Raw genomic sequence first — 461373 nt, 5'->3', positions numbered from 1 at the left:
TCGACGGGGGTCTTCTCGGACATGGTTCTCCTCATGTATTCCGTGGCGTTGACTCTCCTCGCCAACGTCTCGCACTGGCGTCCCATTCCCGGCTGTCCGCCGTCAGGAGCACATGGCAGGATCGGTCCTGTTCGCACCACAAGTGCAGCCAGACGAGTCACAAGGGAGTGCCGCCCGTGCCCGGAGAGAATCTTTCCCGCGACGAGGCCCGCGAGCGGGCGGGCCTGCTGTCCGTCGACGGGTACGAGGTCCAGCTCGATCTGCGGTCCGCGGTCGGCGAGACCGAGGGCGAGGGGCCCCGGACGTTCCGCTCGGTGACCACGATCCGGTTCCGGGCCACCGAGCCCGGCGCCGCCACCTTCGTGGACCTGATCGCGCCGTCCGTGAACGCGGTGACGCTGAACGGCGAGGACCTCGACACGGCGGCCGTCTTCGACGGGACGCGGATCGCGCTCGACGGCCTGGCCGCGGAGAACGAGCTCGTGGTCGACGCCCAGTGCGCCTACAGCCGCACCGGCGAGGGCATGCACCGCTTCGTCGACCCCGAGGACGGCGAGGTCTATCTCTACACGCAGTACGAGCCTGCCGACTCGCGGCGCGTCCACGCCAACTTCGAGCAGCCCGACCTCAAGGCGCCCTACCGCTTCAGCGTGCAGGCCCCCGACGGCTGGACGGTCTGGTCGAACGGGGTGGGAGAACTCGTCGACGGTGTCTGGAAGTTCGCCGAGACGAAGCCGATCTCGACGTACATCACGGCGATCGTCGCGGGCCCGTACCACTATGTGACGGACTCCTACGAGCGCGTCTTCGAGGACGGTACGAAGCTGGAGATCCCGCTCGGCGCGATGTGCCGCAAGGGGCTCGCGAAGCACTTCGACGCGGACGACGTGTTCCTGGTGACGAAGCAGGGGCTCGACTTCTTCCACGACCACTTCGACTACCCGTACCCCTTCGGGAAGTACGACCAGGCGTTCGTGCCGGAGTACAACCTCGGCGCGATGGAGAACCCGGGCTGTGTCACGTTCCGCGAGGAGTTCATCTTCCGCGGCAAGGTGACGCAGGCGTCGTACGAGCGGCGCGCGAACGTCATCCTGCACGAGATGGCGCACATGTGGTTCGGCGACCTCGTGACCATGCAGTGGTGGGACGACCTGTGGCTCAAGGAGTCCTTCGCGGACTTCATGGGGACGTTCTCGATGGTCGAGGCGACGCGCTTCACCAACGGCTGGATCACCTTCGCCAACAACCGCAAGGCGTGGGCGTACCGCGCCGACCAGCTGCCCTCCACGCACCCGGTCACGGCCGACATCCGCGACCTGGAGGACGCCAAGCTCAACTTCGACGGGATCACGTACGCGAAGGGCGCGAGCGTCCTGAAGCAGCTCGTCGCCTATGCGGGGCGCGAGGCGTTCCTCGAAGGGGCCCGGCGCTACTTCAAGCGGAACGCGTACGGGAACACGCAGCTCGGCGATCTGCTGTCCGTCCTGGAGGAGACCAGCGGCCGCGACATGGCCACCTGGTCGCGGGCGTGGCTTCAGACGGCGGGCGTCAACTCCCTGACCCCGCAGGTGACGTCGAACGCCGACGGGCACATCACCGAACTGGCCGTCGTCCAGGAGGCCGCCGAGTCCCACCCCACGCTGCGGCCGCACCGCGTCGTCGTGGGCCTGTACCGGCGCGACGGCGCGGGCGGGGCGCTCGTGCGGTACGCGCGCGCCGAGGTCGACGTGGACGGGCCGCGGACCGTGGTGGACGAGCTGGCCGGCGCCGAGGCGCCCGAGCTGGTCCTCGTCAACGACGACGACCTCACGTACTGCAAGATCCGCTTCGACGAGAACTCGCTGGCCACCCTCCGCGAGCACCTCGGCGACATCACGGACCCGCTGGCGCGCGCCCTGTGCTGGTCGGCGCTGTGGAGCCTGACGCGGGACGGGCTCATGCCCGCGCGTGACTTCATCGGCCTCGTACTGCGGTTCGCCGGGCGCGAGAGCGACATCGGCGTCCTGCAGATGCTGCACACCTGGGCGAACTCGGCGGTCACGCACTACGCGGCGCCCGAGTGGCGCGCGGAGGGCAGCCGGCAGCTCGCCGAGGGCGCGCTGCGGGAGCTGCGGTTCGCCGAGCCGGCCAGCCAGAACCAGCTGACGTGGGCGCGGTTCTTCGCCTCCGTCGCCTCCGCCGAGGCCGACCTCCAGCTGCTGCGCGGCCTGCTCGAAGGCACCGCGAAGATCGACGGGCTCGATGTCGACCAGGAGCTGCGCTGGTCGTTCGTGAACGCGCTCGCCTCCACGGGCGAGGCCGACGAGTCGGTGATCGACGCGGAGCTGGCGCGCGACGACACCGCGTCGGGCAAGCGGCACCAGGTGCGCTGCCTCGCGGCGCGCCCGTCGGCAGCGGTGAAGGCGCAGGCCTGGGCGCAGGTCGTCGAGTCGGACGCTCTGTCGAACGCCCTGGTCGAGGCGACAATCGCGGGCTTCCAGCAGCCGGCCCAGCGCGAACTGACCGCGCCGTACGCGGAGCGGTACTTCGCGGCGATCGAGCGCGTCTGGGCGGAGCGGTCCATCCAGATCGGCATGGACGTGGTGAAGGGCCTGTTCCCCTCGCTCCAGGACTCGCAGGGCACGCTCGACGCGACCGACGCGTGGCTGGCGGCGCACGAGGACTCGGCGCCCGCGCTGCGCCGTCTCGTCCTCGAGGCGCGTGACGACCTGGCCCGTGCCCTGCGCGCGCAGGCGTGCGACGCGGCAGCCGGGATGTAGCCCCGCGAGACACAACAGGGCGGCTACGGCCGGGAGTTACCGAACGCGGGTACTTCCGGCCGTAACCCGTCGCCCGGCCTGCCCTTCTCGGCAGTCGAACGCCCGTACTTTAGGGCAGGCTTGTCCCTTTTTGTCGACGAGCGTGTAACAGCGGTTAGGGGCCCGGCCGGCGCCGGGAATGGCCTGGTCATGAACCACAACACCCCGCTGTCCCCCCGGCCCCTCCAGCACCTCGACGACTGCCGGCAGCGCGTCCTGAGCGCCGCCCAGCTCAAGGCGCACGGGGTCAACTCCGCGGCCCTGAACGAGCAGTGCCGACCGGACGGCCCCTGGCAGCAGCTCCTGCCCGGCGTGTACCTGCTCCACCCCGGCCGGCCCACCGCCGACGAACGGCTGCACGCGGTCCTCCTGTACGCGGGCCGCCCCCAGACCCGTACCGCTGTCGCCGTGCCCACGCAGACCACCCCCGACGAGCCGCACCCCCCGCAGACGACGCCTCAGACCCCGTACGCCAACGCGATGGTCACGGGTCTTGCCGCGCTGGCCCTGCACCGCTTCGTGTCCGTTCCGCCGCTGCTCTCCCTCGACCGGATCGACGTCATGGTGCCGCGCACACGGCGGCTGCGCTCGACCGGTCTCGCCCGACTCGTGCGCAGCCACGGGATGCCCACTCCGCAGCGGATCGCGGGGGTGCCGGTGGCGCCGGTGCCGCGCGCCCTCGCGGACGCCGTCGCCCAGCTCGACGACGCGGGCGCGGTGCGGCGCCTGCTCACCGAGGCCGTCCGCCGCGGTCACTGCGAACCCGGCGCGGTGGTACGGGAGTTGAACCAGGCCAGGCTCCTCACCCGCCCGCACGTCATCGACGCCGTGGACTCGCTGATCGCCGAGGGTCGCGCCATCGCCGAGGACCGGCTGTACGAGATGGTGCGCGAGTACGGCCTGCCCGACCCGCTGTGGAACGTGGACCTGCGCATGCCCGGCGGGCCGCACCTCGGCGGTGTCGACGCGTACTGGCCCGACCAGGCCGTCGCCGTGGAGCTGGACACTTCCCCAAGCTCTCGGCTTCGCTCGAGCAGGGGAGGCCCCAACGCGCCCCGGCACGGGCTGCGCCCGGAGCTCCAGGAGGAGAGCGACGGCCTGGAGTGGTCCGAGTACGCCCGCAAGCGCGAGCACCTGGAGCGCCTCGGGATCACCGTCGTCCACCTCACGCCGCGCAAGCTGCGCGAGTCCCTCGAACAGCAGGCGACGGTCGTACGGACCGCGCTGATGGCGTCCGTGGACCGGGAACCGGCGGCGTACGTGATGGTCCTCCCGCACTGAGCGCCGCCGACCCCCGGCCGTTCAACTACGCGCCGGCTGTTACTACTTCGGGCAGAACTCGGCCTCCATGACGGCCTGGCTGTCGCCCGTCCAGTCGCCGTTGAAGTTGAACGAGAGGGTGTGGCGGCCGTCGGGCGTGGTCACGGCATCCGAGCCGGAGCCGTGGATGCCGCCGCTGTGGCCCCAGATCTCCTTGCCGCAGCTCAGCTTCTGCCGCATGAGGGCGAGACCGTAGCCGACCTCGGGCTCACCCTCCTCCGTGGGCACGGGGACCGTCTTCTTCATCTCGGCGAGCTGCGCGGCGGGCAGCAGCCGGCCGCCGAGGAGCGCCGAGTAGAAGCGGTTCAGGTCCGCCGAGTCGGAGATCATCTCGCCGGCCGACGAGGCGAGGGTCGGGTTGAGCTCGGTGACGTCGTACGTCTTCTTGTCCGGGTCGTCGGGGAACTTGGAGTAGGCGCGGCTCGCCGGGCGCGGCACGGTGACGGTGGTGCCGGGCAGGCTGGTGGCGCGCAGGTGGAGGGGCCCGATGATGCGCCGGCGGATCTCGTCCGCGTAGGAGTGGCCGGTGACCTTCTTCACGACCATGCCGGCCAGCACGTAGTTGGTGTTGGAGTAGTTCCAGGACGTGCCGGGCGCGAAGTCGGGCTTGTGGGCCATGGCGACCGACACGAGCTTGCCGGGTGCCCAGGTGTCGTAGCGGTGCTTCAGGAAGCCGTCGCGCCCGAAGACGGTCTGCTGGAAGTCCTTGTCCTCCGTGTAGTTGTAGATTCCGCTGGTGTGGTTGAGGAGCTGGCGGACGGTGATCTTCCGGCCGTCGTGGCCGTGTCCGGTGACGACGCCGGGCAGCCAGTGGTCGACGGTGTCGTCGAGGCTCATCCTGCCCTCGGCCTCCAGCTGGAGGAGGACGGTCGCGACGAACGTCTTGGTGATGCTGCCGACGCGATAGCGGTCCCGGTCGCCGCGCGGGATGTTCGTCCGCAGGTCACCGAGGCCCGAAGTGCCCTTCCAGGTGCCGTACTTGTCCGTCGCCTGCCCCGTCACTCCGGGCACGCCCGCCGCGACTGCGGCGTCCATGGCCTGCTGCGTCGCCCGGTGTCCGTCCTTGGCCGGCGCGTCGGCGAGAGCGGGGGTCGCGAGCGCCCCCGCTGTCACCGACACCACTACGGCCACACCCACCAGGCCGGTACGCACTGACATCCCGTGTCTCCTTCGCCGACGTCCGACAGCTGTGTGCTGCGGTCGACCTGGGTGACTCAGGGGTCATGGGAAGGGGTTGAGGGCCAAGATCGGGTTGGGCGGGATCAAGCCGTTCTCAGGCCTTGTGTCTCAGGCCTTGCGCAGGACGAGTTCCGTGTTTCGGTCGCCGGGGGTGCCGGAGAGGGTGGCGCGGGATCCGGGGGCGTTGAAGGAGAGTTCGCGGTAGAGGGCCGCGAGGCCGGTCTGGGTGAGGTCGGTGAAGTCGGTGCGGTGCGGGGCCGCGGACTCGATGAGCGTGGTGAACAGGGAGACCGTGCCGTCGTGGTTGTCGGTGATCTCGATGATGCGGGCCAGCTGCGGGAAGTCGACGTGGGACGCGGTCGAGATCTCCCAGAAGGAGCGGCCTTCGGGGCCCGCGTGCGGGGTGATGTCGTTCTTGTGACTGTGGCCGTTGACCCAGGCCAGCACGTTGCTGTGGCGGCCGAGGAGCGCGAGGAGCTCGTCACCGCCGTGCCGGGCCTCACGGGGGTGGTGCGGGTCCTGGCGGAGGTTGCGCATGGTCTTGCCGGTGTGGTGACTGAAGACGATGACGTGGGAGTCCCCGTTCTTCTCGTTGTCCTTGAGCGTGCGCTCCAGCCAGTTGAGCTGGGCCGTGCCGACGGAGCCCTCGTAGTGGCCGCCCGGGTCCGTGGTGTCGAGGCTGATGCCGAGGATGTCGTCCGAGACGCGGAAGGCGTAGTACTGGGTGCCGGCGTCGACGTTGGCCTGCGTGTAGCCGTGACCGTGCGGGCCCGGGCCCGTGTGTGCGGGGTCGAGGTGGGCCTTGAGGTACTCGGCCGCGGTGAACGGGGCACGGGACTCGTCCGGGGTGACCGAACGCATGTGGCGGGCCTGGGACTTGAGCAGGTCCTTGAAGGCCTGGCCCTTGGGGTCGCCGCCCTTCTTGACGTTGTCCCAGATCGCCTTGCCGGCGGAGTCCGGCAGCTCCATCAGCTTCCGCCCGCCCACCGCGAAGTCGGCGAAGAAGGAGTCGCCGGGCGCGTAGCAGCCGCCGGGCAGCGCGTCGTGGTTGCCGACGGTCGAGTACCAGGGCAGGTTGAGCCCCGGGCTGCGCAGTTCACCGATCGCGGCGTCCAGGAAGCCGTGGATGCGGGGGAAGCCGAGCTGCTTGTCGGCGTCGCGCAGGGCGGCGTCCGGCTGCCAGTACAGCTTGAGGCCGCTGTCCTGCACGCCTTCGTAGCGGCGCGGGTCGCCGGTGTTCGGGGTGATGCGCCCGCCGCTCATCGCCTTCAGGAACCAGTCCAGCTCCGACTTGGCGTTGTTGTCGGTGTTGTCGCCGGTCGTCATGACGAAGTGCAGGGGCGACGCGGTGACGGGCGCCCCGCGCAGCGCGTTGACCCGCTCCACGAGGGAGACCGCCCCGGCGACCGAGAGGGACTCCTGGGGGCGCCAGGCGCTGGCGGTCTGGGAGCGCAGGTACTCGTAGCGCAGGGGGTGCTGCACGTCGACCAGGTGCAGATCGGTGAACTGGACGAACGCGGCGAGCGCGGTGCGCCGGCCCTCGCGCCCCGGCTTGGCGGACGCGAGGTCGCCGCGGACGACGCGCTGCCAGGCGGGGCCGTCGCCGAGGCGCCGGTAGCCCGCGCCGGCCGGGGCGGCGGCGACGGATCCGAGGGTGGTGCCGCGCGTGTAGGGCGCGAGCGGGGCGGCGGGGGCCCGGCGGGAGACGGTCGCCGGGACCGGGCCTGCGGGCGCCGGGCCCGCGGCGGCGCTGCTCGTGCCGGGGCCGAGTGCGTAGCCGATCCCGGCCGTCAGGGAGACGGCTCCGGACGCGGCGAGGAAGGTGCGGCGGTCGAGCGCCGAGGCGATGGAGGCGGCCTTGGCGGCGGTGGCGGATGCAGCGGTGTCGGCGACAGAGCGTATGCGCGGCATGGCGCGGTCTCCCCGAGTGCGAACGCGTCGGCAGTGGTCGCGGGGCGCTCGCCGTGGCAGAACTACCCGCTCGTACTGGATCGTTGACATCGGGGATGACCTGCGCGTTAACGATGCCGCAACGGGCAGCGCCGATCACGCCACGTGGATCACCGGCCACCCTGCGCGGTCACGCACGCCTCGTGTGCCGTAGAGGAGCCGGTCACTCCGTGTTCACTTTTCGGGGAAGAGGTGGCCCGACGTGGGCCTGTCGCGCCACAGTTCGAGGCCTGCGTCGACGAGTTCGACGCGGGTGAGGCGGGGCACGTCGCCGAGGGCGTGCCAGGCGGCCATGTCGGTGGAGCCGTTCACCTCGTGGCGCAGTTCGCCGCCGGTGACGCGGCCCTCGTAGACGAGGCGCAGTCCGTGGAAGTCGGCGACGGCGCCCAGTTTGCGCGGGTAGCGGCGCAGGACGGAGTGGACGCCGAGCAGCGTGACGGGCTCGACCGCGTAGCCGGTCTCCTCGTCGAGTTCGCGGATCACGGTGTCGTACGGGTCCTCGCCGTGGTCCATGCCGCCTCCCGGCAGCGTCCAGCGTCTGGTGCCGTCGCCGGCCACCCAGCGGGCGAGCAGCACCTGCCCGTCCCGTACGCAGACTGCGTAGGCCGCGACCCTCAGTTCCCTGTGCACACGGTGACGTTATGCGGTCCGCCGCGGGTCGGGGTGGTGAACGTGCGGGTCGGTGACGCGGCGGGCGGGACTCCTCGCGGGGCGCGTGCGCCGTGCCCCGCTGTGCGCGTTTCCCCGTATGCGCCGCTTTGTCCGCGATGACGTATGGCGGAAGTACGCCATGACCTGATCACGTCACGGGCAACTCTCCCCAAACAGGCGTCACTTACGTAAAGCTGACCGGTCATCCGGCACCGAATTCCGGACCCTTTCCGACCTTTACGTACAGGGATGCTGATGACCCACGATCCCCAGCGCGCACCGATATCCGGAGCGAGACGGGCGGCCCGGCTCGCGGCCGCCGCCGGCCTCGTCGCAGCGCTCACCGCAGCCGGGCCGATACCCCTGGCCTACTCCGCGGGCGCGGACACCACCCCGTCCACGGACGCACCCGTCAAGTCGGCCGGTGACAAGCTCGGTTCGTCCGACGCCCACCTCCTCGACCAGGCCGAGGCGGCCGGCGAGAAGAACGTGACCATGATGGTCGCGACCACGCCCGGCTCGACCGAGCAGGTCGCGCACCAGCTCGACGCCGTCAAGGGCGGCTCCGTCGGCCGGACCTACGACAAGCTCGGCTACGTCCGCGCCACCGTGCCGACCGCCAAGGCGGACGCCGCGATCAAGGCGGCCGAGAAGCTCTCCTCCGTGCAGGGCATCGACCTGCGCCAAGAGATCGAGCTCGACGACCCGACCCCGGCCGGCGACACCGCAAAGGGCTCGAAGGGCGCCTCCGGCTCGTACGCCGCGCCCGGCAGGAGCACCCCGGCGAAGAACCCGTACAACCCGTCCTTCGAGACGGGCGCCGTCGACTTCGTGAAGGACAACCCGAAGGCCGACGGCCGCGGCGTCACGATCGGCATCCTCGACTCCGGTGTGGACCTCGGTCACCCGGCGCTCCAGAAGACCACCACCGGCGAGCGCAAGATCGTCGACTGGGTCACCTCGACCGACCCGATCGTCGACGGCGACGCCACCTGGCGCGCGATGGTCACCGCCGTGACCGGCCCGACGTTCACCTACGGCGGGCGCACCTTCAAGGCCGCCGCCGGCTCGTACCAGGTCTCGACGTTCAAGGAGTCCGCCACCACCGGCGGCGACGCCAAGGGCGACCTGAACCGCGACGGCGACACCACCGACTCCTGGGCCGTCCTCTACGACGCCAAGGCCGGCACCGTCACCGTCGACCTGAACGACAACGGTGACTTCACCGACGACACCCCGATGAAGCCGTACAAGGACGGCTACCAGATCGGGTACTTCGGCAAGGACAACCCGGCGACCGACGTCGTCGAGCGCATCCCGTTCGTCGTGGAGATCCGCAAGGACGTCCCGATGGACCCGTACGGCGGCGACTGGGTCGGCAAGAAGGCCGACTTCGTCAACATCGGCGTCATCGAGTCCGAGCACGGCACGCACGTCGCGGGCATCACCTCCGCCAACGGCCTGTTCGGCGGGAAGATGAGCGGTGCCGCGCCCGGCGCGAAGATCGTCTCCTCGCGCGCCTGCACCTGGTCCGGCGGCTGCACCAACGTCGCGCTCACCGAGGGCATGGTCGACCTCGTCACCAAGCGCGGTGTCGACATCGTCAACATGTCGATCGGCGGCCTGCCCGCCCTCAACGACGGCAGCAACGCGCGCGCCTTGCTCTACAAGCGCCTCATCGACGACTACGGCGTCCAGCTCGTGATCTCCGCGGGCAACTCGGGCCCCGGCGCGAACACCATCGGCGACCCCGGCCTCGCCGACAAGGTCATCTCCGTCGGCGCGTCCATCTCCAAGGAGACCTGGGCCGCCAACTACGGCTCCGGCGTGGAGAAGTCGTACGCGATGATGCCGTTCTCGTCGCGCGGCCCGCGTGAGGACGGCGGCTTCACGCCGACCATCACCGCGCCCGGCGCCGCGATCAACACGACGCAGACCTGGCTGCCGGGCTCCCCGGTCGCCGAGGCGGGCTACTCCCTGCCGGCCGGCTACTCGATGCTCCAGGGCACCTCGATGGCCTCCCCGCAGGCCGCGGGCGCCTCGGCCCTGCTGCTCTCCGCCGCCAAGCAGAAGCACATCGCGCTCACCCCGGCGAAGCTGCGCACGGCGCTCACCTCGACCGCGAAGCACATCAGCGGCGAGCAGGCGTACGCCGAGGGCTCCGGTCTGATCGACATCGTCGACGCGTGGAAGTCCATCAAGCGCGGCGCGGACGCCCACACCTACACGGTCAAGGCCCCGGTCGACACCGCGATCGACTACGCGCTCCAGGACCCGGGCTTCGGCACCGGCATCTACGACCGCGAGGGCGGCCTCAAGGCCGGCCAGAAGAAGACCTACGACGTCACCGTCACGCGGACGTCGGGCCCGAACCGTGCGGTCCGCCACGAGCTGTCCCTCAAGAACAACTCGGGCTCCACGTTCCGCATCGTCGGCGACGACACCGTCTCGCTGCCGCTGAACAAGCCGGTCACCGTCAAGGTGCAGGCCGCGCCGAAGAGCGCCGGTCTGCGCAGCGCCATCCTGGAGGTGGACGACCCGCGCACCGAGGGCGTCGACCAGCAGGTCATGGCGACCGTCGTCGTCGCGACGCCGCTCGCGAAGCCGTCGTACACGTTCTCGGACTCCGGTTCCGTGCAGCGCAACAGCACGAAGTCGTACTTCCTGACGGTCCCCGAGGGCGCGAAGTCCCTCGAGGTCGCGATGAGCGGTCTGAAGGACAAGAGCCAGACCCGCTTCATCTCGATCCACCCGTACGGCGTCCCGGTCGACGACACGTCGACGCCGAGCTGCTACCCGAACTACAACCCGGACAACGTCTGCCGCCCCGACCTGCGCTCGTACGCGGACCCGCAGGCCGGCGTCTGGGAGATCGAGGTCGAGGCGCGCCGTACGTCGCCGCAGCTCGACAACCCGTACAAGCTGGACGTCGCCGTGCTCGGCGCGGCCTTCGACCCGGCCGTGCAGACCGTCCCCGAGGCCAAGGTCGGCACCCCGGCCGCCGTCTCCTGGAAGGTGACGAACAAGTTCGCCGCGCTCGACGGCAAGCTGAAGGGCGGTCCGCTCGGCTCGTCCAAGACGGCGCGTCCGTCCCTCAAGGAGGGTGAGACGCAGACCTCCACGGTCGTCGTCCCCGCGGGCGCCGAGCGCCTGGACGTCGCCATCGGCGGCGTCTCCGACAACGCCGCCGACCTGGACCTGACGGTCTACGACCAGAACGGCAACCAGGTCGGCCAGTCCGCCGACGGCGACTCCGAGGAGGCCGTCAGCATCAGCAAGCCGGCCGCCGGCACGTACACGGTCGAGGTCGTGGGCTACTCCGTCCCGTCCGGTTCGACGGAGTACGACTACCGCGACGTGTTCTTCTCCCCGACGCTCGGCCAGGTCAAGGTCGACGAGGCGAAGTCCGTGAAGCTCGGCAACGGTGACTCGACCCAGGTCACCGCCGAGGTCGTCGCCGCGGCGGCCGCGCCGGAGGGCCGCGAGTTCTTCGGCGAGGTGCAGCTCCTGAACGGGCGCGGCACGGTCGCCGGGCTCGGCAGCGTGAAGATCGAGAAGGTCACGCCGTAACGGTGACCCGGTAATCCGGTAACGGCGGGGGCGGGCGTCCTGGAGGGCGCCCGCCCTTTGCCGTCCCGCCGGTACGAGCCGTCACGCGCCGGGGCCGGGGGCCTTCGAGCACTTCAGGGCGCGGGAGCCGGGCAGCGCGTTGACGACCATGTCGCGCAGGGACGCGCGGTCCACGGCCTTCGTGGCCCAGTTGTCCGGGTACTCCTCGCCCTTGGGAATGCTGATCAGCGTGCGGTCGCCCGGCTTCAGGCGCGGGTCGACGTCGTGATCCATCCGGAAGGTGACCTTCTCCGGTCCCTTGGCGGGCTTGTAGTAGCGGGTCGCGGTGAGCGTGATCGTGTCGCGTTCCGCGCCGGGCACGGGCTCGACCCGGACGACGGTGCCCTCGACGATGAGCCGCGAGCACGCCACGAAGCCCTCCGGCGTGACGTCCGCGCCCTGCTTCCCGCTGTCCGCGGCCCCGCGGTGGTCCGCCGCGGACTTGCTGTCGGCGCCGTCGCCGGGCGCGCCGGCGACGCCCAGCCACGCGAGCCCGCCGAGCATCGCGGCCGCGCACGCGGCGGCGAGCGCCCCGAAGGCGACCGCGAGGGGCCTGCGGCGCGGCCTCAGGGCGACCAGCGGCGCCGGGCCAGGCCCGGCCCGTGCGGCGAGCACGTCCCCGATCCCCCGCACCTGCTCCGCGAGCAGCGCGACATCGGCCTGCGCCGCCGCGTACGCGGCCACCACCTCGGGGTCGGCCGCGTCCTCCTGGGGCAGCGGCTCCCCGGTGAGCGCCGGCATCAGCGCGCGGTCCTCGTGCTCCATGTCACACCACCTCCCCTTCGCGCAGCCGCGCCCGCAGCATCCGTACCGCCGTGTGCAGCCTGCTCTTGACCGTGCCCTCCGGGATGCCCAGCTCCTCGGCTATCGCCCGTACCGGGAGATCCGCGTAGAAGCGCAGCACGACGACCTGGCGCTGGGTGTCCGGCAGCTCGTCCAGGCCCTGCGCCACCGCCAGCGACAGGACGCGCGACTCGGCGCCGTCCTGCGCGGGCTGTTCCTGGCGCAGCGAGGCGAGGCGCTCGCCGAGCCGTTCCTGGCGGCGGCGTGCCCGGTGCCAGTCCATCGCCAGGTTCGAGGCGACGACGGCGGCCCACGCCGACACGTCGCGCGGCGCCTCGTCGCCCCGCGCGGCCCGTTCGAGGAGCCGCAGCCGCACCTGCTGCACGCCGTCCTGAAGGTCGCCGTGCGGTACCCCGCCCAGCGACAGGACGGCCCGTACCCGGTTCTCCTGTGCGGCATCCAGCGGATCGGCCGCCTCCGCGCGGCGCGTTCTTCTGCGCAGCAATGCCCCTCCCCTCCCCCTGGCTCTCCCGCGTTTCCCCTAGGACGCCGGAGCCGGGCGAAACGTTCGCACCGTGAGACAGGGATGAATGTGGTGTCCCGCACCTCGGACAATGGATTGGACAAGGCGGCCGGGGACAGACGCATCATGGAGCGGCACCCCCGCTGTTCTGTTCGTGTACGTACGGAGGAAAACCCTGTGAAGGTCGGAATCGTCGGAGCCACCGGTCAGGTCGGCACGGTCGTGCGCAAGATCCTCGTCGAGCGGGACTTCCCGGTCGACGAGCTGCGCCTGTTCGCCTCGGCCCGCTCGGCCGGGACGGTCATCGACGGTGTGACGGTGGAGGACGCCTCGACGGCCGACTACACGGGCCTCGACATCGTCATCTTCTCCGCAGGTGGCAGCACCTCCAAGGCGCTCGCCGAGAAGGTCGCGGCCCAGGGCGCGGTCGTGATCGACAACTCGTCGGCCTGGCGCAAGGACCCCGAGGTCCCGCTGGTCGTCTCCGAGGTCAACCCGCACGCGATCGCGAACCGCCCCAAGGGAATCATCGCCAACCCGAACTGCACGACGATGGCCGCGATGCCGGTCCTGCGTCCGCTGCACGAGGAGTCCGGCCTCGAAGCGCTGGTCGTCGCCACCTACCAGGCGGTCTCCGGCTCCGGCCTCGCGGGCGTCGCCGAGCTGCACGGCCAGGCGCAGAAGGTCGTCGCCGAGGCGGACAAGCTCACGCACGACGGCTCCGCCGTCGAGTTCCCCGAGCCCCAGGTCTACAAGCGCCCCATCGCCTTCAACGTGCTGCCGCTGGCCGGCGCCATCGTCGACGACGGTCTGAACGAGACGGACGAGGAGCAGAAGCTCCGCAACGAGTCCCGCAAGATCCTCGAGATCCCGGGCCTCAAGGTCTCCGGCACCTGCGTGCGCGTACCGGTCTTCTCGGGCCACTCGCTCCAGATCAACGCCCGCTTCGCCCGTCCGCTCTCCGTCGAGCGCGCCACCGAGATCCTGTCCGGCGCCCCCGGCGTCGAGCTCTCCGACATCCCGACACCGCTCCAGGCCGCGGGCCAGGACCCCTCGTACGTGGGCCGCATCCGCGGTGACGAGACCGTGGAGAACGGTCTGTCGCTGTTCGTCTCGAACGACAACCTCCGCAAGGGCGCCGCGCTGAACGCGGTGCAGATCGCGGAGCTGGTGGCGGCCGAACTCAAGGGCTGACGCCCGCCCGCTGCGGACGTGCGGCGGTTCTACCGCGGCCTGCGCACCTCGAACTGGAAGCAGCCGTACTCCAGGGCCCGCACGTGGACGAGCGCCACGTGCGGGTCGCCGAACGCCTCGGCGAACGCCGCGTCGAAGCCGGCCGTCGCGTCCTCGGGGATCTCCAGGAGGCGCCCGCCGACGATGTGCCCCTCGGCGTCGTAGCGGCGCACGGTGCGCAGGGCGCCGGGCCGGTCGAAGGGGTAGCCGCCGGCGTCCGCCGCCGGTCCACCGCAGTCGTCGGCGTGGATGAAGACCGGGCCCTGCTCGTCGTACGCGCCCGGGTGCGCGCCCGTGGCCTCGCTCCAGCGCCGCAGCGGCGCGTACGAGACGAGCGCGATCCGCTCTCCGGGCTCGACGGAGCGCAGGCAGCAGCGCAGCGGGGACCCGACGGCCGCGTCGTCGGTGGCGGTGAACGCGACGCAGGGGCGGCCCGCGTCGTCGGTGTCCCGCAGCTCCTTGAGAGTGGCCGGTGCGATGGGCTGTGCGGTGTACGTGGTCATGTGTTCCAGGCTCGTCCCGCGCGCGCGGGTTCACCGGCGGAAAACGGACATCGCGCTCTCCGCTTCCCTCGTGGAAGGATGACCGGAACGTCACAAACGTAGACCGGATCTAGGAGATGACCGCGTGCCTGGCACCAATCTGACCCGTGAAGAGGCGCAGCAGCGGGCGAAACTGCTCGATGTCGAGTCGTACGAGATCGATCTTGACCTCTCGGGAGCGCAGGAGGGCGGCACCTACCGGTCCGTGACCAGCGTGCGGTTCGAGAGCGCCGAGGCGGGCGCTCACACGTTCATCGACCTGGTCGCCCCGGCGGTCCACGAGGTCGTCCTGAACGGGCATTCGCTCGATGTCGCCGCCGTGTTCCGCGACTCGCGGATCGAGCTCAAGCACCTGGCGGCGGGGCCGAACGAGCTGCGGGTCGTCGCCGACTGCGCGTACACCAACACGGGTGAGGGTCTGCACCGCTTCGTCGACCCGGTCGACCAGCAGGCCTATCTGTACACGCAGTTCGAGGTGCCGGACGCGCGCCGCGTCTTCGCCTCCTTCGAGCAGCCGGACCTGAAGGCCACTTTCCAGTTCACCGTGAAGGCGCCGACGGGCTGGACGGTCATCTCCAACTCCCCGTCCCCGGAGCCGAAAGGCCCCGATGGAACTGTCTGGCACTTCGAGCCGACGCCGCGCATCTCCACGTATATCACGGCCCTGATCGCCGGCCCGTACCACTCGGTGCACTCCTCGTACGAGGGTGCGAACGGGCAGTCCGTGCCGCTCGGCATCTACTGCCGGCCCTCGCTCGCCGAGTTCCTCGACTCGGACGCGATCTTCGAGGTCACGCGGCAGGGCTTCGACTGGTTCCAGGAGAAGTTCGACTACGCGTACCCGTTCGCCAAGTACGACCAGCTCTTCGTGCCGGAGTTCAACGCGGGCGCGATGGAGAACGCGGGCGCGGTCACCATCCGCGACCAGTACGTGTTCCGTTCGAAGGTGACGGACGCGGCGTACGAGGTGCGTGCGGAGACGATCCTGCACGAGCTGGCCCACATGTGGTTCGGCGACCTCGTGACGATGGAGTGGTGGAACGACCTCTGGCTGAACGAGTCGTTCGCCACGTACACGTCGATCGCCTGCCAGGCGTACTCGCCGGACAGCCGCTGGCCGCACTCGTGGACGACGTTCGCCAACTCCATGAAGACATGGGCGTACCGGCAGGACCAGCTGCCCTCCACGCACCCGATCATGGCCGAGATCCGCGACCTCGACGACGTCCTCGTCAACTTCGACGGCATCACGTACGCCAAGGGCGCCAGCGTCCTCAAGCAGCTCGTCGCGTACGTCGGCATGGACGAGTTCTTCCAGGGCGTTCAGGCGTACTTCAAGCGCCACGCGTACGGGAACACGCGCCTGTCCGACCTGCTCGGCGCGCTGGAGGAGACCAGCGGGCGCGACCTGACCGCGTGGGCGAAGGCCTGGCTCCAGACGGCCGGCATCAACATCCTCCGCCCGCAGATCGAGACGGACGCGAACGGCGTCATCACGTCCTTCGCCATCCAGCAGGAGGCGCCCGCGCTCCCCGCGGGCGCCAAGGGCGAGCCGACGCTGCGCCCGCACCGCATCGCGATCGGCCTCTACGACCTCGACGACAACAGCGGCAAGCTGATGCGCGCGGAGCGCGTCGAGCTGGACGTCACGGCCACCGAGCTGACCCAGGTCCCGCAGCTGGCCGGCAAGCGGCGCCCGGCCGTGATCCTCCTCAACGACGACGACCTGTCGTACGCGAAGGTCCGCCTGGACGAGGAGTCGCTCGCGTTCGTCACCGAGCACCTCGGCGACTTCGAGTCGTCCCTGCCGCGCGCCCTGTGCTGGGCGTCGGCGTGGGACATGACGCGCGACGCCGAACTGCCCACCAGCGCCTACCTGGAGCTGGTCCTGTCGGGCATCGGCAAGGAGACGGACATCGGCGTCGTGCAGTCCCTGCACCGCCAGGTGAAGCTGGCCATCGACCTGTACTCGGCCCCCGTGGGGCGCGACGCGGCGCTGGCGACCTGGACCGAGGCGACGCTGGCGCACCTGCGGGCAGCGGCGGCGGGCAGCGACCACCAGCTGGCATGGGCCCGCGCGTTCGCGGCGACGGCCCGCACGCCGGAGCAGCTCGACCTGCTCGAGGCGCTCCTGGAGGGCACGCAGACCGTCGAGGGCCTGGCCGTCGACACCGAGCTGCGCTGGGCGTTCGTGGAGCGGCTCGCGGCGGTCGGCCGCTACGACGAGGCGGAGATCACGGCGGAGTACGAGCGGGACCGGACCGCGGCGGGCGAGCGCCACGCGGCGACGGCCCGTGCGGCGCGCCCCACCGCCGAGGCGAAGGCGGAGGCCTGGGCGTCGGTCGTCGAGTCCGACAAGCTCCCGAACGCGGTCCAGGAAGCGGTCATCGCCGGCTTCGTCCAGACGGACCAGCGCGACCTGCTCGACCCGTACACGGAGAAGTACTTCGCCGCGGTCAAGGACGTCTGGGAGTCCCGCTCCCACGAGATGGCCCAGCAGGTGGCGGTCGGTCTCTACCCGGCGATCCAGGTCTCGCAGCCCACCTTGGACGCGACGGACACCTGGCTCACCGCGGCCGAACCGAACGCGGCCCTGCGCCGCCTCGTCTCGGAATCCCGAGCGGGCGTGGAGCGCGCGCTGCGGGCACAGGCGGCTGACGCGTAGTCCGTCACCACCCGGTCCAGGAGGGGCGCCCCGCCACGTGCGGGGGGCGCCCCTCCTCCTTTGCCGCGTCCTCAGACCGCCGCCCGGGCAACCCCGAGCATGGTCTGCGTGTGCAGATTCGTCTGCGCCGTCAGCGGCACCCAGCGGGGCTCGTACTGCCGCTCCATGTCCTGGCACCAGTCACCGACCAGGCCGTCGAGCCGGGCCGCGACGGCCGCGTCCGCGGGGGCCGGCCGCTCACCGAGGGCGCCGCGCAGCATGGCCGCGGCGCGCAGCGGGGTGCGGCGGGCGGAGATGCCCAGGGAGACGGAGTTGCCGACGGTGGCGGCGAGTTCGGCGGCACCGAGCTCACGCGCGTCGTACGACGTCCAGGTGTCGACGATGCCAGGGGCGACCTCGATGAGTTCCTTGGCTGCGGTGAGGAAGGGCAGCCGCTCTTCGGGCACCCGGGAGGTGCACTCCCCGAGTACCGCTTCGAGCTGCTTGGTCCGGCTCAGCAGCAGCTCGCCGAGCCGGGCGAGTTCACACTCACGGGTGCCTGCCGTGGGGCGCGCGTCACTCACCGCGGGCACGGCCCAGTACGGCGTCTCGACGACGGCGGAGACCGTCCCGTGCCGCATGGCGTACGTCCAGGTGGCCTCGGACGTGAAACCCGTCGGATCACGTTCGTCGGCGGCCTGCGCCCCGGGCAGGACGAGCACGCCGGGGGCGTCGACGTACCAGCCCATGCCGTCGAACGGGCGCAGCTCGAGAGGGATGCGCTGACGGGCGGCCACCCCACGGAAAACCTCCGCCGCACCGGGGACCTGGCGCGTCAACTGCAGGAAGGAGCCGCCGACTTCGACGCCGTGCAGCGAGAACTGGACGGCGGGACGCAGCTCGTCGATGAGCCGCACCAGGGCCTGCGACTCGGGCATCGGGTCCCGGCCCTCGCCCGTCACGGGAAGGAACTCCGGCTGGCTCGTGAACGCGGGCCGGTAGAAGTTCCGGAAGTAGCCCTCCACGGAGCGCGGACCGTGCAGCCATCGCTCGGCCAACCGCATCCCGTCCGGGTCGAGGCAGAGCAGGAGGTGCCACGTGCAGCCGGTCCGCGCGAGCACTTCGGGGTCGAGCGCGAAGTGCCCGGCGAGAGCGAGCGCGGAGGCCCCGCCCGCCGGTTCGTTCGCATGCGCGCCCGCCACGACGAGCACGTCACGCGGCCCGTGCCCGGCGGAGAGCAGCCACAAGGGGCTCCCGCGCCGCGAGACCCCGACGGAGCTCAGCCGCAGCAGGCGGGGCCGCGCCGCCACCAACGCACGGGCGCGCGACTCCAGTTCACCTACAACGGGACACGGACCACGCCACATCACGACCGATCCGTCAGGACCCGGCGGAGTTGCTGTCGCCTGTGGTCTCCTTCTTGTCGAGCGGGCGCATCACGATCTTCTTGGCCATATCGGCTCCTCTCGATCAACTTGCCTGCTGAGTAAAGGATTTGCTGGAACAGCTGCACCGAAGTGGCGCATCTTGCCAGGCTCACGTGGACGGGCGAGAGTGTCAAGGGCACGTTTCCGGGTCCGGAGGTGGCGGTGTGGCGGACGGCGTCGAGTCCTTGCAGAATCCGCGGGTCAAGCCGGAACATCGCGCGTACCGGACCACCGACGGTCATGTGCGCATCGGCAGCGTGATCCATGGCATCGGCGCCGAAGTCCTGGACGAGGACGGCTGGGTCTGGTCGCTGGTCCAAGCCCTGGACGGCAGTCGCTCACCCCGGGCCGTGGCGTCGGAGGTGCTGCGGACGCATCCGACGCTGGAGGGGGAGGACGTCCTACAGGCCATGACCGACCTGTGGGAAGCAGGATTCCTGGACGATGCCGGACCCGCTCCGCCCGAACTGTCCCCGCGGGAACAGACTCGCTACAGCCGCGGAGTGCCCCTGCTGCGGTGGATGGATCTTGGCCCGCGGACGAGTCCTTGGCAGGCGCAACTCGCGTTGCACGGCGCCCGAATCCTGCTCGTCGGCGTCGGCGGTACGGGCGGCTTCGCGGCGCAAGGCCTGGTCGCCTCCGGCGTGGGTCTGCTGCACTGCGTGGACCCCGATGTCGTCGAGCTGTCGAACCTGAACCGCCAGCCCCTGTACCGCGAGCGCGATGTGGGCGAGCCCAAGGTCAAGGCCGCGGTGGCGGATCTGCGGGCGCTGAACTCCGACGTGACGGTGACCGGCGAACAGCTCGCGGTGGGTTGCCCCGCAGACCTCGCCGATCTCGTGTCGCCCGGAGGTCCTGGCTCCCCCGGGTACGACGTGGTGCTGATCGCCGCCGACCAACCCGCGGACATCCGCCGCTGGGCCAACCGCGTATGCCTGGCGGCCGGAGTGCCGTGGGCCGTCGCGGGCTACCGCGGCCCTCTGGTCACGGTCGGAATCCATGTGCCGGGCCTGGGGGGATGTTGGGAGTGTCAGCGTGCGGGCGAGGTGGAACGGCGCGATCTGCGCCTGGGCCCCGGGCAGGACGAGTCGGTCGCCTCACCCCGTATGCCGTGGAACCCTGCCAACGCCGTCACGGCCGGACTGTCGGGAAGCCTCCTGGTCCACGCCGCGATCGCGCTGATCACCGGCGTCCCGCCGCTGGACCCCGGCTTCCGGTACGGGATCAACCTCATGACCCCGGGCGAGCCGGTGCTGGAACGCTTCCCGCGCAGGGCCGACTGCCCTGCCTGTGCGGACGTTCCGGCCGGAGATCCCCGGCCGTGACCGGCGTATCGGCCGGCCGGGCGGGAGCAACCGGCGTCCCCGTCCGCGTCCGGCTCCATGAACTGGCCGCGCGCCCGGACGGTGAGGAGTGGATCGTCGGGCGCATGAGCACAGGGCGCTTCGTGGCACTGCCGGACGACGGCAAGCGCTGCCTCGACCTGCTCGGGCAGGGGTTGAGCTTGCCGGAGGTCGCGGCACGGATACAGGAGGAGACCGGCGAGGAGATCGACGTCCCCGACTTCGTCGAGGCTCTGATCGAACTCGGTTTCGTCGCGGCCGCGGACGGTCACGACCTGCCGCCGGAGGCCGTTCCCGCCCCACCCCTCGCTCGCATCCGGGGCCACCACGTCCGGTGGATGCTGAACCCGTTCGTGCCTCTGCTCATCGGAATGCTGATCTGCGCGGCGGTCGTCGTACAGGTGAGCCGGGCTCCGGTCCCGCTCACCTACCGCTCCCTGTTGTGGAGTTCGCACGGGAGCCTGGTCATCGGCATGAGCGCCGCCGCGGGCTGGACGCTGCTCCTGGTGCACGAGTGCGCCCATCTGTTGGTGGCTCGGGCCACCGGTGTGCCCGGCCGGATGCGGCTGGGCACACGGTTGCAGTTCCTCGTGGTGCAGACGGACATCAGCGGTATCGAACTCGCGCCCCGGCGGCACCGGCTGACCGCCTATCTGGCCGGTATCGCCACCAATCTGGCCGTTGCCGCGACGGGGGTCCTGGCCGCCTCCCTCGCGGATCCGGGCACGACGCTCCACCGGTTGCTCTCCGCGCTGACGCTGCTGGCCCTGCTGCCGCTTCCCTTCCAGCTCCTGGTCTTCATGCGCACCGACCTGTACTTCGTGCTCCAGGACCTCACCCGGTGCCGGGATCTCTTCGGCGACGGGGCCGCTTACGCCCGGTACGCGGCCCGGCGGCTCGTGCGCGTGGCGCACCGCGCCCTGCCGGCCCCGGAGGATCCCAGCAGGGAGCTCCCCGATCACGAGCGCCGGGCCGTGCGCACGTACAGCGTGGTGCTGGTCGTGGGCACAGCGCTGTGTCTTCTGTTCCTCGCGGCGGTCACCCTGCCTGCCGACGTGACCCTCTTCGCCCGGGCAGTCAGCGGTCTGGGACCTGATCACTCATGGACGCGGAACCTGGACGCCACGGCAGTCATGGCCGCACTTGGCGGGATGCACCTCCTGTGGCTGCGCACCTGGTGGCGCCGGCGCCGTACGACGCGGCGGGGCTGATCGCGTGCCCCGCCGCCGGTCGTCCGTCAGGCCTCGGTGTGGCCGTAGCGCTCCCGCAGGGCGTCGCGGCCCGTCTCCGTCAGGGAGCCGTGCAGGCGCATGCGGGCGACACCGCCGTCCGGGAAGGCGTCGAGGCGTACGTGGGTGGCCACGGCCTGGGCGGGGAGCTTGAAGCGGTGGAGGGTGTCGGGCTGGAGGCGGGTGCGGGGGATGATGTCGAACCATTCGCCCGTGTCGCCGTCGCGGCCGCTCAGGGCGATCCAGCCGGCCGAGTTCCCCTTCAGGTACGCCGTGTCGATCTCCACCGCGCGGATCGCGCCCTGCGCGGCGAGGCGGAACCGTACCCAGTCGTTCGTACCGTGCACCCGGCGCCTGCGGTTCTCCCAGCCGTCGTCCATCTTGCGGGACGTGCCGGGCAGGATGATCTGCGTGGGCGACGAGTAGAACTTGTCCGACGCGTCCTCGTAGGTACCGCCGTTGAGGACCGAGATCAGGTCGAACGTGCCGAGCAGGTCGAGCCACTCGGGGTCGGGGACCACCTCGCCGTGCACGCGCAGGCGGGCCACGCCGCCGTCGGGGTGTTGGCAGAGGCGGAGGTGGGTGTAGCGGCGCTCCGAGGTGATCGTGAAGCCGTTCGCCGCGTGGCCGCGTACCGGGGTCGGGGCGATCAGCTCCTCCCACTTCACGTCGGCGGCGAGCAGGTCCTCGGGGCTCGGGGACCCCTCCACGCACGCCGCCTGGACGCTGATGCGCTGCGGGTAGTTGCCGCGGAAGTGCGCGGTGTCCACGACGATGCCGCGGATCACGCCGGGCGCGCCGAGCCGGACGATCGCCCAGTCGTGGTCCTCGGGCGCGGGGAAGGGGGAATCGGCGGTGCCGCGGCGGCGGCGGGTCTCCCAGCCGTCCATGATCTTGCCCTTGTGCCCGAAGTGCTCCGGGTCGAACACCGCGGGCTCGCGGACGAGGAGGTTCTCGCGCTGGGCGAAGAACTCGTCGTTCGCGGCGACGACTCCCGCGCCCAGGCGCCGGTCGGCGAGGTCCACCAGCTCCGCGTAGCTCTCGGTGTCGCCGAAGTGGCGGTAGTCGGAGTACGGGTCGCCGCCGGAGTAGGGGGCGGCGTCGTTGGCGTGGGGGTCCTCGGGGGCTTCGAGCGGCGTGGCGTCAGATGTCGTCATACGTCCACTGTCGGACCCGCCGAGCCCTTAGGTCCATCGAAACTTTTCGACATGTACGTTCAGGTGAACTGAATGGTCGGCCGGGGCGTCAGCGCTCCGTCGCGGCGTCCCTCAGGGCTTCCAGCACCCTCGACACCGCCGGCGCCTCCTCCGACCCGCTGCGTACCGCCGCCACCACGTGCCTGACCGGGCGGTCCTCGCCCAGCGCGCACATCACGACGCCCTCCCGGCCCGCCGCCGCCATGCGCGGCACCAGGGCGATGCCCATCCCCGCCTCGACCATCGCCAGGATCGCCGTCCACCCGGCCGCGCTGTGCGCCTGCTCCGGCACGAACCCGGCGGCCTCGCACGCGGCCCGCGTGATCTCCGACCAGGGCCCCGAACCGCCGAAGATCCAGTGCTCGCCGGCCAGCTCGGCCAGGCGCGGGCCCGCCGATCCCGCCAGCGGGTGCCCGGCCGGCAGGGCCACGTCGAGCGGGTCGGCGAGCAGCGGCACCCGCGTGAACTTGGGGTCGCGCGCGGTGGGCGCGTGCGCGGCGAGCGACAGGGCCAGATCCACGTCACCGGCCGAGAGCAGCTCGTACGCCTCCGCCGCCTCCGCCTCGCGCACCCGGACCGCGATCCCGGGGTGGGCGGTGCGCAGGGCGCGTACGGCGGGCACCACCAGGGCGGGCACGGCGGTGGAGAACGCGGCGACCCGCACCTCGCCGGACTCGCCCTGCAGATACGCGTCCAACTCCGCGTCGGCGCGCTCCAGTTGGGCGAACACGGCTTCGGCGTGCCGCAGGACGAGGTGGGCGGCGTCGGTGAGGCGTACGCGCCGCCCGTGCGCCTCCAGGAGCGGCACGCCGAGCTGTCTGGCCAGGTTGGTCAGCTGCTGCGACACGGCCGACGGGGTCATGAGCAGCGCCTGCGCGGTGGCCGTGACCGTCCCCCGGTCCCGCAGGGCCCGCAGGATCGCGAGCTTCTTGATGTCCCAGTCGGTGGCGCGCATGGGGTCAACGTATCCGGGACCCGCTCCGGGTCGCGGAGCCGAGGGCCACCCCCGCCAGGATCAGCGCCATGCACGCGATCTGCAGCCGGCCCATGGCCTCGCCGAGGACCGCGTACGAGAGCAGGGCCACGCACACCGGCTGGAGGTAGTAGATGACGCCGGCGCGGGCCGCGCCGATCTGGGCGATCGCCTTGTTCCAGGCGAAGAACGCGACGGCGGACGACACCACACCCACGTACAGCAGGGGTGAGACGGTCGCCGCCGTCGGCTCGAAGCCGCCCTGCACGGCGAGGCTGACGAGGAACACCGGCAGCAGCATCAGCGCGCCGAGCACGAACGTCGCGAAGAGGAACGCGGGCCCGCCGATCTCCGCCGGCCGGCGCCGCAGCAGCGCGCTGTACGAGCCGAAGCAGACCGCCGCCGCTACCACCCACAGGTCGCCCGCCGTGAAGTCCGGCGCCAGGGAGCCCTTGCTGACCAGGAGCAGCACACCCGCGCACGCCACGACCGTGCCCGTCACCCGACGGGCCCCGAGCCGCGCGCCGCCGAGGCGCTCGTACGCCGCCATCAGGACCGGCGACGCGGCCATGATCATGCCCATGTTCCCGGCGGACGTCGTCATCGCCGCCTGGTTGACGAGCGTGTTGTAGACGGTCACACCGAGCAGCGCGGCGAGCAGCAGGAAGCGCAGGTGGGTGCGGAGCAGCGCCCGCTGCCGCCAGGCGGAACGCGCCGCGAACGGCGCCACCGCGGCGATCGCGATGATCCAGCGCCAGAACGCGTGCTGGATCGGGGGCACGCTGTCGTGCAGCGCTCGGGAGGTGACGAAGCTGCCCGACCAGACGACCGTGGCGAGTACCGCGAGCGCGAGGCCGGTGCCGAGCCCGTTGCCTGCGCGGCGCCCTCCCGCCCCTGCGTCCCCTGCTGCGACCCTCTCGGCGCCGGTGGTCGTCCGGTCCAGGACTGCCATCCCGTATCCCCTCCTGAGCGGTGGCCTCTCTACGACCCGACTACCGTCGCAACTCCCCACCCGTCAGGTCCATCGAAACTTTCCGATCCTTCTCTTCAGTAGAACTGAAAGGTTGGGGCGGCAGAGCGAGGGAAGCGGCGGCCCGGGGCGGGCGCTGGCCCAGCAGGGTCGCGCCGAACGCCAGCGTCATGCCCGCCAGCTGTACCGGCGTCAGCGCCTGCCCGAGCGCCGCCCAGCCGATCACCGCCGCCGTCAGCGGCGAGAGCGGACCGAGGAACGTGACCTGCGTCGCGGTCAGGCGGCCGATGCCGCGGAACCACAACCAGTACGCGACCGCCGTGTTGGCGAGCGCCAGGTACGCGTAGCCCGCGACGGCCCGGCCGTCCAGCGCCGGGGGCGCGCCTTCGACGAGGAAGGCGAGCGGGGCGATGAGGAGGCCGCCGGCCGTGAGCTGCCAGCCGGTGAGCGCCAGAGGGCCCACCCCTTCCGGGCGGCCCCACCGCTTGGTGAGGACCGTCCCCGTCGACATCGACGCCGTGGAGGCCAGCGCCGCCAGCGCGCCGACCGGGTCGAGCGCGCCCGCCGCCTTGAGGACGACGAGGCTGACCCCGAGCGCGGCCGCGATGCCGGTCAACAGCGTGCGCCGCGTGGGGCGTTCACCGAGCAGGAGCGTCGCAAGGCCCGCGACGAAGAGGGGGCCGATCGAGCCGACCACCGCCGCCATGCCGCCGGGGAGGCGGTACGCGGAGAGGAAGAGGAGAGGGAAGAACGCGCCGATGTTCAGCGCGCCGAGGACCAGGGACTTCCACCACCAGGCGCCGCGCGGCAGCGTGCGCGCCAGCGCCAGCAGGAGGAGGCCCGCGGGCAGCGCCCGCATCAGCCCGGTGAACAGCGGGCGGTCGGGCGGCAGGAACTCCGTGGTGACCGCGTAGGTCGAGCCCCAGGACATCGGGGCCAGCGCGGTCAGTGCGATCACGGCGCCATTGCGCTTGTTCGCCTTCTCGACGCTGTGCTTGTTCGTCTTCATCGGACGCCCCCCGCGGCGGAATGGGTTGGAGAGAAGTGACTTCGTGGCAAGTAGCTTAGCCGTAAGCTACTTGTCGTCAAGCCACTTCCTTCCAAGTTACTTTCCTGCGAGCTACTTTCTTGCGACCGACCGGACCCGGGTCGCATACTCGCCCCATGAGCAGCAGCAAGGACGCCGTCGACGCGATCATCGACCAGTGGGCCGAGGTCAGGCCCGACCTCGACACCACGGCGATGGAGGTCTTCGGCCGGGTCTACCGGATCTCGCGCGCGATGGGCGACCGCATCGACAAGACGTACGCGCGCTACGGCATCGCGCGGGGCGAGTTCGATGTCCTCGCCACGCTGCGCCGCTCCGGCGACCCGTTCACACTCTCGCCGCGTCAGCTCTCGGCGACGCTGATGCTGACGACCGGCGGCATGACCGGGCGGCTCGACAAGCTGGAGCGGCGCGGGCTGCTGCGCCGCTCGCCCGACCCGCACGACCGCCGCGGCCTCCAGGTGACGCTCACCGACGAGGGCCGGGCGCTGGTCGACGAGGCGGTCGGCGCCGGGCTCGCCGTGCAGACCGAGGCGCTCACCTCGCTCGACAAGGAGCAAGCAGGCCAACTCGCCGACCTGCTGCGCCAGTTGATGGCGGGCACGCAGCCCTCCTGATACTGGACCGGACCCCCGGATGCCCCGGTCCCGGGCGGCCGCCTACGCCCGGAACGCGTACGAGTCGATACTGTCCGGGATACCGGCGGAGATGACGCCCCCGTCCGTCGGCTCCTCGTCCGACGCCCAGGCGACGTAGCCGTCGGGGCGCACCAGGAGTGACATGCGGCGGTCACTGGCCCAGTGCGTGACGGCGTAGTGGTCGTCGCCCTTGTCGTGGGCGCCCTCGGGAACGATCAGGACGAACGTGCCCTGGCGCAGGGCCTCGTAGAGCCGGCCCTCCTTGAGCCTGACGTCGGGGGCGCGGGTGCCGACGAGGCGGTGCGCACCGCGCGGGGCCGGGTAGGCGACGCCGATGCCGGTGAGCTGGCCGACCATCCGGGTCCGCGCGGGGCGGACGCGGCCGAGGAACGCGGTGAGGGCGGCGCGGGCCGCGAGGGTCCAGGGCCGGTTGGCCATGGCGAGCCTGACGATGCCGCCGCTGTTGCGCAGGACGGCCTTCCCGACGGGGTGACGCTCGGCCTCATAGGTGTTCAACAGAGCTTCTCCCGCACGGCCGTTGACGACTGCGGCAAGCTTCCAGCCGAGATTGGCGGCGTCCTGGAGTCCGGTGTTCATGCCCTGGCCGCCGGCCGGGGTGTGGACGTGCGCGGCGTCGCCGGCGAGCAGGACGCGGCCGACACGGTAGGCGGGCGCCTGGCGCTCGTCACTGTGGAAACGGGACATCCAGCGGGCCTCGTGCATCCCGTAGTCGCGGCCGAGGGCGAGGCGGGTGACCTCCTTGATCTCGTCGAGGTCGAGGGGCGCGGACTCGGGGACGTTGCGCGCGCGGTTCCAGCCGATGACGCGGTAGTAGCCGTCACCGAAGGGCGCGATGAAGGCGAAGGCGTCGCCGACGGCGTTGACCGTGAGGACGTTCTCGGGCTCCTCGGCGAGCTTCACGTCGGCGAGGACGACGGAGCGGATGACGGACTTGCCGGGGAAGGGGAGCCCGACGCTCTCGCGCACGGCGCTGCGCATGCCGTCGGTGCCTACGACGTACGCGGCCCGCATCGTCGTCGGCCCAGCGTCCCCCGTGCGGACTTGGAGCGTCACCCCGTCCGCGTCCTGGGTGAGGCCGGTGACCTCGGTCTCGTACGCGAACGTCACGCCCGCGTCGGCGGCGCGCCGCTGGAGAGCGGCCTCGACCTCGTACTGCGGCAGGACCAGGAGGTGCTGGAAGCGGGAGGGGAGGTCGCTCAGGTCGACGGCGAGACGGCCGAAGAGGCTCAGCGTGTCGAGGGGCTGCCCCTTGGCCTCGATGCCGTCGGCGAGGCCGCGGGCGTCCAGCTGCTCCAGGGTGCGGGCGTGCAGGACGAAGGCCCGGGAGAGGTTGCTGATCTTGTGGGGGCGCTTCTCGACGACGGTGACGGGGACACCCGCGGCGGCGAGGTCGCCGGCGAGGAGCAGGCCGGTGGGGCCGGAGCCGACGACGATCACGGTGCGAGGAGTGGTGCCGTTCATGGTGGCCTCCTGGTGCCTGCAAGCTCAGGTCGGTTGTACCCGGTCACTCATTGCCAACGCTTGTTGGTCAACGTCTGTTGGCAAATCTAGGCGCGCGGCCCTGGACTGTCAACAGGTGTTGGCCTACGTTTGTTGGCATGACAGGAACCACCCAGCAGGCACGCCGCTCGGACGCCACTCGCACCGCGATCCTCGCGGCGGCCCGCGAACGCTTCGCCGCCGACGGGTACGAGCGGGCCACGATCCGCGCCATCGCCAAGGACGCGGCGATCGACCCGTCGATGGTGATGCGCTACTACGGCAACAAGGAGGGGCTCTTCGCCGCGGCGATCGACCTGGACCTGCGGCTGCCCGACCCCGCGGAGATCGCGGTCGACGACATGGGCCGGACCCTCGTGCGGCACTTCCTCGACCTGTGGGAGGAGAACGAGGTGCTCACCGCGCTGCTGCGCGTGGGCGTCACCAACACCGCGGGCGCCGAGCGCATGCAGGACATCTTCAAGAGGCAGACGCTGCCGCTCGCCCTGCGCGTCTGCCCCGACCCCGCCGAGGCCCCGGTGCGGGCCGCGCTCTGCGCGTCACAGGTCCTCGGTCTCGCGCTCACCCGCTACGTGCTGCGCTTCGGCCCCGCCGTCGGCCTCGGCCGCGACGAGGCGGTGGAGTGGCTGGCGCCGACCCTCCAGCGCTATCTGACGGCCGAGCGGCCGTAGAACGTCCCGGCCGAGCGCCCGTGGAACGCCCGCGGAACACCCCGCAGCCCGCCGTAGAACAACGCGGGGAAAGCACCGAGGGCGTCCTCGGTGCGCGGTGCACACGAGGACGCCCTCGGCAAAGACGTCAATGAGAGGTGCGGCGGTCAGCCCTGCTTCTGCGGCTTGCGGGACTTGTCACCGACGATCACGAGGCCGGCGATCACCAGGAACAGCACGATCGGCGCAACGACATAGAGGCCAAGGGTCTCGATGACGGTGAGGCCCTTACCGGGGTCGTCACCGTCGTCGCGCGTCAGCGCGAGCGCGGGGGACGACATGAGCAGCATCATCAGCGTCGTACCGGCAGCCAGGGCGCCGGCGCGCAGGGCGTTCTTCTTGTCCACGGTGCAAACGTAGCGAACACCTAAACGGGCCGCGCGCCCGGGGGTGCCGTAAGGGGCAGTCCGGACCGCAGGACCTCGATCAGCGCGTGCGCCCTCGGCGAGGCCGTGAGCTCCTCGAAGGTGACCGGACGGCCGGTGGCGTCGGCGATCGGGAGCCGCCAGTTCGGGTACTCGTCCCAGGTCCCCGGCAGGTTCTGCGGGCGCCGGTCGCCGACCGCGTCGGGCAGCCAGACACCGACCATGCGGGCCGGGGTGAGCAGCAGGAAGCGGTGGACGGCGCGGATCTCCTCCTCCTCGCTCGGGCCCTGTCCCCCGCCGCCGGGCAGCAGTCCGAGGCGCGCGAACAGGGCGGTCCACTCGGCGACTTCCGCCGTGGCCTCGGCCTGCTCCCGCGCGAGGGGCCGCCCGAGGAGGCCGAGGCTGTCGCGCAGCCGCACATGGTCGCCGGTCAGCCGGGCCGCGGTGGACGGCAGGTCATGGGTGGTGGCGGTGGCCACGCAGTCCGTCCGCCACCGCTCCGGCGGCACCGGGCGGCCCGTACCGTCCCAGTCCCGCTCGAACCACAGCACGGACGTGCCGAGCACCCCGCGCGCGTCCAGTGCCTCTCGGACGCCGGGCTCGACCGTGCCGAGGTCCTCGCCTATCACCAGGGCGTCGGCGCGGTCGGCCTCCAGGGCGAGTACGGCGAGCATCGCCTCCGCGTCGTAGCGGACGTACGCGCCCTCGGTCGGCGGCTGCCCGGCCGGCACCCACCACAGCCGGAACAGGCCCATGACGTGGTCGATGCGGACCGCCCCCGCGTGGGCGAGCAGGCCGCGCAGGAGCGCGCGGTACGGGGCGTAGCCGACGGCGGCGAGCCGGTCGGGGCGCCAGGGCGGCAGACCCCAGTCCTGGCCGCGGGAGTTGAAGGCGTCCGGGGGCGCGCCGACGGACATGCCCGCGGCGAAGACGTGCTGCTGGGCCCAGGCGTCGGCACCTTCCGGGTGTACGCCCACGGCCAGGTCGTGGACGAGTCCGACGGGCATGCCCGCGTCGCGCGCGGAGCGCTGGGCGGTGGCCAGTTGGGCGTCCGTGAGCCAGGCGAGGTGGCTGTGGAAGTCGACGCGGTCCATCAACTCGGCGCGGGCTTCGGCGGTTTCGCGCGATCCCGGGTCGCGCAGGGGCTCGGGCCAGGTGTGCCAGTCGGGGCCGTGCCGCTCGGCGAGCGCGTACCAGGTGGCGTGGTGGTCCAGGTCCGCGCCCTGCTCGGCGAGGAAGTCCCAGTAGGCGGCGCGGCGGCCGGGGCCGAGCGGGACACGCAGGACGTGGTCGAGGGCGCGGCGCTTGAGGTCCCACACGGCGTCGCGGTCGATCAGTGCGCCCTTGTGCAGGACGCCGTCGCGCAGCCGGGCGGCCTCCGTGAGCAGCTCGCGCACACGGTCGCGGTCGGCGTCGGGCAGATAGGCGTACTCGGGGATGTCCTCGACGCGCAGGTGCACCGGGTCGGGGAAGCGGCGCGACGACGGGCGGTACGGGGAGGGGTCCGAGGGTCCTTCGCCGCGGGGTACGGCCGCGTGCAGCGGGTTGACCTGCACGAACCCGGCGCCGGCGGTACGGCCCGCCCAGGCCGCGAGGTCGGCCAGGTCACCGAGGTCGCCCATGCCCCAGGACTTCGCCGACAGGAGGGAGTAGAGCTGCACGAGCAGCCCGTACGTGCGCTCGCCCGGGGTGCGCACGCGCGGCGGGGCGACGATCAGGTGGGCGTCGGCCGCGGTGCCGTCGGGGGCGGTGGCGCGCAGCCGGTGGACGCCGAGGGGAGCGGACCGGGACGGTCGCCAGCCGTCGACGCGTTCACCCTGTTCGGTGGCCAGCTGGAGCCTCACGCCTTCGGGTAGTTCCCGCGCCCAGGCCGGGGCGGGTTCACCGGCCCACAGGACGACCGTCGGGGGCAGCAGGCGCGCCGCGTCCTCCGCCTCGCGCGCGGCCAGCGCGTCCCGTACGGACTCCGGGGTGCGCGCGTCGACACCGAGGGCGGCGAGGACGGCGACGAGCGCGGCGTCCGGGGCCTCGACCGTGCGTCCGGGGGACGGCGAGTAGGACGGGGCGACCCCGTGCAGCGCGGCGAGCCGGGCCAGCGTCACCTAGACCCCCGAGGCGTCCAGGCCCGCGACCGGACCCGAGGGGGTCGGCTCGCTCGTGAGGGGCGCTACGTCGATGAGGGCGGGCTCGCTGGTCAGCGGCTCCGTGTCGGCGAGGGGCGGTTCGCTGGTGAGGGGCAGTTCGGCGCCGAACGCGAACTCGTCCGGCAGCGGCAGGGCAGGGGCGGGCAGGATGACGTCCGCCTGTTTGGACAGGGCCGAGAGCAGAAGGTGCGCTGATGCGGCCATGAAGGCCTCCTTTTCGCGGTTCTTCGCGGGTCTTGTCGTCGATCTTTTCGTGGGTGACGGTCTCGGCAGCTCTACCCAGCGAGCGCGGCCGCAGACATGAACGGCCCGACAACGTGTTACTGGTCACATTCTGTTCCATGGGCGGGACTCGGCCGGTGAGCGGCGCGAATCACCCCCTCTCGCCACTCCCGGCCGGGCAATTGCGGCACAACGGCCACTCCCGTTGACACTCCGACCCGGTCAGTGGTGGGCTCGGTTGCCATCCTGGGACACCTATGACCGGTCCCATCACCGAGCCGAGACCAACGAGGAGTGAGCCGTGCAGCTCCGGCGCCACAGGAAGGGGGCGGCTGCGATCGCTGTCGCCGTCATCGCCAGTGCGCTCGGGGGAGCCTCCGGAGCGGTGGCGGCCCCTCCCGGTCACCCGCTCTCCACGGGTGACCGGGACAGCGAGACAGGGACGCCCGCGGTGTGGCCCCGGCCGCAGTCGCTGCGTACCGCCTCCGGCGCGGAGTCCGTGACCGTGACCGACGAGGTCGTCCTCGTCACCGGCCGGGGCGCCGACCGGTACGCGGTGGAGGCGCTGCGCACCGTGCTGCGCGGGGCGGGAGCCCGGCACATCACCGAGGCCGACGACGAGAGCTCCCTGCCCGCGGCTCCCGCGCTCGTGGTGCGGATCGGCTCCGTGGCCGCCGGGACCGCGGCCGGTGACGGCTGGGGGGCGGCCGACGCGCGCCCGGGCCGGGGACAGGGTCTTGAGACGGCGCTCGGCGCTCTCGGGGCGTCGGCCCGCAAGGACCTGCCGTCCGGCGGGTACCGGCTCGCCGTCGGGCGGACGGACGGCCGGGACACCGTCGCCATGGAAGGCGTCGGCGACGACGGCCTGTTCCACGCCGTGCAGACGTTCCGGCAGCTGGTGAGCGGGCACAAGGTCGCCGGGGTCGTCGTGCGCGACTGGCCGGGTACGGCCGTGCGCGGCATGACGGAGGGGTTCTACGGGACCCCGTGGACCCGTGAACAACGCCTCGACCAGCTGGACTTCATGGGGCACACCAAGCAGAACCGCTATCTGTACGCGCCGGGCGACGACCTGTACCGGCAGGCGCGGTGGCGCGAGACGTATCCGGCCGCCCAGCGCGCGGACTTCCGGGCGCTTGCCGAGCGGGCGCGCGCCAACCACGTGACGCTGAGCTGGGCCGTGGCGCCCGGGCAGGCGATGTGCATGTCGTCGGACGACGACGTCAGGGCCCTGAACCGCAAGCTGGACGCCATGTGGGCGCTCGGTGTGCGGGCGTTCCAGCTGCAGTTCCAGGACGTGTCGTACAGCGAGTGGCACTGCGAGGCGGACGCGAGGACGTTCGGCTCGGGGCCGAAGGCGGCGGCGCGGGCGCAGGCGCGCGTGGCGAACGCGGTGGCGCGGCACCTCGCGGCGCGGCACCCGGGTGCGGGGCCGCTGTCGCTGATGCCGACGGAGTTCTACCAGGACGGGTCGACGGAGTACCGCGGGGCGCTCGCGGGGCGGCTCGACGACTCCGTCGAGGTGGCGTGGACGGGCGTCGGCGTGGTCCCGCGCACGATCACCGGGCGCGAACTGGCGGGCGCACGGGCCGCGTTCGGGTCCGCGCACGACCTCGTCACGATGGACAACTACCCGGTCAACGACTACGCGCAGGACCGCATCTTCCTCGGGCCCTACACGGGCCGTGAGCCCGCCGTGGCGACGGGTTCGGCGGCGCTGCTCGCCAACGCGATGGAGCAGCCCGCGGCCTCCCGCATCCCGCTGTTCACGGCGGCGGACTACGCGTGGAACCCGCGCGACTACCGCCCGCAGGAGTCCTGGAAGGCCGCGATCGACGACCTGGCGGGCGGTGACGCGCCCACCCGTGAGGCGCTCGGCGCGCTGGCGGGCAACGACGCGTCGTCCGTGCTCGGCGAGGACGAGTCCGCGTATCTGAAGCCGGTCGTCTCCGGCTTCTGGGACTCCCGTACGACGCTGGTCACCGACCGCGCGCGGTACGAGGCGGCGGCGAAGAAGCTGCGGGCCGCGTTCACCGTGATGCGGCGGACGCCGGAGCGGCTCAGGTCTACGCCGGTGGACGCCGAAGTGCGGCCCTGGAGCGACCAGTTGGCACGCTACGGGGAGGCCGGGGAGACGGCCGTCGAAATGCTCGACGCGCAGGCCCGCGGTGACGGGGCGGCGGCGTGGCGGGCGGCGCGGCTCCTGGAGCGTCAGCGCGTCGCTCTGGCGTCCCGTCAGGTCACCGTCGGCAAGGGCGTGCTGGACCCGTTCCTCGACCGGGCGCAGAAGGCGTACGCGGCGTGGGCGGGGACCGGTCGCGCCGACGCGACGCGTGACGGAGAGGCGAAGCTGCCGCGGGCGCGGCGGCTCACGGCGGTGACGGTTCTGGCCGACCCCGGCACTCAGGGCACCGTGGAGGTCCATGTGCCGGGCGAGGGCTGGAAGTCGGTGGGCACGCTCACGGACAGCGGGTTCACCGAGCGCAGACCGAAGGGCGTACGGGCGGACGCGATCCGCGTGACCGGCGCCACGAAGGGCGCCGTGCGCCACGTCGTCCCCTGGTACGCGGACTCCCCCGACGCCTCGTTCGAGCTGGCCCGCACGGAGCTGGACGCGGAGATCGGCGGCGGCGCTCGGCGGGTCACGGCACGCCTGACATCGCAGCGGCCGGGCTCCGTGGAGGGGCGCCTTCGCGCGGAAGGCCCGCACGGCATCAAGGTGGCGCTGCCCGCCCAGGCGACGCTCCCGCGCGGCACGCAGGTGAGCGCCCCGGTCGACATCACCGTCCCGGACGGCACCCCGGCGGGCACGTACGACGTCCCGGTCAGCTTCGCCGGCACGACGCGCACGGTGTCGGTCCGGGCGTATCCCCGTACGGCGGGCCCGGACCTGGTCCGTGAGGGCAGTCCCTCGTCCTCGGCCGACGAGACCGCGGACTTCCCGGCGTCCGCCGCCGGGGACGGCGACCCGGAGACCCGCTGGTCGTCCCCCGCCGAGGACGGCGCCTGGTGGCAGGTCGAACTGGCGAAGCCGGTACGGCTGGGCCAGGTCGTGCTCACCTGGCAGGACGCGTACGCGAAGGGCTACCGGATCCAGACGTCCGCCGACGGGAAGTCGTGGCGCACGGCCGCGACCGTGAAGGACGGCCAAGGGGGCCGCGAGTTGGTCCGCATGGACGCCCGCGACACCCGCTTCGTACGGGTCCAGGGCGACAAGCGTGCCACGCGGTACGGCTATTCGCTGTGGTCGGTGGAGGCGTACGCGGTCGCGGAGTGACGTAAGCGGAATTCCAGTTCTCACTTCTCACCTGCCATCAACCGTTCGCCGCGCCACTATGTACTCAGTACATGTATCGAGTACATACTGAGTCCATGAGCACCCGTCACGTCCTTCTCGGGCTGCTGGCTGGGGGTCCGAGCCATGGCTACGACCTCAAGCGGCGCTACGACGACCGCTTCCCGCAGGCCCGCCCGCTGGCCTACGCGCAGGTCTATACGACCCTGCAACGCCTGGTGCGCGACGGCCTCGCCACCGTCGAGGGCACCGAGTCCGACGGCGGCCCCGAACGCACGCTGTACCGGTCCACGGCCGAAGGAGCGAGTGAACTCGTCCGGTGGGCAGGGGAGATCACGCCCCCCGCACCCTTCGTGACCAACGAGATCTTCGCCAAGGTCGTCGTGTCGATCCTGGTCGACGATGCCGTGGAGCCGGCCGCCGTGCTGCGGGAGCAGCGGGCCGCCCACATGGCGCGGATGCGTGAACTCACCGCCGTCAAGACCGGCCCCGGCGCCGATCTCACCACCGTCCTCTCCGCCGACTACGCCCTCGCCCACCTCGACGCCGATCTGCGCTGGATGAACACCACCGCGGCCCGGCTCTCCACCCTGACCGCGGAGGTCACCGCAGCATGAGCACGCAAGCACGCGAAGTCCCGGCCGGAGCGCCCCTGCTGGCCGCCCGGGGCCTGGTGAAGTCGTACGGCAGGACCGAGGCGCTGCGCGGCGCCGCGCTCGACCTGTACGCGGGCGAGATCCTCGCCGTCTCCGGCGCCAGCGGCAGCGGAAAGTCGACGCTGCTGCACTGCCTGTCCGGGATCGTGCGGCCGGACGCGGGGTCGGTGTCCTACGGACGCGAGCAGCTCGACCGGCTTCCGGAGGAGCGGCTGAGCGAGCTGCGGCGCACCGACTTCGGCGTGGTCTTCCAGTTCGGCCAGCTCATCCCGGAACTGCCGGTGATCGACAACGTGGCGCTGCCGCTGCTGCTCGCGGGCGTCCCGCGCGCGGAGGCCCACGCCCGGGCAGACGCCTGGCTCGAACGGTTCGGCGTGCGCGGACAGCGCGAGCTGCGCCCCGGCGAGATGAGCGGCGGGCAGGTCCAACGAGCCGCTCTGGCCCGCGCGTTGGTCACCGGCCCGCGCGTCGTCTTCGCCGACGAGCCGACCGGGGCGCTCGACTCCCTGGGTGGCGAACAGGTCATGACGGCCCTCGCACACGCGGCCCGCGAGACCCACACCGCGGTCGTCCTCATCACCCACGACGCGCAGGTCGCCGCGTACGCCGACCGCGAGGTGCGGCTGCACGACGGCACGGTCCAGGAGAGCCCGGTGCTCCCCCAGGCGGTGCCCCATGACCACTGACGTCGCTACCCGCGCCGGCACCCGGCCCTCCGTCCGCACCGACACCCGGCTCGCCTGGACCCTGGTCACCGGCTCCGACCGCCGCGAGCGGTGGCGGCTGGCGCTCACCGCGTTCGGGGCGGCGCTCGCCACGGGATTCTGCCTCGGCGCAGCCGCCCTCGCCGCCCTCACCGGCCACCAGGTGTCCGCCCCGTACGGGAACGGTCTGCTCGACGAGCCGGGCACGCGGCAGGGCGTGGTCGTCGCTCTGCTGCTGCTCCTCGTGCCCGTGGCCGGGCTGCTCGGGCAGTGCGCCCGCGTCGGCGCGGTGCACCGGGACCGCAGGCTCGCCGCGCTGCGGCTCGCCGGGGCCGGGCCGCGTCAGGTGCGGCGGATCGCGGCGCTGGAGTCGGGGCTCGCGTGCCTCGCCGGTTCCGTCCTCGCGCTGATCGCGTTCGGGGCGATGCTCGCCACGACGGGGTATCCCGTGCCGCTCGCCTGGGCCGGTTTCGTGGCCCTGGCCCTCGCGGTGCCGGCCGCGGGCGCGGGGGTGAGCGTGTTCGCGCTGCGCCACGTGGTGGCGTCGCCGCTCGGTCAGGTGCGCCGGGTCACGGCCGACCACGGGCCCGGCTTCCTCGTCGGCCTGATCGTGCCGGTACTGCTCGTCGTGGCCGGCTCGGCGCTGCTCGCCCTGCGCGGCACCCGCGACATCGCGGCCGCACCCCTGCTGGTGTGCGCGGTGGTCGTCGTGACCGGGGCGGGTTCGGTGTGGGTGGCCGGGGCCTCGTCCCGTCTGATCGGCGCGCGCCTCGCGGGCCGCGCCACCCGTCCCGCCGTGCTCATCGCGGCGCACCGGCTCCGCCAGGACGCGTGGGCCGCCGCCCGCACGCACGCGGCCCTGCTCCTCGCTACCGTCGTGGGCGTCGCGTTCGTCGGGGTCCGGGAGGTCCTGCTCGACACACTGCACCGCTCGCAGCGCGAGGGCCACCTGGGCATGGACATCAGCTACTACACCTTCGGCATCGACCTCGTCGGCGGCGCCGTGCTCGTCGCTCTCGCGATCAGTCTCTTCAGCCTCGCCGTGGGCACCGCCGAGTCGGTGGCGACCCGCCGCCGCACCCTCGCCGCCCAGGCCGCGTCCGGGGTCCCGTACGGGGTCCTGGCGCGCACACTGCTCCTGGAGACCGCGCTGCCGCTGGCACCGGCCGTCGCCCTCGCGACACTCGGCGGCACGGCCGTCCATCTCGCGTACGCCTCCGCCGTCGGCGCGGCGGCTCCGGTGGTCATGCCGCTCCTGGTCCCGCCTGCGGTCTACGCCGCCTGCCTCGCGGCCACCGCCACCTCACTGCCGCTGCTGCGACGCTCGGTCCATCCGTCGGAGCTGCGGGCCGGCTGACGCGCGCCCGCGCGGGGCAGGGGCGGTATCGGGGAAAGAAGAAGGAGGGGCGCCGTCAGGAACCATGGTTCCTGACGGCGCCCCTCCTGACGTACGGCTCCGGCCGTCGCTTCGCCTACTTCGCCAGGTTCGGCGGCGTGATCGGGGAGGCCGCGAGGGACTGCGGGGAGGTGCTCGACGCGTAGGCGGACGGTGCCGCGACGCCGGCCGTCGGGTCGGCGGCGGGCTCGCCGTCGGCCTGTGCGGGCACGCCGCCCACGATGCGGATCCCGGCCTCGTCGAAGGCCTGCTTGATACGCCAGCGCAGCTCGCGCTCCACCGTGAGTGCCTTGCCGGGCATGGTCTTCGCCGAGACGCGCACGACCATGGAGTCGAGGAGCACGCTGTCCAGGCCGAGGACCTCGACCGGGCCCCACAGCATCTCGTTCCAGGGCTCGTCCTTGCTCATGGCGAGGCCGGCCTCGGCCAGGGTCTCCTTGACCTTGACCAGGTCCTCGTCCGAGCGGACGGTCACGTCGACGCCCGCGGTGGACCAGCCCTGCGAGAGGTTGCCGATGCGCTTGACCTCACCGTTGCGGACGTACCAGATCTCGCCGTCGGCGCCCCGCAGCTTGGTGACGCGCAGGCCGACCTCGATCACCTCGCCGGAGGCGATGCCCGCGTCGATGCTGTCCCCGACGCCGTACTGGTCCTCCAGGATCATGAAGACGCCGGACAGGAAGTCCGTGACGAGGTTGCGGGCGCCGAAGCCGATCGCCACACCCGCGACGCCCGCCGAGGCGAGCAGCGGGGCCAGATTGATCTGGAACGTGCCGAGGATCATCAGGGCGGCTGTGCCGAGGATCACGAAAGAGGCGACCGAGCGCAGCACGCTGCCGATGGCCTGCGAGCGCTGCCGGCGGCGCTCCACATTGACCAGGAGTCCCCCGAGCGCCGTGCCGTCGACGGCCTGCGCCGTGCGGTTCATGCGCTCTATGAGCTTGGTGATGGCACGCCGGATGGCCACTCTCAGGACCGCGGCGATGACGACGATGAGCAAGATGCGCAGGCCGATACCCAGCCAGGTGGACCAGTTCTGGCCGACCCAGCTGGCGGCGTTGGTGGCCTGCTCCTGGGCGTCCTTGAGTGTGGTCGGGTCCGAGGACGGGTCGGACGCCGACAGGACGGACAAGATCACGGCTGAAACCTCCAGGCATAGCGGCCGCCCGTGAAAGCGAAGTTACGGGCAGACCCACCACACTAACGGGGCATTGTGGGTGGATCGTTGTCTTGTTCGAGGGAGAGACAGTCCTCACCTGGGGATGAAGGGCGTGTGGTCGAAAACACTCCCAGCCCGTTACCGGGACATGGTGGCGCTTGTGCAGGCCATGAGGGGAAACTGACTACAGATCGTCCCGGCGCGAGCCACGCGCCGCCGGCGTACAAGGAGGCATCCGTGCCGCATGTCCTGGTCCTCAACGCGTCGTACGAGCCACTCGGCGTCGTACCGCTCCGCCGCGCGCTCGTTCTGGTCCTCGAGAACAAGGCCATGTGCCTCGAGGAGTCCGGCGCCTATATGCACAGCGCAACCTGTACCGTCCCCGCACCCAGCGTGGTCCGCCTCAAGCGGTTCGTCCGGGTCCCTTACAGGGGGCCCGTTCCTCTGACCCGGCGGGCGCTGTTCGCCAGGGACGGCGGGCGGTGCATGTACTGCGGTGGCGTCGCAACCAGCGTCGACCACGTCATCCCCAAGAGCCGCGGCGGCCAGCACGCGTGGGAGAACGTGGTCGCGTCCTGCCGCCGCTGCAACCACGTCAAGGCCGACCGTCACCTGGTCGAGATCGGCTGGCGCCTGCGGCACAAGCCGGCCCCTCCGACCGGGCTCGCCTGGCGCATCATCGGGACCGGGCATAGGGATCCGCGCTGGCTGCCGTACTTGCAGCCGTTCGGCGCGGACGAGGCACTGGCCCGGATCGAAGGCATTTCCGCCTGACAACGATCCGGGTCTTCTGCGTTTGCGGGCTCGCGTCATCAGGTGGCCGTACGTCTCCCGGCGTACGGCCACCACGCTTGCCCGGCGGCCCGGACGGAATGGGTAACGACTTGGTTGCCCGACGGCCGTCGGCTATTGACGCCCCCTTCACCCACGGCTTACGTTCCTCGCACATCAATAGGAAACCTTCCTAACAGTACTGCGAGGAGACAGGTCATGGCCGGTACGGCCCCGGGAACCCCCGGTACCCCGAGCGTCCTGCGCGCCATGAACGACCGCGCGGCCCTCGATCTCCTCGTCGCTCACGGCCCGCTGACCCGCACCCGGATCGGAGAGCTGACCGGCCTGTCCAAGCCCACCACCTCCCAGCTGCTCAGCCGGCTGGAAGCGGTGGGCCTGGTGCGCACCACGGGCAGCCAGACCGGCCGGCCCGGGCCGGCCGCCGTGCTGTACGAGATCCACCCCGGTGCCGCCCACATCGTGGCCGTCTCCGCGGACCCCACCGGGATCACCGCCGTGGTCGCCGATATCGCCGGCGCCGAGCGCGGCCGCTGCCGTATCGAGGCCGTCGCCGTCGCCGACGACGTGCGCAACCGCACCGCCCAGCTCGTCGCCGAGGCCTTCGACGGCGCCCTGCGGCGGGCCGGGCTCGGCCACGACGACATCACGGCCACCGTGATCGGCACCCCCGGCGCCATCGACCCGCACACCGGCCAGCTCCGGTACGCCCCGCACCTGCCCGGCTGGCACTCGCGCACCCTGCTCGCCGAGCTCGCCGAGGTCCTCGGCACCCCGGTCTCCATCGAGAACGACGTCAATCTCGCCGCCATCGCCGAGCAGTACGAGGGCGCGGCGCAGGACCACGACGACTTCGTGCTGGCCTATGTCGACGAGGGTGTCGGCGCGGCGATCGTGCTCGGCGGCGTGCTCCTGCGGGGCGCGACCGGCGGCGCGGGCGAGATCGGCTACATGCCGCTGCCCGGCGCCCCGCTGGCGCGTGGCGGCGAGGAGGAGATCGCCGGTGAGGACGCGGGGGGCGGCTTCCAGAGTCTGGTCGCCGCGCCCGCCGTGCGACTGCTCGCCGGGGGCGCCAAGGACCTGGGCGAGGCTCTCGCCGACCCCGCCGTGCTCGACGAGGTGGCCCGCCGCCTGGCCACCGGGCTCGCCGCCGTCGTCGCCGTCGTCGACCCCGAGCTCGTCGTCCTGTCGGGACAGGTGGCCCAGGCCGGCGGCGAGGCGCTGCGCGTCCGCGTCGAGGACGAACTCACCGGGCTCGCCCTGCCGCGGCCCCAACTGCGTATCAGCGATCTCGACGACGACCCGATCCTCACCGGCGCCCTGCGCTCGGCGCTGACCCAGGCCCGCGACATCGTCTTCGACACCAGCAACGTCTGATCCCGCTCCGCCCCCTCCCCCACCTTTCGTCACTTCCTCCAACCCCCGTACAGGTAAAGGACGTTCGCCATGCCGCGATGGCGTGTAACTCTGCGCGCGCCCGTAGCGCTCGCCGCGGCCGGACTGCTGCTGTCCGGCTGCGCCAACCCGAGTGTCGGCAGCGCCGACGACGACCCGACGAAGCCCGTGACACTGAAGTTCTGGCACGGCTGGTCGGCCCCCGGCGAGGTGAAGGCGATCAACGACTCGATCGCCCGCTTCGAGAAGCTCCACCCGAACATCAAGGTGAAGGCCACCGGGAACGTCACGGACGCCACCATCAACCAGGCACTGCGGGCCGGTGGCGACGAGGCCCCCGACGTGGTGACCTCGTTCACCACCAACAACGTGGGCCAGTACTGCGACTCCGGCATGTGGGCGGACCTCGACCCGTTCATGAGGAAGAGCGGCCTCGATAAGACGAAGGTCTTCCCCAAGACCCTCCTGGACTACACGAGTTATGACGGCAACCAGTGCGCCCTGCCGCTGCTCGCCGACGCGTACGGGATGTACTACAACAAGGACGCGTTCAAGGAGGCGGGCATCAGCCGGCCGCCGCGGACCATGTCCGAGTTCGAAGCCGACGCCAAGAAGCTCACGAACCGTGCGGGCAACTCCTACAAGCGCGTCGGCTTCATGCCGAACTTCCGCCTGTACCAGAACAGCCCCGACCGGCTCTTCGCCCAGTGGGGTCCCACCTACTTCGACGCCAAGGGCGACTCGCGGCTCGCGAAGGACCCGGCGACGTACAAGTTCTTCGACACCGCCCACAAGCTCGTCGAAGCGCAGGGCGGCTACAACGCCCTGGAGCGCTTCCGCACGTCCTTCGGTGACGAGATGTCCACGCAGAACGCGTTCATGAACGGCAAGCTGGCGATGCACCTCGACGGCGAGTGGCGCGGCCTGATGATGAACGAGGCCAAGGTCGGCTTCGACTGGGGTGTGGCACCGCTGCCGGTCCCCGACGACCAGGCCGAGACGTACGGGCGCGGCTATCTCACCGGCACCGTCGCGGGCATCGCGCACAGCAGCAGGCACCAGAACGCGGCCTGGGAGCTGGTGAGGTTCCTGACCGCCGACACCGATCAGGTCGTCAGTTTCGCCAACGCGATACACAACGTGCCGTCCACGTTCGCCGCACTCAAGTCGCCGAAGCTGGACACCGATCCGACGTTCCGCACCTTCCTGGACATCGCGCAGAACAAGTACAGCCAGGTCATGCCGCCCTCCACCAACGGCGGCATGTACGTCACCTCGCTGCAGGACTTCTCGTACTCGGTCGAGGCGGGCAAGGTCCACGACCTCAAGAAGGGGCTGCGCGAGCTCGACCGGCAGATCGACGCCGACACCCTTCAGTCGAAGAGCTGAGGAGCGGGAGCCCCATCATGGCCTTGACACTGTCCAATCCCGCGCGGCGCAGACTGCGTACGCTCGGCTTCCTCTCCCCCTGGCTGATCGGCTTCAGCGCCTTCTTCGCGTACCCGCTGATCGCCACCGTCTACTTCTCGTTCATGCACTACAACCAGATCCAGAAGCCCGACTTCGTGGGGCTGCGGAACTGGAAGTACGTCTTCGAACAGATGCCGCTGTTCGGCCCCGCCCTGTGGAACACGCTGTGGCTGGTCGTCGTGATGGTGGCTCTGCGGGTGGTGTTCGGGCTCTCGCTCGGACTGCTCATCACGAAGATCAAGACCGGCGCCGGCTTCTTCCGTACGGCCTTCTACCTGCCGTACCTGGCACCGCCGGTGGCGGCGACCGTCGCCTTCGTCTTCCTGCTCAACCCGTCGACGGGACCGGTCAACGAGGTCCTCGCGCACCTCGGCATCACCGGACCGAACTGGTTCAACGACGCCGCCTGGGCCAAGCCGTCCCTGGTGATGCTCTCGCTGTGGGGCATCGGCGACCTGATGGTGATCTTCATGGCCGCACTGCTCGACGTTCCCAGGGAGCAGTACGAGGCCGCGGAGCTGGACGGCGCGGGCGCCTGGTCGAAGTTCCGGTACGTGACCTGGCCGTCGATCACTCCGATCGTCATGTTCGCCGTCGTCACCGGCGTCGTACAGACGATGCAGTACTACACGCAGGCCCTGGTCGCCGGAAAGATCGCCTCCGGCGTCTCCATCGGCCCCGGCAGCGTCATCCAGCCCGGCTACCCGGACCACTCGACGCTCACCGTCCCGCAGCTCGTCTACTCGATGGGCTTCCAGAACTTCAACACCGGCGCGGCGTGCGTCCTCTCGCTCGTACTCTTCGCCATCGCCATGGCCGTGACCATGCTGCTCATGCGCAAGCGCTCGGGTCTGCTCGCGGCGGAGGACTGATCAGGATGACGACTACGACACTCAGCCCCACCCCGGCCGCGGCTCCCGCGGACGCCTCACCCGCGCGTGGCCCCGCGGCGGCACGCGCCCGCCGCAAGCGCGTCCTGCACTGGCTCGCCGTGCACAGCGTCGCGATCGCCGTCGCGCTGCTGTTCATCCTGCCGTTCGTGTTCGTCTTCCTGACGTCGGTGATGAGCGACAGCCAGGCGATGAGCGGCGACCTGTGGCCGGACTCCTGGCACTGGGAGAACTACAAGGCCGTCTTCGAGACCGACGGCTTCCTCGACTGGTGGAAGAACTCCCTGCTCTACGCGGGCCTCGGGACCGTGTTCACCGTGTGCTCGGCGATCCCCGTCGCGTACGCGCTCGCCAAGTTCCGCTTCCGCGGCCGCCGGACGGCGATGATCCTCGTCATCTCGACGATGATGCTGCCGCCGCAGGTCATCGTGATCCCGATGTACCTGGTGTGGGCCCAGCAGTTCCATCTGTCGGGCACGCTGTGGCCACTGATCATCCCGATGGCGTTCGGCGACGCGTACTCGATCTTCCTGCTCCGTCAGTTCCTCCTGACGATCCCGAAGGAGTACATCGAGTCGGCGAAGGTCGACGGCTGCGGTGAACTGCGGACCCTGCTCAAGATCATCGTGCCGATGGCCAAGCCGGGCATCGCCGCGATCGCCCTGTTCCAGTTCTTCTACTGCTGGAACGACTACTTCGGGCCGCAGATCTACGCGGCCCAGAACCCGGCGTCCTGGACGCTGTCGTACGGCCTCGAGTCCTTCAAATCCGCACACAGCGTCAACTGGAACCTGACGATGGCCGCGACACTCCTCGTGATGGCGCCGGTCTGCATCGTCTTCTTCTTCGCACAGAAGGCCTTCGTCGAAGGCGTCACCCTCACCGGAGTAAAGGGCTGAGAACCGATATGAAGCTCGCTGTGGTCGGCGGAGGCTCGACCTACACACCCGAACTCATCGACGGATTCGCGCGGCTGAGGGACACCCTGCCGATCGAGGAGCTCGTGCTCGTCGACCCGGCGGCCGACCGCCTGGAACTGGTCGGCGGCCTCGCGCGGCGCATCTTCGCCAAGCAGGGCCACCCCGGCGTCATCCGTACGACGAGCGATGTGGACGCCGGTGTCGCCGACGCCGACGCGGTCCTGCTCCAGCTGCGCATCGGCGGCCAGGCCGCCCGCAACCAGGACGAGACCTGGCCGCTGGAGTGCGGCTGCGTCGGCCAGGAGACGACCGGCGCGGGCGGCCTCGCGAAGGCGCTCCGCACGGTGCCGGTGGTCCTCGACATCGCCGAGCGGGTGCGCCGCGCGAACCCGAACGCCTGGATCATCGACTTCACCAACCCGGTCGGCATCGTGACCCGCGCGCTGCTCCAGGCCGGGCACAGAGCCGTCGGTCTGTGCAACGTCGCGATCGGCTTCCAGCGGAAGTTCGCGCGGCTGCTCGACGTGACGCCGTCGCAGGTCCACCTCGACCACGTGGGTCTCAACCACCTCACCTGGGAGCTGGGTGTCCGCCTCGGCGGCCCGGACGGCGAGAACGTGCTGCCGCGTCTGATCGGCGAGCACGGCGACGCCATCGCCGAGGACCTGCACATGCCCCGCGCGATCGTCGACCGGCTCGGGGTCGTGCCCTCCTACTACCTGCGCTACTACTACCAGCACGACGCGGTCGTGCGGGAAATGCGCACCAAGCCGTCGCGCGCCTCCCAAGTGGCCGCGATGGAGCGGGAGTTGCTGGAGATGTACGGCGACCCGACGCTCGACGAGAAGCCGGAGCTGCTCGCCAGGCGGGGCGGCGCCTTCTACAGCGAGGCGGCTGTGGACCTGGCGGCATCCCTCCTCGGGGGCGGCGGCTCCCCGTACCAGGTCGTCAACACGTACAACAACGGCACGCTGCCGTTCCTGCCCGACGACGCGGTGATCGAGGTACAGGCGGCGGTCGACGGCAAGGGCACGAGGCCGCTGGCCGTGCCCGCGCTCGACCCGCTGTACGCGGGCCTCATCGCGAACGTCACCGCTTATGAGGACCTGGCACTCGAAGCCGCCCTGCGCGGCGGCCGCGACCGCGTCTTCAAGGCGCTGCTCGCGCACCCTCTGGTGGGCCAGATCGACTACGCCGAGCAGCTCACGGACCAGCTGATCGCCCACAACCGGGAGCACCTCGCGTGGGCCTGAGCTCTTCTGTGAACGGCTGGGTGCTGGCCATCGACGCCGGCAACAGCAAGACCGACGTCGCGGTGGTCGCGGCCGACGGCACCGTCGTCGGCTCGGCCCGCGGCGGCGGGTTCCAGCCGCCCAAGGTGGGCGTCGAGGCCGCCGTCGACGTGCTCGCCGAGGCCGTCGGCCGTGCGCTCGCCGAGGCGGGCACGACCACGGTGGGACACGTCTCGGCGTGTCTCGCCAACGCCGATCTGCCCGTCGAGGAAAAGGAGTTGGCGGCGGAGCTGATCACTCGCGGCTGGGCCGCCTCCGTCGACGTACGCAACGACACCTTCGCCGTCCTGCGTGCCGGGCTCCTCAAGGACTCCGAGCCGCGCGGCGTCGCTGTCGTGTGCGGCGCCGGCATCAACTGCGCCGGGATGCTGCCGGACGGGCGCACCGCCCGCTTCCCCGCGATCGGCAAGATCTCCGGCGACTGGGGCGGTGGCGGCGGCCTCGCCGAGGAGGCCCTCTGGTACGCGGCGCGCGCCGAGGACGGCCGTGGCGAGACGACCGCCCTGATGCGTTCCCTGCCCGCACACTTCGGTCTCCCCTCCATGTACGCGCTGATCGAGGCGCTGCACCTGGGCCGCATCCCGATGGAGCGACGGCACGAGCTGACTCCGGTGCTCTTCGCGACGGCGGCGGACGGCGACCCGGTGGCCCGCACCCTGATCGACCGCATGGGCGACGAGGTCGTGGCCATGTCCGTGGTGGCCCTGGACCGGCTGGGCCTGCTCGACGAGGAGACCCCCGTGCTCCTGGGCGGCTCGGTGCTCGCCGCCCGCCACCCCCAACTCGACGACCGGATAAGGGAGATGCTCACGGCACGCGCCCCTAAGGCGGTACCGCGCGTGATCACCGCCCGGCCCGTCCTGGGCGCGGCACTGCTCGGCCTCGACGCCGTGGGAGCGGACGAGGACGTGCACGCCCGCGTGCGGGCGCACTTCGGGGTCTGAGGGCCCCGGCGGCACGCGCTGCCGCGCCCGGCGCGCGCGGAGGGAACCGATCGGATTCTCCCTTCGTGTTCAAGAGCAGGGGCTGCACGACGGCGTAGGGGGCGTCCGACCATCCCCAGGGGGCGTTCGGCGTGGTGTGTTCGCACGGGAATCCGAACAAGATCCAGTCAATGGCTGTGCGGATGTCAGTCCCTGCGGCAATACTTGCGGCCGTGCACCTTCGCCCGCGCTCCCCGCACGCCGGACGGAAGTGACGGACCGATGACCATGGGGGAGGTCGAGTGAACAACCCGCCGAACGGCAGCGCGGCGCCGCCGGGGACGGTCGGCGCGCCCACGATGCCATCCGTGCCGCCGCAGGTGCCGCCGCAGGTGCGGCCGCCGCACGCGCAGGGCCCGGAGCCCGCCGCGCCCGCGCGCAGCACCGCATGGGCGGAGGGCGTCGACCGGGTGCGCGCCGCGGCGACGACGGAGCCGGGGCGACTGCGCATCATCGGCGCGGTACTCGCGCTGCTCGTCGTCGTGTTCGGCGCGGTCACGGCCTGGCAGATGAGCGACCGCTCGGCCGCCGCGGACGACGTCCTGCACAGCAGCCAGCCCCTGAGCGCCGACGCGGCGGACATCTACCGTTCGCTCGCCGACGCCAACACGGCGGCGTCCAGCGGCTTCCTGGCGGGCGGCCAGGAGCCGGCCGAGACGCGGGACCGGTACGAGAAGGACATCAGGACCGCCGCGGCCAAACTGGTGACGGCGGCGGCGAACTCGGACCCCGACTCCCCCTCCACCGCGGCCATTTCGAAGCTCAACAAGCTGCTGCCGCAGTACAAGGGCCTCATCGAACGCGCCCGGGCGAACAACCGGCAGGGCTTCCCCTTGGGGGGCGCCTACCTGAGGTACGCGAACGAGACGATGCAGGAGCAGATGCTCCCCGCGGCCGAGGACCTGTACAAGAAGGAGAACGAGCGGCTCCGCTCGGACTACGACAGCGCCACGCCCTACCCCTGGGCCGCGATCGGCCTCGGCGTCGTCGCGCTCGGCGCGCTCGCCTGGGCCCAGCGGCGCAACTACCGCCGGACGAACCGCGTGCTCAACCACGGCCTGGTCGCCGCGACGACCGCGTCCACGGTCGTCCTCCTCTGGCTCGTCGTCGGCCACAGCGTCGCCCGCGCGGGTCTCGACGAGTCCTACGACCACGGGGTCCGCTCGCTGAACGTGCTGCACGACGCGCGCATCGCCTCCCTCAAGGCGCGGGGCAACGAGAATCTGACGCTGGTCAGCCGCGGCGCCGAGACCGTCGAGGTGAAGGGCGTGGCCGAGGACGCCTTCGACGTGGACTACCAGAACCAGATGAAGACGCTCGCCACGAAGCTCGGGGACGCGGCGAAGCTCGCCGACGACAGCACGGGCAAGCGGCCCGTGCAGGCCGCGGGTGACAACATGCGGGTGTGGCAGGACCGCCACAAGGACGCCCGCGAGCAGGACGACGCGGGCAACTACCAGGGGGCGCTCGACAAGGTGATCGGCTCCGCGCAGGACAAGCCGACCCGCGAGTGCTTCGACAACGTCGACAAGGAACTGCAGTCCGCCCTGACGCACGAGCAGGCGGAGTTCAAGCAGGCGGCCACCGACGGGCGCGGCGCGATGACGGGACTCCCGGTGGGCGCCGCCGTACTCGCCGTACTGGGCGCGGCGGGCGCCGTGCTCGGCATCGGGCGCCGGCTTTCGGAGTACCGGTGAGAGGGGGCGGGACAGCCATGAGCGCACGACGTACGCGGATCAGCCTGCGCGGCTGGGGCGGTGTGGCGGCCATGGCGGTCGCCTGTGCCCTGACCGCGGTCCTCGCGCTGCTGCTCCCCCTGACCCGGGGCGCCGTCGGCGACGGGAGCACGGGCGTCGGCGGCCCCGGTCTGGCCACGGGTGTGCAGGCCAGAGCCGACAACTGCACCGATCCGGAGCGGAGCCTGAAGCCGTCCGGCGACGAGTCGGGTGCGGCGGTCAAGGCCATCAAGAAGCGCGGCTACCTCATCGTCGGCGTCGACCAGAACAGCTACCACTGGGGCTACCGCGACCCGAACAAGAAGTCCAGCGAGCTCGAGGGCTTCGACATCGACCTGGCGCACGAGATCGCCCAGAAGATCCTCGGCGACCGCGACCTGATCCGGTTCCGCGCGATCCCGACCAACCAGCGCATCCCGGCGATCAAGCACGGGAACGTCGACATGGTCGTCCGCACGATGACGATCAGCTGCGCGCGGCTCACGGACGTCGCCTTCTCGACGGCGTACTTCCAGACCGGGCAGCAGGTGCTGGCGCCCAAGACCTCCTCGATCACGGGGTACGACAAGTCGCTCGCGGGCAAGCGGATCTGCACGGCGGCCGGCTCGACCGCCTTCGACCGTCTCGACGCGGACCGGAGGGCGGGCACGCTGGCCGCCGGCGCCGACATCTCCACGACGGTGCCGAACCAGCTGGACTGCCTCGTCCGGCTGCAGCTCGGCGAGGTGGACGCCGTGGTGACGGACAGCGCACTCGCCGCGGGCCAGGCCGCGCAGGACCCGACGGTCGAGCTCAAGGGCACGCCGTTCACCAAGGAGTTCTACGGCGTGGCGATGAAGCGCGGCACGGACGACCTGGTACGCCGGGTCAACCAGGTCCTGGAGGACTTCCGCAAGGACGGCGGCTGGCAGGACTCGTACGACACGTGGCTCAAGGACGGTCTCGGCGCGGCCTCCGGGCCGCCCGCACCGAAGTACAAGTAGCCCCGGCCGGGCGCTACTTGCGGCAACTGCACAGCGGCGGCCGACGGCAGTCGGCGGCAGCGATGTGAACGGAGAGGTGATCGATGGGCGTCACGGGACCCCCCGGTCCGGTGATGGACCGGGACGAGGTGGACCGTGCGCTGGCGCGGCTCGGCGCGGAGCACGAGGCGATCGAGACGTCACTGTTCGCCCTCCAGGACCACGCGGGCCGCAGACTCCTCGAAGGCGCGCGGCTGACCGGCACCACTCAGGAGCGCTGGGCGGCGGCGGACCAGGCGATCACACTGCTGTGGTCGTACTTCGACGCGTACACGGCCGCGCTGCGCTCCGCCCGTGAGATCCGGGCACGGCGCCGCTGGTCGAGCCGTGAGGACCTCGTCGACCTGACCGAACTGCTGCGCGGCGAGAGCGTGACCGTCGCCGGAAGCGGCCCCTCCACGCCCGCGTCACTCACCGGCCCCGCCCGGCTCAGCGACCGGTTCACCCTCGCCGACCTGGTCGAGCGCATGAACGACCTGTACGCGAGCTCGCTGGACATGGTGGTCGCCGCCGACGCCGTCTGGTCGGCGCTGCCCGCCCGCATAGACCTCCTCGCCGCCGAGCTGGGCCGCACGCGTCAGCTCGCGCACTCCGTCGGCGTACGCCCGGGTGAGCACCCCTCGGGCGACGACCTGGAGCGGATCACGCACGCGCTGACGCGGCTGCGGGAGGACGTCGTGTCCGATCCGCTGGCGTACTGGCGTTCCGGGACCGGCAGTTCGGCACCCGGCGGTGGCCGGCCCGACACGACGGCGTACGACCGTGAGGCGCAGGCCCTGGAGGAGGTGCGCCGGGAGATCGACGCGGTGCTGACCGTGCGGCAGGACGCGGAGGTCCGGCTCGGCAGGCTGCGGGACGTCCTCTCGCGCGCCGACCGCACGCTCGCCGAGGCGCGGTCCGCGCGCGGCGAGGTCCTCGCCAAGATCGCCGCGTTCGAGGTGCCCGCGGTCAGCGGCCCGCCGACGGCGCTCCAGGAACAGCTGGCGACGGCGGCCGAGTACCGCAGATCCGCCCAGTGGCACCGGCTCTCACCGCTTCTGGAGACGCTGGAGACGCGGGCCGAGGACGAACTCCTGCGGGCCCGCGAGTCGTTGACGGCGGTCACGCAGCCCTTGGCGGTCCGCGCCGAGCTGCGCGGCCGCCTCGACGCGTACAAGGCGAAGGTGGCGCGGCTCGGGTTCGCCGAGGACCCGCTGCTCGTGGAGCGTTACGACGCGGCCCGGCGGATGCTGTGGAGCGCGCCCTGCGATCTGCGGGCGGCCGAGGACGCGGTCCTGCGGTACCAGCGGGCGGCCGCCGACGTATTGGTCCCGCGGGTGCCCGAACAGGGCGGTCCCGCCGACCGGAGGGGGGAATCATGAGCGAGCAGCGGCAGTGCCAGCGTCCCGGGTGCGCGGGGTCGTACGAGGACGTGGGCGGCGGGGAGCTGTACTGCGACACCTGCGGTCTGGCCCCGGTGGTCTCACCGACGGGCATGGTGACGTCGCCGCCGACGGGCATCACGGTCGGCGGCCGTGGCTCCAACAGCGCCAGCGGGCACAGCAGTTCGCGGGCCAGCTCGCGCTCCTCGTCGCGGTCCTCGCAGTCGCGCCGGTCGGTCTCGGGCCGTCTGTCGCGCTCCCTGTCGGGGCAGTCCGGTTCACAGGGGTCCCGGTCGGTGTCGGTGCGCAGTTCGGGCGCCTCGGCCGCGTCGTCGGGGCGCGGGCGCCTCGGCGTCGGTCTGGTCCAGGTGCCGGACGTGCCGCGGCCCGACCCGCGGGCGATGATCCAGGAGAACCCCGAGGTCCCCGAGCGGAAGCGATTCTGCTCGCGCTCGGACTGCGGGGCTCCGGTGGGCCGCGCGCGCGGTGAACGCCCGGGCCGCACGGAGGGGTTCTGCACGAAGTGCGGCCACCCGTACTCGTTCGTGCCGAAGCTGCGCACGGGCGACATCGTGCACGGCCAGTACGAGGTGGTGGGCTGTCTCGCGCACGGCGGGCTCGGCTGGGTCTATCTCGCCGTGGACCGCGCGGTCTCCGACCGCTGGGTCGTCCTCAAGGGCCTCCTCGACACGGGTGACCAGGACGCGATGGCGGCGGCGATCTCGGAGCGGCGCTTCCTCGCGGAGATCGAGCACGCGAACATCGTCCGCATCTACAACTTCGTCGAGCACCTCGACCAGCGCACCGGCTCCATGGACGGCTACATCGTCATGGAGTACGTCGGCGGCAAGTCCCTGAAGGAGATCGCCAACGGACGCCGCACGCCGGCCGGCAAGCGCGACCCGCTGCCGGTCGAGCAGGCCTGCGCGTACGGGATCGAGGCGCTGGAGGCGCTCGGGCACCTGCACAGCCGCAACCTCCTGTACTGCGACTTCAAGGTCGACAACGCGATCCAGACGGAGGACCAGCTCAAGCTCATCGACATGGGCGCGGTCCGCAGGATGGACGACGACGAGTCGGCGATCTACGGGACCGTGGGCTACCAGGCGCCCGAGGTCGCGGACGTCGGCCCCTCCGTCGCCTCCGACCTGTACACGGTGGCGCGCACGCTGGCCGTCCTGACCTTCGACTTCCAGGGCTACACGAACGTCTTCGCGGACTCGCTGCCCGACCCCGACAGCATCGAGGTCTTCCGCACGTACGAGTCGTTCTACCGGCTCCTCGTACGCGCCACCGACCCCGACCCGGCCCGCCGGTTCGCGTCCGCGCAGGAGATGGCGGAGCAGCTGACCGGCGTCCTGCGTGAGGTCGTGGCGCTCCAGACGGGCCGTCCGCGCCCGGCCCTGTCGACGTTGTTCGGGCCCGAAGTCAAGGTCACGGACACGGAGTTGTTCGCGCGGCTGACGGGCGAGGTGTCGCGGCTCGGAGTCCGGGCGGAGCCGGTGCGGCGGAAGGGGCGGGGCGCACAACAGGCCGCACCCGCGCTCCCGTCGGCCGGCGTGCCCGCCGCGCTCCCGGGCACTCCCGGCTCCCCCGGCTCGTTGGTGAAACCTCTCAACGCCGCCGCCACCGCGCTCGCGCTCCCCGTGCCGAGGGTCGACCCGGGCGACCCGAACGCCGGGTTCCTCGCGGGCCTCATGGCGTCGGCGCCGGGCGAGCTCATCACCGCGCTGCGCGCCGCGCCCGCCGCCTCCGTGGAGCTGCGCCTGCGTGAGCTGCGGGCCCGCCTCGAAATGGGCGAACTGATCTCCGCCGCCCGTGCGTTGACGGAGCTGGAGGCGCAGCACCCGGACGACTGGCGGGTCGTCTGGTACCGCGGGGTCGCGGCGCTCGCGACCGGCGACCACACGAACGCGGCCCTGTCGTTCGACGCGGTCTACGACGCGTTCCCGGGCGAGCCCGCCCCGAAGCTCGCGCTCGGTGTGTGCGCGGAGGTGCTCGGCCAGCTGGACAACGCGGCGGAGTACTACCGCCTCGTCTGGGCCACCGACCCCAGCTATGTGAGCGCCGCGTTCGGCCTGGCCCGGGTGCAGCTCGCCGCGGCCGACCGCCACGGTGCCGTGCACACACTGGAGTCCGTACCGGAGTCGTCGATCCACTACACGGCGGCCCGGGTCGCCGCGGTGCGGTCCAGGCTGCGGCAGCGGATGGCGGAGGCGGCCCTCGCGCACGGGCCGCTGCTCGACGACCTGACGGCCGCGGCGGGCCAGGTCGAGGCGCTGGACGGGTTCGGCCTGGACGCGGTGCGGCGGGAGCAGTTGTCGACCGAGGTCCTTGGTACCGCGCTCGACTGGGTACTCTCCGGTAGTCAAGGTTCCGCTCCGCGCCAGGGACCCGTGAGAACCCTGGTGCTGGGGAACGACCTGGACGAGCGGGGGCTGCGACTCGGCCTCGAGCGCTCGTACCGGACACTGGCCAGGCTCGCTCAGGTTGGCGAGGAGAGGATCGAACTGGTGGAGCGGGCGAACCGTTACCGTCCACGGACGTGGGTGTGAGTTGATGTCGCAGATGCCTCGGCCGACGGCCATGTCGACATGCCCCAGCTGCGAGGAGCCCCTCGAGTCGGGTGACCGCTTCTGCGGCGCGTGCGGGTACGACCTGTCGGCGGTGCCGGCCCCGCCGGACGACCTGCCGACGGTCACCCTGAGCACGGACGGCGCGGCGCCGGCACAGACGCCCGACGTGGACTGGCCGTCCGCCCCCGAGCTCGACAGCTCCGACACCCCGGCGCCCGTTCATCTGCCCACCGACCTGCCGGGCACCGATTCGGGTGGCTCCGAACTTCCGTCGGTAGTCCGCTTCGACGGGGTTCCCGAGCAGGCCGGCGAGTCCGCCGGCGACTACACGCTGCCCGCGCCCGATCCGCGTACGGTGCCGCCCGAGGCGCTCGCGACCCCGCCCGCGGGCACGAAGCTCTGCGTGGCGTGCCGGGCCGGGCACGTCGACCGCGACGGCTACTGCGAGAACTGCGGGCACGCGCAGCCGCGCGAGCGCGATCACATGGAGCAGGAGCTGGGCGCGGTCGCCGCGGTCAGCGACCGGGGGCTGCGCCACCACCGCAACGAGGACGCGTTCGCGATCGCGTCGGCCGCACTGCCCGACGGGACGCCGTCCGTCGTCTCGATCGTCTGCGACGGCGTGTCCTCGGCGACCCGCCCCGACGAGGCGTCCCTGGCCGCGTCGCGCGCCGCGAGCGAAGCGCTGCTGGAGTCCCTGCCGCGCGGCACGCATCCGCAGCAGGCCATGCACGACGCGATCGTCGCGGCGGCCGAGGCGGTCAACGTCCTGGCGCAGGAACCCGGTTCGGCCCGCGAGCACGCCCCGCACCAGAACGCGCCCGCGTGCACGCTGGTCGGCGCGATCGTCGCCAAGGACCTGCTGATCGTCGGCTGGGTCGGCGACTCGCGCGCCTACTGGGTGCCCGACGACCGCGCGGCCCCCGCGGCCCGCCTCACCGAGGACGACTCGTGGGCGGCCCAGATGGTCGCCGCGGGCCTGATGAACGAGGCGGAGGCGTACGCGGACGAGCGCGCGCACGCCATCACGGGCTGGCTCGGCGCGGACGCGTACGAACTGGAGCCGCACACGGCCTCGTTCAAGCCGGACCGCCCCGGCGTGGTCGTGGTGTGCACGGACGGGCTGTGGAACTACGCGGAGGCCGCCGAGGACATGGCCAGAGTCATCCCGGCCGACGCGGCGCACCGGCCGCTGCACAGCGCCCAGGTCCTCGTGGGCCACGCGCTCGACGGCGGCGGCCACGACAACGTAACAGTGGCGGTGCTGCCGTTCCCCGTCCCGCCGCAGGGGGCAGGATCGGCCTAGGGCCTTTCGTCACGAAAGGCCCTGGGCGGCGCGGGGAAGTCGCCGGGTCGTCGGGGATGTTCCACGAGGTGCACGAAGGTGTAGGGGGGACCAACAACCATGGCCAAGTTCTCGAAGCCGAGCGTTCCGCAGTTCTCGGTCGACGTCTATCAGAACGAGTTCCTGCCGGAGGGCGGCCGCGAGGTCAACGCGATCGTGACCGTGACGTCGACAGGCGGCGGCACGGTCAGCGGCGCGGTGGCCGCTCCGCAGTTCTACGCCGCGGGCCGGGGGGCCGACGCGGCGGTCGCGCTGATGGTCGACTGCTCGGGCTCGATGGACTACCCGCCGACGAAGATGCGCAACGCCCGTGACGCCACGGCCGCCGCGATCGACGCCCTGCGCGACGGTGTGCACTTCGCCGTGATCGGCGGGACGCATGTGGCGAAGGAGGTCTACCCGGGCGGTGGCCGGCTCGCGGTCGCCGACGCGCAGACCCGTGACCAGGCCAAGCAGGCGCTGCGCAAGCTGTCCGCGGGCGGCGGCACGGCGATCGGCACCTGGCTGCGCCTGGCCGACCGGCTGCTCTCCGCCGCCGACGTCCCCGCGTCCTCGGTGCGTCACGGCATCCTGCTGACCGACGGGCGCAACGAGCACGAGTCACCCGAGGACCTGAAGGCCGCGCTCGACGCGTGCGCGGGCCGCTTCACGTGTGACGCGCGTGGCGTGGGGACGGACTGGGAGGTCAAGGAGGTCACGGGGATCGCCTCGGCCATGCTCGGCACCGCCGACATCGTCGCCGACCCGGCAGGCCTCGCCGCCGACTTCACGCGGATGATGGAGACGGCGATGGGCAAGGAGGTCGCGGACGTCGCGCTGCGGCTGTGGACGCCGCTCGGCTCCGAGATCAAGTTCGTGAAGCAAGTGGCGCCCACCGTCGAGGAGTTGACGGACCGTCGCGTCGAGGCGGGCCCCCGCGCGGGCGACTACCCGACGGGTTCGTGGGGCGACGAGTCCCGCGACTACCACGTGTGCGTACAGGTCCCGAACGCCGAGCTCGGCCAGGAGATGCTGGCCGGCCGCGTCTCACTGGTGATCCCGGGGGCCGACGGCAGCGCGCAGACCCTGGCGCAGGGACTCGTACGGGCCGTGTGGACGGACGACATGACGGCCTCCACGTCGATCAATCCGCAGGTCGCGCACTACACGGGACAGGCGGAACTGGCACAAGTCATCCAGCAGGGACTGGATGCCCGCAAAGCGGGCGATGCGGACGGAGCGACGGCCAAGCTGGGACGCGCGGTACAGCTCGCCGCGGCGTCCGGGAACGCGGATACGGCCAAACTCCTCTCGAAGGTGGTGGACGTGGTCGACGCCGCGGAAGGTACTGTTCGATTGAAGGCCAAGGTCGCCGAGGCTGACGAAATGACCCTCGAGACCCGGTCCACGAAGACTGTCCGTGTCAAGAAGTGATGACGTAGCGAAGTAACGGAGGGGAAGCGCCGACATGCCGACCTGCCCGAACGGACACCAGTCGGGTTCCGACGACTGGTGCGAGGTCTGCGGTCACCGCATGGCCGGTGCCGTACCCCCGCCCCCTCCCCCGCCGCCCCCGGCCGCCGGTTACGGCTACCCCCAGGGTGGCCAGACCCCGCCTCCCGGCTACGGCTACCCGCCGCCGGGGAACGCCGGCCAGCCCGCTCCGCCGCCGCCCGGCGCCGGCCCCGAGCTGTGCCCGCAGTGCCGCACGCCCCGTGAGGGCGGCGCGCCGTTCTGCGAGGAGTGCCGGTGGAACTTCCTGACGAACACGGCCACGTCCTACACGCCGGCCGCGCCGAACCCGCCGGCTCCCGGCCCCGGCCCCGGTCAGGGCCCCGTCGGCCCGAACCCGGCGCTCCGCTTCCAGCAGCCGCCCGGTCCCGGTGACTCGTTCGAGTACCAGGGCTCGCGGCCCTCGCAGATGAACCGGCCCGCCGAGCCGATCCCGCCGTTCGGCGGTGGCCCGGCGCAGGCCCCGCCGCCCCCGCCGGGCCCCCGCACGGGTGGCGCCCCGCAGGCGTTCCAGCAGCCGGGTCCGCCGGCCCCGCCCGCGTTCCCGCAGGAGACCGGCCACCCGCAGGGTCCGCCGCCGCCTCCGCCGGGTCCGTCGTTCGGCGGCGGTGACGACTGGGTGCTCTCGCCCCCGTCGGCCCCGGCGCAGCAAGGTCAGGGTCCCGGCGCGACCGAGGCGCCGGGCGGTCCTCAGGGCTTCCCGCCGCCGCAGCAGACCCAGGCTCCGCAGGCGCCCCAGGGTTTCCAGCAGCAGCCGGCGACCTGGAGCGCGACGATCGGCCCGGACCGTGAGTACTTCATGGCGATGATGCACCGCAGCGGGCCCGAGGCCTCGGGCCTGAACCTGCCCGCGTACTCGCCCGAGCAGCAGCGCCGGCTCACCGGGAACCAGCTGACGATCGGCCGTCGCCGCCACTCCACGGGCGACACCCCCGACATCGATCTGTCGGTGCCGCCGGAGGACCCGGGCGTCTCGCACCAGCACGCCGTGCTGGTGCAGCAGCCGGACGGATCGTGGGCGGTCGTCGACCAGAACTCGACGAACGGCACCACGGTCAACGGCGGCGACGAGCCCATCCAGCCCTTCGTCCCCGTGCCGCTCCAGGACGGCGACCGGGTGCACGTGGGCGCCTGGACGACGATCACGATCCACCGGGGCTAGTTCCTACATCCGGTCGGAGCGCAGTGACCAGGCGTACGGCCCTTCGGGGTCGTCCAGCCAGGCCCACTCGTGCTCGCCGCTGACCGTGATGCCGAACCGTTCCCGCACGGGCCGTCCCTCCCGCTCCCACAGGGCGAGGGCCTCGTGCGGGTCGAGCCGGCCCGCGGTCAGCGAGAGCAGGAACCGGAAGAGTTCGTCGGCGAGCACCCTGCGGGGCAGCCCGCCGATGTGCTGCACCGGTTCCTCGCCCTGCGTCCCGCCGCGCAGGGGAACGAAGTAGGCGGGCGTGTGCAGGAAGCGGCCCTCGGCGTGGCCGGCCTCGCGCACCGTGAGCAGGATCAGGCCGGTCGCGAGGGGCGCCAGGATGCGTGCCCCGGGCCGGCACTGCGCGGGCCAGGCACTGGGCACGGCCCTCAGCGCGCAGGTCGCGATGATCCGGTCGTACGGGGCATGCTCGGGGCAGCCGGCCGCGCCGTCGCCCGTGACGACATGAGGCCGGAAGCCCGCCGTGGCGAGGTGCCGGCGCGCGGACTCGGTGATCTCCGGGTCCAGGTCGACGGTGGTGACGTTCTCGTCGCCGGCGCGGCGGGCGAGCAGCGCGGCGTTGTAGCCGGTGCCCGCGCCGATCTCCAGGACGCGGTGCCCCTCGCGTACGTCCAGCTCGACGAGCATCCGTGCCATCAGGGACGGCTGGCTGCTGGACGACACCAGCTCACCGTCGCGCACCCGGGTCGCGAGCGGCTCGTCGGCGTAGGCGCCGCGCAGCCAGCGCTCCCGCTCCCGCGGGTCGGGGTCCTCGCGCCACAGCCGCCGGTAGCCGGTCGGCGCCGGAAGGTAGTAGTAGGGCACGAACACATGGCGCGGGACCTGCTCGAACACCTCGCGCCAGGACGGGTCGCCGTCGAAGGCCCCGCTCACGGCGATCTCCCGCACGAGCGCGGCCCGTGCCGCGTCGGCTCCCGCATCCGGGTCCGTGCCCTGTGCGCCCATGCGTCCACTGTGCTGTGCCGGAGGCGTAAGAGCGAGCCCCCGTCCGGGGTGTAGTCGGGTGCGGGGAGGGCCGGTCCTAAGCCTCAAGTCCTCGTCCCGGTCGTCTGAGACGATGGACACGTGCTGCATTTCCCGGGGGACGACCCCCGGGCCCCCGGCCGGAAAGGCATCGGGGTGACCCGAGCGAGAGTTGTGAGGCCCACCGACGTGACCGAGATTCCGCGCGGCACGCTTCAGGAGCAGACCTTCTACGAGCAGGTCGGCGGCGAGGAGACCTTCCGGCGCCTGGTCCACCGCTTCTACGAGGGTGTCGCCCAGGACCCGCTGCTGCGGCCGATGTACCCGGAGGAGGATCTGGGTCCGGCCGAGGAGCGCTTCACGCTGTTCCTGATGCAGTACTGGGGCGGTCCGCGCACCTACAGCGACAACCGGGGCCACCCCCGCCTGCGGATGCGGCACGCGCCGTTCGCCGTGGACCGGGCTGCGCACGACGCGTGGCTGCGGCACATGCGGACCGCGGTCGACGAGCTCGGCCTGTCCGAGGAGCACGAGCACACGCTCTGGAACTACCTGACGTACGCCGCGGCTTCGATGGTGAACACGGAGGGCTGAGACGCCGTTATCCGATGCGCCGCCCCCGTTATCCGGTTCCCCCACCCCTTCCCCAACCCCGTTCGCTCTGAAAGTATCCGGACAGACTTTCGGGGGATGCGCGGCGTAGAGCGGGTACGGGGGCAGGGGTGTCGGGATTTGTCTTTCTTCGGGTGCGCGCGCACCGGTTGCTCCTGACGGCTGCGCTCCTCGCGGTCCTGCTGACGACGTCGGTTCTCGCGATGCTCAGCGCCTTCTCGGGCGCGATCGGTGACGCCGCCCTGCGCAACAGCCTGCGCACCCGCGACGCGGCGACCACGGCGCTGACGGTCAAGGCCGATGTGTCGGCCGAGGGCCGCGAGGCGGCGGACGCAGCGGTCCGGTCCGGGGCGCGGGACACCTTCGACGGTCTGCCGGTGCGGGTGCAGACGCTGATGAGGTCGGGCCCGTACGCGCTGCCGCGCTCCCTCCAGGCGCCCGCCGCCCGCTCCGGGAACCCCGACCTGACCCAGTTCGCGGCGCTGGAGCGCGGCGAGGTCCGCATCACGAAGGGCCGCGCCCCCAAGGCGGCACAAGGATCCAAGGCATCGAAGGGATCGAGGGCGCCCGTCGAGGCGGCGCTCCCCGAGGCCGCGGCCCGGCAGCTGAAACTGCGCCCCGGCGACAAGCTCACCCTGAAGGACCGCATCGGCGGCCCCACGGTGTCGGTCGTGCTCACCGGCGTGTACCGGCCCGTCCGGCCGACCGCCCCCTACTGGAAGCTCGACGACCTCGGCGGCCGCGGCATCCAGAAGATCTCCTTCACGACGTACGGGCCGCTGCTCGCCGCCCCCTCCGACCTCACGGCCGGCCGGGTCTCCGCCGGGAAGTCGGCCTGGCTGGCGTCCGCAGACTTCTCGTCGGTGACGACGTCGGACATCCACACGCTGCGCAGGAGCGCCCTCGAAGGCACCAGGGCGCTCCTGCGCGAGAAGGCGCTCGCGGGCACGACCGGGGTGACGACCTCGCTGCCGGAGACCCTCGACCGGGCGGAGCGTGCCCTGCTCGTCTCCCGCTCCACCCTCCTCATCGTCGCGCTCCAGCTCGTCCTGCTCGCCACGTACACGCTGCTGCTGGTGGCCCGGCTGCTGAGCACGGACCGGGCGGGCGAGACGTGGATGCTGCGGGCGCGCGGCGGTTCGCGGGCCCGGGTGACCTCGCTCGCGGCCATCGAGGCGCTGCTGCTCGCACTGCCCGCCGCCGTGTGCGCGCCGCTCCTCGCGGGCCCGCTGACCCGGCTGCTGTCCTCCTGGGGTGCCCTGTCCCGGATCGGGCTGCGACTCGACGTGAGCGCCGACCGCGGAGTGTGGCTCGTCGCCGTGGCGGTCGCGGTGGGCTGCGCGCTCGCCGTGACGGTGCCCTCGCTGAGCGCCGCCGGTCCCGAGCGCGGCCGGGCCAGGGCCCTGCCCGCCCCGCTGCGGGCGGGCGCCGACGTCGGGCTCCTGGTCATCGCGGCCGTGGCGTACTGGCAGCTGGACCGGCAGACGTCCGGTTCGGGCACGCTCAGCAGCAACGCCTCGGGCACCCTCGGCATCGACCCGCTCCTCGTCACGGCCCCCGCGCTGGCTCTGCTCGCCGGTACGGTCCTGACGCTGCGGCTGCTGCCGCCCGCCGCGAAGCTCGCGGAGCGGCGCGCGGCCGGCGGGCGCGGGCTGCCGTCGGCGCTCGCGGGCTGGCAGCTCAGCCGCCGCCCGCTACGCGGCGCGGGCCCCGTCCTGCTCCTCGTACTCGCCGTCGCCATGGGCATGTTGGCGATCGGGCAGGGCGCGTCCTGGAACCGCTCGCAGGAGGACCAGGCGGACTTCCGGGCGGGCGCCTCCATCCGTGTCCTCGCGCCGGGCGGCGGGCTCGGCCAGGCCGGGGTCTACGCGGCGGCTCCCGGCGTACGGGACGCGGCCCCCGCCCTCCGCGCGACGATGCCCCTGACCGGAAGCCGCGAGGCGACGCTGCTCGCCCTCGACACGGCGCACGCCACCGACGAGTTGCTGCTGCGGGACGACATGTCGTCGAAGTCCCCGTCGCGGCTGCTGTCGTCGCTGCGCACCGGTGGGGACGCCCGCTCGCCCGGCGTCGTGCTGCCCGCCGACGCGGCCGGCGCCTCCCTCACGCTGCGCCTGAGCACGCCCGCCCGTCCGCACGACGCCTCACCGTCCGATGTGCGGGGCCCCGTCACCGCGACCGTCGAGGACCGCTACGGAACCCCGTATCAGGTGTTCCTGGACGACCTGCCCGCCGACGGGCGCGCGCACCGGCTCGCGATGGACCTCGGCGGGGGCGGCGGCTCGTCCCTCGACCGGGCGGCGACCCCGCTGACCCTGACCGGCCTGGCCCTCGACATCAACCAGTCCGTCACCGAGACGGTGAAGCACCGCCTGACGTTCGAGGAGCTGCGGTCCGTGAACGCGGCGGGCGCGCAGCAGTCGCTGAAGCTGGGCACGCGGTGGGGGGCGTCCGTGCAGGGAGGCGGGGAAGGAAACGGTGACACCCGGCCCAGCGCCCCGGTGCTCGGCCGTCCGTCGGACGGCCATGTGTTCGTCGGGTTCGACACCGGGCAGCTCGATCCGCTGCGCATCCCGTTCGGGGCGCCGCCCAGCATGAGCGTCCGGCTCACCGCGAAGCGCCCCCTGGTCAAGGAGGTCACCGCCGTGGCCACCGACCGCTTCCTGAGCTCGTCCGGCGCGAAGGTCGGCTCCACCGTCGCCGTGCCCGTCAACGGCTCGCCCATCAAGGTGCGGATCTCCGCGAGCGTACGCGCCCTGCCCACCACGGGGCCCGAGGCCGGGGCCGACACCGCGACCGAGATGGACACCGGCCCCAAGTCCGCCGACGGGGGCGCCCTGCTGCTCGATCTGCCCACCCTGAACCGGGCGCTCGCCGACCGGCACAAGGAGACCGTTCTGCCCGACGAGTGGTGGCTGAGCACCGAGCCCGGCCGCAGCGCCGAGGCCGCCGCCGCGCTGCGCGCCCGCCCCGACGCCGACCCGGCGCAGGTCGTCGTGCGGTCCGAGATCGCCGAGTCCCTGCGCGACGACCCGCTCGGCGCGGGACCGCAGTCGGCGCTCGCCGCGGCCGCGGTCGCCGCCGCTCTCCTCGCCGCGGTCGGGTTCGCCGTGAACACGGCGGGCTCGATGCGCGAGCGCGGCGACGAGTTCGCGATCCTGCGGGCGCTCGGCGCGCCCCGGCGCCAGCTCGCCCGTCTCGTCGCCGCCGAGCAGGGCATCCTGGTCGCGCTCGCCCTCCTGGTGGGGCTGGCCCTGGGGTCGTTCCTCACGAGAGCCGTCGTGCCGCTCGTCGTACTGACCGGGCAGGCCGCGCAGCCGATGCCCCGGGTCCTGGTCGAACTGCCGTGGGGCCAGGTCCTGTTCCTCCTCGCGGGCGTCGCCGCGACACCCGTCCTGATCACCGCGGGCATCGCCCTGCGCCGGCCGCCGGACGCCGCCATCACACTGCGCCGCCAGGGGAGTGAGTGACATGACGCCACCGACCGTCGCCCCCTGGGTGCGCACCCGCCTGCGCGCCGCACCCGGCGCCGCCTGCGCGCTCGCCCTCCTGGTCGCCCTCACGTCTTGCCTGGCCGCCGTGTTCCCGCGCGCCGTCCAGGACTACGAGGACGCGGGCCTGCGCCACGCGGTCTCTGCCGCGGCACCCCAGCGCACCGTGCTCGACCTCACCACCGCGCAGCCCGCCATCGAACAGGAGGCGGGCGAGCGGGACGAGTTGATGCGCACCGAGTCCATGCGCGCCGCGTACGACAAGATCGTCGGCTCCCTGCACGCGCCGCTCGCCGTGGACGAGACGCAGTCCTCGTACGGGCTGCGCACCACCGTGCAGTTGAAGGCAGCGGACACCGACACATGGCTGCCGCGGCCCGACGGGCTGGGCGCCCAGTTCACCCTCTCCGCGCAGACCGGGCTCGCCCGGCACAGCAGCGTCGCGGCGGGCCGGATGCCGCGCGCGGGCAAGGTCACCTGGAAGACGACCGAGGTGGAGGGCGCCGTGACGGCCGCGACCGCCAAGGCGCTTCACATCGAGCCCGGTTCGGTGATCCACGTGCCCGCCCTGATGGAGGGCAACGTGTCCGTGCGCATCACCGGTGTCCTGAAGGCGAGGGACCCCAAAGCGTCGTACTGGGCGGCCGCTCCGGTCCTCGCCGCCCCGTCGCTGCGCCAGACCGAGACGCGACCTCCGTCGAATTTCTGGGTCGGCGGGATCCTCCTCGCGCCCGACGCGGCACCCGCGCTGCTCGGCACGGCGGGCGACCCCGAGCAGTTCTGGCAGCTCGCGCCCGACCTGGGTTCCCTCGACGCACGCACCATGCCCGCCCTCAAGTCCGCTGTCGCCTATACGAAGGACGGCCCGGGCCTGCTCGCGGTGCGCGGAGCCACGGGCGGCGACACCGAGGTCGCCACCGGCCTAGACGAGTTCGTCACCGGCTACCAGGAACTGCGGGCCCGTATCGGCCCGGTCGTCTCCGTCGCCGCGTACGGCACGGGCACGGTCGCCTGCATCGTGCTCCTGATGGCGGGCGGCCTGGCCGCCGAGCGGCGCCGAGCCGAATTCACCGTCCTGCGCTCGCGCGGCGGTTCGGTGCGCGGGCTCGCCGGGCGGCTGCTCGCCGAGACGGCGGTCGTGGCCGTGCCCGCGGGCGCGGCCGGACTCGCGCTCGCGCTGGTCGCGGTCCGGCACGGCCGCTGGCAGCCCGCCGTGCTCGCGGCCGCCGCGGTCGTCCTGCTCACCTGCCTCGCCCTGCCCCTGCGGGCCGTCGCCGCGCACCGCCGCGTCCACGTGGGCGGCGCGCGCGACGACCTCGCCCACGCCCGCCCCTCGCGCCGCCGCACCGTCGCCGAACTCACCCTGCTCGTGCTGGCGGTCGCGTCCATCGTGGCGCTGCGCCGCCGGGGCACGTCCGACGGCGGGGACAGTCTGGTCGCGCTCGCGCCGGTCCTGGTCGGTGTCGTCGCCGCGTTCGTCCTCGTACGCGTGTATCCGCTGCCGCTGCGCTGGCTGGCCCGCCCCGCCGGGCGGCTGCGCGGCGTCGTCGGCTATCTGTCGCTCGCGAGGACGGGCCGCGCGACGGCCGGTGCCGGTACGGCGGTACTCCCCCTGCTCGCGCTGCTCACGGCGCTGACGACGGCCGCGTTCGGCGGTTCGGTCCTCGCGGGCATCGACCACGAGCGGGACCGGGCGGCGGTTCTCACGACCGGCGCGGACGCCCGCGTCGAGTCCGGCTCCCCGCTGCCCGCCGCGCTCGTTGGGCAGGTCCGGAAGATGCCCGGGGTGCGGGACGTGTCGCCGCTGACGCTGCGGTACGACGCCGAGCCGAAGGACGGCAAGCGCAAGGTGCCGATCGCGGTCGTGGACACGGCGTCGTACGCGCGTCTGTCCGCCCGTACGGACCTCGGGGAGTTCCCCGCCGGCGCGCTGACGACGGACGCCGCGAAGGCCGGCACCGCCGCGTCGCCGCTCCCCGTGCTGGCCTCCCCCTCGATGCGGGACGTCTTCGGGACCGGGCCGTTCTCGCTGTGGATGGACGGCGAGGACGTCGTGCTGCGCATCTCCGAGGTCCGTACGACGACGCCCGCCCTGTCCGACGACTTCCTCGTGGTCGACAGGACGGCCCTGGCCCGCCGGGTCGGCATCGGCCAGAAGTCCAACGAGGACATCGCGTACCGCTACCTCCCCAGCTCCCTCCTCGTCACCGGCGGCCACATCGACGGGCCCGCCCTGCGCAAGGCCGCGGGCTCCAAGGTGTCGGTGCGGCTGCGCGCCACCGAACGCGCCCGGTACGTCGACTCGCCCCTCCAGACCGGCGCCGCCCGCGTCTACTCGGCGGCCGTCGTCATCGGCGCGGGGTACGCGGCGCTCACCCTGCTCCTCGCGCTCGCCCGCGCCGCCCCCGAACGCACCGCGCTCCTCGCGCGCCTGCGCACCATGGGTCTCACCCGCCGCCAGGCCCGCCGCCTCCTCATCCTCGAAGCGCTCCCCCAGGCCGCGCTCGCCGCGGCGGGCGGCGCCCTCACGGGGTGGGCGGCGATCCGGCTCCTCTCGCCGGGCCTCGACCTGACGGGTCTGGCCCTGGCGACGGCCGGTGACGGGGGCCCGGTGGCGCAGCTGCGCACCGACGCCCTGTCGCTCCTGCTGCCCGCGCTGTGCGTCGTCCTGCTCGCCACGGCCGTGGCGGCCGGGCAGGCCTGGTGGACCGGACGGCGGGGATTCGTCCGGGAGTTGAGGGCGGGGGAAGCGTCATGAACCGATGGGGACAGCGGGCGTACGACGTCACCACACCGACAGGATCGGCAACGTCAGCGGCTAGGGCCGAAGGGACACCGGGAGAGACATCATGACCACCACCGACCCCACCCTCGCCGATCTCGAACGGCGCGCCGCGGACCGCCGCGAGCAGCCCGCGTACGGCCATGACGCCCTGATCACCTGCGACCGGCTGGTGCGGATCTTCTCCACTGACGGCGTCGAGGTGCAGGCACTCCAGGGGCTCGATCTCCTGGTGCGCGAGGGCGAGTTGATGGCTCTGGTCGGCGCGTCGGGCAGCGGCAAGTCGACGCTGATGAACATCCTCGCGGGGCTCGACGAGCCGACGGCGGGAGCGGCGAAGGTCGCCGGCTGCGACCTGCTCACGATGGGCGCGAAGGAGCGCCTGCGCTACCGCAGGGACATCGTCGGCTTCGTGTGGCAGCAGACGGCCCGCAATCTGCTCCCCTACCTGACGGCGGCCCAGAACGTGGCGCTCCCGATGCAGTTGAGGGGCGGCACCAAGCGCTCGCACAAGTCCCGGCGGGCCGTGGAACTCCTCGAAATGCTGGGGGTCGGCGACTGCCGCGACCGGCGTCCGCAGGCGCTGTCGGGCGGCCAGCAGCAGCGCGTCGCCATCGCGGTGGCGCTCGCCAACGAGCCGTCGGTCCTGCTCGCCGACGAGCCGACCGGCGAACTGGACTCCCACACGGGCGAGCAGATCTTCGCCGCGTTCCGCACGGCGAACGAGGAGCTGGGCACGACCATCGTGATCGTCACGCACGACCAGACCGTCGCCTCCGAGGTCCGCCGCACGGTCGCCATCCGCGACGGCCGCACCTCGACGGAGGTCCTGCGCCGCACGGAGGTCGACGCGGCGACGGGCCAGGAGTCCCTGATCTCACGGGAGTACGCGATGCTCGACCGCGCGGGCCGGCTCCAGCTCCCCGCGGACCACACGCGGGCACTGGGAATGCGGGACAGGGTGCTCCTGGAGCTGGAGGAGGACCACATCGGGGTGTGGCCGGACGACACCGAGCAGGGCTGATCCTTCAGACGGGTGTCCGGTGCCGTCGGTCAGGCGGGCGTCACGAAGAGGCCGGAGAGCCCGTTGCCGCGCCGCAGCGCCACCGAGCCGTAGGCCGTGCGCAGCCGCAGCCACGAGCCGCTGCTCAGGAGGTCGAGCGCGTCCCCGCGAAGGAAGCCGAGCGACTGGGCCGCGTGGGCGGCGCGCACCGGAACTCCGGTGTCACCGATGGTCCGCGACCAGATCTCGCGCCCGATCCGGTCCAGTTCGACGCGGGTGCGCGCGTCGGGAGCCAGCTCCTCGACACGCGCCTTGAATTCGGCGACGGCGGCCCGTACGAGCCCGCGTACGACGTCCACGTCCGGGAAGCCGGGGACCAGCTCCCAGCCGCCGCGAGGGGGCAGGACACCGGCCCACGGAGGACCGGTCACCGCGGCGGGCACGCGCGCGGTCCCGGCGGCCTCGTCGATCGACTCGAGCAGCTCACCGGCCGACACGGTCACGTCGAGCGAGCTGTCCAGCCCGTACTCGTACGGCTTCAGGAGGCGGGCCGTGCGGATCGCGAGCACCTCGAACGACGGCGGCCGCCCGAAGACGGCCAGCGCCTGTCCGCCCGCCTGGAGCCGCACGGCGGCGGCCCGGTCGTAGTGCACCAGCCGGCCGAGGAAGGCGGCGAGGTCCGCCCCTTCCCCGGCGTCGGCGAAGTGCAGCACGGGTGCCGTCATGCGGCCAGCGCCCCCGAGCCGCTGTCGGCGCTGTCGTCCATGTACTCCTTGAGGTACGCCTTCTCCTCGGCGGTGATCCGCCGGGGCCGCTGCGCCTCCAGGTTGAACGGCACGACCACGGTCGAGGCCCGCACGTAGACCTGGTCCTCGTCCTTGATCTCGTACGCGATCGTGAGCGACGCGGCGCTGATCTTCGTCACCCACGACTCGATGGTGACCGGCGCGTGCCGGTGCACCAGCGGGCGTACGTAGTCGATCTCATGGCGGGCCACGACGGACCCGCCGGAGAACGACGGCGACCCGTCCCCGGGCGCCAGCTGGAACATGAAGTCGATCCGCGCTTCTTCCAAGTACCGCACGAAGACAGCGTTGTTGACATGCCCGAAGGCATCCATGTCCGACCAGCGCAGGGGGCAGGCGTAGATATGACGCACGATCAGCCTCGCGTCAGCTTCTTGTACGTGGCACGGTGCGGACGCGCGGCGTCCGCGCCGAGGCGCTCGATCTTGTTCTTCTCGTACGACTCGAAGTTGCCCTCGAACCAGTACCACTTGGAGTCACCCTCGTAGGCGAGGATGTGCGTGGCGACCCGGTCCAGGAACCAGCGGTCGTGGGAGATGACCACGGCCGCACCCGGGAACTCGAGCAGCGCGTTCTCCAGCGACGACAGGGTCTCGACGTCGAGGTCGTTCGTCGGCTCGTCGAGGAGCAGCAGGTTGCCGCCCTCCTTGAGCGTCAGGGCGAGGTTGAGGCGGTTGCGCTCACCGCCGGACAGGACGCCGGCCGGCTTCTGCTGGTCCGGGCCCTTGAAGCCGAAGGCGCTGACGTACGCGCGCGACGGCATCTCGACCTGGCCGACGTTGATGTAGTCGAGCTCGTCCGACACGACGGCCCAGAGGGTCTTCTTCGCGTCGATGTTGGCGCGGCTCTGGTCGACGTAGGAGATCTTGACCGTGTCGCCGACCTTGATCGAGCCGTTGTCCGGCGTCTCGAGGCCCTGGATCATCTTGAACAGCGTGGTCTTGCCCGCGCCGTTCGGACCGATGACGCCGACGATGCCGTTGCGCGGCAGCGTGAACGACAGGTCGTCGATGAGGACCTTGTCGCCGAAGGCCTTGGAGAGGTTCTCGACCTCGACGACGATGCTGCCCAGGCGCGGGCCCGGCGGGATCTGGATCTCCTCGAAGTCCAGCTTCCGCATCTTGTCCGCCTCGGCGGCCATCTCCTCGTAGCGGGCGAGACGGGCCTTGGACTTGGTCTGGCGCCCCTTGGCGTTGGACCGCACCCACTCGAGCTCTTCCTTGAGCCGCTTGGCGCGCTTCTCGTCCTTGCGGCCCTCGACCTTGAGGCGCGTGGCCTTCTTGTCGAGGTACGTCGAGTAGTTGCCCTCGTAGGGGAGCGCGCGGCCGCGGTCCAGCTCGAGGATCCACTCGGCGACGTTGTTGAGGAAGTAGCGGTCGTGGGTCACGGCGACCACGGCGCCCGCGTACTTCGAGAGGTGCTGCTCCAGCCAGTTCACCGACTCGGCGTCGAGGTGGTTGGTGGGCTCGTCGAGGAGCAGCAGGTCGGGGGCCTCGATGAGGAGCTTGCACAGCGCCACGCGGCGCTTCTCGCCACCGGAGAGGTTGTTGACGGGCCAGTCGCCGGGCGGGCAGCCCAGGGCGTCCATGGCCTGCTCGAGCTGCGCGTCCAGGTCCCACGCGTTGGCGTGGTCCAGGTCCTCCTGGAGCTTGCCCATCTCCTCGAGGAGGGCGTCCGAGTAGTCGGTCGCCATGAGCTCCGCGACCTCGTTGAAGCGGTGGAGCTTCTTCATGGTGTCGGCGGCGCCGTCCTGCACGTTCTCCAGGACCGTCTTCGACTCGTCGAGCTGCGGCTCCTGCATGAGGATGCCGACGCTGAACCCGGGCGAGAGGTAGGCCTCGCCGTTCGACGGCTGCTCGAGGCCCGCCATGATCTTCAGCACCGTGGACTTACCGGCACCGTTGGGACCCACGACACCGATCTTCGCGCCGGGCAGGAAGTTCAGGGTGACATCATCCAGAATCACCTTGTCGCCGTGCGCCTTGCGCGTCTTGCGCATGGTGTAGATGAACTCAGCCAAGAGAAACCGTCCGGCAATCGATGTGTGGGCAGATACACCCCATCTTGCCTGACGTCCATCCCTGGATGGAAACCGCGTGGCGTGCGTCACTCTTGGTGACGCTCCGGGTGCGGTCGGGAACGCATACGGCCCCGGCCGCCGTGGAGGCGGGCCGGGACCGAGGTCGGGCGTGGTGTGGGGTCAGTCCTGGGTCGGGGCCTTCTTCTTACGGACCAGGAAGACCGCTCCGCCGCCGATCACCACGAGGGCGATGGCGATCCCCGCGATCATCGGGGTGGCGTTCGAGCTGCCGGTCTCGGCGAGGTCGCCGGCCTGGGTGCCGGTGCCGCCCACGGAGGCCGGGCTGGGCTGCGACGACGGCTGCTCACCGCCGCCCGTGGTGCTCTCGGTCTTGCAGTCGAGGACGCCCTTGAAGCGCTTCTCGAAGCCGTTCGGACCCTTGATCGTGAAGTCGTAGGCCTGGTCCTCCTGCAGCGGGATCGTCACCGTCTGCGAGGCACCGGCCGCGATGGTGTGCTCGATGCCCATCAGCTTGAAGGTGAACGCCTCGTCACCCTTGTTGGTCGCCGTGATGTCCACGCCGCCCTTGGCGCAGTTCTTCTGGGCCGACAGCGCGGGGGCCGCGCCCTTCTTCGCCCAGTTCGCCGTGGCGGTCGCGGAGACCGTGGACTCGCTGGAACCGGCGAGGATCTGCGTCTGGCTGCGAGTCTCGGAGGCGAAGGCCCTACCGACGGGCACGGTCGTCGACGCCTGCACCGTCAGCGCGGCCGTGCCGTCGGCGGCGTCCGCGGGGACGTCGAAGAACAGCTGCCCGCCGTCGACGGCGGATGTCACGGGCTTGCCGTCCTTGTCGACGACCTTGACCCCGCTGGCGGCCGCGTCGGCGGGCGGCGTCACGCTCACGCTGTCGGCGTTCGTACGGACCGTGACCGGGCCGAGCCGGTCACCGGCGCGGCCGGAGACGGCGGAGGGCTCCAGGTTCAGCGAGGCCTTCGGCTCGGCGAGGGGCTGGGCGCTCTTCTGCAGGTAGTCGGCGAGCTTCTCGGCCGCGGGGCTGACCGCGTCCACGTCCGCGCCGTCCGAGTAGCGCCAGATGGCGACCTGGGTGCCGGCCGCGGCGTCCTTCTCGGTGAGGCTGCCGGCGCCGGCCTTGCGGGCCAGCTCGGCGAGGTCGTTGACCTGGGGGTAGGAGTTCTGCAGGATCCAGCGGATCTTGCCCGCGTCCGCGTTCCCGTTCAGCGACGTGCCGCTCCAGGGGGTCTCCTGGTACTTGGCGTCCCGCTGGGTCGGGTTGTGGATGTCGATGCAGTACGTCTGCAGCGTGCCGCCGTTGTCGACGGACATCTCGAAGAGTCCGGCGGAGACGGGCTGGTCCTGGCCGTGGTCGTGGATGACGGCCTGACCGTAGGTCTTGAGCCCGCCGATCGTGGCGGTCGCGCCGCCCTGCTGCTGGGGGACCTCGTCCGCAGAGGCCGCACCAGCGCCGGATATCGCGGCGGTGGCCACGAGTCCGGACACCAGGGCCGCCGCGGCGAGGCGGGCGGCGCCCCGCCCGCGAGGGGTGACCGCCGACAACACAGATACCGCAGAGAACACAGAATTCCCCTTCAGGCGGGAGACATTGGCACGAGGGGGGTGACGTCCCGCCGACAGAACGATGTGTGAATCAGACGCTTGAGCAGACGTCCGAATCAATGGCCCCGTGGGCTACGCCCGGCATCCTAAGGAAGCCGCGCACCGCAGTCCCCAGGTCAGAGGGGTACGAGAGCGATCCGACTCGGAATCGTTATCGCCGCTAATGATTACGGCCCTGGCTTATCGACAAATCAACGGCATGGAACCGGTGTTCATTCGCCGATAAGCCGCACTTCGGGCCGCATTCGCAACGCGCCTCGATCCGAAGGCTCATCGGCACATTTCAGCCGACGGCGGCCGGTTCTCGCTGTTCGCTCTTTTCGCCCTGCTCCTCGGGTTCACCATCCGCTTGCGGATCGATCTCGAACGACGGCTCGTCGCCGTCCGGTCGGCGCCCCGGCTGACCCTGCCGGGCACGCCGGAACGCGGTTGTCCCGCGCGACAGGTCGTGCCCGACGGCCGACGCCTGGATGTCCGCCGACGTCCAGTGCTGCCCGCCCCGCTCCTCGTCCCGCACCCTCAACCTCCCCTGCACGAGCACCGGTTCACCGATGGACAGCGAGCCCTGCACATTCGTGCCGAGCGCGCCCCACGCCCACACCGTGAAGAAGTTCGTGTGCCCGTCCACCCACTCGTTGCGCACCCGGTCGAAGCGCCGGGCGGTCGCCGCGAGCCGGAACCGCGCCACCGGCCCCTTCGGCAGCTCCCGGTACACCGGCGTCGTCGCGACGTTCCCCACGACCGTCACCGTCGTCTCGCTCATGTCGGTCCACCCCTCCCCTGCGCACGGACGCGTACGGGCCCGTCCCGCACGGCCTCGTCCGTACCGCGTTCCCGGACGGTTCCGGGTTCGCGCTCTCAGAGTGCCTGTGCCGGGACGAGCCCGCTGAAGCCTGTGTTCTACCGGCCGGTTGTGGAAAACCCGGTCACCCAGCCGGGGCCTGGTGGGGGCCGCGCCTCACCCCGTCACCTTCACGTACTGCTCCCTGACCTCCCGGTACCGCAGAAGCTCGGCGGCCACCGGGTCGAGGACGCGGGCCCGGCCGCACCCCGCCGCCGCCTCCCGCAGGCGCCGTTCCGCGTCGAGCCCGTAGCGCCGCGCCGGCCCCTTCGCCGCCATCCGGCACGACCACTCCACGCACGGTCCGCCGACGATGCCGCACAGCATCAACAGCACCGGCACCCCGAGGTTCGGGTCGAGGACGCCGATGATCTGCCCCAACAGCCACAGCCCGCCGATGACCTGAACGATCGTCATGGAGATCTGGGCGAGTACCGCGACCGGCCACCAGCCGGGCCTCGGCAGCCGAGGCGGCGGCGACCCCGCCGAGACCGCCAGGTCGTCGAGCGCCTCCGGAAGCCCCTCCGCGCCTCGCGTCGCCGCCTCCCGCACCGCCTGTTCCCAGGGCCCCGGCAGTCCCGCCGACGCCCGCTCGCCCACGATGCGCACCGCGTGCTCCACGCGCTGGCGCGCCGTCGCCTCTTCGTCGGAGGGCACGGGCCTGACCGTCAGAGTGGCGCTCGGGGTGCGCCGGCCCTCGCACCAGTGCCAGAGCCGCAGCCACGGGGTGCCGCACGCCTTGTTGGCGTTGCGGCGCCAGGCGCGCTCGGCCGCCTGCCCCGCGGCCTCGGCGCCCACGGCGTCGGCGAGACGGTCGGTGAACTCCTCGCGGGCGTCCTCGCTGAGCCCGCTCTTGCGCCCGGTCGCGTAGACGGGCCGCAGCCGCAGCGCCGCCGCGTCGATGTCGGCCTCGATCCGGCGGGCGGCGGCGCCTTGCTCCCGCGTGAACTGGTCAAGGGACTCGCGCAGTTCATCGACACCGTCACCGGTGAGCGCGGACAGGGAGAGCACGGTCGCGCCCGGTTCACCGTGCTCGCTGAGCGCGATCCCGTCCTCGTCGAGAAGGCGCCGCAGATCGTCGAGTACGAGGTCGGCGGCCTCGCCGGGCAGCCGGTCCACCTGGTTGAGGACGACGAAGGTGACCTCGGCGTGGCCGGCCAGGGGCCGCAGATAACGCTCGTGCAGCATCGCGTCGGCGTACTTCTCGGGGTCGACGACCCAGATGACGGCGTCGACGAGCTCGAGGATCCGGTCGACCTGCTCACGGTGCGCGACGGCCGCCGAGTCGTGGTCGGGCAGGTCCACCAGGACGAGCCCCTTGAGCGGCGCGTCCACGCCCTGGGGGCCCTGGCCCTGGAGCGGGCGGCGGCGCAGCCGGCCGGGGATCCCGAGCCGGTCGAGGAGCCCCGCGGCGCCGTCCGTCCAGCTGCACGCGATGGGCGCGGAGGTGGTGGGCCTGCGCAGTCCCGTCTCGGACAGGGGCACGCCCGCGAGGGCGTTGAAGAGGGTCGACTTGCCGCTGCCGGTGGCGCCCGCGATGGCGACGACGGTGTGCCGGTGGGAGAGCCGGCGCCGGGCGGCCGCCTGGTCGAGCACGTGACCCGCCTCGGCGAGGGCCGCGCCGTCGACGCGGGCCCGGGAGAGACCGACGAGTTCGCGCAGCGCGTCGAGGCGTGCGACGAGTTCCGCGTCGGCGCCGTGCAGCTCGTGCTCGTGGGCGTACGGGTCGTCCTCCACGTCGAAGACGCCGGAGTCCGCCACTCGCCGGGCGATGAGCCCGTCGTCCCAGGCGCCGCCGCCGGAGCCGTCCGCGTCGTCCCCCGGCGGATCCACCCGCCCGGCCGGTTCCGTCCCATCGGCGTGTTCGGCGTGTTCGGTGTGGTCCGTGACGGCGGTCACCGCGGTCACCTCTCCTTCTGCAGTACGGACAGCGCGGCGATCAGTTCGGCCTGGGACTCGGGATGTACGTCGAGTGCGTCGAGCGGCGCGAGCCTGCGTTCGCGCTCCACGGCGAGCACCTTGTCCAGGTAGTCCCTGAGCAGCCGCCCGCCCCGGTCACGCAGGCGCAGGGCCCCTTGGGCGCCGATGCGTTCGGCGAGGCTCTCGCCCGCGCTGCGGGCGCGGTTCCCGCCGAGGAGGGCGGTGGCGAGGAGGGCGGCGACGAGTTCGGTGTCGGGCGGCGGGGTGGCGTCCAGGGTGCGTACCTGTTCCTCCGCGTACTCCTCGAGCACGCGGCGCCAGCGGCGTACGGCCATGCCGATGCGGTGTTCCGCGGTCTCCAGGTCGGGGTCGCGGGCGGCGAGTCCGTCCGCCGCGCCCGCGGGGTCGCGGCGCCAGGCCTCGTCGATGCGTTCGTCGGCGGCGGTGACGGCGCACAGGAGGAGCGCGCCGAGGCTCTCGGTGAGCGCGTCGAGGAGTTCGGCGGGCGCGCAGTCGAGGGGGTAGCTGCGCCACCGCTTGAGGGCGTCCCCGGCGAGCACGCCGCCGCTCTGGAGCCGGGTGCGCACACGCGCGTCCTCCCTCGCGTACGTCTCGTCGACGGTGGCGGTGAGGCGCAGGGCGGCGGCGTACTGGGAGGCGACGGCGCCGGCGAGTTCGGGGGTGCGGACCCGGAGGGAGTCGATGACGCCGTTGGCCGTGCGGGCGATGGCCGTGCAGCGGGCGGTGGGTTCCTGCACGCGGTGGGTGAGCCAGGCGCGCAGGGGGGCGACGGCGGAGGCCGGCAGGAGGCCGCCGCCGCCGGTGGACTCGGGCAGTTCGGGGACGGTGAAGCGCGGTACGTCGCCGAGTCCGGCCTTGGCGAGCAGGGCCCCGTACTGGCGGGAGACCTCGGCGACCATCTGGTGGGGCACTCGGTCGAGGACGGTGACGAGGGTCGCGTTGTTCTCCTTGGCGCTGCGCAGCAGGCGCCAGGGCACGGCGTCGGCGTAGCGGGAGGCGGTGGTGACCATGATCCAGACGTCGGCGGCGCTGATGAGCCGGGCGGCGAGCACGCGGTTGTGGGCGACGAGGGAGTCGACGTCGGGCGCGTCGAGGAGGGCGAGCCCGCGGGGCAGGTTGCCGGAGGTCTCGACGCGCAGGACGTCTTCGTCGTCGTCGGCGGGGGCGAAGGCCCCGAGCTCTGTGTCGTCGGGCCGCCGTGGCGTCCATACGCGGGTGAGGTCGGGCAGGACTCGGGCCCCGGAGAACCAGCGGTGGTCCTCCGGGTGGCAGACGAGTACGGGGGTGCGGGTCGTGGGCCGCAGCACCCCGGCCTCGCTGACCTTCCGCCCGACGAGGGAATTGACGAGGGTCGACTTCCCGGCACCGGTCGACCCGCCGATCACGGCGAGCAGGGGGGCTTCGGGGTCCCGCAGCCGGGGCACGAGATAGTCGTCGAGCTGCGCGAGGAGCTCTGCCCGGTTGGCACGCGCACGCGGCGCCCCCGGGAGAGGGAGAGGAAAACGCGCGGCGGCGACACGGTCGCGCAGCGCGGAGAGTGCGTCGAGCAGCTGAGGCCGTACGTCCAAGGTCACCACATGCGAAGAATGCCCAATTTTGGCGGCTTTCTGAAGCATATGGACGTCTCTGCGCGCCGATGCGGCCCATCCGGTCCATGGGACGGAAGGGACGACTGGGGCGCAGGCATAACGAGTGCACAACACCCGGGGCGTGAGACGCCAAAAGCGGTGCAGGATTCGTACCTGCCTGCGATTATCAGGACCGCTTCACCGAACCTCCACATCGTGCCACGGAGGCGAAGCAGCAGGGACAGGGATCCGGGAGCCCTATCCTTGGTCCCGGCAAGGTCACGGATCTCCCCCACATCCGTCCCGAGCCACTGGCCACACACCGGCCCCCGTAGCTCAGTGGATAGAGCAGGCGCCTTCTAAGCGCTTGGCCGCAGGTTCGAGTCCTGCCGGGGGCGCCGCATTTTTCCGGGTTGCCGGCCCTCCTCAGGGAGGGCTTTTTTCATGGGGTCCGCCGGACGCTAGCGAGTCGGCCGTAGCGGTGACGTAAGCGATACCGCACCGACGGATCCGGCGGTCACCCCCGCCGGTACCACCCCCGACACGCCCGAGCGGCGATCGGTCCGGTCGCAGGGGGCAGCGCGGGTACTTCCTTGGTTGTAGTGGTGATCGAGTTCACTCGGGCCGTCTTGTGCCCGTGTTCCGATGCTGCATATGGTCCCGCTGATTCCCCTCGCCGTTCCGCACGGATCCGCCCGTACACCCCGAAGTAGACGGCTGTTCAGCCGAGTTGGCCCGAAGGTGAGTGAGACGTGCCGCAGCTCTCCGATCTGAGCCGCCGGACCGGCGTCCCCGACCGCATGCTCAGGTTCTATCTGCGCATGGAGCTCCTGCCGGCTCTGGACGAGTCCCAGGAGTACGACGAGTCCCACGTCCGGCGGGTGGCGCTCGTGCGGACACTGCTCGATGTCGGCGGGCTCTCCCCCGCGGCGATCCGGCAGATCGTCGGGCGGATCGACGCCTCGCCGCCCCTGCACGAGCTGCTCGGCGCGGTCCAGTACGCGCTGCCCGCGCGCGGGTCCGTGTCGCAGGATCAGGAGTGGGAGCGCGCCAAGGAGCGGACCACGGCGCTCGCCGAGCAGCGGTCGTGGCAGGTCAGCCCGGACAATCCGGCCTGGCAGACGCTCACCCAGGTCCTGGTCACCTGCGAATGGCTGGAACAGCGCGATCTGCCGCGACTCCTGGAGACGTATGCGGAGGCGCTCGAGCGGGTTGTCGACATCGAGGTGCAGTTGCTGCGCCGGCAGCCCGACCCCGAGAGTGCCGCGGCGAGCATGGTGTCCGGCACCGTGCTCGGCGACGTCGCGCTTTCCGCGCTGCGCCGGCTGATTCATGAACATTTCTCGTGCTCGGCCCAGAAGTTGGCCGAAACAGGCGATACGACCCGGGGCGGGCCCACGGACGTGACGGGTCGGGAAACTGCGCGTTCCGCTCATGACGAAGTAGTGGATGCCGCCCGCGAGAGCTGACGAAGACGCCTTCGATTACCTTGTCAGCAGGCCCGTAAATACAGGTAGTTGAAGGCCGCGCCTATACGGTGGAGTATCCCGGTTGTCGCTTGACACCCCGTCGCGGCACGAGGCATGCTCAATCCGATCTTCGAACCGTCTTCCCTCTTGACAACGTAGTCCGGACCTGGAAGCGGCGACGGGTATCGACGGGGGGAAGGAAACGTGCACGACGCATCGCCGCAGGAAATCCAGGGGGAGACTCCGGATCCTGAAGGCGCGACGCTCGCTGCGGAATTACAGGCACTGGAAGCGGAACTGCTCGACACCTATCGGCGGGCTCTGCTCGATCAGAACAATCCGCTCGGTATGGATCAGGAAGCCTGGACATCCTGCCGCGAGCAGGCCCAGCACATTCTCGGGGAATGCGTGCACGCCTTGCGGTACGGCACCGAAGCGCCGCTCAATCCCCAGCTCATGAAGAAGACCCGGCGTCTCGGCGGCGCCCGGATCTCACAGGGAATTCCGCCGGTCCACTCGGTCCGCGCGGGATCCATGTTCTTCCAGATCACCATGGAGTTCCTGGGGCGGATCTTCGCGGACCGGCCCGGCTCCGAGCATTACCTGATGAAGGTGCCGCCCATTCTGCAGTCCGCCATCACGCGACGCCTCGAGGAAGGGTCCAGCGGGTACGACCTCTTCCTGCTCGACGTCGTGCGTGACGCCGCGCAGCAGGGCCGGCACGGCATGGCCCGCGAGATCCACGACCGGATCGGCAGCACCGCCAGCCTCGCCCTGCGCCAGCTCGAGCTCTACGAACTCACGCAGCACGCCGCCTCGTCGGACGCCCGGCTCGGCAGCCTCAAACAGGCGATCCTGGAGACGCTCTACACCACCCGGGACATCGTCACCGAGCTGCGCACCAGGTCGGACACGTGCCGCTCTCTCCAGCTCGCCCTGTCCGCGTTCGTCAGCGCCATGGCGATCGACGAACCCGTGGTGGAGATCCATGTCGACGACCCGGACGACCTGCTGCCCCGCGGCGTCAGCGACGACCTGTTCATCATGCTCCGCGAGTGCCTGCGCAACGCACTGGCCCACGCCTCGGCGTCCCGCGTCACCATCGACGTGAAGGTCGACGCGCGTCACGTCCAGGCATCCGTGCGCGACGACGGCATCGGCTTCGTACCGGGGCGGCGACAGGGGAATGGGCTCGCGTCGCTGACCGAGCGCGCGCAGCTCCTGGCCGGCCGGCTCACCATCGACAGCGCCCCCGGGCACGGCACGGCCATCGAGCTGTCCGTCCCCCTGGACGAGGAGGAACATGCAGACGACGGACGAGGGACGGCACGGCACGGCTGAGCCGATCCGCATCATCGCCGTCGACGACCACTCCCTGCTGCGCACCGCCCTGTGCCAGCTGCTCGACGCGGAGGACGACCTGCGGGTCGTGGCGGACGTCGACACCTCGCAGGGCCTGGGCGACCTGGTGGAGCGCACGGGCGCGCAGGTCGTACTGCTCGACGTGGAGATGCCCGATCACCACGCACCCAGCGTCGTCAGCGAGTTGACGGGGCGCTTCCCGGAACTGCACGTGCTGATGCTGACGATGTACAACGACGCGCAGCTGGTGCAGGAGCTGCTCGCCCGGGGCGCGCGCGGCTATCTGCACAAGAGCGTGCCGCGCGAGTCGCTCCTGTCGGCGATCCGGAATACTGCGGCGCGCGATCCGCATGTGACGATCGCCGTGCCCCGCAGCGGAATTCCAGAATCCGGATTCGGTGAGCCGCAACAGACCCTTTCTCCCAGGGAACGGGAAGTGCTCACGCAGGCGGCGGCCGCTCTGAGTAATCGCCAGATCGCCACCCGGCTGCGGATTACCGAAGGCACCGTGAAGCGGCATCTGCGCAACATCTTCGAGAAACTCCACGCCGTATCACGTATCGACGCCGTCAACAAAGCGGTGGACGCGCAGCTGATCAGAAGACCGCAGGGCCTTGCACGTGACGCGAAATCGCCCAACCCATAGGCAGGTTGAGTCATGGGGATACATCTTAGGGAGTATCCCCGTGGCCCATGGAGAGTCTGTCACCTCTCCCTCACTCGGATTAGATTCGCAGGTATGTCGATAGCGACGCCTGCGAAAACCCTGATACCCACCACGACTCCGCGATCCGGAAAATCGGCCGGTGTCCTGGGGACGTTCCGTCTCCTGGCCCTGTGCGCACAGGAATCCAGGTATGCCGTGCAGGTCATCTTTCTGCTGCGCTTCCTGGTGGCCGGTACGACCGGAACCGCTTCTTACGTGTCCCACCTGACAATTCGGCCGTCACTCGTTCTCGGCGCGGCCGTCTGGTTCTGTTCCGTCGCATTCACCTATCTCTACAACGGTGTCACGGATATCCACGAGGACCGGGCCAACGGCTCCGTGCGGCCCATCGCACGAGGCGCCCTGCCCGTCCGCTTCGCCCGCACCACCGCCCGGGTGCTCGCCGCCCTCGCCCTCATCGGCGGCGCCGTGCTCGGCCCGCTGATGTTCCTGGTAACCGCCGGCATGCTGCTGCTCGGATACGCGTACTCCGCGCCCGGCCTCGCCCTCAAGAGCCGCACCCCCGGCACCATCGCCGTCGTCGTGGCCAGCGGCGCCCTCGCCTACACCGCGGGCGCCCTGAGCGGCGCCGCGCCCCTGTCCCCCGCGCTGCTCGCCTTCTCGGCCGCCATGTGCCTGTGGATGGGCATGGTCGGCGCGGTGGCCAAGGACTTCTCCGACGCCGAGGGCGACGCCAAGCACGGCCGCCGCAACTGGACCGTCGTCTGGGGCAGCGCCGTCACCGCACTGATCGCGTCGCTGAGCGCCGTGGGGATCGGCGCCGCGCTCCTCGTGTGCGCCGTGGCCAAGGCCGCGTACGGGCTGCTCGCGCCCGCCGGTGTGGTCCTGTGCGGGGCGCTCGCACTGAGCGCCGCCGCGCTGACCACCCGCCGCGACGACTCGCGCGCCCGGCGCCGGCTGCCGTACCGGATCTTCATGGTGACCCAGTACGCGGCGCATCTCGTCACCTTCGCCCAGCCCATCGCATGAGCAGTTCCGACAGAAACGGGGGACCCACGATGCGCGACACCCAGGCCCGCTTCCGAATACCGGGCGTCACGGCCTCGGAACCCGACGGGAGCGTCGGCTTCCGCATCCTCGGCCCGCTGGAGGCCGTCGGCGCCGGCGTGACGCACCGGCCGCGCGGGCCCAAGGTGCGCAAGCTGCTCGCGCTCCTCGCCGTGCGCGCCCACGACATCGTCGAGGTGGACACGCTCGTCGAGGAACTCTGGGACGGGGCGCCGCCGCCCACCGCCGTCAGCACCGTGCGCACGCACATCTACCACCTGCGCCAGGAGCTGGAGCGCGAGCTCGGCGCCGGCGCCGTCCGCGACGTCATCTCCACCGAGGCCACCGGGTACTCGCTCCGCACCGCGCCGGGGCGCCTCGACCTGGAGAACTTCACCCGCCTGTACGGGCAGGGGCGCGCCGAGCTGCGCGCCGGGCGCCGCGAGAAGGCTCTGGAGCGCCTGGACACCGCGCTCGGGCTGTGGCGTGGGCGGACTCTGTCCGATGTCGGCCAGGGCCGCGTACTCGCCGGGCATGCCGCACGTATCGAGGAACTGCGCGTGCGCGCCCAGGAGTTGCGCATCGAGGCGGCCATGGGGCTCGGCCGCCACCGCGAGCTCGTGCCCGAGCTGCGCCGCCTGGTCGCCGTCGACCCGCTCAACGAGTGGCTGCACGCGCGCCTCATCGACGCGCTGCACCGGTGCGGGCGGCGCGGGGACGCGCTGCGCGCCTTCCATGACGTACGGGCCGTGCTGGCCGAGGAGCTGGGGCTGGAGCCCTCCGAGGACCTGCGGCAGCTTCAGCATCACATCCTGGCGGGCGGGTCGGCGGCTTGAGCAGCACCTTTGTCGGAACGGGGAGTGGGCTGGGGAGTCGTTCAGCCAGTGGTTCGGTGGGGGGTTGTTCCGGGCTCATTCGGGTCTGGACTGTGTCCATCGCCGCGGCGGCCTCCGCCGTTCCCCATGAAGAGGCGTACGGCGTTCTCGACCCGGCCGAGCGTGCGCGCTTCGCGCGGTTCCGGCGGGGCGGTGACCGGGTGCGGTACCTGGCCCTCCACCACGTGTACCGGACCGTGCTCGGGCAGGCGCTCGGGGTCGGCCCTGCCGACGTGGGCTTCCGCCGGTTCTGTGCGCGCTGCCGTGACGACGGGCACGGCAAGCCCGTGCCGTTCGCGCCCGACGGGACCACGCTGTCGGCGAGCCTGTCGCACTCTGCGGCGTACGCCCTCATCGCTGTCGGTGACTCGGCCGAGGTACCCGTCGGCGTCGACATCGAGCGGGTCAGGGCCGACATGGACTGGAGCCGGATCCCCTGCGTCCAGGGCGGCCGCAACACCCACGGCTTCGAGCAGTGGACGCGCGCCGAGGCGCTGGTGAAGGCCGCGGGTACGGGCCTGAGCCGGACGCCGCCGCGCTATACCGGGCACGTCTTCGGCACCTGGCGGGCGGCGCGGGTGCCGGGCTCCGGTCACGAGTGGTTCGTGCGTAGCGTGCGGTCGCCGGACGGCTATGCCGCTTCGGTGGCCAGCGGGCGGGCCGACGGCAAGGTGACTGTGGTGCCTTGGCGGCCCTAGGTGGGTGGTGCACGTGCGTGGGGGCGGTTCCCGGATCTGCGGATCTGGGAGTCGCCCCTCGCTCGTGTCGCGGTGTGGTGCGATGCGATGCGGTGCGGTGCGGTGCGGTGCGTTCTACGCCAGAAGTACGCAGCTGGGGCTCGCCACTTGGAGCGGCTGGGCCGCCGGGGCGAGGCGGCCCGTGGCCGGGTCCAGGCGGAACGCGCTGACCGACTGGCCCGCCTGGTTCGCCGTGTAGACGAACCGGTCCGACGCGTCGAGTGCCACGTCCCTGGGCCAGCGGGTCCCCGGGGCCTTCGCTGTGACCGGCTGCGACGCGAGGAGCGTGAGGGTGCGGCCCGCGTTCTCCACGCGGAACGACTCGACCGTGTCGAGGCCCCGGTCAGCCGTCACCAGGGTGCGGCCGTCTCGCGTGAGGTGGACGGCGGAGGGGGCGTTACGTGGGTTGATGCCGGGCGGGGCCACGGAGGCGTGCGAGACCGGCGTGAGCCGGCCCGTGACCGCGTCGTACGCGTGCACGGTCACGGAGTGGCCTAGTTCGTTGGTGACGTAGGCCAGCTTGCCGGCGGGGTGGAAGACGAGGTGGCGTGGGCCGATGCCTCGGCCGACATGGGTCCGGTCGGCGAGCTCGAGACGGCCTGTGCGGGTGTCGAAGTCGTAGACGTAGATGTGGTCGTTGCCCTTGTCGGGGACGAGGACGCGGCGGCCCGCGGGGTCGAAGGCGATCATGTGCGGGTGGGGGCCTCGCTGTTCCTGCGGGTGCGGGCCGTGGCCGTGGTGACGAAGCACCTGGACGGCCTCGCCTAGGGAGCCGTCGGGGTGCACCGGCAGGACGGCGAGGTGGCCCGAGTCGTAGTTCACGGTGAGCAGGAAACGGCCGTCGGGGTGCACGGCCAGGTGGACGGGGGCGGCGCCGTGGCTGGAGCGTGGCGGGCCCTGGGGGTGCAGCCGGTCTCCGTCGATGCGGTACGCGTGGAGCGAGCCGGTGGCGCCGCCGGGGCGTTGGCTCACGGCGTACAGGTGGCTGTGGTTCGGGGCGAGGGTGAGGTAGGAGGGGTTCACGATGTCCCGCTGCCAGCCGGTGAGTTCGAGCTGTCCGGCCGCGCCGACCCGGGCGATGCCGATGCCGGGGAGGCCCGGCAGGCCGTACTCGCCGAGCGTGAACCCGCCGATGTACGCGCGCCTGGCGCGGGGGCGCGGGGCGTCACCCGCGACGGCGGTTGCCCCGGTCCAGGCCAGCGCGGCGACGACTCCTGCCGCGGATGCTGCGAGCAGCCTTCGGCGGTTTGGATGGTGCGTCGCGTTCATGGTTCGGCTCTCCGTCGTCGTGGAGGGATGGTCGGGCCAGCGTCATGGGGCGACGAGTGGCGGGTTTGGGCTTCGGCATCGTTTGCTGTGCCGGCTGTCTTCGGCCGTTGTGTTTTCGGGTGCGGGGCCGCGGGGGCATGTACGTGCTCGCTGTTCTACGGGCGCACGTCAGCTAGCTGATTACCTGTACGTGGTGCTGGTGGCTCCGCGCGCACATGCCCCCACGTCCCCTCCCGTCTCGTCGGCGTCTCACGGCCGGTGGGACTCGCCGCCTTCCGGGCCGCGGCTCGCGCGCGGCCCGTCGTTCGGTGAGGCTGCCCCTTCCCTGGCGCCCGCCCTTTTTTCGTACGTGGCTCATCGGCCGGTGGGGCTCCGTGGCCCCCTCTCGTCGGCGGGTGGACAGTCGGTGGGCCTGCGCGTCAGATCTTGGCTCCGAGTACCAGCCCGGGTGCCAGCAGGATCGCGAAGCCCGCCGCCGCCAAGGCCACGAGGATCTGCCAGGTCGCGCGCAGGTCGCGGAACCGGGGTGCCCGTCGGGCCCCCGCCAGCACGGCGATCGCCGCCGCCCAGGCGGGTAGGGACAGGCGCAGTGTGACCTCGCCGGTGAAGAAGAGGCCGGCGCGCGGGCTGATGCACTCCGACGCCGTGCACAGGGCCCCGTGAGCCGGGCTGCTCCACGCCGTTCCGGCAGCCAGGACGAGCAGGGGCGCCATGGCCGCCAGGGCCGTTACCCAGACGTATGGGGTGAGTCCCGTACGGCCGTCCGCGCGCCGTCGGGTGACGGCCAGCGCCGCCAGTGCCGGGGCCCAGCCCGCGAGCACCCCGAACAGGCCCGCGTGCGAGGCCTCGGCCAGCGCCACCCAGGTGGTGTCGGGACCTACGGGAAGCCGTAACAGGGCCAGGAGACCGGTGGCCGCTGCCAGTGCGGCGGCGGTGTGCGCCCACGTACGCGCGAAGGAGGGCGCGCCCGCCCAGGCCACGAACACGCCGGCCAGGGCTATGAGTACGACCGGCGGTCCCGCTGTCACTCCCCATGCGAGAGGGAAGCCGGGCAGGCCGTCGCCCAGAGGTGCGGACCAGGTTCCCCAGTCCCCGAAGAGCGCGGCGAGCACCGCGGTGACGCCGGCCGCGATGATTCCGGCGAGCGCGAGTCGGTCGTCCCCGCCTGACGCGGCCCAGTTATCCCGGCGATCCAGGCGATCTATGCCATCCCGGTCATCCCGGTCATTCCTGGCGAGTGTGGCTCCGTCGTCCACGGCGAGCGCGTCGCGGTCACCCCTGGCGAGTGCGGCCCCGTCGTCCACGGCGAGCACGTCTCGATCATCCGCGGCACGCGCGTCCCGGTCGTCCTTGGAGGTGGGACCTGTCTGTTGTTCGGGTGCGGGACCTGTCTGCTCATTGAGGGCGGGGCCTGTCTGTTCATCGAGAGCAGGGCCCGGCTGTTCATCGGGGGCGGGGGCGGGCTCGTCGTCATTTCGGGGGGACGCCGCGCCCCGGGTTGCCGTCGACGGGGGAGTGACGGGGCCGGGGCGCGGCGCGGGTGAGGGGACGGCCGGACCGGGGTGGCCGGCCGTCCCGGTTCGGGGGGCGGGCGGGGCGGGCGCCTCCGTGCTGGGCGCCTCACCCGCCCGCCCTGCGGAGGGCAACGTCACCGCAGCGCCTCGGTGCGCGGTGCCGGGGCGGGCGCGGGCGGGGGCGGCGGGGCCGAGGACTCGCGGAAGCCGTACTTCGACCACCAGCGCGTCAGCGGGGCCGGTGCCCACCAGGCCCACTTGCCGAGCAGCGCCATCGTCGCGGGCACGAGCAGGCCTCGTACGATCGTCGCGTCCACGAGGACCGCGATGACCAGGCCGACCCCAATCATCTTCATGAAGAGGATCGAGGAGGCCATGAAGCCGCCTACGACCACGACGAGCAGCAGTGCCGCGCTCGTGATGATCTTGGCTGTGCGCTGGACGCCCAGGGCCACCGACTCGACCGGGTCTCCGCTCACTTCCCACTCCTCACGGACGCGGGAGAGCAGGAACACCTCGTAGTCCATCGCGAGGCCGAACGCGATCGCCACGACCAGGACCGGAAAGTTGGCGTCCACCGCTCCGATCGGCTCGAAGCCCAGGAGGCCCGAGAGATGGCCGTCCTGGAAGATCCACTTGATCGCTCCGAACGCGGCCAGGAGCGAGAGGAGGTTGAGGATCACCGACTTGAGCGGGAGCAGCAGGGAGCCGAAGGCCAGGAAGAGGACGAAGAAGGAGACGACCGCTACGAACAGGGCCATCCACGGGAGCCGTTCACCGATCATGCCGACGATGTCGACCCGGGACGCGGGCATGCCCGTCAGGAGCGTGTCCGCTCCGGCCGGGGGCGCCGTGGCACGCAGGTCGTGGACCATGCTCTGCGCGGCGTCGGACATGGCGTCCGGCGTGTAGCGGAGCGTGATGCGCGCGTCGTTGCCCTCGAAGGCTGTCGCGGTCGCGGAGGCCACGCCGTCCACCTTGGCCAACTCGGCTGCGTAGGCCGCTGCTTCGGCGCGGTCCACGGGGCCGGTGGCGCCTTGGACGACCGAGGTCATGATCTGCGCGGGGTTCGTCCCGAAGTCCGATGCGAGCGTCTTGCTGACCACCTTCGCGTCGGCGTCCGAGGGCAGCACCCACTCGCCGGGGCGTGCCCAGTTGACGCCGAGGAGCGGGGCTCCGAGGCCCACGAGGACGGCGACGATCGCCAGCGAGGAGATCAGCGGCTTGCGCATGACCGCGTGGGCCGTGCGGTACCAGCGTCCCTCCTTCTCCGGCTTGGGGGCACGGTTCCTGCCGCCCAGCGGGATACGCCACTTGTCGATGCCGTGCCCGGTGTAGCGCAGGAGGGCGGGCAGGAGGGTGAGGGAGCCGACCACCGCGAACGCGACCACGGCGACCGCCGCGTACCCCATCGAGGAGAGGAAGCGGGAGGGGAAGAAGGCCAGTCCCGCGAAGGAGATCGCCACGGCGATGCCGGAGAAGGCGACCGTTCGGCCCGCCGTCGCGGTGGCGCGCTCCACGGCCGTGTCGACGTCGGCGCCCGCGTGGAGTTCTTCGCGGAAGCGGTTGACGAGGAAGAGCGCGTAGTCGATCGCGAGACCGAGGCCGAGGATCGTGATGACGTTGATGACGGTGCTGGAGATCTCCGTGAACATCGTCAGGACGCGGAGCACGACGAAGGAGCCCAGGGCCACGAACGAGCCGACGGCCAGCGGCAGGAGCGCCGCGATCGCGCTGCGGAAGATCAGGACCAGGAGGATCAGGAGGATCGGGACCGACAGCATCTCGGCGCGCGCGATGTCCGAGCCGGTGAGGGTGTTGACCTGGTCGGTCATCGCGGCGACGCCGCCGTAGCGGACCGTGACGCCGTCGGCCGCGAAGTCGTTCTTGATCTTCTCCAGCGCCTCGACCTGCTTCTGGTCGTCGTCGCTGGTGAACTGGACGGTCGCGTACGTCTGTCGGTTGTCCTTGGATACGTACGCGCCCGGGCTCTGGGTGCCGGGGTGCCAGAACGAGTCCAGGCGGGCGATACCGGCGCGCGGGACGTCGTCCAGCGTGGCGCGGACGGCTGCGCCGAAGGAGTCGACGGTGGCGTTCTTGTTCTTCGCCTCGTACAGGACGATGAGGTCGTTGGACTCCCGGCCCAGCGGGCCGTCGAGGACCTTGTCGGCCTGGACGGACTCGCTGGCCGGGTCGTCGAAGCCGGCGCCGCCGGTGAACGAGCCGAAGACCCCGGTGCCCCACACGCCGGCGAACAGCGTGAAGACGACTGCCGCGATGACGACCCATTTCCGGCGCCGCGCGGTGAACTTTCCGATAGCGGCAAACACTTCTGTCTCCCTGAATCAATCAAATGGCGTGTGGCGAGCGTCTGTTTCGTGTGACGTCGGCGGCGGGTGACTGCGGTGAATTCCGGTACGCAGCACGCGAATTCCGAGACTTCCAGGAAAGGTGCGCGTCCGATATCCGCGTTTCGGGGAATGCGCTATGTCCCCTTCGAAACATTCGGCGCAGTCGCGGCGGCCGCCCTGCGTTGGGCCAGCGCCGCGACCGCGCCGACGGCGACGGACAGGCCGAGGCCTATCGCGACGGAGTACACGGGGTCGTCGCTGACCGCTCCGCCGAAGTAGCCCACGCCCACCGAGTAGGCGGCCCAGACGACTTCGGCGAGTGCGGCACCGATCGCGAACTTGCCGGCCGGGTAGCGCGCCGCACCGGCCGCGAGCCCGCCGAGGAGGCGCCCGCTGGGCAGGAAGCGGACGCCGACGACGAACGGGATCCCGCCGCGCTGCACCCGCCCCGCGGCCCAGTCGAACAGCTCGCCCCTGCGCCCGCGCCCCGCGGCGCCGCCGCGCACCCTGCGGCCGGCGAACCAGCCGAAGCGGTGGATGAGGACGTCACCGGCGAGCGCGCTGCCGGCCACCGAGAGCAGGACCAGGACGAGGGACATCTCGCCGCGCGCGGCAAGCATCCCGCCGGTGATCAGGAGCACCGCGTTGGGCAGCAGGGGCGGCAGCGTGGTGATGGCGAGGATCGCGTACGCCCAGCAGGCGGCGCCCGACATACGGGTGGACAGGCCGGACGTGAAGTCGACCCACGACACGAGTGAGGCGAAGTCCATCGGTCTCCCTTTCCCTGGGCCCGATGCCTCTTTGGAGGCATGCGCTGGGTCTTTGGTGAGGCGTGTTCCCAGGTCAGAGGCCCACTAGCGTCGCTGTGGGCAGCGGCTGGGCGTGTCCTCAGCTCCAACAGTAACCTACGCTATCGATAGTTTCACTATCACTAATGACGCAGGTGACCATGACCGATGTGACGCTGTTCCTCCGAGAGTTCGCCCGCACCCGCCGGGACACCGGGGCCATCGCGCCCAGCAGTCCCCTGCTGGCGCGGGCCCTGACCCGCTATGTGATCCCCAGTCCCGGCCGCGCCCGCGCGGTGCTCGAGGTCGGCCCCGGCACGGGCGCCGTGACCCGGCGCGTCAGGGCCTCGCTCGGCGCCCTGGACACCCTCGACCTCGTCGAGGCCAACCCCCGCTTCGCCGAGCTCCTGCACCGCGACTACGGCGGCGACGAGCGGGTGCGGCTGCTCACCGGGCTCGTGCAGGAGCATGAACTGGGGAGCTACGACACCATCGTGTGCGGGCTGCCGTTCGCCAACTTCGAGGCGGGCACGGTCGAGGACATCTTCGGCCGGCTCCTCGCGGCGCTGCGTCCCGGCGGCACCCTGTCGTTCTTCGCCTACGCGGGGATGCCGCCGCTGCGCCGGGTGTTCACGACGGGCGGGGCTCGCGAGCGGACCCTCGCGGTGCAGGCCGTCGTCGGGCGGACCCTGGACCGGCACCGGTTCCGCACGGAGACGGTGTTAGGGAATCTGCCGCCCGCCCATGTGCACCATCTGGCGCCGGTGGCGCCACTGCTGGCGTACGCAGGGTGAGCCGGCGGGGGCTACGCGCTGTGCCTGCGCCCGCTGCGGATCCGGCCGGAGGCGTCCTCCTGGGCGATCCGGCGCAGCGCCGCCATGGCCGCGTCTCCGAGGACCGTGCCGAGGACGACGCCCTCGACCTTGCCGTCGGCGCTGGGCACATCGGCGAGCGCGCCGAGCTCGGCGACCGCCAACTCCCCTGCCGCGGCGGCGTACTTGTCGAGCAGGGTGAGCAGGTCGCCCCGGTCGAGGTCGCGGTAGGTCAGCACGATCTGGACGAGCGCCTGCCAGCCCGGGTTCTCCGGCTTCGCCGCCCAGCCGTGCCGGAGCACGAGCTCACGGACCTCGCCCTCGGCCCGCTCCCGGTCCTCGTCGGTGCCCCGCTCGACGGCGGCCCTGGTCACCGCGGACTGGGCGACGCCGAGCATGCCGTGGACCGTGCGGGTCGGGGAGTCGACCTCGGACAGGACATCGCGTGCGGCCGCGATGGACAGGCCGCCGACCTCCAGCATCGCCCGGATCAGCTTGAGCCTGCGGACATGGGAATCGTCGTACGCGACCTGGTTCGGGCTGGTGCGCTCGCCCGGGGGCAACAGGCCCTCGCGCGAGTAGTACTTGATGGTGGGGACCGGAACTCCGGTACGCCGCGCCAGCTCTCCGATACGCATTCCACGAGGATACTGCGCTTTCCCCGCGGCATGCTCCCCAGTCGGTGCACGGAAATGCGAAGACGCTTTTATCGCCGTTGAATTCCCGCGCCATCGCGCTTCCATGCGCCCCTGCGACGCTCATTCGGCAGCGAACCCCTCCGCTCGGACGGAAGCCTCACCGGATGTCTTCACGAGATGTCCGCGCGAGACGTCTTCGAGGGACCCCAGCCAAAGGAAACAGGTATGACCACACACGTGGCTCCGGAGATTCCTTCGGCGCCCGCCGAACTCAGTTACGGGCGCACCGTCGACCGCTCCCTGGTCCACCGGGCCGCGGTCTCCGAGGTCTTCGTCACGGACATCAGGGCGCTGGCCGCCAAGAAGGTCCGCTCCGCGGTCCAACTCCCGCTCACCCACGGCTACTACAGCGACCATGTGCAGCGGCCGGCGGTCTACGACGCGCTGTTGCTCCTGGAGTCGGGCCGGCAGGCGGCCATCGCCGGGTCGCACGCGCACATCGGGCTCTCCAAGGGCACCACGATGATCGTCGACACGTTCCGGTTCGACCTGTACGGGCTCAAGGAACTGGTCGTCGGCCCGGAGCCCGGCCGGCTGCGCATCGACACCGAGTACATCGGGCAGCCGACGCGGCGCGGCCGCTACCGCAAGGGCAAGGTCGCCCAGCGGTACTTCGTCGACGACACCGAGGTCGGCGAGCACGAGATGGACGTGCTGTTCCTCAACCAGCACGAGAACGAGGTCCTGCGGCACGCCCAGCGCGGCACGCCCGCCCCGCTCACCTCGGACTTCTGCGACCACGGGGCCGCCGTGGACGACATCTGGCAGGCCGAGCCCGCCCGGGTGGGCCGCGGCAACCCGCTGAACGTCGTCCTGTCCCGCCCCGAGACGTCCCCCTCCGCGGTCTCGGCCGAGGTCACCCCGCGCTTCGACAACCGCGCGCTGTTCGACCACGTCTACGATCACCTGCCCGCGATGACGCTCGTCGAGGCGGCGCGGCAGCTGGCCCTGCTGTCCACGGGCGAGCCGCGGACGACGTACGCCGTCGGGTTCGAGGCGCGCTTCTCGCGGTTCGCGGAGCTCGACGAGCCGGTGCACGCCGAGGCGCCGCGGATGCGCGCGGACGGCGGCCGGACGCAGACCCCCGTGCGCTTCCTCCAGGGCGACGCCGAGATCGCGCACGTCACCGTCACCGTCGCACCCGGGAGTGAGCTGTGAGCAGCACGCAGGACGCGCGGGCACCCCGGCGCCTCGCCGTCTGGACCGACTTCGGCGGGGTCCTCACCCCGCCGATCGCCCACACGATGGGCACCTTCTGCAAGTCGCAGGGCATCGACCCGCAGGCCCTTCAGCAGGCGCTCGGCAAGGTGACCGCCCGCTACGGCACCAGCGACATCATGGAGCCGATCGACACCCCTCTCGTCTCCGAGGAGGAGTGGCTCACGCAGGTCTCCGAGGTGCTCGCCGCCGACCACGGTGTGACCGGCGTGCACCTGACGACGCTGGCCGACGCCTGGTTCGACGGGCGGGAGACCAACCACGCGTGGGTGGCGGCGCTGCGCACGTCGCGCGAGCGCGGCGCGTTCGTCGGGATGCTCTCCAACATGGTGCCGACCTGGGACGCGCACTGGCGCCGCATGGTCGATCCGGCGGAGCTCTTCGACGACGTCCTGCTGTCCTTCGAGGTCGGCCACCGCAAGCCGTCGCCCGGCATGTTCGCCCTCGCCGCCGGGCGGGCCGGGGTGCCGGCCGAGGACTGCGTGCTCGTCGACGACCTGGCGCACAACTGCGCGGGCGCGGAGGCGGCCGGCTGGCAGGCGATCCACTTCACCGACACCGCCGAGGCGGCGGAGCGGCTCGATGCCCTCCTGCCGGCGGCCCTGTCCCCCCACTCCTAGGAGCTGACTCCGTGAGCCGTTCCGTGCTCGTCACCGGCGGGAACCGGGGCATCGGCCTCGCCACCGCCCGCGCCCTGGCCGAACAGGGCGACAAGGTCGCCGTCACGTACCGCACCGGTGAGCCGCCCGAGGGCCTGTTCGGGGTGCGCTGCGACGTGACGGACCCCGAGTCCGTGCGGCGCGCGGTCGACGAGGCCCGCATCCAGCACGGGCCGATCCAGGTGCTCGTCTCCAACGCGGGGATCACCCGCGACGAGCTGCTCGTCGGCATGGAGGACGACGACTTCCGCGCGGTCATCGAGACGAACCTGATGTCGGCGGTGACCGTCGCCAGGGAGGTCGTGCCGGACATGCTCAAGGCCCGCTGGGGCCGGGTCGTCCTCATGTCCTCGATGAGCGCGATGGCGGGTGCCCCGGGCCAGACCAACTACGCGGCGTCCAAGGCCGGGTTGATCGGTTTCGGCCGCTCGCTCGCCCGCGAGGTGGGCCGCCGCAACATCACGGTCAACATCGTCTCGCCCGGCCTGATCGAGACCGACATGGTCAAGGACGTCACCGACGCCCGGCGTCAGCACGTCCTCGGCCAGACGTCCCTGTTCCGGGCCGGCACCCCGGACGAGGTCGCGGCCGCCGTCCGCTTCCTGGCGAGCGAGGAGGCCTCGTACGTCACGGCGGCGATCCTCCCGGTCACGGGCGGCCTCGGCGTCGGCCACTGACTCCCCCCACACCGGAGAACACCCCTCCCAACTCCCGCTACAGGAAAGGACCTCCATGTCCAACGCCACCGTTCTGGAGATCGCCCAGCAGATGGGAAAGATCTTCAACGACCTCGACGAGAAGGTCGCCCACGAACTGGTCGCCCCCGGTTTCGTCGACTACGAGGCCCCGCCCGGCACCCCCGGCGGCCCCTCCGGCTACCTCGGCACCGCCCGCTGGATGAACTCCGTGTTCTCCGAGGCGAGCTGGGACCACATCGACTCGTTCGCCGACGGCGACAAGGCCGTCATCCGGGTGCGCTTCACCGGCATCCACACCGGCGACTTCCTCGGCTTCGAGGGCACCGGCAACAAGGTCGACGTCGAGCACATCCACATCTACCGCGTCGGTGACGACGGTCTGGTGCACGAGCACTGGGCCTGCCGCCAGGACCTGTTCCTGCTGGCGCAGATCGGCGCCGTCGAGCTGAAGCTGCCGCCGGCGGGCACGCAGGCGTAACGCCGTTCGTACGCGCGGGCCAGGCCGCCGGACCTCTCGAGGGCCGGCGGCCTCCTCGCGTCCCCAAGCCGTAAGGAAGGAAAGACATCGTGCGAGCAAAGGGGGCGGCATGGGCGCTGATCGCGACCTCGCTGCCCATGTTCATGGTGGCCGTCGACAACCTCGTCGTGACCAACGCGCTGACCGTCATCTCCCGTGATCTGGGGGTGCGCCAGTCCGGCCTCCAGTGGGTCGTCAACGGATACATCCTGGCGTTCGCGGGGCTGCTGCTCGCGGGCGCCGCTCTCGGCGACCGGATCGGCCGGCGGCGCGTCTTCGTGTGGGGCATCGGGCTCTTCACCGTCGCGTCCGCGGCGTGCGCGCTCTCCGACTCGGCGGGCCTGCTCGTCGCCGCCCGGGTCGTGCAGGGGGCGGGGGCCGCTGCCGTCCTGCCGGTCTCACTGACCCTGGCCGTCGCGGCCGTCGCCCCGGAGCGCAGGCCGCTCGCGGTCGGCGTGTGGGGCGGGGTCAACGGCCTGGGCATCGCGCTCGGCCCGATGGCCGGCGGCCTGGTCACGCAGGGCCTCGACTGGCACTGGATCTTCTGGATCAACGTGCCGGTGGGGGCGGTCGCGCTCCCTCTCGCCCTGTGGGCGATCCGCGAGTCCAAGGGCGCGCCGCGCCGCCTCGACGTGCCGGGCATCGCGTTCGTCACGGGTGCGGTGGTGGCTGCCGTGTGGGGCATCGTGCAGGCGGCCGACAGTGGCTGGGCCGCGGTGCGTCCACCGGCCGGACTCGCCGTGTCCGCCGCGCTGTTCGCCGGTTTCGCCCGGTGGCAGCGGCGCACCCCGACGCCTCTCGCGCCGCTGCACCTCTACCGCGTACGCCCGTTCATGCTGAGCAACGCGCTGGCCCTGACCATGTACTTCGGAGTGTTCGGCGCGATCTTCTTCCTGGCGCAGTTCATGCAGGGGCCGATGGGCTACTCACCGTTCGAGGCGGGTCTGCGTACGCTGCCGTGGACCGCTGCGCCGATGGTGATCGTGCCGCTGGCCAGCGCGCTGGTCGGGCGGGTGGGCGGCGGTCCGCTCCAGGCGGCGGGGTGTCTGCTCCAGGCGGTCGCGCTGGTGTGGCTGGCGCTGATCTCGAAGCCCGGTCTGGCGTACGGGCAGATGGTCGGCGCCATGGTCCTCGCGGGCGTCGGTATGGGTCTCGTCTTCGCGGCGAACCCGGCGACGGTCATCGGCTCGGTCGCGGAGCACGAGCACAATCTCGCGTCCGGCGTGAACAACACGATCCGCGAGTTCGGCGGCGCCCTCGGCATCGCCCTCCTGACCGCCGTGTACGCGCACGGCGGCCTCCGCAGCGCGGTGCTGACGGGGGCCGCCGTGGTGTTCGCTGGGGCGTTCGCGGGGCTCGCTATCGGCCGTACGCCAGCACCGCTCGCGTCCGCGCCAGTACCTTCTGCTCCGCACAGCGCACCGTCAGATCGACCCGAACCGTCCCGTCTTCCCTGACGTCGCCCACGGTGCCGTCGACGGTGAGGTCCACGCCGTCGGCGGTGTCGGGGACGAGGACCGGACGGGTGAAGCGGGTGCCGTACTCGATGAGGGTGGCCCGCTCGCCCGCCCACTGGGTGACGGCGGTCGCGGCGACGCCCATGCCGAGCATGCCGTGCGCGATGACACCGGGCAGGCCCACGGCGGCGGCGCGGGAGTCGGACCAGTGGATGGGGTTGTGGTCGCCGGACGCGGCGGCGTAGGCCACGAGCCGCTCGCGGGTGTAGCGGAAGGTACGGGTGGGCAGCCGGTCGCCGGGCCGCGGTACCTGGCTCATACGGCTTCCTCCTTACGGGAGACGAGGGTCGAGGTCGTCGTGCACACGGGCGCGCCTCCGTCCGCCTCGCGCAGATGTCCGCGCAGGGTGACGACGTCGTTCCCGTCGACCGTCCCGGCGGCGACGATCTCGATGGTGACGGTGAGCCGGTCCCCGGCGCGCACCGGGCGGACCGACTCGAAGCGCTGGTCGCGGTGGACGGCCCGCGCGAAGTCGAAGCCGAGGTCCGGGTCGTCGAGGATCTGCTTCATGACGTGCAGGGACAGCACGATGGGGAAGGTGGGCGGCGCGACGGCGCCGTCACCGGCAGGCGCCCCGAGGACGGCGGCGAACTCCCTGATCTTCTCGCGGCCCACTTCGTACGGCTCGGTGGGCGGGTAGATGCGGCCTGCGCAGGCCGGGTCGAGGGTGGCGGCGGACATACGGGCTCCTTCAGGGGCGGTGAACGGAAAAGGCAGCGGCGCCCGCGGGGAGACTCGCGGGCGCCGCTGCCGTCATCGGGGCAGGCCTCAGCGGGGGCTGCGCACCACCAGGGCCGCGGCGTTGCCGTCCCGGCCCACGGACGTGACGAGCGCCGTCACCGGCGAGGCCGGCGGCTCGGCCTGCCACAGGGCGAGGAGGGCGGCGAGCTGCAGCGCGCCACTGGCGCTGTACGTCTCGCCGAGCACATCGGCGACCCGTACGGCGCGCGGCAGTTCGCCCCCGAGCGCGGCCCGCACGCCGCGCTCCTCGATCCGCTCCAGGCCGCGGTGGTGGGCGGCGCCGAGGGAGACGGCCGTCACCTCCTCGGGGCGGACCCCGCTGCGGTCGAGGGCGCGCGAGACGGCGTTCGCGAGACCTTCGGCATACTGCCGCGGGTCCGGCGTGAACCGCACCTCGCACGCGAGGAGTTCGGCCAGGGCCCCCTCCGCAGGGTCCTGCTGAACGGTGAAGACGGCCGCGCCCTCACCGAGTGCCGCGTCCTCGCGGAGCACCCCGGTGCGGTGCCACGCCCACGCCGCCGGGGCGCTCAGTTCCTCCACGCCGCCGACGAGGAGCCGCTCGGCGCGGCCGAGGCCGAGCGCGAGGCGTGCGTGCCGGAACGCGAGCAGCGAGGCGGTCTGGCCGCCGGCGACGGTCGCGTTCAGGCCGCGCAGGCCGTTGCGGATGGCGATCTGCCCGGAGGTGCTGTTCATGACGGTGTTCGGGAACTGGCCCGGGTTCACCAGGTACGGCTTCTCCAGGGTCAGCGTGTCGTACAGGAGGGAGCTGTGGGTCGACACGGAGCCGGTGTTGGTGGCGAGCACCACGCCGGTGCGGCCGCCGCTCACCTCCGCCCCTTCGAGCACCTCCTTGCAGGCCACGAGGCCGAAGGAGGTGAGCCGGTCGAGGTACTTGGTGCCCTTGCGGCCCAGGTGCTCCTTGACGTCGAAGCCGTGGACGGCGCGGACGGGGCGCGGCGGGTACGTGTCGGCGTCCTCGCCGACCGGGCTCTTCTCCAGCTCGCCCTGCTCGAGGAGAAGTTCACCGAGCGGGGCGAGGCCGTACCCGGCCGCGGAGACGACTCCGGCGCCGGTGACGTGGAGCGGTGCGGCGGTCGCGACGGCGGTCGTGCCCGCGGTCGCAGTCGCGGTCGTCACGAGACCCTCCCCAGGATGGTGATGACGTTGTTCCCGCCGAAGGCGAACCCGTGGTTCTGCACGATGTCCAGGCGGGCCTCGCGGCCGACGCCGGGCACGCAGTCCACGCCCTCGCCGAGCGCCGGGTCGGGCTCGGTGACGTTGGCCGTGGGCGGCAGGAAGTCCTGCTCGAACGCCTTGCAGCAGGCGATCGCGCCGAAGCCGGACGCGGCGCCCATGGTGTGGCCGAGCATCGACTTGATGGAGCTGATCGGCGGGATGCGGTCGCCGAACACCTCGCGGGCGGCGGCCACTTCGGTGGAGTCGTTCGTCGGCGTGCCGGTGCCGTGGGCGCAGATGTAGTCGATCTGCGCGGGCTCGACGCCGGCCGCCTCGTGCGCGGCCCTGATGCCCGCGGCGATGCTGGTCGCGTCGGGGTGCACCATGTGGGCGGCGTCGCAGTTGGCCGCGTAGCCGAGGATCTCCGCGTACATCCGGGCGCCGCGCGCCACGGCGTGCTCGTACGTCTCCAGGACGAGGACGGCGCCGCCCTCGCCGGTGACGATGCCGGAGCGGTCGGCGGCGAAGGGCCGCGGCACGTCCTCGGCCATCGCGCCGAGCGCGTAGAACCCGGCGTGGGTGAGGCGGTTGACGGCGTCGGCGCCGCCCGCGAGCATCACCTCGGCCTCGCCGCTGCGCACCAGGTCGTAGGCGTAGCCGAGCGCGTAGTTGGAGGCGGAGCAGGCCGTCGGGATGGTCTGCGTCTCGCCGGTGAGGCGCAGTTCGGCGCTGACCGCGTTGGCGATCCTGGACGCCGGTGTCTGGCCGGCGAGTTCGCCGTCGATCGAGGCGAGACCGCCCTCGATCCACTGCTCGGCGAGGGCCTGGACGACCGCGGACTCGCCGCTGGTGGTGCCCATGACGGCGCCCGCGCGGGCCGTGTCGAGCTGCTCCTCGTCGATGCCCGCGTCGGCGACGGCGAGCCGGGCGGCGGCCGCCGCGAGCAGGCCGCTGCGACCCCAGCGCGGCGGGTCGAGCCGCTTGAGGTGGTCGGCGGGCTCGAAGTCGAGGACCTCGCCGGCCTTGCGGCGCGGGAAGGCGCTCGCGTCGAAGGACTCGATGGGGGCGGTGCCGTTGACGCCCGCCCGGACGGCGGCGGCGAACACGTCGGCGCCGATGCCGACGGGCGACACCGCGCCGAGTCCGGTGATGACGACGCGGCGCGAGGGGCGCACCGCACCGGCGGTGTCAGCCATTCGCGCTCTCCCCCGCCTGCTGGTCCGCGGCGTGCTGCACGACGGCGTCGACGAGGAGGCGCAGATTCACCAGATCGCCGAGGGTGTCCTTCGGAATGGCAACCCCCAATTCCTTCTCTATTCGGGAGACGACGGTGATGAGGGAGAGCGAGTCGCTGTCGTAGTCGTCGATGAAATGACCGCTGTCCGTCAGCTCTCCCTCTTCCAGCTCGAGTTCCTCGATGACGATCCGGCTCACCTGCTCGTGGTAGCCGGCCGCCGACGCCACGGTCTGCTGAGTCATGTGTGTTCCTCTCATCGCCTGCTGCCTTGACGAAGGGAACGTAAGCGGGCCGGAGCGGGCCGGACAAGGGGCGCCCAACGAAAGAGGCAGCGCATTCCCCGAAAGTGACAGCAAAGGCTTCTCCCCCGCCCCGCGCGACTATTCGGAGACCTTTTATCTGCCCTCTACGGCGGTTCCAAATCCTTCTGGAATCATCGCCGTAGCCGTAATTCCGGGAGACAGAAGAAGGCGATGGACGAGATGACAGGTCCGCGATTGGCTCTGGTGTTTCCGGGGCAGGGCGCGCAGCAGGCGGGAATGGGCCGGCCGTGGGCGTCGAGCCCCGGCTGGTTCCTGGCCGAGCGGGCGAGCGAGGTGTCCGGGCGTGACGTGGTGGAGCTGCTGCTCCGTTCCGACGACGCGTATCTGCGGCGCACCGACAACGCGCAGCTCGCCACGTTCGTCCTGGAGATGGTGATCCTGAGCGAGCTGCGGCAGGTCCTGCCCGCCGCGGGCCGCCCCCTGGTGTGCGCGGGCCACAGCCTCGGCGAGTACGCGGCGCTCGTCGCGGCCGGAGTCATCGGTTTCGAGGACGGCGTACGGCTCGTCGCGGCGCGCGGCGAGGCGATGCGCAAGGCGTGCGCGGACGCGCCCGGCACGATGGCCGTGGTCCTCGGGCTGTCCGCCGGTGAACTGGAGAAGGCCGCCGCGTCGGTGCGCGAGGACGGCGGCCGGGTCTGGGTCGCGAACCTCAACTCGCCTCAGCAGACCGTTCTTTCGGGCGAGGCCGACGCCGTGGAGCGGTGCTCGGCGGTGGCCGCGGGGCTGGGGGCGACGCGTGTCGTGTCGATCCCGGTGGGCGGCGCCTTCCATACGCCGCTGATGGCCCCGGCGGCCGTGTCGTTCGAGCGGGCACTGGCGGGGACCGAGTTCCTGCACGGCTTCACGCCGGTCGTGGCGAACGTCGACGCACGCCCCTACCGCGGTTCCGACGGCTGGCCCGAGTTCCTGAAGCGGCAGCTGACGTCCCCGGTGCGCTGGTCGGACTCGGTGCGCACGATGGCCGACGAGCTGCACTGCGACATGTTCGTCGAGATCGGCCCCGGCCGTACGCTCACGGGCCTGGCCCGCAAGACCGCGCCGCGCGTCTCCCGGCTCACGGTCGGCGAACCGGGGCAGCTGCCCGCGGTGCCGACCCCGCTCCCGTCGACGCCGACCCGGAGTGTTGCATGACCTCCACGGAGACTACGGACAGTTGGGACGCGGTCGTCGTCGGCTCCGGTATCGGCGGTCTCGTCTGTGCCGCGTATCTCGCGGTCTCCGGCAAGCGGGTCCTGGTCGCCGAGCAGGGCGGCGTCGCGGGCGGCAACAGCCATGTGTTCCGCAGGCGCCGCGCCTACGAGTTCGACGTCGGCGTGCACTATCTCGGCGACTGCGGGCCGGACGGACTGCTGCCCGCGGTCCTGGACGGGCTCGGCCTGCGCGAACGGCTCACGTACCGCGAGATGAACCCGGACGCCTTCGACCGCGTCGTGATTCCCGGCGCCACGCTCGACATGCCGGCGGACTGGGCGACGTACCGCAAGCGGCTCCGGGAGGCGTGCCCGGACGACGCGGCGGGGATCGACACGTTCCTCGACGTCGTGGCGGGGCTCGGCACCGAGCGGCGGGACGCGATCGTCGCCGCCGAGGACCTCCCGATGTCCGAACTCCCGCAGCACGCCCCGCAGTCGGTGGCCTGGGGGCGCCGCACCCTGACCGAGCTGTTCGACCACTGCGGCCTGTCGCCACGGGCCCGTACGCTGCTCGCCGCCCAGTCGCCGAACTACGGCATGGCACCCGACGAGGCGACCGTCGCCCTGCACGCCACGGTCACCGACCACTACATCCGGGGCGCCTACTACCCGCAGGGCGGCGGCCAGATGCTCGCGGCCGGGCTCCTCGAAGTGATCCGCGCGCACGGCGGCACACTGCGCACGTACAGCAGGGTGACGCGGATCGCCGTCGAGGAGGGCCGCACGCGCGGCGTCGAGTTCGCCGACGGCAGCCGCGCGCCCGCCCCGGTCGTCGTCTCGAACGCCGACTACCGGCGCACCATGCTGGACCTCGTCGGCGCGCAGAACCTGCCGCGCCGGCTCGCCGCCAAGACGCGCGACGCGCGGATGGCGCTCCCCTGGGCGGCGGTCTACGTGGCCCTCGACCGGGACATCGAACAGCACGCCAACCTGTGGTGGTACCGCGGCGACGACATCGAACGGTTCTACACGGGGCTGCGCGCCGGCACCGTGGAGGGCGGCTCGGACTTCCTCTTCGCCTCGTTCGCCTCCGGCAAGGACGACGTCACCCCTCGCATCTGCCCTCCGGGCCACTCCAACTTCCAGCTGATGACGCTGTGCCCGCCCGGCTTCGAGCAGTGGGGCGTGAGTACGGGCCCCGCGGACGGCGAGAAGTACCGCCGCAACCCCGTGTACCAGAAGGAGAAGGCCCGCCTCACGGACGCGGTCCTGGACGCGGCGGAGGAGCTGCTCGGCCCGCTGCGCGGTCACCTCACGCACCTGGAGACCGCGACTCCCCTCACCCACGAGCGCTTCACGCTCTCCAGCGGCGGTACGCCCTTCGGCATGGCGCACTGGGGCGCGGCCGGGGCCCGCCCGGATTCGGCGACCTGCGTCGAGGGCCTCTACATCGCCGGCGCGGACACCCGCTACGGCAACGGCATCACGGGCTCGGCGGTCAGCGGCATCGCCTGCGCGGGCCGGATCCTGGACCGCCGCCTGATGCACGAGGTGCACACCGGATCCGTCCTTTCGGACCCGTCCCTGCTCCCGGAACGAGGCGAGGGCTGGGACCCGCTTGATGTGTCCAGGGGAGACGACGTCCTGCTCTGAACCGGCCCGCAAGGAGACCCCGGATGCACTCCACCCCGATCGTGGCCCGCATCGACCGCTGCCGGGCAGGCGTGTGCGGGCGGTGCGGGGTGAGCACGCGATGCGGCTGAGCGCCGGCGAGCGGCGGGAGGCCGTCGTGCGGGCCGCGTTCGTCGAGTTCGCCGGGCGCGGGTACCACGGCACGTCGACGGAGGCGATCGCGCGGCGGGTCGGGGTGTCGCAGCCGTATCTGTTCCGGTTCTTCCCGACCAAGCACGCCCTGTTCGAGGCGGCCACCGACCGCTGTTTCCAGCGCCTCGCCCAGGCCCTGGGCGAGGCGCCCGCGACCGTGGAGGGGATGGGCCGGGCGTACGCGGAGCTGCGCGCCGACCGGGACGTCACCCTCATGCTGCTCCAGGCCGCCGCCACGGCCGCGTCGCCGGGCCAGGACGCGTTCGCCGCGCGGGTCCGGCGCGGCTGGCTGGACCTGTGGGACCTGGCCGGTGAGCGCACGGGCGCCTCGCCCGCCGACCTCGCCGCGCTCTTCGCCCACGGCCTGCCGCCCGCAGCAGCCCCGCACCGGACCCCGATCGCGGCCCCGGCCTCGATACCGGTTCCGGCGGCGGGCGGTCAGCCCCGGTAGAGGTCCTCGATCTCCCCCTCGTACGCGCCCGCGACCGCATGCCGCTTGATCTTCAACGAGGGGGTGAGCAGCCCGTTGTCCTCGGTGAACTCGCCCTCCACCAGGGCGAATTTACGTATGGACTCGGCCCGCGAGACCGCCTCGTTCGCATAGTCGACGGCCTGCTGCACCGCCGCGATCATCCGCGGGTCACGGACGACGTCGGCCGTCGGGGTGTCGGCGGGCATCTTCCGTACGGACAGCCAGTGCGCGACCGCCTCCGGCTCCAGCGTGATCAGCGCGGCGACGTAGGACCGGTTGTCGCCCACGACGATGCACTGGCCGACCGGCGGGCGGCTGCGCAGCCGGTCCTCCAGGACGGCCGGCGAGACGTTCTTGCCGCCGGAGGTGACGATGATGTCCTTCTTGCGGCCGGTGATGGTGAGATAGCCGTCCTCGTCGAGGGCCCCCAGGTCACCGGTGGCGAACCAGCCGCCGTCCAGCACCTCCGCCGTCGCCTCGGGGTTGTTCCGGTATCCGCCGAACACGATGCCGCCCTTGATGAGTACCTCCCCGTCGTCGGCGATCCGGACGGCCGTGCCCGGCACCGGGAGACCGACCGTCCCGGGACGCGGGGCGAGCGGCGGAGTGATCGTGGCGGCGGCGCTGGTCTCCGTCAGGCCGTACCCCTCGTAGACGAGGATCCCGGCGGCGTAGAAGAAGAGGCTGAGGCGCCGGTCGAGGGGGGAGCCGCCGCTGATCGCGTAGCGCAGGCGCCCGCCGAGCTCCTTGCGCACGCGGCGGAACACCAGCAGGTCGTAGAGGCCGCGGGCGATCCTGAGACCGAGGGACGGGCCTTTGCCGCGGGGATCCCGGCCGCGGCCGAGGAAGCGGGCCAGGTGCGCCTCGCCGTAGTTCACCGCGATCCGGTCGGCCCGGTCGAACGACGCGCCGCGGCCGAGTTTCTCCGCGGTGGCCCGGCCCGTGTCGTGGATCTTCTCGAAGAGGTACGGCACCCCGACGACGAACGTCGGCCGAAAGGAGCGCAGTTGGGGCCGCAGCTCGTCGGGCCTGATACCGGGGCAGTGGCCCAGTTCGATACGGGCGAGCATGCAGGAGATCTGGATGGTGCGGCCGAGGATGTGCGCCAGGGGAAGGAACAGCAGCGTCGAGGCGACCTGTCCGGTCACCTCCTTGAAGATGGGATGCAGCAGCTCCGCCGTGTTCGCGGCCTCGGTGTGCAGATTGGCGTGGGTGAGGACGCAGCCCTTCGGCTTCCCGGTGGTCCCGGAGGTGTAGCAGACGGTCGCGACGGTGTCGGGGGTGAGGGCAGTGCGCCGCTTGGTCACCTCGTCGTCTTCCACCTCCCGCCCCAGGGTGGCGAGTTCGAGTACGGCGCCCGCGTCCAGCTCCCAGCAGCGCGGCCGCTCCCCCTCGGGCAGCGCGGCGAGCGCGGTCCGCGCGGTGGCCGTGTTCTCGGGTGTCTCGGTGATCAGATGGCGCGCGCCGGAGTCCCGGACGATCCACTCGATCTGTTCGGCCGACGAGGTGGCGTAGACGGGTACGGTCTGCCCGCCGGCCGCCCAGATGGCGAAGTCGAGGACGGTCCACTCGTAGCGCGTACGGGACATGAGGGCGACGCGCCCGCCGGGTTCGAGGCCTCCCGCGATCAGCCCCTTGGCCGCCGCGGTCACCTCACGCGCGAAGGCCGCCGCCGTGACGGGACGCCAGCGCTCGCCCTCCTTGCGCCGCAGGACCACGGCGTCGGGCGCCTCGGCGGCGTTCGTGAAGGGGATGTCGGCGGGCGTGCTCCCGCCGGGGTCCGCGGCGAGGGCGGCCGTGCGCACCTCGCGCACGGTTCCGTGCTCGTCCTTGACGGTCTCGACGGTGGCCCGGTCCGTCAAGTCAGCGCGCTGCTGTGCCCGTTGAAGATCCTTGCGTACGCCCATGACGGCTCCAGGTCGCGGCTGACGTGATCCCTGCGTCTCGCTCGTCCCACGCAGACTTACAGACTTACTCGGCCGTCAACTTACTCACGCGTAACGGAAATTCAATGGGGCCGACGCGACCGAACTGCGCGGGCCGGTGAGGGTCCCGCGCGGTCAGGCCTCGCGCGGGGTCCAGACCTCGCCGTCGAGGACGTGCCGCATCCCCACCCACACCATGTTCATCAGCCGCAGCGCGATCCCGTCCGGCGACTGGCCCGGGTGGCGCTCCATCCAGTCGGTGAGCGCGTCCGCGGCGCCGACGAGCGCGTGGGCCACGAAATCGGCGTCCTCGGCGTCGAGCAGGGCCCCCCGTCCGCTGTCCGCGATGCCGTCCCCGACCAGGCCCGCGACCTCGGCCATGACGGCCCGGCGCGCCTCCGCGACCGCGGCGGCGATGGCGGCGCTGAGCTCGGAGGCCTGACGGTGCAGGACGACCCAGGAGTCACGGTGTCCGGCGACGAACCCGAAGAACGCGGCGAGGCCCGCGTAGAGCCGCTGCTCGGGCTCGCCGCCCGCCCGCGCCGCCCCCTGGAACGCGGCGACGAGCCGGGCCGACTCCCGGCACAGGCACGCCAGGAACAGCCCTTCCTTGGAGTCGAGGTAGAGATAGACCATCGGCTTGGAAACGCCCGCGAGTTCGGCGATCTCGTCGACGGACGCGGCGTGGTACCCGCGCTTGGCGAAGACCCGCACGGCGACGTCGATCATCTGCTGCTCGCGCTCGCGGCGCGGGACACGGCGCCGCCGGCCGGCAGGGGCACCCGGTCCGCCACCGCTCGCCCCCGAAGGCTCTCCGAGCCCCCCGTAGCCTTCTGCCGGATCGCCCGTTATACCCGTCACGCTTGTCAGCCCATCTGCCCCGGCCGTAACCTTACCGATTGGTAAGTTTACTGAATGGTAAGCAGTTTCGGCACACGGAGGGTTCCATGGGCGAGGGCGCAAGCACGCGCGACGGGATTGCCGGACTCGATTTCTCGGCGGTCACGCCCGAGCAGTTCGCGGCGATCGTGAAGGGCCTGTCCGCCAAGGAGATCGACCGGATCGCGCGGGACGGCGAGCTGCGGGCCCGCATCCTCGAAGAGGTCTTCGCGCGCATGGAGCGGCAGTTCAAGCGGGATGCCGCGGGCTCGCTCCAGGCCCTGATCCGCTGGAAGGTCACCAGCGCCGCGGACCAGGCGGAGGCCGTGTTCGAGACGGCGATCGCGGACGGGACCTGCACGGTCACCGAGGGCCGCTCGGACGCCACGCCGCGCGTCACGCTCGCCATGGGCGACGCGGACTTCCTGAAGCTGGTCTCGGGCAATCAGAGCCCCGTCATGATGTTCATGATGCGCAAGGTCAAGATCACCGGCGATGTCGCGTTCGCCGCGGGCCTCAACCGCTACTTCGACCTCCCCAAGCCGTGACGGCGGGGCCCTACGCTGCCGGGGTGACCACGACACCGCACGCGCACGCGCACCCGCACGCGCACACTGACCAGGACCGGCTGATCTACGGATGCATGGGGCTGGGCGGGAGTTGGGACTCCGCGCCCTACAAGGCCGCCGACATCGACGCCGCCGAGGCCGCCGTGCAGGCGGCCCTCGACAGCGGCATCACCGCGTTCGACCACGCCGACATCTACCGCGACGGCAAGGCCGAGGCCGTGTTCGGCGAGGTGCTCGCCCGGACGCCCGGGCTGCGCGAGCGCATCACCGTACAGACCAAGTGCGGGATCCGCCTCGCCGACGGCGACCGCCCCGGGGTGTACGACCTGAGCGGCGCCCGCATCGTGCGGTGCGTCGAGGAGAGCCTGACCCGGCTGCGGACCGACCACGTCGACGTCCTGTTGCTGCACCGCCCCGACCCGCTGGCGGACCCGGGCGAAGTGGCCAAGGCCCTCACCTCGCTCCAGGAGCAGGGCCTCGTCAGGAGTTTCGGCGTCTCCAACATGAGCGCCCACCAGATCGCCCACCTCCAGTCCCACCTGGACTTCCCGCTCGTCGCCAACCAGCTGGAGATGAGCCTGAAGAGCCGGGACTGGGTGGAGGCCGGAGTCCTGGTCAACACGCCCGAGGCCGCCACGAACGGCTTCCCGCTCGGCACCCTGGAACACTGCGCCACCCACGGGATCCGCCTCCAGGCGTGGGGTCCGCTCGCCCAGGGCAGTTACACGGGCCGCGAGGCGACCCCCGCCGAATACGCCACGGCCCAGCTGGTCACGGCCCTGGCCGAGAAGAAGCACACCACCCCGGAGACGATCATCCTGTGGTGGCTCCAGCGCCACCCGGCCCGCATCGCCCCGGTCATCGGCACGGCCAACCCCACCCGCATCCGAGCCTGCCGCGACGCCGCCCGCCGCGACCCCGAACTCACCCACGAGGAGTGGTACGAGCTGTGGGTGACGGCTCGGGGGGCGGCGCTCCCCTAGGGCCTGTTCGAAGACAGGTCCCAGGGCTAAGCGCTGCGCAGCCGCGCGTACGTCCCGCCCCTGGCGAGGAGTTCCCGGTGCGTACCGCACTCCACGAGACGGCCGCCGTCCACGACAAGGATGCGGTCCGCGTCCGGCGCCAGCGCCAGATCGTGGGTGATCACGATGGTCGTACGGCCCGCCATCAGCCGGCGTAGCGGCTGCACCACGCGTCGTGCGGCCAGCGCATCGAGTCCGGCGGTCGGCTCGTCGAGAACGAGGACGGGGGCGCCGCGCAGCACGGCGCGGGCGATCGCGATGCGCTGCAGCTGACCGCCGGAGAGGGCGGCGGTGGCGGGGGCGATCCGGGTGTCGTAGCCCTCGGGCAGATCGGTGATGAACTCGTGGGCGGCCGCGTCCACTGCCGCCTGCCGGATCTCCCGCTCGCCGGCGCCCGGGAGGCCGCAGGAGATGTTCTCGCGGATGGTGCCGTGCAGGATCAGGGTCTCCTGGGGCAGCAGGGCCACGTTCTCGCGGAGGAACTCCAGCGGTACGTCGGTGAGCGGCACCCCGTCGAGGCGTACGGTCCCGGCCGTCGGGTCGTAGAAGCGCAGCAGCAGCTTGGAGAGGGTCGACTTGCCTGCTCCGCTTTCCCCTGTGATCAGGACGAGTTCGCCGGGCTCGGCGGTCAGTGACACGTCTGTCAGCGATTCCGCGGGAGCGTCCGGGTAGCGGAAGGAGACGCCCTCGAGGCTGATGCGGCCGTGCACGGGCCAGGCCGGCCGGGGTGAGACGGGGTCGGTCACCGCGGGCTCGGCGTCCAGGACCTCCTGGATCCGTTCCGCTCCGGCCGTGGCGGCGGTGAGCGTGAGGCCCAGCTGCCCGAGGTTGCGGATCGGCGGATAGAGGTAGCCGATGAAGGCCGCGAAGGCGAGCAGATCGCCGAGCGTCATACGGCCCGCGGCGATCTCCCAGGCGCCGAATCCGATGACGGCCAGCACACACAGCGTCTCGACGACCTCGACGAACTGCTCGTACAGCTCGCTCGCGCGGGCGCCACGCACGGAGGCGCGCAGCCACGCACGGGCCTCGTGGTCGAGCCGGCGTTCCTCGTCCCGGCGCAGGTTGTAGGCCTGGGTGAGGACGACATTGCCGAGGGACTCCTCGACGACCGAGGTGATGGCGCCGTCGGCGGTGCGCTCCTCACGGGCCGCGGACCTGATGCGGCCGGCGAAATGGCGGGCGGCGACGAGGAAGAGAGGGGCGAGCAGGAAGGTGACGAGGGCGAGGTCCCAGCGGAGCCAGAGGGCAGCGGCCATGTAGAAGACGGTGGAGAACAACGCGGAAACGGTGCCCACCACGCCGGACACCACCATCTGTTCGATGGCCTCGACATCACCGGTGAGCCGCTCGACGAGATCGCCCTGCCGGTGCTTCTGGAAGAAGTGCGGGGGCAGCCCCTGCACATGACGGAACACGCCGGCGCGCAGCCGCAGGACGAACCGCTCCGCGGTCCATACAGCGAGCGAGTTCCCGGCATACCCGACCGCGGCGCCGATCACGGCAACACCGAGCCACTGCGCGGCGGGCACCCAGAATGCGGAGAGCGATCCCGCAGCCAGCGCGTGGTCGGTGAGATGCGCGAAAATCAGGATCGAGGCTGTCTCGGCGAGCGCGGCGACCACGACGCAGACAATGATCAGGACCAGCCATCTGCGGTCACCACGCGTCAACGGCCAGAATCGCCGGAACGCCTGACGGGCACCCGTGCTTTTATGCTCCATCAACTCCCCCAATCCCTCTGACTCCTCCGACTTCCTCAACTCCTTCTGTCCGAACCGGGAACACGGCTGAGGCGGGCCCCCGGCGCACGCCTGGGGCCCGCCTCGACGGCACGGTTCAGCAGTCCTTGCCGGCCTTGTTGCCGACCGGACGGCGGCGGGGCTGGTGCTTCGGCTTGGGCGCCGCCCGGTGTGCGGCGGCCGGCTTCGCGCCGGGCTTGCGGGTCTTCTTGACGGGGGCGATCTTGTGGAAGCTCATGAGGGTGGTCCCTTTCTCGGTGACGCTTTTCCTTTTGCCGTAAGCCCTTTCCGGCTTCGACACGGAAAACATTACGCGGGCTCCGGCCGCGGAATGACCAAATGGGATGAGAACTCGATCAGTTACGTCTGAGTTCAATTCTCATCACCCTTCAGGAACTGAACAGGCATTCATACAGAATTTACGCCGCCCTATTCGGCGGTCGATTACTCCGCCTCGATATTCACCCAGAACCTACAGGGCAAAATGACAGCTTCTCCAACCTGCGCGAGCGGGTACGGCTGCCCTCAGATCCGTAGTTCGTCGGCCCTGCGTATCGCTTCCGCGAGCCGCCGCACGTCCTTGTCCTCCGTCACGCGGGCCAACTTGTCCGCACGTGAGGCCAGTTGGGACAGCGTGGGCGCTCCCGGCAGCGCGCCCTGCCTCAGCGCGTCCGCGAAGTAGGCGGCCGTGGCCGTCAGTTGGAGGCCGCGGTTCGAGCGCCATACGTCCGTGTCCAGCGCGGACGCCTCGATCTGGGTCGTCTCCTCGTGCGGGGCCCGCGTGTCGGGGTCCAGCCAGCGCACGCCCGCCGTCGCGACGTGGCCGCTCGCGCCCGGGCGCAGCCGTATCGCGTACAGCGCGGTCACGGTGTGGCCGGGGCCGACCTCGCCGCCGTCCACGCGGTCGTTGCGGTAGTCGTCGTCGGCGACCTGCCGGTCGTCGTAGCCGATGAGCCGGAACCGCTGCACGGTCTGCGGGTCGAAGGCGACCTGCGTCTTGGCCTCACGGGCGCGCAGTTCGATGTTCTGCGGCAGCTCGTCGCAGAAGACCTTCCGGGCCTCCTCGGGGGTGGAGACGTACGTCGTGTGGCCGTCGCCCTTGTCGGCGAGGCGCTCCATCAGGGCGTCGCCGTACTCACTGCCGACTCCTACGCCGAACAGCGTGATGCCGTGCTCTCGCCGGGCGTCGGAGATCCGGTCGAGGATCGCGTCCGCGTCGGTCTCACCGGTGTTGGCGAGGGCGTCGGAGAGGAGGACGACGCGGTTGGTGGCGCCGGGGCGCGCTCCCTCGACCGCGGTGTCGTAGCCGGTGCGGACACCCGCGTCGAGGTTCGTCGAGGACATGGGCTCCAGGCGGTCGATCGCGTCATGGACCCGTCCCCGGCCGCCGCCGACGCGGGTCATCGGCAGCACCGTCTCGGCCGTCTCGCTGAAGGTGACGAGTGCGAGTGAGTCGTCCGGTCGCAGTTGGTCGGTCATGACGCCGAGGGACTGCTTGACCAGGTCGAGCCTGCCGGTTTCGGACATGGAGCCGGAGACGTCGATGACGAAGGTGAGCGCGGCGGGCGGCCGCTCGGACGCCGGGGCCGCCGGGCCGGTGGCGAGGCCGACCCGGAGGAAGGACCAGCCCTCCTCGCCGGCGCGGGCCCCGTCCGCCGTCACGGAGAAGCCGTTGCCCTCGGGGCGCGGGTAGTCCTGGCGGAAGCTGTTGATGAACTCCTCGGGCCGCACGGTCTTCGGGTCGGGCAGGCGCCCGTCGGCGAGGGTGCGGCGGGCGTAGCCGTAGGACGCGGTGTCGACGTCGAGGGCGAACGTGGAGAGGTAGTCCGCGGGCGTCGGCGACGGGGTGTCGGTCGGCGCGATGTCGCGCTGCTCGCCGTCGGCCTCGGTGCCCGGCGCGGGCGTCGCGGGTGCGGAGGGGCGGGCCGGTGCGGGGGCGGGCAGCGGGCCCGCGCGCCGCGCCTTGCCGTGGTCCGCCGAGGAGCCGTCGCTCCCGCCCCCGCACCCGGTGACGAGGAGGCAGCCCACGAGCGCCGCCGCGAGCAGGCCGACCGCCCGTGTCCGTGCGCGTGGCCGCCTCCGCGCCAGCGCCGATGCCCGCGTACGGTCGCGGTCCCCTGCCCGGTGCTCGCTGTCAGGCCTCATCCGTGCCCCCTCGGTTCGCCGATCGCTGCGTCAACCCTTGTGAATGTGACGTCCGAGACGGCCGGAACGAGCAGTCGGTGGCGTTGCGGATGAATCTCGATGCGGCTACGGAGGGGGCCCGCCGACGCCGGAGGGTGATCCTCCGGAGACCTACGAGACGATGTCCTTGCGGCGAAATCCCCGGAAGGCCAGGGCGAACAGGACGACGGCGTACGTTACCGAGACGGCCGTCCCCTGGATCATGCCGCCCCACTCCAGGTGCGGCTGGATGGCGTCCGCCCACGCGAACTGCCAGTGCGCGGGCAGGAAATCGCGCCAGTCGCCGAGCGCCGTCACCGCGTCGAGCACATTGCCCACGATGGTGAGCCCGACCGCGCCGCCGACCGCGCCGAGCGGCGCGTCCGTCTTCGTCGACAGCCAGAACGCGAGTCCCGCGGTGACCAGTTGGGACACGAAGATGTACGCGATCACGACGAGCAGCCGCTGCGCCGCCGTGCCCGCGGGGAGCGCGCCGCCGGTCGGGATCTCCAGCGGGCCCCAGCCGTACGTGGCCGTGCCGACCGCGAGGGCGACGACAGGCAGCAGGACCATCGCGGCGAGGCTGAGGGTGAGGGCGACGGTGAGCTTGCTCCACAGGAGGCGGGCGCGGGGCACGGGCGCCGCGAGGAGGTAGCGCAGGCTGGACCAGCCTGCCTCGGAGGCGACCGTGTCCCCGCAGAACAGGGCCACGGGGATCACGAGCAGGAACCCGGCCGAGACGAACAGGCACGTCGCGGCGAAGTTGGCGCCGGACGCGGTGGCCGTGTCCATCAGCGTCACCCGGCCGTTGCGCGAGCCCGGGTCGCCGCCGATGGCGAACGCGACGACCAGGACGAACGGCAGCAGGGCGAGGACGGCGCCCATGACGAGCGTGCGCCGCCGCTTCAGCTGGCGTACGGCCTCGACCCGCAGGGGCAGGGTGCGGCGCGCGCGGTATCCGGGCGCCACGTCGGTGGACTCGACGAGCGCGGTCATCCGGCTTCGCCTCCGATCAGGGTCAGGAACGCGTCTTCGAGGCGGCGGTGCGGGCCGAGCGATGCGACCGGCACGTCGAGCCGGACCAGCTCGGCGAGGAGCCTGGCGGCGGCCGTCTCCCGGTCGCCGGCGGGAGGCATGAGGACCGCGGACCGGGCCGGGTCCTCGGGCGCCGCCGGGGCGCTCTCCGTGGCGACCTCCGCGGGAACCGCCCCGGCCGTCGCCGGGACACCCGTGTGCGCGGGAGCGGCGAGACGGACCAGGAGTCCGCCGTCCGCGCGGGCCGCCGACTCCACGCCCGGCAGCGCCTCCACCTTCTCCACCAGCGCGTCGGAGATGTCCGCCGCGAGCCCGGCCAGGAGGGTGTCGCCGGAGCCGATGATGTCGGCGACCGGTCCCGCCTGCACCAGGCGGCCGCGGTCCATGACCACCAGGTGCGTGCAGGTCTGCTCGACCTCGGCGAGGAGATGGCTGGAGACGATGACCGTGCGGCCCGCGGCGGCGTACCGGATCATCACCTCGCGCATCTCGCGGATCTGGGGCGGGTCGAGGCCGTTCGTCGGCTCGTCGAGGATGAGGAGGTCGGGCAGGCCCAGCATGGCCTGCGCGATGGCGAGCCGCTGGCGCATGCCCTGTGAGTAGGTGCGCACGGCGCGGGCAAGGGCGTCGCCGAGCCCGGCGATCTCCAGGGCCTCTTCCAGGTGCGCGTCCTCGGCGGGGCGGCCGGTGGCCGCCCAGTACAGCTCCAGGTTCTCCCGGCCGGACAGGTGCGGCAGGAAGCCCGCGCCCTCGACGAACGCGCCGACCCGCGACAGGACGGGCGCGCCCGGCCTGATGGCGTGCCCGAAGACGCGGATCTCGCCGCCGTCGGGCCCGATGAGGCCCATCAGCATGCGCAGGGTTGTGGTCTTGCCCGCGCCGTTCGGCCCGAGGAGGCCGAGGACCTGGCCCTTCTCCACGCGGAAGGACAGGTCACGGACCGCGTACCGGTCGGCGGACTTCGCGTACTTCTTGCTCAGGTCGGTGATCTGGAGCGGGACTTCGGCGAGGTCCGGGGCCGGGGCTCCCGCGCTCGCGCGGCGGCGCCCGGTGAGCAGCAGGGCGAGCGCCGCCAGGACGCCGGCGAGGGGCAGCCACCACACCCAGGCGGGCAGCGGCGCGGCGGCCGTGCGCACGGCGGGTGCGGTGGGCACGGACAGGTCGCTCTTGAGGGAGACGCTGTACGTGGCGGGGTGCGTCGGGGACGCGTAGCCGAGGTCCGTGGAGGACAGGACGAGGCGCAGCCGGTGGCCCTTCTGCACTTCGTGGTCGATGGCGGGGAGCGTGAGCGTGACGTCCTTGCCACCGCCGGCTCCGGAGCCCACCACCCTTACGGGCGAGGCGAGTTGGGAGGGCAGTACCGGCTGGGACCCGCCGCCGGGCGCGACGTCGTACACCTTGCCGAACAGGACGGCGTCGTCGCTGTCGGACGTGACGTGCACCGTCACCGTCGGGGACCCCGTGACGTGCAGGTCGTCGCGCAGGGGCGCCGACTCGAAGTGGGCGAACTGGCCGGGGAAGTCGAGGGAGAGGCCGACGCCCAGGGAGGAGAGCTGGCCGAGTCCGCCACCGCCGCCGCCTCCGAGCCCCGGCAGGTTCGAGATGGCGGGCGGGCTGGCCCCTGCGGGGTTGTCGACGCGCTGCTCGCGCCCGGTCAGCGGCACGCGGCGCGGGTCGTTCGCGAGGCCCGGGTACGTGTCGCTGCTCGCGCCGCGCAGCTGGGCGGCGCCGTCGGTCGAGTCGACGCCTCCGGTGCGGGTGACGCGGAAGGCGGGGCCGGTGTCGGCGGCCTTGTCGTCCTTCAGGTAGCGGTCGAACCAGGAGTCGACGCGGGCTTCGACCCGCCCCGTCTCGCGGTCGCCGCCGTCGTGACCGCCCGCGATCCAGTCGACGTCGACAGGCGCGCCGTTGGCCCGGATCGCCTTGGCGGCCGCGTCGGCCTGGCCGAGCGGGAACAGGGAGTCGGTCTGGCCCTGCATCAGGAGCGTGGGCACCTTGATGTGCTTGCCGACGGCGATCGGCGAGCGCTCCTCGAGGAGTGCGCGGGCCGCGGCGTCCGGCTTCCCGGCCTCGGCGACGCGCTCGTACATGCGGCACAGCTGCGGCTCGAACCGGTCGCAGCCGCCGCCGGTGTTGATGAAGAGCCCGGCCCAGAGCTTCTTGTAGACGCCCTGGGGGAACAGTGCGTCGGCGAGGTTCCAGTACGTGATCTGCGGGGCGATGGCGTCGACCCGGTCGTCGTACCCGGCGGCGAGCAGCGAGACCGCTCCGCCGTACGAGGCGCCGGTGACGCCGACGCGCGGGTCGCCCTTCTTGTCGAGCTGCACCTCGGGCCGCTTCGCCAGCCAGTCGATGAGCCTGGACGCGTCGGCGACCTCGCCCTTCGGGTCGTTGAGCCCGATCTTGCCCGTGGAGTGGCCGAAGCCGCGCGCCGACCAGGTCAGCACGGCGTATCCGTCGCGGGCGAGGCCCTCGGCCTGGGCGCGCAGCTCGTCCTTGCTGCCGCCGAAGCCGTGGGCGAGCAGGACGGCGGGGCGGCGCTCGGATCCGGGCGTCGTGAAGTACGACGTGTCGATCCTGGCTCCGCCCGTGTCCATCACCCTGTCGCGGCGCTGCACGGGGGGCGCGTCGTCCGAGGCGGCCGCGGCCGTCCACGTGCCTGCGCCCGCGAGCACCACGACGGCAGCGGCGGCGGCCGCCCACCGCCGTGGCCTGGCCCGCGGTCCGGTCAGTCGTAGATCCATGCGTCAACGGTACGGGCGCCCGCCGACAACGGGGGCAGCCCCCGGTGTGAACCGGGGGACCTCCCTGGGGAGTAGGGTCCCTCCCTCGCGTACACCGCTCGTGGTACGAAGCGTCATGCAGAAATCCGGCATCCGCCGTGCGCGCACCGTCGACGAACTGACCGCCGCCGGGCCTCTGTTCGACGGGCCCGCTCTTCCCGAGTGGTCGGCCCGTTTCCTTCGGACGCCGGGCCATCATCTCTTCCTGGCCTACGAGGACGACGAGCCCGTGGGCTTCGTCAGCGGGGTGGAGACGGTTCACCCGGACAAGGGGGTGGAGATGTTCCTGTACGAGCTGTCGGTGGCCGAGCCGTACCGGCGCCGCGGCGTCGGCCGCTCCCTGGTCGAGGCGCTGGCGGCGCTGGCCAGGGAGCGGGGCTGTTACGGGATGTGGGTCGGCGTGGACACGGACAACGCGCCCGCGCTCGCGACGTATCGCGGCGCGGGCGGCCGGGACGGCGGTGGGTGCGCCGTCATCGAGTGGTCGTTCGTCTGAGCGCCGCCCGGGGCGGAGCCGGCGCTCAGACCTGCTCGTCCTCGGGGATCGACACCAGCCAGCGGGTGTCCTTGCGCGGCCGCAGGTAGAGCGCCCAGTAGAGGGTGGCCGCGGCGGTGATGCCGCCGGTCCACAGCAGGTAGGAGACCTCCTGCTGGCTGAGGATGTAGGCGAGTACGGCGATCAGGACCACCGGCACCGCGGGCCACAGCGGCATGCGCCAGGCCGGCTGGTCGCGGTGGGAGCCGCGGCGGGCGAGCAGCGCGGCCACGGCGACCAGGAGGTACATGCCGGTGACGGAGACGCCGGTCACGCCGTACAGGGTGTCGAGGTTGACGAAGCAGAGGGCCGCCCCGGGCACGCCCACGACGAGGGTCGCGACCCACGGGGAGCCGAAGAGGCCGAGCTTGGAGAGCGCGTTGTTGACCGGCTCGGGCCAGGACTTGTCGCGGGCGGAGGCGAACAGGACGCGGGAGTTCTGGATGACCATGACGATGCCCGCGTTGATGATCGCGAGGGCGACGCAGAGGCTGACGAACGTGCCGACGGCGGAGTTGGACCAGGCCTCGACCATGCCGCTGATGTCGCCGCTGGTGAGGGCGGCGAGGTCGGGGGCGCCCATGGTGATGGCGACGACCGGCACCAGGATGACCACGGTGGAGATGGCGAGGGTCGCGAGCACCGTGCGGGCCACGTTGCGGCGCGGGTTCTCCAGTTCCTCGGAGAGGTAGACCGCGGTCGAGAAGCCCTGCGTGATGAAGAGGGCGATGGCGAGCCCGGAGATGATCAGCATCGCGGTGACGGTGTCGGTGTGGCCGCCGGCCCCGGAGACGTGCAGGTCGACGAGGGAGCCGGCGCCGCGCTCGGAGTGGGCGAAGCCGAGGACGGCGACGACTCCGGCGGCGATGACCTCGAGGACGAGGAAGATGCCGGTGATCCAGGCGTTGGCGCGCAGGTCGAGCAGGCCCGCGAGGGTGGCGAGGAGCATGACGCCCGCTCCGGCGCCGGCGGCGGGCAGGTGCACGAGCGGGGCGAGATAGTCCGCGGTGCCCATCGCGATGACGGGCGGCACGATCATGACGACGAGCAGCGAGAGCACGAAGACGAGCCAGCCGGCGAGGCGGCCCGCGAGCGTCGACACCATGGCGTACTCGCCGCCCGCGCTGGGGATGAGGGTGCCCAGCTCCGAGTAGCAGAACGCGACAGCTATGCAGAGCAGCGAGCCGATCGCGATGGTGAGCGCGGTGGCGGTGCCGAGCGAGGAGAACAGGTCGGGGACGACCACGAAGAGCGTGGAGGCGGGCGTCACGCACGAGAGCGTGAGCAGGGTGCCGCCGACGACGCCGATGGAACGCTTGAGCTTCTGGGGACTGGCCGTGTTGCCGAGGGGCGCGAGGGGCTCCTCGGTGACGGTCGTGGGGCTTGTGCGAAGCGTGTCGGACATGGGGGAGCGGTTCCGATCGACTCGTGCGGCAGATGTTTCTGATACTCGGGCCGGGAGCGCTATCGCCTCCGAAGGGCTGTCGCGATGGGGGGTTGTTCGTCCGCTCCCGGCGCGTCATTGCACCGTGCGAAATCCGGAACGTCAACGGCCGTTTAGCTGCGGATTCCGCACCGGACGCGTGATCCAACTGCGGTCACTTCCAAGACGGTTCGCCGCAGCAAGTGCATTCCATCAGGCATCCCGGATGAATGACCTTGCTTTCCCAGGTGAACAGGCCGTGCCGTCTGGGACACCCGATACATCCCCTACGTACGGGAACCGCAGCCCCCGCTCCGAAGTCCGTCGAAAATCGTCCGCACTCCGGACACTCCCCCGGCGCCCCGGGCACACACAGAGGTGCCCCGGACGCGCTGTGCGGCGGCCGGGGCACCTGGTCCTGCCGGGACCTCAGTGGTTGCGCGGGAAGCCCAGGTCCACGCCCACGGGGGCGTCGGACGGGTCGGGCCAGCGCGTCGTGACGACCTTGCCGCGGGTGTAGAAGTGCGTGCCGTCGTTGCCGTAGATGTGGTGGTCGCCGAAGAGCGAGTCCTTCCAGCCACCGAAGGAGTGGTAGCCCACCGGCACCGGGATCGGCACGTTCACGCCGACCATGCCCGCCTCGATCTCCAGCTGGAAGCGGCGGGCGGCGCCGCCGTCGCGGGTGAAGATCGCGGTGCCGTTGCCGAACGGCGAGGCGTTCATGAGCGCCACGCCCTCCTCGTACGTGTCGACGCGCAGCACGCAGAGCACCGGGCCGAAGATCTCGTCCTGGTAGGCCTTGGCGGTCGTGGGGACGCGGTCGAGCAGGGAGAGGCCGATCCAGTGGCCGTTCTCGTGGCCCTCGACCGTGTAGCCGGTGCCGTCGAGGACGACCTCGCAGCCCTCGGCCGCGGCGCCGGTGACGTAGGACGCCACCTTGTCGCGGTGTGCGGCGGTGATGAGCGGGCCCATCTCCGAGGTCGGGTCGTTGCCGGGACCGATCTTGATCTTCTCGGCGCGGTCCTTGATCTTCGCGACGAGCTCGTCGGCGACGGAGCCCACGGCCACGACGGCCGAGATGGCCATGCAGCGCTCGCCCGCGGAGCCGTACGCGGCGGAGACCGCGGCGTCGGCGGCGGCGTCCAGGTCGGCGTCGGGCAGGACCAGCATGTGGTTCTTGGCGCCGCCGAGCGCCTGCACGCGCTTGCCGTTGGCGGAGGCCGTGGTGTGGATGTGGCGGGCGATCGGCGTCGAGCCCACGAAGGAGACGGCCGCGACGTCCGGGTGCTCCAGGAGGCGGTCCACGGCGACCTTGTCACCGTGCAGGACGTTGAAGACACCGTCGGGCAGACCGGCCTCGGAGAGCAGCTCGGCGATCTTCATGGACGCCGACGGGTCCTTCTCCGACGGCTTCAGCACGAAGGTGTTGCCGCACGCGATGGCGAGCGGGAACATCCACATCGGCACCATGGCCGGGAAGTTGAACGGCGTGATGCCGGCGACGACGCCGAGCGGCTGACGGATCGACGACACGTCGACGCGCGAGGCGACCTCGGTGGACAGCTCGCCCTTCAGCTGCACGGTGATGCCGCAGGCCAGGTCCACGATCTCCAGGCCGCGGGCGACCTCGCCGAGCGCGTCCGAGTGGACCTTGCCGTGCTCGGCGGTGATCAGCTCGGCGATGGCGTCGCGGTTGGCGTCGAGCAGCGCCCGGAACTTGAAGAGGATCGCGGTGCGCTTGGCGAGGGACGAGGTGCCCCACGTCGCGTACGCGGCCTTGGCCGAGGCGACCGCGGCGTCGACCTCGTCGACGTCGGCGAAGGCGACCTGCGTCGTGACAGCGCCGGTCGCGGGGTCGGTGACCGGGCCGAAATTGCCCGAGACACCCTCGACGGTCTTCCCGCCGATCCAGTGGTTGACGGTCTTGACGTCGGTCGTCATGAGGGCAAGCTCCTTTGGGGTCCTACGGGTGTTTCGGGTTTTTCGCGTTCTTTCACAGCCGGCGGCGCCGAGCGGTGACGTGCCGGTCGTACTCCTCGCGGGCCTTGACCGCCGACGGTCGGGTCGCTGTCTCGGCCACGGGCACATCCCACCACGCCTGCGCGGGGGGCGCGCCCGACACTGTGTCTGCCGTTTCGGTCTCCACGTAGACACATGTGGGACCGTCCGCCGCACGCGCCGCCGCGAGGGCTTCCCGCAGATCACGGACGGTTTTCGCGCGCAGCACCGTCATGCCGAGGCTGGCCGCGTTCGCCGCGAGGTCGACGGGCAGCGGGGCGCCCGTGTACGTGCCGTCGGCGGCCGGGAAGCGGTAGCCCGTACCGAACCCCTCGCCGCCCACGGAGGCCGAGAGCCCGCCGATGGACGCGTACCCGTGGTTCTGCAGGAGGACCACTTTGACCGGGATGTTCTCCTGGACGGCGGTGACGATCTCGGTGGGCATCATCAGATACGTGCCGTCGCCGACGAGCGCCCACACGGGACGGCCCGGCGCGGCGAGCGCGACCCCGATCGCGGCCGGGATCTCGTAGCCCATGCAGGAGTAGCCGTACTCGACGTGGTACTGGTCACGGGACCGGGCCCGCCACAGTTTGTGCAGGTCGCCGGGGAGCGAACCGGCCGCGTTGATCAGGATGTCGTCCTCGGTGACGAGTTCGTCGAGCGCGCCGAGCACCTGGGGCTGGGTGGGGTGCGCCAGGTCGTCGTCGGCCGTGAAGCAGGCGTCGACGCGGTACTCCCAGCGCTCCTTGTCGTCGCTGTACTCCATGACGTACGAGGGCTCCGCACGGTGGCCGCGGAGCCCGGCCGTGAGCTGTTCCAGGCCGGTGCGGGCGTCCGCGACCAGCGGCAGGGCTGCCATCTTGTGACTGTCGAAGGCCGCGATGTTGAGGTTGAGGAAGCGCACGCGGCCGGAGCCGAAGAGGGTGCCGGACGCGGTCGTGAAGTCGGTGTAGCGGGTGCCGACGCCGATGACGAGGTCGGCGGTGCGGGCGAGTTCGTTCGCGGTCGCGGTGCCGGTGTGACCGATGCCGCCGACGTCCGCGGGGTGGTCCCAGCGCAGGGAGCCCTTGCCGGCCTGGGTGGAGGCGACGGGGATCCCGGTCGCATCCGCGAACTCCTTCAGCGCCTCCTCGGCCCGGCTGTGGTGCACGCCGCCGCCCGCGACGAGCAGCGGCCTGCGCGCGGCGCGCACCGCGCGGACGGCCTCGTCCAGCTCGCGCGGGTCGGGCGCGGGCCGGCGCACGCCCCACACCCGCTCGTCGAAGAAGGCGTCGGGCCAGTCGTACGCCTCGGCCTGCACGTCCTGCGGCAGCGCGAGGGTGACCGCGCCCGTGTCGACCGGGTCGGCGAGGACGCGCATCGCGGCGAGGGCCGCCGGGATCAGGGCCTCGGGCCGGGTGATCCGGTCGAAGTACCTGGAGACGGGGCGCAGGCAGTCGTTGACCGACACATCACCCGCGTAGGGGACTTCGAGCTGCTGGAGCACGGGGTCGGCGGGCCGGGTCGCGAAGGTGTCGCCGGGCAGCAGCAGGACAGGCAGGTGGTTGATGGTGGCGAGGGCGGCGCCGGTGACGAGGTTGGTGGCGCCGGGCCCGATGGACGTGGTCACGGCCTGCGCGGCGAGCCGGCCGCTCTGCCGGGCGAAGCCGACGGCCGCGTGCACCATGGCCTGTTCGTTGCGGCCCTGGTGGTAGGGCATGTCGTCGGCGTACTCCAGGAGTGCCTGGCCGATCCCGGCGACGTTCCCGTGCCCGAAGATGCCCCACATCGCGTCGATCAGGCGGCGCCGCTCGCCGTCGCGCTCGGTGTACTGCCGGGACAGGAACCGCACGAGGGCCTGTGCTGTGGTGAGCCGCGTCATCGGTATCCCTCCGTCAGGTGATCGGGGTGGAAGCAGATCCGCCACTCCCGCTCCTCGCCCGGTCCCGCCATCACGTTCAGGTAGTACATCGTGTGTCCCGGCTGCGCGATCGACGGGCCGTGCCACCCGTCGGGGACGAGGACCGCGTCGCCCGTACGGACCTCGGCGAGCAGGTCGGTGCCGCCGGGCCTGGACGGCGAGACGCGCTGGTACCCGTACCCGCCGGGCCCCTCGATCTCGAAGTAGTAGATCTCCTCCAGCTCGGTCTCGACGCCCGGCCGGTGCTCGTCGTGCTTGTGGGGCGGGTACGAGGACCAGTTCCCGCCGGGCGTGATCACTTCGACGGCGATGAGCTGGTCGCACTCGAAGGCGTCGGCGGACGCGAAGTTGCGCACCTGGCGGGCGCTGGTGCCGGAGCCGCGGTGCTCGACGGGAACCTCCGGCGCGGGGCCGTAGCGGGCGGGGAGCTTACGCTCGCACTTCGCTCCTGCCAGGGCGAAGCGGCCTCCCGCGCCGGAGGCGATCTGCGCATGGGCGTCGCGGGGCACGTAGGCGAAGTCGCTGACCCCGCCGAACACGCTCTCCCGGCCCAGCAGTTCGATGATCCGGCCTCCCGTGTGCACCGTGCAACCACCTGTCAGGGGCAGCACGATCCATTCACTCGCACCGGTGTCCAGATCGTGGGTTTGTCCGGGCCTCAGTTCGATCACTCGCAGCCCCGCGCGGGACCAGCCGGCCCGCTCCGGGCCGACGGCCAGGGTGTAGGGCCCGTCGGCGGCGCTCCCCCGGGGCAGGTACGGGTTCATGAGGTCCCTGTCGTTCGTCACCGTCCCCTCCTACAGCAGCGACGCGGCGCTGTCGACCGCGCCGGCCACGTCACCGTCGGCCGGGTAGAGCAGCGATCGCCCCACCACCAGGCCCTGCACGGTGGGCAGTTGGAGCGCGTGCCGCCACTTCTCGTACGCCGCGTCCTGGTCGTCACCCACATCGCCGCCGAGCAGCACCGCGGGCAGCGTCGACGTCTCCATGACGCGCGCCATGTCGTCGGGGTTGTCGGTGACGGGCACCTTGAGCCAGGTGTACGCGGAGCTGCCGCCGAGGCCGGAGGCGATGGCGATGGACGTGGTGACGGCCTCGGCGCCCAGGTCGCTGCGCAGGGCCCCGCTCGCCGGATCGCGGTGACACAGGAACGGCTCGACGAACACGGGCAGTCGCAGCTCGGCCATCTCGTCGACGACGCGGGCCGCGGACTCCATGGTGCGCAGCGATCCCGGGTCGTCGTAGTCGATACGAAGGAGCAGCTTGCCGGCGTCGAACCGCAGCCGGTGCAGGTCCGCGGGCCGGTGTCCGGTGAACCGGTCGTCAAGTTCGAAGGAGGCCCCGGCGAGCCCGCCGCGGTTCATCGAGCCGAGGACGACCTTGCCGTCGAGCGCGCCGAGCAGAAGCAGGTCGTCGAGGATGTCGGCGGTGGCGAGGACCCCGTCGACACCGGGCCGCGACAGGGCTAGGCAGAGCCGTCCGAGGAGGTCGGCGCGGTCGGCCATGGCGAAGGGCCGCTCCCCCACGGCGAGGGCGCCGCGCGCGGGGTGGTCGGCGGCGACGATCAGGAGGCGCCCGGCCTCGTGCGCGATCAGCGGCCTGCGCGGCCGCCGCGCCGCCGCCTCGGCGACGGCCTCGGGGTGGTGGGCCCGCAGTCGCACCAGCTTCAGGGGATCGACGCTCATGTCCCGGCCGCCCCGCGCGGGAACGTGTCCCGGGCTGCTCCCGCCGACCCGGCCCGCCCGGCTCATCGGACCTCTCCCGCCGTGAGTGCGGCCTCTACCTCGTCGCGGGTCGGCATCGCCGACGAGCACTCCAGGCGGGACGCGACGATCGCGCCCGCCGCGTTCGCGAACCTCATGACGTCCTCCAGCTCCCGTTCGGCGAGCAGTCCGTGGCACAGGGCGCCGCCGAACGCGTCGCCCGCGCCGAGCCCGTTCAGGACGTCGACGGGCAGCGGCGGCACCTCCGCGCAACTGCCGTCCGCGGCCATGGCGAGTACGCCCTTGGGGCCCTGTTTGACGACGGCGAGGCGCACCCCGGCGGCGAGCAACGCCCGCGCCGCCGCGGCCGGTTCGCGCTCGCCGGTGGCGATCTCGACCTCGTCGACGTTGCCGACGGCGACGGTCGTGTGGCGCAGGGCCTCGGCGTAGTGGGGCCTGGCCTGTTCCGGGTCCTCCCAGAACATCGGCCGCCAGTCGAGGTCGAAGACGGTGATGCCGGCCTTCGCCCGGTGCGCCAGCGCGGCCAGGGTCGCCGAGCGGCTCGGCTCCTCGCTCAGCCCGGTCCCCGTCACCCAGAAGACCCGGGCCGCCCTGATGGCGTCCAGGTCGAGTTCGGCGGTGTGGATCTCCAGGTCGGGCGCCTTGGGCCGGCGGTAGAAGTAGAGGGGGAAGTCGTCCGGCGGGAAGACCTCGCAGAACGTGACGGGCGTCGGCAGGCCCGGCACGGGGGTGACCCAGCGGTCGTCGACACCGAACTCCCGCAGCTGGCGGTGCAGATACTCCCCGAAGGGGTCCGCCCCGGTGCGGGTGACCGTCGCCGTGCGGCGCCCGAGCCGGGCCGCCGCCACCGCGACGTTCGACGACGATCCGCCCAGGAACTTGCCGAACGTGTTCACCTCCGCCAGCGGCACGCCCGTCTGCAACGGGTAGAGGTCCACGCCGATCCGGCCCATGGTGATCAGGTCGTACGGCTCGCCGGGACTGGGCTGCATACGGATTCCCTTCGGCGGGGCGCGCGCCCCTTCGGCGGTCTCAGGCTCAGGTCTAGCCCTGCCTCAAGACCCTGTCAACATTTTGTCCGGACATTCGGACCACGTCTTGACACCCGTCTCCGGCGCCCTGAAGGCTGGTTCCATGACGACGATGTCACCCCGTATCCGCATCGGCTCGGCACCCGACTCCTGGGGCGTGTGGTTCCCCGACGACCCCCGCCAGGTCCCCTGGCGGCGCTTTCTCGACGAGGTCGCCGAGGCGGGCTACGAGTGGATCGAGCTCGGCCCGTACGGCTATCTGCCCACGGACCCGGACGTGCTCGCGGAGGAGACCGGACGGCGCGGCCTGAAGGTCTCCGCCGGCACGGTCTTCACGGGCCTGCACCGCGGCCCCGGCGTCTGGGACGCGACGTGGGAGCACGTCTCGGCCATCGCCGAACTCACGCGCGCGACCGGCGCCGGGCATCTCGTCGTCATCCCCGCGTTCTGGCGCGACGACAAGACGGGCGAGGTCATCGAGGACTCCTCGCTCACGGCGGCGCAGTGGCGCGACCTGACCACCCAGACCGAGCGGCTCGCCCACGAGGTCCGTGAGCGGTACGGCCTGCGGACCGTCGTCCACCCGCACGCCGACACGCACATCGACTCCGAGGAGAACGTCGCCCGCTTCCTCGACTCCACGGACCAGGACCTCGTCTCCCTCTGCCTCGACACGGGCCACTACGCGTACTGCGGCGGCGACAGCGTCAAGCTCATCGAGACGTACGGCGAGCGCATCGGCTACCTCCACCTCAAGCAGGTCGACCCGGCCGTGCTCGCCGGGGTCCGCGCGGGCGGGGTCCCGTTCGGGCCCGCCGTGGCGCGCGGCGTGATGTGCGAACCCCCGGCCGGGGAGCCCGCGTTGGAGCCCGTCATCGCGGCCGCGCAGCGCCTCGACGTCGATCTCTTCGCGATCGTCGAGCAGGACATGTACCCGTGCGAGCCGGACCGTCCGCTGCCCATCGCCCGCCGCACCAGGGGCTATCTGAGGTCGTGCGGGGTGTAGGAGGAGGCGCCACCGGGCGAACGGTCACGCCCGCGTACGCGCCTTCCCTGTGCCGCCAATGCGTCACTCGCGTCACAAACACCCCTTTCCTGTCACACATGTCCCGTATACGCGGGTCTTGCGTCACACCCCGTCGACAGCCCCTCGCCTCCGCTCTGGGCGGGTCGTTGTCCGGGCACACGCTGACTGATCGCCAGCGTTCGCGCCGCAGCTCCCCCGACGGCCACCCCGAGCCGCCGCTGCGGCACCCGCAGCAAGGAGCCACAGATGACCGACCGAAGGCTCTGGTCGTACCAGGACATCGCCGCTCACATCCGGGTCCGGCCGGACACCGTGCGCTCGTACCGCAAGCACGGCCTCCTGCCCCCGCCCGACCACGTGGAGTCGGGAAAGCCGTACTGGTACGCGGACACCGTCCACGCCTGGGTCGCCTCCCGCCCCCGCAACCGCGGCCTCAAGCAGTGACCACCACCCTCCGTCGCACCGGCGCCGCCCCGCACGCATGCCACCGTGCCGGGCGGCGCCCCAGTTATTCGATTGCCCCGCGCGGCCGCCCCTTTGGACAATCCCCGGATGACCCGAGAACCCCTGGCGGCCGGCTTCTCCGCCAAGCCCGTACTGACCGGCGAGAAGACCGTCCTGCGGCCGTTCACCGCCGCCGACGCCGACACGATGGCCGAGATCATCGACGACCCGGAGGTCCGCCGCTTCACCGGCGACCCGTCGAACGAGCTCACCGTGGACTCCCTGCGCTCCTGGTACGGCTCACGCAGCGCCCAGGACGACCGCCTCGACCTCGCGGTGACCGACCGCGCCACCGGCCGGCTCGTCGGCGAGGTCGTCCTGTACGACTGGGACCCGGAGCACCGCAGCTGCACGTTCCGCACGCTCGTCGGCCCCGAGGGCCGCGGCCGGGGCCTCGGCACGGAGGCGGTCCGCCTCATCGTCGGCCACGGCTTCGAGCGCCTGGGCCTGCACCGCATCGCCCTGGACCTCTTCAGCCACAACCACCGGGCCCGCCGCGTCTACGAGAAGGTGGGCTTCGTCGAGGAAGGCGTGGCCCGGCAGTCGGTACTGCGCGACGGCCAGTGGTACGACTCGACGCTGATGTCGGTCCTCGCCCCGGAGTGGGCGGAGCATCAGGGGCGGCCCTGACCGAGGCTCAGGAATCTCACGCCCACGGTTCGATGATCGTCACGCCCGCGCCGGGCGCCGCCCCCATCGCCTCGAGCGCTGCGGGTGCCGCGTCCAGCGTGATCGTGGAGGTGACCAGGAGGTCCGGTCGCAGGACCCCGGCGCGGACCATCTCCAGCATCCGGGGATAGGCGTGCGCGGCCATCCCGTGGCTGCCGAGGAGTTCGAGTTCGAGGCCGATCACCCGGCCCATGGGCACGACCGGGTCCCGCGGCAGCAGGCCGACCTGCACATGGCGGCCCCGCCGCCGCAGCCCGCCCACCGAGGCGGCACAGGTGACCGGTGAGCCGAGCGCGTCGAGCGACAGGTGCGCCCCGCCGCCGGTCAACTCCCGTACGGCAGCGGCCACATCGGGCACCTCGGAGGCGTTCAGGCAGTGGGCGGCGCCGAAGGTGCGGGCGAGGTCCAGCGCGGCGGGCGAGACATCGACCGCGACGACCCGCGCGCCACTCGCCGCCGCGATCATCACGGCGGACAGGCCGACGCCGCCGCACCCGTGCACGGCGACCCACTCCCCGGCGGCGACCCGGCCCTGCGCGACCACGGCGCGGAACGCGGTCGCGAAACGGCAGCCGAGGCCCGCCGCCGTCGCGAACGACAACTCGTCCGGCACGTCCACCAGGTTCACGGCGGCGTGGTCAAGGGCGACGTACTCGGCGAAGGAGCCCCAGTGCGTGAAGCCGGGCTGCGTCTGGCGCTCGCACACCTGGTGGTCGCCCGCCGCGCAGGACGCACAGGTGCCGCAGGCGCACACGAACGGGACCGTGACCCGGTCGCCCGGCCGCCGGTCCAGGACATCGGCGCCCACCGCCTCCACCACTCCGGCGAGTTCGTGCCCGGGTACGTGCGGCAGGCGGATGTCCGGGTCGTGGCCCATCCAGCCGTGCCAGTCGCTGCGGCACAGGCCCGTCGCCTCGACCCGTACGACCACGCCGTGCGGCGCCGGCACCGGATCGGGCACCTCCCGCACCTCGGCCCGCTCCCCGAACTTCTCGAACACCACAGCCCGCATCGCCCTCGCGCCTCACTTCCACCGAACGAAAGACCCTGACGGTCACCCGACCGGACGAACGTAGCCCCCGGCCCGGACACCGGGACCCTGCCCCCGCACCAACTCACGGTGCGACAAAATGCGTATCTACGTAAACTCCGTCACAAATCTTCCCCACTCAGAGGGAATTGCCGTGACCCAAGCACAGCCGCCCCGCGCGCCCCGAGCCCGCATCCCCGGCCCCAAGCGGCCCCCGTCGTCCGTGCCGCGGATCCGGGCGGGACTGTGGAAGCACTGGCTGTGGGGCGGACTCGCCCTGTGGACCCTGACCGCCGTCGTCACCTACGCGACCAGGAACACCACGCTCCTGCCGACACTGATCCTGCTCGGCAGCTTCCTCGTCCCGGGCACGTTCGTGCTGTGGGCGTACGAGCGTCACGCGCGCGACCTGGGCGTGAGCCTGATGCTCGGCAGCTTCGTCGTCGGCGGCATCCTCGGGGTGCTCGGCGCCTCGGTCATGGAGTACCACCTGCTGCACCCCTCGCTGTGGATGTTCGTCGGGGTCGGCCTGATCGAGGAGGCGGTCAAGCTCGCCGCCCTGATGTACATGCTGCGCACACAGCCGCGGGTACGCGGGCCGCGGGCGGGACTCGTCCTCGGCGCGTCCGTCGGCTTCGGCTTCGCGGCCTTCGAGAGCGCGGGCTACGCGTTCGACGCGGCCGTCGGCATGCAGGGCATCGACCTGCGCTCGCTCCTGGAGACGGAGGTGCTGCGCGGGCTGCTCGCACCGTTCGGGCACGGGCTGTGGACGGCGATCTCCGGCGCCGTCCTGCTGGCCTTCCGCAGGCCGAACGGGCGCTATCGCCTCGCGGCGCCGGTGGTGCTCACCTGTCTGGGCGTCTCCTTGCTGCACGCTCTGTGGGACTCCATGCACGGCCTCGCGATCTGGATCGTCGCCCGGCTCACCGCCACGGACCTGCCCCTCTCACTCTTCGCCGCGGGCCGCATCCCGCAGCCGACGGACACCCAGAAGTACCTCTTCACGTTCTTCTCGGTGGGCGGTCTCGTGATCATCTCGCTCGCGGGGATCGCCTGGGTACGTTCGCTCGCCCGCCGCGATCCCTCTTGGAGAAATACCCCCTAGGGGTATACAGTCGTGAGTGTCAGGAGGTCCCGGGGACGCCCCGGCTCCTCACTCGCACGGTACGCCGCACGCCTGCGCAGACCGGGACGCACGCGGCCTTCGACAAGGAGAACGACATGAGCGCCCAGACCGAGCTCCCCCAGATCGGCACCGAGTCGACCGGTTCCTGCTGCTCGCCCAGCGGTTCGTGCCACTCGGACACCGCCGGGAGCGCCGAGGGAGCCGTCACCACCGTGTACCAGGTGACCGGCATGACCTGCGGCCACTGCGAGGGCGCGGTGTCGGGCGAGATCTCGGGGCTGGCGGGCGTCATGTCGGTGAAGGCCGTGGCCTCCACGGGTCAGGTGACCGTGGTCTCCGCGGCGCCCCTCGACGAGGAGGAAGTCCGGGCCGCCGTCGACGAGGCGGGCTACGAGCTGGCCGGCAGGGCCTGAGACCTCAGGGAGCGCCGGGCCGCCCGTCACGGCCCGGCGCCGGTGGTCGTACGCTCGGCGGTAGTCCCGTACGCCCCTGGAAAGAACCGCGATGACCACGCCCACGGACACCACGGCCGGGCCGCTCTCCGAAGTGGAGCTCGCCGTCGGCGGGATGACCTGCGCCTCCTGCTCGGCCCGTATCGAGAAGAAACTCAACCGCCTCGACGGCGTGACGGCGACGGTCAATCTCGCGACCGAGAAGGCGAAGGTCGCGTACGCGCCCGGGGTCGAGGTCGCCGACCTGGTCGCCATGGTGCAGAAGCTCGGATACACGGCGGAGCCGATCATCCGGGAGGAGCCGGTCGAAGCCGCCGCGGACGGTCCGGAGAGGGCCGGCGACGACCCCCCGGACGAGGACCGCACGGAAGCCGGGAGCGGGTCCTGGACCGGCGCCGAGCCCGACCCCACCGCCCCTGTGCGCCGGCGGCTCGTCGTCTGCGCGCTGCTCTCCCTGCCCGTCGTCCTCCTGGCAATGGTGCCCGCCCTCCAGTTCGACAACTGGCAGTGGCTCTCCCTCACGCTCGCCGCCCCCGTCGCCGTCTGGGGCGGACTCCCCTTCCACCGGGCCGCCTGGACCAACGCGCGGCACGGCGCCGCCACCATGGACACGCTCGTCTCCGTCGGGACGCTCGCCGCGTTCGGCTGGTCGCTGTGGGCCCTGTTCCTGGGCGACGCCGGGACGATCGGGATGCGGCACGGATTCACGTTCGCCGTCGACCGCACCGACGCCGCCTCCACCATCTACCTCGAAGTCGCCGCGGGCGTCGTCACCCTGATCCTGCTCGGCCGCTATCTGGAGGCCCGCTCCAAGCGCCGCGCCGGCACCGCCCTGCGCGCCCTGCTCGAACTCGGCGCCAAGGACGTCGCCGTGCTGGACGCCTCGGGCGCGGAAGTGCGCCTGCCGGTCGGGCGGCTGAGGCCGGGCGACCGGTTCGTCGTGCGGCCCGGCGAGAAGATCGCGACGGACGGCACCGTCGTCGAGGGGGCCTCAGCCGTCGACGCCGCCCTGCTCACCGGCGAGTCCGTGCCCGTGGACGTGGCCGTCGGCGACGCCGTGACCGGCGCGACCGTGAACGCCGGCGGCCGGCTCGTCGTCGAGGCGACCCGCGTCGGCGCCGACACCCAGCTCGCCCGCATGGCGCGCCTCGTCGAGGACGCGCAGACCGGCAAGGCCGAGGTGCAGCGCCTCGCCGACCGGATCGCCGGCGTGTTCGTGCCGGTGGTGTTCGTCATCGCGCTCGGCACGTTCGCCGGCCGGCTGCTCGCCACCGGCGAGGTGACCGCCGCGTTCACCTCGGCCGTCGCCGTCCTGATCATCGCCTGCCCCTGCTCGCTCGGCCTTGCGACGCCCACCGCGCTCATGGTCGGCACCGGCCGCGGCGCTCAGCTCGGCATCCTCATCAAGGGCCCCGAGGTCCTGGAGAACACGCGGCGCGTCGACACCGTCGTCCTCGACAAGACCGGCACGGTGACGACCGGCCGGATGACGCTCCAGGACTCGTACGCCGCCGAGGGCGTCGAGGAGAAGACCCTGCTGCGGCTGGCCGGGGCCGTGGAGCACGCCTCCGAGCACCCCGTCGCCCGGGCCGTCGCGAAGGGCGCCGCCGACCGGGCCGGCACACTGCCCGCCGTCACCCGCTTCACCGCGCTCGCCGGGCTCGGCGTCCGCGGCGTGGTGGACCGGCACGACGTCCTGGTCGGCCGGGAGCGCCTCCTCGCCGAGCACGGCATCGCCCTGCCGCCCGCGCTCGCCGCCGCCAAGACCGCCGCCGAGGCCGCGGGTCGCACCGCCGTCGCCGTCGCCTGGGACGGGGAGGCACGGGGTGTCATCACGGTCGCCGACGCGGTCCGCCCGACGAGCGCCCGGGCCGTCGCCGAACTGCGCGCCCTGGGCCTCACGCCGGTGCTCCTGACCGGCGACAACCGGATCGTCGCCGAGTCCGTGGCGCGGGCCGTCGGGATCGCCGAGGACGCCGTGTACGCGGAGGTCCTGCCGCAGGAGAAGGTCGACGTCGTCCGGCGTCTGCAGGCCGAGGGGCGCACCGTCGCCATGGTCGGCGACGGCGTGAACGACGCGGCGGCGCTCGCCACCGCCGATCTGGGGCTCGCGATGGGCACCGGCACGGACGCCGCGATCGAGGCGGGCGACCTGACGCTGGTGCGCGCGGACCTGCGCGTGGCCGCCGACGCGATCCGGCTCTCCCGCCGCACCCTCGCCACCATCAAGGGGAACCTCTTCTGGGCCTTCGGCTACAACGTGGCCGCGCTGCCGCTGGCCGCCGCAGGGTTCCTGAACCCGATGATCGCGGGCGCCGCGATGGCGTTCTCGTCCGTGTTCGTCGTGACGAACAGCCTCCGGCTGAGGACGTTTTCCTGAAGGTGAGCGGCCCTTTTTCTGGAAGGACTTCACATCGCCCCTGGTCTGGCCCATCATCAAGGGGTCTTCACATTCGCCTCACATCACAACCGCAGCATTCTCACGTCCGAACCTCGATCTACATATGGGGTCTCTTGCGCACGATCAGGACATATGCAAGAGACGCAGATCACAGTGATCTGAACGTAACCATTTGAGGTTCTCGCGAGTCTAAGGAGGCGATGCAGGAACGTCTTGGGGGGCGTTTCTGTGTTGACCGGGGCCGTCTTGGGGGACGGACCCGACCGCGTTGGCCGGGACACGTGCCACGGAGAGCTTGAGCGGCCCTCCCGTGTACGCGTCCCGGCAGACCGCACCGTAGACGCCCGGACGGATCCCGTGGGGGGAATCCGCACCGGGAAAAAGGAAAGCGCCCCGACTGCCGGCCCGTGGGGGGACTGGCAGCGGGGCGCTTTCCGCTTTCTCTTCACTTCTGCTCCCGCTCGACGCGGGGGGTGCGCTGCATGGTGTGCGGTCACGCAGCGCGAGGTGCACGGCGCGAGACCTCAGCGGGCCTCGACGGGGACGAAGTCACGCGGGACCTCGCCGGTACTGCGCCGGCCCGGGGAACAGCCCCCGGACCCCCGGCCGAGGATCAGCGAGCCTCGACGGGCACGAAGTCACGCAGGACCTCGCCGGTGTAGATCTGGCGCGGGCGGCCGATGCGCGATCCCGGCTCCTTGATCATCTCGTGCCACTGGGCGATCCAGCCCGGCAGCCGGCCGAGGGCGAACAGGACCGTGAACATCTCGGTCGGGAAGCCCATGGCCCGGTAGATGAGGCCCGTGTAGAAGTCGACGTTCGGGTAGAGGTTGCGCGAGACGAAGTACTCGTCGGAGAGCGCGTGCTCCTCCAGCTTGAGCGCGATGTCCAGCAGCGCGTCGTCCTTGCCGAGGGCCGAGAGGACATCGTGCGCCGCGGCCTTGATGATCTTGGCGCGCGGGTCGAAGGACTTGTACACCCGGTGGCCGAAGCCCATCAGGCGGACGCCGTCCTCCTTGTTCTTCACCTTGCGGATGAAGGAGTCGACATCGCCGCCGTTGGCCTGGATGCCCTCGAGCATCTCCAGGACCGACTGGTTGGCGCCGCCGTGCAGCGGGCCCCACAGGGCGGAGATACCGGCGGAGATCGAGGCGAACATGTTCGCCTGCGAGGAGCCGACCAGACGCACGGTGGACGTCGAACAGTTCTGCTCGTGGTCCGCGTGCAGGATGAGCAGCTTTTCCAGCGCGGCGACGACGACCGGGTCGAGGTCGTACTCCTGCGCCGGCACGGAGAACGTCATGCGCAGGAAGTTCTCGACGTAGCCGAGGTCGTTGCGCGGGTAGACGAACGGGTGGCCGATCGACTTCTTGTACGCGTACGCCGCGATGGTCGGCAGCTTGGCGAGCAGCCGGATCGTCGACAGGTGGCGCTGCTGTTCGTCGAACGGGTTGTGACTGTCCTGGTAGAACGTCGACAGCGCGCTGACCACGGAGGACAGCATCGCCATCGGGTGGGCGTCACGCGGGAAGCCGTCGAAGAAACGCTTGACGTCCTCGTGGAGCAGCGTGTGCCCGGTGATCTCGTTCTTGAAAGTGGAGAGCTCGTCGACGGTCGGAAGCTCGCCGTTGATCAGCAGGTAGGCCACCTCGGTGAAGGTGGAACGCTCGGCCAGCTGCTCGATCGGGTAGCCGCGGTACCGGAGGATGCCCTGCTCACCGTCGAGATAGGTGATCGCGGATTTATAGGCGGCGGTGTTGCCGTATCCGCTGTCGAGGGTCACCAGACCGGTCTGGGCCCGGAGCTTCCCGATGTCGAAGCCCTTGTCACCGACGGTGCTGTCGATCACCGGGTAGGTGTACTCGCCATCGCCGTACCGCAGTACTACAGAGTTGTCGCTCACGTCATCCCTCACCGACGTAGTGCCTCTTCTTCGAGGTGCCCTGACTGTTCTCTACCATCCCCCACTTGGCCCAGCAGAGTGCACTCGGGGTCGACCATTGGGCCTATTCGCGGCACTGAGTGCCGCCAACCTGCTCATCCTGCCCCCTTCGCCCCGCTTCCGGAAAGCCCGTGTGACGTTTCCGACTCATTTGATCGATCGAAAGTTACCAAACCGAAGGATGTGCCCCCGGAGAGCCGGAAACGGAGTGCCGTGCAACGCCTTCCGGCGGAGACCGTGCGCACCGCCTGACCGAGCGCCTTGCGTGAACCGACGAGCACCACCAGCTTCTTGGCCCGCGTGACCGCCGTATAGAGGAGGTTCCTCTGCAGCATCATCCAGGCGCCGGTCGTAACCGGGATCACGACGCACGGATACTCACTTCCCTGGGAGCGGTGGATCGTCACGGCATATGCGTGAGCCAGCTCGTCCAGCTCATCGAATTCGTATACGACTTCCTCGTCCTCGTCGGTGAGTACGGTCAGCCGCTGCTCGTCCGCGTCGAGGGAGGTGACGACGCCGACGGTGCCGTTGAACACGCCGTTCTCCCCTTTCTCGTAGTTGTTCCTGATCTGGGTGACTTTGTCGCCCACGCGGAAGACCCGGCCGCCGAAGCGCTTCTCGGGGAGGTCGGGGCGGGCGGGCGTGACGGCTTGCTGGAGCAGGCCGTTGAGGGTGCCGGCGCCGGCCGGACCGCGGTGCATCGGGGCGAGAACCTGGATGTCGCGCCGCGGGTCAAGGCCGAACTTGGCGGGGATGCGGCGGGCGGCGACATCGACGGTGAGCCGGCCCGCCTCCTCCGTGTCCTCCTCCACGAACAGGAAGAAGTCCTTGAGGCCCTGGGTGAGCGGATGCTGACCCCCATTGATGCGGTGCGCGTTCGTGACGACGCCGGACTCCTGGGCCTGGCGGAAGATGCGGGTGAGGCGGACCGCGGGGACCGGGCCGCCCTCGCCGAGCAGGTCCCGCAGCACCTCGCCCGCGCCGACGCTCGGCAGCTGGTCGACGTCGCCCACGAACAGCAGATGGGCGCCCGGCGGCACGGCCTTGGCCAGCTTGTTGGCCAGCAGGAGATCGAGCATCGACGCCTCGTCGACCACGACGAGGTCGGCGTCGAGCGGCCGGTCCCGGTCGTAGGCCGCGTCACCGCCCGGCTTGAGTTCGAGCAGGCGGTGGACCGTGGACGCCTCGGCACCGGTCAGCTCGGCCAGGCGCTTGGCGGCGCGGCCCGTGGGGGCGGCGAGGACGACCTTCGCCCGCTTGGCGCGGGCCAGTTCGACGATCGAGCGGACCGTGAAGGACTTGCCGCAGCCGGGCCCTCCGGTGAGGACGGCGACCTTCTTCGTCAGGGCGAGCTTCACCGCCTCCTCCTGCTCGGGCGCGAGCTCGGCCCCCGTCCGCCCCGCGAGCCAGATCAAAGCCTTGTCCCACGCGACGTCCCGGAACGCCGGCATCCGGTCCTCGTCCGTGCGCAGGAGGCGCAACAGCTGGGCGGACAGGGAGAGTTCGGCGCGATGGAAGGGGACGAGATAGACCGCGGTCACCAGCTCTTCCCCGCCTTCCGGGCCCGGCACCCGCTCCCGTACGACGCCCTCCTCCTCGCCCGCCAGCTCGTCCAGGCACTCGATGACCAGGCCCGTGTCGACCTGGAGGAGTTTGACCGCGTCGGAGATCAGCTGTTCCTCCGGCAGGAAGCAGTGGCCCTGGTCCGTGGACTGCGAAAGCGCGTACTGCAGGCCCGCCTTGACACGCTCGGGGCTGTCGTGCGGGATGCCGACGGACTGCGCGATGCGGTCGGCGGTGAGGAAGCCGATGCCCCAGACGTCGGACGCGAGCCGGTAAGGCTGGTTCTTGACCACGGAGATCGACGCGTCGCCGTACTTCTTGTAGATGCGCACCGCGATCGACGTGGACACCTCCACGCTCTGGAGGAAGACCATCACTTCCTTGATGGCCTTCTGCTCCTCCCAGGCGTCGGCGATCTTCCTGGTGCGCTTGGGGCCGAGGCCCGGCACCTCGATCAGGCGGCCCGGCTCCTGCTCGATGATGTCGAGGGTGTCCAGGCCGAAGTGACGGGTGATCCGGTCGGCGAAGACCGGGCCGATGCCCTTGACCAGGCCGGATCCGAGATAGCGGCGGATGCCCTGGATGGTGGCGGGCAGGACCGTCGTGTAGTTCTCCACGGCGAACTGCTTGCCGTACTGCGGGTGGGAGCCCCAGCGGCCCTCCATGCGCAGCGACTCGCCGGCCTGCGCGCCGAGCAGCGCGCCGACGACGGTGAGCAGATCACCGCCGCCGCGGCCGGTGTCGACGCGGGCGACCGTGTACCCGCTCTCCTCGTTGGCGTACGTGATCCGCTCGAGGACCCCCTCGAGCACCGCCATCCCCGGGTTCGGCATGAGGCGACCGTACCGGTGGGGTCGGACACCCGGGGAGCGGTACCCGGGTTACGGACTACAGGCCGCCCATGGGTTCGATGTCCACCTTGACGGGCGTACCCCAGACCCGCACCACCTCGTAGTCCGTGAAGGCGTGGACCAGGCGGTACGCCGAGGCCGCGCGGGGCTCCCTGCGCTGGGCCGCGAGATAGTGCTCGGCCTCCCTGCGGTCGTGCCGCGGGGTGCCGCACAGCTGCCACACCTGTCCGTTCCACTTCTCGGGGAGCCAGCGCTGCTGGGGCTGCGGGCGGTCCTCCCGGACGCCGTACCGCGACATCGCCGGGGCGTCCGCGCTCTCGCCCTGCCGGGGTCTCGTGGGATACGTGCCATTGATCTCGGAGCGGCGGGCGACGCGGCGGCGGGTCTCGCAGAGCAGGCACAGGTCCTGCGCGTTCTCGTCGACCGGGCCCGTCGGGTGCTCCGGGCAGCGCGTGGTGGGCGGGTCGCCGGTGACGGAGTCCTCGATGAGGTCGAGCGCGCGCTTCACGTCCGCGCGCATCTCGTGCAGCTTGCTGTCGGGTGTGTCGGTGCTGAGGCCCTCGCCGTGCTCGCCGAGGAGGCGCAGGGCCCGGCCGAGCGCGGTGAGCTGTGCGTGGTTCACGGGCGTGTGCCCCTTCCGTGCGGGTTCCGTGACTGACTCCGCCAGCGTCTCACGCACCACTGACACGGCCGTCCGACACCGGCCGCGAGGGCGGCGTACATCACGATCCGGTCTCGACAAGCGGAACGGGGGTTGCCAACAACCCGTGTAATCGATTCCAATCCTCCGTGTAATCGATTCCATGACGGTGTCGGACCAGGTTTCGGATCCGTTCCGGACCAGGCAGCCACAAGGAGGTGGTCCTGCGATGGCGAGCATCAAGGACGTCGCCGCGGCGGCGGGTGTCTCCGTCGCCACGGTCTCGCGGGTGCTGAACAGCCACCCGTCCGTGAGCCCGGACGCGCGCGCCCGCGTGCTCGGCGCGGTCGACTCGCTCGGCTACCGCCCGAACGCCGTGGCCCGCTCTCTGCGCACCGCCCAGACCCGCACGCTCGGCCTGGTCATCAGCGACGTACTCAACCCGTACTTCACCGAGCTGGCCCGCTCCGTCGAGGAGGAGGCCCGCGCGCTGGGCTACAGCGTCATCATCGGGAACGCGGACGAGCAGCCCGACATCCAGGACCACCACGTACGCACCCTCGTCGACCGGCGCATCGACGGCCTCCTGGTCTCCCCCACCGACGGCGGCTCGCCGCTGATGCTGGAAGCCGCGCACGCCGGTACGCCGATGGTCTTCGTCGACCGCTGGATCCCGGGCCTGGACGTGCCCGTGGTCCGCTCCGACGGGCGCGCCGCGGTGCGCGACCTCGTGGCCCATCTGCACGCCCTCGGCCACCGCCGCCTCGCCATCATCGCGGGACCCGCCGCCACCACGACCGGCAGCGAGCGCGTCGAGGCGTTCCGCGAGGCGCTCGCCGCGTACGGGATATCCCTGCCGGACGCCTACATCGGGCAGGGCGACTTCCAGGCGGACAGCGGCCGGCGCGCGACGGAGCGCTTCCTCGCCCTGTCCGAGCCGCCCGAGGTCGTGTTCGCCGCCGACAACCTGATGGCGCTCGGCGCGCTCGACGCGATCAGGGCCGCCGGACTGCGCGTCCCGCACGACATAGGGCTCGCGGCCTTCGACGACATCCCCTGGTTCGTGCACACCGACCCGCCGGTCACGGCAATCGCCCAGCCGACCAAGGAGCTCGGCCGGGCCGCCGTACGGGCCCTGATCGACCGCATCGAGGGCAGGCCCCCGCAGTCGGTGACACTGCCGGCGCGCCTGGTCGTCCGCCGGTCCTGCGGCGAGACGAAGAGCCCGGCCCCGGCTCCCGCAGACACCCCCACCGCCACGACCTCAACGAGGAGGAACCCGTGAGCAACCCGGAAGAGCGGCAGGCCCAGGAGTCGGCCGGGCCGCCCGACGAGCTGCTGCGCATCGAGGGGATACGCAAGACGTTCCCCGGCGTCGTCGCGCTCGACAGCGTCGACTTCGATCTGCGCCGCGGCGAGGTGCACGTGCTGCTCGGCGAGAACGGCGCGGGCAAGAGCACCCTCATCAAGATGCTCTCCGGCGCCTACCGGCCCGACGCGGGCCGGATCGTCGTCGACGGCCGGGAGACCCGTATCCACGGGGCGCAGGACGCCGAGCGCCTCGGGATCGCCACCATCTACCAGGAGTTCAACCTCGTCCCCGATCTGACGGTCGCCGAGAACATCTTCCTGGGCCGCCAGCCGCGCCGCCTCGGGATGATCGACCGGAAGAAGATGGAGGCCGACGCCGAGCAGCTGCTGCGGCGCGTCGGCCTGACGGTGTCGCCCCGGACCCGGGTGCGCGAACTGGGCATCGCCCGGCTCCAGATGGTCGAGATCGCGAAGGCCCTGAGCCTGGACGCGCGCGTCCTGATCATGGACGAGCCGACGGCCGTGCTCACCTCGGAGGAGGTGGACAAGCTCTTCGGGATCGTGCGCGCGCTGCGCGAGGACGGTGTCGGCGTCGTCTTCATCACCCACCACCTGGAGGAGATCGCCGCGCTCGGCGACCGCGTCACGGTCATCCGCGACGGCAAGAGCGTCGGCCAGGTCCCCGCGTCGACCCCCGAGGCCGAGCTCGTACGGCTCATGGTGGGCCGCAGCATCGAGCAGCAGTACCCGCGCGAGCGGCCCGAACTCGACGCCACGGACGCTCCGTTGCTGCGGGTCGAGGGGCTGACCCGCGACGGGGTCTTCCACGATGTGCACTTCGAGGTGCGGGCCGGCGAGGTCGTCGGCATCGCGGGCCTCGTGGGCGCGGGCCGTACCGAGGTCGTACGGGCCGTCTTCGGCGCCGACCCGTACGACAAGGGCACCGTCGAGGTCGCGGGCGCGCGGCTGCCGCGACACGACGTGAACGCGGCGATGGCCGCCGGCGTCGGGCTCGTGCCCGAGGACCGCAAGGGGCAGGGCCTCCTCCTGGACGCCTCCGTCGAGGAGAACCTGGGCCTGGTCACGCTGCGTTCGGCAACCCGCGCGGGCCTCGTGGACCGCAGGTCCCAGCGCGTCGCGGCCGCCCGCATGGCCGAGCAGCTCGGCGTGCGCATGGCCGGGCTCGGCCAGCATGTGCGGACCCTGTCCGGCGGCAACCAGCAGAAGGTCGTCATCGGCAAGTGGCTGCTCGCCGACATCAGGGTCCTCATCCTCGACGAGCCGACACGCGGCATCGACGTCGGCGCGAAGGTCGAGATCTACCAGCTCGTCAACGAACTCACCGCGGCCGGGCACGCCGTCCTGATGATCTCCAGCGATCTGCCGGAGGTCCTCGGGATGAGCGACCGGGTCCTCGTCATGGCGCAGGGCCGGATCGCGGGCGAACTCGCGGCCGGCGAAGCGACCCAGGACTCCGTGATGGCGCTCGCCGTCAGCACCGCGACATCCCCGACAACCACCCCCGTACACAATGAAGTGGAGGGCTCCCGTGGCCACTGACACGCTCAAGAGCAGCACGGCCGGCGCGGGTGGCCTGCGCCGCGTCCTGCTCGACAACGGCGCGCTGAGCGCCCTGGTCGTCCTGGTGATAGCGATGTCGCTGCTGTCCGGCGACTTCCTGACCACGCAGAACCTGCTGAACGTCGGCGTGCAGGCCGCCGTGACCGCGATCCTCGCGTTCGGCGTCACCTTCGTCATCGTCTCGGCGGGCATCGACCTGTCGGTCGGCTCCGTGGCCGCCCTGTCGGCGACGGTCCTCGCGTGGGCCGCGACCAGCGAGGGCGTCCCGGTGTGGATCGCCGTGATCCTCGCCGTCGTCACCGGTGTCGCCTGCGGATTCGTCAACGGCGCGCTGATCTCGTACGGCAAGCTCCCGCCGTTCATCGCGACGCTCGCGATGCTGTCGGTGGGGCGTGGTCTGTCGCTCGTCATCTCGCAGGGCAGCCCGATCCCGTTCCCGCAGTCCGTCTCGCGGATCGGTGACACGCTCGGCGGCTGGCTGCCAGTGCCGGTGCTCGTGATGGTCGTCATGGGGCTGATCACGGCGCTGATCCTGGGCCGTACGTTCATCGGCCGGTCCATGTTCGCGATCGGCGGCAACGAGGAGGCGGCGCGCCTGTCCGGGCTGCGCGTCAAGCGGCAGAAGGTCGTCATCTACGCCCTGTCGGGCCTGTTCGCCGCCGTCGCGGGCATCGTCCTCGCCTCGCGTCTGACCTCCGCGCAGCCGCAGGCCGCGCAGGGCTACGAGCTGGACGCCATCGCCGCGGTCGTCATCGGCGGCGCCTCGCTGTCCGGCGGCGTCGGCAAGGCGTCGGGCACGTTCATCGGCGCGCTGATCCTCGCGGTGCTCAGGAACGGCCTCAACCTCCTTTCCGTGTCGGCGTTCTGGCAGCAGGTGGTCATCGGCGTCGTCATCGCGCTCGCCGTGCTCCTCGACACCGTGCGCCGCAAGGCGGGCGCGACCCCGACGGCCGCCGGCGCCACGTCCGGGCCGGGCGGCTCCAAGAGCAAACAGGCCGCCCAGTACGTGATCGCGGCCGTCGTCGCCGCGGCGATCATCGGCGGCATCTCCCTCTGGAACAAAGGCTCTTCGGGTACGTCGACCAAGCTCGGCCTGTCCGTCTCGACGCTGAACAACCCCTTCTTCGTACAGATGAAGGCGGGCGCGCAGGCCGAGGCGAAGAAGGAGGGCGTCAAGCTCACGGTCACGGACGCCCAGAACGACGCGTCCCAGCAGGCCAACCAGCTCCAGAACTTCACCAGTGAGGGCATGAGCTCGGTCATCGTGAACCCCGTCGACTCCGACGCGGTCGGCCCGGCCGTGCGCGGCGCCAACAAGGCGGACATCCCCGTCGTCGCCGCCGACCGCGGCGTCAACAAGGCGAAGACGGCCACGCTCGTCGCCTCCGACAACGTCGCGGGCGGCCGGCAGGCGGCGAAGACGCTCGCCGACAAGCTCGGCGGCAGCGGAAAGATCGTGATCCTCCAGGGCACGGCCGGCACCTCCGCCAGCCGGGAGCGCGGGCAGGGCTTCGCCGAGGGCATCAAGGCGTACCCCGGCATCAAGGTCGTCGCCGAGCAGCCCGCGGACTTCGACCGCACCAAGGGCCTCGACGTCATGACCAACATGCTCCAGGCCAACGCGGGCGTCGACGGCGTCTTCGCCGAGAACGACGAGATGGCCCTCGGCGCGATCAAGGCGCTCGGCTCCAAGGCAGGCAAGTCCGTCGCCGTCGTCGGCTTCGACGGCACGCCGGACGGCCTCAAGGCCGTCGAGGCGGGCACGCTGTACGCGTCCGTCGCGCAGCAGCCGAAGGAGCTCGGCCGGATCGCCGTGCAGAACGCGGTCAGGGCGGCGAAGGACAAGAAGGTCGCGGAGATGGTGAAGGTGCCGGTGAAGGTGGTCACCTCGAAGAACGTCGCGAGCTTCAAGTAGCCGTCGCGGGTCTCGGGTCACCGGCCCGGGCACCCGACCTGCCCGTCGAGAACGCCCGTCCAGAACGCGGAGAAAGTGACAGCGATGCACGACTACGACCTGTTGGTGGTGGGGTCGGCCAACGCCGACCTGGTGACCGTCGTCGAGCGCCGCCCGGGCGCCGGGGAGACCGTCCTCGGCTCGGACCTGGCCGTCCACCCGGGCGGCAAGGGCGCCAACCAGGCCGTCGCCGCGGCGCGCCTCGGGGCCCGTACGGCGCTGCTCGCGCGGGTCGGCGACGACGGGCACGGGCGGCTGCTGCTCGACTCGATGAGGTCGGCGGGTGTCGACCCGGTCGGCGTTCTCGTCGGCGGGGCGCCCACCGGGGTCGCCCTGATCACGGTGGACCCGTCCGGGGACAACAGCATCGTGGTGGCACCGGGTGCCAACGCCCGGCTCACCCCGCAGGACGTCAAGGCCGCAGGCAGCCTCTTCCAGGCGTCGCAGGTGGTCTCGGCGCAGCTGGAGATCCCGCTCGACACGGTCGCCGAGGTCGTACGGGCGCTGGCCCCGGGCAGCCGGTTCGTCCTCAACCCGTCCCCGCCCGCTCCCCTGCCCGCCGAGGTCCTCGCGGCCTGCGACCCGCTCATCGTCAACGAGCACGAGGCGCGGGTCGTGCTCGGCGCCGACGTCACCGGCGAGCCCGAGGACTGGGCGCGGGCACTGCTCGCCCTCGGGCCGCGCTCCGTCGTGATCACGCTGGGCGCCGAGGGCGCGCTGGTGGCCGACGGCACGGCGACGCGCCGCGTGCCGTCCGTCAAGGTCACGGCCGTGGACACGACCGGTGCGGGGGACGCCTTCACGGCGGCCCTGGCGTGGCGGCTCGGCGCGGGCGAGAGCCTCGCCGACGCGGCGGCCTTCGCGGCCCGCGTCGGCGCGGCGGCGGTCACGAAGGAGGGCGCCCAGGCGTCCTACCCGACGACCGCCGAGGTCGCGGCGCTGTGAGGAAGGCCGGAATACTCAACCGCCACCTGGCCGGCGCGCTCGCCGAGCTGGGCCATGGCGACGGCGTGCTCGTGTGCGACGCGGGCATGCCGATCCCGGCGGGGCCGCGGGTCGTGGACCTGGCGTTCCGGGCCGGTGTCCCGTCGTTCGCCGAGGTCGTCGACGGGCTCCTGGACGAGCTGGTGGTGGAAGGCGGGACGGCCGCCGCGGAGATCCGGGCCGCGAACCCCGAGGCCGCGGGGCTGCTCGCGGAGCGCCTTCCCGCGCTCGCCTTCGTCCCGCACGAGGAGCTGAAGGAGCTCTCGCGGGGCGCGCGGCTGGTCGTCCGTACGGGGGAGGCGCGGCCGTACGCGAATGTGCTGCTGCGCTGCGGGGTCTTCTTCTAAGTCAAAGTCCAGGCAAAGTCCAGGCAGGTCCTGCTTGTGGGCATGCAAAAGGGGGCCCGGTCGGCGGACCGGACCCCCTGACGCTTCCCCTCCCCATCAGAACCCCCGCGATCCCCCCGGATCCCCCTCCAGAAGTCCTGATGCCACATACGACCCGCAAACCGCGGAAAGGGTTGCACCGTCCGCCCAGAATCTTTTCGGGGTGCCGACGCAGCGGGGCAGACGTAGCGTTTCCGGCATGAGCGAACACACCGGATCTGCCGAACCCTCCCTGAAGGAGGACGTACTCGACGAGCTCGGCGACGACCGGCTCGGCGAGATCGCCGACCTGCTCGGCACGGACGCGGCGGGTGCGCATGACGTCGTGGGCACCACCGTCTCCGAGCTCTCCGGAGGGCTCAGGGAGAAGGCGACGGCCGATCCCGCGCAGGCCGAGGAGGTCCGGCAGGCGCTCGCCGAGACACAGGAGCAGCAGCCGTTGCAGGGCGTGGCCACCCTCGGCGGGCTCGGCGGGCTGGCGGCCGGCGGGCTGATGTCCGGGCTCCTGACGAAGATGAGCCGCCCGGTCGCGAACGCCGTGGCGAAGAAGACGGGCCTGCCGCCCGCGACGGTCTCCCGGGTCGTCGAACTCCTGATCCCGGTGCTGCTGACGGTCTTCACCAAGCGGGCCGCGGGCAGGAAGGCGGGCGGCGGCCCCAGGTAGCCGCCACCCTGCGCCGCTGCCCCGAAGGCGGCCGCTGCCGGGAGGCCTCAGCCGGCGTGCCGCACGAAGCGGTCGGCCGTCTCCGCGAGGACCTCGCGCCCGTCGCGTGCCCACAGCCCGTCGTTGAACAGCTCCACCTCGATGGGCCCCGCGTACCCGGCGTCCTCGACCAGGCCACGCCACGCGCGCATGTCGATCGCGCCGTCACCGATCTGCCCCCGTCCGTTGAGGACGCCCTCGGGCAACGGCGTGGTCCAGTCGGCCAGTTGGAAGGCGTGCAGCCGCCCGCCCGCCCCGGCGCGCGCGATCTGCGCGGGCGCTCGGTCGTCCCACCAGATGTGATACGTGTCCACGCACACGCCGACCTGCTCGGCGGGGAAGCGCTCGGCCAGGTCGAGCGCCTGCGCCAGCGTCGACACGACGCAGCGGTCGGAGGCGTACATCGGGTGCAGCGGCTCGATGGCGAGCCGGACCCCACGCTCGGCGGCGTACGGGCCGAGCTCCGCGAGCGCGTCGGCGATCCGCTCCCGCGCACCGTGCAGGTCCTTGCTTCCTTCGGGGAGGCCGCCGGAGACCAGGACGAGCGTGTCCGTGCCGAGGGCGGCGGCCTCGTCGACGGCCGCGCGATTGTCGTCGAGGGCCCGCACGCGCGCGTGCGCGTCGATCGCGGTGAGGAAGCCGCCCCGGCACAGCGTGGTGACGGCGAGCCCGGCCTCCCGCACGAGCTTCGCCGCGGCCTCGACCCCGTACGTCTGCACGGGCTCGCGCCACAGGCCGACGCCCGGGACCTCCAACTCGGCGCAGGCCGCGACGAGTTCTTCGAGGCCGAGCTGCTTGACGGTCATCTGGTTGATGGAGAAGCGGTCGAGGGCGTGGCTCACTGGTCGACTCCGTACAGGCTGAGCAGGGACTTCATCCGGGTCTCGGCAAGGGCGGGGTCCGGGAACAGGCCGAGGCCGTCGGCGAGTTCGTAGGCGCGCGCGAGGTGCGGGAGCGGGCGGGCCGACTGGAGGCCGCCGACCATCGTGAAGTGGGACTGGTGGCCCGCGAGCCAGGCGAGCAGGACGACGCCCGTCTTGTAGAAGCGGGTCGGCTTCTCGAAGAGGTGCCGGGACAACTCGACCGTCGGGTCGAGCAGTTCACGGAACTTGGCGGTGTCCCCCGTGTCGAGGACGCGCACCGCCTCGGCCGCGAGCGGGCCCAGCGGGTCGAAGATGCCGAGGAGCGCGTGGCTGAAGCCCTGCTCGTCGCCCGCGATCAGCTCGGGGTAGTTGTAGTCGTCCCCCGTGTAGCAGCGCACGCCCCGCGGGAGGCGGCGGCGCAGCTCCACCTCGCGCCGGGCGTCCAGGAGCGAGACCTTGATGCCGTCGACCTTGTCGGGGTGCGCGGCGATGACGTCGAGGAACGTCTCGGTGGCGGCGTCGAGGTCCGGCGAACCCCAGTAGCCGTCCAGGGCGGGGTCGAACATCGGGCCGAGCCAGTGCAGGATGACGGGCTCGGATGCCTGGCGGAGCAGATGCCCGTAGACATCGAGGTAGTCCTCGGGTCCGGACGCCGCGGCCGCCAGGGCCCGCGAGGCCATGAGGATCGCCTGCGCGCCCGTCCCCTCCACGAGCGCGAGCTGTTCCTCGTAGGCCGCGCGGACCTCGGCGAGCGTGGCGGGCCCGGCCAGTTGGTCGGTGCCCACCCCGCACGCGATGGCGCCCCCGGCCGACCTGGCCTCGGCGGTCGAGCGCCGGATCAGCTCGGCCGCGCCCGCCCAGTCGAGGCCCATGCCGCGCTGGGCGGTGTCCATGGCCTCGGCGACGCCCAGGCCGTGCGCCCACAGATGACGGCGGAAGGCGAGCGTCGCGTCCCAGTCGACGGCGGCCATGTCGGGGCCGGCGTCGGCGAGCGGGTCGGCGACGACGTGCGCCGCCGAGAAGACGGTCCGCGAGACGAGCGGCGCGCCCGTGGTGAAGGAGGCCGGCTCGGCGCGCGGGGTGTAGTCATGCAGCGCGCCGCCGGGGCCGGGGAGTCGGATCGTCACAGCGAGATCTCCGGGACGTCCAGACGGCGGCCCTCGGCCGACGACTTCAGGCCGAGCTCGGCGAGCTGGACCCCGCGGGCGCCGGCGAACAGGTCCCAGCGGTAGGGCGCGTCGGCGTACACGTGCTTGAGGAACAGCTCCCACTGCGCCTTGAAGCCGTTGTCGAACTCCTGGTTGTCGGGGACCTCCTGCCACTGGTCGCGGAAGGAGTACGTGGCGGGCAGGTCCGGGTTCCACACGGGCTTCGGGGTCGAAGCACGGTGCTGGACACGGCAGTTGCGCAGTCCGGCGACGGCCGAGCCCTCGGTGCCGTCCACCTGGAACTCGACGAGCTCGTCCCGGTTGACCCGTACCGACCAGGAGGAGTTGATCTGCCCGACGGCGCCGCCGTCGAGCTCGAAGATGCCGTACGCCGAGTCGTCGGCCGTCGCGTCGTACGGTTTGCCGCCCTCGTCCCAGCGCTGCGGGATGTGCGTCGAGGCCAGCGCCTGCACGCTGGTCACGCGGCCGAACAGCTCGTGGAGCACGTACTCCCAGTGCGGGAACATGTCGACGACGATGCCGCCGCCGTCCTCCGACCGGTAGTTCCAGCTCGGCCGCTGCGCCTCCTGCCAGTCGCCCTCGAAGACCCAGTAGCCGAACTCGCCGCGCACGGAAAGGATCCGCCCGAAGAAGCCGCCGTCGATGAGGCGCTTGAGCTTGAGCAGGCCCGGCAGGAACAGCTTGTCCTGGACGACGCCGTGCTTGATGCCCTTCGCCTTCGCCAGCCGGGCCAGTTCGAGCGCGCCGTCGAGGCTCGTCGCCGAGGGCTTCTCCGTGTAGAGGTGCTTTCCAGCGGCGATGGCCTTCTTGAGCGCCTCCTCGCGGGCGGACGTGACCTGCGCGTCGAAGTAGATGTCGACCGTGTCGTCGGCGAGGACGGCGTCGAGGTCGGTGGAGACGTTCGCCGGGTCGAGGCCGTGCTGCTCGGCGAGCGCCAGCAGCGCGTGCTCGCGGCGGCCGACGAGCACCGGCTCCGGCCACAGCACCGTGCCGTCGCCCAGGTCGAGGCCGCCCTGTTCGCGCAGGGCGAGGAGGGAGCGGACGAGGTGCTGGCGGTAGCCCATGCGCCCCGTCACCCCGTTCATGGCGATGCGCACCGTCTTGCGTGTCACGAGAGTCCCTTCGTACAGACGCCGATGAAGAACACGCTCGTCGTAGCAAGCGCTTTCTACACGTGAAGAAGCTAGCCTCTGCACAGCCGGTCGGACAAGACCGGGGGCTGATGAAACGGGATGCGAGGCCGGACGGGGGACCGGACGGCGACCGGAGGATGATGCGATGACCGTGACCCTGGCGGACGTGGCGGCCCGCGCCCAGGTCTCCCCCGCCACCGTGTCCCGCGTGCTGAACGGCAACTACCCCGTGGCCGCGGCCACGCGCGAGCGGGTGCTGCGCGCGGTGGACGACCTCGACTACGTGCTGAACGGGCCGGCCAGCGCCCTGGCCGCCGCCACCTCCGACCTGGTCGGCATCCTCGTGAACGACATCGCCGACCCGTTCTTCGGGATCATGGCCGGGGCCGTGCAGTCCGAGATCGTGGGGCCCGGCGGCCGCGCGGGCGGCGAGCGGCTCGCGGTCGTGTGCAACACCGGCGGGTCACCCGAGCGCGAACTCACCTATCTGACACTCCTCCAGCGCCAGCGGGCGGCGGCCGTCGTCCTCACGGGCGGCGCCGTCGAGGACGCCGAGCACGCCAAGGCGATCTCCGGGAAACTGCGGCGCCTCGCGGACGCCGGGACCCGGGTCGTCCTGTGCGGGCGGCCGCCCGTGCCGGACGCGGACGCGGTGGCGCTCGCCTTCGACAACCGCGGCGGCGGCAAGGCCCTCACGGACCACCTCCTCGACCTCGGCCACCGCAGGATCGGCTACATCGCGGGGCCCGAGGAACGGACGACGACCCGTCACCGCCTCGAAGGGCACCGCGCGGCGCTGGCGGCGCGGGGCGTGCCCGACGACGCCGGGTGGACCGTGCACGGCCCGTACGACCGGCGGTCCGGTTACGAGGCGACGGTCGAACTCCTGCGCCGCGAACCGTCGTTGACGGCCGTGGTCGCCGCGAACGACACGGTGGCGCTCGGCGCGTGCGCCGCGCTGCGGGAGGCGGGCCTGAGCATTCCGGGCGACGTGTCGGTGGCCGGCTTCGACGACCTGCCGTTCAGCGTGGACGCGGTACCGGCTCTCACGACGGTCCGGCTGCCGCTGGCGGAGGCGGGGGCCCGCGCGGGCCGCATCGCCATGGGCCGCGAGGCGGCTCCCGCCGGAGGGATGGCAGTGGTGCAGGGGGAGTTGATGGTGCGGAGGTCGACGGGGGTGCCGTCCAAGGCGTAGGCCTCCGGCGGGTGAGCGCACCGCCCCGCTCGGGTGCGGGCCGGTGCGCGAGGCGCGGTCCTCGGGTGCGGGCGAGTGAGACGCCGCCCTCGGACGCGGGCGGGTGCGCGAGGCGCGGTCCTCGGGCACGGGCGCGTCGCGCGGCCCTTCACCCGGCCGCCGCACTCGCGCCCGGCGTGCCCTTGACCCCTGCCCGGGGCCCGGTAGCGTCCCCGCCATGAAACTGGCCTTCTCCACGCTCGGGGTCCCCGGGCTCCCCCTCGCCGATGTCGTCCGGCTCGCCGACGATCACGGGTATCACGGTGTCGAGCTGCGCGCCCATCCCGAGGAACCCGTACACCCGGGGCTCGGGCTCACCGAACGGGCCGACGCCGCCGCCGAGTTCAAGGCCGCCGGCGTCGAGATCCTCGGGCTCGCCGGGTACGCGCGGGTGGCGGCTCCCGGCGAGGACGAACCCGTGATCGCGGAGATCAGGTCACTCCTCGAACTCGCCCGCGACGTCGGAGCGCCCTACGTACGCGTCTTCCCGGGCGGCGGAACGGAGCAGAGCCGCGCCGAGGCCGACGCCACGGCCGCCCGGCGCCTGGGCACCGCCGCCGAGTACGCCGCGGACCTCGGCGTGCGCATCCTCCTGGAGACGCACGACTCGCACCGCACCGGAGCCGACGCGACCCGCGTGCTCGGCCCGGTCGGACACCGGCAGGTCGGCGCCCTGTGGGACGTCATGCACACATGGCTCGGCGGCGAGCAGCCCGTCCAGTCGTACGCGGCGCTGTCCCCGCACCTGGGCTACGTACAGGTGAAGGACATCGCGAGCGCCGACGACACGATGCCGCTCGCGCTGGGCGCGGGCGTGCTGCCGCTCACCGAGGTCGTGGACGTGCTGTGCCGCGAGGGCTGGGACGGGTGGCTGTGCTGGGAGTACGAGAAGCGCTGGTACCCGGACGCCGCCCCGCTGCCCGGGCTTCTGACGGCGGGGCGTGAGCATCTCGCCCGGCTGCTCAACGAGTCGGCGTAGACGGCTGTCCGAACACCTTCGCGAAGGCCTCGTGGAAGTCGGGGAACGTCTTCCGCACGCACCCCGGGTCGTCGAACGTGACGCCGCCCGGGATCCGCAGGCCCGTCACCGCGAAGGACATCGCGATGCGGTGATCCCCGTACGTGGTGATCTGCGCCGGGGCCGGGGTGCCCGGCTGGATCTCGATCCAGTCGGGTCCCGTCGCCACGGTCACCCCGAGCGCGCGCAGGTTCTGCGCGCAGGCGTCCAGGCGGTCGCACTCCTTGACGCGGGTGTTGTGGACGTCCTCGATGCGGACGGGGCCGCTCGCGTACGGCGCGATCGCGGCGAGGGTCGGCATCGTGTCGGAGATGTCCCGCATGTTGACGGTGATGCCGGACAGGCCCGCGGGGCCGGGGGCGGTGACCGTGGTGCGGTCCGCCGTCGTCGTCACCCCGGCGCCCATGCGCCGCAGTACGTCGACGAACCCCAGGTCGCCCTGGAGCGCGTCCTTCCCGAGCCCTTCGACGGTGACCTCGCCGCCGGTGACGGCCGCCGCCGCGAAGAAGTAGCTCGCGGTCGAGGCGTCGGGTTCGATCGCGTAGGTGGTGGCACGGTAGCCGCCGGGCGCGACCGTGAACACACTGCCGTCGCGGCGGACTTCGGCCCCGAAGCTGCGCATCATCGCGAGGGTGATCCCGATGTACGGCGCCGAGACCAGGTCGGTGACCGTGATGCGCAGGCCGGTCCTGGTCAGCGGGCCGAGCAGCAGGAGCGCGGTGAGGTACTGGGAGGACTGGCCCGCGTCGAGGGTGACGTCGCCGCCCCGGACCCCGCCCGCCGTGACCGTGAGCGGATGATGCCCCTCGGCCTCTTCGTGACGGAGGTCCACACCCAGGTCGCGCAGGGCCCTGGTGAGCGGCGCGAGGGGGCGGCGGCGCATCTGGGGCGAGGCGTCGAAGCGGTACGTACCGTGCGCGGCGGCCGCCGTGAGCGTGGGCAGGAAGCGGGAGGTGGTCGCGCCGTCCCGGCAGTACACGTCGGCGTCCGTGGCGGCGGGGCCCGTGGGGCGGCCCTCGATGTGCCAGGCGTCCGAGCCGCGTTCCACGCCGTAGCCGAGCCGCATCAGCCCTTCGGCGAAGCCCTCGGTGTCGTCGGAGCTGAGGGGGCGCACGAGGGTGGTGGTGCCCTGCGCGGCCGCGGCGAGGAACAGGGCCCTCGCCGTCACGGACTTGGAACCGGGGATCTCAACGACTGGCATGCGCTTCATGGTCCTCGACGGGCCGCGCGGGCGCCGGAGTGTCCACACGCTGGACGGCCCGGTTCCGGGGAGCGGGCGCGAGCGAGGCGAGGGCGACGCCGCCGACGAGCAGCGCGGCGGCGCACCAGCGCAGGGGGCTGACGCTCTCGCCGAGGAAGAGCGCGGCGGACGACATCCCGAACACCGGGACGAGCAGCGTGAACGGGGCGACCGACGAGGCGGGGTGGCTGCGCAGCAGGAAGCTCCAGGCGCCGAAGCCGAAGAGCGTGGTGACCCAGGCGACGAACGCGATGATGCCGGCGCCGGTCAGGTCGAGCGACGCGAGCGCCTGTGTGTCGCGGTCCCAGCCCTCGAAGGTGAGGGAGAGCGCGAGCAGCGGCAGGACGGGGACGGCCGACGTCCACACCATGAAGGTGAAGGGGGCGGACGGCGCCGCCTTGCGGGTGAGGACGTTCGAGACGCCCCAGCCGACGGCGGCCACGACGACGAGCGTGAAGCCGAGCAGGGGGCCGCTCGCGCCCTCGTCGGCGGCGGCGACCCCGATCCCGGCGAGCGCGACGCCCATGCCGGCGAGGCGGATCCGGCCGGGCCGTTCGCCGAGCGCGACGAAGGCGAACAGGGCGGTGAACACGGCCTGGATCTGCAGGACGAGGGAGGAGAGCCCGGCGGGCATCCCCTGGTTCATGCCGACGAAGAGCAGGCCGAACTTCATGACGCCGAGGGCCAGTCCGACACCGACGACCCACTTCCACGCCACCTTGGGCCGCCCCACGAAGAACACGGCGGGCAGTGCCGCGACGAGGAAGCGCAGGGCCGAGAAGAGCAGCGGCGGGAAGTGGTCGAGGCCGACCTCGATGACGACGAAGTTGACGCCCCAGATGGCGGTGACGAGGACGGCGAGCGCGATGTGGGACGGGCGCATGGGGAGCGTAGGAGCCATGCGTCGAGGATCACCGGGCACGACCGTGTAGCACCAGCGCGAATGTCTGCATGTTTGAATTCAGTAACGCTGATGAATACCCCAGGCTCCGCCCCAGGCCCACCGGGAGGCCGGCATGCTCGATCTCCAGCGGCTGCGCGCGCTGCACGCCGTCTCCGTGCACGGCACGGTCGGGGCCGCCGCGGCGGCGCTCGGCTACACGCCGTCCGCGGTCTCGCAGCAGATCTCCAAGCTGGAGCGGGAGACGAGGACCGTGCTCCTCGAACGGCACGGGCGGGGCGTCCGCCTCACCGACGAGGCCGTCGAACTCGCCCGTACGGCACAGGACTTGATGGTGATCGTCGAGCGCGCCGAGACCGATCTGGAGGAGCGGCGCGGGCTCCCGGCCGGGCGGCTGACGATCGCCGCGTTCGCCTCGGCGGCGCGCGGTCTGCTGCCGTCCGTCCTCGCGGATCTCGCCGTACGGCATCCCGCGCTGGATGCCCGGCTCACGGAGGTCGACCCGCATCTGTCGGTCGATCTGGTCGCCAAGGGGGCCGTCGACCTGGCCGTCGCGCACGACTGGGACATCGCGCCGCTGCCGGCCCCCGCCGGCGTGGAGCAGGCCGCCATCGGGGACGACCTGTGCGACCTGCTCGTGCCGGCCGGGCATCCGCTCGCGGGACGTGACGCGGTGCGCCGCGAGGAGCTCGGCGGCGAGCGGTGGGTGTCACAGCCGCCGGGTCGGGTGTGCCACGACTGGCTGGTGCGGACGCTGCGGGCGGCGGGCTTCGAGCCCGACATCAGGCACCAGGCCGAGGAGAACCCGACGCTGACCGCGCTCGTCGCGGCCGGGCTCGGCGTCGCACTGATCCCCCGGCTCGGCCGCGGCCCGCTGCCGGACGGCGTCGTCGCCGTGCCGCTGGATCCCATGCCCGTACGGCACTTGTACGCGCTGTGGCGGACAGGGGCGTCGCGCAGGCCGGCCATCGCGGAGGCGGTACGGACGCTGCGGGAGCGGTGGGGCGAGGTCACCCGGGCGCCGGATCAGACAAATCAGCCGGATCAGACGGGTCGGACGGGTCAGACGGGTCAGACGGGTCAGCCGGACTAGACGGGTCAGGCCGATCAGGTGATCAGGTGGATCAGACTCGCTGACCGGCGCTCAGGAGCGGTGCCGCTCCCCTGGCTTCACCGGCGCACCACTTTCCGGCAATCCTCGGGAGGTGGGGAACCCGCCCGCGTACCGCTCCGTCAGAACGGCGTGCTGCCGGAGAGTCCCCGCAGAGCGGTGTCGGCCTCGCTGCTGGCTGCGAATGCTGACCACCCTCTCCGCCGCCTGCGGCCGGCAGCACGCCGTCACCGGCGCGCCCCCTTCCTTTGCGCCGGTGACGGCCCCTCCCCGGCCCCTCCCCCGACCCTTCTGCCGCACCGACTGCGCGCACCCTTGACTGGCAGAAACTTTCCGGATAATCGTGGCCCTCGGAAGTTTCTTTCAGGGTATGGATCACCAGTTCTCCTCCGGAAGGAGTGCGCACGTGCACCACAGCCTGTCCAGACGCACCCTGCTCGCCGCCGCCACCGCGGGCGCCGCCGCGGTCACCCTGTCCGGCGCCCCGGCCCAGGCCGACGACACGTCACGCAAGGGCAAGGACGCGCGACTCAAGCAGCTCATCTCCCGGATGAGCCTCGAGGAGAAGGTCGGCCAGCTCTTCGTGATGCGGGTCTACGGCCACTCCGCCACCGACCCCGACCAGGCCGACATCGACGCCAACCTCGCCGAGATCGGCGTCCGCACCGCGGCCGAACTGATCGACAAGTACAAGCTCGGCGGCATCATCTACTTCACCTGGGCGCACAACACCCGCGACCCGCACCAGATCGCCGACCTGTCGAACGGCATCCAGCGCGCGGGCCTCGCCCAGCCGAGCCGTATCCCGCTGCTCATCTCCACCGACCAGGAACACGGCATCGTCTGCCGCGTCGGCGAGCCCGCGACACTCTTCCCGGGCGCCATGGCCATCGGCGCGGGCGGCTCCCGCTCCGACGCCCGCACCCTGGGCCGGATCGCCGGCGCCGAACTGCGCGCGGTCGGCATCCGCCAGAACTACGCGCCCGACGCCGACGTGAACATCAACCCGGCCAACCCGGTCATCGGCGTGCGCTCCTTCGGCGCCGACCCCGAGGCCGTCGCGGGCCTGGTCGCCTCCGAGGTCAAGGGCTACCAGAGCGCCGACATCGCCTCCACGGCCAAGCACTTCCCCGGCCACGGCGACACCGCCACCGACAGCCACTTCGGCTTCCCGATCATCACGCACACGCGCGCGCAGTGGCAGGAGATCGACGCGCCGCCGTTCAAGGCCGCCATCGCCGCGGGCATCGACTCGATCATGACCGCGCACATCATGGTCCCCGACCTCGACGGCTCGGGCGACCCGGCGACGCTCTCGCACCCGATCATGACGGGCATCCTGCGCCAGGAACTCGGCTTCGAGGGCCTCATCGTCACCGACTCCCTCGGCATGCAGGGCGTACGCGACAAGTACGGCGACGACCGCGTGCCGGTGCTCGCCCTGAAGGCGGGCGTGGACCAGCTCCTCAACCCGCCCTCCCTGGAGGTGTCCTGGAACGCCGTCCTCGGCGCCGTGAAGAACGGCGAGCTGACGGAGGAGCGCCTCGACGAGTCGATCCTGCGCGTCCTGCGCCTAAAGGAGAAGCTGGGCCTGTTCGACGAGCCGTACGTCACCGGCCGCGGCGTCGACAAGACCGTCGGCACCCGGGAGCACCTGGCTGCCGCCGACCGCATCGCCGAGGCCACCACGACGCTCCTGCTCAACAAGAACGGGCTGCTCCCGCTGTCGCGCCGCACCCACAGGAACGTCCTCGTGGTCGGCGCCGACCCGGCCTCGCCCTCCGGCACGACGGGCCCGCCGACGACGACACTCGGCCAGGCCCTGACCGAACTCGGCTTCGCCGCCACGGTGTTGTCGACCGGGACGGCACCGAACCAGGCGAAGATCGACGAGGCGGTCGCCGCCGCTCAGGGCAAGGACGCGGTCCTGGTCGGCACGTACAACGTCACGGCGGGCAGCGCTCAGCAGCGGCTCGTGAACGCCCTGACCGCCACCGGCGTCCCGGTCGTCGCGGTCGCGATCCGCAACCCGTACGACATCGCGCAAGTGCCAGGCGTCGGGGCCTCGCTCGCCTCGTACTCGTGGACCGACGTCGAACTGCGGGCCGCGGTCCGGGTGATCGCCGGCCGGGCCAGGCCGCGGGGCAAGCTGCCCGTTCCGGTGCAGCGGGCCGACGATCCGGCGCAGGTGCTGTACCCGATCGGCTACGGATTGTCGTACTAGACGTACGCCGCACACCCGGCGCACCACCCCCAACTGGCCCAAACCACCCTGTACGCCTGGCGTGCGCCCGCCCCGGCGGGTCACGCTGAGGCGTGTATCGGGGGGATTGCCATGCTTGCGTGGAACAGGGCGCGGAGGGTGGGGGCGGTGTGCGCGGCGTCGCTCGCCATGACGCTCGTGGCGTGTCAGGGGTCGCCGAATCCGGGGTCCGGCGGACCTTCGCCGGGGGCCGACCGGTCGCCGTCGGGGTACGGGGTGGTGTTCCTCGGCGTGGACGAGTGCAGCTCGCGGGGGCGCAACACGTTCACCGAGGTGCCGTGCAGGAGCGAGCGGGCGGTGGCGCGGGTCACCGCGCGCTACGACGGAAAGGCGGCGGACGGGCCGATGTGCCCGGCCCGCACCGACTTCGTCCTGCACCTCAGCGAGGACCGGCCCCCGCCCGTCGGAAGCGACGGAACCGCCGCCGGGGAGATCCCGCAGGGCTACGCCTGCATGCGCAACCTGGAGCCGCCGCACCCCGGGGATCCGGGGGGCGGCGGCGGGCCCCGCACGATCGTCGGGGACTGCGTGTACGCGGCGGGCCGCGGCCAGGTCCGCGAGACCGCCTGCGACGGCTCCGGCGAGGAGAAACCCCGGTACCGGGTGGCCGCCGCGACGGTCGACCGCGCCGAGTGCCCTGCGCTCACGGCGTTGTACGTGACGCTGGGCGGGTCCGAACCGGTGGGATGCGCGGTCCGGGTGTAGTTCCGGCGGGTCAGGGTCTTTCGTTCGGATCGGGCTGGATCACAGACCCCGCGAGCCCAGCCTGATCCAAACAAGAGGCCCTACGGCCGCAGGGTCAGCTCACGCTGGACGTCACGCTTGTCGAGCCTGGCGTCGTACGGGGCCAGCGGCTTGGCGGCCTGCGCGGCGGGGGCGGAGACGCCGGCCCACTTCAGGATCCGCTCCGTGGCGAACGTCTTGTCGTCGGCGTTCAGACCGGCGACGTTCGCCCCGTGGTTGGCGCCGGGGGCGGTGAGCACGTACGAGTCCGTCGAGCCCTTGCCCGGGCGGAACCGCTCGGCGCCCCACGGGTCGTTGGAGCCGTAGACGTACAGCATCCGTGTCGCGTGGTGGCGCACCCAGGAGTCCACGTCGCGCATCGCCGACGGCTGGAACTTCATCGGGATGGAGCGCGGCACGAAGTTGCGCGGCGGCTGGTAGCCGTAGCGCGACAGGTTGCCCAGCCAGGGCTGCTTGATGTCGGGCGAGCCGAGCTGCGTACCCGCTTGGTAGTAGTACGGCGTGTACGTGGCGAGGCTCTGGTCCGCGTACGAGGACCAGCCGCCGACGGCGTCGACGTAGTCGAAGAGCGCCTGGTCGGTGACCGTCGCGGCGTCGGGCACCTCGGCGCACGCCGTCTGCGACGGCTGGTACTGCCAGAAGCCCCACACCAGGTCGAGGACGGTGGCCTCGTAGGCCTTGTCCAGCGAACCGACGGTGTCCAGCGTGTAGTTGTTGGCCTTCAGGTACTCCGCGTACTTCTTCTCCAGGGCGTCACGGCGCACCAGCGTCTCGCGCTGCACGTTCTGCAGCGCCACGCGGCAGTCCTTCGGGCCGACCGTCTTGAAGAAGTCGTCGTACGCCGAGTCCTCCTTGTTCACGACGTCGTTCGGCGCGACGTACGCGACGACGCCGTCCATGTCGCGCGGGTAGAAGCGCTCGTAGTACGTGGCCGTCATGCCGCCCTTGGAACCGCCGGTGGTCAGCCAGTTCTTGCCGTAGATCGGCTTGAGGGCCTGGTAGATGCCGTGCTGGTCACTGGCCGCCTGCCAGATGTCGAGCTTGGACCAGTCGGCCGGGGCGGGCCGGGACGGGGTGAAGTAGCGGTACTCCACGGAGATCTGGTTGCCGTCGACGATGCGGGTCGGCTCGCTGCGGCTGGGCGTCGTGGACACGTTGTAGCCGCTGGTGAACATGACCGTCGGGCGGCTGACGTCCTTGTGCAGCACGGTGATGCGCTGCTGGAACGTGCCCATGGACGGGTGCCGGTGGTCCACCGGCTGGGTGTAGTTGAGGACGAAGTAGCGGTAGCCGGTGTAGGGCTTCTCCTCCACCAGGCTCATGCCGGGTATGGCGAGGAGCCGGTCCTTGATATCGGTACTGGTGTCGGCGGCCGCCGGCCGGGCCTGAGCGGCGGTGGCCGCTGTGGCCGTACTCGCGGTGCCTATCAGCACCACGAGCGCCAGCAGCCATCTCAGCGCATTGCGCATGCATACTCCCCTGTAGAACACAGATGCGCACCGGAACCTAGCGGAGGAACATCTGTTCTGTCAGGGGTTCTTGGTGTTCTGTGAGCGCACGGGGCACGCGTTCAGCAGAAGATCCAGCCCGAGCTCACCGACGCCCCGCCGACCGCGCCCCTCACCCACACGCAGCGGTGGCCCGTGTGGACGGTCACCGGGCCCGCGTGGTGGGTGTAGCGCCCGCTGTCCTGAACGGGCCTGCTGCCGCGGGCCTGCACGCTGACCGACATCTTCTGCCGTACGCCTTCGCGCTTGGGGAGGGTGACCGCGCAGAGGTAGTTCCCGCTGCGGTAGAGGACCGTCCTGCCGGTGGAGAACGGCAGGGTGCGCACTTTGTGGCCGGGACAGATCGCCGCTGCCTGGGCCGTGCCGACGGCCGGCCCCGCGAGGGCCAGCAGCGCCGAGGAGATCAGTACTGCTGCCGCGGCCGCCAGCCGTCTGCGTATGGCGCCCTCGCTCATGCCTCCACCCACCGTCGCCCCTCCAGTCACGTGTGCCACAGCGTACTGATGAACGGACGCCGCACACACACCCGTCGGTTGCACCGGTCCCGCCGTCACAGCGAAGAGCTGATCTCCGCCTCGGGCTCGGGCTCGCCGGCGAAGGTCCGCCACAGCTCCGCGTACCGCCCGCCGAGCGCGAGGAGCTCGGCGTGCGTGCCGTCCTCCGCGACGCGCCCGTCGGCCATCACCACGACCCGGTCGGCGCGGGCCGCGGTGGTGAGCCGGTGCGCGACGACGAGGGTCGTGCGCTTGCCCGCTATCCGGTCCGTGGCCTGGTTGACCTGGGCCTCCGTGGCGAGGTCGAGCGCGGCGGTCGCCTCGTCGAGCAGCAGGATGTCGGGGTCGACGAGCTCGGCGCGGGCCAGGGCGATCAACTGCCGCTGCCCGGCCGACAGGTTACGGCCGCGCTCCGCTACCTCATGGAGGTAGCCGCCCTCAAGGGTGGCGATCATCTCGTGCGCGCCGACCGCTCGGGCCGCCGCCTCCACCTGGGCGTCGGTCGCGTCGGGGCGGCCGTAGGCGATGGCGTCGCGCACGGTGCCCTGGAAGAGGTACGCCTCCTGCGGTACGACGCCGAGGCGGTGGCGGTAGCTCGTCAGGTCGAGGGCGCGCAGGTCGGTGCCGTCGACGGTGACGCGGCCCGCCGTCGGGTCGTAGAAGCGGGCGACGAGCTTGACGAGGGTCGACTTGCCCGCTCCGGTCTCGCCGACGAAGGCGACGGTCTGCCCGGCGGGGATGCGCAGGGCCACGTCGCTGAGCGCCGCCTCGGAGCCGTCGGCGGCCCCGTACGCGAAGCCCACGTCCTCGAAGGCGATCTCGCCGCGCAGGGAGAGGACGTCGAGGGGTTCCTCGGCGTCCTTCGTGGACGTCGGCTCCTGGAGCAGCTCCTGGATTCGGCCGAGCGAGACGGTGGCCTGCTGGTAGCCATCGAAGACCTGGGAGAGCTGCTGCACGGGCGCGAAGAACAGGTCGATGTAGAGGAGGTACGCGACGAGCGCGCCGGTCGTCAGGGTGCCCGCCTCGACCCGGCCCGCGCCCACCATCAGGACCGCGGCCGCGGCGACGGACGACAGGAACTGCACGAACGGGAAGTACACCGAGATCAGCCACTGGCCGCGGATACGGGCGCTGCGGTAGGCGCCGCTGCGCTCGGCGAACCGCTCGGCGCCCGAGCGCTCGCGCCGGAACGCCTGCACGATCCGCAGCCCGGCGACGGACTCCTGGAGGTCGGCGTTGACCACCGAGACACGCTCACGGGCGAGTTCGTACGCCTTGACGCTGGAGCGGCGGAAGAAGAACGTGCCGACGATCAGCGGCGGCAGCGTCGCGAAGACGACCAGGGCCAGCTGGACGTCGATGACGAGGAGCGCGCCCATGATGCCGAAGAACGTGACGACGGAGACGAACGCGGTGACGAGACCGGTCTGGAGGAACGTCGACAGGGCGTCCACGTCGGTCGTCATCCGGGTCATGATGCGCCCGGTCAGCTCCCGCTCGTAGTAGTCGAGTCCGAGCCGCTGGAGCTGGGAGAAGATCTTCAGGCGCAGCGAGTAGAGGACCCGCTCGCCGGTGCGTCCCGTCATGCGGGTCTCGCCGATCTGCGCGCACCACTGGACGAGGACGGTGACCAGGCCGAGCCCGGCGGCCGCCCACACGGCGCCGAGCGCGAGCTTCGAGACGCCCTCGTCGATGCCGTGCCGGATCAGCACGGGGAGCAGCAGGCCCATGCCGGCGTCGAGGGCGACGAGCACGAGGCTGATCAGCAGGGGCGCGCCGAATCCGCGCAGCAGGCGGCGCAGCCCGTACGACTCCTCGGCCGTCACCGCGCGCGCCTCGTCGATGTCCGGGACGTCGGTCGCGGCAGGCAGGGCATCGACCTGCGCGAGCAGCTCGGGCGTCGCGGGCATCCCGGAGAGCGCTGTGTCCTTCGGCTCTCGGTCACCCGTCCACAGGGTGGGGGTGATGCCTCGCTCGGCGTCGAACTCGGCGTCCAGCTCGTCGCGTACGGAGGTGTCCTCGTCGGGGAGCGCGGGCGCGATGTGGCCCGGCGAGACCCCGCCGAGCTCGTCGGGGTCGGTGAGCAGGCGCCGGTAGAGGGCCGATCCGGCCTCCAGCTCCTCGTGGGTGCCGATCGCGGCGAGGCGCCCGCCGTCGAGGACGGCGATGCGGTCGGCGAGGCCGAGGGTGGAGCGGCGGTGGGCGATGAGGAGGGTGGTGCGGCCGGCCATGACGCCGCGCAGCGCCTCGTGGATCTCGTGTTCCACGCGCGCGTCGACGGCGGACGTGGCGTCGTCGAGGACGAGGAGGCGGGGATCGGTGAGGATGGCGCGGGCGAGCGCGATGCGCTGCCGCTGGCCGCCGGAGAGCGTGAGGCCGTGCTCGCCGACGGTCGTGTCGTAGCCGTCGGGGAGCTCGGCGATGAAGCGGTCGGCCTGGGCGGCGCGGGCCGCGGTCTCGATCTGCTCGTCGCTCGCGTCGGGGGCGCCGTACGCGATGTTCGCGCGGATGGTGTCGGAGAAGAGGAAGGAGTCCTCGGGCACGAGCCCGATCGCGGCCCGCAGCGAGTCGAGGGTCAGTTCGCGCACGTCGTGGCCGCCCACGAGGACGGCGCCGTGCGTGACGTCGTAGAAGCGCGGCAGGAGCAGCGAGACGGTCGACTTGCCGGAGCCGGAGGAGCCGACGACGGCGAGGGTCTGGCCGGCCGGGATCTCGAAGGACAGTCCGTCGAGGACGGTCCGGTCGGCGCCCTCGTACGAGAACGACACGTCGTCGAACTCGACGGTCGCGGGGGCGTCGGCGGGCAGTTCCATCTTGCCGTCCTCGATGGACGGCTCCGTGTCGATCAGTTCGAGGACGCGCTCGACGCCGGCGCGGGCCTGCTGGCCGACGGTCAGGACCATGGCGAGCATGCGGACGGGGCCGACGAGCTGGGCGAGGTAGCTGGAGAACGCGACGAACGTGCCGAGCGTGATCTGGCCGCGGACCGCGAGCCAGCCGCCGAGCGCGAGCATCGCGACCTGGCCGAGGGCCGGCACGGCCTGGAGTGCGGGGGTGAACTTGGAGTTCAGGCGGATGGTGCGCAGGCGGCCGGCGAACAGCCGCCGCCCGACCTCCCTGAGCTTCCCGGTCTCCTGGTCCTCCTGCCCGAAGCCCTTCACGACGCGCACGCCGGAGACGGCCCCGTCCACGACCCCGGCGACGGCGGCGGCCTGCGCCTGCGCGTACCAGGTGGCGGGGTGGAGGCGGGAGCGGCTGCGCTTGGCGATGAACCAGAGGGCGGGGGCGACGGCGAGCGCGACGAGGGTGAGCGGCAGGGACAGCCACGCCATGATCACGAGGGAGATCAGGAAGAGCAGGACGTTCCCGATGGTCATCGGGAGCATGAAGAGCAGGCCCTGGATGAGCTGGAGGTCGCTGGTCGCCCGGCCGACGACCTGGCCGGTGGACAGCTCGTCCTGGCGCCGGCCGTCGAGCCGGGTGATCGTCCCGTACATCTCGTTGCGCAGGTCGTGCTGGACGTCGAGCGCGAGGCGGCCGCCGTAGTAGCGGCGGATGTAGGTGAAGACGTAGACGACGAGGGCGGCGCCGATCAGGGCGCCCGCCCACGGGCCCATGGAGCGGGTGTGGTCCTGGACCACGTCATCGATGATCACCTTGGTGATCAGCGGCACCAGCGCCATGACGGCCATGCCGCCCAGGGACGCGCCGAGCGCGAGCACGACGTCCTTCGGGTACCGCCACGCGTACCCGGCGAGACGCCGGCCCCAGCCCCGTTGCTCCGCCACGTGTCCGCCTCCTGTTGTCCTGACCTGCCGAGAGGCCCAACGCGGAGACCGGCGGATTTCATCCCGCCGCAACAAATCAGGGAGCAGACCGGGACCAAGGACGGAGGCCGCCCGGTCCTTCGGTCCTCGGCCGGCCCCGTCCCTGCCGGCCGGTCATGCGCTCACTTCTGCGGTACGGCGATGAAGGCCTCCCTGGGCGTGCTGGTCGGCGTGTACCGGGACGCGGCCGGGGCGGTCGGCGTCAGGTCCTTGTGTATGGCCCGCGCCACGGCCTGGATCGTGTCCACGCCGTAACTCATCGTGCTGTTGCCGTGTGTCAGGACAGAGATCGTGTAGTCGTGTCCGCCGCCCTGGAACGCGCCGATGCTGTGCACGCGCCAGCCGTGCGTGGAGCGCTGCAGCCAGCCGTTCTTGACGTGCACGGCGACGGACGAGGGCGCACCGGCCGGGGTGCCCCACCGCTGCGACGACACGACCTTCCCCATGAGCTTGAGGATGTAGGCGCGGGAGTTGTCACTGAGGACGGAGTTCTTGGCGGTGACCAGCGAGAGCAGCTTCTGCTCGTCCTGGACGTTGATCTGGGTCAGCCCCCAGTAGCCACCGGACCCCGGCACGGTCCGCGTCATCCCGGCGGCCTTCAGGAAGCCCTTCACCTTGGTCGTGCCGAGCTGCTTCCACAGCGATGTGGTGGCCGTGTTGTCCGACTTGGTGATCATGGCGGTGGCGAGGTTCGCCTCGCGCGTCGTCAGATACCGGTTGGTCTTCTTGGCATCCCAGAGCAGCGTGGCGAGAACGGTCACCTTCACCACGCTGGCGGAGTCGTACGAGGACGTGGCCCGAAGCGAGCACGTGGTGTTCGTGGTCCGGTCGTGGAGCCCGACGGCGACGGTGCCCTTGCGGCTCGCGAGGGCGGCGGTGATGCCCTTCTGAAGCTTCGCGGCGAGGCCGGCCTTGTCGGAAGAACAAGTGACCTGCGGTGTGGTCGCGGCGGACGCGGGCGCGGCGCCCGCGACCACGGGCACGAGCACCCCGGCGGCGATGACCGCCGGGAGCACGCGGGCAGCACGTATGGATATTCGGCGAGTCATGCGTTTCCCCCCAGATCGAAACGAGCACGCCTCCAGCGCACTCGTTTCACATGACTCTCGAATGGGGGCGAAGGGTTGTACGAACCCCAACAGTTCCGGGAGCGCGTCATGGAGCTGCCCGGCACCCCGTGGACGCGGCCCCCGGCGGACCAGGGACCGGACACGCCGGCGGCCCCCGGGAAGACATCTCCCGGGGGCCGCCGCGCGAACAGCCGATCGCCCTGATCGCCTCAGCCCAGATGCGTAGGCGCGAACATCTTCAGCAGCGCCGGGAGCACCACGACCGACGGGCCCGGTTCCGCGAGCGCCTTGGCCAGGTCGTCCTGGAGCGTCTCGGGTGACGTCCGTACCCCCGGGACCCCGAACGACTCGGCGAGCGCCACGAAGTCCGGGCGGGCGAGCTCCGTCGCCGTCGCCTCGCCGAATGCGTCCGTCATGTACTCGCGCAGGATGCCGTAGCCGCCGTCGTCCACGATCAGCCAGGTCACCGGCAGGTTGTACTGCTTCGCCGTGGCGAGTTCCGCGATCGAGTACATCGCGCCGCCGTCGCCCGACACCGCGAGGACCGGCTTCGACGGGTCGGCCGCGGCGGCGCCGAGCGCGGCCGGGAAGCCGTAACCGAGGCCACCCGCGCCCTGCGCCGAGTGCAGCGCGCCCGGCCATGCCGACCAGGCCCAGTACGCCAGGATCGTCATGTCCCAGAAGGAGGGCGAGGAGGCCGGGAGTGCCGCCCTCACAGAACCCAGGATCTCGCGCTCGAAGGACAGGTCCTGGCCGTCGAGCCGTTCACGGACCGCCGCGAGGAGCGTCGCGACCCGTTCGGGTACCGACGGGTCCGGGCGTTCCGTGACCGTCTCCAGGAGCGCCGAGAGCGCCAGGCGCGCGTCGGCGTGGATGCCGAGCGCCGGGTGGTTGGACTCCAGCTTTCCGGCGTCCGCCTCGATCTGGATCACCCGGCCGCGCGGTGCGAACGTGTGGTAGTTCGAGGAGAGTTCGCCCAGGCCGGAGCCGACGACGAGGAGGACGTCGGCGTCCTCCAGGAGGTCCGTCGTGTGGCGGTCCTCCATCCACGACTGGAGCGAGAGCGGGTGCTCCCAGGGGAACGCGCCCTTGCCGCCGAAGGTGCACACGACCGGGGCGTTGACCTTCTCCGCGAGCGCGACCAGCTTGCCGCTCGCGTCCGACCGCACTACGCCGCCGCCCGCGATGATCACGGGACGCTCGGCGCGGGACAGCAAGTCCGCGGCCACGGCGGTCAGTTCGGGGCGCGGCACGAGGTCGCGCGGGGTCGCGTCCATCGCCGTGACGACCGGAAGGGCCGTCTGCGCGAGGAGCACGTCCTGCGGGATCTCCACCCAGACCGGGCCGTGCGGCGCGGTGAGGGCGGACTCCCAGGCGGCGGCGATCGCGGAGGGGATCTGCGACTGCGTCCGCACGGTGTGGACGGACTTGACCACGTCCCGGAACGAGGCCTGCTGGTCGCGGAGTTCGTGCAGATAGCCGTGGCGTCCGCCGCCGAGCCCGGCGACCGGGATCTGGCTGCCGATGGCCAGGACCGGCGCCGACGCGGCCGCCGCCTCCTGGAGCGCGGCGAGCGACATGAGCGCGCCGGGTCCGGTGGAGAGCAGGAGGGGCGCGACCTCACCGGTCACGCGCCCGTACGCGTCGGCCGCGAAGCCCGCGTTGTTCTCCACACGCAGGCCCACGTACCGCAGGTCCGAGCGGCGCAGCGCGTCGAACATGCCGAGCGCGTGCTGGCCGGGGAGGCCGAAAACGGTGGACGCGCCGAGGCCGTGCAGGGTCTCGACGACGAGGTCGCCGCCGTTGCGGCCGGCGGGCGGGTTCAGCGCGGCCGCCGTCTGCGCGGCGGTGGGCAGCAGTTCCAGGTCGTGGTCGTGGGTCATGGGTCCCTCGGGGCGTGGCGTGGTCGGTCGGGTGCGGCCCGGTGGCCGGGTTGTGCCCACCCGTTCCTCCCCCAGTGTCTGAAGGACCTGGGGGGACCCCCAGCGGAACGACTGCCCACAACCCGACGGGGACTACTTCGCCGCGCGGCTCTGCGCGATCTGGCGGGACATGATCGTCGTCAGTTCGTACGCGGTGTGCGAGGCGGCGACGGCGGTGATCTCCGCGTGGTCGTAGGCCGGGGCGACCTCGACGACGTCGGCGGAGACGAGGTTGCAGGACGACAGGCCGCGCAGGATCTCCAGGAGCTCGCGCGAGGTCATGCCGCCGGCCTCGGGGGTGCCGGTGCCGGGCGCGTGGGCCGGGTCGAGGCAGTCGATGTCGATGGAGATGTACAGCGGGCGGTCGCCGATGCGCTGGCGCAGCTGGTCGGCGACCTCGTCGGCGCCGCGGCGGTAGATGTCCGCCGAGGTGACGATGCCGAAGCCCATCTTCTCGTCGTCGGTGAGGTCCTGCTTGCCGTACAGCGGGCCTCGCGTGCCGACGTGGGAGAGGGCCTCAGTGTCGAGGATGCCCTCCTCGACGGCGCGACGGAACGGGGTGCCGTGCGTGTACTCGGCGCCGAAGTACGTGTCCCACGTGTCGAGGTGCGCGTCGAAGTGGAGCAGCGCGACCGGGCCGTGCTTCTTGGCGACCGAGCGCAGCAACGGCAGCGCGATGGTGTGGTCGCCGCCGAGCGTCATCATGCGGGCGCCGGTGCCGAGGAGGTCGTCGGCCGCGGCCTCGATCGTCTCGACGGCCTCGTTGATGTTGAACGGGTTGGCCGCTATGTCACCGGCGTCCGCGACCTGCGCGAGGGCGAACGGGGAGGCGTCCTGCGCCGGGTTGTAGGGGCGCAGCAGCCGGGACGCCTCGCGGATCGCGTTGCCGCCGAAGCGGGCGCCCGGCCGGTACGAGACGCCCGAGTCGAAGGGCACGCCCACGACGGCCACGTCCGCGGTGCCCACCTCGTCGAGGCGGGGCAGCCGGGCGAAGGTGGCGGGACCGGCGTACCGCGGGACGCGGGAGGAGTCGACCGGACCGCGGGGCGTCTCGTTGCTGCTCATGCGAATTGCCTTCTTTCCTACGCTTCTTGGCGCCGCGCAGCCCTCGGCGGGGCTACGCGGCGCTTTCCGAATTTACTGGGTGACGGTGGCCGGCTCCGCGTCCGACTCCGCCTCGGCCCCGCGCCCGGCGAGCCGCTCGCGCCAGGCGGCGAGCACCGCGGCGTCGGTCGGCTTGGTGGCCAGGGAGACGATGACGAAGGCGGCGAGGGAGAGCAGGAGGCCGTAGTAGACGGGCTCGTTGGCGAGGATCCCGTAGCCCCACATCAGGCCGATGACGGAGAGTCCGCCGACGGAGACTGCGGCGAGGGCGCCGGCCACGGTGCCGCGCTTCCACAGCAGGCCGCCGAGGATCGGCACGAGGAGCCCGGCGACGAGCAGGTTGTAGGCGACGGTCAGGGCCTCGACGACGTTGTTGAGCGCGATGGCGATGCAGATCACCGCGACGCCCATGATCAGGATGAAGAGGCGGTTGCCCTTCACCTCGTCGTGGGGCTCGTCCTTGTCGCCGCCCGAGGGCTTGATGGCGCCCCGCAGCCGCGACCAGATGTCGTTGTTGGCGACGGTCGCGCAGGCGATCAGAGCGCCGGAGGAGGTCGACATGACGGCGGCGAGCGCGGCGGCGAGCACCAGGCCGCGCACACCGATGGGGAGCTCGTCCTTGACGATGGTCGCGAACGCGGCGTCGGCGCTGGGCAGCTTCGGGTACATGACCTTCGCGGCGGTGCCGATGACGGCGCCGGCGACGGCGTAGACCAGGCAGTAGGTGCCCGCGACGGTGCCGCCGACGCGGGCGACCTTGTCGCTGCGGGCCGTGAACACGCGCTGCCAGATGTCCTGGCCGATCAGCATGCCGAACGTGTAGATCAGCACGTACGTGAAGATCGTCTCGCCGCCGATGCCCAGCGGGTCGAAGTACTCGGTGGGCAGCTTGGCCTTCATCTCGCTGAAGCCGCCGGCCTTGATGACGGCGATCGGCAGCAGCAGGAGCAGCACGCCGATGGTCTTCACCACGAACTGCACCATGTCGGTGAGGGTGATGGACCACATGCCGCCGAGCGTCGAGTACGCGACGACGATCGAGCCGCCGAGGATGATCGCGATGGTGCGGTTCATGTCGAACAGCACGTCGAAGATCGTGGCGTAGGCGATGGTCGAGGTGACGGCGAGCATCAGCGTGTACGCCCACATCACGACGCCGGAGATGAGTCCGGACCGGCCGCCGTAGCGCAGGTCGAGCATCTCGGAGACGGTGTAGACCTTCAGGCGGGCGATGCGCGCCGAGAAGAACACGGACAGCGCGAGCAGGCCGAGGCCGATGGTGAAGACCATCCACGCGCCGGACAGGCCGTACTGGTAGCCGAGGCCCACGCCGCCGATGGTGGAGGCGCCGCCGAGGACGATCGCGGCCATGGTGCCGGAGTACATCATCGGGCCGAGCCTGCGGCCCGCCACGAGGAACTCGCTCTTGGACTTGGCGCGGCGCATGCCCCACCAGCCCATGGCGAGCATGCCGGCGAGATAGACGACGATCACTGTGTAGTCGACGGCCATAGGGCCCTCCTTCGCGCACCTCGGTGGCGTGTCGTGCAGATGGGGTGGGTGACCGGCCGTGGGGACATCCGCCCGTACCCGAGGCCTGCGGTCGGCACGACCTTAGGTGGCCTGAAAGCAACGCTGAAGTGTACTTTTTATCCACTCTCACGCGACTGGATGGAGAAAACATCCACCATGCCGGACGCAACCCGGCCTGCGGCGGGCCCGCCAGGCCCCTCTGTGCCCCCCGCACCGGCCGTTCCGCCGACCCCGCCGGTGCCGCTCACCGCGCTGCTCGCCCGCGAGGACCTGGGCCTGCGCCAGATCGCGGGCCCGCCCGTGGGCCCCGACACGGTGATCCACTGGGCGCACACGTCCGAGATGGCCGACCCGTACCCGTATCTGCTCGGCGGTGAGCTGCTGCTGACCGCCGGGGTGCACGCGACGGAGTCGGCGGGCACGGGTCCCTATTACGACGACTACGTGGCACGGATCGTCGCGGCGGGCGGGGCGGCGCTCGGCTTCGGGGTCGCGCCGGTGCACGACACGGTGCCGCGCGCCCTGGTCGAGGCCTGCGACCGGCACGGGCTGCCGCTCTTCGAGGTGCCGCCCCACTCCACGTTCAGCGGGGTGACCCGCGCGGTGTGGCAGCTGATGGCCCAGGCGCGCCACGCGGAACTGCGCCGCGTCAGCGAGGCGCAGCAGGGCCTCGCCACGGCGGCGGCGCGCCCCTACCCGGTGCCCGCGGTGCTGCGGCAGCTGGCGCAGCGCACCAGCGGCTGGACGGTGCTCACCGCGCCGGACGGCACGGAGGTCGGCCGGGCGGGCCCCGACCCGTCGGCCGAGGTGAGCGCGGCGATGGCGCAGCTGATGCGGATCGTGCGCCCCGGCGAGACCCGCCTCTTCCCCGCGCCCACGTCGGCGGCGGACACGGTGGGCGGCACGCAGCTGGCGGCGTACGCGCTGGGCGGCGGCCAGGGCTACGCGCTGGGGACGGCGGTCGGCCACCGCGACCCCGGCGACCACACCATCGCGGGGGTCGCGGTGGTCCTGCTCTCCCTGCTCACGGGCGAACACCAGACGACGGCCGAGGCGGCGCGTTCGGCTGCCCTGGTCCGGCTCCTGCTCGGCGAGGAGCCGGCCGCCGTCGCGGCGCTGCTCGGCGACGGCACGTGGCGGGTGGTCCACGCCGCACCCGACCGCCCGTCCCCTCCCCCCGTCTCCCTCGGCACGCCCCTCCTCGACGCGACCGACTCCCTCGTACGCGCCCTGCTCCCCGCGGACCAGGAGGTCGTCGCCCAGGAGGGCTGGATGATGGGGGTGAGCGGCACTGCGCCCACGGACGACCTGGCGGCGGCCGACGCGCAGGCCTCGCGGGCCCTGACCCGGGCGAAGGCGACCCGCGCCCCGCTCGTTCACCACCACGCGGACGCGCGCGGACTCGCCTCGCTCCTCGACCCCGGGGAGGTGACGGCGCACGCCCGGACGCTCCTCGCCCCGATCGCGCACACACCCGCGCTGACCGAGACACTGCGTACGTGGCTGTCCCTGCACGGGAGTTGGGACCGCACGGCCACCGCGCTCGCCGTCCACCGCAACACCGTGCGGCAGCGCATCGCCAAGTGCGCCACGCTCCTGGACACCGACCTGGACGACCCCGACGTGCGCATGGAGCTGTGGTTCGCCCTGCGCCACACAGAGTGACACCCGTCCCACCCTCCGGGACATCGGGGCTCCTCACAGCGCCCGACGGCACAATGGGGGGCATGCCGATACCCGGGATCCCCAGCCGCGCCGCGCTCGTCGACCATCTGATCCGCACCCGCATAGCGGGCGACGTGGCCACACCCCGCGACAACAACCTCTCCCACTACCGCAGGCTCGCGAACGGCGACCGCCACTACTGGCTCGGCCTGGAGCTCGGCGACCGCTGGAGCGACGAGCAGGACGTCCTCGCGGTGATGGCGGAGCGGTGCGGCGTGAACGACGACCCCGAGTACCGCTTCGGCCAGGACACCATCGACCCGCAGCTCACGGTCGACGCCCTGGACCGGATGGGCGCCCGGCTGCGCAAGGCGGCGGCCGGCAAGGAGCGCGTCCTGTTCGCGACGGGCCACCCGGGCGGCCTCCTCGACGTGCACCGCGCGACGGCCGCGGCGCTGCGCGCGGCGGGCTGCGAGATCGTCGTGATCCCCGAGGGCCTGTCGACGGACGAGGGCATGGTCTTCCAGTTCGCGGACGTGGCGGTCCTGGAGCGCGGCGCGACCCTCTGGCACACGCATTCCCCGGACCCCATGGCGCGGATCCTGGACGGCCTGGAGCGCGAGGGGCGCCCGCTGCCGGACCTGGTCGTCGCCGACCACGGCTGGGCGGGCTGCGCCGGCCAGCGGGGGATCGACTCCATCGGATACGCGGACTGCAACGACCCGGCGCTGTTCGTCGGCGAGGCGGAGGGCACCCTTCAGGTGACGGTGCCGCTCGACGACCACGTCACGAGCCCGCGCCACTACGACCCGATGACGGCCTATCTCCTCGACGCGGCGGGCCTCAGCCCCACGGGTTGAGCCCCTCCTCGCGCCGCTGCGCGAACCCGGGCGTCGGGTCGAGGTAGACCCGGGTCACGTTCGGGAACCGCTCGCGCAGCCGGGCGGCCGCCTCCTCGCAGGCCCACTCGATCTGCGCGGCGGTCGAGGTGTCACGCAGGTCGACCTTCGCCGCGACGAGCGCCTCGCGCGGGCCCTGGACGAGGGTGATCAGTTCGAGCACGGCCTCGATGTGCTCGACGCCGGCGAGCAGTTCGCGGATCTCCAGGCGGACCGCCTTGGGCAGCGGGCGCCCGATGAGGAGTTCGGCGTTGGACCGTCCGAGGACCCAGGCGACGTACAGGAGCAGCGCGCCGATGCACAGGGAGGCGATGGCGTCCCAGACGCCGGAGCCGGTGAGCTGACCGCCGAGCAGTCCGCCCGCGGCGAGGAGCAGGCCGACGAGGGCGGCCGAGTCCTCCATGACGACGGCCTTGACGGCCGTGTCGGGGGTGCGGCGCAGATAGTGGCCCACGGGCGCCCCCGTGCGGGCGGCCTCCCCGCGGACCTGCTTGATCCCGGTGCGCAGGGAGAAGCCTTCCAGGACGAAGGCGACGGCGAGGACGATGTACGAGATGAGCGGGTCGCCTAGCTCCTCGCCGGCCACGAGGGTGTGGATGCCGTCGTAGATCGAGAAGACGGCGCCGCCGACGAACGTGGCGACGGCGGCGAGCATGGCCCAGATGTAGCGCTCGGGCCCGTAGCCGAGGGGATGTTCCTCGTCCGCGGGCTTCTCGCTGCGCTTCAGCGCGGTGAGCAGCAGCACCTCGGTGACCGTGTCGGCGACCGAGTGGGCGGCCTCCGAGAGCATGGCGCTCGACCCGCTGATGATTCCGGCGACGGCCTTGGCGAGGGCGATCCCGAGATTGGCGGCGGCCGCCACGAGGACGGTGGTGACGCTCTCGCCCCCGCCGTCCTCGCCCGCGTCCCCGGCCGTCCCACTCTGCTCAGCGCTCGTGCCCATGCACGTGACGGTATGTCCCATCCCCGCCCGCCGCGAACCACGCGGGCTCACCGCGGGACGCGGACGACGCCCTCCTGGATCACGGAGATGGCGAGCTGTCCGTCGCGCGTGTAGATGCGGGCCTGGCCGAGGCCGCGCCCGCCCGAGGCCGACGGCGACTCCTGGTCGTACAGGAGCCATTCGTCCGCGCGGAACGGCCGGTGGAACCACATCGCGTGGTCGAGCGAGGCGCCGACCACGTCGCCCACGGCCCATCCCCCGCGCCCGTGCGCGAGCAGCACGGAGTCGAGGAGCGTCATGTCGGAGACGTACGTGGCGAGGCAGACGTGCAGCAGCGGCTCGTCGATGACGCCGTGGAGCTTGCCGTTCGTACGGAACCAGACCTGCGAGCGCGGCTCCTGCGGGGTGCCCACGCTGCCGAACGGCGGCGCGTCCACGTACCGCAGGTCGACGGCCTCGCGCGCTTCGAGGAGCCGCTCGGCGACTCCGGGCTCGACGAACGCGTCGGCGTAGCGCGGCAGCATCTCGGCGGCGGTGGGCAGTGTCTCGGGGTCGGGCGCGGACGGCATGGCCGCCTGGTGCTCGAGCCCGTCCTCGTACGTCTGGAAGGACGCCGAGAGATGGAAGATCGGCTGCCCGTGCTGGACGGCGACGACCCGGCGCGTGGTGAAGGAGCGCCCGTCGCGGATCCGGTCGACCGTGTACACGATGGGCGCGCCCGGGTCGCCGGGGCGCAGGAAGTACGCGTGCAGCGAGTGGGCGTGCCGGTCGCCGGGGACGGTGCGCCCGGCGGCGACGAGCGCCTGGGCAGCCACCTGTCCGCCGAAGACCCGGGGGACGACGGCGGAGCGGGACTGCCCGCGGAAGATGTCCTGCTCGATCTGCTCCAGGTCGAGCAGATCGAGCAGGGACTCCAGTGCCTGATTCATACAGCCAGTTCTACAGAAGGCGGAGGGACGGGCGGGTTACAGGCCCATGTCCTTCGCGATGATCGTCTTCATGATCTCGCTGGTGCCGCCGTAGATGCGGTTGACGCGGTTGTCCGCGTACAGGCGCGCGATCGGGTACTCGTTCATGAAGCCGTAGCCGCCGTGCAGCTGGAGACAGCGGTCGATGACGCGGTGCGCGACCTCGGTGCAGAACAGCTTGGCGCTGGCGGCCTCGGCGGGGGTCAGCTCACCCGCGTCGAGGGCCTCCAGGGCGCGGTCGGCGACGGCCTCGGCCGCGTCCACCTCGGCCTGGCAGGCGGCCAGTTCGAACTTGGTGTTCTGGAAGGAGGCGACGGGCTTGCCGAAGACGGCGCGCTCCTGGACGTACTCCTTGGCGAACCGGACGGCGGCCTTGGCCTGCGCGTAGGCGCCGAAGGCGATGCCCCAGCGCTCGGAGGCGAGGTTGTGGCCGAGGTAGTAGAAGCCCTTGTTCTCCTCGCCGAGGAGGTCCTCGACGGGGACCTTCACGTCGACGAACGCCAGCTCGGCGGTGTCGGAGGTCTTCAGGCCGAGCTTGTCGAGCTTGCGGCCTATGGAGTAGCCCTCGGACTTGGTGTCCACCGCGAAGAGGGAGATGCCGTGACGGCGGTCCTCGGCGGTGGGCGCGTCGGTGCGGGCGCAGACGATCACCTTGTCGGCGTGGACGCCGCCGGTGATGAAGGTCTTGGCGCCGTTGAGGACGTAGTGCGTGCCGTCCTCGCTCAGCTTGGCGGTGGTCTTCATGCCCGCGAGGTCGGAGCCGGTGCCCGGCTCGGTCATCGCGAGGGCCCACATCTCCTCACCGGAGACGAACTTCGGCAGGAAGCGCTTCTTCTGCTCGTCGGTGGCGAGCATCTTGATGTACGGGAGGCCGAGCAGCACGTGCACGCCGGAGCCGCCGAACTGGACGCCCGCGCGCGAGGTCTCCTCGTACATCACCGCCTCGAACTTGTACGAGTCGATGCCGGCGCCGCCGAACTCCTCGGGCACGCGGATACCGAAGACGCCGAGCTCGGCGAGCTTGTAGTAGAAGTCGCGCGGGGCCTGCCCGGCCGCGAACCACTCGTCGTAGACGGGCACGACCTCGGCCTCGATGAAGGCGCGGATGGTGTCCCGGAACGCCTCGTGGTCCTCGTTGTAAACGGTACGGCGCACGACCTGCTCCTTCGGAAACGGCATCACTGCACGACTAAGCGCTTGCTCAGCTTAGGTTACCCGCCAGTTTCTGGAGCGTCCAGAGACGCACGTCACGCCTGGGCCCTAGGCGGCCTCGAACGCCCCCCGGGCCATGCGGTGCAGCAGGCCCGCCGTCGCCTCGCGGCCGGGCAGTCCGCCGGACCTGCCGAGGTGCGGGGTCGAGTTGAGCAGGCCGAACACCGCGTGCACGGCGGCCCTCGCGGGCTGCTCGACCAGGCCCGGATAGACCTCGCGCACCGCCTCGACCCACAGCTCGACGTACTGGCGCTGGAGCTGGCGCACCAGCTTGCGGTCGCTGTCGCGCAGGCGGTCCAGCTCACGGTCGTGCAGGGTGATCAGGGGGCGGTCGTCGAGGGCGAAGTCGATGTGCCCCTCGATGAGCGAGTCGAGCAGCGCCTCGGGATCGCCGCCGTCGGACTCGGCCAGACGGCGCTTGCCGCCGGTCAGGAGCCGCCCGCTGATGCCGACGAGCAGCTCGGCGAGCATCGCGTCCTTGCCCGCGAAGTGGCGGTAGAGCCCGGGTCCGCTGATGCCGACCGCGGCACCTATCTCGTCGACGCCGACTCCGTGGAACCCGCGCTCGGCGAACAGCCGCGCGGCCTCCTTGAGAATCTGCTCGCGGCGGGTGGGGGCGTCGGTTCTGGTGGCCATGAAGGTAATTCTAGACAGCGACGTTAGCGGTCGTTAACCTGAGGGAAACGCGTTAACGCTCATTAACCGAGCGGGAGCCGAACGACGCGAGCCGAATGAGGGGACTGCGCGATGCAGGAGGCACCGGAGCTGACGAGCGCGGCGGACCCCGCCTCGGAGGCCTGGAAGGCCAACGAGGCGGCGCACGAGGCGCTGGCCGACGAGCTGCGCGGCAAGCTGGCCGCGGCCCGGCTCGGTGGCGGTGAGCGGGCCCGCGCCCGGCACACCGCGCGCGGCAAGCTGCTGCCGCGCGACCGCGTGGACGCAACCCTCGACCCGGGCTCCCCGTTCCTGGAGCTGGCGCCGCTCGCGGCCGACGGGATGTACGGGGACCAGGCCCCGGCCGCCGGGGTGATCGCCGGGATCGGGCGGGTCAGCGGCCGCGAGTGCGTGATCGTCGCCAATGACGCGACGGTCAAGGGCGGCACGTACTACCCGATGACGGTGAAGAAGCACCTGCGCGCCCAGGAGGTGGCCCTGGAGAACCGGCTGCCGTGCCTCTACCTGGTGGACTCGGGCGGCGCCTTCCTGCCGATGCAGGACGAGGTCTTCCCCGACCGCGAGCACTTCGGGCGGATCTTCTACAACCAGGCACGGATGTCGGGCGCCGGCATCCCCCAGATCGCGGCGGTCCTCGGCTCGTGCACGGCGGGCGGCGCGTACGTCCCGGCGATGAGCGACGAGGCCGTGATCGTGCGCAATCAGGGCACGATCTTCCTGGGTGGTCCGCCCCTGGTGAAGGCCGCCACCGGCGAGGTCGTCACCGCCGAGGAACTGGGCGGCGGCGAGGTGCACTCCCGGGTCTCGGGCGTCACGGACCATCTCGCGGAGAACGACGCGCACGCGCTGCGGATCGTGCGGACGATCGTCTCGACGCTCCCGGAGCGCGGCCCGCTGCCCTGGTCGGTCACCCCGGCGATCGAGCCGAAGGTGGACCCCGCGGGGCTGTACGGCGCGGTGCCGGTCGACTCCCGCACCCCGTACGACGTGCGGGAGGTCATCGCGCGCGTGGTGGACGGCTCGCGGTTCGCCGAGTTCAAGGCGGAGTTCGGGCAGACCCTCATCACCGGCTTCGCCCGCATCCACGGCCACCCGGTCGGGATCGTCGCGAACAACGGCATCCTGTTCTCCGAGTCCGCCCAGAAGGGCGCGCACTTCATCGAGCTGTGCGACCAGCGCGGCATCCCGCTGGTGTTCCTGCAGAACATCTCGGGCTTCATGGTGGGGCGCGACTACGAGGCGGGCGGGATCGCCAAGCACGGCGCCAAGATGGTCACGGCCGTCGCCAGCACCCGCGTGCCGAAGCTGACCGTCGTCGTCGGCGGGTCGTACGGGGCGGGCAACTACTCGATGTGCGGCCGGGCCTACTCGCCACGCTTCCTGTGGATGTGGCCCAACGCCAAGATCTCCGTCATGGGCGGCGAGCAGGCCGCCTCCGTCCTCGCGACCGTCAAGCGCGACCAGCTGGAGGCGCGCGGCGAAGAGTGGCCCGCCGATGACGAGGACGCCTTCAAGGCGCCGATCCGGGCCCAGTACGAGGAGCAGGGGAACGCGTACTACGCGACGGCCCGGCTCTGGGACGACGGCGTGATCGACCCGCTGGAGACCCGGCAGGTCCTGGGCCTCGCCCTGACCGCCTGTGCCCACGCGCCACTGCCGGAGAAGTCCGGCGGCTTCGGCGTCTTCCGGATGTGAGGGGAGGGACCCCATGAGCATGTTCGACACCGTTCTTGTGGCCAACCGCGGCGAGATCGCCGTCCGCGTCATCCGTACGCTGCGGGTGCTCGGCATCCGCTCGGTGGCCGTGTACAGCGACGCGGACGCCGACGCCCGCCATGTGCGCGAGGCCGACACGGCGGTCCGCATCGGGCCGCCGCCCGCGGGCGAGAGCTACCTCCGCGTGGACCGGCTCCTCGAAGCGGCCGGGCGCACGGGCGCGCAGGCCGTCCACCCGGGCTACGGCTTCCTCGCGGAGAACGCCGCGTTCGCGCGAGCCTGCGCCGACGCCGGCCTCGTCTTCATCGGCCCCTCCGCCGACGCGATCTCCCTCATGGGCGACAAGATCCGCGCCAAGGAGACGGTGAAGGCGGCCGGGGTCCCGGTCGTGCCCGGCTCGTCCGGCAGCGGCCTGACCGATGCCCAACTGGCGGACGCGGCACGGGAGATCGGCATGCCCGTGCTGCTCAAGCCGTCCGCGGGCGGCGGCGGCAAGGGCATGCGTCTGGTGCGTGACGAGGCGCTGCTCGGCGACGAGATCGCGGCCGCACGGCGCGAGGCCCGCGCCTCCTTCGGCGACGACACGCTGCTCGTGGAGCGCTGGGTCGACCGCCCCCGGCACATCGAGATCCAGGTCCTGGCCGACGGCCACGGGCACGTGATCCACCTGGGCGAGCGCGAGTGCTCCCTCCAGCGCCGCCACCAGAAGATCATCGAGGAGGCGCCGAGCGTCCTCCTCGACGAGGCGACGCGCGCGGCGATGGGCGAGGCCGCGGTGCAGGCGGCCCGCTCGTGCGGGTACCGCGGCGCGGGCACGGTGGAGTTCATCGTGCCGGGCAACGACCCGTCGTCGTACTACTTCATGGAGATGAACACCCGCCTCCAGGTGGAACACCCGGTCACGGAGCTGATCACGGGCGTCGACCTGGTGGAGTGGCAGCTGCGGGTCGCCGCCGGTGAGCAGCTGCCGTACGCGCAGGACGACATCGAGCTGACCGGGCACGCGGTCGAGGCGCGGATCTGCGCCGAGGACCCTTCGCGCGGCTTCCTGCCGTCGGGCGGCACGGTCGTCTCGCTGCGCGAGCCGCAGGGCGACGGGGTGCGCACCGACTCCGGCCTCAGCGAGGGCACGGAGGTCGGGAGCCTGTACGACCCGATGCTGTCGAAGGTCATCGCGTACGGGCCCGACCGGGCGACCGCCCTGCGCAAGCTGCGCGCCGCCCTCGCGGGGACGGTCACGCTGGGCGTGCCGACGAACGCCGGGTTCCTGCGGCGGCTGCTCGCGCATCCGGCGGTCGTGGCGGGCGAGCTGGACACCGGGCTCGTGGAGCGCGAGGCCGACGGCCTGGTTCCCGGCGAGGTGCCGGAGGAGGTGTACGAGGCGGCCGCCGCGGTCCGCCGGGCAGCCTTGACGCCGTCGGGATCCGGCTGGACCGACCCGTTCGCGCAGCCGACCGGCTGGCGCCTGGGCGGCACGCCCTCACCGGTCGACTTCCACCTCAAGGTCGCGGGACTCGAACCCGTCACGCACCGCGCGCGCGGCACCCACACCGTCGGCGCCAACAGCGTCACCGTCCACCTGGACGGCCTGACCCACACCTTCCACCGGGCCGGTGACTGGCTGGGCCGCGAAGGCGACGCCTGGCACGTACAGGACTTCGACCCGGTGGCGGCCTCGCTGTCCGGCGCCGCGCACTCCGGCGCCGACTCCCTCACCGCGCCGATGCCCGGCACGGTCACCGTGGTGAAGGTGGCCGTCGGCGACGAAGTGGTCGCGGGGCAGAGCCTGTTGGTGGTCGAGGCGATGAAGATGGAGCACGTCATCTCCGCCCCGCACGCCGGCACCGTGGCCGAACTGGACGTCACACCGGGCACGACCGTCGCGATGGACCAGATCCTCGCGGTCGTCACGCCGCACGAGGAGATGACGGCATGAGCACCCCCGTACCCGCCGCCCTGCCCATGGTCGTGCCCTCCCAGGATCTGCCCGCGCGCGTGCGGATCCACGAGGTCGGCGCGCGCGACGGACTGCAGAACGAGAAGGCGACGGTCCCCACTGAGGTGAAGGCGGAGTTCGTGCACCGCCTCGCGGCCGCGGGCCTGACCACCATCGAGGCGACCAGCTTCGTGCACCCCAAGTGGGTGCCCCAACTGGCCGACGCTGAAGCCCTGTTCCCGCTCCTCCAGGACATCGAGCCCCGCCCGCACCTGCCCGTGCTCGTGCCGAACGAGCGGGGTCTGGACCGGGCCCTCGCGCTCGGGGCGCGCCGCGTCGCCGTCTTCGCCAGCGCCACGGAGTCGTTCGCCAAGGCCAATCTGAACCGGACGGTGGACGAGGCGCTCGCCATGTTCGAGCCGGTCGTGACCCGCGCCAAGGAGGGCCGGGCGCATGTGCGCGGCTATCTCTCCATGTGCTTCGGGGACCCGTGGGAGGGCGCCGTCCCGGTCCACCAGGTCGTCCGGGTCGCCAAGGCCCTGATGGACATGGGGTGCGACGAGCTGAGCCTCGGCGACACGATCGGCGTCGCGACGCCGGGCCACGTCCAGACGCTCCTGGCCGAGCTCAACGAGGAGGGCGTGCCGACGAACGCGATCGGCGTTCACTTCCACGACACGTACGGCCAGGCCCTTTCCAACACCCTCGCGGCGCTCCAGCACGGAGTGACCACCGTGGACGCCTCCGCGGGCGGCCTCGGCGGCTGCCCGTACGCGAAGAGCGCCACCGGAAATCTCGCCACCGAAGACCTCGTGTGGATGCTTTCGGGCCTCGGTATCGAGACCGGGGTCGACCTGGGCCGTCTCACCGCCACCAGCGCGTGGATGGCCGAACAGCTGGGCCGGCCCAGCCCGTCCCGCACCGTCCGCGCCCTCGTGAAGACGGCACAGCCCCTACAGGAGCAGTGAACAAGATGGACCACCGCCTGAGCAGCGAGCACGAAGAACTCCGCCGCACCGTCGAGGAGTTCGCGCACGACGTCGTCGCCCCGAAGATCGGCGACTTCTACGAGCGGCACGAGTTCCCGTACGAGATCGTGCGGGAGATGGGCCGCATGGGCCTGTTCGGGCTGCCCTTCCCGGAGGAGTACGGCGGGATGGGCGGCGACTATCTGGCCCTCGGGATCGCCCTGGAGGAGCTGGCGCGCGTCGACTCGTCCGTGGCGATCACGCTGGAGGCGGGCGTCTCGCTCGGCGCGATGCCCCTCCACCTGTTCGGGACCGAGGAGCAGAAGGCCGAGTGGCTGCCGCGGCTGTGCTCCGGCGAGATCCTCGGCGCGTTCGGTCTGACCGAGCCCGACGGCGGCTCGGACGCGGGCGCGACCCGCACGACCGCGAGGGTGGACGAGGCGACCGGCGATTGGGTGATCAACGGCACGAAGTGCTTCATCACCAACTCCGGTACGGACATCACCGGTCTGGTCACGGTGACGGCGGTCACCGGCCGCTCCCCCGAGGGCAAGCCGCAGATCTCCTCGATCATCGTGCCGTCCGGCACGCCGGGCTTCACGGTGGCGGCGCCGTACTCGAAGGTCGGCTGGAACGCGTCGGACACGCGTGAGCTGCACTTCGACGACGTACGGGTCCCCGCGGCGAACCTGCTCGGCGAACAGGGCCGCGGATTCGCCCAGTTCCTGCGAATCCTGGACGAGGGACGCATCGCGATCGCCGCGCTGGCCACCGGTCTGGCGCAGGGCTGTGTGGACGAGTCGGTGAAGTACGCCAAGGAGCGGCACGCGTTCGGCCGCAACATCGGCTCGTACCAGGCGATCCAGTTCAAGATCGCCGACATGGAGATGAAGGCGCACACGTCCCGCCTCGCGTGGCGTGACGCGGCCTCGCGGCTGGTGAGCGGTGAGCCGTTCAAGAAGGAGGCGGCGCTCGCCAAGCTCTACTCGTCGACGATCGCGGTCGACAACGCGCGCGAGGCCACGCAGATCCACGGGGGCTACGGCTTCATGAACGAGTACCCGGTGGCCCGCATGTGGCGCGACTCGAAGATCCTCGAGATCGGCGAGGGCACGAGTGAGGTGCAGCGCATGCTGATCGCGCGGGAGCTGGGCCTGACGGGCTGAGAGGGCGGCGGCGAGGGGGCCCTCTGGACAACAGCTTAGGTTAGGTTAACCTAAGTCAGAATCCGGCCAGCGGCCCTCCGTTCGTCACGAAAGCAGCCACTGTCATGCCCAATGCCCGTCTCACCACCCCTTCCCGTCGCGGCATCCTCGCCGCGGGCGGCGCCCTCGGCCTCGGAGCCGCGCTCGCCGCCTGCGGCAGCGATTCCAAGGACAGCGGCTCGGGCGCCAAGTCGGGCAGCGCCAAGTCCGGCCCCTGGTCCTTCAAGGACGACCGCGGCACGACGGCGAAGGCCGACAAGGTCCCGGCGAACGTCGTCGCGTTCACCAGCGTCGCCGCCGCCCTGTGGGACTACGGCATCGAGTGCAAGGGCGTCTTCGGTCCGACGAAGACCTCGGACGGCAAGGCCGACGTCCAGGCCGGCGACATCGACGTCGACAAGGTGACGATCATCGGCAACGAGTGGGGCCGCTTCAACATCGAGAAGTACGCGGGCCTCGCCCCGGACCTCCTCGTCACCACCGTGTACGACACCGCCGGAACCCTCTGGTCCGTCCCGCTGGAATCGAAGGACAAGATCCTCAAGCTGGCCCCGAGCGTCGGCATCTCCGTCTACGACCGCCAGATGACGCAGCCCCTGCAGCGCCTGCTCGCCCTCGCCGAGTCGCTCGGCGCCGACGTGAAGGCCGACAAGGTCGTCAAGGCCAAGAAGCGCTTCGAGGCCGCGGCCGCGCGCCTGCGCAAGGCCGCCAAGGCGCACCCCGAGATCAGGGTCCTCGTCGGTTCCGCGAGCCAGGACATCTTCTACGTCTCCGGCACGAACCTCTCCGCCGACCTGGAGTACTTCAAGTCGCTCGGCGTGAACTTCGTCGAGCCCTCGGATAAGGCGAAGAAGGCGTCCGGCGGCTGGTTCGAGAACCTGAGCTGGGAGAACATCGACAAGTACCCGGCCGACGTCATCATGATGGACAACCGCACGGCCACCATTCAGCCCGCGGACCTCGACCGCGACAAGGCCACCTGGAAGAAGCTGCCCGCCGTCAAGGCCGGCCAGGTCATCCCGCGCGTCACCGAGCCCATCTACTCGTACGACAAGTGCGCCCCGATGCTCGAGGGCCTCGCCGAGGCCATCGAGAAGGCGAAGAAGGTCGGCTGACACACATGACGACGACCGAGTCCCCCGCGATCGCACCCTTCCGATTCTTCGACCTCCAGGTAGCGCGGACGCGGCGGCTCGGTCCGTCGCTGCGGCGCGTGACGTTCACGGGGCCCGGACTCGTGGACTTCCACGCCGGAGGCCGCGACCAGAGCCTGTCGCTGTTCCTGCCGCGGCCGGGCCAGGAGGCCCCCGTCCTGCCGGCCGCCGAGCCGGGTGACGACGGGCGCGCCTGGCACGCCGCGTACCGGGCGCTCCCGGACGACGTGCGGGCCGTGATGCGCTCGTACACGGTCAGCGGGCAGCGCCGCACGCCCGGCGAACCCGGCGAACCCGGCGAGGTCGACATCGACTTCGTCCTGCACCACGACGGCCCCGGCGGCACGGGCCCCGCCTGCGTCTGGGCCGAGGCGGCGAAGGCCGGTGACCGCGTGACGGTCCTCGGCCCGGCGGTCGCCGACAACACGGCCGTACGCTGCCGCCCCCACGAGGGCGCCGACCACGTCCTGATGTGGGGCGACGAGACCGCTCTGCCCGCCGCCCTGGGCATCCTCGCCTGGCTGCCGCCGGAACTGCCCGCACATGTCTGGCTGGAGGTCCCGCACCGCGAGGACATCCCGGCGATCGAGACCTCGGGCGACGTCACCGTCACCTGGCTCGTGCGTGACGAGAACGCGCCGTCCGCACTGGACGCGATCCGCGCGGCCGAACTGCCGGACGCTTCGAGTCCGTACGCCTGGCTCGCGGGCGAGTCCGGAACGATGAAGGAGCTGCGCCGCCACCTGGTGCGCGAACGCGCCTACGACAAGCGGTCGGTGACGTTCGTCGGTTACTGGCGCAAGGGGCTCAGCGAGGACGGTCTGCGCGTCGCCGAGGCTCAGGAGGCGGCCGCCGAGGGCTGACGGGCAGCACATTCCGGCCACTCATGAGGGGCGGGGTCGCCAGTGCAACTTAGGTTAGGCTAACCTAAGTCAGGCGCTGGGACCTCGCCCCTTTCCCATGCCGCCCGTCTTCCCCGCTCACTCGCATTCCTGCCCCCACCCGGAGGACCGTTCATGCGCTCGCACCTGCTCAACGACACGACCGCGGAGCACTACCGCCGTTCCGTGACCGAGGGAATCGAGCGGGTGGCGGCCAAACTCGCCACCACGGACCGGCCGTTCACCGGGGTCACGGTCGACGAGCTCACGCCCCGCATCGACGCCGTCGACCTGGACAAGCCCCTCCTCGACACGACCGCCGCCCTGGACGAGCTCGAAGAGGTCTACCTCCGCGACGCGGTCTACTTCCACCACCCGCGCTACCTCGCCCACCTCAACTGCCCGGTCGTCATCCCGGCCGTGGTCGGCGAGGCCGTGCTCTCCGCGGTCAACTCCTCCCTCGACACCTGGGACCAGTCGGCCGGCGGCACCCTGATCGAGCGCAAACTCATCGACTGGACCACGAGCCGCATCGGCCTCGGCCCCGCCGCCGACGGCGTCTTCACCTCCGGCGGCTCCCAGTCCAACCTCCAGGCGCTGCTGCTCGCCCGTGACGAGACCAAGTCCGAGAACGCCGAACACCCCACGAAAATGCGGGTGTTCGCCTCCGAGGTCAGCCACTTCAGCGTCAAGAAGTCCGCGACGCTCCTCGGCCTCGGCCCCGACGCCGTGGTCACCATCCCCGTGGACCGCGACAAGCGGATGCAGACCGTCGCCCTCGCACGGGAGCTGGCGCGCTGCCGCGAGGAGGGCCTCGTACCCATGGCGGTCGTCGCCACGGCAGGGACCACCGACTTCGGCTCCATCGACCCGCTCGCCGAGATCGCCGAGCTCTGCGCCCAGTACGGCACCTGGATGCACGTCGACGCCGCGTACGGCTGCGGGCTCCTCGCCTCCGTCAGGAACCGGCACCTCCTCGACGGCATCGAGCGCGCCGACTCCGTCACCGTCGACTACCACAAGTCGTTCTTCCAGCCCGTGAGTTCGAGCGCCGTCCTGGTCCGTGACGCGGCCACCCTGCGGCACGCCACGTACCACGCCGACTACCTCAACCCGCGCCGCATGGTCACCGAGCGCATCCCCAACCAGGTCGACAAGTCCCTCCAGACGACCCGCCGCTTCGACGCGCTCAAGCTGTGGATGACGCTGCGTGTGATGGGCGCCGACGGTGTCGGGCAGCTCTTCGACGAGGTGTGCGACCTGGCGGGCAAGGCCTGGGAGCTGCTCGCCGCGGACCCCCGGTTCGACGTCGTCGTCGAGCCGCGACTGTCCACCCTCGTCTTCCGCCACATCCCGGCCGGCGTCACCGACCCCGCGGAGATCGACCGCGCCAACCTGTACGCCCGCAAGGCCCTGTTCGCCTCCGGCGACGCCATCGTCGCGGGCACCAAGGTGGGCGGCCGCCACTACTTGAAGTTCACCCTGCTCAACCCCGAGACCACCGTCGACGACATCGTCGCGGTCCTCGATCTGATCGCCGGCCATGCCGAGCAGTACCTGGGAGAGAACCTTGTCGAAGCTTCCTGAGTCCCCTGATCCCCTCGACTTCATCGGGATCGGCCTCGGCCCCTTCAACCTCGGCCTGGCCGCCCTCACCGAGCCGATAGCCGAACTGAACGGTGTCTTCCTGGAGTCCAAGCCCGACTTCGAGTGGCACTCGGGGATGTTCCTCGAGGGCGCCCACCTCCAGACGCCGTTCATGTCGGACCTGGTCACGCTCGCCGACCCGACCTCCGCGTACTCCTTCCTGAACTACCTCAAGGAATCGGGGCGGCTGTACTCCTTCTACATCCGCGAGAACTTCTATCCCCTGCGGACCGAGTACAACGACTACTGCCGCTGGGCCGCCGCGAAACTCACCGGCATCCGCTTCGGCACGACCGTCACGCAGGTGTCGTACGACGAGGCCGCCGAGGTGTACGTCGTGAACACCGAGGGCGGCGAGACCTACCGCGCGCCGCGCCTCGTCCTCGGCACCGGCACCCCGCCGCACATCCCCGAGCCCTGCCGGGGCCTCGGCGGCGACGCCATCCACAACTCCCGCTATCTGCACCACAAGCAGGAGCTCCAGCAGAAGGACTCGATCACCCTCGTCGGCAGCGGCCAGTCCGCCGCGGAGATCTACTACGACCTCCTCGGCGAGATCGACGTCCACGGCTACCGCCTCAACTGGGTCACCCGCTCCCCGCGCTTCTTCCCCCTCGAGTACACGAAGCTGACGCTGGAGATGACCTCTCCCGAGTACGTCGACTACTTCCACGCGCTGCCCGAGGAGACCCGCTACCGCCTGGAGACCCAGCAGAAGAACCTCTTCAAGGGCATCGACGGCGACCTCATCAACGAGATCTTCGACCTGCTCTACCAGAAGAACCTGGCCGGGCCCGTCCCCACCCGACTGCTCACCAACTCGACTCTGCAGAGTGCGAGTCACGAGAACGGCACGTACACGCTCGGCCTGCGCCAGGAGGAGCAGGGCAAGGACTTCGAGCTGCGCACCGACGGCCTGATCCTGGCCACGGGCTACAAGTACGAGACGCCCGCCTTCCTGGAGCCGGTCCGCGACCGGCTCAACTGGGACAGCCGGGGCCGCTTCGACCTCGCCCGCAACTACTCCGTCGACACCACGGGCCGCGGCGTGTTCGTCCAGAACGCCGGCGCGCACACGCACTCGATCACCTCGCCCGACCTGGGCATGGGCGCGTACCGCAACGCGTTCATCATCCGTGAGCTGCTCGGCACCGAGTACTACCCCGTAGAAAAGACCATCGCGTTCCAGGAGTTCGCCGCATGAGCACCCCCACCGGCTCCCCCACCGGCACCTTCAGCATCCGCCCCCTCGACCCCGTCGCGGACGCCGAGCTGCTGCACCGCTGGGTCACCGACCCCAAGGCCGCGTTCTGGCTGATGCAGGACGCGAAACTGCAGGACGTGGAGCGCGAGTACATGGCGATAGCCGCGGCCGGGCACCACGACGCTTTCATAGGCCTCCACGACGGCGAACCCGCCTTCCTCATGGAGCGCTACGACCCGGCGCACGTCGAACTCGTCGGCCTGTACGAGCCCGAGCCCGGCGATGTCGGCATGCACTTCCTGACGGCGCCCAGCGGCGTCCGCATCCCCGGCTTCACCCGCGCCGTGATCACCACGGTGATGGAGTTCCTGTTCGCCGACCCGGCGGCCCGGCGCGTCGTCGTCGAGCCCGACGTGCGCAACAAGGCCGTGCACGCCCTGAACGAGGCCGTCGGCTTCGTCCCCGCGCGTGTCGTCCAGAAGCCCGAGAAGCAGGCGCTGCTCAGCTTCTGCACCCGCGAGCAGTTCCTCGCCGCCACGGGGGTGGCCGCCGTATGACGCTCTCCGACGCCGTCACCCACCTCTCCCCCGAGCTCTGGGCCGAGGCCAACCGTCTCCTCATCCGCAAGGCACTCGCCGAGTTCACCCACGAACGCCTCCTCACGCCGGAGTCCCTCGGCGACGACCGGTACTCGGTGCGCTCCGACGACGGCGCGACCGAGTACCGCTTCGCCGCCCGCCGCCTGCGTCTCGACCACTGGCAGGTCTTTGCGGACTCGATCTCGCGCCACCGCGACGGCGCCGAACTCCCGCTCAGCGCACTTGAGTTCCTCATCGAGCTGAAGTCCTCGCTCGGCCTGAGCGACGCGATCCTGCCGGTCTACCTGGAGGAGATCTCCTCCACCCTCTCCGGCACCTGCTACAAGCTCGCCAAGACCCCGGTCACCGCGGCCTCCCTCGCCTTCGACGGCTCCTTCCAGGAGATCGAGACGGGCATGACCGAGGGCCACCCCTGCTTCGTCGCCAACAACGGCAGGCTCGGCTTCGGCGTCCACGAGTACCTCTCGTACGCCCCCGAGACCGCGAGCCCGATCCGGCTGATCTGGCTGGCGGCGACGCGGGAGCGGGCCGCGTTCACGGCCGGTGCCGGGCTCGACCACGAGTCCCACCTGCGCGCCGAGCTCGGTGAGGAGACCCTCGCGCGGTTCGCGGCCACGCTCACGGACCAGGGCCTGGACCCGGACGACTACCTGCTCATTCCCGTCCACCCCTGGCAGTGGTGGAACAAGCTGTCGGTCACCTTCGCGGCCGAGGTCGCCCAGCGCCATCTGGTGCTCCTCGGCGAGGGCGACGACGAGTACCTCGCGCAGCAGTCGATCCGTACGTTCTTCAACGCGTCGCACCCGGAGCGGCACTACGTGAAGACGGCCCTGTCCGTCATCAACATGGGCTTCATGCGCGGCCTGTCCGCCTCGTACATGGAGGCCACGCCGGCCATCAACGACTGGCTCGCGCAGCTCATCGAGAACGACGAGGTCCTCAAGGCGACCGGCCTGACGATCATCCGCGAGCGCGCCGCCGTCGGCTACCGGCACCTGGAGTACGAGGCCGCGACCGACCGCTACTCCCCGTACCGCAAAATGCTCGCCGCCCTGTGGCGCGAGTCGCCCGTCCCGTCCCTGGCCGACGGGGAGCGCCTCGCCACGATGGCCTCGCTGCTGCATGTCGACGCCGACGGCCGCTCGTTCGCCGCGGCCCTCGTCGAGCGCTCGGGCCTGACGCCCGCCGAGTGGCTGCGCCCGTACCTGCGGTCGTACCTCACGCCGCTGCTGCACAGCTTCTACGCGTACGACCTCGTGTACATGCCGCACGGCGAGAACGTCATCCTGGTGCTCGGCGAGGACGGCACGGTCCAGCGGGCGATCTTCAAGGACATCGCCGAGGAGATCGCGGTCATGGACCCCGACGCGGTCCTCCCGCCGGGCGTCGACCGGATCCGGGTCGAGGTTCCCGACGACCAGAAACTGCTGTCCATCTTCACGGACGTCTTCGACTGCTTCTTCCGCTTCCTCGCGGCGAACCTGGTCACGGAGGGCGTGCTCGACGAGGACACGTTCTGGCGGGCGGTCGCCGACTGCGTCCGCGACTACCAGGAGTCGGCTCCCCAACTCGCCGACAAATTCCGGCAGTACGACATGTTCGCCCCGGAGTTCACGCTGTCCTGCCTCAACCGGCTCCAGCTGCGCAACAACGAGCAGATGGTGGACCTCGCGGACCCGGCGGGGGCCCTTCAGCTGATCGGGACGCTGCCGAACCCGATCGCGTAGACGTGAGTGGGGCTCCGGAGACGCTGCAGTTCACAGCGACTGTGTCGGGTCCGGAGCCCCACTCGCTTGCCTGTCCGCCCTCAGCCCGCGGGCCAGGGCACCTGCGTCGACTTGTAGTAGCCGATGCCGAGCGCGTCCCAGCGCGGAGCCTGCGCCGCGAGCCGCACCTTGTACGTGTTCCAGTCGTGCGTGGCCTCCGGGGACCAGCCCAGTTCGGCGACACCGGGCAGCCTCGGGAAGGCCATGTACTCGACCTGCGCGGAGGTCGACAGGGTCTCCGACCACAGCGGCGCCTCGACGCCCTGGACGGCCGACGCCGGAACGCCCGGAAGGTAGCTGCCCGGGTTCCAGTCGTACGAGCGCTGCACCTCGACGTACCCGGCCCAGGCGAGGCCGAGCGGGGTGTCCTTGTTGTACTTCATGTCGAGGTAGAGACGGTCGGCCGGCGACATGACGATCCCCGTCCCCTTCTGCGCCGCCGCCGCGACCTGCGCCTTCTCGGCCGCGCTGGTCCCGTCGAGACCCCAGTACTGGGCGAGGGCGCCCTTCGCCGGGGTGGCGCCGGTCAGCTGGTGCCAGCCGATCACGGTCTTCCCGTACTTGGCGACGATCGGCTGCACCTTGTCCATGAACGTGACGTAGTCCTCATGGCTGGTGGAGTGCGCCTCGTCGCCGCCGATGTGGAGGTACTTGCCGGGCGTGATGGCGGCGAGCTCACGGATCACGTCGTCGACGAAGTCGTACGTGCGGTCCTTGTTGACGCACAGCGAGCTGAAACCGACGTTCGTGCCGGTGTAGAGCGGCGGCGCGACACCGTCGCAGTTCAGCTCGGCGTACGAGGCGAGCGCCGCGTTCGTGTGGCCCGGCATGTCGATCTCGGGGATGACCTCCAGATACCGCGAGGCGGCGTACTGGACGATCTCCTTGTACTGGGCCTTGGTGAAGTAACCGCCCTGCCCGCCGCCGACCTGCGTGGACCCGCCGTACGTGGCGAGCTTCGGCCAGGAGTCGATGGCGATGCGCCACCCCTGGTCGTCACTCAGGTGCAGATGCAGCTTGTTGACCTTGTACAGGGCGAGTTCGTCGATGTAGCGCTTGACCTTGTCGACCCCGAAGAAGTGCCGGGAGACGTCGAGCATGGCGCCTCGGTAGCCGTACCGGGGGCTGTCCTCGATGGTGCCGCCCGCGACGAGCCACGGCCCGGTCTGCCTGCTGCTCTTCTCCACCTTGGCGGGCAGCTGCTGGCGCAGGGTCTGCACGCCGTGGAAGAGACCGGCGGCCTTGTGGGCGGTGATGGTGACGGAGCCGCGGCCGGACACGAGCCGATACCCCTCGGCCCCCAAGTCCTTCGCCCTGCCGCTGAGTTCGAGACGGATGCCGTCGTGACCGCCCTGGCCCGTGACGGGCAGCCGGTAACCGGTGGAGGGCCTGAGCACGCCCGCGAGGTAGTCGGCGACGCGCCGCGCCTCCTTCGAGTCCTTCTCGACGCGGATCCGCGTCTTCGAGGTGATCTCGTACGCCGGTCCGCCCGCGGCCACCGAGGCCGGAGCGGGCACCACCTGGCCCAGCGGGGTCGCGGCGGCGGATCCCGCACCCGGTGACGGGGCGGCGCCGACGGCGGACACCCCCGCGGCCGCGACGAGCAGCAGCGACCCGAACAGCCGGGCGGTCCTGCGGCGCTGCTTCTGTTGCTGTCTCACAAACGGTCCCTTCGACGAGCGACTAGGTCGTGGATCGCGGGGGGTTTTCACATCTGTGCAGCCGAACAGTCACCATGGGTACCGTCCACCCCATGAGCGGGTCAAGGGTGTAGACCAATTCGCACCAGGGCGGGCGACAGAAACCCTGGCTGAACCGGCCTTTGCGTCAGCCGTGTTGGCGGTGCCCGTGTCAGTCGCACCGGGCCGGGGTGCTGACGGACGAGGAGTTCAGCGTGGCGAAGAGCGCGCTGCCGAGGAGGACGCAGCGCAGGGCCCGCCCCTTCCCGAAGGGGCGGGCCCTGCCGTGGTCTCAGCCCCGCCGCACCTTGCGCGCGATGACGAAGCGGTCGATCTCCTCACCGGTCTCCGCGAGGCCCCGCACCGTCAGCTTCGCCGTGTGGCCCGCCGGCGCCGGCTCCACGTCGACGCGCAGGAACGAGTAGTTCGTGTAGCGCACGCGCGACCAGTCGACGGTGATGTTCTTCTTGCTGCCGTCGGGCTGGACGACGAAGGACGTGAAGGGATCGATCTCCTTCTCGTGCCCCTCGTACGTGTCGTCGACCGGGAACGCGTACAGGCTCCGGCCCGCGGCGCCCGCGGTGACGTAGACGATGCCGTCGGTCTCGGGGTACGCCGTGCCGCCGATCGGCAGCTCCTTGGTGACCCGGTCGCCCTTGAGCACGTCGGTGCGCTCGTAGACGTGGTTGTGCCCGTTGATGACGAGGTCGACGGTGTACTTCTCGAACAGCGGCACCCACTCCTTGCGCACACCGCCCTCGGAGGCGTGGCTCGTGGCGGTGCAGTACGCGCAGTGGTGGAAGAAGACCACGATGAAGTCGATGTCGCGGTCGGCGCGGAACTTCTTCAGCTGGCGCTCGAACCACGAGGTCTGCGTGCCGCCGGACAGGCCGAGGTTGGCCGGGATCTCCCAGGACACGTCGTTGGCGTCGAGCGAGATGACCGCCGTGTTGCCGTGCACGAAGGAGTAGACGCCAGGCAGGTTCTTGGCGTCGGGGCCGTTGTCCGGCAGGGTGAAGCGGGCCTGCTGGCTGCCGTAGCCGTGCGGCGCGTACCAGGCCTCCATGTCGTGGTTGCCGTACGCGACCATCCACGGCACCTGCTTGGCGACGGACTCCGTCTGGGCGAGGAACTGGTCCCAGGTGCGGGCGTCGAACGTGTCGCCGGTCTGGCCCGAACCCGACGGGTCGGCATAGGCGATGTCTCCGGCGTGCAGGTGGAACGCCGGGTTCTGCGCCAGGATCAGGCTGTCGTTGGCCAGCGCGTGGTAGCTGACGCCCTGGTCGCCGAAGGCCGTGAAGGTGAACGGCTCGCGGTGCGAGGGCGCCGTCCTGAAGGTGCCGAGCGTGCCGGCCAGGTGCGCGGCCGCCGGGTCGAAGCCGTCGTGGCCGACGCCGTAGTAGTAGGTGGTGCCGGGGCGCAGCCGGGTCAGCTGGGCGTGGAGGTAGTACTGGGTGTGGTCGGCGCCGGTGCCGACCCCGGCCGGGGTGTAGAGGGGCCGGACCTCGGCCTCGATCTTCCGCGACAGGTCCCAGGGGTGGACGCCGACGCGGATGTACGGATTCTTGACGGCGACCGGGACCTGCCAGGAGACGGTCATCTCGGTACGGGCGTCCGTGCCGTAGGCGAGGTGGCGGGCGAAGGGCGCGACGAGCGCGCCGTCGACCTTCTGGGCGGAGGGCACCTGGCCGGGGGTCCGCCCGGTCTGGGTGGGGACGGCGGCGCTCGCGGCACCCGGCACGAAGGCGCCGCCCGCTATCGCGCCCAGGGTGACGGCGCCGCCGCGCATCATCGTGCGGCGGGAGAACTTGCTGCGCAGGTACTCGTGCTGCTCGGCCAGGCTCCGGTCGGCGAGCTGCTCGGGTACGCCCATACGGGGAATGTCCATGACCGGAAAAGTTGCTCGGGTCACTCATCCCGGCCGGATACGGCATGTGAACGCAACGGGAACAAGCGGCATGGCGCCCTTCAAGCCTTGACCACAGCTGTCCCAAGAACCCCGGCGCCCATGCCGGATGACGCAACCCTGCCCGAAATCGGGCAGAATTCTTGCGAACTGTCCCCTCTTCCTCCAGGATCATCCGAGTGCACGACGAACTTGTTGATCACCTGACGCGCAGTTCGTCCCTGAACCGGGGCGAGGCACTGCGGGTGATCCAGGACGTGCTCGCCTACTTCGACGAGACGACCGAGGTGTTCGTCCGTCGCCGCCACCGCGAGCTCCAGGGTCAGGGCCTGGTGAACGCGGAGATCTTCGAACGGATCTCGGCGGACCTGAAGTACCGCGCGGTCGCGCCGCCCGAGCTGTCCTTGCGGCAGCTGCGGCGCATCGTCTACGGCTAGAGGGGATCAGTACACATATGTGCGGAATTGTCGGTTACATCGGTAAGCGTGACGTGGCACCGCTGCTGCTCGAGGGGCTGCAGCGCCTGGAGTACCGCGGCTACGACTCCGCGGGCGTCGTCATCACCAGCCCGAAGGCCAGCGGCCTGAAAATGGTGAAGGCCAAGGGCCGCGTGCGCGACCTGGAGGCCAAGGTGCCCGCCCGCTTCAAGGGCACCACGGGCATCGCCCACACCCGCTGGGCCACCCACGGCGCACCCTCCGACGAGAACGCGCACCCCCACATGTCCGCGGACAACAAGGTCGCCGTCGTCCACAACGGCATCGTCGACAACGCCGCCGACCTGCGCGCCAAGCTGACCGCCGAGGGCGTCACCTTCCTCTCCGAGACGGACACCGAGGTCCTCACCCACCTCATCGCCCGCTCCCCCGCCGAGAAGCTCGAGGACAAGGTCCGCGAGGCGCTCCGGCTGATCGAGGGCACGTACGGCATCGCCGTCCTGCACGCCGACTTCCCCGACCGCATCGTGGTGGCCCGCAACGGCTCCCCGGTCGTCCTCGGCATCGGCGAGAAGGAGATGTTCGTCGCCTCGGACATCGCCGCCCTGGTCACCCACACCCGCCAGATCGTCACCCTCGACGACGGCGAGATGGCCACCCTCAAGGCCGACGACTTCCGCACCTACACGACGGAGGGCACGCGCACGACCGCGTCGCCGACGACCGTCGAGTGGGAGGCCGCCTCATACGACATGGGCGGCCACGACACGTACATGCACAAGGAGATCTTCGAGCAGCCGGAGGCGGTCGACCGCGTCCTGCGCGGCCGCATCGACGAGCGCTTCTCCGCCGTGCACCTGGGCGGCCTCAACCTCGACGCCCGCGAGGCGCGCAGCGTGCGCCGCGTGAAGATCCTGGGCTGCGGCACCTCGTACCACGCGGGCCTGATCGGCGCGCAGATGATCGAGGAGCTGGCCCGCATCCCCGCGGACGCCGAGCCGGCCTCCGAGTTCCGCTACCGCAACCCGGTCGTCGACCCCGACACCCTCTACATCGCGGTCTCCCAGTCCGGCGAGACGTACGACGTCCTGGCCGCCGTGCAGGAGCTGAAGCGCAAGGGCGCCCGCGTCTTCGGCGTCGTGAACGTCGTCGGCTCGGCCATCGCTCGCGAGTCGGACGCCGGCGTGTACGTCCACGCGGGCCCCGAGGTCTGCGTCGTCTCGACCAAGTGCTTCACCAACACCACGGTCGCCTTCGCGCTCCTCGCCCTCCACCTCGGCCGCATCCGCGACCTGTCCGTCGCCGACGGCAAGCGGATCATCGAGGGCCTGCGCAAGCTCCCCGGCCAGATCACCGAGATCCTGGAGCAGGAAGAGGCGATCAAGAAGATCGCCGAGGAGTACGCGGACGCCCGCTCGATGATGTTCATCGGCCGTGTCCGTGGCTACCCCGTCGCCCGCGAGGCCTCGCTCAAGCTCAAGGAGGTCTCGTACATCCACGCCGAGGCCTACCCCGCCTCCGAGCTGAAGCACGGCCCGCTCGCCCTGATCGAGCCGGCGCTCCCCACGGTCGCGATCGTCCCGGACGACGACCTGCTGGAGAAGAACCGCGCCGCCCTCGAGGAGATCAAGGCCCGTTCCGGCCGCATCCTCGCGGTCGCGCACCAGGAGCAGGAGAAGGCCGACCGCACGATCGTCGTCCCGAAGAACGAGGACGAGCTCGACCCGATCCTCATGGGCATCCCGCTCCAACTCCTCGCCTACCACACGGCGTTGGCCCTCGGCCGCGACATCGACAAGCCCCGCAACCTGGCGAAGTCCGTCACGGTGGAGTAGTCGGCCCCCGCAGTACGAGTACACAAGAACGGGTCCCTGTGCGCGCCACCAAGCGCACAGGGACCCGTTCCTTCGAGGGAGGCCGGGGCGCCCATTCCCCGGCCCCCGGCTGTCAGCCGGTGGCCGTCACCCCCCGGCCGGCAGCACGCCCGGGCAGGGCCGTGGGCAGCCCACCCAGCGCCGCCGTCGCCGCGTACCAGGCGAGCAGCCCGCCCACCGCGGCGAACCAGCCGCCGACCTTGGCGAGCCCGGCCGTGTCACCGAACGCCGCCACGGCGAGCAGCAGCAGGGCCACGCACAGCGCCCCGTACGCCCCGCGCACCATGGTCCCGGAGCCGGACGCCCCGAGGGTCAGGCTGAGCGCGAGCATCGCGAACAGGAGCATGAACAGCCCTTGTGCGTTGGCCGACATGGCGTCGCCGGCCGTGACACCCCAGGTGAACCAGAACGCGCCGAGCGCGGCGAAGGCCGTACCCGTCGATGCGTCACTGGCGCGGTAGGCGAGCAGACCGGCGACGAACAGGGCGATGCCACCGACGTACGTCGCGAGGGATACGGCATTCGCGGCCGTCACACCGTCGATCACTTCGGTATGACCGAGGCCGAAGGCCAACAGGGTGAGTCCCAGGGCGAGATGGCCGAGAGTGGAGGTCGTGCTTCCCGCGGAGACGTCTTTGTCCACGGCGGGCTCCCTTCATGCGGGTGCAGTTGTGCTGCGCGCGGTACTGGGCCCTGCGATGGTCCAGCGACCGGTATGTACCCTTCACAAAGGCACAAAGCACCTCTACGCGCGAGTAGATTTATCCATCTCGCCTGGGGCCAAAGGGAGTTAAGGGATGACGATGACCGGGCGCCTGGCGCGCCGCGCGAGCCGTCCCGCGACCGAGCCGAAGATCCGGCCGACGATCCCGTGCGTGGAGCCGACGACGATCGCGTCGGCCTCGTACTCCCGGCCCACCTCTTCGAGCTCGTGGCAGATGTCGCCGCCGCGCTCGACGAGGATCCAGGGCACCTCGGACAGATAGTCCGCACAGGCGAGTTCGAGACCGAGCACCTCGGTGCGGTGGTCCGGCACATCCACGAAGACCGGCGGCTCACAGCCCGCCCACACCGTGGTGGGCAGCCGGTTGGCGACGTGCACGATGATCAGGCCGGAGCCCGAGCGGTATGCCATGCCGATGGCGTAGGCGAGGGCCCGCTCGCTGGAGGTCGAGCCGTCGAAGCCGACGACCACTCCGTGCTTGAAGGCGGGATCGCAGGACTGACGTGTTTCTTCCGCCGCCTGGGGCGTCGCCGTGGGATCGGCGACCTGCCGCTTGCGGTCCGCGGGTTCAGGGAATTCGTGACCGGCCATGGGTATCTCGGCGATTAGGTCCTCTGGATCCTCGGCGGATCCTCGGTGGAGGGACGACAGGGAGCGGCGGAGCTGTGTCCGGGAATCATCTTCCCAAGCCCATACCCCCAAGGGTACGGCGACACTCCTCCTCTGCCCAGAGTCGTCTGCCCGGTTAAGCGCACGCTCCGCGGCGTTCAGGGGAGCATGCCCGAGGCCGCGCCCGTATGGCAATGGTTGCTGCCTCGTACAGACGGTTTGGGTACGGTTCGGGAGCCCCCGGTTCGGCCGAGTGACCGGCCGGACCACCACGCGTTGAACGTGCGTACCCAAAGCAACAGGGAGTGCGCCGTGCCCGGACCGTCCATCGTGTACCCGCCCGACACCGCTTCAAGCGAGCGGCGGCCGCCCGAGGGCGCGAACGAGGGCGGCCGGCGGAAGACCACGGAACCGTCCGGCACGGACACGGTGAGCGACGTCGTCCGCTGGGCCGCGTTCAGCTGCGTCCTGGTCCCGGTCGTCCTGGTGGGGTACGGGATCTCACTGGCCGGGGCGCTGGGCGCGGCACTCGGCCTCGCCGCGGTGACCGGGGCCTGCCGGGCGCTTCTGCGCCGGTCCGAGCGGTGCGCGGCGCGGCCGGCTCCGGTACGGTCCTGCGGCCACCGGGGCCGGCGCGGCGGGACGGTGCCGGGGGCGCGCAAGGGCGGTCGCCGCACGGGATGATGTGCGCCGGAGGGCTGACTGGTTTCCGCGCACTACCGCGTATATTTTCAGCCAACTTCGCCCGGCCGCGCATTTCTTGCCGTCACCCGCCTCCAACCCCCGTGCCACCAGGCATGAAAGGACCGTAGAAGGCGCTTGCACCCTACGGGGACCGGCCACTGAGTTGAGGCGCACTTCCCTGCAACGCCCCTGAGTGCCACGCTTCGTGATCGAATGCTTCACGCCAAGTTGCCATGTCGACAATGCGCCGGATCCCGAACTGGTCACGACGGGACCACCTGACGCAGTAGATTCGATCATGACTGTCCATCGGCGGGGGACTCTGCAGGACCGAGGGGAAACGTGCTGGAGCGACAAGCCCGTCACACCACTAAGGGCGCCGCGACCACCGAGGGGGGCTTAGCGGGATGAGCCACGACTCCACTGCTGCGCCGGAGGCGGCAGCTCGGAAGCTTTCCGGGCGACGCCGCCGGGAAATAGTCGCGGTGCTGCTGTTCAGCGGCGGACCCATCTTCGAAAGTTCCATTCCGCTCTCCGTGTTCGGCATCGACCGCCAGGACGCCGGGGTTCCGCGTTACCGGCTGCTGGTGTCCGCCGGTGAGGAGGGCCCGCTCCGCACGACGGGCGGCCTCGAACTCACCGCGCCCCACGGGCTCGACGCGATCTCGCGGGCGGGCACCGTCGTCGTGCCCGCGTGGCGGTCGATCACCTCGCCGCCCCCGGAGGAGGCCCTCGACGCGCTGCGCCGCGCGCACGAGGAAGGCGCGCGCATCGTCGGCCTCTGCACCGGCGCCTTCGTCCTCGCCGCGGCCGGCCTGCTCGACGGCCGCCCGGCGACCACCCACTGGATGTACGCGCCGACGCTGGCCAAGCGCTACCCGTCGGTCCACGTGGACCCGCGCGAGCTCTTCGTGGACGACGGTGACGTCCTGACGAGCGCCGGGACCGCGGCCGGCATCGACCTGTGTCTGCACATCGTGCGCACGGACCACGGCAACGAGGCCGCCGGAGCGCTCGCCCGCAGACTCGTGGTCCCGCCGCGCCGCAGCGGCGGCCAGGAACGCTACCTCGACAGGTCTTTACCTGAGGAGATCGGTGCCGACCCGCTGGCCGAGGTCGTCGCCTGGGCGCTGGAGCACCTCCACGAGCAGTTCGACGTGGAGACCCTCGCCGCGCGCGCCTACATGAGCCGCCGCACCTTCGACCGCCGGTTCCGCTCCCTGACCGGGAGCGCCCCCCTGCAGTGGCTGATCACCCAGCGGGTGCTGCAGGCCCAGCGGCTCCTGGAGACCTCCGACTACTCGGTCGACGAGGTCGCCGGGCGCTGCGGCTTCCGTTCGCCGGTCGCCCTGCGCGGGCACTTCCGGCGCCAGCTCGGCTCGTCCCCGGCCGCGTACCGCGCGGCCTACCGGGCGCGCAGGCCGCAGCCGGAGAAGCCGGTGGAGATCGCGGCGGCGCCGGGATCGGAGGCCCCGGTCCCGGCCCAGTCACGGCGCACCGCGACGGCCGGAACCTACCCCGGACCCACCGCCTCACTGCCGACAGATCCGGGCAAACCGGGCTCGGATGCGTATGCGACGGGGCGCGCGAGTCTGCCCGGGCAGAGGAGTGCGCCGTAGGGTAAGGCACATGAACGATCGCATGGTGTGGATCGACTGCGAGATGACCGGGCTCTCGCTGGCGAATGACGCGCTCATCGAGGTGGCCGCACTGGTCACCGACTCTGAGCTGAACGTACTCGGCGACGGCGTGGACATCGTGATCCGCCCGCCGGCCGAGGCCCTGGAGACCATGCCCGAGGTGGTGCGGCAGATGCACACCGCCTCGGGCCTCCTCGACGAACTCGCGGGCGGCACTACGCTCGCCGACGCCGAGGAGCAGGTCCTCGCGTACGTACGCGAGCACGTCAAGGAACCGGGCAAGGCGCCCCTGTGCGGAAACTCGGTCGGCACCGACCGCGGATTCCTGCTGCGGGACATGCCGACGCTGGAGGACTACCTCCACTACCGGATCGTCGATGTGTCCTCGGTCAAGGAACTGGCGCGCCGCTGGTACCCGAGGGCGTACTTCAACAGTCCGGACAAGAACGGCAACCACCGCGCGCTCGCCGACATCCGCGACTCCATCGTCGAGCTGCGCTACTACCGCGAGGCGGTCTTCGTCCCGCAGCCGGGACCGGACTCCGACACCGCGAAGAAGATCGCGGCCAAGCACGCGCCGCCTGCGGAATAGCGCCTCGCACCGCATTTCCGACCCCTGTGTACGGGGTCCGGAAAAGGGGTGCGCGAGCACCCCTTCGGACCCTGTACACTTTTTCTCGGCCGGTCGGAAGAACGACATACGACCGGACATGGTGGGTGTAGCTCAGTTGGTAGAGCACCTGGTTGTGGTCCAGGTGGCCGCGGGTTCAAGTCCCGTCACTCACCCTGAATGATCAAGGCCCCGGTTCGAAAGAACCGGGGCCTTGATCATTGTGGCGCCCCGCGCCGCCCAGGACGACACGCACGCCTAAGGCCGACGCGCGCACCACTCAGGACGAAGCGCGCTCCACCAGTTCGTTCGGAAGGACCAGCTGGCGGCCGTCGAGTGTGCGGGACGCGGCCGGGCGCCGGTCGGCGATCTCGGCGAGCAGCAGGTCGATCATGGCGCGGCCCATCTCCTCGATCGGCTGGCGGACGCTGGTCAGGGGCGGGTCCATGTGCCGGGCGATCGCCGAGTCGTCGTAGCCGACCAGGGCGACGTCGTCGGGGAGACGGCGGCCCGCCTCGCGCAGCACCTGGCGGGCACCGGCAGCCATCACGTCCGACCCGGCGAACACGGCGTCCACCTCCGGGCAGCGCTCCAGGAGCTCGGCCATCGCGCGCCGGCCACCCTCCTCCGTGAAGTCCCCCGGCACGATGAGCCGCTCGTCCACCTCACGGCCGGCCGCATCGACTGCGGCGCGGTAGCCGTCGACGCGGCGCTGGGCGCCGTACACGTCGAGCCGGCCGGTGATCGTGGCGATGCGGGTGCGGCCGCGGCTCAGGAGGTGCTCGACGGCCGAGTACGCGCCCGCGAAGTTGTCGGAATCCACCGAGGGCAGCGTCTCGGCGGCGGAGCGTCGGCCGCTGATGACGGCGGGGATCTCCAGCTGACTGAGCAGATCGGGGAGCGGGTCGTCGGCGTGGACGGACACCAGCAGGACGCCATCGACGCGGTGCGCCGCGAGGTACTGGGCGAGGCGCTGCCGCTCCCGGTCGTTGCCCGCGAAGATCAGCAGGAGCTGCATCTCGGTCTCGGCGAGCTCGGCACCGACGCCGCGCAGCATGTCGGAGAAGTAGGGCTCCGCGAAGAAACGTGTCTCCGGTTCGGGCACGACGAGGGCGATGGCGTCGGTGCGGTTGGCGGCGAGGGCGCGGGCCGCCGTGTTCGGCACGTAGCCGAGCTCGGCGACGGCGGCCTCGACCGTGGCGCGGGTCGCGTCGCTCACCCGGGGCGAGCCGTTGATCACCCGGGAGACCGTGCCCCGGCCCACGCCCGCCCGGGCCGCGACCTCCTCAAGGGTCGGACGCCTGCTGTGAGTGCCGCGAGCCGCCATGGCTCCCACCTCCCCAAGTCTCACGCGGAATCTAACAGCCCGATAACCGCACCAAGTTGCCGCTGCCCGGCGTCTTGACACCCCCGGGCCGAGCGACGACCCTTCAACACATCACCTATGGGAGCGCTCCCACTCTACTGGGCGTATACAGAAGCCGCACGTTCCCCGCCCGAGCCGCACGTGAACGAACGGGCGTAGCAAGGCAGTTGGCCGGGGTTGGCACTTCAGAGCAAGTGAGTACTTTGGAGGACACAATGCGCACGACTGCCCGCACGTCCCGACGCGCGATGACCTTCGCGGTCGTCGCCGCCCTGGCTACAGGGCTGCTCGCCGGATGCGCGACCGATGACAACTCAGGATCCGACGGCGGTTCGAGCGGGGGTGCCGGCAACAAGGGCGGCACCACGCTCACGATCGGCACGTTCGGCGTCTTCGGCTACAAGCAGGCCGGGCTCTACGACGAGTACATGAAGCTGCACCCGGGCGTGACGATCAAGGAGAACGTCACCACCCGCACCGACGTCTACTGGCCGAAGACGCTTACCCGGCTGCAGGCCGGATCCGGCACGGACGACATCCAGGCGATCGAGGTCGGCAACATCACCGAGGCCGTCCAGACGCAGGCCGACAAGTTCGTCGACCTCGGCAAGGAGGTCGACAAGTCGCAGTGGCTGGACTGGAAGAACGCCCAGGCCACCACCAAGGACGGCAAGCTCATCGGGCTCGGCACGGACGTCGGCCCGATGGCGATCTGCTACCGCAAGGACCTGTTCGAGAAGGCCGGTCTGGAGACCGACCGCACCAAGCTCGCCGCGCAGTGGCAGGGCGACTGGAACAAGTACGTCGACCTCGGCAAGCAGTACATGAAGAAGGCGCCGAACGGCACCAAGTACGTGGACTCCGCGTCCTCCGTCTACAACGCGGCGCTCGGCGGCGAGAAGGAGCGGTACTACGACAAGGACGGCAGCGTCATCTGGGACAAGTCCACGGGGGTGAAGAAGTCCTGGAACGCCGCCATGGAGGTGGCGACCAGCAACATGTCGGCCAAGCTGAAGCAGTTCGACAAGCCGTGGCAACAAGGCTTCGCCAACGGCACCTTCGCCACGGTGGCCTGCCCCGCGTGGATGCTCGGCTACATCCAGGAGAAGTCCGGTGACGCCGGCAAGGGCAAGTGGGACGTGGCGGCCGCACCGACCGCGGCCAACTGGGGCGGCTCGTTCATCGGTGTACCGACGGCGAGCAAGCACCAGAAGGAGGCCATCGCGCTGGCGAAGTGGCTGACCGCGCCCGCACAGCAGGCGAAGGTCTTCGCCAAGCAGGCCAGCTTCCCGTCGATGCCTTCGGCGTACGCCGACCTGAAGCCGCAGGCCGCGACGACCGCGTACTTCTCCGACGCGCCCCTGACACAGATCTTCTCCGACTCGGCAAAGACCATCCCGGTCCAGGTCTTCGGCATCAAGGACCAGCCGATCGGCACCGCGATCACCGACACCGGCATCCTCCAGGTCGAGCAGAAGGGCAAGTCGCCCGCGCAGGGCTGGGACGCGGCCACCAAGGAAGTCAAGGACGTGCTCGACCAGTGACCAGCTCCGACGAGGCTCTCGCGCAGTCCGCGACGAGCGCCGACACCGCGCCCGGCTCCCAGGAGCCGGGCGCGGCCCGGGGCGCTCAGGGTCGCGGTACGGCGCCGACGGGCGCCGGCACCTGGCGCAGCCGGCTGTACCGCTGGGACATGAAGGCGTCCCCGTACGCGTTCATCTCCCCCTTCTTCATCATCTTCGGCGCCTTCTCGATGGTGCCGCTGCTCTACACCGCCTGGTACTCGCTGCACCATGTGCAGCTGTCGAACCTGGACGGCCAGACCTGGGCGGGCCTGGACAACTACACGAACCTCTTCCAGTCGGACTTCTTCTGGAACGCGCTGAAGAACACGTTCACCATCGGCGTGATCTCGACCGTGCCGCAGCTGATCGCGGCGATCTGGCTCGCGCACATGCTCAACTACCGGCTGCGCGGCTCCACCGTGTGGCGCGTCGTCATGCTCACCCCGTACGCCACCTCGGTGGCGGCGGCGACGCTCGTCTTCGTGCTGCTCTTCTCGCCCGACACCGGCATGATCAACTGGGCGCTCGACCTGGTCGGCATCGACCCGGTCAACTGGCGTGAATCCGACTGGGGTTCGCAAGCAGCGGTCTCCTCGATCGTGATCTGGCGGTGGACCGGATACAACGCGCTGATCTATCTGGCGGCGATGCAGGCCATCCCGGCCGACCTGTACGAGTCGGCGGCCCTGGACGGCGCGAACCGCTGGCAGCAGTTCCGGCACGTGACCATTCCGATGCTGCGTCCGACGATCCTGTTCACGGTGGTCGTCTCCACGATCGGCGCGACCCAACTCTTCGGCGAGCCCCTGCTGTTCGGCGGTGTCAGCGGCACCAAGGGCGGGTCCGAGCACCAGTACCAGACGCTCGGCCTGTACATGTACGACCAGGGCTGGATCGTCGGCAACCTCGGCAAGGCATCCGCGATCGCCTGGTCGATGTTCCTGATCCTGCTCATCGTGGCCGCGGTCAACCTGCTGATCACCCGACGGCTGAGGAAATCCCAATGACCACCATCACCGACGCGACACCGCCTCAGGTCGCGCAGGACGCCGAACCGCCGCGTTGGCGGCGGATCCTGGGCGCGGGCAAGCAACTGCACGCAGGTCCGGTCACGTACCTCGTGCTGATCCTGTTCGCCGTGATCTCGCTCGCCCCGTTGCTGTGGACGACGATCGCGGCCTCACGCACCAACACCCGCCTCGCGCAGACACCACCGCCGTTCTGGTTCGGCGGAAACCTGTTCAAGAACCTGGAGACCGCCTGGAACCAGGCCGGCATGGGCACCGCGATGTGGAACACCATCCTCGTGGCGGCGACCATCACCGTCGGCACGGTGTTGTTCTCCACACTCGCCGGTTTCGCCTTCGCCAAACTACGCTTCCGGTTCTCGACCACGCTGCTGCTGATCACCATCGGCACGATGATGATCCCGCCCCAGCTCGCGGTGGTCCCGCTGTACTTGTGGATGACGGACCTGGGCTGGGCGAACCATCTGCAGACGGTCATCCTGCCGACCCTGGTCAGCGCTTTCGGTACGTTCTTCATGCGCCAGTACCTGGTCCAGGCGCTGCCCACCGAACTCATAGAGGCCGCCCGGGTCGACGGGGCGAGCAGTCTGCGGGTCGTCTGGCACGTGGTCTTCCCGGCCGCGCGCCCGGCGATGGCGGTGCTCGGGCTGCTGACGTTCGTGATGGCGTGGAACGACTTCCTGTGGCCGATCATCGCGCTCAACGGAGAGAACCCGACGGTCCAGGTGGCCCTCAACCAACTGGGCACCGGCTACATCCCCGACGACTCGGTGATCATGGCCGGAGCCCTGCTCGGCACGCTGCCGCTGCTGATCGCGTTCCTGCTGTTCGGCAAGCAGATCGTCGGCGGCATCATGCAGGGCGCGGTAAAGGGCTGACGTTTCTCGGGGGCCGCCGCGCGCGGCGGCCCCACCCCACAACTTCCTACCGATGGGAGCGCTTCCATGCCTAAGCCCATTACGCAGACACCCACAACAGATCCCACCCTCACCTCCACCGCCGCCCCCACCTTCCCGCCGAACTTCCTCTGGGGCGCCGCGACATCGGCGTACCAGATCGAGGGGGCGGTGCGGGAGGACGGCAGGACGCCGTCGATCTGGGACACGTTCAGCCATACGCCGGGCAGGACGGCGGGCGGTGACACGGGCGACACGGCGGTGGACCACTACCACCGCTACCGGGACGACGTGGCGCTCATGAAGGGCCTGGACCTGGGCACATACCGCTTCTCGGTCTCGTGGCCGAGGGTGCAGCCCACGGGCCGCGGCCCGGCGGTCCAGCGGGGCCTGGACTTCTACCGGCGCCTGACGGACGAACTCCTCGCCCAGGGCATCAAGCCGGCCCTGACGCTCTACCACTGGGATCTGCCGCAGGAACTGGAGGACGCGGGCGGCTGGCCGGCACGCGACACGGCGTACCGCTTCGCGGAGTACGCGGGCATGGTCGGCGAGGCGCTGGGCGACCGGGTGGACCTCTGGATCACGCTCAACGAACCCTGGTGCAGTGCGTTCCTGGGCTACGGCTCGGGTGTGCACGCGCCAGGCAGGACGGAACCGGCGGCAACGCTCCGAGCGGCCCACCACCTCAACCTGGCACACGGCCTGGCAACACAGGCACTGCGCCAAACACTTCCGTCCCGAGCAGAGGTGGCAGTAAGTCTCAACTCCTCCACGGTCAGGCCCCTCTCACCCGACAGTCCCGCCGACAACGACGCCCGCCGGCGCATCGACAACCTGGCCAACGGCGTGTTCCACGGCCCGATGCTGCACGGGGAGTACCCGGCGGACCTGATCACGGACACCGCGGGCATCACGGACTGGTCCTTCGTCCACGCCACCGACCTGGCGGCGATCCACCAGCCACTGGACGCGCTGGGCCTGAACTACTACACGCCGTCCCTGGTCTCCTCGGCCCCGTCGGCCCCCACGACCCGATCCGACGGCCACGGCGCGAGCGAACACTCCCCCTGGCCAGGAGCCGACGACGTCGCCTTCCACCAATCCCCGGGCGAGCGCACGGAGATGGGCTGGACGATCGACCCGACGGGCCTGCACGACCTGATCATGCGCTACACCAGGGAGGCGCCGGGCCTGCCGCTGTACATCACGGAGAACGGCGCGGCGTACGACGACAAGCCGGACCCGGAGGGCCGGGTCCACGACCCGGAGCGCATCGCGTACCTCCACGGCCACCTGTCCGCCGTACACCGCGCGATCAAGGACGGCGCGGACGTCCGCGGCTACTACCTCTGGTCGCTGATGGACAACTTCGAGTGGGCGTACGGCTACGAGAAGCGCTTCGGGGCCGTCTACGTGGACTACGCGACCCAGAAACGTACACCGAAGTCGAGCGCGCACTGGTACGCACAAGCGTCCCGCACCAACCAACTCCCGCCGGTGAACTAGCAGCGCCCACCGGCGATCAGCCGCGTACGAGAAGCGGCCCGAGGGCAGGGAGCCCCACCGAGCAGCAGCCGCGTACGAGACGGGAGGGGACGTGGGGGCATGTGCGCGCGCAGCCACCAGCACCACGCCGGCAGCCAACTCGCTGACGAGCACCCGTAGAACAGCGAGCACGTACATACCCCCGCGGCCCCGCATCCGAAAGACAAGGCACAACGGCGGCGCACCCAAAGGGCGAGCCACACAAAAGCGGCGGCACCCCCCCCCAGAACGAACCGGAACACAAACGCGCGCCCCGGCCGAGTGGGGGATCTGGATCCGGCCGGGGCGCGCAGCTTCCCGTGGGGGGAGGGCTACTTGAAGGAGGCGAAGGCCTTCTGGAAGGCGTTGGCCGACTGCTCGATCGAGGAACAGGTCGGCTGGGCCGAGTTGGACGCCCCGCCCTCACACGCCTTGTCACGAGTGGCGGACCACATCGACAGACCGCCCAGTCCCTTCTCCTTGGCGAAGGCGACCAGCTGCGTGGCGTCGTCGACCTGGAAGACCTCGGACGAGACGTCGTTGACGCCGATCATCGGGGTGATCGCGACGGCCTTCCAGGCGGCGGCGTCGGACAGCCCGAGTGCGCTCTTGATCTGCGCCTGTGTGGCGGTGGCGGCCTGCTCGGCGTAAGTACCCATGTCGCCGCTGTAAGAGGCGCCGTAGTCCATCGCCATGATGTTGACGAGGTCGGTCGAAACGCCGTTGGACTTGGCGTTCTTCAGGAAGTTCACGCCGTCGGACGTGAGGCCCTCGGGCATCACCGGGAGCGTGAAGGAGACGTTCAGCTCCGGGTTGTTCTTCTGCAGCGTGGCGATGGCCTGGGCACGCTTGGTGTTGGCGGCGGTGTCCGGCAGGGCGCCCCCCTCGACGTCGAAGTCGACCTTGGTGAGCTTGAACTGGTCGATGACCTTCTGGTACGCCGCCGCGAGGTCGGAGGCCGAGGAACAGGCCTGCGCCAGCTCGGTACCGGACGCGCCACCGAACGAGACGCGCACATCGCCACCGGCGGCCCTCAAGTCGCCTATCTGGGCGGCGACTTCGTCACTGCTTAGGTCGGTCACGCCGCCCCACTTCGGGGTGCAGGAGCCGCCGGAGGTGATGAAGGCGAGGTTGAACTCCTTGACGCCGGTGGCCTTGGAGGAGGCGACCAGGTCGAACTTCGGGTAGAGCGAGGTGTCGACGTACGGGGCGAAGCCCGCCGCGGCGGTGGAGCCCGAACCGGTGCCGGAGGACGAGGACGGCGACGGGCTCGCCGTCGACGTGGCGGTCTCGGTGGGCTTGGCGGTGGCCGAAGCGGAGGCGCCGGCACTCGGGGTGGGAGTCGCGGACTCCGTCGGGCGTCCGCTGGGCTCGGGCGTGGCCCCGTCGTCCACGGAGCACTTGGCGCCGTTGATGAGGCATCCGGCCGGATCGGCGTCGCCGGTGACGACGAACCCGACGGTCACGGACTTCCCGGCGGCGATGCCTTCCTTGTCCCAGGAGGCGGGCGTCACGGTGACATGCGAGCCGGACACGGACGACTCGGCGTTCCACAGGGAACCGAGCTTGCTGCCGGACGGCAGGTCGAACTCGAGCTTCCAGTCCGACTGGGCCTTGTCCGAGTCGTTCTTGACGACGTACTGGGCGGTGTAACCGCCGGACCACTCGCTGGTCTTGGTGTACGCGGCGCCGACCCCCGCGGCCTGCGCCGTACCGGAGAACAGGAAGGCGCCGCCGCCCACGACGGCCGTGGCGACGAGCCCGCCTATCGCCTTGTTCCTGCCGCTGACCCTGCGCCGGTGCGTGCTGCTCATCGCGTGCCTGCCTTAGCTGTACGGGGGTGGGGGTGCGGCAGCACGCTAGCGATCCGGAACCCGGCAAACAGGGCATCAGCACCGGCGGTCGAGGTTCTTATGGAGGGCTTAAGGAAGCCATCGGAACGGATTAAAGGTAGAGACCAACCCCGAAACGATGAGGCCCCACCCGACTACACAGCGGCACCGGACCCAGCGCCCGCCCCGGCACCCGCACCCGCCCCGGCCCCCGAGCCGACCCCTGACCCACCCCCCGAGCCGGCGCCCCGCTTACGCCCACGCCGCACCCCGCCCCGATGCCCCCGCCGCACAGCACCACCGGGTCCCCGCCCGTCCAGCTGCACCCAGATCCGCACCTCGGTCCCCCCGAGTACGGAGGACCCGATCCGCACATCGCCCCCGGTCGACTCGGCGAGCCGGCGGACGATGTCGAGCCCGAGTCCGGTGGACCCGTCGCTGCCGGACCCACGCCCGCGGGCCATCGCGGCGTCCGGGTCCGGAATCCCGGGCCCGGCGTCGGAGACGAGCACGATCACGGCGTCCTCGCCGCTGTGCACGTCGACGGCGAAGGCGGTGCCCTCGGGCGTATGCCGGAAGACATTCCCGAGCAGCGCGTCGAGCGCGGCGGCCAGCTCCCCCCGGACCACCGGGATACGTACAGGACGGTCGACCCCGGCGACGCGCACCTTGCGCCCCTCGTCCTCGGCGAGCGCGGACCAGAAGTCCATACGCTCGCGGATGACCTCGGCGGCATCGCACCCTGCCCCGGGTCCCGCGGCGGCGGTCTGCGGCTTGGCGTCGCGGGCGGTACGGATGATGGTGTCGACCTCACGCTCCAGCTGCTCGACGGCGGCGCGGGTCTGCTCGGCGGCGGCGCCCTCCCCCAGCGAGACGGCGTTGAGCCGCAGAACGGTGAGAGGCGTACGCAGCCGATGCGAGAGGTCGGCGGCCAGCTCCCGCTCGTTGGCGAGAAGCTGGACGACCTGATCGGCCATGGAGTTGAACGCGACTGCGGCGAGCCGGAGTTCCGTAGGCCCTTCCTCCGGCACGCGGGCCCCGAGCTTCCCCTCGCCCAGATCGTGCGCGGCGGAGACGAGGCGCTGGGCGGGCTGCACCATGCGTACGCCGAGCCGGTCGGCGACGGCCACGGACCCTATGACGAGGGCGATACCGACACCGGCCAGCACGAGCCACGCGGTGGCGACCCCGTTGGTGACCTCGGACTCCGGCACGAACACTTCGACGACGGCGATGCCGGAGCTGACGGCGATGGGCTGGAGCCACACGGACCCGCCGGGCACATCGGCGACGGTGGCCTGGCGGAGGCCGACGTGCCCGTCCCCGGCGCGCGACGTGCCGACCTGGATCGCCGGGGCGCCATCGGAGGCCGGGATGTACACGGCCATGCGGCCGTCGGCGCCGGCCTCGGTGGAGGCGACGGCGCGGGTCAGTTCGTCACGGTCGGTGGTGATGGAGAGGGTGGGCCCGATCGCGGCGGCGGTCCGCTCGGCGTTGGAGAAGGCACGATCCCTGGCCATCTCCTTGATGACGAGGCCGAGAGGAACCGCGAAAGCCACCACCACCATGGCGGTGACGGCGAGGCACACCTTGACCAGGGCCCACCTCATGCCGGCCCGCCCTCCGCCCGCGGCGGCTCCAGCTTCACACCGACACCCCGCAGAGTGTGCAGATAGCGCGGCCGCGCGGCCGTTTCACCCAATTTCCTTCGCAGCCACGACAGATGGACGTCAATGGTCTGATCGTCCCCGTACGACTGCTGCCACACCTCGGCGAGAAGTTCCTTGCGGGGTACGACGACGCCGGGCCTGCCCGCGAGGAAGGTGAGCAGGTCGAACTCGCGCCGGGTGAGATCGAGCCGCGCCCCGTCCAGTTCGGCCTGGCGCCGCAGCGGGTCGATCGCGAGGCCGCCGACCTGGAGGAGCCGCGAGGGCGGCTCGGCGGCGGCGCTGGAGCGCGCGCGGCGCAGCACGGCGGCCATGCGCGCGGACAGGTGCTCGGGCGAGAACGGCTTGGTGAGGTAGTCGTCGGCGCCGTCGTTGAGGAGCCGGACGATCTCGGTCTCGTCGTCGCGGGCCGTGGCGATGATCACGGGTACGTCGGTGATGCCGCGCAGCATCTTCAACGCCTCGGAGCCGTCCAGATCGGGCAGGCCGAGGTCGAGAATCACGACGTCGAAACGGAAATGGGCGACCTCGCGCAGCGCCTCCAGGGCCGTGCCGACGCTCCGTACGGTGTGGGAGGCCTCGGTCAGGTGCCGGATGAGGGCCGAGCGCACGAACTGGTCGTCCTCGACCACGAGCACACTTGCCATGGGCGGCACCGTACGCCATACGGGGGACGCCGGTCCTTCTTCCGCCCAGGTCCGGGGCAACCCCGGTCCCTCTGGGACACGGGTGGGGCGGGTGCGGCAGTATGGCCGCGATGCACCCCATGCGCAGAGGACTTGTTCACACGGCGGCCTGGCTGCTGGCCACCGGTGCGGCCGTCACGCTGTCGTGGTGGGGCGTGCACACGGTGATGGCGGGCACGGCGTACGACCCGCCGCGCGCCGTGCCGATCGCCGCGGGAGCGGTGGACGCGCGGGCGTCGTCGACGCACCGCCCGGAGGCGTCGCCGGCGTCGCCGTCCCGCTCCGCATCGCAGAAGCCGTCACACGCCCCCGGCTCGGCCACCCCGCCCCCGAGCCGCACGGCGAAACCGAGCGCCTCCGCCAAGCCGCCCGCGTCACCGTCGCCGTCGGCGTCCGGCACGGTGAAGGGCTACGCGACGGCGGGCGGCCGTGCTGTGTTCGACCTGGGCAAGGACTCGGCGACGCTGGTGTCGGCGACGCCCGCGGCCGGCTGGTCGGTGCAGGTGTGGAAGGACTCGACCTGGATCAGGGTGGAGTTCACCTCGGGCACGGACAAGGTCTCGGTGTTCTGCACGTGGCACGACCACGCGCCGAGCGTGGAAGTGGCGAAGTACTGACCACTCGCACGGCCACCCGCCCCGGCCTGCCCAGAACGCCCTCTCGGTCCCGGCCCCCGTCACCGGAACACGGACGGCGGAGGAGCGGGCGAAGCGACGGCATGCGCGTCGCTGACGGCATCGGCGCCCCCGGTGAAGTCCGAGAGGGCCTTGCCGTGTTCGACGCGGGCGGGATGCGGATCGCCGGCCGCGCGCCGGGTCAGTTCGGCTACGGGCAGGACCCGGTCGGAGGCGACGAGCACCGCGTTGCCGAAGCGCTTGCCTCGCAGGACGGCCGGGTCGGCGACGAGGGCGAGCTCGGGGAAGACGGTCGCGGCGGTGGCGATCTGCCCGCGCAGATGCGCGAGGGGCGGCCCGTCGGCGAGGTTGGCGACGTAGCACCCGCCGGGCTTGACCACCCGGCGAACCTCGGTGAGGAACTCAGAGCTGGTGAGGTGCGCGGGCGTACGCGCTCCGCTGAACACGTCTGCTATCAGGAGGTCGGCCCAGCCGTCGGGGAGTTTCACGAGGCCCTCGCGGGCGTCGCCGGCACGGACGCGGATCCGGGAGCCGGGGTCCAACGGCAGCTCACGGCGCACCAGTTGGACTAGCGCCTCGTCGCGTTCGACCACTTGCTGGGTGGAACGGGGGCGGGTCACGGCGATGTAGCGGGCGAGGGTGAAGGCACCGCCTCCCAGGTGCACGGCGTGCACGGGGCGGCCCTTGTCCACGGCGAGGTCGATGGCGTGGCCGATCCTGCGCTGGTACTCGAATTCGAGGTGCCCGGGATCGTCGAGGTCGACGTGCGACTGCGGGGCACCGTCCACGAGCAGCGTCCAGGCGCGCGGCCGGTCCCGGTCGGGTATCAGCTCGGCGAGCCCGCCGTCGACGGCCTCGACGACGGCCTCCCGGCCGCCGCGGGCCGCTCCGGCCTGCTTGTTCTTTGCCCTTGACCTTGCCATCCGTCCATTATCGACGGGCGGAGACGAGTCGGCCCAGCGGCCGCGAGGCCAGGGACCGCAAGGACCTGGCGGCCGGCCTCAGCGGCAGTTGTCCGCGGCTTCGATCATGCGGGCCGCCTCACCGAGCGCCGCCCGCAGGACCGCCGGGTCGGTGACGAGCTCGGCCTCGCCGGGCGGGAGCAGCCAGCCGCCGCCCTCGACGGGGGCGGGCCGCACGAGGCCCGCACCGGGGCCGCGCTCCGGCGAGGACGACGCGGGGGTGTGGGTGCAGGCGCTGCCGGGGACGTCCCAGGCGTCGGCGGTGCCGGGCGGCACGAGGAAGCCGAGGGTGTCGCACTCCCCGTCGTGCAGGACCGGGCCGACGGCCTCGGTGGCGCCGCGGCGCAGGATGTCGACGGCTTCGAGACCCTGCCGCGCCGGAACGGTCACCACGTCGCAGGACGCGCTGTCACGGGGTGGCGTGCTGTGGTCCTGGGTCGGCCGGTGCCGCGCCGTCGAAAATGATGCCTCCAACACGTCAGCCCCTCCTCGCTCTCGCGTACGGGTTGCACGACCGGAACGCGACCGCTCCGGCCCCGCAAGGTTCAACGCCCGTAGGCGTCAACAGCTACGGCGGCACGCCGCCGCAAAGGATGGCACTTCATGGCGGATGAGGGGTGAGATATCCGGTTTGTAGCTAAACACTGTGTGTCGGAGTCGTTACAGCAGGTACCTTCGTGCCCCGTCGGAACAGGGGTTGCACCAGGGCTCACAGAGACCCAACTCCCCGGTGATCCGGCACGGTTCGCACGAGAGGGCCCGGTCATGACGCCGTCACCGGTGGCATCGTCAGCGCAGTCCCCGCGGCCGAATCTCGCCTTCAGGCGGCTGCGTGGGCAGCGCTCTCCGGGCGAGTTCGCGGCCGCGGTGCGACGCGCCGCCCGGGAGATCGGCGAGCGGGTCAGCTGCGACGCGCGCTACATCGGACGGGTGGAGGCCGGCGAGATCCGCTGTCCCAACTACGCGTACGAGCGGGTGTTCCTGCACATGTTCCCCGGCCGCTCGCTCACGGATCTGGGGTTCGCGCCCCGCTCCGCCGTACGCGGCCGGGCGGCACGCCCCGCGGAGCCCGTACCCCTCGCGCACACCGAGTTCGAGTTCCCGCACCACGACGAGGAGAGCGACGTGCGGCGTCGCGCATTCATGACCGGAGGGACGGCCACCGTGGCCATCGCCTCCCTGGCGCCCTTCGGCATCGCGGCCGACGGCACGGCAGCCCATGCGGCGAAGTCAACCGCCTCGGGCCACGGCCGGCGCGCGGCGCCCGAGGCCGGTGTCGGCGCGGTCGAGGAGGCCATCCGCCGGATCCGGCTGCTCGACGACCGGCACGGCGCCGACGGGCTCTACAAGAGGGCCGCGGCCCCGCTGCGTACGGCGTTCGCGCTGCTCGACGCGGGGACGGCGGCGCCCGGCACGGCCGAGCGGCTCCAGGCCGGGGCGGGTGAACTGGCCATCTCCGTAGGCTGGTTGGCGCACGACTCGGGCCGCTTCGACGACGCGCGCTCGCACTACGCGGAGGCGCTGGCCACCGCGCGCGTGGCGGGCGACCCGGCGCTGGAGGCGCACGCGTTCTGCAACACGGCGTTCCTGGCGCGGGACGCGGGGCGGCCGAGGGAGGCGGTGCGGGCGGCGCAGGCGGCCACGCGCGTCGCCTCCCAGCTGGCGTCGCCGCGACTGCTCTCACTGCTCGCGCTGCGCGAGGCGGGCGGCTGGGCGGGGCTCGGCGACCGTACGGGGTGTGAGCGGGCGCTGGCCCGGGCGCAGGCCCTCTTCGCGCGCGGGCGGTCGGACGACGACCCGGAGTGGATGACGTTCTACGGCGAGGCCGAGCTGGAGGGCCTGGAGGCGCAGTGCTACTCGGCGCTCGGCGACTGGACGCGCGCCGCCCGGCACGCGCGTCGCGCCGCGGCTCTCCAGGACCCGCACTTCACCCGGAACATCGCCCTGTACACGGCGGAGCTGGCCGACGACCTTGCGCGCGCGGGCCAGCCCGACGAGGCCGCGTCCGCGGGGATGCGGGTCCTGCACCTGCTGACCGAGGTCCAGTCGTCGCGCATCCAGTCGATGCTGGCGACCACCGCGCGCGTGCTTCTTCCGCACCGCAGGGCGTCGGGCGTCTCGGCGTTCCTGGAGCAGCACGCGTCGGCGCCGCGCACGGTGTGAGCGCCTCCGGCGCCTCCAGGACTCCTGCTAGCCCGGCCCGATCCGGACGAAAGGCCCTAGCCCTCGTGGCCCGCGAGGTGGCCGATGTCGTTCCACGACTCGATCGCCGGTTCGCCGTAGGCCCAGCCGAGGACCGACAGGGACGTCGGGTTGAGGCGGATGCGGGCCGCGAAGTCCAGCGGGAGGCCCAGCCAGCGGGCGCCGATGGAGCGCAGCATGTGGCCGTGCGCGAAGACCAGGGCGTCGCGGTTCTCGGATCTGGCCCAGGCGACGACCTCGTCGGCGCGGGCGGTCATCTGCTCCAGGGTCTCGCCCTCGGGGACGCCGTCGCGCCAGATGAACCAGCCGGGGCGCCGCTCCTGGATCTGGGCGGGGGTCAGTCCCTCGTACGCGCCGTAGTCCCACTCCATGAGCGCGTCCCACTCCGTGGCGCGGTCGCCGAAGCCGGCGAGTTCGCAGGTCTCGCGCGCGCGGGAGAGCGGGCTGGTGCGGACCTCGGCGCCGGGGAGTCCGTCGAGGGGCGCCCGGTGCAGGCGTTCGCCGAGGAGTTTCGCGCCGCGCCGTCCCTCTTCGAGGAGGGGGATGTCGGTCCTGCCGGTGTGCCGCCCGGACAGTGACCATTCCGTCTGTCCATGCCGGGCCAACAGGATGCGCGGTGCCATGGGTGACCTTTCCGAGGGCGGGTGAAAAGGGCCGCCATGTACCGATAAGTCAGGCCAGGCGCGCCCGCTCGTTCCATCATCGCTCACCCAGGATTCAGGCAACCCACCGGGCGATCGTTGCGTCTTCGTGGGTCGGAGGCGCCCCTTCCAGGCGGACACATACACCGTAAAGTGGTCCACGTGGCCACGGGCCGCCGTACAGGGAGTTAAGGGGGAGCGGCCCGATGTCGCAGACCGAGGCACCGTCCACTGCGGCGACAGGCGACCGGCTGCGCCGGTGGACCGAACTGCCGCTGATCGTGCTGGTGTACGCCGCCTATTCGGCGGGCCGGCTCATGGTGCGCGGGGACGAGGCGGGCGCCGTCGACCACGGCCTCGCGATACTCCGGGCCGAGAAGGCACTCCATCTCAACCTCGAACACCCGCTGAACCGTCTCTTCACCGCCGAGGCCTGGATCGGTGTCCCCGCCGACTTCTGGTACGCCTCACTGCACTACCTCGTCACCCCGGGCATCCTGATCTGGCTCTTCCGCAGCCGCGCCGCCCACTTCCGCGCCGCCCGGACCTGGCTGATGACCTCCACCCTGATCGGCCTGATCGGCTTCACCCTCGTACCGACCTGCCCGCCGCGCCTGCTGTCCCCCGGCCACGGCTTCGTCGACACCATGGCCCAGTACAGCTCGTGGGGCTGGTGGGGCGGCGAGGCGAGCGCCCCGCGCGGGCTCGGCGGCATGACCAACCAGTACGCGGCGATGCCCAGCCTGCACGTCGGCTGGGCGATGTGGTGCGGGGTCATGCTGTGGCGCCACGGCCGTACGCCGCTGGTCAGGGCGGCCGGCATCGCCTACCCGCTGATCACCGCCTTCGTGGTGATGGGCACCGCGAACCACTACTTCCTCGACGCGCTCGCCGGGGCCGCCGTGATGGGCCTCGGATTCCTGGTGAGCCGGCGCGTGGTGCGGACCGCGGACCTCGTACGGGCCCGGGTGCGCAGCGCGCCCGTGGCCGGTTCCGCACGGCCCGGCCGCACCTCTCCCGCCCCGGCCTCCACGGCGGCGTCCTCGATTGTCAGTGGGGAGTGCCAGACTTCGGCGGGTGAGCGAATTCCCCGACAGCGCAAGGTCAGTGCAGGACCGGGCGGCGGCCCGGGTGCCCGCTCCTCCGACGCGGGGGGCGGCACTGCGGATTGGGGCCTCCCCTGCTCGAGCGAAGCCGAGAGTTTGGGGAAAGCTCGCTGAGCTGCGTGGCAGTGACATACCGCCACGGGCGCTCGACGCGCGGGCGCTGGCCGCGCTCGCGGCGAACCCCGGGTGCCGGCGGCGCGCGCTGCTCGACGGGGCGGGTGTCGACAAGGCGCGGCTCGCGGACGCGCTCGGGGCGCCGTCCGGATTCGGCCAGTCGCAGTTCGCGTTCATGCGGGGGAACGCGTTCGAGGCGAAGGTCAAGGCCGACGGGGGCACGGAGCTGCTCCGGCTCGTGCACGAGCGCATGGGCGGCGGCCCGGAGCCGGTGCCGGGCGAGGCCCGTACGCCGGATCTGACGGCGGTCGGGCCCGAGGGCCGCACCGCCCGTACGGCGCTCGCGCTGCGCGAGGCGACGGCGGAAGCGACCGCCTCCGGCGCCTGGACGTTCCTGGAGCACCCCATGCTCGCCCTGGACGTCGCGGGCACCCCGGCCTTCCTCGAACCGGACGCGGTGGTCGTGCACCCCGACGGGACGTGGACGGTCGTCGAGATCAAGTCCTTCCCGATGATCGACGGCAGCGCGGACGCGGCGAAGGTCGGCGCAGCGGCCCGCCAGGCCGCGGTGTACGTGCTGGCCCTTGAGCGGGTCGCCGGGCACCTGGACCCGGCGCCCGAGGTCAGGCACCGGATCCTGCTCGTCTGCCCCAAGGACTTCAGCAACCTTCCGGCGGCGTCCGCCGTCGACGTACCCAAGCAGCTGTCGGTGACGCGGCGGCAGTTGGAGCGGCTCACCCGCATCGAGGACATCGCGGACGCGCTGCCCGAGGGCACCTGCTTCGACGTCACGCTGCCCGTGGACGAGCTGACGGAGGCGGTCGAGTCGGTGCCGGCGACGTACGCGCCGGAGTGCCTGGCCGCGTGCGAGCTGGCGTTCCACTGCCGCGACCGGGCCCGCGAGGAGGGCGCGGTCACCGCGCTCGGCCGCGGCCTGCGGGCCGAACTGGGCGGTCTGACCACGGTCGACGAGGTCCTCTCCGCCGCCCATGGCCACTCCGGCGACCCGCTGGACCCGGCGGTCGCCGCCCTGCGCCGGGCGGCCCGGCTGCGCGCCGAGGCGCTCGGCGCGCGGGGAGAGGCGGCGCCGGCATGCCGCTGATCAACGATCTGGCCCGCCTGGAGGCCGTGCAGAGCGGGCGCGCCCAGCCGGTCGCGACCGTGCGGCACCGCCGTCTGTCGCAGCGCCCCCTCGTCCTCGTCCCGCTCATCACGGCCGGTGAGGCGGGCGCCCCGCTCGGCGCGCTCGTCGGCACGGAGCGCACCTCGCCCCGGCTCCTCGTGGTGCCCCAGCCACGCGACCGGGACCTGCGCTTCGCCTTCCTCGCCGAGCTGGCAGGGATCGTCCTGCCGTACGTCGACGGGTTCGCGGCCGACGTCGAGGCCGCCGAGCGCGCCGAGACGGACCCCACGACCGGCAAGCGGGTCAAGGTGGAGGTCGAGCTGTGCGCGGACGCGCCGCAGCTGATCCTGCCGAGCCGCTCCGGCATCGAGTTCGTACGGCTTCTGGGGCGCTCGATGCGGTTCCGCCGCACCGCCGAGCAGGAGCCCGAGGCGCCCTATCCCGCGCCGCCCCACGTCCCGCTCCTGGGCCGCTGGCTGACGCACTTCGGGGAGCGGGCCAGGGTTCCCGGCTCCGCGCTGCTGCTCGCCATGACGGACCTGCTGTCCCGGCACTGGGCGACGGGCCAGTCCACCCTGGAGGACCAGCACCTGGGCGCGCTGCTCGCCTGGATCGAGGCCCCGGAGGGCACGTCGGGCGCCGAGGCCGCGCTCCGCGCCGAGCTGGCCCGGGACAAGGACGGCCAGCTCGTCTGCCCGCCCGCGGGCCCGGCCACCGACCCCGCGTTCGACAACAAGCTGCTGGCGCCCGCGATCGAGCGCTACGACAAGGCCCGCACCCTGCTGGCCGCCGCCGAGGACGGCATCGAGGCGGACGCGAGGCTGGCCGCGCTGACGGCGGCCGAGCGCGAGATCCACGCGCTCGTCGAGAGCCGGACCCGGCCCACCTGGGACGCGGTGTGGCGCGGCCTGGACGCGCTGTGCACGCTCCCCGAGGGGCCGCGCGCAGCGGAGCGCTGGACGCGCGACCGCTGGTCGTTCACCGGCCACCGGGACCGCGTGGCCGCGGGCGAGCCGCCACAGCCGCGCCGCGACGACGCGGTGACGGCGGCCAACAAGCTGGCGACGCGCGAGCGCGAGCAGGCCAGGCTGGACGCGCAGGAGGCGCTCGACGACCCGCTGGTCATGGCGGGCCGCAGGCTCACCGGGGAGGCGTTCGCGGGCGAGGTGACCGAGTCGGTGCCGGCGTACAACGAGAGGAACCGGCCGCGCCCCCTGATCACCGTCCGCACCGACGACGTGCCGCATCTCGGCGAGCGCACGAAGGTGTACCGCTCGCTCGACGGCAAGCCGCAGGCCGCGGAGTTCGTGTCGTACGACGCCGGGGGCGGGGTCGTCCTGCGCGTCCTGGACAAGATGGGCCGCGGCAAGGAGCCGGAGCCTGGATCCGTCCCGGAGAAGGGTGACCAGGTGTGCTTCACGCTCTTCGAGCACGAGCAGCGGGGCGGCCCGAAGCTGCCGGACCCGGAGGAGACGCCGTGGACACACGGCGGTCCGCCGCGCATGGACGGCTCGGGTGCGCCGGTGCCCGAGGCGCCGGACGCCGTGACCACGGAGGATCTGCTGTGACGGCCGCACCGCATCAGCGAGGCCGCTCCGGCACGAGCAGCGACGCCCCGTTCGACCCGGGGGCGGCGGCCGGCCGCGCCACCGCCGCGATCCTCCACGACACCCTGCACGGCACGGCCCGCGGCACCGTCGTGGACTCCCCGCCCGGCGCCGGGAAGTCGACACTCGTGGTGCGGGCCGCGCTCGAACTGGCGGAGGCGGGACGCCCGTTGATGGTCATCGCCCAGACGAACGCGCAGGTCGACGACCTCGTCCTGCGCCTCGCCGAGAAGAACCCCGAGCTGCCCGTCGGGCGCCTGCACAGCAGCGACCCCGACCCGTACGACAAGGCACTCGACGACCTGGTCAACGTGCGCAAGTCGACCAAGGCCGGTGACCTCGCGCCGCTGCCGGTCGTCATCTCGACGGCCGCGAAGTGGGCACACGTCAAGGACATCGACCCCTGGCAGCACGCCATCGTCGACGAGGCGTACCAAATGCGTTCGGACGCGCTGCTCGCTGTGGCGGGCCTGTTCGAGCGGGCGCTGTTCGTGGGCGATCCGGGCCAGCTGGACCCGTTCGCGATCGTCGGGGCCGAACAGTGGGCGGGCCTGTCGTACGACCCGTCGGCGTCCGCCGTGACGACGCTCCTGGCGCACAACCCCGAGCTGCCGCAGCACCGGCTCCCTGTCTCCTGGCGCCTCCCGGCGTCCGCCGCGCCGCTGGTCTCCGGCGCCTTCTACCCGTACACGCCGTTCCGCAGCGGTACGGACCACGGCGACCGCAGCCTGGGGTTCACGGTGGCCTCCGACGGCTCGGGCCCGGACCGGGTGATCGACGAGGCGGCGGAGTCGGGCTGGGGCCTGCTCGAACTCCCGGCCGCGCACACGCCCCGCACGGATCCCGAGGCGGTACGGGCCCTGGCCCAGGTGGTGCGGCGCCTGCTCGACCGCGGTGGCGTCACGCTCTCGGAGCGCGGCCCCGACCCGTCCCCCCTCACGGCGGACCGCATCGCGGTCGGCACGGCGCATCGCGACCAGGCGGCGGCGGTGCGCTCGGCACTCGCGGAGCTCGGCGTCACGGACGTCACCGTGGACACGGCGAACCGGCTGCAGGGCCGCGAGTTCGACGTCACGGTCGTCCTGCACCCGCTCTCGGGCCGCCCCGACGCGACAGCGTTCCACCTGGAGACCGGCCGCCTGTGCGTCCTGGCGTCCCGCCACCGCCACGCGTGCATCGTGGTCTGCCGCGCGGGCGTCCCCGACCTCCTGGACGACCACCCGTCGACGGAACCGGTCCAACTGGGAGTGACGGTGAAATTCCCGGACGGCTGGGAGGCGAATCACGCGGTACTGGCCCGCCTCACGGAACACCGGGTGGCGTGGACGCCTTGAACTGAAGAAAGGGGCGCTCTTGCGGGCCTGCGGAGAATAGAAGGTGGCCCCGGCGGCGACGGGGGCTGCACACCGTACGAGGAGGAACATCATGGCCGAGCCCGAGCGGGCCCGTACCGAGAGGCGGATGCGTCCGGCCCCGCTGCTCTTCGAGCCGGCCGAGGCCGCCGCGGACCCGGAGCACTTCTTCGACCTGGAGGCGATCGAGGACCCGCGTGCGCTGCTCGCCCGCGCCACGGAGCTGACGCACGCGTTCCGTGCCGCGACCGACCGGTCCATGGAGTTCCAGGCCATGGCGGCAGCCCAGCTCGCCGACCCGCGCCGCTTCGACCGCCTGACGGCCGCAGCGATCGCCGAGCAGGCGCAGTGGACCGAGGACTACGCGAAGAAGATGGTCGAGTTCGGCCGCGACCTGATGCGCGGGCCTGCCGAGAACGGGCCGTAGCAACGCCGCAGCGCCCACACCCGTAAAGATCATCTGGCATATGCCACGGGGCAAGATACTCCCCCCCGCCCCCTCCTGTCCCGATTTCCGGCAACCCTGGGAAGTCGCGCGCTCACGGCCGGTAGATGTAAATGCTATGAGCGCCACACATCCCCAGAACAGCACCGGCCCGCTGACCCGGTACGAGCGATTCGACATAGCGGGCGCCACCCGGGAGGGCTCCGCGTGGCTCGCGTCGGCAGGAACGCATCCACGCAGCACCCTCGCGTTCTGGGAGTCACGGCCCGGCGCCCCCGTGGTGCTGCCCTGCGGCACCGCCTTCGACGTGGTGAACGCGCCGTCGATGTTCGGGCGCCGGATGCTGGACGCGCTGTGGGAGGACGGCCCCGGCTCGGGCCCGGTCGCCGCGCGCCGCGGCCGCATGCTCCTGTTCGCGGCACCCGGCACCGCCCACCGGCTGCCCTCGCTCCTGGGGTGGGAGGAATGGGGCCCCGCCGTGCCACCTCTCCTGTGCCATGGAAGCGGTGACGCCGTGACCGTCCCGCCGCCGGCCGGAGGCACCGACCACGCCGGGGGTCCCCGCGCCGACTCACGCTGGGTGGTCGCCCCCGACACCCGCCACCCGTGGCTGCCGGGGCCCGAGGTACTGCTCTGGGCCTGCGTCCGGGCGGCCCGCGCGAGTGCCAAACCTGCGATGCGGATATCGATTTTTCCTGGCCCGGATCAGGATGCTAAGGTCTACGACGTCAGCAGGCGCCGCTAGCTCAGTTGGTTAGAGCAGCTGACTCTTAATCAGCGGGTCCGGGGTTCGAGTCCCTGGCGGCGCACAGACACAGCGAAGGCCCTCCACGCGAGTGGGGGGCCTTCGCTATCGGCGGGCCCGCCCCGACGCAGCGAAGACGGCTGGGGGTCCGGGGGTCGTCCCCCGGAAAGACACAGCATCAGCGGGTCCGGGGTTCGAGTCCCTGGCGGCGCACAGACACAGCGAAGGCCCTCCACGCGAGTGGGGGGCTTCTTATGTATGCCGGTGCGGCGGGCGCTCGGAAGACCTGCCGCTCCTCGCGACACCGGTGCGCCGGCGTGGCCACCACGACAGTCGTTCAGCCCGTCTCGACCTTGACCGTCCAAGCCCCCGACCGCGTGCGCCCCTCGACCTTCACCCGTACGTTCTCGCCCGGCACCGTGAAACTCTCGCCCACCCGTACCGGTGCGTCCGCGAGCGGCGGATAGACCGAGTCGCCGTAGCACGCGTCCGTGTCGGGGTGCGCGTCGAGCACCTGGACCGGACCGCTGCCGGAGGGGGTCTCGTTGCGCACGCGGTAGACGAGGACACCCTCGGAGCACGTCGCCGCGTCGTTGCCGTCGGCGCCGCGGGCCTCCAGAGCGATCGCGCTGTCCTCCCCGGTGCGCACGACGGCGAGCTTCGTCCCGTCGCCCACGCCGAAGGGCGGACCGTTGGTTCCGGGCGCCGCGCCCGCCCGCGCGGGTGCGGACGTCAGGGGTTCGAGGGTGAGCCGCCGGCTGCCCGTCACGCACACCACCTGCCGCCGGTCCAGCCACCCCAGCTTCCACTTGTGCCACCCGAAGAAGTCGGGTGCGAGCCCGAACTGACTGCCCATGACGTCCCAGTCACCGACATACGTGTCCCAGTCGCCCTTGCCGTCGGTCGGCCGGTGGTAGAGGTCCGGCAGGTCGAAGACGTGGCCCGTCTCGTGGGCCAGGACGTTGCGGTCCGGCGGATGCTGCTCGAAGACCGTGACGACGCGCTTGATGTCCGTACCGTCGGCGCGCATCGGATGGTCGAAGTTGACGACCTTCGTGGCGTCCGAGTCGACGCCCGGGGCATCGGGGTCGGCGACGAAGTAGACGATGTCGAACTTGCTGAAGTCGGTGTGCGGGTCGGCCGTGGCGAGGGCGTCGCGCAGATAGGCGCCACGGTGCGCGGCGTCCCAGTCGCGCTCTATGGCGTACGAGGTCGAGGCGTGCGGCATGCGGAGCCAGCGGCGCTGCGGGTGCGGGACCAGGTGGAACTTTCCGTAGGAGGCCCGCTTGTAGAAGTCGCTGGTGGCGGGGAAGTAGTCGGCCGTCAGTTCCTCGGGGGTGGTCGTCGGCCGGGAGTCGGGGAAGGAGAGGAAGACCATCACCGCGTTGAGGGTCCGGACCGGGCGCGGGTAGGCGTTGTTCCAGGTGTCGAGGCCCTCCGAGTGGTGAGCCGCCGTGCGCTCCAGCGCACAGGGACCCGCGTACGGGGCGGCGATCGCGGGGCCTGCGACCAGGGACGTGGCGGCCATGGCGGTGAGCGCGGTGAGGGCCGCACCGACGGAGCGCAGGCGGGGCCTCTCCACTCCACCGGGTGGCAGCGGACGCGGCAAGTCGACCTCCGGATGGGGAAAGCGGGACACCCAACCCAGAGTGTGGGGATTTGTAGTACTTCGCCCTGTTTATCTGGCCCGGTCGGGTGAGGGGGCGACACCCCGGTCAGTCACAGAACGTCACGCGTGATCGCGGGAGGCCAGAAGCAGTGCCAGAGACGAGCAGAAACGATCTGCCGGCCACCCCGGGATGCCGCCGAACCGGCGGATCGGGCGGGCAAGGCTGGCTCGCGCCTCGGGGCTGCCTCTATGATCGGCACACTTTCCTGCGCGGGCCCGGCTGCGAAGGCCGTTCGCCACCCAGACTGTGATGACCCGGGAGCAACCCTCCCGGACCCCCGGAACGACTGCACTGCGGGAGCGAGCGGTGAGCGGAATGTCCGAAGGGCCGATGACCGCGGCCGACGCGGCACCCGACTCCACCCGCCGCGCCGTCACGGAGAGTTCCGCAGCAGTGGCGGCGCCCCCGCACGCCCCCGCCCCCGACTCCGTACGCACGGGCCCGGACGCCCGGGTCCACGAGGCGCTCGGTGTCGAACCCCCTCCCCCGCCGGCGTCCCCGCCCGCGCCCTACCTCTCGGCCTTCCTCGCCGCACCCCTCGCCCTGGCCGTCGTGGACCGCCGGGGCCAGGTGGTCACCGCGAACGCCGCGCTCGCCGTGATGCTCGGCGTGGAGGACCCGGGCCGGCTGACCGGGCTCACGGCGGCGGAGCTGGTGGACCTGGCGTCCGACTCCCGCACCTGGCACACGTACCAAGAGGTGCTGCGCGGGCGGCAGGCGCGGCTGACGTGCACCCGCAGGATCAAGCACCCCGACGGGCACTCCGTGTGGGTGCAGGTCACCGTCTCGCCGGTGCCGGGCGGCCGTACGGTGCTGCTCTCCCTCACCGACATCAGCGCCCGCCGTGAACTCCAGGCGCGGCTGCGGCACTTGCAGATGCACGACCCGGTGACCCGGCTGCCGAACCGCACGCTGTTCTTCGAGCGGCTCTCCGCCGCGCTGGAGGCGGGCGCGTACGACGGGGCGGGCAGCGGCCGGATCGGGCTGTGCTACCTCGACCTCGACGGGTTCAAGGCGGTCAACGACACGCTCGGGCACGGCATCGGGGACCGGCTGCTCGCCGCCGTCGCCGAGCGCCTGACGCGCTGCGCCGACCGGATCGGCTACGGCCGGGGAGCCGCGGCGCCGCTGGTCGCACGGCTCGGCGGCGACGAGTTCGCGCTGCTCGTGGAGGACTCGGCCGGTACGGAACAGCTTGCGGGGCTCGCCGAATCGGTGCTCCGCGCGGTCCAGGAGCCGTTCGACCTGTCAGGGCAGCGGCTCGCCGTGTCGGCCTCGATCGGGGTCGTGGAGCGGCACATGGAGGGCACGACGGCGACGGGCCTGATGCAGGCCGCGGACACCACGCTGTACTGGGCGAAGGCCGATGGCAAGGCGCGCTGGACCCTCTTCGACCCGGAGCGCAACGCGCACCGGATGACCCGCCAGGCCCTGTCGTCGGGCCTGCGTCCCGCGGTGGAGCGCGGCGAGTTCGTCCTCGAGTACCAGCCCCTGGTGAATCTGGGCGACGGGGTGCTGCGCGGCGTCGAGGCGCTCGTGCGCTGGGATCACCCCCAGTTCGGAATGCTCACGCCGAATCGGTTCATCGGACTGGCCGAGGAGGACGGATCGATCGTGCAGCTGGGCCGGTGGATCCTGCGCACGGCGTGCCGGCAGGCGCGCAGCTGGCAGCTGGAGCACCCCGAGGCCCCGCCGGTCTACGTGAGCGTGAACGTGGCGGTGCGTCAGGTGTGGGACTCGGACCTGGTGGCGGATGTCGCCGAGGTCCTCGCGGAGACCGGACTCGCCCCGGAACTCCTCCAGTTGGAGCTGACGGAGTCGGCGGTGATGGGCTCGGCGGGCCGCCCCCTCCAGGCCCTGCAGTCGCTCAGCGACATGGGCGTGCACATCGCCATCGACGACTTCGGCACCGGCTACTCGAACCTCGCGTATCTGAGCAGGCTCCCGGTGTCGGTCCTGAAGCTGGACGGCTCGTTCGTGCGCGGATTCCAGTACGACGACGGGGGCGAGCACGCGACACCGGCGGACGCCGTCATCGTCGAGGCCATGGTGCAGCTCGCGCACCGGCTCGGTCTCACGGTCACCGCGGAGTGCGTGGAAACGGCGGCGCAGGCGGCGCGCCTGCGCCAGATCGGCTGCGACACGGGGCAGGGCTGGCTGTACTCACGCCCGGTGGCGCCGGATCGTATCTCCGCGCTGCTGACGGCTTCCTGACGGCTTCGCCGACGGTTGTGAGAGACCGGGGGTGCCGCCTCCCCGAGCGAGGCGGCACCCCCGGTCGGCCGGGTCAGCCGAGCGGCAGCCCGTACGCGTCGGCGACGAGTTCGTAACTGCGGAGGCGGATCTCGGCGGTGTGGGCGTTGGCGGTGAGCATCAGCTCGTCGGCGCCGGTGCGCTTCTGGAGGTCGTCGAGGCCCGCGCGGACCTCGTCGGCGGTGCCGTGGATGACGTTCGAGTTCCAGCTGTCGACGAACTCCCGCTCCATCGGGCTGAATTCGTAGGTCTCCGCCTCCTCGGGGGTCGGGACGAGGCCGGGGCGGCCGGTGCGCAGGCGGACCATGTTGAGGGCGGCCGCGAGGACCTGGCGGCGGGCCTCCCTCTCCTCGTCCGCGGCGAGCGCGGAGACGCCGATGAGGGCGTACGGGGAGGACAGGACCGCGGACGGCTTGAAGGACTCGCGGTAGAGGTCGAGGGCCGGGACCGTGTTCTGCGCGGAGAAGTGGTGCGCGAACGCGAAGGGCAGGCCGAGGACACCGGCGAGGCGGGCGCTGAAGCCGGAGGAGCCGAGGAGCCAGATCGGCGGGCGGTGCGGGGACTGCACGCCGCCGGGGGACGTGGCCTGGACCGGGCCCGGGACCGCGTGGATGCGGGCGTAGGGGTGGCCGTCCGGGAAGTCGTCGTCGAGGAACCGGGTCAGCTCGGCGAGCTGCTGGGGGAAGTCGTCGGCGCCCTCGTTGAGCCTGTCGGTGCGGCGCAGGGCGGCGGCCGTCGCGCCGTCGGTGCCGGGGGCGCGGCCGAGGCCGAGGTCGATACGGCCCGGGGCCATCGCCTCCAGGGTGCCGAACTGCTCGGCGATGACCAGGGGCGCGTGGTTGGGCAGCATGACGCCGCCCGAGCCGAGGCGGATGCGCTCGGTGTGGGCGGCGAGATGCGCCAGGATCACGGCCGGGGACGAGGACGCCACGCCCGGCATGGAGTGGTGTTCGGCGACCCAGTAGCGGTTGAAGCCGCGGTTCTCGGCGAGCTTGGCGATCTGGACACTGGTCCGCAGGGCGTCGGTGGCGGTGCGGCCGGCGCCCACGGTCACCAGATCGAGGACCGAGAGGGGCACGGGGGCGGTGCCCTGGGCGGTTGCCCGGATCTCGTCGTTACCGGCCACGGAGTCCTCCTGTAAGTACGGTGCTGTCTGCGCCCGGTCTTAACGGAGGATGGCTCCGGTTTATTCCGGACGCCCTGTTCCGAAGGCCTGACGAGGATCACATCTGCACCAGCGGCTCCTTGGTGAAGAGCGCGCCGAGCGCCGGTGCGTTCACCCGTCGCCCCGCAAGCCGCAGTGCCTCCCACACGGTGACCTGGTTGGCCGTCAGCACGGGCTTGCCCAGCTCCTGCTCCAGGTCACGGACGTAGGCCGCCGTGTGCAGGGCCGTGTCCGGCAGGAGCAGCGCCTGCGCGTCCGCGTGATCGCCGGCCTCCGCCATCGCCCTGACCTCCGGCCACCCCCAGGTGCCGACCTCGGCCGCCGTGACGATGCCGCTGCCGCGCACCGAGACGACCTCGATGCCCGCCGCCTTCAGGAACGTGCGGAAGTGCTCCGCCACGTCCTCCGGATACGTCGCCGCGACCGCGACGCTGCGCGCGCCGACCTCGCCCACGGCGTGGGCGAACGCGAACGACGTACTGGAGGCGGGCAGGCCCGCGGTTCTGGCCAGGTCCCGCACCTGTTCGTGCGCGCCCTCCCAGCCCCGGACGAAGCTGCCGCTGGTGCACGCCCAGACGACCGCCTCGGCGCCGGACAGGCGCAGCTCCTCGACACCGGCGGCGAGCCGCTGCGGGGAGCCCATCTCGATCAGCGCGTCGACCCGGTGCGCGTCCTCACCGATGTCGGTGTGGACGAGCGGCAGCCTCACATCGCTGTCGATCAGCATCTCGATACGCGGATAGTCGTCCTCGGCCGAGTGTCCCGGGTAGAGAAATCCGACTGCGGTCATGCCCACCCTTCCTGTTCTTCCGGCAGCTCATGGGCCGGTTCCTGCGGCATCTGCGGCAGCTCGGGGGCCGGCCAGTGGCGCGCCGACTCGTCGAGCAGCGCCTGATACGGCCCCACGGCACGGGTACCCAGCCTGCGCAGCGCTGCCCACACCGTGACCTGATTGGCTGAGATCACCGGGATCCGCAGCTCGGCCTCCAGCTGCGGGATGACGTCGTACGTCGGCAGGTTCGTGCAGCTGATGAACAGCGCGTCGGCGTCCAGGCGGGCCGCGCCCCTGGCCATGTCGGCCACGTCCCGGTACGGAACCTTCCAGATGTGCCGGGTCAGGCCGAGGAAGGCGCGGCCCGTGACGGTGATGCCGGCCTCGGCCAGATACTCCTCCAGCGACTCGGTCACCGACCGCGTGTACGGCGTGACCAGGGCGATACGGCGGGCGCCCAGCTCGGCGAGCGCTTCGAGGAGCGCGCCCGACGTGGTGACGGAGGGGCGTTCGCCCGACCGGAACATGGCCTCGCACATGGCGCGTTCGCCGGCGATGCCGCCGACGAAGCTGCCCGACGTACAGGCGTACGCGAGGACCTCGGGTTCGGCGGCGCTCAGCGCGCGCACCGCCTCGCCGAGGGTCTCGTGCTCACTGACCAGACGGGCCAGGTCGAGGCTGACCTCGACGGGCACGTACGGCGTACGGGTGAGGTGCAGTGACACCTCGTCCGGAACCCAGCGCCACAGTTCGCGGTCGAGGGCGAAGTCGAAGGGTGCGACGACACCGACACCGCGTTGCGGGTGTGGTCCGCCGAGGAAGGAGACGTCCATGAGCAGGCCCCAAGTCTCTTGAGACGTACGAGACGATGCAGCGGAGAGCCGGCCGTCGGGCCGGGACGTCGGGACAGGGCTGGGCAACGGAAAAGTGCCTCTGTTGACGAAGGTAGGTTCGGGTGCCAGCGTGGTCAATCCGCACTTTTTCCTACCAATGAAGCGGACCATCGTTGCGAAACGGTTTCTGCCGATGACCGGCCCCATGTCCAACTCGACGACCAGCCGGATTCCCGGCCCGATGCCCATGACGGCCCGGCCCGACGACCGGAGCGAATGTGTCTGACGTGACCCTGCTGGTGCTCGACGACGACCCCCCGCCGCGCCTGGGCCGGCTCATGGGACGGGCGCGCGTCGTGCACGCCGACGAGTCGACGCTCGCCGCTCAACTCCCCTCGGCCGACGTGCTGCTGGTGTGGGACTTCCTGTCCGACGCGGTGCGCCGCGCCTGGCCGGGCGAGGGCCCGCGCCCGCGCTGGGTGCACACCGCGAGCGCGGGCGTCGACCGGCTGATGTGCCCGGAACTCGCCGCCTCGGACACGGTCGTGACGAACGCGCGCGGCGTCTTCGACCAGCCGATCGCCGAGTACGTCGGCGCGCTCGTCCTCGCCATGGCGAAGGACCTGCCGCGCACGCTCGCTCTCCAGGGCGAGCGCGAATGGCGCCACCGCGAGACGCAGCGCGTCGCGGGTACCCGGGCGTGCGTGGTGGGCTCCGGGCCGATCGGCCGGGCGATCGTCGCGACGCTGAAGGCGCTCGGGATCACGGCGGCGCTCGTCGGGCGCACCGCGCGGTCCGGCGTGCACGGGCCGGCCGACCTCGGGCGGCTGATCGCCCGCGCGGACTGGGTGGTGTGCGCGGCGCCGCTGACCGACGACACGCGCGGCATGTTCGACGCGCGGCTCTTCGGGATGATGCAGCCGTCCGCCCGCTTCATCAACGTGGGCCGAGGGCAGCTCGTCGTCGAGGACGATCTCGCCGACGCGCTGGCCAAGCGGTGGATCGCGGGCGCCGCGCTCGACGTGTTCGAGCACGAGCCGCTGCCGCAGGACAGCGCCCTGTGGACCGCGCCCGGCCTGATCGTCTCCCCGCACATGAGCGGCGACACGGTCGGCTGGCGGGACGAACTGTCGCGCCAGTTCGTGGAGTTCTACGAGAAATGGGCGTCCGGGGAGCCGCTTCCGAACGTGGTCGACAAGAAACGTGGGTATGTCCCCGGACACTGACCGATCCGAATGATCTGGCTGATCCAACTGATCCAGGTCCCGGACCGGCACTCCCGGATCGACCTGAGGAGAGCGGATGACCGAGCTCACCGAGCTGACCGCGGAAGCGCTCGTCGACGGCTATCGCAAGGGCGATTTCAGCCCCGTCGATGCCACGCGGGCCGTCCTGCGCCGCATCGAGGAGGTGGATCCCGCGGTCAACGCCTTCGTACGGCTCGACGCGGAGACCGCCCTCGCGCAGGCGGAGGCGAGCGCGGAGCGCTGGCGCAGAGGTGAGCCGCAGGGGCTGGTGGACGGGGTCCCGGTGTCGGTGAAGGACATCCTGCTGATGCGCGGCGGGCCGACGCTGCGCGGCTCGCGCACGGTGCGGGCCGAGGGCCCGTGGGAGGAGGACGCGCCGTCCGTGGCGCGGCTGCGCGAGCACGGCGCGGTGTTCGTGGGCCGCACGACGACGCCGGAGTTCGGCTGGAAGGGCGTCACGGACTCGCCTCTGTCGGGCGTGACCCGCAATCCGTACGACCTCTCGCGCACCTCGGGCGGATCGAGCGGCGGCAGCGCGGCGGCGGTGACGCTCGGGGCGGGGCCGCTGTCCCTGGGCACCGACGGCGGCGGCTCGGTGCGGATCCCGGCGGCGTTCTGCGGGATCTTCGGCCTGAAGCCGACCTACGGGCGGGTGCCGCTCTATCCCGCGTCCGCGTTCGGGACGCTCGCGCATGTGGGGCCGATGACGCGGGACGCGGCCGACGCGGCACTGATGATGGACGTGATCACCGGCGCGGACTGGCGTGACTGGACACAGCTCGGCCCGGTGGAGGGCGGTTTCCGCGAGGGGCTGCGCGGCGGGGTGCGGGGCCTGCGCGTCGCGTTCTCGCCGTCGTTCGGCGGGCAGGTCGCGGTGCGGCCGGCGGTCGCGGCGGCGGTCCGCAAGGCGGTGGAGGGGCTCGCGGGGCTCGGGGCGTACGTCGAGGAGGCAGATCCGGACGCCACGGACCCGGTCGAGGCGTTCCACACCCTGTGGTTCAGCGGGGCGGCGCGGGTGACGCAGAACCTGTCGCCCGCACAGCGCGCGCTGCTCGATCCGGGCCTGCGCGAGATCTGTGCGCACGGGTCCGGGGTCAGCGCGCTCACGTATCTCGCGGCGGTCGACGCGCGGGCCGAACTCGGGCGGCGGATGGGCCGGTTCCACTCGTCGTACGACCTGCTGGTGACGCCGACGCTGCCGCTGACGGCGTTCGAGGCGGGCGCCGAGGTGCCCAAGGGGTCGGGGCTGCGGCGCTGGACGGGGTGGACGCCGTTCACGTACCCGTTCAACCTGACGCAGCAGCCGGCGGCGACCGTCCCGGTGGGGGTGGACGCGGACGGGCTGCCGGTGGGTCTTCAGATCGTCGGCGCGCGGCACGCGGACGCGCTGGTCCTGCGTGCCGCGCACACCTTGTACGAGGCGGGGATCGCCGGGATTCCGGCGCCTACGCCCGCCTGAACGCGAGCGTCTCGCCCAGCGCGCCGCCGCGCCACAGGTCCTGGCAGGCCTCGGCCATCCGGTCGAGGCCTTCCACGACCTGGCCCCAGACGATGCCCGGGACCCAGCCGACGTCGCCGTTGATCAGCAGGTTGTTGCGCTCGTAGAAGAGGGCGAGGTCGACGACGGCCGCGCCGGGCTTGAGCTCGGCACCGGATTCGTAGCCGTATGCCTGGGTTCCCAGTTCCGTACCGGAAAAGGAGAAATAGCAGAGGTCCCCCGGAATGGGGGTGATGGTCGGATTCTCCAGGGGTGGCTCCCGGTCCGCGAATGCCGGGAAAAGGGCGTAGATCTCGTTGCGCGCGTATTTCGCGTGGTAGACGTCGGAGCCCAGTGGAAGCGCGTCCCACACCGCCGCACAGGTCTGCGGAGCGCGGTCGTCGAGCAGCTTTGCCGTGCACTGAACTCCCCGCTTGGCGAGGGAGACTTCGATGTATCGGTCGGCCATGCCCTCCATGTTCAGCCCCATGCTCCCCCCTGGGTCAAGGGCGCCCCGCTCGCATCAGGGGCTTGAACTGATACGCATAGGTCGTGTCGAGTCGGGTAGCCGCGCGCCCATGGCTCCACCTATTTGGAATGTCACAGAAGGAACACGAAGCCTAGAAAGCAACAGAAGGGGCATACGCCGACGATCCCTGCTCATCGGTGCCACCACTGTCGGAGCGGCCGGCGCCCTCGGGGCCGCGGGTTGCAGCCGCGTACCGAACGGCGACACCCTCGCCCGGCTCCAGGGGCAGGGCACGGTGCGTCTCGGGATCGCGGGCGAGGTGCCGTACGGCTACATCGACGACAGCGGCAAGTTCACGGGTGAGGCCGTCGAACTCGCCAAGGTCATCTTCAAACGGCTCGGTGTCGGCCATGTCCAGCCCGTCGCCACCGACTTCAGCTCCCTGATACCCGGCCTGCAGACCCAGCAGTTCGACGTGGTGTCGGCCGGGATGTACATCAACAAGGAGCGCTGCCAGCAGGTCATCTTCTCGGACCCCGAGTACCAGATGCTGGACTCCTTCATCGTCCGCAAGGGCAACCCGAAGGACCTGCACGACTACGCGGACTGCGTGAAGGCGAAGGCGAAGTTCGGCACCGGCACCGGCTACGCGGAGATCGCCTACGCGGTCGAGGCGGGCTACAAGGAGAGCGACATCGTCATCCTCCAGGACCAGGTCGCCGGCCTGAACGCCGTGGAGGCGGGACGCATCGACGTGTTCGCCGGCACCGCCCTCACCACGCGTGAGGTGACGAAGAAGAGCCGCAGGGCCGAGCACACCGAGCCGTTCGCTCCCCTGGTCGGAGGCAAGAAGCACGTCGACGGCGGCGGATTCACGTTCCGCTCGAACGACACCCAGATGCGCGACGCCTTCAACAAGGAGATCCACAAGATGAAGGCGAGCGGCGAACTCTTCCGCATCCTGCGGCCGTTCGGCTTCACCCAGGCCGAGATGACGAAGCTGACCGCAGAGGAGCTGTGCAAATGACAGCGGGACTGTGGGAACACTGGGTCCTTCCGGGCATCTGGATCACGATCCAGCTGACCGTGTACAGCGCGGCCCTCGCGACCGTCGTCGCCTTCGGCGTGGGCATGGCCCGCACCCACCGGCTGAAGACCGTGCGCTTCGTCGCCGGCTTCTACACCGAGGTCTTCCGCGGCACGTCGGCGCTGATCCTGATGTTCTGGATCTTCTTCGTGCTGCCGCAGCTCGCCGGCTGGTCGCTGGTCCCGATGTGGGCCGCGGTCCTGGCGCTCGGCCTGTCCTACGGCGCGTACGGCGCCGAGGTGGTGCGCGGCGCGCTCAACGCCGTGGCGCCCGCGCAGCGCGAAGCGGGGGTCGCGCTGAGCTTCACCCCCTGGCAGCGGATGCGGCTGATCCTCTTGCCGCAGGCCGTACCGGAGATGATCCCGCCGTTCTCGAACCTGCTGGTCGAGCTCCTCAAGGGCACCGCCCTGGTCTCGCTGCTCGGCATCGGTGACGTCTCGTTCGCCGCGTATCTGGTGCGCCTCGCCACCCAGGAGAGCGCCCAGATCTACGCGATCACCCTGGTCATCTACTTCGTGATCGCCTTCCTGCTCACGCGCGGGATGCGCGCGCTCGAGCGCAAGACCAAGGCCGGCATAGGCCGGCGCCCCGACCCGGGAACCGGCCTCATGCGCAAGCTCAACATCCGTCAGGCGACGGAGACCGCTCCCGTTCCCACCAGCGCGGGAGGTGGCGGCGCGTGATCACCACCGCATCCGGCACCTGGGACTGGTCGGCCGTCGCCGACTTCATGCCGCACTTCTGGGACGGCGTGCTCGTCACGCTCCAGGCCCTCGTCCTCGGCTCGCTGATCTCCTTCAGCCTCGGCCTGGTCTGGGCCATCGCCTTCCGCGCCCCGACGCGCTTCGTGCGCTGGCCGGTGGGCATCGTCACCGAGTTCATCCGCAACACCCCGCTGCTCGTGCAGCTCTTCTTCCTGTACTTCGTGCTGCCGGAGTGGGGCATCCAGTTCTCCGCCCTGACCACCGGCATCGTCGCCATCGGCCTGCACTACTCGACGTACACCGCGCAGGTCTACCGCGCGGGCATCGAGGCCGTGCCCGCCGGCCAGTGGGAGGCGGCACGGGCGCTGAGCCTGCCGTACCGCAGGACGTGGACGGCGGTGATCCTGCCGCAGGCGATCCGCCGCGTGATCCCGGCGCTCGGCAACTACGTGATCGCGATGCTGAAGGACACCCCGCTGCTCGCCGGGATCGGCGTGCTCGAACTGCTTCAGCGGTCCCGCCTGGAAGCGGCCCAGACCTTCCAGTACACGGAGGCCCTGACCGTCGTGGGTGTCGCCTTCATCGTCATCGCCTACCCCTCCTCCCTCCTCCTCCGAGCCCTGGAGCGACGTCTTGTCCGCTGACGCGAACCTCCCCAAAGACCAGCCGAACCCCAAGGTGGACGGCAGCGAGCTGATCCGCTTCGACAAGGTCGTCAAGCGCTTCGGCGGCAACACCGTCCTCGACGAGCTCGACTTCTCCGTCGACTCGGGCAAGCACGTCACGCTGATCGGCCCGTCGGGCTCCGGCAAGACGACGATCCTCCGGCTCCTGATGACCCTGATCAAGCCCGACGAGGGCACGATCAAGGTCAACGGCGACTACCTCACGCACGAGGAGAAGGCCGGCACGCTCGTCCCGGCCGGCGAGAAGCACATCCGCGAGGTCCGCAAGAACATCGGGATGGTCTTCCAGCAGTTCAACCTCTTCCCGAACATGAAGGTCCTGCGCAACATCATGGAGGCGCCGGTCACCGTGCTCGGCCTCTCCAAGGACGAGGCGGAGCAGCGCGCCCGCGAGCTGCTCGACATGGTCGGTCTCGGCGACCGCTGCGACGCGTACCCGACGCAGCTCTCCGGCGGCCAGCAGCAGCGCGTCGCCATCGCACGCGCCCTCGCGATGCGGCCGCAGGTGCTGCTCCTCGACGAGGTCACCTCCGCGCTCGACCCGGAGCTCGTCGCCGGCGTCCTGGACGTGCTGCGCGACATCGCGCACACCACGGACATCACGATGCTCTGCGTGACCCACGAGATGAATTTCGCCCGCGACATCTCGGACCAGGTCCTGATGTTCGACGCGGGCCGGGTCATCGAGTCCGGGTCGCCGGAGAAGATCTTCAGCGATCCGGAGCACGAGCGGACGCGGGAATTTCTCAGCGCAGTTCTGTGACCACGATCGGTGAGGGCCGTTAAGTATCGAGGTCCCGAACCTGGGGCATGACTTTGGCATATGCCAGGGTGGCGCGTTCCTGCTGACAGACCCGGAGCGCGCCACCAAAGTCGCCAACAGGCGCCCCACAAAGGCCCCTTGACGGCTATCGTGGAGCGCGGCCAGCTGTCCGGAACCGGTCCTTGCAGGGGGATGCCGTGGCGCTGAAGCACGAGCCGATCGCGCAGCACCACTCGGTGCAGCACGCCCTTCGTGTGCTCGAAACCGTCGCACGACGCGGCGTCGGCGTCACCGGCACCGAGCTCAGCAACGAGACCGGGCTGCCCGCCGACCGGCTCACCCCACTGCTGCGCATGCTGCGCCGCGACGGGTACGTGGAGCAGACGTCCGACGGCGCGTACGTCACGGGCGAGACGCTCACCAGCCTCGGCTCGGCGCAGGGCCGCGAGGACGCGCTCACCACAAGCCTCCAGCGCACCCTCGACCGGCTGCGCGAGACGGTGGGCGCGGCGGTCTATCTCAGCCGGTACGTGGACGGCGAGATCCGCATCACCCAGTTCGCCCAGGGCCCCACGACCCCCGCAGTCAACGAGTGGGTGGACTTCCGCTCCGCCGCGCACGCCAGCGCGATCGGCAAGAGCCTCCTCGGCCAGCTCGACCTCAACGGGCGGCGCGACCACCTCTCCCGCCACAAGATGGCCCGCCTCACCTCGCGCACGATCACGAACGAGCGCGTCCTGCTCTCCAAGCTCGACGCCCAGCCCGCGACGGTGCCGGTCCTCGACCTCCAGGAGTACGCGGTGGGCACGGTGTGCGCGGCTGTCCCGATCACGGCAGGCTCCTCGGTCGGCTGCCTCGCCCTCTCACTCCCCCTGGAGCACGCCCACCGCCTGCACCACGCGGCGGACACCCTGAACCGCGGGGCGGCTCCGGTGCTGCTCTCCCTGACGATCTAGGACCCACGCCCGGGGTGTGCGAAGCACCCCTCAGGACCAGGTATTATTTTCGAGTCAGCAGGCGCCGCTAGCTCAGTTGGTTAGAGCAGCTGACTCTTAATCAGCGGGTCCGGGGTTCGAGTCCCTGGCGGCGCACAGACAAGCGAAGGCCCTCCACGCAAGTGGGGGGCCTTCACTTATTGGCAGGCCCGCCCCGACGCAGCCAAGGCGGCTGGGGGTCCGGGGGGCACCCCCCGGAAAGACACAGCATCAGCGGGTCCGGGGTTCGAGTCCCTGGCGGCGCACAGACACAGCGAAGGCCCTCCACACGAGTGGAGGGCCTTCACTTATTGGCAGGCCCTCGCGGAGCCTTTCGCGTGCGGCCGCGCACGCATCAAGCCCGCAGATAAGCCAGCACCGCCAGCACCCTTCGATGGGTGTCCGAGTCGTCGGCCGGTGGCAGGTCCAGTTTTCCCAGGATGTTGCCGATGTGCTTGCCGACTGCGGCCTCGCTCACCACCAGGTCCCGGGCGATCGCGCCGTTCGACCTGCCCTCGGCGACCAGGGCGAGCACCTCGCGCTCGCGCGGGGTGAGGCGCTCCAGGGGGTCGCGGCGGCGGCGCAGCAGCCGGCGTACCACTTCGGGGTCGACGACCGTGCCGCCGGAGGCAACCCGTTCCACCGCCTCGACGAACTGCTCGACCTGCCCGACGCGGTCCTTGAGCAGATAGCCGACGCCGGTGCCGTCGCCCGTGTCGAGGAGCTCGGCCGCGTAGGAGCGCTGCACGTACTGGCTGAGGACCAGGACCGGCAGGCCGGGGCGATCGGCACGCAGGGCGAGCGCGGCGCGCAGGCCCTCGTCCTGGAAGCCGGGCGGCATCCGTACGTCGGTGAGGACGAGGTCCGGCGAGTGCTCGGCGACGGCGGCGCGCAGCGCGTCCGCGTCGCCGACCGCGGCGACCACCTCGTGCCCGAACCGGGCGAGCAGGCCCACGAGGCCCTCGCGCAGCAGCACCGCGTCCTCGGCGAGGACCACTCTCAGGGCGCTGGGCACGGAATCTCCAGGGACAGTGCGGTCGGCCCACCGGCCGGGCTGCTGATCGTCAGTGTGCCATCGAGGACGGCGAGCCGGTCGGCGAGTCCGGTGAGCCCGCTGCCGCGCACGGGGTCGGCGCCGCCGCCTCCGTCGTCGCGCACGTCGATGACGAGGCGGCCGCGCTCGTGGCGTGCGGTGAGCCAGGCGCGGGTGGCACCGCTGTGCTTGGCGGTGTTGGCGAGGGCCTCGCACACCGCGAAGTAGGCGGCGGACTCGACGGGTCCGGGCAGGCGGGGCAGGTCGATGCGGGTGTCGACGGGGACGGCCGAGCGGTCGGCGGCGTCGTCGAGAGCGGCCGCGAGCCCGTAGTCGACGAGGACCTGGGGGTGGATTCCGTGGATCAACTCCCTTAGCTCCACGAGGACTTGGCCGGCCTCGTCGCGCGCGGCGGCGATGCGTTCGGCGAGCGGTCCCGTCGCGGGGGCGTCGAGGCCGGCGAGTCCGAGGCTCATCGTGAGGGCGACCAGGCGCTGTTGGGCACCGTCGTGCAGGTCGCGCTCGATGCGGCGCCGCTCGGCCTCGAACGCGGCGACCAGGCGCGCCCGCGACCTGGTGACCTCCGCGAGCCGCGCCTCCTCCTCCGTCTCGCGGGGCGCGAGCAGCAGCCGGGCGAGCGCGCCCCGGGCTGCGGCGTAGGCGCCGAGCGGGTAGAGGAGCACCGCGAGCAGGGCGAGCCCGGCGACGGTGCACAGGGCGGCCTGCCCGTACGAGTCGATGAGCCAGAGCTTCACGACCCGGGTGTCGTGCCCGGCGCTCGCGAGCTGGAGCGGCGCCGCCGTCACCGCCCCCGCCAGGCCGATCGTGCAGGCCAGGACCAGCAGGTCGAGCGGCCACAGGACGAGGGCGAGGAGCGCGGCGTAAGCGAGTTCGCGCCAGGTGGCCTGCTCACCGAGGCGCATGCGCAGCCAGGCCGTGGCGCCGGGGTCGGCCGGTGTGCGGTGCGGGCTGGGCGCCGTCTGCCCGGTCACGGGCCGCAGCCGCCGTCGCTCCAGCGCCCCGACCGGGACCCCGGCGAGCGCGAGCAGGGCGAGCAGCGGCAGCCCCACGAGGACGAGGGAGAGCACGGCGCCCGCGACGCCGAGCGTCACGAAGGTGACCAGGAGCGGCGCCCCCACGAGCACCCCTCCCGAGAGATACCCGGCGGCGCGCCACGGGGCGCTGCCGCGCAGGTAGGAGGGACCACGCAGGGAGGCGGCGAGGGAGGTCATCGGGCGGGGCCGGCAGCCGGAGAGCGCCCGGCAGCCGGGGACGGCCCCGTAGCAGGGGACGGCCCCGTGACCGGAGTCGGCCCCGTGACCGGAGACGGACCTGTCGACTCCCCCGCGTCGAACCTCTGCCGGGCCTCCTCGACCAGGGGAAGGTGCCCGGACGACCACTCGGCGAGTGTCGCGAACAGCGGGGCGAGGCTGCGGCCCAGGTCGCTGATCTCGTACTCGACCCGCGGCGGCACCTCCGGGTAGTACGTGCGCACGACGAGTCCGTCGCGCTCCATCTGCCGCAGGCGCTGCGTGAGCACCTTCGGCGTGATGGTGCCGATGGCACGCTGGAGCTGCACGAAGCGCTGGGTGCCGTACTCGTTGAGCGCCCACAGGATCGGCGTGGTCCAGCGGCTGAAGACGATGTCGAGGACCGGCGAGATCGGGCAGGCCTGCTCGGGCCCGCCGCCCTGCCACCGCGTACTGCCGCTCATACAGCCCTCCCGGGAAGTCACTTTCCTCTAGGTACCTACTTTACTCAGGATGCTAGCTTTCGAGAACCGAGCGGGGCCTCAAGAACCCCGCAGGACAAGGGAGTTGAAGATGATCGTTGTCACGGGTGCCACCGGGAACGTCGGCCGTCCGCTCGTCACCGCCCTGAACGCCGCGGGCGAGCAGGTCACCGCCGTATCGCGCCGCCCCGCGCCCGACCTGCCCGTACGCCACGTCCAGGCGGACGTCGGCGACGCGGAGAGTCTGCGGCCCGCGCTGGAGGGGGCCGACGCGCTGTTCCTGCTGATCGGCGCGGAGCTGCATCAGGCCGGGGAGCCGGCGGCCGCCGTGCTCGACGCGGCGAAGGCGGCCGGCGTGCGCCGGGTGGTCCTGCTCTCCTCGCAGGGGGCGGTGACGCGGCCCGACGCCGTCTCGCACGCCAGGCTGCACGCGTTCGAGGAGGCCGTACGCCAGTCGGGCCTGGACTGGACGCTGCTGCGCCCCGGCGGGTTCGCCTCGAACTCCTTCGCCTGGGCCGACTCCGTACGCGCCCACCGCACCGTCGCCGCCCCGTTCGCCGATGTGGCGCTGCCGGTGATCGACCCGGCGGACATCGCCGCGGCGGCAGCCGTCGTACTGCGCGAGGGCGGTCACGCGGGCCGGGCCTACGAGCTGACGGGACCGGCGGCGGTCTCACCGCGCGAGCAGGCCGCGGCACTCGGCGAGGCGATCGGCGCCGAGGTGCGGTTCACCGAACTGAGCCGCGCGGAGGCCCGCGCCTTCATGACGCGGTTCATGCCGGAACCGGTCGTGGACGGCACGCTCGACATCCTCGGTTCGCCGCGCCCCGCCGAGCAGCGGGTGAGCCCGGACGTGCGGACCCTGCTCGGCCGCGACCCCGGCACGTTCGCCCAGTGGGCGGCCCGCAACGCGGCGGCGTTCGCCTGACCGGCCCCACGAGCACACCCGGCTCACCGGTCCAGCAGTTCCGACCTCCCGTGTGCCGCGTACTCCTCCGTGAGCGCCACGACGTCGGCATCGGTGAGGCGCCGGTACCCGCTCTCCCCCGGTGGCCGCCACCACACGGGGTCGGCACACCGGAACCCTTCGCGGCGCAGCCCCACCCGGTGCACCTTGTTCGTCGCGGTGACAGGCATCCGCTCCACGATCCGGACGAAGCGCGGCGCCATCTTCGTCCCCAAGTCGGCCTGGGACAGCAGGAACTCGGCGAAGGCGAGCGGGTCGAAGGGGCCGGCCGTGTCCGTCCCGCGCAGGGCGAGAGTCGCCATCACCTGGTCGCCGGCCACCGGGTCCGGCACCCCGTACACGGCGACGGCGGCGGCATATACGTACCGGGCGAGGATGTTCTCGATCATCGCGGGCGCCAGGTTCTCGCTGTCGACGCGCAGCCGGTCGTCGGTGCGGCCCGCGAAGTACAGGAACCCCTCGCGGTCGCGGTAGAAGAGGTCCCCCGTCCAGTACCAGCCGTCCCGCACCCGCTGTCCGTACGCGTCCTCATTGCGCCAGTACCCCTCGAAGGGCGTCCGTCCCCGGTTGACCAACTCCCCTATCGCGGCCGCCCCGTTGAGGAGCCGCCCGTCCACGTCGAAGTCCGCGGGCGGGCACTCCCGCCGAGTGACCGCGTCGACGACGGCCAGGTCGTCCCCGGGCGTCGCCCGGCCTATCGCCCCGGCCGGCGTTCCCGCCGAGCACTGGATGGCGGCGCCGCCCTCGGAGGACCCGTATCCCTCGACGAGCCGCACCCCGAACCGCTCGGCGAACCGCGCCGCGTCCACCGCCCCCGCCTCCGTGCCGAAGCCGACCCGCAACGGGTTGTCCCGGTCGTCGGGCCGCTCGTCGGTGGCCAGGATGTACTGCACGGCCCGCCCGACATACGTGAAGTACGTGGCTCCGTACGCCCGTACGTCGTCCAGGAAGCGTGACGCCGAGAACTGGCGCCGCAGCGCGACGCCCGCGCCCGCCGCGACGGCCGGCGCCCAGTCGGCGATCACCGCGTTGCCGTGGAAGAGCGGCATGCAGATGTAGTGGACGTCGTCGCGGCGCACCCCGAACTGGCCGACGAGGGACTGCCCGGCGGCCGCAAGCCGCCCCTGTGAGCAGATCGCGGCCTTGGGCGCGCCCGTGGAGCCGGAGGTGAAGTACAGCAGCATGCGGGTTGCGGGGGTGGCGCGGGCGGGATCGGGCTTGGCGCCCGCGTACGGCGCGAGCAGTTCGGCGTACGCGTCGGAGTCCGTCACCAGGATGCGTACGCCCGGGAGCCGGAGACCGTCGAGCAGCGGCAGATGGGCGCGCTCGGTGACGAGGACGCGGCAGTCGGTGTGCAGGATGTCGCGGGCGAGTTCGGGGCCGCGCCGGGTCGGGTTGACGCCGGCGACGGCGGCGCCCGCGAGGGCCGCGGCGCTCAGCCAGAGCGGGAACTCCGGGGTGTTGTCGAGGAGTACGCCGAGGTGCGGATCGGCTCCCCGGGGCAGCAGGTCGGCGAGGAGCGCGGCCCGGGCGGCGGCGCCCGCGGCCACTTCGTGATGGCTGAGGACCTGGTCCTCGCACCACAGTCCGGGGCGGTGGTCGCCCCATCTTTCCTGTACGAGTTCCGCGACGGTACGCCTCATGGGACCCATGACCGCGCACCATAATTGACGTACCGTCAGAAGTGGAGACCCCCGGCGGCGGATCAGCCGTACTGGACCATGACGTTGATGGGTATGCCGATGGTCACGACGATGACGACGAGGCCGAAGATCACGCCGAACGCGTCCTTGCCGGGACTCGGCTCCGACGCGGTGGCCTTGTCGGGCTGCTGGACCGTGTAGTGGACGACCACCTCGTCACCGGCGGCCCGGCTCGGCGGCCCACCGGATTCCTTGAACCGGATCGCTCGCCGGTCGGCGGTGGTGAAGTCGTACTCGTGCCACTGGATCCGGCGGGCGATGTTGTTGACCACCTGGACCGTCACATAGGCCCGGACGACCCGCGCTCGCGCGGTCAGCCCGCTCCGCCAGGCGGCCTGCCGCTCGTTGCTTCTGCGGACGATCGCGTAGCCGGCCCAGATCAGGACGAGGATCAGGGCCGGGAAGAGTATGTGGAAGACGGCATCCATGGGGGCCTCGGGTCAGAAGGGCATCTCGGCGGCGGCGACAACGAAGAACACGCAGAAGGCGACGACGAGACCGAGGAAGCCCAGGAGGAACACCATGCCCGCCGCGGCCCGCACCGGGGCCGGGGCGTGCGCCGTGGCACGGTCGGGGCGGTCGGCGGTGTAGTACACCATCACGACATCGCCCTGCACGGTGGTCGCGAGCCCGTTGGCCTCCTCGAACCTGACGGGGCGTCCGTCACCGGCCGTGAACTCGTAGACGTGGTGCTGTGTGGTGCTCCGGTGGCCGTCGCTGTCACGCCTCGTCGAGGTGAACGCGCGCAGACAGCGGGCCTCTGCGGTCAGACCGCTCGCCCAGGCCCTTCTGACCTGCATCGATCGGCGCGTCAGCGTCACCGCCATGAAAAGCGCCACCGACGCGATGAACACCGGCACGATCAAGAACAACACCTGCATGGCCATCCCCCGATACCACGTTCCGTGCGCGCCGCCCCGGGCGGAACGGCGTGCACGGAACCTACCCGCGCGAAGGCCCCGGGAGCCTCAAGCCATGCTCAGAACTGAACGTCCGAGCACGCGTAGAACGCGTTCGCCGTGTCCGCGATCGTCCACACCGCGAGGATCACGTGGTGGCCGCTCTTGCCGGAGGGCAGGGTGCCGGTGTGCGAGAGGGTGGCCGGGGGCTGGCCGCTGAACGGCACGGTGAGGAACGGCGCGGTGTCCAGGTCGGCCCTGGTCAGCGGCTTGCTGTCGTCCCAGCCGTTCTTGGTGATGTAGTAGCGGAAGTCCGTGGTGGAGTGCCGCGCGGTGAACTGCCAGCGGAAGGTCTGGCTCGCACCCGCGGTGACCTTGGTCGTCGGCCAGGCGGTGCCGTCGGGAGCCTTGGCGCCGTTGAGCGCGCCGAACTCTCCGTGGTTCGCTGAACAGATCGTGCCGTCGGCGGGGCCGGCCGCCGGGAAGCCCTTGGGGCCCTCGACGCTCTGCGGCTCCCACTGGATGTTGCCGCATCCGGTGACCGTGCCGTCGGCGCAGAGTTTCTGCCGGCTGATGGGGAGGTCGGTGTAGCCGTGGCTGCTCGCGCCGCCCGACGAGAGCACGAAGGCCCCCGCCGTGGTGAGGCCGAGCAGGGCCGCGTAGATCCTTTTTCGCATGCTGCCGCTCCTGGAGAACGTGGGGGAGTTCCGGTGAGCCGTGCGCACAGTGCTACATCAGGTCTAGACCAAGGCACAGATTATTGCCGTCAGTTGACCGTGTCCATACCGAAAGACATGTCCATACCAATCGTGGAGAGGATCCGGTCGCATCTCTCCCGGGAGGTCTCGACCAGCTCGCCGTTGGGCGCGTCATTCCCGGCCACCCACGCGCGAGCCCCCGCCGCGTCCCGTCCGCCCGCCAACTGCCGCTCCACCAGCCGGACTTGGCGCACCTCCACCGGAGCCTCGACGTACCAGCACCCCGCCATCAGCTCCCGCGCCTCCCGCCAGCCCGGCAGGTCGCACGCCAGATAGTTCCCCTCGGTCACGACGAGCCGGGCCGCGGGCGGCACCAGATGCCGGGCGGCCACGGGCTCGTGAAGGGTGCGGTCGTAATCGGGTACGTAGATGTCCGCGGCGGTGTCGTCGAGGACCCGCCGCAGCAGCGCCACGTACCCCCGCACGTCGAAGCTCGGCTCGGAGCCCTTGCGCGCGGTCAGCCCGAGGCGTTCCAGCTGGGCGTTGGCCAGATGGAATCCGTCGAGCGGCAGATACGCGGCCTGCTCCCCGATCCGCTCGACCAGGGCCCGCGCGAGCGTGGACTTCCCGGCTCCGGGCGGGCCCGCGATCCCCAGCAGGACACGCGGGCCCGACGCGGTGAGCTTCCGGGCTTCGGCCGTCAGTCTCGAGATCCCCATGGCGGGGACTCTACGACGCGTCGCCGCCCCGGCCGGTGTAGAACGCCACCGTCAGATCCTTGACCAGCGCCTTGCGTTCGTAGTCGTCCAGCTCGACCAGACCGCGCGCCGTCAGCCGCGTCATCGTGTCCTCGACCGAGTCGACCACCGACGTCAGGACGCTGTCCCGGTGCTGCGCGTCGAGGGCCGCGATCCGGCGTCGCTGCATCGCGGCGGCGACCTCGGGCGCGTACTCGATCCTCGTCGGCTGCGCCGAGAACACCTCGATGCCGACGGGCGCCACGTCGGCGGCGAGCTGCCGGGTGAGCGCGTCGCCGACGGCCTCCGCGTCGCGCAGGGTCGGGGCGTCCTGGTGGAAGGCGTCGGCGGGCAGCTGGGAGAGCACCCGAGCCATCGCCGCCTCCACGCACTGGCGCAGATACTCCTGGTGGTCCTCCACGCCGAGCGCGGCGCGCGCGGTGTCCTTGATGCGCCACACGACGAGGATGACGACGCGCAGAGCGACCCCGTTCGCGTCGACCGCCGGCATCGCCTCGCTGCGCCAGTGCCGCAGGCGTACGTCGGTCCGGCGGCGCAGGAACAGGGGGTTCACCCACGTCAGGCCGGTGCGGCGGACTGTTCCGCGGTAGCGGCCGAAGAGCGTGAGCACCCACGCTTTGCCGGTCCGGCCGCGCGCGAGACCGCCGAACCCGAACAGGGCGAGCGCGCCCGAACCCGCGACGGCCGCCCAGTGGACGGGCCCGGGCTGCGCCCCCGCCGGGACGGGTAGCGCCGTGATGCGCGGCAGCACCCCGCCCCACCACAGCGACGCGGCGCCGCCCACCGCGCCCGCGAGACCGCCGAGCACACCGACCGCGCCGGGCAGCGTGCGCCCGGGGCGCTCGACGAGGTCCGGGTCGACGACCGGCGCCGGACGCGAGGGCGGTCGCGGCGGCAACCGGCGCGGGACGTGCGGCTGCTCGCCGCTGCTCCGCCGGCGCCCGACGACGGCCGGCCGCAGCCGCACCGAGACGGGGGCGGGCCCGTCCCGGGAAAGCAGATGCACCGGGATCTCCGTGGTGGCCCCGCCGCGGATCAGCCGGGCGCCCCACCCGCCGGACGTCTCGGTTCCCGGCTCGGCGACGCCCGCGGCGCGGACTCCCGCGGACACCCCGTGACCGTCACGCGCACCGCCGCCGTCGGCCTCCGTGGGCGGCTCGGGCCTCTCCGGCCACTCAGTCGTCGTACTCATCCTTGCCTCCGTACTGGATCCGTACATCCGCGATGACCTCCGGCCCGGCAGAGCCGGAGGGGGCGGGGTGCGCGGCGAGGCGAGTCGCCGCGCCCCCCGGGGCCGCGTGCGGCCGGCGGGACCTCAGGCCCCGCCGGCGGCCGGCCGGTGGGCGTTCACGAGAAGAGCCGTCGCCAGGTCTCGGGCCCCGGGTAGCCGTCGGCCGCGCCGCCGCGCCAGCCCTGGGACCGCTGGAACGCCTCGACGCCCCGCCGGTCGGTCTCGCCCCAGCGGGGGCCCGGGCCATTCGTGTACCTCTTGCCGAACCCCTTCTTCACCAGTTGCCTGCCGAGCTGGGTGACGTACGCGTTGCTCGCGCCCGGCCGGAACATGCCGCGCCCGGGATAGGGCGGCACCTTCGACGCGGCGGAGCCGGGGCGGGACGCGCTCCCGGCGACGGGCGGAATGTCCTTGCCCTTGCCGCCGACCAGATAGGCCCAGGTCGTGGACCCGGGCAGGCCGTCGGCGTTCGCGCCCGTCCAGCCCTGCGCGCGCTGGAACGCCTGCGTGGCGAGCCGGTCGGCCTCACCCCAGCGCGGCCCGGGTCCGGTCGTGTAGAACCGCCCCCCGCCCCGGTCCACGAGCAGCTTCCCGAGCCGCGTGACGTGCGCGTTGCCCGCCCCGGCACCGAACGACCTGGCGCCCGGGAACGCCGTCGACGCCGAACCGCCGACCGCCGCCTTCTCCTCCTGCTTCAGCCCTTTGTAGCGATAGGGCACATAGTGGGACGAGTTGCTCCAGTAGGCATAGGGCGTGGACTGCTTACGGGCGCGGGGCGGCGTCTGCTCGTAGGCGACGTAGTAGGTGTGCGTGTAGTCGGTCCAGCCACCGAAGAGGACGACGTGCGAGCCCTTCTGAGGGTTCGACGGGTTGTGGAAGAGCAGCATGTCGCCGGGCTGGAGCTGCTCGCGCGTGACGCGCGTCCCGTACTTGTTGAGGCTCCCGGTCCATTCATTGCTGCCGAGGTTCCACGCCATGGAGACGAAGCCGGAGCAGTCCTGCCGGTACCCGTCGCTCCAGAACTTCACCATGCTGTACGGCACCTTGGCGGCGAGCCAGACCTTGGCCCGCTTGACGATCGCCGCGCGGGTCGTGGCCGGCAGTCCGGTCACGTGCTTCGGGGGCGAGCCCGGGCTGCCCGCCGGTCCGTGCAGCGGGCCCGACCCGCCCTGCGGGGTCGGCGGCTCGTCCGAGGACGGCAGCCCCGGCCTGACCGGCCCGTGGTCGGACGCGACGGCGGGGACCGTGTGCGCGCCACCGATGACCGTGCCGGCCGCGGCCGCGAGGACGAGGGCGCGCCGGGCGCCGTGGGCGGCGGGGTGGCCGCCGAGACTGATCGTCAGCGACGACGGGGAGCTCCGGGCGGCGCCCCGCCAGTGAAGACACCCCGGGCAGTCGCAGTCGCTCGCAGGATCGAATTCCTCGAACACCGGAGCCTTCATGCGATTCCCCTCACACTCCAGAATGAAATGTCCAACAATCTGCACAAACGGAAGCCTCTCAACTCTCTGGCGATATCGCATGTTGACGGTCCGAATGATTGATTTACCGGATAAATGGGATGATACGGACAGGCGTGGTGGTCCGGAGCACTCCAGGGATTCAGGTAGAGTTCTCCAGGTCAGCAGGCGCCGCTAGCTCAGTTGGTTAGAGCAGCTGACTCTTAATCAGCGGGTCCGGGGTTCGAGTCCCTGGCGGCGCACAGACACAGTGAAGGCCCTCCACGCGAGTGGGGGGCCTTCACTATTGGCAGGCCCGCCCCGACGCAGCAAAGACGGCTGGGGGTCCGGGGGTCATCCCCCGGAAAGACACAGCATCAGCGGGTCCGGGGTTCGAGTCCCTGGCGGCGCACAGACACGGTGAAGGCCCTCCACGCGAGTGGGGGGCCTTCGCCATTGGCGGGCCCTCGTGCGATGGGCCCCTTTCTGCTGCTCGGGGGGCTACGGCTGCCGCTCCTGCCGATAACGTGGGCCCATGGCGCGCGACCTCCAGGAGCGGATCAAAAAGCTCATCATCGACCGGCGGCTTCCGTCCGGTGCCTCCCTGCCCACCGAGCCCGAGCTGATGGAGCTCCTCGGCGTCAGCCGGAACTCCGTGCGCGAGGCGCTCAAGGCCCTCCAGGCGATGGGCATCGTGGAGATCCGGCACGGCTTCGGCACCTACGTCGGACCGATGTCCATGGCCCCCATGATCGAGGGGCTCACCTTCCGCACCGTCGCCGGGCACTACCGCGGCGAGGACAGCCTGCTCCAGCTCCTCGAACTGCGCGAGGCCGTCGAGACCGGCCTCATCGCGCGCCTCGCCGGCCGCGTCCCCGAGGCCGACCTGGCCGAACTGGACGCCCTCGTCGACCGCATGGACGCCGAGGCGGCCACCGACGGCGCCGTGAGCCCGGGCACCGACCGCGCCTTCCACGCGACGCTCTACCGCGGCCTCGGAAACCCGCTGCTCGGCGAGGTCATGGAGGCGTTCTGGGACGCCTTCCACCGGGTACGCACCGACCTCGTCGCCATCCCGCACGACCCGAAGGTCACCGGACTCCAGCACCGCGAGATCGTCGACGCGGTGCGCTCCGGCGACCCGCTGCGCGCGGAGCGCGCCATAAGGGAGCACTTCGGCGACATCCGCACCCGGCTGAGCACACCGACGGGCAACCCGACGGACAAGCCGACGGGCAAGCCATGAGCAACGCCTGAGCACCCCGGCGAGCACCTGACGAGCAACGCCTGAGCACCCCGGCGCGCGCCCCGTGCACGACGCCTGAGCGCCCCATCCGCCCCAACAGGCGTATCAAATCGCACGTATGACCGGTAAACAGCATGTTTCGCTTCGTATCGCCCTTGCGATCATGATGAGGTGCGTAGAACCCTGTCCGGGAGCCATTGGCTCCGATGAGGCAGGCAGCACACGGCAGTTGGGCCGGCACCAGGCCGACGCCGGTTGCGCTCGACTCAGGGACGGGGGCCCCGTTCATGAAGCGATGCCGAGGGGGGCATCATGCAACCGGAAGGCCGTCGTCTCACTCTTAGACGGGGGACCGTGGCCTGCCACTGACACGTCCGGCAAGGTCAAGGGGGACCGAACCGGACGGATGACCGACGACCACGCAGTGACTTGCGTGCGGGGGGAATGACTCATGACGTCGACGCCGACAGGCGCCCGGCAGAACTTCGATCCGTCCCAGACCACCCAGCTACGCGTGCCGCCGCATCGGACCGGCGGTTTCCGGCGCATCAAGAAGGCCCTTCCGCGCTACGACTACGAGCACTACAGCCGGCTCGCGGGGCCGCTGACCCAGCCCGAGCCCGGCAAGCCGTACAAGGTGCAGTACCGCTCGCTGCTCTCGCAGGAGCCGCACCGGCTGCGGGCCGCGCTGATGCTGGGCGCCGCGCCGCTCCTCTCGCTCGTACTGCTCTTCTGGCTGCTCCAGCCCGAGCACTGGACGGAGCGGGACTACCCGGCGTACGACTTCCTGCCCGCGCTCGACATCGTGATGCTGGTGTCGATCGGCCTGATCGAGTTCTTCCGCTGCATGAACGTGCTGTCGAACGCGCACGCCACGCTCGTCGCCCGCGACCCGATCCCGGTGGTGCCCGAGACCGGCACGAGAGTCGCGTTCCTGACCTCGTTCGTGCCCGGCAAGGAGCCGATCGAGATGGTGACGAAGACCCTGGAGGCGGCCGTGAAGCTGCGCCACCGGGGGCTGTTGCACATCTGGCTCCTCGACGAGGGCGACGACCCCGAGGTGAAGGCGGTCTGCGAGCGCCTCGGTGTGCACCACTTCTCCCGCAAGGGCGTCGCGAGGTGGAACCAGGCCAAGGGCCCGCACCGCGCCAAGACCAAGCATGGCAACTACAACGCCTGGCTGGACGCGCACGGCGACGACTACGACTACTTCGCCTCCGTCGACACCGACCATGTGCCGCTGCCCAACTACCTGGAGCGGATGCTCGGCTTCTTCCGCGACGAGAACGTCGGCTTCGTCATCGGCCCGCAGGTCTACGGCAACTACGACTCCTTCGTCACGAAGGCCGCCGAGTCCCAGCAGTTCCTCTTCCACGCGCTGATCCAGCGCGCGGGCAACGCCTACGGCGCCCCGATGTTCGTCGGCACCTCCAACGCCGTACGCATCAGGACCCTCAAGCAGATCGGCGGTCTGTACGACTCGATCACCGAGGACATGGCGACGGGCTTCGAGATCCACCGCGCCAAGAACCCGGCCACGGGCAAGAAGTGGAAGTCGGTCTACACGCCCGACGTGCTCGCCGTAGGTGAGGGCCCGAACGCCTGGACCGACTTCTTCACGCAGCAGTTGCGCTGGTCCCGGGGCACGTACGAGACGATCCTCAAGCAGTTCTGGAAGGCGCCGTTCTCGCTCCCGCCGGGCCGCTTCTTCAACTACACGATGATGGTCATCTTCTACCCGATGTCCGCTATGAACTGGATTCTGGCGGCGCTGAGTTGTGCCCTGTTCCTCGGCCTCGGCGCGTCCGGTGTGAACATCGACCCGACCATCTGGCTGATGCTGTACGGCAACGCGTCCGCGCTGCAGATCGGCCTCTACATCTGGAACCGCCGCCACAACGTGTCGCCGCACGAGCCCGAGGGCTCCGGCGGCATCGCGGGCATGGTGATGTCGGCACTGTCCGCGCCGATCTACGCACGCTCCCTGATGGACGCCGTACTGCGGCGCAAGAGCACGTTCGTGGTGACCCCCAAGGGCGAGTCGGCCAGCCCCGACACGCTGTTCGGCACGTTCCGCATCCACCTGTTCTTCATCCTGGTCTTCGCGGCGTCCATGACCGCGTCCTTCGTGTACGGGCACGCACACCCGGCGATGCTCACCTGGGCCTCGTTCGCGCTGCTCATCACGGCCTCCCCGATCTTCGTCTGGCGGTGGACGATGCGGCAGGACAGGAAGAAGCCGAAGCCACCGGCCGCTCCCCCGGACCAAGGGGAGCACCCGGCTGCGCCGGCGCACGCCGCGCAGGAGAAGCCGAGTTGGGCCGCGCCCGACCAGACCATGCAGATCGCCCTTGGGGGACGTAAGAAATGAAAGACGGTGCCAGCCGCCGCCGTGCCCGACGCATAGCCATCGGCTCGGTGGTGGTGCTAGCGCTTGCCGGGATGAACGGGCCGTGGCTCTACCGGTTCGGTTCGGCGAAGTACCACGAGTACAAGATCAACAGGCCTGAGTACAAGGCCGAGAACGGCAAGTGGGACATCGTCGAGTTCCCCAAGGAGTACCGGCAGAACACGATCCACGCCGCCCTGCTGCATACGGGCAAGATCCTGCTCGTGGCCGGGTCCGGGAACAACCAGGACAACTTCGACGCGAAGAAGTTCGACACCCGGCTCTGGGACCCGGTGAAGGGGACGATCAAGAAGATCCCCACGCCCAGCGACCTGTTCTGCACGGGCCACACGCAGCTGGCCAACGGCAATCTGCTCATCGCGGGCGGCACCAAGAGCTACGAGAAGCTCAAGGGCGACGTCACCAAGGCCGGCGGCCTGATGATCGTCCACAACGAGGACCCGGACGAGCCGAAGACGATCCCCAAGGGGTCCAGGTTCACCGGCAAGGAGAACGGCAAGACCTTCGTCACCAGCGAGAACATCACCATCGAGCGGGCGAAGAAGGTCTTCGACCCCAGGACGGGCAAGTTCCTGCGCAACGACCCGGGCATCCGACGGGTCTACGTCGAGGCGCAGAAGAGCGGCACGAAGTACGAGACGGGCACGCAGGACAACTACCGCGTGCAGGGCCTCAAGGGCGCCGACGCGCGCAACGTCTACGGCATCGCGCAGAAGCTCGCCCTGGACAAGAAGGACTTCCAGGGGATCAGGGACAGCTACGAGTTCGACCCGGTCGCCGAGAAGTACATCAAGGTCGACCCGATGAACGAGGCGCGCTGGTACCCGACGCTGACCACGCTCTCGGACGGCAAGGTCCTCTCGGTCTCCGGGCTCGACGACATCGGCCAGCTCGTCCCGGGCAAGAACGAGACGTACGACCCGAAGACCAAGAAGTGGACGTACACCAAGGGGATCCGCCAGTTCCCGACGTACCCGGCCCTCTTCCAGATGGAGGACGGGAAGATCTTCTACTCGGGCGCCAACGCGGGTTACGGACCCGACAACGTCGGCCGCACGCCCGGCATCTGGGACCTCGCGACCAACACGTTCCGGAAGATTCCCGGGCTGAGCGACCCGAAGCTGATGGAGACCGCCGGCACGGTGGAGCTGCCGCCCGCGCAGGACCAGCGCTACATGGTGGTCGGCGGCGGCGGCGTCGGCGAGTCCAAGGAGTCGAGCCGCCGGACGCGGATCGTCGACCTGAAGGCGAAGGACCCGAAGTTCGTCGACGGCCCCGAACTGGAGAAGGGCACGCGCTACCCGCAGTCCTCCACGCTCCCCGACGACACGGTCCTGGTATCCGGCGGCTCGGAGGACTACCGCGGCCGCGGCGACTCGAACATCCACCAGGCACGGCTGTACGACGTGAAGACCAACACGTTCAAGCGCGTCGCCGACCCGCTCGTCGGCCGCAACTACCACTCGGGCTCGATCCTGCTGCCCGACGGCCGCGTGATGTTCTTCGGCTCGGACTCGCTCTACGCCGACAAGGCGAACACCAAGCCCGGCGTCTTCGAGCAGCGCATCGAGATCTACACCCCGCCGTACCTGTACCAGGACTCGCGGCCCACGCTCGGCGGCGGCACGAAGACCGTCGCGCGCGGCGGCACGGCGACGTACAGGTCGGACCACGCGACGGCGATCCGGACGGCCCGGCTGATCAGGCCGAGCGCGTCCACACACGTCACGGACGTCGACCAGACGTCGATCGCCCTCGACCTGAAGAAGTCGAAGGACAGCGTCACGGTGACCATCCCGAACAACCGCAGCCTGGTCGAGTCGGGCTGGTACATGCTGTTCGTGACGGACGATCAGGGCACGCCGAGCAAGGCACAGTGGGTGCACGTGCCGTAGGGGCGCGTACGTAAGGGGGTGGGGGTCCGAGCCCCCACCCCCTTAAGGCTTTTCCGGCCGCTGCCCCTACTTGGTGGCCTTGGCGAGACCGATCGCGTACTCCGGCCACCAGGCCCCCGCCTTCGGGCCGCCCTTGCAGTCGCCGTCCGACTCGCCGGGCCGCTTGACCCACAGGTACGCCTTGACCAGGGGGTCGCCCGTCCTGGTGCCGGGCACCTCGCCCAGCGCCCTCCCGGGAGGATTGCACCAGCGCTGGTCCGGGTCGCCGCCCGTGTAGGGCCCCTTCCCGTTGCGGCTGGTGTCGATGACGAACGGCTTGTTGCCGACCTTCGCCGAGAGCTCCTTGCCGTACCTCACGGAGTCCGCGGTGGTGTAGAAGTTCGACACGTTGACCGAGAAGCCGTCGGCCTGGTCGATGCCGGACCACTGGAGCGGCTGGAAGATCTGGTCGGGCTTGCCCCAGCCGGCGTTGCCCGCGTCGAGGTAAACCGTGGTGTTCTTCAGCGACTTGAGCTTGCCGACGGCACCCTTGAGGAGGTCGTAACGCTCCTCGTGGAACTCCTCCGGCGTGCAGTTGTCCACCATGTGCTGCACGGCGTCCGGCTCCAGGATCACCGTCGCGTGCCGGTCGCCGATGCCCTTGGCGACGCTGTCGATGAACGCCCGGTACTGGTTCCCGTCGGCCGCGCCGCCCTTGGAGAACTGGCCGCAGTCGCGGTGCGGGATGTCGTAGAGCACGAGCAGGGCGTCCCGGTCGGCCTGGTCGGCGGCCTCGGTGTAGCCCCGGGCCTGGTCCTCCGCGTTCTCCGGGAGGATCCACTCGCCGCTCGGCTGCTCGGCTATCTTCCGGATCTGCTCGGCGTCGTCCTTCTTGCCGGCCTTCTCGTAGGCGGCGACCTGCTTGGCTGCGCTGCCGTCCGGGTTGACCCAGTACGGGTCGGACCCCTTCGGCTGCTGCTTCACGGGTGACGGTGAGCCGTTCTTGTCCTTGCCGTCCCCGGAGGAACATCCGGACACCAGCAGCGCCGCCCCCACGGCCGCCGCTCCCGCCCTCACCCCCCAGGCGCCGACACCGCGTACGCGGCCTGCGTCCTTGCGGTACATCCACTCCCCCTTGGGTGCCCTGTACGACTCTCAATCCTGGCATACGGGTCGCCGCGACCACGAAGGCCGACAGGGTTCGTCAAATACCTGTTACAGCGCCCGCGTTCGGTGTTCACCAGGGGTGCGAGCACATCCGGACTTGGCGTCAAACAGCCTCTAGGCCGCGTCGCCCATCCGCTCTAGAGTCGTCGTGAGCGGCCCGAGCCCCGGCCTGCACCACCTCTCCGGGAGGGCAGGTCTCTCCTGACCTCCCGCGGCGACGCCGGGTTACTCCCGCAGCCCGAGCGCGCGCGGTCGAGGACCAGCCCGGCCGGCGTCTCCCCCGGGGGGAGCGGGCCGCCGGCCGGGCCAGGTTGTCAGCGCGCGGGCGCGTCGGGCACGCCGGTCAGGTACGCGGACACGACGACGTTGGCGGTGTAGGTGTGCGACGCCCGGTCGAAGGAGCCGCCGCACGTGATCAGCCGCAGCTCGGCCCGGTCGGACTGCCGCTGGCCGTACGCCTTTTGCGCGTCGAACCGGTCGCGGCTGAAGACCTGCACGTCGTCGACGGTGAACTCGGCGACGGAGCCGTCGTCCCGTGCGACCCGCACCTTGTCGCCCGGCTTGGCCGAGCTGAGGCGGTAGAACACGGCGGGCCTGGTGTCCGTGTCGACGTGCCCGACGAGCAGGGCCGTGCCGCGCTCGCCCGGCTTCACGCCGCCGCCGTACCAGCCGACGACGCCTGCCTGCGAGAACGGCGGCGGGTCGATCGCGCCGCTCCCGTCGAGGCCGCGGGCCTTCACCGGCGCCTCGATCTTCAGTGCGGAGACATCGATGTGCTGCGGCTCCGCGCCGGCCATCGGCTTGTGCGCGGGCGGCAGTTCGATGCCCAGGGGACGTCCGACGGCGGCCGCGTCGCCGGTCGTGGGCGCGGACAGGCCGTGGATATCGGTGACTTCGCGGCCCCACAGCCACAGGCCGAGCAGTAGTACGGCCCAGGCCACTCCGGTCACGAGCCGCCCGTTGCCGTGCGGTCGTTCGCCGTCAGCCATGTTCGGCCCCCGCTCAGTCGGAGCGGCGCCGGCGGACGCTGCGCAGGGCCACGACGACGGCCGCGACCGCCGCGAGCACCAGGCCGAGCACCGTGTGCCGGGTGCCGGGGCCCTCCTCGCGCAGACCGTCGACGATCTCGGTGGTGTGGGCCGCGGTGAGCTGCGCGGTACCGCCGCCGCCCGCGTGCACGGGTGCGGTGGGGACCGGCGCGGGCCGGCCCGGCTGGAGGACCTGGACGCTGCCCTTGACCTTGCCGCTGACGCCGTCGCAGGTCACCTTGATCTCGTAGATCCCGGGCGTCGCGGACGAGCGGATGCGGGCCTGGCTGGTCAGCGTGGGCTGGTCCGCGGACGGGGCGAGATCGCCGGGCGTCTCGAAGGCGTCCGAGTAGGCCTTGCCCTTGGATTCCTTGCAACCGGAGACCCTGAGGTCTACCTGGGTCCCGGTGGCGGGGGCGAAGGGGGTGACCGTGACGGAACCGGTGGATCCGTCGGATTCCCCGCCTTCCGCGTGGGCGGCGGCGACGGGCAGTGTCACCAGAACGGCGGCCGCCCCTATGGCACGGAGAGCGAACATCTCTCTACGCATTGTGAACCTCCTGTATTGGAAGGGTCACGCGCGCAGGCCCGATCCGCATCCCGGGGGCGCCGGAAAAGGCCGCCCCCGGGAGCGGGATCAGACGAGTTCGACCAGGTCAGCGATGGAATTGACGACCTCGGAAGGCCGGAAGGGATAGCGGTCGATGTCGGCCTTGCCGGTCAGACCCGTCAGGACGAGGAAGGTCTTCATCCCTGCCTCGAGGCCCGCGAGGACGTCGGTGTCCATGCGGTCGCCGATCATGGCGCTGGACTCCGAGTGCGCCCCGATCGCGTTCAGGCCGGTGCGCATCATCAGCGGGTTCGGCTTGCCCGCGAAGTAGGGCTGCTTGCCGGTCGCCTTGGTGATCAGCGCGGCGACGGCGCCCGTGGCGGGCAGCGGGCCCTCGGTGGAGGGGCCGGTCTCGTCCGGGTTGGTGCAGATGAAGCGGGCGCCGTTGTTGATCAGGCGGACGGCCTTCGTCATGGCCTCGAACGAGTAGGTGCGTGTCTCGCCGAGAACCACGTAATCGGGGTCGTGGTCGGTGAGGACGTACCCGATGTCGTGCAGCGCCGTCGTCAGGCCGGCCTCGCCGATGACGTACGCCGTGCCGCCGGGGCGCTGGTCGTCGAGGAACTTGGCGGTGGCCAGAGCCGACGTCCAGATGTTCTCGACCGGCACCTCCAGGCCCATGCGGGTCAGCCGGGCCTGGAGGTCACGGGCGGTGTAGATCGAGTTGTTCGTCAGCACCAGGAAGGGCTTGCCCGACTCGCGGAGCCTCTTGACGAAGGCATCGGCGCCGGGGATCGGCACGCCCTCGTGGATGAGCACACCGTCCATGTCGGTGAGCCACGATTCGATGGGCTTGCGCTCTGCCATGTGCCGGTCTCCTGCCATACAAGAAAACGCTGGGGTCAAGAAATAGCTGGGTCGCCGGGACCACTCTGTGCCGACGCCCCCAGCCTAATCAGCACCGGCTGATCTCGACCCCGCCGAGTCTGCGGAAGCGGTCCGCAGGTCAGCTGCCGGTCGCCGACTTCCAGTCCTCCACGTACGTCTGGAGGTTCTGGTCGATGTCGTTCCAGTCGGGCTCGAAGATCTCGACGCCGTCCATCGTCTTGGCGAGGGCGATGGCGTTCTCGTCGGTCGCCTTGACGTCCTTGCGCGCGGAGAAGCCGCCGCCGATGGAGCTGACCTGCTGTTGCGCCTTGGCGGACAGCATGAAGTCGAGGAGCTTCTTGCCGTTCTCGCTGTGCGGGGCGTTCTTCACGAGGCCGCCGGCGTAGGGCAGGGCGAACGAGGTCGGCTTGCCGGCCGAGGTCTTCGGGAACCAGATGCCGAGGTTCGGCATGGTCTTGGACTGCGCGAAGCTCATCTGCACATCGCCGTTGGCGACGAGGAGTTCACCCTTGTCGACCTTGGGGGCGAGCTTGCCGGTGGAGGCGGACGGGCCGACGTTGTTGGCCTGGAGCTTCTTCAGGTAGTCCATGGCGGGCTTCTTGCCGCCGAAGTCGTGCATGGCCTTGACGACGACGGCGGTGCCGTCGCCGGCGACGCCGGGCGTGGAGTACTGGAGCTTGTTCTTGTACTTGCCGTCGAGGAGCTCGTCCCACGTGGTGGGCGCCGTCTTCAGGTCCTTCTTGTTGTAGACGAAGCCGAAGTAGTTGTTGACGACGGAGGTCCAGGTGCCGTCGGCGGCCTTGTCGGCCCCGTCGACCTGGTCGGCGCCCTGGGGCGTGTACTTCTGCAGGAGGCCCTTGCCGTCGGCCTGCTGGATGAACGGCGGGAGCGTCACGATGACGTCGGCCTGGGTGTTCGACTTCTCGCGGGCGGCGCGCTGCACCATCTCGCCGGAGCCGCCCTCCACGTACTCGACCTTGATGCCGGTCTTCTTCGTGAAGTCCTTGAAGACCTGGTCGTACCAGCCGTCGCCGTTCTCGCCCTTGAGACCGTCCGCGCTGTACACGGTGACGGTCTTCTCGTCGGAGGCGGCGGAGTTGCCGCCACAGGCGGAGAGGGTGGCGGCGAGGGCGAGGCTTCCGGTGACGGCGGCGATCGGCTTGAGCGTGTTTCTGCGCATGGCGAGGTGAACTCCTTGCAGAGGGTCAGGGCATGAGGGCGGTACGAGGCCTAGCGGTAAGAGGCTTTGGTGCGGATCCGCGAGACGAGCAGCAGGACGAGCAGCGTCGTCGCCATGAGGATCACGGAGAGCGCCGATCCGGTGAACAGGGAGCCGCGGTCGGTGATCGCGTAGATCTGCACGGGCAGTGGCGTCCAGTCCGGCGGGTAGAGCATCATCGTGGCGCTCAGCTCGCCCATGGACAGGGCGAAGCAGAGTCCCGCGGCCGCGTTCAGCGACGGCAGCAGGAGGGGCAGCTTCACCTTCCACAGGACGTACGAGGGGCGGGCGCCGAGTGACGCGGCGGCCTGTTCGTACGCGGGGTCGAGTCGTACGATCGCGGCCGAAACCGACTGATAGGCGAACGCCGTGACAAGAATCGTGTGCGCCAGGATGACGATCCAGCGGGTGCCGTTGAGCACCATCGGCGGCTTGGAGAACGCGACGAGCACGGCGAGGCCGACCACGACGGACGGCACGGCGACCGGCAGCATGAACAGGGCGTCGAGCACCCTGCGGCCGCCTTTCTTGAGCGCGGCGGCCGCGAGCGCGGCCCACGTGCCGATCAGGAGGGCGAGGAGGCTGGCGCCGACGGCGGTGACCAGGCTGGTGGTGAGCGCCTGGAGGGACGCGCCGCTGGTGGCGGCCCGGTAGTGACCGCCGGTGAATCCGGTCGGAAGGGCGCTCGACCAGCTCGTGGCGAACGACGCGGCGACGACGACGAGCAGCGGCAGCGCGAACAGAGGCAGGAAGAGGGCGAAGAAGAGGACCCAGGTGGCCCACTTGCCCTTACGGCTATGCACCAGCACGGCGGCTCACCACCCGGTAGAGGCCGTAGAGGCCCACGGAGATCAGGACGTTGACGACGGCGACCACGCACGCGCCCGGGTAGTCGGACTCGAGGATCGCCTTGCTGTACACGAGCATCGGGAGCGTGGTGACGCCCTTGGCGCCGGTGAAGAGCACGATCCCGAACTCGTTGAGGCACATGACGAGGACGAGGCTGCCGCCGGCGGCGAGCGCGGGCAGCGCCTCGGGCAGGATGACCTGCCGCACGATGCGGGCGGGTTTCGCGCCCAGGGAGGACGCCACCTCCAGCTGCGCGGTCTCGATCTGCGAGAACGCGGCGAGCAGCGGCCGCATCACGAACGGCGTGAAGTACGTGACCTCGGCGAGGAGCACGCCCCACGGCGTGGTGAGGAACTGGAAGGGCCCGGAGGCGGCACCCGTGACGTCCGTCCACAGTCCGTTGGCCATGCCCACGGATCCGTAGACGAAGAGCAGCGCGAGGGTGATCAGGAAGGACGGGAAGGAGAGGAACACGTCGATGAACTTGGCGACGGCCTTCCCGCCGGGGAACGGGACGAACGCGATGACGAGCGCGAGCGCGAACCCGAGCACGAGGCATCCGACGGTCGCCCCCAGCGCCAGCCACACCGTCGTCCCGAGTGCCTCCCGGAACGCGGACGAGGCGAAGACGTCGGCGTACGGCTTGAGCGAGGTGCCGCCGGTGTCGGGCTGCACGGACTGCTGCACGACGAGGGCGAGCGGGTAGAGGAACATGAGGGCGAGTACGGCGACGGGCGGCAGCGCCCACACCCATTTCGGCATCCCCCTGCGGGGGTTCGCCGTCTTGCTCACCGGCGTGCTCAGCGTGGCGCTAGCCATCCTTGCTCACCCCGGCCGACAGCAGCACCGCGTCCTCGGGGGCGAAGTGCACGGTGACCTCGTCGCCGAGCGCGGGCGGGGTGCGCAGTTCGCGCAGGTCGGCCTTGAGCCGGTGCCCGTCCACGTCGACGTACAGGCGGTGGGTGGAGCCGCGCCACTGGACCTCGGACACGGACCCGGTGAGGGCGTTGGGCCCGTCGCCGAGTCCGACGAGGTGCGGGCGCACGCACAGTGTGGCGGACACCCCGGACGCGACGCCGCCCGTGGGCACCTTCAACTGGGCGCCGGCGAAGGACACCGATCCCGAACCCACCTGCACGGGAAGGAGGTTGGCGTTGCCCACGAAGGAGGCGGTGAACTCGGTGCGGGGCCTGCGGTACAGCTCCTGCGGGGTCCCGCAGTCCTGGAGCCGCGCCTTGTCCATGACCGCGATCCGGTCGGCGAGGGTGAGTGCCTCGACCTGGTCGTGGGTGACGTAGAGGATCGACACGTCGGGCAGTTCGCGGTGCAGGCGTGCCAGTTCGGCCAGCATGCCGGAGCGCAACTGCGCGTCGAGCGCGGAGAGCGGCTCGTCGAGCAGGAGCACCCCGGGCCGGATGGCGAGGGCCCTCGCGATGGCCACCCGCTGCTGCTGTCCGCCGGACAGCTCGCGCGGGTAGCGCTTCGCGTAGGAGGCCATGCCGGTCATCTCCAGGGCCTCGGTGACCCGGGCGGGGATCTCGGCCTTCGCGACCTTCTGCGCCCTCAGACCGAAGGCGACGTTGTCCTCCACGCGCAGGTGCGGGAACAGGGCGTACTGCTGGACGACCATGCCGATGCCGCGCCGGTGGGGCGGCAGGTCCGTGACGTCGCGGTCGCCGATCAGGACGCGGCCCGAGGCGGGCCGCACGAATCCGGCGACGGCGCGCAGGGCCGTCGTCTTGCCGGAGCCGGACGGGCCGAGCAGCGCCATGACCTCGCCGGGCTCGACCGTCAGGTCGAGGGAGTGGAGGACGGTGTTCGCACCGTAGGCGACGGACACCTTGTCGAAGCGGATGCCGCTCGCCATCAGCTCTCAGCTCCCAGGCGCACGGCGGGTATGGGGTCGGTCTTCTCTCTCACGGCGGCCACGCTCCTCGGGACGGATGACCCGTGTAGGTCCGCACGGCAACGGGACGGTGAACGGCCACCCAAGGTTGGCCTAGACCCGTTATGTTTCCGTTATCGAAGTGGGTCAACTGCCGCCGCCTGGCGGTCAGTTGCCCAAACGCGTGGTGAACGAGAACCGGTCCCCCCGGTAAAGCGTCCGCACCCTTTCCGTGGGCCGGCCGCTCGTGTCGGACGACACCCGGTGGATGAGAAGCATCGGCAGGGCGGGCGGCGTGCCGATCAGGAGGGCCTCGCGCGGGGTGGCCAGCACGGTCTCGATGCGCTCGTCGGCGGACCCGAACTCGATCCCGAGCCGCTCGTGCACATACGTGTAGAAGGACGAGTCCGGGTCGAAGTCCACGTCGAGGCGTGGCATCCGCGCCACGGCGACATACGTGCTCTCCAGGCCGACGCGCTCGTCGTCGGCGAGCAGCACACGCTCCATGTGCCACACCGGCTCACCCCGCTCGACCTCGATCTCGCCGGCGAGGGCGGGCGGGCACGGGAAACGGTCGAGGCCGATGAGCGTACGTCCCGGGCGGCGGCCCTGGCGGCGCACGCCCTCGGTGTAACTGGCCATCGACAGCGGCTGCTCCAGCTTGGGCCCGGCCACGACCGTCGCCCTGCCCTGCCGGCGCAGGCGCCCTTCGAGCAGCAGCTCGCGCAGCGCCTGGCGCACGGTCTCGCGCGCCACCTCGAAGCGCAGGGCCAGGTCCCGTTCGGTGGGCAGCGGCTCGCCCTCGCCCAGCTCGTCGAGCAGCGCGGAGACATGGGCCTTGACCGCGTAGTACTTCGGGATGCGGCCGTGCTCGGGGATGCCGGCGCGTACGGGTGCGCCAGGTGCCTGGTCGTTCGGGTAATCCACCCAGGGATGTTCGCAGACATTTGTTAACGGGGTGTCGGGGGCGGTCCCGGAGTGCGGTGCGCGCGGAGGGCGGTGTGGCCGGAATCCGCCCTCACCGGCGGTCGGTGCGCAGCCGCCTGGAGGCCGCCACGAGGGCGGCGCCACCGACGAGCAGGGCGCCGGACGTGAGACCGAGTCCGCGCAAGGAGCGCGGCCCGGTCCGCGCGAGTTCGCCGGGCGTGAGAGGGAGGTCGCCGTGGTCACCCTCGGTGCCTGTGCCGGTGCTTGAGTCGGTGCTTGAGTCGGCGCCTGTGTCTGTGTCCGTGCCGGTGCCGGTGTCCGTGCCGGTACCTGGACCTGTATCGGCGGTGGGGGTGCCGGTGCCTGTACCGGCGGTGGGGGTGAGGGTGCGGGCGGAGGTGGGATTGGGGCTGGGGGCGGTAGTGGTGGGGCCGGGCCCGTCGGTGGGCCGGCCGCTCGCGGTGCCGCTGTCGCGGCCTGGCTCCAGCAGGCCGTCATCCCCGTCGCGCTGCTCGCCGGGGGGCCGTCCGGACTGCTCGCCGCCGCCGTCCTTCTCCTCGTCGGTCAGCGTGAACCGGTAGTCGCCCGACTCCCCCACCCAGTCGCCGTCGTCGTCCCGGCGCTGCACGACGGCCGCGTTGGCGACGACGCTGTTCGGCCGGGCGTCGGAGGTAAAGGTGAGCCGGGCCCGGACGGTGACGGTCTTGCCCGGGCCCACCCGGAAGCCGGGGAAGCCGTCGTCGAAGACGCCGATGTTCTCGTCCCGGTCGGTCCGTTCGAAGCGGACGGGGTGCTGGCGCTTGCCGTCGGAGAACTCCAGCTGGATCTGCCGGGTCTCCAGCGTCCGCTTCTTGTCGATGAGGACGAGGACGGGGTGGATGTCGGCGCACTCGGCGTCGGTCTTGTTCGTCAGGTCGAGGGACCAGGTCCGAAAGCCGCCGCCGGGGTGGTAGGTCGCGGGGCCGCCGTGGATCCGGGTGCCGATCGGGAAGTCGGCGGGGTGCTCGGCGGCGCAGGTGGGCTCGCGCGGGTCGGACCCGGACCCGACCGGGTCGGCCGCGAGGGCGGGGCCGCCGGTCACCACGGAGGTCAGGGCCACGGCAGTGACGGCGAGCGGGATACGCGGTCGCATGGGGAGCCTTTGCTGATCGCGGGTCGGGAAGGGTACAGCCGCCGCGACCATGTCACGCGCGCCGCGCCCCGTACCCGCCCGGCAGAGCCCCGTACGGCCCGATGCACGAGCGATTCCGCTCGATCAGCTCAGATTTCTGTCATTCCGGTTGGCCGGGAAGTGACCGTGCGCCCGGCCGAACAGGGGTGCGAGAACCAGCTGGGCTGCGCCCTCGACCACCACCCTCTCCGACCCTGGCGCGCTCAGGACCGGGACCTCCACCGTGCCGCCGCGCCGCGCCCGCTCCCCGAGGACCGCCCGCACCCCTTCGACGAAGCGCTCCTCGGCGGCCGCGACCGTGCGCCCGCCGAGCAGGACGAGGTCGATGTCGAGGAGGCCGACCATGTTGGCCGCACCCTCACCGAGCACGCGCGCGGCCTCGTCGAAGGAACCGGCGGCGACCGCCGCGAGGCACAGCGCCTCGATGCAGCCGCGGTTGCCGCAGCCGCAGGGCGGGCCGTCCAGCTGGATCACCTGGTGTCCGAATTCGCCCGCTCCCGTGCGCGGCCCGCGATAGGGCGCGCCGCCCAGGACGAGTCCAGCGCCGAGTCCCGTACCGAGGTGGAGGTACGCGAACGAGTCGCCGCACCCGGCGAGCGTGAGGCCGAGCGCGGCCGCGTTGGTGTCCTTGTCCACGACCACGGGGAGCCCGAGCCGCGCCGCGAGCGCGTCCCGCAGCGGGAACCCGTCCCACTCGGGGAACCCGGTGACGCGGTGCAGCACCCCGGACGAGTGGTCGAGGGGACCGGGCAGGGCGACGCCCACGCCGAGGACGCGGGGGGTGGGGGGCTCCGGGTGCACGGGGTCCTGCGCGTCGAGATGGCCCGGGTCTCCGGCATCCGCGCCCGCGGCGCCCCCGGCGCCCCCGGCGCCCCCGGCGCCCGCGTCCGCTCCTGCTCCTCCTCCCGCTCCCGCTCCCGCTCCCGCTCCCGCTCCCGCTCCCGCGAGCAGGCCCTCCACCTCGCTCGCCGCCGTCTCCACCACCGCGTCGCCGCCCGCGCCGAAGGCCAGCGGGGAGCGGCGTTCGGCGGCGACCGTGCCCGCGAGGTCGACCAGGACCGCCGTCAGTTCGTCGCGGTCCAGGTGCAGACCGACCGCGTACCCCGCGTCCGGCACGAGGCGCAGGACGGTGCGCGGCTTGCCGCCCGTCGAGGCGCGCCGGCCGGTGTCGGTGACCAGGCCCTGCTCCCTGAGCCGTGCCGTGATCTTGCTGACGCCCTGCGGTGTGAGCCCGGTGCGCTCGGCCAGTTCGAGCCTGCTGATGCCCCCGTCACCCGCCGTGCGCAGCAGATCGAGTACGAGTGCGGCGTTATGGCCTCGCAGCACTGCCAGATTGACCCCGGAGTAAGCCCTGTTCACTCCCCCATTGTCCCCTCCGCTTGCACTTTGGCAACACCGTTGCTTAAGTGGATGCATGACTGAAGGCATGACATCAGGTACGGCTGGGACCACCGGCTCCCCCCTCCGCGTCGGTCTCGTCGGCTACGGCCTGGCGGGCTCCGTCTTCCACGCCCCGCTGATCGCCGCGACCGACGGCCTCGCGCTCGACACGGTCGTCACCTCGAACCCGGAGCGCCAGGCGCAGGCCCGCGCCTCCTTCGGTGACGGCATCCGCTGCGCGGCCACCCCCGACGAGCTGTGGGCGCGGGCCGACGAGCTCGACCTGATCGTCATCGCCTCCCCGAACAAGACGCACGTACCGATCGCGACGGCCGCCCTCAAGGCGGGCCTCCCGGTCGTCGTCGACAAGCCGATCGCCGGCACCGCGGCCGAGGCACGCGAGCTGGCGGCGCTTGCCGAGGAGCGCGGCCTGCTGCTCTCGGTCTTCCAGAACCGCCGCTGGGACAACGACTTCCTCACGCTGCGGAGCCTGATCGCGAAGGGCGAGCTCGGCGACGTCTGGCGCTTCGAGTCGCGCTTCGAGCGCTGGCGGCCGCAGCCCAAGGGCGGCTGGCGCGAGTCCGGCGACCCGGAAGAGATCGGAGGTCTCCTCTACGATCTCGGCAGCCACGTCGTCGACCAGGCCCTCGTCCTGTTCGGCCCGGCCGTCTCGGTCTACGCGGAGTCCGACGTGCGGCGTGCGGGCGCGGCGGCAGACGACGACACGTTCATCGCGATCACGCACGCGAACGGCGTCCGCTCCCACCTGTACGTCTCCGCGACCGCGGCCCAGCTCGGCCCGCGCTTCCGCGTCCTCGGCTCGCAGGCGGGCTATGTGAAGTACGGCCTCGACCCGCAGGAGGCGGTGCTGCGCGAGGGCACGATCCCGGCGGCCGGCGAGCCCTGGGGCGTGGAGCCCGAGTCGATGTGGGGGCGGATCGGTTCCGGTGAGTCGCCGCTGACCGGCGGCGGCCGTGCCGTCGAGACGCTCCCCGGCGCCTACCCCGCGTACTACGCGGCCGTCGCCGCCGCCCTGCGCGGCACCGGCGAGAACCCGGTCACCGCCGAGCAGGCCGCGGCCGCGCTCGACGTCCTGGAGGCGGCCCGCCGCTCGGCCCGCGACGGTGTGACGGTGGCCCTGTGAGCGCGCCGACGGTCGAGGAGATCGAGGAGCAGGAGCGCCGCCTGGTCCTGCCGAAGTTCGGTCACGAGGACGCCTGGGAGCTGGGCTCGCTGCTCGTCGAGCTGGCCAGGGAGCGCAAGGCGCCGGTGTCGATCGACGTCACGCGCGGCGGCCAGCAGCTCTTCCACGCGGCACTCCCGGGCTCGACCCCGGACAACGACGCCTGGATCGCCCGCAAGCGCCGCGTCGTGGAGCGCTACGCCTGCTCGTCGCTGCTGGTCGGAACCCGTTTCCGGGCGAAGGGCACGACGTTCGAGGACTCGTCCAGGCTCGACCCGGACACGTACGCGGCGCACGGCGGCGCGTTCCCGCTGGCCGTCGAGGGCGCGGGAGTCATCGGAGCGGTGGTGGTCTCCGGCCTCCCTCAGCTGGAGGACCACGCACTGGTGGTCAAGGCCCTGGACCTCTTCATCGCGGGCTAGCCGGACGCCCCTGCGAGGGGCGCGGGGAACTGCGCGACCAGCCACAACGGACCGGCACCACTCACGACGGCCGACCCGGCACCGCAGTTCCCCCGCCCCGGCGCGGAGCGCTACGCGTCCTTGAGTTCCTGGCGCTGGCGCCCCAGACCCTCGATCTCCAGCTCCACCACGTCCCCGGCCCGCAGATACGGCTTCGGCTCGGGCTGTCCCATCGCCACACCCGCCGGCGTCCCCGTGTTGATCACGTCGCCCGGGTACAGGGTCATGAACTGGCTGACGTACCGGACCACCTCGGCGACCGGGAAGATCTGGTCGGCCGTGGAGCCGTTCTGCTTCAGCTCGCCGTTCACCCACAGTTTCAGGCCGAGCGCCTGCGGGTCCGCGACCTCGTCCGCCGTCACGAGCCAGGGGCCCAGCGGGTTGAACGTCTCGCAGTTCTTGCCCTTGTCCCAGGTGCCGCCGCGCTCGATCTGGAACTCGCGCTCGGACACGTCGTGCGCCACCGCGTATCCGGCGACGTGCGCGAGGGCCTCCTCGTGCGACTCCAGGTAGCGCGCCGTACGCCCGATGACGATCGCCAGCTCGACCTCCCAGTCCGTCTTCACGGACTTGCGCGGTACGAGCACGGTGTCGTCGGGGCCGACGACCGTGTCCGCCGCCTTGAAGAAGACGACGGGCTCCGACGGCGGCTCGGCACCGGTCTCGGCGGCGTGGTCGTGGTAGTTCAGGCCGATGCACACGACCTTGCCGATCCGCGCGACCGGCGGGCCGACCCGCAGGCCGTCCGCGTCGAGCACGGGCAGCTCGCCGGACTCGGCGGCGGCCCGTACGCGACCCAGCGCCGCGTCGTCGGCGAGCAGTTCCCCGTCGATGTCGGGGACGACTCCGGCCAGGTCACGCAGGACACCATCGGCATCGAGCAGGGCCGGGCGCTCCGCCCCGGCGGTACCGACTCGCAGCAGCTTCATGGTTGAGACTCCTTGATCGAGGAGGGACCTCGCGACGGGTGCAGCCATCGGAGGACTGGTCGATCGTCCAAGGTCCTCATCCAGTCCGCAATACCTCGTTCACGGACTGGACCTTTACGCGGCGGTAGCAAGAGCAGCGGCGGAGGGCATGTCGCGGTAGAGGACGGCCCGCTCGACGGCGCTCCACGTCGTGCTCGTCACCACGTACAGGGCGGCGGCGAGCGGCACGAAGCCCACCGTGAACAGCGTCATGAACGACATCAGCGGCATGATCTTCGTCATCGAGGCCATCGCGCCCGCGCCCGGCGCCTGCGGCCCGTCCGCGGTGGCCGGCAGCATCGGCTGGGCGGCCATCTGACGCTTCGTACGGGCGTAGTTGAAGCTCGCCACCGTCGCGACGATCGCGAACAGGACCAGATAGACGACGCCCTGCGCGCCGAAGAGGCCGCCGTCCGCGAGCGCGTCCTTGAAGCGCCCGCCCAGCGGCGCGGCACCGAGGGTGTGGCCGAGCAGCGCGTTGGGCTCGCCGCCGATGCTGCCGTTCGAGAACAGGTGGTAGAGCAGGAAGAACGCGGGGAGCTGGAAGAGGCTCGGCAGGCAGCCGGACAGCGGCGAGACCTTCTCCTCCTTGTGCAGCTCCATGATCGCCTTCTGGAGCTTCTCCGGGCTCTTCTTGTGCTTCTTGCGCAGCTCGGCGATGCGCGGCTGGAGCTTGGCGCGCTGGCGCTGCCCGCGTGCCGAGGCCCGGGACAGAGGGTGCACGAGAAGGCGTACGAACGCGGTGAACAGGACGGTCGCCGCCGCGGTCGCCGAGGCGTGGAAGATCGGGTCGAGCAGGTCGGCGATGTGCTCGACCAGGCTGGCGAAGACAGACATGAACGTCGACATGGGTGAGCCCTCCGGGGGTCCCGTCGTGCCGGAATCGGAAGACCGCCGGGAAGGGCGGCCGATCGGCGTGACGGCCCGTACGCAGGGGGACTGCGGGTGGAGCGGGTCCCCTACGCGGCCGTCAGGAGGAGACGGCCGGGTGCTCGGGGGCGGCTGCGCCCACGGGCGTCCGGATCGCGCTGCGGCAGGAACGCGGTGCGTTGCTCACGGTCGCGCATCGCGGTGCGGATCCGGGTGCGGGGCACGGCGGGGGCGCTGCGCGCGGCGAGCAGGGAGCAGACGGCGAGTGCGGAGCCCGCGGCGGCGGTCGCGGCGAACGCGACGGCGGCGGTGAGGCTGCCGGTGTCGACGAGAACGGTCTCGACGAGGAGGAACAGGAGCAGGGCGGCGGGCCGCAGGGCCGTGCCCCAGGTGCGCGTCATGTCCGGCGTCCCTCCTTCCCGCTGTCCGGTCCGTGCCCACGTGTTGTGGCGTTCTGCCCGTTATACAGGATGGGCCCGGATCGGATGAAGGGGCGGCTTCTCGGCCCCTCGCTCACCGGGGCCGCAACCACCCGCTCACCGGGGCCGCATCGACCGCAGCTTCCCCCACACCGCGAGCCGGTACCTGGACGTGTACTCGGGCGTGCAGGTGGTGAGCGTGATGTAGTACCCCGGCTGGCTGTACCCGGCGCCCCGCACGACCTCGCTGCGCGGCACACCCGCGATGACGCCGCCGTCACGCGCGGAGGTCTGCGCGAGGGTCTTGTCGACGACGTACGTGTACACGGCGCCGCGAGTACGGACCTGGACCTCGTCACCCTTGCGCAGCCGGTTGATGTACCGGAAGGGCTCCCCGTGGGTGTTGCGGTGCCCGGCGAGCGCGAAGTTCCCGGGGCGGCCGGGCTGGGCGGTGGCGGGGTAGTGGCCGACGTAGCCCTTGTTGAGGACGTTCTGCTTCCCGACGCCCTCGGCGACGGGGACGGTGAGGCCGAGGCGGGGGATGGTGAGGACGGCGTAGGCCTGGTCCCAGCGGGGCGTTTCGCGGGGGGCGGAGGCGGCTGGCGCCCGGCGCGCGGAGCCGCCACCGGCGCCCTCGCCGCCCGACGAGCCGGCGGGGGTCTCGTCACCGGTCCGATCCGAGGCGCTGCCCTCGCCCCCGTCGCCCTGCCCGTCCGAGGGGGTGGCCGCCCACTCGTGCTCCAGCGCCCGCACCTTGCGCTCGGCACCGGCTCTGGCCTCACGATTCGTCCACCACAGCTGATGGACGACGAGAAGGAGAAGGACGACCCCGAGGGTGACGGTGACCTCGGCGCCGGTCCACAGGGCGCGGCGCAGGGCCGAGGGGCGCCGACCCACGTGCGTACGGCGTCCCGCGCGCAGGGCCGAGGGGCGGCGACCGAACGCACGGCGTCCAGCGCGCGGCCCCTGCCGCACGACGACCGGTCGCCGCTCCCGCTCCCGTTGCCACTCCCGCTTCCACTCGCGCACGGCCGCAAGATAGGCCCTGCCTCCGCAACTCACCAGGGAAGTGACCGGCCGACTACCTGCGGGGCCCGCCGACCACCTATAGAGCCGGCCGACTGTCTGAGGGACCACCTATGGAGCCGGCCGGCTGTCTGAGGGGGCTGGCCGCCCCGCACCCGGCGCCACTCCCCCACCCTCCACCGCCCGGCCGACCCGCCCTTAAGCTCACGCCCCATGGGTCCCCTCTGGCTGCTGGCGCTGATCCCCTTCATCTCAGGCCTCGTCCTGGCCACCTCGCAGGTGCTGCAACTCGTCACCGAGACGCTCCGGCGCAGCACCGGCACGGTGGTCGACGCGACGGTGACGGGCCACGTCGCGTCGAACGAGGCGTCGTACGCGGTGCTGCACCCGGTGGTCAGCTGGACGGCGGCCGACGGCACGGCGCACGAACAGGCGCTGCCCGACGAGGTGAGCCCCCACGCGCTCCCCGAAGGCCGCCGCGTACGCATACGCGTCGACCCGGCGCACCCCGCGCTGGCGGCCCTGGACACCGACGGCCGCTACCGCTCGTGCGTGGCCTGGCTGTGGACGGGGATGGTCCTGTGGGCGGGCACGCTGACGGTGGTGGTCTGGCGCATGGCGTACGTATTGAACGAAAGCAACGGCTACGCGAGCCTGTGGTGACCTGGCGCCGGTGACGGTGGTCGGCAGTACGGTGTCACCCATGCGCCCCGACACGCCTGCTACGCCCGCCGAGCCTGTAGACCCTGTCAACCACATCGCCGAAGCCGAGCGCCTGGAGCGCATCGCCGGCCTGTACCCAGAGGACGCGGAGCAGCTGCTCCTCCAGGCCGCGGCGCACTACGAACTGGCGGACGCCCGCCAACGCGCGGCCTCGCTGTACGACGGCCTCCTCGCCGGACCGCCGCCCGAGCTGGAGCAGCCGCACCTGGTGAAGGCCCTGATGGCCGCGAACCTGTGGGAGTACGGCCACGAGGCCGAGGCCCGCGCGATCATCACGGGCATCCGGACCGCTGCCCCCAAGGACCCGGCCGCGTACGTGATCGTGGCGGAGGCCCTGGAGTCGCACGACGAACTCGAAGCGGCGCACGAATCATTCACGGAGGCCCTGACGCTGCTCCTGCCGGAGGCGGAGCGCACGAACCCGCCGTACGAGACGCACCCGCTGCTCCTGGGCCGCCACCGCGTACGCCGTCTGATCGGCGCGGAGCACGACGAGTGGGACGCGCTCGCCGACCGCGTCCACAAGTCCGAGGTGACCCTGGACGAACTCCACGACCCGAACCGGACGTGGGCGCTCGGCTCGGACAACCCGGCGGAGCTGAGGGCCGAAATCCTGCGCCTGCGCGCGGAGTTGGGCTCGTACAGGCAGGCACTGTCCCGCCCGTTCCCGGTGGCGGTACTGCACTGGCCGTCGACGGAGCTGACGGAACTGCTGGCCGCGTACCCCTCCCTCTCCGCCGAATACCCGTCCCACGAAGAGCACTTGTCGACCATAGAGTCCTCCCTCCGCGAACTCTCGGCCTCGGGCACACCGAACCTCGGCATCGTCGCGGGCACGATCCCGTCGTACGAGGCGTTCGCGGCGTCGGAGTCCTCGTCCCCCACAGACGCGTCGCTGCTGCCGCAGTACGCCACGACACTGGCGGCCCGAGGCCGCGCGACCCCGTGGCCCCCGGAGCGGGGCGCGGAGTGCTGGTGCGGGTCGGGGCGGGGGTATGGGGAGTGTCATGGGGCGGAGGGGTAACAGCCCCTTGGCCACGGCGGGGTGGTCTTGCGGGGCGCGTCAGGAATGGCAGCCCACTCAAAACTCCTCACCCAGCCAGATCAACGTTCGCCCCTGATAGAACATCTGCGTAAGCCAGATGACTTTCGGGGGCAAGCGTGTCTGACATCAGCAACTCAACGTCGGTTCCGTCAGCCGGGCTGTACGAGCAACTCATCACCATGCGTTTTGAGCAGCAGCTCAAGGAACTAGCCAACCTCGGATGGAATCCAGTCAGCGGTGCTGTTGGAGAGCAATCCGTTCCCCACGTGCTAGCGCGGCACGTCGCCACGACAGTGAAGCGCGTCCTCGAAGGCATAGCAGCCGAAGAGCGAGTGCACGCCGCCAACCACATCCTGGAGTCCATAAGCACCCTGGATGGAGCTCGGGAGTGGGTTGAGCTGGTGGCCGAAGGCCCTCACCAACTCCTGGCTCTGGCAAGGCAAGAAGCGCCTGGCGTCTTCGCCATACGGCCCGCCACTCCCCTCTCCGACGCTGGACTCATCACCAACTCACCGGATGACCCCAGCCTCGGCTTCGAGCTGCGCGCCGAGCTCGCCACCGCAGACCGCGTGGACCTACTCTGCGCCTTCGTCAAATGGCACGGCTTGCACGTCATCGAAAAATCCTTGGCAGCAGCGCGCGAGCGGGGCGTACCCATTCGCGTCCTCACGACCACCTACATCGGCGCTACCGACCGTCGAGCCCTGGATCGGCTGGTAACTGAATTCAATGCCGAAGTCAAGGTCAACTACGAGACGCGGTCGACTCGACTCCACGCCAAAGCCTGGCTGTTCCACCGAAATAGCGGCTACGACACCGGGTACGTAGGCAGTTCCAACCTCTCCAAAGCAGCTCTCCTCGACGGCCTGGAGTGGAACGTACGCCTGTCCTCCGTTGCTACACCCGATGTAATGCGCAAGTTCGGGGCGACATTTGACGCGTACTGGAACGACCTGTCCTTTGAGTCGTACGATCCAGAAGCTGACGGCGCACGCCTAAAGGAAGCGCTCCTCATCGCGAGCGGATCCTCGTCAAAGACGGACGCCCCTCGCAGGATCACGCTCTCCGGCCTCGAAGTCCGCCCGTACGCGCATCAGCGCGACATGCTCGAGCGCCTCGAGGTCGAGCGAGAGGTACATGATCGGCACAGCAACCTTCTTGTGGCCGCTACTGGCACCGGTAAGACGGTGATGGCCGCGCTCGACTACAAGCAGCTTCGCAAAAAAGCTGGTCGCGACCTACGGTTGCTGTTCGTCGCGCATCGCAAGGAAATCCTCCAGCAGTCGATGCGTACGTATCAAGACGTGCTAGTGGACGCCAACTTCGGGGAGGCGATGCACAGTGGAGAGTCACCCGAGCAGCGGACTCACGTATTTGCCAGCGTTCAGTCACTCAATGCACGCGCCCTGGAAAACTTGCCGTCTGATCACTTTGACGTGATCGTCATCGATGAGTTCCATCATGGAACCGCGCCGACGTATCGAAAGATCATCGAGCACTTCAAGCCGATGGAACTACTCGGCCTGACCGCAACGCCGGAGCGAGCAGACGGCCGCAACATCCAGGATGAGTTCTTTAATGGGCGGATCGCTGCCGAAATGCGGCTTTGGGAAGCCCTGGAGAACGATCTCCTCAGCCCCTTCCACTACTTCGGCATCAGCGACAATACTGACTTGAGCTCAGTAACTTGGAAGCGGGGCGGCTATGACGAAACTGCCCTCAGTAACGTAGTTACCGGCAACAAGACACGAGCTCGACTTATCGTAAAGAAAGTCCAAGAGAAGATTGCAGATCCGGGATCCATGCAAGCCCTTGGGTTCTGCGTATCGGTCCGGCACGCAGAGTTCATGGCTGACTTCTTCCAAGCCGCTGGACTGAATGCCATCGCACTGTCCGGCGAGACGGACGCGGGGACGCGCAAGCGGGCACTTGACGACCTCAAGACCGGAGATCTCCAAGTTATCTTCTCGGTCGACCTCTTTAACGAGGGGTTGGATATTCCCGATGTGGATACGTTGCTCTTGCTACGCCCCACAGCCAGCGCAACGGTCTTCCTTCAGCAACTCGGACGCGGCCTGCGGCGCACCGAGGACAAGGCCGTACTGATGGTGCTCGACTTCATCGGTCAGCACCGCAAGGAGTTCCGATTCGAGAACCAGTTCCGGGCGCTGACAAACCTCACTCGGAAGCGACTCCTCGACCACATTGAAGCGGACTTCCCCCAGCTTCCATCGGGTTGCCAGATCCTCCTAGAGGAGAAGGCGAAGCACACCATCCTCGACAACATCAAGGCCCAAATCGGCGTGAACGTGACTGCGCTCTCCCGAGAGGTGGCGGACTACGGCGAGACCCGCTTGAGCCGCTATCTCGATGAAAGCGGACGGGAGTTGAAGGAGCTCTACCGCGGTAGTGGCAACTCGTGGACGGGCCTGCTCCGTAGGGCTCGGCTCCTCAAGGGCGAGCCGCCAACAGGTGAAGCTGCACTCCTTAAGCGCGTGCCATCCTTCCTGCACGTCGACGATCCGCTGCGGGTGGCGGCATACACACGGATGCTCGAGGACGACGCGCCCGCCTATGTGGACCTCGACGGGCAAGGGCAGGCCTACGCCCGCATGCTCTTCTTCCAGCTGTGGCCGCTAGGCGGCACTATGCGAAAAGGCTTCGCGGAGTATGACGCCGGGTTCGCCGCCCTGCACGAGCAGCGCGCCGTGCGCAGCGAGTTGCGGCAAGTACTCGCGTACAACCTCGCCCACACCGAACACGTCCCCCTTCCCCTGCTTGGCGACCATGCCGGCGTGCCGCTAACCATCCACGCCTCGTACACCCGCGAGGAAATCCTTCCAGCGCTCGGCCAGTCGTACATCGGGGGGGTTATGCCGGGCGACTTCCGCGAAGGCGTGAAGTGGTGCGAGTCCTTCAAGACGGATGCCTTGCTTATCACTCGAGAGAAGGACGAGAAGGACTTCTCCCCACAAACCCGCTACCACGACTATGCGGTGACTACGAAGCTCTTCCACTGGGAGTCTCAGAACCAGACGTCGGAGAGCTCTCCCACCGGACAGCGCTACCAGCACCATGTCGCCGAAGGTAGTCACGTTCTTCTCTTCGTGCGCCGATACAAGAGCACCGATATCGGCGGGGCCCAACCATGGATGCTGCTTGGCCCGGCAGAGTACGACAAGCACGAGGGCAGCAAGCCGATGGCGATCACATGGAAGCTCAAGCACGAGATTCCGGCGGAAGTCTGGACGTACTCGGCCGTAGCCGCCAGCTAGTCAAGGCCAGCGGAGGGCCACTATCACCCCGGTCGTGGCCCTCCTACGTGGACGACTGGCGCGGGTCGCGCAGCACCTGTCCGGCGAACTCAAGGAAACTAGTCCGTAAGGCCGTCACGGCTCGACTCCCCTCTGCCCACCGAGCCCATCTCAACTCCAGGTCTCCCGCGGCATCGGCGACTCCATGTTGAGCTTGCGTCAATGCCACTGCAGCTTCAGCCGTCTTGGCTCGGAGGAGCTGCGCCAAGCGCACCGCCTCATCAGGTCCCCAGAGCGCAAGTTGGCTCGTGCAGGACTGCAAAGTGAAGATGTGGTTGGTGAGTTCGTCGCGTTCCGCGTCGGGAAAGCTGCCACCGCGACGTATCACAGCAGCTGCTCGCTTCAGAGCGTCCTCTGCCGCCGAGTGAGCATCAAGTAGCTTCGCGCAGGCCTGCTGCCGCTGCTCGCGTACCCACTGAAGATGCTCAACTGCGGCTTGCCGCTCTACTTGGACAAGCGCCGCTTCGACAGCCTTCACTCCGCCGATTCTCGCGCCCCGCACACCCGCTATTGCGCCAACTGCCGCGCCAACGACCGCGCCTCCCGTGCCCACGATGCCGGCAACTACCCCCGCTAGTCCTTGATCCATGCACGCATCATCTCTCGAGGGCCAGCGGACTAGTCGAGACACATCCCAAGTCGCTTGCATATCAGCCAACTTGCTCCTTCGATGTCTACGAAAGCAACTAACCTTCGATCATGACGACCTTCCCTTCCTCGTTCCAACCTGGAGACATCCGGACACGTGCCGACATCCGTAAGGAACTGGGCGGAAGCCCGCAAGGCGGCATCACTCCATCCGTGGAGAAAAAGACAGTAGTCCTCTACTCGGACATCGGGTCAGGAGAGCAGTACGGGTACCGAGACGGATGGCTCCGCGAAGAGGATCGCTTTGGTCCCGTCTTCGAATACACCGGCGCCGGCCCCCGGGACGATCAAGCATTTGTCGGCGGAAATGCGTCGATATTACGGCATGCCGTAGAGGGACGCATTCTCCATTTGTTCATTGCGTACGGCAAGGCGCCAGGAAGCGACACGAAGACACACCGATATATTGGCGCCTTTGAACTGGATGAAACCAAACCCTATACCGTTCGCCAGGCCCGAGGTCAGGACAAGAAGAAGCGTGATGTCATCGTCTTCCGTCTTCGCCCGATCGGCGCCTTTTTCCGGTCGGAAGCCGACACGATTCCGCCAGCGAAGAAGACCAAGGTAAGTTTCATTCCCTACCGAAGGCGTATGCGACTGGAGGAGCCCAAAGAAGTCAGGGATGCGCGCCAGCGGGATATGTCAGCAGCGACTGTAGCGGCACGCAATCAAGAGGACTTGATCGCCGACTACGAGGAAATCCTCAGCCAGCGGCAACACAACTTTGGACGCCTTGAAGTGCAGGTCAGAGACATTGAAGAGACTCTTCAAGCCTCCTTGTACGACGAGAGTGCACACACTCTTTACGAACCAGCGGGGAGTACGTCACGCCAGGCCCTCAAGGATGCGCTCATGCAACTTATGGATGTGAGCAGACACTTGAACTCGATAGAAAACGGCATACCGCTACGCTGCATGCTATTGGCACCCGGACTACCTGGTGAAGACATTCGCCAGCTACTCACCCTGCACGACGTGGGTATAATTTACCGCGACGAAAGCGGCAATCTCACAGAACTCCAGGGCTCTGACCAAAATCCCCCTTCAGATGGCACACCTAGAGGAATGTCTTGCCTTAACTGCCCGGCTCGCTTGAATTAATCAGGTGACATAAAGGAGCAATGTAGCCCCGGCCGAGAACGCAGCTGTCCCGTCGCACATGATCTGATTCACGGTCGGGGCCGCGACATGTGCTTTCGCAGTCAGGCATGCGATTGCGCCGTACCCTCCTCCTGCGTTACCGCATAGCCGGGTACGGACGGCCACCGAACCGTCAGCACTACTGACTCCTCTTCCGCGAACCAAGAGTGATCGACTCCGTGACCCCACACCACGTAATCACCCTGCTGGGCCAAGAGCACACGGCGACCAGGGAGTTCTACGTGGAAGCGACCGCTGATGAGGACCAGGAGAGCCGTTCGTTCCTCACCTCTGACCCACTGCATTCGCTCGTCGCCACGCGGGTGGACGCCCCATTTGATCTCTACATCCTCACTGTGACGAGGATCTGCGACGTCCTTGAAGTGCCCGAGGAGCCACCCCCGGTCCAGCGCCGCGTCCTCGCCAGCGTTGCCCACATACACACTGTCGTTCATGTATCTGGACGCTAGCAGTCGCCCGTATTGCCGCTCACAGGCGCGTGACCAGCAATTCCGCAACAGGCCTTGGTCGGCCTCGCGTCGTAGAGGGTTCCCTATCGGGAGGTGCGACAGCGTTGAGATGGCTGCCATACCTCCAGGCGAGCGGTCAGGAGTGGAGGTTTCCCGCCTTGACCGCTGTGATGAACGAGGACCAGTCAGCCGAAGGGAAGACCAGTGCAGGCCCGTTCGGGGTCTTGGAGTCGCGGACGGGGATGCCTGCGGGGTGGTTGTCCAGGACTTCCAGGCAGCTGCCGCCCTCGCTGCCGCTGTAGGACGACTTCCGCCAGCCGTTCAGTCCGGCAGTGTTCCAGATGATCGGTTCAGTCATGATGTCCGTAGTCCTTTGCCGTCGCCCGTAGCAGGGCCAGTGACTCCTTGAGCGGCAGTGCGTCGCTTAGCGCAAGATCGTAACGACCTTGCAGCTCCTGAACCATGGCCGGGGAGTCATGCACCTTCCCCATCCGTACCCCCTCGCTGTATGCCACCGGCGGCTGATCGTCGAACCACATCAGCGTCAACATGCTCTCCAGCAACGGGTGGAACCCCAAGGAGCGCGGCAGTACATGCACGCGGATGCGTCCCGACTCGGCCAGCCTGACGATGTGCATGATCTGCTCGGCCATGACGTCGGGGCCACCGATGGGTCGGCCCAGCACGGCCTCGTCCAGGAGAGCCCACACTACGGGCGACACGGGATCCTCAAGGATCTTCGCTCGCTCAAGCCGTGTGACAACGAGCCTGTCACATTCCTTTCCCCTCACGGGAGGGTAGGAAGGGCTCAAAACCGCACGGGCATACCTTTCCGTCTGGAGGATCCCGGGGACGAAGGAGAGAGCGAACTCCCTGAGTTCAACCGCTTGTTGCTCGAGCGCATGAGCTGACTCGAAGTGCTCAGCCACCGCCCCGTCGCCGTCGGGAAGGAAGCTAGTCAACACGTTCCCGGTGTTCAGGGCCTTGTCGAGCCTCCGTGCGTCCGCCTTCGACGGAAGCCGTCGCCCCGCCTCGATGTGCGAAATGTGCGAACGCGTCATGACCGCCGCCGTGGCCAGCTCCTGTTGCGTTACACCCGCCGCCTCACGCTGCGCCTTCAACCATTCCCCATAGGTGTTGCTCATCGTCAACTCCCGTGCGACAGATGCTTTGTCACCTCTGACCCCCTGGTGAGACTAACCCGCCCCATCTCACTCTGTAAGTGGATCGCTACACAGCGATGTCCATGCAGGTCGACCTGCCCTCAGGCGCGGAAGACCCCCGCGACCGTCCTCGAAACGGCCCGGGGGCATGGCTACCAACTTCAGAGGAATTGACGACGTGTTGAACCCCATCGCCCGACTCATCAAGGCGCTGCTGCGGCTTGCGTGGCCCGCCTCCGGGCGGCACCGGCAGCACGCGGGGGCGCCGCCGAACCCCGCGCCCGCAGCCCCCACCCCGCCTCGCCGCCCCTCCCCGCACGCGGCCCCCCTCCGCGGTGAAGACTCCCGGCTCGTCCGGCCCTACCTCCTCGCCCATGAGCAACGCGAGCAGGCGAAGCGGCAACGCGGCCGACGCCGCACCCTTTGGCTCGCCGTGCACGGAGTGGACATCGGCCCGCGCCGCATCCCCGGCGTTGAGGTGGTCGCGTGATCTGCCAGAGCCACGACGCCACAACCGTGAGCCGGCCGCGCCTCCTCCCCTGGTCCAACCTGGGCGGGAAGCCCTGCTACCTCGTAAGCGACGGCAGCGGCAAGAGCCACCTCTCCCGCGTAGCCGACAACATCGAGTCCGTTCAGCTCGACATGGCCGTAGAACTCCTCGACCATGCCGCCGACCTCCTTGGCGACGGCGAAGGCGACGGCAGGACGACCGCGCACCAACTCCGCTTTCTGGCAGCCCGATTGGCCGAGGCGCTTCACGACGTGCACCGCATCGCCCGTAGCAGAGGGGACCGGCTCCCCGTGCCTGCTGGTGATGACGACGAGCCGGCCGACGCCGAGATGCAGACGGGCGCGGGTCAGTAAAAGATCGCCGATGGCCCCCGGATTCCGCGCAGCGTCCGCGTCCGTCAGGGCTGGTCGTACCAAGTGAACGAAGCGATCCGCCAGCCCTCCGGCATGCGGACGAACTGGATGGACTTCGTGCCGCCGCCCTCGAACGGTTCGCCGTTCATGACGCCCGACTTGCGGTACTCGCCGAAGCGCGCTGCGATGTCGCCCGCGATCTGGGTGTGTTCGGAGGTCTCCCACTCGGAGAACTCCACCAGTCGACCGTCCGACAGGAGCTTGCGGCGCGGCTCGATGAACTCGTCCACCGTGTAGGCCGTGGTCGCCAGGCCGGTGCTCACGATCACGGCGCCCGGGATCGTGAGCCGGCGGATCCGGTCGACGTCCGCCTCGCTGCCGCCCCTGTTGTCGAACGCGCCGAAGAATTCCGCCGTGATCGCGTCTATCTCGGCCTTGGCAGCCATGGCGGTGTTAGTGGTGTTGGGCATGGCCGGGAACGTAGCACCCCAGCCTTCGGCCGCGAATCGTTTTATTGGGCGGCCTTCAACCCCCTTACGCCGAGCGGGCCTTGGGGTATCTGTACCCGTGTCCTGTGACCGACTGTTTGCTGGCCCCCTACTCTCCGCCCGGCGTCCGCCCCTCCCCGTAATCCGCCACGAAGCCTCCCCCGCCCACCTGCTCCGCCACCCGCGCCAGCCACCCCGACGGGCTAAACGGCGCCGGAGGGTCGACCTCCATGCCCAGTTCCGTCAGCGCCAGCGCGTAGTCCGACTCGTCCAGGGGCAGGGCCAGCAGTTCGTGGAGTTCTCCCGCCAGGCGCGCCTTGAGGTGGGGGTCGGTGGTGGTGATGTAGTCCGTGACCGCCGCGTCCTGGTCTGCGAACTCGTCCGGCATGTCCTGGGAGAACCAGCCTCCGAGGAACTGGGCCGCCTCGGGAAGGCGGGCGCGCCACTCCCAGTGGGTCACGGGGGCGGAAGGCGGCGGGACTTCGCCCTCCTCGATGCTGTGCTTGATGTGGTCGGCGAGGATGGCCAACCAGCCCTGGATGTCGCCCTCGGGCAGGCCTACGTCCGGCACCGAATAGAACTCGCCCAGGCGCAGGCGCACTCGGCCCGGAGGGTTACGGGAGTACTCGCGCAGTTGCGTTTCGGCGGCGGCCAGCGCCCACGGGCGCGCGTGCCAGGTGTGACGCAGGTAGGCGGTGAGGGCGGCGCTCGGCTTGTCCTCGGTGTCGTCGGCGGGCTGGCCGTCGTAGGCGCGCATCACCTGGTCCAACTCGCCGTAACGTCGGTCGTGTTCGAGGGGTTTCATGGGCACGGCTGCGGCGTCCTCTACGGGGTGATACGGGTGGCTACAGGTAGACCGGGAACGTGGCGTGCACGGCGAAGCCGTGCCGGCTCGCGTCGTCCCGCTTGAGGATGACGCGGGCGGCCCGTACGTCGACGGGGTCGCGGCCCGCCAGCATCATCGCCTGGAGCAGGACCCGGCCGACCGGGTCCTGGCGGGACGGCCACGCGGCCTCGATGGCGAGGCGGGAGCGGGTCGACTGCGCGAGCCAGCGGTGGATGAGCTGCTCGTTGGCGGTGACCACCTGCTGGGTGGCCCACTGCGCGGTCTCGCGGTCGGGGTAGGTGGCGGAGCGGTTGGGTTGCGGCATGGGGCGGCCTCAGTGCGCTTCGAGAAGGTGGGTGGATGCCAGGCGCAGGATCTCCCGCAGGACCGGGGGCGTGGCCCACGGCACGACCGACCGAAGTGACGCGGAGGAAGCGGCGTCCGTTTCGAGCAGCAGGGCCGCGTGCAGCTCTGCGATCAAGGGCGGGACACGCTCCGCGCAGCCGTCCGGATGCTCGCTCGCCACCCCGTCGCGAACTCCCTCGTCAAAGGCGCCGTATTCGTCAGATTCAACCCACCACGAGAAGTCCCTCAAGGCCGCGAATCTGAGTTCGGCCTCCCACGGGGACAGGGGCAGATCGTCGAAGCGGGGGATGCCCTCTCGCTGCAATTCACGCAGCGTCGCGGCCGTTTCCCTCAGGAATTCCAGCCGGTCCTGCTCCCCCGCCGCGGCTTTCAGGCGTTGGGCGAATCCGACGGGGAGGGACGCGTCCGCCGATCGCTCCAGTTGCCCGGCAATGAGGTCGAGCAGGGCGGTCAGGGTGGCACTCGGCATGGCCCAGCTCACGGCGGCGTTGCTGTCCAGCGTGCGGTTGACACGCGCGAGCTCGTCCCCGGGCGGTGTGGCCGGGGTGTGCTCTCGCGCCGCGACGAGTACGTCGAGGAGCCTCGCCACGACACCGTTGTTGTAAACGGCGCCGGTATGGATGGTCACAGTGGTGGTTATTCCTCTCCGCTCGGGGGCTCAGGACCTTCCGCTCAGGCGGTCGGCATGGATGTGAGCACGATAAAGGGTGGCTCAAGACCCCTCTTGTACCGGAGGACCACGTTCACCCCATGGGTATCGGCGCCCTTCGCCGCGAGACCGTCATTGTCGTACGAGCCGCGGGTGACGGTCCGTCCCGTCACCTCGGTGAAGGGCTTGTCGAGAGTGAGCGTCGACCTCTCGTTCGCGGTCGGTGCCCTCTCCAGCCGATCGAGCCAGCGCTCGATCTTCCCCGCGTTGTCGATGTCGTCCAGGGTGTCCTGCGTGAAGCGCTGGGCGGATGCCATGTTCGTGAACGACGAAGCCGCCTCCGGCCGCACGGATCCGTCCGGGCGGACGAGCTGCTGATCGCGGAGCCTCTGGGCGAGCTGCTCGTCCGTCTTGCCCACGTGCTTGTCCACGCTGTGTCCGCCGTAGAGGCCCTCGGCATTCGCCAGGTCGATGGCGTAGAAGTGGTTCTTCTCGTCCGCGTCCTTGGTGTACTTGTGCTCCTGCTTGAAGTCGTTCAGCGAGCGCGCGCCGAAGGATTCCGCGCGGGCCTCCTCCGCCGCGTACGTCGGAGCACTTCGGTGCGCCTCGTCCAACGCATCCATCAGTGCGTTGAGTTGAGGCACGAGGGCGTTCACCCGGCGGTTGTACTCCTCCACGACGCGGTTGAGCGCGGCTGTGTCGATGTTGAGGGTGATCTCGACGCTCAGCTCGGCGCCGCCCTTGGCGAGGCCCTTGAGGAAACGGCCTACGCCCTTCGCGCCCTCCTTGAGGTCCTTGAGGTCGACGCCGTCACTGAGGTCGATGTCACCGACGGCCTTCTTGACCGCGTCGAAGTAGATGTCCCAGACCTCGCCGTTCACGTACACCGCCGCCTCGGCGAACTCGCGCAGCAGGTCGCTGATCTTCATCGCGGTGTCGAACAGGACGGACATGACCGGGTGGCTCGGCTTCTGGTTGGCGGCCGAGTCGTGCTTCCACTCGTAGGTCGCCGTCGTCTTGCCCCAGGCCGTGGTGCCCCACAGCGAGCTGCAGAACTGGCGCATGGCGTCGTGCCATTCGCTGTTGCTCTGCTGGGTGATGCCGTACATCTGGCCCGTCAGATTGCCCTCGGCCCAGGACAGCGCCTTCGTCATGTCCGCCCAGGACTGCGACAGCGAGTTGAGGTAGTGCTGCTGCGGATACGGGTAGACCTCGGCGACCTTGCCCCAGCGGAAGGCGTGTTCGAGCAGCGGGCGGATGAGGTGCCAGACGACGTCCGGGATGCACTCCAGGAGCGAGCGGATGAAGTCGTCTCCGCCGTCGTCGTCGCCCCACTTCAGGTCGGGGACCGAGCCGTAGTCGGGGGCCTTGTCGATGACGACGGGCGGGGCCTGGATCTGGGGCTTGGTCTTGCCCGAGGCGTCGTTGGCCGCCTCCGCCTTGGAGTAGTTGTTCGCTGTGGTGGCGAACCCGACCGCGGCGCCCCCGATACTGACGACGGACCTGGCCCACACCTCCAGGTAGCGGTTGCCGGCCTTGAGGTAGGAGGCGGCGAAGGCCTGCGGGGCGGTGCCGTAGCCGCCCGCGTCGGGGTACTCCTTCAGCTCCTTGATCAAGTTCTTGGCGGCCTTGTCGAACGGCGTCTGCTCGCCCGCGAACCCACCCGCGACCTGGTGCAGGGTGGAGGGCTTGACGTCGATGGTGCCGCTGCTCGGCGCCGGCGTCCCCATCAGGCCGCGCCCCAGCCGCGCAGGACCGCCCGGTGCGCCGCCGCGTAGTTGATGTGGCCCGTCGTCACGATCTCGTGCAGCCACTTCTGGGACGCCTGGAGATCCTGCGCCGAGTGGTCCCACTCGTCGAGCTTGTCGACGAACATCTCCCGGGCCTCGCCCTGCCAGGACAGGACGACGGGCTCTACGCGCTCGTACAGGTCGTCGATCCGGCCGTTGAGCTGCTTGAGGATGTCCTCGAGCTCCACCGCGAGATGGTGGAGGGTGGTGAAGGTGACCGATATGTGGTCGTCGGCGTCGCTGGGCGGCACGGATCCCCCTTGTCGCTGTGCACGTCTGCGGCTACGAGTGATGGCTGCGGCTACATCTGCGTACGGGCTCGCGGTCCACGGCTGCGTACGGATGCGGCGGCGAATGGTGAAGGTGAGACGGGTGAGGCGAGCGGCTGGACCGGCCGGGTCAGAAGCTGTCCAGGCCGCTGCGCGGCCGTGACGGCGGCGCAGCCGGCTCGACGTTCGGCGTGGACAGCTTGTCCGCCTCGCCCGCCACGTCGACGTTGACCTGGATGCGGCGGAACTGGTCGAGCTTGTCCAGTTCGAGCTGGGTGAAGCCGTCGCGGCTCATGCGGACCGCCTGCTCCAGGACCTTCATCACCTCGCGGATCCGTACGGCGTCCTCGGCCGCCGCCCGGTGAAATCCCCGGTACGCCGTCGAGGCCGGGCCGCTCCAGCCCGCCTCGATGCTGTCGACGATCGTGTCCATGCGCTTCACCTGCGTGTCCAGGTGGTCCTGCATGCCGTCCAGGTCGTCCGCGAGCTTGGTCAGCTTCTCGGGTGGAACCCGTAGATCTTTTGGATCGCCCATCACGCCGCTCCCCCGGTCACATGTGGCGCTCAACCCCCGTTGATCGCACAGGAATTCTAGTGCACGGCGGGCCACATACGACGGCCTCCCGGATCCCCGTACACAGGGAACCGCACCTGCCCGCAGGTGCCGCAATCCCGCGCGTTAGCCTCGAATCGGTCCCGGTCCACCCGGGCCGCACATGACGGAGAAGTGAGGCAGTGATGGCGAAGGTACCGGCGGCCGCAGTGGCCGCGAGTGGGATTGTCGGCGGGTACGCCGTGGCGCGGTTCACCAAGAAGCGGCAGCTCGGCGGCGTGGTGCTGGCCGCCGCCGGTGTCGCGGCCGGGGCTCAGTGGCGGCAGGCCGCCGGGGGCCGGGTCGCCGCCGTCCTCGGTGGTGCCTACGTCGCCGCGTTCGCCGGGTCGCACCCGCTCGCCAAGAAGCTCGGCGCCTGGCCCGCCGTGTTCACGGTCGCCGGGGGCGTCGCCGCCGCGTCGTACGTGCTGGCCGACCGGCGCGCCGCGTAAGCCAGACCTTTCCGGGACTACGCGCCCCGGTGCTGCAGCACGTTCACCACTCGCCCTTCCGGGTCCCGTACGAAGAAGCGGCGTACGCCCCACTCCTCGTCGCGGAGGTCGTGGACGATCTCGGCGCCCGATGCGCGTACCTGCGCGTAGACCGCGTCCACGTCCTCGACCTCCACGCTGAGGTCCGGGACCACGGGCGCGGTCGCCTCGTGGGTGAGGAAGCTGACCTGGGCGGTCGGGTTGGAGGGGGACGCGAGTGTCATCACCCAGCCTTGGTTCATGACCTCCTCGAAGCCGAGCAGGCCGTAGAAGTCGCGGTTCTCGGCCATCGACTCCGGCGACTTCGTCGTGAGGTCCGGGACGATCCTGCGGATGGTCATCGGGGGCTCCCGTGCGGTGGAGTGGGGTCCGGTCGGTGCCCGGACTCCCGGTCATCCTTGCGGAAGGTGCGCGTCACCTCCCCCTGAACGTCGACCTGTACGCCCCCGGCGACACCCCGAGCCCCGCCTGGAAGTGCTGTCTGAGCGAGGCTCCCGTGCCGAAGCCCGCCTCCGTCGCGATGCGGTCGACCGTGTGGTCGGTCTGTTCCAGGAGTTCGCGGGCGCGGTCCACCCGGCGCTGGGTCAGCCACTGGATCGGGGTGAGGCCGGTCTCTTCCCGGAAGCGGCGGCTGTAGGTGCGCACGGACACGGCGTCGTGTGCGGCCAGTTCGGCGAGGGTGAGGGGCTCGGCGAGGCGGGTGAGGGCCCAGGCGCGCGACGCGGACGTGGACGTCAACCCCGCTGATTCCACGGGGCGTTGAATGTACTGCGCCTGGCCGCCCTCACGGTGCGGGGGCACCACCGTGCGGCGCGCCACCTCCGCCGCGACGGCCGCGCCGTGGTCGCGGCGGATCATGTGGAGGCACAGGTCGATGCCCGCCGCCTCGCCCGCGGATGTGAGCATCCGGCCCTCGTCGACGTAGAGGACGCCGGGGTCCACCGTCACGGACGGGAACGTGCGCGCGAAGAGATCGGCCGACATCCAGTGCGTCGTCGCACGCCGGCCGTCCAGCAGTCCCGCCGCGGCGAGCACGAACGAGCCCGTACAGATGGAGGCGATGCGGCGGGGGCCCCGCGTGGGGTGTTGCCCGGACGCGTCCTCCGCCCCACGCACCTCCTCCGCCCCACTGGGGGCCGCCGCCGCGTCACGCAGGGCCTCCGCCCCACTAGGGGCCGCCGCCTCGCGCAGGGCCTCCGCCAGCTCCTCGGGCAGGCCTCCCGGTCGCAGGCCCTCGTCCGTCTCGTGCGACGCCGGCACGAGGACCGTGTCCGCGGCCGCCACCGCCTCGAGGCCGTGCTCCGCGTAGATCGGGAAGTCCGCGTCCGTGCGGATCCTGCCGGGGCGCGGGGCGCAGGTGCGGACGTCGTAGAGCGGCTCGCCCGCCGCGGACCTCGCCGTGCCGAACAGCTGGTGGATCAGGCCGAGTTCCATGGGCAGGACGCCGTCACGCACGAGGACGGCGACGGTCCGGCGACCGCTGTGCGCCGGCGTCGCGGGCCTTACGGGAGTCATGGCCAGATTCTTTCACCTCATGGCCATCTGGCCAGTCGTGGCGGCGGGTGCCTCCGTCACAGGGTGAAGTCATGAAGAACTCCAGCCCCCGGCCGCACCCCCGGAAACCCGGCTCGCCCTGGACCGTCGCCGCCGGGGCCGCGCTCGCCATCGTCACGGCCGGTGCGTTCAGCACGCTCGCCGGTCTGCTCGTCGGGCCTCTGCACGAGGATCTCGGCTGGTCACGGGCGTCCGTCGGGCTCGGCTCGCTCGTGAGCATGGTCGTGTACGGGGCGAGTGCCCCCTTCGCCGCGGCGCTCATGGACCGGCTCGGGATGCGGCGCGTCGCCGTGGGCGCCCTGTGTCTCGTCGGGGCCGGGGCCGGGCTGGCCACGACCATGACCGCGCCCTGGCAGTTCGTCCTGTACTGGGGCGTGCTGGTGGGCCTGGGGACGGGGGCGGTGGCCACGACGTTCGCCGCGACCGTCACCGAGCGGTGGTTCGTGGCGCGGCGCGGGCTCGTCACCGGGCTGCTCACGGCGGCGAGCGTGGTGGGGCAGTTCGTGTTCCTGCCCGTGCTGTCGTGGGTGATCGACGCGTACTCGTGGCGGGCGGCCGCCGCGGCTCTCGCGCTCGCCGCGGCCGGCGCGCTGCCCGTGGTGTGGGCCGCGGTGCGCGATCCGCGGAAGGGGCCGGCCCTGAGGGAGGACGCCGCGCGGCGCGCCCTGCGCACGCTCGCCCGCGCCGCCCGCACCGGCCCGTTCTGGCTGCTCGCGGGGACCTTCGCGGTCTGCGGCGCCTCGACGAACGGAGTGATGTGGACGCACTTCGCGCCCGCCGCCCACGACCACGGGATGCCGGTGACCGTCGCCGCGTCGCTGCTCTCCCTCATCGGGATCTTCAATGTCGCGGGGACGGTGGCGTCCGGATGGCTGACGGACCGCGCCGATCCGCGCCGCCTGCTCGCCGTGTACTACGCCCTGCGCGGCCTCACCCTCCTCGCGCTGCCGCTGCTCCTGACGTCGGCCGTGGACGCGCCGCTCGTCGCGTTCACCGTCGTCTTCGGGCTGCTCGACGTGGCGACCGTGCCGCCGACGATCGCGCTGTGCCGCGCCCACTACGGGGCGGACGCACCGGTCGTGTTCGGCTGGGTGAGCGCCGCGCACCAGGTCGGGGCCGGGGCCGTGGCGTTCGCGGGCGGGATGGCGCGGGACGCCTTCGGCTCGTACGACCCGGTGTGGGTGGGCGCGGGCGCGCTGTGCGCGGGGGCGGCTCTCCTCGCGCTGACCCTGCGGAAGCCGCAAGGTCAGCGCGTCACGCCCCCAGCGCCCGCGACACCGCGTAGATCGCGAGCCCTGCCAGCGAGCCCACCACGGTGCCGTTGATCCGGATGAACTGCAGGTCACGGCCGATGTGCGCCTCGATCTTCTTCGAGGTGTGCTCGGCGTCCCAGCCCGCCACGGTGTCCGTGATCAGCGAGGTGATCTCCTTGCGGTACGTCGTGACGACGTACGTGGCCGCGCCCTCGACCCAGCCGTCGACCTTGTCCTGGAGGCGGCGGTCGGTCGCCATCCGGCGGCCGAGGGAGAGCAGCGAGGCCCGTACGCGCAGCCGCAGTTCGCTGCGCTCGTCCTCCGCCGCCGCGACGATCATGGCGCGGACCGCGGACCAGGTGGAGGCGATCAGGTCCTGGACCTCGGGACGGGCGATGATCTCGGACTTCAGGCGCTCGACGCGCGCCCGCGTGTCCGTGTCGGACTGGAGGTCGGAGGCGAAGTCGCCGAGGAAGCGGTCGAGGGCGCCGCGGGCCGGGTGCTCGGGCATGTCGCGCATCTCGGTGACGAAGCGCAGGAGCTCCTTGTAGACGCGGTCGCCGATCTTCCTGTCGACGAACCGTGGGGTCCAGCCGGGGGCGCCGCCCTGCACCGCGTCCATGACGGAGTCCCCGTGCCGCACCAGCCAGTCGTGGGCCCGTGCGCAGATGAGGTCCACGGCCCGCTTGTGGCCGCCGTCGGCGACGACCTTCTCCAGCAACTTGCCGATGCCGGGCGCGACCTCCTGGGCGTCGGCGCGGCGCGTGATGGCCTCGCCGACGACCGCCTGGACGTCCGAGTCGCGCAGCACGGTGAGGGCGCCGCGCAGGGCGGTGGCGAGCTCGGCCGTCACCCGGTCGGCGTGCTCCGGTTCGGCCAGCCAGGTGCCGAGCCGGCCACCGATGCCGACGGCGCGCAGCCGCTGCCGTACGACGTCGGAGGAGAGGAAGTTCTCCCCGACGAACTCGCCGAGCGAGACGCCCAGCTGGTCCTTCTTGGTCGGGATGATCGCCGTGTGCGGGATGGGCAGGCCGAGGGGGCGGCGGAAGAGCGCGGTGACCGCGAACCAGTCGGCGAGGGCGCCGACCATGCCCGCTTCGGCGGCGGCTGCGACGTAGCCCGCCCAGGCTCCGGCGCCGGAGTTCTGCCCCCACTTGGCGAGTACGTAGATGACGGCGACGAGCAGGAGCAGGCCGGTGGCGGTGGTCTTCATCCGCCGTACGCCGCGCTGCTTCTCCACGTCGGCGGGGCTGAAGGAGCCGGGGCCCGCGCCGAACGGGGCCGGCCGCGTCGCGAATGAGGCGCCGCCCGCACGGGCATGCTCACCCATGCCCGCTTCGTCCGTTTCCTCCGTACCGCGCGCGGCCGCCGCGCGCTTCGCGTCCTCCACTTCGTCCACTCGCCTCACTCCGCCCGTCACAAGTCCGCTCACCCGGCTGTCCCCCGTGTCGTCCCTCTCACACATTGTCCCTACCTGACCGACTCCCGGAACGGACGACAAGTTCCCGGCGTCTCAAAAGGCGGAGGGGGGCAGTGTCGGCTTCCTCCCGGCCCATGAAGCATCATGGGATCATCACACCGGAGCCTCGGGGCTCCCGCTCCCCGAGGAGACACCCCCGCATGACCAAGCGCCACGGTTATGCCCTGCTGGCCGCGCTCGCGGCCCTGGTCGTCGTGATTTCGGCCGCCATATACCTGGGCGTCTCCGGTGCCTACGACGGCTCGAACAGCACGGTCAGCGCCGGCCCCCGGCACCCGCAGAACTCGGCCGCCCCCGCCTCCACCGGTACTTGGTCGGGCAGTTGGTCGGCCTCTCCCGCGGGCGGCGAGCCCGGCACCGAGACCGACGGCCTCGCGGGCCGCTCCGTGCGCAACGTCGTGCACACCAGCATCGGCGGCACCAGCGCCCGCATCACGTTCTCCAACCTCTACGGGCAGCAGCCGCTCAGCATCACGCACGCCTCGGTCGCCGTCGCCGCCGCGCCCAACAGCCCGGCCGCCGCGGCCGGCACGCTGCGCCGCCTCACCTTCGCCGGCAACACCTCGGTCGTCATCCCGGCCGGCTCCCAGGCCATGAGCGACGCCGTGCGGCTGCACGTCCCGCACGACGCGGACATGCTCGTCACGAGCTACTCGCCCACCCCGTCGGGTCCGGTCACCTTCCACCCGCAGGCCCGCCAGATGTCGTACGTCGCCCAGGGCGACCGCGCGGAGGACGCGACCGGCGCCGCGTACACGGAGCAGACCCCGTACTGGCGCTACGTCACCGCGCTCGACGTGCTCAGCAACGAGTCGGACGGCACCGTCGTCGTGATCGGCGACTCCCTGACCGACGGCGTCACCTCGACGGTGGGCGCCAACCACCGCTGGACGGACGTCCTCGCCGCCCGACTGCGCGACGAGAACGGCGCGGCGCGCTACGGCGTCGTCAACCAGGGCATCAGCGGCAACCGCATCCTGTCCGACGGCCTCGGCCGCCCCGCGAACAACCCGAGCGGACTCTCGCGCTTCGACCGGGACGTCCTCGACCGGTCCGGCGTCAAGGCCGTCGTGATCGCGCTCGGCATCAACGACATCCTCCGCAACCCGCACCAGAACGACCCCGACAAGATCGTCGAAGGGCTGCGGGAGCTGACCCGGCAGGCGCACACCCGCGGCCTGCGCGTGGTCGGCGCGACCCTCATGCCGTTCCAGGGCCACCGCGGCTACGAGCCCCGCCTCGACATCGTGCGCCAGTCCGTGAACGCGCAGATCCGCTCCGGCAAGGTCTTCGACGAGTTCGTCGACTTCGACAAGGCACTGCGCGACCCGTACAACCCGCGCAAGCTGCTGCCCGGATACGACTCCGGTGACCACCTGCACCCGAGCGACTCCGGCTTCCGCAGGATGGCGGACACGTTCAACCTGACGACGCTGAAGGGGTCGACGCCGGCCGAGCTGTAGCGCGCCCCGGCGCTACGGCTCACGCCTCTCGCGGCGCTCCTCCGCCCGCTCCCACTGGCGCTCGCGCCGCTCCTCATGGCGTTCGTGCCGCAGGTGATGGCGTTCGGCGTGCCGCTCGTGGTGCCCCTCCAGCGCCTCACGGTGCGCCGTCCTGCGGTCCAGCTTGTCCTGGCGGCGCTCCTCCTTGAGGCGAAGGCGCTCCTCACGCGACACCCTGCGGTCCACGCCGACGCCGCCCATCAGGGCGAACCCCCGCACGACGACGCGCGGGGAGCCCGGTGTGCCCTCGCCCGACGCCCGGTCGTCGACGCCGCCCATGAAGCCGAAGCCCTTGACGGCGACGTCCAGCTCCGGCGGCACCTTGATCTGGATCCCGCCCATGATCGTGAAGCAGTTGATGACCACGTCACGGGACGCGAACCGCGCCTCCCGCAGGTCGATCTCGCCGCCGCCGAACATCGCGAACGCGGTGAACCTCTCACCCACCGTCCAGCGCCCCTTGCGGCCGAACCCGCCGAAGAGCGCGAGCGCCCACGTGGACGTGGCCTCCCCGCCGATCCGGGCCCGCCAGTCGACCGCGCCCTCGGGCTGCGGCTCCTTCACGAAGCTCACCGAGGGCCCCGGCGCCGCCGCGCCCGCTCCCGGCAGGTCACGCGTGATCGGCGCCAACTCGCCGTACGTACGCGCCGCGTACACGGCCTCGAGCCGCTCGTCGAACTCCTCCATGTCCAGGCGTCCCTCGGCGAGGGCGTCCCGCAGTGCCTCCGCGACCCGGTCCCGGTCGGCGTCGGAGGCCCGCAGCTCGGGCAGGTCGTTCAGCTCGGGGCGCTCAGGGCGTTCGTCCGTCATGGGGTCAGCCTACGAGGGTGCGGCCGTTCCTCCCAGGGATGGTTCCTCCCTCGCGTACATCCGGGCGATCACGGACTCGATGTCCGGCTCCCGCACCGACAGATCCGCCAGCGGATACCCGGCCGCGATCTGCGCGACCAGCGGCGCCGCCGACTGCGCGGCCGGGAACGCCAGCCACTGGCGCGGCCCGTCCACCTTCACCACCCGGGCGAACTCCACGTCCAGGGGCGGCAGTTCACGCTCCAGATCGACGACGAGGGTCCGCTCACTCTCCCCCACCTGGTGCAGGCCGTCGAGTTGGCCGTCGTACATGAGACGTCCGTGGTCGATGACCATGACGCGCTTGCACAGCTGCTCGATGTCGGTCAGGTCGTGCGTGGTCAGCAGCACCGTCGTACCGCGATCCTCGTTCAACTCCCGCAGGAATCCCCGCACTTTGACCTTGGAGACGACATCGAGCCCGATGGTCGGCTCGTCGAGGTAGAGCACCTCGGGGTCATGCAGGAGTGCCGCCGCGATGTCGCCGCGCATGCGCTGCCCGAGGGAGAGCTGCCGCACCGGCGTGTCCAGCAGACCGCCCAGTTCGAGCAGTTCGACGCACCGGTCGAGGTTCTCCCGGTAACGGGCGTCCGGGATGCGGTACATGCGGTGCATCAGCCGGTACGAGTCGATCAGCGGCAGGTCCCACCACAGCGTCGTACGCTGCCCGAACACCACGCCGATCCGCCGGGCCAGCCGCGTCCGCTCCCGGGACGGCTCGATGCCCGCGACCCGCAGCCGGCCCGCGCTCGGCGTGAGGATGCCGGTCAGCATCTTGATCGTGGTGGACTTGCCCGCGCCGTTCGGCCCGATGTAGCCGACCATCTCGCCGCGCGGCACGCTGAAGGTCAGCGAGTCGACGGCCCGCACCTGATGGCGCTCGCGCCGCAGCAGTCCCGTCTTCCTGCGCACGTCGAAGACCTTCTCCACGCCGTCGACCTCGATGAAGTCCTCAGCCATACGTCTTCAGCTCCCGGTGCTGCGATACGAACGGACACCCGCGCGCCAGGCCAGACCCGCGAGCGCACAGCTCCCGGCGGCCACCAGCGGCGGCGTGAAGGCGAGCCACCAGGGCAGGCCGACGGGGTAGGGGCGGCCGAGCACGTACAGCGCGGGCAGCCAGTTGACGAAGGCCAGCGGCACGACGAACGTCACGCCGATCACGAAGTCCCTGGCGAACACCGTCGGCGGGTACTGGAGCAGCGTCAGCCCGCCGAACGTGAACGCGCTCTGCGCCTCCGCCGCGTCCTGCGCCCAGAACTGGAACGCCGCCCCCGCCACGTACACCGCGCCGAAGATCGCCGCGCCGCTCAGCAGCATCACCGGCAGCAGAAGCAGCTTGGCCGGCGTCCAGTCGAGGTCCAGGCGCGTCAGCGACCAGCCGAGGACCAGGGCGCCCTGGAGGAAACGGCCGAGGCGACGCAGGCCGAAGCGGTCCGCCGCCACCTGTACGAGCACGGGGGCGGGGCGCACCAGGAACGCGTCGAGGGAGCCGTCGCGCACCCGCAGCCCGAGATCGTCGACGCTGCCGAGCAGGAGAGCGGTGATCCCGAAGGAGACGGAAGCGGTCCCGTACAGGAACGCGGTCTCCGCGAAGCTGTAGCCGCCGATCGAGGTCGCCTGCGAGAACATCATCCAGATCACGACGAAATCGAGTGCCGTGACAAGGAAGTTGGTGAGGACCGCGGCCGCGAACGACGTGCGGTAGACCAGGGTGGAGCGGATCCACATCGCGGCGATCAGGCCGTAGACCCGTACGCTCCCGCCGACGTCAGCCACCTTGGAGCACCACCTTGCGCGTCGCGGAGGACTGGAGGAGGCGGCCCGCGGCGAGCAGGACGACCGCCCAGCCGGCCTGGAAGGCGTACGCCATGAGGACCTCGGCCGCGCCGGAGCGGGCGCCGAGGAGGATGTCCGCCGGCATCTGGAGGAGCGACGCCCACGGCAGCACCCGCGCGATGTCACCGAGCGCGCCGGGCATCGCGTTCAACGGCAGCAGCAGCCCCGTGAAGAACATCCCCACCAGACCGCCGAACTGCAGGACACCCGACCCGTCGAGCAGCCAGAACGCGCTCAGCGCCAGCACATAGCGGATCGCGAAACTCACCACCACCGCCAGCACCACCGCCACCAGGAACTCCAGCCACACCACCGGATCGCCCGGCAGCGCGAGCGGAAACGCGAGCGCGCCCACCGTCAGCGGCACCAGACCCCGGCTGAACAACTGAAACAGGGCACGCCCCAAGTCACCGGCCAGATACCAAAGTTGGAGGTCCACAGGCCGGTACAGATCCACAGCGATGTCGCCGTTACGGATCCGCGCCACCATGTCGACGGCGAACCCCGTGTTGAACATCGACAGGGCCTGCGCGAGCGCCTGCCCGATCCACACATACGTCAGCGCCTGCGCCTGGTCGTACCCGCCGAGCCCCGGCCGCTCGTCCCACAGCGCCAGGTACGTGTACGCCACGATGAACCCGAAGACCGTGTTCGTGAACACGCCCGCCGCGGTGGCCGAACGGTACGTCGCGTAGCGCCGGAACCCACCGGCCGCGACGGCCGCGTACAGACGGCAGGACCCCACGAACACTCCCTCGCGCTCCCGTCTTCCGTTCCGGACCAAAGCGCAGGAGCCTAGCGGGAGCAGGGTGTACCGTGCCACGCATTTTCGGCTCCCCCGGCGCGTGCCACGCCCCGGCCGCACCACCCATCGATGCCAGAGTGTCCGGCAGGAAGTAAAGAGCCGTACGAGGCGTACGTGACGTACGGAGGGAAACAGGAGTTCCACAGGGCATGAGCGACGAGCCGCAGCAGCCGAAGGCCGCAGAGTCCGGGAAGGCCGGGAAACCGGCGAAACGCACACGCCCCCGGCGCACGGGCTGGCGCCGCCTGATCCCCACCTGGCGCATGACCCTCGGCACGATCCTCTGCTTCCTGCTCCTGTGCATCGGCCTGTTCGCCCTCGGCTACGTCCTCGTCAAGATCCCGCCCGCCAACGCCACCGCCACCGCGCAGAGCAACGTCTACCTGTACGCCGACGGCAGCCAGCTCGCCCGCGACGGCGAGATCAACCGCGAGAACGTCTCCCTCTCCCAGATCCCCAGGAACGTCCAGCACACCGTCCTGGCCGCCGAGGACCGCGACTTCTACAGCGAGTCCGCCATCGACCCCAAGGCGATGGTCCGCGCCGCCTGGAACACCGTCACCGGCAAGGGCAAGCAGTCCGGCTCGACGATCACCCAGCAGTACGTGAAGAACTACTACCTGGGCCAGGAACAGACCATCACCCGCAAGGTGAAGGAGTTCTTCATCTCGATCAAGCTGGACCGCGAGGAGAGCAAGGACCACATCCTCGAGGGCTACCTCAACACCAGCTACTTCGGCCGCAACGCCTACGGCATCCAGGCCGCCGCCCAGGCCTACTACGGCGTCGACGTCGAGGACCTCACCACCGCGCAGGGCGCCTACCTCGCGGCCCTCCTCAACGCCCCCAGCTCGTACGACGTCATCGCCCACCCCGAGAACAAGGCGCAGGCCGTCGCCCGCTGGAACTACGTCCTCGACGGCATGGTCAAGGAGAAGTGGCTCAGCGAAGCCGACCGCAAGAAGATGACGTTCCCCATGCCCGACGACGCCAAGGGCCCCGCCGGGATGTCCGGCCAGCGCGGCTACCTCGTCCAGGCCGTCAAGGACTACCTCACGGACAACGACGTCATCGACGAGGACACCCTGGCCGTCGGCGGCTACCGCATCACCACCACGCTCCAGAAGAAGAAACAGGACGCCTTCGTCAAAGCCGTCGACGACCAGCTGATGTCCGGACTCGACAAGGAGAACCGCGCGGCCGACCGCAACGTCCGCGCCGGCGGCGCCGCCATCGACCCCGCGACCGGCAAGGTCCTCGCCATGTACGGCGGCATCGACTACACGAAGCAGTACGTCAACAACGCCACGCGCCGCGACTATCAAGTCGGCTCCACGTTCAAGCCGTTCGTCTTCACCTCGGCCGTGGAGAACGCCTCCACCACCCAGGACGGCCGCACCATCACCCCGAACACCGTCTACGACGGCACCAACGCCCGCCCCGTACAAGGCTGGAGCGGCGGCTACTACGCCCCGGAGAACGAGGACAAGACCGACTACGGCCCCATCACCGTCCGCACCGCGACCGACAAGTCCGTCAACGCCGTCTACGCGCAGATGGCCGTCGACGTCGGCTCCGACAAGGTCAAGCGGACCGCCATCGCCCTCGGGCTGCCCAAGGACACCCCCGACCTGACCGAGTCCCCCTCGATCGCGCTCGGCCCGTCCACGGCCAGCGTCCTCGACATGACCGAGGCGTACGCCACCCTTGCCAACCACGGCAAGCGCGCCACGTACACACTCGTCGCCGAGGTCACCAAGGACGGCGAGAACATCGACCTGCCCGACCGGCGCACCGAGCGCGCCGTCACCCGCGAGTCCGCCGACACGACCACGTCCGTCCTGCAGAGCGTCGTCGAGGGCGGCACCGGCACCGCCGCCCTCGCCGCCGGCCGGCCCGCCGCCGGCAAGACCGGCACCGCCGAGGAGGACACGGCAGCCTGGTTCGCGGGCTACACCCCCGACCTCGCCACCGTCGTCGCCGTCATGGGCCAGAACCCCGACACCGGCGCCCACACCCCGCTGTACGGGGCGCTCGGCCTGCCCCGCATCAACGGCGGCGGCTTCCCGGCGCAGATCTGGGCCCAGTTCACCAAGGCCGCACTCGAGGGCAGTACGCCCAAGGACTTCGACCTGGACCTGGAGTCCGGCGCCGAACAGCCCGAGATCCCCTCGGCCGCACCCGACGAACCGTCCACCGAACCGACCACCGGCGAGCCCTCCAGCGAGCCCCCGTCCGAACCGGCGTCGTCCGGCCCCCCGACCGAACCGTCCACACCGGCGGAGCCCACCCTCGCGACTCCGTCGGAGGAACCGAACACACCGTCAGGCCCGGTGAACGAACTGCTCGACGACTCGGACTCCACCCGCGACCCCGAATCCGACCCCGGGCGGTGACCGGGCCGGTGTCTAGTGGCCCGACGTCGCCTTCAGCCCCACGATCGCCACGATCAGCAGCACGATGAAGAAGATCCGCGCCGCCGTCGCCGGCTCCCCGAGCGCCAGCATGCCGACGACGGCCGCACCGGCCGCACCGATGCCCACCCATACGCCGTAGGCCGTACCGATCGGCAGGGTCTTGGCGGCGTAGGAGAGCATCACCATGCTGGCGACGATGCCCGCGCCGGTGAAAACGCTCGGCCACAGCCGGGTGAACCCGTCCGTGAACTTCATGCCGATCGACCAGCCGACCTCGAGAAAACCGGCGATCACGATAAGAACCCAGGCCATGACAGGCACCTCCGTCAGTTGGATCAACAGGGGTGCGTCGTCTTTGCGATACCCGGTACGGCGCGTCTCGTCGGGGTCCCCCAAAGGTAGCAAAGAACGCGCAAAAGGGCTGGTGACAACGGTCACCAGCCCTTGAGTGAGGCAATGCGTACGAGCCGTGCGATCTACAGGTACAGGCCCGTCGAATCCTGGGAGCCCTCGAACCGGTCGGCGGCCACCGCGTGCAGATCGCGCTCACGCATCAGCACGTACGCGACACCCCGCACCTCCACCTCGGCCAGGTCCTCCGGGTCGTACAACACCCGGTCGCCCGGCTCCACCGTCCGCACGTTCTGCCCGACGGCCACCACCACGGCCCAGGCCAGGCGCCGCCCGACCGCCGCGGTCGCCGGAATCAGGATGCCGCCGCCACTGCGCCGCTCGCCCTCGGCGGAGTCCTGCCGCACGAGCACACGGTCGTGCAGCATACGGATGGGCAACTTGTCGTGCTGGGTGCTGTGCTTCTCGCTGTTGGCGCTCACGCCCCGAAACCTACCTGCCGCGGCCACGCCCGTGCGCAGGAAGGGTCAGCGCTTGCGGCGCCGCACGGTCACGGCGAGCAGCCCCACCAGCCCGACCACGGCGACAGCCACCGGAACGATGCGCTCCACACGCGGCGCACCGTCCTCGGAGACGAACTGCACCTTCACGTCCGACACCAGCCGGTTCGCGCTTACATAGGCCCGCCCGACGGTGTGGTCGACACTCGCGACGAACTTGGCCTTCGCGTCACCGACGATCGTCTTCGGGTGCACTCGCACCCCGATCTCGTCGAGAGTCTCGGCCAGCGCCTCGCGACGGCGCTTTATGTCCGCCTCGATCTGCGCCGGGGTCCGCGCATCCGACGTTCTCGACGTGTCCGACACCGCGCTGCCTCCGTGGTCGCTGTTATGGCACTGGTCGTGGACAGTCTGTCAGCTCGGCGGCCGTCGCACCCCACGGCACCCCCATTACGCTCGGGTCCCGTACCCGTATCCCGTACGAGGAGTCCCACCATGAGCGAGCGACTGACGACCGGCGACACCGCCCCCGCCTTCACGCTGCCCGACGCGGACGGCAACGAGGTCTCCCTCGCCGACCACAAGGGCCGCAAGACGATCGTCTACTTCTACCCGGCCGCCCTCACCCCCGGCTGCACCAAGCAGGCCTGCGACTTCACGGACAACCTCGACGTCCTCGCGGGCGCCGGCTACGACGTGATCGGCATTTCCCCCGACAAGCCGGAGAAGCTCGCCAAGTTCCGCGAGAAGGAGAACCTCAAGGTCACCCTCCTCGGCGACCCCTCGAAGGAGACCCTCGAGGCCTACGGCGCGTACGGCGAGAAGAAGCTCTACGGCAAGACGGTGACGGGTGTGATCCGCTCCACGATCGTCGTCGACGAGGACGGCAAGGTCGAGCGCGCCCTCTACAACGTGAAGGCCACCGGCCACGTAGCGAAGATCATCAAGGATCTCGGAATCTGACCCCCGGCCGCGGATCACCGCAGGCCTTCCGGGTACGCGCAGATGTGACGGAAGTCCCCTCGAAGGGGACTTCCGTTTGCGATCGCCACCTTCGAGCAAGTGATTCCGTGGAACAACGCGTCCACAGAAGGGATCACTCCATGTCGGGCGTCCTCGACCCGGAGCAGACCGGGTCTGCCGCCGACCCCGCGGCGGTCAAACGCCACAGGACCCTCTTCCGCGCCGTGAAGCGCAGGAAGAATCCACCTCTGCGGCGTACGGACATCACCGTCACCGACGAGGCGGCCGTGAAGCGGGCCGTCAAGGCGGCCTCGCTCGGCAACGCCATGGAGTGGTTCGACTTCGGCATCTACAGCTACCTCGCCGTCACCATCGGCCACGTCTTCTTCCCCTCCGGGAACGCGACGGTCCAGCTGATCTCTTCCTTCGCGACCTTCGCCGTCTCGTTCCTGGTGCGACCCATCGGCGGCATGGTGTTCGGCCCCATGGGTGACAAGATCGGCCGCAAGAAGGTCCTCGCGATGACGATGATCCTGATGGCGATCGGCACGTTCGCCATCGGACTGATCCCGTCCTACGCCGTCATCGGCTTCTGGGCACCCGTCCTGCTGATCTTCTTCCGCCTCGTCCAGGGCTTCTCCACGGGCGGCGAGTACGGCGGCGCCTCCACGTTCATCGCCGAGTACGCACCCGACAAGCGCCGCGGCTACTTCGGCAGCTTCCTGGAGTTCGGCACCCTCGCCGGCTACGTCGGCGCGGCGGGCCTGGTCACCATCCTGACCACCCTCCTCGGCAGCGGGGGCATGGAGTCCTGGGGCTGGCGCGTCCCGTTCCTGGTCGCGGGCCCGATCGGCCTCGTCGGCCTCTACCTGCGGCTGCGCCTCGACGAGACGCCCGCCTTCCAGAAACTCGAGGACGAGTCCTCGCACCGGGCGTCCGACGCCGCCTCGAACGTCGAGACCACCGCGAAGGGCGACCTGGCCAAGATCTTCCGCGGCTACTGGCCGACGCTCATCCTGTGCATCTGCCTGGTCGGCGCCTACAACATCACCGACTACATGCTCCTGTCGTACATGCCGACGTACCTGTCCGACGAGATGGGCTACAAGGAGTCCCACGGGCTGCTCATCCTCATCGCCACGATGGTCGTCCTCATGCTGGTCATCACCCAGGTCGGCAGGCTCTCCGACCGCTTCGGCCGCAAGCCGCTCCTCATGGCGGGGATGCTGGGCTTCTTCTTCCTCTCCATCCCCTCGTTCCTGCTGGTCAAGAACGGCGCCCTGTGGGCGGTCTCGCTCGGCATGCTGCTCCTTGGCCTGTCCCTGGTCTGCATGCTCGGCACCATGTCGGCGGCCCTCCCGGCCCTGTTCCCCACCCAGGTCCGCTACGGCTCGCTCTCCGTGGGCTACAACCTCTCGGCATCCCTCTTCGGCGGCACGACACCGCTGGTCGTCACCGCCCTGATCAGCGTCACGGGCACGGACATGATGCCCGCGTACTACGCCATGGCCGCGGCCCTGGTCGGCGTCATCGCGGTGGCCTGCATGAAGGAAACGGCCCAACAGCCCCTGGCGGGCTCCCCTCCATCGGTGGAGACACAGGAGGAAGCGGCAGAACTGGTGGAGTCCCAGGCACGGGCGCCGAGGTTCTGACCCACACGGCTGCGCCACGTATGCCCGAACTGGCACGCGTTGACCAGAACTTGATGCCGACGCAGCACGCGCGCTCCCGCGCCGAGTAGCGTCGCCGTACACTGACGGGACGGATCTCGCCGAGAAGGCGAGGTGTCCGTTATGTAGCGGTCGTGGTGGAATCTGGCAGTCACGTCGGGTTTAGGTCCCGGTGGGAGAAATCCCGTGAGGGTTCGAATCCCTCCGACCGCACGCACGAGGGGCCGTCCGGCTGGACGGCCCCTCGGCATTTTCGCGTCAGCCCAACAACTCCCGCACCACCGGCACCAGCGCCCGAAACGCCTTGCCCCGGTGGGAGATCGCGTTCTTCTCGTCCGGGGTCAGTTCGGCGCAGGTCCGGGTGTCGCCCTCCACCTGGAGGATCGGGTCGTAGCCGAAGCCGTTCGCGCCAGACGGGGCGTGCCGCAGCACCCCCCGCAGCTGGCCCTCGACCACTCGCTCCGTGCCGTCCGGCAGGGCCAGCGCCGCGGCGCAGGCGAAGTGGGCGCCGCGGTGGGTGTCGGCGTCGATGTCGCCGAGCTGGGCGAGGAGGAGGTCGAGGTTGGCCTTGTCGTCGCCGTGGCGGCCGGCCCAGCGGGCGGAGAAGATGCCGGGCGCTCCGCCGAGTACGTCGACGCACAGGCCCGAGTCGTCGGCGACGGCGGGCAGGCCGGTGGCCTTGGCGAGGGCGTGGGCCTTGAGGAGGGCGTTCTCGGCGAAGGTGACGCCGGTTTCCCGGACGTCGGGGATGTCGGGGTAGGCGTCCGCGCCGACGAGGTCGTGGGGCAGGCCTGCGTCGGCGAGGATCGCCCTGAGCTCGGTGATCTTGCCGGCGTTGCGGGTGGCGAGGATGAGGCGGGTCATGGGGACCAGTATCGCGCCCGTGCTCGCGGCGATGCTCGTGCCGGTGTTACGGCGTGCAGACCTTGGTCAGTTCGCCGGCGGCGTCGGTGACGGGGGTGATGTCAGGGGTTCCGTCGCCGTTCTTGATGGCCGTACGAACGTTGGCCACGGCCGTGTTGAGGTCGTCGACGGCCTTGGAGACGTCGGCGTTGTCGGTCTTGTCGCCGATCTTGTCGAGGTTCTTGTCGATGGAGTCGAGCGCCTTGTCGGCCTGCGCGGGGTCGTTCGTCGCGTTCTCGACTGCCTGTTGGAGGTCGCTGACGCTGTCGGCGATGGTGTCGGCGGTCTGGACGCAGTCGAGCGCCTTGTCGAGCGCGCCGCAGCCGGCGGCGGCCGGTACGGCGATGAGTGCCGCGGTGGCGGCTATGACGGCGATGCGGCGACGGTGGCGTGGGCGCGCGGCCATGGAGCGGTCCTCCCCTGTGTGCGGAAACGGGCGTACGGCGAGATGCCGTACGCCCGTCCGTAGTGACGCGGTTGGCGTCTTTCGGGTTGCACCCTACTTGGCGTGCTCTTTACTTTTGGAGGGTGGCCTCGAGTGCCGCGCGCTGGGCGGCGGCGAGGTCGGCGCAGCCCGAAACGGCAAGGTCGAGAAGGGAGTTGAGTTCGTCGCGGGCGAACGGCTCGGCCTCGGCGGTGCCCTGGACCTCGACGAAGCGGCCGTCGCCGGTGCAGACGACGTTCATGTCGGTGTCGGCGCGTACGTCCTCCTCGTAGCAGAGGTCGAGGAGGGGGATGCCGCCGACGATGCCGACGGAGACGGCGGAGACGGTGCCGGTGAGGGGCTGGCGGCCGGCCTTGATGAGCTTCTTGCCCTGGGCCCAGGTGATGGCGTCGGCGAGGGCGACGTAGGCGCCGGTGATGGCGGCGGTGCGGGTGCCGCCGTCGGCCTGGAGGACGTCGCAGTCGAGGACGATGGTGTTCTCGCCGAGGGCCTTGTAGTCGATGACGGCGCGCAGCGAGCGGCCGATGAGGCGGCTGATTTCGTGGGTGCGGCCGCCGATCTTGCCGCGGACCGATTCGCGGTCGCCGCGGGTGTTGGTGGCGCGGGGGAGCATCGAGTACTCGGCGGTGACCCAGCCTTCGCCGCTGCCCTTGCGCCAGCGGGGGACGCCTTCGGTGACGGAGGCGGTGCAGAAGACCTTGGTGTCGCCGAAGGAGACGAGTACGGAGCCTTCTGCGTGCTTGCTCCACCCTCGTTCGATGGTGATGGGGCGGAGCTGTTCGGGGGTGCGGCCGTCGATGCGAGACATGGGAGGGAGCCTAGCGAAAACGTCGAAGGCCCCGTTCCGGGTGTCCGGTGAGGGGCCTTCTTCGTGTGGCGCCTAGGCGGATTGCCGGGCGCTCACATCATGTCTTCGATGTCGGCGGCGATGGGGTCGGCGTCGGTGCCGATGACGACCTGGATGGCGGTGCCCATCTTGACGACGCCATGGGCGCCGGCGGCCTTCAGGGCGACCTCGTCGACCTTGCTGGGGTCGATGACCTCGGTGCGCAGGCGGGTGATGCAGCCCTCGACCTCTTCGATGTTGTCGAGCCCGCCGAGCCCGGCGACGATCTTCTCAGCCTTGGTGGCCATGTGGTTCTCCCTGACTTCTCTCTTGGCCCGCCATGGGCCCGCTTTGTCACGGTAACCCACGGTTGGCCCATCTTCACGAGCGGTCATGCAACCCGTGACGAATGATGACGATCACGGCGTCATGCCCTCATAGGCCGGCGCCGACCGACCCGTCCCTCAACTGGTCTACACCAGTTTCCCACGACCGCCAAACGTACCGCCCCAGCGCCTTGTTCCGGGAGGACGCCCATGAGCGCCGACAGCGCGGCCGTCTATAAACCCAGCCCTTGGAACAACCTCTTCCAGGGGCTGCAGAAGATGGGGCGCAGTCTCCAACTCCCCATCGCCGTACTGCCGGCGGCCGGCATCCTCAACCGGCTCGGCCAGCCGGACGTCTTCGGTGACCAGGGCCTGGGGTGGACCGATGTCTCCAAGGTGATGGTCGGCGCCGGCGGCGCCCTGCTCGACGGCGCGCTCGGTCTTCCGCTGCTGTTCTGCATCGGTGTGGCGATCGGCATGGCCAAGAAGGCGGACGGTTCGACGGCGCTCGCGGCGGTCGTCGGCTTCCTCGTCTACTTCAACGTCCTGCGCCAGTTCCCCGAGGGCTGCCCGGCCGGCTCTCAGGCGGTCGCCACCGGGTGCCAGGTGACGGTGGACCACACGGTGGCGGCGTACACGTACCAGAATCCGGGTGTCTTCGGCGGCATCGTCATGGGCCTGCTCGCCTCCTTCTTCTGGCAGCGCTTCCACCGCACCAAGCTGGTCGACTGGCTCGGCTTCTTCAACGGCCGCCGTCTCGTCCCCATCATCATGGCCTTCGTCGCCATCGTCGTCGCCGCGATCTGCCTGTGGATCTGGCCGCCGATCGGTGACGCCCTGGAGAGCTTCAGCGACTGGCTCGTGGGTCTGGACTGGCTCGGCTCCGGCATCTTCGGTGTCGCGAACCGCGCGCTGCTGGTGATCGGCCTGCACCAGTTCCTGAACGTGCCCATCTGGTTCCAGTTCGGTACGTACACGAAGCCGGACGGCACCGAGGTGCACGGTGACATCAACATGTTCCTGGCGGGCGACCCGAACGCGGGCCAGTTCACCTCGGGCTTCTTCCCGATCATGATGTTCGCGCTGCCGGCCGCGTGCCTGGCGATGACGCACTGCGCGCGCCCGGAGCGCCGCAAGGTGGTCGGCGGCCTGATGCTGTCGGTCGCCCTGACCTCGTTCGTCACCGGGATCACCGAGCCGATCGAGTACTCGTTCCTCTTCGTCGCGCCGGTGCTCTACGCGATCCACGCGGTCCTCACCGGTGTCTCGATGGCGGTGACGTGGGCGCTCGGCGTGCACGACGGTTTCAGTTTCTCGGCGGGTCTGATCGACTACGTCATCAACTGGAGCCTGGCGACCAAGCCTTGGCTGATCATCCCGATCGGGCTGGCCTTCGCGGCGGTCTACTACGCGATCTTCAGATTCGCGATCACCAAGTTCGACCTGAAGACGCCGGGCCGCGAGCCGGAGGACCAGGTCGAGGACGTCACGAAGGCCTGACCCCCGCTCCCCCGAGCCCCGAGCTCCCGCAGCCTCCGGACCTCCTGGTCCGGGGGTTTTGTTTCGCGCTGTCGCATATGACCGAGCGCACAAGGATCCCGGGAAGGAGCGGGTTCCTTATACGACCTTCACCGTGCTACAACAGGTCTACACCACTGAGTGGTGTAGACCACGCGGCCGCAGAGCCGGGTTTCCGAGACGCCGCCGTCCCCACCTTTCCCCCGGGCGGCGCCTTGCCTACTGGAGGAAGTTGTGACCACGGCCAGTGCCGCCCCCGCGGCCGCCAAGAAGAAGGGCGCGGGCGCGATGGCTGTCATGCAGCGCATCGGCCGCAGCCTCATGCTGCCGGTCGCGGTGCTGCCCGCCGCCGCGCTCCTGGTCCGGTTCGGGCAGCCCGACATGCTCGGCAGGGACTCGTTCCCCACCTTCATCACCAAGCTGGCGTCGTACATGTCGGCGGGCGGCGGTGCGCTGCTCGACAACATGCCGCTGCTGTTCTGCGTCGGTATCGCCATCGGCTTCGCCAAGAAGTCCGACGGCTCCACCGCGCTCGCGGCCGTCACCGGCTACCTGGTCTTCCAGAAGGTGCTCGCCACCTTCACGGACAGCAACCTGCCGAAGGTCGCCGCCGTCGCCGACGGCAAGATCGTCATGAACGCGGCGCCGGTCAACGCCGGTGTGCTCGGCGGTGTCGTCATGGGCGTCGTCGTGGCCCTGCTCTACCAGAAGTTCTACCGGACGAAGCTGCCCGACTGGGCGGGCTTCTTCGGCGGCCGCCGCCTCGTCCCGATCCTCTCCGCCTTCGCGGGCCTGGTCATCGGCATCGTCTTCGGTCTCATCTGGCCCGTGCTCGGCACCGGCCTGCACAACTTCGGTGAGTGGCTGGTCGGCTCGGGCGCGGTCGGCGCCGGCATCTTCGGTGTCGCCAACCGTGCGCTGATCCCGATCGGCATGCACCACCTGCTCAACTCGTTCCCGTGGTTCCAGGCCGGTTCGTACGAGGGCAAGAGCGGCGACATCGCGCGCTTCCTCCAGGGCGACCCGAGCGCCGGCCAGTTCATGACCGGCTTCTTCCCGATCATGATGTTCGCCCTCCCGGCGGCCTGCCTCGCGATCGTCCACTGCGCCCGTCCCGAGCGCCGCAAGGTCGTCGGCGGCATGATGTTCTCGCTCGCGGCCACCGCGTTCGTCACCGGCGTGACCGAGCCGATCGAGTTCACGTTCATGTTCATCGCCCCGGCCCTGTACGCGATCCACGCGGTGCTCACCGGTGTCTCGATGGCGCTGACCTGGTCTCTCGGCATGAAGGACGGCTTCGGCTTCTCGGCCGGCGCGGTCGACTACTTCCTCAACCTCGGTATCGCGACCAACCCGTTGGGGCTCGCGCTGGTCGGCCTCTGCTTCGCGGTGGTCTACTACGTGGTCTTCCGGTTCGCGATCACCAAGTTCAACATTCCTACGCCGGGCCGTGAGTCCGACGAGGAACTGGCCGAGCTCCTCAAGGCCGAGAGCAAGTAGGCCACGGCCCCCGCACGACGGCGAAGGCCCCCGGAACCGATGCGGTTCCGGGGGCCTTCGTCATGCCGCGCTCAGATCTCGTACACCCGCCCGGGCGCGGCCAGTTCGGCCGGTCCGGCGTACACGGCGCGGGCGTCCGCGAGGTTGACCTCGGGGTCCGTCCACGGCGGGATGTGGGTGAGGACGAGGCGGCGGGCGCCGGCCCTGGCCGCGGACGCGCCCGCCTCGCGGCCGTTGAGGTGGAGGTCGGGGATGTTCTCCTTGCCGTGCGTGAACGCCGCCTCGCACAGGAACAGGTCACTGTCCGCGGCGAGTTCGTCGAGCACGGCGCACGCGCCCGTGTCCCCGGAGTACGTGAGTGACCTGCCGCCGTGCTCGACGCGGATGCCGTACGCCTCCACGGGGTGGCACACCTTCTCCGTGCGCACGGTGAACGGGCCGATCTCATGCCAGCCCGGCTTCACGGTGTGGAAGTCGAAGACCTCACTCATCGAGGAGGCGGAGGGCGTGTCCGCGTACGCCGTGGTGAGGCGCTGTTCCGTGCCCTCGGGGCCGTAGACCGGGATCGGGGCGCAGCGGCCGCCGTCGTGGCGGTAGTAGCGCGCCACGAAGTAGCCGCACATGTCGATGCAGTGGTCGGCGTGCAGATGGCTGAGGAAGATCGCGTCGAGGTCGTAGAGACCACAGTGGCGCTGCAACTCGCCCAGGGCGCCGTTGCCCATGTCGAGTAGCAGCCGGAAGCCGTCGGCCTCGACGAGGTAGCTCGAGCAGGCCGAATCCGCGGACGGGAACGACCCCGAGCAGCCGACGACGGTGAGCTTCATAAGAGCCGGAACCTCCGCGCTGGCAGTCAGAGAGCGGGATGGGAGCAGAAGGAAGAGGGGTCGAGCGGTCCGTCGAGCGTAAGGCGCAAAAGGGCCGGTCGCTCCTCCGTCGTGGGCCGTTGTGGGAGAACTCACCTGTGCTGTCACCGGTTCGGGGGGCGTGCGTCAGGTGCGGCGTCGCGCGCGTGCCACCGGTACCGTCTTCCGTATGGACACGTCATGGTGGCTCGCGCTCGCCGCGGTGCTGCTGCTCGCGCTCGTCGCGACGCTCGTCGACGGGTGGGGGCGCGGGCGCCGTCGGCCCGGCGGCCGGACCCGCCCGCCGCGGGGGCCGCGCGGACCGGGTGCGCGGCCGCAGCCGGGCGAGATCTGGTGGGCGCTGGTGCCGTACGAGGACGGGCCGGCGCCAAAAGGGGCCGCGCGCAGCGCGTCAGGCAGGGCGGTGGAGGGCGAGAGGCAGGCCAAGGACCGGCCGTGCCTCGTGCTGACGGTGCGCCGACGGCAGGCGCGCGTCGCGAAGATCACCAGCAAGTACCACGACGAGCGGGCCGGGGTGATCGCGCTGCCGCCCGGTTCCGTGGGCGACGCGCAGGGCAGACCGAGCTTCCTGGAGACGGATGAGCTCCGCGAGGTTCCCGTGAGTGACTTCCGGCGCCGGGCCGGGGTGCTGGACCCGGTGGTCTGGGACCAGGTCCGGCATCTTGCGGGGTGACGTGAGAGCGGCTGACGCGCCTGCGGGCTTACGTGACAGCGGCTTGCGTAGAAGCGGGCCTAAGCGAAATCGGGCTGACGTGAGAGCAGGCTGACGTGAGAGCGGGCTTACGCGAAAACGGGCTTACGTGAGAGCGGGGGCCGGGCCGTACTGCTGCCGGCCCGGCCCCCGCTTCGACGCTTCGTGCTCACGCCCAGAGCTGGCCGTGCAGCGTCTCGATCGCTTCTTCCGTCGTGGCCGCCGTGTAGACGCCGGTCGACAGGTACTTCCAGCCGCCGTCGGCGACCACGAAGACGATGTCGGCGGACTCCCCGGCCGCGACCGCCTTGCGGCCGACGCCGATCGCCGCGTGCAGGGCCGCTCCGGTGGAGACGCCCGCGAAGATGCCCTCCTGCTGGAGGAGTTCACGGGTGCGGGTCACCGCGTCGGCGGAGCCCACCGAGAAGCGGGTGGTCAGGACGGAGGCGTCGTACAGCTCGGGGACGAAGCCCTCGTCGAGGTTGCGCAGGCCGTAGACCAGGTCGTCGTAGCGCGGCTCCGCGGCGACGATCTTCACGTCCGGCTTCTGCTCGCGCAGATAGCGGCCGACGCCCATGAGGGTGCCCGTCGTACCGAGGCCCGCCACGAAGTGCGTGACGGAGGGCAGGTCGGCGAGGATCTCGGGGCCGGTCGTCGCGTAGTGGGCGCCGGCGTTGTCCGGGTTGCCGTACTGGTAGAGCATCACCCAGTCCGGGTGCTGCGTGCTCAGTTCCTTGGCGATGCGGACGGCGGTGTTGGAGCCGCCCGCCGCGGGCGACGGGATGATCTCGGCGCCCCACATGGCGAGCAGGTCCCTGCGCTCCTGCGAGGTGTTCTCCGGCATGACGCACACCATGCGGTAGCCCTTGAGGCGGGCCGCCATGGCCAGCGAGATGCCGGTGTTGCCCGAGGTCGGCTCGAGGATGGTGCAGCCGGGGGTGAGCCGGCCGTCCTTCTCGGCCTGCTCGATCATGTGGAGCGCGGGGCGGTCCTTGATGGAGCCGGTCGGGTTGCGGTCCTCGAGCTTCGCCCAGATCCGTACGTCCTCGGACGGCGAGAGCCGCGGCAGCCGCACCAGGGGCGTGTTGCCGACCGCGGCGAGCGGGGAGTCGTACCGCATCCCGATCAGGCCATGCCGCCGGCCACGGCCGGCAGGATCGTGACGTTGTCGCCGTCGGCGAGCTTGGTGGTGATGCCGTCGAGGAAGCGGACGTCCTCGTCGTTCAGGTAGACGTTCACGAAGCGGCGCAGCTGCTCTCCGTCCACGATGCGGGCCTGGATGCCCGTGTGACGGGTCTCGAGGTCTGCGAAGAGCTCGGCGAGCGTGTCTCCGCTGCCCTCGACGGACTTCTGGCCGTCGGTGTAGGTGCGGAGGATGGTCGGAATGCGGACCTCGATGGCCATGGCTGGACTCCAGTAGCAGGGGAGGGTACGGAAGGGCTTTGGCGTGCGCTGAAACAGCGGTGCCCACGACACGTCGGACCGGCGGACGGGGTCCGCCGCAGCGGCCCGAAGCCTGCGAAGCAGTGCGGGGGACGCGTCAGGAATCGGGACAGATGGCGCTGGCGAGGCGGCACAGGTCGACGTGGAGGCGCGCCACGAGCAGCATGCCCGGCGTCTTGTCGCTCACGTCGTGAAGAACCATGGGGTCATCGTATCGATTCCCGTCCGGGATCCCGGAGTGTGATCTCACCATGTGGTCGATATCCGTCCGCTGGGTGGGACGTGTCCGGGAATGCGGGCCATGGCTACGGGGTGACCTCGACCTCTTCCTCGGTCACGACGCCCTCGACGATCCGGAAGGAGCGGAACTGGAAGGGTCCCGCGTCGTCGGTGTCCGCGGTGGAGACGAGGACGTAGTGGGCGCCCGGCTCGTTCGCGTAGGTGATGTCGGTACGGGAGGGGTGGGCCTCGGTCGCGGTGTGCGAGTGGTAGATGATCACGGGCTCCTCGTCCCGGTCGTCCATCTCGCGGTACAGCTTCAGCAGGTCACCCGAGTCGAACTCGTAGAACGTGGGCGAGCGGGCGGCGTTGAGCATCGGGATGAAGCGCTCGGGCCTGCCGGTGCCCACCGGCCCCGCGACGACGCCGCACGCCTCGTCGGGGTGGTCGGCGCGCGCGTGGGCCACGATCTGGTCGTAGAGGGCCTGGGTCAGGGTCAGCATGGGGCTCAGGATAAACAGACGGGCCCTCCCGTACCGGAGTGCGGTACGGGAGGGCCCGGATGCTGAGACATGGGGTGTTGCCCCGGAACTGCTCGGACTGCGTCGACTACTTGGACTGCGTCGGCTGCTCGGGCTGCTTGCGCTTCGCGAACGCCGCGCTCTGCGGGTTGCGGCTGCGCAGGACGACGTACGAGATGCCGAGGATGACGGCCCACAGCGGCGCGCAGTAGAGCGAGACGCGGGCGTCCTTGTCGATGCCCATCAGCACAATCACCATGCCGATGAAGGCGAGCGCGAGGATGCTGGGGATGATGCCGCCCGGGGCCTTGAAGGAGGACTGGGGCAGTTCGCCGCGGTCGGCCTTGATGCGGTAGCGGATCTGGCAGATCAGGATGACGATCCAGGCCCACATGCCGGAGATGGTGGCGAAGGAGACGACGTAGTTGAACGCCTCGCCGGGCCACTGGTAGTTGATCCAGACACCGACCAGCATCATCGCGGCGGAGACCGTCGTGCCGATGAGGGGCGTGCCGGACTTGGTGAGCTTGGTGAAGAACTTCGGGCCCTGGCCGTTGAGCGCGAGGTCGCGCAGCATGCGGCCGGTGGAGTACATGCCGGAGTTGCAGGACGACAGGGCCGCGGTCAGGACGACGAAGTTGACGATGGCGGCGCCGACGCCGAGGCCCATCTTCTCGAAGGCGGCGACGAACGGGGAGACGCCCGGCTGGAAGTTCGTCCACGGCACGACCGAGAGGATCATGATCAGCGCGCCGACGTAGAAGACGGCGATGCGCCACGGCACGGTGTTGATGGCCTTGGGCAGGACGGTCTTCGGGTCCTTGGACTCGCCCGCGGTGACGCCGACGAGCTCGACGGCGAGGAAGGCGAACATGACCATCTGGAGGGTCATGAGGGTGGAGCCGATGCCGTTCGGGAAGAAGCCGCCGTCGGACCACAGGTGTGTGACGGAGGCGGTGTCGCCCGCGTCGGAGAAGCCGACCGTGAGGATGCCGGCGCAGATGAGGATCATGCCGACGATCGCGGTGACCTTCACCATCGAGAACCAGAACTCCAGCTCACCGAAGAGCTTCACGGAGATCAGGTTCACGGCGTAGAGGATGAGGGTGAAGACGAGCGCCGTGAGCCACTGCGGAACGCTGTCGTGGGTCCAGTACTTCATGTACTGGGCGGCCGCGGTGACCTCGGTGATGCCGGTGACGACCCAGAAGAGCCAGTACGTCCAGCCGGTCACGAAGCCCGCGAAGGGGCCGATGAACTCACGCGCGTACTCAGAGAAGGAGCCCGAGACGGGGCGGTACATGAGGAGCTCGCCGAGCGCCCGCATGATGAAGAAGATGACGAGGCCCGCGATGGCGTACGCGAGGATCAGGCTGGGGCCCGCCTTCGAGATGCCCTTGCCCGCGCCGAGGAAGAGGCCGGTCCCGATGGCGCCGCCGATGGCGATCATCTGGATCTGCCGGGCACCGAGTCCGCGCTGGTAACCCTCGCCCTCACCGGACTCGCCGGGGGCCACGGCCTCATTGCCGTCGTGTTGCTTGCCGACCTGCACTGAGGTCATGGTGTTGCGCCTTTCTCCATGCCGATCCGTGCCGCTGCGGCTCGGATCGACTGTGACGATCCTCGGGGTCTGGGCCCCTGGATGGATGGAGCTGTGCCTACCGGCGGTCTGCCGGTCGGGGCGCACCCGACGGGACAGGGGTGGCGTCCGTCGGGCGGTCGTGAAGATTTATCACGACGGCAACACTGATCGAGAAAGGCACGTGTGGCACACACCACTGGAAAAACCGGACAAAAAACCCCTCGTGCGGCATACAAGACCGCTCAAGTGACAGGATCGTTATCCGGAATTGAGCAACCGCTGAGCGAACGCGCTTACATACGGACGCTTGGACTCCGCTCGATATGTCCTGACAGGTCAGGGCATAAGGGTTTCGACCAGAGTCTCCTGGAGCCCGCCCAGCCACAGGTACGCCATCACCATCGGCTTGCGCGGGTCCTCGTCGGGGAGCCGGTAGAGGAGATCCGCGTCCTCCTCGTCGGTGATGTCGAGGCGGGTGCCGATCGCGAGGCGCAGATCGTTGAGCGCGCGCATCCAGCGCAGGGACTCCTCGGGCGAGAGCTTGAGGACCGCTCCCCCCTCACCGGCGGACGTCAGCGCGTCCAGTGAGCGGATCACCGCGAGCGCGTCCTCGCGCTTGCCGGCCCGCAGGTCGTTCTCGGTGAAGCGCCTGAACTCGGCGGAGTGCGCGTGCTGTTCGTCCGCCTGGTCCACCGTCGCCTCCTCGCTGCCCGGGCCGCCGTAGGCGTCGGGGAAGAGGCGCTGGAGCACCGGGTCGGACGGCGGCTCGCTCGGACCCTCCGCGAAGAGCTCGGCGAGCGGGTCGTCGGACGCGTCCCCGCCGGGCCCGGGGCCGATCAGCTCCAGGAGCTGGACCGCCAGGGAGCGGATGATCGAGATCTCGACCTCGTCGAGCGCGACGGCAGCGCCGCCGCCGGGAATCGGTTCGAAGTGTCCTGGCATCAGGTGCGTCGCTACTCCGTCGCTGCTTGCGTGCGCTACTTGCGGTCCTGCTGAAGGGTGGCCCACAGACCGTAGCCGTGCATGGCCTGCACGTCGCGTTCCATCTCCTCGCGGGACCCGGAAGAGACGACCGCACGGCCCTTCTGGTGCACGTCGAGCATCAGCTTGGTGGCCTTGTCCTTCGAGTACCCGAAGTACGTCTGGAAGACATACGTCACATAACTCATGAGGTTGACCGGGTCGTTGTGTACGAGCGTGATCCAGGGGACGTCCGGCTCCGGCACGGCGAAGGTCTCCTCCGCCGACTCGGTGCGTTCGATCTCTAGGGGTGCAGGAGCCGTCACACAGCCCATGCTGCCACTAGGGGGCGGCGACCGCACAAATGGGCCACGGAAATCGTCACACTGACGCTAATTGGAGGTAGCATCCCGGATATGAACACAGCGGACCTTGGCCTGCCGGTGGATGTTCCGTCGACAGCGCTCTTCACCGATCACTACGAGCTCACGATGCTCCAGGCCGCGCTCAAGGCGGGCACGGCCGACCGGCGCTCGGTCTTCGAGGTCTTCACGCGCAGGCTGCCCGAGGGGCGCCGGTACGGCGTCGTGACAGGCACCGGACGGGTGCTGGACGCCGTCGAGAACTTCCGGTTCGACGCTCGCGAACTGGGCTTCCTGCGCGAGCGCGGCATCGTCGACGAGCGGACCATCGAATGGCTGGCCGCCTACCGCTTCAGCGGTGACATCTGGGGCTACCCCGAGGGCGAGGTGTACTTCCCCGGCTCCCCCATCCTGCGGGTCGAGGGCTCCTTCGCGGAGTGCGTCCTGCTGGAGACGGTGATCCTCTCCATCCTCAACCACGACTCGGCGATCGCCGCCGCAGCCTCCCGCATGGCCTCCGCCGCGGGCAGCCGGCCGCTGATCGAGATGGGCGCGCGCCGCACGCACGAGCTGGCCGCCGTCGCCGCGTCCCGCGCCGCGTACGTGGGCGGCTTCGCCACCACGTCGGACCTCGCGGCCGGGTTCCGGTACGGGATCCCGACCGTCGGCACGTCCGCCCACGCCTTCACGCTGCTGCACGACACCGAGCGCGACGCGTTCCGCGCGCAGGTCGACTCCCTCGGCGAGGGCACGACCCTGCTCGTGGACACGTACGACGTCACGGAGGCCGTGCGCCTCGCCGTGGAGATTGCCGGGCCCGGGCTGGGCGCCGTACGCATCGACTCCGGAGACCTGCTGCTCGTCGCGCACCGTGTGCGCGGGCAGCTCGACGAGCTCGGCGCCACCGAGACGAAGATCGTCGTCACCTCAGACCTCGACGAGTACGCCATCGCCTCGCTCGCGGCCGCGCCCGTGGACGCGTACGGAGTGGGAACACAGCTGGTCACCGGCTCGGGGCACCCGACGTGCTCGATGGTCTACAAGCTGGTCGCGCGCGCCGAGTCCACCGATCCGAAGGCGCCGCTGCTGCCCGTGGCGAAGAAGTCCATGGGCGCGAAGACGTCCGTGGGCGGCCGCAAGTGGGCCGCGCGGCGACGCGACGAGCAGGGGGTCGCCGAGGCCGAGGTGCTCGGCACGGGTCCCGTCCCGGCCGATCTCGTCGACCGGCAGCTCCTGGTCGAGCTGGTCAAGGGCGGCACGGTCGTGGCCCGCGAGCCGCTGGACGCGGTGCGCGAGCGGCACATCGAAGCGCTCGACGGGCTGCCGCTCTCGGCGAAGCAGCTGTCGCGCGGGGAAGCGGTGATCCCTACGGAGTATCTGGTGAGCACGCCCGTTTAACGGGCACATGCCCTCTCCCGCAACGCACTTCAAGTCTCTACGCTCGAAGTCTCCCAGCCGAAGGACACCTCCTATGCGCCGCGCACTGATCGTCGTAGATGTACAGAACGACTTCTGTGAGGGAGGCAGCCTCGCGCTGGCGGGCGGGGCGGACGTTGCCGCGGCCGTCACCGAGCTGATCGGACAGGCGCCCGCCGGGTACCGGCACGTCGTGGCCACCCGCGATCACCACATCGCGCCCGGTGACCACTTCTCCGAGTCCCCGGACTTCGTCCACTCCTGGCCCCCGCACTGCGTGGCGGGCACGGAGGGCATCGGGTTCCACCCGAACTTCGCGCCCGTCGTCGCGTCCGGCGCGATCGACGCCGTCTTCGACAAGGGGGCGTACGCGGCCGCGTACAGCGGGTTCGAGGGGCTCGACGAGAACGGGGTGTCCTTGGCGGACTGGCTCCGCGCGCGAGGGATCACCGAGGTGGACGTGGTCGGGCTCGCCACGGATCACTGCGTTCGCGCCACCTCGCTGGACGCGGTGCGGGAGGGGTTCCGGACTCAGGTACTGCTCGATCTGACGGCCGGGGTGGCCGCGGTGACCACTGCGGCGGCGCTTGAGGAGATGCGGGGCTCGGGTGTCGAGCTGAGCGGTAAGCCCGTCGTCTGAGTCTCTTTCTCCCCCGGCCCCCCCGGCCCGCCCGGCCGTGTCGATATGCGGCTCCGCCGCGCGTGGCCCGGGACTCTGCCCGGACCCCGCTCCTCACACGCCGGAGGGGCTGGAACGGCCCGCCCTGGAATGACCGGCACCGAAATGGCCCGCCGGGCTGGAGGCCGAACTGGAATAGCCGGCCCGGTCGGGGTGCCTCGGTCTCATGAGCGCTCTGATCGGGTGCCACAGTTCGCCCGCCGTGCAGCGGGGGGCGGCCCGCCAGAGCAGGCCGTCCGGGTGGTGCAGGACCGCTGTGACCTCGTCGGGTGTGGGGGGCTCCGCGTTGCCCCTCAGGTAGATCGCCCGCAGACCCAGGTTGCGCAGCCGGGTCAGGGCGCGGGCGCGGTTCGCCGCGTGCACCAGGACCCGTACCGCACCGTCGTCCGGCGACGGGCTGGGCACGGTCAGCGCCACCACCACGCTGCCGTTCGGCAGCTTGCAGAAGCCTCCTGCGGACATGACTGTCACACCCCCGTGAGACGTAGTGTCAATAAGGAACTCACAGGACGCACCTAAACACGATCGGCCGCCGCCCGCTAGAGGGCGACGGCCGATCATGCTCTGACCTGCGGCGATGTGGATTACTTCGCCGAGGGGCCCACCTTCACCGTGATCGACGAGCCGTCGAGCGGCTGCCCGACGATCGAGATCCGGGTGTTGGTGTCAGTTGTCTGGACACTGCCGGTCGGGTTCTCCTTGTACCAGTACGTGCCCTTGTGGTCGTCGAAGACCGGAACGCCCAGCTGTGCCGGGATCTTGGTCTCGACGCCGAGCTTGTGCAGCGAGAAGCCCCGGTTCGGGAACCAGCTGAACGCGGCGTCGTACGGCTGGATCTTGTTGGTGATGTATTTGCCGTCGGCCCACTTGAGCGGCTTGGCGTGCGCGTCGACCGGCAGGATCAGGCCCTTGCCGGGGTGCTGGCCGACGTTGTTGTTGCGCTGCGAGGTGTCCCACTGCCAGATCATCAGGCCGGGACGGTACGAGTAGTGCTCGACCCAGTCGTTCTTGGCACCGCCGTCACGCCAACCGAAGTTGTACGGACCGACCTTGAGGGTCTTGTCGTAGGAGATGTACTGGCGGTTCTCCGCGAGGTAGAACTGCGGGAAGTCGCCGGTCACGGAGGCGCCGACGCGCGAGAAGCCGCGCGCGGTCCAGCCGTTGTCGTCACCTTCGGCGTTGTCGGTGAACAGCGCCTGGCCGTCCGCCTTGACGGTGAGGTTGTCGGCGGTGAAGCCCATGCCGCCGGCGCCGCCGTCCGTCTTGTAGCGGAAGCGGACGCTGATCTTCTTGCCCGCGTAGGCGTCCAGCGGGAACACCAGGTGCTGGAACTTGCCGGAGACGCCGGTCAGGGCCGGCTTGTCGCCGCCGTCGCGCGGGATGGTGACGCCGTCGGCGGTGCCGTCGATCGTCTTCCAGCTGGCGCCGTCGTCCGTGGACACCTGCGTGTACAGGTAGTCGTAGTCCTTCTCGATGTCGTACCAGCCGTCGAGTTCGAGGGCCGCCTTCGACTTGCCGGTCAGATCGACCGGGCGCGCCAGGGTGTTCGAGAGGTCGTCACCGTAGTCCGACCACCACTGCTTCGCGCCCTCGGTGGGCTTCACGATCTCGGTGGTGACGTTCTTCTTCTCGGGCAGCTCGACGACGAGGGCCTGCTTGCGCTTGGTGTTGTACTCCGAAACCCCCAGCGTGTGCGTCGACTTGGTCGCCGCCTTGGCCTTGTCGTAGTTGAGCCAGCCGAGCTGCAGCTTGTCCCAGGCGGTCATGTCGCCCGGCATGTCGCCGATGGAGTCCTTGCCGGTGCCGAGCCAGGAGCCGGCCGACATCAGGGACCAGAAGCCGACCGAGTTCTCGCCGCTGTACGTGGTGTCGTACAGGTCGGGCAGGCCCAGGTCGTGGCCGTACTCGTGGGCGAAGACGCCGAGTCCGCCGTTCTCCGGCTGCATCGTGTAGTCGCCGACCCAGATGCCGGTGTCGCCGACCGGGGTGCCGCCCGCCTTGAAGCCGGTCGGGCCCGTGTCGCCGTCGTCGCGGCCGTAGGCGTAACCGCGGTGCGCCCACAGGGAGTCGCCGCCCTGCGCGCCGCCGCCGGCCGACCCGTCCTCGCCCGCGTGGACGATCTGGAAGTGGTCGATGTAGCCGTCGGGCTCGTTGAAGTTGCCGTCGTTGTCGTGGTCGGTACGGTCCCACTGGTCGTACTGGGACAGGTCCGCCTTGATGTCGGCGTCGGACTTGCCGGCCGCCTTCTGCTGCTCGACCCACGCGGTCACGCCGTCGCGGACCAGGTCCTCGACGTTCGGGCAGTTGTCGGCGCCGCAGTAGTTGGAGCCGTAACGGGCCTCGTTGTAGGGGACCTTGACCCAGTCCGAGACCTCGCCGTCGACCGAGTAGCGGCCCGACGACGTCTTCTCGTAGTAGGTCTTCAGCGAGTCGACTCCCTTGCCCGTACCGAAGTACAGGTCCTGGAAGTGCTTGCTGCTGTAGTCCTTCTGCCAGGCCGTGCTGTTGTTCTTGGCACGGTCCGGCTCGGCTATCCGGTTGTGCAGCGGGCCGGGCGTGCCCCCGTACTTGGGCTTCAGGTCAGGCGTGTCGTCGTCGGCGCGGTCGACCAGCGTCGTGTTGTCGACCTTGTCGCCGAACTCCGTCAGGATCGTGAAGATCTTGTCGGTCCGCTCCCGGCCCAGCTCGACGTACTTGTCCTTGCCGAGCTTCACGACCTGCGAGCCGTCGCGCTTCTCGACCTTCGACTTCCCGGAGAGCACCTGCTCCAGCGCGGTCTTGCGCTGCTGCTCCATCTGCTGGCTGAAGGGGCCGCCGATGACGTGCCCCTTGCCCCCGTACGTCTTGCCGTGCGACGTGGAGCTTCCTACGGCCGGGGTGTCGGCCTGGGCGCCCGTCGCGAGGACCGATCCGGCAGCCGCGGTCGCGGCCAGCGTCACGAGCACGGCGGCGGATCTCAACGCCCGTCTCTTGGTGGTCACTTGATGGTTCCCCTCCTCCGTGGCTATTCAGCCACGTATCACAAGTGACGCTATTTGACCGGAGGTGAAGGAGAAATAACAGACCTTGACTGGGGCAACCGGAGTGCACTATGCAGTGGCGCGACACCGATATCCGGACGCGGACTTTCCGCCAACGGGCGCGCCGAACCGTCCACTTCGTGGACTCGGTGACTCCGTGCGCCCCCCGTGCACCGGCACCGTGGGTTAGGTCACGCTTACCGCCCGTTCCTCTCGGGCATGCGTCGGATTAGAGTCATTTGACGGCGCGCTACGGCCAAGTCGACCTGGCTCCGCATCCCTTACATATGCAGCTGCCAATGGCTCCTGCTATACGCCAGTGAAGTAAGCATCCGCTGTCCCGAGGACGGATAACGCCATGCCGCGTCCGACTGCCGCACAGCTCGCCTACGGTTCCGCGACCGTGATCTTCTCGACACTCGCCATGCTGCTGTTGTCGCAGACGAGTTCGGGCCTCGGCGTCGCGATCATCGCCCTGGCCGCACTCGGCCTCGGTCTCCTCGTGGCGCTGACGGTCCCCCTGCCGAAGTCGCGGCCCTCCGCCGTACCGGCGACTGCCGTCGCGGCGGAGGAGCGGATGCCGGTGCAGCGAGCGACCGTGCCCTCGGCGGCCGCCCCGCAGGCCGCCCCCGAGTCCGTGTACGAGGTCACGCCGTCCGGCACACGCGGACCGGCGGGCCCGTGACCCACGGACCCGCCGGAAGCACCACCCCGCGCCTGCTCAGCCGGTGCTGACCACCACCGTCTTCGCGGCCTTGTCGTGCAGGCCCTGCTTGTAGGGCTTGTCGAAGAAGCTCCAGCCACCACAGATCGCGGTCCAGATGCAGGCGCAGCAGAACACCGCCGGCAGCCACAGGACCGCGGCGCGTACCAGGTTGGTCTGGACGCTGGGCGTGGCACCGTCGTTGAGGTTCGCCACACGCAGCTTGAGCAGCCGCTTGCCCAGGGTCTGGCCGGTCTTCGCGGTCATGAAGGTGTCGTACCCGATGTAGAGGACCGCGGCGAGGACGGACTGGCCGAACTGTCTGCCGTACTGGATCTTGTCGGGGTTCGTCTGGTACTCGGCGATCCCGAAGGCCCAGGACAGCAGCCCCACGACGATGCTGACCAGGATGATGTCGATGATCCGCGCGAGCACGCGCTTGCCGCTGTCCGCCAGCGGCGGCATCCCGGCCAGCGGGTCATCCCCGTAGGGACCGCCACCGTAGGGGTCACCACCGTAGGGGCCACCCTCACCACCACCGCCGTACGGGGGCGGTGGGGTGCCGCCGGGCGGGGGCGGCGGGGAGTCGTACGGATTCCCCGAGCCCGGGGGGTTCTGAGGGCCGTGGGGGCCCTGAGGGTTCTGGGGGCCCTGAGGAGTCCCGTACGGGTCCTGCGGGCCGTCGTACGGTGAGCCGCCGCCCTGGGACGGTGGCGGCTTTCTGAACGGGTCGTCTTCCGGGGGCTGACCTGAGCCGGGGGGCGGCGGTTCGGTGCTCATGGCCCGAGTCGACCGCGAACCCCCCGACTCCGCATCCGGCGAGCCGCCGTCCGGAGTACGGCTGCTCGCCCGTGCGGCGGCCGAGCGGGACGGCCGGGGTCAGCCCGCGACGAACGTACGGGCCGCCTTGTCGTGCCAGCACTGGCGCCACGGCCGGTCGAACAGGCACCACAGCACGCCGAGGACGCCGATGGCCAGCAGGCCGGTCACGCTGTACACCAGCCAGCGCCGCAGCGCCGCGCCGAACGTCGGCGCCTCGTGCTCCTCGATGTCCCGCACCTGGAGCCCGCACACCTTTTTGCCCAGGGTGCGGCCCCACTTGGCGGTCGGCAGGGCCTCGTAGAGAATGCCGGCGACGAGGAGGACGGCGAGGACGATGCCGAGGTAGGCGCCCGTCGTGCCGTCCAGCAGCCAGACCGTGGCCTCGCGGCCCGACGCCTTCGCCGCGTCGATCTTCCCGTCGATGTGGTCGATGGCCTTGGTGCCGAGCGGGACGGCCGCCACCGCGGTGACGGCGCCGAGCACCACCGAATCGATGAGCCGCGCGGCAAGACGCTTGCCGAGCCCCGCGGGCCGCGCCGACGCCTGCGCCTGGGCTGCCGCCAGGAACGGGTCGTTGGCCACGGGCTTCCACGGCGTGACGGGGCCTTCCGGCTCCGCGGGTTCGCCTGTGGCGGGCTGCGCGGACTGAGGCTGGGCGAGCTGGTGAACCTGCTGCGCCCAGGAAGGCGAACCGCCGCCGGGGCCGGAGGTCATGGGAGTGCCGGAGGCGGCACCGGCGGCCTGCGGCGGGACCGCGCCGGGGCGGCCGGCCTGGGGCTGCTGCACCGGGGTGGGGGCCTGAGGTGCGTAGGGCGCGTGCGGGTGGAGAGGGGCGGCTTGCGGGGCGTGCGCCTGGTGGGCCTGCGCTTGCTGGGCCTGCGCTTGCTGGGCCTGGGCCTGGGGCTGTTGGACCGGCCCCTGCGGGGCGAAGCCCGCTTGAGGCTGGGGCTGCGGCTGCGACTGGGGGCCGGACCGGGGCTGGCCGTCGGCCTGCGGGGGCGCGGGCTGCTGGGGCGCCTGCGGGTTCTGGGCGACGGGCTGTTGGGGCTGAGCTTGCTGGGCCTGCGCTTGCTGACCCTGCTGACCCGGAACCTGCTGACCCGGAACCTGCTGACCCTGCCCCTGGCCCTGCTGGCCCTGTACCGCAGGCCCTTGCTGGCCCGGTACCTGACGAGCGGACAGCGCTCGCATCGTCATCGTGCCCTCGGGGCGGTCCGTGGGCGGGGTGGGGCGGCGGAACGTGACCGTCCCGTCCGTGGGCGGCGTCGGGGGCTCCGGCTGTGCCGGGCGGTTCGTGACCGCCCCGTCCGCGCGCTCCTGCTGCTGCGGAGCAGGCACGCGCGGGTCGGCGCCCCAGGACACACGGCGGTCCTGCTCGCCGCCGAAGCCGGTCTGGCGGGACGCGTCCGCCTGCCAGGCCGTGGCGGGTTCGGGTGCGGCCGGCTCGTCCGAGTACCGCTCCGGCTCCTCGTCGAGGAAGATCGGGCCGGTCTCCTCCACGGACGCGGGCGCGGGCGCAGGCGTGGGGGCGGGCGCGGGGGCCGGGGTCACCCCGGCGGGGGCGGCGAGGGGTTCGCCGTCGGACGGGGCCGGGCGGCTCGTGCCGGGCACCCACGCGGCACCGTTCCAGTACCGGACGTATCCGGGAATGGACGGGTCGGGGTAGTACCCGTCGCGGGGCCTGTCGTCGCCGGGTGCCGGAGTTGGGGCGCTCATGTCCGTCGTCCCGTATCTGCTCGGGGGTTTTGTTGGGGGTCCACATCTATCAGACCACCGCCCGCCACCGGGCGGGTCCGCCCGTACGGACCACTTTCCGGGGACGCCGAAAAACTTTCCGGAACTCGCGTAATGCTCCGCGCCCTTCGCCCTCTCTCCTTGCACGGGCCCGCTCTCGCGAGCCCCCGCACGACCCGTACGAGGAGAGGAAACGCACGACATGCACACCGTGGTGGAACGCGAACTCGAGCTGAGGCTTGTCCTGTCGCCCGAGCGCAGCATCCCTGTCCCTGCCCGGCTCACCTACCGGACCGACGACCCGTACGCCGTCCACATCGCCTTTCACATCGGCTCCGAGCACCCGGTCAACTGGACGTTCGCGCGCGAGCTGCTCGTGGAAGGGGTGTTCCGGCCGTGCGGGCACGGGGACGTGCGCGTGTGGCCGACGAAGGTCGACCGCCGCAGCGTCGTCCTCATGGCGCTGAGTTCACCGGACGGCGACGCGCTCCTGGAAGCGCCCGCCGCCGCCGTGTCCGCCTGGCTGGAGCGGACACTGCGGGTGGTCCCTCCGGGCTCTGAGTCCGAGCGGCTCGGCATCGACGACGGCCTCGCCGAGCTGCTCGCTCCCGCCTCGGGCCGCGTCGACGACCTGTGGCTGCGCGACCCGTGGCCCTCGGACGAGTCCAAGGACGGTGAGTGAGCGCGCGTCCCACGGGGGTGGATGCGGGCCGACCGACCAGGAGTGGCGGGCGTCAGAAGAGTTTGCCCGGGTTGAGCAGGCCGAGCGGGTCGAAGGCCGCCTTGACGGCGCGCTGCATCTCGATGCCGACCGGGCCGAGCTCGCGCGCCAGCCACTCCTTCTTGAGTACGCCGACGCCGTGTTCGCCGGTGATGGTCCCGCCGAGTTCGAGACCGAGCGCCATGATCTCGTCGAAGGACTCGCGGGCCCGCCGGCCCTCGTCGGCGTCCTGGGCGTCGAAGCAGACGGTGGGGTGCGTGTTGCCGTCGCCCGCGTGGCAGCAGACGCCGATCGTGAGGCCGTACTTCTCGGCGATGCGGTCGACGCCGGTGAGCATCTCGGCGAGCCTCGAACGCGGCACGCACACGTCGTCGATCATCGTCGTGCCCTTGACCGCTTCGAGTGCGGTGAGCGAGAGGCGCCGGGCCTGGAGCAGGAGTTCGGACTCGGCGGCGTCCTCGGCGGGGACGACCTGGGTCGCGCCCGCGGCCTCGCACAGGGCACCGACGGCGGCGAGGTCGGCGGCCGGATCGAGGGTGTCGAAGGCCGCGAGGAGCAGCGCCTCGGTGGTCTCGGGGAGCCCCATGTTGGCCATCGCGTTGACGGCCTTCACGGTCGTACGGTCCATGAGTTCGAGCAGCGACGGGACGTGACCGCCCTCCATGATCTTGCAGACCGCGTCGCAGGCGGCGTCCGTGGAAGCGAATTCGGCGGCCAGGACCAGCTGCTGCGGCGGCTCGGGCTTGAGCGCGAGTGTGGCCCGTACGACGATGCCGAGGCTGCCCTCGGAGCCGACGAACAGACGCGTGAGGTCGTAGCCCGCGACGCCCTTGGCCGTGCGGCGTCCCGTGGACAGGAGCCGGCCGTCGGCGAGGACGATGTCGAGCCCGAGGACGTACTCCGCCGTCACCCCGTACTTCACGCAGCACAGGCCGCCCGACGCCGTGCCGATGTTCCCGCCGATGGTGCACATTTCCCAGCTGGACGGGTCCGGCGGGTAGTAGAGGCCCTTCTCGTTGACGGCGCGGGAGAGCGTGGCGTTGATGACGCCCGGCTCGACGACCGCGATCCTGTCGACGGTGTTGATCTCCAGGATGCGGTCCATCTTGACCAGGGACAGCACGATGCAGCCCTCGGACGCGTTCGCCGCGCCGGAGAGGCCCGTGCGGGCGCCCTGCGGGACGACGGGGACCCGTAGCTCCGTGGCCGTGCGCATCACGTGCTGGACCTGCTCGACGGTGCGGGGCAGCACCACGACGGCCGGCGCTCCCGCGTCGCAGAAGCTGGCCATGTCATTGGCGTACGAGGCCGTGACGTCGGGGTCGGTGAGGACCGCCCCGGCCGGCAGGCCTTCCTGAAGTCGTTCGACGAGTGTGCGGCTCATGATCACAGCCTCGCACTCGGGGCCATCGGTGTGAACCCGTCTGCGGCGGCCTTCACCTGCCGGGATGTTGCCGTGATGTGCTCTTCGTATTGACGCACAGTGTGCGCCATGAAGACCGAGGAGATCGAAGCGGAACAGCAGGCTCCGACCACGGTTCCCGAGCCGGAGCGCCCCCTGTCCCCGCTGGCGAGGGGCGGACTGGTCAGCGCCGTCACGGGGGCCTTGGTGCTCGGCGGCATCCTGCTGGTGCCGCCCTCTTCGTCGGAGCGCGGCGCGGCCCCCGCTCCGGGGTCCGCCGGCCGCGCGGCGACCGCGGAGGCCGCGGGGGCCGCCGCGTCGCTGCCCGACCTGATGGCCCTCATCAGGGAGCGCGAGGCGTATCTGCGGGCCCATCCGCGTGACGACCGGTCGTGGGCGGTGCTCGGGGCCGCCTACGTGGAGCGGGGGCAGCGGACGGCCGACTCGGCGTACTACCCGAAGGCCGAGCGCGCGCTGCAGATCTCGCTGAAGACGCGGCCCGCCGGGAACGTGGACGCCCTGAACGGGCTCGCCGCGCTCGCCGACGCGCGGCACGACTACCGCGCCGCGAAGAAGTGGGGCGAGGCGTCTGTGAAGCTGGCGCCGAAGCGGTGGACGACGTATCCGCTGCTCATCGACGCCTACGGGCGGCTCGGCGACTACAAGGCCGTGGACCGGGCCCTGCAGACGCTGACGAAGCTGCGCTCAGGCGCGGCCGTGATGGCGCGCGAGGGGCAGGTCTACCGGGACCGCGGCTGGCGTGACGACGCGCTCGCGTCGCTGACCGACGCGGCGGCGCTCGCCTCGACACCGTCCGAGCAGGCCGTGTGTCTGCACCGGGCGGGCCAGCTGATGTGGGAGCGGGGCGAGCCCGCACAAGCGCTGAACTACTTCGCCCAGGCCCTCGCGGCCGACCCCGACCATGACGCGTCGCTCGCCGGGAAGGGCCGCGCCCTGGCGTCGCTGGGCCGTACGACGGAGGCGGTCCAGGCGTACCGGAGCGTCCTCGCCAGGTATCCGCGACCCGAGTACGCCCTGGAACTGGGCGAGTTGTACCAGTCGATCGGGTTCGGCGACGCGGCGAAGGCACAGTACGGCCTGCTGCGGAAGCGGGTGGACGCGGACGGGGCGAACGGGGTCGACGACTCACTCCTCCTCGGCCGGTTCGAGGCGGACCACGGGGACCCGCGGGCGGCCGTGACCCGGCTGCGGGCCGAGTGGAAGCGGGCGCCGAGCGTGCAGACCGCGGACGCGCTGGGCTGGGCGCTGCACAGGGCGGGCGACGACAAGGAGGCGCTGAAGTACGCGCAGCGCGCGACGGACCCGGAGCACGGGGGCACCGTACGCAGTGCGCTGATCGCCTACCACCGGGGTGAAGTGGAAAGGAAGTTGGGGCTGGACGGGCCCGCCCGCCGGCACATCGGTGAGGCCCTGCGCATCAACCCGACGTTCTCGCCGCTCCTGTCCCCGCTCGCGAAGGAGGCGCTGGCCGCGCTGGGCGACCCGCCGGCCGACCGGCCCGACAAGGCGCGGGAGACGGGGGCGAACGTGGCACCGGCGCCGGGGCACCACGCGGCACCCAGGAGCTCGGCCCCCGAGCGCCCCGGATCCCAGCGTCCGGCGGGCCAAAGCCCCGCGGCCCGCCCGACCGCCCCCGTCGCGCCGCCCAAGTCCGCGGCCCCGCCTGCCAGGCCTCCGTCCCCGGCCGAGCCATCGCCCCGGCAGGCCCCTCAGACGCCCAAGCCCCCCGGCGCGTAACCCCCCGAACCCGGGACCCGGGACCCCGGCGGCCCCCTAAAGCACACCCGTCCCGATGAGCCCGTTCCGCGTGACCAGGGACGCCAGTTCTTCCTCGCTCAGGCGGTCCGTTCCCGCGGGGCGCCTGGGCAGGACCATGTACCGCGTCTCCGCGCTGGAGTCCCAGACCGTGATGTCCACGGACTCCGGGAGCGTCACGCCGAACTCGGCGAGGACGCCGCGCGGGTCCCGCACGACGCGGGAGCGGTACGCCTCGCTCTTGTACCAGCCGGGCGAGGGACCGAGCAGACGCAGGGGATAGCAGGAGCACAGCGTGCAGACGATGACGTTGTGCGTGCCGGCAGTGTTCTCGACGACGCGCAGCCGCTGCTTCTGAACTCCCCCGGCGGAGAAGCCCAGTTCACCCACCGCCGCGGTGCCGTCGGCGAGGAGCCGCTCGCGGTAGGCGGGGTCGGTCCACGCGCGGGCCACGACCTTCGCGCCGTTCACGGGCGAGGCGCCCGCCAGGAACCCGTCGATGACCTCGTCGACGGTGTCGCCCCCGACGATGTCCTGCGCCTCCAACAGGCTCTCCAGGCATCGCACCTGACGGGAGATCACCGCGTCCTCGTGCGTACCGGACATCACTCGGCCTCCCTCAGATAGCTCTCCGACAGGTCGAGTACGACGTGGTGGTCGCCCTCGCCCCACAGCTCGCGCGCCGCGAACCGGACCGCGTAGATCATCTCGACAGGGGCGTCGTCCCGGCCCTGCGCGCGCACGTCGGCGAGCGGTGCCCGCCCCTCCGGCTCGACCACGACGCCGCGCTTTCCGCGGGCGTACCGCGGCAGGCGCGTGTGGTGCGGCGGGTCGTGCGGGTACGTGCGGACGTGGGCGCCGGCCGCGAACCGGTCAGTCATCGCGCAGCGCCCCTTCCTCGATGACGCCCTTGCGTTCGAGGAGCGTGCGGATCGCGTGGAACCAGCGCTCGTAGTACGAGGCCGCGAGGTACTCGCCCGGCGGCATCGTCTCGATGGCGTCCCTGAACTCGTCGAGGTTGAAGACCCCTTTGACGAGGAGCGCGCGCTGGAGGGCGAAGACGCGCGCCTCCCAGTCCGCGTGAAAGGGCTCGGCGTCGTCGGTGGTGTCGATGGCGCCGAACCCTGTCATGCCGCCCACGTCGTTGATCCTGGCCATAGGGCCAGCCTAGACGCGCCCCCTACAGATTGCCGCGCTTCTCCTGCTCGCGCTCGATCGCCTCGAAGAGCGCCTTGAAGTTGCCCTTTCCGAAGCCCATCGAGCCGTGCCGCTCGATCATCTCGAAGAAGACGGTCGGCCGGTCCTGGACCGGCTTGGTGAAGATCTGCAGCAGGTAGCCGTCCTCGTCGCGGTCGACGAGGATCTTCAGCTCGCGCAGCGTCTCCACGGGCACCCGCGTCTCGCCGGCCCACTCGCCTAGGGTGTCGTAGTACGAGTCGGGGGTGTCCAGGAACTGGACGCCCGCGGCGCGCATGGTCCGTACGGACGCGACGATGTCGTTCGTGGCGAGCGCGATGTGCTGGACGCCGGCGCCGCCGTAGAACTCCAGGTACTCGTCGATCTGGGACTTCTTCTTGGCGATGGCCGGCTCGTTGATCGGGAACTTGACCTTGAGCGTGCCGTCGGCGACGACCTTCGACATCAGCGCCGAGTACTCGGTCGCGATGTCGTCGCCCACGAACTCCTTCATGTTCGTGAAGCCCATGACCTTGTTGTAGAAGCCGACCCACTCGTTCATCTTGCCGAGCTCGACGTTGCCGACGCAGTGGTCGACGGCCTGGAAGGTGCGCTTGGCCGTCGGCTCGACGATCGGATCGGCCGCGGCGAAGCCGGGCAGATACGGGCCGTCGTACCCGGTGCGCTCGACGAGCGTGTGGCGGGTCTTGCCGTACGTGCCGATCGCAGCCCGCACGACGGTGCCGAACTCGTCCTTGGACTCGTACGGCTCGGTGATGCCGCGGGCGCCGTGCTCGACGGCGTACGCGTACGCGGCGCGGGCGTCCGGGACCTCGATGGCGAGATCGACGACGCCGTCACCGTGCTCGGCCACATGGTCGGCGAGGAAGTGGCCCCAGTCGGTGGAGACCTTGATGACGGAGGTGAACACGAAGCGGGCGGAGCCGTTCGTGAGCACGTAGGAGGCCGTCTCGCGGCTGCCGTTCTCCGGGCCCGAGTAGGCCACGAGCTTCATGCCGAAGGCGGTCGAGTAGTAGTGGGCGGCCTGTTTGGCGTTGCCCACGGCGAAGACGACCGCGTCCATTCCCTTCACCGGGAAGGGGTCGGCCTCGCGCGCGGTGTCGGGGGTGGGCTGGATGTGCGCAGAAGTAGCTGCCATGGTCCGAGGCTCTCTCCTAACCACAAGGTGCGCAATAGTTTGCGATTCCGGTGGTCAATCTGCTCAGCGGATCGGCAATATGGGCGAGCGATCTGTACAGGATGACCATCACGGAGGCCCGTATGGCGATCGATCATCTGGACGGACAGCTGATCCTGCTGCTCGCGCGCGAGCCCCGGATCGGGGTCCTTGAGGCGTCCCGGCGCCTGGGGGTCGCGCGCGGCACCGTGCAGGCGCGCCTCGACCGGCTTCAGTCGAACGGAGTCATCCGCGGCTTCGGGCCTCAGGTCGACCCGGCGGCCCTCGGCTATCCGGTCACGGCGTTCGCCACGCTCCAGATCCGGCAGGGTCAAGGATCCGATGTCAGGGCGCACTTGACCACGGTCCCCGAGGTCCTCGAACTCCACACGACGACCGGCAGCGGCGACATGCTGTGCCGCCTCGTGGCCCGCTCGAACGCCGATCTCCAGCGGGTGATCGACCGGGTCGTGGGTTTTGATGGCATCGTCCGGGCTTCCACCGCGATCGTCATGGAAAACCCCGTTCCGCTGCGGATCATCCCGCTCGTGGAGCAGGCCTCGTCGGATTCCTGACCGGCACGTCCTCGACGCTCACGGAGTCCGCCCGGACGAGGTGAGCGCCGGCGCTGCGTCTTCCCGGGGACAACCCCGGACCACCGGCCGAAGCCGGCCGGACGTCAGCCCGGCGCAAGGAGGTGAGGCCCATGAACTTCTGGGAGTACATCAGCACCCGCCATCAGCAGCTGCTGGCGGATGCCTATCAGCAGGCCAGCCTCGTCTTCCAGTGCATGGTCGTCGCGACCCTCGCCGGCGTCCTCATCGGCGTCCTCACCTACCGCAGCGAGTGGGCGGGCAACGTCGCCACCTTGGCGACCTCGACCATCCTGACGATCCCCTCGCTCGCCATGATCGGTCTGCTGATCCCGATCGTCGGCCTCGGCGTCCCGCCGACCGTCATCTCGCTGACCCTGTACGGGCTGCTGCCCATCGTGCGGAACTCGATCGTGGGCCTGCGAGGCGTGGACCCCTCCCTCATCGACGCGGCGAGCGGCATCGGCATGTCCCGCATCGCCCGGCTCGCCAAGGTGGAGCTGCCGCTGGCCTGGCCGCCGATCCTCACCGGGATCCGGGTCTCCACCCAGATGCTGATGGGCATCGCCGCCATCGCCGCCTACGCGTCCGGCCCCGGCCTCGGTAACGAGATCTTCCGCGGCATCGCGTCCCTGGGCAGCAAGAACGCGCTCAACCAGGTCCTCGCGGGCACGATCGGCATCATCATCCTCGCGCTCCTCTTCGACGCCGCCTACGTCCTCATCGGCCGCATGACCATCCCGAGGGGGATCCGTGTCTGACTCCGTGCCAGAGACCCCCGCGTCCACCGCCACGGCGACCGCCACCGCCGACGCCGGCGCGGGGCAGCCCTCCTCCACGATGGGGGCGACGATCGAGCTGGAGAACCTCACCAAGCGCTATCCGGGGTCCGCCGCCCCGGCCGTCGACAACGTCAGCCTGGAGATCAAGGCGGGCGAGACCGTCATCTTCGTAGGACCCTCGGGTGGCGGCAAGACCACCCTCCTCAAGATGATCAACCGGCTCATCGAGCCCACCAGCGGCCGTATCAGGATCGGTGGCGAGGACGTCACGGACATGGACCCGGTGAAGCTGCGCCGCAAGGTCGGCTACGCGATCCAGTCCTCGGGCCTCTTCCCGCACATGACGGTCGCGCAGAACATCGCCCTGGTGCCGAAGATGATCGGCTGGTCCAAGTCGAGGATCAAGGCGCGCGTCGAGGAGATGCTGGACCTGGTCGGCCTCGATCCGGCCGAGTTCCGCGGCCGCTATCCACGCCAGCTCTCCGGAGGCCAACAGCAACGCGTGGGCGTGGCACGGGCGTTGGCGGCCGACCCGCCCGTACTCCTGATGGACGAGCCGTTCGGCGCCGTCGACCCGATCACCCGCGACCACCTCCAGGACGAGCTGATCCGCCTCCAGCGCGAGCTGCACAAGACGATCGTGTTCGTCACCCACGACTTCGACGAGGCGATCAAGATCGGCGACCGCATCGTGGTCCTGCGCGAGCGCTCGCACATCGCCCAGTTCGACACCCCCGAGGCCATCCTCACCAACCCCGTCGACGACTTCGTGTCCGGCTTCGTCGGCGCGGGCGCCGCCCTCAAGCGCCTCAACCTCACCCGCGTACGGGATGTGGAGGTCACCGACTACCCGACGGTGCAGGTCGACGACCCCCTCCAGACCATCTTCGACAAGCTGCGCGACGCGGGCACCAACGAACTGCTCCTGCTCGACAAGAAGCGCCGCCCCTACAAGTGGCTGCGGCGCGGCGACCTCATGCGCGCCAAGGGGTCACTGGCCCGCGCGGGCACCCTCGTGCACGACACGGTGACCCGGGACGCGACCCTGCGCGACGCGCTCGAAGCGGTCCTGACCGACAACGCGGGACGCGTCGCGGTCACCGGGCGGCGCGGCGAGTACGAGGGCGTCGTCGACATGGAGACGCTGATGAACTCCGTGCACGAACTCCTGGACGCCGACCGACTCGAAGCCGTGGAGCACCAGCACGAACTGGAGGAACTGCGGGCCCAGCAGACCCACCAGGAGCAGGAAGGCGAGGGGGGACCGAAGGCGTGAACACCCCCAAGTCGCCCCCGGGCAAGCGCCCGGAGGGCGAGCACGAGGTAAAGGGCGTCGCCTTCCGCGACGAGGGCGAGGCCGAGCAGGAGGCGCCACCGGTCCGCGAGAAGCCCCGGATCTCCTGGCAGAAGCTCACGTTCCTGCCGGCCGTGGTCGCGGCCGTGCTGCTGGCCACCTGGATCTGGTTCCAGCAGGCCACCCTGGACACGATCTCCGAGAACGCCATCGCGGGCGGTGTGGTGTGGAAGCTCCTCAAGCAGCACATCTACCTGACGGTGGTCTCCACGTTCTTCGTGCTGATCATCGCGATCCCGCTGGGCATCCTGCTCACCCGCAAGATGTTCCGCAAGGCGACCCCGGTCGCCCTCGCCTTCGCCAACATGGGCCAGGCCACCCCCGCGATCGGCCTGCTCGCCCTGCTGGTGATCTGGCTGGGCATCGGCCGGCGGTCGGCCCTGATCGGCATCATCATCTACGCGATCCTGCCCGTGCTCTCCAACACGATCGCGGGCCTGAAGGCGAACGACCCCACACTCCTCGAATCGGCGCGCGGCATCGGCATGTCACCGCTCGGCGTCCTCAGCAAGGTCGAACTGCCGCTGGCCGTGCCGCTGATCCTCGCGGGCGTGCGCACCGCGCTCGTCCTGAACGTCGGCACGGCGACCCTCGCCACCTTCGGCGGCGGTGGCGGACTCGGCGTCCTCATCACCACCGGCATCACCAACCAGCGCATGCCGGTCCTCGTCCTGGGCTCGGTCCTGACGGTCTCGCTGGCCCTGCTCGTGGACTGGCTGGCGTCACTGGCCGAACTCCTGTTGCGACCCCGCGGGTTGGAGGTCCGGGTATGAGGCGTACGTACCGTGCGGCGGCGGCAGCGTGCCTCACGGCGTCCTTGCTCGCAGGCTGCGGACTGACCAGCGGCAGCCCGATGGTCGACGACGTGAAACCGGGCTCGGTCGGCCAGGGCGAGCCGCTCAAGGGCGCCAACATCACCGTCACATCGAAGGAGTTCACCGAACAGCTGATCCTCGGCGCCATGATGGGCATCGCCTTCAAGGCGGCCGGCGCCGAGGTCCTCGACCGCACCGGCATCCAGGGCTCCATCGGCGCCCGCGAGGCCATCAAGAACGGTGACGCGGACGGGATGTACGAGTACACGGGCACAGCCTGGATCACCTACCTGGGCCACTCCCATCCCATCCCGAACCCGCAGGCCCAGTGGCAGGCCGTGCACGACGCCGACCTCAAGAACGGCATCACCTGGCTGCCGCCGTCCGCGCTCAACAACACGTACGCGCTGGCCATGAACGAGGCCAACTTCAAGAAGTACGGAACGAAGACCCTCTCGGACGTGGCCGCGCTCGCCAAGAAGAACCCCAAGGCCGTGACGCTGTGCGTGGAGAGCGAGTTCGCCAACCGCGCGGACGGGCTGCCGGGCATGGAGAAGGCGTACGGCATGAACATCCCGACCGCGAACATCACGCAGATGGACACCGGGATCATCTACACGCAGGCCGCGAAGGGCACGTGCACGTTCGGCGAGGTCTTCACGACCGACGGCCGCATCAGGGCGATGAAGCTCCGGGTGATGGCGGACGACAAGCACTTCTTCCCGAACTACAACGCGGCCCCGGCGATGAACACCAAGTCCCTGGAGAAGTATCCGGCGATGGCGAAGGTCATCGAGCCGATCACGAAGAAGCTCAACAACACGGTCGCGCAGGAGCTGAACGCGAAGGTCGACGTCGATGGCCAGGACCCGCACGACGTGGCGAAGGAGTGGCTGGTGCAGGAGGGCTTCGTGACGGAGTGAGCTGATCCGGCTGCCGGGGGCTCCGGCCGTCAGGGGCAGGGATTCAGCAACTGGGGACCTTGCTCGCGTCGCCCTTGTCCAGGGCCGTCAGCGCGGACACCGCGCCCCGCAGCGTCGTCACGGGGATCAGCCGCATGCCCTTGGGCAACTCGGCCTTGGCGTCGCCGCACTCGGCCCTCGGCACCAGGAACACTTTCGCGCCGTCCCGCCAGGCGGCCTGCGTCTTGAGCGAGACCCCGCCGACCGCGCCGACCTTCCCGCCGGAGGTGATGGTGCCCGTACCGGCGATGGAACGGCCGCCGGTAAGGTCGCCGCCGCTGCCGTTGCCGTCCAGCTTGTCGACGATGCCGAGGGAGAAGAAGAGCCCCGCGCTCGGCCCGCCGACATCAGCGAGCTGAAGGTTCACGTGCACGTCCTGCGGGTCCTTGCTCAGATAGCCGAGCGCGGCCTCGGTCGCGGAGTCCTGCGACTTCTTCATCTCGCCGAGGTTGTGCTGCTCGATCTCCTTGGTCGAGTCGCCCGCCGGGTATACGGCGTCGCGGGGCATGACCGCACGGTCCGTACGGAACCAGCTGTCGACGACATCGCCCAGACTCACCTCCGCGTCGGGCCCCGTGGCCACGATCGTCACCATGCGCAGCTTCCCCGAGGTGTCACGGGTGGGCGCCCCGGAGATCTCGATGACGGGCTTCCCCTTCGAATCCCCGAGCACATCCGTGGTCGGCCCGGGCTGCGCGATGGCGAACGGCAGCGGCGCAAACCCCGCCACGGCAAGCAGAGCCACCACAGGCAGAGCACAAACGGCAAGGGCCCTGGGCCGAGAAATCCGAGAGAGAAGCACGAGCCCAATCTAACGCGAGGGACAGGCGCAACCACTGTGGCGGGGGCACCCCGTCGGCCATCCAAGACACGCGGGAAACGCCGCCGCTTCACTCAGGGGCGCGGGAATCGGCACCGCTTCACTCAGGGGCGCGGGGAACTGCGCGACCAGCCGAGACGAACCGGCAGCCGACAACGAACCGACGCCTCATCCAGGGGCGCGGGGAACTGCGCAATCAACCAAGACTGACCCGCAGACGGAATCGGACCCTTTCAAGGGGCGCGGGGAACTGCGCAAAACGCCCGCCACTGATACCCCGCACAAACACCGGCACTGATACCCCGCACAAATAACCGCCCAGGCAGCGCGCTAGCGCAACGCGTCGGCCACTTCCCGCGCCGCATCAAGAACCCGCGGCCCCACCCGCTCAGGCACGGAGTCCGAAAGCATCACCACCCCCACACTCCCCTCAAGCCCGGTCACCCCCACCAACGGCGCCGCAGCGCCACAGGCACCGGCCTCCAGCTCCCCATGGGTCAGCGTGTAACCGGGCTCGGGCACGAGCCCCTGCCGCGCAGCGAGTATCGCCCGCCCCGCGGCCCCCCGGTCGAGCGGATGCCGGAACCCCGCCCGGTACGCCACGTGATAGTCCGTCCAGGTCGGCTCGACGACGGCCACGGCGAGCGCCTCCGACCCGTCGACCAACGTGAGATGCGCGGTGGCCCCGATGTCCTCGGCAAGAGATCGCAGCGCCGGCAGCGCGGCCTCCCGTACCAGCGGATGCACCTGGCGGCCCAGGCGCAGCACGCCGAGCCCCACACGTGCTCGGCCTCCGAGGTCGCGTCGGACCAGGGCGTGCTGTTCGAGCGTGGCGAGCAGGCGGTACACGACGGTGCGGTTCACGCCGAGCTTGTTGGACAGCTCGGTGACCGTCAGTCCGTGGTCGGTGTCGGCGAGCAGCTTGAGGACACGCAGTCCTCGGTCGAGCGTCTGGGAGGTCTCCGCGGTCACGACGCCCACTCCTTAGTGGTGAAGGCGGCGGCCCCCTCCGCGGCGGTTGCGACGCCGGTCCCGTGGGCGACGCGCGTCAGAGGCCGCCGGTCGGCAATCGACCCGGTTCGGATGGTCCCGGGCGGAGGCGCATGGCGCACCGGCTGCGCTCCGCGGCGGCTCTGCCACGGGGCGTGTGCGTTGCCGGGAATGTAGCGAGGTCGTCCCGCTCAGCGGAAGACTCCGTCCAGAATCCGGGCAGTAACTATCCTGACCTGTACCGATTGCCCCGTTACGCGGGGCGCGATCAACGGAGCGTGCACCACCTCTGCACGTAACGCACACGATTTCCGGCTTGCCGACCCGGCACGACGCGCGGATGTCACTTCATCCGGGTGGCCCACTCCTGGACCTTCGCGATGCGCTGCCGCAACTGCCCGGCCGTGGCCTCCGCGCTCGGCGGCCCCCCGCACACCCGCCGCAGCTCGGTGTGGATGACGCCGTGCGGCTTCCCGCTCTGATGTACGTACGCCCCGACCATCGTGTTCAGCGACTTGCGGAGTTCGAGGAGCTCCTTGTGCGAGACGACGGGCCGCCGCTCGGCCGGCATCTCAAGGAGGTCGGCCTCGCTGTCCGGCTTCTTCTTGCTGTGCGCGATCTGCCGGGCCTGCCGCTTCTGGAGCAGCATCTGCACCTGGTCGGGTTCGAGGAGCCCGGGAATGCCGAGGTAGTCCTGCTCCTCCTCGCTCCCCGGGTGGGCCTGCATGCCGAACTCGGCGCCGTCGTAGAGGACCCGGTCGAACGTGGCCTCGGACTCGAGCGCCTCGAAGGAGAACTGCTCCTGCTCCCCCGTGTCCTCGTCCTGCTCCTTGTTCGCCTCGTCCATCTCCTGCTCGGACTCGGCGTAGGGGTCCTCCTCCCCGTCCTTCTTCGGCTTGTCGAGCACGTGGTCGCGCTCGACCTCCATCTCGTTGGCGAAGCCGAGGAGGTCGGGGACGGTGGGCAGGAAGACGGACGCGGTCTCGCCGCGCCGCCGTGAACGTACGAAACGGCCCACGGCCTGCGCGAAGAAGAGCGGGGTCGAGATCGTCGTCGCGTAGACACCCACGGCGAGCCGGGGCACGTCGACGCCCTCGGACACCATGCGGACGGCGACCATCCAGCGGTCGTTGCTCCCCGAGAAGTCGTCGATCCGCTTCGACGCGCCGGTGTCGTCGGAGAGGACTGTGGTGGGCTTCGTGCCGGTGATCTCCCGGATCAGCTTGGCGTAGGCGCGGGCGGAGTCCTGGTCGGCGGCGATGACGAGACCGCCGGCGTCCGGGATGCCCTTGCGGACCTCGGTGAGCCGCTGGTCGGCGGCGCGCAGCACGCTCGGCATCCACTCGCCGCGCGGGTCGAGGGCGGTGCGCCAGGCCTGGCTGATGGCGTCCTTGGTCATGGGTTCGCCGAGCCGGGCGGCGATCTCGTCGCCGGCCTTGGTGCGCCACCGCATGTTGCCGCTGTAGGAGAGGAAGATGACGGGCCGCACGACGCCGTCGCCGAGCGCGCTGCCGTAGCCGTACGTGTAGTCGGCGGAGGAGCGCCTGATGCCGTCCTTGCCCTCTTCGTACTGGACGAAGGGGATGGGGTTCGTGTCCGAGCGGAACGGCGTACCGGTGAGGGCGAGTCGGCGGGTCGCCGGCTCGAAGGCCTCCAGGCACGCCTCGCCCCACGACTTGCTGTCACCGGCGTGGTGGATCTCGTCGAGGATGACGAGCGTCTTGCGCTGCTCGCTGCGGTTGCGGTGCAGCATCGGCCGCACGCCCACACCCGCGTACGTGACGGCGACGCCCTGGTACTCCTTGTTGAGCGGCCCCGCGCTGTACTCCGGGTCCAGCTTGATCCCTATGCGCGCGGCGGCCTCGGCCCACTGCTTCTTCAGGTGCTCGGTCGGCGCGACCACGGTCACCTGCTGCACGACGTGGTGGTGCAGCAGCCAGGACGCGAGGGTGAGCGCGAACGTCGTCTTGCCGGCGCCCGGGGTGGCGACGGCGAGAAAGTCTCGCGGCTGCTCCTGGAGGTACCGCTCCATGGCCCCTTGCTGCCAGGCACGCAGCTTGCCCGCGGTGCCCCAGGGGGCGCGGCCCGGGAAGGCGGGTGAGAGGTGGTGGGAGGAGGCGGAAGCGGTGGTGGCGGCGGCGGTGGTAGTCACGGTCTCCGGGTTCGACGGGCGCGGGAACGGGGCGACGAGGCGGGTTACGCGTAGGGGGCGGGGCGCGGGACGGGGCGATGCTCGAAGGGGTCGGGTACGTACGACAACCGGGCCACCCTACCGGTGGGCCCCTCGCTTCCCGGGGCAGACTCGGGAGCTCGGGCACCGGATGCGACGGGCCTCACATCTGTCGTGCGGTGAGGCTCACACCGGTCGTGCGGTGGGGCTCACACCGGTCCTGCGGTCAGGCTCACACCGGTCACGGGACGGGCCGTCAGCGCCGCTCGGCCCGTACCCGGGTGGCCACCCACGCCCCGACCAGCGCCACCACGGCCATGGGCAGGAACACCGCCGCGAACGCCGCAGGATGCGACCCGCCGGCCGCCGTCTCGCCGTGCGCGGCTCCCACCGCCCCGCCCCCGAGCGCGGCGAACGCGGCGCCGCCCACGGCCAGCAGGACGACGTTCGACAGGCCGTCCGAGATCTGCAGCGCGGCCGAGTTCGCCCCCGCCTCCTCCGGCGCGGACAACTGGAGCAGCAGCACGCTCGTGGACGAGATCACCAGGCCCATCCCGAGACACCCGAAGCCCCACGCCACCGCCACGATCCACACCGGCACGGCCTGGATCAGCACGCTCGGCGCGGTCACGATGGCCGCGGCCACCAGGACCATCCCGCCCGCCATCATGCGCTCCCGGTACGGCTCCAGTCCCGGCCGGGACTGCACGTACGAGCCCAGCGCCCACGTGGCCCCGCCCACCGCCAGTGACAGCCCGGCAGCCATCGGCGAGAGCCCGCGCTGGGTGACGAGCATCAGCGGCACGAAGGACTCCGCCGCGATGAAGGACCCGGCGGCGACCCCGCGCAGGAGGACCACGGCGGGCAGACCGCGGGCGGCGCGGTACGTACCCCGGGGCAGCAGCCCGAGCACGGCCGGCACGAGCAGGGCGACGCCCACGGCGCCAGGAAGAAGGGAGACCCAGGCCAGGTCCTGGGCCGCGTACTGAAGGAACCCGGCGCCGAAGGAGATCCCGAGAGCGAGCCGGACACGACGCCGGTCGACGGCGCCCGGGACGGCGCCTTCGGCGGGTCCGGCGGCGCGACGCCGGATCTGCGGCAGGGCGAGCGCGAGCGGGAACACGACCAGCACGGGGATCCCGATGAACACCCACCGCCATCCGAGGTGCTCGGTCACGGCGCCGGAGGCGAGCGGCCCGACCACGGAGGGGACGACCCAGCTCGCGGCGAAGGCGGCCATGATCGCGGGCCGCAGGCGCTCCGGATAGGCGCGGCTCACCACGACGTACAACGCCACGATGACCAGCCCGCCCCCCAGCCCCTGCACGGCCCGCCCGGCGATGAACATCCACATCGACCCCGCGGTCCCGGCGAGCAGCAGCCCGGCCGCGAACGCGGCGATCCCCGCCCCCAGGGGCGCCAGCGGCCCACGCCGGTCGGCCCACTGCCCGGACAGCACCATGCCGAAGAGGCTGGTGGTGAAGTAGGCAGAGAAGGCGAACGCGTAGAGCGACACCCCGTCGAGCTCACGCGCGGCGACGGGCATGGCGGTCCCGACAGCGGTGGCCTCGAACGCGATCAGCAGGACGACGGAAACGATGCCGATGCTGAGGGCGCGATAGCCGCGCCCGAGCACGCCTTCACCGGCCCTGACGTCGGCAGCGAGATCGGCAGCCATATCGGCAGCGCCATCAGCACCGAGTTCGGCAGCGAGTTCGGCGAGGGCGTCGGGGGCGATGTCCCGGGCGGCATCGCCCCCGACACCGGACGGTTCCAGGGCGGTCATGGACTTCAGGGTAAGGGGCACGACACCGATTGACCCCTGTCGATGGTCCCCGTTCCCCTGGTCCCTTGGTCGTACGACTCCTCGTACACGCCCCGCCCACCATGAACGCCGTATGGCAGTCACATTGCGACGCACGCGCCCCTCTTGGCGCGACGGCGGACGGGCCGTACGGTCAAGACATCGAGTTCAACGAACGTTGTTCCGAACTCAGTTGGCCGTGTGCCCGAGTGGTTTAGGGATTCGCCTGCAAAGCGAAGCACACCGGTTCGATTCCGGTCACGGCCTCGACCAGCACGCTCGTGAAGGGGCGCCCCGTTTCGGCGGGGCGCCCCTTTGGCGTTGGCCTACGGCGGTGACGGCATCGGCCCAGGTATCGCAGCGCACCCCGTCAAGGCAGACGGATTACGTCACCCGAGACGGATGCCCGTCCACCCCGCCCGCTACCGGGCTTCGGCACTGATCACCCGGACGTGGGGTGACCAGCGCGTCCTGTCCCTCGTTGCCCAGAATCCCGCCCAGCCACAAGGCAGTTGGGCGGCACGGGGGATGTGAGTACCGACACGGGGAGGACATCAGCATCATGGTCATCGGACCTGCCCAGGGGCAGCAGAACCTCGCTTCGTCGCCGGCGCGGAAGCGTGCTGCGGCCCGGGCGATCGAGAGCGACATCGAGCCCGGCACGCGCCGCTCGGGCGAGTGGGCGGACGAGGACACGGGCGCCGCCGTCCGGGCGTTCGACGCGAAGGACGGGCACGGCTGGGTCACGTCGTCGTCCCTGAAGAAGGCGCACAAGGCCTGGGGCGATCAAGTGAAGTCCCTTATGAACAGGCTGAGTTCGGAGAAGGTGTCGCTGCGCGCCACCACGGCACTCCTCCAGGGGACGGACTTCGGGGTGGGGGCACACGTCCGGACGTCGTCGATGCTCGACCGCTACTGACCGCCGTACGGCTCATCCCCGACCGAGGCACGAGGACCGACCCATGCCCACGTACCACGAGATCATGACCACAGACCTCGCCACGCTCACCACGGCGGCCGACCGCTGGGACGGTATGGCGAAGGAATTCGGAAAGCGGGAGACGGAGTACAAGCGGGACGTGCACGGCATCACGCCCGGCCCGCCGTCCCCCGCGACCTGGACCGGCCTGAGCGCCGACGCGGCCGGCAAACGTTTCGACGTAACGCTCCACGAATTCCAGAACGCCCAGACGGAAGCAAAGGCGATCGCCTCGCTCCTCCGGGACGCTCACGCGCAGTTCACCACGCTGCGCGTCCACCTCAAGTCCGAGCGCGAGGCAGCCGTCAAGGCCGGCATAAAGGTCTCGGAACGCGGTCTGGTGGCATACGACGAGGAACGCGCGGCCGTGAGCGAGTCCGGCTCGGCGATGCACGACCCCGGCAGCAGGGCCGAGGTTCACAGGGCGGTGGAATCCTGGCAGGCGCGTATCGACAAGGCAGTGCGTGCAGTGGGGGACGCCGACACGGGCGTCGAGATCGCGCTGAGCGCAGCCGTCTTCGACTCCGACCTCACCGACGGTACGGGAAACGGATTCAACGCCCGCGCCAAGGGGGACATCGAACAATACGAGGTCGCCGTAGCAAAGGAATCCGCCCGCGAACTCGCCGACGGCGAGCGACTCACGCCATCCCAACTGGCCGAACTGAAACGCTCGTTCCGCGACAACTGCCACGATCCGGCATTCAGCCGCACCCTCCTGGACAGCCTGGGCCCGAGCGGCACGATCCGTCTGACCAACAACCTGGGCGACCTCGCCCACATGACCGACCCCCGGCGCGCGGCGGACTACGCATCCCTCGAAACGGGCCTCGCCAACTCCCTCGCAACGGCCACCAAGGACCCCGACTCCCAGTGGTACAAGGACTGGCGGACGGAAATGCGGAAGGCGGGCGTCGCCCGCTGCGACACCGATTTCCAGGCAGCCAGGCTGGACAAGGTCCACGGATACCAGTCGCTGGTCACGCTCATGCAGCACGGTGACGGATACGGGCGCGACTACCTGGAGGACCTCGGCGACGACATGATCAAGGCCGAGAAGAAGAACCCGGATATCTGGGACCTCAAGGGCGAGTACAGCGGGAATCAGGACGGCTGGTTCGCCAACGACCCGGTCGACGGCGTACTCGGCATCATGAGCCACGAGCCGGCCACGGCCGCGCATTACCTCAAAGACGACGACCGCATGAAGTACCTGATGCACGAACGCGACTGGAAGATCACGCTGCACACGGAGGAGACGCCGAAGGCGACGGTGTACACACCGTCCCTCGACACGGACACCCGAGCAGGCTTCGCGGCAGCACTCCAGGCAGGAGCAACGGGCCTGGACCCGTCGGACCCGAACGCCAAGTACGTGGAGCACTCCGCCGACAACAACAAGGTATTCAAGTCGTCCCTGAAGTACCTGGCAGACGAGGGCGACAAGTTCCCGGCGTCCTTGCGGGAACCCATGGCAAAGATCCTCGTCAATCACGGGGATACGGTGCATGCGGCGGCGAGCGACATCGACATGACGGATCCCGAGCTAAAGCAAGATGAGCTCTATGAAGTCGTGAAGCAGATCTCCAAAGATCAGGGATCATACGCAACGCTCAACAGCGGAATCAACCACGCCATCATCTCAGACATTCACGCCTCCGACCAAGCCCACCCCAAGGAATCTCTAATTCAAGCGGGGCGAACGATGGGGTTCTTGGAGCAGGCGAGCGTTGAAGCAAAAGGTGACCCAAAGATTGCCGAATTCAAGCACAAATGGGTGGTTGACCAAGCCATCGGCTACATCCCCGTGGGTGGTGATGAAGTTCAGGCAGGTGTCGACTACGTCACAGAAAAATGGCTTGCTGACGAACAAGAGAAGCTAGACGAAAAAGCCTCCGACGCCGCAGTCGCGGAATACGGTAGCAGGAATAAGCAGCTGATGGCTCTCACCGAGGAGTGGTGGAAGGTGCACGGTAGTGGCGGGGAAGCCCCATACGAACTGCGCCACTATACGGAGCAGGCTGCAAGTGCGGGAATCGAGCGCGCGCGTGGCGTTTCCGGGAAAGGGAGCAAGTGAGCTTCAATCGCAAATCAGTTGGACCACTCACCCTGGCCACCCTCTCATCCCTAGTCACGCTGACTTCCTGTAGCGCACAACACGTCACTCCGCCAAAATCTATCTGCGGCACGAAGGTCGCCAGGGGTCTCATCGAACCACTGCTGAAGCCCAGTGAAAAAGTATCCGAGTGGCATAGCGCCGGCTGGGGGGAATCCGGGTCGGCGTGGTGCATCGTGAGCGTCGGTAAGGAGCGGGCTCTCCGATTCCAGTTCTCCTGGCATCCGGATTCCATCGATCCGCTGAAATTCGCCTCGCCTGACGACGCTGTCACCGGCCTTTGGGACCCCACTCGGATGCGCTTGGCCGAGTCCGCGGCCATCGGAGACAACGGGGCGATCTCTACCACTCGATGCAAAAGTGGCAAGGGAGATCATTTCACCATCGCCCTAAGACTGACCCAGGAAGGATCGGTGCTACACCTGAGAAGTGACATCGAGCAGTTCATGCGCGCCTACATGCCCGCGACCATGAAGGCCGTGGGCTGCGCACCGCCCTGAGTCGGCCTCACCCTCCGGCCGCAAGAATGACGCCCCCACCGACAACAATCACCGCGAACGCGACGAACACCGCCACAAACAGCAGTAGCTTCCCGGCGGAGGGGCCCGGCTCGTAAGAGCGCGGCTCGGGCCCGTCCGCCGGATCCTGGCGACCTGAAGACTCACCTGTCGTCACCGCTGCCGTCCTCTCTCCGCGAAGTTCGCACTCCCAAAGTACGGCTTCACCGAGACCCGCAGTCGGCCACCCCGGCCCAGTCGGCGCGCCAGCCCGCCCCTCACCCGCGGAGCGAACCTCCCCGCGCAGAGCGAACCTCACGCTGAGTCGCAGCGAACCCCACGATCGGTCGTACAGGGCCCCGCATCAGATACGGGGCCCCTCCGACCACTCCTGCCACCCCCGTGACGCGGCAGTGCCGCCACACCATAGGCCTGGACCATTGCAATTCCACCGTGCGGCCACTGGATGACCACCGAGCTTCCGCAAACGGAATGAGGGCCGCCCAACCACGGGGGGGGAAGTGGGGCGGCCCTCGTACTCAACAGTAAGTTCCCGGCAGCGCCTGAGGGTACGAAGAGGGCCGAAGTTTGCTCGATCTGCACGCCCGGCGCGCGACCGTCACACACGCGTCTGCGCTGGTCACCGCCATGAATGAGTCGTGCGGGCGGCACCACGCGGCCGCGCCCGTTCGGCTGGAGTCGATCGCTGCACCCGCCCACGTGCGGCGGCCGGGCCCTCACACCGACTGCACATCTAGCCCCCCGCCCCCTCCCCACCGAAAACCCCGCCACGCGCCGCCCGGTACGCCGCCTCGGCGCTCGCGCGGACCAGCCGTTCGTCGATGGAGCCCCGCATGATGAGCAACCGGTAATAGAAGGGCGCGCTCAGGGCGGCGATGACTTCGTACGCGTCCGTGCCCGGCGGAACCTCACCCCGGTCCACCGCACGGTGAACCAGCGCCGTCACGACTTCGGTGCGCGCGACGAAAGCGCCGCGGACAAGATCCGCGATGTGCGGGTCATACGCGGCGGCGGCCACCATCGCCTCGACGAGGTTGCGACTGCGCGGCTGGGTGTGGAACCCGGCGATGGCCTCGGCCAGCTCGTACAGGTCCTGACGGAACTCACCGGAGTCCGGCGTGGCGATCGTCTTGCTGTGCTGGGCCATCAGATCGACGACGACGCCCTCGACGCTGCGCCAGCGGCGCCTGATCGTCGAGACGTGCACACCCGAACGGGCCGCGAGCTTGTCAAGGGTGAGCCCGCTGAACCCGGTCTCTTCAAGCTCGTGCAACGCGGCCGCGAGGACGGCCGCGCGGGTGCGGGCCGTACGTCCGCCGGGGCGGGCGGAGCCGTGCTGTGGTCGCTCAGTCATCGACGCCAATGTAGACGCCGCGACACCCAGGCAAACGCCGAGCCGCCGGGCAGGACCCAGCCGGACGCCAACCGGGCACGGGTCCGATGGGCACCAGATCTTCACGTGCGGTCAGGACGATTCCTGTCAGTTTCCCTTTGCGCGCCCGACCGGCTTGCGGATAGCGTGGCCACACCCTAATGCGCGGCGGGGAGCATTAGCGCGTCGCGCATGGGCGTACGGGGACGTGAGCCCGGGGCGAACCGGCTCACACAACGGGGGATAACGGGGGATATCGTCACCGCTGTCGCGCCGGCCAAGGTCGCGCGGCAGTGGTGGCGCCCCGGCCGCACCAAAGGCCTCACCGCGCCGTGCAGCCACGACAGCGGCACCTCCCTCTCCCGCCGGAGCCACCTCACACCGGTGGCGATCTCTACGGCACCTGCACCCGCGACAGCGCGGCCCGGAGCTCCACTCGCCACCGCCCCGGACGACTACTACACGGACAAGCCCTTCATCCGCGCCGAAAACACCTGCATGCGCTACGGCGACGAGTACGACTACGCCCGCGACGGCGAGCCGGGCTGGTAACTCACCGCGCAGCGACAAAGACAGACCGGGCCACCGGCGAAACGACGAGGTGCGGCTTCTGAGAGGCCTTGGAGTCGCGGATGTGGACGGCTATCGAGGTAGTGGCGACTTCGACGCAGTCACTGGGTCGCTGCTGCTGTAGCTGCTCTTGGACCACTCCAGCATGGGGTACGAAACTGGGGCCACCCCCAGCCAAGACGGTATGGGCGGAATTGGTGCTGTCGAAGACGTCTCGACCACATCGAGGAACTCACGACGCGGTGGCCCATTGCCCGGCGGGTCACGCGATCAAAAGCTAAGACCCCAGGGAGAGAACCCTCCTTAACCTCCCCCGCACCCCCGCCGCAGGCAGGCCCCGAGCCCGGTCAGGGCTGACGCCGTCCTCCTGACGTCAGAACGCGGACCCGACTTCTCCTCCCCTTCGCTCAATCCATCGCCCCGCCCTCCCGAACCTCAGCCCGAGAAAGCCCGCCCCCACGCACAGAAGCAGAACAACGAAAGAGATGGAGGCTCAGCGACCACCCCCGGAGAGCAACCACACAATCCAAGATCCCCGGACCCGCACCTCACCCACAAGGGTGATCACCCTCAACTGGGCTTGCAAGAAGCCCCGTTCACACCCCACGCTCACCCAGAGCAGCACAAACGCAACCCAAGACACAGAACGGCCCCCGCAGGGACTGGCATCCCGAGGCGAGGGCCTAACCACCAAGGAAGCAGAACCTTCCCGATGGCTGATCAGCAGCTTAACGCGCCCCCGTGCGGCCAGTCCCAGGTTCCGGCGGACGTTCCCCCGGGCGGCATCCACCACATCAACCGCCGCCACGCGGACCGCTTCACGGTCGTAGGCAACCACCTGGTCCAGCACCGCCAGCTCTCCCTGACGGCCATCGGTTTGGCGGCCCACATCCAGTCACTCTCACGCGGAGCCAGCGCCACGATCAAGACGTTGGCATCCCGCTTCCCGGAGGGCGAGGTCCGCATCGCAGCGGCGTTACGCGAACTGGAAGCACACGGCTACCTGACCCGAACCCGAGAGCGCCTGGCATCAGGCCGAGTGGTCACGCGCACGACGTCGTACAACAACCCGCGCGCGATGATTGGCAGTTCAGCGCCAAATCCCTCGCGGAAACCCCACACTCCGGCAACTCCCCCGCGCCCAAATCTGCCAATCGCCCCCTCAACGCCACCGGCCGCGACCCCCGAGAACTCAACGCCCTCCACTCCCTCCGACCCGGCCGCGTCACTCCTCGCAGACCTACGCCGCGACGACCCCCGCCTCCTGCTCGCAACCCGCGACGTACACCGTCTGGCGCCCGCGGTGACGACATGGCTGGACCGCGGCATCACCCCGGAGGCGGTCCGCCGAACCCTCACGGCCGGCCTCCCACCGGAACCCCTCCGCAGCCCGGCAGCCCTCCTGTCCCACCGCCTGACGGAGCTACTCCCCCCACCCCTGCCCGCACGCGCACCCACGACCCCGCCCCCACCCCGCCCGGCCCCACTCCAGAACTGCGACGGCTGCGACCGCGCATTCCGCTCCCCGGAGCCAGGCAAGTGCGCCACGTGCCGCCCGCCCGAGTCGAAGGTGGCCTAGCCCCAGCGGCGGTTGAGGTATTCCTCCCGGTTTGCATCTGCGGTATCACCCTCCGATCTGTGATCTTCGCAGCGAGTTGCTAACTTGATCGAACCAACGCATCTGGCGATCACAGAAGCAACCGGGTACACGGGGGAAAGGTGCTCACCCATGGCTTGGGAAGAATGGGATCAGCTCAAGGCCGAGGCGGCAGCCCGGCACTCGGCCAACATGCAACTCAACAGTATTCCGACGGATCCAGGCGGCGGAGGTGCGAGCCCGCACGGCGATCTCACCGTCAACCAGACAGACCTGGCAGCAGTCGGTAACGCCGCATAGGAACTCCGCACAGAATTCGAGGGCGTCAGCGACCGCGCCCGCCTCTCTTCCATGAAGGTCACGAGCAGCCTGAAGAAGAGCGACGGGTTCGCGCTGGGGGAGGCGCTGGATCACGTCGCCACGCACTGGGTCGACCAAGTTCAGAACCTTCTCGACGCGACGGCCCACATCTCCAACCACCTTGACTACACCAAAGGTGTGCACGCCAAGGACGAGGTATACATCGCCGGCACGATCAGCAGCATCGCCCAGCTGGACAAGGGCTTCGACGAGCGAGGGACGGGACACTGATGGATCTCGACGCCCTCCGCCACCTCAACTTCTCCCAGCTCGATGACGCCATCGACGACTGGGATCAGATGGCACGGGGCCTCAAAACCGTCGCCGACAACGCCGAAAAGAACCTCAAGGGGAAAGCCGACAGGGCCAACTGGACGGGATACAACGCGGCCGTCACCCGGGAGTTCGTCGACAAGACCTCGGGGGAGTTCAGTGACGCCCACACACAGGCGGACACCGTCACCAAGATCCTCAAGGACACCCGTGGCGAACTGGGGACATACAAGACCCAGTTGAACACCTTGATCGATTCGACCACAAACATGACGGTGGTGGACACAGGTAACGGCTCGTTCAACGTCATTCCCAACCCCACGACCGACCCTGCCGGCGCCAAGACCAATGCAGCCAGCCTGCGTGACCAGATCGAGGGAATCCTCAAGAAGGCCAGCGAAAGCGACACAACGGCCGCCAAAGCCTTGCGCCTCATCGTCGACCATGCCGAGTACGGCTTCTCGGACGCCAGTTACAACGACCGGGACTCTGCAGCCGCAGCGATCAAGGCAGCCGAGGAGGCCGCTAAGACGCTGCGCAAGGACCCACATGACGTGACGAACACGGAGCTGTCGTCCCTCGATTCAACCTTGGCCAAGTACAAGAACGATCCTCTCTTCGCCGAGCAGTTCGCCGTTGACGCGGGCCCGAAGAAGATCATGACGTTCTACGCGGGCATTGCCGATCCCTACGGAATGCATTACGACCCGGAGCGCGGGGCTCTGGCAAAGAAGCTTCAGAAGAACCTGGGCATCACGCTCGGAACAGCCACGCTCTCGGACAGCGCGAACATGCGGGGCTGGGAGAAGCAGATGGTGAGTCTGGGGTCGGGCGAACTCGGAACTGACGACGCCAACAACCCTCGCGGCTTCGCCGTCATGAGCAACCTCATGCGCTTCGGTGACTACGACGACCAGTTCCTCAACGACTACGGAGACAAGCTCTACGCGTTCGACAAGGAACACAACGTCAAGGGGCTCAGCCCTTGGGTCAATAACTGGAACCAGGGAGACCTCAACTTCTGGGGCAAGGACGACCGCGGTCGCGATCCGATGACTGGTTTCCTCGAAGCGCTCGGGCACAACCCGGACGCGTCGACGCAGTTCTTCGAGCAGCCTGACGGCTCCGGGGCCGGCGTTGACAAGGACTCCGAGATCAACGACCACCTCAAGTACCTGACCAAGGACCGCATCTGGCTCTCCGATGCCACGCTTGACGGCAATGACAAGGTCGTGGCTGGACGTGACTCCCTCGGGCACGCATTGGAAGCAGCCACCATCGGTTACCCATACGACGCCGACGCAAAGGCCATGCAGGCCGGAGATCACCGCACAGCCGCGACAGCGGGCGTCATGGAGCAGGTCGCATACCTCTACGGCAGCAAAGAGGGGCCGGATATGCTGCATGCCCAACCAGAACTGGCCGACAGTCTGGGCAAGATGGGCGGCGCCTACATCGACGACCTCGACTACAACCTGTCCGGTGTCGGCGAGAGCGCCATGGACGGCGATACCTTCCCACCCAAATATCCCGGGCGCGCGCACTTCACCAACGAGGGTGCGATCAACTTCTTGAGCGTTCTCGGACAGGACGAGAATTCACACCGTGCCGTCACTGCCGCGCAGCACCTTTACGCACTGAGCGCCCTCGACGCCTACCCCCCGACGACCGACGCCAACATCGGACACGCCCATGACGTGCTGACCACCGAGGCCCAGGCCCGGGGCATTCTCGACAACTCCCGGGTTCAGCAGGCCGAAGCTACGTACAAGGCTGGTTCGGAAGAGGCCAACAAATCGCTGGGACGGTCCGCCGACTGGATCAAGCTCGGGGCCGGAGCGGTCGTCGGCGGCGGTATCGCCGCGATTCCGCTTCCGGGGTCCACGGCAGCCGCTCTCGTAGTCGCGCCGCTCGCTGCGGACACCGTGGGGGAGGCGGTTAATACCTTTATCGGGCATCAGGTCGACAAGGGTGTGGACGCGGCAGAAAAGGATCCCACTCAACAGGCTCAGGTGACGAGCAGTGAATTCTACAAGAAGGGCGTAAATCAGCTCGGATCCGAATATGCGTCCTACATTGAGGACAGCCCCAAGGCCAAGGATATCGGCAACCAACAGGACTGGAACGAGGACATCAACAACGCGTACTACGGAACCGGCTCGCAAGAAAACGACTACCGTGGCCTCGCTCCACACAAGGACTGACCTGTGCAACGGATCAGCAGACGGCCACGTGCCCGCATTACGTGCCAGGTGGCGGCGAGTATTGCCCTGGCTACGCTCGGCCTTGCCTCGTGCAGTGACGGCGACGGCGGAAAGAAGGCTGAGCCGAGCTTGACCGCTTCCCATGTATGCGCGTCAACCCTCGACGCTTCGGCGGCTGCGGCTCTCGAGCGCATGGGTGACACCGAGGCGTTCACTGAACTCCCCGGAACTAATGACTCTGGAAAGCCCAACAAGTTCTCGCTAAAACGAGCCGCGGACACACTTCACAAGGACATGACGCAACGGAACCAGTGTGTCGTCTTCAAATCGGGAGACACCACCGGTCATCCATTGATCTCCGTGGATTTCTCGGCTGTTAAGCACCACCCGAGCACGACCACAGGTGACAGCGAAGGCTCGGATCCGTCCCGTTACCGGATGGGCGTGTACGCCGCGACGCACGGCACCACTGGGGCCTCGCTGTACTTCAAGTGCTCGACGCAGAATCCCGATGAGTCGGCGCAGTCCACGCCCTACGTCGAGGCAGAGCTTGTTGGACTCCCGGACCAGCTCTCGGCGAAGAGCACAGGGCGCGACAGGATGGCCGTCCTCAACGCCGTCTCACGCGCCATGGCAAAGGAGTTGGGTTGCGCCTCACAGGCATCCTTGCCATATCAAGTGCCTTCAGCCCAGGCCGATTGACACAACGAAGGTGGGTCGGCCATTACCCGCCCCGGAGCCCAAAGCGCTCGTTCCGGCCATGTGCCCTCAGGACTGACGGCCTCGACAGGATGAGGACGTGACGGACGCAGCCCCCGCGACGACGACTTCCTGCCCGCCGCGACGGCCGCCCCTGGAAGGTATCGGCCGTCGCGGCGGGCGTCCTGCTGGTTCTGGCCCGAGTCGGCGCTTGGCTGTTGTGGCCCGACGAGGGACCCGCCGTAGCGGTGCCCGGGAAGGTGTGCGAGAAGTCGCTGCCCGGCGCGGCAGTGAAGGGCCTCATGCCCGAGCCCGGCAAGAAGTTCCAAGAGAGGAACGCCTACAAGTGCGCCTCCGCCGGGCACAATCAGGAAGCCAAGCGCGGCTGGGCACTTGGGCACTGCTTGCTGACCGGCGGAGGGGCCAAGGTCGACGTCGGGTACCGGCTGCTCCAGGGTGGCGACTACACCCGCACCGAGGCCGAGCTCGATGCGCGCGAGTCCGGCCATACGCCGCTGACGCTCAGGGACACGATCGGGTACCTGGACGGCACCGGCGCCCACCTCTTCGTCAGCTGCCCTGTGCGTTCGGGCGGCGACGAGCTTCTGTCGGTCTCGGTCGGCGAGGGCGGCAGCGGCGGACCAGCCATGAAGGACCACGCAGCGCGCGCCAACGCGGCCATCCTGGCCGCCGCCACTGCCCGGCACGCGGCCCAGGACAACCGACAGTGCACCGCCGCGGAGAACCTGCCGGACGGTGAGCCTGACATCGGGTGAGCCGGGGGCGTCCTCGGCGTCTCGGCCTGCTCGCGGCCCGCCTTGAAGGCGGCGGCCAGCGCGACGGGGTCGGCGTCGTCTGCCCGTTCAGGATCGTGTGGGACGTCCCGGATGGGGACCGTCAGCGGCCCTGGTTGGGGTTGTGCTGGTTGTCGTTCGGTAGAGGTGCGCACGGCTGTGGGTTCGTGAACTGCGGTGCCCCGTAAGGCTGCCCCTGGAAGGGCGGCTGGGCCGGAGGGTAGGGCGGCGGCGAGGCCTGCGCGGCCGCCGCGCGGCGTCGGCTGCGGGTGATCGCAACGGCGCTCGCGGCACCGGCCACGACAAGCGCGCCTACTCCGATGCCGATCCAGAGGGGAGTGTTGCTGTCATCGCCCTTGGACGCCGCCGCCGGAGCTGCGGAGCTGCTGTCGCCTGGAGCCTGGGCGCCCTTGGAGGGCTTGGTCGACGGCGACTTGGACGCTGTGACGGGGTAGTCCGGGAGCAGGTACTTGCCGGCCGGGCCGGGATCGCCTGGGCTTGTCAGGGCGATTCGCGGGCGGGCGATTCCGTAGCCAATGGAGTCGTTGCGCTTCTCACCGTCTGTGGGAGCACCGATGGTGTTGAGCATGACCCGGAGGACCTGATTGTTCGTCCAGGCGGGGTGCTTGGACCAGAGCAGGGCCGCGCTGGCGGAAACGATGGCGGTGGCGTCACTGGTTCCGTCCGTCTTGCACAGGCCGGTCTTCCCTCCACATGCATGGAGCATGTCTTCGCCGGGCGCGGACATGTCGACCTGAGCTCCATGTGTCGACCACGCTGCCCGGTGGAGATCCTTCCCGATGGCCCCGACGCCGACTACGCCCGGCGTGGCTGCGGGAAAGCTGAGGGAATTGCCCTTGTCGCCGTCGTTTCCAGTACCAGCAAAGATCAACACACCTTTCTTCAAGGCGAAGTCGACGGCCTTGGTGATCTTTGAGAAATCCCCCGGCTCCCCCGCAACCCCTTGAGAGATGTTGACGACCCGTGCTCCGTGATCCGCAGCGTAGCGAATCGCCGTCGCTACGGAGTCTTCGAATTTGGCCTCGGACTCCCACTTGTTCGCTGACTTCGTCACGTCGGGCAGTCTGATCGGCATGATCTTCGTGCCCGGAGCAAGGCCAAAGGAGCCTTGTCCGCCGCCGTACGCCTCGGTTCCAGCAATGAGACCTGCCATGCCTGTCCCGTGACCGTTCCGGTCGATGGTCTCGTCGCCGGCTTCATCGGGAGCCAGGTCCTCACCCTGCACGATGCGGCCCTGCAAATCCGGGTTCGACGGATCAACACCCGTGTCGACGACAGCGGCGGTAACGCCCTTGCCTGTGCTGGTCTTCCACATGCTCTCGGCCTGCATGGCGTCGAGGAACCACTGCTGGGATCGCGTCGAGTCAGCGTGTGCGGAAGTAGTTGCCGTGCCCACCAACAACAAACCGAGAGCGGACGCTGCTGCCGCACCGCGGCGTCGGCAACGAGTGCTCATGGTGGGCATGCGCTACCTCTCGATGTTCCATGACCGGCGGCCGACCGCAATTCGAGGCGATCGAAGGGGCTAGTAGGACTCCGTTAAGTTGCTGTGGTTCTTGGGTTCTGGCTGGTGGTTGATGTTCTGGGCAGGGGGCGGTGGCAGGTGGTGCAGGTGCCGGTCCAGCAGTTCAGCAGCTCTTGGATGGTGTCGAGGATCTGGTAGAGGGTGAGTCCGCTGTATCGGCTTTTGGGGCCAGGCGCTGTTCGGTGAGGAACGCGTGGGCGGCGGTGACCAGGGTGACGTGGTGATGCCAGCCCATCCATGAACGGCCCTCGAAGTGGTCCAGGCCGAGACCGTGTTTGAGTTCCCGGTAGTCGTGCTCGATGCGCCAGCGGATCTTCGCCAGGCGGACCAGTTCGGCAAGCGGGGTGTCGGCGGGCAGGTTGGACAGCCAGTAGTCGGTGGGTGCTTCGGCGCCTTCGGGCCACTCGGCCAGCAGCGTCACTTCGGGCAGGACACCGTTCCAGCAGCCCTGCCGCGCGGTGGCGGCTGCCTGGGCCAGGCGGCGTGCCTTGACCCCGGCCGGCCGCACCCGCAGTGCCAGAAAGCGCGAGCGCATCGGCCCGCGGGAGCCTGCACGCCAGGTCACCTCGGTGAACGCCGGCCGGCCATGGCCAGCGGTCAAAGCGGCCACGGAGGACGGTTTATCGCGGTAGCGGGACTGCGGCTTGCGGCCGTTCCCGGACCACGCCGGGGCGGTGGGCTGCGCGTCGTGCGGGTGGACGGTCACGTCCGAACGGACCGCCACGACATATGTGATGCCCCGCTCGCTCAGGCCGTCGCGGAAGTCGGCGTTCTGCCCGTAGCCGGCGTCGGCCACCACCACCGGCGGCACCAGCCCCCACCCGGCCAGCTCATCAAGGGTGTCCAATGCCAGGCGCCACTTCTCCCGGTGCCCGACCTCTGGCGGTATCCCGGTCTTCTGCCGCCGTCCGGCGTCGTGCGCCCACTCCTGGGGCACGAATAATCGCCACTGCAGCGGACAGGACGCGGCGTCGGAGACCGCGTGCACGCTCACCGCGACCTGGCAGTTGGCCTGCTTGCCCAAAGCCCCGCAGTACTGAGGGGCGACCGCCACCGACATCTTCCCGTCCTTGGGGAACGACACATCATCGACCGCCCAGGCATCCGGGCTGATCTGCGGCACCATCCGCTCCGCGATCCGCCGCCGCACCGGCACCGGATCCCAGGTGGACTGGTTCACGAACTGCTGCAGGTTCTGCTCGTTGCCATCCGGCAGCCGCTCCGCCATCGGCTGGATCGACTTACGCCGCCCGTCCAGCATCAGTCCCCGCAGATAACAGTCACCCTTCGCCCGCTGATCCTTGCGCGGCACCGATGCGAACACGTCAGCCACGAATAACGCCAACTTCGCCCGAGCACGGTTCACTTCATGCGTGTCCATACCCTCCAACATGCCCCCGAATAGGACGGCGAGACAGACCTAACGGAGCCCTACTAGAGGCCTTGATGCCTCTCACCCCGCAGGCCTTCAGCCGCGCGTGCTCGGACCCGGCCCCTGCGGACCGCCGTACGGCGAGTTCGGGTCATGGCCCACAGGGTGGTTCTGCGGGGCGCCGTATGACTGGTACTGCTGCGGCTGACCGGGACCAGGTGCGGGAACCGAGGCCGGGGCGTAGGGATACGCGGGCGGCTGCTGAGCAGCGCTGCGCTTGCGGCTGCGGGTGACGCCTACGGCGACACCCGCAGCAATCACGACTGCGGCGCCCACGCCGATGCCGATCCACAGAGGGGTGTTGCTGTCATCGCTCTTGGACGCAGCTGCCGGCGCAGCCGACTTGACCCCACCCTCGGCCTTGGAGGGCTCGGCAGACGGCGACTTGGCGGCTGCAACGGGGTAGTCCGGGAGCGGATACTTGTCGGCCGGACCCGGGTTTCCTGGGTTCGTCAGGGCGATGCGGGGGCGGACCGATCCGTAGCCGGTGAAGTCGTTACGCCTGTCCCCATTGGCTGCGCCGCCAATGGTGTTGAGCATGACCCGGAGAATCTGGTTGTTGGTCCAGTTCGGATGCTTGGACCAAATCAGAGCAGCGCTGGCGGAAGCCAAAGCCGTGGCATCACTGGTGCCGTGGCTCCTGCAGAGACCGGTGTCGCTGGACTTGCTCCCACAAGCGTGGACCATGTCATCGCCTGGAGCGGCGATATCCACCTGCTTACCGTGAGTGGATTCATCCGTCATGTGGAGATCCTTGCCGAGCGCACTCACAGCGACTACCCCCGGAGTGGCCGCCGGATATTCCGCCTTATTTAGGCCTTCTCCATCATTTCCGGTGGAAGCAAAGATCAGCGCACCCTTCTTCAGCGCGTAATCCACTGAGTCCGTGAGCTGTGGCGAGCCGTTGAGAACTCCCTGGGAGATGTTGATGACCTTGGCGCCGTGGTCCACCGCGAACCGGATTGCCTTCGGAGCGACCTTGTTGAATTGTTCAGCCGCACCGTACTGGTTGTTCGCCTTGCTCCCGTCCGGCATCCGAATCGGGAGGATCTTGGCGCCCGGCGCCAAGCCGAAAGCCCCCTGGCCACCTCGCCGTGCTCCCGTCCCGGCGATCAGACCGGCCATTCCGGTACCGTGACCTTCATAGTCGGTGTGCTCATCGCCGGCCTCTTTCGGCGCCAGGTCCAAACCGTCCAGGATCCGCCCCTGCAAGTCCGGGTTGCTCAACTCGACCCCGGAGTCGATCACAGCGACAGTGACGCCTTCACCGTTGCTGGTGCGCCACATGCTTTCGGCCTTCATTGCAGTGAGGTACCACTGCTTTTCGCGATTGGATTCCGCGAGGGCGGGCGTGGCTGCGGCACCCACCAGCAGCAATCCGAGAGCTGTCGAGGAAACCACTCGGCGGCCGTAACGAGTGCGGCTGCTGGACATGCGACTACCTCTCGCTGTTCTTGGGGGCATCATCGATGACGGGTGGCACATTCCTCTGGTCGTTCGGCTGCCAGGTCGCCTCGTTCTCTACGAGGTAGTCGGGGCGGTCGCCCTGCTCCTCATCTTGGCGACCCTGAGGTTGAGCGCCGCGGGGCACCGTGCCTCCGCGCCCCACCTGGCCCGTGCCGTGAGTACCTTCTTGGGATGCTCCCCCGGTGCCCTGACCGCGGACCAAACCTGAGCCCCCGGAACTGAACGAGCGAGCATTTGCGCGGCCTTGCTGCTGCGGCCGACCTCCTACGATGCCGCCGCTCTCGCCCGTTGCCCCGGTTACTCGTCGTCCCGAGGCCCCGCCGCGCGAACCTGCGCTTCCGCCTGCTGGCGTCGGCCTGGCTCCCGTCCCTCCCTGAGCCGGTGTGCCTCGGCCGCCTGTGGCACCCTCCCTGCCCACCACCGTGCCGCGGGGAATACCCGTTGAAGGCCTGCCCGTTGTCGGTTGAGGACGCCCACCCGCCACGCCGCCGTTGGTCGGAAGTCGACCAGGCTGACCCGACACCGCCCGGCCCGTGGCGCTCTGGCCGGGCATCATGGGGCCGCGTGTCCCCGGCGTGGTCGGACGACCGGTAGCACCCTCAGCCGGTGCAATGCCTGTCCGAGGCATCCCTGCGGCTCGACCCGCCTGAGAGGTTCCTCGTGCCGTGACCGACGGTCCGGTGCCTCGCGCAGTGACGGGACTTCGTCCTGGGCCGCCAAAGGCCGGCGGGATCATTCCGGTTGAGGGGGGCATGCCTCCGGGACCCGTCGGGCCAGGGCCAACCGGGCTTGGTCCGGTAGTGGTCGGAAGGGGCTGCTTGGCTTCAGGCAGCGTACCTACCGAGTCGATGCCCACCTGAGTGGGACGTTCGTCAAGGTTCGGCATCGCGCGTTCCGGTGTGACTGTCCCGTGGTGTGCCGCTGTCACATCCGAAGTGGGGGTCGTGTGACCCGTCGCCTCAGCCACAGACCTGGTCGTTCCGGTTGCAGACACGGACTTCGCAGCAGCCCCGCCGTCTCCCTCCCTCTGTGAGGAGTCTCGAGAGACGCTGTCGGGCACCAGGGCCTTCGGCGGCGGCGGAAACTTCGGCCGGGTCAATCCCGACATCTGTGTGGAGGACAGCGAGTACGCCTGTCCCAACTTCCGCATCTCACCGGCGGCTTCCTGCCGGACCTTCTCCTTGTTCGCCGCGATCGCCTGAAGCTCGGCCGACGACTTGCTCGCGACGGCCCCGGCGTCAGGGTCGTTGTGCGCCGCCTTCGCCGCATCCAGGTTCGACTGCGCACTGGCCTTGTCCCGCGGGATGGAAGCCTGGGCTGTGCCGATTGCCTTCGATGCCTGGGCGAGCCACTTCGACGAGTCCTGGCTGAAATCACCCAGGGTCAACGTCGCGTTGGCCAGATCTCCTGCCCAGGTACGGAACGACTCCGCGCCCTGGCCCTTCCATTCCACCCACTGGGGCCGGACCTTCAGATCCTCGGCGATGGAGTGGATCTCTTTGGCCGCCGCGGCAAGCCTGTCGGCCGCTGCCTGCACCGTGCCGGAGTTCGCCTGGTCGAGCCATTCCAGCATCTGCTCATGGCTCATGCCGTCAAACGGGTCCTTGGCCATCAGAGCTTGTTCTCCGTCCCGCTGCCCTTGGAGTCCGGAGCAGACTTGCTCGATGCTCCGGAGTCACCGGCGTCGCTCTTGGTCTGCTCCGTCCCGATCTCATCCATCTTCGGCCCCTCACCGTGGTGCCACAGCTTGGACTTCTCGGGGTCGTAGTCGCCGCCGTAGTGCTGCTTCGTCTCCGTGCTGATCGCCAGCATGCGGTCCCGGAGATCTGTGTCGATCCCCTTGTAGGTCTTGTGCGAAGCCAGCACCGCGATCCCCATGCCCTCTATCGAGTCGGAAAGGACCTGTGACAGGTGTTCCAGCTCCGTGAGCACCGTCTGGTACGACGTGTACAGGCCTGCGGCGTCGCCCCAGGCCCCGCTGCCACCCCCGAACTGATGACGTGTGAGCGGCTCCTGGCCGATCTTCTTAGGGCCTGCGTCAGAACCCTTGAGGTTCTTGATCAGCTCATCAACCCGCTGCTGGAACTTAGTGAACGACTCAAGTTCGGTGACCACCTCCCCCACCGCCGCCTGTGCCGCCCCCACCGCTCCGAGTACGCCGAAGAAGGCCCACGGCGAGCCGTCGCTGCCGCCGCCCTTGTCCGCTGCCTCTGCCATCGCGTCCTCCCCGTTCCCCGCGTCCCGTACAGACCGCTCGTCGAGCGGCGTCGGCCGGCGTCATGCAGACCGCTCGTCCCGTCGCGTCGCCCGCCGAAGGTCCATCGGCGGGCGCCCTCGTCTACGAAGTCTCGACAACAACTCTAGCCAAGCGCACTGTCAGTTCACACGTCGCCCGTTGCAGAGTCCATCGACATCGCGTCACACAACGACACGACGTGTCACAAGTCGCAACGGGCAGACAGGGCTTGGCATTTCACTCCGTTGATGTCGCCATCGTCAGAGGCGCCGTTGACGTTCGTCAGCATCGCCGTCTCCGGGCCGGGCGGGATCAGGCCAATCCGGAGAGGATCAGTCCGTCGACACCATCGCCGGAGCGGACGCGTTCGTCACCACCGCCGCTTGCGGGCGGATCGGGAGGCGGTTGACCGGGCGGCCCGTGGCCGCGCGGACCGCTGAGGCCACTGCCGCCGGGGACGCGACCACCGGGACCGCGCTTGCCGCCTTCGCTCCGAAGGGGGCCACCACGTCCCGTTCCTCGACCAGTTTGACGATGCGGATGTCGGGGGCGTCCAGGGACGTCGGGAGCGCGTAGCCCGTGAAGTCGGGGTGGCGGACCAGGCCCCTGGGGGTGCGGAGGTTCTCCGTGAGGGCGGCGCCCACGCCTTGCGTGACGCCCGCTTCGATACGGGCCGTCAGCTGGGCCGGGTTGAGGACTCGGCCCACGTCCTGCGCCACCGCCAGTTCCACCACCCGCACCGAGCCGAGTTCGATGTCCACGTCGACCACCGCGCGGATCGCGCAGAACGCGAGGCCCACGAAGGCGTCGCCCTGGCCGTCGGCGTCGAGGGGTTCGGTGGGGTGCGGGCGGCACTGGGCCGTGGCCCACAGTTCCTTGCCGTCCATCGCCTCGGTGACCGTCGTCGACAGGACTCCGTCGTACGACGTGATCTTGCCGTCGGCGATCTGGAGCAGCTCCGTGGACATGCCGAACTTGTGCGCCAGGGGCTGGAGAAGCTGGGTGCGGACCATCTTCGCGGCGCGTTCGACCGCTCCGCCGGAGACCCAGGTGTGGCGGCCGCGGCAGCCGGGGCCGGCCGGCGGCTGGTCCGTGTCGACCGGGGCGACCTGGACCTCGTCGATGCCGAGGGTGTCCTGGACGATCTGCCTCGCCAAAGTAGTAAAACCCTGGCCGGTTTCCACGGCAGCGCAGATGACCGTCGCCACGCCGTCGTGGACCTTCACCGTCGCCGTCGACACCTCGTCGGTGCCTTCCGCGCCGAGCATGTGCACCATGCCGATGCCGTAGCCGACGCCGCGGCGCACCGCGCCGGGTTCGCCCGCGCCTTCGGGGCCTCCGGGCAGCAGCCACTCGTCCTCGGGGGTGTCCCTGGGAAGCTCCGGCAGCGGGAAGTCCCGTACCGCGCCCAGCAGTTCGGCGACCGGTGCCGGGCACGTCACCGTCTGCCCGGTCGGGAGTACGTCGCCCGTCGCCATGGCGTTGCGCAGGCGCAGCTCCGCCGGGTCGATGCCGAGTTTCTTCGCCAGCTTGTCCATCTGCGCCTCGTACGCGGCGCAGACCTGGAGGGCGCCTTCTCCGCGTACGTGGCCGGAGGGCGGGTTGTTGGTGCGGACCGCCCAGCCCTCGATGAAGGCGTGCGGGACGACGTACGGGCCGCAGGCGAAGGAGACCGCGGCGGCGAGCGCCTCCGAGGACGTGTCGGCGTACGCGCCCGCGTCGAGGAGGATCTGCGCCTCGACCTTGACCAGCTTGCCCTCGGCGTCCGCGTGGTGGCGGTAGCGCAGGAGGGTGGGGTGGCGGTGGGCGTGGCCGAGGAAGGACTCCTCGCGCGTAGCGGTGAGCTTGACCGGGCAGCCGGTCCTCAACGCGAGCAGTCCGAGCGGGAGTTGGAAGCTCTGGTCCTCGCGGTCTCCGGTCGCGCCGGGCACGCCCGTGACGACGACCTTCACGCGCTCGGGTTCGAGGCCGTAGCGGGCGGCGGCGAGGTCGCGGTCGCCGTGCGGGTCGGTGGAGGCGATGTAGAGCTCCACTCCCCCGTCGGGCCGCGGGACGGCGAGGCCGGCCTCGGCGCCGATAGGGGCCGGGTCCTGGCGGCCGATGCGGTACTGGCCCTCGACGACGACTTCGCCGACCGCGTCCTGGTCGCCGTGGCGCAGGGGGATGTGGCGGATCAGGTTGCCGTCGGGGTGCAGGGGTTCGGCGGCGAAGGACTGTTCGGGGTCGGTGACCGGTTCGAGCACCTCGTACTCGACGAGGACGGCCGCGGCCGCCATGCGCGCGGTGTCCGGGTGGTCGGCGGCGACGGCCGCGATGGCCTCGCCGTGGTGGCGTACGACGTCGGAGGCGAACACCGGGCGGTCCGCGGCGCGGTGACCGGGAAGCGGCGCTCCGGGGACGTCCTCGTGCGTGATGACGGCGCGTACGCCGGGCATCTCGCGCGCGTGGGTGGTGTCGATGGACAGGATGCGCGCGTGCGGGTGCGGGGAGCGCAGGACGGCCGCCCACAGCAGGCCCTCGGCCCACAGGTCGGCGGCGTACGGGAAGGTGCCCTCCGTCTTGGCGCGCGCCTCGGCGGGCGGCAGGGAGGCCCCGAGGCCGTGCGGCAGTGGCTCCTCCACGGGGGGCGCGGTGGCTGTTGCTTCGTCACTCACGCCAGGCCTCCGTCCTGAATACCTTCGGTCGCGCTGGGTCCCGCCTGGTGCGGGATGCGGGCCTCGCCCCCGGCGTCATCCGCGGAGGCGGCCGGGCCCGTCGAGTCCGCCGCCATGATCGCGCCCGTCGCCGTCGCCTCGCGTTCGGTGACGACCTGCTGTACGGCGTCCAGGATCCCGCGGTAGCCGGAGCACCGGCACAGGTTGCCGCACAGCGCCTGGCGGGCCTCCAGTTCGGTGGGGGCCGGGTTGCCCTCGAGGAGGTCGTGCACGGTCATCGCCATGCCGGGCACGCAGAATCCGCACTGGACGGCACAGCGGCCGGCGAGGGCGCGCTGCACGTCGGAGGGCTGCCCGTCCGCGGCCAGGCCCTCCACGGTGCGTACTTCGCTGCCGGCGGCGGTGGCACCGGGCACGAGGCAGGAGGCCACGAGACGGCCGTCGACCTGCACATTGCAGGCACCGCACTCGCCCTGCGAGCAACCGTCCTTGGCCCCGGCGAGGCCGAGGCGCTCGCGCAGGACGTAGAGCAGGGACTCGCCGATCCAGGCGCCCGTGACGGGACGGTCGGTGCCGTTGACCCGCAGGACGTAGGAGGCGAGGGGGTGGTCGTCGTGGAGAGGGGCGACCACTGCGTCGGGGGCGGGCTCGTCGGGGGCGGCGTCCTCAGGAGCGGGGGCTTCGGTGACCTCGGGGGCCTCGTCGACCTCAGGAGCCGCCGGAGCCGCAGAGACCTCCGGGACCTCCGCAGCCTCGGCGGTCGGCACCCGCACCGGCTCCTCCGCCGATTCGGCGGCGACGTCCGCGAAGGCATGCGCCTCGCTGTCCGCCGTCCCGACCGGCTCGGGTTCACCGCGTCCGCCGTGTACGGCGTGTATGCCGCTTACATTCCCCTGCGCCGGCTCCGGCGCGATCTCAGGCGCGACTTCGGGCTCGAACTCGGGCTCGACCTCGGGCTCGACCTCGGGCTCCGGAACGCCCCCCGAAGGCTCCCGCGCCCACTCCTCCGCCGCCCAGGGCGCCACCGCGCCCCCCGGCAGAGTCGCCGGAGGCGTCCGACCCCACTGCGCGGCGATGGACGATGTAGTGAACTCGCCCGACTCGTCCGGAAGATCCCCTTCGGCGATGACCGGAATCGACCACTGCCCGGTCTGTCCCGCCTGCCCCGCCGGTTCGGCCACCGCATGGCCGTGGGCGGGGGGCGCCTGGTGCCCGGCGTCCGAGAAGTTCCACTGCCCGGTCACTCCGGCCCCGTGACCGTACGAAGGCATCGCCTCCGGAGCGGCCGGCTCGGCGTGTTCGGCAGGTTCGGGCCAGTGCACCTCGCCGGTCGCCGCGCCCGTGGGCGCCGCCTGCGCGCCCGTCACGTCGGGCGGCAGCACCCACACACCCGTCGCCGCCGGGTCCGTGGCCGCCGGGCCGCCGGGCGCGATGGTGATCTGCGGCGGTACGTAACCGTGTCCCGGCGCGGCCAGCGGCACGTCGGGCAGGCCACCCTCGGGGAGCTGCACGAAGGCGGTGGCGTCCGCGTCGTAGTCGCCCTGGGGCAGCGGCTCCCAGCCGCCGCCCTGGTGGCCACCGTGGTTGTGCTCGTCAGTCACGACAGCGCCCTCCCAAGTGCACGTCGGGCCAGCGCGGCGACCGTGCGTCGCAGGTGCAGTACGGCGGGCGGCAGCTGTTCCTGGGTGCCGTCCGGGGCCGGGGCGGCGTCGGGGATGCAGGCCGCGGCGACGTACTCGCCGAATGCGGTCAGCGCCTCGGGCACGAGCGTCCGCTCGCCGTCCCAGTCGATGAGCGAGGCCACCCACTGCTCGGCCTCCAGGGGCCGCAGCGGCATGGGCGCGACGGCGCCGACCGCGCACCGCACGCCGCGCCTCGCGGGGTCGAGGACGAGCGCGACGGACGCGAGGGCGCGTCCGGGGCCGGTACGGCCGGTGGCCTTGAGGAAGGTCTGCGGGGCGTGCAGGAGCGGCACGCGCACGAAGCCGATGAGTTCGCCGGGGCTGAGCATCTCCATGCCCGCGAGCAGGTGGGAGACGGGGACCTCGCGCCGCGCGCCGCCGGGGCCCGCGATGACGAGGGTGGCTTCGAGGGCGGCCAGGACGGGCAGGGTGTCGCCGGTCGCCGCGGCGGAGGCGATGTTGCCGCCGAGGGTGCCCGCGTTACGGATCTGGGGCGGTCCGGCGGCGCGGGCCGCGGCCGCGAGCGCGGGGATCAGAGCGGCGAAGTCGGGGCGTCCGATGCGGGCGTGGGTGAGGCCGGCGCCGAGCAGAGCGTGACCGTCCTGGTACTGCCAGCCGCGGATCTCGCTGATGCGGCCGAGACCGACGAGGGCGGCGGGGCGCAGCAGTCCGGCGTTGACCGAGGCCATCAGGTCGGTGCCGCCCGCGACCGGGACCGCGGCGGGCATGGCGGCGAGTGCTGCCACGGCCTCGTCGAGCGAGCCCGGGAGCGTCACGGCCTGCGTTGCGTGCGTGGTCAAACCGGCTGCCCCTTCCCGATGTCCGGCACTTCGCCCGGCGGCTTCGGCATGTGAGCCGTCGTTCGCGCCGTTACGCCTGTTCCGCCGTACGGTACGTGCTGACAGGCCGGACGTGGCAACTCTGGCACATCTTCCCGGGGGCCCGGCGAGGGGGTCCGCTAGGAGGCTTTCGCCCCGAGGACCAGGGAGATGGATCGATTTCACCCCTGGTCACCGGTCGGTACGCATTGCCACTCTTCGGTGATTTTTGTAAGGCTTTTTCGTGCGGTCCCACGGTCCCAGGGCCGGAGCCCCGGGGCACGCGTACGGCGGGCGTCTCACACGTTCGGGGGCGCCCCCTCGATCGGGCGTCCGAGCACACCCGGTCGCTGCTGCCACGGAAGGGGTCCTGTGGGCGGGCGGTAGCCGACGCCGAGGGCGTCAAGACGGCCGTAGTGGGCGGTCATTCGGCGCCGGAAGTCCGCGTAGTCGCGCTCGGCGGGCGCGGGCAGGGCGCTCCAGGCGACCTCGGCGAGGGCGGCCAGGCGCGGGAACACCTGGTAGTCGACGCGGGCCTGGCTCTCCATCACCTCGGTCCACACGTTGGCCTGGGTGCCCAGGACGTGCCGCGCCTCCTCCTCGGTGAGCTGCGGGGGGACGGGCTCGAAGCGGTAGACGTCCTCCAGCGTGCGGACGTATCCGATGGGCATCGGCTCGTCGTCGCCCGGCGCCTGACGGTGGTCCAGGTACACCTGCTGCTCGGGGCACATGACGACGTCGTGTCCGGCTTGGGCGGCGGTGATGCCGCCCTGGTAGCCGCGCCAGGACGACACGGCGGCGCCGGGCGCGAGGCCGCCCTCCAGGATCTCGTCCCAGCCGATGAGGCGGCGGCCGCGTTCGGTGAGCCAGGTGTCGAAGTGCCGGATGAACCAGGACTGGAGCTCGTCCTCGTCCTTCAGGCCGAGTTCGGCGATCCGGGCCTGCGCGGTGGGCGACAGCTTCCACTGGTCCTTGGGGCACTCGTCGCCGCCGATGTGAATGAACGGCGAGACGTCGGCGGGGAAGAGGCCGAGGAGTTCCTCGAATACGCCCTCGTAGAAGCGCAGCGTGTGGTCGGTCGGCGCGAGTACGTTCGGGGTTACTCCCCAGTTGTCCCAGACGGTGAGGGAGGCGGTGTCGACGACGTCCGTGTTGCCGAGTTCCGGATAGGCCGCGATGGCCGCCTGGGAGTGGCCGGGTACATCGATCTCGGGGACGACGCGGATATGCCGTTCGGCGGCGTACGCGACGATCTCCCGGATGTCGTCCTGCGTGTAGAAGCCGCCGTGCGGACGGTCGTCCCACAGAGGGGAGGCGCGGTGGCCGAATTTCGTGCGTGCGCGCCAGGCGCCCTGCTCCGTGAGCCTGGGGTGGCGCTTGATCTCGATGCGCCATCCCTGGTCGTCGGTGAGGTGGAAGTGGAAGACGTTCAGTTTGTGCGCGGCGAGCAGGTCGAGATAGCGCAGGATCCCGTCCTTGGGCATGAAGTGGCGTGATACGTCGAGCATCAGGCCGCGCCAGGCGAAGCGGGGGGCGTCCTCGACGGTGCCGGTGGGAACGGTCCACCTGCGGCCCGGATCGAGGGGTGCGCGCCGGAACGCGTCGGGGCCGAGGAGCTGACGGAAGGTCTGGGCGCCCCAGAAGACGCCGGCCGCGCCGCCGCCTTCGATACGGACGGTCCGCCGGTCGACGGTCATCCGGTAGGCCTCCGGGCCGAGTTCCGGGTCGATGCGCAGCTCGATACGGGTTTCACCGTCGCGCAGGTCAACGCCGGTGCCGGCGTAAAGCAGGCCGAGGCCCGTGGCCGCTCCGACGGTCGAGCGCAGCCAGCGGGCGACGCCCTCGGTGCCCGCGCCGGCGTCGATCGTGGTGGCGTCGCCGAGTTCGTGGAGGCCGTCACCGGGCGCCGTCCGGCGGGGTGCGGGAATGAGATCTGCCGAAGTCACTGACGTCAGTCCTTAACCGCGCCGCCGAGCCCGGACACCAGGCGCCGCTGTACGAGTACGAAGAAGACCAGTACCGGAATGGTCATTACCGTCGACGCCGCCATGATGCCGCCCCAGTCGTTCTCGTCGGGTTTGAAGAAGACGAGCAGGGCCATGGGCAGGGTCGACTGCGAGGTGTCGCTGATGATGAAGGACTTCGCGAACAGGAAGTCGTTCCAGGTGGAGATGAAGGAGAAGACGCTGGTCGCCACGAGGCCGGGAAAGACCAGCGGGAAAAGGATCTGCCAGAGGAACCGGGTGCGGCTCGCCCCGTCGATGTACGCGGCTTCCTCAAGCGCTTCAGGGACGGCCTTCACAAAGCCCCGGAGCATCCACACGGCGAACGGCAGGGAGAACGCCAGGTGGGGCAGGATCAGTGAGCCGAGTGTGTTGAGCTGCCCGAAATCCCGCATGAGGAAGAAGAGCGGAATGGTGAGGGCCTCGACGGGCACCATCTGCGCGACCAGGAACATGATGAGAAGCGTCGTGCGGAACCTGAACCGGAACCTTGTCACCGCGGTCGCGGCGAGGAATGCGACGAGGGCGGAGACCACGACGACGGTGCCCGCGACGATCAGGCTGTTGACAAAGTACCGGCCGAATTCCTCCTGTTGGAAGACGCGCCGGAAGGAGTCGAGCGAGGGCGCGAGCGTCCAGGGTCTCGGCTCGGTCGACTCGATCTCGCCGGCCGGTTTGAAGGCGCCGAGCACCATCCAGTAGAGGGGGAAGGCGACGACGAGGGCGATCAGGAGCGCGGACGCCTCGGCGGCGAGCCGCCACGGCCGCCGCACCCTCACCCGTACCGGATTCACAGCTCCTCCCCTCTGCGGCGCAGGATCCGCAGGTAGCCGAGCGTGACGGCGAGCAGGATCAGCAGCATGACGACGCCGATGGCCGAGCCGAGGCCGTACTGGCTGGACGCGAAGGCCTTTTGGTACGCGTACACGTTGAGTACGAGGTTCTGGCCCGCGATGCCGCCGCCGTTGGTCATGACGTAGATCTGGGTGAACACCTTGAAGTCCCAGATGACCGACTGGACGGTGACGACGAGGAGGATCGGCCGCAGCATCGGTGCGAGCACCGAGCGCCAGATCCGCCACTGCGAGGCCCCGTCGAGCGCCGCCGCCTCGACGACCTCCGCCGGGACCGCCCTGATGCCCGCGTACACGGTGATCATCACGAACGGGAAGGAGCACCAGACCACTTCGAGCAGGACGAGCGCGAAGGCGCTGTAGCGGCCGTACGTCCACGAGAAGTCGCCGAGCCCGAACACCCGGTTGACCGGGCCGAAGTCCGGGTCGAAGAGGAACATCCAGACCGTGGAGCCGGTCACTGCGGGGGTCGCCCAGGCGCCGAGCGCGGCCAGCATGAGGGCGAGCCGGGGCAGGGCCCGTACGCGGGTGAGCAGCACGGCGAGGGCGCAGCCGACGGCGAGCGTGGAGACGACGCACGCGGCGGCGAACAGGACCGTGGCGAGCAGCACCTGCCAGAACTGCTCGTCGGCGAAGAGCGTCGCGTAGTTCCCGAGCCCCTGGAAGGTGGTCGGTTCGCCGCCGCTGACCTGGGCCTGGGTGTATTCGAGGAACGAGATCAGGCCGAGTTGCCAGACGGGGTAGACGAGGAGTCCGCCGAGGAGGAGCAGGGCGGGGGCGAGATAGAGCCAGGGGGTCCAGGCGCCGGTGCGGCGGGCGGTGGTGGTGGCCACGTGGTCAGCCCCCGGTGCGGAAGGCGGTGTCCATCTTCTTCGCCGCGTCCCGCGAGGCCGTCGCCACGTCCTTACGTCCGCTGACGATCTCCTGGAACATGGTCGGCAGGACGAGCGAGGCGTCTATCTGGCCCCAGGCGGGCGAGGCGGGCACGAACTTGGCGCCGGCGCCGAGGGTCTTGATGAAGGGCGCGACGAAGGGCCCCTTCTTCGCGACGCTCGCGCGGACATCCGTGTACGTGGGCAGGAAGCCCATCGCGTCGAAGAGTTCGCCCTGTGTCTTCTTCGAGGCGAGGCTCTTCATGAGGTCCACGGCGAGCGTGCGGTGCGAGGTGCTCTTGAGTACGCCGATGTTGTTGCCGCCCGCGAAAGCGGGGGCGATGTCCCCCTTGTCCGCGCCGGGCAGGGGCACGACGGCGTACTCGCCCTTCACCTTGCCGTCCTCCATGGCCTGGTGGCTGAAGTCGCCTCCGATGGCCATGCCGGCCTTGCCGGAGGCGAACGCGGTGACGGTGTCGTTGCCGCCCATGCCCGCGCACTTCGCGGCGGGACAGTTGTCGCCGCCGAAGAGGGACGTGTACGCCTCGATGCCCTTGCGCGCGGCCGGGCTGTCGATGGTCGACTCGTACGATCCGCCCTTCTTCTCGGCGAGTTCGCCGCCCTGGGACCAGATGAAGGGCATGGCGCCGTACGTGTAGGCGCCGCCGACCGCGAGGCCGTACAGGTCCGGCCTCTCCTTGTGGATCTTCCGTGCCGCGGCGGCGAGTTGGGTCTGTGTCGTCGGGACGTCGAGCTTGAGGTCCTTGAAGACGTCGGTGCGGTAGTAGAGGGCGCGTACGCCGACGAAGTAGGGGGCGCCGTAGATCTTTCCGTCGACGGTCACGGACTCCTCGGCCGTCGGGTCGGTGTCCTTGGCCTCGGACCAGGCGCCGAACTCCTTGCTCACATCGGCGAGGCCGCCGTCCTTGACGTATCCGGCGGTGTCGGTGTTGCCGTACTCGATGACGTCGGGTGCGCTCTTCGGGTCGTTGAAGGCGGCCTTGATCTTCTCGGCGCGGGTCTCGACGGGTATGTACTCGACCTTGACGTCGGCGCCCTTGTGGGACTTCTCGAAGGCGGCGACGGCCGCGTCGACGACCTTATGCTTCGGCTGGTTGTTGACCTCCTGGAAGAGCCAGACGCGCAGAGTCCCGCTCTTGTCGTCCCCGGCGGAGCCGTTGTCCGAGGTCCCGGGGGCGCAGGCGGTGGCGACGGCAAGTGCGGCCAGGGGCAAGGCCATTCGGACGGGGAGCTTCATGGGGGCAGCCTCCGAAGTGTCGTTGCAACATACGCAATGGCGGTTTTGCTGTGCACAACACCGAGGAGGTTAGGAGGTCCAGACCACTGAGCGCAACGGTCGAGGAGGCAGCACAAAGGCCCCCATGGCGCGACAGATGCGCACCTCGGGGGCCTTTCGCGGCAGACTCAGGAACCTTCCGCGGCGGCGCGGGCCACCACTTCCCGCCCGCTACCTCTTGCCACTACTTCTTGTCCTTGCCGCCCTTGTCCTTGTCGCCGCCGGCGCCCATGGACTCGTAGATCTCCTTGCACATGGGACACACGGGGTACTTCTTCGGGTCCCGGCCCGGCACCCAGACCTTGCCGCAGAGCGCGACGACCGGCGTCCCCTCGAGGGCGCTCGCCATGATCTTGTCCTTCTGGACATAGTGGGCGTAGCGCTCGTGGTCGCCGTCACCGTGCGATGTCTGCGGCGTCGGCTCTACGAGGGTCCCCGTACCTGTCCCGCGCTCGGGCTCAAGAGTGCTCATAAAGGCCAAGGGTACTGAAGCGCCGGGGGAAGGGGCAGCGGCCTCGGGGTGAAGGGCCCGCACCCCCGGTTCCCGTCGATCACGGCACCGGCCGGCGGCCTCAGTTGAGCGACGGATCGTCCGGGTACGTCGCCACCATCGCCAGGTCGCTGCGCTGACGTCGCAGCACCGCCCGCCACAGCCCCTCGGGGTCCGTTGACGAGACGTCGCCCGGCTCCGACTCGACGACGTACCAGGCGCCGTCGGTCAGCTCGGACTCCAGCTGGCGCGGGCCCCAGCCCGCGTACCCGGCGAAGATCCGCAGGGATCCGAGCGCGGAGGCGAGCAGCTCGGGAGGGGCCTCCAGGTCGACCAGGCCGATCGCGCCGTGGACGCGGCGCCAGCCGAGGGGCCCTTCGTCGCCGGGGATCACCGCGACGCCGAGCGCCGAGTCGAGCGAGACCGGGCCGCCCTGGAAGACGACGCCCGGATCGCCGGCGAGCTCGCCCCAGCCCTCCAGGATGTCGCCGACCCCGACCGGCGTGGGCCGGTTGAGGACGACGCCGAGCGAGCCCTCCTCGTCGTGGTCGAGGAGCAGCACGACCGCCCGGTCGAAGTTCGGGTCCGCGAGGGCGGGTGTGGCCACGAGCAGCCGCCCTGTGAGCGAGGACACCTCGGTCATGCCAGACATGATCCCGCATCTTGCCGCCGAGCGGGGAGTCAATGGCCCTTCCGGGGTGCGCCCAGCTCAGAGACGCCTCACGCGCCCGGGGCGCGCGCCGCGAACCGCCCCCGGAAGGTGACCCTCCGCGCCCGTTTAGCGACATTTCGTGTTGTAGCGAAGTCATGACGTCCCCCCGGTGCACTTGGGCTTACGGAAGGGGGGTAGGCGGCCCTTAGGCTTATGCCTTGGCCCGCCCCAGCGGCCCGGCCCGAAAGGCCTCGCCCGACGGCTCCGCCCTGCGGTCCTGCCCACCTGTCCTGTCCATCTCATCGGAACGCGAGATTCATGACCGTCACCGACGATGTACTGCTTGTCCACGGCGGAACCCCGCTGGAGGGCGAGATCCGTGTCCGCGGCGCGAAGAACCTCGTGCCCAAGGCCATGGTCGCCGCGCTGCTCGGCAGCGAGCCGAGCCGACTGCGCAACGTCCCGGACATCCGGGACGTCCGGGTCGTACGCGGCCTCCTCCAGCTGCACGGCGTGACGGTCCGCCCGGGTGAGGAACCCGGCGAGCTGATCATGGACCCGTCGCACGTGGAGAGCGCCAACGTCGCCGACATCGACGCGCACGCGGGCTCCTCGCGCATTCCGATCCTGCTGTGCGGGCCGCTCCTGCACCGGCTCGGCCACGCGTTCATCCCGGGCCTCGGCGGCTGTGACATCGGCGGCCGGCCGATCGACTTCCACTTCGAGGTGCTCCGCCAGTTCGGCGCGACCATCGAGAAGCGGGCGGACGGCCAGTACCTGGAGGCCCCGCAGCGGCTGCGCGGCACGAAGATCCGGCTGCCGTACCCGTCGGTCGGCGCGACCGAGCAGGTCCTCCTGACGGCCGTGCTGGCCGAGGGTGTGACCGAGCTCTCGAACGCGGCCGTGGAGCCCGAGATCGAGGACCTCATCTGCGTTCTGCAGAAGATGGGCGCGATCATCGCCATGGACACCGACCGGACCATCCGGGTCACGGGTGTCGACAAGCTGGGCGGCTACACGCACCGCGCCCTCTCGGACCGCCTGGAGGCCGCGTCGTGGGCGTCGGCCGCCCTGGCGACCGAGGGCAACATCTACGTCCGCGGCGCCCAGCAGCGCTCGATGATGACGTTCCTGAACACGTACCGCAAGGTCGGCGGCGCCTTCGAGATCGACGACGAGGGCATCCGCTTCTGGCACCCGGGCGGCTCGCTGAAGTCGATCGCCCTGGAGACGGACGTCCACCCCGGCTTCCAGACCGACTGGCAGCAGCCGCTCGTCGTGGCGCTGACGCAGGCCTCGGGCCTGTCCATCGTCCACGAGACGGTCTACGAGTCCCGCCTCGGCTTCACGTCCGCGCTGAACCAGATGGGCGCGCACATCCAGCTCTACCGCGAGTGCCTGGGCGGCTCGGACTGCCGCTTCGGCCAGCGCAACTTCCTGCACTCCGCGGTCGTGTCGGGCCCGACGAAGCTCCAGGGCGCGGACCTGGTCATCCCCGACCTGCGCGGCGGCTTCTCGTACCTGATCGCCGCCCTGGCCGCCCAGGGCACGAGCCGCGTCCACGGCATCGACCTGATCAACCGCGGCTACGAGAACTTCATGGAGAAGCTCGTCGAGCTCGGCGCGAAGGTCGAGCTGCCGGGCAAGGCACTGGGCTAGCCACAGGCCCTGCCGGCGCCCTTCCTGAGCGCCGGCAGGACCCCCGTGACAAAACGCAGAAGGGGCGGCCACCCGAACCGGGTGGCCGCCCCTTCTGTTGCCTGGGTTACTTGCCCTTGGCGGCTTCCTTGAGCTTGGAGCCCGCGGACACCTTCACGCTGAAACCGGCCGGGATGTTGATCGGCTCGCCGGTCTGCGGGTTGCGGGCGGTGCGAGCGGCACGGTGCGTGCGCTCGAAGGTCAGGAAGCCGGGGATGGTGACCTTCTCGTCGCCCTTGGCGACGATCTCGCCGACCGTCTCGGCGAACGCGGCCAGCACGGCGTCGGCGTCCTTGCGGGTCACCTCGGCGCGGTCGGCCAGCGCGGCCACCAGCTCACTGCGGTTCATGTTTGTACTCCCGTGTTCTTCTTGCCGTTGAGGCGTGCCACGCGGCGGAGCCGCATGTTGGGCACAGCGAAGCCGATGCTGCCAGGGTCCTCGGTCAGGCCCCGGACCCGGGTCCGTCTTCAGACCCTCGCGCCCGAAGACGCATCCTGCCCCCACCAGCGGCGGGAAAGCCAATCCGGCGCCCTTGGGGGTCACACGGATTGCGTCGCCGTCCCGGTATGGGGCGGGGTGGGGCCGTGCTTCCCGGCCACCCTAGAGGGCGTCCAGGGGCCCCGCATTCCGCGACGCGCCGGGCCTCAGGAGGCCGTGGCGCCCGTCACAGCGCCGCCGACGGCCTTCGCGGCGTTACGCACCGCTCCGGCGACGGCGCCCGCGACCTTGTCGTTGAAGACGCTCGGAATGATGTAGTTCGGGTTGAGCTCGTCCTCGCTCACCACGTCCGCCAGGGCGGCCGCGGCGGCCAGCATCATCTCCGTGTTGACCGTACGCGACTGGGCGTCGAGGAGGCCACGGAAGACGCCCGGGAACACGAGGACGTTGTTGATCTGGTTCGGGAAGTCCGAGCGGCCCGTGGCCACAACTGCCGCCGTCTGACGCGCGATTGCGGGGTCGACCTCGGGGTCGGGGTTCGCGAGCGCGAACACGATCGCGTCCTCGGCCATGGCCGCCACGTCGTCGCCGTCGAGCACGTTCGGAGCGGAGACGCCGATGAAGACGTCGGCGTCGCGCACGGCCTCCTTGAGCGTGCCCGTGAGGCCCTCGGGGTTGGTGTTGTCGGCGATCCAGCGCAGCGGAGAATCGGCCTTGGCGTCGACGAGGTCCGCGCGGTCCGCGTGCACGACACCGTGGATGTCGGCGACGACCGCGTTCTTTACGCCGGCCGCGATCAGGAGCTTGAGGATCGCCGTGCCGGCCGCGCCCGCGCCGGACATGACGACGCGGATGTCGCCGATGGCCTTACCCGCGACACGCAGGGCGTTCGTCAGGGCGGCGAGGACGACGATGGCCGTGCCGTGCTGGTCGTCGTGGAAGACCGGGATGTCGAGGGCCTCGCGCAGGCGGGCCTCGATCTCGAAGCAGCGCGGGGCGGAGATGTCCTCGAGGTTGATGCCCGCGAAGCCGGGGGCGATGGCCTTGACGATCTCGACGATCGCGTCGGTGTCCTGGGTGTCCAGGCAGATCGGCCAGGCATCGATGTCGGCGAAGCGCTTGAAGAGGGCCGCCTTGCCCTCCATGACCGGCATGGCGGCCATCGGGCCGATGTTGCCGAGGCCGAGCACGGCGGAGCCGTCCGTCACGACCGCAACGGTGTTCCGCTTGATCGTCAGACGCCGGGCGTCCTCGGGGTTCTCGGCGATCGCCATGCACACGCGGGCCACACCCGGCGTGTAGATCATGGACAGGTCGTCACGGTTGCGGATGGGGTGCTTCGACTGCATCTCGATCTTGCCGCCGAGGTGCATCAGGAACGTACGGTCGGAGACCTTGCCGAGGACGACGCCCTCGATGCCGTTCAGGCCCTCGACGATCTCGTCGGCGTGCGCGGTGGAGCTCGCGGCGATCGTGACGTCGATCCGGAGTTTCTCGTGGCCGGACGCCGTCACGTCGAGACCGGTCACCGAGCCTCCGTGGGACTCCACGGCCGTCGTGAGTTGGGATACCGCTGTTCCGCTGGCGGGCACCTCAAGGCGGACCGTCATCGAGTAGGAGACGCTGGGCGCCGTTGCCATGGCCGACTTCCTCTGCTTTCACCGTGTGGCTGCTGCTGTTTTTCCGTCCGATCGTCGCACCTACCGCTGAGTACGTGGTAGCCGCCCCGGATTGCGAACGTTTTGTTCACCGCCCGGACAGCACCCCGGTCGCGCACTTTCGGAAAGTTGTTTCCACCATACGAGAAGTGGTGGGAAACAGAAAGAGGTCCACGTCAGCTGACGTGGACCTCTCACTTACGTTAACGACACCGACCCGCCATGCTCGCCTCGCGGCAAGTGGTCGCTCGTAGCGACGAAGGTTGGGCCCGGGGGCTTGGATCGAGCCGGTGCCACGTCCAAGGTAACAAAGGATCCCCGGAAGGCAATTCCCATCCCTCGAACTCATTCACGCAGCAGATCCGGCACCCCGTCCGCGTCCGGTTCGTCGCGGCTGCCCGAAACGACCGTGAGCTGCTGCGTGGCACGGGTCAGCGCCACGTACAGGACTCGCAGGCCCGCCGGGGACTCGTCGGCGATCTCCGCGGGCGACACGACGACCGTCGCGTCGTACTCCAGGCCCTTGGCCTCCAGGCTGCCGAGCGCGACCACGCGGTCGCCGAGCCCCGCCAGCCAGCGCGCCGCCTCGTCCCGCCGGTTCATCGCGACGACGACGCCGACCGTGCCGTCGACCTGGTCGAGCAGGCGCGCCGCCTCCTCGCGGACGGTGTGCCCGAGGCCGTCCTGCACGACCGCGAACCGGGGGCGCACCCCCGTCGAGCGGACCGCCGACGGGGACTCGGAGCCCGGCATGGCGAGCGCGAGGACCTTGGCGGCGAGCTCGGCGATCTCGGCCGGGTTGCGGTAGTTCACGGTGAGGGTGAAGCGGCGGCGCGGACGGGAGCCGAGGGCCTCGTCGCGGGCCTCGGCCGCCTCGTCCGGGTCCGACCAGGACGACTGGGCCGGGTCGCCGACCACCGTCCAGGTCGCGTGCCGGCCGCGGCGGCCGACCATCCGCCACTGCATGGGCGTGAGGTCCTGCGCCTCGTCGACGATGACGTGCGCGTACTCCGTGCGCTCCTGGGCCAGGCGCTCGGCGCGCTCGCGCTGCGTCTCGTCGCGCGAGGGCATCAGCTCCTCGAGACCGGTGAGCTGGTCCAAGGGGTCGTACTCGCGCTTCCTCTTCGGGCGTACGGGGGCGCCGAGAACCGCGTTCAGCTCGTCGAGGAGCGCCACGTCGTGCACGGACAGGGCGTCGCGGCGCAGCGAGCGGGCGACCTTGCGGACCTCACCGGGGTTGAGGATCCGGCGGGCCCAGCGGCCGAGGCGGCGCTCGTCGCCCATCGCGGCGAGGACGCCGCGCGGGGTGAGCTCGGGCCACCACGCGTCGAGGAAGCGCAGGAAGTCGTCCTCGGAGGTGATGTCGTCGTCGAACGAGGAGCGCAGCTCCGCTGCGAGTTCCGGGTCGCTGTGGCGGGTGCCCGCGCCGGACTGCGACCACAGGGCGTCCAGGAGGAGCTTGCGGGCGCGCGGGCGCAGCAGGTTGACGGGGGCGGTGCCGCTCAGCGCGTTCTGGCGGATCCTCGCCAGGTCGGCGGCCTCCAGCTCCAGGCGGCGGCCGAAGGCGACGACGCGCAGGCGTGTGGGCTGCTCGGCGGGGGCCTGTGCCTCGTCCCCGTCGGAGTCGTCGTCGCCGAAGGCCAGCTGGCCCTGCCTCTGCTGCGGCGCCGTCACGGTCCCCGTCTCCAGGGCTCCGCGCGCGGCCTTGCGCAGGACGCGCAGCATCCGCGAGGAGCCCTTGACGCGGGCCACCGCCGGGGAGTCGTAGACCGTGGCCTCCGCGCCGGAGGCGTCGTCGGCCAGTGAGCCGACCGCACGGATCGCGACCTGGCCCTCCTCGCCGAGCGAGGGCAGGACGCCCTCGGTGTAGGCGACGAGGAGCGGGGTCGGGGAGACGATCAGGATGCCGCCCGCGTACCGGCGGCGGTCCTGGTAGAGCAGATACGCGGCGCGGTGCAGGGCGACGGCCGTCTTGCCGGTGCCGGGGCCGCCCTCCACATACGTCACCGACGCGGCGGGGGCCCGGATCACGAGGTCCTGCTCGGCCTGGATGGACGCCACGATGTCGCGCATGGTGTGGCTGCGTGCCTGGCCGAGGGCGGCCATCAGCGCGCCGTCGCCGATGACGGGCAGCTGCTCGCCGTCGAGGTTCGCGGTCAGCTCGGGGCGCATCAGGTCGTCCTCGACGCCGAGCACCTTGCGGCCCTTGGAGCGGATGACCCGGCGGCGCACGACCCGTCCCGGATCGACCGGGGTCGAGCGGTAGAAGGGCGCGGCGGCCGGCGCGCGCCAGTCGATGACCAGGGGCGAGTAGTCGGCGTCCAGGACGCCGATCCGGCCGATGTGGAGCGTCTCGGCGATGTCGGCGGTCCGCTTCCCCTCCGCGTCCTCGCGCACGGACCCCTCGGCGGGCTCCACGGCCGTGTACGCGCCGTCGGGGCCCTTCTTGCCGTCCTTGCCGAGCAGCAGGTCGATCCGTCCGAAGAGGAAGTCCTCGAACTCGTTGTTGAGGCGGTTGAGGTGGATCCCCGCGCGGAACACCTGGGCGTCGCGCTCGGCGAGGGCGCCGGGTGTGCCGACCTGCCCCCGCTGGGCCGCGTCGTTCATCAGGAACTCGGCCTCGTGGATCTTTTCCTCGAGCCGGCGGTAGACCTGGTCGAGGTGTTCCTGTTCGACACCGATCTCGCGATCCCGTTCGGAATCGCGGTCCTGGTCGAGCGCGGTCTGCTGATGAGCCTGAGCGGCCACCGGGCCCCCTTCTGACGTGCTGGGCAGCCGTCAAAGGTACGCGAAGGGAGGCCCGGGAGGCTACGCATCCGGCTGCCGGGGCTACGCGTCGACCTCCACGAGGCGTTTTCCGTCGAGCGTCTCGACCTCGAAGTGGTCGATGGCGTTGCGCTCGAACGCGGCGCCTCCGTGCACGTACAAGGGGTACTTCGACGCCTCGTGCTTGCTGTTGGGAATGCCGTAACCCCACTTCGGGACGGCCCAGGTGGTGACCGTCTCGCGCTGGCCGTTCTTCCCGACCGCAATCAGGGAGCACTTCAGCGGGCCCTTGACGTTCTTCAGCTCCAGGACGGCGTGGGTGCCCCATGCCTTCGGTTCCATGGCGACGGTGGCGGTGACCTTGGTGCTCGGGTCGGTCGCCTTGACCCTGTCGCGCATGTGGTCGAAGAACATCTCGGCCGGGCTGGTGGGCTGGGGCGCCACGGCGACGTTGTCCGAGCCGCCGTCGTTCACCGCCATCACCGTCAGCGGACCGCCGATGATCAGCGCGGCGGCAGCCGCCACCAAGTACATCCCGCGGCGGCGCTTGCGGGCCCGCTTCTGCGCCACCTCGTCGAACAGCCGGCCGGCGAGCTGGTCGCTCGGGCGGGCGCCGAGCTGTGCGCCGAGGCGTTCTCTGGCGGGGGTGCCCTGCGGTTCGGGGATGTCCGCGAGGGCGGCGAGCATCGGCTCCATGCCGGCGAACTCCTCCAGCTGGCGTGCGCACAGCTCGCAGCCCGCCAGATGCGCCTCGAAGGCGCTCGCCTCGGCGTCGTCGAGGACACCGAGCACGTAGGCGCCGACCGTCTCGTGAACGTCACCGGACCCATGCGGTCCGTAGTCGTCGTACGAGGCACTCATGCCGTCACCCCCCGCTCCTCCAGCGCCAGCTTCATGGAACGCAGCGCGTAGAACACCCGTGAGCGCACCGTTCCGCTGGGAATGCCGAGTGTCGCGGCCGCCTCGTTGACCGTACGCCCCTTGAAGTACGTCTCCACCAGTACCTCGCGGTGGGCAGGCGTCAGGTCCTCGAGCGCATCCGAAAGCGTCATCAGCCACAGCGCCTTGTCGATCTCGTCCTCCGCGGGGATGACCTCCAGCGGCGACGGATCGACCTCCTGCGGCCGGGCCTGCCGGCTGCGGTGAGCGTCGATGACGATGCGCCGGGCGACCGTCACCAGCCAGGGGCGTACCGAACCGGTCGCTCGGTTGAGCTGACCGGCGTTCTTCCAGGCACGGATGAGCGTTTCCTGCACGACATCCTCGGCGCGCTGCCGGTCCCCCGCCACCAGCCTGAGCACATAGGCCAGAAGCGGACCCGCGTGCTCGCGGTAGAGCGCGCGCATCAGCTCCTCGTCGGGCTCAGGAGGCTGCGGCGCGCGATGTCGTGCCCTCGGCGGGCGTTCATCGGCCACGGCGGAATCCTTGCGCACGCCTACCTCCGCTGTCCCCTGGTTGAGCGTTCCGGCTGTGACGCCGCTGGGCTGGACGCACCCCAGTACGTAAGCGGGCCGCGAAGCGTTCAAACGATCTGCCGGGACATGTCAAAAAGGGTTCGGGGGAGTTCTTCGGGGGATCCTCAGGCCCGGGTGAGTGCCGCCCTGCGGCGGTGCCGCGCCACCCGCTCGCGGTTGCCGCACACCTCGCTGGAGCACCAGCGGCGGCGGCGCCCCCGGGACGTGTCGAGGTAGATGATCGGGCAGCTGTCGCCCTCGCAGCGGCGCAGACAGGAGCGGGCGACCGGGTCCGTGAGCAGTTCCACGGCGTCGCGGGCGACGGCGGCGAGCAGCTCTCGGCAGCCGGGGTCGGCGTGCAGGTCCCTGGCGAGAGTGCCGTCGGTGCGGCGGGTCGCGCGGGGCGCGGGCGGCGCCGCGCGGGCGAGGGCGTTGACCCGCTCCAGAGCGCCGGACGCGGGCCTGCCGTCGAGTTCTCCGCGCACCAACTGACCGATGTGGGCGCGCAGTTCGTGCACGGCGGCGAGCCAGGACGCGTCGGCTCCGCGCAGCGGCGTGTCCGCGGGCACGAGCCCCGAGCCGACCAACCAGGCCCGCAGCCGCCCCACCGAGTCGAGCCGTTCGTCGGGATGCGCCGTGGCCAGGAGATCCAGCGAACTGCGCCCGGAGTCGAAGCGCAGCTCGTACGAGGACGAGGACGAGGACGATGGCGATGCCATGCCCCTACAGTGCCCGCACGCACGCACCGCCGGAACCCCTGGTACCGGGCCCCTCACGAAGGGTTCACGGACCAAGGGTTCACGGACGGGCCGGCGGGCCGTCGTGCAGGATCCGCTGGAAGAGGTGGTGATCGCGCCAGCGGCCGTTGATGTGGAGGTACTCGGGAGCGGTCCCGTAGCGCTCGAATCCGCAGGCGGCGAGGACGCGCTGGGAGGCGTGGTTGTCCAGCAGGGTACTGGCGTCGACGCGGTGCAGGCCGAGCTCGTCGCGGGCGGCCCGGCACACCTCCCGCACGGCCCGGCGGGCGAGGCCGCGGCCCACATGGCCGGCATCGATCCAGTAGCCGAGCGAGGCGCTGCGGAACGGGCCGAGCGCGATGCCGGAGAGGTCGGCGCGGCCGATGACGAGGTCGCCGTCGGTGACGACCCAGCGTGCGCTGCCCGGCTCGGCGAGCCGCGCCGCCTGACCTGCCGCGGTGCCGAACTCGGGCCCGCGGTGCGGCTCGAAGGGGCGCAGGTGCTCGCGGTTGCGCAGATAGGCGTCGGCGATGGCCTGAGCGTCGGCGGGCTCGGCGGGGCGGATCCGGAAGGCGTCGGTGACCATCCGTCCACGGTAGCCGGGCGAGCCGGCGCCGAACTGTCCTACTCGTCCGCGTACTTGGAGTCCGCTGCCGGGTCCAGGGCCAGGCGGTAGCCGCGTTTGACCACCGTCTGGATCAGCTTGGGGGCGCCGAGTGCCGAGCGCAGTCTGGCCATCGCCGTCTCCACCGCGTGTTCGTCGCTGCCCGCGCCGGGCAGCGCGCGCAGCAGTTCGGCACGGGGCACCACCCAGCCGGGCCGGCGCGACAGGGAACGCAGGAGCGACATCCCGGCGGGCGGCACCGGGCGCAGGTCGCCGTCGACCAGGACGGCCTGCCCGCGGATCTCCACCCGATGGCCCGCGACCGGCAACGTACGGGCCCTGCCCGGGAGTTCGGCGCACAGGAGCTGGACGAGCGGGCCGAGGCGGAAGCGTTCGGGCTGCACGGTGTCCACGCCGTGGGCCTGCAGGGGCAGCGCGGTCACGGGACCGACGCAGGCGGGCAGGACGTCGTGGCGCAGGGCGGCGAGCAACTCCGGTAGCTGGCCCCGCAGTTCGGCCCGGGAGAGCAGGGACACGGCGGCGGGCGCGCTGGTGAACGTGAGCGCGTCGACGCCCCGGGCGAGAGTCGCGTCGAGCAGCCGGTCGAGGGGCCCTATGTCCTCCGGCGGCATCCACCGGTACACCGGCACCCCCACGACGTCGGCGCCCGCCTCGCGCAGCGCCTCGACGAAGCCGGGCAGCGGCTCGCCGTGCAGCTGGACGGCGACCCGGCGGCCGTCGACGCCCTCGTCGAGGAGCCGTTCGAGGACCTCCGCCATCGACTCGGACGACGGGGACCACTCCTCGGTGAGCCCGGCGGCCCTGACGGCGCCCTTGACCTTGGGCCCGCGGGCGAGCAGCTCCACGCCGCGCAGCCGGGCGACGAGCGCCTCGCCCAGGCCCCAGCCGTCGGCGGCCTCGATCCAGCCGCGGAACCCGATGGCGGTGGTCGCGACGACGACGTCGGGCGCGTGGTCGACGATGTCCTTGGTCGCCGCGAGGAGCTCACTGTCGTCGGCGAGCGGGACGATGCGCAGCGCGGGGGCGTGCAGGACGGCGGCGCCGCGCCGCTGGAGCAGCGCGCCGAGCTCGTCGGCGCGGCGCGCGGCGGTCACGCCCACGGTGAAGCCCGCGAGGGGGCCGTGCTGCCCCGCCGGGGGGCCCTGCTGTGCGTCGTACATGTGGCTCTCGTCCCGCTCGGGTGGTTCTGCCGGGGTCGACCGAGCCTGTCAACGTCCCGTGACGGGCTCGGTTCCCCATGATGTCAGCGGTGTTACGTCACACCTCGGCGTAGCTGAGCCGGGGCTCCGCCTCCGTGGCCTCGACGGGAGCCTCCGCGGCGGCCGGGCGGCGAAGGTATACAGCCCAGGTGAGGGCGAAGCACGCCGCGTAGAAGACGAGGAACCCGACGAAGGCGGCCGTGCCGGTGCCCGCGGTCTGGAAGGACTGGCGGAAGGCGAGGTTGATGCCGAGCCCGCCGAGCGCGCCCACCGCGCCGATCAGCCCCATCGAGGCCCCGGACAGACGCCGCCCGTACGCCGCGGCCTCCTCCCCCGCGAGCCCCCTGGCGGCTGCCTTGGCCTGGAAGATGCCGGGGATCATCTTGTACGTCGACCCGTTGCCCAGGCCGGTGAGCACGAACAGGGCGATGAACGCCGTGGTGAACAGCGGCAGCGACTTCTGCGTCGACGCGAGGACGACCACGGCGGTGGCGGCGGCCATCCCGACGAAGTTCCACAGCGTGATGCGGGCGCCGCCGAACCGGTCGGCGAGCCGGCCGCCGACGGGCCGGATCAGGGAGCCGAGCAGCGGCCCGATGAACGTGATCGACGCGGCCTGCAGCGGCGTCCTGCCGAACTGTGTCTGCAGGACGAGCCCGAACGCGAAGCTGTAGCCGATGAACGACCCGAACGTCCCGACGTACAGGAACGCCATGATCCATGTGTGCGGGTCGCGCACGGCCTCCTTGGCGGCGCCGGTGTCGTTCTTCACGGTCGCGAGGTTGTCCATGAACAGCGCGGCGCAGATAGCCGACACCGCGATGAGCGGGATGTAGATCCCGAGCAGTACGCGCGGCCCGCCGCTCGCGCCGATCACGGCGAGCCCGGCGAGCTGCACGACGGGGACGCCGATGTTGCCGCCGCCCGCGTTCAGACCGAGCGCCCAGCCCTTCTTCCGCAGCGGGAAGAAGGAGTTGATGTTGGTCATCGACGAGGCGAAGTTGCCGCCGCCGACCCCGGTGAGCAGCGCGCACACCATGAACGTCGTGTACGAGGTCCCCGGCTCCATCACGGCGAACGCGGCGACCGTCGGGATCAGGAGCAGGCTCGCCGCGAAGATCGTCCAGTTCCGGCCGCCGAAGCGGGCCACGGCGAAGGTGTAGGGCACGCGGGCGACCGCACCGACCAGCGTGGCCATCGAGACCAGGAAGAACTTGCCGGCCGGGTCGATGCCGTACTCGGGCCCCATGAACAGGACCATCACGGACCACAGGGTCCAGATCGAGAACCCGATGTGCTCGGACAGGATGGAGAACGCGAGATTGCGCCGCGCGACCTTCTCGCCGCCCTCCTGCGACCAGAACGTCTCGTCCTCCGGATCCCACCTCTGGATCCAACTCCGGGCTGCCATCACACGCCTCCAGGGTCACGGTTCTCGGCTGATGACCCCGAAGGTAGGGAGGCGGGATTACCGCGCTGTGCCGCACCGTGACCGGCGGGGAACGTTGCTCTCACCGGGCACGGGGCCCGGCGGTGAGCTTCGCTCCCCGGCGTGGGTCAGGTCGTGGGCGTGGTCAGGTCGTGGTGCCCGCCCACTTGAGGCTTGCCGAGCCGCCCTTGTCCCACTTCAGCGTGACCACGTCGTCGGCCTGCGTCAGGTTCGCCCCGAAGACCTCGTCGCCGGTGTCCTTGCCCATGCACTTGACGGCTATCCGGAACGCCCCGCCGCTGCGGTTCTCCCCGATGCCGGTACAGATCCCCTTACCGCCCGCGTCGATGTAGGACACGCTGTACTTGCCCTTGGCCGTGCCGGTCGCGACCTTGTCACCGACCGTGAGGGTCCTGGCCTGCTCGTCCTGCCACTGGCCCTGATAGCCGGTGGACCCGGCGGGCCGCTCCTCCACCGTCCCCGAGGGGTCGCTCGGCTCCTCGACGGGGTCCTCGGTCGTGGGGTCCTCGGTCGTGGGCTCGTCGGAGGGCTCGTCCGACACGGTGGGCTCCGCGGACACGGAGTCCTTCGCCTTCGGCTTGTCGTCGCCGCCGCCGCTGTTCGTGGCGAGGAAGATCCCGCCGACGATCACGACGAGCGCGACGACCGCGGACCCGACGATGACGGCCGTCCGCCGCTTGCCACCGCTGCCCTGCGGGGGCGGGGGCGGCGGATAGGCACCCCCGCCGTAGGGCGGCTGCCCGCCGTACGGGGGCTGCCCGTACGGGGGTTGCCCCTGCGGCTGTCCCTGCGAGGGCTGACCGTAGGGGGGTTGAGCGCCGTATCCCGACTGATCCCCGTAGCCGGGCTGGCCTCCATAGCCGGGCTGGTCGCCATAGCCAGGCTGATCCCCGTAAGCGGGCTGGTCGCCGTAGCCGGACTGGCCCTGAGGGGCCGGTGGCGGTGTCTGCGGGGTCTGCGGCGGAGTCGGCGGCGGGGTCGGCGCCCCGGCGTACGGGTTGTCCTGCCCGCCGCCGGACGGCGCCTGCGGCGGGGTGGGCGGCGGCCCGTACGCCGGGTGGTGCCCGGATCCGTCCTGCGGTGGCTGGCCGGGAGGCTGTGTCATCGGTCCGGGTCCCCCTCGTGGTCCTGCGGTCACTGGTCGCTCATGCCCCAACCTCCCCCACCCCTGCTCACCGCACAACCCCGTCTAGCGGCTGTGTGCCCGCTTCTTGACGCCGTTCGGCCACAGCCGCGGGCGCCGCTTGGCGGCCAGGTCCTCTACGTACCTTGCGGTGGCGGGCTTGACGCGGGTCCACTCGGTTTGGGTCATGCTCGCCAGGCGCGACGACCCGTCAGGGGCGGGCTCACCACCCAAGACCCCGCCCCACACCATTTCACCCCCGATGCGCCCCGCTCCGCGGTCCTTTCTTCTCCCTGCCGTCCGGCCACAACCTTGGCTTGCGTTTGGCAGCGAGATCCTCGGCCCAGCCGAAGGTCATGATGCAAACAGCGACGAGAAGCCACACGAAGACCAGAACGGGCCAAGGGCTCTCCAGAAGCCAGGAAAAGTGCCGCCACATCACATCGACGTTCCACAGCTGATCCCACATGGTCGCTGCGATGAGAATGCACACGTTGTGCCACAAGTAGATAGTCACGGCACGTGAGTTGAGCAGTGTGATCAATCTGTCGAAGGGACGCAGCAACCGTGGCCACTGTGACCACGACGGGCTGTAGTGCAGGAGCAGCACCACTGTCGAGAAGGACCACAGGGACTGCCCGAACGGGATGTCGTCCAGGTCGTGGCCTGATCTGAAGCCGTGGGTCAGGGCATACCACAAGCCCAGAGCAGCGATGGCCGGAACTACGGACGGGACGCCGTAGCGCGGGATGCGCCGGAGAACGCCTTCGTGGTGTGCCATGCCCAGGATCCAGCAGGCGCCGAACGTGCTGAAGTCGGTGAGGTTCGAGTCGATCCGAACATACGGAATGTGGATGTAGCCGAATTCAAGGCCAGCAGACAACACGATCGGGGCCAGGACTGTCGCCCACGGCAGTGCCCGCAGAGCCCTCAGCAGGAACGGCGATAGCAGGACGAACCAGAGGTACGCGCGGATGTACCAGAGTGGCCCCGCAAGTTCCGAGGCCCAGTCGTCGCCGAGGATGCCGTGGATCCCGTGCAGGCCCTCGGCGTAAGGCGGATCGCTCAGCGGCAGAACCCAGAAGGTGAGGTGCAGCCACCACCAGCCTGGATGACCTTCGGAATCGGGACCCCAGCCCTGCAGCAGCATCCCCGACAGCCCGATCGCGCCGAGGAGCCACAACGGAGGGAGCAGTCGGCGCATCCGGCTACGTATGACCTGGACGGGTGGGCGCTTGAGGGAGCGGGCCATGAGGTTGCCCGCCAGCGCGAACATCACGCCCATGGAGGGAAAGATGACGGGTAGCCAGGCCCAACCCATCAGGTGGTAGAAGACGACGCGGAAGAGTGCCAGAGCCCGGAGGAAGTCGAAGTAGCGGTCCCTTTCAGGGGCGCGCCGAGGCTCCGCCGCAACAGGCTGCGCGGGAACGGTGAAGCGCCCTTGATGCAACTGCCCGGCAACAGGTGTTGGGTTGGTCATGCCACTTGTTTCCGATCTTCCGTGTTCTGGCGCCCATGAGATGCGATACCGGACAGGTCCATGCGTCCGGTGCGCCGCAGCTTCTGCCAGCGCAGCCGGCCGCCGGTGAGCGCGGTGATCCAGGACTGCAGCAGCACGACGTACATCAGCTGCCGGTAGAGGACCTGCTGGAGCGGGAGTGAGATGAGATGGGTCATGCGTTCGCGGTCGAGCCGGAAGGCGTACGCCGCGCAGACGGCCTGGACGGCGAGGACGCCGAGCCAGGCGACGATCGTCTTCTCCGTGGGGCCGAACACGAGGCCGTAGAGCAGGAAGACGTCGATGAGGGGCGCCAGGAGCGGTGCGAGGACCATGAAGAGGGCGACGAACGGCAGGCCGATGCGGCCGAAGCGCCCGGAGGGGCCCGACTCGATCACGGAGCGGCGGTGTTTCCAGATCGCCTGCATCGTGCCGTACGACCACCGGTAGCGCTGGGACCAGAGCTGCTGGACCGACTCCGGGGCCTCGGTCCAGGCGCGGGCCTTCTCGGCGTAGACGACGCGCCAGCCGTCCCGGTGCAGGGCCATGGTGACGTCGGTGTCCTCGGCGAGCGTGTCGTCGCTCATGCCGCCGATGCGCTCCAGCGCGCTGCGGCGGAAGGCGCCCACGGCCCCGGGGATCGTGGGCATGCAGCGGAGCATGTCGTACATGCGGCGGTCGAGGTTGAAGCCCATCACGTACTCGATGTGCTGCCAGGCCCCGATCAGGGAGTCCTTGTTGCCGACCTTCGCGTTGCCCGCGACCGCGCCGACGCGGCCGTCGCCGAAGGGCTGGACGAGCTCGCGGACGGTGGACGGCTCGAAGACCGTGTCGCCGTCCATCATCACGATCAGGTCGCACCGGGCGTTGGCCAGGCCCCTGTTGAGCGCCGCCGGCTTGCCCGCGTTGTGCTGGCGGACCACCCGGACGCCTGGCAGGCGCAGATTCTCGACGATGCGGGCCGTGCCGTCGGTCGAGCCGTCGTCGATGACGATGATCTCGATGGGGTGTTCGCTCGACATGAGTGAACGCACCGTGTTCTCGATGCACTTGGCCTCGTTGAACGCCGGGACCAGGACCGACACCGGTTCGGTGAGGGGCGGCCCCCAGGAGAATCCGCGGCGCCGCACGCGTCGGGCATGCGCCCCGGACAGGAGGAGCATCAGGCCGAAGCGGGTGAAGACGAGGACGCCGATCACGGCGAGGCCCACGACGAGGACGTCCGTCACGTTGTCCGACGCGTCGACGGCGTAGATCCACGCCTTGCCCTTGGCCAGCTCGAGACCGTGCACGGGCGTGTGGGCGCTGGGTGCGCCGAGCGCCTCGGTGAGGTTGACGAAGTCGTATCCCTGGCTCTGGAGCTGGGGCAGGAAGCGGTCGAGGGCGGCGACGGTCTGTGAGCGGTCGCCACCGGAGTCGTGCATCAGGACGATCGCGCCCTTGCCACCCTTGGGCGTGGCGCGGCGGATGATCTCGTCGACGCCGGGGCGCTTCCAGTCCTCACTGTCGGTGTTGTTGACGACGGTGATGTACCCGCGGCTGCCGATGTACTTGGTGACCGGCCACGACTTGTTGTCCATGGCGTCGGCGAACGAGGAGTACGGCGGCCGGAACAGCGAGGTGCGGATGCCGGCCGCACCGGCCAGGGCCGTCTGGTTCTGGGTGAGTTCCCAGTCGATGCGGCTCTTGGAGTGGTACGAGAGGTCGGGGTGGTTGAAGGTGTGCAGGCCGACCTCGTGGCCCTCGTCGACCATGCGTTTGACCAGGTCCGGGTAGCGGGAGGCCATGGTGCCGGTGACGAAGAAGACGCCGTGCGCGTGGTGTTCCTTCAGGACGTCGAGGACCTTCGGGGTCCACTCCGGGTCGGGGCCGTCGTCGAAGGTGAGGACGAGCCGGTGCTCGGGCACGCTCATGCTGGTCTCGCGCCCGCCGCGGGTGTCGATGACGGGGCCGCCCTCGAGGATCTTCTCGGGCACGTGATCGGTGGCGGCGGGCGGCTGGATGCGGTGGTCGGCGAGGATCTCGCTGTGCACGTACCCGCGGAGCATGAGCATCGCGAGCAGGGCGACAAGGAGCAGCGACGGCAGCAGGTAGCGCATCGGCAGGCGGCGGCGAAGCAGCGCCCTGCGGTTGCTGCGTGGGCGGGAGGACATTTACAGGATGCTGCTTTCCGGGGACGAGGCCGTCGGCGGTCCGGCCGGACTCTGGCTCGGGTCGACGGGCGACGCGAGGGGTGACCCGACGGGCGGCGCGGCGACGGTCTGCGTGCCGTCCTGGGCCGGGGAGTCCGACGGCTCGACGGGTGGTCCGCTGTCCGACGGGGACGGCCCGCCGGGACCGGGCGAGCTGGGCGGCTCCGAGGGGCCGGGGCCGGGGTCGGGCGAAGTGCCGGGGTCCGGCTTGCCAGGGCCGCCGGACGGCTTCGGGTCGGGCGACTTACCGGGTTTGTCTCCCGGCTTGGCGCTCGCGCTGCCGTCGACGCCGGTCGACGAACCGGCGCTGGGCTCGCTGGTCGCCGCTGCGGTGCCGGAAGCGCCGGGATCGGCCGTGGCGGCCGCCGAGGAGGACGGCCTGGCCGCCGGGTCGGCGGGCAGCGGCGACGTGTCCACCTTGCCCGCGGGCTTGTCGCGGTCCTCGCCCTGGATGGGCAGCCAGGGAGCGTTCGAGTTTCCGGAGAGCAGTGTCGCCACGATGACGACGGCGTAGACCGCGCAGATCATCCCGAGGATCGCGCCGAAGCGGCGGTATCTGCGGTTTCGCCGGCCCGAGTCGTCTACGAAGACCGGGACTTCCTTGTCGGCGGCACCCTCGCGCCGCGCAGCGATGAGTTCGTCCAACTGACGGCCTGCGCCGTCGAGTTGGACCGTTACTTCATTAGGATCGTGAGTCTGCCCGGAACGGGCATTTTCTCGCCAATGTTCCACCGTACGCACATCCCCCCAAGGACATGAACATTGGGTGCGCGCACGACGTACCGAGCCCTCGTCGTTCGGACCGGGCCCCCACCCGATCCGAGCGCCCCCCTTATCACAATGCGCTCGGACGACGAATGTAGCGCACGCGAGTGACAGCCGTGCCCAACCCTCAGTCCTGATTCATCATGATGAGTGCATCTATGGCCGGTATCCAGGCTCCTGGGGGTTTACGGAGCCAGTCGTTCTCCTCCGCGAGCGTGGCCGCCGCGGCACGGAGCGCGTCGATCCCCGGGTGCACGAGTCCTGTTGGCCACACCAGCGACACCGGCGACAGGGGCACGGGGTCGGTCAGGGGCCTCACGACGGAGCCGGGCATGGCCGGAAAGTCCCCCGCGGCGAGCACCGGGGTCCCGGTCTTGGCCATGATCCGCCGGAACTCCTCGACGCCCACGGCGAGCGGCGCGGGCGGCGCGACCGCTATCCCGCGCCCCTCGAAGAGCCGCCCGGCCAGGTCGGTCCACTCCGGTGTACGGGGATTGCCCGCGCCCGCGTACACCGTCTCGCCCGCGAGCCGCGCGAGCGGCACGGCCTCCAGGGCTGCGAGGGGATGACCGTCCGGCAGGACCACCGTCATCGGCTCGTACCGCACGGGCTGCTGCGAAAGGCGCACCCGCACCGCCGGATCGAGCCCCGCGTACCGCCCGAACGACGCGTCCAGGCGGCCCGCGGCCATCTCCGCGGCGGCGCCGGTCAGACCGCTCTCGTAGCGGGCCATCAGTTCGCACTGGGGGGCGAACTCGCGGGCCCGCTCCAGGATGCGCTCGAAGACGAGGCCGGGGCTGTTCACGTCGACGAGCAGTGGCCGCACCGCCCCTGCGGCCGGGCGGCGCGTGAAGGCGGCGAGCAGTTCGTCCTGCGCGTCGAGAACCCGCCGCGCGTACGGCAGCAGCCGCGCCCCGTCCGCGGTCAGGGCGACCTGGCGCGTGCTCCGCGCGAACAGCTCGGCGCACAGCTCCCGTTCCAGCCGGCGGATGTCCCTGCTGAGGGCCTGCTGCGCGACGTACAGCCGGGCTGCGGCGCGCGTGAAGTGCAGCTCCTCGGCGACGGCGAGGAACGCGCGCAGCAGCCGGGGCTCCAGGTGGGCGGGGGCGGACGCGCCGGGCGCGGTCGGCTGGTCGGGCATCCGGCGAACTTACAACGCCGGCGCGTGAATCGGTACGGAGAAGGTGTTGGACCGGGCGCCCGGCCCACGGCGACGCTGATCACATGCCCGACGCGATATCCGAGCCCGCCACCGCTCCCCTGACCCCCACCCACCGGCCACAGCCCGGCCGCTCCCCGTACGTCCGGCTCCTGTCCACGCCCGGCGCCCTCGCCTTCACGCTCGGGAACCTCCTCGCCCGCCTCCCCATGGGCATGTTCAGCGTCAGCGCCGTCATCATGATCGCCGGGGCGCGCGGCTCGTACGCGCTCGCCGGGGCCGTCACCGCGACCGGGATGGCCGCGACCGCGGTCGTCGCCCCGTGGACGGCACGCCTCGTGGACCGGTACGGGCAGGCCAGGACCGCCGTACCCGCCACGGCGGTCGCGGTCTGCGGATCCCTTGCCCTGCTCCTGTGCGTGCACTACGGAGCGCCCGACTGGACGCTCTTCGCGGCCTACGCGGCGACGGCCACGACGCCCAACACGGGCGGCATGTCGCGCGCCCGCTGGGCCCATCTCCTCAAGGGCGACCCGGCCGCCCTGCACACCGCGAACTCCTTCGAACAGGCGGTGGACGAGCTGTGTTTCATGCTCGGCCCGGTGCTCGCCGCCTTCCTGTGCGGGTCGCTCTTCCCGGAGGCCGGCACCCTGATCGGCGCGGTCCTGCTGATCACCGGTGTACTGGTCTTCGCCGCGCAGCGCGCCACGGAACCGCCCACCCATGGGCGGACGGCCACGAAATCGCCCCTCCGCGCGCGCGGGATGCCCGTTCTTCTGGCGTCGTTCCTCGCCACCGGCGCCGTGTTCGGCTCGATGGAGGTGGTCACGCTCGCGTTCGCGGACGAGGCGGGCCACAAGGCGGCGGCCGGCGCGGTCCTCGCACTCCAGGCGGCGGGTTCCGGTGCGGCGGGCCTGGTCTACGGGGCGGTGCGGCCCGCCGGTCCCGCGGCGCGCCGCCACCCGTGGTGCGTCGCCGCGATGACCGTCCTGCTGGCCCTCCCCCTGCTCGCGGCGCTCACCGGCTCCCTCCTTGTGGTCGCCGGGGCTCTCCTTGTCGCCGGTATGGCGACGGCCCCGACGATGGTCACGGGCATGACGCTGGTCCAGGCCCGCACCCCCGAGGGCCAGCTGAACGAGGGCATGACCCTCGCCGTGACCGGCCTGCTCGGGGGCATCGCCTGCGGGGCGGCGGCGGGCGGCTCCGCGGTGGAGCGCCTCGGCCCCACCGCGGGCTACGCGGTCCCGGCCGCCGCGTCGGCGTGCGCGCTCGCACTCGCGCTCATCGGTTACGTACGCAGCGACGTACGCGACCGTACGTAGTCACCCGCAGCCGTCAGCACACCGCCGGCTTGCGCCACGAGCACTCCAGGTCACCCTTCCGCTCGGACACCGGCACGGACCGCAGCGAGCGCGGCTGCACGGCGACCGCCGCGTCCGCGTCGGACTTCGCGAGCGTCACCACGATCGCGTCCTCAAGGGGCTTGACGGAGTCGACCAGGTAGTTGTTCTGGACGATGCTGTACACGAGATCACGTCCACCGGCGTCCTTCACATAGCCGGAGAGCGCGGATGCGCCGGTCAGGGACCCGGTCTTGCCGCGGGCGTTGAGCGCGGCCGGTGTCCCGCACATCCGCGAGCGCAGGGTGCCGCCGACGAACCGGTCCGGGGCGCAGGCCACCGGCAGCGCCTTGTACCAGTCGCCGAACCACGGCTCGGCGCGCACCGCGAGCAGCAGCTTCGCGATCTGGCCCGCCGGGATGCTGTCCATGCGGGAGAGCCCGGACCCGTCGGCCTGGCGCAGCCGCCCGGTGTCGACACCGATGCCCGTCAGATAGCCGCGGATCGCCGCGAGTCCGTCGTCCCAGCTCCCGGCGCGGCCGGTCGCCTTCGCGCCCATGGCCTTGGTGAGGATCTCGGCGTGCATGTTGTTGCTCAGCTTCATGAAGGGGATCAGCAGGTCCTTCAGCGGCATGGAGTCGTGCGTGGCGAGCCGCACGGCGCCCGTCGGGGTGGCCCGCCCGAGCCTCGTTCCGCCCGACACCTTCACGCCGTGCGCGGCGAGCGCGTCGCGGAAGACGGAGGCCGCGTATCCGGTGGGCTCCCAGACGGTGACCCACTCCTTGGTGGTGTCCCCGCCGACGGGAACGGTGCCGCTGACGGTGACCGTGTTCGTGCCGTGCCGCCGCTCGACGGTGAGGCTGTCGTCACCGCCGGCCGCGACGGTCGTGGCCCGCACGTCGATGTCCACGTAGTGAGTCCTCGGCGTGACGGTGATCTTCGGCTTGTCCCCGGCCTTCGCGCCCGGCGAGGCCTCGACGATCACCGTTCCGGTGTCGTAGTCGGTGTCGGGCGCGACGCTCAGGGCGGAGATCTGCGCCGAGTAGTACGAGGACTCGTCGTCGGCGGCCCACGAGCGGCCCAGGCGCTGGCTGTCGAAGGCGGTGTCGTCGGCGACGAGGCGACCGCTGACCGACTTCACGCCCGACGCGGCGACTTTGGCGGCGAGCTCGTCGTAGTCCTTGGCGAGGGCGGTCGGGTCGCCGGTGCCGCGCAGATAGAGATCGCCGTCGAGGACGCTCCCCCGCTGCCGCCCGTCACTGAGCACGTCGGTGGTGAACCGGTAGCCGGTGCCGAGGAGTTCCGTCGCGGCGGTCGAGGTGAGGAGTTTGGTGTTGGACGCGGGCATCAGGCGTCCGGTGGGATTGTGCTGGTAAAGGATGTCGCCGCTGCTCGCGTCGGCGACGACGACGCTCGCCGCGCCGCCTTCCATGGACGGGTCGCCGAGGATGGTGTCCATGGCCTCGGGGAGGCCGGTGCTGTCGCCGTCGGCACCGGCCGGTGAGCCCCAGGTCAGGCCCGCCGCGAGCGCGACGAGGGCGGGCCAGACGAGGTAACGCCGTTGACGCGCAAGGGGATTGAGGAGTCGTCTCACAGGTCCGTCGGGTCTACTCATGCCTCAGGAGCATCCCGGATCGCGGCGCCCAGGGACAGGGTGCGTCAGCCGAGTCCCCCGGACCACACAGGACTCATCGCGCGCCTGTGGCACAACGACGGCACGACGAAGGCCCGGCTGCATCGCAGCCGGGCCTTCGTCTCACATGGGAATTCTGTGGAGATGGCGGGAATCGAACCCGCGTCCAACGGTGCAGCAGCAGGGCTTCTCCGTGTGCAGTTCGCTTCGATTTTCTCAGCCCCGGAGATCACGCGAACAAGTCTCCGACGGGCTCAGTCACTGTTTGATTTCCCATCGAACCCCGTGACCGGGCTCGACGGTTTAGTCCCCTAGATTATGCCAGGATCCGGGTCGGGAACATCCCCGGGCTGACACCCTTTTAGGGTCCTTCACTCACTGCTTATTAGGCAGCGAGGGCGAAGGACTGGGAATCGCTCTTAGAAGTGGCGATTATTGGTTGCGACATATGGTTAACGAGATCATTGTCGCTTCCTCGACACGCTTCCCCTGCTTCGACAGCCGCTGTCGAAACCGATCATCCCCATGTTGATTTTTCAAAACCGGATCTTTCGATCCGGGGCGTCCCGTCACCAGCGGGACAACACCCATCGTACGTGACCGACGGGCAACGGTGCCAGCCTATTACCGGCGGACCGGGCAGGACCCGAGCGCGGCTCAGCGCTCCCGCGCCCGCTGCCGCCGCTTGGCCGACGCGATGGCGCGGTCCGAGTCCCTGCGGTCCTGCTGCTCGCGCAGCGTCTGCCGCTTGTCGTACTCCTTCTTGCCCTTGGCGAGCGCGATCTCCGCCTTCGCGCGGCCGTCCTTGAAGTAGATGGCCAGGGGCACGATCGTGTGACCCGTCTCCTGGGACTTCGACTCCAGCTTGTCGATCTCCTCGCGATGCAGGAGAAGCTTGCGCTTGCGGCGCACGGAGTGGTTGGTCCAGGTGCCCTGGCTGTACTCGGGGATGTGGGCGTTGTGCAGCCACGCCTCGTTCCCGTCGATCTGGACGAAGCCGTCGACCAGCGAGGCGCGGCCCTGTCGCAGCGACTTCACCTCGGTGCCGGTCAGGACGATGCCCGCCTCGTACGTGTCGACGATGGCGTAGTCGTGCCGGGCCTTCTTGTTCTGCGCGACGATCTTGCGCTTGCCGTCCTTGTCCTTGGCGGACTTCCCGGACGCGCCCTGCTTGGGCTGTGATTCCTTCGGTACGAACATTCCCTTAGACATAGTGCGCCCATTTTCGCACTACGAGGGGTCCCCGAGGCCACTCAATACTGTCTCGGCCCGCTGCCGGGCGCCCTCCTCGGCCTCGAGGTCGGGGGTGATGCCCCGGCCGTCGACGGCGCGGCCGGTGGGGGTGCGGTAGTGGCCGACGGTCAGCTCGGCCACGGAGCCGTCGGGAAGCCGGCTCGGCATCTGGACCGAACCCTTGCCGAAGGTCTTCGAGCCCACGACGACCGCGCGGCCGCGGTCCTGGAGAGCCCCGGTGAGCAGCTCGGCCGCACTCATCGTGCCGCTGTCGACGAGCGCGACCACCGGTCTGGAGGTGTCGCCGCCGCGCTCGGCGTGCAGGGCGCGCTGGCGTCCTCGTACGTCGTACGTCGCCACGAGCCCGCCGTCGAAGAACGCCGACGCCGCGGTGACCGCCTCCGTGACCAGGCCGCCCGAATTGCCGCGCAGATCGAGGAGGACGCCGTCTCCGTGGGGGGCGTCGCGCACGGCGGACCGTACGCGATCACCCGAGCCCTTGGTGAAGGCGGCGACCTTGATCAGGACGGTGCCCCCGGGGAGGCGGGAGACGGCGACGGACTCGGTGGCGAGGTTGGCCCGGCGCAGGGTCTCGGTCCACGCGCGCGTACCGCGCGCCAGGCCGAGCCGGACCGCCGTCCCCGCGTGCTCGCCGCGCAGTAGGGAGACGACCTCGGTGACGGGGCGGCCGGTGACGGGCCGGCCGTCGACGGTGCGGAGCCGGTCGCCGGGACGCACGCCCGCGTGCGCCGCGGGGGAACCGGAACCTACCTTGGAGACCTCGATCCGGCCGTCGGCGGTACGCCTGGCCCAGAGGCCGACGCCCGTGTACTGGCCGTCGAGTTCCTGCTCGAACTCCTTGTACTCGCCCTGCGAGTAGACCGCGCCCCAGCGGTCGCCGCTGCGACTGACGGCCTCCTCGGCGGCCTGCGTTGGGGACTTGCCGTCGGCCATCGCCTCGGCGGCCGCGTCCCGCACGTCCTCGTGTCCGCCGCCGGTGGCCGAACCGGCCGGACGCCCTTCGGACTTGCCGCCCTCGGCGCTCCACGAACCCGTCGCGACGCCGGTCGCGAGGACGCTCGCGAAGACCAATGTCAGGGCCGCCCCGCGGCCGAAGCGGCGGGGCCTGGAGAACAGTTCGGGGCCCGACATGACGGTGAGTCTAGGACAACGCGAAGCGCCGTACGGCTCGTTGAACCGCACGGCGCCCTGCGACTCCGGGGAGTCTTGTCACACCTTCAGGTACTTGCGCAACGCGAAGAACGCGGCGATCGCGGGCATCAGCAGGCCGATCGCGAGGACGAGCGGCAGCTTGGTCAGGACCGCGTCCCAGCCGATGAAGTTGATCAGGTTCAGCTTCTCCGAGAGCGCCAGACCGTGGTCGATCATGAAGTAGCGGCCCACGAGGAGCATGCCGCAGGCGACCACACCGCCGATGACTCCGGCGACGGCGGCCTCCATGATGAACGGCATCTGGATGTAGAAGCTGGACGCGCCGACCAGGCGCATGATGCCGGTCTCTCTGCGGCGGCTGAACGCCGAGACGCGCACCGTGTTGACGATCAGCATCAGCGCGACGACGAGCATCAGCGCCATCACGGCGAGCGCCGCCCAGTTCATGCCGTTGAGGAGTCCGAAGAGGTTGTCCAGGATGCCCTTCTGGTCCTGCACGGACTGCACCCCGTCACGCCCGTCGAAGGCGGTCGCGACGACCTGGTACTTCTCCGGGTCCTTGAGCTTGACCCGGTACGACTCCTGGAGCTGGTCCGGCGTCAGCGAGCTGGCCAGCGGGGAGTCGCCGAACTGCTCCTTGTAGTGCTTGTACGCCTGGTCCGCCGACTCGTGGGAGACCTTCTCGACGACCGGCATCTTGTCCAGGTCGGAGCGGATCTGCTGCTTCTGCTCGGCGGTGACGGCTCCCTTGGCGCACTTCGGGTCCGACTCGGCGTCGCCCTTGTTGCACAGGAAGATCGAGACGTTGACCTTGTCGTACCAGTAGCCCTTCATCGTGCTCACCTGGTCACGCATGAGCAGCGAGCCGCCGAACAGGGCGAGCGAGAGGGCGACCGAGACGATGACCGCGAAGGTCATCGTGAGATTTCGGCGGAGACCTACGCCGATCTCCGACAGGACGAATTGGGCGCGCATGGCGTCTGCTCAGGCCTTTCTCAGTGCTCTGGTGCTCACGGGGCTCAGTGCTGGTAGCCGTAGACGCCGCGCGACTGGTCGCGGACGAGACGGCCCTTCTCCAGCTCGATGACGCGCTTGCGCATCTGGTCCACGATCTGCTGATCGTGGGTGGCCATCACGACGGTCGTCCCGGTGCGGTTGATCCGGTCCAGCAGCTTCATGATGCCGACCGAGGTCTGCGGGTCGAGGTTGCCGGTCGGCTCGTCGGCGATCAGGAGCTTGGGGCGGTTCACGAAGGCGCGGGCGATGGCCACACGCTGCTGCTCACCACCGGAGAGCTCGCCGGGCATCCGGTCCTCCTTGCCGCCCAGGCCGACGAGGTCGAGCACCTGGGGCACGGACTTGCGGATCTCGCCACGGGACTTGCCGATGACTTCCTGCGCGAAGGCGACGTTCTCGCCGACGGTCTTGTTGGGCAGGAGCCGGAAGTCCTGGAAGACCGTGCCGAGCTGGCGGCGCATCTGCGGCACCTTCCAGTTGGACAGTCGTGCCAGGTCCTTGCCCAGGACGTGCACCTGGCCGTGGCTGGTGCGCTCCTCGCGCAGGACCAGCCGCAGGAAGGTGGACTTTCCGGAGCCGGAAGATCCCACAAGGAAGACGAATTCGCCGCGCTCGACCTCGAGGGACACATCCCTGAGGGCGGGCCGGGTCTGCTTGGGGTAGGCCTTGGAGACGTTGTCGAATCGGATCACGGGTGCGCCTCGGTGCATCGTGGGCGTCGGGGGTAGGTGAGCGTGACCATACGCGAACCCGGCTGCCCGCCGCAGTCGGCGTCCTTGGTTGAGCGGTTTGTCCCGATGATTGCCCGGTCACAGACAGGTCCTGGCGGGAACGGAACGGGTCCAAAAGGGGCAGCATCCGGGGAGGTGCGCCGAAATCCCCGGAAGCTGGCACAGTGGTAGGGGGAACGGTTGCGTTCCCCGGAGCGTTGTGCGGAGAGAATTGTGCTGTGGCGGCTCCGCCGCGCGGGAGGAGGAAGAGCGCATGACCTATGACCGGCTGGTGTGCGCGAACTGCGCGGCGCCCGTGAGCGAGGGTCGCTGCCCCGTATGCCGGGCGAACCGTGAGCGACTTCAGCAGGAGAGCCCGTTCGCGGGTCTGCACCCGATGGCCCTGATAGTGCTTGTGGCTGTGCTCATCGCGGCGGTGGCGCTCCTCGCCCACCAAACCGTCTAAGACACCGAGAAGGGCCCGGAGCGATGCTCCGGGCCCTTCTCGCGTTACGTGCGGACGTACGCGCCTACGGCTGCCTAGGCAACCGTGCGGCCGCCGCCGACGAGGCGGGGCAGCAGGCGGAAGCCGATGCCGCCGGCGATCATCGTCGCGGCGCCGATCAGCAGGAACGTGGTCTCGGCGGCGCCGGTCTCGGCCAGCTCACCGCCGGACTTGCCGTTCTGGGCGGGCTGGGCGACCGGCACGGAGCCGGTGTCCTGCAGGCTGTCCTTGCCCTGGCCCTGCTCGACCGGGTTGTTGCCGCCGTCGGGGTCGGTGTTGCCGTTCCCGCCGCCGTGGTTGCCGCCGCCACCGCCGTGGTGGTGGCCGCCGCCGTTGCCCGGCGTGGTCGGGTCCTCGGTCGGCTCGGTGGGCTCCTCGGTCGGGTCAGTCGGCTCCGAGGTGGGCGGGTCCGTCGGGTCCTCAGTGGGCGGGTCCGTCGGGTCCTCGGTGGGCGGGTCCGTCGGGAGGCCGGTGGGCGGATCCGTCGGGTCCTCCTCGCCGCCGATGGCGACACCGGCTGCGACACCGTCCTCGCCCGCGTGCACCTTCGCACCGACACCCGGAAGGTTGACGCCGATGTCGAGGGCCGAAGCGGCGCCCGCGGCGGTCAGCGACGCACCCGCCGCGATCACCGCACCGGCTGCTATCCGCGCGACACGAATGCGCGTCTTCTTGGTCATCTGCCTGCTACCCCCAGTAGCTAATCGTTGATGGAGCAGCGCGCGGGACGGGGGCCGCCCGGGGGGTAGTCGGCGACTGCTGGCCCGTCCCCCGGTGCACACGCGTCCCACTGATACGCATGCCGCGCGTCAGCCTTCCCAGTTTTCATGTCAGCGTCAAGGTCGTTGCGTACGTGATGCCCGAAATCAGGGGAGTTGACCGACGTACGGACATGTGACTGTGACGTAAAAGGCAACTGCCGCCCGGTGGGCGGCAGTTGCCTTGTCGACAAAGCTGGAAAAGACCTGAGGTTACTTCTCCTGCTGCTTGCGCCAGCGAATTCCCGCTTCGAGGAATCCGTCGATCTCGCCGTCGAGCACCGACTGCGGATTACCGACCTCGAATTCCGTCCGGAGGTCCTTGACCATCTGGTACGGATGCAGGACATACGAACGCATCTGGTTTCCCCACGAGCTGCCGCCGTCCTTGAGGGCGTCCATCTTGGCCCGCTCCTCCTGACGCTGCCGCTCGAGGAGCTTGGCCTGGAGGACGTTCATCGCGGTCGCCTTGTTCTGGATCTGCGAGCGCTCGTTCTGGCAGGAGACGACGATGCCGGTGGGCAGGTGGGTCAGACGGACCGCGGAGTCCGTCGTGTTCACGCCCTGGCCGCCGGGGCCCGAGGAGCGGTACACGTCCACGCGCAGCTCGGACTCGTCGATGTCGATGTGGTCGGTCGTCTCGACGACCGGGAGCACCTCGACGCCCGCGAAGGACGTCTGGCGGCGGCCCTGGTTGTCGAAGGGCGAGATACGGACCAGCCGGTGCGTGCCTTGCTCGACCGAGAGCGTCCCGTACGCGTACGGGATCTGCACGGCGAAGGTGGTCGACTTGATGCCGGCCTCTTCCGCGTACGACGTCTCGTAGACCTCGGTCTTGTAACCGTGGCGCTCGGCCCAGCGCAGGTACATGCGCTGGAGCTGCTCGGCGAAGTCCGCGGCGTCCACACCGCCCGCCTCGGCGCGGATGTTGACCAGCGCCTCCCGGGAGTCGTACTCACCGGACAGGAGGGTGCGGACCTCCATCTCGTCCAGCGCCTTCTTGACGGAGGTCATCTCGGACTCGGCCTCGGCACGGGTGTCCGGGTCGTCTTCCTCCTCGGCCATCTGGAAGAGCACGCTCAGGTCGTCGATCCTGCCGCGCAGGGTCTCCGCCTTGCGCACCTCGGCCTGGAGGTGGCTCAGCTTGCTGGTGATCTTCTGTGCCGCGTCGGGGTCGTCCCACAGGGACGGTGCGGCCGCCTGCTCCTCGAGCACGGCGATATCTGCCCTCAGCTTGTCGAGGTCCAGGACGGCCTCGATCGACTCCATGGTCGAGGAGAGGGACTTGAGCTCTTCGGAAACGTCGACGACTGCCACGACACCAGCGTAACGGCTGGGGCAAGTGCTCCGGTCCTGGTGGCCGCGGGGCCGGGTCCGGGGGCCTGCCGGGCCGCCTCAGGGAGAGGCCGGAGCCGACTGCCCGGGGTTCTTGCCCGGCGTCGCGTCCGCGTCGTCGCCGCCCACGGCCGCCCACGTGCCGATGCCGGCCGCCACCACGAGGACGGCTCCGGCCACGCCGAGCGTGATCCTCCGGCGCCGGGCGGAGGCGCGGTGGCGGGCCGAACCGGGGCGGGGCGCTCCGGCCGCGCGAGGGGCGCGGGCGGTACCGCGGGCGCCGCCCGCCAGCTCGTCGGGGGCCGGGACGCGCATCGACGTGTGCGTGTCCCTGTTCGAGTCGGCGGGGGTCGCGCCGGGGACCAGCGGGACGGCGCCGCGGCGGGCGGCGGGCGTCTCGGGCGCGGCCGGGGCGGCCTCCGGCTCCGGGTCTGGCTCGGTGTCCGGCTCGTCCACGTCGAGGGGCGCCATCCCGGCGAGCTGGGGCAGCTGCTCGCGCAGGCGGGCCGCCAGCTCGGAGGCGCGCAGACGGGACGCGGGCGCCTTCGCCAGGCACTGGACGAGGAGCTGCCACAGCTCGTCGGGGATGCCCGGGAGCGGGACGACCGTCTCCGTGACGTGCCGGCGCAGGATCGCGCCGGGGTGGCCGCCGCCGAAGGGCGTGAACCCGGCGAGCAGCTCGTACAGGACCGTCGCCAGGGCATAGATGTCGACGGCGGCGCGCGGCGGGAGGCCCTCGATGAGTTCGGGGGCGAGGTAGTCCGGGGTGCCGATGATCTTCGTGGCGCGGGTGCGGCGCGGGGAGTCGATGAGCTTGGCGACGCCGAAGTCGGTCAGGAGCGCCGGGTGGGAGCCGCCGGGGCCGAGGGGGCCCTGCATGTCCAGGAGGACGTTCTCCGGCTTCACGTCGCGGTGCACGATCCCGGCGGCGTGCGCGGCGGCGAGCCCGTCCGCGATGTCCGCGACGATGGCGACCGCGGCCTCGGGGGCCAGGCGCCGCTCACGGTCGAGCCGGGTGCGCAGGTCTGTGCCCCGTACGAGGTCCATGACCAGGGCCAGGTCGTTCCCGTCGACCACCAGGTCACGGACGCCGACCACGCGCGGGTGGTCGAGGCTGAGCAGGGCCGTGCGCTCCTGGACGAAGCGGCCCACGAGCTCCTGGTCGGAGGCCAGGTCCTCACGCAACAGCTTGATGGCGACGGGCCCCTCGGGTCCCTCGCCCAGCCACACCGTGCCGGCGCTGCCGCGTCCCAGGATCTGGTTCGCGGTGTACCGGCTGCCGATCTTCCGTGCCAAGACTGCTCCTACAGACGCGTGTTGGCGCCCAAGCTACGCGGCTCGGACGCCAACCATCACATCCGCGGGGGAAATCACCCTCCGGAAGTCGACAAATCTCCAACATCGCACCCAACGCCGGGTGCGTGCGGCTCACTTCAGTTGCCGGAACCCCCGCTGCCGCTCCCCAGATCGCCGATCCAACCGGTGACCGTGTCGTACCAGTCCGACAGCTGGGCCCAGTAACCCTTGCCCGTGCCGATCCAGTCCTGGAGCGGGGTGAACTCCCAGACGAGCCAGCTCACCACGAACAACATGACGACCATGAAGAGGCAGCCCTTGAGGCAGCCGAGCCCCGGGATCTTCATCCGGTTCGCACTGCGCTGCCTCGGCTGCCGCGGCTCACGCTGCGGCGCCTGCGGCTGCGGCTGGCGGGGCTGCTGCGGCGGCGCGTACTGCTGCTGGGGCTGCGGCGCGTACCGCTGCGGCTGCTGCGGCTGCTGCCGACGGGGCTGCTGGGGCGCGTACTGCTGCTGAGGCGGCTGCTGGGGCTGCTGCTGCGGGTGCCCCTGCTGGCGCTGCGGCCGGCGGCGCAGCGGGTCGTCGTTCGGGTCCAGGTACTGGACCTGCGTCTGCTCGTTGCGGTCGCGGGCCGCCCGCATCTGGTTCTGCCAGGGGTGCGGGTCGTCCGGGTTCGCGCCCGGCTGGTGCGGCGGGACCGGCGGCATGACGGCCGTCGGGTCGGCCGCGCCCCGGTTCGGCAGGACCGAGGTGGGGTCGGCGTCACCCATGCCGGTGGACTGCATGACGCTCGTCGCCGCGTTCGGATCGTACGAGCCCGCGTTACTGGGCAGTACCTGCGTCGGGTCGGCCGCACCGGGCATGCCCGGCACCTGCGCGGGCGCCGGATCCGGCATGAGGAGGGCACCGACGCCCTCGGCGGCCGCGATCTGCGCGGAGTTCGCGTGCACGCCGATGCCCTCGGCGACGGCGCGCAGGCCGCGGGCGAGGTTCTCGGCGCTGGGGCGCTCCTCGGGGTTCTTGCGCAGGCAGCGCTCTATGACCGTCCACAGCGGGTCGGGCACCGTGGACGGGCGGCGCGGTTCGGCGCTCAGGTGCTGGTGCAGGACCTCGAGCGCGGACCCCCCGGAGAACGGCGGCCGGCCCGTGACCAGCTCGTACAGCAGGATTCCGGCGCCGTAGATGTCCACCGCGCTGGTCTGCGGGCGGCCCTCGGCGGACTCCGGCGCGACGTACGCGGGCGTGCCGACGAACTCGTGCGTGCGGGTCAGGCCCGGGGAGTCGGCGAGGCGGGCGATGCCGAAGTCGGTGAGCATCGGGTGCATCTCACCGCCGTTCTGCTTCAGCAGGACGTTCGCCGGCTTCAGGTCGCGGTGCACGACGCCGTCCGCGTGGCTCGCCGCGAGCGCGTCCGCGACCTGGGCGGTCAGCAGGGACGCGGCCACCGGGGAGAAGGGGCCGTTCTCGCGGAGGTAGCGGTGCAGGTCGGGGCCTTCGACCAGGTCCATGACGAGGGCGAGGAGCTCGCCCTCGACGACCAGGTCGCGGGTGCGCACGATGTTCGGGTGCGTCAGGCGGAGCAGCACGGAGCGCTCGCGCAGGAAGCGCATCACGACATCCGCGTCGTTGGCGAGCTCCTCCTTGAGGACCTTGATCGCCACGGTCTCGCCGGGCTGCCCGGCGACGGCCGCCTCGGCCCCCGCGGTCTCCCGCTGGCGGGCCCGCCAGACGGTGCCCGTGGCGCCGCGTCCGATCGGCTCCTCGAGCAGGTATTTACTGCCTACCGGCCGCACGTCATGCGCTCCCTGCTTGCTGCGTACTGGCGTACTGCTTGGTCTTGCTCGTTCCTGGGTGTTCCGACCCACTGTAGTGCCGTCGAACAACCCACTGTCTGTTGATCTTCCGCGACTCCCTGCCCGCCGGAGCCGCGTTCGACGGAAAGACGCTCGGGGTGGGCTGTTGGTTGCCACCGGCAAGGGCGTGAGCGGTCCCAAGCGGCATCATGCAGGCACTTTTGCGGGCAGAGCCGACCAATCAAGATCACTTACGGGTGGCCGACGGGCGTGTTGTCGGTGGCAAGTGCGAGGATGCCTCTCGTACTGGCCTACGTGCCCGTTGTGCGGTGGGGGATCTGCGGTGGGGTGACCGCGGTGCAGCCCCTTCCCGGGCGCCCGCGCAGAAGGGACCGCTGACGCGATGCAGATCCGGCTGACCGTCGTAGACCCCCTGGGGACGCGCCCCGACCCGCAAGGCCGCGCGGCGTCGTGCGACGTGCTGGTCACCGCCCCGGCGGGCACCGCGCTCGCCGCGGTGGCCTCCGCCCTGGTGGCGGCCGTCGCCGGCGGTGAGGGCACGGCGATCCTCTACGCGGGACCCGAGCGGCTCGACGGGCAGCGGTGCACGCTGGGCGAGCCGCCGCTGACCGACGGGGCCGTGCTGTCCCTGGGCGTTCCCGCCGAGCCGGGACCCGAGATCGAGGGCGCCGCGGCGCAGCTCCATGTGGTGGCGGGGCCCGACGCGGGCGGTGTGCATCTGCTGCACGGCGGCGAGATCCGCGTGGGCCGCTCCGCGGACGCCGATGTCGCGCTCGACGACCCCGATGTGTCCCGGATGCACTGCGCTGTGACGCTCGGCACGGACGGCCGTGTGACGGTCACGGATCTGGGCTCGACGAACGGGACGACGGTCGACGGCAGCCCCGTCGGGGACCGCCCCGCCCGGCTCGCCCCCGGCGCCCTCCTGCGCCTCGGTGAGTCCACTCTGCGGCTGGCCCCCGAGGGTGCCGCGGGTTCCTCGGCTTTCAACGGTTCCTCGGGGCCCGTACTGCGGACGGCGCCCGACGGCGAGGGCCACGTCCGCGTGACGACCCCGGACGCGGGCGCATCCGAAGTCCCCTCCGCCGATCCCGCTCACGCGGGCGAGACCCGGCACACGTACGGCCCCGCCGCGCTCGCCGCCGGTTCCGGCCCCGTCGTGCCCGAGCAGGGCGGGCCGCCCTCCGTCGAGAGCACGCCGATCATCACCCCCGCGCGCGGGACGCCCGTGCCACGCGAGCAGCGCAGGCGCGGCGGGCTCGGCGCCTGGGCACGGCGCCTGGCCGGCGGGCGCACGGACGGGGACCTGTCCCCGTACGACAGCGGCGCCTACGACGGCGGGCCGCCGCACGTCCCCGAGACCTTCGCGCCCGCCTCCCCCTCCTCCAGGGGATCCTCCGAGGCGTGGCCCGACGCCGCCGCGCTGCTGCTCACCGCGCTCGGCCCGGGGCACCGGCTCTGGGAGCGCGGCCCCGAGCACCCCGAGGCGCTCGCGGTGCGGCTGGGCACGGACGACCGGACGTCCCCGGACCGCACGGGGCTGCTGCCCGGCGTGCCGGTGACGGTGGGGCTGCGGGAGGCGGGCGCGCTCGGTCTCGCCGGGCCGCGGGCGCGGCTGTCGGGCGTGGCCCGTTCCGTCGTCGCGCAGCTCGCGGCGCTGCACTCACCGGACGTGCTGGAGATCGTCCTGGTCAGCACGGACCGGTCGCGCGGCGTCCAGGACCGCGCGGCCGAGTGGTCCTGGCTCGGCTGGCTCCCTCATCTGCGTCCCGCGCACGGCCAGGACTGCCGGCTCCTCCTGGCGTACGACCGTGAGCAGGCGGTGGCCCGCACGGGCGAGCTCCTGCGCCGTCTCGACGACCACATCGCGGATGAGTCGCGCCGCTCCGACGCCGGGACGGCGGCCGCCCGCGCGGGGCAGCAGCAGGCCGGCTTCGGGCCCATGGTGCCGAGGTCCCGTTCGGGTGAAGCCGCCGACGCCGGGGAGCGCGGGGGCCGTATGACCGCGCCCGGGCCGTACGGGCACGAGGGTCCGGGCGGCCGGTCCGACGCCGTGGCGGACGGCCACGGGGATTCCAGGCCCACCACGGACCGGGTCAGGCGCGCGTCGGAGTACGCCGCCGGGCACCCCGCCACGGAGGATGCCTGGCCGCCCGGGACGGCACAGGGACCCGGCGCCGGGCACCGCTGGACCGGCCCGCTGACCGTTCTCGTCGTCGACGGGGACCCCGGGCCGGCCGGGCTGCGCGAGGCCACCGTGCGGCTCGCGACGGAAGGGGGCCGGGCCGGGATCCACGTCATCTGTCTCGCCGAGGCCCCCGCGTCCTCGCCCGCGTCGCCGGTCACCCAGACCTATGAGATGGCGTGCGCCGTGTCGCCCGCGTTCAAGTCGTGCGGCGCCGTCGCGCTGCTCAGCGGGGACGTGGCGACGGCGCTGCGGCTGTTGCGGACGTCCCACGGCCAGGTCGTCGGGCACGGCACGGTCGCCGCGATCGACGCGGTGTCGGCGGCCTGGGCCGAGCGCTTCGCGCGCGCCCTCGCCCCCTTGCGCACCGACAGCGGCCCGAGCGAGCCGCACCCCCGGGTCTCGGCACCCCTGCCCCAGATCGCCCGCCTGCTGGACGAGTTGGGGCTCGCGCGGGCCACGCCCGCATCCCTGATGGCCCGCTGGGCAGCCGCCGGGGACGACACTGAGGCGCTCGGCGGGCGCGCCTGGGCCGTGCTCGGCGCCGGGCCGCGCGGCCCGGTCGTCGTGGACCTGGCCGCGGAGGGCCCCCATCTCCTGATCGAGGGCCCGGCGGGCAGCGGCCGTACGGAGCTGCTGCGCTCGATCGCCGCCTCGCTCGCGGCGGCCGAGCGGCCGGACCGGCTCGGGCTCGTCCTCGTCGACGGCCGGGACGGCACGGGTGGCGCCGACCGGGGCGACGGACTGCGCGTCTGCACGGACCTGCCGCACGTCACGACCCATCTGGCGGCCAACGACCCGGTGCGTATGCGGGAGTTCGCCCAGTCGCTCGCCGCCGAGCTGAAGCGCCGCGCCGAGCTGCTCGGGCGCCAGCACTTCGCCGATTGGCACACCCACCGCGAGGTGTCGGGCCGGATGGTCTCCCAGCGCCCCGCGCCGCCCCGCACGTCCGACCAGGGCGCCGGGGACCTGGAGGCGCCACCCAGCTCGACCATGCGCCTGCGGCCCGCCGCCGCCCGCAAGGAGGCCGACCCGGCGCCGCCTCTGCCCCGGCTCGTCGTCCTGGTGGACGACCTGGACGCGCTGCTCTCGCCGCCGCTCGGCTCGCCGGGGCGGCCCGCCGCGGGATCCGTCGTACGGGCCTTGGAGGCCGTCGTCCGGGGCGGCGAGCGGCTCGGGGTGCATCTGGTCGCGGCCCGCGCGTCCGGTTCCGAGCCGGCGTGGGGTGTGGCGCTTCGGGTCGTGCTCGACGCCCCGTCGGCCGGTCCCGACGATCCGGCACCCGGCCGCGGCCGGCTCTCCGGCGCCGACGGACGCGAGCTGGCGTTCCAGGCGGGCCGGGTCACGGGGCGCATCCCCCGTACGGCCACGCAGCGGCCCACGGTGGTGGCGCTCGACTGGACGCGGATGGGTGACCCGCCGACCCGGCGCCCCGTACGGGAGCTGGGGAACGGGCCGACCGATCTCGCCCTGCTGGCCAGCGCGTTGGAGCGGGCCGCCCGGTCCGTCGCGGCACGGGAGGTGCCGTCCCTCCTGTGACGGCACGCCCGGCGGGACGGCCCGGGAATTCCCAACACCCCATGTTCAAGGCCGACATCACGACCCCGTCACGATCTTCGAGCTGACCCGGCAGGTGCCCTTGCCGGGGGTCCCCGGCCGGGCGTAGAACCAGACGCCACGGCACAGCGCACATACGTACGTTCAGCGTTCGGGACGTACGTTCAGCGTTCGGGACGAGAACGGGGCAGCGATGCGCAGCATTCGTACACGCACGACTTCAAGGGCGTCCAGGACGTCCGGGGCAGCGAAGGCCGCAGCGGCAGCTCTGACCGCGGGCGCTCTCGCGCTGACGTTGACCGCCTGTGGCGGCGGGGACGGCAAGGACAAGAGCGGCAAGGACCCGAGCGGCGGCGAGAGCGGCAGCGCCTCCGTCAAGCTTCCCAAGCTCGACGGGCAGACCCTGGAGGTCGCGGCCGTCTGGACCGGGCCGGAGCAGGACAACTTCACCAAGGTCCTCAAGGAGTTCGAGAAGCGCACCGGCGCCAAGGTCAACTTCGTGCCGACGGGCAACAACACCGCCACGTTCCTCAGTACCAAGATCGAGGGCGGCAAGCCGCCGGACGTGGCGTTCCTGCCGCAGGTCGGCGTGCTGCACCAGTTCGCCGACAAGGGCTGGATCAAGCCGCTGGGCAGCGAGGCGCAGGCCCAGGTCGACAAGAACTTCTCGGCCGGGTGGAAGAACCTCGGGGCGTACAAGGGCAAGCAGTACGGCGTCTATGTGAAGGCCGCCAACAAGTCGCTGGTCTGGTACAACACGGCCGCGTTCGAGGCGGCCGGGATCTCCAAGACCCCGAAGACGTGGGCCGACTTCCTGTCCACCGCGCAGACCCTGTCCGACGCGGGCTCCCCCGCGGTCTCCATCGGCGGCGCGGACGGCTGGACGCTCACCGACTGGTTCGAGAACATCTACCTCTCCCAGGCGGGCCCGGAGAAGTACGACCAGCTCGCCGCCCACAAGATCAAGTGGACGGACCCCTCCGTGAAGGAGGCGCTGACCACGCTCGCCCAGCTGTGGGGCAAGGACGACCTGATCGCGGGCGGCCGCAAGGGCGCGCTCGGCACCGAGTTCCCGAAGTCCGTCACGCAGACGTTCTCCGGTGACACCCCCGCCGCGATGGTCTACGAGGGCGACTTCGTGACCGCCAACATCAACGCGGACACCAAGGCCAAGGTAGGCACGGACGCCAAGGTCTTCCCGTTCCCCGCGGTCGGCGACAAGGCCCCCGTGGTCAGCGGCGGCGACGTGGCCGTGGCCCTCAAGGGCGGCAAGGGCGCCCAGGCCCTCGTCACGTTCCTCTCCTCCACCGACGCGGCCGAGATCTGGGCGGCGCAGGGCGGCTACATCTCCCCCAACAAGGAGATGGACACCTCCAAGTACAAGGACGCGGTCACCCGGGACATCGCGAAGGCGCTGCTCGCGGCGGGCGACGACTTCCGCTTCGACATGTCCGACCAGGCGCCCGCGGCGTTCGGCGGCACGCAGGGTGTCGGTGAGTGGAAGGGCCTCCAGGACTTCCTGAAGAACCCGAAGGACGTCGCCGGTACCCAGCGCCAACTCGAGGCCGACGCCGCCAAGGCGTACAAGAACGGCTGACGGCGCGGTATGTCGTCCTCCGTGGCGAAGGCGGGGGGCGCCGGCGCACTGCCGCCGGCGCCGTCCGCAACACCGCGCAAGAGCGTGATCGGGACCCGGCCGTGGGTGGCGGCGCTGTTTCTGCTGCCCGCGCTCGTCCTGCTCGGCGCGCTCGTGGTCTACCCGATCGGGTACTCGGTCTGGCGCAGCCTCTACGACTCCGGCGGCTCCCATTTCGTCGGCGTCGACAACTACGTCGACATCTTCCGCGACGACCAGACGCTGATCGCGGTCAGGAACACGGCGATCTGGGTGGCCGTGGCGCCGGCCCTGTGCACGGCGCTCGGCCTGATCTTCGCCGTGCTCACCGAACGGGTGCGCTGGGGCACGGCGTTCAAGCTGATCGTCTTCATGCCGATGGCGATCTCGATGCTGGCGGCGGGCATCATCTTCCGCCTGGTCTACGAGCAGGACCCGAACCAGGGCGCGGCCAACGCGATCGTCACGTCCGTGCACGACGCGTTCACCGACGCCTCCGTCTACCCGAAGGCGCGCCCCGCCATCGGCAGTGACCTCAAGGCGTCCGGCGGCGGATCGTTCACCACGAAGCAGACCGCGCGGGCCGGCACCCCGGCGTTCCTGCCGCTGGTCGGCATCGCGCCCGACAAGGTGCCGGGCAGCCCGCAGAACGCCAAGGCGGCGAGCACCGGGGGCGACAAGGTCACGGGCACGGTCTGGCTGGACTTCAAGCTCGGCGGAGGCGGCACGAAGGGCGCCGTCGACGCGGGCGAGAAGGCCCTGAAGGGCGTCAAGGTGGAGGCGGTGCGAGGCGGCAAGGTCGTCGCGTCCACCACCAGCGGCGCCGACGGCACCTTCACCCTGCCCAAGGCGGCGGACGGCGCCCAACTCCGGCTGCCGGGATCGAACTTCGCGACCGCCTACAACGGCGTCGAGTGGCTCGGCCCGGCCCTGGTGACCCCGTCGATCATCGGCGCGTACGCCTGGATGTGGGCGGGCTTCGCGATGGTCCTGATCGCGGCCGGGCTCGCGGGCATCGACCGTAACCTCCTGGAGGCTGCGCGCGTCGACGGGGCGAACGAGTGGCAGGTGTTCCGCAAGGTCACCGTGCCGCTGCTCGCGCCGGTCCTGACCGTCGTCCTGGTCACGCTGATGATCAACGTGATGAAGATCTTCGACCTGATCTACATCATCGCCCCGCAGCCGTCCCAGGACGACGCCAACGTCCTGGCCCTGCAGCTGTTCCTGTCCGCGTTCGGCGGCCAGGGGAACTTCGGCGCGGGCAGCGCCATCGGCGTGCTGCTCCTGCTGCTCGTCCTCCCGGTGATGTGGGTCAACATCCGCCGGCTGCGGAAGGAGCGTCAGCGGTGACCGCACTCGACACGTCCGTGCGCGCCAAGCGTTCGCTCGCCGCCCGGATCGCGAGCGGCGCGGCGGGCGGTGCGCTGCGTGCCTTCCTGCTCGTGGTCGGCCTGTTCTGGCTGGTGCCGACCTTCGGGCTGCTGGTCTCCTCGTTCCGCGATCCGACGGACATCGCCGCGTCGGGCTGGTGGAAGGTCTTCACCGCCCCGGCCCAGCTGACGACCAAGAGCTACCAGTCGCTCCTGGAGAAGGACGAGATCACCCACGCCCTGTTCAACACGATCTGGATCACGGTCCCGGCGACGCTCCTCGTCGTGATCATCGGGTCGATGGCCGGATACGCCTTCGCCTGCATGGACTTCAAGGGCCGTGACGGCTGGTTCATGGCGGTCGTCGGGCTGCTGGTGGTGCCGGTGCAGGTGGCGCTGATCCCGCTCTCCGAACTCTTCGGGAAGATCGGCATCTTCGGCAGCATCATCGGCGTCATCCTGTTCCACGTCGGCTTCGGGCTGCCGTTCGCGATCTTCCTGCTGCGCAACTTCTTCGCGGAGATCCCCCGTGAACTCCTGGAGGCGGCGCGGCTCGACGGCGCGGGAGAGGCGCGGCTCTTCGCGACGGTGGTCCTGCCGCTCGGCGGGCCGGCCATCGCGTCGCTCGGCATCTTCCAGTTCCTGTGGGTGTGGAACGACATGCTGGTCGCGCTGATCTTCTCCGACTCCGGCTCGCAGCCGCTGACGGTCGCGCTCCAGCAGCAGGTGCGGCAGTTCAGCGGGAACATCGAGATCCTGGCGCCCGGCGCCTTCATCTCCATGGTGATCCCGCTGGCCGTTTTCTTCGCCTTCCAGCGGCAGTTCGTGTCCGGTGTGATGGCAGGAGCGGTGAAATAGCCGTATCCGCAGGCGAATTGAGGGGCGGACCGGTCACGGTTCGCCCCTCTTCGGTTACCGAGGTCCCCCGTATGCCACAACTGGCGTAACCGGATCATTCCATCGGCCGTTGCCGGGCAGTATGCCCCGTGCCGACCCATGGATGTGCCTTGCCCCGGTTCAGTGTCATCGTCCCCGTGTACAAGGTGCAGGCCTACCTGCACGCGTGCCTCGAATCCGTCCTGGAACAGTCATGTTCCGATCTTGAGGTGATCGCGGTCGACGACTGCTCGCCGGACGCGAGCGGCGCGATCGCCGACGATTTCGCGGCGCGGGACGAGCGGGTCCGGACGGTGCATCTGCGGGAGAACGTGGGGCTGGGCCGCGCCCGCAACACCGGCCTCGAACACGCCACCGGCGACTACGTCCTCTTCCTCGACAGCGACGACACGCTCACCCCGGGCGCGCTCCAGGCGATCACGGACCGTATCGAGGCGACCGGCGGTCCCGACGTCCTGGTCTACGACTACGCCCGCACGTACTGGACGGGCGAGGCCGTGCGCAACCAGTACGCGGACCGTCTCGCGCAGGACGGACCGGCCCCGTTCGCGCTCGTCGACCGGCCCGAGATCCTCCAACTCCTCATGGTGGCCTGGAACAAGGCGTACCGGCGCGCCTTCGTCGAGGAGCAGGGCTTCGTCTTCCCGCCCGGCTACTACGAGGACACCCCCTGGACCTATCCGGTCCTGATGTCGGCGCGGACGATCGCCACCCTCGACCGGGTCTGCGTCCACTACCGTCAGCGCCGCCGGGGCAACATCCTGGGCACCCCGTCCCGCGAGCACTTCGACGTCTTCGACCAGTACGACCGTGTCTTCGCGTTCCTCGACGCACATACCGAACTCGCGGACGCGTGGCGCCCGTTGCTGTTCCGGCGGATGGTCGAACACTTCGCCACGGTGTTCACGCATCCGGACCGGCTGCCGCGCGGCTCCCGCCCCGACTTCCTGCGCAGGGCCCGCGCGCACTACCGGCGCTACCGCGTCCCCGGGGTGCCCGTCGCCGCCCGCGACCGGCTCCGGCACGGCCTGGTGCGGCTCGGCTCGCATCGCGCGTACCGGTCGCTGGCCGCGGCGATGCGCTGCGTGCGGCGGGTCCGGGGGCTCGCGGGCCGGCTGCGGAGCGCGGCCCGGGCGGCCGCCCTCCAGGCGCACTACCGCGTCCAGCTGCTGCTCCCGGTGCGTGCGGACCGTGCCGTGTTCTCCAGCTACGGGGGGCGCGGCCACGGCTGCAACCCGGGCGCCCTGGAGGCCGCGTTCCGCACGTACGCGCCGCACGTCGCCACCGCGTGGATCGCCGAGCCCGAGCACCACCACTCCCTGCCGTCCGGAACCCGCGCCCTGAGGCCCGGGACCGCCGCCTACTGGACGGCGCTGGCCCGTTCCAGGTACCTGGTCAACAACGTCGACTTCGACCACAGGCTGGTCAAGCGCGCCGGGCAGGTCGTGATCCAGACCCAGCACGGCACGCCCCTGAAGAAGATGGGCCTCGACCTCCAGGACCATCCGGCGGCGGCCCGCGGCCAGGACTTCGGCCGGCTCCTGCGCTCCGTCGACACCTGGGACTACGTCCTGTCCGCCAACCGGCACTCCACCCTCGTGTGGGAGCGCGCCTACCCGTCCGCGTACACGACGCTGGAGTACGGGTGTCCGCGCAACGACGCGTTCCACCGGGCGACTTCGCGCGACGTGGCCCACGCCCGCGAGAGCCTCGGTATTCCGGACGGCGCGACGGCGATCCTTTACGCGCCGACCCATCGCGACTACCGCCGCACCCAGACCTGCGCCCTCGACCTGCAGCGGGTGCTGCGCCGGCTCGGCACGGACTTCGTCGTCCTGACCCGCGCCCACCCGCTTCACCCGGCGCCTCTCGCGCAGAGCGCCGGGCGCCTCATCGACGTCTCCGGCCACGTGAGCGTCGAGTCGCTCTGTCTGGCGGCGGACGCCCTCGTCACCGACTACTCGTCCCTGATGTTCGACTACGCCAACCTCGACCGCCCCATCGTGATCCACGCCGACGACTGGGAGGCGTACGAGGCGTCGCGGGGCACGTACTTCGACCTGCGCGCGTCCCCGCCCGGCGCCGTCGCCCGCAGCGAGGACGAGCTGATCGACATCTTCGCGACCGGGCACTGGCGCGGCTCGCGCTCGGCGCAGCTGCGGGCCGCGTTCCGCAAGCGGTTCTGCCCGTACGACGACGGGCGGGCGGCCGAGCGGGTCGTGCGGCACGTCGTGCTCGGCGAGGAGCCGCGGTCCCTGCCCGCGGTGTCGCTCGCCGGGCCGCGCCGGGTGCCCTCGGGTGAGCCGGTCGGCCCACGCTCCTGAGCCCCGAAGGCGCGGGCCGGGGTGTCACCGTTCCAGCAGGGCGAACAGCTCCTCCCAGCGTTCCAGGACGCGCTCCTCGGAGAACCGCTGCACATTGACCCGGGCCCGCTCCCCCATGGCGTCCCGCAGCCGCGGGTTGCCGGTGAGGCGCAGGAGGCGGTCGGCGAGCGCCGCGGTGTCGCCGGGAGGTGCGAGGAGCCCGTCCTCGCCGTCGCGCACGATCTCCCGCACACCGGGCGCGCAGTCGAACGCGGCACACGGCACGGCGCTCGCCATGGCCTCCATCAGCGCGAGGGGGAAGCCCTCGCCGCGCGACGACTGGACGAACACGGCGCTCTCGGCGAGCGCGCCCGCCACGTCGTCCGTGCGGCCCATCCAGTGCACGGACCGGTCGAGGCCCAGCTCGGTGCACTGGCGCCGCAGGTCCGGCTCGTCGGATCCGGCGCCGTAGATCCGCAGGGTCCAGTCGGGCCGGTGCGGGGCGACCTCGGCCCAGGTGTCGACGAGCATGTCGATGCCCTTCTGGTCGGCGAGGCGCCCGATGCTGCACACGACCTTCGCGGTGCGCGGCGAGGGGATCTCCGGGAGGTGGGCGAGGGCGTTCGGCATGGCGCCGACGTTGTGCATGCCGTCGGCGATCCAGTCGTCGGCGTCCTCCTGGGTGAGGGCGAGCCAGCGGTCGGCGGACGGGTAGTTCCGCTTGACGGAGCGGTAGCGGTGGCAGGCCCGCGTGTAGGCGTACGACTCGTGGCTCATGCCGATGATCCGCAGGCCCGCGGTGTCCGCCTCGCGCAGCCACTCCATGGGCCACACCTGGGTGACGACGGCGACGGCGCCGGGGCGGGCTGCCCGGAAGAGCTCCGAGAGGCGGGCGACGGCGCGCCCGCGGTCCGCGAGGCGCCGGGCTTCGCGGCGGTGCGCGGCGGGGCTGAGGCGGTTCACCCCGCGCACGGGGCGCGGGGTCGGGGGGTGGGCGGGGTAGAGGCTGGTGACCTCGTAGCCGAGGTCGGCGGGGAGGGGGAGTTTGAGCTCCGCCTCGTGGACGCCGATGACGTGCACGCGGTGGCCCGCGCCCTGGAAGAGGCGGGCCATCTGGTGGGTCCAGGCGGTGACGCCGCCCAGTTCGTCGACGGTGTTGGCGACGAGGAAGAGGTCGCGGCCCGTGCGCGGGGCGGTCGTGGAGGTCATGCGCGGGCCTTCTTCCCGAGGATGAGGCCGGCGGCCGCGCGGGCGGCGCCGCCGTCGTCGTACGCGCCGAACTCGGCAGCGAACGCGCGGCGTGCCGCCTGCCACTCCCCGTCCGTCTTCTTGAGCCTGTCGAGGGTCCGCAGCAGCTCCTCCTGTGTCTCGATGACGGGCCCGCCGGCGCGCTTGCGCAGGTCGAAATAGGTGCCGCGGTCCGCCGCGTAGGCGTCGAGGTCCGGCGCGAAATGGACGAGGGGCCGGTCGAGGAGGGCGTAGTCGAACATGATCGACGAGTAGTCGGTGATCAGCACGTCGGCGAGGACGAGGAGTTCGCTCACGTCGTGGTGGCCGGAGACGTCGACGACGGTGCCGGGAGGGGTGACCGGAAGGCTCGCCGCCTCCATGTAGTGGGCGCGCACGAGCAGCACGTGCGTGTCACCGAAGCGCTCGGCGAATTCCCTCACATCGAGCGGCAGTTGGACGACCTGCCCCTCCTTCGGGACGCCGCGGAACGTGGGGGCGTACAGCACGACCTTGCGGTGGTCAGGGATGCCGAGTTGCGTGGCGAGCGGGGGGCGCGGGAAGCGGCCCTCGCGCTCGTCGCGCTCGCGGGCCTCGACGAGGCGGTCGTTGCGCGGGTAGCCGGCGCGCAGCAGCCGCTCCTCGGGGATGCGGTAGGCGCGGGCGAGGGTCCGCACGTCGTGTTCCGAGCGGACCATGAAGTGGTCGAACCGGCCGACCGCGCGCCCAAGTCTCTCGCGCTCCGGCGCGTTCCGCGTCCTGTGCCGCGCCTCGTCGAACCCCATGCGCTTGTACGCGGATCCGTGCCACGTCTGGAGATACGTGGTGTGGCGCGGCTTGTCGAGGGCGTGCGGGAACCCCTGGTTGTCGACCCACCACTCGGCGCGGGCCAGCGCCCACAGATACCGCCAGGACCAGCGGCGCACGAGCCGCGCCCCGTCCGGGAACCCGGCGGGCGACGTGGCGTACGACCAGACGCAGCGCACCCCGGCCCCGCGGGCGAGGAGTTCCTCGTGCACGGCGCGCGGGCTGTCCCCGTAGCACTTGCCCATGTGGCTCTCGAAGACGACGAGGCCCTTGCTGACCGGCAGTCGGGACAGGATCCGCCGGTACACGCGGAGCTTGACGCGCTGGGAGCGCAGGGCCTCGCGCTTCTTGCGCAGGGTGCGGAGTGCGGGCTTCAGCTTGCGGGCGGGCCTGAAGTGGGTGACGTAGTGCGCCAGGGCCTGCGCGGCGCGGGCCGCGCGGCGGCGGGGCAGCAGGCAGACGGCCAGGTGGTGCTTGGCCGTGACGTAGGGCTGCCAGGTGTCGGCGGTGAGGCGGGTCAGGAGGGGGCGGGCCGGCAGGGCGGTGGCGCGGGTGGGGACGGCCGCCTTGTCGGCGAGCAGGTCGGTGGTGACGGGGACGCCGTCGACGGTGAGGACGAGCCGCGGGTCCCACACGCGGTCGCCGATGCCGCGCGGGCGCAGCGCGCCGGTGAGGGGCAGCTCGGCCCGCCACACGACGCCCCCGTCCTCCTGGCGTACGTCCCGCACCGGCACGGAGAGCGTGTGCGCGCGGCCGCCGCGCACCGAGAGGTCGAGCCGGGCGGCGAGCGCGGGCCGGTCGTCGAGGAGTCCGAGCGGCACGACGAGCCGCCCCTCGACGGCGAGCACCGCCCCCTGGCGCAGGCAGTGCGTGACGCGGTTCAGGAGACGGAGGTCGGTGAACTGCCGGTACTGGTGACCGAGTTCGGTGACGTCGAACGTGTCGTCGTCGGCGTGCTCCGCGCTCCAGCGGACCCGCCCGTCACCCGTCCTGACGAGCGGGGAGACGACGGTGCCGGGCCGGGCCAGTGCGTACGCGGCCGCCTGCACGCCGTCCGCGTCGCCGTCGGTGAGGAGCCGTACGCCGATGCGCTCGACGGGCGGCAGCGCGTCCAGCGCCTGCGGGGTGACGAGGCTGTCCAGGCTCCTGGCGAGGGTGTCCGCCGCCTTCCGGCGGTCGTCGGGGCCGAGCGGCAGGAAGGCGCGGACGCACGGGACGACGTGGTCGGTGAGGAAGGCGCTCTCGCGGGCCGCGCGCAGGGCGTCGTCGCCGCTCAGCAGTTCCAGAGTGTCGCGCTGGGCGTCGGCGGCGCGGGGCAGGTCCCGTACCGGGTCGGCCGGGGCGCATCCGGTGGTGATCAGGTTCGGGACGAGAGCGATGCGGCGGGCGGCGAGCGCGGCCCGCACGCCGAAGAGGGCCCGCCCGGCACCCGACAGCGCGCCGAGTACGCCGCGCCGGACGCAGAACCCGCCGCTCAGGCTGTCCCGCGTGACGAGTTCGGGCGCGTCCGCCAGGTCCTCGACGACGCGGGACCTGGCGTGCAGCTCCTTGTGCCAGGAGGGCGCCCTGTCCCGGCGGCCCGCGACCAGGTCGGCGTCCGTGCGGCGGCCCGCCTCGAAGAGGTTGCGGCAGGCGTGCCGTTCGAGCCGCTCGCCCGCGGCGGCGACCATGACGTACCGGCCGCGGGCGGCGGCGAGACCCAGGTCGCGCAGGACGCACGCGGGGCTCTCCGCCCCTGCGTGGACGAGCCGGATCCGCTGCGGATCGGCGGCCGCGAGCGACGCGGCCGTGTCGTCCGGCCCGGCCGTGACGAGGACCGCCTCGGTGCCGGCCAGCGTCTGGTCGAGCACGGAACGCACGGTGTCGCGCAGGGCCGCGGCGTCCGTGCCGCACACGACGACGCAGCTGATGTCGTACGCCTCGAGGGTGGTCATCGGCGGCCTCCCGGCAGCATGGCGTCGGCGACGTGGGCGGAGGCGCGCCCGTCGTCCAGGTCGCAGAACACCTCGCGGAAGCGGCGGTAGGCCTCCTGGTGCCCGGCGGTCGCGGCAACCGGGTCGCGCAGCGCCTCGACGACCTCCTCGCCGGTGGCGAGCAGCGGTCCCGGCGCCTGCGCGGCGAAGTCGAAGTAGAAGCCCCTGAGCGTGTCCCGGTAGTGGTCGAGGTCGTAGGTGTGGAACAGCATCGGGCGGCCGGTCTGCGCGAAGTCGAACATCAGCGACGAGTAGTCGGTCACCAGCACATCGCTGATCAGGAGGAGTTCACCCACGTCCGGGTAGCGGGTGACGTCGCGCACGAAGCCGGACGTGGTGCCCGCGACGGTGCCGCCGACCAGGTAGTGGCGGCGCACGAGCAGGACGTGGTCCTCGCCGAGGGCGCGCTGGGCCGCCGTCAGGTCCAGACGCAGGTCGAGTCCGTAACGGCCGCCCCTGCGCGGCTGGTTCTCGCGCCAGGTCGGGGCGTAGAGGACGACGCGCCTGTCCTCGGGGATGCCGAGGCGTTCGCGGACCGCGGCAGCGACCTTGGCGCGGTCCGCCGCGTGCAGCAGGTCGTTGCGCGGGTAGCCGGACTCCAGGACCTCGCCGTGGTAGCCGAACGCGCCCCGCAGGACGGGGGTGGAGAAACGGTTCGGGGAGACGAGCAGGTTCCACTGCGCGGCACGCTCCGGCAGCGTGGCGATGTAGCGCCGGTCCCCGGACGGGCTGTCCGCCAGGTCGCGGCCGATGCGCTTGAGCGGGGTGCCGTGCCAGGTCTGTACGACGTACTGGTCCTCGGCGCGCTCGAACCAGTCGGGCAGCTGCGTGTTGGTGACGACGTAGCGGCTGCGGGCCAGCGCCTCGTACCACTCGGTGCTCCACAGGGCCACGGGCCGGCCGCTCGCGGGCACCGTGACCTGCTGGTCGCGCACGGCCCACAGGTGCTCCAGGGGTTCGCCGCGGGCGACGAGCTCCTCGTGCACGGCGCGCGGCGAGTCCGAGCACTGGCGGCCGTCGAAGCTGGAGTACAGGACCGTGTCGGTGCGGGGCTCGACGCGCAGGGACGCGTAGCGGGTGCGCAGCGCGGCCTGCTGGGCGCCGCCGCGCTCCGTGACGGCGAGGACGGATCCCGACTCGATGACGAGGCGGTCGTAGTAGCGGCGCCCGACGGTGAAGTCCCGGCCGCCCAGGGCGCGCACGAGGGGCAGGCTCTCGTGGCGGGCGGGCGCGACATGGACCTGGCGGTACCGGCCGGGGTCGGTCTCGCCGGGCTCGCGCAGGAACAGGTACCAGCGCCCCTCGGCGAGCGGCAGGACTCCGGCGGGGCCCGCGACCGCGTCCGGACACAGCGCCGCGCCGAACCGCCCGTCGGTCACCTCGACCGGAAGGACGGCCACCTCGTCGTGGCCGCTGTGCTGGAGCAGCAGCTCCCACGCGGTGTCGGACTCGTCGGGGAAGCTGCCCCCGACGGCGAGCCGCCCGTCCTCGTCCCAGGTCAGGGTGTCGACGAGGGGCCGTACCGTCTGGTTGCGCAGCTCCACGTTCCCGGCGGCGTTGGCGAGGACGAGCAGTTCGCGGCCTGCGCCGACGGGGTGGCGGCCCGCCGGGGTGTCGGGGCGGACCGCGAGGGCCGACCACTCGTCGTCCCCGCGTACGAGGCCGACACCCCACGGGTCGGTCTTGCGGGGCGCCCCGGAGTCGTCGGTCCCGGCGCCCGCGATCAGTTCCAGGCGCAGCTCGGCGGCGAAGGTGCGCCCCGAGCGCTCGACAGCGAGGTCGTACGCCTCCTTGGTGTGCCAGTTCTCGACGCGCAGCGCCTTGAGGTCGCCGGGCGTCCCGGGGGCGAGTTCACCCTCCAGCCTGAGGGTGCCGCCGGACTCCTCGTGCCGCACCAGCCGGGCCTTCACCCGCTCGGCCCGCAGCCGGAGCCGGCCCGCGCTGAGCCGGGGCGCGATGCGCAGGAAGTCGTCCAGATAACGCACGGGCAGCTCGGCGAGCCCGCCCATCCGCACGGGCCCGGTGCGCAGCAGGCCGCCTCCGAAGGCGGCCATCTCGACGTTCCAGGTGGTGCTCGGCCGCTTGGTGACGAGCCGGGCCGCGTCGATGACCGTCTCGAACCCGGACCGGTCGTAACTGTGCAGCCCCTGCTTGGAGCGGTAGGTGGCCTCGCGGGAGCGGACGGTACGGACCTTCAGGGGCACCGCGCGCCGCTTGCCCGCCCGCAGCCACGCGAACTTGGCGCGCGCCCCGACCCGGCCCGCCGGCAGGTTCCGTACATAGGCGAACCCCTTGAGCCGCAGCCGTCCGTCCTTGTCCCAGGACGCCTCGGTGATGTGCGACTTCAGCGGCAGATCGGCCCGCCGGAGGGCGGTCACGGCACGCGGCAGGGGCCCGGTGACGGGCGGGAACTGCGCCCGGCTCCTGCGCGGCCCGCGCGCCAGGAACGTCGTGCCGTTGCTCTTCTCGTACGTCATGAACGCGAGCAGCTCGGTCAGGCGGCGCTCCCGGATGAGCTGCCACTTGACGCGCAGGGCCAGCGGAAGACCGGTGAGGACGGCCGGGTCGACGGTGTCCGCGAAGGAGTTGGCGTGGTCGAGGAAGGCCTCGTGGTACTCGGCGTCGCCGAGCGGCAGCGCCTCCATGAACAGCCACAGGTCCCCGGCGAGCACCGTCGCGTCGTAACGCCGCTTGCCCTCCGCCCAGCCCGCCGCCTGAGGGGTGCCGGCCGTCTCGCGCGCCCTGTCCCCGAGGAAGCCGCTGACCGAGCGGACGGCGGCGGTGCGGTCGGCGACGGCGCGCGGCCTGGCCCGCCGGTTGGTGATGGAGCCGTCCCGGTCGCGCCACAGATAGACGGGCCCGGACAGGACGTCGACGCTGCGGGCGAGGAAGTGCGCGGGCACCACGACCGGGGTGTCCTCGAAGAGCACGCCCACGGGGAACGCGAACGCGTGGCGGTCCCAGAAGTCCTTGCGGAACACCTTGTTGCAGGCGATGCGGTCCCCGAGCAGGTCCCAGTACCGGGTGACGTGGGTGGCGGCGCGGTCCTTGCCCATCACCTTGCGGAACATGGCGGACTGCTCGGTCGTCCCGTCGACGCGCAGCCGGTGCACATTGCCGGTGGCGAAGTCGGAGCCCGACTCCTCCAGGGCGTCGAGCATGCGCTCGTACGCGTCGTGCGGCACCACGTCGTCGCTGTCCACGAAGGCGAGATGCGCGCCCGTGGCCCGCGCCGCACCCGCGTTGCGCGCCGCTCCGAGGCCCGCGTTCTCCTGCCCGACGTAACTGAAGCGCGGGTCGCGCCCGGCCATGGCGCGGGCGATCTCCGGACTCCCGTCGGTGGAGCCGTCGTCGACCATCACGACTTCGAGGTCGGGCATGGTCTGTGCGGCGAGCGACTCCAGGCAGGCGTCGAGGTACGCCTCGACGTTGTGGATGGGGACGACGACCGTGAGTCGGGGTGTCATGCGCTGCGCACATTCCTTCCGGAGAACTGACGGGCACGGCTGCGCGACCCGCGAGGGACTACTGGTTAACAACCGGCCCTGTGGATCCGGGTCACCACGCCTGAGCCATTCGGGTGATCACGCAGACGATCCCGCGCAGCGGGCCGGCGGGCGGCCGCGCTGCGCGGGATCGGACGGGTCGGGGGTCGCGGGCCGGGTCAGGGCTTGACGGCGATGCGCCCCTCGTCCATGCGCAGGAGCAGCAGCCGCTCGCCGGTCTTCTCCAGGAACTCGTCGACGGCCTGCCGGGAGCCCTGCCAGTAGCCGTAGTCGTCGATGAGGAGGACGCCGCCGGGCACCAACCGGTCGTAGAGATGGTCGAGTTCGTGCTTGGTGGAGGCGTACCAGTCGGTGTCGAGGCGCAGGATCGAGATCCGCTCCGGGGCCTGCCCGGGGACGGTGTCCTCGACCTTGCCCTGCACGAAGTGGAGGCGGTCCTCGGGGTAAGGCACGGCCCGGAAGCCGGACTTGACGTCGTCGAGGGTGGCGACGGCCCAGATCGGGCGGTCCTTGCCCTGGGCGGCGAGCAGTTCCTCGGCGGACTTCCCGTCGCGCCTGAGGTCCTCCTCGGTGGGCGGCGTCATGCCCTCGTACGTGTCGAAGAGGTAGAGGTCGCGTCCCGTGTCGCCCTGCGCGAGGAGGGCCTTGGCGCAGGCCTGCATCGAACCGCCGCGCCACACACCGCACTCGACGATGTCGCCGGGGATGTCGTGCTCGACGATGTGGCGGGTGGCGAGGATGAAGGCGTTGAGCCGCTCCGGGGACGTCATCGTGTACGGCTTGACCGCGCGGATGATGTCCTTCGCCTCGTCGTCGTAGTCCTCGGGGAGGACCAGGCCCTTGGGTTTCGGTGACGGCTTCGGCTTGGGCGCCGGGGCCGGTCGCGCCGACTCGGGCGCGCGGGCGGCCTGCCGGGGAGCGGGCACCGGTACGCGGGTCAGCTGGTACCCGGTGAGCTGCTTGATGACGCCATTCACGGCGCTTCGCCATGCCATGCGCGGCACCTTACGTCCGTGATATTCCGCATGTCACTTTTCGTCAACCGCCGGGATTTTCTAACCATTTGATACACCCGCGGGCCTGGGAATCGTCGACGGGCGGCCGCACTGCTCCCGTCCGGCGAGCGGCACGGGCAGCGGTACCCCGTCGACACCACCGACACGGTTGGCCCACCAGCGCGTGGTCGAGCGCACGAACGCCATGGTCAGACGCGGGTACGTGGCCGGCTTACGGAAGACGCCGACGGTGTCGCCCCAGTAGGCGTGCTTGGCGTCGATGCTGCCGTAGGCGTGCCGGATGCCTTTCATCGGCGGGAAGTCGGTGTACACCTCCCTCAGTTCGAGACGTGTGTACGCGGCCAGGGCACGCATCCCGTCCGGGTAGTAGCGCCAGCAGTCCTGCGCGTCGTGCACATGGCCGCGCGAAGGGGCCGTGATGAACGCCGTACCTTCCGGCTTGAGGACGCGGGCGATCTCCAGCATCGACGCCCAGAAGAACGGGATGTGCTCGAAGGCCTGGCCGGAGATGAGGAAGTCGGCGCTGTTCGAGCGGAGGGGGATGCGGTACGGCTTCGCCATCACCGCGTCCACGTTGCGCCCCTCCAGCACGTCGACGCCGACGTACTCGGTGTCGTACCCCTCCAGAAGCGACTTGTGCGTGCGCACCTGCCCGTCCGACACCCGCGCCCCGAGATCGACCACCCTCAGCCGCCGCCCGCGCGGCAGGTAGCTCCGGACACAGAGCTCCATCTGTTCGTACGCGGACTGGTGCATGACGGCCTCCATCAAGGGGGTTGGGGTGACTTGATGGCTTTTCAACGCGCATGTCCGCGTGGGGTCACCGTGCGAGGCGGCGCGGCGTGTGCCGGGACCACCACTTTCTGGCCGGTTCCTCGACGTACGTGAACAGCGCCCAGGAAAGAGCGATCACCGCGACGGCGAGTCCGCACAGCGCGAACACGGCGGAGTCGTCGGGCCGCATCCGGCCCCAGGTGTCCTGCACGTACCGGTTCAGCGTCTGGTGCAGCAGGTAGAACGCGTACGAACACGCGCCGAGCAGCATCATGGGGCGTGAGCAGAGCGCTCCGCGGCGCCCGGACAGCTCGCGCTGGGCGTACGCGACGATGAAGAGCGCCGAGAACACGGCGACGAACGGCCTGACCGTCCATTCCAGTTGACCCACCGTGCCCAACGAGAACCAGTCGGTCCGGTGGCAGTACACGGCCGTGTACGCGGCGAAGGAGGCGAGCAGTACGGCCGGGCGCAGGGCGATCCGGTGGCCGCGGCGCAGGGCGATCGCACAGACGAGGCCGGCCGCGAACTCGGGCAGGCGCGTCACCGGGTGGCGCATGACCCATTCGCGGGCGAAGGGCGAAAGGTGCGCGGCGGCGCACCAGTTGACGGCCCACATGGCGGCGAGACCGGACGCCGCGAGGAGCGCGAGGGTGCGGGTGCGCAGGCGCAGGGCCGGACCGATCACCCAGGGGAACAGGAGGTAGAAGAACACCTCGACGCTGAGCGTCCAGGCCACGCCGTTGCCCGGGAACATCGGCACGACGCCGGGGAACCAGGTCTGCACGAGCAGCAGCGACGTGACGAAGCTGAACGCGTCCGTGGGCACGCCGCCCCAGAGGTAGAACACCCAGACGCACGGGATCGTGGCGGCGAGATGCGCGGGCCAGATGCGTCCGGCGCGACGCCAGTAGAAGAGACCGCGACGCGTGCCGGGGCGGTGCCCCCAGGCCAGCAGGAACCCGGACAGCACGAAGAAGAACCCGACGCCGTTGACGCCCATGGTCGAGTACGGGAACAGGACCGGCGCCTGAGCCAGGCCGCTGCCCGGGGCGAGCCCGGTGGTGTGGTGCACGAAGACGGCGAGCGCCGCCACGAAGCGCATCCCGGTGAGCGAATCGAGCCGCGGCGCCCGCACCTCCGCATCGCGGGAGCGGGTGGGCGAAGGGAGAAGGGTGGCTGTCACAGGGCGGCTCCCCGCCCTGTGAGAGTGGCGCCGCAGCTGCCGGTGTGGTTCTGGTCCGCGATCAGGCGGTCGAGGCGCGGAGCGGCCCAGGCACGTACGGCGGCGATGCGGGCCGGATCACGGACGGCGTCGGCCCGGACGAAGTCACCGCCGTTCTGCTGCCGGTACAGCGGGACGTAGCCGGCGTCCGCCAGGCGGGCGGCGGTCAGGCCCGGCTTGTTCACCCAGGCCCCGTGGACGTGCAGGAGTTCGGGGCGCTCGGCGCGCAGGACGTGGTCGCGCAGGGCGCGCATGTCGCCGGAGGCGTACGCGTCCGCGATGCGGCGGTCGGTCAGGCCCGCCAGGTCCAGTACCCGCAGCCGCGTGGTGAGCAGTGTGCCGCCGAGGTCGGGCAGGGCGACGGTGGCGTGCCGCAGGCCGAGGCGCTCCGCGTACGTGTTGAACACCTGGCCGTAGCGTTCGGCGACGAAACACATGGAGAGCGTCGGGTGGGCCCTGAACGAGGCTTCGCGTGCGGCCTGTCCGGTGTGCGCAAGGACGAGCGCGCCGGTCAGCGCCATGACGAGGACGGCCCGGCCACGGGCTCCTTCCGCCTCCCACACCGCTACGGCCGACAGCGCGGCGACAGCCGCCGCGAGAACCCACACCGGGGTCGCGAACCGGTACAGGGCCATCCAGTCCCGGCCGAGCACCCCGTACGCGAGCAGCGACAGGAGCAGCGGCACGAGCAGCGCCACCAGGGCCCGGCGCGCCGTGCCGGGCCGGGCGAGCACGGCACCGGCGCACAGCGCGCCGATCAGCGCGACGGCCCAGCCCGTGTACGTCAACAGATCGCCTGTCTGGGCGAGTTGGGCGAGCTCGGGGGTCCGCTGCGCCTTGGCGACCGCCGTGTTCGGCACCCACAGTCCGAAGACGGCGTGCCGCCACAGCAGGAACGCGCCGTAGGGCACGGCGACGACACCGGCGTGCAGGGCCAGCGCGCGGACCGACCGGGCCAGGTCGCGGCGGCGCACGAAGAGGGCGAGGACGAGGGGGTAGGCGGCGACGAGTACGGCGCCGTCGGGCCGGGTCAGCGCGGCGAGCAGGGCGATCGCGGCGGCGGTCACGGCGGTACGGGGCGCCGCGAGGCCGCCCCGGGCGACCGCCCGCACCAGCACCGCCCCCGTCCCCGCCGCGGTCAGCCCGTACAGCGGGTTCTCCAGGCCGGAGAAGGACCAGGCCACGTAGGAGAGGTTCGTGGCGAGGGCGGCTCCCGCGAGGAGCGTCACCGCCCACGCGCGGCCGGGCGCCACGGAGCGGGCCGCCCACGCGATGCACGCGAGCGTGCCGGCCGTGCACAGCAGGGCGAGTGCCTTCGGGTAGAGCACGAGGTCGCTGACGCCCAGGAACGCGCCGTGGTCGAAGAGGCCGAGCCTGCGCCCGACGGCCATCAGGACGAGCCAGGACGGGTTGGAGTAGCCCTCCACCGGTGACGCGCCGGGCAGTTGGACCGGGCCGAGGCCCTCGTCGATGCTGCGCGCGTACGCGAAGGTGACGGCGGCGTCGTCGACGATCCAGCGCCCGAGTCCGGCGGTCCTGACCGCGATCAGCGCGGTGGCGGCGAGGACGGCTGCGGAGTCGGCCCACCGGTGCAGGCGGGACGCGGGTCCGGCGGGCGAGGCGCGGGCGGCGGGCACGGGCCGCGCCCGGTCGGGGCGGCGGTTGTCGAGGAGGGCGGGGAGCGTGGCGTTCATGGGGACTCCGACGTCGGCTCGGTAGGTGTGGCGGTCGCCGGGGCAGACCCCGCGCCGGCAGCGCAGGTGGACGCGGGGCCGCCCACCCGCTCGTACAGGCGCAGCAGCCCGCTGCGGCGTCTCGATTCGGCGAGGGGGGTGAAGTCCCGTTCCAGGAGCACGAGTTTGGTGAGTTCGACGGGATTGCGGGTGCGCCAGCCGGGGCGGCCCGCCTCCGCGTCGAAGAGGACCCAGACGCGGGCCAGGCACGCCATCCGGGCGCGGAGTTCGGCGGGGCTCGCGTCCACGCCGTACAGGGTTCCGGAGCGGGCGCCCGTCGACTTCAGCGCCACGTCGCGCACGCCCGCCACCGCGCGCGGATACGTCTCCGTGAGGCGTCGGCCGGTCTTCGGCAGGTAGAGCAGCGCGTCGCCGGGCCGCAGATCCCGCTCCGCCATCCGCGCGACCGCCCCGAAGTCGTCCCTGCGGCTCTCGGGCGACCGCTCGCGCAGCTGCGCCGGGAACTGCGCCCAGAACGCCACCGCGACCAGGGCGGCCCCGGCGGTCACCTGGACGTACGCGGAGGGCCGCACCCGTTCCGGCAGGCGCCGCAGGACCGTGTCCGCGCCGGCCGCCACCAGGAGGGGCAGCCCGGCGAACGCGAAGAACGTGTAGCGCGGCGCGTACAGCGGCTGCCACTGCGACACGGTGAGCAGCACCGCGGGCGGCACGACGGCGAGCGGCAGCGCGACCGCGGCGAGCCCGCATGTCCCGCGGCGGACCGAGGGGGTGAGCACGGCGGCCGCGGCGAGCAGGAGCGTGGTGTTGAAGACGGCGCCGGGGTGCCCGGCGGCGAGCCGCAGCAGCGCCTCGGCGTCCTCCCAGCCCGGCCTGCGGATCCACGCCACCTGGAAGCTCTGCCCCCGCGCCTCGCCGGCGAGCGGCAGCACCAGCAGGACGGCGGCTGCGGCGGCGGCAGCCCAGCCCCGCCACAGCACGGGGGCCGCGCGGGACACGAGGAGGGTGACGGCGTGCGCGGCGAGGACGAGCACGGCGAACTCGTGGAGCCACGCGGTCACCGTCACGAGCGCGGCGTACCCGGCCCACGCGGGCCACGACGGATGCCGTACGCAGTGGACGAACATGAGCGTCGCCGCAGCCGCGCCCGCCGCGACGATCGCGTACGAGCGGCCTTCCTGCGCGTAGTAGCCGGTGAACGGCGAGGCGGCGTACAGGAGTCCGGCCCAGAGGCCGACGCGGGGCCGGGCGAGCCGGATGCCGAGCGCGGCGACGAGGCAGGCCGCCGCGGTCGCGCCGAGCACGGACGGCAGCCGCATCAGGTAGGCGTCCGTCTGCCCGCCGAGCACGAAGTGGATCAGCACGTAGTAGAGGCCGTGCACCGCGTCGATGTTGCCGAGGAGATGGAGGATCTGGGGAAGGGAGCGGGTGGCGACGAGTATCGTCGCGGCCTCGTCGCGCCAGATCGTGCCGCGGTCGAGCCCCCAGAGTCCGAGGCCCAGTATCACCACGCCCGGCAGCAGGACCGCGGTCACGGCGGGTGCGGCGGCGGGAAGGGCCCTGGGGGTGCGGCCGCGCGGACCGTCCGAAGAGATGCGCACGCGCCGATCCTGTCCCAATTGATCGGATTTGTGACGCAGCCTTGCCGTCATGGGCGCATGGGGCGAACGGCGGCAACCGGCAATCGCGGGCGCTTCGCGCGCACGGGCGGGGTGCTCGCGAGGGTCAACGGGGTTTCCCCCAGGAGACGTTGACACCCCGGAGGCAGGACGAGCACCCCGCGAGCAGGGCGACTACTCGACGACGAGCTCGACGTCGATGTTGCCGCGGGTCGCGTTCGAGTACGGGCAGACCTGGTGGGCCTGCTCGACCAGCTTGCGGCCGGTCTCGGCGTCGACCGTCTCCGGCAGCTCCACGCGCAGCGTCACCGCGAGCCCGAAGCCCTCGCCCTGCTTGCCGATGCCGACCTCGGCGGTCACCGCGGCGTCGCTGATGTCGACCTTCGCGGCGCGGCCGACCAGGCCGAGCGCGCTGGCGAAACAGGCGGAGTACCCGGCGGCGAAGAGCTGCTCGGGGTTGGTGCCCTGACCGTTGCCGCCCATCTCCGTGGGGATGCCCAGCTGGAGGTCGAGGCGGCCGTCGGAGCTGACGGCGCGGCCGTCACGGCCGTGGGTGGCGGTGGCTACGGCGGTGTAGATCGCTTCCATGAAAAACATCCTCCTGAGATGGGGTCCGCGGTGACGTCCGCGGCGGAGTGCGTGCTGCCCTGACGGACACAAGTAGAGCACGCAATTTAATTGTGGGCAACTGAATGGCACGCCAGAAGTCCCGGTTACCCTGGACCCATGACCACCGAGACGACCGAGACGCCCAAGACGCCCGGCGACGAGGAATTCCTGCGACTCGACCGGCAGATCTGCTTCTCCCTGAACGCCGCGTCGCGCGCGTTCGGCGGCGTCTACCGCACGCTCCTCAAGGACCTGGGCCTGACCTACCCCCAATACCTGGTCATGCTGGTGCTCTGGGAGGACGGCGAGCTGCCCGTGAAGCGGCTCGGGGAGCGACTACGGCTGGACTCGGGCACGCTGTCCCCGCTGCTCAAGCGGCTGGAGGCGGCCGGTCTCGTCCAGCGGGAGCGCAACGCGCGCGACGAGCGCTCGGTGAACGTCCGGCCGACCTCCGCGGGCACCGAGCTGCGGGAGCGCGCGGCGCTGGTGCCGCGCCGGATCGCGGCGGCCACGGGGTTCGACCTGGCGGAGATCGAGGACATGCGCGCCCGCCTCGACCGCCTGACGACGACACTGGACGGGGCGGCGCTCGACGCCTGACCGGCCACCCGCGCCGGACGCGTGACGCCCCCGCCCGGCAGAGCCACCCCCGCCCGACACGAAAGCCGCATTTGGCTGATTATCACCGCATATGCGGCCATACGCTCGTACGCTCGCACAGGTGACGCTCGACACTCAGCCACCCACCGCCGCAGCACCCGTCCACGCGACCTGGGTCCACCCCGGCCCTCTCGCGCGGGCGGCGCTTCCCCTCACCTGGCTGGCCACCCGCGCCGCGATGCTCGCCCTGCTCCTCACGGACGAGCGCGCCCCGCTCGGCGTCGGAGGCATCGCACGCGAGGTGTACACGCTGTACGCCGGCTGGTACGCGACCCTCGCCGGCGGCGCCTTCCCGGCCGGCGACCCGATGTGGCAGTACCCACCGGGCGCGGGCCCCGTCCTCCTGGCGCCCGGCCTGATCCCCGGCCTCACCTACTTCCAGGCCTTCGTCGCGCTCACCCTCGCCACGGACGCCCTGGTCACGCTCGCACTCGCCCGGACCGGCGCGCGGCCACGGCGCAGCACGGGAGGCGCCTGGCTGTGGGTGGCCGGGCTGCCGCTCCTGCTCCACATCCCGCTGGCCCGCTACGACATCGAGGTCACCGCGCTCGCCGTGTTCGCGCTGCTGCTCATGGGGCGGTTCCCGCGCGCGGGCGGATTCCTCGCGGCGTGCGGCGCGCTGGTGAAGGTGTGGCCCGCGCTCGCCCTGCTCGGCACACCCCGGGGACGTACGAGCCGGGAGGCGTGGACGGCGGCACTCACGTCCGGCGCCGCGATCCTGCTGGTCCTCGCGGTCGCGTTCCGCTCGCCGTTCTCGTTCCTGCGCCATCAGGGCGAGCGGGGCGTGCAGATCGAGTCGCTGGGCGGCACGGTGCTGGCCTTCGCGCGGCGGGCGGGCTGGTCGGGGCACATCCGTTACCGGTTCGGGGCGATGGAGTACGTCGGCCCGTACGTCGGCGTGGTGGCCGCGGCCTCCCTGCTGCTCACCGCCGTCGCGGCGGCGCTGCTGCTGTTCTGGCGGCTACGGGCGCTGAACTGGAGCCCCGCGACGCCGTACGACGCCGCGCTCTGCGCCGTCCTGCTCTTCACCGTCACCAGCCGCGTGATCAGCCCGCAGTACCTGATCTGGCTGCTCGGGCTCGCCGCGGTCTGCCTCACCTCGCGCCACACCACCCAGCGCCCCGTCGCCCTGCTCGTCCTGGCGGCGGCCGGCCTGAGCGCGCTCGCGTACCCGGTCCTGTACCGCGACGTCGAGGCGGCCACGTGGACGGGCTCGCTGCTGATGCTGGCGCGCAACGGCCTGCTCCTCGGAGGGGCCGTCCTCTCGTTCCGTTCCCTCTGGAAGGGAACCAAGGCGTAGGAGTTTTGCTTACCGGACAATTACCGCAAAGACCTAGGATTTCCTTCTGTGGAAGCCATGCAGTCCCAGCCCCAGCAGCCCTCGCAACAGCGCTCGCAGGTCTCGGTCGTCGTCATCGGCTACAACGACGCCGCACAGGTCACCGACGCCGTACGCTCCGCCCTCTCCCAGGGCCCCGCCGTCCGCGAGGTGATCGCCGTCGACGACTGTTCGACGGACGGCAGCGGCGAGCTCCTCCAGCGCATGGCGGACGAAGAGCCACGCCTGAAGGTGGTGCGCCGCGCCACGAACAGCGGCGGCTGCGGCACCCCGCGCAACGACGGCATCGACAGTGCCTCGGCCCCGTACGTCATGTTCCTGGACAGCGACGACGTGCTGCCGCCCGGCGCCGTCGACGCCCTGCTCGGCGCGGCGCTCACCCACCGCACCGAGGTCGCCGCCGGCCTGTGCGTGCGCCGCGAGCTCCCCTCGGGCCGCGACATCCCGTGGCAGCCCGAGCTGTACGCCGACGCCGCCGTGGTCCCCCACCCGGAACGCCGCCCCCGCCTCGTCCACGACACGCTCTGCGTCAACAAGCTCTACCGCACGGACTTCCTGCGCGAGCACGGGATCCGCTTCCCTGACGGCCACTTCGTCTACGAGGACTTCGTCTTCATCGCGCGCGTGCTCGCCGCCGCACCGCGCATCGCGCTCGTCCCCGACACGGTCTACGTCTGGAACGTGCGCCGCGACGCCGGCCGCCTGTCGCTCTCCCTCGACCGGGCCGGACTCGACAACTGGACCGCCCGCATCGAGGCGCACCGCCAGTCCGTCGACATCCTCCTGACCACCTCGCACAAGCGCCTCGCACGCGCGGCCCGCACCCGGTTCCTCGACCACAGCCTGCGCATGTACGCCCGCGAGCTCGACCTGCGCAGCCCCGAGTACCGCGCCGAGTGGTGGGACCGCACCCGCGCCTACCTCGCCACGTTCGACACGGCCGACATCGACGCGGCGCCCGCCCCCGGCCGCGTCGTCGCACGCGTGATCCTCGCCTCCGACCACCCGCGCGACCTGCCCCGCCTCAAGGAGGTCGCGGCCCGCCCCGCCCGCCTGCGCCCGCCCTACGCACGCGCCGCCGACGGCACGCCCATCTGGTCCGACGACCTCCCCCAGGTGACCCTTGAGCACCTCCTCGCACGCCCCATGGACCTGCTCCCCATCGCCATAGAGGCGGAACTGCAGCCACGCGCGCGTGGCTCACGGCTGCGGCTGCTCCTGCACGACCTGTACGGGCGCGTCGCCGAGGCGGGCCCCGCCACCGTCGACATCGAGGTCATCGACCGCCTGCGCCACCGCCCCGCCAGACGCCGCACGGTGACCTTCGTGCCCGGGCCCCACGCCGGGACCTGGGAGGCCGAGGCGTCCCTCGACCTGTCGGCGCTCGCCACCGGCACCTGGGACCTGCGCCTCCATGTGAACTTCGCCGACGGCACCAGCCGCGACGCCAGCGCCCACGCCGCCGCCGGCCCCGGCCTCCTGCGCCGCACCGCCCTGCCGAGCCTGCGCCACGGCATGCTGCTCGCCCATCCGTACGCGACCCACTCCGGCGCCCTCGCCGTACGCCTCGCGCCCGGCGTACGCGGAGCCCTGGCGGTGGCACGCGGCCGCCTCAACCGCCTGGTTCACTAGAACGCCGACGGCACGCGCACGACGGGACACGACACGACCGAGGGGACCCTGAACCGACATGACCTGGCTGATCACCGGCGGTGCCGGATACATCGGGGCGCACGTCGTCCGCGCCATGCAGGAGGCGGGCGAGCGGACCGTGGTCTACGACGACCTGTCCACCGGCATCGCCGGGCGCGTCCCGGACGGCGTACCCCTGGTCGTCGCCTCGACCCTGGACGCCGACGCCGTGGCGCGCACCATCGCCGGGCACGGCATCACCGGCGTCGTCCACCTCGCCGCGAAGAAGCAGGTCGCCGAGTCGGTGGAGCTGCCGCTGCACTACTACCGCGAGAACGTCGAGGGCCTGCGCGTCCTCCTGGAGGCGGTCACCGCGAGCGGCGTCCCGTCGTTCGTCTTCTCCTCGTCCGCCGCCGTGTACGGCATGCCCGACGTCGACCTCGTCACCGAGGACACCCCGTGCCTGCCGATGAGCCCCTACGGCGAGACGAAACTCGCCGGCGAGTGGCTGGTCCGCGCGACGGGCCGGGCCCACCGCCTGGCCACGGCCTCCCTGCGCTACTTCAACGTGGCGGGCGCGGCCACCCCCGAGCTGGCCGACACCGGCGTCTTCAACCTCGTACCGATGGTCTTCGAGAAGCTCACCGACGGCGAGGCCCCGCGGATCTTCGGCGCGGACTACCCGACACCCGACGGGACCTGCGTACGCGACTACATCCACGTCGTCGACCTCGCCGAGGCCCACGTGGCCGCCGCCCGCCGCCTCTCCGCCGCCGCCCCCGGCACGGACCTCACCCTCAACATCGGCCGCGGCGAAGGCGTCTCGGTCCTGGAGATGGTCGAGCTGATCAACGCGACGACCGGCCACGGCACCGACCCCGTCGTCACCCCGCGCCGCCCCGGCGACCCGGCCTGCGTCGTCGCCTCCGCGGACCGCATCGCGACGGAGCTCGGCTGGACGGCTAAGCGCGACGTACGCGACATGGTCGAGTCGGCATGGCAGGGCTGGGTCCGGGTCCACGGGACCGCCGTGAGGTGAGTCCCCGTTCGGCTCGGGCCGACGCGCGAGCGGCTCCCCCGGGTGGTCGACGTCCGGAATCGGCGGCGTCCGCCGCGTGGTCGCCGTGGCGCGTGGCTCGTGGCGCGTGGCCGCATGACCCAGATCTGCCAATCCTCCGCGTACGGGCGGGGTCGGGCCGAGGCGGGACTGCATCCGCCTTGCCGAGGGCGGCTGTTGAGGGCGCGCTCTGGCAGATTTGAGCCACAGGCTCACTCTCCGAGGCAGGCCTGAGCTGCGTATTCGCCGGCCGACTGACCGTCTCGGCCATCCGGGCGCCCGCCGCGGGGCTGGGAAAACCGCTGTCCGATGGTCGGAACTCGGTGATAAATAGTCGGTGTGACAACGACACTTGAGTTCGCCGACCTTCTGCAGCTGATCGACGAACGTTCGACCGCCTTCCGCGCCGCGGTCGCCTCCGCGCCCAGCCTCGACGTGCAGGTGCCGACCTGCCCCGAGTGGACACTGTTCGATCTGGCGCAGCACATCGGCGAGGGGCGTCGCGACTGGGCCGCCACCGTCGCCGCAGGGCCTGCTCCGGCCAAGTCCGCAGCGGAGGGCGCCCCGGCTGCGCCTCGGGAGCGCGAGGCCCTGCCGGCCTGGTTGGCGGAGTCCACGGAGCAACTGCTGGACGCGTTGCGGGAGGCCGGCCCGGATCGCGGTTGCTGGACGTGGTGGGGTGCGTCCCAGTCGCCGCAGACCTGTGGCGCCGTCGCCCGGCACCAGCTCCAGCAGCTCGCGGTGCACACCTACGACGCCCAGGTCACTGTGGGTACCCCGGAGCCGCTGCCGGATGAGGTGGCACTCGACGGTGTCGAGGAGTTCCTGTTCACCTGCGTCGCAACGACGAGTGCCTGGCCGCACAAGCCCACTGCCTTCGACTTCCACGCCACCGAGGGCCGCTCCTGGCGCCTCACGGTAGACGGCGACGGCGCACGCTCCACCCGTATCTCCGCGCCCGGTACGACGCCTGTCGCCGCTGCCGACGAGGGCCCGAACGCGCCTGGCGTCTCCGTTCGCGGCACGGCCAGTGAGCTGGTTCTCTTCGTGTACGACCGCATCCCGGCGGACTCCCTGAAGCTCGACGGCGACCGAGGTCTCTTCGACCTGCTCCAGGCCTGGGAGCCGGAGGAGTAGGACGCGACGAAGCGCCCGCCGCGGGCCGCTGACCACGTCCGACGTCCAGGCAACCCCTGAACTCCCGGACCCGGTCCGGCTCGCGAACGCAGGCGGCGACTCGAGGTGCCGAACCGGGGCCGACTGTGACCGAGCCCGTCGGCCCCCACCAGTCCGCGGACGAGCGGAAAACTGATGGAGGCTCCCGCGACCGCCCACCCACACCAGCCACGCAATCCGCTGTTGATCAGTTCACCCGGGGCACGGACAACTCCGCCCACGTCATCTTCCTCGGCGCCGGGCCGGGCGTCACACCCCAGCGCGCCGCCAGCGCGTCCACCAGTTGCAGGCCTCGTCCCGTCTCTTCCTCGCCGCCGGGGTGGCGCAACTCCGGGACCCGCTCCCCGCGCGTATCCGTGACCTCGATCCGGATCACCCCGTGAGTCGCCAGGAGCGTGAACCGGAAGTCCCGGCCGGACACACGCCCATGCGTCACGGCATTCGCCGCCAGCTCCGCCACGACGTGCGCTGCCGCTTCGAACGGGATTCCCCAGGCGCGGAGTTGCTCCGTCGAGAGCAGCCTGGCCAGGCGCGCCCCGCGCGGCGTGGCCGAGAGCAGCACGGTGAACTGGCGTGCGGTTGCGTGGAGTTGAGTTTCTGTTTCCATGTCACTCAGCGTGTCGGAGCGCGGACGCCATGAGCAGCGATGACTCCGGTGCGTACGGGGACTGTCCAGCGTTGTCCAGTTCTGTCTCGGCTGTCCCCGATGCCGTGCGGGTAGGTGTGGGCGTTGGAGGTGGGTGGGCATGGATGAGCCGGGTTGGGACGTGGACCCCGAGGACGGAATTGCCTCGGCGGTGGAAGTCGTCGGGCAGCAGCTGAGGCTTCTGAGGGAGACAGCCGGGTTTCACGTCCCTGAATTCGCCGAGCGAATCGGGTACGGGGAGGACCTCGTCCGGAAGATCGAGCGGGGAGCGCGCATTCCTCGGCCGGAGTACCTGGACAAGGTGGACGAGGTCCTCCGCACGGGCGGGCTCGTGACGTCGATGAAACCGAGCATGAGGCGTGCGCGGTACCCGAGAAAGGTCCGGGAACTGGCGGACCTTGAGGCGCGAGCCGTCGAGCTGTCCCACTACAGCAACCACAACGTGCATGGCCTTCTGCAGACAGAGGGGCACATGCGAACGCTGTTCGGCGGATGGCTGCCCGCCTATTCGTCGGACGACCTGGAACGCGTGGTCTCGGCCCGACTGGCCCGACGGGTCGTCTTCGACCGCGATCCAGCCCCGGCGATCAGCTTTATCCAGGAGGAAGCGACGCTCCGGCGTCCGGTCGGAGGCACAATGGTGTGGCGTCGGCAGCTCGAACGGCTGCTGGAAATCGGGCAGTTGCGGAACGTTGCACTTCAAGTTCTGCCGACCAGCTGTGAGGAACATCCCGGAACAGGCGGGCTGATCGAGGTGCTGAAGTTCCCGGACGGCAGCGCGGTGGGGCGCTCCGACGGCGCGTTCAACGGCCGTCCGGTCTCGGACCCCAAGCAGCTCAGGGTGCTTGAGCTGCGCTATGGCATGATCCGGGCCCAGGCTCTGACGCCGAGGGAGTCGCGGGGCCTCATCGAGCAAATGCTGGGAGACCCATGATCCGCAAAGCCACTGCAGTGAACGTTTCCGGCCTGCGCTGGTTCAAGAGCAGCTACAGCAGCAGCGGTGACGGCAACGACTGCATCGAAGTAGCCCCCACCCCCACCACCATCCACATCCGCGACTCCAAGAACCCCGACGGCCCCCGCCTCACCGCCACCCCCACCACCTGGGCCGCCTTCATCACCTACGCAGCCCAGCGCTAGCAACAGTTACAACAACTACAGCGCCCTCAACCCCGCCGCCGTAGCCGACGCCAGTTTCCCCAGGTACCCCTTGGGCAACGGCGTCCGCACCACCACGGCGCGCCAGTACAGCGGGCCCGAGATCAGGTCGAGGGCGAGGTCCTCGTCGAGGTCCGCCCTGACCTCCCCGCGTGCGACGGCGCTGCGCACGATGCCGTTCGCCACCCCGTGCTGGCCTTCGCGCAGCGCCTTCTGCATGGCCTCCGCGATGTCCGGGTTACGGGCCGCCTCGGCCTGGAGGTCGGGGATGATCTGGCCCGCGACCGGGTGCTTGAGGGCCCGGGACGTGACCTCGTAGAGCAGGCGCAGGTCGCCCTCCAGGGAACCGGTGTCCGGGGCCGGCAGGCCCTGCACCGCTATGGCGGAGACCAGGTCCAGGACCAGGTGCAGTTTGGAGCGCCAGCGGCGGTAGACGGCGGTTTTGCCGACGCCCGCGCGGCGCGCGATCCCCTCGATGGACATACGGGCGTAGCCCACGGCGGCGAGTTCTTCGAAGACGGCTGCCCGGATGGCGTCGGTCACATCCTCACGGAGCACGGCTGCCCCTGCGGGGGCCCGGCGACGCGCTGGCTTGGCGGAGTCGGCGTTGGTCGTCATGGTGAACAGCTTACGGCGTTACGACGAAACGGTTGCGTTCCGACGTAGCGACGCCCTACGCTCACGTCACGACGATACGGACCCGTTCCGACGTCTCCGACCCCTTGAGCGAAAGCAGCGGATGTGAGTCAGGCAGTCGACACACCTCCCCCGCCGGCGGCCACCGCGCCGGTGGAAGATCCCGCGGAGCTTGCCGCGCGGTACGGCCTCTCGGTCAGCGGCGCGCGGCCGACCCTCGCGGCGTACGTGGGCCAGCTCTGGCAGCGGCGCCACTTCATCACCGCGTTCGCGACGGCCAAGCTCACGGCGCAGTACAGCCAGGCGAAGCTGGGCCAGGTGTGGCAGGTGGCGACCCCGCTCCTGAACGCGGCGGTCTACTACTTCATCTTCGGCGTGCTGATGAACACGAAGCACAACGTGCCGGACTATGTGCCGTTCCTGGTCACCGGCGTGTTCGTGTGGACGTTCACGCAGAGCTCGATCATGGCGGGCACCCGCGCGATCTCCGGCAACCTCGGTCTCGTACGGGCGCTGCACTTCCCGCGCGCCGCGCTGCCGGTGTCGTTCGCGCTCCAGCAGCTCCAGCAGCTGCTGTTCTCGATGTGCGCGCTGGTGGTGATCCTGCTCTGCTTCGGCGTTCCGCCGGCCCTCTCCTGGTTCCTGGTCCTGCCGGTTCTGCTGCTCCAGTTCGTCTTCAACACCGGCGTGGCCCTCGTCATGGCGAGGATGGGCGCGAGGACGCCGGACATCGCACAGCTGATGCCGTTCCTGCTGCGTACGTGGATGTACACGTCCGGCGTGATGTGGAGCATCGACAAGGTGCTCAAGAACCAGCACCTGCCGCACGTCGTGCACGTACTGCTGTCCGCGAACCCGGCCGCCGTCTACATCGACCTGATGCGCTTCGCCCTGATCGACAGCTTCCACCACAGCCAGCTGCCGCCCCACGTGTGGGCGATCGCGGCCGGGTGGGCGCTGCTCGCGGGCGTCGGCGGGTTCATCTACTTCTGGAAGGCAGAGGAGACGTACGGCCGTGGCTGACACCTTCGGGGAGCGGATCCCCACCGTCATCGTCGACCACGTCGACATCGTCTACCGCGTGAACGGCACCGGGGCGGGCCGCGGCACCGCGACCGCCGCGCTCGGCCGCATCGTCGGCGGCCGGAAGAAGGCCGAGGCCCGGGCCGGCGTGCGCAAGGTGCACGCGGTGAAGAAGGTCTCGTTCACCGCGTACAAGGGCGAGGCGATCGGCCTGATCGGCACGAACGGGTCGGGCAAGTCGACGCTGCTCAAGGCGATCGCGGGGCTGCTGCCGACGGAGAACGGCCGGATCTTCACGCATGGCCAGCCCTCGCTGCTCGGCGTGAACGCGGCGCTGATGAACGACCTCACCGGCGAGCGCAACGTCCATCTCGGCGGCCTCGCCATGGGTATGAGCCGCGAGGAGGTCCGCGAGCGTTACGAAGACATCGTCGGCTTCTCCGGCATCAACGAGAAGGGCGACTTCATCACGCTGCCCATGCGGACGTACTCCTCGGGCATGGCCGCCCGCCTCCGGTTCTCCATCGCCGCCGCCAAGGACCATGACGTGCTGCTGATCGACGAGGCCCTGGCCACCGGCGACCGGTCCTTCCAGAAGCGCTCGGAGTCCCGGATCCGCGAGCTGCGCAAGGAGGCCGGCTCGGTCTTCCTCGTCAGTCACAACAACAAGTCGATCCGTGACACCTGCGACCGGGTCCTGTGGCTGGAGCGCGGCGAGCTGCGCATGGACGGGCCGACGGACGAGGTCCTCAAGGCGTACGAGGCGTTCACCAATCCGGACGGCGGCGGGACGGAACCCAAGAAGGCCAGGGCCGCCGCTTCCGCCTGAGGCCGATCCAGGACCCGCTCCCCTTATCCCTTTTATCCGATTGGTGACACTATGGTGCGCCAGGAGAAGAAGGGACGGCGACCGTGCAGGAACTCAGCGTCATCGTGTACGGCCGGGACGTGCAGGGGCATCTAGCCGACTGTCTGGACAGCGTGACCGGCCAGCTGCCCGAGGGGGCGGAGCTCGTCGTCGCCGCCGTGGACGATCCGGCGCCGACCGCCGACGTGCCGGGCCGCGTCACCGTTCTGGCCCTGCCCCGCGCGATCTCCGACGAGGAGGCCCGCGCGGCCGGCGGCGAGCGTGCCTCGGGCGAGTGGCTGCTGTTCGTGCACGCCAAGGACCGGGTGCCCCCCGGCGCGCTGCGAGCGCTGCGGGACCGGGTCGCCGGCCTCCCGGACGGCGCGGAGCGCGTGGATGTCGTACTCGCCGACCAGGTCCGCTCGACCTGGCACGCCGCCGGCATCCCGGGCTCCGACGCCCGTCTGCTGGCCAGGGCGGGCGACCGCGATCTGGCCCTCGCGGACTGCCCCGACCTCCTGCGGGTCACCCCGCTGCTCGGCAACCGCGCCCTGCGCGCCGCGTTCTGGCGGGACCACCGCGACCGACTGGCCGCCACCGACGAGCGCTTCGCGGCGCGCGCCGCCCTCGTCCTCGCCGGCCGCGTCACCGCTCTGCAGCAGGTGGTGCTCGACGAGCGCAGGCTGCGCGCCGCGAGCCTGCCGCCGCTCACCCCGGAGGAGTACTACGCGCCCGTCGGCGAGTACGAGGACCTCCAGCGGCTGATGGCCGGCCGCGGCACGCCGACCGGTCCCCGCGCGGTGCTGTACGACGTGATGGCGACCGAGTGCATGCGGATCGTTGCCCGTGCCGGGATGCCGGAGCCGGTGAACCGCGAGTTCTTCCGCCGGGCCTCCCGCGCGGCCGTCGCGTGGCGGCCGGAGGGATACCGCAGGCCCGCGGGGCTCGAAGGCATCCGGCGCCGGCTGCTCGAAGAGGACGCGTACGCCCGTTACCGCGCCTTCCAGAGCGTCAACCACAAGCGGCGCGGCCTGAAGTCCGCGGTCAGGCAGCGCAAGCGGCGGATCGGCGCGAAGGTCCGTGACCACCGCTACCGGCGGGAGCTGCGCCGGCCCGTGGACCCGGACCTGGCGGTGTTCTCCGCGTACTGGGACCGGGGGATGGCCTGCAATCCGGCCGCGATCGCCGCGAAGGCCGCCGAACTCGCTCCGCGCATCCACCAGGTGTGGGTCGTCTCGGCGGCCCACGCGCCGCTCCTGCCGCCCGGCACCGACCACGTCGTGCCCGGCTCCCGCCGCTACTGGGAGGTGATGGCCCGCGCCAAGTACCTCGTCAACAACGTCAACTTCCCCAACGCCGTGGTCAAGCGCCCCGAAGCCGTCCACGTCATGACCCACCACGGCACGCCCCTCAAGCGCATGGGCCTCGACCAGATGGAGTACCCGACCGCGTCCAAGGGCCTCAACTTCCGCCAGCTCCTCGCCCGCGTCGACAAGTGGGACTACAGCGTCACGTCGAACAGCCACTCCACCCGGACGTGGGAGCGCGCCTATCCCGCGCACTACGTCCCTCTGGAGTACGGCTATCCGCGCAACGACGTCTTCTACCGCGCGACGGCCGCCGACATACGGGCTGTTCGCGCGCGCCTCGGCATCACGCCGGGCCGGCGGGCCGTCCTGTACGCGCCCACCCACCGCGACTACGAGGCCTCCTGGACCCCGCGCCTCGACCTGGCCACGCTCGCCGACCGACTGGGCGACGACACCGTCCTCCTCGTGCGCGGCCACTACTTCTACGGCGGGGCGGCCTCACCGCTCGCGGAGCTGCGCCGCAGCGGCCGGGTCATCGACGTGTCCACGTACGACCCGGTCGAGGACCTCTGCCTCGCCGCGGACGCCCTGGTCACGGACTACTCGTCGATCATGTTCGACTACGCCAATCTGGACCGCCCGATCGTGGTCTACGCGGACGACTGGGAGATGTACGCGAAGACCCGCGGGGTCTATTTCGACCTGATCGCCGAGGCGCCCGGGCCCGTCGCCCGTACGCAGGACGAGCTGACGGAGATCCTCGCGACGGGCGCGTGGCGCGACGAGGCGTCGGGGAAGGCGCGGGCCGCATTCCGGCGCCGGTTCTGCGAGTTCGACGACGGCCACGCCGCCGAGCGGGTCGTGCGCCGGGTCTTCCTCGGCGAGAGCGACGCGTCGCTGCCCCCGGTGATCCCCGTCGACGAGCGCATCCCCGCGCCCACCCCCGAGGAGGCAGGCCGCCGATGACCACGCCCACGAGGACGATCAACCCCGACGTCACGGTCACCGTCATCGTCTACAACGACGCCGGGCGGCTGCCGCGCGCCGTCGCCTCGGTCCTGGACCAGACGCACGGCAACATCGAGGTCGTCATCAGCGACGACCACTCGACGGACGCCACCCCCGAGGTGGCGCGCCGCCTGGCCGCCTCGGACCCGCGGGTGCGCTACCTGCGTCTGCCGGAGAACAGCGGCGGGTGCAGCGCGCCCCGCAACCGCGCGCTCGACATCGCCCGCGCCCCGTATCTGATGTTCCTCGACAGCGACGACGAACTCCCCCGGGACTCGGTGGAGTTGCTGCTCGCGGCGCACCGCGAGCGGGAGATCGACTTCGCGATGGGCGCGGTCGAGCGGGTCCGCGTCGACACGGGCCGCACGTCTACGTGGATGCCGCACCTGGTCGCGGAGCGCCGCACCGTCGACGGGATCGACGCGGAACCCGGCCTGTTCTTCGAGCACTTGTCGACGAGCAAGATGTACAAGCGGGAGTTCCTCGACCGCAACGAGCTGCGTTTCCCCGAGGGCATCCACTACGAGGACCAGCTGTTCTCGGCGCAGGCGTACTGCCTCGCGAAGTCCTTCACCGTCGTCCCCGAGCCGGTCTACCGCTGGTACATCGCGCCGTTCGTCGCCGCGGACGACGCGTCGATCTCCAACCAGCGGCACAAGCTGAGCAACGTCCGCGACCGCGTCCACGTGCAGGAGCTCATCGACGAGTTCCTCGCGACGGGCGGCCACGCGGGGGTGCGCGAGGACAAGGACTACAAGTTCCTCAAGCACGACTTCCGGATGTACGCGGGCGACCTGCCGTTCCGGGACGACACATGGCTGGCCGGGTTCGCCGAGATCGTGAACCCGTATCTGGCGACGCTGTCCCCTGGCGCGTACGCCCGGCTGCCGCGCCCGGAGCGGGTCGTCCTGCGACTGGTGCGCGACGGTCGCCTCGCCGACGCCCGGCTCGCCGCGCGCGGGCTCGGTCACGTGGTGGCCCCGCGCGAGACGGCCACGGACGCGTCCGGCGCCGTGTACTGGGGGTCGGTGGTCCCGGAGTCGGACGAGGCGCGTACGGAACTCGATCTGTCCGACCAGGAGTTGTACGCGCGCCCGTTCCCCGGAGCCCAGTTCCGCCACGAGATCACGGCCATCGAGCGCGGCCCCGGTACCACCGTCGACCTGTCGGTGCGCACGTACGACCCGGGTCTGCGCCTCGCCGTCGGGCCGCACGTCGCCTCGCTGGTCGTGGCGCCGGGGCGACGCCGTATGACGACACAGCTGCGGCTCGACCCGGTGCGGCCCGGCGTCTTCGAGGGGCGGGTGCGGCTCGATCCGGCGGCGGCCCCGCTCCCGGTGCACGGCTTCGACGGCGTACGGCATCCGGTGCTCCAGCTCCAGGAACGAAGCCTGCGCAACACGGCGGTCCTGCTCGCGCCACTGGACTTCCCGACGCTCACCGCCCGCGTCGGCTACCACTCCGGGGCTGCCCCGCACCAGGTGACGCTGGAGCCGGAGGGGCGGGGCGCGGGGCGCCTCCAGATCCGCTGGCAGCCCGCGGGGCTCACGGCCCGGGTGACGCACCCGGTGGCGCGCAGGCTGGTCACGGTGTCGGACGGGCGGGTACGGAACGCGGTACGCCTGGTGAAGAGCGCACTGCGTTAGCCCGGGTCGCCGACGACCTCACCTCGTAGAGGGTCTGGCCTCCCGGGCCCGTCGCGACCCTGTGCAGTGCCGGGTCGGTCGCGGCGAGGCCGGCGTCGTCGCGGTGGCTCACGATCCACCGCACCTCGTAGCGGCGCAGGACGTCGAGGCGTTCGGCACGCGTGGTGCCGGGCGCGAAGTAGGTGTCCACGGCGCGGGTGCGGGCCGTCTCGTCGGGCAGGAAGAAGTCCGGGTAGCCGGGGGCGACGGTGTAGGCCCCGTACGCGGGGATCTGCCGCGCCGGGAACATCGTGGCGAGGACCACGTCCCCGTACTTCGCCCAGGGCGTCATCCACTGGTAGCCGCGCCACGGCGGGTTGTAGCGGTCGGCGATCGGCCGGGGCAGGGCGTCGCGCGGCAGGACGTAGCCGAGTGTGCCCGACTGGGTCCACGCGCCCGCGAGGAGCGCCGCGCCGAGCACCGCGGCGAACGCCGTGCGTACCGCCCTGCGCCCCGCCCCGAACACCTCGAGGCCCGCCGCGACCTGCGCGGGGATCACGGCGGCCGGCAGGACCCGGCCCCACGAGTAGTGGCCGCTCACCCCGCCCGCCACGAACATCAGCACCCCGAGCACGAAGAAGACCACCAGCGGATCACGGCGGTCCCTGCGCAGGCGCAGGGCGAGGGCGAACACGCCGGGCAGCAGGAGCCAGTACCGGCCGAGCAGGTTCCCGTACAGGGCCCGGTGGATCTCCTCCAGGCCCTGCGCGTGGAAGAGCGAGAAGAACGAGTAGTACGGCCACGCGGCGAGCACCATCGCACCGATGGCGAGCCCGGCCGCGAGCCGTGTCCACACCGCGCGCACCGGCCAGGGCCGCGCCCCGGCCACCATCGCCAGCGCGCCGAACGACGCGACGACGCCCGAGAACTGATGGCTCAGCAGGATCACGGACCAGAGCAGGCCGAGGCCGAGGAACACGGGCAGGCCCGAGCCGCGTGCGAGCGCCTCGCGCAGCAGCGCCCAGAAGTGGAAGGACACACCCAGCGCGAACGTGCTGGGGTAGGAGACGGTCAGGGCAAGGGAGTTGAGGCCGAGGAAACCGCTCCAGTTGAACAGGCTCGTGCCCCACAGGAGGAGTAGGCACAGGAGGACGAGCACGCTGACCGCCGTGCGCCGGGTGCGGCCCATGGACGCGTCGGTGAAGGTGCCGGTGAACCGCCACACGCCGGTCACGAGCAGCGTCAGCGAGATCAGTGCGGCGATGCGCAGGACGGTGAAGGTGCCGAGGCCGGTGATGTCGGCGAGGGCGCCGAGGAACACCGTCCACGGCGAGTAGTACGGGCTCGGCGTCTTCTCGTCGACCAGGGGGTTGCCCGGGTCGAGGAGATCGTGGCGCAGACGCTCGACGGTGGCCGCGTGGATGCCGAGGTCGCCCGCCCATGGGAGCCGAACGGCGACTGCCACGAGCAGGGCGAGGAGCAGCAGGAGGACCAGTGGGGCGGCGGCCCTGAGGGCCGCGTTACTCGCGGCGCGCATCGTGCTGGAAGACCCACGTCCGGTAGACGAGGAAGCGGAACGCCGAGGCCAGGACGATGGACAGCGCCTTGGCGACGTTCGACGCGAGGGGTCCGGTCATCGAGGCGCCGTGGTATCCGGCGTAGAACAGGACGCTCTCCATGAGGACGCCGAGCGCGCTGAAGCCGAAGAACAGCGCGATCTGGCGGCGGGTGCGGGAGGCGCGGTCCCGGTAGGCGAAGAAGCGGAAGCCCAGGTAGTTGGTGGCCATGGCGACACAGCTGGCCAGGACCGTCGCCGTCATCGGGGCCCGGCCGAGGCCGTGCAGCAGCAGGTTGAAGACGAGGAAGTTGACGGCGACTCCGCTCCCGCCGACGACGCCGAACTTGGCGACCTCCATGGACAGGCGGCGCACGCGGACCCGGACGGGTGCGACGACGGGCGGCGCCTCGCGCACCGCGGTGGGGACCGTCATCGGCGCGCCCTCGCCCGCAGCTTCCACGGCATGGTGACCGATTCGAGCTGCACCATCAGGTTCATCTTGGACTCGCCGATCGTGCGGTCCTCGAAGTGGATGGGGACCTCCATGACGCCGAAGCCGCGGCGCACGGCGCGGTACTTCATCTCGACCTGGAAGCTGTAGCCCGCGCTGTCCACGGACGCCAGGTCGATGGCGCGCAGGGCGTCCTCGCGCCACAGGTTGAAGCCGCCGGTGATGTCGCGGACGCGGGTGCCGAGGATGGTGCCCGCGTAGGCGTTGGCCCAGCGGGACAGGAGCCTGCGGTGCGCGCCCCACGCGTCGGCGAGCGTGCCGCCCTGGACGTAGCGGCTGCCGATGGTGACGGCGGCGCCGGTGGAGAGGGCGGTGCCGAGGAGCGCGGGGACCTTGCCGACGGGGTGGCTGCCGTCGGCGTCCATCTGGAGGACGTAGCGTGCCCCGTCGGTGACGGCCCGTGCCATGCCGTCCGCGTAGGCCCGGCCGAGGCCCTCCTTCCCGGCTCGGTGCAGGACGCTCATCCGGTCGCGCCCGTGCCGTTCGGCGTACCGCTCGGCGATGTCGCCGGTGCCGTCGGGGCTGGAGTCGTCGACGACGAGAAGGCGCAGGCCCGGGAGCGGGAGCGCCATGAGGGCGTCGGCCATGCCGGGCAGGTTGCCCGCCTCGTTGTACGTCGGCATGACGACGGTGAGGGGGGTGCGGGCCCAGTCGTCGGGCAGCGGTTTCGCGGCGGCCGGTGTGGCCCCGATGTCGGGAGAGTTCTTGTTCACTGTTCGGTCAGCCCTTCTCCGGCGAGGGAGGAGAAGCGGACGGCCCGGTCGGGCAGTACGGCCTCGCACCACACCCGGGTTCCGTTCCGCAGATCGTTGTGGGCGCCGACGCGGGCGCCGTCACCGATGACGCTGCCGTGCAGGACGGAGCGCCGCCCGATCCGCGCACCCGCGCCGATCAGGCTGTTCCTTACGTAGGTACCGGCACCCACGGTCGCGCCGTCGTGCAGCACGGAACCGTGGACGACGGCCCCTGAACCTACCCGGGCGCCCGCCCCGACGACGGTCCCGTCGGCGAGCCAGGCGTCGGCGGCGACCTTGGCGCCGGGCAGTACGAGGGACTCGCCGCGCACTCCGGGCACGGCGGGTGAGTGGACGACCCCGCGCACGAGGTCGGCGGAGGCCTGCACAAAGGCTTCGGGCCGGCCGAGGTCGAGCCAGTAGGAGTCCTCGACCATGCCGTGCAGATAGGCGCCCGCGGCGAGCAGGCCGGGGAACGTCTCGCGCTCGACGGAGACGGGCCGCCCGGCGGGGATGCTGTCGATGACGGACCTGCGGAACACGTAGGAGCCCGCGTTGATCTGGTCCGTGACGATCTCCTCGGGCGTCTGCGGCTTCTCGGTGAAGGCGAGTACGCAGCCGTCGGCGTCGGTGGGTACGAGCCCGAAGGCGCTGGGGTCGTCGACGCGGGAGAGGTGGAGGGTGACATCGGCTTCGCGCTCGCGGTGCCGGTCGATGAGGGCGCGGGTGTCGAGGCCGGTGAGGATGTCGCCGTTGCAGACGAGGACGGGGTCCTCGGGTGCGGAGATCAGGCGGCGGGCCGCGTGCCGGATCGCGCCGCCGGTACCCAGCGGCTCGTACTCGGCGGCGTATTCGAGGTGGACGCCGTGCGCCGATCCGTCGCCGAAGTACGGCTCGAAGACTTCGGCCAGATAGCAGGTGGCGAGGACGACGTGGTCGACGCCCGCGGCGGCGAGCCGCGCGATCTGGTGGGCCAGGAAGGGGACCCCGGCCGCCGGCACTATGGACTTGGGCGTGTTGACCGTGAGCGGACGCAGCCGGGTGCCCAGCCCGCCGACCAGCAGAATCGCTTCCGTCATGGACCCTTCCCGACCTCTCCGCTCCGTACCGCCGATCCGACAATCGGGCCCAACTTTAGACGCTATGCCCGATTCGATGGCTTATGACGAACCACTTGGGGTTGACGCGCCGTCACGAACAACCGATTGGGCGCAAGGTCCATCAGGTCAGACCCGGTCAAGAGACCTGCCGGAGAAAGGGAAGAGAACGGAAAGAGTCCGGGCGGTGAAATGGGGGCGCCCCGCACCGGAGTTCCGGTGCGGGGCGCCCCCGTTCGCTGATGCGGACCCTACGAGTGCGTGCGCAGCAGCGTCCTCATCGTGCGCATCGCGACCGACAGGTTCGCCAGGTCGAAGGCGTCCGAACTCTGGATCTCCTCCAGGGTCGTCCGCGCGCGGCCCAGGATCGGCGCGTTCTTCTCCTGCCACGCGTCGAAGCGCTGCTCCGGAGTCGACACGCCGTTCCCGACGGTCAGCACATCGGCCGTGAGGGCGGCGTGCGCCGAGTACAGGTCCTCGCGGATCGAGGCGCGGGCCATCGACTGCCAGCGGTCGGACCGCGGCAGCTCGATGATCCGGTCCATCAGCTGCGCGATGGACAGCCGGTCCGCGAGGTCGTAGTACACCTCGGCGACGGCCAAGGGGTCCTTGCCGGTGCGGTCGGCGATCGCCACGATGTCGAGCGTCGGGAAGGCCGAGGAGAACCCGGCGACCCGCTGGGCCAGCTCCTCCGGCACGCCCGCGGCGGTCAGCTCGTCCAGGATCGACTGGTACCACTCGGCGTCCGCGCCGCGCAGCATCTTCGGCATGGCCGACCAGACCTCGGCGACGCCCTCACGGAAGAAGTCGATCGTCTCGGCGAGCTGGAGCGGCTGCGGCCGGTTGTTGAGCAGCCAGCGCGTGCCGCGCTCGACCAGGCGGCGCGAGTGCAGCCTGATCCGGGTCTGGACGTCCGCGGCGACGACATTGTCGAGCGCCTCGACCGCGTCCCAGACCTCGCCGAGGCCGAAGATCTCGCGCGCGGCGAGCTGCGCCCGCACGATCTCCTCCAGGGACGCCCCGGTCTCCTCGCGCAGCCGGTGCAGGAACGTCGAACCGCCCGTGTTCACCGTGTCGTTGACCAGCACCGTGGTGATGATCTCGCGGCGCAGCGCGTGCCCGTCGACCGCGTCGGAGTACCGCTCGCGCAGCGCCTGCGGGAAGTAGGCGTGCAGGAGCCTGCGCAGGTACGGGTCGTCCGGCAGCGACGTCTGGATCAGCTCGTGCGCGGCCGTGATCTTCGTGTACGCGAGGAGTACGGCCAGCTCGGGCTGGCTCAGACCGCGCCCGGAGTTCAGCAGTTCCTTGATCTGCCGGTCGGCCGGCAGGAACTCCAGGGCCCGGTCGAGGTTCCCCTCGCGGCCCAGGCGGCGCATGAAGCGCTGGTGGGCGTGGAGCAGGTCGGGCGCCTGGGCGACCGCGTTGGCGAGGGCCGTGTTCTGCGCGTAGTTGTTGCGCAGCACCAGGGCGCCGACCTCGTCGGTCATCGCCGCCAGCAGCTTGTTGCGCTGCTTGACGGTCATGTCGCCGTCGGTGACGAGCGTGTTGAGCAGGATCTTGATGTTCACCTCGTGGTCGGAGGTGTCCACGCCCGCGCTGTTGTCGATGGCGTCGGTGTTGACCTTGCCGCCCTTGCGCGCGAACTCGATACGGCCCAGCTGGGTCGCGCCGAGGTTGCCGCCCTCGCCGATCACCTTGGCGCGCACGTCCTTGCCGTCCACGCGGATCGCGTCGTTGGCCTTGTCGCCGACGTCCGCGTTCGACTCGGCGGACGACTTCACGTACGTGCCGATGCCGCCGTTCCACAGCAGGTCGACCGGCGCGTGCAGGATCGTCTTCATCAGGTCGGCCGGCGTCATCTTCGCGGCGCCCGACTCGATGCCGAGTGCCTCGCGGATGTGCGCGTTGAGCTGGATCGCCTTGGCGGAGCGCGGGAAGATGCCGCCGCCCGCGGAGATCAGCTCCTTGTTGTAGTCGGCCCACGAGGAGCGCGGCAGGTCGAACAGGCGCCGGCGCTCGGCGTACGAGGTGGCCGCGTCGGGCCGCGGGTCGATGAAGATGTGCCGGTGGTCGAACGCGGCGACCAGGCGGATGTGCTCGGAGAGCAGCATGCCGTTGCCGAACACGTCACCGGACATGTCGCCGACGCCGACGACCGTGAAGTCCTCGGTCTGCGTGTCGGTGCCCAGCTCCCGGAAGTGCCGCTTCACGGACTCCCAGGCGCCGCGGGCGGTGATGCCCATGCCCTTGTGGTCGTAGCCCGCCGAGCCGCCGGAGGCGAAGGCGTCACCGAGCCAGAAGTTGTACGACTCGGCGACCGCGTTGGCGATGTCGGAGAACGTCGCCGTGCCCTTGTCGGCCGCGACCACGAGGTACGTGTCGTCCTCGTCGTGGCGCACGACGTCCGCCGGGGGCACGACCTCGCCGGCCACCAGGTTGTCGGTGATGTCGAGCAGCGCCGAGATGAAGGTCTTGTACGACGCGACACCCTCGGCCAGCCAGGCGTCACGGTCGACGCTCGGGTCCGGCAGGTTCTTCGCGACGAAGCCGCCCTTGGCGCCGACCGGCACGATGACGGTGTTCTTCACCATCTGCGCCTTGACCAGGCCGAGGACCTCGGTACGGAAGTCCTCACGCCGGTCGGACCAGCGCAGACCACCGCGCGCGACCTTGCCGAAGCGCAGGTGCACACCCTCGACACGCGGCGAGTACACCCAGATCTCGAAGGCGGGGCGCGGCGCGGGCAGGTCGGGGATGGCCTGCGGGTCGAACTTCATGGAGACGTACGCGTGCGGCTTGCCGTCGTCGGCCTTCTGGAAGAAGTTCGTCCGCAGCGTCGCCTTGATGACGGTCAGGAAGGACCGCAGGATCCGGTCCTCGTCCAGGCTCGCCACCTGGTCGAGCGCCCCGTCGAGCTCCTCCAGGAGCCCGTCGATCAGCTCGGTCCCGGCCCGCTGGCGCTCCGGCGACATGCGCGCCTCGAAGAGGCTCACCAGAAGGCGGGTGGTGTGGACGTTGTTACGGAGGGTGTCCTCCATGTAGTCCTGGCTGAACGTCGCACCGGCCTGGCGCAGGTACTTGGCGTACGCGCGCAGCACCATCGCCTGCCGCCAGTTCAGACCGGCGCTCAGGACGAGGGAGTTGAAGCCGTCGTTCTCGGCGGCACCGGTCCAGGTCGCCGTGAAGGCCTCCTGGAAGCGCTCGCGGCCGTCGTCACCGAGGTAGTCGCCGTTGCCGTTGGACTTGGGCATCCGCAGACCGAAGTCGTAGATCCACGCGGTGGTCCGGTCCGAGCAGCGCAGCTCGTACGGGCGCTCGTCGATGACCTCGACGCCGAGCTGGTTGAGGACCGGCAGGACGGACGAGAGGGAGACCGGGGCGCCGGTGCGGTAGATCTTGAAGCGGCGCTCGCCAGGGGCAGCGCCCACGGGCTCGTACAGCGAGAGCGCGAAGTCCTTCTCGCCGCGCTTGAGGGCCTCCAGGTGGACGAGGTCGGCGACCGCCGCGCGCGGCGAGTGGTCGGCCTTGTAGCCCTCGGGGAAGGCGCCGGAGTAGCGGCGGGCCAGCTCGGCCGCGCGCTCCTCGCCGCACTCCGCGTTCAGCGCCTCGCCGAAGCCGTCGGCCCACGAGCGGGCGGCGTCGACGAGCCGCGCCTCGATGCGCTCGGTGTCGGCCTCGGTCAGCGCGGGCAGCTCGGTGCCCGGCTCGACGCGGATGACGAAGTGCAGCCGGGACAGGATCGACTCGGTGTTCCAGGCCGTGAAGTCGACGCTGGTGCCGTTGAGCTCTTCCTTGAGGATGTCGATGATCCGCAGCCGGACACCGGTGGTGTAGCGGTCGCGCGGCAGGTAGACGAGGGCCGAGTAGTAGCGGCCGTACTCGTCCTGGCGCAGGTACAGCCGCAGCCGGCGGCGCTCCTGGAGGTAGAGGACGCTGGTGACGATGGCGCGCAGCTCGTCGGCCGGGGTCTGGAACAGCTCGTCTCGCGGGTACGTCTCCAGGATCTGGAGCAGGTCGCGGCCGTCGTGGCTGTTGGGCGAGAACCCGGCGCCCCGCAGCACTTCCTGGACCTTGCGGCGCACGACCGGGACGCGCCGGACGCTCTCCGTGTACGCGGCGCTCGAGAAGAGGCCGAGGAAGCGGCGCTCGCCGATGACATTGCCCTCGGCGTCGAACTTCTTCACGCCGACGTAGTCGAGGTACGAGGGGCGGTGCACGGTGGCGCGGCTGTTGGCCTTTGTCAGTACGAGGATCTTGTGCTCGCGGGCCTTGGCGCGCGCGTCGGCGGGCAGCCGGCTGAAGGACGGGCTCACCGGGTGGTGGTCGTCGCTGCCGTGCTGCGGGTCGGAGCGCAGGATGCCGAGGCCGGTGCCGGGGACGGCGGACAGCGAGTCGTCCTCGCGCAGCTCGTACTCGCGGTAGCCGAGGAACGTGAAGTGGTCGGCGGACAGCCAGCGCAGCAGCTCACGGGCCTCCTCGACGTCCTGGGCGCGCAGGTCGTCGGCGGTGGGCTCGCTGGGCAGGTCGTCGGCGATACGCAGCGCCGAGTCCCGCATCTTCTCCCAGTCCTCGACGGCCTCACGGACGTCGGACAGGACACGCAGCAGGTCGGAGGTGATCTGCTTCAGGTCGGCGCGGTCGGTCTCCCGGTCGATCTCCACGTGGATCCACGACTCGGTGAGCGTGTCGTGGCTGTCGGAGGCGCTGCCCGCGGGCAGGACCTCCTGGAGCTCGCCGGTCAGGTCACGGCGCACGGTGACCTGCGGGTGGATCACGACGTGGATGCCGCGGCCCTGGCGGGACAGCTCGTTGGTGACCGAGTCGACCAGGAACGGCATGTCGTCGGTGACGACCTCGACGACGGAGTGGCTGCAGGTCCAGCCGTTCTCCTCGACCGTCGGCGTGTGGACCTTGACGTTCGCGGTGCCCTGCGGGCGGACCTCCGCGAGCCGGTAGTGGGAGACGGCTGCACCGAAGGCGTCGACCGGGTCACGGTCGGCCAGGTCCTCGGGGGCGGTGTGCAGGTAGTAGCGCTGGAGGAACGCGAGCACGGACTCCTGGTCCGGAGCCCCCTCGCCATTCGTCCCGGCCGGGAGATGCCCCCCTGCCGGGCTGTTCTCAGCTACCCGGGCGGCCCGTGCGAGCAGCTCGGCCTTGGCTTCGTCCAGCTTGGTCTGCATTGTCCTCTGGCTCCTGTCGCGCGCCGTTGCGTGACGTTGAAGAAATTGATGCGGCACAACGCCACGACGCGGGGTCTCCGGTCGATGTCGACGGTATGCCGGGATGAGAGATGAGCGGGCGTTTATCCGCCATTTTTGGCGTATTTCCTGCCCGGAGCCGGGACGGCATCCATGTTCCGTCCCGAAGGGAATGGTCAGCGGAGCACCGGGCACGGATGTAGATCTCCGTGTGCTCCCGGCGCGGGCAGGGGGCGACGATGCCCCCGCGAGATATCGCGCTGATCACGGGTCAAGGCTATCGCCCCTCACCCGGGAGTCGTCATGAGCCGTATGTGTACAAATACAGCGGTCGAACTTTGACACTCTGCACAGGGACAGCGACGCGGATGGATGCCAAGAGGGGTTGCCTAACGGTCCGGCCGGGTCCACGTTGAGGGGAGGACACCCCGGCCCGAAGGCTCCGAGGGGAGCGCACAGCCATGGCACCCAAGATCCTCCTGGTGACCGGCGACGCCGCCGAGTCACTGGAAGTCCTGTACCCCTACCAGCGCCTGCGCGAGGAGGGCTACGACGTCCACATCGCCGCCCCGGAGCGCAAGAAGTTGCAGTTCGTCGTCCATGACTTCGAGCCGGGGTTCGACACGTACACGGAGAAGCCCGGCTACACCTGGCCCGCCGATCTCGCGTTCGCCGAGGTCGAGCCGGAACAGTACGTCGCTGTCGTGATCCCGGGCGGCCGCGCCCCCGAGTATCTGCGCAACGACCCGGAGCTGCGCAAGATTCTGAAGTCTTTTTTCGACGCCGACAAGCCCGTGGCCCAGATCTGCCACGGTCCGCTGCTCACGGCGGCGGTCGACGGGCTGCGCGGGCGCAACGTCACGGCCTATCCGGCGCTGGAGCCCGACATGCAGGCGGCCGGCGCGGCTTTCCGCGACGCGGAAGTGGTGGTCGACGGGACGCTGGTGTCGTCCCGCGCCTGGCCGGACCACTCGGGGTGGATGCGGGAGTTCCTCACGGTGCTGCGCGCAAAGGCGCCGGTGACCTGAGGCCTGAGGCCTGAGGCCTGAGGCCTGAGGGGATCGTGGGCGGCTGCCCCGCAGACGAGGGCAGCCGCCCCCCGCATGGCGCTCCTGGCGCGACACGACGGAACCCCGCAGGGCTACGGCTTCCCTCGACCGCCGCGATCTCTGTACGGGACGCGACGCCCGACTTGGCCAGGATGTGCTCCACGTGCGTGTTCACCGTGCGCGCCCGCTGTGGAGTGTGAGCGGATTCACTTACTCCGCCAGGCGTTGTGCCACCCCCACGGCCTCGGCGAGGGTGTCCACGACCGGTGCCCCCACGCCTTCGAGGCTGGCCCTGCTGTGCGATCCGCCGGTGTAGAGCACGGCGCCGGCGCCGGCGTGCAGCGCGGCCACCGCGTCGTCGGCCGCGTCCCCGATGACCACCGTGCGCCCCGGTGCCACCCCCGAAATTGCCAGCGCACCGAGATGACGGACCATGTGCTCGGCCTTGCTGCCGCCGGAGGGACCGGTGCGCCCGTCGACCCGCAGGAAGTGCGACTCGATCCCGAACTCCCGTACCAGCGGGACGAGTTCGTCATGCCCATACATGCTGAGGATCGACTGGCTGCCGCCCGCGGAGCGCCAGTCGGCGAGGAGGAGTTCCGCGCCGTCGGCGAGCCCGCAGGCCGTGCGGCGGAGCGTGTAGTGCCGCTGGAAGGCGGTGTCCATGCGCTCCCACTCGGCCTCGGTGGGCAGCCGGCCCATCAGTCGCTGGTAGAAGCGGGGTATCGGCACGCAGTACAGCTCCCTGTACCGCTCCAGGGTGATCGGTTCGAGTCCGATCTCCTCGAAGGCGGCGTTGGTCGCGCTGATGACCGCGTCGTTGTCGTGGAACAGCGTCCCGTTCCAGTCCCAGACGATGTGTGCTCCGGCTGCGTGCTTCCCCATGCCGAAAACCTACCCGCAGGGACCGACAATCGTACGTTCGCGCAGGTCGGCCACTCAGGCGAGCAGGTTCGGGATCTCCTGCGTGGCGAACCAGAGGAGCTCGTGGTCCTCGGCGCCGTCGACGACGAACTGTGCGTCGTCATCGCCCTGGTCCGCCGCCCCGAGCGCCGCGGCCGCCGCCGTCACGTCCTTCTCGGCGTCGGCGGAGTCCACGTGCACCGCCGCGGCCTTGACCAGGGGGACCGTGTTCGCGATCCGCACCTCACCGAGCGCTCCCGGGTCGAGCCCGCGGTCCGGGTCGGCCACCGCGGCGCCGTCCGGCACGTCGAGCGCGACCACGACCCGCTTACGGGGCGCGTCCGGCTCCCCGGCGATCAGCCGCAAAGACGCCACCGCCGCGCGGTTGAGGGCCGCGTACTCCAGCTCCTCGATGTCGTCGGAGACGTACCACTCGCGCAGCGCAGGCGTCACGGCATACGCGGTGAGCGGCCCGGGTCCCAGTTCGCCCGCCTGGTGCGCCTCGGCGAGACGGGGCAGGGACAGGGGGACGTACACGCGCATGGCGGGCCACTTTCGTCGACGAGAGGGCCTTCAGGATACGTGCGGGAGTCCCCCTTAGGGGTGCCGGTCACCCCCCGTCCGCACGTCCACGCCGGACCCCTCCGTGACCCTCCCGAACCCTGTCCCCGCACGCCTCGTCCGCCGTCCGATCACTCGGATAGGTGATCTTTCCGACCGCCCGCGCCGGGCACCTCGGGCCTTGCGGGCGGCGCCGCCGTCCACGTACAAGATCCCCAAGCAAAGTTACCGATCGGTATCAACCGGTCGGACGCCGAACGGGGACCCAGACATGCACGAGCCCACCGCCCACGAACCGCTGCGCAAGGTGATGGACCAGCCGCGCCGCCGCCCCAGGACGACCCGGCCCCCGGGCGGCCGCCCGCCCGGCAGGCAGGACGCGAGGCGCCCCGGCGCGCGGCCCGTGCGCGTCCCGCCCCAGCTGCCGCCCCACCCCGCCGAGCTGTTCACCGAGCGCCTCCTGCTGATGCTCAGCGGCCAGCGCCCCGTCCACTGGGCCTCCCGCCACTTCGCCGGATCCCTCTACGACGCCCTGATCCGGCTCGCCGAGAACCGGCCCCTCAACGACCGGGGACGGCAGCCCGTCGTCCGCGGCATCGGCCACTACCAGCCCGAACCCGGCGTCTACGAAGTCTTCGCCCGGATCAGCGCCGGCCCCCGGCTGCACGCCCTCGCCTTCCGCCTGCACCGGGGCGACGACCACCGCTGGCTCTGCACGGCCGTCGAGATGGGCGGGCGCCCGGCGCTCACCCCACAGGACCGGTGACGCCGGGGACGACGGAAGGGGCCGGACACCAGGTGGTGTCCGGCCCCTTCACCCACGCTCGGTCAGAGCGCGCCGCGCACTACTTCTTGCGGCGACGCCCGCCCTTCTGCTGCTTGCGGCGCTCCGCGCGCGTAAGGCCGTCGGCCTCGGAACGCGTCGGGCCGTCCTCGGTGACATAGTCCATCTCGTCCACGCCGCCCTCGGCGTTCGGCGCCTGGAAGTGCAGGCGGTCCGGACGCTGCGGGGCGTCGAGACCCTTGGCGCGGATCTCGGGACGGCCGACACCGGCCGGCACCGCGTCCTGCTTGTCCAGGGACGGCGCCGCGTCCTGCACCGGGACCTCCTCGACCTGCTGCTCGACCTGGACCTCCAGGTTGAACAGATAGCCGACGGACTCCTCCTTGATGCCCTCCATCATGGCGGTGAACATGTCGAAGCCCTCGCGCTGGTACTCGACCAGCGGGTCCTTCTGCGCCATGGCACGCAGGCCGATGCCCTCCTGGAGATAGTCCATCTCGTAGAGGTGCTCACGCCACTTGCGGTCCAGGACGGAGAGGACCACGCGGCGCTCCAGCTCACGCATGATCTCGGAACCGAGCTGCTCCTCCCGCGCCGCGTACTGCGCGTGGATGTCGTCCTTGACGGACTCCCCGATGAACTCGGCCGTCAGACCCGCACGGTCACCCGCGGCCTCCTCCAGCTCGTCGACGGTGACCTTCACCGGGTAGAGCTGCTTGAAGGCGCCCCACAGCCGGTCCAGGTCCCACTCCTCGGCGAAGCCCTCGGCGGTCTCGGCGCCGATGTACTCGTCGATCGTGTCGTCCATGAAGTGCTGGATCTGCTCCTGCAGGTCCTCGCCCTCCAGGACACGACGCCGCTCGCCGTAGATGACCTCTCGCTGCCGGTTGAGGACCTCGTCGTACTTGAGGACGTTCTTCCGGGTCTCGAAGTTCTGCTGCTCGACCTGCGACTGGGCCGACGCGATGGCACGCGTGACCATCTTGTTCTCGATCGGCACATCGTCCGGGACGTTCGCCATCGACATGACGCGCTCGACCATCTGGGCCTTGAACAGGCGCATCAGGTCGTCACCGAGCGACAGGTAGAAGCGGGACTCGCCCGGGTCACCCTGACGGCCGGAACGGCCACGCAGCTGGTTGTCGATACGGCGCGACTCATGGCGCTCCGTGCCGAGGACGTAGAGCCCGCCGAGCTCCTTGACCTCCTCGAACTCGGCCTTCACGGCCTTTTCGGCCCTCTCCAGGGCGGCGGGCAGCGCGGCGGCCCACTCCTCAATGTGCTCCTCGGGGTCGAGGCCGCGCTGGCGCAGCTCCGCCTCTGCGAGGTCGTCCGGGTTGCCGCCGAGCTTGATGTCGGTGCCTCGACCGGCCATGTTCGTGGCGACGGTGACGGCGCCCTTGCGGCCGGCCTGGGCGACGATCGTCGCCTCACGGTCGTGCTGCTTCGCGTTCAGCACCTCGTGCTGCACACCGCGCTTGGACAGCTGCTGCGAGAGGTACTCGGACTTCTCGACGGACGTCGTGCCGACGAGGATCGGCTGGCCCTGCTCGTGCTTCTCGGCGATGTCGTCGACGACCGCGTCGAACTTGGCGACCTCGGTGCGGTAGATCAGGTCGGCCTGGTCCTTGCGGACCATCGGCTTGTTCGTCGGGATCGGGACGACGCCCAGCTTGTAGATCTGGTGGAACTCGGCGGCCTCGGTCATGGCCGTACCGGTCATGCCGGAGAGCTTGTCGTAGAGACGGAAGAAGTTCTGCAGGGTGATCGTGGCGAGCGTCTGGTTCTCGTCCTTGATGTCCACCCCTTCCTTCGCCTCGATCGCCTGGTGCATGCCCTCGTTGTAGCGGCGGCCGGCGAGGATACGGCCGGTGTGCTCGTCGACGATCATGACTTCGCCGTCGATGACGACGTAGTCCTTGTCCTTCTTGAACAGTTCCTTCGCCTTGATGGCGTTGTTCAGATAACCGACGAGCGGCGTGTTCACCGACTCGTAGAGGTTGTCGATGCCCAGCCAGTCCTCGACCTTGGCGACGCCGGGCTCGTGGATGGCGACGGTGCGCTTCTTCTCGTCGACCTCGTAGTCGCCGGTCTCCTCGATGCCCTTCAGCGGGTTACCGGCCTCGCCCTTCTTCAGGCGGGTGACCAGCTTCGCGAAGTCGCCGTACCACTTCGTGGCCTGGTCGGCGGGGCCGGAGATGATCAGCGGCGTACGGGCCTCGTCGACGAGGATCGAGTCGACCTCGTCGACCACCGCGAAGTTGTGGCCGCGCTGGACGAGCTCGTCCTGGGACCACGCCATGTTGTCGCGGAGGTAGTCGAAGCCGAACTCGTTGTTCGTGCCGTAGGTGATGTCGCAGTTGTACTGCTCGCGGCGCTGCGCCGGCGTCATGTTCGCCAGGATGCAACCCACGCTGAGGCCGAGGAACTTGTGGACGCGGCCCATCATCTCGGAGTCGCGCTCGGCCAGGTAGTCGTTCACCGTGATCAGGTGGACGCCCTTGCCGGACAGCGCGTTCAGGTAGGTGGGGAGCGTGCCGACGAGGGTCTTGCCCTCACCGGTCTTCATCTCGGCCACGTAGCCGAGGTGGAGCGCGGCGCCGCCCATCAGCTGGACGTCGTAGGGGCGCTGGCCGAGGACGCGCCTGGAGGCCTCGCGCACCGTCGCGAAAGCCTCGGGGAGCAGGTCGTCGAGGCTCTCGCCGCCGACGTACCTCTCCTTGTACTCGTCGGTGAGGGCCCGCAGCTCGGCGTCGGAGAGGCTGACGAAATCCTCTTCGAGAGAGTTGACCTGGTCCGCGATGCGGTGCAGCTTGCGCAGGATCTTGCCTTCGCCTGCACGCATGATCTTCGAGAGGACGGACACGGGGGTTGGTCTCCTTGCCGGTCGGGCCTGGCACGGTCGGGTGTGACGGTATAGAGCAACGGCCATCGTATGCGAGGACCCCGGCGTGCCGGGAGGTCTGCCGTAACCACAGCCACACGGACAACGCACGAGGACCGCTCAAGGTGCCGCACGAAGGTGCGCACCCCGAATACGAAAGGTAACAGCGCGCTCACTCCGCGAATTCTGCTGGCGTCATTGTCGGCCCCCGAGCAGAATCGGCCGATGGAACCCGTCGTACTCACCACCGACCGCCTGCGGCTGCGCACGTTCACCGCCGAGGACACCGACGAGGTGTATCTCGCGGCCCAGGACCCCGACATCCAGCGCTGGACCACGGTCCCGTCGCCCTACGCGCGCGTGGACGCCGAGCACTTCGTCGGCCGCATGGTCCCGGACGGCTGGCGCGCCGACACGGAGTACACCTTCGCCGTGCGGCTCCAGGAGGACGGCCCCGTGATCGCCGCCGCGAGCCTGCACCACCCGCGCGCGGGCGCCTGGGAGGTCGGCTTCTGGACCGGCAAGGAGCACCGCGGCCGCGGCTACATGACGGAAACCGTGCTCGCCCTGGCCCACTGGGCCTTCACCGACCTGGCCTGTACGCGCCTGGAGTGGCGCGCCGAGGTCGGCAACGTCGGCTCGCGCACCGTCGCCGAGAAGGCCGGCTTCACCGTGGAGGGCGTCATGCGGTCGGGCCTGCCCAACAAGGGCGTGCTGCGCGACTGCTGGGTCGCCTCGCTCCTCCCCTCGGACCTCGGCCTCCCAGCGGCGCTGCCCTACCTCCCGGCGCCTGCGTGACGGCGTCCACGACCCCGGGACGACACTTCCCGGCCCGGCCTGACGGCTTCCGGCGCCGCCTGACGGGCAGCGCTTTGTGGTCCCGGCCCGACTGATGTCAGTGCCGCGCCCTATCGTTCGGGGCATGACGACCACGCCGCGCCCCGCCGCCGAACTCACCGCCGACGAGGCCCGCCGCATCGCGCTGCGGGCCCAGGGGTTCCTCGGCGCGCCGGACCGTGGGGCAGGGGTCCGCGGCGTGCTCCGTCACCTCGGAGCGGTCCAGCTCGACACCATCTCGGTGCTGGCCCGCTCCCATGAACTCATCCCGTACGCACGCCTCGGCGCGGTCGGCCGCAGAACGGTCGAGGACGCGTACTGGACCCCCGGCACGTCAGGCGCGCCGCACGCCTTCGAGTACTGGTCGCACGCCGCGTGCATCCTGCCCGTCGAGGAGTGGCCGCACTTCGCGTTCCGCCGCCGCGCCTACCGCACCCGCCCGCACTGGCACCACGACCTGCCCGACGGCGCGTACGAGCAGGTCATCAAGCAGCTGCACGCCGAAGGCCCGCTCACGGCCACGGAGTTGGGCGGCGCGAAGAACAAGGGCGAGTGGTGGGACTGGTCCGAGGCGAAGGTCGCTGTGGAGCGCGCCCTGATGTACGGCGAGGTGGTGTGCACGCAGCGCCGCAGTTGGAAGCGGGTCTACGACCTCGCCGAGCGCGCCGTCCCGGCCGAGCTGCTCCATGACGACCTCGACGACCGGGAGTGCCTGCGCCGCCTGGTCCGCCTGGCCGGACAGTCCCTGGGCGTCGGCACGCGCTCCGACATCGCGGACTACCACCGCCTGAAGAACGAGCAGTTCGACGCGGTGGTCGAGGACTCGGGCCTGGTTCCCGTGACCGTGGAGGGCTGGGGAAAGCCGGCATGGGCGGACCCGGCGGCGCTCGCGACCGTCCCGCGCGGCCGCCACCGTACGACGCTGCTCTCGCCCTTCGACTCCCTGATCTGGGAGCGGGCGCGCACGGAGCGGATCTTCGGCTTCACGCACCGCCTGGAGGCGTACGTCCCCAAGCCGAAGCGGGTGCACGGCTACTTCGCGATGCCGGTCCTCGCGGGCGGGCACCTGGTGGGCCGCGTCGACCCCGCGCGCGACGGGAGCACGCTGGTCGCCAAGCAGGTCTCCCTGGACAGCGCGAAAGCGGTCCCGGCCGTGGCGCAGGCGCTGCGGGAGGCGGCACAGTGGGTGGGCTGTGACACGGTCCGGATCGAGCGCGTCGACCTGCCTGGCCTCAAGCCGGCCCTGGTCACCGCCCTCGACTGACCACTCTCACCCAGCCGCCGTCACCCGGCCGCCGTCACCGGATCTCGAGGATCTTCTCCCGCATCGCGTAGACCACGGCCTCCATCCTGGAGTGCAGCTGCAGCTTCTCCAGGATGTTGCGCACATGGTTCTTCACGGTGTTCTCGGAGATGAACAGCTGCTTCGCGATATCGCGGTTGTTCATACCCGTGGCGACCAGCTTCAGGACTTCCAGCTCGCGGTCGGTCAGCCGCGGCGCGGGGACGAGGCGCCGCTCGTCCGTGCGCTGGATCATCGACTTGAATTCGGTGAGGAGCTTCGACGCCATCGAGGGGCTGATCTGCGACTGCCCGTCGGCCACGGCGCGAATGGCCGTCGCCACCTCGTCCGTGGAGATCTCCTTGAGCAGATAGCCCGTCGCGCCCGCCTTGATCGCGTCGTAGAGATCGGCTTCCTCGTCACTGATGGTGAGCATGATGATCTTGGCGCTGGGGGCCACCTCCTTGATGGAGGTGCACGCCTCGATCCCGCCGCGCTTGGGCATCCGTACATCCATCAGGATGATGTCGGGCAGCAGGTCGGCCGCCTTGTCCACGGCCTCGGCGCCGTCACCCGCCTCGCCGACGACCTGGATGTCCTCCTCGGCCGCGAGAACGATCTCCAGCCCGCGCCGGAACAGCGCGTGGTCATCCACCACGAGGACCCGGATCGGCTCCTTGCGCGGCGCGCTCTCGTCCGGGCCCATGCCCTGGACACCGTCACCGGCCGTACCGGCGCCGTCGTCCCGCATCGGTCCGAAGCTGTCCGCCATCGTTCCTCCCCCTGAAGGCCATGGCCCGTCTACCGGTGCCACGCCAACCCGAGGCAGCGGCACACCGGTTGACCCGGCACGGCCATGATTTCATGCCTTGGCGTCGGTGCGGTGACAGAGCGGTGTGCACGGGGGTCGCACGATGGTGCCCCTGGGGGCGCACGCGCTCCCAGGGGCACCAATTCCGGCTGTCTCCCGAGGGCTCAGCGGTGTTGTTCCGCCTGCCTCAGCCGCCGAGCGCCCCGCCCGCTTCGGACGACTGCGCCTGGGTGACCATCGGGTCGGTGTTGAGGTGGATCACGCCGTAGTCATAGGCGTGGCGCCGGTAGACGACGCTGGGCTCCTTGGTCTCGGAGTCGACGAAGAGGTAGAAGTCGTGCCCGACCAGCTCCATCTCGTAGAGCGCCTGGTCGAGCGACATGGGCGCAGCGACGTGCGTCTTCTCTCGAACGATGAGCGGGCCTTCGCCCTGGACCTCGAGGGAGCCGATCCTCGTGGTCGGCACTCCGCCGGGCTCCTCGTTGTTGACCACTGAGCCGTCCCCGTTCAGAGTCGCCGTGGGGACGACATCGGGGACTTCCGCGGCCGTGAGCCTGCCGCTTCCGCGGCGGGTGGACCGCTTGCTGTGTTCCTTGCGCAGGCGCGCCTCGAGCTTGTCCGTTGCCAGGTCGAGCGCCGCATACGGGTCGCTGGCCGCAGCCTCGGCCCTGATGACCGGGCCACGCGTGCGGAGTGTGATCTCTACGCGGTCGCAGCGGTCGGCCTGTCGGGGGTTGGGCTCCTTGGACACCTCCACGTCGAGGCTGATCACCTTGCCGTCAAACTTCTGGATCTTCTCCAGCTTCAGCTTCTCGGCCACGTGCTTGCGGAACCGCTCGGGCACCTCTGTCTTGCGGCCCTTGACGACGATGTCCACGCAGAACTCCGTTCCCGGATCGCCCCGCTCCATCGGCGGAGCATCTCCCTGTTGCACCAGACTCCGGCCACTTCCGGAGTCTCTGACTCGGCGACTTCCACCTCCTCCTCCCCCATGGACAAGATCTACACCCCATCATCGCGGGTGATTGCCGAAAAAACCTGCTGCACCCACGACACGGCATTCCCGATTGCCGAGGACGGCGTCAACCATTCCTCACAACCGAACATATCTCGCCCGGACGGATGTCGTCACCCTCTACTGACGCGTACCTCCGTTCAGGTGAATTACCCCTCTCACTACCTGCAACGACGCAGGTTTACGCTCAGTTCCGGTTTATTTCGAAAGAACTCGGAGAGGCGGCGACCACGGCCGCACTGATCGAGTTGCGCGGGGGCAATTCCCGTGCAGTTCCCACCCATCCCGGCGTGAACCCGTCACTCTCATCCTCTGCCGTCCTGACCACTGCCGCACGCATTGCGCGGGCCGCCTCCGCCAATGAGGCGCCGGTGGTCATGACGTCGTCGACCAACACGATCCAGCCACCCGAGGCGAGGAGCGCACGGGCTCCCGCGGGCACCTCCAGAGCACCGGCGAGATTGGCCAGACGCCGCCGCGAGTCGAGCCCGGCCTGATCGGCAACGGCCCGCCTCTGACGCAACGCGGCCAGCACCCTGGCAGGCACCCCCGCCCGACGCAGCTCAGCCGCAGCGGCATACGCGATCCGCCGCGCAGGATCATGCCCACGCGCCCGAACAGCCTTCCGCGCGGAGGGAACAGGGACCAGGAGGAGGGGGGTGGAAGGTTGGACGAGGACGGCTGGCTGGGTGGGCGCGCTTACCGGGGTTCGCATGCGTGCTGGGGTTCGAGCGCTTGCCGGGGTTCGCGCGCCTGCTGGGGTTCGAGCGCTTGTCGAGGTTCGCGCGCCTGCTTGGGTGCGGTCACCTGCCGAGGTTCGCGCGCCTGCTTGGCCACGCACGCCACGTACCTGGGTGTGCGTGTCTCGCTGCGTACGCGCGTGCGCCTGTGTACGTCCATCGGCCTGTGTACGCCCGTCTACGGGGCCCCCACCCCCGCCCCCTCCCCCACTCCCCGCTTCACTCAGCCCCGCCCGCACAGCCCCCGCGAGGGCCGCGCCCAGGGGCTCCGCGAGACCCAGCGCCCCCCGCTCCTTGTGCGCGAGCAGTACGGCCCGTACCGCGTCCTGGTACGGAGCGGCCGCGTGCACCACCGGCAGCCCGGGCGGCTCAGGGCTCGGCCGCACCCGGCCCGGCGCACCGCCGCACAGGGCGTCCCCGCAGCGCGCGCAGAGCGCCGTACGCGGCCGACCGCAGCCTCCACACTCGGCCGGCAGCGCAAGATCTCCGAGGTCCTGCAACCACCCCCGCATGTCCACCACTGTGCCAAGCGGGGCGGGCTGCGGCCACCTCTGTGGATAACCCCCTGTGGATAACTCCCGGACGGACACACTCCGTTGCAATCGGAGGACTCAACTCCGTCCGGCGGGAGGGGGAGCGGCGTATTTCATGCCGTCCCGCCGCCCCTCAGCCCTCTCTACCCGGGGTAGACCGGCGCCGTCCCGTCCTTGAGCACCGTCTGCCACGGCAGACCCGGCGGCAGCCTGACGATCCCGTCGTCCGAGTGGGCGACGAGTGGCAGGCGGTCGTCCTCGGATGCCGCGATCTCCTTCACGCCCGTCAGGCCGGGCAGTGCCTGCCCCGTCGGCGCCGAGCCGTCGCATTGGACGTAACTCAGCTGCTGCACACCCCCGGACTCGCGTCCGACGACCACGAGTCGGCTTCCGCCGGCCCACGACATGGCCGTGACCTCCTCCATCTGGGGTGCCGCGGCTCGCAGTTCGTCGACCGAGACCGTGAGCTTGCCGTCCGGTCCCAAGTCGCGTTCGACGCGCCCGATCCGCAGCGTGGTCTTGCCCTTCTCGGCCACGAGCAGCGCGATCCGCACTCCGTCTGCCGACACCTTCACGGCCTCGATGCGCCCGCCGTCGAGACCGGAGACGTCGGCTTCGTGGACCTTGTCCGCCATGCCCCGGCCGAACATCAGCAGTCGTGGCTTCTTCGGGTCGCGGTCGGCCACCCACAGGTCGCCGAGTCCGTCCCAACTGGGCGTCGTCAGCCGGTCCTTCTCGGACTTGGCGTTGCTGCGTACGACGGGGTCGCCGAGCGAGGCGCCCGCCACCAACGACCCGACGAACAGGGCGCTGCCGCTGTTCGACACCGCCGCGGCCTGCGTCTCGTCGCGCGAGACGGCGACCGAGCGCATGCGCTGCTCGCCGTCACCGAGCGGACCCGGCACCCGTTCAGGGTCCTTCGCGGTGCGGGAGGCACCCGACATCTGTACGAGCCGTCCCTTGTCGTCCAGGAAGTACTGGTCGTCGGAGGGCCCGGAGGTGCGCGGCTCCACGAGGGCCTCGGCGTCGCTCTCGCTCAGGACGCACAGCTGCGACCCGTTCGACCGCTCGAGCTCGATCTGCGACACGTTCGCCGACGTCACATCCCGCAGGGAGAACAGGAGTTGGGCGGCCATCTCCTTGCAGCGGGCCTGCCCGACGTGGTCGGCCTGCGCGTTCAGCGGGACCTTCAGATTGTTCTCGTCGTCGGGCGCGAGCGATTTCACGCCCTTGCGCAGCCGCGTGTCGGAGGGGAATGTCGTGGTCACGACCGGGTTCAGCCAGTGCGTGGGTCCCGCAAGAAGGGCCCGCACCGTCTGCGTGAGGGGGTCTATCCACTGACGGACGTACACGGGGTCGGCGACCAGCCTTTTCTGACGGCTGGTCGAACCCGAACCCGGACCCGATTCCCCACCGCTCTGCGCGCCGCCGCCGGAGGACTCCTCGTCGAGCGCGAAGTAGTACTTGTTGACGGACTGGTAGATGCGCTGGAAGTCGGACTGCCCGAGAACGACGCCCTGCGGCAGCCCGTCGATGCGCCACTGCTTGCCCTTGGGCCCGTTCTCCTGCACGAGGTGCAGCGTCTTGCTGTACGAGGTGCCGTCGGGCCGGTACGCCTGCTGCTGGTCCACGAACGCGACCTGATGGCCGCTCAGTCTGAACGTACGGCCCTCTTCGCCGGCGCTGGGCCTGCTCGCCGGCCCAGTGCTCGGTCCGTCCGTGAGGACGGTGGTGCGCTCCTCGGGGTGCCAGCCCTTGGCGGCCTTCTCCGTGAGGTACTTGCGCGCCATCGTGTACTGCGGATCGTCGCTGGTCAGCGCCTCGAGGAAGCCCTCGACGATGCTGACGGGCCCGGCGTTCTCACGGGGCGGCATCGCGAAGACGCGCACCTGTGAGTCAGGCCGCTGCGACGCCTCCACGGCCTGGAGTCCGCCGTTGTCCGGCATGGACGCGCAGCCGCTGAGCACCACTGTGCCGCAGCCGAGCAGCACACCTGTACGCAGCCCGCGCCGCCGTCCGGCCAACGGTGGCCGCCCTCGCTCACCGCGCACGCCCGCCCCCACTTCCCTCGCCGCTGCCGTCGGCTCCCTCGGCCGGTCCGGCCTGCTCTTCCCAGGGTCCTTCCGGACCCCTTGTGTCCTGACCGCGTGTCGCCGGTGCGGCGGTGTCGCTGCGGGCCACGACCCGCGAGCCGTTCCCGGGCAGCGCCGCGGGATCGACCGCGTACCGGGGTGCGGCCGGTTCCTTCGCCGGTACGGGCGACGGCACGCGGGACGCGCCCGCTGTCTGCGCCGGAACCGTCGCGAGCTTGCCGGCGCCCCCGCCGAGCGGAAGCCCTGCCTCGCTCAGGCCGCGGTTGCGCCGTGAGTCCTCCGGTTCCAGCGGTATCGGGGACCCGCGCAGGGGTTCGTCCGCCGTTCGCGGCAGCGTCAGCCGGAACTGTGAGCCGCCGCCGGGCTCGCCCCACGCCTGGAGCCAGCCGCCGTGCAGCCGGGCGTCCTCGAGGGCGATGGACAGGCCGAGGCCCGTGCCGCCGGTGGTACGCGCGCGTGCCGGGTCGGCGCGCCAGAAGCGGCTGAAGACGCGGGTGGCTTCGCCGGGCTTGAGGCCCACGCCGTAGTCGCGTACGGCGACGGCGACCGCGCCGCCGGCCGCGGCGAGCCGCACCACCACGTCCTTGCCTTCGCCGTGCTCCACGGCGTTGACGACGAGATTGCGCAGGACGCGCTCCACGCGCCGGGCGTCCGCCTCGGCGACCACGGGCTGCTGGTCCCCGACGATCCGCACGTGCGTGCCCTTGTGCTCGGCGAGCGGCTCGGCGCCGCCCACCACACGCCGTACGACTTCCCGCAGGTCTATCGGCTCCGCCTCCAGGGCGGCCGCGCCCGCGTCGAAGCGGCTGATCTCGAGGAGGTCCGAGAGGAGTGACTCGAACCGGTCCAGCTGATCGGCGAGCAGTTCCGCCGACCGCGCGGTGACCGGGTCGAAGTCCACGCGCGCGTCATGGATCACGTCGGCGGCCATGCGCACCGTCGTCAGCGGTGTCCGCAGCTCGTGCGACACGTCGGACACGAAGCGTCGCTGCATCCGCGAGAGATCCTCGAGCTGCTGGATCTTCGTATGGAGGTTCTGCGCCATCTTGTTGAAGGCTTCACCGAGCCGGGCGATGTCGTCCTCGCCGGTGACCTTCATACGTTCCTGGAGGCGTCCGGCGGACAGCCTCTCGGCGACGCCGGCCGCCATCCGCACGGGCGTGACGACCTGCCGTACGACCAGCCAGGCGATGGCGCCGAGCAGCACCACGACGAACAGCCCTGCCGTGGCGAGCGTCCCCTTGACCAGGCCGAGCGACTTCTCCTCCTGGGTGAGCGGGAAGAGGTAGTACAGCTGGTAGGCGTGGCCCTTCGGGTCGGTCATCTGTTTGCCGATGACGAGGCCGGGCTGGGAGTCCTTGCCGTCCTCGTAGACGATGCGCGTGTACTCCTGGGACGCGCCCGTCATCTTCTCGACCCGTTCGCGCAGGTCGTCGGGGACGCTGGGGTCGAGGACGCCGCCGGAGGCCCGCGGTCCGCGCACGCTGTCGCCGCTGTCGGCCCCGGGCGGGCTGAGCGTCACCACGTCGAAGGCGCTCTGGCCGCCGGAGGAGAGCTGGGTGACCAGCTCGCTCATCCAGTTGTTCGTGTTCAGGGGGGCGCGACTGTCCGTCGTCGCGCCGTCGCGTGCCCCGGCCGCGGCTGTGTCGGCCTTGTCCTTGGCGGCCCGGAAGCCGCCCTCGGCCTGACTCTGCGACGCCTTCACCTTGGCGTCGAGCAGGCCGTTGCGTACGGAACCGATGACGACGATGCCGAGCAGCAGCACGACGCCGAGCGACATCAGGAGCGTCGTGACGACGATCTTGAGCTGGATGTTGCGCCGCCACAGGCGCATGGCGGGCAGCAGCGGCCGCCGCACCCAGCGCGTGAACAGGCGCAGCACGGGGCTGCCCTTCATTCCGCCCTGGAGCAGCAGACCGCCGTCGAGGACCCGGCGCAGCACTGAGCCACGCCCGGCCTTCGGTCCCACAGGCCGCCCCGAGCGGATTCCCGGCCCCCCGGGTGCCGGAGCGGCACTGTCTCGGGACATGTCAGCTCGGTCCGGCCTTGTAACCGACGCCACGGACGGTCACCACGATCTCCGGACGCTCGGGGTCCTTCTCGACCTTCGAGCGCAGCCGCTGCACATGCACGTTCACCAGACGGGTGTCGGCCGCGTGCCGGTAGCCCCACACCTGCTCGAGGAGGACCTCACGCGTGAACACCTGCCACGGCTTGCGGGCGAGCGCCACCAGGAGGTCGAACTCCAGCGGCGTCAGCGCGATCGACTGCCCTTCCCGCTTCACGGAGTGCCCGGCCACGTCGATGACCAGGTCACCGATGGCGAGCTGCTCGGGCGCGGGCTCCTCGGACCTCCGCAGCCGCGCCCGGATACGGGCCACGAGCTCCTTCGGCTTGAACGGCTTCACGATGTAGTCGTCGGCGCCCGACTCGAGGCCCACCACGACGTCCACCGTGTCGCTCTTCGCGGTCAGCATCACGATCGGCACCCCGGACTCCGCCCTGATCAGGCGGCACACCTCGATGCCGTCCCGGCCGGGAAGCATCAGGTCCAGAAGCACCAGATCCGGCTTGGACTCACGGAAAGCGGCCAGCGCCTTGTCGCCGTCAGCTACGAACGACGGCTCAAAACCTTCACCACGCAGCACAATGCCGAGCATCTCGGCCAGTGCGGTGTCGTCGTCGACGACAAGGACTCGTCCCTTCATAGGCCACATCATCCCATTACTTAATCGTTACCTGGCGTGACCTGGCACACAGCTCGCCCAGTCCTTCAGCTGTCACAGGGGAAACCACTCCCCACTCTGTGACGATCGCCGTCACCAACTCGGGCGGCGTCACATCGAATGCGGGGTTGTACGCCTGCGTCCCCAGCGGAGCCACCGGAATCACGCATCCCGCCTCAACCCCGGCCACAGACGCCTGGGGCGCTGTGATCTCTGTCACTTCATGTCCGGCCCGCTGTTCCACCTCGACGGACGCTCCGTCGGGGGTGTCCGGGTCCACCGTCGTCCCCGGCGCCACCACGATGAACGGCACGTGGTGGTACTTGGCAAGAACCGCGAGCGGATAGGTCCCCACCTTGTTCGCGACGGAACCGTCCGCCGCGATCCGGTCGGCCCCGACCAGCACCGCGTCCACCTCACCGGCCGCGAACAGCGACCCCGCCGCATTATCCGTGAGCAGCGTGTACGCCATCCCCGCCCGGGCCGCCTCGTACGCGGTCAGCCGCGCGCCCTGGAGCAGCGGCCGCGTCTCGTCGACCCACAGCCGGGTCAGCCGTCCCACCCGGTGCGCGGCGAGCGCCACCGCGAACGCGGTGCCCTCACCCCCGGAGACCAGCGCCCCCGAGTTGCAGTGCGTGAGGATCCGATGCTGCCCGCCCGGCATCAGCTCGTCGAGCAGCGCGAGGCCGTGCCCGGCCATGGCGGCGCTGGCCTCGGCGTCCTCCCGGTGGAGCGCCCGCGCCGCGGCGAGTGCGTCCCGGGCGGCCCGCTCCCGGTCCCCCTCGGCCCCGAGCCCGGCTCGGTACGCCGCATGAGCCCGGCGCACGCCTCTGGCGAGATTCACCGCGGTGGGCCGCGCGCCGGCCAGCGCGTAGGCCGCCTCGTCCACGTCGAACCCCCGTGCCGCGGCCAGGGCGACCCCGTACGCCCCCGCGATGCCGAGGAGTGGCGCTCCCCGCACGGCGAGCGTCCTGATCGCCTGGACGAGCGCCTGCGCGTCGGTGCAGACCAGCTCGACCTCCTCCACGGGCAGCCTGGTCTGGTCGAGCAGGACGAGCGCGGGCCCCTCGGCCGGCTCCTCCCATCGGAGTACGGGTATGTCGGTGGGCCGCTTGTCGTCGCCGGTTTGCGCGTACTGATCAGCCATCCGCCCAGTCTGCCCCGTACCCGGCGGACAATTGAAGGTGTGCAGCCCATACGGCACCCGGTCAACTCCGGGGCACACCGTGGCACGATGGGCGCCAAGCTGCCGCCGCGACCGCGGACGGGCACCGTGAAGGAGCGACGATGAACGACACTCCGGGCTGGGCCTCGCCCGGATCTGCCCCCTCCGACGGCCAGGACGACCAGCCTGAGCAGGACGGCCAGGACGGCCGCACCGGCGACGGCGAGGACGCCGCTCCCGACCCGAAGTGGTCCAAGGAGCAGCCGCCGCCCGCGCAGTGGTCCGCCCCGTCCGGCACCGGCCGGACCCCGCCCCCACCGTCTCCTCCGGCCCAGGGCTGGGGCGGCGGATCCCCCGGCGGCCCCGCAGGCCCCGGGGGTTACGGCGGTGGAGGCGGCTACGGCGGCCCAGGCGGTGGCTACGGAGCCGGATGGGGCTCCTGGCAGGGCAGGCCCCCGGCCGCCAAGCCCGGCGTCATCCCGCTGCGCCCGCTCGGCGTCGGCGAGATCCTCGACGGCGCCGTGTCGACGATGCGCGCGCACTGGCGCACCGTCCTCGGGATCTCGCTCTCCGTGGCCGTACTCATCGAGATCGTCGTCGTCCTCCTCCAGGGCCTCGTCCTGAACAACTCGACGAACACGGACGCCCTCGACGACCCGAGCGCGACCGCGAGCGAACTGACGCGCGCCGTAGGCGACACCCTGCTGAGCTCGGGCGTCGTCCAGATCGTCTACCTGCTCGGCACCATCGTCGCCACGGCCCTGCTCACGACCGTGACCAGCCGGGCCGTCCTCGGCAAGTCCGTGACGACCGGGGAGGCCTGGAAGGACGCCAAGCCCCAGCTCCTCAAGCTGGCCGGCCTGACGCTCCTCCTGCCGCTCATCGCCGCCGCCGTCCTGCTCGTCTGCATGCTGCCCGGCATCCTCGTCGCCGCCCTGAGCTCCTCGGACTCCGGCGCCCCACTCATCGCCCTCGGCGCCCTCGGCGGCGCAGTCCTGGCGATCTGGCTGATGATCCGCTTCTCGCTCGCCTCGCCCGCCCTGATGCTGGAGAAGCAGAGCATCCTGAAGTCGATGAGCCGCTCCGCCAAGCTGGTCCGCGGCTCCTGGTGGCGGGTCTTCGGCATCCAGCTGCTGGCCGGGATCATCGCCGGACTCGTCTCGTCGATCATCGTCATCCCGTTCACCTTCCTCGCCGCCGCACTCGGCGGCGAAGGCGTCAGCGGACTCCTCGACGGCGGCACCGGCGACCTCGGCTGGACGTTCCTCATCGTCACCGGCGTCGGCTCCGTGATCGGCTCCATGCTCACGTTCCCGATCACCGCGGGCGTCACCGTGCTCCTCTACATCGACCAGCGCATCCGCCGCGAGGCCCTCGACCTCGAACTCGGCCGCGCGGCAGGCCTCCAGGGCTACGGCGACACCACGAGCCCCACCCCGGGGAGCTGATGCGGTGAGCCCGGCGGGGGGAGTGCTCTGGGCTGCCGCGCTGCGCTCGCGCACGGGCAGCGACGAACCACCGGTGACGATCGGGCGCGACCCCGCGCGGGAAGCGGCCCGACGCGAGCTGTCCGTGCCCGCGTACCACCAGGACGACACGAGCCTCCTCCAACGGGGCCTCAACCGCTTCTGGGAATGGCTCGACAAGCTGTTCTCCGCCGCCTCCGGGGCGACACCCGGCGGCGGATTCGGCCTGCTCGTCATCGTGCTCGCGGTCGTGGCCCTTGCCGTCGCCCTGTGGTGGCGCCTGGGCACCCCGCGCCGCTCCGCCCACTCCACCGCCGCGCTCTTCGAGGACCGCCCCCGCACTGCCGCCGAACACCGCGCGGCCGCCGAGGCGCACGCCGCCCAGGGCCACTGGACCCAGGCCGTGCAGGAACGGATGCGCGCCATCGTCCGCTCCCTGGAGGAACGCGCACTCCTCGACCCGCGCCCCGGCCGCACCGCCGACGAGGCCGCCAGCGAAGCCGGTCGCACCCTGCCCGCGCACACGGACCGACTGCGCACCGCGGCCCGCGACTTCGACGACGTCACATACGGCGGCCGCACCGCCACCCCGCAGACGTACGAGCGCCTCACCACGCTCGACTCCGAACTGGACCGCACCACCCCCACGCTCACCGGCAGCGCTCCCCGAGGAGCCGCCGAGTGACCACCCAGCATCCGACAGCTCCCACCGCCGCCCCTCAGAACGCACAGGACTCCACGCCACCGGCGCGCCCGGGCGAGCAGCCACCGGCCACCTCCACGGCCCGCACCCCACGCCAGCTCTGGACCCGCACGCGCGGCCTGCTCATCGCCGCCGCGATCTTGCTGATCGCCGCCGTCGCCATCGCGCTCGTCCGCTCCGAAGCCGCACACGGCCGCCTCGACCCTCGCTCCGCCGACCCGGGCGGCAGCCGCGCCGTCGCCCACCTCCTGGCCGACCGGGGCGTCTCCACGCGTGTGGTCACCACCACCGCCGAGGCCCGCGACGCGGCAGGCCCCGACACCACCGTCCTGGTCGCGTCCCCGGACCTGCTCACCGGCCGCCAGCAGGCCCAACTGCACGCCGCCACCACCGACTCCGGCGGCCGCACCGTCCTGATCGCCCCCGGCGCCCCCTCGCTCGGCACCCTCGCCCCCCACGTCACCGTGGACCCCACACCCAGCCTCGACGCACTCGCGCGCCCCGGCTGCACCCTGTCCGCCGCCCGCCGCGCCGGCGACGCCGAGACCGGCGGCCGCCGCTACGCCACGTACCCCGTGGACGCCGACACCTGCTACCGCAGCGAAAGCCTCCCCACCCTGCTGCGCCTGCCGGAGGCCAAGGGCGGCGACACCGTCCTGATCGGCGCCCCCGACATCCTCCTCAACGACCGCCTCGACGAGCACGGCAATGCCTCGCTCGCCCTGCAACTCCTCGGTTCCCGCCCCCACTTGGTCTGGTACCTCCCCTCCCTCTCCGACGACGCCCGGGCCACCGGCTCCGAGCGCCGCAGCTTCTTCGACCTGCTCCCCTCGGGATGGCTCTGGGGCACCCTGCAACTCTGCGTCGCGGCCGTCCTCGCCGCGTTCTGGCGCGGCCGCCGCTTCGGCCGGCTGGTCCCCGAACGCCTCCCCGTGGCGATCCGCGCCTCCGAAGCCGTCGAAGGACGCGCCCGCCTCTACCGCAAGGCCAACGCCCGCGACCGCGCCGCCTCCGCTCTGCGCACCGCCACCCGCACCCGCCTCGCCCCCCTCATCGGCGTCCCCCCGTCCCAGGCCCACACGCCCGAGACCCTGCTCCCCGCCCTGACCGCCGCACTCCACACCCCCGGCCAGGACCCACACCCCCTCCTCTTCGGCCCGCCGCCCGCCAACGACGCGGCCCTGACAGCCCTCGCCGACCAACTCGACGCCCTCGAAAGAGAGGTACGCCACTCATGATGGCCCCGACCACTGACAACGCCGGGCCCACCGGAGATCCCCGCAGCTCACGGGCGTCTCTGGAGGCCCTGCGCGCGGAGATCGCCAAGGCCGTCGTCGGCCAGGACCCCGCGGTCACGGGCCTCGTCGTGGCGCTCCTCTGCCGCGGCCACGTCCTCCTCGAAGGCGTCCCCGGAGTGGCCAAGACCCTCCTCGTACGCGCCCTCGCAGCTTCCCTCGAACTCGACACGAAGCGCGTCCAGTTCACCCCGGACCTGATGCCGAGCGACGTCACGGGCTCCCTCGTCTACGACGCCCGCACCGCCGAGTTCTCGTTCCAGCCCGGCCCGGTCTTCACCAACCTGCTCCTCGCGGACGAGATCAACCGCACCCCGCCCAAGACCCAGTCCTCCCTCCTCGAAGCCATGGAGGAGCGCCAGGTCACGGTCGACGGCACCCCCCGCCCGCTCCCCGACCCCTTCCTGGTCGCGGCTACGCAGAACCCCGTCGAGTACGAGGGCACGTACCCCCTCCCCGAGGCCCAGCTGGACCGTTTCCTCCTCAAGCTCACCGTCCCCCTCCCCTCCCGTCAGGACGAGATCGACGTCCTGACCCGACATGCCCAGGGCTTCAACCCGCGCGACCTGCGCTCCGCGGGCGTACGCCCCGTAGCCACCGCCGCCGATCTGGAAACCGCCCGGGCAGCCGTGGCGAAGACCGCGATCTCCCCCGAGATCACGGCCTACGTCGTCGACATCTGCCGCGCCACGCGCGAATCCCCGTCCCTCACCCTGGGCGTCTCCCCCCGCGGCGCGACGGCGCTCATGTCCACGGCCCGCGCCTGGGCCTGGCTGACGGGCCGCGACTACGTCATCCCCGACGACGTGAAGGCCCTCGCCCTGCCCACGCTCCGCCACCGGATCCAGCTCCGCCCCGAGGCCGAGATGGAGGGCGTCACGCCCGACTCGGTCATCAACGCGATCCTGGCCCACGTCCCCGTTCCCCGCTGACGCAAGGCTCTGGACCCATGGCCCTCACCGGACGCACCGCCCTGCTCGCCGCCCTGGGCTCCCTCCCCGTAGGCATCTGGGAGCCCAGCTGGACCGGCATCCTGGCCGTGAACACCCCCCTGGCCCTGGCCTGCGCCTGCGACTTCGCCCTGGCCGCCCCGGTACGCCGACTGCGCCTGACCCGTTCGGGCGGCACCGCAGTACGCCTGGGCGACCCGGCCGACGTCACCCTCACCGTCACCAACCCCTCGCGCCGCCCCCTGCGCGCCCAGCTCCGCGACGCCTGGCCACCCAGCAGCTGGCCCCCCGGCACCGAGGTCGCGGCGTCCCGCCACCGCCTGACGATCCCCCCGGGCGAACGCCGCCGCATCATCACCCGTCTGCTCCCCACCCGCAGGGGTGACCGAAAGGCCGACCGGGTGACGATCCGCTCGTACGGCCCGCTGGGCCTCTTCACCCGCCAGGGCAGCCACGACGTCCCCTGGACGGTCCGCGTCCTCCCCCCGTTCCACAGCCGCAAGCACCTGCCCTCGAAACTGGCCCGCCTCCGCGAGCTCGACGGCCGCACCAGCGTCCTGACCCGCGGCGAGGGCACCGAATTCGACAGCTTGCGCGAGTACGTTCCCGGGGACGACACCCGTTCCATCGACTGGCGCGCCACCGCCCGTCAGTCGACACTCGCGGTCCGCACCTGGCGCCCGGAACGCGACCGGCACATCCTGATCGTCCTCGACACGGGACGCACCTCCGCCGGCCGCGTCGGCGACGCACCCCGCCTCGACGCGTCGATGGACGCCGCGCTCCTCCTCGGTGCACTGGCCTCCAGGGCCGGCGACCGGGTCGACCTCCTCGCCTACGACCGCCACATCCGCGCCCTGGTCCAGGGCCGCGCGGCCGGTGAACTCCTGCCGGCTCTGGTCAACGCCATGGCCCCACTGGAGCCGGAACTCGTCGAAACGGACGCCCGCGGCCTGACCGCGGCGGCCCTGCGCACAGCTCCTCGCCGTTCACTCGTCGTCCTCCTCACGAGCCTCGACGCGGCTCCCGTGGAGGAGGGCCTCCTCCCGGTCCTCTCCCGCCTCACCAAACGCCACACGGTATTGGTGGCCTCGGTGGCGGACCCGACGATCGCGGAAATGGCCAGCTCCCGAGGAAACACCGAAGCGGTCTACGACGCTGCCGCCGCGGCCCAGGCCCAAGCGGAACGCCACCGCACGGCGGAACTGCTCATCCGTCGCGGCGTCACGGTCGTCGACGCCACCCCGAACGACCTCGCACCGGCACTGGCGGATGCCTACCTCGCTTTGAAGGCAGCGGGCCGACTCTGAATATGAGGAAAAAAGGCCGGACCCTGAAAAGGGGTCCGGCCGGAAAAACCAAGGGGACCGGCCCGGGACCGGCACAATGCTTGGCGTACAACGCAGAAAACCCCCGTAACAGGATTCTCATCCGTTACGGGGGTTTTCTTCAAAAATAGTTCGGCGGCGTCCTACTCTCCCACAGGGTCCCCCCTGCAGTACCATCGGCGCTGTGAGGCTTAGCTTCCGGGTTCGGAATGTAACCGGGCGTTTCCCTCACGCTATGACCACCGAAACACTATGAAACTGTCAACCGCACCACGCTCTGTGACAAACGTGGGGTTGTTCGTGGTTTCAGAACCAACACAGTGGACGCGAGCAACTGAGGACAAGCCCTCGGCCTATTAGTACCAGTCACCTCCACCCGTTACCGGGCTTCCAGATCTGGCCTATCAACCCAGTCGTCTACTGGGAGCCTTAACCCCTCAAGGGGGTGGGAATACTCATCTCGAAGCAGGCTTCCCGCTTAGATGCTTTCAGCGGTTATCCTTTCCGAACGTAGCCAACCAGCCATGCCCTTGGCAGGACAACTGGCACACCAGAGGTTCGTCCGTCCCGGTCCTCTCGTACTAGGGACAGCCCTTCTCAATATTCCTACGCGCGCAGCGGATAGGGACCGAACTGTCTCACGACGTTCTAAACCCAGCTCGCGTACCGCTTTAATGGGCGAACAGCCCAACCCTTGGGACCGACTCCAGCCCCAGGATGCGACGAGCCGACATCGAGGTGCCAAACCATCCCGTCGATATGGACTCTTGGGGAAGATCAGCCTGTTATCCCCGGGGTACCTTTTATCCGTTGAGCGACGGCGCTTCCACAAGCCACCGCCGGATCACTAGTCCCGACTTTCGTCCCTGCTCGACCCGTCGGTCTCACAGTCAAGCTCCCTTGTGCACTTACACTCAACACCTGATTACCAACCAGGCTGAGGGAACCTTTGGGCGCCTCCGTTACTCTTTAGGAGGCAACCGCCCCAGTTAAACTACCCATCAGACACTGTCCCTGATCCGGATCACGGACCCAGGTTAGACATCCAGCACGACCAGAGTGGTATTTCAACGACGACTCCCCCTGAACTGGCGTCCAGAGTTCAAAGTCTCCCACCTATCCTACACAAGCCGAACCGAACACCAATATCAAACTGTAGTAAAGGTCCCGGGGTCTTTCCGTCCTGCTGCGCGAAACGAGCATCTTTACTCGTAGTGCAATTTCACCGGGCCTATGGTTGAGACAGTCGAGAAGTCGTTACGCCATTCGTGCAGGTCGGAACTTACCCGACAAGGAATTTCGCTACCTTAGGATGGTTATAGTTACCACCGCCGTTTACTGGCGCTTAAGTTCTCAGCTTCGCACACCCGAAAGTGCACTAACCGGTCCCCTTAACGTTCCAGCACCGGGCAGGCGTCAGTCCGTATACATCGCCTTACGGCTTCGCACGGACCTGTGTTTTTAGTAAACAGTCGCTTCTCGCTGGTCTCTGCGGCCACCCCCAGCTCGAGGAGCAAGTCCTCTCACCAGTGATGGCCCCCCTTCTCCCGAAGTTACGGGGGCATTTTGCCGAGTTCCTTAACCATAGTTCACCCGAACGCCTCGGTATTCTCTACCTGACCACCTGAGTCGGTTTAGGGTACGGGCCGCCATGAAACTCGCTAGAGGCTTTTCTCGACAGCATAGGATCATCCACTTCACCACAATCGGCTCGGCATCAGGTCTCAGCCTTAATGTGCGACGGATTTACCTATCGCACGGCCTACACCCTTACCCCGGGACAACCACCGCCCGGGCTGGACTACCTTCCTGCGTCACCCCATCACTCACCTACTACAAGTCTGGTCCGTCGGCTCCACCACTTTCCTTTCCCCGAAGGGTCCGGAACGGCTTCACGGACTTAGCATCGCCTGATTCAATGTTTGACGCTTCACAGCGGGTACCGGAATATCAACCGGTTATCCATCGACTACGCCTGTCGGCCTCGCCTTAGGTCCCGACTTACCCTGGGCAGATCAGCTTGACCCAGGAACCCTTAGTCAATCGGCGCACACGTTTCTCACGTGTGTATCGCTACTCATGCCTGCATTCTCACTCGTGAACCGTCCACAACTCGCTTCCGCGGCTGCTTCACCCGGCACACGACGCTCCCCTACCCATCACGATCCCCGTTGGGGGTATATATCGCAATGACACGACTTCGGCGGTACGCTTGAGCCCCGCTACATTGTCGGCGCGGAATCACTAGACCAGTGAGCTATTACGCACTCTTTCAAGGGTGGCTGCTTCTAAGCCAACCTCCTGGTTGTCTGTGCGACTCCACATCCTTTCCCACTTAGCGTACGCTTAGGGGCCTTAGTCGATGCTCTGGGCTGTTTCCCTCTCGACCATGGAGCTTATCCCCCACAGTCTCACTGCCGTGCTCTCACTTACCGGCATTCGGAGTTTGGCTAAGGTCAGTAACCCGGTAGGGCCCATCGCCTATCCAGTGCTCTACCTCCGGCAAGAAACACACGACGCTGCACCTAAATGCATTTCGGGGAGAACCAGCTATCACGGAGTTTGATTGGCCTTTCACCCCTAACCACAGGTCATCCCCCAGGTTTTCAACCCTGGTGGGTTCGGTCCTCCACGAAGTCTTACCTCCGCTTCAACCTGCCCATGGCTAGATCACTCCGCTTCGGGTCTTGAGCGCGCTACTGAATCGCCCTATTCGGACTCGCTTTCGCTACGGCTTCCCCACACGGGTTAACCTCGCAACGCACCGCAAACTCGCAGGCTCATTCTTCAAAAGGCACGCAGTCACGACTGTATGTGCAAGCACATACAGCGACGCTCCCACGGCTTGTAGGC

At 70.8% G+C, this 461373-nt stretch carries 387 protein-coding genes, 7 tRNA genes, 2 rRNA genes, 1 other RNA gene, 3 pseudogenes and 1 riboswitch (2 of these 401 only partly in view); of the genes and pseudogenes, 178 read left to right on the top strand and 222 right to left on the bottom strand.

What is annotated here, in order from left to right; translation table 11 throughout:
* Positions 1–23: the 5' portion of a mycothiol-dependent nitroreductase Rv2466c family protein gene (locus OG758_RS31315; RefSeq protein WP_266564212.1), read on the bottom strand. It extends 610 nt beyond the left edge of the window; only the first 23 of its 633 coding nucleotides appear in the window; it begins with the start codon at positions 21–23; its stop codon lies off the left edge, out of view.
* Between the two features lie 153 nt (positions 24–176).
* Between OG758_RS31315 and pepN (OG758_RS31310) the strand changes: the two genes are divergently transcribed.
* Positions 177–2759, top strand: coding sequence for an aminopeptidase N (gene pepN, locus OG758_RS31310; protein WP_326713007.1), 2583 nt, complete (start codon positions 177–179; stop codon positions 2757–2759).
* A gap of 189 nt (positions 2760–2948) precedes the next feature.
* Positions 2949–4079, top strand: coding sequence for a hypothetical protein (locus tag OG758_RS31305; RefSeq protein ID WP_326713006.1), 1131 nt, complete (start codon positions 2949–2951; stop codon positions 4077–4079).
* A gap of 42 nt (positions 4080–4121) precedes the next feature.
* On the opposite strand, the gene OG758_RS31300 is transcribed toward OG758_RS31305, so the two are convergent.
* The 3 genes from OG758_RS31300 to OG758_RS31290 form a co-directional block, all read right to left on the bottom strand.
* Positions 4122–5276, bottom strand: a complete 1155-nt coding sequence (locus OG758_RS31300) for a serine hydrolase domain-containing protein (RefSeq protein ID WP_326713005.1) — start codon at positions 5274–5276, stop codon at positions 4122–4124.
* A 129-nt stretch (positions 5277–5405) separates the two neighbouring features.
* A complete protein-coding gene (locus OG758_RS31295) occupies positions 5406–7208 on the bottom strand; it encodes a TIGR03767 family metallophosphoesterase (RefSeq protein WP_326713004.1) in 1803 nt (600 codons plus the stop codon).
* A 213-nt stretch (positions 7209–7421) separates the two neighbouring features.
* Positions 7422–7877, bottom strand: a complete 456-nt coding sequence (locus OG758_RS31290) for an NUDIX hydrolase (protein WP_326713003.1) — start codon at positions 7875–7877, stop codon at positions 7422–7424.
* A 276-nt stretch (positions 7878–8153) separates the two neighbouring features.
* Between OG758_RS31290 and OG758_RS31285 the strand changes: the two genes are divergently transcribed.
* Complete coding sequence (locus tag OG758_RS31285; RefSeq protein WP_326713002.1) at positions 8154–11468, top strand: S8 family serine peptidase; 3315 nt, start codon at positions 8154–8156, stop codon at positions 11466–11468.
* A gap of 81 nt (positions 11469–11549) precedes the next feature.
* Here OG758_RS31285 and OG758_RS31280 read toward each other — a convergent pair whose 3' ends face one another.
* A complete protein-coding gene (locus OG758_RS31280) occupies positions 11550–12272 on the bottom strand; it encodes a hypothetical protein (RefSeq protein ID WP_326713001.1) in 723 nt (240 codons plus the stop codon).
* Position 12273: 1 nt separating this feature from the next.
* Complete coding sequence (locus tag OG758_RS31275) at positions 12274–12795, bottom strand: sigma-70 family RNA polymerase sigma factor (RefSeq protein ID WP_326713000.1); 522 nt, start codon at positions 12793–12795, stop codon at positions 12274–12276.
* Between the two features lie 195 nt (positions 12796–12990).
* Between OG758_RS31275 and OG758_RS31270 the strand changes: the two genes are divergently transcribed.
* Entirely contained in the window at positions 12991–14007 is a 1017-nt protein-coding gene (locus OG758_RS31270) for an aspartate-semialdehyde dehydrogenase (RefSeq protein WP_326712999.1), read from the top strand.
* Positions 14008–14036: 29 nt separating this feature from the next.
* Here the strand turns inward: OG758_RS31270 and OG758_RS31265 are convergent, their stop codons facing one another.
* A complete protein-coding gene (locus OG758_RS31265) occupies positions 14037–14549 on the bottom strand; it encodes a DUF1203 domain-containing protein (RefSeq protein ID WP_326712998.1) in 513 nt (170 codons plus the stop codon).
* Between the two features lie 124 nt (positions 14550–14673).
* Here OG758_RS31265 and pepN (OG758_RS31260) point away from each other — a divergent pair, with 124 nt between their 5' ends.
* Positions 14674–17253, top strand: coding sequence for an aminopeptidase N (gene pepN, locus OG758_RS31260; RefSeq protein WP_326712997.1), 2580 nt, complete (start codon positions 14674–14676; stop codon positions 17251–17253).
* 71 nt (positions 17254–17324) lie between these two features.
* Here pepN (OG758_RS31260) and OG758_RS31255 read toward each other — a convergent pair whose 3' ends face one another.
* Positions 17325–18542, bottom strand: coding sequence for a M14 family zinc carboxypeptidase (locus OG758_RS31255; protein WP_326712996.1), 1218 nt, complete (start codon positions 18540–18542; stop codon positions 17325–17327).
* Positions 18543–18823: 281 nt separating this feature from the next.
* Here OG758_RS31255 and OG758_RS31250 point away from each other — a divergent pair, with 281 nt between their 5' ends.
* The gene (locus tag OG758_RS31250) at positions 18824–19984 is read left to right on the top strand and encodes a HesA/MoeB/ThiF family protein (protein ID WP_326712995.1); all 1161 of its coding nucleotides are present in this window, start codon (positions 18824–18826) and stop codon (positions 19982–19984) included.
* Positions 19981–21213: a hypothetical protein gene (locus tag OG758_RS31245; RefSeq protein ID WP_326712994.1), complete on the top strand. Its 1233-nt coding sequence runs from the start codon at positions 19981–19983 to the stop codon at positions 21211–21213. Before OG758_RS31250 ends, OG758_RS31245 begins: the two co-directional genes overlap by 4 nt.
* Before the next feature lie 26 nt (positions 21214–21239).
* Here the strand turns inward: OG758_RS31245 and alc are convergent, their stop codons facing one another.
* The 4 genes from alc to OG758_RS31225 form a co-directional block, all read right to left on the bottom strand.
* Positions 21240–22388 (bottom strand): allantoicase, encoded by a 1149-nt coding sequence (gene alc, locus OG758_RS31240; protein WP_326712993.1) that lies wholly within the window; start codon positions 22386–22388, stop codon positions 21240–21242.
* An 88-nt stretch (positions 22389–22476) separates the two neighbouring features.
* Positions 22477–23382: a LysR family transcriptional regulator gene (locus OG758_RS31235; protein ID WP_326712992.1), complete on the bottom strand. Its 906-nt coding sequence runs from the start codon at positions 23380–23382 to the stop codon at positions 22477–22479.
* A gap of 4 nt (positions 23383–23386) precedes the next feature.
* Positions 23387–24352, bottom strand: coding sequence for a DMT family transporter (locus OG758_RS31230; protein WP_326712991.1), 966 nt, complete (start codon positions 24350–24352; stop codon positions 23387–23389).
* 40 nt (positions 24353–24392) lie between these two features.
* On the bottom strand, positions 24393–25379 hold the full coding sequence (locus OG758_RS31225) for an EamA family transporter (RefSeq protein ID WP_326712990.1): 987 nt from the start codon (positions 25377–25379) through the stop codon (positions 24393–24395).
* A gap of 155 nt (positions 25380–25534) precedes the next feature.
* On the opposite strand from OG758_RS31225, the gene OG758_RS31220 reads away from it, so the two are divergent.
* Positions 25535–26035 (top strand): MarR family winged helix-turn-helix transcriptional regulator, encoded by a 501-nt coding sequence (locus OG758_RS31220; RefSeq protein WP_266670577.1) that lies wholly within the window; start codon positions 25535–25537, stop codon positions 26033–26035.
* Positions 26036–26077: 42 nt separating this feature from the next.
* Here OG758_RS31220 and OG758_RS31215 read toward each other — a convergent pair whose 3' ends face one another.
* Positions 26078–27538: an FAD-dependent monooxygenase gene (locus tag OG758_RS31215; protein ID WP_326712989.1), complete on the bottom strand. Its 1461-nt coding sequence runs from the start codon at positions 27536–27538 to the stop codon at positions 26078–26080.
* Between the two features lie 137 nt (positions 27539–27675).
* On the opposite strand from OG758_RS31215, the gene OG758_RS31210 reads away from it, so the two are divergent.
* Positions 27676–28248, top strand: coding sequence for a TetR/AcrR family transcriptional regulator (locus OG758_RS31210; RefSeq protein WP_326712988.1), 573 nt, complete (start codon positions 27676–27678; stop codon positions 28246–28248).
* Positions 28249–28394: 146 nt separating this feature from the next.
* Here OG758_RS31210 and OG758_RS31205 read toward each other — a convergent pair whose 3' ends face one another.
* The 3 genes from OG758_RS31205 to OG758_RS31195 are packed head-to-tail and all read right to left on the bottom strand — an operon-like array spanning position 28395 to position 31000.
* Complete coding sequence (locus OG758_RS31205; RefSeq protein WP_326712987.1) at positions 28395–28634, bottom strand: hypothetical protein; 240 nt, start codon at positions 28632–28634, stop codon at positions 28395–28397.
* A gap of 20 nt (positions 28635–28654) precedes the next feature.
* A complete protein-coding gene (malQ, locus tag OG758_RS31200) occupies positions 28655–30754 on the bottom strand; it encodes a 4-alpha-glucanotransferase (RefSeq protein WP_326712986.1) in 2100 nt (699 codons plus the stop codon).
* Positions 30755–31000, bottom strand: a complete 246-nt coding sequence (locus OG758_RS31195; protein WP_100594170.1) for a hypothetical protein — start codon at positions 30998–31000, stop codon at positions 30755–30757.
* 319 nt (positions 31001–31319) lie between these two features.
* Between OG758_RS31195 and OG758_RS31190 the strand changes: the two genes are divergently transcribed.
* The 4 genes from OG758_RS31190 (at position 31320) to OG758_RS31175 (ending at position 37030) form a co-directional block, all read left to right on the top strand.
* Entirely contained in the window at positions 31320–34295 is a 2976-nt protein-coding gene (locus tag OG758_RS31190; RefSeq protein WP_326712985.1) for a beta-N-acetylglucosaminidase domain-containing protein, read from the top strand.
* Positions 34296–34390: 95 nt separating this feature from the next.
* The gene (locus tag OG758_RS31185; RefSeq protein WP_326712984.1) at positions 34391–34930 is read left to right on the top strand and encodes a PadR family transcriptional regulator; all 540 of its coding nucleotides are present in this window, start codon (positions 34391–34393) and stop codon (positions 34928–34930) included.
* Positions 34927–35655, top strand: coding sequence for an ABC transporter ATP-binding protein (locus tag OG758_RS31180; RefSeq protein WP_326712983.1), 729 nt, complete (start codon positions 34927–34929; stop codon positions 35653–35655). The genes OG758_RS31185 and OG758_RS31180 overlap by 4 nt, the downstream gene beginning before the upstream one ends.
* Positions 35645–37030: an FtsX-like permease family protein gene (locus tag OG758_RS31175; RefSeq protein WP_326712982.1), complete on the top strand. Its 1386-nt coding sequence runs from the start codon at positions 35645–35647 to the stop codon at positions 37028–37030. The genes OG758_RS31180 and OG758_RS31175 overlap by 11 nt, the downstream gene beginning before the upstream one ends.
* 115 nt (positions 37031–37145) lie before the next feature.
* Here OG758_RS31175 and OG758_RS31170 read toward each other — a convergent pair whose 3' ends face one another.
* Positions 37146–38207, bottom strand: coding sequence for a mechanosensitive ion channel family protein (locus OG758_RS31170; RefSeq protein WP_326712981.1), 1062 nt, complete (start codon positions 38205–38207; stop codon positions 37146–37148).
* A gap of 258 nt (positions 38208–38465) precedes the next feature.
* Here OG758_RS31170 and OG758_RS31165 point away from each other — a divergent pair, with 258 nt between their 5' ends.
* From OG758_RS31165 to OG758_RS31100, 14 genes are all read left to right on the top strand, one after another.
* The gene (locus OG758_RS31165) at positions 38466–39002 is read left to right on the top strand and encodes an HNH endonuclease (protein WP_100594167.1); all 537 of its coding nucleotides are present in this window, start codon (positions 38466–38468) and stop codon (positions 39000–39002) included.
* Positions 39003–39218: 216 nt separating this feature from the next.
* On the top strand, positions 39219–40397 hold the full coding sequence (locus OG758_RS31160) for an ROK family transcriptional regulator (protein WP_326712980.1): 1179 nt from the start codon (positions 39219–39221) through the stop codon (positions 40395–40397).
* Positions 40398–40466: 69 nt separating this feature from the next.
* Positions 40467–41804 carry an ABC transporter substrate-binding protein gene (locus OG758_RS31155; RefSeq protein WP_326712979.1) on the top strand — a complete coding sequence of 446 codons (1338 nt, stop codon included), beginning with the start codon at positions 40467–40469 and terminating at the stop codon, positions 41802–41804.
* A 17-nt stretch (positions 41805–41821) separates the two neighbouring features.
* The gene (locus OG758_RS31150) at positions 41822–42757 is read left to right on the top strand and encodes a carbohydrate ABC transporter permease (RefSeq protein ID WP_326712978.1); all 936 of its coding nucleotides are present in this window, start codon (positions 41822–41824) and stop codon (positions 42755–42757) included.
* A gap of 5 nt (positions 42758–42762) precedes the next feature.
* Positions 42763–43674 (top strand): carbohydrate ABC transporter permease, encoded by a 912-nt coding sequence (locus OG758_RS31145; protein ID WP_326712977.1) that lies wholly within the window; start codon positions 42763–42765, stop codon positions 43672–43674.
* Positions 43675–43682: 8 nt separating this feature from the next.
* A complete protein-coding gene (locus tag OG758_RS31140) occupies positions 43683–44948 on the top strand; it encodes a 6-phospho-beta-glucosidase (protein ID WP_326712976.1) in 1266 nt (421 codons plus the stop codon).
* Complete coding sequence (locus OG758_RS31135) at positions 44939–45931, top strand: N-acetylglucosamine kinase (protein WP_326712975.1); 993 nt, start codon at positions 44939–44941, stop codon at positions 45929–45931. The genes OG758_RS31140 and OG758_RS31135 overlap by 10 nt, the downstream gene beginning before the upstream one ends.
* A 281-nt stretch (positions 45932–46212) precedes the next feature.
* A complete protein-coding gene (locus OG758_RS31130; RefSeq protein ID WP_326712974.1) occupies positions 46213–47667 on the top strand; it encodes a hypothetical protein in 1455 nt (484 codons plus the stop codon).
* A 17-nt stretch (positions 47668–47684) separates the two neighbouring features.
* Positions 47685–48689, top strand: a complete 1005-nt coding sequence (locus OG758_RS31125) for a glutamate ABC transporter substrate-binding protein (protein WP_326712973.1) — start codon at positions 47685–47687, stop codon at positions 48687–48689.
* An 83-nt stretch (positions 48690–48772) separates the two neighbouring features.
* Positions 48773–50089, top strand: coding sequence for a hypothetical protein (locus OG758_RS31120; protein ID WP_326712972.1), 1317 nt, complete (start codon positions 48773–48775; stop codon positions 50087–50089).
* A complete protein-coding gene (locus tag OG758_RS31115; protein WP_326712971.1) occupies positions 50086–52644 on the top strand; it encodes a serine/threonine-protein kinase in 2559 nt (852 codons plus the stop codon). The genes OG758_RS31120 and OG758_RS31115 overlap by 4 nt, the downstream gene beginning before the upstream one ends.
* Position 52645: 1 nt before the next feature.
* Complete coding sequence (locus tag OG758_RS31110; protein ID WP_326712970.1) at positions 52646–53971, top strand: PP2C family serine/threonine-protein phosphatase; 1326 nt, start codon at positions 52646–52648, stop codon at positions 53969–53971.
* A gap of 99 nt (positions 53972–54070) precedes the next feature.
* The gene (locus tag OG758_RS31105) at positions 54071–55423 is read left to right on the top strand and encodes a vWA domain-containing protein (RefSeq protein ID WP_326712969.1); all 1353 of its coding nucleotides are present in this window, start codon (positions 54071–54073) and stop codon (positions 55421–55423) included.
* Positions 55424–55457: 34 nt separating this feature from the next.
* Positions 55458–56663 carry an FHA domain-containing protein gene (locus OG758_RS31100; RefSeq protein WP_326712968.1) on the top strand — a complete coding sequence of 402 codons (1206 nt, stop codon included), beginning with the start codon at positions 55458–55460 and terminating at the stop codon, positions 56661–56663.
* A 3-nt stretch (positions 56664–56666) separates the two neighbouring features.
* On the opposite strand, the gene OG758_RS31095 is transcribed toward OG758_RS31100, so the two are convergent.
* Positions 56667–57653: a methyltransferase domain-containing protein gene (locus OG758_RS31095; RefSeq protein ID WP_326712967.1), complete on the bottom strand. Its 987-nt coding sequence runs from the start codon at positions 57651–57653 to the stop codon at positions 56667–56669.
* 207 nt (positions 57654–57860) lie between these two features.
* On the opposite strand from OG758_RS31095, the gene OG758_RS31090 reads away from it, so the two are divergent.
* The 4 genes from OG758_RS31090 to OG758_RS31075 all read left to right on the top strand — a co-directional run bounded on the left by OG758_RS31090 (position 57861) and on the right by OG758_RS31075 (position 65580).
* The gene (locus OG758_RS31090; protein ID WP_326712966.1) at positions 57861–58265 is read left to right on the top strand and encodes a globin; all 405 of its coding nucleotides are present in this window, start codon (positions 57861–57863) and stop codon (positions 58263–58265) included.
* 152 nt (positions 58266–58417) lie between these two features.
* A complete protein-coding gene (locus OG758_RS31085; RefSeq protein WP_442810360.1) occupies positions 58418–61753 on the top strand; it encodes an FtsX-like permease family protein in 3336 nt (1111 codons plus the stop codon).
* Position 61754: 1 nt separating this feature from the next.
* Positions 61755–64532 carry an FtsX-like permease family protein gene (locus OG758_RS31080; protein ID WP_326712964.1) on the top strand — a complete coding sequence of 926 codons (2778 nt, stop codon included), beginning with the start codon at positions 61755–61757 and terminating at the stop codon, positions 64530–64532.
* 91 nt (positions 64533–64623) lie between these two features.
* Entirely contained in the window at positions 64624–65580 is a 957-nt protein-coding gene (locus OG758_RS31075) for an ABC transporter ATP-binding protein (protein WP_326712963.1), read from the top strand.
* 29 nt (positions 65581–65609) lie between these two features.
* On the opposite strand, the gene OG758_RS31070 is transcribed toward OG758_RS31075, so the two are convergent.
* The 7 genes from OG758_RS31070 to OG758_RS31040 form a co-directional block, all read right to left on the bottom strand.
* A complete protein-coding gene (locus OG758_RS31070; protein ID WP_326712962.1) occupies positions 65610–66284 on the bottom strand; it encodes a hypothetical protein in 675 nt (224 codons plus the stop codon).
* Complete coding sequence (locus tag OG758_RS31065; RefSeq protein WP_326716093.1) at positions 66281–66721, bottom strand: acyl-CoA thioesterase; 441 nt, start codon at positions 66719–66721, stop codon at positions 66281–66283. The genes OG758_RS31070 and OG758_RS31065 overlap by 4 nt, the downstream gene beginning before the upstream one ends.
* Positions 66721–68385 (bottom strand): energy-dependent translational throttle protein EttA, encoded by a 1665-nt coding sequence (gene ettA / locus OG758_RS31060; protein WP_326712961.1) that lies wholly within the window; start codon positions 68383–68385, stop codon positions 66721–66723. Before ettA ends, OG758_RS31065 begins: the two co-directional genes overlap by 1 nt.
* 180 nt (positions 68386–68565) lie before the next feature.
* Positions 68566–69981: a Cys-Gln thioester bond-forming surface protein gene (locus tag OG758_RS31055; RefSeq protein ID WP_326712960.1), complete on the bottom strand. Its 1416-nt coding sequence runs from the start codon at positions 69979–69981 to the stop codon at positions 68566–68568.
* Positions 69982–70303: 322 nt separating this feature from the next.
* Positions 70304–70783 (bottom strand): single-stranded DNA-binding protein, encoded by a 480-nt coding sequence (locus OG758_RS31050; RefSeq protein ID WP_326712959.1) that lies wholly within the window; start codon positions 70781–70783, stop codon positions 70304–70306.
* A gap of 195 nt (positions 70784–70978) precedes the next feature.
* Positions 70979–72760, bottom strand: a complete 1782-nt coding sequence (locus OG758_RS31045) for a GTPase (RefSeq protein ID WP_326712958.1) — start codon at positions 72758–72760, stop codon at positions 70979–70981.
* Between the two features lie 5 nt (positions 72761–72765).
* Entirely contained in the window at positions 72766–74379 is a 1614-nt protein-coding gene (locus OG758_RS31040) for a dynamin family protein (protein WP_326712957.1), read from the bottom strand.
* Positions 74380–74695: 316 nt separating this feature from the next.
* Here OG758_RS31040 and OG758_RS31035 point away from each other — a divergent pair.
* From OG758_RS31035 to OG758_RS31005, 7 genes are all read left to right on the top strand, one after another.
* Positions 74696–74768: transfer RNA gene (locus OG758_RS31035), tRNA-Arg, on the top strand.
* Positions 74769–75122: 354 nt separating this feature from the next.
* A complete protein-coding gene (locus tag OG758_RS31030; RefSeq protein WP_326712956.1) occupies positions 75123–75839 on the top strand; it encodes a MerR family transcriptional regulator in 717 nt (238 codons plus the stop codon).
* A 204-nt stretch (positions 75840–76043) separates the two neighbouring features.
* Complete coding sequence (locus OG758_RS31025) at positions 76044–77180, top strand: sensor histidine kinase (protein ID WP_326712955.1); 1137 nt, start codon at positions 76044–76046, stop codon at positions 77178–77180.
* The gene (locus OG758_RS31020) at positions 77143–77847 is read left to right on the top strand and encodes a response regulator transcription factor (protein WP_326712954.1); all 705 of its coding nucleotides are present in this window, start codon (positions 77143–77145) and stop codon (positions 77845–77847) included. Before OG758_RS31025 ends, OG758_RS31020 begins: the two co-directional genes overlap by 38 nt.
* Before the next feature lie 216 nt (positions 77848–78063).
* A complete protein-coding gene (locus OG758_RS31015; protein ID WP_326712953.1) occupies positions 78064–78897 on the top strand; it encodes a UbiA family prenyltransferase in 834 nt (277 codons plus the stop codon).
* A gap of 29 nt (positions 78898–78926) precedes the next feature.
* Positions 78927–79751 (top strand): AfsR/SARP family transcriptional regulator, encoded by an 825-nt coding sequence (locus OG758_RS31010; RefSeq protein WP_326712952.1) that lies wholly within the window; start codon positions 78927–78929, stop codon positions 79749–79751.
* 92 nt (positions 79752–79843) lie between these two features.
* A complete protein-coding gene (locus OG758_RS31005; RefSeq protein ID WP_326712951.1) occupies positions 79844–80488 on the top strand; it encodes a 4'-phosphopantetheinyl transferase family protein in 645 nt (214 codons plus the stop codon).
* Between the two features lie 114 nt (positions 80489–80602).
* Here the strand turns inward: OG758_RS31005 and OG758_RS31000 are convergent, their stop codons facing one another.
* The 4 genes from OG758_RS31000 to OG758_RS30985 all read right to left on the bottom strand — a co-directional run bounded on the left by OG758_RS31000 (position 80603) and on the right by OG758_RS30985 (position 86431).
* Entirely contained in the window at positions 80603–81796 is a 1194-nt protein-coding gene (locus OG758_RS31000) for a lactonase family protein (RefSeq protein WP_326712950.1), read from the bottom strand.
* 419 nt (positions 81797–82215) lie between these two features.
* Positions 82216–83109 carry a hypothetical protein gene (locus OG758_RS30995; RefSeq protein WP_326712949.1) on the bottom strand — a complete coding sequence of 298 codons (894 nt, stop codon included), beginning with the start codon at positions 83107–83109 and terminating at the stop codon, positions 82216–82218.
* A 335-nt stretch (positions 83110–83444) separates the two neighbouring features.
* Entirely contained in the window at positions 83445–85640 is a 2196-nt protein-coding gene (locus OG758_RS30990) for an MMPL family transporter (RefSeq protein WP_326712948.1), read from the bottom strand.
* 155 nt (positions 85641–85795) lie between these two features.
* A complete protein-coding gene (locus OG758_RS30985) occupies positions 85796–86431 on the bottom strand; it encodes a DedA family protein (RefSeq protein WP_326712947.1) in 636 nt (211 codons plus the stop codon).
* Positions 86432–86595: 164 nt separating this feature from the next.
* Here OG758_RS30985 and OG758_RS30980 point away from each other — a divergent pair, with 164 nt between their 5' ends.
* Entirely contained in the window at positions 86596–87243 is a 648-nt protein-coding gene (locus OG758_RS30980) for a class I SAM-dependent methyltransferase (RefSeq protein WP_326712946.1), read from the top strand.
* Between the two features lie 11 nt (positions 87244–87254).
* On the opposite strand, the gene OG758_RS30975 is transcribed toward OG758_RS30980, so the two are convergent.
* On the bottom strand, positions 87255–87899 hold the full coding sequence (locus tag OG758_RS30975; protein ID WP_116512916.1) for a MerR family transcriptional regulator: 645 nt from the start codon (positions 87897–87899) through the stop codon (positions 87255–87257).
* A 225-nt stretch (positions 87900–88124) separates the two neighbouring features.
* Between OG758_RS30975 and OG758_RS30970 the strand changes: the two genes are divergently transcribed.
* The 5 genes from OG758_RS30970 (at position 88125) to OG758_RS30950 (ending at position 92508) form a co-directional block, all read left to right on the top strand.
* Positions 88125–89117, top strand: coding sequence for an AfsA-related hotdog domain-containing protein (locus tag OG758_RS30970; protein WP_326712945.1), 993 nt, complete (start codon positions 88125–88127; stop codon positions 89115–89117).
* The gene (locus tag OG758_RS30965) at positions 89114–89797 is read left to right on the top strand and encodes an HAD family hydrolase (protein WP_326712944.1); all 684 of its coding nucleotides are present in this window, start codon (positions 89114–89116) and stop codon (positions 89795–89797) included. The genes OG758_RS30970 and OG758_RS30965 overlap by 4 nt, the downstream gene beginning before the upstream one ends.
* An 11-nt stretch (positions 89798–89808) precedes the next feature.
* Positions 89809–90513 (top strand): 3-oxoacyl-ACP reductase FabG, encoded by a 705-nt coding sequence (gene fabG, locus OG758_RS30960; protein WP_266564108.1) that lies wholly within the window; start codon positions 89809–89811, stop codon positions 90511–90513.
* Positions 90514–90568: 55 nt separating this feature from the next.
* On the top strand, positions 90569–91012 hold the full coding sequence (locus OG758_RS30955; RefSeq protein WP_326712943.1) for an ester cyclase: 444 nt from the start codon (positions 90569–90571) through the stop codon (positions 91010–91012).
* Positions 91013–91101: 89 nt separating this feature from the next.
* On the top strand, positions 91102–92508 hold the full coding sequence (locus OG758_RS30950) for an MFS transporter (RefSeq protein ID WP_326712942.1): 1407 nt from the start codon (positions 91102–91104) through the stop codon (positions 92506–92508).
* On the opposite strand, the gene OG758_RS30945 is transcribed toward OG758_RS30950, so the two are convergent.
* The 5 genes from OG758_RS30945 to OG758_RS30925 all read right to left on the bottom strand — a co-directional run bounded on the left by OG758_RS30945 (position 92411) and on the right by OG758_RS30925 (position 95964).
* On the bottom strand, positions 92411–92827 hold the full coding sequence (locus OG758_RS30945) for a MaoC/PaaZ C-terminal domain-containing protein (RefSeq protein WP_326712941.1): 417 nt from the start codon (positions 92825–92827) through the stop codon (positions 92411–92413). The two genes, OG758_RS30950 and OG758_RS30945, sit on opposite strands and share 98 nt — an antisense overlap.
* Entirely contained in the window at positions 92824–93249 is a 426-nt protein-coding gene (locus OG758_RS30940; RefSeq protein WP_326712940.1) for an FAS1-like dehydratase domain-containing protein, read from the bottom strand. Before OG758_RS30940 ends, OG758_RS30945 begins: the two co-directional genes overlap by 4 nt.
* Before the next feature lie 87 nt (positions 93250–93336).
* A complete protein-coding gene (locus OG758_RS30935; protein ID WP_326712939.1) occupies positions 93337–94446 on the bottom strand; it encodes a beta-ketoacyl synthase N-terminal-like domain-containing protein in 1110 nt (369 codons plus the stop codon).
* Positions 94443–95681: a beta-ketoacyl-[acyl-carrier-protein] synthase family protein gene (locus OG758_RS30930; protein WP_326712938.1), complete on the bottom strand. Its 1239-nt coding sequence runs from the start codon at positions 95679–95681 to the stop codon at positions 94443–94445. The genes OG758_RS30935 and OG758_RS30930 overlap by 4 nt, the downstream gene beginning before the upstream one ends.
* Positions 95674–95964: an acyl carrier protein gene (locus tag OG758_RS30925; protein WP_326712937.1), complete on the bottom strand. Its 291-nt coding sequence runs from the start codon at positions 95962–95964 to the stop codon at positions 95674–95676. Before OG758_RS30925 ends, OG758_RS30930 begins: the two co-directional genes overlap by 8 nt.
* A 231-nt stretch (positions 95965–96195) precedes the next feature.
* Here OG758_RS30925 and OG758_RS30920 point away from each other — a divergent pair, with 231 nt between their 5' ends.
* The 3 genes from OG758_RS30920 (at position 96196) to OG758_RS30910 (ending at position 99453) form a co-directional block, all read left to right on the top strand.
* Positions 96196–97176 (top strand): ACP S-malonyltransferase, encoded by a 981-nt coding sequence (locus OG758_RS30920; RefSeq protein WP_326712936.1) that lies wholly within the window; start codon positions 96196–96198, stop codon positions 97174–97176.
* Entirely contained in the window at positions 97173–98831 is a 1659-nt protein-coding gene (locus OG758_RS30915; RefSeq protein WP_326712935.1) for a phytoene desaturase family protein, read from the top strand. The genes OG758_RS30920 and OG758_RS30915 overlap by 4 nt, the downstream gene beginning before the upstream one ends.
* Before the next feature lie 100 nt (positions 98832–98931).
* Positions 98932–99453, top strand: a complete 522-nt coding sequence (locus OG758_RS30910) for a TetR/AcrR family transcriptional regulator (RefSeq protein ID WP_326712934.1) — start codon at positions 98932–98934, stop codon at positions 99451–99453.
* On the opposite strand, the gene OG758_RS30905 is transcribed toward OG758_RS30910, so the two are convergent.
* Positions 99441–101381, bottom strand: coding sequence for an AMP-dependent synthetase/ligase (locus OG758_RS30905; RefSeq protein WP_326712933.1), 1941 nt, complete (start codon positions 101379–101381; stop codon positions 99441–99443). The genes OG758_RS30910 and OG758_RS30905 overlap by 13 nt on opposite strands.
* A gap of 153 nt (positions 101382–101534) precedes the next feature.
* Positions 101535–102260 carry a TetR/AcrR family transcriptional regulator gene (locus tag OG758_RS30900; RefSeq protein WP_326712932.1) on the bottom strand — a complete coding sequence of 242 codons (726 nt, stop codon included), beginning with the start codon at positions 102258–102260 and terminating at the stop codon, positions 101535–101537.
* Between the two features lie 86 nt (positions 102261–102346).
* On the opposite strand from OG758_RS30900, the gene OG758_RS30895 reads away from it, so the two are divergent.
* Together OG758_RS30895 and OG758_RS30890 are read left to right on the top strand one after the other, a co-directional pair.
* Positions 102347–102826: an SCP2 sterol-binding domain-containing protein gene (locus tag OG758_RS30895; protein WP_326712931.1), complete on the top strand. Its 480-nt coding sequence runs from the start codon at positions 102347–102349 to the stop codon at positions 102824–102826.
* Between the two features lie 23 nt (positions 102827–102849).
* A complete protein-coding gene (locus OG758_RS30890; RefSeq protein ID WP_326712930.1) occupies positions 102850–103830 on the top strand; it encodes an aldo/keto reductase in 981 nt (326 codons plus the stop codon).
* Positions 103831–103856: 26 nt separating this feature from the next.
* Here OG758_RS30890 and OG758_RS30885 read toward each other — a convergent pair whose 3' ends face one another.
* The 5 genes from OG758_RS30885 to OG758_RS30865 form a co-directional block, all read right to left on the bottom strand.
* Positions 103857–105593 carry an ABC transporter ATP-binding protein gene (locus OG758_RS30885; protein ID WP_326712929.1) on the bottom strand — a complete coding sequence of 579 codons (1737 nt, stop codon included), beginning with the start codon at positions 105591–105593 and terminating at the stop codon, positions 103857–103859.
* A 115-nt stretch (positions 105594–105708) separates the two neighbouring features.
* Positions 105709–105849 (bottom strand): hypothetical protein, encoded by a 141-nt coding sequence (locus tag OG758_RS30880; protein WP_326712928.1) that lies wholly within the window; start codon positions 105847–105849, stop codon positions 105709–105711.
* Between the two features lie 287 nt (positions 105850–106136).
* Positions 106137–107756 (bottom strand): vWA domain-containing protein, encoded by a 1620-nt coding sequence (locus tag OG758_RS30875; RefSeq protein ID WP_326712927.1) that lies wholly within the window; start codon positions 107754–107756, stop codon positions 106137–106139.
* 150 nt (positions 107757–107906) lie between these two features.
* The gene (locus OG758_RS30870) at positions 107907–108770 is read right to left on the bottom strand and encodes an ABC transporter permease (protein ID WP_326712926.1); all 864 of its coding nucleotides are present in this window, start codon (positions 108768–108770) and stop codon (positions 107907–107909) included.
* Entirely contained in the window at positions 108767–111553 is a 2787-nt protein-coding gene (locus OG758_RS30865) for an alpha/beta fold hydrolase (protein ID WP_326712925.1), read from the bottom strand. Before OG758_RS30865 ends, OG758_RS30870 begins: the two co-directional genes overlap by 4 nt.
* 115 nt (positions 111554–111668) lie before the next feature.
* On the opposite strand from OG758_RS30865, the gene OG758_RS30860 reads away from it, so the two are divergent.
* The gene (locus OG758_RS30860; RefSeq protein WP_326712924.1) at positions 111669–112088 is read left to right on the top strand and encodes a GNAT family N-acetyltransferase; all 420 of its coding nucleotides are present in this window, start codon (positions 111669–111671) and stop codon (positions 112086–112088) included.
* Positions 112089–112113: 25 nt separating this feature from the next.
* On the opposite strand, the gene OG758_RS30855 is transcribed toward OG758_RS30860, so the two are convergent.
* The 6 genes from OG758_RS30855 to iolC form a co-directional block, all read right to left on the bottom strand.
* Positions 112114–113532, bottom strand: a complete 1419-nt coding sequence (locus tag OG758_RS30855) for an APC family permease (protein WP_326712923.1) — start codon at positions 113530–113532, stop codon at positions 112114–112116.
* Between the two features lie 447 nt (positions 113533–113979).
* A complete protein-coding gene (gene mmsA / locus OG758_RS30850; RefSeq protein WP_326712922.1) occupies positions 113980–115491 on the bottom strand; it encodes a CoA-acylating methylmalonate-semialdehyde dehydrogenase in 1512 nt (503 codons plus the stop codon).
* A 52-nt stretch (positions 115492–115543) separates the two neighbouring features.
* Positions 115544–117412 (bottom strand): 3D-(3,5/4)-trihydroxycyclohexane-1,2-dione acylhydrolase (decyclizing), encoded by a 1869-nt coding sequence (gene iolD / locus OG758_RS30845; RefSeq protein ID WP_326712921.1) that lies wholly within the window; start codon positions 117410–117412, stop codon positions 115544–115546.
* Entirely contained in the window at positions 117409–118218 is an 810-nt protein-coding gene (gene iolB, locus OG758_RS30840) for a 5-deoxy-glucuronate isomerase (RefSeq protein WP_326716092.1), read from the bottom strand. Before iolB ends, iolD begins: the two co-directional genes overlap by 4 nt.
* A gap of 30 nt (positions 118219–118248) precedes the next feature.
* Positions 118249–119136, bottom strand: coding sequence for a Cgl0159 family (beta/alpha)8-fold protein (locus OG758_RS30835; RefSeq protein WP_326712920.1), 888 nt, complete (start codon positions 119134–119136; stop codon positions 118249–118251).
* Between the two features lie 62 nt (positions 119137–119198).
* Positions 119199–120167, bottom strand: coding sequence for a 5-dehydro-2-deoxygluconokinase (iolC, locus tag OG758_RS30830; protein WP_326712919.1), 969 nt, complete (start codon positions 120165–120167; stop codon positions 119199–119201).
* Between the two features lie 142 nt (positions 120168–120309).
* On the opposite strand from iolC, the gene OG758_RS30825 reads away from it, so the two are divergent.
* The 3 genes from OG758_RS30825 to OG758_RS30815 all read left to right on the top strand — a co-directional run bounded on the left by OG758_RS30825 (position 120310) and on the right by OG758_RS30815 (position 122367).
* Positions 120310–121212, top strand: coding sequence for a sugar phosphate isomerase/epimerase family protein (locus tag OG758_RS30825; RefSeq protein ID WP_326712918.1), 903 nt, complete (start codon positions 120310–120312; stop codon positions 121210–121212).
* Between the two features lie 267 nt (positions 121213–121479).
* The gene (locus OG758_RS30820; RefSeq protein WP_326712917.1) at positions 121480–121677 is read left to right on the top strand and encodes a helix-turn-helix transcriptional regulator; all 198 of its coding nucleotides are present in this window, start codon (positions 121480–121482) and stop codon (positions 121675–121677) included.
* Between the two features lie 108 nt (positions 121678–121785).
* Positions 121786–122367: a GNAT family N-acetyltransferase gene (locus OG758_RS30815; protein WP_326712916.1), complete on the top strand. Its 582-nt coding sequence runs from the start codon at positions 121786–121788 to the stop codon at positions 122365–122367.
* Between the two features lie 16 nt (positions 122368–122383).
* Here the strand turns inward: OG758_RS30815 and OG758_RS30810 are convergent, their stop codons facing one another.
* Positions 122384–123418: a zinc-dependent alcohol dehydrogenase family protein gene (locus OG758_RS30810; RefSeq protein ID WP_326712915.1), complete on the bottom strand. Its 1035-nt coding sequence runs from the start codon at positions 123416–123418 to the stop codon at positions 122384–122386.
* A gap of 172 nt (positions 123419–123590) precedes the next feature.
* On the opposite strand from OG758_RS30810, the gene OG758_RS30805 reads away from it, so the two are divergent.
* The 3 genes from OG758_RS30805 (at position 123591) to OG758_RS30795 (ending at position 127394) form a co-directional block, all read left to right on the top strand.
* Entirely contained in the window at positions 123591–124541 is a 951-nt protein-coding gene (locus tag OG758_RS30805; RefSeq protein ID WP_326712914.1) for a PrsW family intramembrane metalloprotease, read from the top strand.
* A gap of 116 nt (positions 124542–124657) precedes the next feature.
* On the top strand, positions 124658–124975 hold the full coding sequence (locus OG758_RS30800) for a heavy-metal-associated domain-containing protein (protein ID WP_326712913.1): 318 nt from the start codon (positions 124658–124660) through the stop codon (positions 124973–124975).
* A 91-nt stretch (positions 124976–125066) separates the two neighbouring features.
* Entirely contained in the window at positions 125067–127394 is a 2328-nt protein-coding gene (locus OG758_RS30795; protein WP_326712912.1) for a heavy metal translocating P-type ATPase, read from the top strand.
* Between the two features lie 634 nt (positions 127395–128028).
* On the opposite strand, the gene OG758_RS30790 is transcribed toward OG758_RS30795, so the two are convergent.
* The 3 genes from OG758_RS30790 to OG758_RS30780 form a co-directional block, all read right to left on the bottom strand.
* A complete protein-coding gene (locus tag OG758_RS30790; RefSeq protein ID WP_326712911.1) occupies positions 128029–129318 on the bottom strand; it encodes a citrate synthase in 1290 nt (429 codons plus the stop codon).
* 134 nt (positions 129319–129452) lie between these two features.
* Positions 129453–131756 (bottom strand): SF1B family DNA helicase RecD2, encoded by a 2304-nt coding sequence (gene recD2, locus OG758_RS30785; protein WP_326712910.1) that lies wholly within the window; start codon positions 131754–131756, stop codon positions 129453–129455.
* A 55-nt stretch (positions 131757–131811) separates the two neighbouring features.
* Positions 131812–132396, bottom strand: coding sequence for a hypothetical protein (locus OG758_RS30780; protein ID WP_227294772.1), 585 nt, complete (start codon positions 132394–132396; stop codon positions 131812–131814).
* 247 nt (positions 132397–132643) lie between these two features.
* Here OG758_RS30780 and OG758_RS30775 point away from each other — a divergent pair, with 247 nt between their 5' ends.
* From OG758_RS30775 to OG758_RS30750, 6 genes are all read left to right on the top strand, one after another.
* Complete coding sequence (locus tag OG758_RS30775) at positions 132644–133699, top strand: LacI family DNA-binding transcriptional regulator (RefSeq protein ID WP_326712909.1); 1056 nt, start codon at positions 132644–132646, stop codon at positions 133697–133699.
* Positions 133696–135285 carry a sugar ABC transporter ATP-binding protein gene (locus tag OG758_RS30770; RefSeq protein WP_326712908.1) on the top strand — a complete coding sequence of 530 codons (1590 nt, stop codon included), beginning with the start codon at positions 133696–133698 and terminating at the stop codon, positions 135283–135285. Before OG758_RS30775 ends, OG758_RS30770 begins: the two co-directional genes overlap by 4 nt.
* On the top strand, positions 135275–137221 hold the full coding sequence (locus OG758_RS30765) for an ABC transporter permease/substrate-binding protein (protein ID WP_326712907.1): 1947 nt from the start codon (positions 135275–135277) through the stop codon (positions 137219–137221). Before OG758_RS30770 ends, OG758_RS30765 begins: the two co-directional genes overlap by 11 nt.
* An 84-nt stretch (positions 137222–137305) precedes the next feature.
* Positions 137306–138205, top strand: coding sequence for a ribokinase (locus OG758_RS30760; RefSeq protein WP_326712906.1), 900 nt, complete (start codon positions 137306–137308; stop codon positions 138203–138205).
* Positions 138202–138591, top strand: coding sequence for a D-ribose pyranase (gene rbsD / locus OG758_RS30755; RefSeq protein WP_326712905.1), 390 nt, complete (start codon positions 138202–138204; stop codon positions 138589–138591). Before OG758_RS30760 ends, rbsD begins: the two co-directional genes overlap by 4 nt.
* A gap of 238 nt (positions 138592–138829) precedes the next feature.
* Positions 138830–139294: a DUF937 domain-containing protein gene (locus OG758_RS30750; protein WP_326712904.1), complete on the top strand. Its 465-nt coding sequence runs from the start codon at positions 138830–138832 to the stop codon at positions 139292–139294.
* A gap of 47 nt (positions 139295–139341) precedes the next feature.
* On the opposite strand, the gene OG758_RS30745 is transcribed toward OG758_RS30750, so the two are convergent.
* From OG758_RS30745 to OG758_RS30735, 3 genes are read right to left on the bottom strand one after another with little or no spacing between them, the layout of a single operon-like run.
* Entirely contained in the window at positions 139342–140139 is a 798-nt protein-coding gene (locus tag OG758_RS30745; protein WP_326716091.1) for a sugar phosphate isomerase/epimerase family protein, read from the bottom strand.
* 32 nt (positions 140140–140171) lie between these two features.
* On the bottom strand, positions 140172–141323 hold the full coding sequence (locus OG758_RS30740) for a dihydrodipicolinate synthase family protein (protein ID WP_326712903.1): 1152 nt from the start codon (positions 141321–141323) through the stop codon (positions 140172–140174).
* Positions 141320–142477 carry a Gfo/Idh/MocA family protein gene (locus OG758_RS30735; protein ID WP_326712902.1) on the bottom strand — a complete coding sequence of 386 codons (1158 nt, stop codon included), beginning with the start codon at positions 142475–142477 and terminating at the stop codon, positions 141320–141322. Before OG758_RS30735 ends, OG758_RS30740 begins: the two co-directional genes overlap by 4 nt.
* 166 nt (positions 142478–142643) lie before the next feature.
* Here OG758_RS30735 and OG758_RS30730 point away from each other — a divergent pair, with 166 nt between their 5' ends.
* Both OG758_RS30730 and OG758_RS30725 read left to right on the top strand, forming a co-directional pair.
* On the top strand, positions 142644–143693 hold the full coding sequence (locus tag OG758_RS30730) for a LacI family DNA-binding transcriptional regulator (RefSeq protein WP_326712901.1): 1050 nt from the start codon (positions 142644–142646) through the stop codon (positions 143691–143693).
* A 217-nt stretch (positions 143694–143910) separates the two neighbouring features.
* On the top strand, positions 143911–144711 hold the full coding sequence (locus tag OG758_RS30725) for a sugar phosphate isomerase/epimerase family protein (protein WP_326712900.1): 801 nt from the start codon (positions 143911–143913) through the stop codon (positions 144709–144711).
* Here the strand turns inward: OG758_RS30725 and aroA are convergent.
* Both aroA and OG758_RS30715 read right to left on the bottom strand, forming a co-directional pair.
* Complete coding sequence (gene aroA / locus OG758_RS30720; RefSeq protein ID WP_326712899.1) at positions 144695–145951, bottom strand: 3-phosphoshikimate 1-carboxyvinyltransferase; 1257 nt, start codon at positions 145949–145951, stop codon at positions 144695–144697. The two genes, OG758_RS30725 and aroA, sit on opposite strands and share 17 nt — an antisense overlap.
* Complete coding sequence (locus OG758_RS30715) at positions 145938–146873, bottom strand: EamA family transporter (protein ID WP_326716090.1); 936 nt, start codon at positions 146871–146873, stop codon at positions 145938–145940. Before OG758_RS30715 ends, aroA begins: the two co-directional genes overlap by 14 nt.
* Before the next feature lie 133 nt (positions 146874–147006).
* On the opposite strand from OG758_RS30715, the gene OG758_RS30710 reads away from it, so the two are divergent.
* From OG758_RS30710 to OG758_RS30700, 3 genes are all read left to right on the top strand, one after another.
* Entirely contained in the window at positions 147007–147984 is a 978-nt protein-coding gene (locus OG758_RS30710) for a LysR family transcriptional regulator (protein WP_326712898.1), read from the top strand.
* Positions 147985–148372: 388 nt separating this feature from the next.
* The gene (locus tag OG758_RS30705) at positions 148373–150226 is read left to right on the top strand and encodes a glycoside hydrolase family 3 protein (protein ID WP_382060754.1); all 1854 of its coding nucleotides are present in this window, start codon (positions 148373–148375) and stop codon (positions 150224–150226) included.
* Between the two features lie 168 nt (positions 150227–150394).
* Positions 150395–150970 (top strand): hypothetical protein, encoded by a 576-nt coding sequence (locus OG758_RS30700; RefSeq protein WP_326716089.1) that lies wholly within the window; start codon positions 150395–150397, stop codon positions 150968–150970.
* An 80-nt stretch (positions 150971–151050) separates the two neighbouring features.
* Here OG758_RS30700 and OG758_RS30695 read toward each other — a convergent pair whose 3' ends face one another.
* The 7 genes from OG758_RS30695 to OG758_RS30665 all read right to left on the bottom strand — a co-directional run bounded on the left by OG758_RS30695 (position 151051) and on the right by OG758_RS30665 (position 162446).
* Positions 151051–152478 (bottom strand): aminopeptidase, encoded by a 1428-nt coding sequence (locus OG758_RS30695; protein WP_326712896.1) that lies wholly within the window; start codon positions 152476–152478, stop codon positions 151051–151053.
* A gap of 101 nt (positions 152479–152579) precedes the next feature.
* A complete protein-coding gene (locus OG758_RS30690) occupies positions 152580–152972 on the bottom strand; it encodes a hypothetical protein (protein ID WP_326712895.1) in 393 nt (130 codons plus the stop codon).
* 95 nt (positions 152973–153067) lie between these two features.
* Positions 153068–156799: an ABC transporter ATP-binding protein gene (locus OG758_RS30685; protein ID WP_326712894.1), complete on the bottom strand. Its 3732-nt coding sequence runs from the start codon at positions 156797–156799 to the stop codon at positions 153068–153070.
* Positions 156800–156960: 161 nt separating this feature from the next.
* Entirely contained in the window at positions 156961–157887 is a 927-nt protein-coding gene (locus tag OG758_RS30680; protein ID WP_326712893.1) for a serine hydrolase, read from the bottom strand.
* Between the two features lie 230 nt (positions 157888–158117).
* Complete coding sequence (locus OG758_RS30675) at positions 158118–159791, bottom strand: thiamine pyrophosphate-binding protein (RefSeq protein ID WP_326712892.1); 1674 nt, start codon at positions 159789–159791, stop codon at positions 158118–158120.
* A gap of 132 nt (positions 159792–159923) precedes the next feature.
* Positions 159924–160895: an agmatinase gene (speB, locus tag OG758_RS30670; protein WP_326712891.1), complete on the bottom strand. Its 972-nt coding sequence runs from the start codon at positions 160893–160895 to the stop codon at positions 159924–159926.
* Positions 160896–160967: 72 nt separating this feature from the next.
* The gene (locus tag OG758_RS30665) at positions 160968–162446 is read right to left on the bottom strand and encodes a sodium:solute symporter (RefSeq protein ID WP_326712890.1); all 1479 of its coding nucleotides are present in this window, start codon (positions 162444–162446) and stop codon (positions 160968–160970) included.
* A 177-nt stretch (positions 162447–162623) separates the two neighbouring features.
* On the opposite strand from OG758_RS30665, the gene OG758_RS30660 reads away from it, so the two are divergent.
* Together OG758_RS30660 and OG758_RS30655 are read left to right on the top strand one after the other, a co-directional pair.
* A complete protein-coding gene (locus OG758_RS30660) occupies positions 162624–164132 on the top strand; it encodes a PucR family transcriptional regulator ligand-binding domain-containing protein (RefSeq protein WP_326712889.1) in 1509 nt (502 codons plus the stop codon).
* 62 nt (positions 164133–164194) lie between these two features.
* The gene (locus tag OG758_RS30655; protein WP_326712888.1) at positions 164195–164992 is read left to right on the top strand and encodes a phosphatase; all 798 of its coding nucleotides are present in this window, start codon (positions 164195–164197) and stop codon (positions 164990–164992) included.
* Here the strand turns inward: OG758_RS30655 and OG758_RS30650 are convergent.
* From OG758_RS30650 to OG758_RS30635, 4 genes are all read right to left on the bottom strand, one after another.
* A complete protein-coding gene (locus tag OG758_RS30650) occupies positions 164976–165974 on the bottom strand; it encodes a cation diffusion facilitator family transporter (protein ID WP_326712887.1) in 999 nt (332 codons plus the stop codon). The genes OG758_RS30655 and OG758_RS30650 overlap by 17 nt on opposite strands.
* Positions 165975–166021: 47 nt before the next feature.
* A complete protein-coding gene (locus OG758_RS30645; protein WP_266564016.1) occupies positions 166022–166903 on the bottom strand; it encodes an acyl-CoA thioesterase in 882 nt (293 codons plus the stop codon).
* A 36-nt stretch (positions 166904–166939) separates the two neighbouring features.
* Positions 166940–168097: an acyl-CoA dehydrogenase family protein gene (locus tag OG758_RS30640; protein ID WP_100594312.1), complete on the bottom strand. Its 1158-nt coding sequence runs from the start codon at positions 168095–168097 to the stop codon at positions 166940–166942.
* A gap of 105 nt (positions 168098–168202) precedes the next feature.
* Positions 168203–168790 carry an SACE_7040 family transcriptional regulator gene (locus OG758_RS30635; RefSeq protein ID WP_100594093.1) on the bottom strand — a complete coding sequence of 196 codons (588 nt, stop codon included), beginning with the start codon at positions 168788–168790 and terminating at the stop codon, positions 168203–168205.
* 111 nt (positions 168791–168901) lie between these two features.
* Here OG758_RS30635 and OG758_RS30630 point away from each other — a divergent pair, with 111 nt between their 5' ends.
* The 10 genes from OG758_RS30630 to OG758_RS30585 all read left to right on the top strand — a co-directional run bounded on the left by OG758_RS30630 (position 168902) and on the right by OG758_RS30585 (position 181866).
* Positions 168902–170524 carry a carboxyl transferase domain-containing protein gene (locus OG758_RS30630; RefSeq protein WP_326712886.1) on the top strand — a complete coding sequence of 541 codons (1623 nt, stop codon included), beginning with the start codon at positions 168902–168904 and terminating at the stop codon, positions 170522–170524.
* A gap of 19 nt (positions 170525–170543) precedes the next feature.
* Positions 170544–172481 carry an acetyl/propionyl/methylcrotonyl-CoA carboxylase subunit alpha gene (locus OG758_RS30625; RefSeq protein WP_326716088.1) on the top strand — a complete coding sequence of 646 codons (1938 nt, stop codon included), beginning with the start codon at positions 170544–170546 and terminating at the stop codon, positions 172479–172481.
* Complete coding sequence (locus OG758_RS30620; RefSeq protein WP_326712885.1) at positions 172478–173449, top strand: hydroxymethylglutaryl-CoA lyase; 972 nt, start codon at positions 172478–172480, stop codon at positions 173447–173449. Before OG758_RS30625 ends, OG758_RS30620 begins: the two co-directional genes overlap by 4 nt.
* Before the next feature lie 5 nt (positions 173450–173454).
* On the top strand, positions 173455–174615 hold the full coding sequence (locus OG758_RS30615) for an acyl-CoA dehydrogenase family protein (protein WP_326712884.1): 1161 nt from the start codon (positions 173455–173457) through the stop codon (positions 174613–174615).
* Positions 174616–174719: 104 nt separating this feature from the next.
* Positions 174720–175769, top strand: a complete 1050-nt coding sequence (locus tag OG758_RS30610) for an ABC transporter substrate-binding protein (RefSeq protein WP_326712883.1) — start codon at positions 174720–174722, stop codon at positions 175767–175769.
* A gap of 5 nt (positions 175770–175774) precedes the next feature.
* Entirely contained in the window at positions 175775–176671 is an 897-nt protein-coding gene (locus tag OG758_RS30605) for a siderophore-interacting protein (protein WP_326712882.1), read from the top strand.
* A gap of 153 nt (positions 176672–176824) precedes the next feature.
* Positions 176825–178276: a lysine decarboxylase DesA gene (desA, locus tag OG758_RS30600; protein ID WP_326712881.1), complete on the top strand. Its 1452-nt coding sequence runs from the start codon at positions 176825–176827 to the stop codon at positions 178274–178276.
* Entirely contained in the window at positions 178233–179540 is a 1308-nt protein-coding gene (locus OG758_RS30595) for a lysine N(6)-hydroxylase/L-ornithine N(5)-oxygenase family protein (RefSeq protein WP_442810359.1), read from the top strand. The genes desA and OG758_RS30595 overlap by 44 nt, the downstream gene beginning before the upstream one ends.
* Positions 179537–180097 carry a GNAT family N-acetyltransferase gene (locus OG758_RS30590; protein WP_326712879.1) on the top strand — a complete coding sequence of 187 codons (561 nt, stop codon included), beginning with the start codon at positions 179537–179539 and terminating at the stop codon, positions 180095–180097. Before OG758_RS30595 ends, OG758_RS30590 begins: the two co-directional genes overlap by 4 nt.
* The gene (locus OG758_RS30585) at positions 180094–181866 is read left to right on the top strand and encodes an IucA/IucC family protein (protein WP_326712878.1); all 1773 of its coding nucleotides are present in this window, start codon (positions 180094–180096) and stop codon (positions 181864–181866) included. The genes OG758_RS30590 and OG758_RS30585 overlap by 4 nt, the downstream gene beginning before the upstream one ends.
* 80 nt (positions 181867–181946) lie before the next feature.
* Here OG758_RS30585 and OG758_RS30580 read toward each other — a convergent pair whose 3' ends face one another.
* Positions 181947–183566 (bottom strand): beta-N-acetylhexosaminidase, encoded by a 1620-nt coding sequence (locus OG758_RS30580; protein ID WP_326712877.1) that lies wholly within the window; start codon positions 183564–183566, stop codon positions 181947–181949.
* Between the two features lie 310 nt (positions 183567–183876).
* A complete protein-coding gene (locus OG758_RS30575) occupies positions 183877–185457 on the bottom strand; it encodes a purple acid phosphatase family protein (RefSeq protein ID WP_326716087.1) in 1581 nt (526 codons plus the stop codon).
* 212 nt (positions 185458–185669) lie between these two features.
* On the opposite strand from OG758_RS30575, the gene OG758_RS30570 reads away from it, so the two are divergent.
* Together OG758_RS30570 and glmS are read left to right on the top strand one after the other, a co-directional pair.
* Positions 185670–185927 carry a hypothetical protein gene (locus OG758_RS30570; RefSeq protein WP_326712876.1) on the top strand — a complete coding sequence of 86 codons (258 nt, stop codon included), beginning with the start codon at positions 185670–185672 and terminating at the stop codon, positions 185925–185927.
* Between the two features lie 17 nt (positions 185928–185944).
* Complete coding sequence (glmS, locus tag OG758_RS30565; RefSeq protein ID WP_326712875.1) at positions 185945–187762, top strand: glutamine--fructose-6-phosphate transaminase (isomerizing); 1818 nt, start codon at positions 185945–185947, stop codon at positions 187760–187762.
* Between the two features lie 112 nt (positions 187763–187874).
* Here glmS and OG758_RS30560 read toward each other — a convergent pair whose 3' ends face one another.
* A complete protein-coding gene (locus OG758_RS30560; protein WP_326712874.1) occupies positions 187875–188444 on the bottom strand; it encodes a GPR1/FUN34/YaaH family transporter in 570 nt (189 codons plus the stop codon).
* Positions 188445–188591: 147 nt separating this feature from the next.
* Positions 188592–189116 carry a universal stress protein gene (locus OG758_RS30555; RefSeq protein WP_227294809.1) on the bottom strand — a complete coding sequence of 175 codons (525 nt, stop codon included), beginning with the start codon at positions 189114–189116 and terminating at the stop codon, positions 188592–188594.
* 330 nt (positions 189117–189446) lie between these two features.
* On the opposite strand from OG758_RS30555, the gene OG758_RS30550 reads away from it, so the two are divergent.
* The 4 genes from OG758_RS30550 (at position 189447) to OG758_RS30535 (ending at position 192244) form a co-directional block, all read left to right on the top strand.
* The gene (locus OG758_RS30550) at positions 189447–189818 is read left to right on the top strand and encodes a hypothetical protein (RefSeq protein ID WP_442810358.1); all 372 of its coding nucleotides are present in this window, start codon (positions 189447–189449) and stop codon (positions 189816–189818) included.
* Between the two features lie 407 nt (positions 189819–190225).
* On the top strand, positions 190226–191437 hold the full coding sequence (locus OG758_RS30545) for a helix-turn-helix domain-containing protein (protein ID WP_326712873.1): 1212 nt from the start codon (positions 190226–190228) through the stop codon (positions 191435–191437).
* 10 nt (positions 191438–191447) lie between these two features.
* A complete protein-coding gene (orn, locus tag OG758_RS30540; RefSeq protein ID WP_227294811.1) occupies positions 191448–192050 on the top strand; it encodes an oligoribonuclease in 603 nt (200 codons plus the stop codon).
* A 121-nt stretch (positions 192051–192171) separates the two neighbouring features.
* Positions 192172–192244, top strand: a tRNA-His gene (locus tag OG758_RS30535).
* Positions 192245–192348: 104 nt separating this feature from the next.
* Here OG758_RS30535 and OG758_RS30530 read toward each other — a convergent pair.
* Positions 192349–193395, bottom strand: coding sequence for a LacI family DNA-binding transcriptional regulator (locus OG758_RS30530; protein ID WP_326712872.1), 1047 nt, complete (start codon positions 193393–193395; stop codon positions 192349–192351).
* A 254-nt stretch (positions 193396–193649) separates the two neighbouring features.
* Between OG758_RS30530 and OG758_RS30525 the strand changes: the two genes are divergently transcribed.
* From OG758_RS30525 to OG758_RS30510, 4 genes are all read left to right on the top strand, one after another.
* Entirely contained in the window at positions 193650–194978 is a 1329-nt protein-coding gene (locus tag OG758_RS30525) for an ABC transporter substrate-binding protein (protein ID WP_326712871.1), read from the top strand.
* On the top strand, positions 194975–196006 hold the full coding sequence (locus tag OG758_RS30520) for a carbohydrate ABC transporter permease (RefSeq protein WP_326712870.1): 1032 nt from the start codon (positions 194975–194977) through the stop codon (positions 196004–196006). Before OG758_RS30525 ends, OG758_RS30520 begins: the two co-directional genes overlap by 4 nt.
* Positions 196003–196905: a carbohydrate ABC transporter permease gene (locus OG758_RS30515; protein ID WP_326712869.1), complete on the top strand. Its 903-nt coding sequence runs from the start codon at positions 196003–196005 to the stop codon at positions 196903–196905. The genes OG758_RS30520 and OG758_RS30515 overlap by 4 nt, the downstream gene beginning before the upstream one ends.
* Positions 196906–196971: 66 nt before the next feature.
* A complete protein-coding gene (locus OG758_RS30510; RefSeq protein WP_326712868.1) occupies positions 196972–198432 on the top strand; it encodes a GH1 family beta-glucosidase in 1461 nt (486 codons plus the stop codon).
* 350 nt (positions 198433–198782) lie between these two features.
* On the opposite strand, the gene OG758_RS30505 is transcribed toward OG758_RS30510, so the two are convergent.
* From OG758_RS30505 to OG758_RS30495, 3 genes are all read right to left on the bottom strand, one after another.
* Complete coding sequence (locus OG758_RS30505; protein WP_326712867.1) at positions 198783–200264, bottom strand: glycoside hydrolase family 18 protein; 1482 nt, start codon at positions 200262–200264, stop codon at positions 198783–198785.
* A 173-nt stretch (positions 200265–200437) separates the two neighbouring features.
* Positions 200438–201892, bottom strand: coding sequence for a sensor histidine kinase (locus OG758_RS30500; RefSeq protein WP_326712866.1), 1455 nt, complete (start codon positions 201890–201892; stop codon positions 200438–200440).
* The gene (locus OG758_RS30495; RefSeq protein WP_206302126.1) at positions 201889–202596 is read right to left on the bottom strand and encodes a response regulator transcription factor; all 708 of its coding nucleotides are present in this window, start codon (positions 202594–202596) and stop codon (positions 201889–201891) included. The genes OG758_RS30500 and OG758_RS30495 overlap by 4 nt, the downstream gene beginning before the upstream one ends.
* Before the next feature lie 119 nt (positions 202597–202715).
* On the opposite strand from OG758_RS30495, the gene OG758_RS30490 reads away from it, so the two are divergent.
* Positions 202716–203252 carry a hypothetical protein gene (locus OG758_RS30490; protein ID WP_326712865.1) on the top strand — a complete coding sequence of 179 codons (537 nt, stop codon included), beginning with the start codon at positions 202716–202718 and terminating at the stop codon, positions 203250–203252.
* 59 nt (positions 203253–203311) lie between these two features.
* Here the strand turns inward: OG758_RS30490 and OG758_RS30485 are convergent, their stop codons facing one another.
* Both OG758_RS30485 and OG758_RS30480 read right to left on the bottom strand, forming a co-directional pair.
* Positions 203312–204193, bottom strand: a complete 882-nt coding sequence (locus tag OG758_RS30485; RefSeq protein WP_326712864.1) for a spermidine synthase — start codon at positions 204191–204193, stop codon at positions 203312–203314.
* A gap of 78 nt (positions 204194–204271) precedes the next feature.
* Positions 204272–204709: a hypothetical protein gene (locus OG758_RS30480; protein WP_326712863.1), complete on the bottom strand. Its 438-nt coding sequence runs from the start codon at positions 204707–204709 to the stop codon at positions 204272–204274.
* A gap of 288 nt (positions 204710–204997) precedes the next feature.
* Between OG758_RS30480 and OG758_RS30475 the strand changes: the two genes are divergently transcribed.
* Positions 204998–206395, top strand: coding sequence for a tetratricopeptide repeat protein (locus OG758_RS30475; protein ID WP_326712862.1), 1398 nt, complete (start codon positions 204998–205000; stop codon positions 206393–206395).
* Between the two features lie 56 nt (positions 206396–206451).
* Here the strand turns inward: OG758_RS30475 and OG758_RS30470 are convergent, their stop codons facing one another.
* Positions 206452–207057 (bottom strand): histidine phosphatase family protein, encoded by a 606-nt coding sequence (locus OG758_RS30470; protein WP_116512838.1) that lies wholly within the window; start codon positions 207055–207057, stop codon positions 206452–206454.
* A gap of 224 nt (positions 207058–207281) precedes the next feature.
* Here OG758_RS30470 and OG758_RS30465 point away from each other — a divergent pair, with 224 nt between their 5' ends.
* From OG758_RS30465 to OG758_RS30435, 7 genes are all read left to right on the top strand, one after another.
* Positions 207282–208295: a phosphatase PAP2 family protein gene (locus tag OG758_RS30465; protein ID WP_326712861.1), complete on the top strand. Its 1014-nt coding sequence runs from the start codon at positions 207282–207284 to the stop codon at positions 208293–208295.
* Positions 208207–209397 carry a hypothetical protein gene (locus OG758_RS30460; protein ID WP_442810357.1) on the top strand — a complete coding sequence of 397 codons (1191 nt, stop codon included), beginning with the start codon at positions 208207–208209 and terminating at the stop codon, positions 209395–209397. Before OG758_RS30465 ends, OG758_RS30460 begins: the two co-directional genes overlap by 89 nt.
* Positions 209388–210986 (top strand): hypothetical protein, encoded by a 1599-nt coding sequence (locus tag OG758_RS30455; protein WP_326712860.1) that lies wholly within the window; start codon positions 209388–209390, stop codon positions 210984–210986. Before OG758_RS30460 ends, OG758_RS30455 begins: the two co-directional genes overlap by 10 nt.
* Positions 210983–212359, top strand: a complete 1377-nt coding sequence (locus OG758_RS30450) for an AAA domain-containing protein (RefSeq protein WP_326712859.1) — start codon at positions 210983–210985, stop codon at positions 212357–212359. Before OG758_RS30455 ends, OG758_RS30450 begins: the two co-directional genes overlap by 4 nt.
* Positions 212360–212450: 91 nt before the next feature.
* On the top strand, positions 212451–212804 hold the full coding sequence (locus tag OG758_RS30445) for a hypothetical protein (protein ID WP_326712858.1): 354 nt from the start codon (positions 212451–212453) through the stop codon (positions 212802–212804).
* A gap of 136 nt (positions 212805–212940) precedes the next feature.
* Positions 212941–213567 carry a bifunctional DNA primase/polymerase gene (locus OG758_RS30440; protein ID WP_326712857.1) on the top strand — a complete coding sequence of 209 codons (627 nt, stop codon included), beginning with the start codon at positions 212941–212943 and terminating at the stop codon, positions 213565–213567.
* Positions 213558–213631 (top strand) — tRNA-Lys (locus tag OG758_RS30435). The genes OG758_RS30440 and OG758_RS30435 overlap by 10 nt, the downstream gene beginning before the upstream one ends.
* Before the next feature lie 273 nt (positions 213632–213904).
* Here OG758_RS30435 and OG758_RS30430 read toward each other — a convergent pair.
* Positions 213905–215206 (bottom strand): M6 family metalloprotease domain-containing protein, encoded by a 1302-nt coding sequence (locus OG758_RS30430; protein WP_326712856.1) that lies wholly within the window; start codon positions 215204–215206, stop codon positions 213905–213907.
* Positions 215207–215543: 337 nt separating this feature from the next.
* Here OG758_RS30430 and OG758_RS30425 point away from each other — a divergent pair, with 337 nt between their 5' ends.
* Positions 215544–217451 carry a putative bifunctional diguanylate cyclase/phosphodiesterase gene (locus OG758_RS30425; protein WP_372562514.1) on the top strand — a complete coding sequence of 636 codons (1908 nt, stop codon included), beginning with the start codon at positions 215544–215546 and terminating at the stop codon, positions 217449–217451.
* A 73-nt stretch (positions 217452–217524) separates the two neighbouring features.
* Here OG758_RS30425 and OG758_RS30420 read toward each other — a convergent pair whose 3' ends face one another.
* The 3 genes from OG758_RS30420 to OG758_RS30410 form a co-directional block, all read right to left on the bottom strand.
* Positions 217525–218616 (bottom strand): LLM class flavin-dependent oxidoreductase, encoded by a 1092-nt coding sequence (locus tag OG758_RS30420; RefSeq protein ID WP_326712855.1) that lies wholly within the window; start codon positions 218614–218616, stop codon positions 217525–217527.
* Between the two features lie 97 nt (positions 218617–218713).
* Positions 218714–219445: a maleate cis-trans isomerase family protein gene (locus tag OG758_RS30415; protein WP_326712854.1), complete on the bottom strand. Its 732-nt coding sequence runs from the start codon at positions 219443–219445 to the stop codon at positions 218714–218716.
* Positions 219442–220260 (bottom strand): maleate cis-trans isomerase family protein, encoded by an 819-nt coding sequence (locus tag OG758_RS30410; RefSeq protein WP_266563941.1) that lies wholly within the window; start codon positions 220258–220260, stop codon positions 219442–219444. Before OG758_RS30410 ends, OG758_RS30415 begins: the two co-directional genes overlap by 4 nt.
* Before the next feature lie 338 nt (positions 220261–220598).
* Here OG758_RS30410 and OG758_RS30405 point away from each other — a divergent pair, with 338 nt between their 5' ends.
* Both OG758_RS30405 and OG758_RS30400 read left to right on the top strand, forming a co-directional pair.
* Positions 220599–221486 (top strand): D-2-hydroxyacid dehydrogenase, encoded by an 888-nt coding sequence (locus tag OG758_RS30405; RefSeq protein WP_326716083.1) that lies wholly within the window; start codon positions 220599–220601, stop codon positions 221484–221486.
* Positions 221487–221562: 76 nt separating this feature from the next.
* Positions 221563–222966 carry an amidase gene (locus tag OG758_RS30400; RefSeq protein WP_326712853.1) on the top strand — a complete coding sequence of 468 codons (1404 nt, stop codon included), beginning with the start codon at positions 221563–221565 and terminating at the stop codon, positions 222964–222966.
* Here OG758_RS30400 and OG758_RS30395 read toward each other — a convergent pair.
* The gene (locus OG758_RS30395) at positions 222953–223453 is read right to left on the bottom strand and encodes a DUF3830 family protein (protein WP_326716082.1); all 501 of its coding nucleotides are present in this window, start codon (positions 223451–223453) and stop codon (positions 222953–222955) included. The genes OG758_RS30400 and OG758_RS30395 overlap by 14 nt on opposite strands.
* A gap of 109 nt (positions 223454–223562) precedes the next feature.
* Here OG758_RS30395 and ehuB point away from each other — a divergent pair, with 109 nt between their 5' ends.
* The 6 genes from ehuB to OG758_RS30365 all read left to right on the top strand — a co-directional run bounded on the left by ehuB (position 223563) and on the right by OG758_RS30365 (position 227784).
* Positions 223563–224480, top strand: coding sequence for an ectoine/hydroxyectoine ABC transporter substrate-binding protein EhuB (ehuB, locus tag OG758_RS30390; protein WP_326712852.1), 918 nt, complete (start codon positions 223563–223565; stop codon positions 224478–224480).
* Complete coding sequence (gene ehuC, locus OG758_RS30385) at positions 224477–225223, top strand: ectoine/hydroxyectoine ABC transporter permease subunit EhuC (RefSeq protein WP_326712851.1); 747 nt, start codon at positions 224477–224479, stop codon at positions 225221–225223. Before ehuB ends, ehuC begins: the two co-directional genes overlap by 4 nt.
* A 47-nt stretch (positions 225224–225270) precedes the next feature.
* Positions 225271–225888, top strand: a complete 618-nt coding sequence (gene ehuD / locus OG758_RS30380) for an ectoine/hydroxyectoine ABC transporter permease subunit EhuD (protein ID WP_266569388.1) — start codon at positions 225271–225273, stop codon at positions 225886–225888.
* Positions 225878–226693, top strand: a complete 816-nt coding sequence (ehuA, locus tag OG758_RS30375) for an ectoine/hydroxyectoine ABC transporter ATP-binding protein EhuA (RefSeq protein ID WP_326712850.1) — start codon at positions 225878–225880, stop codon at positions 226691–226693. Before ehuD ends, ehuA begins: the two co-directional genes overlap by 11 nt.
* A 197-nt stretch (positions 226694–226890) precedes the next feature.
* Complete coding sequence (locus OG758_RS30370) at positions 226891–227649, top strand: IclR family transcriptional regulator (RefSeq protein ID WP_326712849.1); 759 nt, start codon at positions 226891–226893, stop codon at positions 227647–227649.
* A 61-nt stretch (positions 227650–227710) separates the two neighbouring features.
* Positions 227711–227784: transfer RNA gene (locus OG758_RS30365), tRNA-Lys, on the top strand.
* 238 nt (positions 227785–228022) lie between these two features.
* Here OG758_RS30365 and OG758_RS30360 read toward each other — a convergent pair.
* From OG758_RS30360 to OG758_RS30350, 3 genes and pseudogenes are all read right to left on the bottom strand, one after another.
* Entirely contained in the window at positions 228023–228682 is a 660-nt protein-coding gene (locus OG758_RS30360) for a response regulator transcription factor (RefSeq protein ID WP_326712848.1), read from the bottom strand.
* A complete protein-coding gene (locus OG758_RS30355; protein WP_326712847.1) occupies positions 228667–229932 on the bottom strand; it encodes a sensor histidine kinase in 1266 nt (421 codons plus the stop codon). Before OG758_RS30355 ends, OG758_RS30360 begins: the two co-directional genes overlap by 16 nt.
* 107 nt (positions 229933–230039) lie before the next feature.
* Positions 230040–230414 (bottom strand): annotated as a pseudogene (locus tag OG758_RS30350) (winged helix-turn-helix transcriptional regulator); the annotation flags it as partial.
* 109 nt (positions 230415–230523) lie between these two features.
* Here OG758_RS30350 and OG758_RS30345 point away from each other — a divergent pair.
* Positions 230524–231360 (top strand): NAD(P)H-binding protein, encoded by an 837-nt coding sequence (locus OG758_RS30345; protein WP_326712846.1) that lies wholly within the window; start codon positions 230524–230526, stop codon positions 231358–231360.
* A gap of 23 nt (positions 231361–231383) precedes the next feature.
* Here OG758_RS30345 and OG758_RS30340 read toward each other — a convergent pair whose 3' ends face one another.
* The 7 genes from OG758_RS30340 to OG758_RS30310 form a co-directional block, all read right to left on the bottom strand.
* Positions 231384–233051, bottom strand: coding sequence for an AMP-binding protein (locus OG758_RS30340; protein WP_326712845.1), 1668 nt, complete (start codon positions 233049–233051; stop codon positions 231384–231386).
* A gap of 53 nt (positions 233052–233104) precedes the next feature.
* A complete protein-coding gene (locus OG758_RS30335) occupies positions 233105–233530 on the bottom strand; it encodes a DUF3592 domain-containing protein (RefSeq protein WP_326712844.1) in 426 nt (141 codons plus the stop codon).
* A gap of 12 nt (positions 233531–233542) precedes the next feature.
* The gene (locus OG758_RS30330) at positions 233543–233983 is read right to left on the bottom strand and encodes a DUF3592 domain-containing protein (RefSeq protein ID WP_326712843.1); all 441 of its coding nucleotides are present in this window, start codon (positions 233981–233983) and stop codon (positions 233543–233545) included.
* Between the two features lie 98 nt (positions 233984–234081).
* Complete coding sequence (locus tag OG758_RS30325) at positions 234082–234678, bottom strand: lytic polysaccharide monooxygenase auxiliary activity family 9 protein (RefSeq protein WP_326712842.1); 597 nt, start codon at positions 234676–234678, stop codon at positions 234082–234084.
* Between the two features lie 89 nt (positions 234679–234767).
* Positions 234768–235418: a nucleoside/nucleotide kinase family protein gene (locus tag OG758_RS30320; RefSeq protein WP_326712841.1), complete on the bottom strand. Its 651-nt coding sequence runs from the start codon at positions 235416–235418 to the stop codon at positions 234768–234770.
* Positions 235419–235428: 10 nt separating this feature from the next.
* The gene (locus tag OG758_RS30315; RefSeq protein ID WP_326712840.1) at positions 235429–236649 is read right to left on the bottom strand and encodes an SPFH domain-containing protein; all 1221 of its coding nucleotides are present in this window, start codon (positions 236647–236649) and stop codon (positions 235429–235431) included.
* Positions 236650–236804: 155 nt separating this feature from the next.
* Positions 236805–238130: a peptidoglycan-binding protein gene (locus tag OG758_RS30310; protein ID WP_326712839.1), complete on the bottom strand. Its 1326-nt coding sequence runs from the start codon at positions 238128–238130 to the stop codon at positions 236805–236807.
* Positions 238131–238316: 186 nt separating this feature from the next.
* Here OG758_RS30310 and OG758_RS30305 point away from each other — a divergent pair.
* From OG758_RS30305 to OG758_RS30290, 4 genes are all read left to right on the top strand, one after another.
* Positions 238317–238390 (top strand) — tRNA-Lys (locus tag OG758_RS30305).
* A gap of 272 nt (positions 238391–238662) precedes the next feature.
* Positions 238663–239373 (top strand): FadR/GntR family transcriptional regulator, encoded by a 711-nt coding sequence (locus tag OG758_RS30300; protein WP_326712838.1) that lies wholly within the window; start codon positions 238663–238665, stop codon positions 239371–239373.
* A gap of 451 nt (positions 239374–239824) precedes the next feature.
* The gene (locus tag OG758_RS30295) at positions 239825–241744 is read left to right on the top strand and encodes a glycosyltransferase family 2 protein (protein ID WP_326712837.1); all 1920 of its coding nucleotides are present in this window, start codon (positions 239825–239827) and stop codon (positions 241742–241744) included.
* On the top strand, positions 241741–243678 hold the full coding sequence (locus tag OG758_RS30290; protein WP_326712836.1) for a kelch motif-containing protein: 1938 nt from the start codon (positions 241741–241743) through the stop codon (positions 243676–243678). Before OG758_RS30295 ends, OG758_RS30290 begins: the two co-directional genes overlap by 4 nt.
* A 66-nt stretch (positions 243679–243744) precedes the next feature.
* Here OG758_RS30290 and OG758_RS30285 read toward each other — a convergent pair whose 3' ends face one another.
* From OG758_RS30285 to OG758_RS30235, 11 genes are all read right to left on the bottom strand, one after another.
* Positions 243745–244782: a glycoside hydrolase family 6 protein gene (locus OG758_RS30285; RefSeq protein WP_326712835.1), complete on the bottom strand. Its 1038-nt coding sequence runs from the start codon at positions 244780–244782 to the stop codon at positions 243745–243747.
* A 356-nt stretch (positions 244783–245138) separates the two neighbouring features.
* Positions 245139–245813 (bottom strand): class F sortase, encoded by a 675-nt coding sequence (locus tag OG758_RS30280; protein ID WP_326712834.1) that lies wholly within the window; start codon positions 245811–245813, stop codon positions 245139–245141.
* Between the two features lie 13 nt (positions 245814–245826).
* A complete protein-coding gene (locus tag OG758_RS30275) occupies positions 245827–246390 on the bottom strand; it encodes a hypothetical protein (RefSeq protein WP_326712833.1) in 564 nt (187 codons plus the stop codon).
* 99 nt (positions 246391–246489) lie between these two features.
* Positions 246490–247269 carry an HAD-IIA family hydrolase gene (locus OG758_RS30270; protein WP_326712832.1) on the bottom strand — a complete coding sequence of 260 codons (780 nt, stop codon included), beginning with the start codon at positions 247267–247269 and terminating at the stop codon, positions 246490–246492.
* Positions 247270–247408: 139 nt separating this feature from the next.
* Positions 247409–248470, bottom strand: coding sequence for a 2-aminoethylphosphonate ABC transporter substrate-binding protein (locus OG758_RS30265; protein ID WP_326712831.1), 1062 nt, complete (start codon positions 248468–248470; stop codon positions 247409–247411).
* A gap of 50 nt (positions 248471–248520) precedes the next feature.
* Positions 248521–249318, bottom strand: coding sequence for an ABC transporter permease (locus OG758_RS30260; protein WP_326712830.1), 798 nt, complete (start codon positions 249316–249318; stop codon positions 248521–248523).
* Positions 249305–250177 (bottom strand): 2-aminoethylphosphonate ABC transporter permease subunit, encoded by an 873-nt coding sequence (locus OG758_RS30255; protein WP_326712829.1) that lies wholly within the window; start codon positions 250175–250177, stop codon positions 249305–249307. Before OG758_RS30255 ends, OG758_RS30260 begins: the two co-directional genes overlap by 14 nt.
* Complete coding sequence (locus tag OG758_RS30250; protein ID WP_326712828.1) at positions 250170–251225, bottom strand: ABC transporter ATP-binding protein; 1056 nt, start codon at positions 251223–251225, stop codon at positions 250170–250172. Before OG758_RS30250 ends, OG758_RS30255 begins: the two co-directional genes overlap by 8 nt.
* Before the next feature lie 186 nt (positions 251226–251411).
* Entirely contained in the window at positions 251412–252170 is a 759-nt protein-coding gene (locus tag OG758_RS30245) for a GntR family transcriptional regulator (RefSeq protein WP_227294941.1), read from the bottom strand.
* A gap of 91 nt (positions 252171–252261) precedes the next feature.
* Positions 252262–253302, bottom strand: a complete 1041-nt coding sequence (locus tag OG758_RS30240) for a hypothetical protein (RefSeq protein ID WP_326712827.1) — start codon at positions 253300–253302, stop codon at positions 252262–252264.
* A 123-nt stretch (positions 253303–253425) separates the two neighbouring features.
* Complete coding sequence (locus OG758_RS30235) at positions 253426–254700, bottom strand: ROK family transcriptional regulator (protein ID WP_326712826.1); 1275 nt, start codon at positions 254698–254700, stop codon at positions 253426–253428.
* A 55-nt stretch (positions 254701–254755) separates the two neighbouring features.
* Here OG758_RS30235 and OG758_RS30230 point away from each other — a divergent pair, with 55 nt between their 5' ends.
* Together OG758_RS30230 and OG758_RS30225 are read left to right on the top strand one after the other, a co-directional pair.
* Entirely contained in the window at positions 254756–255865 is a 1110-nt protein-coding gene (locus OG758_RS30230; RefSeq protein WP_326712825.1) for a Gfo/Idh/MocA family oxidoreductase, read from the top strand.
* A complete protein-coding gene (locus OG758_RS30225) occupies positions 255862–256326 on the top strand; it encodes a heme-degrading domain-containing protein (protein WP_326712824.1) in 465 nt (154 codons plus the stop codon). Before OG758_RS30230 ends, OG758_RS30225 begins: the two co-directional genes overlap by 4 nt.
* Before the next feature lie 110 nt (positions 256327–256436).
* Here the strand turns inward: OG758_RS30225 and OG758_RS30220 are convergent, their stop codons facing one another.
* From OG758_RS30220 to OG758_RS30205, 4 genes are all read right to left on the bottom strand, one after another.
* A complete protein-coding gene (locus OG758_RS30220; protein WP_326712823.1) occupies positions 256437–257294 on the bottom strand; it encodes a fumarylacetoacetate hydrolase family protein in 858 nt (285 codons plus the stop codon).
* A gap of 114 nt (positions 257295–257408) precedes the next feature.
* Entirely contained in the window at positions 257409–258182 is a 774-nt protein-coding gene (locus OG758_RS30215; protein WP_326712822.1) for a YidC/Oxa1 family membrane protein insertase, read from the bottom strand.
* A 110-nt stretch (positions 258183–258292) separates the two neighbouring features.
* On the bottom strand, positions 258293–258604 hold the full coding sequence (locus tag OG758_RS30210) for a DUF6412 domain-containing protein (RefSeq protein WP_266563846.1): 312 nt from the start codon (positions 258602–258604) through the stop codon (positions 258293–258295).
* A 135-nt stretch (positions 258605–258739) separates the two neighbouring features.
* Complete coding sequence (locus OG758_RS30205; RefSeq protein ID WP_326716081.1) at positions 258740–259543, bottom strand: class E sortase; 804 nt, start codon at positions 259541–259543, stop codon at positions 258740–258742.
* Positions 259544–259861: 318 nt separating this feature from the next.
* Here OG758_RS30205 and OG758_RS30200 point away from each other — a divergent pair, with 318 nt between their 5' ends.
* The 4 genes from OG758_RS30200 (at position 259862) to OG758_RS30185 (ending at position 266479) form a co-directional block, all read left to right on the top strand.
* Positions 259862–260311: a DUF3592 domain-containing protein gene (locus tag OG758_RS30200; protein WP_326712821.1), complete on the top strand. Its 450-nt coding sequence runs from the start codon at positions 259862–259864 to the stop codon at positions 260309–260311.
* A 40-nt stretch (positions 260312–260351) separates the two neighbouring features.
* A complete protein-coding gene (locus OG758_RS30195; protein ID WP_326712820.1) occupies positions 260352–261395 on the top strand; it encodes an SEC-C domain-containing protein in 1044 nt (347 codons plus the stop codon).
* Positions 261396–261595: 200 nt separating this feature from the next.
* Positions 261596–264691: a DUF3427 domain-containing protein gene (locus OG758_RS30190; protein WP_326716080.1), complete on the top strand. Its 3096-nt coding sequence runs from the start codon at positions 261596–261598 to the stop codon at positions 264689–264691.
* Between the two features lie 738 nt (positions 264692–265429).
* Entirely contained in the window at positions 265430–266479 is a 1050-nt protein-coding gene (locus OG758_RS30185) for a hypothetical protein (protein WP_326712819.1), read from the top strand.
* Positions 266480–266580: 101 nt separating this feature from the next.
* Here OG758_RS30185 and OG758_RS30180 read toward each other — a convergent pair whose 3' ends face one another.
* The 3 genes from OG758_RS30180 to OG758_RS30170 form a co-directional block, all read right to left on the bottom strand.
* A complete protein-coding gene (locus tag OG758_RS30180; protein ID WP_326712818.1) occupies positions 266581–266973 on the bottom strand; it encodes a signal peptidase I in 393 nt (130 codons plus the stop codon).
* 151 nt (positions 266974–267124) lie between these two features.
* Entirely contained in the window at positions 267125–267346 is a 222-nt protein-coding gene (locus OG758_RS30175; RefSeq protein WP_326712817.1) for a DUF397 domain-containing protein, read from the bottom strand.
* On the bottom strand, positions 267339–268133 hold the full coding sequence (locus OG758_RS30170) for a helix-turn-helix domain-containing protein (RefSeq protein WP_326712816.1): 795 nt from the start codon (positions 268131–268133) through the stop codon (positions 267339–267341). Before OG758_RS30170 ends, OG758_RS30175 begins: the two co-directional genes overlap by 8 nt.
* Before the next feature lie 196 nt (positions 268134–268329).
* Here OG758_RS30170 and OG758_RS30165 point away from each other — a divergent pair, with 196 nt between their 5' ends.
* Together OG758_RS30165 and OG758_RS30160 are read left to right on the top strand one after the other, a co-directional pair.
* Entirely contained in the window at positions 268330–268641 is a 312-nt protein-coding gene (locus OG758_RS30165) for a hypothetical protein (RefSeq protein ID WP_326712815.1), read from the top strand.
* A complete protein-coding gene (locus tag OG758_RS30160) occupies positions 268638–269015 on the top strand; it encodes a hypothetical protein (protein WP_326712814.1) in 378 nt (125 codons plus the stop codon). Before OG758_RS30165 ends, OG758_RS30160 begins: the two co-directional genes overlap by 4 nt.
* 44 nt (positions 269016–269059) lie before the next feature.
* On the opposite strand, the gene OG758_RS30155 is transcribed toward OG758_RS30160, so the two are convergent.
* From OG758_RS30155 to OG758_RS30125, 7 genes are all read right to left on the bottom strand, one after another.
* A complete protein-coding gene (locus OG758_RS30155) occupies positions 269060–269485 on the bottom strand; it encodes a DUF4440 domain-containing protein (protein WP_326712813.1) in 426 nt (141 codons plus the stop codon).
* 127 nt (positions 269486–269612) lie between these two features.
* Entirely contained in the window at positions 269613–270314 is a 702-nt protein-coding gene (locus OG758_RS30150; protein WP_326712812.1) for a contact-dependent growth inhibition system immunity protein, read from the bottom strand.
* Between the two features lie 34 nt (positions 270315–270348).
* Positions 270349–270654, bottom strand: coding sequence for an RNase A-like domain-containing protein (locus tag OG758_RS30145; protein ID WP_326712811.1), 306 nt, complete (start codon positions 270652–270654; stop codon positions 270349–270351).
* A gap of 9 nt (positions 270655–270663) precedes the next feature.
* Complete coding sequence (locus OG758_RS30140; RefSeq protein WP_326712810.1) at positions 270664–271323, bottom strand: hypothetical protein; 660 nt, start codon at positions 271321–271323, stop codon at positions 270664–270666.
* Positions 271324–271367: 44 nt separating this feature from the next.
* Positions 271368–273074, bottom strand: a complete 1707-nt coding sequence (locus OG758_RS30135; RefSeq protein ID WP_326712809.1) for an RNase A-like domain-containing protein — start codon at positions 273072–273074, stop codon at positions 271368–271370.
* Positions 273074–273385, bottom strand: coding sequence for a WXG100 family type VII secretion target (locus OG758_RS30130; RefSeq protein WP_326712808.1), 312 nt, complete (start codon positions 273383–273385; stop codon positions 273074–273076). Before OG758_RS30130 ends, OG758_RS30135 begins: the two co-directional genes overlap by 1 nt.
* 148 nt (positions 273386–273533) lie before the next feature.
* Positions 273534–273938, bottom strand: coding sequence for a WXG100 family type VII secretion target (locus tag OG758_RS30125; RefSeq protein ID WP_326712807.1), 405 nt, complete (start codon positions 273936–273938; stop codon positions 273534–273536).
* A gap of 203 nt (positions 273939–274141) precedes the next feature.
* Between OG758_RS30125 and OG758_RS30120 the strand changes: the two genes are divergently transcribed.
* Positions 274142–274447: a hypothetical protein gene (locus tag OG758_RS30120; protein WP_266670932.1), complete on the top strand. Its 306-nt coding sequence runs from the start codon at positions 274142–274144 to the stop codon at positions 274445–274447.
* 17 nt (positions 274448–274464) lie between these two features.
* On the opposite strand, the gene OG758_RS30115 is transcribed toward OG758_RS30120, so the two are convergent.
* Entirely contained in the window at positions 274465–274827 is a 363-nt protein-coding gene (locus OG758_RS30115; protein ID WP_266670934.1) for a VOC family protein, read from the bottom strand.
* Between the two features lie 73 nt (positions 274828–274900).
* Positions 274901–276001 carry a GlxA family transcriptional regulator gene (locus OG758_RS30110; RefSeq protein WP_326712806.1) on the bottom strand — a complete coding sequence of 367 codons (1101 nt, stop codon included), beginning with the start codon at positions 275999–276001 and terminating at the stop codon, positions 274901–274903.
* Between the two features lie 71 nt (positions 276002–276072).
* On the opposite strand from OG758_RS30110, the gene OG758_RS30105 reads away from it, so the two are divergent.
* Complete coding sequence (locus OG758_RS30105; RefSeq protein WP_326712805.1) at positions 276073–277365, top strand: MFS transporter; 1293 nt, start codon at positions 276073–276075, stop codon at positions 277363–277365.
* Here OG758_RS30105 and OG758_RS30100 read toward each other — a convergent pair.
* Positions 277295–278623: a DUF445 domain-containing protein gene (locus OG758_RS30100; protein WP_382060198.1), complete on the bottom strand. Its 1329-nt coding sequence runs from the start codon at positions 278621–278623 to the stop codon at positions 277295–277297. The genes OG758_RS30105 and OG758_RS30100 overlap by 71 nt on opposite strands.
* Before the next feature lie 290 nt (positions 278624–278913).
* Here OG758_RS30100 and OG758_RS30095 point away from each other — a divergent pair, with 290 nt between their 5' ends.
* A complete protein-coding gene (locus OG758_RS30095) occupies positions 278914–280236 on the top strand; it encodes an SGNH/GDSL hydrolase family protein (protein ID WP_326712804.1) in 1323 nt (440 codons plus the stop codon).
* Positions 280237–280248: 12 nt separating this feature from the next.
* On the opposite strand, the gene OG758_RS30090 is transcribed toward OG758_RS30095, so the two are convergent.
* Genes OG758_RS30090 through OG758_RS30075 form a run of 4 tightly spaced genes read right to left on the bottom strand, consistent with a single transcriptional unit; the run spans position 280249 to position 283708 of the window.
* On the bottom strand, positions 280249–281085 hold the full coding sequence (locus OG758_RS30090) for a DUF1707 SHOCT-like domain-containing protein (protein WP_326712803.1): 837 nt from the start codon (positions 281083–281085) through the stop codon (positions 280249–280251).
* Positions 281086–281094: 9 nt separating this feature from the next.
* Positions 281095–282084, bottom strand: a complete 990-nt coding sequence (locus OG758_RS30085) for an ABC transporter ATP-binding protein (protein WP_326712802.1) — start codon at positions 282082–282084, stop codon at positions 281095–281097.
* Between the two features lie 6 nt (positions 282085–282090).
* Complete coding sequence (locus OG758_RS30080; protein WP_326716078.1) at positions 282091–282855, bottom strand: ABC transporter permease; 765 nt, start codon at positions 282853–282855, stop codon at positions 282091–282093.
* A 40-nt stretch (positions 282856–282895) separates the two neighbouring features.
* The gene (locus OG758_RS30075; protein ID WP_326712801.1) at positions 282896–283708 is read right to left on the bottom strand and encodes an ABC transporter permease; all 813 of its coding nucleotides are present in this window, start codon (positions 283706–283708) and stop codon (positions 282896–282898) included.
* Between the two features lie 209 nt (positions 283709–283917).
* Between OG758_RS30075 and OG758_RS30070 the strand changes: the two genes are divergently transcribed.
* The gene (locus OG758_RS30070) at positions 283918–286164 is read left to right on the top strand and encodes a transglycosylase domain-containing protein (protein ID WP_326712800.1); all 2247 of its coding nucleotides are present in this window, start codon (positions 283918–283920) and stop codon (positions 286162–286164) included.
* 12 nt (positions 286165–286176) lie between these two features.
* On the opposite strand, the gene OG758_RS30065 is transcribed toward OG758_RS30070, so the two are convergent.
* The 3 genes from OG758_RS30065 to OG758_RS30055 form a co-directional block, all read right to left on the bottom strand.
* A complete protein-coding gene (locus tag OG758_RS30065; RefSeq protein ID WP_227294972.1) occupies positions 286177–286497 on the bottom strand; it encodes a DMT family transporter in 321 nt (106 codons plus the stop codon).
* Positions 286498–286528: 31 nt separating this feature from the next.
* Positions 286529–286589: riboswitch (guanidine-III (ykkC-III) riboswitch) on the bottom strand.
* A gap of 72 nt (positions 286590–286661) precedes the next feature.
* Entirely contained in the window at positions 286662–287018 is a 357-nt protein-coding gene (locus tag OG758_RS30060; RefSeq protein ID WP_116512770.1) for a GroES family chaperonin, read from the bottom strand.
* A 45-nt stretch (positions 287019–287063) separates the two neighbouring features.
* On the bottom strand, positions 287064–287402 hold the full coding sequence (locus OG758_RS30055) for a DUF3618 domain-containing protein (protein ID WP_326712799.1): 339 nt from the start codon (positions 287400–287402) through the stop codon (positions 287064–287066).
* Positions 287403–287531: 129 nt separating this feature from the next.
* On the opposite strand from OG758_RS30055, the gene bcp reads away from it, so the two are divergent.
* The 3 genes from bcp (at position 287532) to OG758_RS30040 (ending at position 289882) form a co-directional block, all read left to right on the top strand.
* Positions 287532–287999: a thioredoxin-dependent thiol peroxidase gene (gene bcp, locus OG758_RS30050; RefSeq protein WP_266563771.1), complete on the top strand. Its 468-nt coding sequence runs from the start codon at positions 287532–287534 to the stop codon at positions 287997–287999.
* A 140-nt stretch (positions 288000–288139) separates the two neighbouring features.
* Complete coding sequence (gene proP, locus OG758_RS30045) at positions 288140–289651, top strand: glycine betaine/L-proline transporter ProP (RefSeq protein ID WP_326712798.1); 1512 nt, start codon at positions 288140–288142, stop codon at positions 289649–289651.
* Positions 289652–289797: 146 nt separating this feature from the next.
* Positions 289798–289882: transfer RNA gene (locus tag OG758_RS30040), tRNA-Leu, on the top strand.
* A 45-nt stretch (positions 289883–289927) separates the two neighbouring features.
* On the opposite strand, the gene rdgB is transcribed toward OG758_RS30040, so the two are convergent.
* The 4 genes from rdgB to OG758_RS30020 all read right to left on the bottom strand — a co-directional run bounded on the left by rdgB (position 289928) and on the right by OG758_RS30020 (position 292238).
* Positions 289928–290533, bottom strand: coding sequence for an RdgB/HAM1 family non-canonical purine NTP pyrophosphatase (gene rdgB / locus OG758_RS30035; RefSeq protein WP_326712797.1), 606 nt, complete (start codon positions 290531–290533; stop codon positions 289928–289930).
* A gap of 46 nt (positions 290534–290579) precedes the next feature.
* Positions 290580–290978 (bottom strand): hypothetical protein, encoded by a 399-nt coding sequence (locus OG758_RS30030; RefSeq protein WP_326712796.1) that lies wholly within the window; start codon positions 290976–290978, stop codon positions 290580–290582.
* Positions 290979–291087: 109 nt separating this feature from the next.
* The gene (gene rph / locus OG758_RS30025) at positions 291088–291825 is read right to left on the bottom strand and encodes a ribonuclease PH (protein ID WP_326712795.1); all 738 of its coding nucleotides are present in this window, start codon (positions 291823–291825) and stop codon (positions 291088–291090) included.
* A 92-nt stretch (positions 291826–291917) separates the two neighbouring features.
* A complete protein-coding gene (locus OG758_RS30020) occupies positions 291918–292238 on the bottom strand; it encodes a PTS glucose/sucrose transporter subunit IIB (protein ID WP_276314680.1) in 321 nt (106 codons plus the stop codon).
* A 141-nt stretch (positions 292239–292379) separates the two neighbouring features.
* Between OG758_RS30020 and OG758_RS30015 the strand changes: the two genes are divergently transcribed.
* The gene (locus OG758_RS30015) at positions 292380–293669 is read left to right on the top strand and encodes a PTS transporter subunit EIIC (RefSeq protein WP_326712794.1); all 1290 of its coding nucleotides are present in this window, start codon (positions 292380–292382) and stop codon (positions 293667–293669) included.
* Between the two features lie 252 nt (positions 293670–293921).
* Complete coding sequence (locus OG758_RS30010; RefSeq protein WP_326712793.1) at positions 293922–295187, top strand: PTS transporter subunit EIIC; 1266 nt, start codon at positions 293922–293924, stop codon at positions 295185–295187.
* 71 nt (positions 295188–295258) lie between these two features.
* Here the strand turns inward: OG758_RS30010 and OG758_RS30005 are convergent, their stop codons facing one another.
* Entirely contained in the window at positions 295259–296011 is a 753-nt protein-coding gene (locus OG758_RS30005; RefSeq protein WP_326712792.1) for an MBL fold metallo-hydrolase, read from the bottom strand.
* A 208-nt stretch (positions 296012–296219) separates the two neighbouring features.
* On the opposite strand from OG758_RS30005, the gene OG758_RS30000 reads away from it, so the two are divergent.
* Positions 296220–296723: a type II toxin-antitoxin system PemK/MazF family toxin gene (locus OG758_RS30000; protein ID WP_326712791.1), complete on the top strand. Its 504-nt coding sequence runs from the start codon at positions 296220–296222 to the stop codon at positions 296721–296723.
* A 187-nt stretch (positions 296724–296910) separates the two neighbouring features.
* Here OG758_RS30000 and OG758_RS29995 read toward each other — a convergent pair whose 3' ends face one another.
* From OG758_RS29995 to clpS, 7 genes are all read right to left on the bottom strand, one after another.
* Positions 296911–297861 (bottom strand): PLP-dependent cysteine synthase family protein, encoded by a 951-nt coding sequence (locus OG758_RS29995; RefSeq protein WP_326712790.1) that lies wholly within the window; start codon positions 297859–297861, stop codon positions 296911–296913.
* Positions 297862–297866: 5 nt separating this feature from the next.
* A complete protein-coding gene (locus OG758_RS29990; RefSeq protein ID WP_116512756.1) occupies positions 297867–298145 on the bottom strand; it encodes a MoaD/ThiS family protein in 279 nt (92 codons plus the stop codon).
* Positions 298146–298281: 136 nt separating this feature from the next.
* Positions 298282–298386: a putative leader peptide gene (locus OG758_RS29985; protein ID WP_323136349.1), complete on the bottom strand. Its 105-nt coding sequence runs from the start codon at positions 298384–298386 to the stop codon at positions 298282–298284.
* A gap of 103 nt (positions 298387–298489) precedes the next feature.
* The gene (locus OG758_RS29980) at positions 298490–298906 is read right to left on the bottom strand and encodes a Mov34/MPN/PAD-1 family protein (protein WP_227294987.1); all 417 of its coding nucleotides are present in this window, start codon (positions 298904–298906) and stop codon (positions 298490–298492) included.
* 106 nt (positions 298907–299012) lie between these two features.
* Positions 299013–300485 carry an amino acid permease gene (locus tag OG758_RS29975; protein WP_326712789.1) on the bottom strand — a complete coding sequence of 491 codons (1473 nt, stop codon included), beginning with the start codon at positions 300483–300485 and terminating at the stop codon, positions 299013–299015.
* Positions 300486–300842: 357 nt separating this feature from the next.
* Complete coding sequence (locus tag OG758_RS29970; RefSeq protein ID WP_326712788.1) at positions 300843–301448, bottom strand: DUF2017 domain-containing protein; 606 nt, start codon at positions 301446–301448, stop codon at positions 300843–300845.
* 35 nt (positions 301449–301483) lie between these two features.
* Positions 301484–301801, bottom strand: coding sequence for an ATP-dependent Clp protease adapter ClpS (gene clpS, locus OG758_RS29965; RefSeq protein ID WP_100593970.1), 318 nt, complete (start codon positions 301799–301801; stop codon positions 301484–301486).
* 81 nt (positions 301802–301882) lie between these two features.
* Between clpS and OG758_RS29960 the strand changes: the two genes are divergently transcribed.
* Positions 301883–303226, top strand: a complete 1344-nt coding sequence (locus OG758_RS29960) for a nicotinate phosphoribosyltransferase (protein ID WP_326712787.1) — start codon at positions 301883–301885, stop codon at positions 303224–303226.
* Positions 303227–303299: 73 nt separating this feature from the next.
* Entirely contained in the window at positions 303300–303884 is a 585-nt protein-coding gene (locus OG758_RS29955; RefSeq protein WP_326712786.1) for an isochorismatase family protein, read from the top strand.
* A 201-nt stretch (positions 303885–304085) separates the two neighbouring features.
* Here the strand turns inward: OG758_RS29955 and OG758_RS29950 are convergent.
* Positions 304086–304385 (bottom strand): annotated as a pseudogene (locus tag OG758_RS29950) (hypothetical protein); the annotation flags it as partial.
* Positions 304386–304507: 122 nt separating this feature from the next.
* The gene (locus OG758_RS29945; RefSeq protein ID WP_326712785.1) at positions 304508–306904 is read right to left on the bottom strand and encodes an immune inhibitor A domain-containing protein; all 2397 of its coding nucleotides are present in this window, start codon (positions 306902–306904) and stop codon (positions 304508–304510) included.
* Between the two features lie 397 nt (positions 306905–307301).
* Between OG758_RS29945 and OG758_RS29940 the strand changes: the two genes are divergently transcribed.
* A complete protein-coding gene (locus OG758_RS29940; RefSeq protein ID WP_326712784.1) occupies positions 307302–307628 on the top strand; it encodes a hypothetical protein in 327 nt (108 codons plus the stop codon).
* A 36-nt stretch (positions 307629–307664) separates the two neighbouring features.
* Here the strand turns inward: OG758_RS29940 and OG758_RS29935 are convergent, their stop codons facing one another.
* Together OG758_RS29935 and OG758_RS29930 are read right to left on the bottom strand one after the other, a co-directional pair.
* Positions 307665–308426 carry an RDD family protein gene (locus OG758_RS29935; protein WP_326712783.1) on the bottom strand — a complete coding sequence of 254 codons (762 nt, stop codon included), beginning with the start codon at positions 308424–308426 and terminating at the stop codon, positions 307665–307667.
* Positions 308427–308525: 99 nt separating this feature from the next.
* The gene (locus OG758_RS29930) at positions 308526–310184 is read right to left on the bottom strand and encodes an RDD family protein (RefSeq protein ID WP_326712782.1); all 1659 of its coding nucleotides are present in this window, start codon (positions 310182–310184) and stop codon (positions 308526–308528) included.
* A gap of 220 nt (positions 310185–310404) precedes the next feature.
* Here OG758_RS29930 and OG758_RS29925 point away from each other — a divergent pair, with 220 nt between their 5' ends.
* Positions 310405–310884: an SsgA family sporulation/cell division regulator gene (locus OG758_RS29925; RefSeq protein WP_326712781.1), complete on the top strand. Its 480-nt coding sequence runs from the start codon at positions 310405–310407 to the stop codon at positions 310882–310884.
* A 52-nt stretch (positions 310885–310936) separates the two neighbouring features.
* Here OG758_RS29925 and OG758_RS29920 read toward each other — a convergent pair whose 3' ends face one another.
* On the bottom strand, positions 310937–312307 hold the full coding sequence (locus OG758_RS29920) for an FAD-binding oxidoreductase (protein WP_326712780.1): 1371 nt from the start codon (positions 312305–312307) through the stop codon (positions 310937–310939).
* A gap of 108 nt (positions 312308–312415) precedes the next feature.
* On the opposite strand from OG758_RS29920, the gene OG758_RS29915 reads away from it, so the two are divergent.
* Positions 312416–314083, top strand: coding sequence for a tetratricopeptide repeat protein (locus OG758_RS29915; RefSeq protein WP_326712779.1), 1668 nt, complete (start codon positions 312416–312418; stop codon positions 314081–314083).
* 36 nt (positions 314084–314119) lie between these two features.
* Here OG758_RS29915 and nthA read toward each other — a convergent pair whose 3' ends face one another.
* The 4 genes from nthA to hppD are packed head-to-tail and all read right to left on the bottom strand — an operon-like array spanning position 314120 to position 316436.
* Positions 314120–314707, bottom strand: coding sequence for a nitrile hydratase subunit alpha (nthA, locus tag OG758_RS29910; RefSeq protein ID WP_326712778.1), 588 nt, complete (start codon positions 314705–314707; stop codon positions 314120–314122).
* Positions 314707–314982, bottom strand: a complete 276-nt coding sequence (locus tag OG758_RS29905; protein WP_100593959.1) for an SH3-like domain-containing protein — start codon at positions 314980–314982, stop codon at positions 314707–314709. The genes nthA and OG758_RS29905 overlap by 1 nt, the downstream gene beginning before the upstream one ends.
* Entirely contained in the window at positions 314975–315259 is a 285-nt protein-coding gene (locus OG758_RS29900; RefSeq protein ID WP_116512741.1) for an SH3-like domain-containing protein, read from the bottom strand. Before OG758_RS29900 ends, OG758_RS29905 begins: the two co-directional genes overlap by 8 nt.
* Positions 315260–315281: 22 nt before the next feature.
* Positions 315282–316436, bottom strand: a complete 1155-nt coding sequence (hppD, locus tag OG758_RS29895; RefSeq protein WP_326712777.1) for a 4-hydroxyphenylpyruvate dioxygenase — start codon at positions 316434–316436, stop codon at positions 315282–315284.
* A gap of 122 nt (positions 316437–316558) precedes the next feature.
* Here hppD and OG758_RS29890 point away from each other — a divergent pair, with 122 nt between their 5' ends.
* The 5 genes from OG758_RS29890 (at position 316559) to OG758_RS29870 (ending at position 320921) form a co-directional block, all read left to right on the top strand.
* On the top strand, positions 316559–317029 hold the full coding sequence (locus OG758_RS29890; protein ID WP_326712776.1) for an Lrp/AsnC family transcriptional regulator: 471 nt from the start codon (positions 316559–316561) through the stop codon (positions 317027–317029).
* A gap of 131 nt (positions 317030–317160) precedes the next feature.
* Positions 317161–317808: an ABC transporter permease gene (locus OG758_RS29885; protein WP_326712775.1), complete on the top strand. Its 648-nt coding sequence runs from the start codon at positions 317161–317163 to the stop codon at positions 317806–317808.
* 79 nt (positions 317809–317887) lie between these two features.
* Positions 317888–319105, top strand: coding sequence for a betaine/proline/choline family ABC transporter ATP-binding protein (locus OG758_RS29880; protein WP_326716077.1), 1218 nt, complete (start codon positions 317888–317890; stop codon positions 319103–319105).
* On the top strand, positions 319102–319956 hold the full coding sequence (locus OG758_RS29875) for an ABC transporter permease (protein ID WP_326712774.1): 855 nt from the start codon (positions 319102–319104) through the stop codon (positions 319954–319956). The genes OG758_RS29880 and OG758_RS29875 overlap by 4 nt, the downstream gene beginning before the upstream one ends.
* Positions 319953–320921: a glycine betaine ABC transporter substrate-binding protein gene (locus tag OG758_RS29870; protein WP_326712773.1), complete on the top strand. Its 969-nt coding sequence runs from the start codon at positions 319953–319955 to the stop codon at positions 320919–320921. The genes OG758_RS29875 and OG758_RS29870 overlap by 4 nt, the downstream gene beginning before the upstream one ends.
* 43 nt (positions 320922–320964) lie before the next feature.
* Here the strand turns inward: OG758_RS29870 and OG758_RS29865 are convergent, their stop codons facing one another.
* The 4 genes from OG758_RS29865 to OG758_RS29850 form a co-directional block, all read right to left on the bottom strand.
* The gene (locus OG758_RS29865) at positions 320965–321705 is read right to left on the bottom strand and encodes a S16 family serine protease (RefSeq protein ID WP_326712772.1); all 741 of its coding nucleotides are present in this window, start codon (positions 321703–321705) and stop codon (positions 320965–320967) included.
* A gap of 405 nt (positions 321706–322110) precedes the next feature.
* Entirely contained in the window at positions 322111–322752 is a 642-nt protein-coding gene (locus OG758_RS29860; protein ID WP_266671017.1) for an IclR family transcriptional regulator, read from the bottom strand.
* Between the two features lie 361 nt (positions 322753–323113).
* Positions 323114–324922 carry a DEAD/DEAH box helicase gene (locus OG758_RS29855; RefSeq protein WP_266563704.1) on the bottom strand — a complete coding sequence of 603 codons (1809 nt, stop codon included), beginning with the start codon at positions 324920–324922 and terminating at the stop codon, positions 323114–323116.
* A 274-nt stretch (positions 324923–325196) separates the two neighbouring features.
* Positions 325197–326726 carry an MFS transporter gene (locus tag OG758_RS29850; protein WP_442810356.1) on the bottom strand — a complete coding sequence of 510 codons (1530 nt, stop codon included), beginning with the start codon at positions 326724–326726 and terminating at the stop codon, positions 325197–325199.
* Between the two features lie 213 nt (positions 326727–326939).
* On the opposite strand from OG758_RS29850, the gene OG758_RS29845 reads away from it, so the two are divergent.
* The 4 genes from OG758_RS29845 (at position 326940) to OG758_RS29830 (ending at position 330339) form a co-directional block, all read left to right on the top strand.
* Positions 326940–327011, top strand: a tRNA-Cys gene (locus tag OG758_RS29845).
* Positions 327012–327306: 295 nt separating this feature from the next.
* Positions 327307–327663 (top strand): hypothetical protein, encoded by a 357-nt coding sequence (locus tag OG758_RS29840; RefSeq protein ID WP_326712771.1) that lies wholly within the window; start codon positions 327307–327309, stop codon positions 327661–327663.
* 64 nt (positions 327664–327727) lie between these two features.
* Positions 327728–329800, top strand: a complete 2073-nt coding sequence (locus OG758_RS29835) for a hypothetical protein (protein WP_326712770.1) — start codon at positions 327728–327730, stop codon at positions 329798–329800.
* Between the two features lie 215 nt (positions 329801–330015).
* Positions 330016–330339: a hypothetical protein gene (locus OG758_RS29830; protein ID WP_326712769.1), complete on the top strand. Its 324-nt coding sequence runs from the start codon at positions 330016–330018 to the stop codon at positions 330337–330339.
* Between the two features lie 751 nt (positions 330340–331090).
* On the opposite strand, the gene OG758_RS29825 is transcribed toward OG758_RS29830, so the two are convergent.
* Entirely contained in the window at positions 331091–331711 is a 621-nt protein-coding gene (locus OG758_RS29825; protein WP_326712768.1) for a TetR/AcrR family transcriptional regulator C-terminal ligand-binding domain-containing protein, read from the bottom strand.
* 210 nt (positions 331712–331921) lie between these two features.
* Here OG758_RS29825 and OG758_RS29820 point away from each other — a divergent pair, with 210 nt between their 5' ends.
* Entirely contained in the window at positions 331922–332281 is a 360-nt protein-coding gene (locus OG758_RS29820) for a hypothetical protein (protein ID WP_326712767.1), read from the top strand.
* A gap of 1 nt (position 332282) precedes the next feature.
* On the opposite strand, the gene OG758_RS29815 is transcribed toward OG758_RS29820, so the two are convergent.
* Entirely contained in the window at positions 332283–332438 is a 156-nt protein-coding gene (locus OG758_RS29815; RefSeq protein WP_326712766.1) for a DUF397 domain-containing protein, read from the bottom strand.
* 1590 nt (positions 332439–334028) lie between these two features.
* Between OG758_RS29815 and OG758_RS49115 the strand changes: the two are divergent.
* The 4 genes and pseudogenes from OG758_RS49115 to OG758_RS29790 all read left to right on the top strand — a co-directional run bounded on the left by OG758_RS49115 (position 334029) and on the right by OG758_RS29790 (position 338208).
* Positions 334029–334487, top strand: a pseudogene (locus tag OG758_RS49115) (hypothetical protein).
* Positions 334487–336733: a hypothetical protein gene (locus OG758_RS29800; RefSeq protein ID WP_326712763.1), complete on the top strand. Its 2247-nt coding sequence runs from the start codon at positions 334487–334489 to the stop codon at positions 336731–336733. Before OG758_RS49115 ends, OG758_RS29800 begins: the two are co-directional and overlap by 1 nt.
* A 192-nt stretch (positions 336734–336925) precedes the next feature.
* The gene (locus tag OG758_RS29795) at positions 336926–337435 is read left to right on the top strand and encodes a hypothetical protein (RefSeq protein WP_326712762.1); all 510 of its coding nucleotides are present in this window, start codon (positions 336926–336928) and stop codon (positions 337433–337435) included.
* Positions 337436–337680: 245 nt separating this feature from the next.
* Positions 337681–338208 carry a hypothetical protein gene (locus OG758_RS29790; RefSeq protein WP_326712761.1) on the top strand — a complete coding sequence of 176 codons (528 nt, stop codon included), beginning with the start codon at positions 337681–337683 and terminating at the stop codon, positions 338206–338208.
* A 121-nt stretch (positions 338209–338329) separates the two neighbouring features.
* Here OG758_RS29790 and mycP (OG758_RS29785) read toward each other — a convergent pair whose 3' ends face one another.
* The 13 genes from mycP (OG758_RS29785) to OG758_RS29725 form a co-directional block, all read right to left on the bottom strand.
* Complete coding sequence (gene mycP / locus OG758_RS29785) at positions 338330–339577, bottom strand: type VII secretion-associated serine protease mycosin (RefSeq protein WP_326712760.1); 1248 nt, start codon at positions 339575–339577, stop codon at positions 338330–338332.
* Between the two features lie 298 nt (positions 339578–339875).
* Positions 339876–341153 carry an IS701 family transposase gene (locus OG758_RS29780; RefSeq protein WP_326708323.1) on the bottom strand — a complete coding sequence of 426 codons (1278 nt, stop codon included), beginning with the start codon at positions 341151–341153 and terminating at the stop codon, positions 339876–339878.
* A gap of 87 nt (positions 341154–341240) precedes the next feature.
* Positions 341241–342638, bottom strand: coding sequence for a type VII secretion-associated serine protease mycosin (mycP, locus tag OG758_RS29775; RefSeq protein WP_326712759.1), 1398 nt, complete (start codon positions 342636–342638; stop codon positions 341241–341243).
* Between the two features lie 1644 nt (positions 342639–344282).
* Entirely contained in the window at positions 344283–344888 is a 606-nt protein-coding gene (locus OG758_RS29770) for a hypothetical protein (RefSeq protein WP_326712758.1), read from the bottom strand.
* Between the two features lie 351 nt (positions 344889–345239).
* Positions 345240–347561 carry a xanthine dehydrogenase family protein molybdopterin-binding subunit gene (locus tag OG758_RS29765; protein WP_326712757.1) on the bottom strand — a complete coding sequence of 774 codons (2322 nt, stop codon included), beginning with the start codon at positions 347559–347561 and terminating at the stop codon, positions 345240–345242.
* Positions 347558–349162 carry a 2Fe-2S iron-sulfur cluster-binding protein gene (locus OG758_RS29760; protein WP_326712756.1) on the bottom strand — a complete coding sequence of 535 codons (1605 nt, stop codon included), beginning with the start codon at positions 349160–349162 and terminating at the stop codon, positions 347558–347560. The genes OG758_RS29765 and OG758_RS29760 overlap by 4 nt, the downstream gene beginning before the upstream one ends.
* Positions 349159–350043, bottom strand: a complete 885-nt coding sequence (locus tag OG758_RS29755; protein WP_266934558.1) for an FAD binding domain-containing protein — start codon at positions 350041–350043, stop codon at positions 349159–349161. The genes OG758_RS29760 and OG758_RS29755 overlap by 4 nt, the downstream gene beginning before the upstream one ends.
* A 317-nt stretch (positions 350044–350360) precedes the next feature.
* Positions 350361–352007, bottom strand: coding sequence for a beta-N-acetylhexosaminidase (locus tag OG758_RS29750; protein WP_382059975.1), 1647 nt, complete (start codon positions 352005–352007; stop codon positions 350361–350363).
* A gap of 5 nt (positions 352008–352012) precedes the next feature.
* Positions 352013–352858, bottom strand: a complete 846-nt coding sequence (locus OG758_RS29745) for a carbohydrate ABC transporter permease (RefSeq protein ID WP_326712755.1) — start codon at positions 352856–352858, stop codon at positions 352013–352015.
* Positions 352855–353751, bottom strand: coding sequence for a carbohydrate ABC transporter permease (locus OG758_RS29740; RefSeq protein WP_326712754.1), 897 nt, complete (start codon positions 353749–353751; stop codon positions 352855–352857). Before OG758_RS29740 ends, OG758_RS29745 begins: the two co-directional genes overlap by 4 nt.
* Positions 353752–353755: 4 nt before the next feature.
* Positions 353756–355048: an extracellular solute-binding protein gene (locus tag OG758_RS29735; protein ID WP_326712753.1), complete on the bottom strand. Its 1293-nt coding sequence runs from the start codon at positions 355046–355048 to the stop codon at positions 353756–353758.
* A gap of 223 nt (positions 355049–355271) precedes the next feature.
* Positions 355272–355559, bottom strand: coding sequence for a DUF3039 domain-containing protein (locus OG758_RS29730; RefSeq protein ID WP_100593929.1), 288 nt, complete (start codon positions 355557–355559; stop codon positions 355272–355274).
* A 100-nt stretch (positions 355560–355659) separates the two neighbouring features.
* Positions 355660–356220, bottom strand: coding sequence for a YqgE/AlgH family protein (locus tag OG758_RS29725; RefSeq protein WP_199841783.1), 561 nt, complete (start codon positions 356218–356220; stop codon positions 355660–355662).
* 327 nt (positions 356221–356547) lie between these two features.
* Between OG758_RS29725 and murA the strand changes: the two genes are divergently transcribed.
* A complete protein-coding gene (gene murA, locus OG758_RS29720; RefSeq protein WP_100593927.1) occupies positions 356548–357888 on the top strand; it encodes a UDP-N-acetylglucosamine 1-carboxyvinyltransferase in 1341 nt (446 codons plus the stop codon).
* A 106-nt stretch (positions 357889–357994) separates the two neighbouring features.
* Here the strand turns inward: murA and OG758_RS29715 are convergent, their stop codons facing one another.
* The 15 genes from OG758_RS29715 to OG758_RS29645 all read right to left on the bottom strand — a co-directional run bounded on the left by OG758_RS29715 (position 357995) and on the right by OG758_RS29645 (position 374974).
* Positions 357995–358276, bottom strand: coding sequence for an HU family DNA-binding protein (locus OG758_RS29715; RefSeq protein WP_030680681.1), 282 nt, complete (start codon positions 358274–358276; stop codon positions 357995–357997).
* Positions 358277–358572: 296 nt separating this feature from the next.
* Entirely contained in the window at positions 358573–360006 is a 1434-nt protein-coding gene (locus tag OG758_RS29710; protein WP_326712752.1) for an NAD-dependent malic enzyme, read from the bottom strand.
* Between the two features lie 363 nt (positions 360007–360369).
* A complete protein-coding gene (locus OG758_RS29705; protein ID WP_326712751.1) occupies positions 360370–362772 on the bottom strand; it encodes a HelD family protein in 2403 nt (800 codons plus the stop codon).
* 81 nt (positions 362773–362853) lie between these two features.
* Positions 362854–363651, bottom strand: a complete 798-nt coding sequence (locus OG758_RS29700) for an anti-sigma factor family protein (RefSeq protein WP_326712750.1) — start codon at positions 363649–363651, stop codon at positions 362854–362856.
* Positions 363648–364223, bottom strand: a complete 576-nt coding sequence (locus tag OG758_RS29695; RefSeq protein ID WP_227295039.1) for a sigma-70 family RNA polymerase sigma factor — start codon at positions 364221–364223, stop codon at positions 363648–363650. The genes OG758_RS29700 and OG758_RS29695 overlap by 4 nt, the downstream gene beginning before the upstream one ends.
* Positions 364224–364369: 146 nt before the next feature.
* Complete coding sequence (locus tag OG758_RS29690; protein ID WP_326712749.1) at positions 364370–364963, bottom strand: CGNR zinc finger domain-containing protein; 594 nt, start codon at positions 364961–364963, stop codon at positions 364370–364372.
* Positions 364964–365042: 79 nt separating this feature from the next.
* Positions 365043–365567, bottom strand: coding sequence for a GNAT family N-acetyltransferase (locus tag OG758_RS29685; protein ID WP_326712748.1), 525 nt, complete (start codon positions 365565–365567; stop codon positions 365043–365045).
* A 38-nt stretch (positions 365568–365605) separates the two neighbouring features.
* Positions 365606–366766: a uroporphyrinogen-III synthase gene (locus OG758_RS29680; protein WP_326712747.1), complete on the bottom strand. Its 1161-nt coding sequence runs from the start codon at positions 366764–366766 to the stop codon at positions 365606–365608.
* A gap of 97 nt (positions 366767–366863) precedes the next feature.
* Positions 366864–368216, bottom strand: coding sequence for a nitrate/nitrite transporter (locus OG758_RS29675; protein WP_326712746.1), 1353 nt, complete (start codon positions 368214–368216; stop codon positions 366864–366866).
* Between the two features lie 163 nt (positions 368217–368379).
* On the bottom strand, positions 368380–369360 hold the full coding sequence (locus tag OG758_RS29670) for a hypothetical protein (RefSeq protein WP_326712745.1): 981 nt from the start codon (positions 369358–369360) through the stop codon (positions 368380–368382).
* 84 nt (positions 369361–369444) lie between these two features.
* Complete coding sequence (locus OG758_RS29665) at positions 369445–369567, bottom strand: hypothetical protein (RefSeq protein WP_326712744.1); 123 nt, start codon at positions 369565–369567, stop codon at positions 369445–369447.
* A 64-nt stretch (positions 369568–369631) separates the two neighbouring features.
* A complete protein-coding gene (locus tag OG758_RS29660) occupies positions 369632–370858 on the bottom strand; it encodes an acyltransferase family protein (protein WP_326712743.1) in 1227 nt (408 codons plus the stop codon).
* On the bottom strand, positions 370855–373029 hold the full coding sequence (locus tag OG758_RS29655; RefSeq protein WP_326712742.1) for a glycosyltransferase: 2175 nt from the start codon (positions 373027–373029) through the stop codon (positions 370855–370857). The genes OG758_RS29660 and OG758_RS29655 overlap by 4 nt, the downstream gene beginning before the upstream one ends.
* Positions 373030–373713 (bottom strand): hypothetical protein, encoded by a 684-nt coding sequence (locus tag OG758_RS29650; protein ID WP_326712741.1) that lies wholly within the window; start codon positions 373711–373713, stop codon positions 373030–373032.
* A gap of 247 nt (positions 373714–373960) precedes the next feature.
* The gene (locus tag OG758_RS29645; protein ID WP_326712740.1) at positions 373961–374974 is read right to left on the bottom strand and encodes a LysR family transcriptional regulator; all 1014 of its coding nucleotides are present in this window, start codon (positions 374972–374974) and stop codon (positions 373961–373963) included.
* An 83-nt stretch (positions 374975–375057) separates the two neighbouring features.
* Between OG758_RS29645 and OG758_RS29640 the strand changes: the two genes are divergently transcribed.
* Positions 375058–376314: an MFS transporter gene (locus OG758_RS29640; protein ID WP_326712739.1), complete on the top strand. Its 1257-nt coding sequence runs from the start codon at positions 375058–375060 to the stop codon at positions 376312–376314.
* A 13-nt stretch (positions 376315–376327) separates the two neighbouring features.
* Here OG758_RS29640 and dacB read toward each other — a convergent pair whose 3' ends face one another.
* The 6 genes from dacB to ftsE all read right to left on the bottom strand — a co-directional run bounded on the left by dacB (position 376328) and on the right by ftsE (position 382080).
* Entirely contained in the window at positions 376328–377947 is a 1620-nt protein-coding gene (gene dacB, locus OG758_RS29635) for a D-alanyl-D-alanine carboxypeptidase/D-alanyl-D-alanine endopeptidase (protein WP_326712738.1), read from the bottom strand.
* A 154-nt stretch (positions 377948–378101) separates the two neighbouring features.
* Positions 378102–378490: a transfer-messenger RNA gene (gene ssrA / locus OG758_RS29630) on the bottom strand.
* 132 nt (positions 378491–378622) lie between these two features.
* Positions 378623–379165: an SsrA-binding protein SmpB gene (gene smpB, locus OG758_RS29625; protein WP_326712737.1), complete on the bottom strand. Its 543-nt coding sequence runs from the start codon at positions 379163–379165 to the stop codon at positions 378623–378625.
* Between the two features lie 30 nt (positions 379166–379195).
* Positions 379196–380350, bottom strand: coding sequence for a S41 family peptidase (locus OG758_RS29620; RefSeq protein WP_326712736.1), 1155 nt, complete (start codon positions 380348–380350; stop codon positions 379196–379198).
* Positions 380351–380428: 78 nt separating this feature from the next.
* Positions 380429–381346: a permease-like cell division protein FtsX gene (gene ftsX / locus OG758_RS29615; RefSeq protein ID WP_326712735.1), complete on the bottom strand. Its 918-nt coding sequence runs from the start codon at positions 381344–381346 to the stop codon at positions 380429–380431.
* A gap of 44 nt (positions 381347–381390) precedes the next feature.
* Positions 381391–382080, bottom strand: coding sequence for a cell division ATP-binding protein FtsE (ftsE, locus tag OG758_RS29610; protein ID WP_116512695.1), 690 nt, complete (start codon positions 382078–382080; stop codon positions 381391–381393).
* A gap of 292 nt (positions 382081–382372) precedes the next feature.
* Here ftsE and OG758_RS29605 point away from each other — a divergent pair, with 292 nt between their 5' ends.
* Complete coding sequence (locus OG758_RS29605) at positions 382373–382564, top strand: hypothetical protein (protein ID WP_266563623.1); 192 nt, start codon at positions 382373–382375, stop codon at positions 382562–382564.
* A gap of 74 nt (positions 382565–382638) precedes the next feature.
* Here OG758_RS29605 and OG758_RS29600 read toward each other — a convergent pair whose 3' ends face one another.
* The 4 genes from OG758_RS29600 to OG758_RS29585 form a co-directional block, all read right to left on the bottom strand.
* Positions 382639–383283: a hypothetical protein gene (locus OG758_RS29600; RefSeq protein ID WP_326712734.1), complete on the bottom strand. Its 645-nt coding sequence runs from the start codon at positions 383281–383283 to the stop codon at positions 382639–382641.
* Positions 383284–383574: 291 nt separating this feature from the next.
* Complete coding sequence (gene prfB / locus OG758_RS29595; protein ID WP_326712733.1) at positions 383575–384678, bottom strand: peptide chain release factor 2; 1104 nt, start codon at positions 384676–384678, stop codon at positions 383575–383577.
* Between the two features lie 78 nt (positions 384679–384756).
* Entirely contained in the window at positions 384757–385992 is a 1236-nt protein-coding gene (locus OG758_RS29590; RefSeq protein WP_326712732.1) for a serine/threonine-protein kinase, read from the bottom strand.
* A gap of 137 nt (positions 385993–386129) precedes the next feature.
* Positions 386130–387785, bottom strand: coding sequence for a serine/threonine-protein kinase (locus tag OG758_RS29585; protein WP_326712731.1), 1656 nt, complete (start codon positions 387783–387785; stop codon positions 386130–386132).
* A 403-nt stretch (positions 387786–388188) separates the two neighbouring features.
* On the opposite strand from OG758_RS29585, the gene OG758_RS29580 reads away from it, so the two are divergent.
* From OG758_RS29580 to OG758_RS29560, 5 genes are all read left to right on the top strand, one after another.
* Positions 388189–391530: an FHA domain-containing protein gene (locus tag OG758_RS29580; protein ID WP_326712730.1), complete on the top strand. Its 3342-nt coding sequence runs from the start codon at positions 388189–388191 to the stop codon at positions 391528–391530.
* 211 nt (positions 391531–391741) lie between these two features.
* Positions 391742–393145, top strand: coding sequence for an ABC transporter substrate-binding protein (locus OG758_RS29575; protein WP_326712729.1), 1404 nt, complete (start codon positions 391742–391744; stop codon positions 393143–393145).
* Positions 393146–393154: 9 nt separating this feature from the next.
* Entirely contained in the window at positions 393155–394513 is a 1359-nt protein-coding gene (locus OG758_RS29570; RefSeq protein WP_372562605.1) for a carbohydrate ABC transporter permease, read from the top strand.
* Positions 394510–395391, top strand: coding sequence for a carbohydrate ABC transporter permease (locus OG758_RS29565; protein ID WP_116512686.1), 882 nt, complete (start codon positions 394510–394512; stop codon positions 395389–395391). Before OG758_RS29570 ends, OG758_RS29565 begins: the two co-directional genes overlap by 4 nt.
* 149 nt (positions 395392–395540) lie before the next feature.
* Positions 395541–397754, top strand: a complete 2214-nt coding sequence (locus OG758_RS29560; protein ID WP_326712728.1) for a bifunctional glycosyltransferase/CDP-glycerol:glycerophosphate glycerophosphotransferase — start codon at positions 395541–395543, stop codon at positions 397752–397754.
* Positions 397755–397778: 24 nt separating this feature from the next.
* On the opposite strand, the gene OG758_RS29555 is transcribed toward OG758_RS29560, so the two are convergent.
* The 9 genes from OG758_RS29555 to OG758_RS29515 form a co-directional block, all read right to left on the bottom strand.
* On the bottom strand, positions 397779–398942 hold the full coding sequence (locus OG758_RS29555) for a glycosyltransferase (protein ID WP_326712727.1): 1164 nt from the start codon (positions 398940–398942) through the stop codon (positions 397779–397781).
* Positions 398939–401701 (bottom strand): bifunctional glycosyltransferase/CDP-glycerol:glycerophosphate glycerophosphotransferase, encoded by a 2763-nt coding sequence (locus tag OG758_RS29550; protein WP_326712726.1) that lies wholly within the window; start codon positions 401699–401701, stop codon positions 398939–398941. The genes OG758_RS29555 and OG758_RS29550 overlap by 4 nt, the downstream gene beginning before the upstream one ends.
* The gene (locus OG758_RS29545) at positions 401698–405207 is read right to left on the bottom strand and encodes a bifunctional glycosyltransferase/CDP-glycerol:glycerophosphate glycerophosphotransferase (protein WP_326712725.1); all 3510 of its coding nucleotides are present in this window, start codon (positions 405205–405207) and stop codon (positions 401698–401700) included. The genes OG758_RS29550 and OG758_RS29545 overlap by 4 nt, the downstream gene beginning before the upstream one ends.
* A gap of 197 nt (positions 405208–405404) precedes the next feature.
* Positions 405405–406241 (bottom strand): TylF/MycF/NovP-related O-methyltransferase, encoded by an 837-nt coding sequence (locus OG758_RS29540; RefSeq protein ID WP_326712724.1) that lies wholly within the window; start codon positions 406239–406241, stop codon positions 405405–405407.
* A gap of 60 nt (positions 406242–406301) precedes the next feature.
* A complete protein-coding gene (locus tag OG758_RS29535) occupies positions 406302–407018 on the bottom strand; it encodes a methyltransferase domain-containing protein (protein ID WP_326712723.1) in 717 nt (238 codons plus the stop codon).
* A 64-nt stretch (positions 407019–407082) separates the two neighbouring features.
* Positions 407083–408222 (bottom strand): acyltransferase family protein, encoded by a 1140-nt coding sequence (locus OG758_RS29530; protein ID WP_326712722.1) that lies wholly within the window; start codon positions 408220–408222, stop codon positions 407083–407085.
* The gene (locus OG758_RS29525) at positions 408219–409955 is read right to left on the bottom strand and encodes a hypothetical protein (protein WP_326712721.1); all 1737 of its coding nucleotides are present in this window, start codon (positions 409953–409955) and stop codon (positions 408219–408221) included. Before OG758_RS29525 ends, OG758_RS29530 begins: the two co-directional genes overlap by 4 nt.
* Positions 409952–411553, bottom strand: coding sequence for a glycosyltransferase family 39 protein (locus OG758_RS29520; RefSeq protein WP_326712720.1), 1602 nt, complete (start codon positions 411551–411553; stop codon positions 409952–409954). The genes OG758_RS29525 and OG758_RS29520 overlap by 4 nt, the downstream gene beginning before the upstream one ends.
* 192 nt (positions 411554–411745) lie before the next feature.
* Positions 411746–412159, bottom strand: coding sequence for an organic hydroperoxide resistance protein (locus OG758_RS29515; RefSeq protein WP_116512677.1), 414 nt, complete (start codon positions 412157–412159; stop codon positions 411746–411748).
* Positions 412160–412297: 138 nt separating this feature from the next.
* Between OG758_RS29515 and OG758_RS29510 the strand changes: the two genes are divergently transcribed.
* From OG758_RS29510 to OG758_RS29490, 5 genes are all read left to right on the top strand, one after another.
* Positions 412298–412780 (top strand): MarR family winged helix-turn-helix transcriptional regulator, encoded by a 483-nt coding sequence (locus OG758_RS29510; protein WP_326712719.1) that lies wholly within the window; start codon positions 412298–412300, stop codon positions 412778–412780.
* Positions 412781–412901: 121 nt separating this feature from the next.
* Positions 412902–414140, top strand: coding sequence for a glycosyltransferase family 87 protein (locus OG758_RS29505; RefSeq protein WP_326712718.1), 1239 nt, complete (start codon positions 412902–412904; stop codon positions 414138–414140).
* A gap of 57 nt (positions 414141–414197) precedes the next feature.
* Positions 414198–415811 (top strand): glycosyltransferase family 2 protein, encoded by a 1614-nt coding sequence (locus OG758_RS29500; RefSeq protein WP_326712717.1) that lies wholly within the window; start codon positions 414198–414200, stop codon positions 415809–415811.
* A 58-nt stretch (positions 415812–415869) separates the two neighbouring features.
* Positions 415870–416850: a UDP-glucose 4-epimerase GalE gene (gene galE / locus OG758_RS29495; RefSeq protein ID WP_326712716.1), complete on the top strand. Its 981-nt coding sequence runs from the start codon at positions 415870–415872 to the stop codon at positions 416848–416850.
* Between the two features lie 357 nt (positions 416851–417207).
* Positions 417208–418005, top strand: a complete 798-nt coding sequence (locus OG758_RS29490; protein ID WP_326712715.1) for a maleylpyruvate isomerase family mycothiol-dependent enzyme — start codon at positions 417208–417210, stop codon at positions 418003–418005.
* 226 nt (positions 418006–418231) lie between these two features.
* Here the strand turns inward: OG758_RS29490 and OG758_RS29485 are convergent, their stop codons facing one another.
* Positions 418232–418651 carry an ATP-binding protein gene (locus tag OG758_RS29485; protein ID WP_326712714.1) on the bottom strand — a complete coding sequence of 140 codons (420 nt, stop codon included), beginning with the start codon at positions 418649–418651 and terminating at the stop codon, positions 418232–418234.
* A 139-nt stretch (positions 418652–418790) separates the two neighbouring features.
* Here OG758_RS29485 and OG758_RS29480 point away from each other — a divergent pair, with 139 nt between their 5' ends.
* Together OG758_RS29480 and OG758_RS29475 are read left to right on the top strand one after the other, a co-directional pair.
* Entirely contained in the window at positions 418791–419624 is an 834-nt protein-coding gene (locus OG758_RS29480; protein WP_326712713.1) for a helix-turn-helix domain-containing protein, read from the top strand.
* Positions 419621–419830, top strand: a complete 210-nt coding sequence (locus OG758_RS29475; protein WP_266563575.1) for a DUF397 domain-containing protein — start codon at positions 419621–419623, stop codon at positions 419828–419830. Before OG758_RS29480 ends, OG758_RS29475 begins: the two co-directional genes overlap by 4 nt.
* Positions 419831–419845: 15 nt before the next feature.
* Here OG758_RS29475 and OG758_RS29470 read toward each other — a convergent pair whose 3' ends face one another.
* Positions 419846–420466 carry a TetR/AcrR family transcriptional regulator gene (locus OG758_RS29470; protein ID WP_326712712.1) on the bottom strand — a complete coding sequence of 207 codons (621 nt, stop codon included), beginning with the start codon at positions 420464–420466 and terminating at the stop codon, positions 419846–419848.
* Positions 420467–420589: 123 nt separating this feature from the next.
* On the opposite strand from OG758_RS29470, the gene OG758_RS29465 reads away from it, so the two are divergent.
* From OG758_RS29465 to OG758_RS29450, 4 genes are all read left to right on the top strand, one after another.
* Positions 420590–421507, top strand: a complete 918-nt coding sequence (locus OG758_RS29465) for an ABC transporter permease (RefSeq protein WP_326712711.1) — start codon at positions 420590–420592, stop codon at positions 421505–421507.
* Positions 421500–422336, top strand: a complete 837-nt coding sequence (locus OG758_RS29460; protein WP_326712710.1) for an ABC transporter ATP-binding protein — start codon at positions 421500–421502, stop codon at positions 422334–422336. The genes OG758_RS29465 and OG758_RS29460 overlap by 8 nt, the downstream gene beginning before the upstream one ends.
* A gap of 83 nt (positions 422337–422419) precedes the next feature.
* Positions 422420–424630 (top strand): bifunctional glycosyltransferase/CDP-glycerol:glycerophosphate glycerophosphotransferase, encoded by a 2211-nt coding sequence (locus OG758_RS29455; protein WP_326712709.1) that lies wholly within the window; start codon positions 422420–422422, stop codon positions 424628–424630.
* On the top strand, positions 424627–426318 hold the full coding sequence (locus OG758_RS29450) for a glycosyltransferase family 2 protein (protein ID WP_326712708.1): 1692 nt from the start codon (positions 424627–424629) through the stop codon (positions 426316–426318). The genes OG758_RS29455 and OG758_RS29450 overlap by 4 nt, the downstream gene beginning before the upstream one ends.
* Here OG758_RS29450 and OG758_RS29445 read toward each other — a convergent pair.
* The 5 genes from OG758_RS29445 to OG758_RS29425 form a co-directional block, all read right to left on the bottom strand.
* On the bottom strand, positions 426257–427834 hold the full coding sequence (locus OG758_RS29445; RefSeq protein ID WP_326712707.1) for a hypothetical protein: 1578 nt from the start codon (positions 427832–427834) through the stop codon (positions 426257–426259). The two genes, OG758_RS29450 and OG758_RS29445, sit on opposite strands and share 62 nt — an antisense overlap.
* Positions 427818–428288 (bottom strand): GtrA family protein, encoded by a 471-nt coding sequence (locus OG758_RS29440; protein ID WP_326712706.1) that lies wholly within the window; start codon positions 428286–428288, stop codon positions 427818–427820. Before OG758_RS29440 ends, OG758_RS29445 begins: the two co-directional genes overlap by 17 nt.
* The gene (locus OG758_RS29435) at positions 428285–428989 is read right to left on the bottom strand and encodes a polyprenol monophosphomannose synthase (RefSeq protein ID WP_326716073.1); all 705 of its coding nucleotides are present in this window, start codon (positions 428987–428989) and stop codon (positions 428285–428287) included. Before OG758_RS29435 ends, OG758_RS29440 begins: the two co-directional genes overlap by 4 nt.
* Before the next feature lie 86 nt (positions 428990–429075).
* Positions 429076–430179 carry an NDP-sugar synthase gene (locus OG758_RS29430; protein ID WP_326712705.1) on the bottom strand — a complete coding sequence of 368 codons (1104 nt, stop codon included), beginning with the start codon at positions 430177–430179 and terminating at the stop codon, positions 429076–429078.
* A gap of 269 nt (positions 430180–430448) precedes the next feature.
* Entirely contained in the window at positions 430449–435377 is a 4929-nt protein-coding gene (locus OG758_RS29425; RefSeq protein WP_326712704.1) for an NAD-glutamate dehydrogenase, read from the bottom strand.
* A gap of 479 nt (positions 435378–435856) precedes the next feature.
* On the opposite strand from OG758_RS29425, the gene OG758_RS29420 reads away from it, so the two are divergent.
* Complete coding sequence (locus OG758_RS29420; protein ID WP_116512662.1) at positions 435857–436423, top strand: DJ-1/PfpI family protein; 567 nt, start codon at positions 435857–435859, stop codon at positions 436421–436423.
* Positions 436424–436654: 231 nt separating this feature from the next.
* Here the strand turns inward: OG758_RS29420 and OG758_RS29415 are convergent, their stop codons facing one another.
* The gene (locus OG758_RS29415; protein WP_326712703.1) at positions 436655–437329 is read right to left on the bottom strand and encodes an HAD family hydrolase; all 675 of its coding nucleotides are present in this window, start codon (positions 437327–437329) and stop codon (positions 436655–436657) included.
* Positions 437330–437383: 54 nt separating this feature from the next.
* Positions 437384–437890, bottom strand: coding sequence for a DUF6912 family protein (locus OG758_RS29410; protein ID WP_326712702.1), 507 nt, complete (start codon positions 437888–437890; stop codon positions 437384–437386).
* Positions 437891–438179: 289 nt separating this feature from the next.
* Between OG758_RS29410 and OG758_RS29405 the strand changes: the two genes are divergently transcribed.
* The gene (locus OG758_RS29405; RefSeq protein ID WP_326712701.1) at positions 438180–438674 is read left to right on the top strand and encodes an Rv3235 family protein; all 495 of its coding nucleotides are present in this window, start codon (positions 438180–438182) and stop codon (positions 438672–438674) included.
* A gap of 79 nt (positions 438675–438753) precedes the next feature.
* Here OG758_RS29405 and secA read toward each other — a convergent pair whose 3' ends face one another.
* Complete coding sequence (gene secA / locus OG758_RS29400) at positions 438754–441558, bottom strand: preprotein translocase subunit SecA (RefSeq protein ID WP_326712700.1); 2805 nt, start codon at positions 441556–441558, stop codon at positions 438754–438756.
* 243 nt (positions 441559–441801) lie between these two features.
* On the opposite strand from secA, the gene OG758_RS29395 reads away from it, so the two are divergent.
* Both OG758_RS29395 and OG758_RS29390 read left to right on the top strand, forming a co-directional pair.
* The gene (locus OG758_RS29395; RefSeq protein ID WP_326712699.1) at positions 441802–442374 is read left to right on the top strand and encodes a GNAT family N-acetyltransferase; all 573 of its coding nucleotides are present in this window, start codon (positions 441802–441804) and stop codon (positions 442372–442374) included.
* A 94-nt stretch (positions 442375–442468) separates the two neighbouring features.
* Positions 442469–443677 carry a winged helix-turn-helix domain-containing protein gene (locus OG758_RS29390; RefSeq protein WP_326712698.1) on the top strand — a complete coding sequence of 403 codons (1209 nt, stop codon included), beginning with the start codon at positions 442469–442471 and terminating at the stop codon, positions 443675–443677.
* A 34-nt stretch (positions 443678–443711) separates the two neighbouring features.
* Here OG758_RS29390 and OG758_RS29385 read toward each other — a convergent pair whose 3' ends face one another.
* From OG758_RS29385 to OG758_RS29375, 3 genes are all read right to left on the bottom strand, one after another.
* A complete protein-coding gene (locus tag OG758_RS29385) occupies positions 443712–444467 on the bottom strand; it encodes a response regulator transcription factor (protein ID WP_326712697.1) in 756 nt (251 codons plus the stop codon).
* A 226-nt stretch (positions 444468–444693) separates the two neighbouring features.
* A complete protein-coding gene (gene hpf / locus OG758_RS29380) occupies positions 444694–445383 on the bottom strand; it encodes a ribosome hibernation-promoting factor, HPF/YfiA family (protein ID WP_372562653.1) in 690 nt (229 codons plus the stop codon).
* A 325-nt stretch (positions 445384–445708) separates the two neighbouring features.
* Positions 445709–446056: a ComF family protein gene (locus OG758_RS29375; protein WP_326712696.1), complete on the bottom strand. Its 348-nt coding sequence runs from the start codon at positions 446054–446056 to the stop codon at positions 445709–445711.
* Between the two features lie 294 nt (positions 446057–446350).
* On the opposite strand from OG758_RS29375, the gene OG758_RS29370 reads away from it, so the two are divergent.
* Positions 446351–446836, top strand: coding sequence for a hypothetical protein (locus OG758_RS29370; protein WP_326712695.1), 486 nt, complete (start codon positions 446351–446353; stop codon positions 446834–446836).
* 101 nt (positions 446837–446937) lie between these two features.
* On the opposite strand, the gene OG758_RS29365 is transcribed toward OG758_RS29370, so the two are convergent.
* From OG758_RS29365 to mtnA, 4 genes are all read right to left on the bottom strand, one after another.
* On the bottom strand, positions 446938–448740 hold the full coding sequence (locus OG758_RS29365; protein ID WP_326716072.1) for an LpqB family beta-propeller domain-containing protein: 1803 nt from the start codon (positions 448738–448740) through the stop codon (positions 446938–446940).
* Between the two features lie 94 nt (positions 448741–448834).
* The gene (mtrB, locus tag OG758_RS29360; protein ID WP_326712694.1) at positions 448835–450916 is read right to left on the bottom strand and encodes an MtrAB system histidine kinase MtrB; all 2082 of its coding nucleotides are present in this window, start codon (positions 450914–450916) and stop codon (positions 448835–448837) included.
* A 1-nt stretch (position 450917) separates the two neighbouring features.
* Positions 450918–451607 carry a two-component system response regulator MtrA gene (gene mtrA, locus OG758_RS29355; protein ID WP_189491636.1) on the bottom strand — a complete coding sequence of 230 codons (690 nt, stop codon included), beginning with the start codon at positions 451605–451607 and terminating at the stop codon, positions 450918–450920.
* 4 nt (positions 451608–451611) lie between these two features.
* The gene (mtnA, locus tag OG758_RS29350; RefSeq protein ID WP_326712693.1) at positions 451612–452760 is read right to left on the bottom strand and encodes an S-methyl-5-thioribose-1-phosphate isomerase; all 1149 of its coding nucleotides are present in this window, start codon (positions 452758–452760) and stop codon (positions 451612–451614) included.
* 140 nt (positions 452761–452900) lie between these two features.
* On the opposite strand from mtnA, the gene OG758_RS29345 reads away from it, so the two are divergent.
* Genes OG758_RS29345 through OG758_RS29325 form a run of 5 tightly spaced genes read left to right on the top strand, consistent with a single transcriptional unit; the run spans position 452901 to position 458502 of the window.
* Positions 452901–454226: a glycerophosphoryl diester phosphodiesterase membrane domain-containing protein gene (locus OG758_RS29345; protein ID WP_326712692.1), complete on the top strand. Its 1326-nt coding sequence runs from the start codon at positions 452901–452903 to the stop codon at positions 454224–454226.
* 4 nt (positions 454227–454230) lie between these two features.
* Entirely contained in the window at positions 454231–454929 is a 699-nt protein-coding gene (locus OG758_RS29340; protein ID WP_326712691.1) for a DUF4129 domain-containing protein, read from the top strand.
* Positions 454926–456185, top strand: a complete 1260-nt coding sequence (locus OG758_RS29335) for a DUF4350 domain-containing protein (protein WP_326712690.1) — start codon at positions 454926–454928, stop codon at positions 456183–456185. The genes OG758_RS29340 and OG758_RS29335 overlap by 4 nt, the downstream gene beginning before the upstream one ends.
* Positions 456182–457174, top strand: a complete 993-nt coding sequence (locus tag OG758_RS29330; RefSeq protein WP_326712689.1) for an AAA family ATPase — start codon at positions 456182–456184, stop codon at positions 457172–457174. Before OG758_RS29335 ends, OG758_RS29330 begins: the two co-directional genes overlap by 4 nt.
* 17 nt (positions 457175–457191) lie before the next feature.
* Positions 457192–458502, top strand: a complete 1311-nt coding sequence (locus tag OG758_RS29325; protein ID WP_326712688.1) for a DUF58 domain-containing protein — start codon at positions 457192–457194, stop codon at positions 458500–458502.
* 148 nt (positions 458503–458650) lie between these two features.
* Here OG758_RS29325 and rrf read toward each other — a convergent pair.
* Together rrf and OG758_RS29315 are read right to left on the bottom strand one after the other, a co-directional pair.
* Positions 458651–458767: ribosomal RNA gene (gene rrf, locus OG758_RS29320) — 5S ribosomal RNA — on the bottom strand.
* Between the two features lie 89 nt (positions 458768–458856).
* A 23S ribosomal RNA gene (locus tag OG758_RS29315) occupies positions 458857–461373 on the bottom strand; it runs 607 nt beyond the window's last position.

Origin of the sequence: Streptomyces sp. NBC_01474 (assembly GCF_035918215.1) — a bacterium.
In the GTDB taxonomy this organism is placed as follows: domain Bacteria; phylum Actinomycetota; class Actinomycetes; order Streptomycetales; family Streptomycetaceae; genus Streptomyces; species Streptomyces aureus.
The sequence above is the reverse complement of the archived record's forward strand: the minus strand, read 5'-3'. Positions and strand labels throughout refer to the sequence as shown.

Coding starts and splice junctions, on each gene's coding strand:
- OG758_RS30180 (WP_326712818.1), bottom strand. CDS start 266,973: ATGAACGACAGTGTGTATGTGGGCAACGCTGGCGAGGACGCGGCGCTG.
- OG758_RS31150 (WP_326712978.1), top strand. CDS start 41,822: ATGGCCTTGACACTGTCCAATCCCGCGCGGCGCAGACTGCGTACGCTC.
- OG758_RS29445 (WP_326712707.1), bottom strand. CDS start 427,834: ATGCGCGCCGCGAGTAACGCGGCCCTCAGGGCCGCCGCCCCACTGGTC.
- OG758_RS31295 (WP_326713004.1), bottom strand. CDS start 7,208: ATGCCGCGCATACGCTCTGTCGCCGACACCGCTGCATCCGCCACCGCC.
- OG758_RS30675 (WP_326712892.1), bottom strand. CDS start 159,791: ATGACCCACGACCACGACCTGGAACTGCTGCCCACCGCCGCGCAGACG.
- OG758_RS30445 (WP_326712858.1), top strand. CDS start 212,451: ATGGCCGAGCCCGAGCGGGCCCGTACCGAGAGGCGGATGCGTCCGGCC.
- OG758_RS30475 (WP_326712862.1), top strand. CDS start 204,998: ATGACGCCGTCACCGGTGGCATCGTCAGCGCAGTCCCCGCGGCCGAAT.
- OG758_RS30440 (WP_326712857.1), top strand. CDS start 212,941: ATGAGCGCCACACATCCCCAGAACAGCACCGGCCCGCTGACCCGGTAC.
- OG758_RS30915 (WP_326712935.1), top strand. CDS start 97,173: ATGACCTCCACGGAGACTACGGACAGTTGGGACGCGGTCGTCGTCGGC.
- OG758_RS30905 (WP_326712933.1), bottom strand. CDS start 101,381: ATGGGCGTACGCAAGGATCTTCAACGGGCACAGCAGCGCGCTGACTTG.
- OG758_RS30750 (WP_326712904.1), top strand. CDS start 138,830: ATGAGCGAACACACCGGATCTGCCGAACCCTCCCTGAAGGAGGACGTA.
- OG758_RS30185 (WP_326712819.1), top strand. CDS start 265,430: ATGACGACCTTCCCTTCCTCGTTCCAACCTGGAGACATCCGGACACGT.
- OG758_RS30325 (WP_326712842.1), bottom strand. CDS start 234,678: ATGCGAAAAAGGATCTACGCGGCCCTGCTCGGCCTCACCACGGCGGGG.
- OG758_RS31305 (WP_326713006.1), top strand. CDS start 2,949: ATGAACCACAACACCCCGCTGTCCCCCCGGCCCCTCCAGCACCTCGAC.
- OG758_RS29835 (WP_326712770.1), top strand. CDS start 327,728: ATGACCACAGACCTCGCCACGCTCACCACGGCGGCCGACCGCTGGGAC.
- OG758_RS29555 (WP_326712727.1), bottom strand. CDS start 398,942: ATGACCTCCACGACCGCCCCGCGCACGGGCCGCGACCTCTTCCTCGTC.
- OG758_RS30775 (WP_326712909.1), top strand. CDS start 132,644: ATGGCGAGCATCAAGGACGTCGCCGCGGCGGCGGGTGTCTCCGTCGCC.
- OG758_RS31020 (WP_326712954.1), top strand. CDS start 77,143: ATGCAGACGACGGACGAGGGACGGCACGGCACGGCTGAGCCGATCCGC.
- OG758_RS29725 (WP_199841783.1), bottom strand. CDS start 356,220: ATGACCGAGGTGTCCTCGCTCACAGGGCGGCTGCTCGTGGCCACACCC.
- OG758_RS29440 (WP_326712706.1), bottom strand. CDS start 428,288: ATGACGGTCCCCACCGCGGTGCGCGAGGCGCCGCCCGTCGTCGCACCC.
- OG758_RS30885 (WP_326712929.1), bottom strand. CDS start 105,593: ATGGAGCATAAAAGCACGGGTGCCCGTCAGGCGTTCCGGCGATTCTGG.
- OG758_RS29535 (WP_326712723.1), bottom strand. CDS start 407,018: ATGCACCAGTCCGCGTACGAACAGATGGAGCTCTGTGTCCGGAGCTAC.
- OG758_RS30495 (WP_206302126.1), bottom strand. CDS start 202,596: ATGGCAAGTGTGCTCGTGGTCGAGGACGACCAGTTCGTGCGCTCGGCC.
- OG758_RS29525 (WP_326712721.1), bottom strand. CDS start 409,955: ATGAACGCCACGCTCCCCGCCCTCCTCGACAACCGCCGCCCCGACCGG.
- mtrA (WP_189491636.1), bottom strand. CDS start 451,607: ATGATGTGGCCTATGAAGGGACGAGTCCTTGTCGTCGACGACGACACC.
- OG758_RS29485 (WP_326712714.1), bottom strand. CDS start 418,651: ATGGAAACAGAAACTCAACTCCACGCAACCGCACGCCAGTTCACCGTG.
- OG758_RS30970 (WP_326712945.1), top strand. CDS start 88,125: ATGACCACACACGTGGCTCCGGAGATTCCTTCGGCGCCCGCCGAACTC.
- OG758_RS29920 (WP_326712780.1), bottom strand. CDS start 312,307: ATGAGCCGCACACTCGTCGAACGACTTCAGGAAGGCCTGCCGGCCGGG.
- bcp (WP_266563771.1), top strand. CDS start 287,532: ATGAGCGAGCGACTGACGACCGGCGACACCGCCCCCGCCTTCACGCTG.
- OG758_RS30230 (WP_326712825.1), top strand. CDS start 254,756: ATGACTGAAGGCATGACATCAGGTACGGCTGGGACCACCGGCTCCCCC.
- OG758_RS30105 (WP_326712805.1), top strand. CDS start 276,073: ATGAAGAACTCCAGCCCCCGGCCGCACCCCCGGAAACCCGGCTCGCCC.
- OG758_RS30275 (WP_326712833.1), bottom strand. CDS start 246,390: ATGTTCGCTCTCCGTGCCATAGGGGCGGCCGCCGTTCTGGTGACACTG.
- OG758_RS30665 (WP_326712890.1), bottom strand. CDS start 162,446: ATGGCCGTCGACTACACAGTGATCGTCGTCTATCTCGCCGGCATGCTC.
- smpB (WP_326712737.1), bottom strand. CDS start 379,165: ATGTTCGTACCGAAGGAATCACAGCCCAAGCAGGGCGCGTCCGGGAAG.
- OG758_RS30855 (WP_326712923.1), bottom strand. CDS start 113,532: ATGTCCGACACGCTTCGCACAAGCCCCACGACCGTCACCGAGGAGCCC.
- aroA (WP_326712899.1), bottom strand. CDS start 145,951: ATGCCAGTCGTTGAGATCCCCGGTTCCAAGTCCGTGACGGCGAGGGCC.
- OG758_RS29940 (WP_326712784.1), top strand. CDS start 307,302: ATGCCGCGTCCGACTGCCGCACAGCTCGCCTACGGTTCCGCGACCGTG.
- OG758_RS29955 (WP_326712786.1), top strand. CDS start 303,300: ATGCGCCGCGCACTGATCGTCGTAGATGTACAGAACGACTTCTGTGAG.
- OG758_RS30070 (WP_326712800.1), top strand. CDS start 283,918: ATGAGCGACGAGCCGCAGCAGCCGAAGGCCGCAGAGTCCGGGAAGGCC.
- OG758_RS30710 (WP_326712898.1), top strand. CDS start 147,007: ATGCTCGATCTCCAGCGGCTGCGCGCGCTGCACGCCGTCTCCGTGCAC.
- OG758_RS30680 (WP_326712893.1), bottom strand. CDS start 157,887: ATGACTCGCCGAATATCCATACGTGCTGCCCGCGTGCTCCCGGCGGTC.
- OG758_RS30590 (WP_326712879.1), top strand. CDS start 179,537: ATGAGCACCCCCACCGGCTCCCCCACCGGCACCTTCAGCATCCGCCCC.
- OG758_RS30290 (WP_326712836.1), top strand. CDS start 241,741: ATGAAAGACGGTGCCAGCCGCCGCCGTGCCCGACGCATAGCCATCGGC.
- OG758_RS30310 (WP_326712839.1), bottom strand. CDS start 238,130: ATGAAGGCTCCGGTGTTCGAGGAATTCGATCCTGCGAGCGACTGCGAC.
- OG758_RS30240 (WP_326712827.1), bottom strand. CDS start 253,302: ATGCGACCGCGTATCCCGCTCGCCGTCACTGCCGTGGCCCTGACCTCC.
- OG758_RS29665 (WP_326712744.1), bottom strand. CDS start 369,567: ATGACCCAAACCGAGTGGACCCGCGTCAAGCCCGCCACCGCAAGGTAC.
- OG758_RS30895 (WP_326712931.1), top strand. CDS start 102,347: ATGGGCGAGGGCGCAAGCACGCGCGACGGGATTGCCGGACTCGATTTC.
- OG758_RS30065 (WP_227294972.1), bottom strand. CDS start 286,497: ATGGCCTGGGTTCTTATCGTGATCGCCGGTTTTCTCGAGGTCGGCTGG.
- OG758_RS30195 (WP_326712820.1), top strand. CDS start 260,352: ATGCGCCCCGACACGCCTGCTACGCCCGCCGAGCCTGTAGACCCTGTC.
- OG758_RS31285 (WP_326713002.1), top strand. CDS start 8,154: ATGACCCACGATCCCCAGCGCGCACCGATATCCGGAGCGAGACGGGCG.
- OG758_RS30645 (WP_266564016.1), bottom strand. CDS start 166,903: ATGAATCAGGCACTGGAGTCCCTGCTCGATCTGCTCGACCTGGAGCAG.
- OG758_RS30585 (WP_326712878.1), top strand. CDS start 180,094: ATGACGCTCTCCGACGCCGTCACCCACCTCTCCCCCGAGCTCTGGGCC.
- OG758_RS30690 (WP_326712895.1), bottom strand. CDS start 152,972: ATGAGCGAGGGCGCCATACGCAGACGGCTGGCGGCCGCGGCAGCAGTA.
- OG758_RS29960 (WP_326712787.1), top strand. CDS start 301,883: ATGAACACAGCGGACCTTGGCCTGCCGGTGGATGTTCCGTCGACAGCG.
- OG758_RS31155 (WP_326712979.1), top strand. CDS start 40,467: ATGCCGCGATGGCGTGTAACTCTGCGCGCGCCCGTAGCGCTCGCCGCG.
- nthA (WP_326712778.1), bottom strand. CDS start 314,707: ATGTCCGGTACGCACGAGGACGCGGTGATCTCCCGTCAGGTGCGATGC.
- OG758_RS29435 (WP_326716073.1), bottom strand. CDS start 428,989: ATGCCGACGTACAACGAGGCGGGCAACCTGCCCGGCATGGCCGACGCC.
- OG758_RS30630 (WP_326712886.1), top strand. CDS start 168,902: ATGCAGGAGGCACCGGAGCTGACGAGCGCGGCGGACCCCGCCTCGGAG.
- OG758_RS30000 (WP_326712791.1), top strand. CDS start 296,220: ATGGACACGTCATGGTGGCTCGCGCTCGCCGCGGTGCTGCTGCTCGCG.
- OG758_RS29915 (WP_326712779.1), top strand. CDS start 312,416: ATGAAGACCGAGGAGATCGAAGCGGAACAGCAGGCTCCGACCACGGTT.
- OG758_RS30405 (WP_326716083.1), top strand. CDS start 220,599: ATGGGACGGGCGCGCGTCGTGCACGCCGACGAGTCGACGCTCGCCGCT.
- OG758_RS30575 (WP_326716087.1), bottom strand. CDS start 185,457: ATGGGCGTACCCGAGCAGCTCGCCGACCGGAGCCTGGCCGAGCAGCAC.
- desA (WP_326712881.1), top strand. CDS start 176,825: ATGCGCTCGCACCTGCTCAACGACACGACCGCGGAGCACTACCGCCGT.
- OG758_RS30020 (WP_276314680.1), bottom strand. CDS start 292,238: ATGACCGCTCGTGAAGATGGGCCAACCGTGGGTTACCGTGACAAAGCG.
- OG758_RS31185 (WP_326712984.1), top strand. CDS start 34,391: ATGAGCACCCGTCACGTCCTTCTCGGGCTGCTGGCTGGGGGTCCGAGC.
- OG758_RS29580 (WP_326712730.1), top strand. CDS start 388,189: ATGCAGATCCGGCTGACCGTCGTAGACCCCCTGGGGACGCGCCCCGAC.
- OG758_RS31180 (WP_326712983.1), top strand. CDS start 34,927: ATGAGCACGCAAGCACGCGAAGTCCCGGCCGGAGCGCCCCTGCTGGCC.
- OG758_RS30745 (WP_326716091.1), bottom strand. CDS start 140,139: ATGACCGTCAAGCAGCTCGGCCTCGAAGAACTCGTCGCGGCCTGCGCC.
- OG758_RS31175 (WP_326712982.1), top strand. CDS start 35,645: ATGACCACTGACGTCGCTACCCGCGCCGGCACCCGGCCCTCCGTCCGC.
- OG758_RS29620 (WP_326712736.1), bottom strand. CDS start 380,350: ATGTCGGGCCCCGAACTGTTCTCCAGGCCCCGCCGCTTCGGCCGCGGG.
- OG758_RS30545 (WP_326712873.1), top strand. CDS start 190,226: ATGAGCCACGACTCCACTGCTGCGCCGGAGGCGGCAGCTCGGAAGCTT.
- OG758_RS30345 (WP_326712846.1), top strand. CDS start 230,524: ATGATCGTTGTCACGGGTGCCACCGGGAACGTCGGCCGTCCGCTCGTC.
- OG758_RS30470 (WP_116512838.1), bottom strand. CDS start 207,057: ATGGCACCGCGCATCCTGTTGGCCCGGCATGGACAGACGGAATGGTCA.
- OG758_RS30340 (WP_326712845.1), bottom strand. CDS start 233,051: ATGGGTCCCATGAGGCGTACCGTCGCGGAACTCGTACAGGAAAGATGG.
- OG758_RS29645 (WP_326712740.1), bottom strand. CDS start 374,974: ATGCCCGACCAGCCGACCGCGCCCGGCGCGTCCGCCCCCGCCCACCTG.
- OG758_RS29820 (WP_326712767.1), top strand. CDS start 331,922: ATGGGCGTACGGGGACGTGAGCCCGGGGCGAACCGGCTCACACAACGG.
- hppD (WP_326712777.1), bottom strand. CDS start 316,436: ATGGCAGCTACTTCTGCGCACATCCAGCCCACCCCCGACACCGCGCGC.
- OG758_RS29685 (WP_326712748.1), bottom strand. CDS start 365,567: ATGGTCACCGACGCCTTCCGGATCCGCCCCGCCGAGCCCGCCGACGCT.
- OG758_RS30285 (WP_326712835.1), bottom strand. CDS start 244,782: ATGTACCGCAAGGACGCAGGCCGCGTACGCGGTGTCGGCGCCTGGGGG.
- OG758_RS29510 (WP_326712719.1), top strand. CDS start 412,298: ATGACCACCGAGACGACCGAGACGCCCAAGACGCCCGGCGACGAGGAA.
- OG758_RS30910 (WP_326712934.1), top strand. CDS start 98,932: ATGCGGCTGAGCGCCGGCGAGCGGCGGGAGGCCGTCGTGCGGGCCGCG.
- OG758_RS29600 (WP_326712734.1), bottom strand. CDS start 383,283: ATGACCAAGAAGACGCGCATTCGTGTCGCGCGGATAGCAGCCGGTGCG.
- OG758_RS29880 (WP_326716077.1), top strand. CDS start 317,888: ATGGGGGCGACGATCGAGCTGGAGAACCTCACCAAGCGCTATCCGGGG.
- OG758_RS30095 (WP_326712804.1), top strand. CDS start 278,914: ATGACCAAGCGCCACGGTTATGCCCTGCTGGCCGCGCTCGCGGCCCTG.
- OG758_RS29975 (WP_326712789.1), bottom strand. CDS start 300,485: ATGACCTCAGTGCAGGTCGGCAAGCAACACGACGGCAATGAGGCCGTG.
- OG758_RS30655 (WP_326712888.1), top strand. CDS start 164,195: ATGCCGATACCCGGGATCCCCAGCCGCGCCGCGCTCGTCGACCATCTG.
- OG758_RS29735 (WP_326712753.1), bottom strand. CDS start 355,048: ATGAAGCTCCCCGTCCGAATGGCCTTGCCCCTGGCCGCACTTGCCGTC.
- OG758_RS30250 (WP_326712828.1), bottom strand. CDS start 251,225: ATGGCGAGCGGCATCCGCTTCGACAAGGTGTCCGTCGCCTACGGTGCG.
- OG758_RS29890 (WP_326712776.1), top strand. CDS start 316,559: ATGGCGATCGATCATCTGGACGGACAGCTGATCCTGCTGCTCGCGCGC.
- OG758_RS30395 (WP_326716082.1), bottom strand. CDS start 223,453: ATGGCCGACCGATACATCGAAGTCTCCCTCGCCAAGCGGGGAGTTCAG.
- OG758_RS29425 (WP_326712704.1), bottom strand. CDS start 435,377: ATGCAGACCAAGCTGGACGAAGCCAAGGCCGAGCTGCTCGCACGGGCC.
- OG758_RS29770 (WP_326712758.1), bottom strand. CDS start 344,888: ATGGCAGAGGCAGCGGACAAGGGCGGCGGCAGCGACGGCTCGCCGTGG.
- OG758_RS31000 (WP_326712950.1), bottom strand. CDS start 81,796: ATGAACGCGACGCACCATCCAAACCGCCGAAGGCTGCTCGCAGCATCC.
- OG758_RS30510 (WP_326712868.1), top strand. CDS start 196,972: ATGCCTAAGCCCATTACGCAGACACCCACAACAGATCCCACCCTCACC.
- OG758_RS30505 (WP_326712867.1), bottom strand. CDS start 200,264: ATGAGCAGCACGCACCGGCGCAGGGTCAGCGGCAGGAACAAGGCGATA.
- OG758_RS31195 (WP_100594170.1), bottom strand. CDS start 31,000: ATGGCCGCATCAGCGCACCTTCTGCTCTCGGCCCTGTCCAAACAGGCG.
- OG758_RS29795 (WP_326712762.1), top strand. CDS start 336,926: ATGGGTGACACCGAGGCGTTCACTGAACTCCCCGGAACTAATGACTCT.
- OG758_RS30870 (WP_326712926.1), bottom strand. CDS start 108,770: ATGACCGCGCTCGTCGAGTCCACCGACGTGGCGCCCGGATACCGCGCG.
- OG758_RS30415 (WP_326712854.1), bottom strand. CDS start 219,445: ATGACCGCAGTCGGATTTCTCTACCCGGGACACTCGGCCGAGGACGAC.
- OG758_RS29570 (WP_372562605.1), top strand. CDS start 393,155: ATGTCGTCCTCCGTGGCGAAGGCGGGGGGCGCCGGCGCACTGCCGCCG.
- OG758_RS30145 (WP_326712811.1), bottom strand. CDS start 270,654: ATGCCGCAACCCAACCGCTCCGCCACCTACCCCGACCGCGAGACCGCG.
- OG758_RS30975 (WP_116512916.1), bottom strand. CDS start 87,899: ATGCGTATCGGAGAGCTGGCGCGGCGTACCGGAGTTCCGGTCCCCACC.
- rdgB (WP_326712797.1), bottom strand. CDS start 290,533: ATGACCCGCCTCATCCTCGCCACCCGCAACGCCGGCAAGATCACCGAG.
- OG758_RS29325 (WP_326712688.1), top strand. CDS start 457,192: ATGGCCCTCACCGGACGCACCGCCCTGCTCGCCGCCCTGGGCTCCCTC.
- mtrB (WP_326712694.1), bottom strand. CDS start 450,916: ATGTCCCGAGACAGTGCCGCTCCGGCACCCGGGGGGCCGGGAATCCGC.
- OG758_RS31300 (WP_326713005.1), bottom strand. CDS start 5,276: ATGTCAGTGCGTACCGGCCTGGTGGGTGTGGCCGTAGTGGTGTCGGTG.
- OG758_RS30255 (WP_326712829.1), bottom strand. CDS start 250,177: ATGGCTAGCGCCACGCTGAGCACGCCGGTGAGCAAGACGGCGAACCCC.
- OG758_RS30330 (WP_326712843.1), bottom strand. CDS start 233,983: ATGCAGGTGTTGTTCTTGATCGTGCCGGTGTTCATCGCGTCGGTGGCG.
- orn (WP_227294811.1), top strand. CDS start 191,448: ATGAACGATCGCATGGTGTGGATCGACTGCGAGATGACCGGGCTCTCG.
- OG758_RS29475 (WP_266563575.1), top strand. CDS start 419,621: ATGATCCGCAAAGCCACTGCAGTGAACGTTTCCGGCCTGCGCTGGTTC.
- OG758_RS30015 (WP_326712794.1), top strand. CDS start 292,380: ATGAGCGCCGACAGCGCGGCCGTCTATAAACCCAGCCCTTGGAACAAC.
- OG758_RS30660 (WP_326712889.1), top strand. CDS start 162,624: ATGCCGGACGCAACCCGGCCTGCGGCGGGCCCGCCAGGCCCCTCTGTG.
- OG758_RS29405 (WP_326712701.1), top strand. CDS start 438,180: ATGCACGAGCCCACCGCCCACGAACCGCTGCGCAAGGTGATGGACCAG.
- OG758_RS30170 (WP_326712816.1), bottom strand. CDS start 268,133: ATGAGCAACACCTATGGGGAATGGTTGAAGGCGCAGCGTGAGGCGGCG.
- OG758_RS30955 (WP_326712943.1), top strand. CDS start 90,569: ATGTCCAACGCCACCGTTCTGGAGATCGCCCAGCAGATGGGAAAGATC.
- OG758_RS30410 (WP_266563941.1), bottom strand. CDS start 220,260: ATGGACGTCTCCTTCCTCGGCGGACCACACCCGCAACGCGGTGTCGGT.
- mtnA (WP_326712693.1), bottom strand. CDS start 452,760: ATGGCTGATCAGTACGCGCAAACCGGCGACGACAAGCGGCCCACCGAC.
- OG758_RS30120 (WP_266670932.1), top strand. CDS start 274,142: ATGGCGAAGGTACCGGCGGCCGCAGTGGCCGCGAGTGGGATTGTCGGC.
- OG758_RS30940 (WP_326712940.1), bottom strand. CDS start 93,249: ATGTCCGCCGCCACCCTCGACCCGGCCTGCGCAGGCCGCATCTACCCG.
- OG758_RS30705 (WP_382060754.1), top strand. CDS start 148,373: ATGGATCACCAGTTCTCCTCCGGAAGGAGTGCGCACGTGCACCACAGC.
- OG758_RS30825 (WP_326712918.1), top strand. CDS start 120,310: ATGACGACGATGTCACCCCGTATCCGCATCGGCTCGGCACCCGACTCC.
- ehuC (WP_326712851.1), top strand. CDS start 224,477: ATGACAGCGGGACTGTGGGAACACTGGGTCCTTCCGGGCATCTGGATC.
- OG758_RS30485 (WP_326712864.1), bottom strand. CDS start 204,193: ATGGCAAGGTCAAGGGCAAAGAACAAGCAGGCCGGAGCGGCCCGCGGC.
- OG758_RS30875 (WP_326712927.1), bottom strand. CDS start 107,756: ATGAGGCCTGACAGCGAGCACCGGGCAGGGGACCGCGACCGTACGCGG.
- OG758_RS31215 (WP_326712989.1), bottom strand. CDS start 27,538: ATGAACGGCACCACTCCTCGCACCGTGATCGTCGTCGGCTCCGGCCCC.
- OG758_RS30880 (WP_326712928.1), bottom strand. CDS start 105,849: ATGAGCTTCCACAAGATCGCCCCCGTCAAGAAGACCCGCAAGCCCGGC.
- OG758_RS31095 (WP_326712967.1), bottom strand. CDS start 57,653: ATGGGCGCACAGGGCACGGACCCGGATGCGGGAGCCGACGCGGCACGG.
- OG758_RS30100 (WP_382060198.1), bottom strand. CDS start 278,623: ATGGGTGAGCATGCCCGTGCGGGCGGCGCCTCATTCGCGACGCGGCCG.
- OG758_RS30515 (WP_326712869.1), top strand. CDS start 196,003: ATGACCACCATCACCGACGCGACACCGCCTCAGGTCGCGCAGGACGCC.
- OG758_RS29415 (WP_326712703.1), bottom strand. CDS start 437,329: ATGGGGAAGCACGCAGCCGGAGCACACATCGTCTGGGACTGGAACGGG.
- OG758_RS30695 (WP_326712896.1), bottom strand. CDS start 152,478: ATGCGCAATGCGCTGAGATGGCTGCTGGCGCTCGTGGTGCTGATAGGC.
- ehuD (WP_266569388.1), top strand. CDS start 225,271: ATGCCGCACTTCTGGGACGGCGTGCTCGTCACGCTCCAGGCCCTCGTC.
- OG758_RS31125 (WP_326712973.1), top strand. CDS start 47,685: ATGAGCGCACGACGTACGCGGATCAGCCTGCGCGGCTGGGGCGGTGTG.
- OG758_RS30335 (WP_326712844.1), bottom strand. CDS start 233,530: ATGGATGCCGTCTTCCACATACTCTTCCCGGCCCTGATCCTCGTCCTG.
- OG758_RS30815 (WP_326712916.1), top strand. CDS start 121,786: ATGACCCGAGAACCCCTGGCGGCCGGCTTCTCCGCCAAGCCCGTACTG.
- OG758_RS30400 (WP_326712853.1), top strand. CDS start 221,563: ATGACCGAGCTCACCGAGCTGACCGCGGAAGCGCTCGTCGACGGCTAT.
- OG758_RS30355 (WP_326712847.1), bottom strand. CDS start 229,932: ATGACCTCCCTCGCCGCCTCCCTGCGTGGTCCCTCCTACCTGCGCGGC.
- OG758_RS30455 (WP_326712860.1), top strand. CDS start 209,388: ATGCCGCTGATCAACGATCTGGCCCGCCTGGAGGCCGTGCAGAGCGGG.
- OG758_RS30080 (WP_326716078.1), bottom strand. CDS start 282,855: ATGTGGATCCGCTCCACCCTGGTCTACCGCACGTCGTTCGCGGCCGCG.
- OG758_RS29660 (WP_326712743.1), bottom strand. CDS start 370,858: ATGACCAACCCAACACCTGTTGCCGGGCAGTTGCATCAAGGGCGCTTC.
- OG758_RS29670 (WP_326712745.1), bottom strand. CDS start 369,360: ATGACACAGCCTCCCGGCCAGCCACCGCAGGACGGATCCGGGCACCAC.
- OG758_RS30930 (WP_326712938.1), bottom strand. CDS start 95,681: ATGGCTGACACCGCCGGTGCGGTGCGCCCCTCGCGCCGCGTCGTCATC.
- OG758_RS29990 (WP_116512756.1), bottom strand. CDS start 298,145: ATGGCCATCGAGGTCCGCATTCCGACCATCCTCCGCACCTACACCGAC.
- OG758_RS31280 (WP_326713001.1), bottom strand. CDS start 12,272: ATGGAGCACGAGGACCGCGCGCTGATGCCGGCGCTCACCGGGGAGCCG.
- OG758_RS29390 (WP_326712698.1), top strand. CDS start 442,469: ATGTCAGTGCCGCGCCCTATCGTTCGGGGCATGACGACCACGCCGCGC.
- OG758_RS30200 (WP_326712821.1), top strand. CDS start 259,862: ATGGGTCCCCTCTGGCTGCTGGCGCTGATCCCCTTCATCTCAGGCCTC.
- OG758_RS30190 (WP_326716080.1), top strand. CDS start 261,596: ATGCGTTTTGAGCAGCAGCTCAAGGAACTAGCCAACCTCGGATGGAAT.
- OG758_RS29655 (WP_326712742.1), bottom strand. CDS start 373,029: ATGTCCTCCCGCCCACGCAGCAACCGCAGGGCGCTGCTTCGCCGCCGC.
- OG758_RS30595 (WP_442810359.1), top strand. CDS start 178,233: ATGCCGAGCAGTACCTGGGAGAGAACCTTGTCGAAGCTTCCTGAGTCC.
- OG758_RS29985 (WP_323136349.1), bottom strand. CDS start 298,386: ATGGTTCTTCACGACGTGAGCGACAAGACGCCGGGCATGCTGCTCGTG.
- OG758_RS30090 (WP_326712803.1), bottom strand. CDS start 281,085: ATGACGGACGAACGCCCTGAGCGCCCCGAGCTGAACGACCTGCCCGAG.
- OG758_RS30465 (WP_326712861.1), top strand. CDS start 207,282: ATGTCGCAGACCGAGGCACCGTCCACTGCGGCGACAGGCGACCGGCTG.
- OG758_RS30270 (WP_326712832.1), bottom strand. CDS start 247,269: ATGGCAGAGCGCAAGCCCATCGAATCGTGGCTCACCGACATGGACGGT.
- OG758_RS30980 (WP_326712946.1), top strand. CDS start 86,596: ATGACGCAGGTGACCATGACCGATGTGACGCTGTTCCTCCGAGAGTTC.
- OG758_RS29715 (WP_030680681.1), bottom strand. CDS start 358,276: ATGAACCGCAGTGAGCTGGTGGCCGCGCTGGCCGACCGCGCCGAGGTG.
- OG758_RS30300 (WP_326712838.1), top strand. CDS start 238,663: ATGGCGCGCGACCTCCAGGAGCGGATCAAAAAGCTCATCATCGACCGG.
- OG758_RS29675 (WP_326712746.1), bottom strand. CDS start 368,216: ATGGCAGCCCGGAGTTGGATCCAGAGGTGGGATCCGGAGGACGAGACG.
- OG758_RS30005 (WP_326712792.1), bottom strand. CDS start 296,011: ATGAAGCTCACCGTCGTCGGCTGCTCGGGGTCGTTCCCGTCCGCGGAT.
- OG758_RS31265 (WP_326712998.1), bottom strand. CDS start 14,549: ATGACCACGTACACCGCACAGCCCATCGCACCGGCCACTCTCAAGGAG.
- OG758_RS29550 (WP_326712726.1), bottom strand. CDS start 401,701: ATGACCACCCTCGAGGCGTACGACATCAGCTGCGTCGTCGTGTGCGGC.
- OG758_RS29545 (WP_326712725.1), bottom strand. CDS start 405,207: ATGACACCCCGACTCACGGTCGTCGTCCCCATCCACAACGTCGAGGCG.
- speB (WP_326712891.1), bottom strand. CDS start 160,895: ATGAGCAGCAACGAGACGCCCCGCGGTCCGGTCGACTCCTCCCGCGTC.
- OG758_RS30820 (WP_326712917.1), top strand. CDS start 121,480: ATGACCGACCGAAGGCTCTGGTCGTACCAGGACATCGCCGCTCACATC.
- proP (WP_326712798.1), top strand. CDS start 288,140: ATGTCGGGCGTCCTCGACCCGGAGCAGACCGGGTCTGCCGCCGACCCC.
- OG758_RS30030 (WP_326712796.1), bottom strand. CDS start 290,978: ATGGCCGCGCGCCCACGCCACCGTCGCCGCATCGCCGTCATAGCCGCC.
- OG758_RS30795 (WP_326712912.1), top strand. CDS start 125,067: ATGACCACGCCCACGGACACCACGGCCGGGCCGCTCTCCGAAGTGGAG.
- OG758_RS29345 (WP_326712692.1), top strand. CDS start 452,901: ATGAACGACACTCCGGGCTGGGCCTCGCCCGGATCTGCCCCCTCCGAC.
- recD2 (WP_326712910.1), bottom strand. CDS start 131,756: ATGCCGAACCCGGGGATGGCGGTGCTCGAGGGGGTCCTCGAGCGGATC.
- OG758_RS29410 (WP_326712702.1), bottom strand. CDS start 437,890: ATGCGCGTGTACGTCCCCCTGTCCCTGCCCCGTCTCGCCGAGGCGCAC.
- OG758_RS29480 (WP_326712713.1), top strand. CDS start 418,791: ATGGATGAGCCGGGTTGGGACGTGGACCCCGAGGACGGAATTGCCTCG.
- mycP (WP_326712760.1), bottom strand. CDS start 339,577: ATGCAGGCCGAGAGCATGTGGAAGACCAGCACAGGCAAGGGCGTTACC.
- OG758_RS29780 (WP_326708323.1), bottom strand. CDS start 341,153: ATGGACACGCATGAAGTGAACCGTGCTCGGGCGAAGTTGGCGTTATTC.
- OG758_RS31160 (WP_326712980.1), top strand. CDS start 39,219: ATGGCCGGTACGGCCCCGGGAACCCCCGGTACCCCGAGCGTCCTGCGC.
- OG758_RS29470 (WP_326712712.1), bottom strand. CDS start 420,466: ATGACGACCAACGCCGACTCCGCCAAGCCAGCGCGTCGCCGGGCCCCC.
- dacB (WP_326712738.1), bottom strand. CDS start 377,947: ATGAGTAGACCCGACGGACCTGTGAGACGACTCCTCAATCCCCTTGCG.
- OG758_RS30945 (WP_326712941.1), bottom strand. CDS start 92,827: ATGAGCCAGGTACCGCGGCCCGGCGACCGGCTGCCCACCCGTACCTTC.
- OG758_RS30615 (WP_326712884.1), top strand. CDS start 173,455: ATGGACCACCGCCTGAGCAGCGAGCACGAAGAACTCCGCCGCACCGTC.
- mmsA (WP_326712922.1), bottom strand. CDS start 115,491: ATGACGACCGACGTCAAGACCGTCAACCACTGGATCGGCGGGAAGACC.
- OG758_RS31070 (WP_326712962.1), bottom strand. CDS start 66,284: ATGACGGCACCCGTGCTGCACTTCGCCGACGCCGGGGAAGGGGCGGAC.
- OG758_RS29575 (WP_326712729.1), top strand. CDS start 391,742: ATGCGCAGCATTCGTACACGCACGACTTCAAGGGCGTCCAGGACGTCC.
- OG758_RS30175 (WP_326712817.1), bottom strand. CDS start 267,346: ATGACTGAACCGATCATCTGGAACACTGCCGGACTGAACGGCTGGCGG.
- clpS (WP_100593970.1), bottom strand. CDS start 301,801: ATGGGCTGTGTGACGGCTCCTGCACCCCTAGAGATCGAACGCACCGAG.
- OG758_RS29980 (WP_227294987.1), bottom strand. CDS start 298,906: ATGCTGACCCTGACCCAGGCCCTCTACGACCAGATCGTGGCCCACGCG.
- OG758_RS29925 (WP_326712781.1), top strand. CDS start 310,405: ATGCACACCGTGGTGGAACGCGAACTCGAGCTGAGGCTTGTCCTGTCG.
- OG758_RS30925 (WP_326712937.1), bottom strand. CDS start 95,964: ATGACTCAGCAGACCGTGGCGTCGGCGGCCGGCTACCACGAGCAGGTG.
- OG758_RS31075 (WP_326712963.1), top strand. CDS start 64,624: ATGACCACCACCGACCCCACCCTCGCCGATCTCGAACGGCGCGCCGCG.
- OG758_RS29450 (WP_326712708.1), top strand. CDS start 424,627: ATGACCACGCCCACGAGGACGATCAACCCCGACGTCACGGTCACCGTC.
- OG758_RS29605 (WP_266563623.1), top strand. CDS start 382,373: ATGACCTATGACCGGCTGGTGTGCGCGAACTGCGCGGCGCCCGTGAGC.
- galE (WP_326712716.1), top strand. CDS start 415,870: ATGACCTGGCTGATCACCGGCGGTGCCGGATACATCGGGGCGCACGTC.
- OG758_RS31115 (WP_326712971.1), top strand. CDS start 50,086: ATGAGCGAGCAGCGGCAGTGCCAGCGTCCCGGGTGCGCGGGGTCGTAC.
- OG758_RS29515 (WP_116512677.1), bottom strand. CDS start 412,159: ATGGAAGCGATCTACACCGCCGTAGCCACCGCCACCCACGGCCGTGAC.
- OG758_RS30810 (WP_326712915.1), bottom strand. CDS start 123,418: ATGCGGGCTGTGGTGTTCGAGAAGTTCGGGGAGCGGGCCGAGGTGCGG.
- OG758_RS29900 (WP_116512741.1), bottom strand. CDS start 315,259: ATGGCCAGGATCAACGACGTGGGCGGCATGACAGGGTTCGGCGCCATC.
- OG758_RS30280 (WP_326712834.1), bottom strand. CDS start 245,813: ATGGCTGACGGCGAACGACCGCACGGCAACGGGCGGCTCGTGACCGGA.
- OG758_RS31140 (WP_326712976.1), top strand. CDS start 43,683: ATGAAGCTCGCTGTGGTCGGCGGAGGCTCGACCTACACACCCGAACTC.
- OG758_RS30985 (WP_326712947.1), bottom strand. CDS start 86,431: ATGGACTTCGCCTCACTCGTGTCGTGGGTCGACTTCACGTCCGGCCTG.
- OG758_RS29800 (WP_326712763.1), top strand. CDS start 334,487: ATGGATCTCGACGCCCTCCGCCACCTCAACTTCTCCCAGCTCGATGAC.
- OG758_RS29330 (WP_326712689.1), top strand. CDS start 456,182: ATGATGGCCCCGACCACTGACAACGCCGGGCCCACCGGAGATCCCCGC.
- OG758_RS30135 (WP_326712809.1), bottom strand. CDS start 273,074: ATGGGGACGCCGGCGCCGAGCAGCGGCACCATCGACGTCAAGCCCTCC.
- OG758_RS31145 (WP_326712977.1), top strand. CDS start 42,763: ATGACGACTACGACACTCAGCCCCACCCCGGCCGCGGCTCCCGCGGAC.
- OG758_RS30555 (WP_227294809.1), bottom strand. CDS start 189,116: ATGGCCGGTCACGAATTCCCTGAACCCGCGGACCGCAAGCGGCAGGTC.
- OG758_RS31120 (WP_326712972.1), top strand. CDS start 48,773: ATGGGCGTCACGGGACCCCCCGGTCCGGTGATGGACCGGGACGAGGTG.
- OG758_RS30635 (WP_100594093.1), bottom strand. CDS start 168,790: ATGGCCACCAGAACCGACGCCCCCACCCGCCGCGAGCAGATTCTCAAG.
- OG758_RS30530 (WP_326712872.1), bottom strand. CDS start 193,395: ATGGCGGCTCGCGGCACTCACAGCAGGCGTCCGACCCTTGAGGAGGTC.
- OG758_RS29395 (WP_326712699.1), top strand. CDS start 441,802: ATGGAACCCGTCGTACTCACCACCGACCGCCTGCGGCTGCGCACGTTC.
- OG758_RS29500 (WP_326712717.1), top strand. CDS start 414,198: ATGCAGTCCCAGCCCCAGCAGCCCTCGCAACAGCGCTCGCAGGTCTCG.
- OG758_RS30320 (WP_326712841.1), bottom strand. CDS start 235,418: ATGGGGATCTCGAGACTGACGGCCGAAGCCCGGAAGCTCACCGCGTCG.
- OG758_RS29700 (WP_326712750.1), bottom strand. CDS start 363,651: ATGAGTGCCTCGTACGACGACTACGGACCGCATGGGTCCGGTGACGTT.
- OG758_RS29870 (WP_326712773.1), top strand. CDS start 319,953: ATGAGGCGTACGTACCGTGCGGCGGCGGCAGCGTGCCTCACGGCGTCC.
- OG758_RS30295 (WP_326712837.1), top strand. CDS start 239,825: ATGACGTCGACGCCGACAGGCGCCCGGCAGAACTTCGATCCGTCCCAG.
- OG758_RS30110 (WP_326712806.1), bottom strand. CDS start 276,001: ATGACTCCCGTAAGGCCCGCGACGCCGGCGCACAGCGGTCGCCGGACC.
- OG758_RS30730 (WP_326712901.1), top strand. CDS start 142,644: ATGACCGTGACCCTGGCGGACGTGGCGGCCCGCGCCCAGGTCTCCCCC.
- OG758_RS29995 (WP_326712790.1), bottom strand. CDS start 297,861: ATGCGGTACGACTCCCCGCTCGCCGCGGTCGGCAACACGCCCCTGGTG.
- OG758_RS29680 (WP_326712747.1), bottom strand. CDS start 366,766: ATGTACGACGCACAGCAGGGCCCCCCGGCGGGGCAGCACGGCCCCCTC.
- alc (WP_326712993.1), bottom strand. CDS start 22,388: ATGACGACATCTGACGCCACGCCGCTCGAAGCCCCCGAGGACCCCCAC.
- OG758_RS29850 (WP_442810356.1), bottom strand. CDS start 326,726: ATGACCGCCCTGGAACCGTCCGGTGTCGGGGGCGATGCCGCCCGGGAC.
- glmS (WP_326712875.1), top strand. CDS start 185,945: ATGTGCGGAATTGTCGGTTACATCGGTAAGCGTGACGTGGCACCGCTG.
- OG758_RS29365 (WP_326716072.1), bottom strand. CDS start 448,740: ATGCCGGACAACGGCGGACTCCAGGCCGTGGAGGCGTCGCAGCGGCCT.
- OG758_RS31235 (WP_326712992.1), bottom strand. CDS start 23,382: ATGCGCGCCACCGACTGGGACATCAAGAAGCTCGCGATCCTGCGGGCC.
- OG758_RS31050 (WP_326712959.1), bottom strand. CDS start 70,783: ATGAGCGAGACGACGGTGACGGTCGTGGGGAACGTCGCGACGACGCCG.
- OG758_RS29825 (WP_326712768.1), bottom strand. CDS start 331,711: ATGACTGAGCGACCACAGCACGGCTCCGCCCGCCCCGGCGGACGTACG.
- OG758_RS30865 (WP_326712925.1), bottom strand. CDS start 111,553: ATGGATCTACGACTGACCGGACCGCGGGCCAGGCCACGGCGGTGGGCG.
- OG758_RS30610 (WP_326712883.1), top strand. CDS start 174,720: ATGCCCAATGCCCGTCTCACCACCCCTTCCCGTCGCGGCATCCTCGCC.
- OG758_RS30835 (WP_326712920.1), bottom strand. CDS start 119,136: ATGAGCGTCGATCCCCTGAAGCTGGTGCGACTGCGGGCCCACCACCCC.
- OG758_RS30800 (WP_326712913.1), top strand. CDS start 124,658: ATGAGCGCCCAGACCGAGCTCCCCCAGATCGGCACCGAGTCGACCGGT.
- OG758_RS29730 (WP_100593929.1), bottom strand. CDS start 355,559: ATGAGCACTCTTGAGCCCGAGCGCGGGACAGGTACGGGGACCCTCGTA.
- OG758_RS30860 (WP_326712924.1), top strand. CDS start 111,669: ATGCAGAAATCCGGCATCCGCCGTGCGCGCACCGTCGACGAACTGACC.
- OG758_RS30920 (WP_326712936.1), top strand. CDS start 96,196: ATGGACGAGATGACAGGTCCGCGATTGGCTCTGGTGTTTCCGGGGCAG.
- OG758_RS30625 (WP_326716088.1), top strand. CDS start 170,544: ATGTTCGACACCGTTCTTGTGGCCAACCGCGGCGAGATCGCCGTCCGC.
- ftsX (WP_326712735.1), bottom strand. CDS start 381,346: ATGCGCGCCCAATTCGTCCTGTCGGAGATCGGCGTAGGTCTCCGCCGA.
- OG758_RS29385 (WP_326712697.1), bottom strand. CDS start 444,467: ATGGCGGACAGCTTCGGACCGATGCGGGACGACGGCGCCGGTACGGCC.
- OG758_RS30265 (WP_326712831.1), bottom strand. CDS start 248,470: ATGCGCAGAAACACGCTCAAGCCGATCGCCGCCGTCACCGGAAGCCTC.
- mycP (WP_326712759.1), bottom strand. CDS start 342,638: ATGTCCAGCAGCCGCACTCGTTACGGCCGCCGAGTGGTTTCCTCGACA.
- OG758_RS29840 (WP_326712771.1), top strand. CDS start 327,307: ATGGTCATCGGACCTGCCCAGGGGCAGCAGAACCTCGCTTCGTCGCCG.
- OG758_RS30215 (WP_326712822.1), bottom strand. CDS start 258,182: ATGTCGACGTTCATGTCTGTCTTCGCCAGCCTGGTCGAGCACATCGCC.
- OG758_RS30155 (WP_326712813.1), bottom strand. CDS start 269,485: ATGCCCAACACCACTAACACCGCCATGGCTGCCAAGGCCGAGATAGAC.
- OG758_RS29710 (WP_326712752.1), bottom strand. CDS start 360,006: ATGGCAACGGCGCCCAGCGTCTCCTACTCGATGACGGTCCGCCTTGAG.
- OG758_RS29970 (WP_326712788.1), bottom strand. CDS start 301,448: ATGCCAGGACACTTCGAACCGATTCCCGGCGGCGGCGCTGCCGTCGCG.
- OG758_RS30210 (WP_266563846.1), bottom strand. CDS start 258,604: ATGACGCGCACCTGGGGCACGGCCCTGCGGCCCGCCGCCCTGCTCCTG.
- OG758_RS31100 (WP_326712968.1), top strand. CDS start 55,458: ATGCCGACCTGCCCGAACGGACACCAGTCGGGTTCCGACGACTGGTGC.
- OG758_RS30125 (WP_326712807.1), bottom strand. CDS start 273,938: ATGGGCGATCCAAAAGATCTACGGGTTCCACCCGAGAAGCTGACCAAG.
- OG758_RS31105 (WP_326712969.1), top strand. CDS start 54,071: ATGGCCAAGTTCTCGAAGCCGAGCGTTCCGCAGTTCTCGGTCGACGTC.
- OG758_RS30085 (WP_326712802.1), bottom strand. CDS start 282,084: ATGGCTGAGGACTTCATCGAGGTCGACGGCGTGGAGAAGGTCTTCGAC.
- OG758_RS30715 (WP_326716090.1), bottom strand. CDS start 146,873: ATGCGCCCGTCCCACATCGCGCTCGCCGTCCTCGTCACCGCCATCTGG.
- OG758_RS29885 (WP_326712775.1), top strand. CDS start 317,161: ATGAACTTCTGGGAGTACATCAGCACCCGCCATCAGCAGCTGCTGGCG.
- OG758_RS30725 (WP_326712900.1), top strand. CDS start 143,911: ATGAAACTGGCCTTCTCCACGCTCGGGGTCCCCGGGCTCCCCCTCGCC.
- OG758_RS31225 (WP_326712990.1), bottom strand. CDS start 25,379: ATGAAGACGAACAAGCACAGCGTCGAGAAGGCGAACAAGCGCAATGGC.
- OG758_RS30650 (WP_326712887.1), bottom strand. CDS start 165,974: ATGGGCACGAGCGCTGAGCAGAGTGGGACGGCCGGGGACGCGGGCGAG.
- OG758_RS29935 (WP_326712783.1), bottom strand. CDS start 308,426: ATGAGCACCGAACCGCCGCCCCCCGGCTCAGGTCAGCCCCCGGAAGAC.
- OG758_RS29930 (WP_326712782.1), bottom strand. CDS start 310,184: ATGAGCGCCCCAACTCCGGCACCCGGCGACGACAGGCCCCGCGACGGG.
- ehuB (WP_326712852.1), top strand. CDS start 223,563: ATGGCTCCACCTATTTGGAATGTCACAGAAGGAACACGAAGCCTAGAA.
- OG758_RS30500 (WP_326712866.1), bottom strand. CDS start 201,892: ATGAGGTGGGCCCTGGTCAAGGTGTGCCTCGCCGTCACCGCCATGGTG.
- OG758_RS29640 (WP_326712739.1), top strand. CDS start 375,058: ATGCCCGACGCGATATCCGAGCCCGCCACCGCTCCCCTGACCCCCACC.
- OG758_RS30490 (WP_326712865.1), top strand. CDS start 202,716: ATGCGCAGAGGACTTGTTCACACGGCGGCCTGGCTGCTGGCCACCGGT.
- OG758_RS31010 (WP_326712952.1), top strand. CDS start 78,927: ATGCGCGACACCCAGGCCCGCTTCCGAATACCGGGCGTCACGGCCTCG.
- OG758_RS29540 (WP_326712724.1), bottom strand. CDS start 406,241: ATGGCATGGCGAAGCGCCGTGAATGGCGTCATCAAGCAGCTCACCGGG.
- OG758_RS31230 (WP_326712991.1), bottom strand. CDS start 24,352: ATGGCAGTCCTGGACCGGACGACCACCGGCGCCGAGAGGGTCGCAGCA.
- iolD (WP_326712921.1), bottom strand. CDS start 117,412: ATGACGCGGCTCACCACAGCACAGGCCCTCGTGCGGTTCCTGTCCCGG.
- OG758_RS31220 (WP_266670577.1), top strand. CDS start 25,535: ATGAGCAGCAGCAAGGACGCCGTCGACGCGATCATCGACCAGTGGGCC.
- OG758_RS31080 (WP_326712964.1), top strand. CDS start 61,755: ATGACGCCACCGACCGTCGCCCCCTGGGTGCGCACCCGCCTGCGCGCC.
- iolC (WP_326712919.1), bottom strand. CDS start 120,167: ATGCAGCCCAGTCCCGGCGAGCCGTACGACCTGATCACCATGGGCCGG.
- OG758_RS30760 (WP_326712906.1), top strand. CDS start 137,306: ATGCACGACTACGACCTGTTGGTGGTGGGGTCGGCCAACGCCGACCTG.
- OG758_RS30700 (WP_326716089.1), top strand. CDS start 150,395: ATGACGCTCGTGGCGTGTCAGGGGTCGCCGAATCCGGGGTCCGGCGGA.
- OG758_RS30220 (WP_326712823.1), bottom strand. CDS start 257,294: ATGAAGCTGCTGCGAGTCGGTACCGCCGGGGCGGAGCGCCCGGCCCTG.
- murA (WP_100593927.1), top strand. CDS start 356,548: ATGACCGTCACCGACGATGTACTGCTTGTCCACGGCGGAACCCCGCTG.
- OG758_RS30620 (WP_326712885.1), top strand. CDS start 172,478: ATGAGCACCCCCGTACCCGCCGCCCTGCCCATGGTCGTGCCCTCCCAG.
- OG758_RS30115 (WP_266670934.1), bottom strand. CDS start 274,827: ATGACCATCCGCAGGATCGTCCCGGACCTCACGACGAAGTCGCCGGAG.
- OG758_RS29430 (WP_326712705.1), bottom strand. CDS start 430,179: ATGACGGAAGCGATTCTGCTGGTCGGCGGGCTGGGCACCCGGCTGCGT.
- OG758_RS30315 (WP_326712840.1), bottom strand. CDS start 236,649: ATGAGTACGACGACTGAGTGGCCGGAGAGGCCCGAGCCGCCCACGGAG.
- OG758_RS31210 (WP_326712988.1), top strand. CDS start 27,676: ATGACAGGAACCACCCAGCAGGCACGCCGCTCGGACGCCACTCGCACC.
- rph (WP_326712795.1), bottom strand. CDS start 291,825: ATGTCTCGCATCGACGGCCGCACCCCCGAACAGCTCCGCCCCATCACC.
- iolB (WP_326716092.1), bottom strand. CDS start 118,218: ATGAACCCGTACCTGCCCCGGGGGAGCGCCGCCGACGGGCCCTACACC.
- OG758_RS29905 (WP_100593959.1), bottom strand. CDS start 314,982: ATGACTGACCGGTTCGCGGCCGGCGCCCACGTCCGCACGTACCCGCAC.
- OG758_RS29420 (WP_116512662.1), top strand. CDS start 435,857: ATGGCACCCAAGATCCTCCTGGTGACCGGCGACGCCGCCGAGTCACTG.
- OG758_RS30605 (WP_326712882.1), top strand. CDS start 175,775: ATGACGACGACCGAGTCCCCCGCGATCGCACCCTTCCGATTCTTCGAC.
- OG758_RS29690 (WP_326712749.1), bottom strand. CDS start 364,963: ATGGCATCGCCATCGTCCTCGTCCTCGTCCTCGTACGAGCTGCGCTTC.
- OG758_RS30525 (WP_326712871.1), top strand. CDS start 193,650: ATGCGCACGACTGCCCGCACGTCCCGACGCGCGATGACCTTCGCGGTC.